We start from the raw sequence: 447,241 nt of genomic DNA, 5'->3' as shown, positions 1-447,241 counted from the left end.
CGGTGCGGAAGGGGGGATGATAGAGGCTGCGGGGCTTCCATACGGGCTGGGCTCTTTGCGGATCGCGGCTGTCGGGGGAGCCGCCGCCGGTGGCGCCATCGGCGGGGCTCGTCATGCGCGGCAGGTCGATGTCGCCGACGGCGCGCAGCAGGGCGGTCTGGTCGTGGATGCGCGCGGCGATGACGTGGATCACCTCGCCCTCGCGCTGCACCACGCCCGTCACCGAGATCATCGCCGAGGACATGACCACCGTGCGCTGCGCCTCGAACCGGTCGGGCCACAGGATGATGTTGGCGACGCCGGTCTCGTCCTCGATCGTGATGAACAGCACGCCCTTGGCGCTGCCGGGCTTCTGGCGGACGAGGATGATGCCGGCGACCTCCACGCGGCGCCCGTCCTTGATCCGCCGGAGGTCGGCGCAGCGCCGGATGCCGCGGCCGGTCAGTTCCTCGCGCAGGAAGAACAGCGGATGCTCGCGCAAGGTGAGCTGCGTGGCGCGGTAATCCTCCACCACCTCGCGCCCGGCGGTGAGGGGAACGAGGCTGACCGGCTCCTCGCGGCGCTCGATGCCCGCAAGTAGCGGCAGCGGCGTTTCGCCCAGCCCGCGGATCGCCCACAAGGCCTGGCGCCGGTCCAGCCCCATGCCGGCAAAGGCATCGGCCTTGGCGAGCTTTTCCAGCGTGGCGAGCGGCACGCCGGAGCGGCGCCACAGGTCTTCGACAGAGCGGAACGGCGCCTGCGCACGGGCGGCGAGGATGCGGGCGGCGTGGATGGTGGAGACGCCGTGGACGATGCCGAGGCCGAGGCGCAGGGGGAGGGTGTTGCTACCGCCTTTTCTGTTCCCCGGCGAAGGCCGGGGTCCAGCCCCAAGGGTGTCGCACGCGGCAGCGTGCTCCGCGCTGCCGCGCGGATTTCTTTGGAGGACTGGACCCCGGCCTTCGCCGGGGAACTGCTCGCGCTTGCTGTCAACCAGCCGCGTGTCCCAGTCGCTGTCGAGGACGCAGACCGGGCGGATCTCCACCCCGTGCTCGCGGGCGTCGCGGACGATCTGCGCGGGGGCGTAGAAGCCCATCGGCTGCGCGTTGAGGAGCGCGGCGCAGAATATGTCCGGATGGTGGCACTTCATCCAGGACGAGGCGTAGGCGATCTTGGCGAAGCTGGCCGCATGGCTTTCGGGAAAGCCGTAGGAGCCGAACCCCTCGATCTGCTTGACCAGCTTCTCGGCGAACTCGGGATCGATCCCGTTCTTCGCCATGCCGCTCATCAGCTCCTCTTTGAACTGGCCGACGCCCTGTGTGTACTTGAATGTTGCCATCGCCTTGCGCAGCCCGTCGGCGCGCGCGGGGGAGAAGCCGGCGCCTTCAATCGCGACCCGCATTGCTTGTTCCTGGAACAGGGGCACGCCCAAGGTCTTGCCCAGCACTTCCTCCAGCTTGGGGCTGGGATAGTCGAACCTGGTATCCGGATTGCGCCGGAGCTGGTCGCGGCGCTTGAGATAGGGGTGGACCATGTCGCCCTGGATCGGGCCGGGGCGCACGATCGCGACCTGGATGGCGAGATCGTAGAACTCGGTGGGCAGCATGCGCGGCAGCATCGCCATCTGCGCGCGGCTTTCGATCTGGAACACGCCCAAAGTGTCGGCCTTCTGGATCATGGCAAAGGTCGCCGGGTCGTCCGTCTGCAGTTCGGGCGAGGCCAGGGTGAGGCGCACTCCCTTGTGCTCCGCCAGCAGCTCGAACGCGCGGCGCATGCAGCCGAGCATGCCCAGACCGAGGATGTCGACCTTCATCAGGCCGAGCTCCTCGATATCCTCTTTCTCCCATTCCACCACCCAGCGGCTTTCCATGGCGGCGGGCTGGACGGGCACGAGATCGTGCAGCGGCTCGCGGGTGAGTACGAAACCGCCGGGATGCTGCGACAGGTGACGCGGCGTGCCGATCAGCTCGCGCGCCAGCTCCAGCGTGAGCGACAGGCGCGGATCGCCGCGATCGAGGTTCAGCGCATCGACGTGCCGGTCGGCGACGCCTTCCTCCGACCAGCCCCAGACCTGGCCGGCGAGCGCCGCCGTCATGTCCTCCGGCAGGCCCAGCGCCTTGCCGACCTCGCGCACCGCGCCGCGCGCGCGAAAGCGGCTGACCACCGCGGTCAGGGCCGCATGCTCACGGCCATAGGTGCGGTAGATCCACTGGATCACGTCCTCGCGGCGTTCATGCTCAAAATCGATGTCGATATCCGGCGGCTCGCGGCGATCGGGCGAGATGAAGCGCTCGAACAGCAACTTGTGCTCGATCGGGTCGATCGAGGTGATGCCCAGCACGTAGCAGATCATCGAGTTCGCCGCCGATCCGCGGCCCTGGCACAGAATGTCCTGGCTGCGCGCATAGCTGACGATGGAGTTCACCGTCAGGAAATAGGGCGCGTATTCCATCTGCGCGACGAGGCCGAGTTCATGGTCGAGCAGGTCGAGATAGCGCTGGTCCGGCACGCCGTTGAACGGCTCGCCCTCGAACAGCTTGCCAAGCGCGGTGCGCGCGAGCGTGTCGAGCGCGGCCTGGGGCGACTTGCCGCTGATGACGACCTCTTCCGGATATTGGTAGCGCAGCTCGCGCAGGGAGAAGGTGCAGCGCTCCACGATCGCCTCGACGGCGGCGAGGGCCCGGGGGTGGCGGGCGAAGCGGCGCGCCATCTCCTCCGGCGGCTGGAGGCAGCGGTCGGCGGAGCGTTCGCGGGCGAGGCCCAGCTCGTCCACCGTGCGCTTGCTCCGGATGGCGGTGACCACGTCCTGCAGCAGGCGACGGTCGGGGTGGTGATAGAGCACGTCGCCGGTGGCGAGCGGGGAAAGGCCGAAACGCGCCGCCGCGCGCTCGGTAAGGTGCAGCCGCCGGGCATCGTCGGGACGGCGGCGATGGGTGAGGCAGACATGGCCGCGGGCCGGTCCGAAGATGTCGGCCATCCAGCGCAGTTCCGCCTCGTGCGCGCCATCGGCCCCGGGCACCAGCGCGCCGACCAGGCCCTCGGCATAGGCGTCCACATCCTCCCAGTGGAGAAAGCACTGCCCCTTTTCCCCGGCTTGCGCATCGGCGCGGTTGTTGCCCAGCGTCAGCAGCCGGGTGAGCCGGCTCCATGCGGCAAGGTCTTCCGGCCAGACGAGCAGGGAAGCGCCGGTGACGAGATCGAGCCGGCAGCCGGCGACAAGGCGGATGTCGAGCCCCTTGTCCTTCTTGATCTCCTCGCTGGCGTAGAGCGCGCGCACGACACCGGCGACCGAGTTGCGATCGGTGATGCCCATTGCCGGCATGCCCATCTCGGCCGCGGTGGCGAACAGCTCCTCGCACGACGACACGCCGCGCAGGAAGCAGAAGTGGCTGGAAGCCTGGAGTTCGCAGTAGGTCATTGGCGGGGTGGCCTGAGATGACTATGTGAGATGACCAGTTCGGAGGCGCAGATGGGCAAGCAGGTGGGCATGGCCGAGTTCAAGGCGAACTGTACGCGGTTGCTCCGCGAGGTGAGCGAGAGCGGCGAGCCGATCACCGTCACCGTGCGCGGCAAGGTGGTGGCGGTGGTGTCGGCGCCGGTGGAGGAAAAGCGCGCTCCACTGAAAAGCGCGTTTGGGATGCTGCGAAGCGACCGATATCGTTTCGACATGGACCCTTCGGAACCGGCAGCGGATCCAGCAGATTGGGAAGCCAACAACCCGGCCGAACTGTATCGCGAGCCGTGATCCTCGACACGCATGTGCTCATCTGGATGGTGGAGGGCGATGCAAAGCTCGGTCATCAGGCGCGTCTGTTGATCGATCGTGAGCGCGAGAGCGGCAGTGTCAGCATCGCGGCCATCAGCTTGTGGGAAACGGCAATGCTGGTGGACAAGAACAAGATCGCGTTGAGCGCTCCCGTTCACGAATGGTTTGAGTTCGTGTTTGCCTCGGAAGGCTTTGAGCTTGCGCCGATCAGCGTGAACATCGGTGTTGATGCAGGCAGCCTGCCGGGCGACATTCATGGTGATCCCGCCGATCGGTTGATCGTGGCCACTGCTCGCGCGCTTGCGCGTCCGGTGCTTACTGTTGATCGCAAGATTCTCGGCTATGCCGCCAACGGCCACGTTCAGGCGATCGACGCGCGACGCTAGAGGTGCCTCACCGGCCATGGAGGAACCAGGCGAGGTCGCCGGTTTCGGCGCGCACGCCGTCGCCGCGGCGGTAGAGCCAGAAGCGGTCGCCGGCCTCGTCCTCCACGCGGTAGTAATCGCGCACGGCGAGCCGCTCGGCGGAGCGGCGCCACCATTCGCCGGCGATCCGTTCCGGCCCGTCGGCGCGCACCACGCGGTGGCTGAGCCCGCGCCAGGTGAAGCGGCGCGGCGGCTGGTCGGGCAGTTCGGCGATGACATGCTCGACCGGCTCCGGACGGCGCAGCAGCCGCGCCGGGCGCGGCCAGCGCGGGTGCCAGGGATGGTCGGGCGCGCGGGCATCCAGTTGGCGTATGTCGTCGGCGCGCAAGGGCACGCCGCGGCCGGCGGGCGGATCGAGCGGGGCGAGGAGGGTCAGCGCGCGTTCGGGTACGTCGCTTTCCACCGGCTGCACGCGCCACAGCCGGCCGGTGCCGATGCGGTTGACCAAGGCGTCGATCAGCGGCGCGAGATCGGCCGCGGCCTCCCCGGCCAGGCTGGGGGCGAGGGTTTCGGCACCCAGCGGATCGGCGCGGCGGACGTGCAGCGCCAGCGCATCGATGCCGCAGCCGGGATCGATCTCCTCGATCCGGCGCAGCGCGAGGCGCAGCATGTGCGCCGGATCGCGCGTGGGCCGCGAAAAGCCGAGGCGCAGGCATTGCGGGCGGTTGTCGACGCGGGCGGCGACCAGCTCCACCGCGCGGGCGCCCTGGCCGGCGCGGGCGAGTTCCTGCGCCAGCCGGGCCATCAACTCGCGCAGCCAATGCTCGATCGGCTCGGCCGTGAGCAACGGTTCGGCGAAACGCTGCTCCACCGCGATGCGGGTGGGCGGCACGACCGGGTCGAGCGGCTCCGGCGCGCGGCCGGTCGCCTGGTCGAGCCGGGTGACGATCGCCGCGCCGAAGCGGCGCACCAGCGGCGCGCGAGGCATGTCCAGCAACTGGCCGACGCTGTCCACGCCCAGCCGCGCCAGCAATTCCAGGGCGGCCGGCTCCAGCCGCAGCGCCGACACCGGCAGCGGCGCGATCGCCGCGATGTGCGTCCCCGGCGCGACGATCTGCACCGCCTGTCCGCCATGGCGCGCCAGCGCCCAGGCGGCACCCGCGCTGTCGGCCACCGCCACGCGCCCGCCGATGCCGTGCCGGGCCAGCAGGCGCAGCAGACGCCGGGCAAAGCCGGCCTCGCCGCCATGGAGATGCGCCACGCCGGTCAGGTCGATCAACAGCCCGTCCGCGTCCGACACCGCCACGATCGGCGCCCAGCGGCGCGCGAGCCGTTCCGCCAGCGCGCGCAGGTCGGCCGCGTCACCGTCCGGATCGGCGGCGCGGACCTCCAGGTCCGGCACCTGTGCGCGGGCGAGCGTCAGCGCGGTGCCCGGCGCCAGCCCCAGCGCTTGCGCGGCCGGGTTGACGGCGGCGATCTCCACCCGTGCGCCCACCTTGTGCGCCGTGACGAGCGGCGGCTCGGCGGGCGGCGCATAAGCGAGGCCGACGGGTGCTTCCTCCTCACGGCACACCCGCGCCACCACGCTGCCGAGCGTGCGGCCGGTCTGGAAGAAGCGGCCCTGGCCGTAGGTAGGGGCGGTGGGCTCGCACTTGCCGTGATTGTCGGGGTGCGGCCCTTCGCCGGGGAACTGCACGGAGGGCATGGCGGCAAGCTGCGCCAGGGAGGGGGCTGCGATATAGCCTGCCTCCCCGCCATGACCGTCACGCGCGCTGCGCCGGGGGGCTTTCATGGCGCGCCTGACGACCACGTCCTCGCCCGGGCCATGGACGGGCGGCAGGGCAGCGGCGCGCCCGATCGACAGGGCCCCGTGTGGTGCTTCGTTGCGGTAGCGCGCGCGGTTCGGTTCGCGCGTTGCTGACCCGGCCGGGTCCGGGGCTGAGAACCGGAGGGAGGGGCGCGCGTGGCAATCGGCTTCGCTGGTCGGTGTCGTGTTGCCGATCGGAGCCCCTTGCCGGTGCAGCCGGGACGTTTGCAAGAGGTCCACTTCGTCATGCCGGACCTGTTCCGGCCTCCACCGCCCCGCATGTGCCGCGGTCGCATCCGCGGCACCGTGGATCCCGGAACAGGTCCGGGATGACGCCAGGGAAGAGGCTGTCGAGTGACCTTTCGCAGAGGTCCCGCATAGGCCATCACGCCTGTCCCCCACCTGGGCCCCGGCCTTCGCCGGGGAGGGGGATGCGTGAGGGACGCTGGAGGGCTGGAGAGCCGCTTCGTTGCCAACGCGCGTGCGTCCGGTGTCGCCCCGCAAGGCGGCGCCGCGGCCTGCCTTGGCCGGCGCGTCCTCGCCCGGGAACTGGAGCGGTATTCTTGCGGCATGGCGGCCGACCTCGTCCGGCGGCATCGGCCGGAAGGGATTGTCGACCACTTCGCTGCGCCGGGAGAGCTCCTGAAAGGAAGGGCGCTGGTGCGTGGGCAGGGCGTCGATCGCCGCCTGCACGTGCCCGCCGTCCCAGCCGCGCGTGCCGGGGCGGAACAGGGGCTCGGCGGCTTCGGTGCGGCGCGACAGCTCGCGCAACAGCGACGGCGGGGCGACGCGTTCCTCCGCCGGGCGGCGGAAGGGGTTGTCGGCCGCCTGGCTGACCCGGCCCAGCTCGCGCTGCGGCGGGCGCTGGTGCGCGGGCAGCGTTTCGATCGCGGCCTCCACTTCGGCCCGCTCGCTCTTGGCCCAGCGCGCGCCGGGGCGCCAGCCGCCCTCCTTGGGCACCGAGCAATGCTGCGACCGCTCGGCTGCGGCAACCGCACCCAAAGCGTCAAAGGCGGCGCGGCCGTCGGCTTCAGCCGGCGGCGCGTTGCGGCGCTCGGCCTGCCGCAATCGATCGATCGACCAATGGGGCAGGTAGAGCGAGGCGACCCGTTTCATCTGCAGCCTCCACGACAAGTTCGAACGGTTCGCCGCCGCGCTGGCGCACGCAGGCCAGGCGCCAGCAGGCGCGGCCCAGCCCCTCCCACGGCACCGGCAGGGACGGCGCGGCGGAAACGCGCCAGCGGGTAACGGCGGCGGACGGCATGCCGAGCGGATCCTCCCCGGCGCGCGCCACCCGCTTCAGCAGCAGGGCGACGGTGCGCTTGCCCTCGGCGGCGAGTTGCAGCCGCCGGGTGGAGGCGGTGGCCACGCGGCGCGCCTCGCCGATCACCGCGCCCAGCACGCCGTGGCGCAGCCCTTCCTCCATCAGCGCCAGCAGTTCGGCATCGTCGCGCGCCTCGGCATAGATCACCCTTTGCGGGTCGAGCCCCGCCTGGAACAGGCCGGGGGCGAACAGGTCGCGCGCACGCACCACCCACAGGATCGGCCCCGCCGTGCGCGCGGCAATGCCGGCCATGAAGAGCACGGCGGCGGCATCGTCTCCCCAACCGGCGCCGGTGCCGGCGATCTCGTGCAACGCATCGAGCCGGAGGCCGCCCTCCGCCAGCCGCCTGTCCATCGCCTCTACCCCGAACGGCAGCACCGGGCGCTCGCGCACGTCGCCTTCCATGGCGCGCAGCGTCTGGCGCAATTCGGCGAGAGAGGGCACGGCAGCGGACACAGAACGACTCGAACAAAGACTGTTCCGCTTTTGTTCCTGTTTGCGGTGGCCGAGTCAACCGGCGGAGCGCATCCGCTTGTGCCACGTTGTGCCAGCCATGATCGGTGCCCTTGCCAACACGCCAGACCTTCACGCCGCCGCACGCGACGCGATGCGGGAGGCGCTCGCCCGCATGGACGCGGGCCGTCCGGTGCTGGTGGTCAGCCATTTCGATGCCGATGGCCTGGCCGCCGCCGCCGTGCTGGTCCGCGCGCTGGCGGCGGCGGGGCGGCGCGTCGAGCCGCTGGTGCTCGGCAAGGGCGAGACGCCGTGGGACGCGGCTGTCACCGAGCGGCTGCGGGAGCGTGCGCCGGGCGGCGTGATCCTGGCCGATCTCGGCACGCGCGCCGATCCGGTGTTGCCGGGCTGCGCGACGCTGGTGATCGACCACCATGTGCCCACCGGCACGCCCGAGGGCGCGATCACGCTGAGCGGCAACGGCCTGTCGCCCGAGCCGACCACCGCCTTGCTCGCCTGGTGGGCGGCGGGCGCGCTAGGCGATGTGGGTGATCTGTTGTGGCTCGCCGCGATCGGGCTGATCGGCGACATGGAGGAAGGGCGCGCCTTTCCCGAGCTGATGCAAGCGCAGGCCCGCTGGGGCAAGACGGCGTTGCGCGAGGCGGTGGTGCTGGTGAACGCGCCCGGCGCACGGCCTCCGCCGACGCCGGGCCGGCGCTGCGTCTGCTGTTGCGGGCGGACGGGCCCAAGGCGATCACCAAGGGCACCGACGCGGACGCCCTGGCGCTGCACGCCGCCCGCGCCGAGGTGCGCGCGGCGATGGAGGAGGCCAAACGCGTCGCCCCGCAGGTGCGCGGCCACGTGGCGCTGATCGCGCTCGATTCGCCGTGCCAGATCCACCCGCTGATCGCGCAGCAATGGCGCGGGCGGCTGAAGGACAAGATCGTGATTGCCGCCAATCGCGGCTATCGCCCCGGCTGGGTGCATTTCGCCGCCCGGTCGGCGAGCGGGCGCGACCTGATCGACTTCCTCGCCGGCCACCGCCCGCCGGGCGCCGACAGCCGGTATGGCAACGGCCATGCCCAGGCGACGGGCGGTGCGTTGCAGGCGGCGGACTGGAACGCCTTTGTCAGCGGCATCGGCTTTCCGGACGCGGCGCTGCCGGCTTGACCGGTCCGGAACCGGCGCAGACCCGGCTCGTTCGGCAAGGCTTCGAACTCAGGGGGTTTTTCATCATGCCGGCCGTTGCCGATCCTGCCGCCGCCGTTCTTGCCCCCAAGCCCGAACTGGCCGAACTGACCGCCGGTGCCGTGGCCGCGCAGCTGGCCGATGCGCTGGTGAAGGGCGACGTGATGTTCGCGGCCAGCGGCGAGCCGCGCGCGATGGCCGTCGCCGGGGCGCTTGCGGCGATGGCGCCGGGGGCCGAGGTGGTCTTCTGCCCCGGCAGCGACGCGCTGCCCGGGGACGAGGCGCCGGCCTCTCCCGCCAATATCGGCCTGCGCGTGGCCGCGCTGCGCCGCCTGCGTCTCGCCCAGGCAGCCAAGGAGCGGCGGCCGATCGCCTTTGTCGTGACCGGCGAGGCGCTGGGACGGCTATATCCTGCGCCCGCCGCCTTCGACGCCGCACCGCCGCGGGTCGCCGCAGGGGAGGAGGCCGATCTTGCCGCTCTCCACGGGCAGCTGGTCGAGGCGGGCTATGTGGACGACGATCGCGTCGACGAGCCGGGCGAAGTGGCGCTGCGCGGGCAGGTGCTGGACGTCTATCCCGCCGATGCCGAGGTACCGCTCAGGATCGAGGCGGTGGACGGGCGCATCGAGTTCGTGCGCCGATACGATCCGGGCACGCAGCGCACCACGGAGGATGTCCCCGCGCAGGAACTCGGCCGCGTTTCGGAGCCGGTGCTGGAGGGCAGTGGCGTGACCCTGGCCGACCATCTGCCCGGCGCGCAGCTTGCCGTGGAGGCCGCCGCCGAGGACCGCCGCCGCCGCTTCCTGGCGCTTGCCGCCGATGCCGAGCGACGCCGGCCGAAGCGGGCGATCAAGGCGGTGGCGGACGGCAAGACCTGGGAGAAGGCGGCGGCAGGCCATCCGGCGCTGACGCTCGCCGATGGCGGCGAGGCACCGCCGCGGTTCATCGAGCATCGCTCGCCGCTCAGGGCCTTTGCCAGGGCCGCAGCCGAAGCGACGGGGGCGGGGGACCGGCTGGTGCTGCTCGGCAGCGCGCGCGACCTGCGGTTCCTGCGATCCCGCGCGGAGAAGGCGCTGAAGCGGGAGCTGGTCCCGGTCGCGTCCTGGAGCGAGGTACGCGCCGCCGAGGCGGGCAGCGCGCTGCTGCTGGAAGCGCCGGTCGATCGCGGGTTTGCCGGCGGGGGCGTGGTGGCGGTGGCGGCCGCCGACCTGCTCGGCAGCCGGGCCGAACGCAGCGACGCGCAGACCGGCCCGGCGGACACGGCGCTGTTCGGCACCGGCGAGATCCGCATCGGCGACGTGGTGGTGCACGAGGATCATGGCATCGGCACCGTCACCGGGCTGGAGCCGATGCCGGCCGATGGCGAAGCGGAGCCGGGCGACGCCATCGCCATCACCTATGCCGAAGGCGGCGTGCGGCTGGTTCCGGTCACGGAGGCGGATCGGCTGTGGCGCTATGGTGGCGACGCGGACTCCGTGCGGCTGGACAAGCTGGACGGGTCGAGCTGGGAGAAGCGGCGCGGCGCGGTGGACGCCGCGGTGGCCGAAACGGCCCGCGCGATGGTGGCCATGGCGGAAGAACGTGGTGACCGGACCGCCCCGGTGCTGGAGCCGGAGATCGCCGCCTACGAGCGCTTTGCCGCCGGCTTCCCCTATGCGGAAACGCGCGACCAGGCGCGGGCGATCGAGGCGGTGCGCGCCGACCTCGCCTCCGGCACGCCGATGGACCGGCTGGTGATCGGCGATGTCGGCTTCGGCAAGACCGAGGTGGCGTTGCGCGCGGCGGCGCTGGCGGCGCTGTCGGGCTATCAGGTGGCGATTGCGGCGCCCACCACGGTGCTGGCGCGCCAGCATCTGGAAACGTTCGCCGAGCGGTTCGAGGGCACCGACATTGCCGTGGCAGGCCTGTCGCGCCTGTCGAGCGCGGCGGAGAAGAAGCGGGTCAAGGCGGGGCTTGCCGATGGCTCCATCCAGGTGGTGGTCGGCACCGGCGCGGTGGCGGGCAAGGGGATCGCCTACCAGAAGCTGGCGCTGGTCATCGTGGACGAGGAACAGCGGTTCGGCGCGGCCGACAAGACGCGCCTGCGCGACCTGGGCGCCGGCCATGTGCTGACGCTCAGCGCCACGCCGATCCCGCGAACGCTGCAGACGGCGCTGGTCGGCATCCAGCAGCTTTCGGTGATCGCCACGCCGCCGTCGCGCCGCCAGCCGATCCGCACCGCGGTGGGCGCGTTCGACGAGGCGACGGTGCGCGCCGCCCTGCTGCGGGAACGCAGCCGTGGCGGGCAGAGCTTCGTGGTGGTGCCGCGGATCGAGGACATGGCCTCGCTGGCCGCGCTGCTGGAGCGGCTGGTGCCGGAGCTGGAGGTGCTGCAGGCGCATGGCAAGATGCCGGCGGCGGAGATCGACGAGGCGATGGTGCGCTTCGGCAGCGGCGAAGGGGACGTGCTGCTCGCCACCAACATCATCGAGGCGGGGCTGGATGTGCCGCGCGCCAACACCATGGTGATCTGGCGGGCGGACCGGTTCGGCCTCAGCCAGTTGCATCAGTTGCGCGGGCGCGTCGGCCGCGGGGTGCGGCGCGGGCAGGTGCTGCTGCTCACGGAACCGGACAAGGAGATCGCCCCCCGGACGCTCAAGCGCCTGCGCACGCTGGAAGCGTTCGACCGGCTGGGCGCGGGCTTTGCGATCAGCGCGCAGGACCTCGACATGCGCGGGGCCGGCGACCTGCTGGGCGAGGCGCAGGCCGGGCACATGAAGCTGATCGGCATCGACCTGTACCAGCACCTGCTGGAAGCGGCGTTGCGCGCGGCGCGCGGCGAGGATGTCGAGCGCTGGTCGCCCGAACTGCACCTGGGCCTGGACGGGCGCCTGCCGGAGGAGTGGATGCCGGAGCCGGAGCTGCGCGTGACCTTCTACGGGCGGCTGGCGCGTGCCGAGGACCGCGCGGAGATCGACGCGTTGGAAGCGGAAATGGAGGATCGGTTCGGTGCGCTGCCCGACGGGGCGTCCACCTTGCTCGCGATCGCCCGTGTCCGCGCCCAAGCCCGTGCTGCGCGGATCGCCCGTATCGATGCCGGGCCGGCCGCCATCGCCTTCACCCCGCGCCGCGACTTTGCGGGTGAGATGGCCGGATTGGCGAAGAAGGGCGACCGCCTGCTGCTGGCCGAGCGAATCGAGGATGCGCGCGACCGGCTCGCGCGGGTGGAGGCGGTGCTGGAGGAAGTGGGCGGGTGAGGCCTGACCGGTGAACTTGCGCCTTTGCCGGCCTTGGTCGGATCGCTGCCGTCCGATAGAGCATGATAACCAGCATCCACCCGTCATTGCGAGCGCCGCGAAGCAATCCAGTGTTCCGCGCGCCGCTCTGGGTTGCTTCGCTACGCTCGCAACGACGGCTGAATCCTCGCCGGATCCAAAGCGTCAGAACACCGCCATGGCCGCGTGCAGCGTCATTGCGGCCAGCGCCACCGTGGCGGCGAGGAACAGGTAGAAGCGGACGGACACGCGGTTCACCGTCGCCTGCCAGAGGCTGTGCGCGATCCGCAGGGCGACATAGATCCAGGCGAGCGCCAGGTTGAACCCGCCGCCCGTGCCGGTCAGTGCCAGCACGCCGCACACCGCATAGAACAGCACCGGCTGCTCCAGCAGGTGGTTGTAGTTGTGCGCCTTCCACTGCGCCCTGGCGGGCAGCCCCTTGTCCGCGTGCGCCGACGTGGTGCCCACCATTTTGTTCAGGCGGAGCCCGGCCGCCGACAGGGCCGAGAAACGCGTGACCATCATCCACGCGAACATCACGAACGTCCAGGCGATCAGCGCCACCACGGGTTGCAGGATCGGGCTGTGCATATCTTGTCCTCCCTCCGGGCGGGATGCTGCCGATTTGCGACAAAGGACGCAATCGTCATCGCCTTGTCACAAATCCCTAACGCGGCCTTCACCTTTTCCTTCCTACAGACTGATCCATGTTGCTCGATCCTGTGCGTCTGCGTCCAGCCTCTCCTTTCGGATTTACCAGCATGAGCGTCGACCATGTGCAGAGCAGCGCCAGCCTTGCGGAGGTGATCGGCATCTTTCGCGCGCAACCCGATCTCCGCCTGCTGGCGGTGGTGGACGAGGAGCGCCGCCCGCTGGGCGCCATCACCGAACTGGACGTGCGCGGGATCCTGTTCAATCCGTTCGGCCATGCGCTGATGCAGAACCCCAGCTTCGGCCGGTCGCTGGACGCCCTGATCCGCGCTTGCCCGATCGAGGATGCGGATCGCCCGCTGGACGAGCTGCTCGACATCCATGCCGGCACGTCGGTGGAAGGCCTGATCCTCACGCGCGGCGGGCGGTTCCACCGCACGCTCGACAATCGCGATTTCGTGCGGCTGGCGGCGCGGCGCGAGGTGGAGATCGCCCGGTCGCGGGCCGCGCGGGCCGAGGCGGTGGACGCCGCCGGGCGCGGCTTCACGCGCGAGGTCACCGCCTTGTCGCACGGCCTGGTGCAGGCGGCGGAGCGGGTGCGCGCCCTGTCGCAGGGCATGGCGACGCGTGCGGCCGCCAACCGCATAGATTCCGCGTCCGTCGCCGCCGCCGCCGAGCAGACGGTGGTCGCCCTGGGCGAGATCGCCGCGCGGGGGCGGGGGCTGGCCCATGCGATCGAGCGGATCGCCCATGACAGCGGCGATGCCCGCGCCCGCCGCCGGGAGGCATATGACTGCGTTCGCGCGTCGGGTTCGCACATGGCGGCGCTGACCCAGAGCGCGCGGGCGATCGACGAGATGCTGGCGCTGATCCAGGAGATCGCGCGCAAGACCAACCTCCTGGCCCTGAACGCGGGCATCGAGGCGAGCCGGGCAGGCGAGGCGGGGCTCGGCTTCGGCGTGGTGGCGCAGGAGGTAAAGGCACTTTCGACGCAGACCGGCACGGCGGCGCGGCACATCGCCGACCATGTGCACCACATCCACCGCACGCTGGATGCGGTGGTGGCGGGCCATGGCGAGATCGAGCAGGCAGTGGAAGCGATCGCCACCATCTCCGCTTCCATCGACCAGGCGGTGGAGGAGCAGCGCGAAGCGACGTTCGGCATTGCCGCCACCGTCGAGCAATCGGTGGATGCCGGCGCGGACATCGGCGCGCGCGCCGGCCAGATCAGCGAGGGCGCGGCGGCGCTGGGTGGCGAGGCGGAGACGCTGGCCGGCCTGTCACAGCTGCTCTCGGACTCGGCCGGCCGCCTGCACGAGCGCGCCGACAGTTTCGTGCAACTGGTGGCGGAGCTCTGAGGCGGCCCGCCGCGATTCTCAGGCGGCGCTCACCAGATCGAACACCGCCTCGAACAGGCGGCGACCGTCGACACCGCCATGCGCGGCCTCGATCCGGCGTTCGGGGTGCGGCATCATGCCCAGCACGTTGCCACGCTCGTTCAGCAGGCCGGCGATGTTACGCGCGGAGCCGTTGACCGGCTCGGCATAGCGCAGGGCGATGCGGCCTTCGCCTTCCAGCCGGTCGAGCGTCTCGTCGTCGGCGGTGTAGTTGCCGTCGTGGTGCGCCACGGGCAGGACGATCCGCTCGCCGGGCTGGTAGCGATCGAAGAACGGCGGGCGAGCGCCTTCCACGGTCAGCGCGACTTCGCGGCAGACGAAATCGATCCCGGCATTGCGCATCAGCGCGCCCGGCAGCATCCCCGCCTCGGTCAGCACCTGAAAGCCGTTGCAGATGCCGAGCACCGGCAGCCCGCCTTCCGCCGCATCCGCCACCGCGCGCATCACCGGCGCCCGCGCCGCCATCGCGCCGGAGCGCAGGTAATCGCCATAGGAAAAGCCGCCGGGCACCGCGACGAGGCCGAGACCCTCTGGCAGAGTCGGCTCGGCATGCCACACCATGTCCGGCGTCGTGCCGGTCACCCGCTCCAGCGCGACGGCGATGTCGCGGTCGCAGTTGGAGCCGGGAAAGACGATAACGGCGGTCTTCATGCCCGCTCCACCCGGTAGTTCTCGATCACCGTGTTCGCGAGCAGGGTGCGGCACATCTCGTCGATCGCGGCGTCGGTCGTGTCGTCCGCCACGTCCAGCTCGATCAGCTTGCCCTGGCGCACGTCGTTGACGCCCTGAAAGCCGAGACCCTGCAACGCCTTGCCGATCGCCTTGCCCTGCGGATCGAGCACGCCGGGCTTGAGGGTGACGAAGATGCGGAGTTTCATGAACGGGCTTCCCGGTTGCGCGCGGAGTGTCTGCGCCTATGCCGGGTGCGTGGCCCGGGAGCAACCCGGGTCAGAAATAGCGGGCAAGGGTGAGCCGGAAGCGGCTGCGCTCGGTGGCGAACAGCGGCAGGCTCGAATCGGCGCGGCCATAGGTGTACTGGATCGTCGGCGACAGGCCGAGCACGCGCACCGCGCGGTTGCCGATCGTCACCCGCGCATTGTACCGCCAGTCGCGACGGGGGTCGTTGGCGAACAGGTACAGGGGCGCGTCGTAGACCGCGCGCGACAATCCGCCGCTGATGCCGAAATTGAAGCCTTTCGGCAGCTCGCCACCGATCCCCAGGATGCCGCCCACTTCCGTGCTGGAATACGCATCCGTCTTCAGCCAGTCGCGCCGGGCGAACAGGCTGGCCGAGGCGATCAGCGACTTGGCCACCACCCGCTCGTAGGTGGCGTAAAGGCCGCCCTGCCAGCCGCTATAGCCGTCGTCGAAGCGTGTCCAGGTACGCCGCAGGTCGAACTGCAGGCCGAGGCGGTTGGTCTGGCCGACGGTCAGCTCCGCGCCGCCCTTCACGCCGGCCTGGCGGCTGGCGATGCGGTTGCCATAGTCGCGCTCGGCGACAAGGCCTTCGATGCGCACCCGGGCGCGCTCGGACAGCTTGAACTCCGGACCGGTCGCCGCCTCGAGATAGAGATCGTCAAAGGACGAGCCCTTGTACTGCGTGCCGAAGCCGTTGACGTCGACCAGCCACAGCTTGCTGCCGTCCTTGGCGATCGGCAGGCGCAGGCTGCCGTCGAACGAGCCGGTGATGCCCAGGCCCGACTTGGCCTGCGCCGCCTTGTCGAGGGAGAGCGGGATCGGCTGGTTGCCGAACAGGATCGTCACCGTGTCCGATCCGGTGGCGTTGTTGATGTTGCTGTCCGGCGCGATGCCGAAGTCCACGTTCAGCGACCAGGCGCGGCGCGAGCGGATGATGTTGCGTACCGAACGGATCGTGCGGGCGACCTCCGGCGGCAGATCCTGTGCCTCGCCGGCGAGCCGCAGCTGGTGATCGGCGCTGGCGGTCTTGCCCATCGCCAGCAGCACGCGGCCATAATCGAGCCGGACCTGGGTCTGCCCGGGATCCTCGACCAGGATGCGGCGGAAGATGCCGGCCGCGCTTTTCCACTTGCCGGCCTTCATCGCCGAATAGCCGGCGAGATAGCGCGCCTGAAAGGTGTAGCCGGGTGCCTTCAGCAGGGCCAGGAGAAGCGGCTTGGCTTCTTCGAACTGTCCTGCCCGCACCAGTTGCTCGGCCCTGGCCAGCACCTGGGCGGGCGTCAGCCGCACCTGGCAGGTGCCGTTCGCGCAGGTCTGCTCGCCCGGCGCCTCGTCTGCGAGGGCCGGTGTGGCGGAGAGCAGGGCCAGCGCGACGCAAGGAACGCCGCGCCGGAACATCATTTCTTGCCCGTGAACGCGCCGACAATGTCCACGCGCTGGTCCGGCACGCCGCCGACCACGCGGAAGCCGCCGCCGGCCTCCTCCGCGGCGGGGCCATAGAACGCGCCGTCGATGCTGGACCCGGCAACAGCGACGGGCAGGGTGGTGGCGCCGTTCTTGAACGCGAACGACTGGAAGGTGCCGGTGAAGCCGCCCTTGCCGACGAGGTCGATCAGCGCGGAGCCGCTGCCGCTGAAGGTGGCGCCGCCCGGCACGGTGATCGACGGCGTGGTGTAGCGATCATATTGCGGATCGAGCACGAAGCCGTCCACCGCCAGGCCGACCTGCTTGCTGGCGAAATTCACCGACAGCGTCGAGGTGCCGGTCAGCCACTGGAAGTAGGTGGACTTCTTCACGGAGTCGTCCAGCGTCGGGTTGAACACCATGGTGCCCAGCATCGAGCCGGTATAGCTGGCCGAGCCGCTGGTCGGCACGGCGCTGTTGTTCGTCAGCGCGCCATAGGCAAAGGCGCCGCGTTCCAGCGTCCAGCTGTCCTGCGTCAGCGTCTCGGTGCCCGCCATGACGTTGGCGAACGACACGGTGTTGGCGACGTAGCCGGCGAACGAGACGTATTTCGTCGTGCTGCCCGGCTTTTCGTAGAAGAAGCTGTAGGCGGTGTAGCTCGAGCCGGGCATGCCGTCGGGCGGGGTGGTGCTGTTGCCCGGATCGACGAAGCCGGTGCCGCTCTGCCCGTAAAGCGAGGTGGGATTGCCGCCGCCCGACTGGAGATAGTTGACGTTGCGGTTCGCTGCCGCGCCGGCGGGGAGCTGCGCCAGGTTGGGCGTGCCCCATTGCGGCTCGGTTGTTCCACCGAAGTTGGTGCGTTGCGCCGGATCCTGGAAGCGCACGGTCGTGCCGGCGCCGGACTTCGCATCGGCGATCGTCAGCGTGAAGATCGCGTCGCGCGGATCATAGGCGATGTCGATCGCGCTGTCCCGCACGGTGGAGGCGTTGGCCGAATAGGTCAGCCCCTGCTGCCCCTGGGTGACGCGGTTGTCGGTGGTGTAGGTCAGCCTCTGCGTGCCGCCGACGCCCTTGTAGCTCTTGGCGTCCACCGGATTGGCGAACTGGGCGTAGATGTCCGTCGCGGCGTTGGTGCCGGAGCCCGGGCCGACGGTGCCGGCCGGTGCGGTGCTGCCGATCGTCTCAGGCCCGGCGCCGCCACAAGCGGAAAGGGCGGCGGCCGTGCCGGCCAAGATCACGTAATTGCGCATGGGTATCCCATCCCCCGTTACGGGCCGTGCCCGTGTCGGAAGCGGGGATACCAAGCGATGGTTAAGAGGCGGTAACCAGCCGCGTCACTTGCCGCGCTTCTCGCGATGCTTTTCGAGGTCCAGCACCGCCGCGTCCGCGCCGTCCGGCAGCAGCCCGAGCCGGCGCGCGACCTCCTGATAGGCCTCCACCTCGCCGCCCAGGTCGCGGCGGAAGCGATCCTTGTCGAGCTTCTCGTTGGTGGTCATGTCCCACAGGCGGCAACCGTCCGGGCTGATCTCGTCGGCCAGGATGATGCGGCTGTAATCGTTGTCCCAGATGCGCCCGAACTCCAGCTTGAAGTCGACCAGGCGGATGCCGATGCCGGCGAACAGGCCCGACAGGAAATCGTTGGTGCGGATCGCCAGGTCGGCGATGTCGTGCATCTCCTCCTGCGTGGCCCAGCCGAAGGCGGCGATATGCTCGTCGGAGATCATAGGATCGCCGAGCGCATCGTCCTTGTAATAATATTCGATGATCGTGCGCGGCAGCTGCACGCCTTCCTCGATCCCCAGCCGCTTCGACAGGGAGCCTGCGGCGACGTTGCGCACCACCACCTCGATCGGCACGATCTCCACCTGGCGGATCAGCTGCTCGCGCATGTTGAGGCGGCGGATGAAATGGGTCGGCACGCCGATATTGCCGAGCAGGGTGAAGACATGCTCGCTGATGCGGTTGTTCAGCACGCCCTTGCCGTTGATCGTGCCCTTCTTCTGCGCGTTGAAGGCGGTGGCGTCGTCCTTGAAATACTGGATCAGGGTGCCGGGCTCCGGACCCTCGTACAGGATCTTGGCCTTGCCCTCGTAGATCTGGCGGCGACGAGCCATGGCATAAACCCCTGAATGAAGCGCCCCGGCCACGCGGGTCGCGCGCCGGGGCGGGAATGCCCGCGCCTATAGCCGATGCATGGCGGGGGATCAATCAGCACGCGGCGAGCGGCTATCGCGCGTTGCGCTGCCTGCGGCCGTGCGGCGTGTGTGCCTCCGTCACGTTCAGGAACAGGAACACGCATCCGGCCGCCAGCATCACCAGCCCGGACCAAAGCACCGGCCCGAACCCCCAGCCGCGCGAGGCGACGGCAAGGACGAGGCTGAGCGCCAGCGCCACCGACGCGGCGATCCGCAGCGGGCGCTGCGTGCGACGGGTCGGCCGATGCCCGAACCAGCGCAGGTAATGGTCGTGGCTGGCGAGCCCGAGCAGGGCAAAGGCGAGCAAGGCCGGCAGAAAGGCGAGAACGATCATTCGGCAGGCTCCAGCACGCGCACGGACGGGGTCGCCGGCGCGCGGCGTGTCCGGTTGCGCTCGGCCGGGCGGTGGCGTGCGATTCGCCGGGCGACGGCAAGCAGGCCCGCACCGAACGCCACCATCGTCGCATCCACGCCGACCGGCACCAGATCGCCCGCGAGCAGCGGACCGAAGGTGCCGCGGCCGGGGCCGACAAGATTGAACACCGGCAAGGCGATCAGCAGCACACCCGTGGCCGCGAACAGGGCGCGCCACGTCCAGGCGGGACGGCACAGCAGCGCGAGCAGCGCCGCCGCCGCCCAGGCGAGGAACAGCAGGTTGACTTCCAGTTCGGCCCGCCCGGGCATCGCCGCCGGCAGCAGCCGGTTGGCCCAGAACATCGCCGCCACGCCCAGCGGAAAGCCCGCGATCGTCGCCACGTTCAGCCGCTCCACAATGCGGAAGCCGAGCGGCGGGCGCACCGGATCGGGCAGCTTCTCGCGCCGCTTCACCGTCCACAGCACCAGCCCGCTCGCCACCATCAGCGTACCCGCCACCCCGCACAGGAAATAGATCCAGCGCAGTGCGACATCGGCGAAGCGGCCGGCATGCAGCCCGATCATGACCCCGGCGGTCGCCGCCGCGCCCCCGGGGGCCGGGGAGCGCCAGACCGGCCGGCCGCTCACGCCGTCATAGGTGATGGAGGGCGCGCGCGTGTTGAGCAGGGTGGTGGGCGCGCGCAGCACGGTGACGCGGGCCGCCGCGTCGCCAGCTTCGCTCACCTCGAGATAGCCGGCCGGGCCGCCCAGCCGGCGCTCGGCATCGGCGACGATGCGGGACAGGTCGGCGAGCGGGGCAGGGCGGCCGCTGCGCGCCGGTGCCTCGACATGCGGGAACAGCGCCTCGTTCGCCTTGGCGGGATCGACGTAATTGGCCACCGCCGCCCAGGGCATCAGCAGCGCCATCAGCGTGACAAGGCCGGTATAGGTGATCATCAGGTGGAAGGGCAGCGCCAGCACGGCCGTGGCATTGTGCCCGTCCAGCCAGGACCGCTGACCCTTGCCCCGGCGCAGGGTGAAGAAATCGCGAAAGATCTTCTTGTGCGTGACGATGCCGGTGAGGATCGCCACCAGCATCATCGCCGCCGCCACGCCGACCAGCCAGCGCGCCCAGATCACCGGCATGTAGTGAAGGTCGAAATGGAAGCGGTAGAAGAACTCGCCGCCGCGCGTCTCGCGGGCGTGCACCGGCTGGCCGTCCGCGCCGATCAGCGCCTGCGTGTCGCGGCCGCGGCGCCCGCCGCCTCCGCGCCGGCCGCGCGGCGCCTCGCCGGCCTTGGGCTGCGGCACCCAGAACACCTGCGCGCCGGGCAGCCGCTCGCTCGGCAGGGTAACGAACCAGCTTTTCCCGTCCGGCGCCTTTGCCTGGAGAAAGCGCTGTGCACCCGCCAGCACGCGCATCGGCTGCGTCACCGGCGGCAGCTCGGGGCGCATGTAGCGGTTCAGCCCCTCGCGCCAGAATGCCAGCGTGCCGGTGAGAAAGACGAGAAACAGCACCCAGCCGAGCAGCAGGCCCGACCAGGTGTGCAAGGTGGATTGCGACTGGCGGAAGCCTTTGCTCATGCCTTTCCTCCGGTGGCGATCGAGCTCCAGGTGATCGCCGCCGCCACCCCGCCGCACAGCAGCAGCGTGAGCAGCGCCCGCCATCCGCTGCGCGCCGCATAGGCGTACATCGCCGCCAGCGCGCACAACAGCAGGGCCACCAGCGCGCCCGTGACGGTCGCTTCCGAACGTTCCATCGGCAGGACGCGGGCGAGCGCCATCGCCCACAGGCTCGACACGCCATAGCCGACCGGCACGGCGGCGAGGAAGCGGAGCGCATTGTCGCCCCGCCGCCGCCACCGTGCGGCGTCGCCCGTCGCCCGCGCGATCACGGATAGGTGATCCGGATGGTGCCGAACACCGTGCGCGGGCTGCCATAATAATTGCCGCGCCCGGCCGACGCGATGCGGGCGTAATAGTTCTCGTCGAACAGGTTGTTGACGTTCACCGACAGGCTCAGCCGCTCGTTGATCCGGTAGCCGGCGCGCAGGTCGGCGACGATGTAGCTTGGCTGGCGCACGATGGTGGAGCGCGTCGTCACCGCACCCGCCGCGTTGCGCACGGCGGGGTTGCCGCCCCAGGTGGAGGAGAAAACGGTCAGCCCGCCGCCCAGGCTGAAGCCACGCAGGGCGCCGCCCTGCACCTCGTAGTTGGTGAACAGCTTGCCCATGTGCTTGGGCACGATCGGCACCAGCGGCAGGCCCTCGAAGCTGGCGTTCGCGTCTTCCAGATACTTGGTTTCGGTATAGGTATAGCCGGCATTGATCCGCCAGCCGGGCAGGATCTGGCCGTTCGCCTCCGCTTCCACGCCGCGCGCGCGGACCTTGCCGATCTGGAGCACCAGCGTGGGCTCGTTGGGATCGTTGAACAGGCGGTTCGTCTGCGTGTTCTGGTAGGCCGCGGCCGAGAGCAGCAGCTTGTCGCCGAACAGGCCGAGCTTGGAGCCGACTTCCCACTGCGCGCCGATCTGCGGATCGATCGGCCGCCCGTCCGGACGGACGCGGTTGGCGGGCGCGGCCTGCGGCGTGAAGCTGTCGGCATAGCTGCCGTACAGGTTCCATTGCGGCGTCACGTCCCACACCACGCCGGCATAGGGCGTGAAGCGGCCCTCCACCGAATAGCCGGTGGTGTTGCCGCGGGCGGGCAGCAGGGTGGTGCTGTCGGTGGTCCACCACGTCGTGCGGCCGCCACCGACCAGCGTGAAGCCTTCGACGGGGCTGAGCCGCATCTGGCCGTAAATGCCATATTGCTCGACCTTGGTGTTGGTCGCGCCATAGGTCTGCGTGACTGGCCCGGCGGGGCCCTGCACGACCGGCGCAGGGCCGAACTCGTTGAGCGGCGGCTCCGGCGGCGACACCGGGTTGTAGACGTCGATCCGCGCGAAGTTGGAGAAGCGCGCGAAGTAGGAGTCGTAGTTGCTGCCCTGATAGTCGAAGCCCAGGATCAGCGTCTGGTCACGGCCAAAGGCGGGGAAGCTGCCGACGCCGTTGAAATCGAACGCCTTGGTCTGCGCCCGGCTGGTGCTGCGAAACGCGATCTGGTTGGTCAGGCCGTTGGTCGCGGTGACCGGCTGGCTGCCGATATAGCTGTACACGTCGAGGCGATCGACATTGGTGACAAGCGCGGTTGCGCGCAGGGCCCAGCGATTGCTGATCCAGTGCGCCAGTTCGGCGAAGCCGGTCCAGGTTTCCGATTTGAAGCGGTTCCAGTCGGCGCCGAGATAGGTCGAACGGTCGATGTCGAGCAACTGCCCTTCGCTGCCGTTCAGATCGCCCAGGATGCCCGGCAGGCCGGACTGGATGGCCGGCTTGAACCGGTCATAGGTGAGGCCGGTGGTGAAGGTGGTGCGATCGCCGATCTTCACGCTGGTGGTGACATAGGCGTCCAGCCGGTTGCGGTGGGCGATGTCGAAGAACTGGTCCTGATCCTGCGCCATCACGCCGGCGCGGATGCCGCCGATCTCGCCAAGCGGCGTGGAAGCATCGAACTCGAACCGCTTATTGTCGTAGCTGCCATAGCCGGCCGACGCCTGGACGCGGGCGGCGTCCAGCGGGCGCTTGCGCACCAGGTTCACGCTGCCGGCGGGGTTGCCCGCGCCGCTGAACAGCCCGGCGGGACCGCGCAGCACCTCGACCCGGTCGAAGAAGAACAGGTCCGGCACCGCGGCCGGGAAGTTGAAGGCGAGCGTCGGGACGCCGTCCACCAGATAGTTGGTGATATTGAACCCGCGCGAGACATAGGACGGGTCCTCGCTGCCCACGCCGGTGACGGTGATGCCGTTGGTGGCGGTGAGCGCGTCTTCCAGCGTGAACAGGTTCTGCTGCTCGAACCGCTCGCGATCGACCACGGTGACGGTGTTCGGCACGTCCTTCAGCGGGGTGAGCGTCTTGCCGACTTCGTTTCCGAAGCTCTTGCCGAGCACCACCACGTCGCTGGTGGACTGGCGCTCCGCCTGCGTGCGGGACGGCTCGTCCGCGCCGCTTTCGCGAACCTGTGCCTGTGCGCCGAACGGCAGCGCGACCAATGCAACACCCGCCAGCAGCGAGCCCGTTCGAAATTCCATGCGTACCCCCTGTTGTGGTTGGGGGCCTCCTACCGCGAAGGTTGTTGCGAGTCACTAGCAATATCAACGTGACTATGACGAAAAGTTGCTGGCGGCTGCCGCTCAGCGCAATGTCGTGAAAAGGCGCTCCTCCGTGAGATCGTCGAGCGTGGCGCAGCCGAGCTGTGCCATGGCCAGCTCCAGCTCGGCGCGCAGCAGGTGGCAGAGATGCGCCACGCCGGCGAGGCCCGCCACGGCCAGGGCGTGCAGGACCGGCCGCGCCACCAGCACGGCGATTGCGCCCAGGCAGAGCGCCTTGACCACATCCGTGCCCGTGCGCACGCCTCCGTCCAGCAGCACGGGCACGCGACCGGCAACGGCCGCAGCCACCTGCGGCAGGAGGTCCAGCGTGGCGGGCAGGCCGTCCAGCACGCGGCCGCCATGGTTCGACAGGATCAGCCCGTCCGCGCCCGCCGCAAGCGCACGCTCCAGGTCGTCGCCGACCAGCATGCCCTTCACGAGCACCGGCAGGTCGGTGGCCGCGCGCAGCCAGGCGAGATCCTCCCAGGTCGGCACCGCATCCGTCAGCGCCGTGCCGAACAGGAGGCGGCCACCTGCCGACGCGACATGACGTGGCGCCTCCATGCCGGCGAGGTTGGCCGCTTCCACGCCCGGCGGCAGAACAAAGCCGGAGCGCTTCACCCCGGCATCGATCGTCAGCACGATCGCCTGATAGCCCGCCGCTTCTGCCCGACGCAGCAGCGTGGCGCTGTCCTCGCGGCGGGGCTGGAGATAGAGCTGGAACCACAGGGGCGCGGGCGCAACGTCGAGCTGGTCGGCCGCCTGGAGCCGGGCCGCGGCGACCTGTTCCAGCGGGACGCTCGACAGGGTGCTGAGCACGCTGCCGGTCCCCAGTGCCGTGGCCGCGCGGATCGTCGCCAGTTCGCCCTCGGCATGGGCCAGGCGCTGATAGGCGACGGGGCCGAGCAGGACGGGGCAGGGGTGATGCACGCCCAACAGGGTGGAGGCGGTGCTGCCGCCGGCAAGGCTGGCCAGCGCGCGCGGAAGCAGCCGCACGCGATCGAAGGCAGCGCGATTGTCGTCCAGGGTGATGCCGCGGCCGGCGCGATCCTCGACATGCGCCCAGGTCGCCGCGGGCAAGTGCGCCCGCGCGCGTTGCTCATAGTCCGCCAGCGACCGGAGGTCCGGCGGGATCGTCGCCAGGGGCGGGAGCGGCGCCTCCCCCGCGCTCGTCAGGTGCTCGACCATTGCCGCAGCAGGTTGTGGTAGACGTTCGTCAGCGTGTCGATCGACGGATGGTCCGGGTGGTCGGCGGTGAGCGACTGGATGGCGCCGTCCAGCGCGAACAGCTCGCGCCGCTGAAGTTCGGACGCGACAAAGCTCTGTGTCCAGAAGAACGCGGCAAAGCGCGTGCCGCGGGTCACGGGCGTGACGCGGTGCAGGCTGCTGCCGGGATAGGTGATGAGGTGCCCGGCGGCCAGCTTCACGCGATGCGCGCCGAAGCTGTCCTCGATCACCAGTTCCCCGCCGTCATAGTCGTCCGGGTCGCTGAGGAAGAGGGTGGCCGACACGTCGCTGCGTACGTGCTGGGCGGTGTTGGGCACGGGAAAGATCGCGCTGTCGACATGGTTGCCGTAGGTGCCGCCGCCCTCATAGCGGTTGAAGCGGGGCGGCAGGATGCGCAGCGGCAGCGTCGCGGCGACGAACCGCGGGGTGCGGGCGAGCCGGTCGAGGATGCGGTCGCCGAGCTGCCGCGCGAGCGGATGGTCGAGCGGCAGTTGCAGGTTCTGCTTCACCGTGGCGGCACGGTGCCCCGCGGTGGCGCGCCCGTCCTGCCACTCGGCGGCGGCGAGCAGCGCGCGCGCCTCCGCCGCCTCGGCCGGGCTGAACAGCGCAGGGATCTCGACGAGCATCGCTTCTTCCTCTTCGAGATCGCCATGCTTGGCAACCGCCGGGCGGGCGGCGGCGCCCGGCGTGCGATCAGAACTTCGCCGTCATGCTGAGCACGGCGGTGCGCGCGTCGCCGGGGGTCGCCCAGCCGTTGTTGCGGATGCGGGTGAAATAATAGGAGTCGGTCAGGTTCTTCACGTTGAGCTGTGCCGACAGGTTGGGCGAGAACTCGTAGCTGAAATAGGCCTGGTGCACCCAGTAATCGTCCGCGCGCAGCACGGTGGACAGGCTCGACGTCGCCGTCACCAGCGTGCGCGTGCCAAAGGCGAAGCTGCCCTGGTACGTCGCGCCATAGCCGATCGTCAGGCCGAACGGCAGGCGATAGGTGGTGAAGATGCTGCCGGAATGCCTGGGCGTGTTGGCCAATTCCGAGCCCGCCGCCGGATCGGGGAAGGCGGCGTTGTTGTTGCAGCCGGTAGCACCCGGGCGCGCCAGGCAGGTATCGGATACCGACTGGCGAAGTTCGGAGTCGAGATAGGTGTAGTTGGCGGTGATCTGCCAGTCCCTGGTGATCTTGCCGATGGCGCTGAGCGCGATGCCGTCCACGCGGGAGCGGCCGTTCAGCACCTGATCGGGGATCGTCGGATCGTTGGACGGGATTGCGTATTTGTCCCGCTCGTTGCGGAAGGCGGAGGCCGACACCAGCAGGCCGCCGTCGAACAGCTCGGCCTTGGCGCCGATCTCGTAATTCTTCGCCGATTCCGGATCGATGTTGCAGGTGGCTACCGTGCAGGAGCCGTTCACGCTGCTTTTCGACGGCGTGCGCGAATTGCCATAGGCCACGTACAGGGTCACCGGCTCGACCGGCTTGTAGACCAGGCCCGCGCGGTAGGAGAACAGCGTGTTCGCGTTCCGGAAGGTGGCGCCGCGCGTATAGGCGCCCAGCGTGGCGACGGCGGTGGAGAAGGTGTCGGCGCGGTAGGTGCCCGTGTTCCGCTCCAGCCGGACGCCGCCGTTGAACTCCACCTTGCCCAGCTTCATCGTGTCGAAGAGATAGACCGCGTAGTTTTCCTGCTCGCCTTGCGTGAAGCCGGAGCGGATGAAGTTCAGCGGGCCGGTATAGACGTTGCTGCCGTACGCGAGCGTGCGGTTCGGCCCCTGCACGACATTGTTGGGATCGGCGATGTTGATGAGCGGCAGGGTCACGGTGCTGCCGTCGGCGGCGCGCTCCGAATTGCCGTTGGACAGCTCGAACTGCTCCCAGGTGGCGGCCACGCCGAGATCGATCGTGTGCTCGATCGCGCCGGTATCGAACACGGCGCGGAAATCGAACTGGTCGAACAGCAGCAGGTTCTTGGTGTCGCGGGTCGTGCCGCGCGGGCCGGACGGCTGGTAATAGCCGGGAAAGGCGCAGGCGGCAGCGGTGGGCGTCAGGCCGGAGGGCAGGCAATAGGTGCCCTGGGGCGGGTTCGCGACCGTGAACTGGCGCACATCCTGCCAGCGCGCGAGGTTGCGGATGGAGGCGGTGTCGCTCAACTCGTGCTCGAAGGTGGCGGTGGCCTGGTCGACGTTGATCCGCTGCCGATCGATGTTGCGAAACCCGAAATAGTCGCTGCGATCGACACCGGGGACAGGGCCGTCATTGGTCGCGCCGACATAATAAGGCACGCCATATTGCGGGATGTTGGTGTCCTCCTGGTGCACGTACTGGAGGATCAGGCGGGTCGGCTGGTCGATGCCGATCGTCACCGACGGAGCGACGCCCCAGCGCTTGTAGTTCTCGACGTCGCGGCCGGGCACGTCGTTGCGGTGTGCCATGGCGTTCAGCCGCACCGCGACGAGATCGCCGACGCGCTGGTTGATGTCCACCGTGCCGCGCAGATAGTCGTCGAGGCCGACGCCCGCGCTGACGACGCGGCGGTTTTCCTCCTGCGGGCGCTTGGTGACGAGGTTGATGTTGCCGCCCGCGGAGCCGGCACCGGACACCACCGAGTTGGCGCCGTTGGTGACTTCCACCTGCTCCAGGTTGAACGAGTCGCTGCGGCTATAGGCGGCGCTGTCACGCACGCCGTCGATGGTGACGTCGTTGGTGGCGCTGTACCCGCGGAAGTTGATCTGGTCGCTGGGCGCGGTGCCGCCTTCCGCGGCGCCGAACGTGATGCCCGGAACGGTGGACAGCACGTCGCGCAGGGTGAGGAGGTTCTGCTGTTCGATCACCTCGTTGCTGAGCACGGTGATCGTCTGCGGCGTGTCGCGTACCGTGCGGGTGCGCTTGGGCGATTCCAGCCGCCGGCCGGGCTCCTCGTCGATCAGCGTGCCGGTGACTACCACGCTGCCCCGGTCTTCCTGAGCCTGAGCCTCCGAAAGCTGCGCGTCCTGAGCCGCGGCGGGCGCTGCGGCGGCGAGCGACGCGCCGATGCAGGACATGGCAAGAAAGGTCCGCTGGGCGGCGCTGGCGGTGCGTACGGTCATGTTCCCCCTGAACGTGCTAATGCGAGTCTGTCGCATCTGCTGTACTAATGAGAGTCACTCTCATCAAGCACCTTCCGTTACGATCGCGAAATTTCCTGCGGTGGCGCGGTTACGCACCCGCAACATTCCCAGAAGGGCAGTATTGCTATTGCAAATCGCTCGCGGCAAAAGAGCGCCGTGAACGCTCCCGCTACCCAGCTGCGCACGGCGCCTCCTCGCAAGAAACGCACGTCGGCACGCGGCTGGTGGCTGAAGCAGCTGCACACCTGGCACTGGATCAGCGCGGCCGTGTCGCTGATCGGCATGCTGGCCTTTGCCGTCACCGGCGTGACGCTGAACCATGCCGCATCCATCCCTGCCTCGCCCAAGGTAGAGGACCGCTCCGCGACGCTCGCGCCGTCGCTGTTGCGCTTGTTGAAGCCAACGCCCGCGCAGTCGGATGCGCCGCTGCCCGCCGCCGTCGCACGCGCGGTGGAGAATGCAGTCGGCCTCGATGCTGCGGGCCGTCCCGGCGAGTGGAGCGACGCGGAAGTCTATGTCGCCCTGCCGCGTCCCGGCGGAGACGCCTGGGTCAGCATCGACCGGGCGAGCGGCGCCATCAAGTCGGAAGTGACCAGCCAGGGCTGGATCTCGCTGCTCAACGATCTGCACAAGGGCCGCAACACGGGGCTGGCCTGGCGGCTGTTCCTCGATGCGTTCGCCGTGGCGGCGGTGGTGTTCACGCTGACGGGGCTGCTCCTGCTGCACCTTCATTCCAGGCACCGGCGCATGACATGGCCGCTGGTCGCGCTCGGTTTCCTGCTGCCGCTGGTGGTGGCGATCCTGTTCATTCACTGAAGGAGCTCGGTTCGATGCGTTCCATTCCCTTCGCGCTGGCCGGCGGCCTGATCGCGACCCCGGCGCTGGCCGGCTCGATCACCGTCACGCTGCCGCGCCTCCCGCTCGCCGAGTACAAGCGCCCCTATGTCGCGGGCTGGCTGGAGCCGGTCGGCGGCGGCGCGCCGCGCACCGTGTTCGTCTGGTACGACCTCAGGAAGGGCGGCAACGAGCCGGGCACGCGCTGGCTGTCCGACCTGCGCTCCTGGTGGCGCAAGGCCGGGCGCACGATGAAGCTGCCGGCGGACGGCGTGAGCGGCGCGACCAAGGGGCCGGGCAGCTACACGATCGCACTGCCCGGGAACCTGGCACCGGGGAAATATATCCTCAACGTCGAGGCCGCGCGCGAACATGGCGGGCGCGATCTGGTGACGGTGCCGATCACGGTGCCGGGCGGCACGGCGCGCGGAACCGGCAAGACCGAGCTTGGCGCGATCACGGTGGCCGCCAAGTGAGCCGGCTGGCCAAGCGCCTTGCGGGCGCGCTTCTGCTGTCCACGGCGCTGGTGCCGTCGATGGCCTCGGCGGACCGCTCGTTCATCGTGCCGTCGAGCACGATCCTTGCCGGCAACAGCAACACGGTGACGTTCGACGCCGCCGGTGCGGACCACCTGTTCTTCTTCGATCATCGGCCCATCGCGCCCGAGACGATCATCGTGTCGAAGCCGGACGGCTCGCCCGCCGATCCGGTCACGCCGGTGCGCACGCGCTTTCGCACCGTGCTCGACGTGCGGCTGGACCAGCAGGGCACGTGGAAGGTGGCAAGCCGGCAGGTGATGGTCTCCGGCACGCTGCGCCTCAACGGCGAGGAGCGCCGGGTCGGCGGCCGCGGCGGCCCGCCGCCGGGTGGCGCCGCCATGCCGGCGGGCGCGCCAGCGCAGGGCCCGCGCGCTTCGGCCGGACCGGCGCCGGGTGCTCAGGCTGGCGCGGCAGGTCCGGACGGTCCGGGCGGGCAGCGTCGCCAGCCGCCGATCGCGCTGGCCGACATCCCGGCCGAGGCGACGGACGTGCACCTGACCGAGATGGTGAACACCACCGAGACCTTCGTCACCCTGGGCGCGCCGACCGAAACGGTGTTCAAGCCGTCCGGCAAGGGGCTGGAGTTCGCGCCGATCACCCATCCCAACGCGATCGCCGCGGGGGAGACGGCGCGGTTCCGCTTCCTGATCGACGGCAAGCCGGCGGCGGGCGTGAAGGTCACGGTGGTGCAGGGCGGCGAGCGCTACCGCGACGATGTGGCGGCAATGGACCTGGTCACCGGCGTTGACGGTGCCGTGGCGGTGAAATGGCCTTCTGCCGGCCTCTACTGGCTGGGGGCGGAGGCCGAGGACAAGCATCCGGCGGAGAAGCGGGCGGAGATGCGGCGCATGCTGTATTCCGCCACGCTCGAGGTGCAGACGCCCTGACGCCGGACATGCGCGTCGCCTTGCCCGCGCGGGTCTGCACCGCTGCCTTGCGGCGGGGCGACCCGGCAGTGCCCGTCGCCCGCATCGCCGGCGAAGCGCTCGGCACCGGGTGGCAGGTGCGCTATGCCGCGCGGGCGGGCCTGGACGCCGGTCGCTTGCGCGCTGTGGTGGAGCAGCGACTGGCGCGGATCGTCGGGGAGATGAGCCAGTGGCATCCCGGCTCCGTGCTCGATCAGTATAACCGCTCGCAGGCCGGCAGCTGGACGCGCCTGCCGCCGGATTTCGCCACCGTGCTCGCCGCGGCGCTCGCCCTCGCCGAGCGCAGTGGCGGCGCCTTCGACCCGACGCTGGGCCGGGCGGCCGCCTTGCTCGGATATGGTGCGGAGAAGGTGCATGCGCCGGCGGACCCCGCCACGCTGGACGCGGCGCGAGGGCAGGGGGGCTGGCACCGGCTCGCCTTTGACCGCGCGATGCGCCGCGTGCAGCAGCCGGGCGGGCTGTGGCTCGACCTGTCGGGCATCGGCAAGGGTTTCGCCGTGGATGCCGTCGCCGATTGCCTGCGGGACGAAGGCGCAGAGGACGTGCTGGTCGAGATCGGCGGCGAACTGGTCGGGCGCGGCTTGCGACCGGATGGTCAGCCCTGGTGGGTCGACCTGGAAGCGCCGCCGGGCGTCGTGCTTCCGCCCTTGCGGATCGGCTTGCACGACCTCGCAGTGGCCACGTCGGGCGACTATGTGCGGGGCGCGCACACGCTAGACCCGCGCACCGGCCGCCCGCTTCCGCCCGCGGTCATCTCGGTCAGCGTCGTGCACGAGCGCGCCATGGAGGCGGATGGCTGGGCTACTGCCCTGACGGTGCTCGGTGTCGAGCAGGGCATGGCGCTGGCCGGGGAGCTGGGGCTCGCCGCGAGGATGGTCGGCACCGAGGGCGGGCAGGCGCGCGAGCATCTGTCGCCTGCGTTGCAGGACATGCTGGGCTGAGGGGGCTCAGCTGCCCAGTGACGCGGTGCTCGCCCGCAGCGCCGCCATGAATTGCTCCTGCAACGCGGTCGGATACCAGTCGCGCCGCGTGATCGCGCCGATCAGGCGCTCGGTATCGGGCACCACGGAGCGGATGCAGGTAAGGGTGCCGGCATGGATTTCCGCCGCCACCTGATCGGGCGACAGCAGCGTCAGAAAGTCGCTGCGCACCAGCATGCCGCGGATCAGCGCCACGGAGCCGCACTGGATCGGTGCCTGCGGACGCGCCTTGCCGGCATCGTCGAACATGCTCTGCCAGCGTTCCAGCAGGCCGGAGGCGCGGCGGGCGACGATCCACGGATAGTCGGCAAGCTGTTCGAAGCCGGCCACTCCGCCGGCCAGAGGATGATCCGCGCGGCCGATGATCGTCAGCTTGTCGGCGAACAGCGGTTGCTGGTGCAGATCGCGGGCGGGCGAGTCGCGCAGGGCGCCGACCATCACGTCGATGCGGCCGCTGCGCAGGAGCTCCACCAGTTCCAGGTAGGAGCCTTCCACCACGTCCACCTGGATGTTCGGTGCGTCCACCAACAGGTCAGCAAGCGCAGTGGGCAGCAGCAGCGAGCGGGACAGCGCCATGGCGCCGATCGCCAGGCGGGTGCCGCCCACCGAGCCTTCGTCCAGTGCGGTGGCCAGTTCGGCCACGCCCAGCTCGAACCCGTTCGCCAGCTTCGATCCGGCGGCATTCAGCCCGACCCCGCGGCCGCGGCGTTCCACGAGCGCGCGGCCGACCAGCCGCTCCAGATCGCGGACCGCGCGGTGCAGGGCGGGAACGGAAACCTGCGCAAGCTCCGCCCCGCGCTGGAAACTGCCGCCTTCCGCCAGGCCGAGCAGGCCGCGGACATGCGCGCTGGTCAGGTAATGGTCGAGGCCGACGCGCTGCGTGCCGCCCGCCGCGCGGTGCAGCGAGCGGCTGAGCTGGGCCGTGCCGCGCAGCACACGCCGCGCGATCCGCCGCCCGCCGGATGTGGGAACCACGCCGCTGGGCGTCCGCTCGAACAGCTGGACGCCGAACGCCGCCTCCAGCTTGGCCAGCGCCTGGGTCAGCGCCGGTTGCGAAATGCCCGCAGCGCGGGCGGCGGCGCTGAGCGTGCCTTCCTGCGTTACGGTGCCGAGCAGCCGCAGGTGGCGGAAGTTGAGCTGGTACACCGTTTCCACCGGAACCTTTAACCACAGCTTATGCCCTTCCGGTAATCCAATTTGAGTCGCCGCCGTGCTCGGGCCAATCGTCGGCGAAACAGGCGAGAGGATGCCGCATGCTTTTCCACCCTTCGACGCAAAGCGCGTACGATCAGGCGCCGACGCGCCACCGGGCGCTGCTGGACTGGGTGGCGAGCATCGCCGCGCAGGCGCAGCCCGACGCGATCCGCTGGTGCGACGGGTCGCAGGCCGAGTGGGACGCACTGACGGCGGAGCTGGTCGCGGGTGGAACCCTGACGCAGCTGAACCCGGAGCTGCGGCCGAATTCCTTTTATGCGCGCTCCGACCCGCGCGACGTGGCGCGGGTGGAGAGCCGGACCTTCATCTGTTCCGAGCGGGAGGCGGACGCCGGGCCGACCAACAACTGGATCGAGCCGGGCGAGATGCGCGAGCGGCTGCACGGCCTGTTCGCCGGCTCCATGCGTGGGCGGACCATGTATGTGGTGCCGTTCTGCATGGGCCCGATCGGCTCGGACAAGAGCATGATCGGGGTGGAGATCACCGACAGCGCCTATGTCGTGCTTTCCATGCGCATTATGGCGCGCATGGGCGCCGAAGCGCTGCAGATGCTGGGCGAGGACGGCTTTTTCGTCCGCTGCGTCCATTCGGTCGGCATGCCGCTGACCGACGGGCAGGAGGATGTCGCCTGGCCGTGCAACGAGGAAAAGTGGATCGTCCACTTTCCCGAAACGCGCGAGATCTGGTCCTATGGCTCGGGCTATGGCGGCAATGCGCTGCTCGGCAAGAAATGCCTGGCGCTGCGCATCGCCAGCGTGGTGGCGCGTGACGAGGGCTGGCTGGCCGAGCACATGCTGATCCTGAAGCTCACCAGCCCGGAAGGCGCGGTGACCTATGTCGCGGCGGCCTTTCCCAGCGCGTGCGGCAAGACCAACCTGGCGATGCTGGAGCCGAGCATCCCCGGCTGGAAGGCGGAGACCATCGGCGACGACATCGCCTGGATGCGTTTCGGCAAGGATGGCCGGCTCTACGCGATCAACCCGGAGGCCGGGTTCTTCGGCGTGGCGCCCGGCACGTCGCCGGCGACCAACCGCAACGCCATCGAGACGCTGGCCGCGAACACGATCTTCACCAACACCGCGCTGACGCCCGAAGGCGACGTGTGGTGGGAAGGGCTGAGCAAGCCGGCGCCCGAGCAGTTGACCGACTGGCAGGGACGGCCCTGGACACCGGCGTCCTCCACCCCCGCGGCGCATCCGAACTCGCGCTTCACCACCCCGGCCGCGCAATGCCCGGCGATCGCGCCGGAGTGGAACGCACCGGAGGGCGTGCCGATCTCCGCCATCCTGTTCGGCGGGCGGCGCTCGACCACCTTGCCGCTGGTCACGGAAGCGTTCGATTGGGAACATGGCGTCTACATGGCCGCCAACATGGCCTCCGAAGGCACCGCGGCGGCGGAGAACAAGCTGGGCGAGCTGCGCCGCGACCCGTTCGCGATGCTGCCGTTCTGCGGCTATCACATGGCCGAGTACTTCCGGCACTGGCTGCGTCTGGGCGCCTCGGCTGCATCGGACCCCAGCGTGCTGCCGCGCATCTTCATGGTGAACTGGTTCCGCAAGGACGAGGGCGGGCGCTTCCTGTGGCCCGGTTTCGGCGACAATGCGCGCGTGCTGAAGTGGATCGTCGAGCGGCTCCATAACGATGCCGGGGGACGGGAAACGGCCGTCGGCTTCGTTCCGGCCGGGGGCTCGATCGACCTCGACGGACTCGACATGCCGGCAGGTGATGCGGAGCTGCTGTTCTCGATCGATGCCGATGGCTGGGCAGAGGAAGCCGAGCGGAACCGCGCCTATCTGGAAGGTTTCGGCGCCGATCTGCCGGCTGCCCTGCTGCACCAGCAGGAGGCACTGGAGCAACGCCTCCATGCGGCGGATCGGCAGGGCGCCTGAAACAAACGGCGGGCCGGTCAGGGGGGCGGTGGCGCCTCCCGGCCGGTCAGGTCGCCGCGCCGCCTGGCGACGGTTTCGAGGATCCAGGCCCGGAACGCGCGAACCCGCTGCAACTGCCGGGTATCGCGGTGGGTGACGATCCAGAACGATCGGCTGAAGGCGAGCGCGGGGAGGACCGGCGTCAGCTCGGCGTCGAAATCGCCGATGAACCGCGGGAGCACGCCGATGCCGAGCCCGGAGGCGATCATCCGGTGCTGCGCGTTGATGCTGGAGCTGCGCACGTTCGCCGTCAGCCCGGGAAGCAGATCGTCCAGGTAATTGAGTTCGGGCGCATACAGGAGATCGGGCACATAGCCGATCAGGCGGTGCCCGGTGGCGAGTGCGGCGGCATCGGCCGGCACGCCGCAGCGCGCGAGGTAAGCGGGCGCGGCGTAGAGGCTGAGCCGATAATCGGTGAGCTTGCCGCTGACCACCGGCCCTGCCTGGGGCCGTGCGAGCATGATCGCGACATCGGTTTCGCGACGCGACGGGTTCAGGAAGCCGTTATTGGCGGCCAGTTCCACGGTAAGGCCGGGGTGGCGCTCCACGAAATCGTGCAGGTGGCGGGCGATGAACCAGCTGCCGAACCCCTCGGACACGCTGACCTTCAGGACGCCGGCCAGCCCGCCGGTCGCCCGCGCAGAGGCGGCGATCCGGTCCGCCATCTGCTGCATGCCTTCCACATGCCGCAGCAGCCGCTCGCCGTCTTCCGTCAGCGCCTGGCCCTGGCGGGTTTGCTCGAACAGGACCTGGCCGAGTCGCGCCTCCAGCCGCCGCAATCGCCGGCCGATCGTGGTCGCGTCCACGCCGAGCTGCTCGGCGGCGCGGGCGATCTGCCCCGTGCGGGCGATGGCGAGAAAGTCCTGCAGTTCGTCCCAGCGCATCGGCTGCATCCTTGCAGCTCAGGGCTGCGTTTTTGTACGTTGCCGGACAGCAAGCAGTCGATCAGGCTCCCGAGTCAAGAACAGGAGAGAGTGTCGTGCGCAATATCGACCACCTAATCGCCGGCCATGCGGCCGAAGCGGGCGCCGGCCGCACGTCGGACGTCTACGATCCGAACACGGGCAAGGTGCAGGCCAAGGTGACGCTGGGCACCGCTGCCGATCTCGAGGCGGCGATCGCGGCCGCGCAAAAGGCACAGCCCGGCTGGGCGGCGACCAACCCCCAGCGGCGCGCCCGCGTGATGTTCCGCTTCAAGGAGCTGGTCGAGGCGAACATGGACGCGCTCGCCCAGCTGCTGTCCAGCGAGCACGGCAAGGTGATCGCGGACGCCAAGGGCGATATCCAGCGCGGGCTGGAAGTGATCGAGTTCTGCTGCGGCATTCCGCATGTGCTCAAGGGCGAGTACACGCAGGGCGCGGGGCCGGGCATCGACGTCTATTCGATGCGCCAGCCGCTGGGCATCGGCGCGGGCATCACGCCGTTCAACTTCCCGGCGATGATCCCGATGTGGATGTTCGGCGTGGCGATCGCAACCGGGAATGCCTTCCTCCTGAAGCCCAGCGAGCGCGACCCCTCGGTGCCGGTTCGTCTGGCCGAGCTGATGCTGGAGGCCGGTGCGCCCAAGGGGATTTTGCAGGTGGTGCACGGCGACAAGGAGATGGTGGACGCGATCCTCGACCATCCGGCGATCAACGCGGTGAGCTTCGTCGGCTCGTCCGACATCGCGCATTATGTCTATCGCCGTGGCGTGGAGGCGGGCAAGCGCGTGCAGGCGATGGGCGGCGCGAAGAACCACGGCATCGTCATGCCGGACGCCGATCTCGACCAGGTGGTGGCGGACCTTGCCGGCGCGGCGTTCGGCTCGGCGGGCGAGCGATGCATGGCGCTGCCGGTGGTGGTGCCGGTGGGCGAGGCCACGGCGACCCGGCTGCGCGACAAGCTGATCCCGGCGATCCAGGCGCTGCGGGTCGGCGTCTCCACCGATGCCGAGGCGCATTACGGCCCGGTGGTGAACGCGGCGCACAAGGCGCGGGTGGAGAACTGGATCCAGGCCGGCGTGGACGAGGGCGCCGAGCTGGTGGTCGATGGCCGCGGCTTCACGCTGCAGGGGCATGAGGAAGGCTTCTTCGTCGGCCCCACTTTGTTCGACCATGTCACGCCGGACATGAGCGCGTACAAGGAAGAGATTTTCGGGCCGGTCCTCCAGATCGTGCGCGCCGCCAGCTTCGAGGACGCGGTCCGCCTGCCCAGCGAGCACCAGTACGGCAACGGGGTTGCGATCTTCACCCGCAACGGCCATGCCGCCCGCGAGTTCGCCGCGCGGGTGAATGTCGGCATGGTCGGGATCAACGTGCCCATCCCGGTGCCGGTCGCCTACCATACGTTTGGCGGCTGGAAGCGTTCGGCATTCGGCGACACGAACCAGCACGGGATGGAGGGCGTCAAGTTCTGGACCAAGGTCAAGACCGTGACCCAGCGCTGGCCGGACGGCTTCGGCCTGTCCGGCGGCGACCTGCCGCGCGGGTCGGAAGATGGTGGCCCGTCCCGCATCCAGGATGCGTTCGTCATCCCGACGATGGGCTGATCCTTCGACGGCGCGGCGGCTTTGCTGCGCCGTTCTACCCCGCCATGGATAGCAAGTGATGACCGACCAGTTCGACCTGACCGACGACCAGCGCGAGATCCAGGAGCTCGCGCGCCGCTTCACCGCGGATCGCATCACGCCGTTTGCGGGGGAGTGGGACGAGAAGCACATCTTCCCGCGCGAGACGATCAAGGCCGCGGCCGAACTCGGCTTTGCGGCGATCTACGTGTCGGAGGAGTCCGGGGGCATCAACCTGGGGCGGCTGGAGGCGGCGCTCATCATGGAGGCGATGGCCTATGGCTGCCCCTCCACCAGCGCGTTCATCTCCATCCACAACATGGCGTCGTGGATGATCGACCGGTTCGGTTCGCCGACCGTCAAGGCCAAGTACCTGCCGGCCCTGGTCACGATGGACCAGCTCGCCAGCTACTGCCTGACCGAGCCGTCCTCTGGCTCGGACGCGGCAGCGCTTAAGACGAAGGCGGTGAAGGACGGCGACCATTATGTGGTCACCGGCTCCAAGCAGTTCATCTCCGGCGGCGGCGAGAACGAGGTCTATGTCACCATGGTGCGCACCGGCGAGGAGGGCCCCAAGGGCATTTCCGCGCTGGTGATCGAGCGCGACATGCCGGGCGTCAGCTTCGGCGCGAACGAGCGCAAGCTCGGCTGGCATTCGCAGCCGACGCGCCAGGTGATCTTCGACGGCGTGCGCGTGCCGGCCGAGAACCTGGTCGGGGCGGAAGGCGAGGGCTTTCGCATCGCGATGATGGGGCTGGACGGCGGGCGGTTGAACATCGGCGCCTGCTCGCTGGGCGGCGCGCAGCGCTGCCTGGACGAGGCGATCCGCTATACCAGGGATCGCCAGCAGTTCGGCAAGCCGATTGCCGACTTCCAGAACACGCAGTTCACGCTGGCGGACATGGATACCGAGCTGCAGGCGGCGCGCATGCTGCTCTACGCGGCAGCCGCGAAGGTGACGGCGGGTGCTCCCGACCGCACGCGCTTCGCCGCCATGGCCAAGCGGCTGGCGACCGACACCGGATCGTCGGTGGTCGACCGTGCGCTGCAACTGCATGGCGGCTACGGTTACCTGATGGACTATCCGATCGAACGCTTCTGGCGCGACCTGCGCGTGCATTCGATCCTGGAGGGCACCAACCAGGTGATGCGCATGATCGTCGGACGGGAGCTGACGCGCCAGTGAGCGATGTTTCGAGCGACGTCCTCGTCTCCGTCGAGGGGCGCGTCGGCCGGTTGCGGCTGAACCGGCCGCGCGCTCTCCATGCGCTGAACGCCGCCATGTGCGAGGCGATGCTCGCAGCGCTGGCCGCCTGGCGCAGCGACCCGGCGGTGGAGGCGGTGATCCTCGACCATGCGCCCGATCCGGACGGCGACCCCAAGCTGTCGCGCGGTTTCTGCGCCGGTGGGGACATCCGCATGCTGGCGGAAAGTGGGAGGGGTGACGGCGCCGCGGCGCGAGCGTTCTTCCACCTGGAATACCAGCTGAACCATCGCCTGTTCACCTATGCCAAGCCGATCGTCGCGTTCATGGACGGCATCACCATGGGCGGCGGGGTCGGCATCGCGCTGCCCTGCCGTTATCGCGTGGCGACGGAGAACACGAAGTTCGCGATGCCGGAAACGGGCATCGGACTGTTCCCGGATGTGGGCGGCGGCTGGTATCTGTCGCGCCTGCCGGGGCGGGTGGGGCAGTATGTTGGGCTCACCGGGTACCGGCTGGATGGCGCAGAGTGCCTGGCGCTGGGTCTCGCAACGCACTTCGTTCCTGCGGATCGTCTTGGCGAGTTGAAGGCGCGGATCGTCGGCGATCCCGGCGGCATGGAGGCGGCCCTGCTCGACCGCGAGAATGAAGCGGGCGGACCGGCATTGCTCGACCATGCAGCCGAGATCGACCGCCTGTTCGCGTCCGACCGGCTCGAGGACGTGTTTGCGGCGCTGGAAGCGGACGCGTCAGACTTCGCGCGCGAGACATTGGCGACGCTGCGCACCAAGTCGCCGCAGGCGATGAAGGTCAGCCTGAAGCTGCTGCGCGACGGCGCCCGCATGGCGACGTTCGAAGACGAGATGCGGCAGGAATATGCGGTGGGCGCCCGCGTGGTGCAGCGGCACGACTTCCTCGAAGGCGTCCGTGCGGTGATCGTGGACAAGGACCACGCGCCGAACTGGAACCCGGCCACGCCCGAGGACGTCAGCGACCATCTGATCGACCAGATCTTTGCCCCCTTACGCGAGGGCGAGGCATGGCAGCCGGCACGGTGAACGGAGAAGCATGATGAGCAGCTACGAGACGATCCTGGTCGAGCGGCGCGAGGCCGTCACGCTGGTGACGCTCAACCGCCCGCAGGCGCTCAACGCGCTGAACAGCCAGGTGCTGGACGACCTGCTGGCGGCGATGGCGGCGTTCGATGCGGACGCGACACAGGGCTGTGCGGTGGTGACCGGCAGCGAGCGCGCGTTCGCCGCCGGCGCGGACATCAAGGAAATGCAGAGCCAGGGCTTTGCCGACATGTACGCGCATGACTTCTTCGCCGGCTGGGACCGATTCACGCGGACGAGGAAGCCGATCATCGCCGCGGTGTCCGGCTATGCGCTGGGCGGCGGGTGCGAGCTGGCGATGATGTGCGACTTCATCCTGGCGGCGGACAACGCGAAGTTCGGCCAGCCCGAGATCAAGCTGGCCGTCTCTCCCGGCATGGGCGGCTCGCAGCGGCTGACGCGCGCGGTAGGCAAGGCGAAGGCGATGGAGATGTGCCTGACGGGCCGGATGATGGACGCCGCCGAAGCGGAGCGCGCGGGGCTCGCCAGCCGGGTGGTGCAGGCCGCGGAGGTGGTCGAGGAAGCGGTGAAGACGGCAGCGACGATCGCCGGCATGGCGCCGCTGGCGGTGCTGGCGAACAAGGAGATGGTCAACGCCGCGTTCGAGACCAGCCTCAGCGCCGGCGTGCAGTTCGAGCGGCGGCTTTTCCACGGCCTGTTCGGCACGGCGGATCAGAAGGAAGGCATGGCGGCCTTCGTGGAAAAGCGCCCGGGGGCGTGGACCGGCAAATAAGGCGCAGCAAGCGCCATTCGGGAGAGAGAACATGGCACGGATCGGCTTTATCGGGCTGGGCAACATGGGCAGCGGCATGGCCGCCAACCTCGCCGGGAAGGGCCATGACGTTCGCGCGTTCGACCTGAGCGGCGAGGCGCTGGCGCGCGCGGCGGACGCCGGATGTCTGGCGGCAGGGGACGTGGCCGAGGCGATCGAGGGCGCCGAGGCGATCGTCACCATGCTGCCGGCCGGCACGCATGTGGAAAGCGTCTATGCCGATGGCGTGTTCGGCCGCGCCGCGCCGGGGACGCTGCTGATCGACAGCTCGACCATCGACGTCGCGACGGCGAGGCGGGTGGCGGAGCAGGCGCAGGCGGCCGGGCTGCTGGCGATCGATGCGCCGGTTTCGGGCGGCATCGGCGCGGCCAACGCAGGTACGCTGACCTTCATGGTCGGCGGCAGCGGGCAGGCGTTCGACCGTGCGCAGCCGATCCTGGCCGACATGGGGAAGGCGGTGTTCCATGTCGGCGCCAACGGCGCGGGGCAGGCGGTGAAGATGTGCAACAACCTGGTGCTTGCCTCCACCATGATCGCGACGTGCGAGGCGTTTGCGCTCGCCGGCAAGCTGGGGATCGACCCGCAGGCGTTCTTCGACGTGGCCAGCGTTTCCACCGCACAAAGCTGGTCCATGAACACCTACACGCCGGTGCCGGGTGTCGGGCCGGACAGCCCGGCCGACCACGACTATCAAGGCGGCTTCGCGGCGGCGCTGATGCTCAAGGACCTGCGCCTCGCCGCGGCGGCGGCGACCGACGCCGGGGCGCGCACGCCGATGGGCGACCGCGCGCGGGAGCTGTACGACGCGTTCGTGGAGCAAGGGCAGGGCGGCAGCGACTTCTCCGGCATCATCCGGATGTTCGGCGCGGATCACGCCGGCGCTTGACGATGGCGGCGCCATGATGCGACCCGCTTTCCATCCCTCGACCCGCAACTGCCGGAGAGTTGCCGCATGACCAGAAAGCTCTATCCCGATGCCGCCGCCGCCCTCGACGGGGTGCTGTTCGACGGCATGACGATCTGCGCCGGCGGTTTCGGCCTGTCGGGCATCCCCGAGCGCCTGATCGACGCGATCCGCGATGCCGGCACCAGGGAGCTGACCATCGCCAGCAACAATGCCGGCGTGGACGGCGAGGGCCTCGGCAAGCTGCTGCGCACGCGGCAGGTGAAGAAGATGATCTCCTCCTATGTCGGCGAGAACAAGGAGTTCGAGCGGCAGTATCTGTCGGGCGAGCTGGAGGTGGAGTTCTGTCCCCAAGGCACGCTGGCCGAGCGGTGCCGCGCCGGCGGCGCAGGCATTCCCGGCTTCTACACCAGGACGGGCGTCGGCACGCTGGTGGCCGAGGGCAAGGAAGTGAAGCAGTTCGACGGCGAGGATTACATCCTGGAACGCGGCATCCGCGCCGACCTGTCGATCATCAAGGGCTGGAAAGCGGACGAGAGCGGCAACCTGCTGTTCCGCAAGACGGCGCGCAATTTCAACCAGCCGATGGCCACCGCCGGTAAGGTATGCGTCGCCGAGGTGGAGGAGATCGTGCCGGTGGGCGCGCTCGATCCGGACCAGATCCATCTGCCGGGCATCTACGTGAACCGGCTGATCCTGGGCGCGCCATACGACAAGAAGATCGAGTTCCGCACCACGCGCAAGAGGGAGGCCGCCTGATGGCTGGGGATGCAAAGGGCTGGACCCGCGACGAAATGGCCGCCCGCGCCGCACGCGAGCTGCAGGACGGCTTCTACGTCAACCTGGGCATCGGCATTCCGACGCTGGTGGCCAACCACATTCCGGCCGGCGTTACTGTGACGCTGCAGTCGGAAAACGGCATGCTTGGGATCGGTCCCTTTCCCTATGAGGGCGAGGAGGACCCCGACCTTATCAATGCCGGCAAGCAGACGATCAGCGAGTTGCCGCAATCGGTCTATTTCGGTTCGGACCAGAGCTTCGCCATGATCCGCGGCGGACATATCGACCTCACCGTGCTGGGCGCGATGGAAGTGAGCCAGGACGGCGACATCGCCAACTGGATGATCCCGGGCAAGATGATCAAGGGCATGGGCGGCGCCATGGACCTGGTCGCCGGCGTCAAGAAGATCATCGTGGTGATGGAGCATACCTCCAGGGACGGCACGCCCAAGTTCCTGCCCGAATGCTCGCTGCCGCTGACCGGCCGGAACGTGGTGGACATGATCGTCACCGATCTTGCCGTGTTCCAGCGGCCCGACCACCAGTCGCCGTTCCGGCTGATCGAATGCGCACCGGGCGTCACGGCGGACGAGGTCGCGGCGAAGACCACCGCGCGCTTCGTCCACTAGGGCGCCAAAGCCACCTCGTCCGACGGGGCTGCCTTTCCTCCGCTGAACCAACGGAACCGATGCGGCGCTCTGCCGTAGGGGGGAAGAAGCCGCCGGCAACAAGGCCAGGCGCGGGAGACAGCAGCATGGAATATCGGAAACTCGGCAATACCGGCCTCGACGTCTCGCGGCTGTGCCTCGGCTGCATGACCTATGGCGATCCCGGCCGCGGCAATCACGAATGGACGCTGGACGAGGAGAAGAGCCGCCCCTTGCTGAAGCAGGCGATCGAACTCGGCATCAACTTCTTCGACACCGCCAACGTCTATTCGGACGGCAGTTCGGAGGAGATCGTCGGCCGTGCGCTCAAGGAGTTCGCCCGGCGCGACGAGGTGGTGATCGCGACCAAGGTCCATGGCCGGATGCGCCCCGGTCCCAACGGCGCGGGGCTGAGCCGCAAGGCGATCCTGCAGGAGATCGACGCCAGCCTCCTGCGGCTGGGAACGGACTATGTGGATCTCTACCAGATCCACCGCTTCGACCATGAGGTGCCGATCGAGGAGACGCTGGAGGCGCTCCATGACGTCGTGAAGGCCGGCAAGGCACGCTATATCGGCGCTTCCTCCATGTATGCCTGGCAGTTCGCCACCATGCTCCACACCGCCGACGCGAACGGCTGGACGCGGTTCTCGACCATGCAGAATTATGTGAACCTGCTGTATCGCGAGGAGGAGCGGGAGATGCTGCCCCTGTGCGAGGCGGAAGGCATTGGCGTCATTCCCTGGAGCCCGCTGGCCCGCGGACGACTGACCCGCGACTGGGACGAGACCACCGACCGCTCGCGCACGGACAAGTTCGGGAGCAGCCTCTACCGGCGGACCGCCGATGCCGACCGGAAGGTGGTGGAGGCGGTCGCCGCCGTCGCTGCGGAGCGCGGGGTGCCGCGCGCGCAGATCGCGCTGGCCTGGGTGCTGCAACACCCTGCCGTTTCCGCGCCGATCGTCGGCGCTTCCAAGGCGGGTCATCTGGAGGACGCGGTGGCGGCGTTGAACATCGTCCTGAGCGACGACGAGATCAGGCGCCTGGAGGAGCCGTACGTGCCCCACGGCATCGTCGGCTTCGAGTGAGCGGGTTCGATCGCAGCGCGTGAGACGGGAGGCGCAGGCCGAACCTGCGCCTCCCACCGGGGTTGAAGCGTCAGAGCGCTGCCGCGCGCGACCGCGTGGAGCTGTGCCCGCCGGCGCCGTACAGGATGTCGGCAGCGGCTTCCGGATCGATCCCGGCAGCGTTGGTGTCGACCGATACGAACACGCCGCCCCTGCCGATATGCTGCTCGTAATAGGTCGCGTCTTCCCGGCTCACGCCGTGATCGGTCATCACCTTTTCCAGGCCGCCGACCGCGCCGCCCAAGGCCGCGCCGGTCACCGCGGCGCCGGGCACGGCCGATGCGGCGATCGCCCCTGCGCCCACGAGCGGGCCGACCCCGGGGATGGCAAGAGCCGCGATGCCCAGCAGCGTGCCGATGCCGGCCCCGGCGGCAACCTTGCCGACGAACTCCTGCGTGTCGTTGCCGCCACCGTCCGTGGTGGTGTTCTTGCCGTCATGCTGCGCCACGATCGAGATGGCGCTGTCGTTCACACCGTTGCTGCGCAAGGCGGTGACGGCGCGCTCCGCCTCGGCATGGCTGTCGAAGACGGCGGAAATGAGATTCGAGTTCATACGCTCTCCATCGCTCGGGGGCACATCGCCCGTAAGGAGCCAAGCCGTTGAGGACGCGAACGTTCCGGCGGAAAGTGGGTGAACGATGGCGTTACCATCGCGAGGACCGGCGGTTGGTGGCCTTGTCCGGGAGCTATCGCCGGCCGCGTTGGAACGCCGCCACCACGGAACGGATCAGATGACCGGAATGAACGGGGCGTCCTGATATCGGGTGCTCGCGCATCGAGCCTCACCCGCTCTGTGTTCGAGGACAAGAGACTCGCCTTGCCGCCCTCGCGGAGGTGGACCCGCGGGCCTGGCAACTGCGCTGCTCGCGCAAAAAGCCTTAGCCTCCAGCGTGTGGTCAACGGCTTCATGGCTGCGCTGAACCACAACGTCGCGCTGCATCGCCGCGCCGTGCCCGCCGACCTGCCGAGTTCGGACTGAAGCTGGGGGCTCCTGACCTATCGACCACCGCTGCGCGCGATAACCAGATCCTCAGCGACGACGAGGTGCGACCATTGTTTGCCGGACGCGGCAAAGACGCCCCCCTTGATGGACCGGCGAGCACATAAGGCGCATCGATCCGAACGGGCGCAGGGCGGCGATGGAGGTCACCGCTTTCCGGCGACCAAGCGGCGCGTCACCTCGCACGCGGTGACTACGCCGGCCCGGCCATGGAACTCGCCGCCCCTCCCGAGCGCCCGCGGTCAGTCGCCCGCTTCGGCGGCGGTCTTGTACGGCCAGCTCCAGTCGCGGATTTCGGGCATGTCCTCGCCATGGCTGTTCACGTAGAGCTTGTGCGCGATCCGCTTGTCGCGGAACGCCTGCTTGGCGTGCGCGGCGGTGGCCGCGAGGCCCGGCACCCGGTCGATCACGTCCATCGCCAGGTGGAAGCGGTCGAGGTCGTTGAGCACTACCATGTCGAACGGCGTGGTCGTGGTGCCTTCCTCCTTGAAGCCACGCACATGGAAATTGTGGTGGTTGGTGCGGCGGTAGGTCAGCCGGTGGATCAGCCACGGATAGCCGTGGAAGGCGAAGATCACCGGCCGGTCGCGGGTGAAGATCGCGTCGAAATCGGCATCGGTGAGGCCATGGGGATGCTCCTCATGCGGCTGGAGCGTCATCAGGTCGACGACATTGACGACGCGGACCTTCAGGCCCGGAACGTGCTGGCGCAGCAGGTCGACCGCGGCGATCGTCTCAAGCGTGGGCACGTCGCCCGCGCAGGCCATCACCACGTCGGGCGGGGCGCCGTCGCCGTCGGTCCCGGCCCAATCCCAGATGCCGACGCCGGCCGCGCAATGCACCTCCGCCTCCTCGGCAGTGAGCCATTGCGGCGCCGGCTGCTTGCCGGCGACGATCACGTTGATGCGGTCGTGCGTGCCCAGGCAATGATCGACGGTCCGCAGCAGCGTGTTGGCGTCGGGCGGCAGGTAGACGCGCACCACGTCCGCCTTCTTGTTCACGACCAGGTCGAGGAAGCCCGGATCCTGATGGCTGAACCCGTTATGGTCCTGCCGCCAGACATGGCTCGACAGCAGATAGTTGAACGACGGCACCGGCCGCCGCCAATCGAGTTCGCGGCTGACCTTGAGCCATTTGGCGTGCTGGTTGAACATCGAATCGACGATGTGGACGAACGCTTCGTAGCAGTTGAACAGCCCGTGCCGCCCGCTCAGCGTATAGCCTTCTAGCCACCCCTGGCAGAGATGCTCCGACAATACCTCCATCACGCGCCCGCCGGCGGCGAGATGATCGTCATAGGGCTCGATCGGCGCCATCCATGCGCGGTCGGTCGCCTCGAACACGGCGTTCAGCCGGTTCGAATTGGTTTCGTCCGGGCCCATCACGCGGAAGTTGCGGGCGTCCGCGCTCATGCGCAGCACCTCGGCGAGATACTGGCCCGTCGCGCGGGTGGATTCGGCGATCGCCCCGCACGGATGCGGCACGTCGACCGCGAAGTCGCGCCAGTCGGGACGTTTCAGCGGGTGCAGCCCGCCCGCATTCGCATAGGGGCTGGCGCCCATCCGCTTGCCGCCTTCCGGCGCGAGCGCCCGCAGCTCAGGCAGCAGTCGCCCTTCCGCATCGAACAGCTCGTCGAGCTGGTAGCTGCGCATCCATTCCTCGAGCACCTTGCGATGCGCGTCGCTTTCACGCGCGGCATCGACCGGTACCTGATGCGCGCGCCAGAAGCCTTCGACCTTCTTGCCGTCCACTTCCTTGGGCCCGGTCCAGCCCTTGGGGCTGCGCAGCACGATCATCGGCCAGCGCGGCATCCCCTCGGCGGTGCCGGCACGTGCGGCGCGCTGGATCTCGGCGATGCGGTCGAAGCAGCGGTCGAGCGTCGCAGCCATCGCACCATGCATCGGCATCGGGTCCGCGCCCTCGACGAAGAAGGGCTCGTAGCCGAAGCCTTCGAACAGCTGGCACAGCGCCTCGTCGCTCATCCGGCCCATGATCGTCGGGTTGGCGATCTTGTAGCCGTTGAGGTGCAGGATCGGCAGCACGGCCCCGTCGTGCACGGGATCGAGGAACTTGTTGCCGTGCCACGACGCGGCGAGCGGCCCGGTTTCCGCCTCGCCGTCGCCGATCACGCAGGCGACCACCAGATCCGGATTGTCGAACGCGGCGCCGTAAGCGTGGACCAGCGCATAGCCGAGCTCGCCGCCCTCGTGGATCGATCCCGGTGTCTCGGGCGCCGCGTGGCTGGGGATGCCGCCGGGGAAGGAGAATTGGCGGAACAGCCGGCGCAGGCCATCGGCATCGTCGCCGATCAGCGGATAGATCTCGCTATAGGTGCCTTCCAGCCAGGTGTTGGCGACCATGCCGGGGCCGCCGTGCCCCGGACCGCAGATGTAGAGCACGTTGCTGTCTCGTTCCCGGATCACCCGGTTGAGATGCGCGTAGATGAAGTTCAGGCCCGGCGTCGTGCCCCAATGGCCGAGCAGGCGCGGCTTGATGTGCTCGGCCGCCAGCGGCTCGCGCAGCAGCGGATTGTCGAGCAGGTAGATCTGCCCGACCGACAGATAATTGGCCGCGCGCCAATAGCGGTCGATCAGCCGCGCTTCGTCGGCCGTAAGGGTGCTTTCCGGAGTGCTCATGTCTTTCTCCTTCGCTCAGGCGAGCAGATGCTGGCCGCTGTCGACCGGGATGATCGTGCCCGTGATGCGCCGTGCGGCATCGCTGACCAGGAACGCGGCCAGCGCGCCGACGTCGCCGATCTCGACGAGCTGGCCTTCGGGTGCACGCGCGGCGGCGCGGTCGAGCAGCTCGTCGAACCGGTCGATGCCGCTCGCCGCGCGCGTCGCGATCGGGCCGGGCGAGATCGCATGGGCGCGGATGCCCCTCGGCCCCAGCTCGGCGGCGACGTAGCGCGTCGCGCTTTCCAGCGCCGCCTTGACCGGACCCATCAGATTGTAGTGCTCGACCACCCGTTCGGAGCCGTAGAAGGTGACGGTGAGCAGGCAGCCACCGTCGCGCATCAGCGGCTCGGCGAGCCGCGCCATCGCAAGGAAGGAGTGGCACGACACGTCCATCGCGGTGGCGAACCCCTCGGCCGAACTATCGACGACGCGGCCGTGCAGATCCTCCTTCGGGGCGAAGGCGATGGAATGGAGCAGGAAGTCGAGTCCGCCCCATTCGCCACGGATGCGATCGAACAGCGCCTCGGTCTCGCCGGGCACGCGCACGTCGCACGGCGCGAGCCACTCGATGCCGAGCCGCTCGGCCACCGGCGCCACGAACGGCTTTGCCTTGTCGTTGAGATAGGTGCCGGCCAGCCGGGCGCCGCACTGGCGGAACGCCTGCGCGCAGCCGGTCGCGATGCTGTGTTCGTTGGCGATGCCGACGACGAGGCCGCGCTTGCCCGAGAGATCGACCAGCGGCTTCATCGTGCGGCGCTCCCGACCACGTCGCGGGCATGGATGGCGATCATGGCTTCCTCGTCGGTGGGGATGACCCGGACCGTAACGCGGCTTTCGGGCGTGCTGATGACGGGTTCGCCGCGCTCGTTCGCCTGCTCGTCCAGCACGACGCCCAGCCAGCCGAGCCGGGCGCAGACGCGGGCGCGGACCTCGGTCGCGTTCTCGCCGATGCCGGCGGTGAAGACGACGCCGTCGACCCCGCCGAGCGACGCGACCAGCGCCCCGCTTTCGCGGGCGATGCGATAGGTAAACAGGTCGATGGCTTCGGCGCTGCGCGGATCGTCGCTGTCGAGCAGCGCGCGCATGTCGCTCGATACCCCGGATACTCCGAGCAGGCCGGAGCGATCGTAGAGCAGGTGCTCCACCGCGTCGGCCGAAAGTCCGTGCTGGCGCATCAGGTAGAAGATCACGCCGGGATCGATCGTGCCGCAGCGCGTGCCCATCATCAGCCCGTCGAGCGCGGTGAACCCCATGGTGGTGTCGATGCTGCGCCCGCCGTGCATCGCGCAGAGGCTGGCGCCGTTGCCGAGATGCGCGGCGATTACGCGCCCGGCGGCGAGCGGCGGATCGAGCTCCGCCAGCCGCCCGGCGACATATTCATAGGACAGGCCGTGAAAGCCGTAGCGCCGCACGCCTTCTTCCTCCAGCGCGCGCGGAAGGGCGAAGCGCGTGGCGACCGCCGGCTGTTCGTGGTGGAAGGCGGTATCGAAACAGGCGACCTGTCGCAGCGACGGACGCGCCGCGCGCACCGCGCGAATCGCATGGAGGCTGTGGGGCTGGTGGAGCGGGGCGAGCGGGCAGAGCGCGTCCAGCCGGTCGAGCACGGTGTCGTCGATCGCCACGGGAGCGAAGAAGTCGCGACCGCCATGGACCACGCGGTTGCCCACGCCGATGAGCCGGTCGCCATCGACATGCGTGTCCACCCAGTCGAGCAGATCGCCCAGGAACGCCTCGTGGCTGAGGTCGGCGCCGTCCTCCCAGCGCTTCTCGGTCAGCACCGCGCCGTTGGCCGCGCGGGCGATCAGGTGCGGCGCCGTGCCGATCCCCTCGATCTTGCCGCGCGCGACCGCTTGCGGATCACCGGAGCCCTCGACCTGGAAGATCGCGAACTTGATGCTGGACGAGCCCGCGTTGAGCGTGAGGAGCGCACCGGCCATGTCAGCCCGCCTCCGCCGCGCGGGCCAGCAGCACGGCGAGCGCGCAGGAGGCGAGCCGCGTGCGCACGCTGTCCGCGCGGCTGGTAAGGACGATCGGCACGCGCGCGCCGAGCACGATTCCCGCGGCATCGGCACCGGCGAGGAAGGTCAGTTGCTTGGCGATCATGTTGCCTGCCTCCAGATTCGGCACGACCAGGATGTCGGCCATGCCTGCAACGGGCGAGCGGATGCCTTTCTCCTGCGCGGCGGCCGGGCTGATCGCATTGTCGAGCGCGAGCGGCCCGTCGATCAGGCCGCCGGCGATCTGGCCGCGATCCGCCATCTTGCAGAGCGCCGCCGCCTCCAGCGTCGAGCGCATCTTGGGGTTCACCGTCTCGACCGCGGCGAGGATCGCGACGCGCGGCGTCTCGATGCCGATCGCCTGCGCGAGACCGATCGCGTTGCGGATGATGTCGGCCTTTTCCTCCAGGCCCGGCTCGATGTTGATCGCCGCGTCGGTGACCAGCAGCGGGCGCGGATGGCCGGGCACGTCCATGACGTAGACGTGGCTGATCCGCCGCTCGGTGCGCAATCCCGCCGAGGCGGCCAGGACGGCGGAGAGCAGTTCGTCGGTGTGGAGCGATCCCTTGACCAGCAGCCCGGCCTCGCCCGAAGCGACCAGCGCGACGGCCTCGGCCGCCGCGGCGTGGCTGTGCGGCGCGGGGACCAGGCGGAACGCCGTGATATCCGCCGAGGCGGCTTCCGCGGCGGCCCGGATCTTCGCTTCGGGGCCGACGAGGATCGGCGCGATCAGTCCTGCATCGGCGGCCTGCACCGCCGCCCGGATCGCCTGTGGATCGCACGGATGCGCGATCGCGGCGCGCACCGGAGCCGCGCCGCTCGCCCGCTTGAGCAGCGCGTGATAGCGTTCGTGCCCGGCGAGCCGCACGTCCGGCAGCGCCACGCGCGGGCGGCTGACCTTGTCGCGCGGGGCCTTCACTTCGGCCCGGCCGGTGATGACGTCCTCGCCCGCCTGGTTGGTGCAGCGGCATTCGAGCACCAGCAGGTCATGCTCCACCCGCTTCTCGGCGACGGTCACCGTCGCGGTGATCGTGTCGCCGAGCGCCACCGGGCGGGTGAAGCGCAGGGTCTGGCTGAGATAGATGGTGCCGGGCCCCGGCAGCTCGGTGCCGAGCACGGCGGAGATCAGCCCGCCGCCCCACATGCCGTGCGCGATCACGCGGTGGAACATGTCGGTGGCGGCGAATTCCGGATCGACATGCGCCGGGTTCACGTCGCCGGAGACCAGCGCGAAGAGCTGGATGTCCTGCACGGTGAGCGTGCGGGTGACGCTGGCGGTGTCGCCGACGGCGATCTCGTCGAAGGTGCGGTTCTCGATGGTGGTGGGTGGGCTCATCGTTCAACGCTCCAGTATGTAGCTGCCGGGCGCGTCGGTGAGCGGCGGATAGGCGGCGCTGCCCGGCGCCGGCGGTGAAGCGTCGCGCGGGCCGGAGCGTTCCGCCAGCCACGCCTGCCATGCCGGCCACCACGAGCCCTCGCGCTGCTCGGCCCGGGCGGCCCAGCTCGCGGGATCGGCATAGGGCGCGCCGGCTTCGCGTCTCGCGATGCGGAAATGGCGGCGGGGGTGGCCCGGCTCGCTGACGATCCCCGCATTGTGCCCGCCGGAGGTCAGCACGAAGCTGATCTCGCCCGGGTTCAGCAGATGGAGCTTGTACACCGATCGCCACGGCGCGACGTGATCGGTTTCGGTTCCCACCACGAAGAAGGGCAGGTGGATGTCCGACAGGGCGATCGGCTTGCCCTCCACCTCGAACCGGCCGGCGGCGAGGTCGTTCCGCAGGAAGAGGCGGCGCAGATATTCGGAATGCATCCGCGCAGGCATCCGGGTGGCGTCGTTGTTCCAGGTCATCAGGTCGTTGGCATGTTCCTGCTCGCCGAGGAAGTAGCTGCGCAGCAGCCGCGACCAGATCAGGTCGCGCGAGCGCAGGAGCTGGAACGCGCCGCCCATCTGCCGCCCGTCGAGATAGCCCTGTGCGGCCATCACGTCTTCGAGGAAGGCGAGCTGGTCCTCGGTGATGAAGAGTTGCAGTTCGCCCGCTTCGCTGAAATCGGTCTGCGCCGCGAACAGCGTGACGCTCGCAAGCCGTTCATCGCCGTCGCGCGCCATTGCAGCGGCGGTGACGGCGAGCAGCGTGCCGCCCAGGCAGTAGCCGGCGGCGTGGACCTTCGCGCCGCCGCAGATCGCGGACGCCGCCTCGATCGCCGTCATCGCCGCGCGGCGATAGTCGTCGAACCCGGTGTCGCGCAGGTCCGCTCCGGGATTGCGCCAGGACATGCAGAAGACGCTGTGCCCCTGTTCGACGAGGTAGCGGATCAGCGAATTGTGCGGCGAAAGGTCGAGAATATAGTATTTCATGATCCACGCCGGCACGATCAGCACCGGCTCGGCATGGACCGTTTCGGTTGCGGGCGCGTACTGGATCAGCTCGAACAGCGTGTCGCGCCAGATCACCTTGCCCGGCGTCACGGCGAGGTCGCGGCCGACGCGCAGCGCTTCGCCGCTGCCGCCGGCACGGCCGCCCAAATCGGCGAGCAGGTTGCCATAGCCCGCAAGCAGGTTCTTCCCGCCCTCCGCCGCCGTCCGCGCGAGGATCTCCGGGTTCGCCCAGGGCAGGTTCGACGGCGAGACCATGTCGAGCCACTGCCGCGCGGCGAAGTTGACGATTCGCCCGTTCTCTACCGAAACGCCGGGGAGGCCGGTGGTGGCACGCTCCATCCAATCCTCCGCAAGCAGGAAGCCCTGTTCGAGCAGGTCGAACGGAGCTTCCTTCCAGCCCGGATCGGTGAAGCGGTGGTCTCCCGGGGCAGGCTGCACCGGCTCGCCGCCCGCAGCGATGTCGAACAGCCGCACCCAGCGCTGGAAAGCGTCGGTGGCGAGTTCGGCGCGGCGCGACGGCGCATTGGCGAGATGGCTCGCCCAATCGGCGCAAGCCTGCCACAGCGCAAAGGGCGACACGCCGCCGGTCAGCCGTCCCTGGAGCCCGTGCAGCCAGCGATCGGCGCCGGCGGTGGAGGCCGGCGCAGCGGGCGGCGTCTGCGCCGGAGGTGTGTGGACCTCGGAAGCAGCCGTGTCCGATCCGGCGATGCGGGCTTGTTCGTTCACTGCGCGACCCCTCGGCTGTGTGGCACGGCAGGCGATACGCGGTGACAGCCGCCGCGACTTTGACGACGGTCAAGTGGAACCCTAGAGGGCGCGCGATGACCGAGCCGAGTGAAGCATCCGCCAGCCCGTTCGGCTGCGACATCGCCAAGTTGCTGACGCCTGCCGAGCAGGAGCAGCTCCTGCGGGCCGGCACGCAGTTCTCCTGCGCGGCGGACGGCACGATCTACCGCGAGGGAGATGCGGCGGGGCACCTCTACCTGCTGGATCGCGGCATCGTGCGGGCGAGCCGCCTGCTGCTGGACGGAAATCGCCAGCTCGTCAGCTTCCTGTGGAGCGGCGACATGTTCGGCCTTTCGGAAGCGGGACGGTATGTGAACTCGCTCGAAGCGGTGTGCGACAGCGTGCTCCACCGCATCCCGATCGCCGCGATGGAAGCGATGCTGCGCGAGGATGCGCAGCTCGCGCTCGGCTTCGCCATCCGTGCCGCGCACGAGCTGCGGACCGCGCAGGGCCACATCCTGTGCCTCGGGCAACTGGACGTCCAGCGCCGCGTCGCGCGCTTCCTGCTGGATTGTACGGAACAGCCGGAGCTGTTCGATCGCGCGAGCGGCGTGCTGATCCTGCCGATGAAACGGCTGGACATGGCCGATTACCTCGGGGCCACGGTCGAGGCGGTGGCGCGCGCGCTCACCCGGCTGGAAAGAGAGGGGCTGATCCGGCGGCTGACGCGGCGTGACATCCTGCTTCCCGATCCCGAAGCGCTCGGCTGCTATGCCGGATGGGCACGGCAGCCGATTTGACGGAAGTCAAAGTCGCCGGGGCGATCGGGAGCTAGTCGGACCGCCTCAGCAAGGCGAGGCCCAGGCGTGCAGCACGACGCAGCAGCGAAGATCGGCAGAGTGGCGGCGGTGCGCGGCCCGGTGATCGACGTCGCCTTTCCCGGCGACACGCTCCCCGCCATCAACGAGGCGTTGCACGTGCGCGCGCCGGCCGGCACGCTCGTGGCCGAAGTGCAGAGCCATGTGGACGAACAGACCGTCCGCGCCGTTTCGCTCCATGCCACCAGCGGCCTCGCACGCTCGGTGGCGGTCGAGGCGACGGGCGCGCCGATCGCCGTGCCGGTGGGAGATGCCGTGCTGGGCCGGCTGCTGACGCCGACGGGGGACGTCGGCGACGGGGGCGCCGCGCTTGCCGCCGAGGTGCCGCTTCGCCCGATTCACCGCGCGCCGCCGCCGCTCGAGGAGCAGAGCGCGGCGACCCGGATGTTCGAAACCGGCATCAAGGTGATCGACCTGCTCGCCCCGCTGGCACAGGGCGGCAAGGCGGCGATGTTCGGCGGCGCGGGCGTCGGCAAGACCGTGCTGGTGATGGAGCTGATCCGCGCGATGGTCGCGCGCTACGAAGGCGTATCGGTGTTCGCGGGCATCGGCGAACGCTCGCGTGAGGGGCACGAGCTGTTGTCCGACATGCGCGGCTCGGGCGTAATCGACAAGACGGTGCTCGTCTTCGGCCAGATGAACGAGCCGCCCGGCGCGCGCTGGCGCGTTGCGCTGACCGCGCTCACGGTCGCCGAATATTTCCGCGACGAGCAGAAGCGCAACGTGCTGCTGCTGATGGATAACGTCTTCCGCTTCGTTCAGGCCGGCAGCGAGGTCTCCGGCCTGCTGGGGCGCCTGCCGTCGCGCGTCGGCTATCAGCCGACGCTGGCGAGCGAGGTCGCCGCGTTGCAGGAACGGATCGCCTCGGTGGAAGGTGCATCGGTGACGGCGATCGAGGCGGTCTATGTGCCCGCCGACGATTTCACCGACCCGGCGGTGACGACGATCTCCGATCATCTCGACAGCACCGTGCTGCTGTCGCGCGCGATGGCGGCGGAGGGCATGTATCCGGCGGTCGATCCGGTCGGCTCCTCCTCGATCCTGCTCGATCCGCTGGTGGTGGGCGAGGACCATTATGCACTGGCGCAGAAGGTGCGCGAGACGATCGCGCATTATCGCGAGTTGCAGGACATCATCTCGCTGCTCGGCATGGAGGAGCTGGGGCAGGAGGATCGGCTGGTGGTCGGCCGTGCCCGCCGGCTGCAGCGGTTCCTGACGCAGCCGTTCGTCGTCACTGAGGCGTTCACCGGACAGGCCGGACGCTCGGTGAGCCTCGCCGACACGCTGGCGGGCGTGCGCGCGATCCTCGACGGCGAGACCGACGACTGGCCGGAAAGCGCGCTCTACATGGTGGGCGACCTCGCCGAGGCGCGCGCCAAGGCGGGCGCGGGGGGATGAGGCTGCGCATCACCGATCCCACCGCGATCCTCGTCGATCGCGAGGTCGCCGCGATTCGGGCGGAGGACGCCAGCGGCAGCTTCGGCATCCTCGACGGCCATGCTGACTTCCTGACGGCGCTGGAAATCTCCGTCGTGTCGTGGCGCGAGCGCGACGGCAGGCCGGGCTATTGCGCGGTGCATAACGGCATCCTGACGGTGAGCGGCGGCAGGCAGGTGGCGATCGCGACGCGCGAGGGGCATGTCGGCGACGATCTGGACGAACTCGAACACGTCGTGCTCAGCCAGTATCGCGCCGAGCTCGACGCCGAACGGACGAGCCGCACCGTAGCGGCGAAGCTGCGGATGCAGGCGATCCGCCGCATGGTGCAGGCGCTGCAAGGCGGACCGGGGGAAATCGGGCTGTGAGCGGCGAACTGCCTCCCCCCGACAAGCCGCTGGCCGAGGCCGTGCGGCTGCGCGCGGAGCGGCGCAGGCGGGCCGGGCGGCTGCCGACGGTCACGCGCAATCTGGGTCAGATCGGCATCCTCGGCTGGCAGGTGACGGTGCCGATGCTGGTCGGGCTGGCGATCGGGCGCTGGCTCGATCACCGGCTGGCGAGCGGCATCTTCTGGACCGCGCCGCTGCTGATCGTCGGCACCGGGCTCGGCTGCTGGTCGGCCTGGGCATGGATCCAGCGGCAATGATCGGGCTCGTCCTGCTCTTCTTCGCGCTCGGCGCCCTGGCGGGCGCGGTGCATTTTGCGGCGCTCGCCCGCGATGCGGACCTGCTGGTGCGCGGCGGCTCGGCCCTCGCCGTGATCGGATTGCGGCTGGGGCGGATGCTGCTGACGGTCGCCATGCTTGTCGTCGCCGCGCGGCAGGGCTGGCCGGCCCTGGTGGCGGCCAGCATCGGCACCCTCGTCGCGCGGCAGCTCGTGCTGCGCAGGCTGGGCGCGGCATGAAGATCGCCTCGCCGCTCGAAACCCATGTGCTGTTCACGGTCGGCCCGGTGCCGATCGCGCAGCCGGTCGTCACCACCTGGGGCATCATGGCGGTGCTGACGCTCGTCTCCTGGGCGGTGACGCGCCGCCTCGCGCTCCATCCCGGCAAGGCGCAGGCCGCGCTCGAACTCACGGTCGACATGATCGCCGGCCAGATCCGCGAGACGATGGAGGTGCCGCCGGCGCGCTATCTGCCGCTGATCGGCACCTTCCTTATCTTCATCCTCGCCGCCAACTGGTCGTCGCTGGTCCCCGGCGTCGAGCCGCCGACCGCCGCGCTGGAGACGGACGCCGCGCTCGCGCTGATCGTGTTCGGCGCGACGATCTACTACGGCGTCCGTGTGCTCGGCCCCGCAGGCTATCTGCGCAGCTTCGCGCAGCCTTCGTTCCTGCTCGCGCCGCTCAACCTGATCGAGCTGTTCACCCGCAGCCTGTCGCTCACCGTCCGCCTGTTCGGCAACGTGATGAGCGGCGTGTTCATGATTGGCGTGGTGCTGAGCCTCGCCGGGCTGCTGGTGCCAATCCCGCTGATGGCGCTCGAACTGCTGACCGGCGCGGTGCAGGCCTATATTTTCGCCACGCTGGCCATGGTGTTCATCGGCGGCGCGATCAGCGAAGCATCCCACACTCACGAAGGGGCAAACCCATGAACTGGATCCACATTGTCAGCATCCTCGGCGCGGCGCTGGCCGTGGCGCTCGGCGCGATCGGGCCCGCGCTCGCGCAGGGCCGGGCGGTCGCCGCCGCGATGGATGCGATCGCGCGCCAGCCGGAAGCGGCGAACACCGTGTCGCGCACGCTGTTCGTCGGCCTCGCGCTGATCGAGACGATGGCGATCTACTGCCTGGTCGTCGCGCTGCTGCTGCTCTTCGCCAATCCGTTCGCCTGAAGGCGCCGCGACGGTGCATTTCGACGGGTGGACGCTCGCGCTCCAGACGATCAACGTGCTGGTGCTGGTCTGGCTGCTCAAGCGGTTCCTGTTCCGGCCGGTGGCGGATATGATCGCGGCGCGCCAGGCGGCAGCGGAGACGCTGCTCGCCGATGCCGAGGCGGCGCGTGCCGAAGCGGCGGCGCGCGCGACGGCGCTCAAGGCGCAGAACGACGCCTTCGCCGCCGAGGCGGTCGAGCGCCGCGCGGCGATGCAGGCGGGCGTCGAGGCCGATCGGGCGCGCCTGCTTGCCCAGGCCAAGGAAGCGGCGGAGGCGCTCTCGCGGCAGGCGCAGGCGGCGAGTGCGGCGGAGCGCGAACGGATCGAACGCGAGCTGGAGGCGCGCGCGGGCGTGCTTGCCGGCAGCATGGCGGAGAAGCTGCTGCGCCGCCTGCCCGAGCGCGAGACCACCGCGGCGATGTTCGCCGCCCTGCTCGATCGCCTGCGCGCGATGCCCGAGCCCGAACGCCGCAAGCTGGCCGCGGAAGGGACGCTGACCCTCGTCACCCCCGCCGCGCCCGGCGAGGCCGACCGGGTTCGCTACGCCGATGCGCTGCGCCAGCTCCTGCCGGACATGACGCCGCCCGAGTTCGCGGCCGACCCCGCGCTGGTCGCCGGGTTCGAGCTGCGCGGCCCGCACACCATCGTGCGCAACAGTTGGCGCGCGGATCTCGATGGCCTGATCGCGCGCCTGAATGAGGAGGAAGGCAGCCGTGCCGCACTCGCCTGACGACTGGCTCGCAAAAGCCGAGGCGCGCATCGCCGACGCCGCATCGGGGCCGGAGCTCCAGCAGATCGGCCGCGTCGAATCGATCGGCGACGGGGTGGCGATGGTCTCCGGCCTGCCGGACGCGCGGCTCGACGAGCTGCTTCATTTCGCCGGAGGGCAGGCGGGCTTCGTCCAGACGCTCGACCGCGACCGGATCGGCTGCGTGCTGCTCGACGCCGGCGATGACGTGCGTGCCGGCGCGCTGGTGACCGGCACCGGCGAAGTGGTGCGCACGCCGGTTGGCCCGGACCTGCTCGGGCGCGTGATCGATCCGCTCGGCCGCCCGCTCGACGGCGGCCCCGCCATCCGTGCCGACAGCTTCGAGCCGATCGAGCGGCCGGCGCCCGCGATCATCGATCGCGACCTGGTGGTGCAGCCGGTGCAGACCGGCACGCTGGTGGTGGACGCGATGTTCGCGCTCGGCCGCGGCCAGCGCGAGCTGGTGCTGGGCGACCGCGCGACGGGCAAGACGTCGCTTGCGGTGGATGCGATCATCAACCAGCGGTCGAGCGACATCGTCTGCGTCTATGTTGCGATCGGGCAGAAGTCCTCCAGCGTCGCGCGCGTGATCGACCAGGTGCGCCGCCACGGCGCGCCGGAGCGCTGCATCTTCGTGGTGGCGAGCCCCGCATCCGCGCCGGGGATGCAGTGGATCGCGCCGTTCGCCGGCTTCACCATCGCCGAATATTTCCGCGACCGCGGCGGACATGCGCTGGTGGTGGTGGACGATCTCACCAAGCACGCCGCCACCCACCGCGAGATCGCGCTGCTGACCGGCCAGCCGCCGGGGCGCGAAGCCTACCCGGGCGACGTGTTCTTCCTCCATTCAAGGCTGCTCGAGCGTGCGGCCAAGCTCGCGCCGGGGAAGGGCGGCGGCTCGCTCACCGCGCTGCCCATCGCGGAGACCGATGCGGGGAACCTCAGCGCCTATATCCCGACCAACCTCATCTCGATCACCGACGGGCAGATCGTGCTCGACGCCAAGCTGTTCGCCGAGGGGCACAAGCCGGCGGTGGACGTCGGCACCAGCGTCAGCCGCGTCGGCGGCAAGACGCAGGCGAAGGCGTTGCGCGCGGCGACGGGCACGCTGCGGCTGGACTATGCGCAGTTCATCGAGCTGGAGATGTTCACCCGCTTCGGCGAGCAGCCCGAGCCGCGCATACAGGCGCAGATCGAGCGCGGGCGGCGGCTGCGCGCGCTGCTCGCCCAGCCGCAGTTCCGGCCGCTGCGGGTGATCGACCAGACCGCGCTGGCGCTGGCGCTGGTGCAAGGGCTGTTCGACACGCTGCCGCTGGCCGAGGTGTCGAAGATCCGTGCGGCGCTGCCGGGCTGGCTCGACGCGCATGTGCCCGACGTGGTGACGGCGGTGGAGGCCTCGGGCGTGCTCGACGATGCGCACCGCAGCGCGCTGCTCGCCACCGTCGCGCAACTGGCGGCCCAGCCGGCCGCGGCGGCGGCGTGAGCGACCGGCTGGCCGAGGTCGGCTGGCGCATCGCCACCGTACGCCAGCTCGGCGCGGTGGTGAATGCGATGCGCGGTATCGCGGGCGCACGGGCGCAGCAGAGCCGTGCGCTGCTCCCCGCGATCCGCGCCTATGCCGAGGTCGCCGCGGGAGCGATCGCCCAGGCGCGGCGGCTGGACCGATCCGAGCCGGCAGAGCCGCAGCGGCCCGGCAAGGCCCGTCCCGGCCTGATCGTCTTCGGCGCCGAACAGGGCTTCGCCGGGGCGTTCGTCGAACAGGCGCTCGACGCGGCGCGGGGCGATTTCGGCCACGCTTATATCCTCCTCGTCGGCACGCGCGCGGCGGCGCTGGCGGGCGAGCGCGGTCTGGCGGCGGAATGGCAGACCAGCCTGCCCAACCGCGCCGCCGCCATCCCGGATACCGCGCGTCGCATCGTCGAGGCGGTTTACGATTATCTGGCGAGCGCGGGCCCCGCGCCGGTGGCGATGCTGTTTCCCGTCTGGCGCGCGGCCGGGGGCGTCACGATCGTCCGCCGCAGCCTGCTGCCGTTCGACCCGGCCGGCACGTCCGCGTCGGGCACGGGCGCGGTCCCGCTGACCAACCTGCCGCCCGCCGAGCTGATCGTCCGGCTGGCCCAGGAGCATGTGTTCGCGCAGCTGTGCGAGGCGGCGGCCGAGGCGTTCGCCGCGGAGAACGAGGCGCGCATGGCGACGATGGCGGCGGCCAAGACCAACATCGACGGCAAGCTCGCCGCCCTGCAGGCGGAGGAGCGGCTGACGCGGCAGGAGGAGATCACCGCCGAGGTGGTCGAACTCGCCGCAGGGGCGCGCTCCCGCCGCTGATTGACCACCGTCAAGGATCGCCGCCGGTCCTTTCCCCTACAGCGGCCGTCAAGGATCGCCGCAAGGAGCAGAGCAGATGCCGACCATGAAGGCCGCCGTGGCACGCGGGTTCCGCCAGCCGCTCGCCATCGAGGAAATGGAGATTCCCACGCCCGGTCCGGGCGAGGTGCTCGTGAAGATCGAGGCGACCGGCGTGTGCCATACCGATCTCCACGCGATCGACGGTGATTGGCCGGTCAAGCCGATCATGCCGCTGATCCCCGGCCACGAAGGTGTCGGTCATGTCGCCGCGCTCGGCCCGGGCGTGACCGAGCTGAAGGAGGGCGATGCGGTCGGCATCCCCTGGCTGCACGACGCGTGCGGCAGGTGCGAATATTGCCAGACCGGCTGGGAGACGCTGTGCGAACAGCAGCACAACAGCGGCTACAGCGTGAACGGCACCTATGCCGAATATGCGATCGCCAGCGCTCCCTATGTCGGCCACCTGCCGCCCAACCCCGATTTCGATGCGCTGGCGCCGATCCTGTGCGCGGGCGTGACGACCTACAAGGGGCTGAAGGAGACGGAGGCCAAACCGGGGGAGTGGGTGGTCATCTCCGGCATCGGCGGCCTCGGCCATGTCGCCATCCAATATGCCAAGGCGATGGGCCTGCACGTCGCGGCGCTCGACGTGGCGGAAGATAAGCTCGCCCTCGCGCGTGACCTGGGCGCCGATCTGGCGGTCAACTGCGCGACCGGGGATGCGCCCGCGCGCGTGATCGCGGAGACCGGCGGCGGCGCGCACGGGGTGCTCGTCACCGCGGTCTCGCCGGCCGCCTTCGGCCAGGCGATCGCCTGCGCCCGACGCCGCGGCACGGTCGCGCTGGTCGGCCTGCCGCCCGGCGATTTCCCGACGCCGATCTTCGATGTGGTGCTGAAGCGGATCACCGTGCGCGGCTCGATCGTCGGCACGCGCAAGGACCTGGCCGAAGCGCTCGCCTTCGCCGCCGAGGGCAAGGTGCGCACGACCGTGAGCGTCGAGCCGCTGTCGGCGGTCAACGACGTGCACGACCGGATGCGTCGCGGCAAGGTCGAAGGACGCATCGTGTTGCGCCCTTGAGCGAAGCGAAGAGCCGACCACACAGTCGCAGTCGTTCGCACCGCCTCCAGTGACGAGCGTCCCCTCAGAGATGCCGTGACGAGACGGAGGTGCCACCGCCGGCTCGGCCGCGGAGAACGCGCGTTCTTGACCAAGGTCAAGGAGAGTAAGCGGAGCGCGATCTACGCGGCGAGCATCGACCATCTTCCACCAAGGGAAGCCCGACATGTACGATCGTCAGCTGCGCCACATGGTCATCCTCTGCCACCCCGAGCAGGACAGCTTCAACGCATCCGTCGCCAAGGCCTATTGCGCAGCCGTTCACGAGCGCGGCCACGAGGCGCTCGTCCGCGATCTCTACGGGATGGGCTTTCACCCCGTCCTGAAATCCACCGAGCGCCCAGGCGAGCATTTCCGCGAATTCAGCGATGTCGAGCAGGAGCTGGACATCCTCGAGGGAACCGATGTGTTCGTGCTCGTTTATCCGATTTGGTTCGGTGGTCCGCCGGCGATGCTCAAGGGCTATATCGAGCGCGTCCTGGGGAGCGGCGTGGTCCCGCAGTCGGTGCACGATCGCGACGCCCGCGGGGTGCTGGCCGGCAAGCGCCTGGTCAGCTTCACCTCGTCCGCACTGGCTGCGGACTGGCTGGACCAGCAGGGACAACTCCAGGCGGTGATCACCGGCTTCGATCGTTACATCGAGCATGCGTTCGGCATGCAGCCTTCGGAGCATCACCACGTCGGCGGCATCGTGGCCGGCGTGACCTCCGACGTGATCGATCGTCACCTGCACGACGTGCGGGCACAGGCGCATGCCATCGCCGAGCAGATCGAGGCGCGGACAGGTGCGTGAAGCGGCAGACAGGGCCGCGAACAAGGCACAGGCAGCAGTCGCAGCCGGAGATCCGGCTTAGGACAAATTGGTTGTCCTGCACGGGCACCGCCGAATGAGATGGACAATGCTCGGTGCTGTACGAACAAGGAACCTTCGTCAGCTTCGCCAGGTCTGTGCAGCACGGCGCCGGCCAGCTATCCGCTCGCGGTGCCTTCGAGTGAGACGATCGCTCTCGGATCGGCTGGCGCTCCTCTTTCCGCCATAACAAGCCTCGGCGGCTGGTGACGGCAATTGAGCGGGTGAAGTCGCCGGCTGGTGCGTCGGTGGTTCGTCGCATCGGCTGAGGCGGTCCAATCCCGTGCTGATGCAAGGAAGTGTTACTGCAGGAACCTTCGCTCGTAGCTGGGAAGAACCTGTCCCGGGTGACCGATGCTCATGACGTACCCCGCATAGGGGGGGGCGGAGCCGATCGCCTCAGGACCGAACGCAGCTAATACCGGAGGAGCAGATGCACCGCGAGCTGGCCCGGATCGGAATGTGGTACACGCGCTGCCAAACGCAACCAATCAGTAGCGTTTATTGTTAATGTCGCTTAGGTCCTGCCCATAGAGTCGGAGGTTTGCTTGTCGGAAATCCTGTGCCGGGTTTGGATGGGCCATGCGCTGTGCTGCGCGTCCGCTCCCAACCAGGCCCTGGCTTTGGATCGGGTCGTTTCCCGGCTGCTGGCTAGCATCGACTGCGCTGACGAGGGACTGGTCGGATCCCTGCTGCCGAGAAACCGGCCGGCGATGGTGCCGAGGCTGCGGGTCTACGCAGGGTCGCTAGTGCGCGGCAGAGAGGTCGCCTTCGGTCCAGAGCAGGAGATCCCGTTGCGGACGTTGAAGGCGCTTATCGGCTTCCAAGCTGGAGCACGCTTATTGGCTTGGATCTTTGATGCGGTCGAAATCTCGCCGCGACGCAAGCGCTGGGCGGCGGCGAAAGTTACGGGGGGCGACGCTGTGGATCGGTTGAGAGTAGCATCGCAACGGCGCAAACCGTCGTCAGGTGCAGGTTCAGGCGCCGCCATTGAGCATGCCAATGTTGCGCGGGCGGCGGGCTCACGGCCACGGCGGATCGATCATTTTCCACCTTCCCGCCCGAAGGGAGGTCTTGCCGCGCGTGTGGGTAAAGGAGGCGCGCTCTTGGCGTTATGTGCGCTGGCTGCCTGTGCGAGCACGCCAAAGCGCGCGGCGTTCACTTCCGCCGATCTCGCGGTTGCCCGTGTTATCGAAGGCGATGACGTTCGTTTCTGGACGGACGATACCCCTGCGGCGTACCGGAAATGGGGTGAGGCCCTTTTGCGTCAGCGCGGCACGGTCGGCGCCATGCGCCTTCTTGCCCTGTCCGGCGGCTCCGACAAGGGCGCCTATTCGGCAGGTCTCTTGAACGGGTGGACCGAGCGCGGGTCGCGTCCGGTCTTCGACATCGTCACCGGCGTCAGCACCGGCGCCCTGATCGCACCCTTTGCATTCCTCGGCTCTGCGGAGGACCGCTCTCTGACGTCGATCTACACCGGCATCGACAGCGACAGCATCTTCCGGCCGCATGTTCTGAGCGGCTTGCTTGGGGGCTCCAGCCTGCTCGACACCAAGCCGCTGCAAGCGTTGATCGCCCGGCACGTCACGCCGGCGTTCCTCGCGCGCATCGCCGCCGAACACCGGCGCGGCCGCCGGCTCCTGGTGCTCACCACCAATCTGGACGCGCAGCGCGGCGTCGTTTGGGACATGGGCGCGATCGCCGCTAGCGGCTCGCCTCGCAGTGCGGCGCTGTTCCGCGACGTTCTCCTGGCTTCCGCGAGTATTCCCGGCGCGTTCCCCCCGGTGATGGTGGACGTGACCGGCAATGGCCGGCCATTTGCCGAGATGCATGTCGATGGCGGCGCGATCGGCGGCTTCTTCGTCATGCCGCGCGCAATGCTCGACGCTGCCACCGACCCGTCATCAGCGAACGGCGCCGTCCAGATATTGTACAACGGCCGGATCGCCCCGCAGTTCGAAGTGGTGAAGCCCAAGACCTTCGACATCATGAGCCGGGCGCTGTCCACCGTGCTGGGCGAGATCGACCGGTCGACCGTGGCGGACCTCCGCCGCTACGCCCGCGAGCGCCGCATCGCATTCTCGCTGTGCGCGATCGGCAACGACTTCGGCGAACCGGCCGGGAAGCTGTTCGACCCGGCCTATATGCGCGCCCTCTACGACTACGGCCTTCGCACCGGCAAAACCGGTGGCTGCCTGGCCCCGGAGCAGCCGCGGGCGCCGGAACAACCGAAGTGAGGCCCGCGAAACGCTCCCGCGGCGAAAGGCGCCGCGCTCCGGCCCGCTGACGGCGCCGCCTCGCCCGCCTTCGTCCGGCCTGCGCAAGGAGGAAGATCAGGTGACCCATGGCCAGCACTGAAGAGCAGGCCGGCGCTGGTGATCTCGTCGCAGATCGGCGGCTATGTCGCCGAAGTGCTGGTCAGCGACAACCGGCACGTCGCTGCGGGCGAGCCATTGTTGCGCATCGACTCACGTGAATATCAGGCCCAGATCGACCAAGCCGATGCCCCGGTCGCGCAGGCCGAAGCGGGATTGTGCATGGCAGCGGGCTTTCTCCTCGCGCCGGCTTCGGCTGCAGCAGCCGCGCGGGGACTGCGCCCGGGAGGCAGGGACCTGCTCGCGGAGCTCGTTCGCGACTGCGGTGCGGGGCTCTCGCTCATCCTGCGCCAGCTGGAACAGCCGCTGCGGTTTTCCGCCGGGCCGATCGTGCTCATCGGCGCGCTCTTGGCCGAGTGCGTCTGCACGCAGCCGGGCAGCAATCGCACGCTGCAGCCACCAGCGACCTGCTTTTCCACCTGAGCGAGCTGAGTGCCGACGGTATCACGATTGCGGTCAGCTGACGTCCGACGGGTCGATTCACCCATCACCACAACGAACGGAGGAGGTCAGGACGCCATCCAAGGTCCTAAGTACAGACAGCGCCCTATAAACCGACCCAACGTCAGTCACAAGAAAGGCAGGACATGCGAGTTTCAGAGGCTAAGCACGCGTTCATCACCGGGGGCTCAAGCGGCATGGGGTTGGGCATAGCCGACGCCCTCGCCAAACATGGGGTGGCCGTGACGATCGCCGATATCTTCGGCGAACGCGCCGAAGCGGTGGCGGCCGAGCGCGGCGAGCGATTTCAGGCCATCGTCCTCGACGCGAGCGATCGCGCTGCCTGGCCCGAAGCCAAGGCGAAGGCCGAGGCCACGTTCCGCCCGGTCGACATCCTGGTGAACAATGCGGGGATCGGTCCTGACGGCAAGGAGATCGCCGACATCGACCCGAAGTCGTTCGATCGCCTCATGGCGGTCGATGTGACGGGCGTGCTCAACGGCATCGTCACGTTCGCCGCCGACATGCGCGCGCGCCGCACCGGCTTTATCGTCAACAACTCCTCGGTTCTGGGTATCGTACAAGGTTACCCGACCATGGGTTCCTACAGCGCGGCGAAAGCGGCCGTGGTGTCGCTGAGCGAAGCCCTGCGCGCAGAACTGGCGCCGCACGGCGTCGGTGTTGGCGTTTTGTGCCCCGGCCCCGTCGCTACGGACCTCGATAACTCCACGCTGCGGGAGGGCGGCGAGATCGGGCAGTGGCCGGACGTGAAGCGCATGTCCGCTGCCGATGTCGGCGAATGCGTCGTTCGCGGGATCGACAACAACGAAGACTATATCATCAGCCATCCCGACCACATCGAAGGGCCGGCCGCACGGGCCACGGCTATCCGGAACGCCTTCCTGCGGCAGACGCCGGAGCAGGCCAGCGCGTAGTTGATCTCGGCGCGGCGGCAGGTCCCTGAAGCGATCTGCCGCCGCGAAGGCGCGCGGGGCGAAGGACAAGATCGTCCAAGGAGTCGTCAAGGCCGCCGAGGCCTGCGGGCTGATCGAGGGGGCGACGTTCGGCAAAAGGCGGCAGCTGGCGCTGCGCGGGACCGGGCGCCTGCACGAACGGATGCTCGCATTCTATCAGGATGCCCGCCCGATCTGAGGAAAGATGGCGGGGAAGGCGCAGGGATCGCCAGCCTGGTCTCCGGAGTCCGCGCCCGCCTTGAAGAAGCGACCGTGCTCTCTCCGGCGAGCGCCTGCTGCTTGAGGAACTGCTGCGGCGGATCGCGGGTGGCTAGATCCCGCGTCGGGGTGACCGGCCCATGACGCGCTTGAAGGCGACGCCGAATGCACTTTCCGAGGCGTAACCGGCGGCGCGGGCGATCTCGGCGACGCTGTCGCTCCCGGTGCGGAGCGCGTCCGCTGCCCGCAGCATCCGCCATCGGGTGAGGTATTCGATCGGCGCAAGCCCCACCATCTCGCGGAAACAGGCGGCGAAGCTGGTGCGCGACATGCCGGCGCAAGCGGCAAGCGCCTGGAGCGTCCAGCGATGGTCCGGCCGATGATGGACGGCGGCGAGCACGGGAGCCAGCCGGCGATCGCGGAAGGCGGCGAGCCAGCCGGTGGCTGGCGCCATGTCGTCCGCCATGTGCAGCCGCAGCGCCTCGATCAGGATCATCTGCGACAGGTGCTGCATCGCCAGCCGGCTACCGGGGCGAGGCGTCCGCGCCTCCTCGAACATCCGGTCGAGCAGGGTCCTCAGCCGTGCCTGCGCCCGGGCACTTTCGATCAGCATCGTGCGCGGCAGCAGTTCCGCCAGCAGTCGGGCATGGGCATCGTCCAGCGCGAACAGGCAGCCCAGCCCCAGGAACGCCCCGCCGCCCTGATGGACGGCGACCCCGCCGCGCTTGGCCGCGAAGATCGGATAGGCGGGGACGGAAGGCGCCGCGAGATCGCCCGCGAGGCGGAACCGTCCGGCGACCGACAGGAAACAGTCGCCGGCATTGAGCCGGATCGGCTGCGCCAGATCATCCGCCTCCAGCCAGCAGTCGCCACTCATGACCGCCTGCAGTCGTATCTGGTTCTCGCCGGGAAACTGGATCGACCAGCGCCCGCCTGCATCGAGGGCGGCGGCCACCGAGAAGCGCGGCTTCACCAACGCCAGCACTTCGGACAGGGGATCATCGTCCATGTCGGGCCACCATCGGTTACGGACGATCGAAACAGAGTTCGGGTCGATCACGCATAGAACGTCCGGTGCGCGATATCTACCTCGCCAAGCAACGACGGAGGACGATATGCGCGTGTTTCTCACCGGCGCGACCGGTTTTATCGGCCCGGCGCTTGCCAGGGACCTGCTGGCGCAGGGGCACGAGGTGATCGGCCTGGCCCGGACCGACGCGGCGGCCGACAGGCTGCGCGCGATCGGGGTGCAGCCGCACCGTGGCAGCCTGAAGGAGCCGGACACGCTGCGGCGGGCCGCAGGCGCAGCCGATGGCGTGATCCATCTCGCCTACACGTTCTCGCCGGGCGACCTTCCGCTCGGGCGCCTGCTCGGTGCGGTGCTGGGCGGCGCGCCGTGGCGAACCGTGCCGCGCATGATGCGGGCGATCACCGCCACCAACGATGCGGCGCTGGACGCTATCGGCATGGCGCTGGAGGGCTCGGGTCGACCGCTGGTGACGGCGTTCGCCACCATGGGCGTCGCGGGGGCGCCTGGCCACCAGGCGTCCCGCGCCGCGACGGAGGCGGACGGGCCGAACCCGGACTCGGCCGGCTATGTCCGCTCGGTCAGCGAGGCACGGGTGCGGCGCTGGGCGGAGCGCGGGGTACGCGCCTCCATCGTGCGGCTTGCGCCGGCGGTGCACGGGTCGGGAGACACGGGGCTGATCCCGCAGCTCGCCCAGGCCGCGCGCAAGCAGGGTGAAGTGCTCTACGTCGATGATGGCGCCCAGCGCTGGACCGGCGTCCACCACGGCGACGCGGTGACGCTGTTCCGTCTGGCGCTCGAACAGGGCGCGGCCGGCGGCGTCTACCACGGCGTGGGCGATCCCGGCCTCAGCTACCGCGAGATCGCCACGATCATGGGCAAGCGCCTGGGCCTTCCCGTGCGCGCCGGCACATCGGCGCAAGCACGCCGGCAGCTCGGCTTCACCGCGCCCTTCGTCGCGACCGACAACCCGGTCGCCAGCGATGGCACTCGACGCGAACTCGGCTGGACCCCGGTTGGCCCGACATTGCGCGAGGATCTGGAAGGACCGGCCTATTTCAGGAACTGACCCGGTGCAGGCGCCCGCCCGCTAATCGTCGCGCGCGGCCTCGTCGTTATAATGCTGGCGCGCCGCCTCGATCTCCGACTGGTGATCGCCCGCCCACAGCGCCAGTTGCGACAAAGGCTCGGTCAGCGAGCGACCGAGCGCCGTCAGCGCATAGTCCACCCGTGGCGGGATGGTGGCAAAAGCCGTCCGGCTGACGATCCCGTCGCGCTGCAACCCGCGCAGCGTGAGCGTCAGCATCCGATGCGACACGCCGGGGATCGCCCGCATCAGGCCGTTGAACCGCAGCGATTCCGCCTGGGACAGGTGCCCCACCACCATCACGGCCCATTTGTCCGCGATGCGGTCGATGATCTGGCCGAGCGCCTTGCATTCGGACGCCGTGCCGGATGCGGGAGCAACGGGGGGCTCTGCGATCATGGATGTGCCCAAGGTAGAAAATCCTGCGTTCTTGCGGCCGGAAGGCATCCTTTTATCCTTACGCACATACTGTTCGCAAGGAGTGACCGGATGACATGGACGACCGACAAGAGCCTTCCAGCATGAGGATCGCGGTGCTCGGCGCGACCGGCGCGACCGGCAGGCTGACGGTCGAACGGCTTCTCGCTCACGATCATCGCGTCGTCGCGGTGTCGCGATCGCCGCTCCGGGAGGCCAGCGACGAGCCGCGCCTCCTCAGCCAGGTCGGTGATCTGACCGATCCGGCATTCCTCCGCCCGGCGATCGAGGGCTGTGATGCGATCATCTCCTGTCTCGGGCAGAACCGCGCCTCCAGGAGCCTGTTCGCGCGGCGCACCTCGCCGGCCGACCTTCTTCGGCGTGTTGCCGAGGCGACCATCACGGCGATCGGCGGGGGGCCGCAGCACCTGATTTACATGAGTGCGTTCGGCGTCGGTGCCGACCGCCGGCGCCACGCGCTTCTCTTCCGCGTCATCCTGCGCCTGAGCAGCATCCACGCGGCGTATCTGGACCACGTGCAGGCCGAGGCGGCGATCGCGCGATCCGGGATCCGCTGGACGATCGTGCGCCCACCGGGGCTGTCAGACGCCGATGAGGAGATTGCCCTTGTCGACAAGAGCGACAGCTGGTCCTCGTTCGAGACGGTGTCGCGGCGGTCGGTCGCCGGCTTCCTCGTCCGGTGCGCAGAGCAGCACGGCCCGCTCGGCGGGACGATCACTATCGGCGCGCCCGCCAGCTGAAGGAGGGAGCCGGCGGCCCGGCCTGGATGTCGGGATAGAGGTCGTGCGGCAACTGCATCGGCCGCTCGAGCAACATCGAAACGACCGCAATCTTCATCGCGGATCAGGCGGCGCGAGGACCTTGCCAGGATTTACTGGGGCGTGCTTAGTCCTGCGGCCAAGGCACGTCGGGAGCGCGCCCCGGCGTTGCTCGACAAGTGGGCGTGACAGCGCAGATGATTCTGTCACGCAGCCTTCGCCTTTCGGCATGGCGAGTTGCCTACGGCCGGCCTTACTCCACATAGATCGGGTTGCCGATCAGCACGCGGCGGCCGTCGGCGGTGCGTATATCGGCGCGGATCCAGTGCGCCTTGTCGCCCGCGGCGATGGTGAAGGGCACGGCCGCGTCGGAGCCCACGACCTGTCCGCCCGCCGGCAGCGCGACGTGGCGACCGTCGACGATCAGATCCACGCGGTGGTCCGCTGCACCCTTGACCTGCACCGTGCCTCGGATCGGCCGCCCCGCGCGGCGGTGCAGCGTACCGCCCATCGCGACTGCCGGACCGCCGGCGACGCTGGCCGACAGGTCGAGCAGCCGCTCGGGATGCGCGCCTTCCAGATCGATGAACACGCGACCCGAACGCACGCCGGCGAGGATGCCGGCCTGCGACAGTTCGGCGGCATGCACCACGGTCGCGGGCGTGCCGACCGCCGACTGGGCGCCCACCGGCGAACTGCCGGCGCGGCCATCGATCGCGTCGTGATTGTCGCTGCCGCCGATCGCGGTCAGGTGAAAGCCCTGGTCGAGGAGCTTTTCCCACCAGGCCGTACCCGATCCCTCGCCGTCGTCGAACTTGTCACCATGCTCGGCCGCGATCCCGCCATTGGCGACTTCGATCGCGCCGACCTTTTTATAATCGGTGCCCGGCGCCGACCAGCCGCAGCCCAGGCAATTCTCGCCGGTCGGGATTTCGGGATGATTGATCGAAACCAGGGCGCCGGTGGCCTTTGAGGCATCGAACATCGCGTTGATGTCTTTGTGCCCGACCGGGCCGACGCGGAAGTCGACGAAATCGGTCACGCCGATCAGATTGTAGTGGCCATATTGGGTGGTCATTTCGCGGCCGGGGATCGTCAGCAGTCCGTCGAAATAGGGCGCGATCGTCGCCAGCTCGGCGATGTGCGAGGTCACGTTGTGATCGGTCACCGAGACGAAATCGAGTTTGTGCGCCCGGGCCGCCTGCAGCGTGAAATAGACCGGGCAGGGGACGGGATTGCGGCTGGGCTCGCTGCGGCACACGGCATCGCTGTGGCCGGTATGGGTGTGGAAGTCGCCGCGATACCAGCCGGCACCGGCCTTGAGCGGCGTGGCCGACAGTTGCTGCGCGGCCGGGCCGCGATCGAAATGGACGCGCAGCTTCCAGGGCGAGACCGCGCCCGGGCGCAGGAAGGCCACCGCTACGCTCAGGCGCCATTTCCCTGCCGGCAGCGGCCCCGGCAGATAGGAAGTGGAGGCGAAGGTCTCAGCGATGGTGATCCTTGGCTTGATCGCGCCGCCCCAACCGCGCTCGCGCTGCGGATCGTAGAGGCCGAGCACCAGATAGATGCCCTTGGCCGGATCGGCGCCCTCCATCTCGATCGTCATCCTGGTGACGTCGGCGGGCACATCGAACGGCAGCTCGCGATAGCTGCCGCGATCGGCATCGGTGAACGTGCCCGAAAGCACCAGGTCACCCGAAGCGTCCGGCTGCGCCGCCGCGGGCGAGGGGACGACCTGCGGCAGGGTGGGCTGGGGCAGGGCGGCGGAGGCGGCAAGCGCGAGCAGGTCGAACATCATTTTCCTCGTTTCGAGCGAGATTGCATGGAGCAGGGCGCCGTCACCGGATCGCAGCGGCGCAGGCGATCGCCGGGCAGCGCGGCGCGATAGGCATAGCCGTGCGGATTGGGGACGCCGTCATAATAGTCGCTGCTGACGAACTGCGCGCCCGAAGCGATCGCGGCATGGAGGCGGGTGCGATCGTTGCTGCGCGCCTCTCGGGTGTCCGCATCGGCACGGGTGCGCACCAGGAAGCCGGCGCGGACCAGACGCGTGATCTCCGCTTCATGCCCGCGTGGCTCCTGGATGTTGAAGATCGCCGCTTCGGCATCCGCTTCGGGGTAGTAACCGAACATCGCGCGCCCCTGCAGCGAGGGATGGCCGGCGCGATAGAGGGCGTAATGCCGCTCGTTTCCGTCCAGCACGAACAGGAAGCGCCCGCGCGCGGCATCGAGCCTGGGCCACGCATGGGCGCGGACCGCCTGCGCCAGCGTGGCGCGGGTCCCACGCACGTCGTCCGGGCGGATCAGCTTGTCGCGGCCGATCATCGCCAGGATGTCCGCATCGAGCGCGTCGAGATCGCCCGCCTCGAACTTTGCGTCCTGCAGCCAGAAGCCAGCGATCGGCGGGAAGTCGCTGGCGTTGACCAGCACGGTCACCGGCAGATGCCCCGGATGTCCGTCCGACCAGCGGCGCAGCACCGCCAGACAGTCGCGGAAGCTGAGGCAATGGCTCTCGAAGTCGATTTGCGGGAAGTGCAGCACCTTGGCGCCCGGTGCCATCATCGCCCCGTGCGCCGCCCTGGCGAGGAGCTGGTAGGGCGTGGCATAGCGGCCGCCCTGCGGATCGGGCGCGACGTCGATTTCGATCTGGCGGATACCCAGCGAAAGCTGCGCCTCCAGCGGAGGATGGCCGTAATCGAGGCCATCCCGATGCTCGGGCGCCAGTGCCTCGATCCGCGCCTGCGCGGCGGGGGAGGGATAGTGTTTGTAGCTGTTGTGCGAGCCGAGCTGCTGCACCTGATCGAGGCGCAGCGAACCCGGCAGGCCCTCGACCTGGTCCGCCTCCCGCGCAGGCGCGGGAGCGGCCAGACCGAGCGACAGCAGCGCCGCCGCAAGCAAGCGCAGCGCGCGCCGCCGCCTTACCATTGGAACGAGGTGGTCAGCTTAAAGAACCGGCCGGTTTCCACATAGGAGCCGTTGCCGCCGCCATCCTGGGTGCCGAGATAGCGCGTGGACTTGCCCATCGTCTTGTAGAAGCTCTCCTGGTTCAGGATGTTCTGCACCTGTCCGGAGATCGACCAGTTCGGCGTCAGGCGATACGTGGCGTTGAAGTTCAGCTGGCGATTGGGCTGGAGATAGGTGTCCAGCTGGTTGTTCAGGCTGAGCAGCTGGCGGCCGACATATTGCCAGGCGAGCCGGGCCGAGAAGGCCGGCCGCTCGTAGAACAGCTCGGCATTGTAGATCACGTGCGGCGCGCGGGGCAGCACGGTCTTGCCATGGCCGGCCAGGCCGCTGTCGGCCTTGCTGTCCTGCAGCGTGGCCGAGCCTTCAACGCCGAAGCCGCCGAGGAACCCGCCCAGTTCGAAGAACTGCTTCCGGGCATGAAACTCGACGCCGTAGAGGTCGGCGGCGTTGCCGTTCTCGGGCATGGTGTAGGTGATGCCGCCGATCACATCCGCGCCGTTGCTTGCGCTCGGCGTGCTGCCCGTGGCGCTGGCGGTGAAGACGAAGTTGGTCAGGTGCTTGTAGAAACCCGCGATTTCGATGACGGCGCTGCGATCCGGATACCATTCCGCGCCCAGATCGACATTGGTGGCCTCGGTAGGCTTCAGATCGGGGTTCGAGCGATTGACGAACAGCAGCTGGTTCTCCTGTCCGGGCAGGGTGCTATAGCCATAGGTCTCGGGACCGGCGATCAGCGCAAAGGCAGGACGGGCGAAGCTGCGGCGGGCCGCGGCGCGCACCACCATGCGATCGTTCGGGCGCCAGGCGAGGTTCAGGCTGGGCAGGAACTGGTTGTAGCGATTACCGTCGCTGGTGAAATAGCCGGTGTCGTTCGGCGAGGCGCCCGCGCTGTCGGTCACCGTGACCCAGTGCGTCGCACGGAAATCGGTGTGCTCGAAGCGAAGGCCGGCGACGAGCTGGACCGGGCCCAGCATCGCATCGCCCTGGACATAGGCGGCATAGACCGTCTCGGTGCCGGTTACCGTGTTCCGGTTGTAATCGTTGACCGTGTAATAGCCCGGGTTCGGCGATCCGTCCGGCGTGAACTGGTTTGAATAAGCGTAGGGCAGGATCGCATTCTCGAAATAGGCACGATCGTAGAAGCGGAAATCGGGATAGTTGCCGTTCATGAAATCGATGTTGCGGCCGGCCAGCGACCCCGCCGTCGGCCCCACCGCCGCCGTTGATCCCGGCCGGCTGCCATCGGCGGCGGGAATGACGAAATTGTCGCCATTGTTGCCCAGCAGCCCGCGATCATATTGGGCACGATCCGAGACGCTGAGGTTCGCGCCCCATTTCAGGTGCTGGAGCACGCCGCCGGCGGCATAATCCATGTCCAGCTTCAATTCGAACAGATTGTCGTCCGACTTCACGTCGCGGCCCTGAAACTTCCAGACGCGGATCGACTCCGCGCTGAGGATGCGGTCTCGATAGGCCGGGTCCATGAAGGTCAGGCCGATCCTGGTGGGGTCCGAGGTGTCGATGGTCGCGCCGCCCACCGGATTGCCTGCGCTGTCGATCAGCAGGCTGGTGTCGCTGTACATGCTGCCTTCGGCATAGTTCGGCCGGCGCTGCTCGCCATAGCCATAGGAGGCGCGCAGCGACATGCTGAGCTTGTCCGCCACGGCGAAGTCGGCGCCGCCCTGGATCGTGGCGAGCTGCGAGATCTGGTCGCGCGCCTGGAAATAGCTGCCTGCCAGCGTGCCGAGCGGCAGGTAATTGCCATTGGCGTCATATTGCGGCGCCGCGCCGATCTGCGCGAGGACCGAAGAGGTCAGACTGTGCTGCACATCGACCGACGACACGTTGTAGTGGCCATAGGAACCCCGCATGAAGGCGGAAAAGCCGTCGTCGCGAAAGTCGAGCGAGAAGTTGCCGCCATAGCGGGTGATCGAGGAGTCATAGAGGTCGAAGCGAACGCCCTGCGGCGTCAGTTCGTCGCGCGGGGCATTGGCGGTGGCGGGAACATATTGGATCGCCTCGGTGCTCTCCGCGGCCGATTTGCGCTGCTCGTAATAGCCGGTGGCGTAGAAGCCGATATTCTCGTTGGCGCCGAAGATGCCGCCAAGCTCGACCTGGCCGACGCCGCCAAAGGCCTTGAAGCCCAGCCGATCCGCGCGATCGTTGTAATTCGCGCCGCCGGTCACCTTCAAATGGCGGCGGCCGTACTGGAAGCCGTCGGGCGTATCGATGTTGACGGTACCGCCGATCGAATCGCCATAGTCCGACGCGCTCGGGGTCTTCGACACGCTGGCCGAGCGCAAGCCATAGGGGGCGACCATCTTGAGCGAGAGCGCGCGCGTGGCGGGATCCGCCTCGGCCACGCGCATGCCGTTGATCGAATAGGCGTTGTAGCTGGAGTCGATGCCGCGGATCGACACATATTCGGCCTCGCCCGTCGCCGCCTGGCCCAGGCCCATATCGGCATAGGCGGTGACGCCGGGGAGCACCGCCAGGATGTCGACGATGTTGCCGCCCGGTCGGCGCGCGATCGTCTCGCCTGACATCACGGCATTGGTGCCGATCTGCCGCCGCTTCCATTCCAGCGCCTTTTCCTCCTCCAGCGGCACCGTGCCGGTGACGACGATCTCCTGATCGGTCTGGGCTTCCTCGCCGGCGAGAGCGGTGTTGTCCTGCATGCCCGATCCGGCGGGCGCGTCGGGCAGTTGCAGCGCCACGGTCGCGGCACGGGCGGTTTCGGCCCCTTGTGCCACGCCCAGCACCACCGTCCGCCCATCGTCGCTGCGGACCTGCAACCCGCTGCCCAGGATCAGCCGGCGCAACGCCGCCTCGCGGCTCATCTGGCCGCGAACGCCGCCCGAGCGGAGATGGGCGATGGAGGCGCGCGGGAAGAAGATCTGCACGCCGGCCTGGCGGCCATAGTCGGTGAGGGCGCCGGCCAGCGGCTGTGACGCGATATCAAAGCGCCGCTCGGCAGCGGGCATCACGGGCGCCGCATAGGCGGCAGTCGTCATCAGCAGCGTCGCGGCGAGCGACGCCCCAGTGGTTTTGGCGAACATGGAGGAACCTTTTTGCGACCCGAAGGTTTAGGAGGGTTGGTTTTTTGAAGCCTTCCCTTGCAGAGACGATCCAAAGACCCGGCGCCGCCATATCGGCGCGGATTTTTTTACCGCGTCAGCAGATAGGCGCTGTTGGACTGCGACACGCGAACGCCGAGACCCGCCGAAATCGCGCGAAGGAAGGCGGTCGGATCGGTCGAGGTGAAGCGGCCGCCGACGGGGATGCTCGCCAGCTCGCGATCGACGATCACGATCTTGCGGGTGAGAAAGCGGTTATATTCCTCCACTGCGCTGCCCAGCGTCGCATCCTGGAACAGGATCTCGCCACTCTGCCAGGCAATCGTGCCGGCGACTTGCTCGCTGGTTGCAGGACGAACCACGGCGGTGCTCTGCGACACCAGCAGGCTGGGTAGCCGCGGATCGGCCCGCACGAGGCGGCCGCCCGCATCGGTCACGCTGGCGCTTCCGGCAAGCACGAGCAGGTCGACCGCCTCGCTGCGCCGGCGCAGATTGAATCGGCCCGGAGAGAGCCGGATTGCCTTGCCATCGTCCTGCACTATCGCGCGGGGACCGTCTCGCAGCGCGAACGACACTTCGCCGCGCTCCACCCAGAAGGTGCGCTCGCGGTCGGAGAAGCGCCACGACAGGCGCGAATCGGTATTGAGCGCGGCCATGCTGCCATCGGGCAGCCGCAGCCGCTTGTTCTCGCCCAGAGCGGTCGTCGCGCTGCTCCAGGCATAGGCACGGGTCACGCTGGTGCCGGCCGCGACGATGCCCACTGCCAGCACCGCACAGGCTGCCCGCAGGAGCTCGCGCCGGGCCGGGCGGACGGGAAGCGGCGGCTGGGCGGCACTTGCCGGCTGGGCCTCGAACCGGTCCCACATCGCCCAGGCGCGGGCGAAGGCGACCGCGTGTGCCGGGTCGGCGGTGCGCCACGCGTCGAATGCGGCTTCGTCGAGCGTGCCGAGCTGATAGCGTGCCAGCCAGGTGGCCGCCTGCGCCGCGGCCGTGTCGTCCGCGTGTACCGGTTCGGGATTGTCGCCTTGCCGCGTCACGCGGCGGTCATTTCGAGCAATGCCATATCCCTAAGACGAACCATGCCGTGCCAACCGCCATGCCGGCCGCCAATCGGCTGGCGCAAAATAAACGGGAAGGGAAGGTCGCGCGAAGGGCCGTTCGGGCTCAGCGCTCTTGCCGCAGCCGTTCGGAGGCTGCCCCGTCCGATGCGTCGCCCGCTCGGCCCGGTTCGAGTGCCCGGGTGAGCAGGTGGATGGCACGGGCGAGCCGCTTTTCCAGAGTCGAGAGGCTCACTCCCAACTCGCTTGCGATCTGACGAGGCGATTGGCCCTCGATGCGTCGCCGCTCGAACACCACGCGACAGCGTTCGGGCAAGGCGTGCAGCGCCTCGGCGAACGCCTTCATCTGCTGGCGGCCCTCGACGATCCGGTGCGGATCGGGCGCGTCATCCGGCAGATCGTATTCGTCGGCATCGGCGAAGTGGCGGAAATCGACGATCTTGGCCCGCCGCATGCGATCGATGGCGATGTTGCGCAGCATCTGGAGCATGTAGGTGCGGGGATTGGCGATTGCCGACCATCCCTCGGTGGTCAGCATCCGGGCGAAAACGTCCTGCACCAGATCTTGCGGCTCATCGCTGCCCGTGCGGAGCCGGCGCGCCACGATCAGCAGCTCGCGCTCATGCGGCAGCACTTCCTGCGCAAACCAGCAATCGATAGGTCGGATGACGGTCACGTGATCTCGCGACGTTGCGAACAGGCAGGCCGATAGCCGCAGCAAATGTCAGTTCGGGGACAGTCAGGGCAGATGATGCAGCGCTGCCGCACGAGCCGCGGATGCGCAGGTTGTCCGAAGTCGGGGGCGGAAAGGGCGGTGCGAGCGTCCGGACCCGGGTTCTTGCGGTGATGAAGGGGCAGAACTGTTGCGGGGCCGTGCCTTTCCTGCTGTCTACCCGCGCCGGGGCGTCAGCGCTGACTTCAGTATCGCGGACGAGGCCGGGAAGCGGCATAAGCGCGGGATGACCGCCGGCGATCCGACGACGAACGATGGGGAAGCGGTGCATCCCGAGGCTGCGGTCGCCCCGGGCTATCTGGCGAACCACGCTGCTCGTGTGTTCAACCGCAGCGTCGATGCAGCGTTGCGCGAGCATGGGCTCTCGCTCGGTCTCCTGGCGCCTGTCCTGCTGCTGTCGTGGAAGGGGCCTAGTCACCTCATTGAATGCGGCAGCTGTGGCCGAATCGAGGGCCCGTTCAGTCCGCAGGAAGCCTTGGACCGTGCAAGCAGGGCGGCCATGCTTCCGCAGGACCTGCGCTGCTCAACCTGCTGACAATCCACGGATCGGGGACCGCAACCGTATATGTACTAGCACCCGATCCGTGGATCGGGGCGCGAAGAAGCCGGGCCGGTGGGCCAGAGAGGAAGTGAGGAAGGAAAGCGGGTTTCATGAAAGGAGGAAAAACATGAGTAATACCCGTCAATGGCGCGCCAAGCCGCGCACTTCCAAGCCCAACTCTCGCCAGAAAAGGAATGGTCTGTTCCTGGATGCACACCCAGACTGCCAGGTGTGCGGGTGTCCCTCGATCGAGGCGCATCATACGCTGGCCAAGGGGCATCCCCTGCGCTTCGAGTGGCTTTACATGCTCGCTCTCTGCCAGCGGTGCCACGTAGAAATTCACCGCCCCAGGCCGGTGCCCAAGGCGGTGAATATGGCAGTCTCAAAGTAGGAAAGGGTGGGGCGCTCTAGTTCGAGCTAGGGCTGCCCCACTTGCCGCACCCAATCGGATAGACGCGGTACAGCGCCCACCAGAGAACCCGGCGCTGTTTGGCCGAGGGGAAGCGCTGGCGCATTGTCGTCAGGCAAACCCCTTTCTCGAAGTCGGTGAGCCACACCTTGTGGATGAGCAGGAAGCGGATCCAACGCCGATTGTTCATCTGGTTCATCTCCGCTCGCGGTGCCGGCACACTGGGCGTCCAATGGTGGGGCGGCCGCGGGCCGGTAATCTTGGCCCGCTGCGGCTTCGCGACGTGGGGCGTGGCTGTGACCTGCGGCACGACGATCCTTGGCGTAACGGTAGGCTCCACATCACGGTGGACCGGCGATCCGAGATCCAGCGCCATCTGCTCGGCTTCCTCGCCGCGGCTCACGCGGCAACTCCCGCGATTGTGTCGATGCAGGTGGCACGCACCAGCGTGCGGCCCCGCACCTTCACGGTCAGCAACTGCTGGTCCGAGATCAGGCGATAGACGGTTGCGCGAGATACCGAGAGGATACGGCAGGTGTCATTGATCGTGTGCAACTTCTGCATTGTCGTTCTCCGCTTTGGCGAACCGGGCTGATTCGCCTTCTGCGGGGATCCAATTGACGCATGCCGGAGCAGCGGTCGCAGTACGAACGGGTGTTAATAGGTGTTAATTGCCTCTGCCGGCTCGATGACAGCGTGCCATAGATCGCGAACGACCGGCTTCATCGTCTCTTCTGACATTGGGTTGTCGCCCATCCGATCCATGATGTTCCGGCGCAGGTTGGCTTGGCTTCTCTGCTCTCGTGCATTGAGCCGATCGTCTTGAGCGATGCTGACGACCGTGCACCAGAACCGAAACCAAGCATCATTGTCCCGTGGCCGCCCAGCTCGGCGGAGGGGAGGGGAGGCGGGTCTCGCCTCATCAAGCCCGTGCTGTCGAGCGAAGGACTCCAAGCTCACGCGGTCGAACCGTATCTGCTCGAAGCGGTAACTGTCGTCGCCTGACACTCGTTTCAGCGTGAAGACGTCGCCGGACCAGAATGGATCAAAGGCCTCGGCTTCGATCCGGTGCCAGTAGCTCCCACGCACCCGCGCATTGTTGCCGGGGTGCTCAGCCCCGCTGTCCATTATTTTGACACGCGAGTGAGCCCAGACCTCTACATCGCCGCGGCCGATCGCCGCTCCAATCTCGCGCATGGCGACGATGACGTCGCGACACCGTTGCAACAACCGGCGCGCCTCAATGGGCGACAGCGCGGCGGGTGGTGTCACCGAGGACGGGGCAGGAGAATCGAGCGACATGCCCGAACATCGGCCGCGGCTAGTAAAAATCCGGTCAGCGACGCTCCAAACAGTACAGCCTAGCTAATCAGCGAGGCGGACGCCTACGCCTGCCCGGCGGGATGTCTCGCCGTCCTGGATGAACACCACTCCCGCAGCTTCAAGCGCAGTGCGCATCGTATCGATCGAGATCTGCTGGACTGCTTGGCCGCTTTCGAAACGCCTGACCGTCACCGGGCCGAGTCCTGCCGCCTGCGCCAGTTCGGCCGACGACCAGCCGAGGAGTGCTCTTGCCGCGCGGCATTGTTCAATCTTCATCGACGGAGACAATTTATATCAGCAACCACTTGAACACCCTGACACGCACTGATACAAACTATATCGGCAGACGGCCGGAAGGGGAGGGCTCAATCTCCCTCTCCGGCCTGACCACACACCTATTCAGGAGGTGAATGGCTATGATGACCCTAACGGCCGACGTGCGCTCGGCCAAGATCACGCGCACATCTTCCGGTCTTAGCAAGAACACCGCACGTGCGGTGGATATGGCGCGCCTGCACCTGCGCACAGGCAATCCCGGCGCCTATGCCCGCGCTCTCGCTGGCGAGCACCGCGCCACCAACTCGCGCCAGCAGCGTGCGATCGAAGCGGTGATCGCCGCTGACGGTCGCGAACGCCTGTTCACCCGGCACCCGGCCAACGGCTGCCTCATGGCGCGGGAGGGCTGATTGATGCTTATGCTTCCCGCCACCGCGGCGAACGCCGCAGCCACAATCGACGCAGCGACCCCAATCCGGGTCATGCACACCCGCTACGAAGCCGCGATGTCCGCCGCCAACGCGCTGGACGAGGCGAAACTGGAGCTAGGCGACAGCCCCGCCGACAGGCAGCGCGAGACCCGCTATGAGGAAGCGATGGAGGCTGCCGACGCCGAGGGCGACGCACTCCGGACGGCGATCTTCTACCAGGTCCCGACGACCTGGACCGACGCGCTGATCTTGCAGTACCACATCACCGTCGCGCACGGCCTGCACACGCCAGGCAAGGAGCCGCCGCACGAGGCTGCCGCACTCACCACTGCGATAGACACGCTGTTCGACTTCATAGCCACCGAGGTGAACGTGGACCATGAGGCGATCGGCGACCGCTTCAAGGCCGCCACGATGCGAGTCTGGAACCGCCGCCGCTTCCGCACAGCAGAGCTGGAGGGCTGAGCATGCAAGACCTTGACGACGTTCAGCGCACCGCGGTCCTCCAGGAGGGCGTCTCATGCGCGCTCGCCACGGTGCACGCGATCAACGCGGCAGACCTGTTTCGCGACCTGCCGGCTGACCCGGCTTCGCAGGACCGGCACAATCACGGACTATGGCTGCTGGCTATGCTGAATGACCATCTCCGGCGCATCCAGGAGCAGGTCGACACACTCGACGCCGCTGCAACGGCAATGGTGGGGGGCTGACCATGCAGACCACCCGCCGCAAGCTGCTGGCTGGCGCAGTCGCGCTGACCGCTTTCGCCGCCGCCGGCATCTTACCGGCCGCACCTTGTCACGCCGCGAGCCTTGAAGCGCATTGGCAGGCTCGCCGCCGCGCCTATGCCGAGTTCGATGCCGATCCTGATTCGCTGGACGACCCCGAAGTGGGGCAGCGGTATTGGGATCGGATCGACGCGGCTGAGAGCGCCATTCTCAACAGCCCGGACACCAGCACCCGCGCCGCCGAGTTGCGGCTGTGGGTGGCGTGGTCCCACTGCGACGCCACCCGCCGCGAGGCTGTGGCTCAGGGCGATGTGACGGCGCTGCTTCGCGAACGAGCGAAGCTGGACTGGCAGGAAAAGCTGATCTTCGCCGCGATCCTCAACTTGCGCGGGGAGGGCTGAGCCATGATGCTTCAGACAATCGCGCCCTGCCCTCCGAAGGCAGTGTCCGATCGCACGGCGTGGGAGGAAGCAGCCGCTGCGCTCCGCCGTGAACAGGAACGGGATGCCGTCATTAATGCCCGCTACAAGCAAGCGGAGGCTGATGGCACGTTGACCGACCAGCTCGGGGAGGAGTGGTCCGACAGCATCGGCCCGGTCGGACAGGCGGAATGGGCCTTGTTCGCGATCCCCGCACCTGACCTAGCGGCATTGGAGTGGAAGCTCACTCTGCTCCGCAACAGCGGCATGCTCGATGATGACGGCCAAGCGGAGCGAGTGATCGCCGACGTGCGCCTGCTGGCGGGGGAGGCGTGACCATGACGACCACTCCGATCCGCAATCTCACGCTGATGCTGGATACGGTCAACAAGCGCCTGAGCGCCGTTGACGCGGCCGAGCAGCGCGACGACCTCACCCGCTCCGAGGCGGCACCGGCCAACAGGGTCTGGTGCAGACAGGCGAACGCCCTGACTTGCGCGATCATCGCCGAGCCGCCGCAGAACTTCGATGATGTCTTGGCCGTCCTTTCGGCCCTGAGCCGATGGCAGGATCTGATTACCACCGAGGACGACAACGAGCGGGATCTGCGTGACCTGCACGAGATGACCGGCGTTGCCGTCAACAACTGCGTTCTGCGGCTCGCCAGTCTGTTCCGCCCGGACGAAGAACCCACCGACACGCAGCATCAAGACCTCGTCTGCATCGGCAGGCAGGCGAACAGGTGGCTGCCTGAGCTGAAGGTTCAGCACCGTGCACGGGAGGACCGCTGACATGGCGACGCTCTATCCCGCCCAGGAGCAGGACAGCTTCGATGCAGCCGCGTGGCTGGCGGCGCTGACGCAGATCGGTGGCGGCTACGCGCTGATGTCCGGCCGGCGGCTCGCCTTTATGGTGGAGGACTGCGACCCTGAGGACCTTGCCGTCGTCATGTCGCACCTGATCGGCCGCGCGGACCGGCAGGAGGCGATCAAGGCGGCGATCGAGCGCCGACAATGTGGGGAGACCGCATGATGGCCAAGCTCCCGCTCTGGGCGCCCGGACGGCAGCCACCGCGCGCCCGTGGCCCCGCCGCCGATCCGGCCGCTGGATGCGGAGCACGGACGTGCTGTCGCCGGCCGCCCTCTTTGCCGCAATCCCCTCCTTGCCGCGTCCGGTACTTGCCCGACTGACAGAGCGCTTGATCGACCGGATGGACGAACTCGACGGCGACCCAGAGCTTGAGGCAGAGGAAGATTGCTGCATCGCTGGTGACGACGGCTGCGGCTCGGTCCCGAACCGACAGGGTGAAGTCGTGTGGGGCACGCAGGAGGAAGAGCCTGGCGCGCTGATGCCGATCTACGGCGTCGATCAATCGGCAGGGCCAATCAATGTCGAGGATGCAAACCGTCAGCATCGCGCGCGCGAGCTGGGGCTGGTTCGCAGTCCAACCGGCGGATGGATGTTCCCGAAGTGACATCCTGCTCCCAAAGCAGGCTGTCGCACCTGCGCTTCACCATTGGCCGTGCGCTGATCCATCTCGGGCTGAGGGCGCTGCCCCCAAGCCGGGTTCGATCGGAACTCTACATGCTGCTCGGTGGCTGGGCGACGCAGGCGCGCGCCTGCCTCGAAGCGCATGACCTTGATCAAGGGCAAGACAAGCCGGCCCCCGAGGCGATCCGCTGGGCGGAGCAGCAAGCCGACAATCTGACTGCAAACCCGTCCCGCTATCTCAATCCTGCCCGGCTGGCGGCATTTCGCCAGCGATTGTTCGGCACCACTCGCCAAGGTCGCTCTTGCGACGATCAGGAGAAGCACCACGATTAGCACCGCCCTCCGGGAGCCGGCCACCGCCCGGCTAGCGCCCCACCTGCCCGTCGCTCGGCACACCCGAACGGCGGGCTTCACGCGTGTCCACCGGTTCGAGGACAGCCTTGCCCTGGCAGAGAGCTATGGCCCAGACTGGTGGCTGCCCATCTACCGTCAGGCCTTCCCCACGCTCATGTCTGCGGTGGCGATCGAGAACGATGGCTGGGCACAGCGGGCAGGCATCGACCGTCTGCTCACCTTGGCTTGCGGTCGCACCTACACGGTAGATGAGAAGATCAGGACGGAGGAATGGCCGGACGTGCTGCTGGAACGCTGGTCGGACGAAGCGCGGCGCTCGCCAGGCTGGGTGCAGAAGCCGTTGGCCTGCGACTTCATCGCCTATGCCCATGCGCCAGCCGCCACCTGCGTGTTGCTGCCAGTGCCGGCTCTACAGCGTGCCTGGCGCCAGCATGGGCGGCAATGGATCGGCTTGTATGGGCAGCGCCGTGCGCAGAACCGCGGTTATACATCGGTCAGCGTGCCAGTGCCGCGTGGCGTGTTGATGCAGGCAATAGTGGAGGCGATGTTTGTGTCCTAACAGTGTGCCGGCGCTAAGCCGCCTCTGGCTGCTCGTCCGCACAACCAGCATATTGTTTCACTTTGCGCGGCGTGAAGGGCGACCGACAAATGCCGTTCTTCACTCGTAGAAACGTCTGACCGTTCACGTCGTCCCTCACCTCCATGAGCCGTTGAGCAACCCCGGCATCTAAGCTCGCTTCGGAAACGACCCGGGCTCGGGCGTAGAAGACGTAGGAGAGGTGGTGGAGCCATTCGTGCTCGTGCGCCTGCAAGATACAGGTGGCATCATGCGGCGCAGCGGTGACGGAGCAGACGCCTACCACCAGCACATTTCCGTGCTCGTCCGGATCGTTGCAGACAACATGCAGGTGCTTGCGATCAGGATCGTGCGCAGGCCCCGAGATAATCAGCAGCGTGCCCCGTTTCGCGACTGGCATGCGGCCTACTTCGCTAGCTCAGCGAAGATCCGACCGACGGCCGCCTGATCTTTCAGAAAACGAGCGTGCTCGTTGGCATTGCCGATCCCAACCGCACGCAACACACGTTCGAGCGGTATCGGATCGGAGCTGAAGCCTGGGTCTTCCCACTCGGGCACGTTGTCCGAGTTGTGGGTCCACTCGACCAGCTGCCACTGCGTCATGCCGCCGAACTTGCCCCAGACCTCATCGAGCACCTCGACCTCTGCGTCGCTGAGCTCGTCCAACTCGTTCGCGGTAATGTCCGGCTTCACGCCGATGAGGTGGTTCTCGCGGTCATCGAGCACGGCGGCCCAGCTCGCGTTCTCGACCTCGCCCTTGGCGTTGTCATAGGTCCAAGAATTAACTGGCCCGTGGCGCATTGATACGCGTGGCTCGTCCAGCATGGGGTAACCAAAGCGCCGGAGCGCCTCCCGATCGCTGATGTAGACCAGCTTGATCGCCTTCAGCATGTTGATCGACCGCGCTGGCGTCTTCAGCGCGAGATAGGCGATAATCTGCGCCGCCTTTGCCGCGTTATACATTGAAGATGCCTCTGACAGACAACCTGTCACGACCGCCATATAGCATATTTCGTTTGCAATCCCATACTGACGTCTGCTCACTTTGCCTGGAGAAGGGGGCGCTCACGCCAAATGAAAAAAAGGCCGCTTAAGACAGAGCTTCATCACTGGTGGCCGCGCACCCTCGCCGAGCACTGGGCAGACCACGAAGGTATGGTATCGGTCATTCGGCCCAACGGAGAGGTGCGACGAGCTCCGCCCGGTGCATTCGGAGCCATTACCAATGCACATCACATGAAAATGGGCGGGCCTTGGGACTCCACATTCGAACCGATATTCAACCAACCAGACGCCGAGATGTCTGACCTCGTGCGTTGGTTGTCGACGCTTGAAGCACCGATCGTGGCCGCGGATCAACCAATGGTGAAACGAATAGCGGCCCAATCTTTACCGCCAGCTAGGCAGCATCAGCTCGCTCGCGTCACAGCTTCGCTGCTGGCGCGCACCCCGCGTGTACGTCACGTAATTAAGTTGACGACGGAGCAGTTCCGCAGCGACTTCGGCCTTGCTGATACTAGGGCGGACAAGACGCTTATCGCGCTGAACCAGCGTGGGCTTTATGATGCTTACCGCAAGTACATGGAAGAAAGCGGTAGGTGGGCTGTCCTCTTCAGTGACGAAAGAGAATTCATTGCCGGAGACGGCTTCTTCCACAACCTTCCTTCGTCCAAGGATGGCCTAAATAGCGGCCGCAAGTTGGTCCTGCCCATTCTACCCACCGCGTCGATAGTATTTCTCCGCCCGATGTCACACCCAAGCGACCCGCGTCTCGTCACGTTACGGTTGAACTCGGATGAGGTCGAGAAATTCAACGATATAGTGCAAGTGTATGCTAGCGACTTCCTGTTCTTCCGCGAGCAGAAACCCATTCTGATAGATGACTTCAAGATCGAAGGACATAGAGAATTCAAATATCATGGCCACGATTGGTTGGATTCGATGCTTGACGATCTCTCTCAATATTGCCTTTGGGGCAGAGGCGGCTCGCCCGTAATCGGATCAGAGCGGCCATTTAGCGAATCTCTACAAGGAAACAGATGGCTAGAGCAGTTCATGGCCGAGCCACGCTGAAGGTTCATCGCGGTGGCGCTCAATCCTTTGCAGTAAGGGGAACAGACGCCCGACCAGATCGCAGCGCCTGAGGCGGCTCCGGTGCGTCGTCGAGCATACCCAACCGAGTGGCATGCAGATGCCGCAAGATAAGGGCGAGATCGGATTCTTTGAGCCCGGATGCTTGATCAATTAGAACTCCGGTGGGAAGCGGCTCTACCCACGCCGCAAGGCGATTGCAGGCGGCACCCAGTTCCGGGTCTACAGGATCATCGAACGCACCCATTCAATCCAACTTTCTCTACCTGCCAGGCTGCCACTTCGTGGCTGCCGCCGTCGACAGCCTCAAGACAACTTTACCCCTCGGCTTCTGGCACGGGCGCGTCCAGCTTCTTCGCGGTCCGGGCAACCTCCTCATCGCTTGGCTGCTCTGGCAAATCTTGCCCCGGCAGCAATGCATCATCCGGGATGCCGGCGGCGGTTCCGGCGATGTTCTCATCGACCGCGCGCTCGTTCGCGCCATCGGTGATCTTTTCTCTCGTCATCCCATCCTCCATGCTTCGGCAGGACACTTCAACGCATGGTGGAGGCATTGTGCGCATCTAATCGATGAGGCCGCAGGCGAGCGCAGGCTTCGCGACGATGTTGGCAGGATCGTCCCTGCACGTTCCCGCTTGGTTCAGGCTGTCTCAGCCTGTTCAGAACCGATCTATTACCGAAGTTCCGGCTAGTTCCCGCGATCAGGCAACTAAGTGCCTGTAAACGCTGGTGACCCCTACGAGAATCGAACTCGTGTTTTCGCCGTGAGAGGGCGACGTCCTAACCGCTAGACGAAGGGGCCGTGCTGAGCGGGAGCGCGGCCTTTACGGGGCCGCGCCTCCCGCGTCAAGCGCGTTCAGGCCGCGGCCTTGCGCCGCTCGGCCATTTCCACGTTGAGCATCTCGGCAAGCAGAAAGGCAAGCTCGATGCTCTGGCTGGCATTGAGGCGCGGATCGCAATGGGTGTGGTAGCGATCGGCAAGGCTCTGCTCGGTCACGTCCACCGCGCCGCCGGTGCATTCGGTGACGTTCTGGCCGGTCATCTCGGCATGAATGCCGCCGGCATGCGTGCCCTCCGCCCGGTGCACCGCGAAGAAGCCGCGGACCTCGGCCAGGATGCGCTCGAACGGCCGCGTCTTGTAGCCGTTGGCGGCCTTGACGACGTTGCCGTGCATCGGATCGCAGCTCCAGACCACCGGATGCCCCTCGCGCTTCACCGCGCGCACCAGCTTGGGCAGGCCGGCCTCGATCTTGTCATGGCCGTAGCGGGTGATGAGCGTCATGCGGCCGGGCACCCGGCCCGGGTTCAGCGTGTCCAGCATGCGCAGCAGCGCATCCGGCTCCAGGCTCGGCCCGCATTTCATGCCGATCGGGTTCTCGATCCCGCGCAGGAACTCGACATGCGCCGAGCCCTCGAAGCGGGTGCGATCGCCGATCCAGAGGAAATGCGCCGAGGTGTCGTACCAGCCGCCGGTCAGCGAATCCTGCCGCGTCAGTGCCTGTTCGTAGCGGAGGAGCAAAGCCTCGTGGCTGGTGAAGAACTGCGTCTGGGCAAGCTGTGGCACCGTTTCCGGGCTGATCCCGCAGGCGTTCATGAACTCCAGCGCCTCGCCGATGCGGTCGGCGGTTTCGGCATATTTCTTCGCCCACGGGCTGCGGCCCATGAAGTCGTGGGTCCAGCGATGCACCTGGGCAAGATTGGCGTAGCCGCCCTGCGCGAACGCGCGCAGCAGGTTCAGCGTGGCCGCCGACTGCGAATAGGCGCGGATCATGCGCTGCGGATCGGGCACGCGGCCTTCCGGCGTGAAATCGATGTCGTTGACGATGTCGCCGCGATAGCTGGGCAGCTCGGTGTCGCCGACCTGTTCCATGTCGGCCGAGCGCGGCTTGGCGAACTGCCCCGCCATGCGGCCGAGCTTCACCACGGGCAGCTTGGAGGCGAAGGTGAGAACCACCGCCATTTGCAGGATCACGCGAAACGTGTCGCGGATGTTGTTGGCGCTGTGCTCCGCAAAGCTTTCCGCGCAGTCGCCGCCTTGCAGCAGAAAGGCCTTGCCCTCCGCCACGCGCGCCAGATCGGCCGTGAGCGCCCGCGCCTCACCCGCAAAGACCAGCGGCGGAAAGCTTCCCAGCTGACGTGTCGCGGCATCCAGGGCGGCGGCATCGGGATAGTGCGGCATCTGCCGCGCTTCGGCGTTGGTCCAGCTATCGGGGGCCCAGTTTGCGGCCATGACGGGTTTTCTCGTTTGCAGCGGTTAGCGCGCGTCCATGCGCCCAATCCGAAAACCGTGCAACCAAGCTAGACTTGGGGGCGCCTCAGGTCTTGATGCCTCGCAGCCGGCGCCGTCGCGCGATCGAGCGGCGGCGATACACGATGCCGGCGGCCGAACCGGCCACGAGCAGAAAGGCGATAATCGAGTAAGCAACAATCAAACGCAGTTCCAACGCACACTCCCACGTGCATTCGTCCCAAACGGGAACCCTAGCTCATCAAGCCGGCAGTGCAACCGTGCAGGCGGAGAACAACAGCCGGCATGGCGCGGTCAATACCCCAGGCGGAGGTCAACCTCATTCTCCATCGGACGCCCGCCGAGGAACGCCTCCAGATTGCGGAGGAACAAGGCGGCGGCGCGCGGGAACATCCGGGTCTGGCTGCGCCCCGACAGGTGCATGGACAGCAGGGTATTGGGCGCGGTCCACAGCGGATGGCCGGCCGGCAGCGGCTCGGGATCGGTGGGATCGAGGAAGGCACCGGCGATCGTGCGCGTCCGCAGCGCGTCGAGCAGCGCCGCTTCCTCGATCATGTCGCCGCGCGCGATGTTGATGAGCCAGGCGCTGCGCTTCATCGCGGCAAGCTCCGCCGCGCCGATCATGGCGCGGGTGTCCCCGGTGGAGGGTGCGGCCAGGACCACCCAGTCGAACTCGCCGAGCCGCTCGCGCCATGCGTCCGGCGTCAACGTGCCGTCGCGGCCCGACCGGGTGACGCCCGTCACCGCCACGCCGAAGCCGGCGAGCCGCGTACCGATCAGGCGGCCGATCGTGCCATGGCCGATCACCAGCGCACGGGTTTCGTCGAGTTCCAGCTTGCCGGGGGCGTCGGTCAGCCATTCCCGCCGGTCGGCCGCGCGCACCACCTGGTCGAAACGCTTGGCGGCGGCGAGGATGCCGAGCACCGCATATTCCGCCACCGTCACCGCATTGATCCCGGTGCCGTTGGTAACGATCGTGCCCCGGCCCGCGAGCAGCGGCAGGTCCAGCGCATCAAGCCCGGCATAGAGGGTGAACAGCCAGCGCAGCCGCTCGCCCTTCGCCACCGTTTCGCCGGTCCAGACCGGGCGGTTCTGATCCACCCAGGCGATGTCGGCATCGGCGACCATCTCGCCCGCTTCCTCGCGACTGGTGAACCATCGCACCTCATGCCCGGCGGGCAGATGCTGCTCCAGCAGCGGGCGGGCGAGGGCGGGCAGGACGATCTTCACGCAAGCTCTCCGACAGCGCCTCTCATGGCCGGAGGCTTCAGAGCTTCCAATCCCATCCCAGGGGATCGCCGTCCATTACTTCCACGCCGGCGGCGGCAAGTTCGTCGCGCAGTGCATCCGACCGGGCGAAGTCCTTCTGCCCGCGCGCGTCCAGGCGCTCGGCGAGGCGGCGTTCGATGTCCGCCTCCGCGATCCCGGCCGCGGCCGGACGCGTGCGCAGGTCCGCGCGGGTGAGCGTCGCCAGGCGCAATCCGAGCACCGCATCGAAGTCCGCCAGCGCCGCCAGGCGATCGGCGGGCGACAGCTTCTTGTCGGCGAGCAGGGCATCGAGCACCGGCAGTGCCCTGGGGGTGTTGAGATCGTCCGAGATGGCCGCGTCGAGCTGGTCGCGATAGGCGGCGGGCGCGGTGCCCGGTGCCTCCGCCCGCTCGCGCAGTCGCTCCACCCCCTGGACGAGGCGCTTCAGCCGGATCTGCGCCGCGGCGAGGTTTTCCCAGCTGAACTCCAGCTCGGAGCGATACTGCGCCTGCAGGCAGAGCAGGCGGTAGGAGAGGGGGTGGAAGCCGTGATCGATCAGAACCTGCAACGTCAGGAACTCGCCCGACGATTTGCTCATCTTTCCCGTGCGATCAACGAGGAAGTTGTTGTGCAGCCAGAAGCGCGCGCCGGTATAGTCGCGGTCTCCCGGACAGGCGCAATGCGCCTGGTTCTGGGCGATCTCGTTCGGGTGGTGGATCTCGCGATGGTCGATCCCGCCGGTGTGGATGTCGAACCGTTCGCCAAGATATTTCTGGCTCATCACCGAGCATTCGAGATGCCAGCCCGGCGCGCCGCGACCCCAGGGAGAGTCCCATTCCATCTGCCGGTTCTCGCCGGGCGCGGAGGTGCGCCAGATGGCGAAATCCTGCGGGTGGCGCTTGCCGGCGACCGGCTCGATGCGGCTCTCCACATCATCGGCGGCGCTGCGCGCCAGCCGGCCGTAATCGGGCACGGTGGAGGTGTCGAAATACAGGCCGCTGTCGAGCCGGTAGCAGTGATTCGCCTCGATGGCCTCGCCGAACGCGATCATCTCGGCGATGTGGTCGGTCGCCACCGCCCAGCGGGCCGGCGGTGCGATGTTGAGGCGCGCCACGTCGTGCTTGAACACGTCGGTATAGTAGGCGGCGATCTCCCAAATGGATTTGCCCGCGCGGGCCGCGGCCTTCTCCATCTTGTCGTCGCCGGCATCGGCGTCCGAGGTAAGGTGGCCCACATCGGTGATGTTGATGATGTGGGTGGTCGGCCAGCCCTTCCAACGCAGCGTCCGGCCTAGTGTGTCGGCGAACAGGAACGCGCGCATGTTGCCGATATGCTGGTAGTTATAGACGGTCGGCCCGCAGGTGTAGACGCGCACGTTGGCGGGATCGATGGGCTCGAACGGTTCGAGGCGGCGGGACAGGCTGTTGTGGAGTTGAAGGCGCGCGGCGGTCATGCGCGCTGCCTTAGAGCAGTTTGCCGGGGGAGCGCACCCCCTCTCGCGCCTTTGCTCCGCCAGAGGAAGTGCATCGCACTTGGCGGATCGTCGCGGCGACGACTCGGCTGATCCGGTCCCTCTTGGTTAACGGACGCAAGGGCCGGAACCCCGACCGGCGACATGTCTTGCGTAAACATGTTCGAAGACGCCTCCGCCCCGCTCGACCATCTCCGACTTGCCCTGACCGAAGCGCTCCTCGTGGCGGATAGGGTCGATCCGCTGGCCGCGCTGCATATCACGGCGGCGATCGGGGCCTTGAACGGCAGCGCGGGCGAGCCGGACGCCAGCGGAGTACGCAACGCCGCCTGAGTTGCGGCTGAGGCGGCGGCCAGCCCCGGTGCTCCCGCATGACGACGCTGGCGGGTGAATGCCGATGGGGGCCGTTGCGCTGTAGCCGGCGCTGGTGCTGCCGGTGAACGCTGGGGTCTGCGGCGCGAGCCGGGCGGCGCTGGGTCGGCAAACACGTTGTCCGCTGCCAGGCTCCCCGACGCGCCTTTCGGCCGGACCGTGGCAATCGCGCAACATGCGCGCGGAGCGCTTGCCTTCCTGCCCCGGGGTTGCTAGGGGCCGCACCTTCACGACGTGGGGCCTGTCCCCGCGGCGCTCCCCTTTTATCGAATTGAGGTTTGACGGTTTATGCAGATTATCGTTCGCGACAACAACGTTGACCAGGCCCTGCGCGCGCTCAAGAAGAAGCTGCAGCGCGAGGGCGTGTATCGCGAGATGAAGCTGCGCCGTCACTACGAGAAGCCCTCCGAGAAGCGTGCGCGCGAGCGTGCCGCCGCCGTGCGTCGCGCCCGCAAGCTGGAGCGCAAGCGCATGGAGCGCGACGGCGCCAAGTAAGCCGTCGCGGGGGCTTCTGCCCTTCCTTGATTTACGCGGCCGTGGGCTGCCGGGCGTACCGTCACGCCGGCCGCCCGCGGCCGCTGTCATGTCTGCTGTCTCCCGGCTTGCCCGCCGTTCGAAGCGGCCCTAGAGACCAGCCTGAACAGGCGCCACCCGCCGACTTCCGGAGCACCCATGTCCACTGTCACCGCCGTTCCCCTGCTGCCCGTCAAGAAGGCCTATGTGCGCTGGATCTGGCTGGGCGCCGTGCTGGCGCTGATCGCGGCGGCCCTGCTGGCGTTCCAGGCGCCCGGCGACACGGCGGCGAGCTTCCTGGCGCGCAACAAGCGCGCGGCCGGAGTGGTGGAAACGCCCTCGGGCCTGCAATACCAGGTGCTGCAGAAGGGGAAGGGTGGCCCCACCCCTACCGACGCGGACATCACGCTGGTCGAGTATGAGGGCCGTCTGACCAGTGGCAAGCAGTTCGACAAGTCGCAGCAGCCGGTGCCGTTCCCGCTCGGCGGTGGCGCCATCCCGGGCTTCGAGGAAGGCCTCAAGCTGATGGGCAAGGGCGCCAAGTACCGCCTGTGGATCCCGCCGCAGCTCGGCTATGGCGACAAGCCGGTCACCAATCCGCAGACCGGCGAAGTGGCGATCCCGGCCCATTCGGTGCTGGTGTTCGACGTCACCATGGTCGATTTCCAGTCCAAGGCCTTTATCCAGCAGATGCAGATGATGCAGCAGATGCAGCAAGGGGGCCGCGCCCCGCGCTGAGCGGGCGCCCGCGCTTCGATGTGCCGGGTAGCTGCTTGTGTATGGTCCAGGCGAGCAGCAGCCAGCCGTAGCCTCGATTGACGATTGACAGGCTTGGCGGTGGCTCTGCCGCCAGCTGACGGTAGTGGTAGTCTGGGCTGGCGATGCCCGTCAAACCTTCCTCTATCTCGGCGCTTTCGCGGGGTCGCGGCCAAGACCCGGTCGGCCGCGGGAACTGCCTTGCGGCGAAATCTTCGACGTCAGTCGCGCCTTCAGCGCTGCGTGCTTCGCGCGCGTTGCCAAGATCGTGCGAGGGTCGAAGTTGTCCGCGGCGGGGGCAAAGCTCGGCAGGGCAGACCCAAGTTCCGCAGCGTCCGCTCCTCATCGCTAGCCATCGCGCTGCGTCGAGCCGTGAACCGGCACGAAAAGGATGTGGGTTGCTTCCACGCTGAGGCGCACCGCGTCCAGATCTTCCCCGAGATCGGTGCGGCAGGGCTTCGGCTTGGACAAGCGTTGATGGCGCGAGCGCCAAGCTGCCGCCTCGCGGCCGCGGGATCAGGTTAAACGCCAAACCCGCTCGGTTGCGCCTCCAACTCCGTCCTCCATTGACCGCCCGCGCGGCGGGATAGGAGCGGATGGCTGGCAGGTGACCGAACCTCGAGCCGTTCGTGGCCGCAGAGGGGAGGGTGGTTCGCCTCTGGACCTTGCGAGCGCCGAAGAGCTGCCACCGGATTGAAGCGAATGGCCGGTGGCACCTTACGCCGGCCGAAAATCGCGCCGCTTGGGGCAGGGACCGGAGTTGACGCCGGGCCTTCCGGGCGGGGTGCAGGCGGGGCCAGACCGGCAATCATACGAAGCTTCGCGCGAAGGCGCGTGGCGGGCGTTGCATCCGGCATGCCTCGTCGCGAGTACAAGGAGCGCGCGCGGAGCGGATGCAGGCGGGGCCAGACCGGTGATCGTGCGAAGCCACGCGAGAAGGTCCATCGCAGGCATCGGATCCGGCATGCCTCAGTCGCGAGCACAAAAAGAAAGGGCGACGCCAACGGCGCCGCCCTTCCCTAATCGTCGCAAAGGCGAGTCTTAGTTGCTGTCGCTGTCGTCGCCGTCGTCGTCAGCAACCACAACCACGCCCACCGCCACGGCAGCAGCCGCGAGCACAGCAACGATCACGCCAGCGGCGACCACGTTGTTCTTCTTGCCCGCCGAGGTGCCGGCGCGGACCGACTTGGCCACCGAGAGCGAGGCCGCCGGGTTGGCAGGAGCCGCCAGCGCCGGCGCCGCCGACATCGAAACGGCAGCCGCCGCCATCAGGATCTTCGCCAAACGCATATCAAACTCCCTTTAGTGCTCCGAAGGTTCGTTGCAGCGGCCATATGACATAGGCTCTGCGGCGCGACAACCCCCCGGCGGCGCATCCGGGCCCGTAAAAAGAACGCTGTTGTTGCGGCGCAACACCTAAGCCGATCTAAGCTGATCGTGTTAGTTTTCTTAAGGTTTTCAGGTTTGCAGCACCCAGCGCTGTGTTGATTCGAACCCCATGGCCGAAAGCCGGTCGGTGGAGAAGGCGCCGGTATCCAGGCCGATGCGATGGGGCATCTGCTGCACATCGTCGGCAATGCTGTGACCGTGCACGATCATCTTTTCCAGCCGCTCGCCATGGTCGAGGAAGCGGCCGCGAATCCAGCGAAGGTCGCCCGTCTTCTGCTCGGCAAGCGGCACGTCGGGGCGCACGCCGGCATGAACAAAGGCATAGTCGCCCACGATCACCATGTCCTCCATGGCGCGCAGAAAGGCGCGGTGCGCCTCCGGCACATGGGCGCGCATCAGCTCGAATAGCCCGTCATAGTCGGCTGCGTCGTAATCGGCGCGGTCCACGCCGTAGCTCAGGATGGTCTCGCGGCCGCCGATCCGAGCGAACAGTCGCAACGCCTCCCGGTCGGCGTCCAGCGACAGCAACATGACTTCCTCATGGTTGCCCATGAGAAAGCGGGTCTGCGGCGCCTGCGCCTTGAGCGCGATCAGCCGATCGATGACCTGGGCCGACTGAGGTCCGCGATCCACGAGATCGCCAAGAAAGACGAGCGTCGTGGACGCCGGCGCGCGGCCGGCATCGTCGTCCTCGATGCGCGCCAGCAGCGGCTCAAGCAGGTCCAGCCGGCCATGGACGTCGCCGACGGCGTAGAGCCGCTGGCCCGGTGGGACGGCGGGCAGGGCGGCCGTTTTCGCGGTGCGCGATCGAAAGATACGGGAAATCATCAGGGGTGTCGCTTGTTCGGGTGGCGCCTATACGGGGTCGCAACGCCGGGACGCAATCACTAGCTGTCCGACCGTTCCTGCCCATGATCCTGCGGAGCCGCTCGCTTGACCCGTCATTCCTGGCTTCTGACGTTCGCTGCCGCCGCCAGCATGGCCGCGGCTCCTGCTCCTTACAGTGCCGCGGAGGACCCGCAGGCCGTGATCGAGGCGGTGCGTACCGGGGACATGCGGGTGGCCGCTATCGGCTTCCGGCTGGCAACGGCGAATGCGGCCCTCTGCGACATAAAGCAGCCGGCCACGGGCGGGCAGCTTGCCACCGTGCAGCAATATGCTCCCGCATATCGCCCTGCGGCTCGGCAGGCGCTGGGCCTGGGGCGCCAGGAAGTCGCCTTCGAAGGCGTGGTACCCGGCAGCCCGGCTGCAAAGGTGAGCCTCCGCGCGGGCGATGCGGTGGAGCGGATTTCCGGCGTGGCGCTGCCGGCGCCCGCCCCGGCCGAAGCGCCGGCCAGCACGGCTGCGCTGGTTGCGTTGGAAAGCGGCATCGCACGCCTGCCGCCGTCCGCCCCGATCCGCATGGAAGTGAGCCGCGGAGGCGTTTCGCGCCAGGTCGTGGTGCAGCCGGTGCCCGCCTGCCGCAGCCGGTTCGAGCTGCTGCTGTCCGACGCCTTCGAGGCCAGTGCCAATGGCGAGATGGTGCAGATCGGATCGCGCTTCCTGGACGGGGATGACGACGCGCTCGCGGTGATCGTCGCGCACGAACTGGCGCACAACATCCTGCGCCATACCGAGCGGTTGAAGGCGGCGGGCGTGAACATGGGCCTGCTGTCCGAGCTGGGCAGAAGCGGCAAGCTGAACCGGCGCACGGAGGACGAGGCGGACGAACTCAGCGTCGCCTTGCTGTTCAACGCGGGCTACGACCCGATGATCGGCGCGCGATATTGGCGCGGAGCGGGCCGCAAGATCGGGGGCGGCCTGTTCCGCAGTCGCACCCACGCGTCCCCCGCCGCGCGCGCGGACGCGATGGAGCGGGCCGCGGCGGCGCTTACCGGCAAGGCGCGGCCGGTCGTTCCGGCACTGGTAGCCACGCGCGACCAGCCGTTCTAGGCTGGCCGCCGCAGCTTTACCCGACCAGCCGGAGTTCCTCTTCGGCGCGGGCATGCCGCGGCTGATCGGGCCAGAGCCCGCGCGTGTCGTAGACCTGCTTGCCGGCGCGCTCGTCGAGCGGGACGGACCGGAAGATCTCGTGGTCCACCAGCACGATCATCGCCGGGCACGCCTCGATCGCATCGTCCAGGTCGATCAGCCGTACGCCCGTGCCATCGAAGACGGCGGGGAGAATACGGGTGAACGGCTCCACCACATGGATCCGCTCGCCATAGCGGCGGGCAAGATGGGCGGCGACGGCAAGCGCCGGGCTTTCGCGGAAATCGTCGATGTTCGCCTTGAATGCGAGGCCGAGGCACGCAACGGGCGCACCCTGTGGCAGCGCATCGATCAGCGCCTCCGCCCGGGCGATGGTGTGGGCGACCTTGGCGTCGTTCACTTCCCGCGCCGTGCGGATCAGCGGCGTCTCCTCGGGCGCGGCGGACACCAGGAACCAGGGGTCGACCGCGATGCAGTGCCCGCCGACGCCAGGGCCGGGCGAGAGGATGTTCACGCGCGGGTGGCGGTTGGCGAGGCGGATCACTTCCCACACGTCCACGCCCATGCGGTCCGCAACCAGGCTCAGTTCGTTGGCAAAGGCGATGTTCACGTCACGGAAGGCGTTTTCGGTCAGCTTCGTCATCTCCGCCGCGTTGGCGGTGGTGGTGACGCACGCGCCGCGCACGAACCGGCGGTAAAAGGCGAGTGCCTTGCGCGCGCAACGCGGGGTGATGCCGCCGATCACGCGATCATTGTCGATCAGTTCGACCAGGATGCGGCCCGGCAACACGCGCTCCGGGCAGTAGGCGATGGCCACGTCGGCGGTCCCCGCGCAGTGGCCGGGGACGCGCAGGTCGGGCCGCAACTGCGACAGGAGCTTGGCCACCTGTTCCGTGGTGCCGACCGGCGAGGTCGATTCGAGGATCACCACGTCGCCGGCCTTCAGCACCGCGGCAACGGTGGTCGCCGCCTGGAGGACGTAGCCGATGTTCGGCTGGTGGTCGTCCTTGAACGGGGTGGGCACGGCGATCACGAATATGTCGGCGGGCTCGATCAACGTCGAAGCGCGCAGATGACCGCGCGCGACGACGCCGGAAACGAGACCGTCGAGGTCTACTTCCTCGATATGCACCTTGCCGGAGTTCACCGTATCCACGACCGACTGGTGCACGTCGATGCCGAGCACATGGGCGCCGGTGCGGGCGATCACCGCGGCGGTGGGCAGGCCGATATAGCCGAGCCCGAGAACGCAGACCTTCAGCTCAGACTCCGAAACCATCCGCGATCACCCTCGCTATGCGTGCCGAGGCGTGGCCGTCGCCGAACGGATTGTGCGCGCGCGCCATCGCCGAATAAGCCTGGCTATCGACGAGGAGCGTGAAGATTTCGGAAACGATGCGGTCTTCGTCGGTGCCGATCAGCCTGGCGGTGCCGGCAACGACGCCCTCCGGCCGCTCGGTGGTTTCGCGCATCACCAGCACCGGCTTGCCTAGGGCGGGCGCTTCCTCCTGCACGCCGCCCGAATCGGTGAGCACCACATGGGCGAGCTCCAGCGCGCGGATGAAGTGCGGATAGTCGAGCGGGGCGATGCGGGCGACGTTGTCCCGCTCCCCGAGCACCCGGTCCATGGCGGAAACCACGTTGGGATTGGGATGCATCGGAAAGAGCACGGCGGTGTCGCCGCGATCGGCGATGCGACCGATGGCGCGGGCGATCGCTTCCATGCCGCCGCCGAAATTCTCGCGCCGGTGCGTCGTGACGAGCACCACGCGCTTGCCGGCGAAGCGATCGGCAAGATCGTCCAGTCCGGCGGCCAGCGCGGGCTCCTGGGCGATCCTCGCGCGGGTCGCGAGCAGTGCATCGATCACGGTGTTGCCGGTGACATGGATGGTGTCGGCCGCGATATTTTCGCGGCGCAGCGCCTCGGCTGCGGTGTCGGTGGGAGCGAAATGGAGGGCGGCGATCGGCGCGACGATGCGGCGGTTCACCTCCTCGGGCCAGGGCTGATAGATGTCGCCGGAGCGCAGCCCCGCCTCGACATGCGCAACGGGCACGCGGCGGTAATAGGCGGCAAGCGCGCCGGCCATGGCGGTGGCGGTATCACCCTGCACGACGACCATGTCCGGCCGTTCGGCATCCATCACCTCGCCCAGACCCGTCAGCAGGCGGGCGGTGAGCCGGTCCAGCGTCTGCCCCGGCTCCATCAGGTCGAGGTCCACGTCCGGCGAAAGACCGGCGATCTCCAGCACCTGGTCGAGAAGGCCACGGTGCTGCGCGGTCACGCAGGTGCGCACCTTCAGGCCGGGTGTCTGCCCGAGGGCCTGCACCACCGGGAACAGCTTGATGGCTTCCGGCCGGGTGCCGAAGACGACGAGAACGGTTCTGCTCATGGGAACCGGCTAGCCCGTCGGGGCTTAAAACGGGACTAATCTCATGATCGGTGTGATTGTCGCCGCAATTCGGCACGGCTAAGACGCCGCCAGACAAGGGGGACCCTCGATGACCATCAAGCCTGTCCGCAAGGCCGTGTTTCCGGTTGCCGGCCTCGGCACGCGCTTCCTGCCCGCCACCAAGGCGATGCCTAAGGAAATGCTGACGGTCGTCGACAAGCCGCTGATCCAATATGCCGTGGAAGAGGCGCTGGAGGCCGGGATCGAGCAGATCATCTTCGTCACCGGCCGCGGCAAGGGCGCGCTGGAGGACCATTTCGACGTCTCGTTCGAGCTCGAGGCGACGATGCGCGAGCGCGGCAAGTCGATGGCGCTCATCGAAGGCATCCGCCAGAAGCCGGGTTCGCCCGTCTATGTCCGCCAGCAGGAGCCGCTGGGTCTTGGTCATGCCGTATGGTGCGCGCGCGACATCGTCGGCGACGAGCCGTTCGCCGTGTTGCTGCCGGACGAGCTGATGGTCGGCGAGCCGAGCTTCCTGGGCCAGATGATGCAGGCCTATAACCAACATGGCGGCAACTTCATCGGCGCGCTGGAGGTGCCGGAGGAAGAGACCAGCAAGTACGGCATCATCACGCCGGGCCAGGTGGACGGGCGCGTTACCGAAGTGCTGGAAGTGGTTGAGAAACCCGCGAAGGGCACCGCCAGGTCGAACCTGATGACGCCGGGACGCTACATCCTGCAGCCGGAGGTGATGAAGATCCTCGACAATCCGGTGAAGGGCGCGGGCGGCGAGATTCAGCTGACCGATGCGATGGCCCAGCTGATCGGCAAGCAGCCGTTCCACGGCTTCACCTTCGATGGCCAGCGCTTCGACTGCGGCGACAAGGCCGGCTGGATCCAGGCCAACATCGCGCTGTCGCTCGCGCGCGAGGACCTGAAGGGGCCGGTGCAGGCGTTCATCGACGACCTGAAGAGATAGGCGCTAGCCCCGCGCGGCGTCGATGGGGGCGCCGTGGCGGCGGTACCAGTCCACGAAGCGTGGAATGCCCTCCCCGATGCTGGTGCGCGGGCGGAAATAGAGATCGCGTGAGGCTTCCGTCAGGTCCGCATAGGTGGCGGGCACGTCGCCCGGTTGCATCGGCTCCAGCTGGCGAATCGCAGGCACCCCGCAGGCCTTCTCGAACAGGTCGATCACGTCGGTGAGCGCCTCGGCGCGGTTGTTGCCGAGGTTGTAGAGCGCGTGCGGGGTGCGATTGCCGCCGGCCTTCTCGCTGCCGTCATCGGCCGGGGGACGGTCGAGCGCCGCCAGCGCGCCGGTGACCACATCGTCGACATAGGTGAAATCGCGCCGCATCCGGCCCTCGTTGAAGACGCGGATCGGCTCCCCCGCCAAGATCGCGCGGGTGAACAGCCAGGGTGCCATGTCCGGCCGCCCCCATGGTCCATAAACGGTGAAGAAGCGGAGGCCCGTCTGCGGCAACCGATAGAGGTGCGCGTAGCTTTCGCTCATCAGTTCGTCGGCGCGCTTGGTTGCGGCATAGAGCGAAACGGGATGGTCCGCGCGGTCCGCGACGGAGAAGGGCAGCGCGGCGTTGGCGCCGTAAACGGAGGAGGACGAGGCATAAACGAGATGCCGCACGCGCCGTGACCGCGCCAGTTCGAGGATGTTGAGGTGCCCGGTCAGGTTGGAGCGGGCATAAGCGCGGGGGTTCTCGATCGAGTAGCGCACGCCGGCCTGTGCGCCGAGATGGACGATGCGGTCGATCTCGCGGCCGGCAAGCGTGGCGTCGAGTGCGGTTTCATCGGCGAAGTCGACGCAATGAAAGGCGAACGCGCCGCCGGATTTTTCCAGCTCCGCCAGGCGTGCCTTCTTCAGCGCCACCGGGTAATAGTCATTGAGGTTGTCGACCCCGATCACGGTTTCGCCGCGCGCGAGCAGCGCCTGCGCGACATGCATGCCGATAAACCCGGCTGCTCCGGTAACAAGCACTGCCATCCGTACCCCGCCTTTCACCCGCCACACCGTTTCCGCGTCGCCGCGGGGATGGGGCATTCCACTCGGCTCGACAAGCCGATGGCCGATCCGCACCTGGATTGATGCAGATCAGGCCGGGGAACTCCCACCCGGCGCGACGGGTTTCGCTCGCCGACAAGGAGAGCATATGGCCACCCGTTTCGCGCCGCAGCAGCAGCATATTTCGCAATTCCTTACCGACAGCTTCCAGCGGGGTCTTGCCCACTGGAATCGCGAGCGGCTGGAGCCGGGGTTCCCGACCGACGACTGGCAACGCACGCTGGACCGCGACACGCGGATGCAGCGGCTGGAGGGCGGGTTCCTGGAGGAACTGCGCGCCGAGGTGCGTGACGAGGCCGCCGCCGCGCCGACCGAGGTGGAAGGCTTCATCGAATGGTTCGAGGAGCTGAAGCAGGTCGGGCCAGGGCAGGGCGACCCGCTGTTCCCCTGGCTGCAGGACCATGCCAGCATGGAGCAGATGCGGTGGTTCTTCGAGCAGGAGGCGGCTGGTGAGGCGGGCTTCGACGATCTGGTGGCGATGACCCAGGTCAAGCTGCCGACGCTGCCGAAGCTGGAGCTTGCGCGCAATTATTGGGACGAGATGGGGCATGGTACCGCCAAGGGCATGCACGGCCCGATGCTGGATGCGCTGGTGGAGACGCTGAAGGTCGATCCCAAGATCGAGAACACCGTGTGGCAGAGCCTCGCCCTGGCCAATGCGATGACCGCGATGGCGACCAGCCGGCGCTATGCCTGGCACTCTGTGGGCGCCCTGGGCGTGATCGAACTGACTGCGCCGGGGCGCTCGCACATGGTGTGTGAGGGGCTGAAGCGGCTTGGCTTGAACGGCAAGGAGCGACGCTATTTCTCGCTGCACGCCGTGCTCGACATCAAGCATTCGGAGGACTGGAATCGCGAGGCGATCCGCCCGGCGGTCTCCGAGGATCCCGCGCGTGCTACCGCGATGGCCGAAGGTGCGCTGATCCGGCTGCGCTGCGGTGCACGCTGTTTCGAAGCGTATCGCGACGTGCTGATGGGCTAATCGCAGAAAAGGGTGCTACCGGCTGGTGCGCCCGTTTCCTGTTGGAGGAGAAGAGGCCGCGACCCTGTCGCGGCCTCTCCCATGTTCAGCGGCCGCCCAATGCCGCGATCTGGGCAGTTTCGGCGGTGGTCAGCGCCGGATCCTCGATCGGCGACAGGTCGCTTTGCAGCATGATCGGCTCCTCGACCACGCTGACGGTGGTGCCGACTTCCGTGGCGGCGAACAGGCGCTTGGCGAAGGCGGCCGGCAGCCGCACGCAGCCATGCGAATCGGGGAAGCCGGGATTGTTGCCGGCGTGCAGCGCGATGCCGTCCCAGGTGAGCCGCTGCATGTACGGCATGGGGGCCGAATTGTAGAGATTGGACTTGTGCTTCACCGCCTTCTGCAGGATCGGATATTCCCCTGCCGGCGTCTCCTTGCCGTCCTTGCCGGTTGAGACGGAGGCCGCGGCGATCATCGTCTCGCCGCGATACACATAGGCCCGCTGGTCGGCGATGCTCACCACCACCCGCAGCGGACCCACCGCACCAGGTACTTCGTTCCAGACATAGCTGTTGCGGGTCAGGGCCGCGGCCTGTGCTTCCACCGCCACCATGGCAGGCGAAGCTGCCTCGCGGGCATGCGCGGGCAAGGCGGTGGCGACGAGCAGCAGCGGAGCGATCCACAGCGACTTCATGGCATTTTCCCTCTTGACGATCACGAATTTTACAACGCGCGTGATCTAAGTTGGGTCCATGCGGCGAACCGCCACGGGAGCGCGGCGAACGGAGCCGAGGAGGTCGGAACTCACTCGAAAAGCAGGAGAAACTTTACCTGCGACGCCTTATAAGGAGTGCAGCGGGACTTCTCTGGGGCTGCATGATACCATGAACGATCTGTTGGGGCGCGGGGCAAGCCGTCGCGCGCTGTTGAAGGGTTCGGCGCTGATCGCCGGGGGCATGATGCTGCCGGAAGGCGCGGGTGCGACAATGATGGCGCCGGCTCCTGCTGCGCCGCTGCCGCTTATGCCGCGGGGTCTGCGCCCCGAATTGCTGCGCCGCGCGCTTGGTGCGCTCAACACGCACGGAACTGTGAAGCAGCGGGACCGGATGGCGGTGGTCGACTTTGCCCTGCCGTCGTCGCAGCCGCGCTTTCACCTGGTGGACCTCGCCAGCGGTGCGACCACCTCGTTCCTGGTCGCGCATGGCAGCGGTTCGGACCCGGCGCATACCGGATGGGTGCAGCGCTTCTCCAACGCCTTCAACTCCAACGCTTCGTGCGACGGGGCTTTCCTGGCGGCCGATTATTATGTCGGCAAGCATGGCCGTTCGCAGCGGCTGATCGGCCTCGACGGGAGCAACAACAACGCGCTCGGCCGCGCGATCGTGGTGCATTCGGCCTGGTATGCCAATCCCGACCTGGCGAAGACGCGCGGCATGCTCGGCCGCAGCCAAGGGTGCTTTGCCGTTGGGGAAAGGCAGCTCGCCGAGGTGTTCGAGCGGCTCGGGCCGGGGCGGATGATCTACGCGGCCAAGATCTGAGCCGATCGCATCCTGGTGACTGAGGGGCAGGCGGGTGCTGGCTCTGCGGCCCGTCATCCGCTAGCCGCTGGCGGGTGACCCTGCCTTCCCGCCTTCAGCTCGATTCCGCCGCTCTCCTGCACAACTGGCGGCTGCTCCAGCGGCTATCGGGCCCTGCGGCCTGCGGCGCGGCGGTAAAGGCCGATGCCTATGGCCTGGGCGCGCGCGAAGTGGTGCGCCGATTGCTGGAAGCGGGCTGCCGCGACTTCTTCGTCGCCAGCTGGGCGGAAGCCGCGGCGCTGGCCGACACCGGCGCGACCGTCTCCGTGCTCCACGGCGTGCGCGAAGAGGACATGCCGCTGGCGACCCGGCTGCGGCATGCTCGCCCGGTGCTGAACACGCCCGGGCAGGTGGCGCGCTGGCGCGGGCACGGCGCGTGCGACGTGATGGTGGATACCGGCATGAACCGGCTGGGCCTGGCGGCAGGCGATCTCGGCCTCGTCGAGGGGCTGGCGATCGACACGCTCCTCAGCCACCTGGCGAGCGCCGATGAGGACAGCGCGCTGAACGCCCGCCAGCGCAGCGCCTTTGCCGGGCTGGCCGGACAAACGTCGGCGCGGCGGATGAGCCTCGCCAACTCGGCGGGGATCGGGCTGGGCGCGGACTTCGCCTTCGACCTGACGCGGCCGGGCCTGGCACTGTATGGCGGCGTGCCGCGCGCGGCACTGGGCGGCGTCCGCCAGGTCGTATCCCCGCAGGCGCAGGTACTGCAGCGCCGCCGGGTGCCGGCAGGGCAGACGGTCGGCTACAACGCCCTCTGGACGGCGCCTGAGGATACCGAGGTGGCGATCCTCAACATCGGCTATGCCGACGGCTATTTCCGGGGGTTCTCCGATCGCGGCACGGCAAAAGCAGGGGACACAATCTTGCCCGTGATCGGTCGGGTGTCGATGGACCTGACGGCGGTGAACGTGAGCGCCGCTGCCGAAATAGGCGAAGGGGACTGGCTGGTGCTGGACTTCGCGCTGCCCGAAGCGGCGGCCCGGTCGGGCATGTCGCAATACGAGCTGCTGACCAGCCTCGGCGCGCGGTTCGAGCGCGTCTGGTCGTGAACGGTCAGCACCCGGCGATCGCCATGGCGGCGTCGCTGGCGAGCTTGTCGGCGCGCTCGTTGTCCGGATGGCCGGCATGGCCCTTCACCCACTTCCATTCGACCCGGTGGGGCTTGGCGGCGGCAAGGAGCTGCTGCCACAATTCGGCATTCTTTACCGGCTTCTTGTCCGCGGTCCGCCAGCCGTTCTTCAACCAGCCGTGGATCCACTTGGTCAGGCCGTCCATCACGTAGCGGCTGTCGGTGGACAGGGTGACGCGGCAGGGGCGCTTGAGAGCGCTGAGCCCCTGGATTGCCGCCATCAGCTCCATGCGGTTGTTGGTGGTGTTCGCCTCCCCGCCGGACAGCTCCTTTTCGGTTCCGCCCATGCGCAGCAGAACGCCCCAGCCGCCGCGCCCGGGATTACCCTTGCATGCGCCGTCGGTGGCGATCTCGACATGGGGCAGTTCGGTAGCGGAAAGGGTCACAGCTTCACTCGGGTCAGAAGTCGGGGATCGTAGTGCGCGAGGCGGCGCATATAGGCGAGCGGGTCCTTGCGGGTCACCAGCGCATCGGCGGGGGTGTTGAGCCAGTCCCAGGCGCGCGACAGGGCAAAACGGATGCAGGCGCCGACCGCCAGATCGTTGAAGGCCAGGCGTTCGTCGTCGTTCAGCGGAAAGTGTCGGCCATAACCTTCGATCAGCGCGTCTCCGATCGCCGCGTCGAACGTGCGGCCCTGCGCATCGAAGCACCAGGCGGTGTGCATGATGGCGAGGTCGTACAGCCGCAGGTCGGTGCAGGCGAAGTAGAAGTCGATCAGGCCGGTGATCTCATTGCCGAGCATCAGCACGTTGTCGGGGAACAGATCGGCGTGGATCAGCGAGCGGTCGAGCCCCGCGGGCCAGGCGACCGACAGCTTGGCGACGGCATCCGCCAGATCGTCGTGCAGGCCGGGGGCGATCTCATCGAGGCGGCGCCCGCAGCGCTCCAGCAAGGGCTGCCAGGTGTGGGAGCCCATCGTGTTCGGCCGCGTGAGCGGGAAGTCGGCGGCGGCGGCATGCAGACGGCCGAGCGCATCGCCGGCCGCGCGGGCCTGGGTGGGCGTGGGACTGGAGAGGGACACGCCGGGCAGGAACTGGATGAGGCAGGCGGGCCGCCCCTCCAGCGTCTGGATGGCGGCGCCCTGCCGGTCCTTGATGGCGGGCGGCACCGGCAGTCCCTTGGCCGCGAGATGATCGAGCAGCGCGAGGAAGAAGGGCAGGTCGCCCCCGTCCACCCGCTTCTCGTACAGGGTCAGGATGAAGCGGCCCGCCGTGGTGTCGACCAGATAGTTGCTGTTCTCCACCCCCTCCGCGATGCCCTTTGCGGAGACGAGCGCGCCGACGTCGTAGCGCGCGAGAAGGGCGGAAAGGGCTTCGGCGGAGACGTGGGTGTAGACGGCCATGTGGTCAAATCCGTGCAGCGCTTCCTCCGTCCGTACGGCCGGAGGAGCGGCTGAGCGAGAGCGAACGTCTCGAAGGATGATGTGGTTCGAGACGAGCCTTCGCATGCGCTCAGTCTCTCTTCACCACGATCGGTTCTGGTGACGGGAGAGGGCGCCTACGCTGCCGCTTCCAGCTCGCGGGGGAGCTTGAAGGCGATCGTCTCGCGCGTCGTTTCCTCTTCGCGCTCGGTCACGTCGTAGCGCTCGGCAAGCTTGGCGACCACTTCGCGCACCAGTATTTCCGGGGCGGAGGCGCCGGCGGTGATCCCCAGCGTGCCGACGCCGTGCAGCCATTCCCAATCGATCTCGTCGGCACGGCCGATCAGGCGGGCGGGGACGCCCTGTCGCTCGGCTACCTCGGCCAGGCGCACGGAGTTGGAGGAATTGGGTGCGCCGATCACCAGCACGGCATCGCACGACGATGCGATCGCCTTTACCGCCGCCTGCCGGTTCGACGTGGCATAGCATATGTCCTCTCCACGCGGCGCCTGCATGGTGGGGAAGCGCACCTGCAGCGCTTCCACGATCTGTGCGGTGTCGTCCACCGACAGGGTCGTCTGCGTGAGAAAGGCGAGGTTGTCGGGATCGGGCACCGAAAGCAGCGCCACATCCTCCAGCGTCTCCACCAGCGACATCGCGCCGAGCGGCACCTGCCCGAAGGTGCCGATCACTTCCGGATGGCCGGCATGGCCGATGAAGACGATGTGGCGACCGGAGGCGACCAGCCGCTCGGCCTGGCGATGCACCTTGGACACGAGCGGGCAGGTGGCATCGAGATAGGAAAGGCCGCGATCCTGCGCCGCGGCCGGCACCGATTTCGGCACGCCATGGGCGGAGAAGACGACCGGCACCCCGTCCGGCACCTGGTCCAGCTCTTCCACAAACACCGCGCCCTTGGCCTTCAGATCGTCCACCACGAACTTGTTGTGGACGATCTCGTGCCGGACATAGACGGGCGCGCCATGCTTCTCGATCGCCAGCTCGACAATGCGGATGGCGCGATCTACCCCGGCGCAGAAGCCGCGCGGAGCGGCGATCAGGAGCTCAAGCGCAGGCTTTTCGGAAAGGCTCATGGCCACGGGCTCTACGCGATTGCTTGCGTGCGCGAAAGGCGGTTCCTATGCTGCGCCCGTGTTCCGGGGCCGAGGCGTATCCAGCGCGGCGGCCCCTTGTTGTGAAAAAGGTGCGCCGTTCCGTGAAGAGCCGTTCCATCGCCGCCTCCGCCGTTCTTCTCGCGCTGGCGGGATGCGCCAACAAGGGCGAACTGATCGAGGGCGGCATCACGTCCGTGCGCACCGGCTGCCCGACGGTCGGCGTGCCTGCCGGCACGGGTGACATCACGCTGTTCGATCCGCCGGCCAGCACTGCGGCAAGCGCGATCGACGTCACGGGGGCGATGACGGACGTGCGCTCCACCTGCACCGAAACGGGCGAGGATATCGTCACCCAGGTGACCTTCTCGGTGAACGCCCGTCGCACCCGCACCGATGCGCCGCGCGACGTGCAGCTGCCGTATTTCCTCTCGGTGGTGCAGGGCGGCAGCGCGGTGGTGGCCAAGCGCGTGGGGCAGGTGAACCTGCATTTCGACGCCGGCCAGGCCCGCGCCTCGGCGACGGGCAGCGCCAGCGGCACGGTGAACCGCGCCGCCGCCACCCTGCCGGCGGACGTGCGCGAGCGGCTGACGCGCCGTCGCAAGGCGGGCGAGGAGGATGCCGCGGTGGATCCGCTGACGGTGCCGGAAGTGCGGGCCGCGGTGCAGCGCGCCACGTTCGAGGCGCTGGTCGGCTTTCAGCTGACCGGCGACCAGCTGCGCTACAACGCCACACGCTAATTCGCGGCGTTGACGACGCGCTTCGGCTCGGCCAGAGGAGCCGGGTCGAATCCGGGCAGCCGGATAGGCGACGCGCGGGAGAGTTCTCGGGGAACCGGGACGCCGAAGGAGCAACCGCCCCGGAATCTCTCAGGCACAAAGGACCGCGCGGAGCCACGACACTCTGGAAAGCGCCGACGCGGCAACGCGCCGGCCACCGAAGGGGTAACCCGCGGATGCGCGGGGAAAGCTCTCAGGTTCCGTGACAGAGGGGGCGACGAAAGGCGCGCAAGCGCGTTGTTCGTCGTTGATCCTCGTGTCTGAAGGCCTGTTTCATGAGCAACGCCAGCTCCATCGACCATGCGGACGCCTATGTGGAGGTCGAGCCCGGCACGCTGCCGCTCGACGCCTGGCACCGCGCCCGCGGCGGCCGGATGGTCGAGTTCGCCGGCTATTGGATGCCCGTCCAGTACGAGGGGATCATGGCCGAGCATCTGTGGGTGCGCGGGAATGCCGGGCTGTTCGACGTCAGCCATATGGGGCAGCTGCACCTGTCGGGCGAGGGCCTGGATGCGGCCCTGGAGCGGCTGATTCCGGCCGATGTCGCCGGCATCAAGCCGCATCATCAGAAATATTCGCTGCTCCTGAACGAGGAGGGCGGCATCCTCGACGACCTGATGCTCACGCGGTGGGACGACGGCCTGTACATGGTGGTCAACGGCGCGACCAAATATGACGACATGGCGCATCTGCTGGACGGCCTGCCCGATGACGTGACGCTGAACCACATGGACGAGCAGGCGCTGCTGGCATTGCAGGGCCCAAAGGCGGTGGACGCGCTCGCCCGGCTGGTGCCGGGGGTCGAGGAGCTCGTGTTCCTGACCGGCGCACGCTTCGAGTGGCAGGGCGCGAGCCTGTGGATCAGCCGTTCGGGCTATACCGGCGAGGACGGTTTCGAGATTTCGGTTCCGGCCGACCATGCCGAGGCGCTGGCCGAGGCGCTCTGCGCGCAGGGCGAAGTGAAGCCGATCGGTCTCGGCGCACGCGATTCGCTGCGGCTGGAGGCGGACCTGCCGCTCTACGGGCATGACCTCGATCCCGAGACCACGCCGATCATGGCGGCGCTGAACTTCGCCGTGGCCAGCAAGCGCCGGCGCGAGGAAGCGAACTTCCCCGGTGCCGCCCGCATCCTCGCCGAGCGCGAGAACGGTTCGGCGCTGAAGCGGGTCGGCCTGGTGCTCGACGGCCGCCAGCCGGTGCGCGAGGGCGCAACGGTGATGGACGACCGCGGCGCCGCGATCGGGCGCGTGACCTCCGGCGGCTTCGCGCCCAGCATCGGCAAGCCCATCGCCATGGCCTATGTGCCCGCCGCACTGTCGGCAGTGGGCACCCGCGTCGAGCTGGCCCAGCGCGGCAAGGTGCACACCGGCACCGTCACCGCCATGCCCTTCGTTCCCCACCGCTACCATCGTGGAGTTAAATGAGATGAGCCGTTACTTCACCGAGGATCATGAGTGGATCGACGTCGATGGCGACATCGGCACGGTCGGCATCTCCGAATATGCGCAAAGCCAGCTGGGCGACATCGTGTTCGTCGACGTGCCGGAGGACGGCAAGGAGCTGACCAAGGGCGACGAAGCCGCCGTGGTCGAGAGCGTCAAGGCGGCGTCCGACGTCTATGCGCCGGCTTCCGGCACCGTGCTGGAGGGCAATCCGGCGCTGTCGGACACGCCGGAACTCGTGAACGAAGACCCGGAAGGCGACGGCTGGTTCTTCAAGATCACACTGTCCGATCCGAGCGAGCTGGAAGAGCTGATGGACGAAAGCGCGTACGCGACCTTCGTGTCCAAGCTCTGATCCTTTCTCCCCTCCCTTCATGGGAGGGGCTGGGGGTGGGTCGGCCGGTTGGCTGGCGTGACCCTTCCCTCGCGGGCCGACCCACCCCCGACCCCTCCCGTTCAGGGAGGGGGGAGAAACCTGAATGCGCTACCTGCCCCTGACCCCCTCCGACCGCGATGCGATGCTGGCGACGATCGGCGTCGCCTCGATCGACGAGCTGTTCGTCGACGTGCCCGAGGCGGCGCGGCTCTCCGGCCCGATCGCCGGCCTGCCCGATCACGCCAGCGAGATCGCGGTGGAGCGGCACATGACCGCGCTCGCCCGCAAGAACATCGCGGCGGGGGACGGGCCGTTCTTTCTCGGCTGCGGCGCGTATCGGCACCATGTGCCGGCTTCCGTGGATCACCTGATCCAGCGCGGCGAGTATCTGACGGCCTATACGCCGTATCAGCCGGAGATCGCGCAAGGCACGTTGCAGATGCTGTTCGAGTTCCAGACGCAGGTTGCGCGCCTGCTCGGGACCGATGTGGCCAATGCTTCCATGTACGATGGCTCAACCGCCTGCTGGGAAGCGATCGGCATGGCGCGCCGTATCACGCGCCGAGGCAAGGCGATCCTCTCCTCCGGCCTTCACCCGCATTATGTGTCGGTCGCCAGGACGATGGCGAAGTACACCGGCGACGTGCTGGAAACCGGCACGCCCGAACTGGTGCCCGACACCGATTATCACGCGCTGGCAGAGGCGATCGACGCCGACACGTCCTGCGTGGTGGTGCAGTATCCGGACATTCTCGGCCGCATCGGCGACCTGAAGCCGCTGGCGGAGGCGTGCCACGCGAAGAAGGCGCTGCTGATCGTGGTGGTCACGGAGCCGGTGGCGCTGGGCGCGCTGAAGTCGCCCGGTGAGATGGATGCGGACATCGTGGTGGGCGAGGGCCAGTCGCTGGGCGTCGGCCTGCAGTTCGGCGGACCGTATGTCGGCCTGTTCGGGTGCAAGGAGAAATATGTTCGCCAGATGCCCGGACGGCTGTGCGGCGAAACGGTGGATGCCGATGGCCGCCGCGGGTTCGTGCTGACCCTTTCGACCCGCGAGCAGCATATCCGCCGCGAAAAGGCGACCAGCAATATCTGCACGAATTCAGGGCTTTGTGCGCTGGCCTTCTCCATCCACATGACATTGCTGGGCGAGAAGGGCCTGCGCGATCTGGCGCGGGTCAACCATGGCGCGGCGGCCGCGGCGGCGGAGCGGTTGCAGATGGTGCCGGGCGTGACGCTGGTGAATACCAGCTTCTTCAACGAGTTCACGCTGGAGCTGAGCCAGGAAGCACGGCCGGTCGTGCGCCAGCTGGCGGAGAACGGGATCCTGGCGGGCGTGTCGCTCGGCCGGCTCTATCCGGGCGAGGGGAGCCTCGCCAACGGGCTGGTGGTTGCGGTGACCGAGACGACCACCGCAGGGGACGTGGACGCGCTGGCGGGCGCGCTCGAGGAGGTGCTGAAGTGACGATCAACCAGAGCGGCTGGCGCCCGACGATGACCGAAAAGGGCGGCGAGAGCGCTGCCTCCACCTTCACCGGCAACAAGGCATTGATGCTGGAAGAGGCGCTGATCTTCGAGATCGGGTCCACCGAGACGACCGGCGTGGATTTCACCGGCACGCCTGCCGAGAGCGATGCGGCGATGCCGGCCAAGGCCTATCTGGCCGGGCTGGAGCGGGAGGCCCCGATCGGCCTGCCGGGCCTGTCCGAACCCGAGGCGGTGCGCCACTACACGCGGCTCAGCCGGCAGAACTACGCCATCGACCTTGGCCTGTTCCCGCTCGGCAGCTGCACCATGAAGCATAATCCGCGTCTGAACGAGAAGATGGCGCGGCTGCCCGGTTTCGCGGACGTCCACCCGCTCCAGCCGGTCGACACGGTGCAGGGCGCGCTGGAGGTGATCCATCAGCTTGCGCACTGGCTGGTGACGCTGACCGGCATGCATTCGGTGGCGATGAGCCCCAAGGCGGGCGCGCATGGCGAGCTGTGCGGCATTCTGGCGATCAAGGCGGCGCTGGCCGCGCGGGGCGAGGATCGGCGCGTGATCCTGGTGCCCGAGAGCGCGCACGGCACCAATCCCGCCACGGCAGCCTTTGCCGGCTTCGCGGTGGAGGATATTCCGGCAACGGCAGACGGCCGCGTGGACACGGCGGCGCTGAAGGCGCGGCTGGGGCCGGACGTGGCCGGGGTGATGATCACCAATCCGAACACCTGCGGATTGTTCGAGCGCGACCTCAAGGAGATTTCCGACGCGGTGCACGCGGCGGGCGGGTACGTCTATTGTGACGGCGCGAACTTCAACGCGATCGTCGGACGGGTGCGGCCGGGCGACCTCGGCGTGGACGCCATGCACATCAACCTGCACAAGACCTTCTCCACCCCGCACGGCGGTGGCGGACCGGGCTCCGGACCGGTGGTGCTGTCGGAGGCGCTGACCCCCTATGCGCCGCTGCCCTTCGTGGAGCAGCGCGACGGCCGGTTCGAGCTGGTGGAAGAGGAAACGGCAGGCGAGCATCATGCCGCCAGTTTCGGCCGCATGGTCGCGTTCCACGGCCAGATGGGCATGTTCACCCGCGCGCTCACCTATATCCTCAGCCACGGCGCGGACGGCCTGCGGCAGGTGGCCGAGGATGCGGTGCTGAACGCCAATTATGTCCTGCGCTCGCTGGAGGACGTGCTGGATGCACCGTTCGGCGGGGCGGGGCCGTGCATGCACGAGGCGCTGTTCTCCGACGCGAACCTTGCCGAGGGCTTCTCCACGCTGGACGTTGCCAAGGGGCTGATCGACGAGGGCTATCACCCGATGACGGTGTACTTCCCGCTGGTGGTGCACGGCGCGATGCTGGTGGAGCCGACGGAAACCGAGAGCAAGGCGGCGCTGGACCAGTTCGTCGGCGCGCTGCGTTCGGTGGCGGAGCGGGCGAAGGCGGGTGATCCCGCGCTCAAGACCGCCCCGCATTTCGCCCCGCGCAGCCGGCTGGACGAGACGCAGGCGGCGCGCAAGCCGGTGCTGGTGTGGAAGGATGCGGAGCCCGCCCTGGCGGCGGAATAAGCCTGGCGGACAGGTGCGCCAGGCTGCTAGCACACCCCTTGGGAGCAAGGGGGAAGCATGCAGGCGCACCATGTCCAGCCGGGGGGCTGGCTGCAGTTCGTGATCCCGCTGGCGATCGCCGGCGTCGTGCTGGCGCTGCGCGCGCGGCGGATGACGCGGGTGAGGGCGCTGCACCCCGGCCGGCTGTGGATGGTGCCGGCGCTCTACGCCGCGCTGGTGGCGGCGCTGCTGGTGCAGCATCCGCCCGCGCCGCTGGGATGGCTCGCTTGCGCGGCAGGGCTGGCGGCGGGCTGCGCACTGGGGTGGCAGCGCGGCAAGACGATGCGCATCCATCTCGATCCGGCAACGGGCGGCTTGCATCAGCAGGGATCGCTGGTGGCGATCCTGTTCCTCGTCGTGCTGATCGCGGTGAAGCAGGGTGCAGCGGCGGGCGGCGCGGCGCTGCACCTCGATGTCGGACTGATGACGGATGTGCTCGCCTGCCTTGCGCTCGGCATGTTCAGTGTGATGCGGGTGGAGATGTTCCTGCGCGCGCGGCGCCTGCTGGCGGGCTTCAGTCCTCCGGCATCGCCGTGACGGCGTTCTCGCGGTGGCGCACCCGCTCGCGCCAGACGATCACCAGCCCGCTGGCGGCGATGATCGGCGCGCCGACCCAGGTCGCCGGCGTCGGCAGCGCGCCGTACAGCCACCAGCCGAACAGGGTCGCCCAGAGCAGGCTGGAATAGTCCATCGGCATGACCACGGCGACGGGCGCGAGGCGCAGCGCGCCGGTGAGGCACAGCTGCGCGGCACCGCCCGCCACGCCGAGCAGCACGAGCAAACCATAGGTGGCCGCGTCATGCCGCTCGACCACGAATGGCAAGGCCAGCCCGAGCGGCACCAGCGAGGTGAGGGTGAACCAGAACACGATGGTGCCCGCGCGCTCCGTTTTCGATAGGTCGCGGATCAGGATGGTGACGGTGGCCGTGAGCACCGCCCCGGTCAGCGCCACCGCCGCGCCGAACGCGGAAACGTGATGCCCGCCGGGCTGGAGCGCGATCGCGACGCCGGCAAAGCCGATCCCCACCGCTGCCCAGCGCCAGGGGCCGGTCGGCTCCTTCAGGACCAGCGCCGACAGCACCACGGCGAAGATCGGCACGGTGAAGCCGAAGGTGGACGCCTCGGCCAGCGGCAGCAGCAGCACCGCGCCGAAATTGGCCGCCATGCCGGTGAGGCCGACGACCATGCGCCGGGCATGCGCGATCGGACGCGCAGTCCTGAGGCTGGCGAGGCCGGCGGTGGGCAGAACGCTGGCGAGCACCACCGGCACCGCCAGCGCCTGTCGCCAGAACAGGATCTCGAGGAGGTGCGCGCCCCGCGCCTCGGCGATCTTTGCGGAGGCGAGCATGACGGCGAGCAGGAACACGGACGCGAGGCGCAGGGCGATGCCGGCGAGCGGGCGGTCGGTGCGGGGTGGCGGCATGGGGAGGCTGGTAGCGGAACGGGGCAAGGGGGCAAGGTGGGAGGGCGATGGAAGTTGCTAGCGCCGGAAACCGGACCTTCCGCTTTCGCCCACTTGCAGACATTCGCTTATGCCGCGATTGTGGAAGCGTGGTCGATAAGCCTCCTATGTCACTCGGCTCCAAGCTGGCGTTTGCGGCCCTTGGACTGTGCGTGTTTGGAGCGGCTACCTTCGCGAGAGACTCGGATTTTGGAGCGGCAACTGCGTTCTCTGTCGGTGCCGTGACGGTGGCCGTGCACGCGTGCTGGCATTTGCATAAGCGGCTTTATTTCTGGCCTATCATCGCCCTCGTCAGTCTCGCTCACGGGGCCATCCTCCTTCGGTGGAGCATGCACCTGCCGAAACCAACGATCGTCGTTGCGCCCGTGGTTTATGCCGACTTCGTAGCCATCGTGGCGCTTCTGTTCGGCATTGATCGATTGCTCCACGGGCCGGCGAGCGATTGACCGTCCAATGTCCGCTTTCCCCCCAATTTCCGTCATGCCCGCGGGAGCCGGTACCCATGGAGGCGGTATCGCTTGGGAAGATGATCCCGGCCTTTGCGGGAATGGGCTGGCGCTGTTGGGACATGGGAGTCCCAGCGCGTACCCCTCGCGGTCGCCCGCGCGGCGGGGTGGACCCCGGAACAGGTCCGGGGTGACGATGCGGGGGCGGCGATACCCGCCGCGCCCTCTAGCCTCCTGCGCTCGCGGCGGTTATCGCCGCCCCCATGATCAAGCACGCTCTCCCCGTCACCCGTGAGGCGGACTTCGCCGCCTGGTACCAGGCTGTTATCGCCGAAGCCGACATGGCCGAGGATTCGGGCGTGCGCGGGTGCATGGTGATGCGGCCATGGGGCTATGGCATCTGGGAGCGGATCCAGCGGCTGCTGGACGATCGCATCCGCGCCAACGGCTATGACAACACCTACTTCCCACTGTTCATCCCGCTTTCGTATTTCGAGAAGGAAGCGGAGCATGTGGAGGGCTTCGCCAAGGAGATGGCGGTGGTCACGCACCATCGGCTGATCCCGGACGGGAAGGGCGGGCTCATGCCCGACCCTGCCGCCAAGCTGGAGGAGCCGCTGATCGTGCGGCCGACGTCGGAGACGGTGATCGGCGCCGCGTTCAGCCGTTGGGTGCAGTCGTGGCGCGACCTGCCGGTGCAGATCAACCAATGGGCAAACGTCGTCCGCTGGGAAATGCGCACGCGCATGTTCCTGCGGACGGCCGAGTTCCTGTGGCAGGAAGGCCATGCCGCTTACGCCTCGGCGGAGCAGGCCAAGGCCGAGACGATGAAGGGGCTGGAGCTGTACCGCGACTTCGCCGAAACCTGCTGCGCCATGCCGGTGGTGGCGGGCGAGAAGCCGGAGAACGAGCGCTTCCCGGGCGCGGAGGAAACCTGGTCGATCGAGGCGATGATGCAGGACGGCAAGGCGCTGCAGGCCGGCACCAGTCACTTCCTCGGCACGCATTTCGCCGAGGCGCAGAACATCCGCTTCCAGAACAAGGAAGGCGTGTTCGAGCCGGCCAACACGATCAGCTGGGGCATGTCGACGCGGATGATCGGCGGGATCATCATGACGCACGGCGACGATGACGGGCTGCGCGTGCCGCCGCGGATCGCGCCGTGGCAGGTGGTGATCGTGCCGATGTTGCGCGACGCGCCGGAGGACGAGCCGCTGATCGATTACTGCCGCGAGCTGCAGGGGCAGCTGTCGGCACTGACCGCGTTCGGCGAGCCGCTGCGCGTGCAGCTGGACCTCAAGCCGGCCAAGGCGGCCGCCAAGCGCTGGAGCTGGGTGAAGAAGGGCGCGCCGATCGTCGTGGAGGTCGGCGGACGCGACATGGCGGGCGCGAACGTCTCGGTGATCCGGCGCGACCGGCTGTACCGGGAGGACGGCAAGCTCGACTCGGCGGTGCTGTCGCGCAGCGCTTTCGTGGACGAGGCCGGCGGCATGCTGGAAAGCATCCAGACGGCGCTCCATGCCGAGGCGAAGGCGCGGCTGGATGCCAACATCCACCGCGATGTGGCGGACTTCGCCGCCCTGGAGACATTCTTCGCCGAAAGCGCGAAGTTTCCGGGATGGGTGGAAGTGCAATGGTCCAAGCCGACCGGGCCTGCGCTGGAGCAGGTGGAGGCGCGGCTCAAGGCGTTGAAGCTGACGCTGCGCAATACGCCGCAGGATGCGGCGCCGGCGGATGGCGCCTGCTTCTTCACCGGTGCGCCGGCGGTGGAGCGGGTGCTGATCGCGCGCGCCTATTGATGCGGCCCGCCATTGACCCGGCGCCCGCCCTGCGGTAAGGGCGGCGGGTTCGTGGCGGCTCGTTCGTCGCGGACATGCTTGAACATTGCTGGATGCAATCGTGGGGCCTCGGGGCGGCGTTGATGCTGCCCAGCGGTCCTTTTTGTATTCCGAGTTCATGACTCCAGCAAAGTAACCGCCGGTTTCATCCGGTAACAAAAGGTGAAGGGCTTCATGCCGACGATCAACCAGCTGGTCCGCAAGGGCCGCGAACCGCAGAAGGCCAAGTCGAAGGTTCCTGCGATGGAGCAGAACCCGCAGAAGCGCGGCGTCTGCACCCGCGTCTACACGACGACGCCGAAGAAGCCGAACTCGGCACTGCGCAAGGTGGCCAAGGTTCGCCTGACCAACAGCCGCGAAGTCATCAGCTACATTCCGGGCGAGGGCCACAACCTCCAGGAGCACTCGGTGGTGCTGATCCGCGGCGGCCGTGTGCGCGACCTTCCGGGCGTGCGCTACCATGTGCTGCGCGGCGTGCTCGACACGCAGGGCGTGAAGGACCGCAAGCAGAGCCGTTCGAAGTACGGCGCCAAGCGTCCCAAGTAAGCCAAAGTAAGCCCCGGACGGGTTCCGGAACCGGCTGAAGTTTTAGAAGGAAGTTCAAGATGGCTCGTCGTCGTCGTCCCGAGAAGCGGGAAATTCTGCCTGATCCCAAGTTCGGGGATGAGGTTCTGTCGAAGTTCATGAACAGCGTGATGCTGGACGGCAAGAAGTCCGTCGCGGAAGGCATCGTGTATTCCGCCATGGAAACGGTGGAGAACCGTGCCAAGAAGGATCCGCTGGGCGTGTTCCATGACGCGCTGAACAACATCAAGCCGGGCATCGAGGTCCGCAGCCGCCGCGTCGGCGGTGCAACCTACCAGGTTCCGGTGGAAGTCCGTCCGGAGCGCGCGCAGGCGCTGGCGATCCGCTGGCTCATCACCGCGGCGCGCAACCGTTCGGAAAACACCATGTCGGCGCGCCTGTCGGGCGAGCTGCTGGACGCTTCCAACAATCGCGGCAACGCGGTGAAGAAGCGCGAGGACACGCACCGCATGGCGGAAGCGAACCGCGCGTTCAGCCACTATCGTTGGTAACGACGGCGCTTATTGGCTATCGCTACCAAGGCACTATATAGCCGCTGAAAGGAGGCATGGATCGTGGCGACGCAACTGGACGATGGATCAATCGACCTGCGCGAACAGCTCGCTCGCATCGACAAGATCCATGCCGACATTCAGAAGACACTGGCCGAGAACGGCAAGCTTCTCGCCGAAACGAAGGTGGTGCCGTTCGCAGCCATCTTCCAGGGTCTGATCGCGATCGCCGGTCTCCTTGGAGCCGGCGCCGCCATCGGCAAATTGTTCTTCCCCTGAGCGGCGTCGTTTCGCACCGCTCTGCTCCGTACCGCTCAGTCTCAAGGACCTAGATCATGGCCCGCAGCCATCCGCTTGAACGCTATCGCAACATCGGCATCATGGCGCACATCGACGCCGGCAAGACGACGACGACCGAGCGTATCCTCTATTACACCGGCAAGTCCTACAAGATCGGCGAGGTCCATGAGGGCACCGCGACCATGGACTGGATGGAGCAGGAGCAGGAGCGCGGCATCACGATCACGTCCGCCGCGACGACGTGCTTCTGGCGCGCCGCCGAGGGCAAGGGCGAAGAGCACCGCATCAACATCATCGACACGCCGGGCCACGTGGACTTCACCATCGAGGTGGAGCGTTCGCTGCGCGTGCTCGACGGCGCGGTTGCGTGCTTCGATGGCGTGGCCGGCGTGGAGCCGCAGTCCGAGACCGTGTGGCGCCAGGCCGACAAGTACAGCGTGCCGCGCATGTGCTTCGTCAACAAGCTCGACCGCACCGGCGCCGACTTCTACTTCTGCGTGAATTCGATCATCGAGCGCCTCGCGGCGCGCCCGGCGGTGCTGTACCTGCCGATCGGCATCGAGAGCGACTTCAAGGGCCTGGTGGACCTGGTCGAGAACCGCGCGATCATCTGGCTCGAGGAGAGCCTCGGCGCGAAGTTCGAATATCAGGACATCCCGGCCGACATGGCCGAAAAGGCCGCCAAGTATCGCAGCGACCTGATCGAGATGGCCGTCGAGCAGGACGATGCGGCGATGGAAGCCTATCTCGAGGGCAACGAGCCGAGCGTCGAGGAGCTGAAGCGCCTGATCCGCAAGGGCACGCTGGAGATGGCGTTCGTGCCGATCATCTGCGGCTCGGCGTTCAAGAACAAGGGCGTGCAGCCGCTGCTGGACGCCGTGGTCGACTACATGCCGAGCCCGCTCGACGTGCCGGCGATCAAGGGCGTGAAGCTGGACGGCGAGACGCCGGACGAGCGTCCGTCGGACGACTCCGCGCCGTTCTCGGCGCTGGCGTTCAAGATCATGAACGACCCGTTCGTGGGTACGCTGACCTTTGCCCGCATCTATTCGGGCAAGCTCGACGCGGCCTCCACCGTGATGAACTCGGTGAAGGACAAGAAGGAGAAGGTCGGCCGCATGCTGCTGATGCATGCGAACAGCCGCGAGGACATCACCGAGGCCTATGCCGGCGACATCGTCGCTCTGGCGGGCCTCAAGGACACCACGACGGGCGACACTCTGTGCGCGCAAGGCGCGCCGATCATCCTGGAGCGCATGGAGTTCCCGGAGCCGGTGATCGAGCTGTCGGTGGAGCCGAAGACCAAGGCCGACCAGGAGAAGATGGGCGTTGCGCTCAATCGTCTCGCTCGCGAGGACCCGTCCTTCCGCGTGTCGTCGGATTCGGAGAGCGGCCAGACCATCATCAAGGGCATGGGCGAGCTCCATCTCGAAATCCTGGTCGATCGCATGAAGCGCGAGTTCAAGGTCGAGGCGAACGTGGGCGCGCCGCAGGTGGCGTATCGCGAATATCTCGCCAAGCCGGTGGAGCTCACCTACACGCACAAGAAGCAGTCGGGCGGCTCGGGCCAGTTCGGCGAGGTCAAGGTGCAGGTGAAGCCGGGTGAGCGCGGTTCGGGCTTCCAGTTCTTCGACGAGATCAAGGGCGGCAACATCCCGCGCGAGTACATCCCGTCGGTGGAAAAGGGCTTCCGCGAGACGGCCGAAACCGGTTCGCTGATCGGCTTCCCGATCATCGACTTCGAAGTGCACCTGATCGACGGCAAGTACCATGACGTCGACTCGTCGGCGTTGGCGTTCGAGATCTGTGCCCGCGGCGCGATGCGCGAAGCGGCGCAGAAGGCCGGCATCAAGCTGCTCGAGCCGGTCATGAAGGTCGAGGTCGTCACCCCGGAGGATTATCTGGGCGACGTGATCGGCGACATGAACAGCCGTCGCGGCCAGATCCAGGGCACCGACAGCCGCGGCAACGCGCAGACCGTCGAGGCGATGGTGCCGCTGGCCAACATGTTCGGCTACGTCAACGCGCTGCGTTCGTTCACGCAGGGCCGCGCGCAGTACAGCATGCAGTTCTCGCACTATGACGAAGTGCCGCAGAACGTTGCCGACGAGGTCAAGGCAAAGTTGGCCTAAGCCGCACGCGGGCAGGGTGACCTGCCCGCGAGACGGCGCCAGGCCGGCCGGGCTCGGGCCTGCCCGAGCTTCGACGACAGCGGATTCACTCCGCTGTCGGCCCCTCCGCCAACGAGGGGTTTGCGCAAGCGTACAACAGCCGCTATGGGGCCGCTTTCGCGGGGCTCCCCGAAGGCTCACGGAAACGAATCCAGAAGGTAGGAAGACAATGGCGAAGGCAAAATTCGATCGGAGCAAGCCGCACCTCAACATCGGCACCATCGGTCACGTTGACCATGGCAAGACGTCGCTGACGGCCGCGATCACCAAGATCCTGGCGGACGAGGGTCTGTCGGAGAAGGTGGACTTCGAGAACATCGACAAGGCTCCGGAAGAGCGCGAGCGCGGCATCACCATCTCGACCGCGCACGTCGAGTACGAGACGCAGAACCGCCACTATGCGCACGTCGACTGCCCGGGTCACGCCGACTATGTGAAGAACATGATCACCGGCGCGGCGCAGATGGACGGCGCGATCCTGGTGGTGGCCGCGACCGACGGTCCGATGCCGCAGACCAAGGAGCACATCCTGCTCGCCCGTCAGGTCGGCGTGCCGACCATGGTGGTGTTCCTCAACAAGGTCGACCTGGTCGACGACGAGGAAATCCTCGAGCTGGTCGAGATGGAAATCCGCGAGGAGCTGTCCAAGCGCGATTTCGACGGCGACAACATTCCGATCATCCGTGGCTCGGCGACCGCAGCCCTTTCGGGTTCGGACGCGAAGCTCGGCAAGGAAGCCGTTCTGGCGCTCATGGCCGCCGTTGACGAGTCGATCCCGCAGCCGGATCGTCCGCTCGACAAGCCGTTCATGATGCCGATCGAGGACGTGTTCTCGATCTCGGGCCGCGGCACGGTGGTGACCGGCCGCGTTGAGACCGGCGTGGTGAAGGTTGGCGAGGAAGTCGAGATCGTCGGCATCCAGGAAGCCGTCCGCAAGACCGTCGTGACCGGCGTGGAAATGTTCCGCAAGCTGCTCGACCAGGGCCAGGCCGGCGACAACATCGGTGCGCTGATCCGCGGCGTGGGCCGTGAAGAGGTGGAGCGTGGCCAGGTTCTGGCCAAGCCGGGCTCGATCAAGCCGCACACCGACTTCCAGTCGGAAGTGTACGTGCTGTCGAAGGACGAGGGTGGCCGTCACACGCCGTTCTTCGCCAACTACCGCCCGCAGTTCTACTTCCGCACCACGGACGTGACCGGCACCGTCGAGCTGCCCGAGGGCACCGAGATGGTCATGCCGGGCGACAACATCGCCCTGGGCGTGAAGCTGATCGCGCCGATCGCCATGGACGTTGGCCAGCGCTTCACCATCCGTGAGGGCGGCCGTACCGTCGGCGCCGGCGTGGTGAGCTCGATCACCAAGTAAGCCGCTTCTGATCCGCTCCTTCCGAGCGGTTCGTCGCAAAACAGCCGCCCGTCGCACAAATCGTGCGGCGGGCGGTTGCCTTTTAATGGGAGCACCGTTATGCGGCGCCCCTTCGAGATTTAGAGAACAACGCTCTTTCTCCGTCATCGCGGCTGGTTCGCCCAGTCGCGATCTCATCCCGCCGGCGTCTTTGCCTGCGGCACGAGCCCCCGGCGCTTCGCATCGGGGTGACGGCCGGAGGCGTTGCCAACGCATCGGTAGGGAACATGGACAGCAACATCCGCATCCGCCTCAAGGCGTTCGACCATCGCGTGCTCGACCAGGCTGCCGGCGACATCGCCGACACCGCCCGTCGTACCGGGGCGCTCATCCGCGGCCCGATCCCGCTGCCCACGCACATCGACAAGTTCACCGTGAACCGCGGCCCGCACATCGACAAGAAGTCGCGCGAGCAGTTCGAGACGCGCACCTACAAGCGCATGCTCGACATCGTGCAGCCGACCCCGCAGACGGTGGACGCGCTGATGAAGCTGGACCTCGCGGCCGGCGTTGACGTCGAGATCAAGTTGGCCTAATGCGCCGCATCCCGCGGTAGACTTTCGAGTCCCGCGGGTTTGCTCGTTCCGGTGGTAGCGGAACGATGATGGCTTCCGGTCCAGCCGGTGACCAACAGGCAAGAGATACCGCCGATGGTTCGATCCCCTGGGTTCGTGGCATCGGGACAGCGTCTCCCGTCACCGCCTCGTAAGAGGCAACCGGCCCGGGACGGGGGCACGCTTCGCATTTCCGGGCTGGACTGGTCGCCGCCTTCGGGGGGTGGCCGCAAGCACCTGTGGGATGGGCCTGCAGGTGCCTCTGTCAAAGGAGCAAGATCATGCGCACTGGCGTGATCGCGAAGAAGATGGGGATGACCCGCTTGTTCCAGGACGATGGACGGCACGTGCCGGTCACCGTTCTGCAGCTGGACGAGCTTCAGGTCGTTGCCCGCCGCGAAATGGACAGGGACGGCTACACCGCCGTCCAGCTTGGCGCAGGTAGCGCCAAGGCGAAGAACGTCGCCAAGCCGCAGCGCGGCCATTTCGGCAAGGCCGAGGTGGAGCCCAAGGCGATTGTTCACGAATTCCGCGTGACGGAGGACAACCTCCTCGACGTGGGCGCCACCATCTCCGCCGAGCATTTCGTTGCCGGCCAGCTGGTCGACATCCAGGGCCGCACGCAGGGCAAGGGCTTCGCCGGCGCCATGAAGCGCTGGAACTTCGGTGGTCTGCGCGCCACGCACGGCGTGTCCGTATCGCACCGCTCGCACGGCTCGACCGGTAACCGCCAGGATCCGGGCCGCGTCTTCAAGAACAAGAAGATGGCCGGCCACATGGGCGACAAGAACCGCACCCAGCAGAACCTGGAAGTGGTCGGCACCGACGCCGAGCGCGGCCTCATCTTCGTGAAGGGCTCGGTGCCCGGCTCGAAGGGCGGCTGGCTGTTCGTGAAGGACGCCGTGAAGGTCGACCGCCATGCGGACGCGCCGTTCCCCGCCGGTCTGAAGATCGCCAACAACAACAATGCTGACGTCGCTCCGGCGCCGGAAGCCACCGACGGCCAGGAGGGCTGAGAACGTGAAGGTCAAGGTTTCCTCCTTTGCCGGCACCGACGCTGCGGAAATCGAGCTCAACGACGAGGTCTTCGGCCTCGATCCGCGTGCCGACATCCTGCACCGCGTCGTGACCTGGCAGCTCGAGAAGCGTCGCGGCACCGCCCGCGGCACCCGCGAGCGTGCGGACGTCGCGCGTTCGGGCAAGAAGCTTGGTCGCCAGAAGGGCGGCGGTGTGGCTCGTCACGGCGATCGCCGCGCTCCCGTCTTCATCGGCGGCGGTAAGGCCCACGGTGCTCGCGTTCGCGACTTCAATCCGGGTCTCAACAAGAAGATCCGCGCGCTGGGCCTGAAGATGGCGCTGTCGAGCCACGCTGCGGCGGGCACGCTGGTGGTCATGGACAGCCTGGCTGTTGAGAACGCCAAGACCAAGACGCTGAAGGCGGACTGGGCGAAGCTGGGCTTCGGCAAGACGGCGCTGGTGATCGATGGCGACATGGTGGAGACGAGCTTCGCGCTCGCCGCCGGCAACCTGTCGCAGGTCAACGTGCTGCCCGCCGCCGGTGCCAACGTCTACGACATCCTGAAGCATGACACGCTGGTGCTCACCCGCGCCGCTGTCGAGAAGCTGGAGGCTCGCTTCAATGGCTAAGCAGCAGAAGGACGCGATCGACAATCGTCACTATGACGTGATCGTCGCGCCGCACATCACCGAGAAGGCGACCCTGGTCTCCGAGCAGAACGCGGTTGTGTTCAAGGTGGCCAAGGATGCCAGCAAGCCCGAGATCAAGGCGGCGGTGGAAGCGATCTTCGACGTCAACGTCGTGGGCGTGAACACGGTTGTCCAGAAGGGCAAGACGAAGCGCTGGAAGGGTGCGCCCTACCGCCGCTCGGATTTCAAGAAGGCGATCGTGACGCTCCGCGAGGGGCAGACGATCGACGTGACGGAGGGGGCCAACTAAGATGGCACTCAAGAACTACAACCCGACCAGCCCGGCGCGCCGCGGCCTGATCCTGGTGGACCGTTCCGGTCTGCACAAGGGCGGCCCCGTCAAGTCGCTGACCGAGGGCAAGCGCAAGACCGGTGGCCGCAACAACAAGGGCCATGTGACCAGCCGCGGCATCGCGGGCGGCCACAAGCAGCGCTATCGCATCATCGACTTCAAGCGCCGCAACTGGGGCGTGGACGGCGTGGTGGAGCGGATCGAATACGATCCCAACCGCACCGCGTTCATCGCACTGGTGAACTACGGCACGAAGGCGGATGGCAAGGACGACCTGGCCTACATCCTGGCGCCGCAGCGTCTGGCCGTCGGCGACCGCGTGATCGCCGATCGCAAGACCGACGTGAAGCCGGGCAATGCCATGGAGCTGGGCCAGATCCCGGTCGGCACCATCGTCCACAACGTGGAGATGAAGCCGGGCAAGGGCGGCCAGATCGCGCGTTCGGCGGGCACCTATGTGCAGGTCGTCGGCCGCGACAAGGGCATGGTGATCGTTCGCCTGAACTCGGGCGAGCAGCGCTACGTTCATGCGAACTGCATGGCCACGGTGGGTGCGGTGTCCAACCCGGACAACCAGAACCAGAACCTGGGCAAGGCCGGTCGCAACCGCTGGCTGGGCCATCGTCCGCTCACCCGCGGCGTTGCCAAGAACCCGGTCGACCACCCGCACGGCGGTGGTGAAGGCCGGACCTCGGGCGGCCGTCACCCGGTCACCCCGTGGGGCAAGCCGACGAAGGGCGCGCGCACTCGTCACAACAAGTCGACCGACAAGATGATCATCCGGTCGCGTCACGCGAAGAAGAAGGGCTGATAGATGGCTCGCTCCGTTTGGAAGGGTCCGTTCGTGGACCTTCACCTGCTGAAGAAGGCAGAAGTCGCGCAGGACGCGGGTGGCCGCGCGCCGATCAAGACCTGGTCGCGCCGCTCCACCATCCTGCCGCAGTTCGTTGGTCTGACGTTCAACGTCTACAACGGCCGCAAGTTCGTGCCGGTGAGCGTGAACGAGGAAATGGTCGGCATGAAGCTCGGCGAGTTCGCGCCCACGCGCTACTTCCCGGGCCACGCCGCGGACAAGAAGGGCAAGCGCTAAGATGAGCAAGCCTGCATCCCCCCGCAAGGTCGGCGAAAAGGAAGCGCTGTCCGTCGGCACGCAGATCCGCGGCTCGGCGCAGAAGCTGAACCTGGTCGCGGGCCTCATCCGTGGCCAGAAGGCCGGCGACGCGATGAACATTCTGTCCTTCAGCAAGAAGGCCATGGCCATTGACGCGCGCAAGGTGCTCGCCTCGGCGATCGCCAATGCCGAGAACAACCACAACCTCGACGTCGACGCGCTCGTCGTCGCCGAGGCGTCGGTCGGCAAGTCGATCGTGATGAAGCGCTTCGCGACCCGCGGCCGTGGCAAGTCCACCCGCATCCTGAAGCCGTTCAGCCGTCTGCGCATCGTCGTGCGCGAGCAGGAAGAAGCATAATGGGTCACAAGAGCAACCCCATTGGTCTGCGCCTGCAGATCAACCGCACCTGGGACAGCCGCTGGTTCGCCGAGGGCGCCGATTACGGCAAGCTGCTGATCGAGGATCTCAGGATCCGTCAGTACATCCTGAAGACGCTGCCGCAGGCGGCGATCTCCAAGGTGGTGATCGAGCGTCCGGCCAAGCTGTGCCGCATCTCGATCTATGCCGCGCGCCCCGGTGTGATCATCGGCAAGAAGGGCTCGGACATCGAGAAGCTGCGCAAGACGCTGGGCAGCATGACCTCGTCGGAGGTTTCGCTGAACATCGTCGAGATCCGCAAGCCGGAAGTCGACGCCAAGCTGGTCGCGCAGGGCATCGCGGATCAGCTGGAGCGCCGCATCGCGTTCCGTCGCGCGATGAAGCGTGCGGTGCAGTCGGCGATGCGTCTGGGTGCCGACGGCATCCGCGTGGCCTGCGGCGGCCGCCTCGGCGGCGCCGAGATCGCCCGCTCGGAAAGCTACCGCGAGGGCCGGGTGCCGCTGCACACGCTGCGCGCCAACCTCGATTATGCCGAAGCCGAAGCCCACACCGCGTACGGCGTGTGCGGCGTGAAGGTGTGGATCTTCAAGGGCGAGATCCTCGGCCATGACCCGATGGCGACCGACCGGCTGATGATGGAGGCTCAGACCTCCGGCGTCCGTCCGGCGCGCGATGATCGCCGCTAAGGAGTAGATGAAGTGCTGCAACCAAAGCGCACCAAGTTCCGCAAGGCGTTCAAGGGCCGGATTTCCGGCGACGCCAAGGGCGGCACCACGCTGAACTTCGGCGCCTACGGCCTCAAGGCCCTGGAGCCGGAGCGGCTTACCGCTCGCCAGATCGAGGCGGCTCGCCGCGCGATCACGCGCCACATCAAGCGCCAGGGGCGCTTGTGGATCCGCGTGTTCCCGGACGTTCCGGTTTCCTCCAAGCCGGCCGAAGTCCGCATGGGCTCGGGCAAGGGCTCGCCGGAGTTCTGGGCCGCCCGCGTCAAGCCGGGCCGCATCCTGTTCGAGCTGGACGGCGTTCCCGGCGACATCGCGGCCGTGGCGTTCAGCCGCGCGGCGATGAAGCTGCCGATCAAGACCAAGGTCGTGGCCCGCCTGGGCGACACCTCGCACCTGGGAGTCATGTAAGATGGCCCGGATCGACGACATGAAGACCAAGTCCGACGACCAGCTCAACGAGCAGCTCGGCCAGCTGAAGCGCGAGCAGTTCAACCTGCGCTTCCAGGCGGCCACCAACCAGCTGGAAAAGGCGAGCCGCGTCAAGGAAGTCCGCCGCGACATCGCGCGGATCAAGACCCTGCAGTCCGAGCGCGCGCGCTCGGCTGAAGCGAAGTAAGGAAGAGAGTCATGCCGAAGCGCGTGCTGACCGGGGTGATCGTCTCGGACAAGACCGACAAGACGGTGGTGGTGAACGTGGAGCGCAAGGTGAAGCACCCGCTCTACGGCAAGATCATCCGCCGTTCGAAGAAGTACCATGCCCATGACGAGGGCAACGAGTTCAAGCAGGGCGAGACCGTGCGGATCGAAGAAACCGCGCCGATCTCCAAGCTGAAGACCTGGAAGGTGATCGAGCGGGTGAACACCCATGCGACGCCGGAGCGCGTGGACGTCGACGCGTAACTCGTGCGGCCGGGTTCGCCCGGCCGGCGGGATGGGTTGGCTTGCCAATCCATGACGGAGCGGTTACAGGGCCGCTCCCCTCGGTTCGGGCTCGCGCTCGCGCCGGGGGTCGTTTTTTAAGGCGAGGTCGGGTCGGTATCCGCCTCAGGGAAAGGAATTGGATCCATGATCCAGATGCAGTCGAATCTCGACGTCGCTGACAACAGCGGCGCGAAGCGCGTGCAGTGCATCAAGGTGCTTGGCGGGTCCAAGCGTCGCACGGCAGGCGTGGGCGACATCATCGTCGTCTCCGTGAAGGAAGCGCAGCCGCGTGGCCGCGTGAAGAAGGGCGACGTTCACCGCGCGGTGATCGTGCGCACCGCCAAGGACATCCGCCGCGCCGATGGCTCGGTGATCCGCTTCGACGGCAACGCCGCCGTTCTGGTCAACAAGAACGAGGAGCCGATCGGCACCCGTATCTTCGGCCCGGTCGTGCGCGAGCTGCGTGGCAAGGGTCACATGAAGGTCATCTCGTTGGCTCCGGAGGTGCTGTAATGGCCGCTGCGAAGATCAAGAAGGGCGACCAGGTCATCGTTCTGTCCGGCAAGGACAAGGGCAAGACCGGCACCGTCACCCAGTCGATGCCCAAGGACGGCAAGGTCGTCGTTGCGGGCGTGAACGTGGCCGTGCGCCACACCAAGCCGAGCCAGGCGAACCCGCAGGGTGGCCTGGACCGTTTCGAGGCGCCGATGCACGTCTCCAAGGTCGCGCACGTGACCGCCGACGGCAAGCCCACCCGCGTCCGTTTCGAGACGCAGGACGGCAAGAAGGTCCGCGTGGCCGTGAAGACGGGGGACAAGATCGATGGCTGATTACAAGCCCCGCATGAAGGCGATCTATGACGATCGCATCATCCAGGCGATGACCGACAAGTTCGGCTACAAGAACGCGCTTGAGGTTCCGCGGATCGAGAAGATCGTGCTGAACATGGGCGTGGGCGAGGCCACGCAGGACAAGAAGAAGGTCGACCAGGCCGCGTCCGAGATGCAGCTGATCGCCGGCCAGAAGCCGGTCATCACCAAGGCCAAGAAGTCGATCGCGCAGTTCAAGCTGCGCGAGGGCATGCCGATTGGCTGCAAGGTGACGCTGCGCCGCGAGCGGATGTACGAGTTCCTCGACCGCTTCATCAACATCGCGCTGCCGCGCGTGCGTGACTTCCGCGGCCTGAACCCGAAGTCGTTCGACGGCCGCGGCAACTATGCCTGCGGCCTGAAGGAGCAGCTGATCTTCCCGGAAATCAGCTACGACAAGGTCGACAACATCCGCGGCATGGACGTGATCGTCACGACCAGCGCCAAGACCGACGAAGAAGCGCGCGAGCTGCTGCGCCTGTTCGGCTTCCCGTTCCCGCAGGAGCAGGAAACCGAGCAGAAGCAGGCCGCGTAAGGAAGAGAGCTTAAGTCCATGGCGAAACTGAGTTCCATCAACAAGAACGAGCGCCGCAAGCAGCTCGTGAAGAAGTATGCCGGCAAGTATGCCGCGCTCAAGGCGATCGCGAACGACGAGTCGCTCGACGATGGCGAGCGCATGATCGCCCGGCTGAAGATGGCGGAGATCCCGCGCAACGGGAACCCGACGCGCATCCGCAATCGCTGCGAGCTGACGGGTCGTCCCCGCGCTTACTACCGCAAGTTCCGTCTTGCCCGCGTCATGCTGCGCGATCTGGCCAACAAGGGCCTGATCCCGGGTGTCGTGAAGTCGAGCTGGTAAGGATCAGAAGATGGCTTTGACCGATCCCCTGGGTGACCTGCTCACCCGCATCCGCAACGGCCAGCGCGCGCGCAAGGATTCCGTCGTGTCGCCCTCGTCGAAGCTGCGCACGCGCGTGCTCGACGTGTTGCAGCGCGAAGGCTATATCCGTGGCTACAGCGAAGAAGACATGGGCCCCGCCAAGGGCGTCCGTATCGAGCTCAAGTATTTCGAGGGCCAGCCGGCGATCAAGCACGTCGCGCGCGTCTCGAAGCCGGGCCGCCGCATCTATTCGGGCAGCCAGGAGCTGCCGCGGGTGATGAACGGCCTGGGCATCACCATCGTGTCGACGCCGAAGGGCGTTCTGTCCGACGCCGAGGCGCGCGAGCAGAATGTCGGCGGCGAAGTGCTGGCGGAGGTGTTCTGATGAGCCGCATCGGCAAGAAGAGCGTGTCCATCCCGTCCGGCGTGACCGCGACGGTGAACGGCAACCAGTTGTCGGTGAAGGGGCCCAAGGGCACCCTGTCGCTGACCATGTCGGAGCTCATCAGCTACGACGTGCAGGCTGATTCGATCGGCGTGCAGCCGGCCAACGACAGCAAGCAGGCGCGGGCCTTCTGGGGCATGCAGCGCACGCTGGTGCAGAACCTGGTGACGGGCGTCACCGAGGGCTTCACCAAGAAGCTGTTGATCAACGGCGTGGGCTATCGCGCCGCCGCGCAGGGCCGCAAGCTGAACCTGAAGCTCGGCTACAGCCACGATGTCGACATCGACGTGCCGGAAGGCCTGGAGGTGAAGACGCCGGATAACACGACCGTGGAGATTTCCGGGTCGGACAAGCAGAAGGTCGGCCAGCTGGCCGCGGAGATCCGTCGCTGGCGCAAGCCCGAGCCGTACAAGGGCAAGGGCATCAAGTACGACGGCGAGTACATCTTCCGCAAGGAAGGGAAGAAGAAGTGATGACCAAGGGTCTCTCCCTTTTCGAAAAGCGGCGTCGCCGCAACCGCACCGCGCTGCGCGCGCGCTCGGGTGGTCGGCCGCGCCTGTCGGTGCACCGTTCGGGCAAGCACATTTATGCGCAGGTGATCGACGATGCGGCCGGCCGCACCGTGGCTTCCGCCTCGACGCTGGAGAAGGACGTGCGCGGCACGTCCGGCGCCAACGTCTCGGCGGCGTCCGAGGTCGGCAAGCGGGTCGCCGAGGCGGCCAAGGCTGCCGGCGTGACGCAGGTCGTGTTCGATCGCGGCGGCTTCCTGTTCCACGGCCGCGTCAAGGCGCTGGCTGATGCGGCTCGCGAAGCCGGTCTGGAGTTCTGAGAATGGCTGACACCAACGATATCCAGGCGCAGCAGGGCGCGCCGGCCGAGGTCGGCGGCGAAGCTCCGGCCACCAACGACGCTCCGCGCGGTCGTGGCGGCCGTGGCCGTGGCGGTCCGGGCGGCGGCGGTGGCGATCGCGGTCGTGGCGGCCGTGACGGCAACCGGGGTCGCCGTGACGATCGTCGCGGCAACACCGACGAGCAGGGCGAAGAGCTGATCGAGAAGCTCGTCCACATCAACCGCGTGTCCAAGACGGTGAAGGGCGGCAAGCGCTTCGGCTTCGCGGCGCTGGTCGTCGTGGGCGACGGCAAGGGCCGGGTCGGCTTCGGCCATGGCAAGGCGCGCGAAGTGCCGGAAGCCATCTCCAAGGCGACCGCTTCGGCGAAGAAGGCGATGGTCCGCGTTCCGCTGAAGGACGGCCGCACGCTGCATCATGACGGCAACGGTCACTTCGGTGCCGGCCGCGTGACGGTGCGCACCGCTCCGGCGGGCACCGGCATCATCGCGGGTGGCCCGATGCGCGCCATCTTCGAGAGCCTGGGCGTGGCCGATGTGGTGACCAAGTCGATCGGCACGTCGAACCCCTACAACATGATCCGCGCCACCTTCGAGGCGCTGACCACGCAGACTTCGCCGAAGTCGGTGGCACAGCGGCGCGGCAAGAAGATCGCCGACCTGCTCGGCCGCGGCGCGGGCGCTTCGGCGCAGACCGCCGAGGCCGAAGCCGCGGCGATCGTGGAGTAAGCTGACATGGCGACGATCAAGGTCACCCAGACGGGTTCGCCCATCCGCCGCGAGAAGGATCAGCGCGCGACGCTGATCGGCCTCGGGCTCAACAAGATGCATCGCACCCGCGAGCTCGAGGACACGCCCGCGGTGCGCGGCATGATCCAGAAGGTCGCGCACATGGTGAAGATCGAGGACTAAGCGCCTCTTTCTTCGTTGCGAACAAGAGACGGCGCGGGGTCAGGCGATCCCGCGCCGTTTCGCGTATCAAAGGGTAGGTGAGGGGTGACAGAGCGGCGGGAAGCCGCTATGCGCCGCCGCTTCCAATCAACGCGCGAACATAGCGAAAGCGAGTGCATATCATGAAACTGAATGATCTCCGCGACAACCAGGGCGCCCGCAAGTCCAAGATCCGCGTCGGCCGCGGCATCGGCTCCGGCAAGGGCAAGACCGCCGGCCGCGGCCAGAAGGGCCAGAAGAGCCGCGAGGGCGTGTCCATCGCCGGCTTCGAGGGCGGCCAGATGCCGCTGCACATGCGTCTGCCGAAGCGCGGCTTCAACAACATCTTCGCCAAGGATTATGCCGAGGTGAACCTGGGCGCGATCCAGAAGGCGGTGGATGCCGGCAAGCTGACCGGCGACACGGTGGACCACGAGACGCTGAAGGCCGCTGGCCTGGCCCGTGGCGGCAAGGACGGCGTTCGCGTGCTGGCCAAGGGCGAGCTGACCGCCAAGCTGACGTTCACCGTCGCCGGCGTTTCCGGTTCGGCGCGCGAGGCGATCGAGAAGGCGGGCGGTTCGGTCAACGTGATCGAAGTCGTGCCCGCCGCCGAGAAGGCCGCTGCCAAGAAGGGCGTGAAGTACAAGGAGCGCCAGGCGCACAAGGCGTCGTTCAAGGCCTGAGGCCGCGAACGATGCGGCGTGCTTCCCGGCCGGTGTCGGGAAGCCGCTAGGCAAGCCCGCTTGCGTGATTATATGAGCGGCGGGGCGGTTAAACGTTTCCCGCCGCTTTTGTTTCCAGGACCGATACTCACATGGCATCCGCAGCCGACCCGATGGCCCAGGGCCTCAGCCTGTCGAAGTTCACGCAGGCGACCGATCTCAAGAAGCGGCTGTGGTTCACCATCGGTGTGCTGATCGTGTTCCGCATGCTTTCCTACGTGCCGCTGCCGGGGATCGACCCGACCGCGCTCGGCCTGCTGAGCCAGCAGACGAGCGGCGGCGTGCTGGACTTCTTCAACGCCTTTTCCGGCGGTTCGCTGAAGCGAATGAGCCTGATCGCGCTGGGCGTGATGCCGTACATCACCGCGTCCATCGTGGTGCAGCTGGCGACCTCGCTGTCGCCGACGCTGGCGGCGATCAAGAAGGACGGCGAGAGCGGTCGCAAGCGGCTGAACCAGTACACCCGCTACGGCACGGTCGCGCTGACCGCGGTGCAGGGCTATTTCATCGCCCGTGGCCTGGAGGCGATCGGCGCGAACAACGGCGTGGCCGCGGTGATCGAGCCGGGCATGCTGTTCCGGGTGGTTGCTGTGATCTCGCTGATCGGCGGCACCATGTTCCTGATGTGGCTGGGCGAGCAGATCACCAGCCGTGGCATCGGCAACGGCATGTCGCTCATCATCATGGCCGGCATCGTCGCCAACCTGCCGACCACGCTCGTCAACCTGCTCCAGGGCAGCCGTTCCGGTTCGATCGATCCGGTTCGCCTGATCGGCATCGCCGTGGCGGTGATCGGCCTGATCCTGTTCATCTGCTTCATGGAGCGCGCGCAGCGCCGCATCCTGATCCAGTACCCCAAGCGCCAGACGCAGCGCGGCATGCAGGCCGATCGCAGCCACCTGCCGCTGAAGATCAACACCGCGGGCGTCATCCCGCCGATCTTCGCCTCGTCGCTGCTGCTGATGCCGCTGACGATCTCGCAGTTCGCCGGCCAGCGCGTGGCGGGCGAGAGCCGCTGGGGTGACATCATCATCACGCTGAACCAGTATCTGCAGCACGGCGCGCCGCTGTACATGGCGCTCTATGCCGCGGGCATCGTCTTCTTCTCGTTCTTCTACACCGCGGTGGTGTTCAATCCGGAAGAGACGGCGGACAACCTGAAGCGCTATGGCGGGTTCATTCCCGGCATTCGTCCGGGCAAGAACACCGAGACCTATTTCGATTACGTGCTGACGCGCATCACCGTGATCGGCGCGGCGTATCTGGTGATCATCTGCCTGCTGCCGGAATATCTCGTCTCGGCGCTGTCGATCCCGTTCTACCTGGGCGGAACCAGCCTGCTGATCGTGGTGAACGTGACCATGGACACGGTGACGCAGATCCAGTCGCACCTGCTGGCGCACCAGTATGGCGATCTCATCAAGAAGGCCAAGCTGCGCGGCGCGCGCGTGCGCTGACGTGGCGCCAAGGGGGAGTTTGTCTGAGGTGAACATCATCCTTCTGGGGCCGCCGGGGGCGGGCAAGGGCACGCAGGCGAGCCGGCTGGAAAGCGGGCGCGGCATGGTGCAGCTCTCCACCGGGGACATGCTGCGCGCCGCCAAGGATGCGGGCACGCCCGTCGGCCAGCAGGTCAAGGCGATCATGGAGCGTGGCGAGCTCGTGTCCGACGCGATCGTCTCGGCGCTGATCGGCGAGCGGCTGGATGCGATGGAAACGGGCACCGGCGCGATCTTCGACGGCTATCCGCGCACCGCGGCGCAGGCCGAGGCGCTGGACCTGCTGCTTGCCGAGCGGGGCCGCCAGCTCGACTTCGTCATCGAGCTGGAGGTGGACGAGGAGGCGCTCGTGGAGCGCATCACCGGTCGCTACACCTGCGCCAAGTGCGGGGCAGGCTATCATGACACGTTCAAGCAGCCGGCCGTGGCCGGCGTGTGCGACGTGTGCGGCTCTACCGAGTTCAAGCGCCGGCCGGACGACAATGCCGAAACCGTCCGCACGCGCATGGCGGAGTACCGGGCGAAGACCGCCCCGATCCTGCCGATCTACGAGGCGCGGGGGTTGGTCCGCCGCGTGGACGGGATGGCGGACATCGACCAGGTATCGCTGGCGATCGAAGGCATATTGGACAACGCGCCGGAGCCTGCGTGAGGCGTTGACGCCCGGCGCGCCGGCGGGGGCTGGACCGGCCGGGCTTGCGTGTCGGCCGGCCGGTGCCCGTTCGAGCACCGCAACATGACGAACTCTTCATGTGCGCGTCACCGCAGGCGCAGGCGAGGGTAGCTAGAACCGAATCGTGGCCGGCATGGTCGCCCGAGTTTCACGGTTCGGCACCCGAACAACTCCCGGGGGTGTCGAGGGCCGGCGGAAGGCATCTGCTTTCCGCCGGTCTTGCTTTTCGGTACCGCGGGAGGCGAGATTGCACGCCCATGACCCGCAAGATCCTGATCGTCGAGGATGATGCCGCCACCTCCGCCTATCTGGCGAAGGGACTGGCGGAGGCCGGCTATGCGGTGGAGACCTGCGGCAACGGCCGCGACGGCCTGTTCCTGGCGAGCGAGGGCATCTTCGACCTGATCGTGGCCGATCGCATGCTGCCGGGGCTGGACGGGCTGGCGATGCTCAATGCGGTGCGCGCCGCCGGGATCATGACGCCCACGCTGGTCCTGTCGGCGCTGGGGTCGGTGGACGATCGGGTGGACGGCCTGCACGCCGGGGCGGACGATTACCTGACCAAGCCCTTTTCCTTTGCGGAGCTGTCCGCCCGGGTGGAGGCGCTGCTGCGCCGTTCGGACAACCAGACCGCGGCGGTGGCGAGCCAGCAGACGAGGCTGACGGTCGGCGATCTGGAAATGGACCTGCTGGCCCGCACGGTGACGCGCGCCGGTCGCGCCATTCCGCTGGGCGCGCGGGAGTTCAACCTCCTCGAGTATCTCGCGCGCCACGCCGGACAGGTGGTGACGCGCACGATGATGCTGGAGAAGATCTGGAACTACCATTTCGACCCCGGCAGCAACGTGGTGGACGTGCATATCGGCCGATTGCGCCGCAAGCTGGAGGAGGGGTTCAGCGACCCCATCCTCCACACGGTACGTGGCGCCGGCTACCGCCTGTCGGCGGACGGCTAGGTGCGGCTGCGGCTGTCGGTCACCGCGCGCATCGCGCTGCTGGCGATCGCGCTGGCGCTGATCTCCAACGTCGTGCTGGTCGGGTTCGTGTGGCGGCAGGTCCGCGGCGTCGCCGTGGAGGCGCTGCGCCGGGACACGATGGAGCAGGCGGACACATATCTCGGCATCTATCGTACCGGAGGGCGTCGCGGGCTCGACGCGGCGCTGCGCCAGGCGGACGATCCCGCGGACCCGTTCCAGATCGCGGCGCTCGTCGATGCGGACGGGCGGCGGATCGTGGGGGCAGGTCCGCAGCGGATGCGGCTGGCGACGGGCAGCCCGTCCTTCACGATCGGGGGCATCGCCGATGCCGCGCCATGGTCGCAACATGAGGCCGGCTATACCGTGCGCCGGGTCGGGCAGGTGCGGCTGGTCAGCGGGCACCTGCTGAACGACTGGGCGCAGGAGCAGCGCGGGATCGAGCGGGCGCTGTTGCTGGCGGTGCTGCTGTCGCTGGCGCTGGGCGTGGGCGGCGGGCTGGTGGTGGCGCGCTATGTCGGCAATCGCCTGGGGCGGATCGTGCGGGTGATCGACGGGGTGGGGCAGGGCGACCTTTCGGCCCGGGTCGGCCATCTCGTGCAGGGCGGCGGCGACGCCTTCGATCGGCTGGCGCACCGGCTGGATGCGATGCTGGACAAGATCGAGCGGTTGATGGGCGAGGTGCGGGTCGTTTCCGACAGCCTGGCGCACGACCTGCGCTCCCCGCTGGCGCGGCTGCGCAGCAAGGCGGAGGCGGCGGCGCTGGCGGAGGACGCGGGCGCGCGGGAGGCGGCGCTGTCCGGCCTGCTGGCGGAAACGGACCTGGTCCTGCGCATGCTTTCCACCCTGCTGGAGATCAGCCGCTCCGAATCGGTGGGAAGCGACCGGTTCAGCCCGACGCCGCTGGCGGAGCTGGTGGAGGAGATCGGCGAGCTCTATGCTCCGGTGGTGGAGGATGCCGGGCTTGCCTTCACCGTCTCGATCGAATCGCGCCCGGCGGCCCGGCCTCTGCACCGCGAATTGCTCACGCAGGCGGTGACGAACCTGATCGACAATGCGCTCCGCCACGGGGTGAGCGGCGGGGAGATCACGCTGCGCTTGTCGGACGCGCAGGGGAGGCCGGCGATAGCGGTGGAGGATCGCGGACCGGGGATCGCGAAGGCCGACCGGGCGCAGGCGCTGCGCCGGTTCGGGCGGCTGGATGGCGCGCGGACGCTGCCGGGCGCCGGGCTCGGCCTGGCGCTGGTGGAGGCGGTGACGCGCCTGCACGGCGGCGCGTTCGAGCTGGCGGACAATGCCCCGGGCCTCGTGGCGCGCATCCTCCTGCCGGCGCGGCCGGTTGCGGAACCGATCGCTTGACACGGCGTTTGCGCGCCCCTACCTGCACCAGACCCCGAACCACCGCTGTCCGGCGGCGCGCTCGCGCGCTCGCCGCTATCGTGCGTGATGCGGGGTGTAACGCGATGAGATGGGGTGCGTGGCAGCCATGCCGCACCTTGTGGAGCTAGGAGAACAAAGTTCATGGCACGTATTGCGGGTGTCAACATCCCGACCAACAAGCGCGTGGTGATCGCGCTGACCTACATCCACGGCATTGGCAACACCAAGGCCCAGGAGCTGACCACGAAGCTGGGCATCGCCCCGGAAACGCGCGTGCAGGACCTGACCGATCAGGAAGTGCTGCAGATCCGCGAGGCGATCGACGCCGATCACACGGTGGAAGGCGATCTTCGTCGCGAAACCGCGATGAACATCAAGCGCCTGATGGACCTGGCCTGCTATCGCGGCCTGCGTCATCGCAAGGGTCTGCCGGTCCGCGGCCAGCGCACGCACACCAATGCGCGCACCCGCAAGGGCAAGGCCAAGCCGATCGCCGGCAAGAAGAAGTAAGCGCGGGGCGCTTACTTCTCCGCCGGAGGCAGGTCACAGGCTGACCGCCCGGCGTTCTCCGTATTCAGGTCAGGAACACCACAATGGCACGTGAACCGCAGCGCATTCGGCGCCGTGAACGCAAGAACATCACCAGCGGCGTGGCGCACGTCAACGCCAGCTTCAACAACACCATGATCACCATCACCGATGCGCAGGGCAATGCGATCAGCTGGTCCTCGGCCGGCATGATGGGCTTCAAGGGCTCGCGCAAGTCGACCCCGTATGCGGCCCAGGTCGCCGCCGAGGACGCGGGCAAGAAGGCCGCCGAGCACGGCGTGCGCACGCTTGAGGTCGAGGTGAAGGGTCCGGGTTCGGGCCGCGAGTCGGCGCTGCGCGCGCTGCAGGCGGTCGGCTTCCAGATCACCTCGATCCGCGACGTGACCTCGATCCCGCACAACGGCGTGCGTCCGTCGAAGCGTCGCCGCGTCTGATTGATGCTTTTCGCGCCAGCTGACGAGTTGGCGCGCTTTCTTCCTCCCGGCTGGGGGCTGCCCCTTGCTTCCGGCCCAAACTAGGGGACACACGTGTCTGTCAACGCAAAGAACTGGCAGGAACTGAAGAAGCCCAACGCCCTTGAAAAGAAGGGTGGAGACGGCAAGCGCCGCGCGACGTTCGTCGCCGAGCCGCTGGAGCGCGGCTTCGGCCTGACTCTGGGCAATGCGCTGCGCCGCGTGCTGCTGTCCTCGCTGCAGGGCGCCGCGGTTACCTCGATCAAGATCGAGAACGTGCTGCACGAATTCTCGTCGCTCGCCGGCGTGCGCGAGGACGTGACCGACATCGTCCTGAACGTGAAGCAGATCGCCATCCGCATGCAGGGCGAAGGCCCCAAGCGGCTCCAGCTTTCCGCCACCGGCCCGGCCGAGGTGAAGGCGGGCGACATCGCGGTGTCGGGCGACATCGAGGTGATGAACCCCGAGCTGGTGATCTGTCACCTCGACGACGGCGCGACGCTCAACATGGAGCTGACCGCCGACGTGGGTAAGGGCTATGTCGCGGCGACGGCGAACCGTCCGGCCGACGCGCCGATCGGCCTAATCCCGGTGGACGCGCTCTACTCGCCGGTGCGCCAGGTTTCGTACAAGGTGGACCCGACCCGCGTGGGCCAGGACCTCGACTACGACAAGCTGACGCTGACGATCGAGACCGACGGCACCGTGACGCCGGAAGATGCGGTGGGCTATGCCGGCCGCATCCTGCAGGACCAGCTGGCGCTGTTCGTGCACTTCGACGACTCGGCGGTGACCCGCTCGGCGCCGATCGGCCAGGCCGCTCCCGTGGCGGACACCGCCGCGACGGGCGACACGCAGCAGATCAACCGCTACCTCCTCAAGAAGGTGGACGAGCTGGAACTGTCGGTGCGTTCGGCCAACTGCCTGAAGAACGACAACATCATCTATATCGGCGATCTGGTGCAGAAGACCGAGGCGGAGATGCTGCGCACGCCGAACTTCGGCCGCAAGTCGCTGAACGAGATCAAGGAAGTGCTGTCCTCGATGGGGCTGCGGCTGGGGATGGAAATCCCGGGCTGGCCGCCGGAGAATATCGAGGAAATGGCCAAGAAGCTCGAACAGGAGATCATGGGCTGAGGCGCACGCGAGTAGCGCGAGCTACTCGCGAGACGGCGAAAGCCCGGCCGGCGGATGGGGGAGCGGCAAGGCCGCGATCCCGTCCGTCCGACGTCACGACGCGGCTTCGCCGCGGCGCTGCTTGAGTGGCTGGACTCCGACCTCCGCCGGGGAACAGAAAGGCAAGGACAAGGGACCCCGGCCTGCGCCGGGATGACGGAAACGGGGTGGTCCCGCGTCGCCACCTGGTCTGGGGTTCCGTGAGACGGCCCCTTAACGAACGAAGGAAGAAATCATGCGTCATCGTGTTGGCGGCCGTAAGCTTCAGCGGACCTCGGCCCACCGCATCGCCCTGTTCCGCAACATGAGCGCCGCGCTCATCAAGCACGAGCAGATCACCACCACCGTCGCCAAGGCGAAGGAGCTGCGCCCGTACGTGGAGAAGCTCATCACGCTGGCGAAGAAGGGTGGCCTGTCCAACCGTCGCCTGGCGCACGCCCGGCTGCAGGACGACGCGCAGCTGGTGAAGCTGTTCGACACGCTGGCCGAGCGCTACGCCGGCCGCAACGGCGGCTATACCCGCATCATCAAGGCCGGCATCCGTGCGTCGGACGCGTCGCCGATGGCGATCATCGAGTTCGTCGACCGTGATGTCTCGGCCAAGGGCCAGGATTCGGGTCCGGTGATGACGGACGAGGATTTCGACCAGGCGGCATAAGCGCCCGGTCCGATTGGGAAAGAAGGGGTCGCGCTCGCAAGGGCGCGGCCCCTTTCCGTTTGCGCGAACCGCAAAGGTTATTTTGATGGAGATTTTGCGCGCGAACCGGGCTAGGGATCGCGTCATCGTTCGTCCTTCGGATCGGGGGTTCCCCGGCCCTGCGTTGGAGTTTATCGCCCGCCCATGACCCAGCCCAGCGATTCCATCCTCATCCTCGATTTCGGCAGCCAGGTGACCCAGCTCATCGCCCGCCGCGTGCGCGAGGCCGGCGTGTACAGCGAGGTGGCGCCGTTCCAGTCTGCGGCGGAGGCGTTCGAACGGCTCCAGCCGAAGGGCGTGATCCTGTCCGGCGGCCCGGCTTCCGTCACGCTGGAGACCAGCCCGCGCGCCCCGCAGGGGATCTTCGACGCCGGCGTGCCGATCCTCGGCATCTGCTACGGCCAGCAGCTGATGAGTGCGCAGCTCGGCGGCAACGTGATCGTGTCCGGCGATGGCGGCGAGTTCGGACAGGCGTTCGTGGAGGTGCACAAGCCCTGCGCGCTGTTCGATGGCCTGTGGAAGCCGGGCGAGCGGCACCAGGTGTGGATGAGCCATGGCGACAAGGTGGATGCGATCCCGCCCGGCTTCGAGGCGGTGGCCACGTCGCCGGGCGCTCCCTTCGCGATCGTCGCGGACGAGGCTCGCCGTTATTACGGGGTGCAGTTCCATCCGGAGGTGGTGCACACGCCCGATGGCGGGCGGTTGCTCGCCAATTTCGCGCGCCACGTCTGCGGGCTGGCAGGCGACTGGACGATGGCCGAGTTCCGCCAGACCAAGATCGCCGAGATCCGCGCGCAGGTGGGCAGCGGGCGCGTGCTGTGCGGCTTGTCGGGCGGCGTCGACTCGGCGGTCGCGGCCGTGCTGATCCATGAGGCGATCGGCGAGCAGCTGACCTGCGTGTTCGTGGATCACGGCCTGCTGCGCGCCGGAGAAGGGGAACAGGTCGTGTCCCTGTTCCGCAACCACTACAACATCCCGCTCGTCCATGTGAACGCGGAGGAGCAGTTCCTGTCGGGCCTCGCCGGCGTCACCGATCCGGAGGCGAAGCGCAAGTTCATCGGCAAGACGTTCATCGACGTGTTCGAGGCCGAGGCCAGGAAGATCGGGGGCGCGGACTTCCTGGCGCAGGGCACGCTCTACCCCGACGTGATCGAGAGCGTGAGCTTCACCGGCGGCCCGTCGGTGACGATCAAGAGCCACCACAATGTGGGCGGTCTGCCCGAGCGGATGAACATGCAGCTGGTCGAACCGCTGCGCGAGCTGTTCAAGGACGAGGTGCGCGAGCTGGGCCGGGAGCTGGGCCTGTCCGAGCAGTTCGTCGGCCGGCATCCGTTTCCGGGGCCGGGCCTGGCGATCCGCATTCCCGGCGAGGTCACCAAGGAGCGCTGCGACATCCTGCGCAAGGCGGATGCGATCTACCTGGAGGAGATCCGCAAGGCCGGGCTCTACGACGCGATCTGGCAGGCGTTCGCGGTGCTGTTGCCGGTGCGCTCGGTGGGCGTGATGGGCGACGGGCGCACCTACGATTCGGTGCTGGCGCTGCGGGCCGTGACGTCCACCGACGGCATGACCGCGCAGGCGTTCCAGTTCCCCGGCGACTTCCTGCCGCGGGTGACCACGCGCATCATCAACGAGGTGCGCGGCATCAACCGCGTGACCTACGATTATACCTCCAAGCCGCCGGGCACGATCGAGTGGGAATAAGCCGGCAGAAGCAGCCGTCCAGGGGATGGCTGCCCGGCTTGTTCGGCGGTGCAAGCCGCCGCTGGGCCACGCGCCGCTTCGCCCTTGCCTGCGCCGCGTCGGTTTGCGCCGCGCCGGCCCTTGCGCAGGACCCGCCTGCCTGGACGCGCCCGATCGCGCCGTTCCATATCGTCGGGCCAGTCTGGTATGTCGGCACCGAAGGGCTCGGCTCCTACGCGATCAGGACCCGGGCGGGCGTGATCCTGATCGACGGCACGATGGCGGAGAACGTGCCGGCGATCCTTGCCAATCTGCGCCGCATCGGCGTGCGCCCGCGCGACGTGAAGCTGATGCTGAGCAGCCATGCGCATGCCGACCATGCCGCGGGTGACGCCGCCCTTCAGCGGGCCACGGGTGCGCCGGTGCTGGCGGGCACCGGCGATGTGGAGGCGCTGCGCACCGGCATGCCGCCGGGCGAAACCAGCTACCCCGCCGTGCGCTTCCCCGCGGTGCCGCGCGTGCGGCCGCTGCGCGACGGGCAGGTGGTGCGGCTCGGCGGGGCGCGGCTCACCGCCGTCGCGACGCCGGGCCATACGCCGGGCTGCCTGACCTGGACGATGCGGGTGGAGGAGGAGGGGCGGCCACTCGACCTGGTGTTTCCCTGCAGCCTCACCGTTGCCGGCAACCGGCTGGTCGGCAACCGGCGCTATCCCGGGATCGTCGAGGATTTCCGGAAGAGCTTCGACCGCGTGGATGCCTTGCACGCAGACGTGGTGCTGCCGATGCATCCGGAGTTCGCCGAGGTGATGGAACGGCGCCAGCGCGGCGACTGGGTTGCGCCGGGACTGCTCCAGCGGATGGTGGCGGATGCGCGCCGGGCCTTTGCGCGCGACCTGGCGGCGCAGCAGGCGCGATGATCCGGGCCGCGATGCCGGGCGACCGCGCGGCGGTGGTGGCGCTCTGGCAGCGCTGCGGCCTGACCCGGCCGTGGAACGATCCGTTCGCGGACTTCGATCGCGCGCGGGCGGGCGGCGCGGTGCTGATGACGGCGGACGGCGCAGGCGCGGTGATGGTGGGCGATGACGGGCATCGCGGCTGGATCTACTATCTCGCGGTTGCGGCCGAGCGCCGCGGCGAGGGGATCGGCCGCGCGCTGATGACCGCCGCAGAGGAATGGCTGCGCGCACGCGGCTGCCCCAAGGTGCAGTTGATGGTGCGCGAGGACAATGCCACGGCGCTGGGCTTCTACGCGGCACTCGGGCTGGAGCGTCAGGCGGTGGTCACGCTCGGCCGCTTCCTGGACTGATCCGCGCACGCGAGAGGACGCGACATGTTGACCCTGTACGGCATCCCCAATTGCGACACGGTGAAGAAGGCGCGCACCTGGCTCGACGCGCAGGGCGTGGCCTATGACTTCCATGACTACAAGAAGGCCGGCGTCGACCGCATGGCGCTGGAGCGGTGGTCCGACGCCCTGGGCTGGGAAGCCCTGCTCAACCGGCAGGGGACGACGTTCCGCAAGCTGCCGGACGCGGACAAGGCGGAGCTGTCGCGCGAAAAGGCGATTGCGTTGATGCGGGCGCATCCGTCGATGATCCGGCGGCCGGTGCTGGAGGGCGAGGGCACGCTGCTCGCCGGGTTCAAGCCGGAGCTCTGGGCGGCCCGGTTCGGCTGATTTGCCTTTTCCTCCGGCTTGCGGCAGCCTCCGCGACGGGAGAGGGGATCGGCGAGCATGCGCAGGCGACCGCGTTGGTATTATCTGGTGGCGGCGCTGCTGACTTTGTGGGGCCTGGCGGGCTGCTTTGCCTGTTTCCAGCAGATCCGGCTCGGCGCGGAGGCGATGGGACCGGCGAGCGCCTATGACCGGGCGGTCCATGCATCGCTCCCGGTCTGGTACAATCAGGTCTATGCCGCCACCGTGGGCTTTTCCGCCGCGGGCGGGATCGCGCTGCTTGCGCTGCGTCGATCGGCGACCCTCTTCTTTGCGGTCTCGCTGCTTGCCGTTGCGGTGCAGTTCGGCTGGCTTTTCGCGACCACGGACATCGTGGCGCACAAGGGCGCGGCGGTGGTGCTGCCGTTCCCCATCCTGATCGTCGCCGTCGGCCTGTTCGCCTTGTGGTTCGCCCGGCGGGCGCGGCGGCGGGGCTGGACGCGATGAACCGGATCGGGGTGAGCTTCACCCCGCGTTCAGCGCGGCGGAGCGATGGCGCTCCCTGAATTCTTTCGCTATGGCGCAGGCGCGGATACCCTCCGCGTCCTTTCCGCCCTTCGGAGCACAACTTGGCCCAACCGCCGAAAACCGACGAAGCATTCCTGCGCGAAGTCGATGAAGAACTGCGCCGCGACCAACTCGCGGGCGTGATGACCCGATATGGCCGCTGGCTCATCGCGGCGATCGTGGTCGGCCTTCTCGCCTTTGCCGCCTTCCTGTTCTGGCAGCATCGGCGCGAGCAGGCGGCGGGCGAGGAAGGCGTGCACCTGCAGGCTGCGTTCGACGATGTCGGCGCCGGCCGCACGGCGGAAGCGAACAAGAAGCTGGCGCCGATCGCCGCCTCCGACATCAAGGGCTATCGCGCCGCCGCATTGTTCACCCAGGCCGACATCCTGCTGGAGAAGCAGGACAACAAGGGCGCCGCAGCCAAGTTCGCGGCGATTGCCGGCGACTCCGCACTGGCGGAGCCGTATCGCGATCTCGCCCTCGTGCGCCAGACCGCGGCCGAGTTCGACACGCTGAAGCCGCAGGTGGTGGTGGATCGCCTGCGCGGCCTGGCGGTGAAGGGCAAGCCGTGGTTCGGCAGCGCGGGCGAACTGGTGGGCGCGGCCTACCTTGCCATGAACCGGCCCGATCTTGCCGGCACGATCTATGGACAGATCGCCAGTGACGAGCAGGTGCCGGAAACGATTCGGCAGCGCGCGGTGCAGATGGCGAGCACGCTTGGCGTGGATGCCGGCGGCGCGAACAAGAAGGCACAATGATGAACCGGACCAGGGCTTCCGTCGCGATCGCATGCATGCTGGCGCTCAGCGCATGCGGCATCTTCAAGGGCAGCGGGCCGAAGAAGACGCCCACGGTGGGCGACCGCGTGCCGATCCTGCTGACCGAGGCGGACGGCGGCGCCGATCCCAAGATCGCCGACCTGCAGGTCCTGCTGCCTGCCGCCACCGCCAACGACAGCTGGACCCAGTCCGGCGGCAGCGCGTCCAAGTCGATGGGGCATCTGGCGCTGGCCGCCAACCCGAGCCGCGTCTGGAGCGCCTCCATCGACGGCGGCTCCAACCGCCAGCGGCTGGGCGCGGCGCCGGTGATCGCGGACGGCAAGCTGTTCGTGGTGGACGTGGACGCCAACGTGCACGCATTCGACGCCGCATCCGGCGCCAAGCTGTGGTCCAAGGCACTGGCCGAGGGCAAGGAGAACGCGCCCGCCCGCTTTGGCGGCGGCGTGAGCTATGACGACGGCAAGCTCTATGCCACCGACGGCCTGGGCGACGTGGTCGCGCTGAAGGCGGCGGATGGCGGCGAACTGTGGCGGGCCAAGCCGGGCGGTCCCCTGCGCGGCGCGCCGACGGTCGCCTTTGGCCTCATCTATGTGCTGAGCCAGGACAATCAGCTGTTCGCCCTCAACGAGGCGGACGGCAAGACGACCTGGACCCAGGCAGGCAGCATCGAGACGCAGGGCGTGTTCGGCGTGGCGGCGCCGGCGGCGGGGCAGGGCACGATCGTTGCCGGCTTCTCCTCGGGCGAGCTCAACGCCTATCGCTACGAGAACGGTCGCACGCTGTGGCAGGACGCACTGGCCCGGCGCAGCGCCTCCACCTCGGTGTCCAGCCTGTCGGACATCGATGCCGATCCGGTGATCGACCAGGGCCGCGTCTATGCGCTGGGCCAGGGCGGGCGCATCGTGGCGGTGGAAGTGACCACGGGGCAGCGCATCTGGGAACGCAACTTCGCCGGCATCTCCACCCCGGCGGTGGCGGGCGAGTGGATCTTCCTCGTCACCGACGACGCGCGCCTCGTCTGCCTGAGCCGCGCGAGCGGTCAGGTGCGCTGGGTCAGCCAGCTGCGCCGCTATCAGAACGAGAAGAAGCGCAAGAACGCGATCACCTGGTACGGCCCGGTGCTGGCCGGCAACCGGCTCGTGCTGACGAATTCGCGCGGCGAGATCGTTTCCGCCTCGACCGACAAGGGCGAGGTGACCTCCACGATCGAGGCCAAGGAGAGCTTCAGCCTGCCGCCGGTGGTGGCGAACAGCACGCTCTACGTGCTCGACCAGAAGGGTCGCCTGTCGGCCTATCGCTGACAGGTGACGCGCAGCCGATAGGTCGCTACAGGCGGCGGGATGCCCCAACTTCCCGTCGTCGCGATCATCGGCCGCCCCAATGTCGGCAAATCGACGCTGTTCAACCGCCTGGTCGGCAAGAGGCTCGCGCTGGTCGATGACCGGCCGGGCGTGACCCGTGATCGCCGCGAGGGCGATGCCACGTTGCTCGGCAGCGATTTCCGCGTGATCGACACCGCCGGCTACGAGGATCAGGACGCCGCCTCGCTGCCGGGGCGGATGCGGCAGCAGACCGAGGCCGCAGTGGCGCAGGCCGATGTCGCCCTGTTCCTGATCGACTCGCGCGCCGGCATCGTGCCGCTGGACGAGGAAATCGCCCGCTGGCTGCGCGGCTCCACCACGCCGGTGGTGCTGGTCGCCAACAAGGCCGAGGGGCGGGCGGGCGAAGCAGGGGTGCTGGAAGCGCTGGCGCTCGGCTTCGGCGATCCGGTGCAGATCTCGGCCGAGCATGGCGAAGGCGTGGCCGACCTGTTCGAGGCGCTGCAGCCGTTCATCGATCGCGAGGATACGGACGAGCCGGAGGAAGAGGCTTTCCCGGAGGACGGCCCGCTGAAGCTGGCGATCGTCGGCCGTCCGAACGCCGGCAAGTCCACCCTGATCAACCGCATCCTGGGCCAGGATCGCCTCATCACCGGCCCGGAGGCGGGCATCACCCGCGATTCGATCGCGATCGACTGGACCTGGACCTCCCCGGACGGCGAGGAGCGGGCGGTTCGCCTGATCGACACGGCGGGCATGCGCAAGCGCGCGCAGGTGCAGGACAAGCTGGAAAAGCTGTCGGTGGCGGACGCGCTGCATGCGGTCGATTTCGCCGAAGTGGTTGTGCTGTTGCTCGACGCCACGCGCGGGCTGGAGGCGCAGGATCTCAAGATCGCCGATCGCGTGCTGGAGGAAGGCCGCGCGCTGGTGATCGCGCTCAACAAATGGGACGTGGCCGAGGACGCCAGCAGCCTGTTCAACGGCGTCAAAGCAGCGCTGGACGAGGGGCTGGCGCAGGTGCGCGGCGTGCCGCTGCTCACCGTTTCGGCGGCGACCGGCAAAGGCATCGACACGCTGATCCGCGTGGCGTTCGAGACGCGCGCGGCCTGGTCGAAGCGGGTCGGCACGGGCGAGCTCAACCGCTGGTTCGAACGCGCGGTGGAGGCCAATCCGCCGCCCGCGCCCGGCGGCAAGCGGATCAAGCTGCGCTATCTCACCCAGGCCAAGACGCGCCCCCCCGGTTTCGTGCTGTTCGGAACGCGGGTGGACCAGTTGCCGACGAGCTACCAGCGCTATCTGGTGAACGGCATCCGGCGCGACCTGGGTTTCGGTGCGGTGCCGGTTCGCCTGACCTTGCGCGCGCCGAAGAATCCGTTCGGAAACAAATAGCCGGCGGCTCCGTCAACGCATCCTTTACCCCGCCGGCCTATGGTTTTGCCGGGATCGCTCGTGGCCGTGCACGGCCGCGAAGGGGAGAGAAACTACCGTGTCGTTCGAAGGCAGCACCCTGGTCGATTGGCAGGCGTTCCAGCGCGCGCGCAGCGAGCTGGGCACCGGCTTCGTCCGCATCCTGGGCTATTTCCAGGAGGACGGGTACAAGTCGGTCTCCGCGGTGGAAGCGGCGGTGCGCGCGAACAATGCCACCGCGCTGGTCATCCCCGCGCATACCCTCAAGGGCGAGGCACGTCAGTTCGGGGCGGAGCCGCTGGCGGAGCTGGCCGAGCAGCTCGAGATGATTGCGCGCGGCTGCGTCGAGACGCATGACACGCCGGACGAAGCCGTGCCGCATGCGGCGAAGCTGCGCCCGCTGTTCGAGGAAACGCTGACGCTGCTCCTGCGCGAGGCGACGCCGCTGCAGCAGCGCCGCCCGGTGGCCGGTGGCGGCTTCGGCCGCCGGGTGATCTGAGCGGCCCGCCCGGGAACGGGGGTGCGGCAGGAAGTGAATTTCTGCCGCCGTCCTGCCGGCAGTGTTACGGCGTCCACCGATCGGCAAACCAGACCGTGCGAAAGTGGTGGGGTGGACCCCGGCACAGGGCCGGGGTGACGCCAGAGGGACGTCCGCGGCGCGCCCCCGCACCGGCGCGCCGTGAGCCTTACGCCTTCAGATACGGCGCCGCGTCCGAGTGGCCGGCATCATATTCGGACATCGAATTGAGCTGCACGTAGTTGCCCAGGCCCATGCGCTCGATCATCTCGAACTGGCGCTCCAGCGTGTCGACATGCTCTTCCTCGCTGGCGAGGATGCGCGCGAACAGGTCACGGCTGACGAAGTCCTTCACGTCCTCGCAATAGGCGATCGCGGCGCGCAGCTGCGCCACGGCCTCGATTTCCATGGCGAGATCGGCCTTGAGCGCTTCTTCCACGGTTTCGCCGATGCGCAGGCGGCCGAGCAGCTGGAAATTGGGCAGGCCGTCCAGGAACAGGATGCGCTCTGCCAGCCAGTCGGCGTGCTTCATCTCGTCGATGGATTCGTGACGCTCGAACTTGGCGAGCTTGTGCAGGCCCCAATGATCGAACAGGCGATAATGCAGCCAGTATTGATTGATCGCGGTCAGCTCGTTCTTGAGCGTCTCGTTCAGAAACTCGATGACCTTGGGGTCGCCCTTCATGCCTGCCTCCGTTGGGGAAGGCGGCTCCTTAACCCGGATCGCGTCGATCGAACAGGCGGAAACGGCAGAAAACCGCCATTTTCAGGCAGTTGCGAGTGCTACGCAGCCGCGCGCTCCGAATTGATTATCTCTCGCGCGAACGGCACGCACTGGCCGCATTTCGCCTCGCACCCGAGCGCCCGATAGGCGCGGCAGGCGGTGTCGGCACCGCTGCGGGCCGCCTGACGGACCTGATTTTCGCGAAGGGCATTACAGATACACACGAGCATTCGGCGACAACTCCCGCTTGCACGGGAGCGTCTAGCGTTACTGCGACGCGTTCGCAAGGCTTCTGCGGGCGATTCGCATTATGCTTCCACTTCGCCGGCCATCAGCTGCGGGAAGAACCCTTCATGGGCGCTGCGCAGGTCGGCGATGCTGACGCAGTGATCGCCCCTGGCGAGTTCGAAGATGACGCGATTCGCGATGGTGCGACCGATCCGCTCCACCTTCACGCCCGCCGCATCGCCCGCGCCCAGGAAGTCGAGCAGCTGCGCGTCGTCGATCGTGGCGAGATACAGGCCCTGATCCTCGGCGAACAGCTCCGCCGGGTTTCCGACCGGCAGGTGCGAGATGAGCGCGCCGATATTGCCCGCCAGCGCCATTTCGGCGACGGCCACGGCGATGCCGCCGTCCGACACGTCGTGGCAGGCGGTGATCGCGCCCTTGGTGATCTGCGCGCGCACGAAGTCGCCGGCGGCCCGCTCGGCGGCGAGGTCGACGCGCGGCGGCGGCCCTTCCTCGCGGCCGTGCAGCTCGCGCAGCCATAGCGACTGGCCGAGCTGGCCGCGCGGGGTGCCGATCAGGACGAGCACGTCGCCGGTCTGCTTGAAGGCGATCGTCGCGGACTTCGACCAGTCGGCGAGCAGGCCGACGCCGCCGATCGCCGGGGTGGGCAGGATGGCGGAGCCGCCACCCGTCGCCTTGCTCTCGTTGTAGAGCGACACGTTGCCGGACACGATCGGATAGTCGAGCGCGCGGCACGCCTCGCTCATGCCCTCCAGGCAGCCGACGATCTGGCCCATGATCTCGGGCCGCTGCGGATTGGCGAAGTTCAGGCAGTTGGTGATGGCGAGCGGCTGCGCGCCCACCGCCGTGAGGTTGCGCCAGGTCTCGGCCACCGCCTGCTTGCCGCCCTCGACCGGATCGGCATAGCAATAACGCGGGGTGCAGTCGGTGGTGATCGCCAGCCCCTTGTCCGTCCCGTGCACGCGCACCACCGCCGCGTCGCCGCCGGGGCGCTGCACGGTGTCGGCGCCGACCTGCGTGTCGTATTGCTCCCAGATCCAGCGGCGGCTGGCGATATCGGGCGAGCCCATCAGCGTGAGGAGATCGGCGGCGGGATCGACGCACTCGGGGACGTCGACCAGCGCCTTTGGGGCGGGCGTCGGCACGTGCGGGCGGTCGTAGAGCGGGGCCTCATCCGCGAGCGGGCCGAGCGGAATGTCGCAGACGGTCTCGCCATCGAACGTCAGCACCATGCGGCCGGTGTCCGTGACATGGCCGATGACCGCGAAGTCCAGTTCCCATTTGCGGAAGATGGCCTCGGCGAAATCCTCGCGGCCGGGCTTCAGCACCATGAGCATCCGCTCCTGGCTTTCCGACAGCATCATCTCATAGGGCGTCATGCCCTCCTCGCGCTGCGGCACCGCGTTCATGTTCAGCTCGATGCCGACGCCGCCCTTCGACGCCATCTCGACCGAGGAGGAGGTGAGGCCGGCCGCGCCCATGTCCTGAATGGCGACGATCGCGTCGGAGGCCATGAGTTCGAGACAGGCCTCGATCAGCAGCTTCTCGGTGAACGGATCGCCGACCTGCACGGTGGGGCGCTTCTCGTCGGACTTCTCGTCGAAATCCGCCGACGCCATGGTCGCGCCGTGGATGCCGTCGCGGCCGGTCTTGGAGCCGACATAGACGATCGGATTGCCGATGCCGGAGGCGGCCGAATAGAAGATCTTGTCCTGATCGGCGATGCCCACCGTCATCGCGTTGACCAGGATGTTGCCGTCATAGGCCGGGTGGAAGTTCACCTCGCCGCCGACCGTCGGCACGCCCACGCAATTGCCGTAGCCGCCGATGCCATGGACGACGCCCGAGATCAGGTGCCGCATCTTCGGATGCTCGGGCCGGCCGAAGCGCAGCGCGTTCATGTTGGCCACCGGCCGCGCGCCCATGGTGAACACGTCGCGCAGGATGCCGCCCACGCCCGTCGCCGCGCCCTGATAGGGCTCGATGTACGAGGGGTGGTTGTGCGATTCCATCTTGAAGATGGCGGCCTGGCCATCGCCGATGTCGATCACGCCGGCATTCTCGCCGGGGCCGCAGATCACCTGGGGGCCGGTGGTCGGCAGCTTTTTCAGGTGCAGCCGGCTCGACTTGTAGCTGCAATGCTCGGACCACATGACCGAGAAGATGCCGAGTTCCACCAGGTTCGGCTCGCGACCGAGCGCGTGGAGCACGCGGTCATATTCTTCCGCGGAGAGCCCGTGCTGGGCGACGATCTCTGGAGTGATTTCGGCCATGTGTCGCGCCTGTAGCGGGCAAGGCGGCGTTCGTCACCCCAGCCTGTCAATGCGGCACGGCGCCCAGCTCCACGCCGGTCTTGTCGTGCAGTGCGAAGCGGTCGATCAGGTCGGCGCTGGCGCGGTTGTAGCCGACCACCTCCACCTGAATGCCATCGCGACGCAGGCGGGCGACGATCTTGTCGAGCGCGCCCACGCCCGAAATGTCCCAGAAGTGCGCGGCGGTGACGTCGATCACCACGCGGCGCGCCGGCTCCGCGGCGGCAAAGGCGCTGGTGAAGCGATCCACCGACGCGAAGAAGATCTCGCCCGAGACACGGTAAATCGCGATGCCGCCTGCCTCGCTGCGCTCCACCGCGAACATGCGGCGCACCTTGCCGGCGAAGAAGATGCCCGACAGCAGCACGCCCGTGGCCACGCCCGCCGCGAGATTGGCGGTGGCGACCACCACCACGACGGTGGCCAGCATCACGGCCGAGGAGGTCGGCGGATGGCGGCGGAGGTTCGCGATCGAGTTCCAGCTGAAGGTGCCGATCGACACCATCACCATGACGGCGACCAGCGCCGGCATCGGAATGCGACCGACCACCGGGCCGAGCACCGCCAGCAGGAACAGGAGAAACGCGCCGGCGACAAAGGTGGAGAAGCGCGTCCGCCCGCGCGAGGTGACGTTGATGACGGACTGGCCGATCATCGCGCATCCGCCCATGCCGCCGACCATGGCGGCCGCCACGTTGGCCGCGCCCTGGCCCCAGCATTCGCGGCGCTTGTCGCTGGCGGTGTCGGTCATGTCGTCGACGATCTGCGCGGTCAGCAGCGATTCGAGCAGCCCTACCGCCGCCATCGTCAGCGAATAGGGCAGGATGATCCGCAGCGTCTCCAGCGTGAGCGGTACGTCCGGGAGAGCGAGGCTGGGCAGGCCTTCCGGCAGGCGCCCCATGTCGCCCACCGTGCGCACCGGCAGGCTGAGCGCGATGCTGGTCGCGGCGAGCACCAGGATGGCGACCAGCGGCGAGGGCACGGCCCCGGTGAGCCGCGGGAACAGGTAGATGATCGCCAGCCCGGCCGCGACCATCGCATAGGTGTGCCAGGTGACGCCGGTGAGTTGCGGCACCTGTGCGAGGAAGATAAGGATCGCGAGCGCATTGACGAAGCCGGTGATGACCGAGCGCGAGACGAACTGCATCAGCAGGTCGAGCCGCAGCAGCCCGGCGATCGCCTGGATCACGCCCATCAGGATGGTCGCGGCGAACAGGTATTGCACGCCGTAGTCGCGCACCAGCGGGGTGACGACCACCGCCACGGCAGCGGTGGCGGCGGAAATCATCGCCGGGCGTCCACCCAGAAACGAGATGACCAGCGCAATGGCGACGGAGGCGTACAGGCCGACGCGGGGGTCGACCCCGGCGATGACCGAAAAGCCGATAGCCTCGGGGATCAGTGCCAGCGCGACGACGATGCCGGCAAGCACGTCATGGCGCGCTTGTGCGGCGCCGGTGAACCATTCGGTCCGGTTGAACAGCATGGGAAATCCAAAATCAGGCACCGGCGCTCGCCCGCGGGCGAAGCATTTCTCGCCGGTGTGGTGATTGTCCGGCGGATCGGCGGCCGGAAGAGCCACCCGGGATTGCACCGGGTCCTTGTGGATGGCGCGGGCTTTAGCGGAGCGTAGCGGCCTGAGGCAAGCGCAATGCTCCTCGGTCGTGCTCCCGCGCAGGGGAAAGGCTCAGCGCCGCCGCAGGTGCCGGAGGAGGCCGCCTTTCGCCATCGCCTCGAACGGGCTGTCCTCGCCCGAATCCAGCACCTCGTTGTCGGCCAGCCACTTCTCGACCCCGCTCAGGTCCGGCACCTCGTAGGGCACGAACGTGCGGCCGGGCCGGCGCAGGCGGTCGACCGTGGCGATCAGCGAGCCCGTCTCCGCCAGCGTGGCCGCCACCGTCTCGCGATCGCTGCCGAGATGCTCGGCGAGCAGCCCGTTGCGGATGGCGGCGATGCAGGCGGGGTCGGCGCCCTGTTCCTCATCGATCGTGACGTCGCATTCGGTGTCCAGCCGCAGCGAGCGATTGTTGAAATTGGACGAGCCGATGCGCAGCACGGCCTCGTCCACCACCAGGATCTTGGCATGAACGTAGATCGGCGTGCCGCCCTCGGTCTGCGGGTGGAACAGGCGCAGGCGGTCGTGCGTGTCGCGGTGCTTCAGCGCCTGGAACAGGCGGGCGCGGGCGGTGTCCATCGCCACCGGCTCCAGCCAGCCCTCGGCCGTGTCCGGGTTGACGATCACGATTTCCGGGCCGTCCGGCTCGGCCAGCCGCTTCGCCAGCGCCTCGGCGATGCGGCGCGAGGCGAAATACTGGCTTTCGGCATAGATGTGGCGGCGCGCGCGGGCGATCAGGTCGAGGTAAAGCTGCTCGATCTCGTAGATCGGCTCCTGATCGTCCATGGCCGGCTGGGTGCGCGAGATCGCCACGTCGACGGCGGTGAAATCGGGTTCGAGATCGTCCGGCCAGCAATCGTTGGTGACGTTCGGCGCCGCGATCGGGTCGCCGCCGGCGCGTTCCCAGCGGTCCCGGCACAACGTTCCCAATGCGGCGGCGGCCTCGCCCATCAGCGCGGTGGTGGCGTCGTGCCACGGCTTCAACTGCTTGCCGCCCGGCCGCAGCGCGCGGCAGGGCTGGTCGTCCAGATGCTCGCGCGTGTCCCAGCGGCCGGAGGTCATGTCGATGCCGCCGGCAAAGGCGAGGCAATCGTCCACCACCACGATCTTCTGGTGATGCGAGGCGCCGACCGGATGCTTGCCGTCGAGCTTGGCATGGATGCGCGGATGCGCCAGCCACCTGGCGAGCGTGACGACATTGCTGCCCCGCGCCAGCGTCTTCAGCGCGCCCACGTCCCAGCGCAGCGTGTAGACCTGCAGTTCGGGATCGCGCTCCACCAGCCAGTGGATGAAGTCGACCACCCGGGTGGGCGCGCCGTCCTGCGGATCGTGGCCGGGCATCAGGTCGATCCGCGCGTCGAAGTCCCATCCGATCAGCAGGATCTGCTTCTTCGCCTTCAGCATCGCCGAGCGCGCGGCGCGGAAATAGCGATCCGCGTCGATCAGCACGGTTGCCTTGTCCGCCCGCGCCAGGCGCCAGCAATTGCGGCCGGGCGCGAGCATGGTCACAGGATCTCCCGCACGCGTTCGGGCGGGCGCGCGAGGCGCACGCCCTTCGCCGTTTCGACCAGCGGCCGCTCGATCAGGATCGGATCGTCCGCCATGGCGGCGAGGATGGCCTCGTCACCGGCGCCGGCCAGCGCCTTTGCGCCCGGCTCCGCCTTGCGCAGCCCGTCGCGTACGCTCATCTCCGCCCGCGCGTACAGGGAGGCAAGCACCGCGGCGGTGGGCGGCGTGCTGAGATATTCGATCACCTGCAGCTCGATGCCGGGCGTTTCGCGCAGGATGGCCAGCGCTTCGCGCGATTTCGAGCAGCGCGGATTGTGCCAGATGGTCGCCTTCATCCCAGCAGGTCCTCCACATCGTCGGCCGGCCCGAGATCGAGCGTTCTCACGCGATCGGCGAAGACCCTGCGAAAGCGTTGCATCTTGTCCAGCATCCAGCCGTGAAGATCGGCGAAGTGCCGCGGATCCGACGGATCGACCTCGCCGCGGAACAGGGCGATGCGACTTGCCTTCTTGGTCGGAAGTTCCTGCCAGTCGAGCCGCTCGCCGAAGTCGTGCTCAATGGCGCGCCGCTGATCCAGCAACTGCCTGATGCCGGACTTGTGCCGATCGTTGTGGAAATACAGCTCCACGCCGACCCGCCGCTTCTGCGTGCTGATCGTGGCGGAGATGACCACGCCGCCACGACCGATCGGGAATTCGAACCAATGATCGCGATTGTCGCGCCGGATCACGAAGCTGGGATCGTGCGCTTTCAGATACTCGGCGAAGGACGCCCAGTAGGCCAGCCGAACGCGGTGACGCTCCTTGTCTTCTGCGCTCTCGACCCGTGCCGTCGCGCGAACCGACTTTGTCCAGCTGTTCGGCTTGGCCACCACGTTGAAGAACGGGGCGGGATCGCTGTTGCCGATGCGCAGCGCCTCGATCTCCACGGCGAAGAAGCTGTATTCTTCCGAGGTGCTGGCGTTCAGCCAGTCGATCGCCGCGCGGTGGCTGTCCTTGAACTGCTCGGCGACCCAGATCGTCGTGGTCGGGCGGCTCTGGCTGGCGACATAGCTGATGAGCTGGCCGAGATGCCCGTGATCGGTGCGGCCGAACTGGTTTTCGATCACCACCGGATCGCCCGAACTGTCCGTCGCCAGGATGTCGAGCCGGAAGTCGCCCAGGATCACCTCGGTGCCGCTATGCTCCAGCTCGCCGAGTTGCAGCGCCCCCGCCAGGAGATCGAGGTTCTGCGCCAGCCACGGCGTGAACACCCGTGCCTCGTCGCCCCACACTTCGCGGGCGGGGAGTGCGACCAGCCGGCCCGGCGCCGGATCCTTCACGCGTCCTGCCGCTCCAGCTGGCTGTCGCGACAGGGGAAGGCCGTGCCCCGCACGCCCATCATGATCCCTGCCGCTCCAGCCAATCCTCCAGCCACTTGATCGTATACTCGCCGGCCTGGAACTCCGGATCGTCGAGCAGCGCCTGGTGGAGCGGGATGGTGGTGGTCGGCCCCTCGATCACGAACTCCTCCAGCGCACGGCGCAGGCGGCGAAGCGCGCCCGCGCGCGTGGTGCCGTAGACGATCAGCTTGGCGATCATCGAGTCGTAATAAGGCGGGATGCGATAGCCGGCGTAGAGCCCGCTATCGACGCGCACGTTCATGCCGCCGGGCGCATGGTATTGCGTAACGAGGCCGGGCGAGGGCGCGAAGGTGCGCGGGTGCTCGGCGTTGATGCGGCACTCGATGGCATGGCCGCGGAAGACGACATCCTCCTGCCGCAGCGTCAGCGGATGCCCCTCGGCGACGCGGATCTGCTCGCGCACCAGATCGAGCCCGGTGATCGCCTCCGTCACCGGATGCTCCACCTGCAAACGGGTGTTCATCTCGATGAAGTAGAACTCGCCGGCTTCCCACAGGAATTCGATCGTGCCGGCGCCGCGATAGCCCATGTCGGCCATCGCCTTGGCGCAGACGGTGCCGATCCGGTCGCGCTCCTCGGTGGAGAGAACGGGGGAGGGCGCCTCCTCCAGCACCTTCTGATGGCGGCGCTGGAGCGAGCAGTCGCGCTCGCCCAGGTGGATCGCCTGGCCGTTGCCGTCGCCGAACACCTGAATCTCGATGTGGCGCGGATTGCCGAGATACTTTTCGAGATAGACGGTGGCGTCGCCGAACGCGGCCTTCGCCTCGCTGCCGGCCTGCTGCATCAGCGTCTCGAGTTCGTCCTCGGAGGTGCAGACCTTCATGCCGCGGCCGCCGCCGCCCGATGCCGCCTTGATGATAACGGGATAGCCCGCGCGCGCGGCGATCGCCTTGGCCTCGGCCAAGTCGCCGATCGCGCCGTCCGAGCCGGGGACGAGCGGCAGGCCGAGCGCGCCGGCGGTGCGCTTCGCCTCGATCTTGTCGCCCATGGTGCGGATATGCTCGGGCTTCGGGCCGACGAAGATCAGCCCGTGCGCCTCCACGATCTCGGCGAACTTGGCGTTTTCGGAGAGAAAGCCGTAGCCGGGATGGATCGCATCCGCGCCGGTGATCTCGGCGGCGGAGATGATGTTGGCGATGTTGAGGTAGCTGTCCGCCGCCGCCGGAGGGCCGATGCACACGGCCTGATCGGCGAGGCGCACGTGCATCGCATCGGCATCGGCGGTGGAATGCACCGCCACCGTCTGGATGCCCATCTCGTGGCAGGCGCGGTGGATGCGCAGCGCGATCTCGCCGCGATTGGCGATCAGGAGCTTCTTGATCTCGGGCACGTGCTTACTCGACCACGACCAAAGGCTGGTCGAACTCCACCGGCTGGCCGTTCTCGACCAGGATCGCCTTCACCGTGCCGGCGGCGGTGGCGGTGATCGGGTTCATGACCTTCATCGCCTCCACGATCAGCAGCGTGTCGCCCTCGGCCACCTGCTTGCCCACCGCGATGAACGGCGCGGCGCCCGGCGTGGCGGCGAGATAGGCGGTGCCGACCATCGGCGATTTCACCGCGTTGAGGGCAGCGGCCGGAGCGGCCTCGGCGGGCGGTGCGGCGAGAGCCGGGGCGGCCTGCACCGCGGGTGCCGGCGCATAATGCACCCCGGCGGGCGCAGCGGCCACCGCCGGCGCCTTGCGGGCGATGCGCAACTTGCGGTCGCCATCCTCCACCTCGATCTCGGTGAGGCTGGTGTCGTCGAGCAGCTGTGCGAGCTGGCGGACCAGCTCGACATCGATGCGCATGGAATTGTTGTCGTCGTGGCTCACGTCTTGAGCTTCCCCTTTATCCGGCGAGCGCCTTTGTCAGATGCGTGCCGCCGCTTCAAGCGCGAGGAGGTATGACAGCGCGCCGAACCCCGCGATGGTTCCCTTCGCCGCGCGCCCGACAAAGCTTGTGTGGCGGAATTCCTCGCGCCGGTGCGGGTTGGACAAGTGGACCTCGATCACCGGCGTCGTCACCGACTTGATCGCATCATGGATGGCGACGGACGTATGCGTGAAGCCACCGGCGTTGAGCAGCACGGCTTTCGCCTCCTCCGCCTGCGCCTCGTGCAGCCAGTCGACCAGATGGCCCTCGTGATTGGACTGGCGCATGTCGATCGAGAGGTCCAGCTCGCGCGCCCGATCCTCCAGGAGGCCGGCAATGTCGTCCAGCGTGTCGTGCCCGTAGATCTCCGGCTCGCGCAGGCCGAGCAGGTTGAGGTTCGGGCCGTTGAGGACGTAGATGGTATCGGGCATGGCGGCTCCCGGTTGAATGGCGGACGGCGCGGGACTAGGTGCGTTGCATCACCTCCTAGCCCGTTCGCCCTGAGCTTGTCGAAGGGCAGTTCTTCTTTTCGCCGGGTAGAGAAGAAGAGCAGGGCTTCGACAAGCGCAGCCCGAACGGAAAAGGGCGGGGCCCAAGGCCTCGCGCACATGCTCATGCCGCATACCGATGGAACCGTCTCGATCAGCGTCAATGGCGAGCATCGCCGCGTGCCGGCCGGCTTGTCGATCGCGCAGCTGGCCGCCGACATGGGGCTGGTGCCGGAAAAGGTCGCGGTGGAGCGCAACCTGGAGGTGGTGCCGCGCTCCACGCTGGCGCAGGTGTGCGTGGAGGATGGCGACGAGCTGGAGATCGTCCATTTCGTGGGCGGCGGCGACCATGCCGCGCCGATAACGGACGATAGCTGGACGGTGGCGGGCCGTACCTTCCGCTCGCGCCTGATCGTCGGCAGCGGCAAGTACAAGGACTTCGCGCAGAACGCGGCGGCGCTGGAGGCATCGGGCGCGGAAATCGTCACGGTGGCGGTGCGGCGGGTCAACGTGTCGGATCCGAACGCGCCGATGCTGACCGACTTCATCGATCCGAAAAAGGTCACCTACCTGCCCAACACGGCCGGCTGCTTCGATGCCGAAAGCGCGATCCGCACCCTGCGGCTCGCACGGGAGGCCGGTGGCTGGGATCTGGTGAAGCTGGAAGTGCTGGGCGAGGCGCGCACGCTCTACCCCGACATGGTGGAAACGCTGCGCGCGACGGAGGTGCTGGCGAAGGAAGGCTTCCTGCCGATGGTCTATTGCGTGGACGATCCGATCGCGGCGAAGCGGCTGGAAGATGCCGGCGCGGTGGCGATCATGCCGCTGGGCGCGCCGATCGGCTCGGGCCTGGGCATCCAGAACAAGGTGACGATCCGCCTGATCGTCGAGGGGGCCAAGGTGCCGGTGCTCGTCGATGCCGGCGTCGGCACCGCGTCGGAGGCGGCAGTGGCGATGGAGCTGGGCTGCGACGGCGTGCTGATGAACACCGCCATCGCCGAGGCCAAGGACCCGATCCTGATGGCCGCGGCGATGAAATCGGCGGTGGAAGCGGGGCGGCTGGCGTACCGCGCCGGGCGCATGGGGCAGCGCCGCTATGCCGACCCGTCCAGCCCGCTTGCCGGCCTCATCTGAGCGCATCCGGGGGAACCCGGATCGGCCCCTGTCCGTTCTTGATCCAGGTTTGGCGGAAAGCGTCAAAGCACCGGGATTTCAGGAGACGAACGATGGGCGAACTGACCGACAAGATCAAAGGCAACCTGAACGAGGCCGTAGGCAACGTGAAGGAAGCGGTTGGCAAGCACAACAACGACGCGGACCTCGCCGCAGAGGGCAAGGCCCAGCAGGTCGAAGGCAAGGGCGAGCAGTTCAAGGGCAAGGTCAAGGGCGCGCTCGGCGACGACATCTGACCCCAGGGCTCCACGCAGGAGAAGGGCCGTCCCGGAACACCGGGGCGGCCCTTTTTTTATTTCGCCGGCATCTTGTTCCCCCCTCCGCCAGCGGCCAGCGCACATAAGTTCGCGCGTGCCCTTGTGCGGCGCAACATTCGCGCGCAGCATGGAACAACAAGGCTTACGGAGGCTTTACCGTTTCGATGGGGCAACGAGCGTTCGACGAGGTCAGGGGGCAGGGCGCAACGGCGCGGCCGGAGCTTCATGCGCTTGAACGCTGGATTGCCGAAACCCCGCCGGGCGAGTTGAAGCGGCGGCAGCAATCGGCCGAGGCGACCTTCCGGCAGCTCGGCATCACCTTTGCGGTATATGGCGAAAGCGATGCCAGCGAGCGCATCATCCCCTTTGACATCGTGCCGCGCGTGTTCCTGCCCGGCGAATGGGCGCGCCTGTCCGAAGGGCTGGTGCAGCGGGTGGAGGCGATCAACGCCTTCCTGAAGGACATATACGGCCCGCGGCGCATCCTTGCCGAAGGCGTGCTGCCGGCCGACCTCATCTTCGGCAATCCGCAGTTCCGCCCGGAGATCGCCGGCCTGCGTCCGCCGCACGACGTGTGGGCGCATATCTGCGGCATCGATCTCGTGCGCACGGGTCCGGACGATTTCTTCGTGCTGGAGGACAATGCGCGCACGCCGTCCGGCGTCAGCTACATGCTGGAAAACCGGGAAGCGATGCTGCGGCTGTGCCCCGAGCTGTTCCGCAACTTCCGCGTCGCGGCGGTGGACAGCTATCCGGATCGCCTGCTGGAGACGATGCGCTCGGTGGCGCCGCACGGACGCGGCGTCAATCCGGTGTGCGTGGTGCTGACGCCCGGCCACTACAACTCCGCTTATTACGAGCACAGCTTCCTGGCCGATTCCATGGGCGTCGAGCTGGTCGAGGCGGCGGACCTGGTGGTGGACGACGACAAGGTGTTCATGCGCACCATCGGCGGGCTGGTGCAGGTGGACGTGATCTACCGCCGGGTGGACGACGACTTCCTCGACCCGCTGGTGTTCCGCCCCGATTCGATGCTCGGCGTACCCGGCCTGATCGCCGCCTTTGCCGCCGGCAACGTCGCGATCCTCAACGCGCCGGGCAACGGCATCGCCGACGACAAGGCGATCTACAGCTACATGCCCGAGATCGTCCGCTTCTATTCGGGGGGCGAGGCGAAGCTGCCGAACGTGGAGACGTGGCGCTGCCGCGAGCCGGAGGCGCTGCGCTACACGCTCGACCACCTGGAGCAGCTGGTCGTCAAGCTGGTCGACGGGTCGGGCGGCTATGGCATGCTCGTCGGCCCCACCGCGAGCCGGGCGGAGATCGAGGCGTTCCGCGCCGCCCTGATCGCCGAGCCGCACCGCTATATCGCGCAGCCCACGCTGGCGCTGTCCACCGTGCCGACGCTCAGCGATGCGGGGCTGGCGCCGCGCCATGTCGATTTCCGCCCCTTCGTGCTGACGGGCGCGAACGGCGTGCAGGTGGTGCCGGGCGGCCTCACCCGCGTCGCGCTGAAGGAGGGCTCGCTGGTGGTGAACTCCTCGCAGGGCGGCGGGACCAAGGACAGCTTCGTGCTGATGGACGAGCCCGAGCCGGGACAGTCGCAATCGCAATCGCAATCGGCGGGCGGCATGTCCCAGAGCCAGGGGAGCTGACGCGCATGCAGATGCTCTCGCGCACCGCTTCCTCCCTTTACTGGCTCGGCCGCTATGTCGAGCGCGCGGATTTCATCGGCCGGCTGGTGGAGGCCACGGTACGGCTGGACGTGCTGTCGCCGCGCCCCGCGGGCGATGCCGCCTGGGCCAGCGCGCTGGCGGTGACCGATACCGACGCCGCCTTTGCCGCCAACGGGCGCACCGTCGGCCCGCAGGAAGTCGCCCGTTTCCTGACGATCGACGGCTGCCATCCGGGCTCCATCGTCCGCTGCCTCGACATGGCGCGCAACAACGCCCGCGCGGTGCGCACCGCGCTGACGCGGGAAGCATGGACCGCGATCAACCGCGCATGGCTGATCTTCGACAAGCGCGCGGGGCCTGCGGGGCCGATGGCGACGCTGAACCTTGTGGAGGCGGTGCAGACCGAAGCGCGCGGGTTCGAAGGCGCGATCCATCGCATGCTGCGCAATCAGACGACCTGGTTCATCCGCCTGGGCCAGGCGGTGGAGCGCGCCGACAACACCGCGCGCCTGCTCGACGTGAAGTACCACCTGCTGCTGCCCGCGGGCGAGCGGGTCGGCGGCGTGGTGGACCGCGACCAGTGGACCACCATCCTGCAGACCGTCTCGGCGGTCACCGCCTATCGCTGGCTCTATTCCGAGGGCTTGCGGCCGGCCAACGTGATCGACCTGCTGATCGCCCGCAGCGAGCTTCCGCGCAGCCTGGCGGCGAGTTGCGAAGAGGCGGTGGACATCCTCAACCTGCTGGCCAAGCGCACCGGCCTGCACGGCGAGGCGGATCGCATGGCGCGCATGCGTCAGGCGCGCATGGCCAAGACCAAGAGCGGCGAGGTGATCGCCAGCGGTCTGCACGAGTTCCTGAAGGCGTTCATCGAGGAGAATGCGCAGATGCATTTCGCGATCGGCCGGCAGTTCAAGTTCGGCTGATGCGTCTCGCGATCGATCACCGCACGACCTATCGCTTCAGCGAGCCGCAGCGCCGCCTGACGCAGTTGCTGCGCCTGCATCCCGGCGACACCAGCAACCAGACGGTGGCCGGCTGGCACGTCCATGTCGATTGCGACGCCCGGATGCGGCACGGGCGGGACGGCTTCGGCAATCACACCACCATGTTGTATGTCGACGGACCGGTACGCGAGATCGAGATCGCGGTGTCCGGCGAGGTGATGACCAGCGACGCCGGCGGCGTGGTGAGGGGCGGTGCCGAGCCGCTGCCGCCGGCCCTGTTCCTGCGCTTCACGCCGCTGACCACGCCCGACGACGCGATCCGCGCCTTTGCGGAGGGGGTGCGCGGCGGCACCGCGATCGAGCAGCTGCACCGGCTGAACGTCGCCCTGTTCGAGCGCGCGACGGTGAAGGAGATGCGGCTGGTGCCCCGGCGTACCGCCGCCCAGGCCTTTGCCGCCGATGCGGTGACCCCGCGCGGCATGGCGCACATCTTCGTCGCCGCCGCGCGCGTGCTGGGGGTGCCGGCGCGCTATGTCAGCGGCTATCGCTCGGACGGGGCGCACCATTCCATGCCGCACGGCTGGGCGGAGGCGTGGGTCGACGATCTCGGCTGGATCGGTTTCGATGCCACCGCCGGGCTGTCGTGCGACGACCATTATGTTCGCGTCGCGGCGGCGCTGGATCATGCCGGCGCGGCGCCGGTGGCAGGCTCGCGGCTGGGCGAGGGGACCGAGCGGATGGACGTGGACGTGGTGGCACGCGAAAGCTGAGCGCCTTCACCCCTCCCCTTTGAAGGGACGGGAAGTAGGTTACGCCAGCACGTCGCTCAGCACCTTGGGCGCGGCGGGGGGAGCGATCACCGCATCCTCGTCCGTCAGCAGCATCCAACCCTGCGGCCCGAGCACCTCGATCGGGCGATAGCGCACCTTGTAGGCCATGCGCGCCGAACCCTTCACCCAATAGCCGAGATAGACATAGGCCAGGCCGACGCTGCGCGCGCGCAGGATATGGTCCATGATGATGAAGTTGCCGAGGCCGGGACGGTCGCCGTCCGTTTCGAAGAAGCTGTAGATCATCGACAGGCCGTCCGCCTGCTGATCGGTGAGGCAGGCGCCGACCAGCCGGCCCTGCGCGCCGTTCACGCCGGGCTCGCGATATTCCACGATGTAGCTGTCGACGGGCGAATGCTCGACCATGTCGGCATAATCGCTCTCGTCCATGCCGGACATGCCGCCGCTGGGATGGCGCGCGGCAAGGTAGCGGCGCAGCAGCTGGAACTGCTCGTCCGTCGCCCAGGCCCGGCAGGCGGAAACCTCGAGGTCGCCGTGCCGCTTCATCAGCTTGCGCTGGCTGGCATTGGGCTGGAAATCGGGTGTCACCACCCGCACCGATACGCAGGCCGTGCAGCCCGCACAGGAGGGGCGGTAGGCCACCGACTGGCTGCGCCGGAAGCCGATACGGCCGAGCGCGTCGTTCAGCTCGCCGGCGTGCGGGCCGTTGAGCTCGGTGAACACCTTTCGCTCTTGCCGGCCCGGCAGATAGGGGCAGGGCGAGGGGCTGGTGACGAAGAAACGCGGAAAGCGGAAAGGCGCGGTCACCGGCAATGTCCCTGGCGCGCGGAGGGTCCGAACCGCGCTGCGCGGCCGTTATGAATCGCCGGACTCATCCTGAAAAGCCGCTTTACCATGAAAGAGAGTTAACGCCCCCCGCGTCCCCGCAAAAGCCCGGATGCGGGCTTTGCGCGGGAGCTTAGCGCAGCGGCACGCCGTTGGAGAGACGGAGTTCCCTCCGCCTGCCGCACGCCCGATTCCGTCTGGCTCAGGCGAGCTCGACCAGGCTCACCTGATAGCCGGCGTCGCGGATGGCGGAGATCAGCCGCTCCAGATGCGCGCGGTCGCGGGTCTCGCATTCCACGTCGAGGCTGAGGCCCTTGGCCGGCAGGTTCGTGAAGATGCGCTGGTGCGACAGTTCCAGGATGTTCACCCGCTGCGCATCGAAGATCCGCGCCACGTTGTAGAGCGCGCCCGGCTGGTCCTGCAACCGGATGCGCAGCCGCGCGAGCCGGCCGGACCGGGCGAGATCGCGCAGCAGCACGTTGGCGAGCAGCCGCGTGTCGATGTTGCCGCCGCACAGCACCACGCCGACCGTGCGGCCTTCGAACCGTCCGGGGTGCTGGAGCAGCGCGGCGAGCCCTGCGGAGCCCGCGCCCTCCACCACCGTCTTCTCGATCTGGAGCAGCAGGCTCACCGCTTCCTCCAGGCTGCGTTCGGAAACGAGCACGATGTCGTCCACCAGCTCGGACACCATCTGCGCGGTGACGCCGCCCGGCTCCTTCACCGCGATGCCCTCGGCCAGCGTGTCGCCCTCGCACGGCATCTGCGTGCCGTTGATGCGGTTGTACATGGAGGGGTAGAGCTCGGCCTCCACCCCGATCACCTCCACGGGAGTGCGCCAGTTCTTGGCAACGGTCGCCATGCCGGAGATCAGGCCGCCGCCGCCGATCGGCGTCAGGAACGTGTCGATGCTCGGCACGTCCTCCAGCATCTCGATCGCGGTGGTGCCTTGCCCCGCGATCACGCGCACATCGTCGAACGGGTGGACGAAGGTGATGCCGCGCTCCGCCTCCAGCAGCCGGGCATGGGCATAGGCCGCGTCGAACGTGTCGCCGTGCAGCACCACGTTGGCGCCGTGGCCCTCCGTCTGCACCACCTTCACCGTGGGCGTGTTGGTGGGCATCACGATGGTGCAGGCGATGCCCAGCCGGTTGGCATGATAGGCCAGCCCCTGCGCATGATTGCCGGCCGAGGCCGCGATCACGCCCTTGGCGCGGGCTTCCGCGTCCAGTTGCAGCAGCGTGTTGAGCGCGCCGCGCTCCTTGTAGGCGGCGGTGAACTGCAGGTTCTCGAATTTCAGGTAGACGGTGGCGCCGGTCAGCTCGCTGAGCGTGCGGCTGATGAGGGTGGGCGTGCGCACGATCGCGTCGCGAATCCGCATGTGCGCCGCCATCACGTCCCCGAGGGAGACGGGGAGGGGAGCTGCGGTCTTCGCGAGAGTTGCCATGTGTTCGTCCAATCGCCCCGAGCTTGCCGAAGGGCCGCCTTTTCCGCCTCCGCGCTCCCGGAAAAGGGGCGATGCTGCGACAAGCTCAGCAGGAACGGAGGATGCAACCGCCTAGACCATCTGGCGTCGCGGGGGAACACCGCCTATCGCGTGGAGCCATGACCAGGATCGCCTTTATCGGCCTGGGCGTAATGGGCGCGCCGACGGCCGGTCATCTCGCCAGCGCAGGCCACGACGTCACCGTCTACAACCGCACCCGCGCCAAGGCGGAAGCGTGGGTGGAAAAGCATGGCGGCTCGCTGGCCGAAACCCCGGCGGAGGCCGCGCGGGGGGCGGAAGTGGTCGTCACCTGCGTCGGCAACGACGACGATCTGCGCGCCGTGACGCTCGGCCCCGATGGTGCGTTCGGCGCCATGGACGACGACGCCCTGTTCATCGATCACACCACCGTTTCCGCCGCGATCGCGCGCGAGCTGGCGGCGGCGCGTCCGGGGTCGGTGGACGCGCCGGTATCCGGCGGGCAGGCGGGTGCGGAGAACGGCAGGCTTTCCGCCATGTGCGGCGGCTCGGCCGAGGCGTTCGCGCGCGCCGAGCCGATCCTTGCGGCGTACTGCGCCAAGGTCGTGCACATCGGGGAAGCGGGCGCGGGGCAGACCGCCAAGATGGTCAACCAGATCTGCATCGCCGGGGTGCTGCAAGGCGTGTCGGAGGGGCTGCGCTTCGCCCAGGCGAGCGGACTCGACCTCGACCAGGTGCTGGAGGCGATCTCCGGCGGCGCGGCGCAGAGCTGGCAGATGGTCAATCGCTGGCCGACCATGGCGCGGGACGAGTTCGACTTCGGGTTCGCGGTCGACTGGATGCGCAAGGACCTGGGCCTCGCGCTGGACGAGGCGAAGCGCAACGGCGCGGTGCTGCCGATGACGGCGCAGGTCGATCAATTCTATGCGGAGGTGCAGAAGATGGGTGGTGGCCGCCAGGATACGAGCGCCCTCGTGCGGAGGCTGCCGCGATGATCCGCACGTTCCTGCTGGCCGGCGCCGCCGCCGTCGCGCTCGCGCCTGCCGCTCATGCCGATGCGCTGATCGACAACGTCAACGGCATGACGATGGACGCCAACGGCAAGGTGATCCGCTTCACCGGCCTGCTGCTGACGCCGGACGGCAAGGTGTCCAAGCTGCTGAAGTCCGGCGACAAGCGCCCGGAAAAGCTGGACTGGAGGTCCGACATGAAGGGCCGGGTGCTGCTGCCCGGCTTCGTGGACGCGCACGGCCATGTCTTCGCGCAAGGCTATCGTGCGCTGGAACTCGACCTGTCCGATACCACCTCGCTGGCGGATGCGCAGACGAAGATCGCCGCTTATGCCCGCGCCAATCCGGAGAAGCGCTGGATCACCGGCGGCGGCTGGAACCAGGAGGTGTGGAAGCTGGGCCGCTTCCCGACCAGCGCGGACCTGGACGCCGCATTGGGCGACCGTCCGGTCTGGCTCGCCCGCGCCGACGGCCATGCCAGCTGGGCCAACAGCGCCGCGCTCCGCGCCGCCGGTGTCACCTCGAAAAGCGTCTCCCCGGCCGGCGGGCGGATCGAGGGCGGCGTGTTCGTCGACGCGGCGCAGAGCCTGATCGACAAGGTGGTGCCGCAGCCGCTGCCGCGCGACATGAGCCAGGCGTTCCTTGCCGCGCAGAAGATCCTGCTGCGCTACGGCGTGACGGCCACGGCCGACATGGGCACGAGCGTGGAGGAATGGCTCGCCTATCGACGGCTGGGCGATGCCGGGTCGCTGCGGGTGCGCATCATGTCCTACGGCATGGGCGTGGACACCGCGGTGAAGGTGGCGGGCGCGGGGCCGACGCCGTGGCTCTACAACGATCGCCTGCGCATGGGCGGGATCAAGCTGTACGAGGACGGCGCGCTCGGCTCGCGCGGGGCGTGGCTCAAGCAGCCTTATGCCGATGCGCCCGGCCAGTCGGGCGCGGGCTTCATGGCCGACGACGTGATCCGCAACCTGATGGTGCGCGCCGCCATGGACAATTTCCAGGTCGCCGTGCACGCGATCGGCGACAAGGCCAATGCCGAGGTGCTCTCCGCGATCGAGGACATATCGGACAGCTACAAGGGCGATCGCCGCTGGCGCATCGAGCATGCGCAGATCGTCGATCCGGCCGACCTGCCGCGCTTCGCCAAGGACAATGTGATCGCCTCCATGCAGCCGACGCATGAGACGAGCGACTGGCGCATGGCGGAGGCGCGGCTCGGGCCGGCGCGGCTGCGCGGTGCCTATGCATGGAACGCGATGCTGCAAAGCGGCGCTAGGCTCGCTTTCGGATCGGACTTCCCGGTCGAAAAGCCCGATCCCTTTGCCGGCTGGGCCGCGGCGTTCACCCGCCAGGACGCGGCCGGCGAGCCGTTCGGCGGCTGGCAGCCGGACGAGCGCATCACCCGCGAACAGGCCTGGTGGGCGCTCACCGCCGGCGGCGCCTGGGCCGGCTTTGCCGAGGACAAGTTCGGCCGTCTGGCGGCGGGGCAACGCGCCGACTTCATCATCGTCGACCGCGACCCGCTGCTCGCCAGCCCCACCGAGCTGCGCGCCACCAAGGTCCTCCAGACCTGGATCGGCGGGCAGAAGGAATATGAGGCGAACTGAGGGGGAGGTTCTCGTCGGATTATCAGTGCGGGGTGGTAGCTAGGATCATGTCATGGCCAAGTACCTGATATCCTTTCCCAGCCGCGCGATGCAGCTTGGCGCGGAGGAGCTCGTGGCGGCGGGTGTCGATTCGCGGACCGTGATCGAGCAGGCCAAGGCGGCCGGGGTCTATGTCTTCGCCGGCGGGATCGACGAGAGGGCCGCTCCGGTGCTGGTGGCAGCCGATGGCTCGACGACGCCGAACATCTATCCCGACAGCCACCTGAACGGCGGCTTCACCGTGCTGGATGTGTCAACGCGCGAGGAGGCGGTAGCGTGGGCGGGCAAGCTCGCCGCTGCCTGCCGGTGCTCCCAGGAATTGCGCGCGTTCCTGTACGATCCGGCGAGTTGAGTCGGGCGAGCTGTCGCCCCACACAAGAAAAAGCCGCGGACGTTCCCCCGAACGCCGCGGCTTCTTCGTCCCCGCTCGGGTGAAATCAGGCGACCGCGGCCACCTCGTCCGGCTCGCGCAGCACATAGCCGCGGCCCCAGACGGTCTCGATATAGTTCTCGCCATCGCAGGCCAGGCTGAGCTTCTTGCGCAGCTTGCAGATGAACACGTCGATGATCTTCAGTTCCGGCTCGTCCATCCCGCCATACAGATGGTTGAGGAACATTTCCTTGGTCAGCGTGGTGCCCTTGCGCAGCGAGAGCAGTTCCAGCATCGCATATTCCTTGCCGGTCAGGTGCACGCGCGCGCCGTCGACCTCTACGGTCTTGGCATCGAGGTTCACCGCCAGCTTGCCGGTCTTGATGACCGATTGCGAATGGCCCTTGGACCGGCGCACCACGGCATGGATGCGGGCGATCAGTTCCTCGCGGTGGAACGGCTTGGTGACATAATCGTCCGCGCCGAAGCCGAACGAGCGGACCTTGGAGTCCATCTCGTTGATGCCGCTGAGGATCAGCACCGGCGTCTGCACCCGGGCGACGCGCAGCTTCTTGAGCACGTCATAGCCGTGCATGTCCGGCAAGTTCAGATCGAGAAGGATGATGTCGTAATCATAGAGCTTGCCCAGATCGAGGCCTTCCTCGCCCAGATCCGTGGTGTAGATATTGAAACCTTCGCTCGTCAGCATGAGCTCGATCGCCTTTGCGGTCGTCGGCTCGTCTTCGATCAGCAGCACGCGCATCTGCAAGTTCCCCTGTGAAGGCGAGCGCCCGTGCCCCCTGTTCGGCCCCGCGCGCTTCCCGGCACAATCCATTAACCTGAACGGATGTGAACGCAAAAGGTTAATATTGTTCTAACCCGCGGGCATCCGCGTGTCGCGGCTGGCAGGCTTCACCCGGCCACCGCCAGCGGGCGCGTCGCCTCGATCATCGGCCGTTCGGCGCAGACGGTGCGGAACCGGTTGGTGAGGAACTCGATCAGGCGCTCCACCCGCGCCGGACGCAGCGCGCCCGGCGGGGTCATCAGGTGCAGCGCCAGCGCCGGGCCCCACCAGTCGGTGAGGATCGGCACCAGCGCGCCGCTGGCGATCTCCTCGTCGACGATGAAGTCGGGCAGCATGCCGACCCCCAACCCGGCGCGCAGGGCCGGCAGCAGCGCGTCGCCGCTGTTGGCGCGCAGCGGGCCTTCGGCACGCACCGTCACCTCCGCCCCGCCGGCACCATAGAAGCGCCAAGGCCCGGAGGCGTTGGTATAGCCGAGACACGCATGGTCGCCGAGCTGCCCCGGATGGGTCGGCGTGCCGGCGCGCGCGAGATAGGCGGGCGCGGCGACCACATGCGCGCGGATCGGCCCCAGCCGGCGCGCGCGCAGCGAACTGTCCGGCAGGTCGGCGATGCGCAGGGCGATGTCGATACCTTCCGCGACGATGTCCACCTTCACGTCCGTCAGGTTGAGATCGACCTGGATGCCGGGGTTCTCGACCAGGAACTCCGCCACCGCCGGCGCCACCGCCAGCAGCCCCAGCGTCATCGGCGCGGTCACGCGCACGAGGCCGGCCGGCTCCGTCGCGCTGTCGTGCGCGGCTTCCTCGGCGGCCAGCGCGTCGGCGAGCAGGCGCTGCGCATGCTCGGCCAGCATCCGGCCGCCCTCGGTGAGCGACAGGCGGCGCGAGGTGCGGTGAAACAGGCTTTGCCCCAGCCGCTGCTCCAGCCGTGATACCGCCTTGGACACGGTCGCCTTGGACACGCCGATCGCCTCGGCCGCGCCGCTGAAGGAGCGATGCTCCACCACGCTGGCGAAGATCGCCCAGGCTTCCAGATCGGGCAGACGCATGACGGTACCTCCGGCCGGCTCCGTATCAGGGGAAACGATAGGTTTCCACCGTTTCCATTTACGCGAGCCGTGTGACGGCGCATGTCGGCGGAAACGTGATGGTTCTCCAGGCCAGGTCGATCGTTCTGACCGAGGCTCACGGCATCAACGAAGGAGCATGCAATGCCCAAGGTTCTCGTTCTTTATTATTCCTCCTACGGCCATATCGAGCAGATGGCCGATGCCGTTGCCGAAGGCGCACGCGCGGCCGGCGCCGAGGCGGACGTGCTGCGCGTGCCCGAAACCGCGCCGGACGCGGTGGTGAAGGCCGCGCACTTCAAGACCGACAGCGCACATGCCGTCATCGAGGGGCCCGAAAAGCTCAAGGAATATGACGCGATCATCGTCGGCGCGCCCACCCGCTTCGGCCGCATGCCGAGCCAGATGGCCGCTTTCTGGGACACCGCCGGCCCGCTCTGGGCCACCGGCGCGCTGAACGGCAAGGTGGGTGCCGCCTTTACCTCCACCGCCACTCAGCATGGCGGCCAGGAAGTGACGATCTTCTCCATCCTGACGAACCTGTTTCACTTCGGCATGGTACTGGTCGGGCTGGACTATGGCTATGAAGGCCATGCCGGCGGCGGCGAAGCGCATGGCAGCACGCCGTACGGCGCCAGCACCATCGCCAATTCGGACGGCAGCCGACAGCCGAGCACCGTCGATCTGGACGGCGCCCGCTACCAGGGCCGCCGCGTCGCGGAGGTCGCCGCCAAGCTCGCGAACTAAGCGCCCCGACGGGGCGGGGGGGCGGTCTCGCTGCGGTGCGGCGAGGCGCTCTTTTGCACTTTGCATGCACCCGAAGCACGGCGTAGGACGTTTCGTTGGAATAACTTATGTCAAGCGATCGGTACGTCCATGCTGTATGACGCCTATGAGTGGCAGCGATCGATGCTCGCAGGTGCGAGCGCGATGGCCAATTTCGGGGCCGACTGGCTGACCCATCCGGCCAATCCGCTGTCCCGCATGGGCGGATCGGTGATGGGCTCCGCCCTCGAAGTGTTCGCCCATGCGTCCGCGCCGCGCGGCAAGCCCGCTTTCGGGTTCGACCATACGACCGTGGGTGGCGAGGACGTGGAGGTCGGCGAGGAAATTCTCCTGCGCAAGCCGTTCGGCCAGCTGAAGCGCTTCCGCCGCGTCCGCGCCGACGGCAGCGAGGCGGGCGAGGGACAGCCGAAGCTGCTGATCGTGGCGCCCATGTCGGGCCATTACGCCACCCTGCTGCGCGGCACCGTGCAACGCATGCTGCCGGTGGCGGACGTGTTCATCACCGACTGGCGCGATGCCCGCAACGTGCCGCTGTCCGAAGGGTCGTTCGATCTGGACGACTATATCGATTACCTCGTCGCGTTCCTGGAGAGGATCGGCGAGGGCGCCGCCGATCCGCGCGCGCACATGCTGGCGGTCTGCCAGCCGTCCGTGCCCTGCTATGCCGCCGCCTGCCTGATGAGCGCGGACAACCATCCCAACCGGCCCAGGACGCTGACCATGATGGGCGGCCCGGTGGACACGCGCGAGGCACCCACCGCCGTCAACACGCTCGCCACCGAGCGTCCGCACGCCTGGTTCCAGCAGAATGCGGTGCAGACGGTGCCGGCCGGCTATTCCGGCGTCGGCCGCCGCGTCTATCCCGGCTTTCTCCAGCTCGCCGGCTTCATGTCGATGAACCTCGGCAACCACATGATGAGCCATTGGGAGATGTTCAAACATCTCGTCCAGGGCGACGGCGAGAGCGCGGACGCAACCAAGAGCTTCTACGAGGAATATCGCTCCGTCTGCGACATGTCGGCGGAATTCTACCTCCAGACGGTGGATCTCGTGTTCCAGCGGCATGCTTTGCCCAGGGGCGAGATGACCCATCGCGGCCGCCCGGTCGATCCCGCCGCGATCACCGATATCGGCATTCTCGCGATCGAGGGCGAGCGCGACGACATTTCCGGCATCGGCCAGACCAGGGCCGCGCTGACGCTGGCGACCAACCTGCCGGACGAGAAGAAGCGCTACCTGCTTGCGGAAGGCGCCGGCCATTACGGCATCTTCAACGGCAGCCGCTGGCGGACGAAGATCGCGCCGGTGGTGGAGGAGTGGATGGCCGCGAACGGCGGCTGATCCCGCTGCCCTCCCGCCGATCCGCTCGCCCCGTCGATATGCCAGTTCCGCAGGCTCCGGCCGCTTCCGGTGGCGCGCAAGAGCCCTGGCATGCGCGGACAGGAACCAGCCAAGGGGCGACAAATGGTTGCGATTGCTCGTTTCACCGCTAATGCTGGCCTGGTGAGTGCCGGTTTCTATCGCTTTCCGTTGCGTCGCGCCCGCGGGTGAAGGCGCACCTCGCCCTGCGGCACGCCACCCGCGCACGCCATGAGGAAGTCGATGCGGCGTTCGGTCGCTTCCGGCTGGACGATCGCGCCGGCTATGCCGCGTTCCTGCAGACGCAGGCGGCCGCGCATCTGCCGGTCGAACGCGCGCTGGAGGAGGCCGGGGCAGGGCAGGTCCTGCCCGACTGGGCCGCACGCCGCCGTGCCCCGCTGCTGCGCGCCGACCTTGCCGATCTGGGCATGGCGGCGGACGAACTGCCCCCGCCATCGCTGACGGGCGAGGCGGCGATCCTCGGTGCGATCTACGTGCTGGAGGGCTCCCGCCTTGGCGGCGCCTATCTCGTTCGCGGCGTGCCCTTGTCGCTGCCGCGCCGCTTCCTGTCCGCGCCGGCCGCGCCGGGTTCCTGGCGGGCGCTGCAAGCGCATCTGGACGCGCGGCTCGCCGACGATGCCGCCCTCGAAGCGGCGATCACCGCCGCCGACACCATCTTTGCCTGTTTCGCCACGGCCGGACGGCAGCAACTGGAGCTGAGCTGAAACCCGTGGCCACGAACCTGAAGCCGGTGCTGCCCGGCGACCTGATCGATCTCACCAATTGCGATCGCGAGCCGATCCACCAATTGGGCGCGATCCAGCCGATCGGCTTCCTGCTTGCGCTGAACCAGCACTGGATCGTCGAGCGGGCCTCCGCCAATCTGCACGACTTTCTCGGCATCACGCTGGCGGAGGCGATCGGCGAGCCGCTGGGTGCGCTGATCGGCGACACGGCGGTGCACAGCTTCCGCAACCGCGTGGCCATGCTGCGCGGGGCCGATGCGGTGGAGCGCATCTTCGGCTGCTCACTGCGCGACGACATGCGCGCGTTCGACATCGCGCTCCACGTCTCCGGCGACCAGATCGTCATTGAGGGCGAGCCGGCGGCGGGCGAACATGGCGACGCCACCAACACCGTGCGTTCCATGATTCTGCGCTTGGATCAGACGGCCGACCTGCCGCGCTTCTTCAACGAGGGCGCCCGCCTCGTGCGCGGGCTCACCGGCTATGACCGGGTGATGGTCTACCGCTTCTCCCAGGACGGGTCCGGCGAAGTGGTGGCGGAGGCGGTGAAGCCCGGCATCGGCAGCTTCAAGGGCCTGCATTACCCCGCCACCGACATTCCCGCCCAGGCGCGCGAGCTGTACCGCCGCAACCTCCTGCGCATCATCACCGATGTGGATGCGACGCCCGTGCCCGTGCATCCCGCGCTCGACCCGCGCGGCCGCCCGCTCGACCTGTCGCTGTCGATCCTGCGCTCGGTGTCGCCGATCCATATCGAATATCTGAAGAACATGGGCGTGCGCGCGTCCATGTCGATCTCGATCATGGTGGACGACCAGCTGTGGGGGCTGTTCGCCTGTCACCATTACAGCCCCATGTCGCCCAGCTTCGAACGGCGCTCGGTGTGCGAGCTGTTCGCGCAGATGTTCTCGATGCGGCTCGAAAGCCGCGAGCGCAAGGATCTGGTCGAGTTCGAGCGGCGCGCGCGCGACATCTCCGATCAGCTGCTGGGCGCGGTGGCGTCCGACGAAACGCTGCTCAACGATCCCGACTGGCTGGGCAGCATCCTCACCAGCGCCATTCCCGCCGACGGCGTGGGCGTGTGGATCAACGGCAGCCACGCTTTCTGGGGCCAGACGCCCAATGCCGAGCAGTTCCGCCGCATCGTCACCCAGCTGAACGAGGTCAGTGACGGGCGGGTGCTCGCCACCGATCGGATCGGCGACGTGGTGCCCGGCGGGGAAAGCTTCTCGTCCTCGGCCGCCGGCATGCTGGCCATCCCGATCTCGCGCCAGGCACGCGATTTCGTGGTGCTGTTCCGCGCCGAGATGATCCGCTCGGTCAGCTGGGGAGGGGACCCGCACAAGCCGATGGAATACGGCCCCAACGGCCCGCGCCTGACCCCGCGGCAGAGCTTTGCCGAGTGGAAGGAACTGGTCGAGGGGCGCGCCAAGGCGTTCACCCCGTCCGAGCTGCGGGTGGCCGAAACGTTGCGCGCGACGCTCATCGAGGTGGTGCTGCGCATGGCGGACGAGGCGCAGCGCCTGCGCCAGGCGGCGAACGAGCGGCAGGAGCTGCTGATCGCCGAGCTCAACCACCGGGTGCGCAACATCCTGGGCGTGATCCGCGGGCTCATCCGCCAGTCCAAGCCGCATGACGGCTCGCTGGAAAGCTTCGTCAAGCTGGTGGACGGGCGCATCCATGCGCTCGCCCGCGCGCACAACCAGATCACCGACGACCATTGGGGGCCGGCGCCGCTCCATGCGCTGATCGACGCGGAAGCCGCCGCCTTCCTTGCCGAAGGGCCGACCCGCATCCGCACGCATGGCGATTTCGTGCTGCTCAATCCGCAGGCCTATTCCACCATGGCGCTGGTGATCCACGAACTGGTCACGAATTCGGCCAAATATGGCAGCCTGTCCGACAGCGGCACGGTGGATATCGACTGGCGGCGCAGCCCGGCCGGAGACCTGCTGGTCGACTGGGTGGAGCAGGGTGGCCCCGCCGTCGTGCCGCCTACCCGCAAGGGCTTCGGCACCACCATCGTCGATCGCTCCGTCCCCTACGATCTCGGCGGAGAAGCCCGGATCGAGTATCTGCCCGCCGGCGTGCGGGCCTATTTCCGCATTCCGGCCCGCCACGTCCATGATGGCGGCGAGGACCGCACGCCCACCATCAAGTTCCCGCGTCCGGCGCTGGGCCACCCGGTGGCGCCGCCGACCCAGGTGCTGGGCGGGCAGCGCGTGCTCCTGGTGGAGGACAGCCTTATCATCGCGCTCGATGCCGAGGACGTGCTGGAACGGCTCGGTGCCGACCGGGTGACGACGGCGGCGACGGTGGACGCGGCGCTCGAGGCGCTCGACGTGTTCGAGCCGACTCTCGCGATGCTCGACATCAACCTGGGCGACCGGACCAGCTATCCGGTCGCCGATGCGCTGGACGCGCGCGGCATCCCGTTCCTGTTCGCCTCCGGTTATGGCGAGCAGGCGCAGCTGCCCGAACAGCATGGCGGCCGGTCGGTGGTGCAGAAGCCCTACACGATCGAGAACGTCGCCCGCGCTCTCGACCAACTGCTGACGAGCGTTCGCTGATCGCCGGGCGGGCAAGAACGCCGTTCAGGTGAGTTTCGGTACCTACCCGGCCTCGCTTGCCCCTTGTGGGAGAAAGCGTGGCCGGCGCGGGTTCGGAGTGAGCGGGCGGGCGGCCGCTCCCTCGCTCAGGCGGGGCTGCCCTCCGCGGTGGTCGCCACCTTGGCGTGGCTGCTGCTCTCGCTGGCGGTGATCGTCCCGCCGAACAGCATCTTCACCCGGCCGCTGATCGACACGTCGGTTTCCCAGAGTTCGGCGCTCTCGATGTCGATGCGCAGCAGCGCGAGGTTCGGATCTTCCTTGCCGCCCGGAAACCAGGCCTCGACCTGCTTGTCCCACAGCTTGTCGATCAGCGCGCGGTCGTTCTGGATGCTGGCGTTGCCGGCCAGGCAGGCGAAGAAGTCGTGGCCCTTGGACACGAACTGCACCATTGCCGGGCCGCCCTTGGCCGCGCGATTGTCCTTGCCGACGAAGAAGAACAGGGTGTCGACCTGATCCTTGTCGAGCTGCGCCGTCAGCGGTTCGCTATGCTGGCCGTCCATCAGGCCGACCATCATGTAGGGGCTGTCGGCGACCTTCTGCCAGAAGGTGGTCTTGATCTCTTCCACGTTCGTGTTCTGCACCTCGGCCATGTCCCGTCTCCTTTTCGGTTCGGCAGGAGAACGTTCGCGCGGGCGGAGGTTTCCACTTCCAGGCAATCCACAGCGTGCCGGCAACGCGGCGGGTTGCGGCCCCGATTTGTTCCGGTCATATCGGAAGCGGCGGCAATCCTGCCGTCACAACAGAAAGGTGGATGGAATGTCCTTCGCCGATCTGTGCCTGTTCCTGGGCGTGCTCTTCGCCTTTGCGACGCTTGTCGTGAAGATCATCGAAGTGAGACGCAGGGACTAGGTGCCGGGCGGGGCACGGACCGACATCCGTGCCCCAAACGATTTGAGCCCCGATCGCCGACACGACCGGGGCTCACAGAAAGGCGGCGGAATGTCCTTACGCCGTGCCTAGAAGATAATCCGAACAGCCGTCTTGTTCAAGCAACAGAAAAGGGGCGGGCGGCCCGTTTCCGGCCGCTCCGCCCCCCTCTCCTCCCGCTCGTCGCGGTAACTGGTTACAGGACCTCGAACAGGCCGGCCGCGCCCATGCCGCCGCCCACGCACATGGTGACGACCACATGCTTGGCCCCGCGGCGCTTGCCCTCGATCAGGGCATGGCCGGTGCAGCGCGCGCCCGTCATGCCATAGGGATGCCCGATGGAGATGGAGCCACCGTTAACGTTGAGCAGCTCGTCCGGAATGCCCAGCTTGTCGCGGCAATACAGCACCTGCACGGCGAACGCCTCGTTCAGCTCCCACAGGCCGATATCGTCCATCTTGAGGTTGAAACGCTCGAGTAGCTTCGGAATGGCATAAACCGGGCCGATGCCCATCTCGTCCGGCTCGGTGCCCGCCACCGCCATGCCGACATAGCGGCCAAGCGGGGTGAGGCCGCGCTGTTCAGCCAGCTTCTCTTCCATCAGCACGCTGGCCGACGAGCCGTCCGACAGCTGCGAGGCGTTGCCGGCGGTGACCGTGAAATCCGGGCCCAGCACCGGCTGCAACGCGCGCAGCCCGTCGATGTTGGTCTCGGGCCGGTTGCCCTCGTCCTTGGTGAGCGTCGTTTCCTTGTGCGAGACCTCCTTGGTCTCCTTGTTGGTCACTGCCATGGTCGCGGTCACCGGCACGATCTCCTGGTCGAACAGGCCGGCGGCCTGCGCGGCGGCGGTGCGCTGCTGCGACTGGAGCGCATACTGATCGCATTCCTCGCGGCTGATGCCATAGCGCTTGGCGACCACCTCGGCGGTCTGCAGCATCGGCATGTACACGTCCTTGTGCATCGCCAGCAGCTCGTCGTCACGGCCGACGCGCATCTGCGGCGTCTGCACCATGGAGATGCTCTCCACGCCGCCGCCGATGGCGACGTCCATGTTGTCGACGATGATCTCCTTGGCCGCCGTGGCGATCGCCATCAGGCCGGACGCGCACTGGCGATCCAGGCTCATGCCGGCGACCGTCACCGGCAGGCCGGCGCGAAGACCCGCCAGGCGCGCGATGTTGCCCGCCTGCACGCCCTGCTGCAGCGCGGCGCCGAACACCACGTCCTGCACCTCGGCCGGATCGATCTTCGCACGCTCGACGGCCGCCTTGATCGAATGGCTGGCCAGCGTGGGCGAGGGCGTGTTGTTGAACGCACCGCGATAGGCGCGACCGATGGGGGTACGGGCGGTGGAGACGATAACGGCGGAACGCATGGATCATATCCTCTGCAAGGGAAGGGGGAGGAGGCGCCCGGGGGCGCCCGCGAAACTCACACGAACAGCATGCTCATCCACTCGGCGATCAGCGCCGGCTTGTCGCGGCCCTCGATCTCCACGGTGAACTCGGTGGTCTGCTGCCACTGGTTCGGCTTCTTCTCGGCCAGCTCCAGCAGCTTAAAGCGCCCGCGCACCCGCGCGCCCGACGGCACCGGCGTGATGAAGCGGGTTTTGTTGCCGCCATAGTTGATGCCCATCTTCAGCCCCTCGATCTGCGGCTGGTCGGCGACCTTGGACGACAGGAGCGGCATCAGCGACAGCGTCAGGAAGCCGTGGGCGATGGTGCCGCCGAACGGCGTCATCTTCGCCATCTCCGGGTTCACGTGGATGAACTGGTGATCGCCCGTCGCATCGGCGAAGGTGTTGATCATCTCCTGCGTCACCTCGACCCAGTCCGACACGCGCTCCGTGCCGATCTGCTGGGCATAATCCTGGATCGAAATGGCGGCCACGCGAGTTCCCTTTCAGCGATGGAGTGAGCGCGCAAATGGCACTGCCGCCGCGCGGACGCAAGCCCGCCCCGACCGCAATCTCCAAAGCGACAGCAAACGTAACGGAAGGCTGGCCACCGGCGCCGAACCCGATCTTCAAAACCGGCTTGAGGACGCCGTCGAATCGCTTACCGCTCTTCCGGTTGCAGATCGACCCGCTTGACTGGCTGCACGTCCGGATACGGCATCACCAGGTGACCGTCGGGCGCCGCGGTGAACGTCGTCTGCGTGGGGTAGGGGATCGAGATGCCTTCGTCGGCGAACCGTCGCAGGATGGACACGAGCAGGCGGTTGCGCACGCCGTGCGCGGTGCCCCAGTCGTCGCCGGGCACGTCGAACTGGATCGCGAAATCCAGGCTGCTCGCGCCGAAGCTCTCGAACCCGGCACGCGCGGCGGTCGCGCCCTCCGCCTCGATCAGCTCCTTGAGCATGCCGGGCACGCGCTCCAGCACCTCGGGCGGGGTTTCATAGGCGACGCCCACCGTCAGGCTCACCCGCGTATGGTTGCGGGTGGTGACGTTCAGGATTTCCTTGTCGAGCAGGTTCTTGTTGCTGATGACGATCAGCTCGCCGGTATAGGCGCGGATGCGGGTGGACTTCAGCCCGATCGCCTCGATGATGCCGGAATGGCTGCCGAAGCTGATCTTGTCCCCGCGGCGGAACGGCCGGTCGAAGATGATGGCGAGCGCCGCGAACAGGTCGCCGAAGATGCCTTGCGCGGCCAGACCGATGGCGATGCCGCCCACGCCCAGGCCCGCCACCAGCCCGGTGACGTTCACGCCCAGATTGTCCAGCACCACCACGAAGGCGATGGCGAACACCGCAAAGCTGACGAGCAGGCGGATCAGCCCCATCGCCGTCATCAGCGCTTCGCCATGATAGGTATCGGACGAGGTGCGATGCTCGATCGCGCCCAGGATGATCTCGCGCGCCCAGATCGCGACCTGGAACGTGGCCGCCACCGTGAACAGGAAATTGATCGTCTGCGACAGTTCGGGCGGCGTCGCGGCGTAACCGGACACCAGCTTGGCCGCGAGCATCACGATGAAGAAGTTGTTGGTGCGCGTGATCGCGCGGCCGAGGATCGTGTACCAGCCGGTGCGCCGTTTTTCCTCGTCGCTGCCCCCGCGGGAGCACAGGCGCGCGCCGAGCGAGCGCAGCGCGTTGAGCGCAATGACGATCACCGCGCCGATCCCCACGGCGATCAGGATCTGCAACCAATGCGCCTGCAGCCACACCGTGCTGGACCGCCACAGGCTGCTTACCTGCTGGTGGATGTCGGCGGGGTCGATCTGGAGGACGGGAGCGGTCTTGTTCTTGGCACTCATCAGGCCGCTTTACGCTCCGTCGCCTGCCCCTGTTCCAGAAAGTCGATCAACCCGCGTTCGTAGCGGGTCAGATACTGCGTGGATCGCGGCAGCTTGAGCCCGGCCTTGAACGCCGCCTGTGCCGCCTTGTCCTTGCCCAGCTCGATCAGGGTCGGGTGGACATAGGATTTGCGCGCGATCGCCGGCGTGTTGCCCAGCTTCTCCGTGACCGGCTCCAGCAGCGTCTTCAGCCCGATCGGCGCCGGCGCGCTCGCCAGCGTCTCGAACGCCACGACGCTGGCGCCCCAGGTGCGGAAATGCTTGGCGGTGAACTCGCCGCCGGTCGCTTCCTTGATATAGGCGTTGACGTCCGACGAGGTGACGCCGTGCGGCTCGCCGTCCGCGCCGACATACTGGAACAGCTGCTGCCCCGGCAGGTCCTGGCACTTCTTGACGAACCGCGCGAGGCTGCGGTCGGTGATCTTCAGCTTGCGGATCTTGCCCGATTTCGCCTTGTATTCCAGGCTCAGGGTGCCGCCCTTGAACTCGGCATGCTGGTCCCTGAGCGTGGTCAGGCCGTAGCTCTTGTTCGCCTTGGCATAGGTCTCGTTGCCGATCCTGAGCGCCTCGGTATCCAGCAGGCGCACCACCGCGGCCACCGTGCGCTCCTTGCTGTGCCGGCGCTGCGCCAGGTCGCGTTCCACCCGCGCGCGCAGCTTCGTCAGCGCGCGGCCGAACGGCGCGCACAGCTCGTATTTCGCGCTTTCCTGCTGTTCGCGAAAGGTGGTGTGGTAGCGATATTGCTTGCGGCCCTTCTCGTCCCAGCCCACCGCCTGGATGTGCCCGTTCGGGTCCGGGCAGAACCAGCAATCGGTATAGGCGGGCGGCAGGCCCACCGCGTTCAGCCGGTCGATCTCCTCCCGATCGGTGATGCGCGCGCCGTCCGCGTCGTAATAGGCCCAGCCGCCATGGCGCGCGGGCTTGCGGGTGATGCCGGGATCGCTGTCGTCGGAATAGCTGCAGGCGGTGCAAGAGGGTTCGGCCATCGTACCGTCGAAAATGCGCACCCCGTCGCTTCGTTCCTGAAACCGCGCGTGGTTCCGCAACGGGCGTGGCCGACGATCGTTGAGACGGCTCCCCCCAAGCACAGGAATCTCCCATGGCCGATCTCTCCAACGCGCACGTCCTGATCCTAGCCACCGACGGTTTCGAGGAAGCCGAGCTGTTCGATCCCCGCCAGGCGCTGCTGGATGCCGGCGTGAAGGTAACGCTCGCCAGCATCAAGACCGATCCGATCCAGGGCATGGTGCACGACACGCAGCTCGGCCGCACCATCGTGCCCGATCTCACGGTCGAGGACGTCGATACCGACGATTACACCGCCCTGCTGCTGCCCGGCGGGGTCGGCAATCCGGACAAGCTGCGCATGAACGACCGCGCCGTGGAGATCGCCGAGGAGTTCGCCGACGACGGCAAGCTGATCGCCGCGATCTGCCACGGCCCGTGGCTGCTGGTGGAAGCCGATGTGGTGGACGGCCGCCGCCTCACCAGCTGGCCGTCTCTCCGCACCGATCTGGAAAATGCCGGCGCGGAGACGGTGGACGAGCAGGTGGTGGTCGACGGCAATTTCATCACCAGCCGCAAGCCGGACGACATCCCCGCCTTCAACGAGGCGATCCTCAAGGCGCTGAGCGAAGAGCTGGAAGAGGCCTGAGCCCCAACAGCTCGGTCAGGCCTTGTTCGTCACCCCGGCCTTGTGCCGGGGTCCACCCGTCCCTGGGCGACGACCTTCGGTTCGGAGCGATGTCCTTGCGGCGCGGTGGACCCCGGAACGAGTCCGGGGTGACGGGTAGCAGCGAGCGGGGCAGGGAAAAGCCGCCAGCCGTTCACCAAGCGTTGCCCCGGGCGCTCCACCCACCGATACAGCAGCCCCGACGCGATCAGCACCAGCAGCAGGAACGCCGCGATCATCCCCGGCGGCACCGCGTCCGCGTCGCGCACCGCCACCAGCTTGAACCCGCGCCACAGCAGGAAATGGCTGAGATAGGTCGCATAGCTCACCTCCCCCAGCCAGTGCAGCCAGCGCGCCTCCAGCGGATTGCCCGCCCGTCCCGATGTCAGCGCCAGCGCGAGCAGCAGCGCGGCAAAGGTCGGCGGCACCGCGAGCGTCTCCGGCACGCCCAGCGCCCAGGCGATCGCGCACGATCCGGCGACGCCCGCACAGCCCAGCGCCACTCGCGGCCGCTCCCGCCAGCGCAGCCACAGCGCGCACATCGCGGTTCCGGCGGCGAACTCGCACAGGCAGCGCACCAGTCCGAACCGCGCGATGTCGGTGCCCAGCGTCAGCGCCGGCGCCATCGCGCTCGCCAGCAGCACAAACGCCGCCGCCACCGCCGCCAGCACGGCCGGTGCCGGCAGCCGCCGCCAGTCCACGGCGAGCACCAGCAGCGGGAACAAGAGGTACGCGCCCAGCTCCGCCGAGATCGACCACGCCGGATCGTTCCATGCCAGCCGGTCGGTGAAGCCCCAATTCTGCACCAGCAGCACGTGGAGCGGCAGTTGCGCCCAGGGGAAGCTCACCGGATCGGCGCGACGGGTGATCTGCAACAGCGCCGCCAGCGCCACCGCGCCGGCCAGGGTGAACAGGTGCAGCGGCCAGATCCGCGCCACCCGCTTCTTCAGGAACGCCGGCACGCCCGCCGGCCCGCTCTTGCGCAACCGCTCGCCCCAGGCCAGCCAGATCACGAAGCCGGACAGGAGGAAGAAGAAGTCCACCGCCAGGTAACCCTTGGCGAGCACCGCTTCCGCTCCCGCCGGCAGCCCTGCAATGCTGCCCCGGATATGGTAGAGCACGATCCACCACGCCGCGATCCCGCGCGCGGAGGTGAGCGCGCGAAGCTCGCCCGTCACACCGCCACCGCGGCGGCCCGGCGGCGCACGATCGGCCGCCACGCGCGCTCCTCGCGCCGACGCTTGAGGTACGTGTCCAGCCCGATCTGCGCGCCCACCAGCATGTAGATGAACGGCTGAAACGCGATGGCGATGAAGCAGGCGCCCAGCAGGTAGCACAGGTGCGCCGATTGCAGGGCGGAGGCGAGCGGGGCGACCCACTCCTCGCCGGGCTGCGGGCGGCGGTATCGGCGGCGCAGCACTTCCATGCGCAACAGCCCGCCGACGCTGATCCCCAGCCACATCAGGAACCCCGGCCAGCCCTGTTCGCCCAGCATCTCGAAATAGGCGGAGTGGAACGCGCGCGCCTTGTCATAGACGACTTTGGACCCGCTCGTATCGGCGGGCGCCCCGGCCGGCGCCGCGCCCGGCTGCCCGCCCGCCGCCACGTCGGGCGAAACCTGCAGGTCCAGGCGGATGCGGTTCTGGCGGTACATCTCGAACCCGCCGCCCATCGGATGCTCCTTCACATACTCCCAGGTCCACGCCCAGACGGCGAGCCGGGTGGAGGCGCTTTCGTCGCCCTTGTAGGTCTTGATCGTCTCCATCCGCCCGGTGAAGGATTTGGGCAGGAACGGCACCGCGGCCAGCCCCATCGCGCCGATCAGCCCCAGGTACAGGAACTTGCGGCGCGTGTTGCGCAGCATCAGCACCGCGAGCAGCCCGATGCACAAGAGCCCCGTGCGCGTGGAGGTGCCGATCGGGATCAGGAGGCAGGCGAAGATGTAGGCGGCGCAGAAGCCCTTCACCTTCCAGTCGGGCTTCACGATCGTGCCGTGCTTGGCGAACCACAGGATAACCGGGATGATCGCGATCGCCACCGTCGAGATCGTCGATCCCTCGTACAGGCCCGAATTGCTGCTCACCATCAGGTTCAGCGACCCGTAGCCGCCGCCGCTCGCCAGCGTCTTGATCCCGCCCACGATGACGATCGACGCGGCCGACGCGATCATGAAGAACAGCAGCGCCTCGATGCGCAGCTTGGTGCGGAGCGTCAGCGGCAGGAAGATCGCGAACGCCAGCGCCTTCCACACCCATTCCCATTTCTCCGCCGCCTCCACCGGGAAATCGGCCGCCTTGGTGGTGATGAAGCACCAGACGAGCAGCAGCAGCATGAGGCCCTGGCGTGGGGCGAAGCGGCTGTCCGCCTTGTTGTCCATCAGCGCCCAGCCGAGAATGCACAGGCCGAAGGCGATGGCCGAGATCGGCACCGAGTTGAGCAGCAGGTAGGTCAGCCGCTGCGGCGAGACGTTGTCGATATAGACATAGGCCAGCACGAAGATGAACGGCTTCTTGAATCCCGCCCCGAAGATCGCGAGCAGAAAGGCGATAAAGACGAGGTCACGCATCGCCGGGGCCCATGGGGGGCGGGCTCGCCTCGTCGCGCAGCGATGGCTCGACGTCGAGGTCGGGCCGCTGCAACAGCATCCACACGCACAGCAGCATCAGGCCATGACTGATCGCCAGCGCGAAATTGTCGATCATCGTGCCCGTCCCATGCCGAAGGTGGCGGCATAGGGCAGGGGAGTTGAGGCCGGGTTAAGCGGTCGAGAGAGGCGGCTCCCTTCCTGTTCCCCGGCGAAGGCCGGGGTCCGGTTGGAAAAACGGCCATGGGAAGCTGCGGCGCTTCATCACCGAAACCTTGCCAGCTGGACCCCGGCCTCCGCCGGGAAACCCCGAGAGCTACGTCACTGGCCGAGCCAGCTCTTGCGGAATGCCGCCTGCTGCGGGTTCAGCGTGCCGCCGGTGGCTTCCACCCGCACCACTTCCAGCATCGGATCGGCCGCGGCGGTCACCGTCGCCCGCTGTTCCCCGCCGCGATTGCGCCACACGAGCGCGACCTTCTGGCCGGGCTTCAGCGCCGCCGTCGCCGTCGACCAGGTTGAGGCGTCCGCCACCGGCGCACCGTTCACGCTCACCAGCACGTCGCCCCTGTCCAGCCCGGCGGTGTATAGCGGGCTCCCCGTCACCGGGATCTGGTCCAGCGCCACGGCGCCGCCTTCCACCGACACGCGCGTCGCGCCGAGCCAGCCATGGTCCGGACGCGCGGGGCGCAGCACCAGCCCGGCCGGCGCCAGCAGCGGGGCGAAGTCGGGCAGGGCGGAGCCGCGCACGGAGGTGTCGAAAAAGCTCCTGGCGAACGCCGGATCGCGCGTCAGCTGCGCCAGCGCGGTCTCGATCGTCGCCTGCGTATAGGGCCTGGCCGGCGCGTAGTTCGCCTGAAACTGCCCGTTGCTCGTCCACAAGGCGCGCATCAGCGCATCCAGGCTCGATCCGTACCGCTCGCGCAGCGTGAGGTCGAGCGCCAGCCCGATCACCGCGCCGTACGGGTAGTAGGACAGCGAGATGTTGCCGTTCGAGGGATCGATCGCGGTGGCCGCATCGCTGAACGGCGCGCGCAGGCTCTGCTCCTGCGGCCCGCCATAGCGCCGCGCCGGCGAGTTGAGGACGCCGCCCAGCGTGCCGCCGAGCACCCGCAGATAATCGTCCAGGCTGCTTTCGCCCGCACGGCGGATCATCAGCGGGCCGTAATATTGCGTGAAGCCCTCGGCCACCCACAGGCTGGGCGTGGCGTTCGCGCGGGTGAAGTCGAACGGCTCCAGCTCGGCCGGGCGCAGCCGCTCCACGTTCCAGGCATGGACGAACTCGTGGCTCGCCGTGTCGAGCTGGCGGAAGTTCGCGTCCTTCAACGAGCGCGGCTGGCTGATGAAGGTGGAGTTGCGATGCTCCATCCCGTCGCCGTCGATCTGCGGCATATAGTCGGCAATGAAGGTATAGGTGCCGAAGTCGAAGGCCGGCGGCCCGCCGAACAGCTTGAAATGCTGGTCGATCGTGCGCCTGAGCTTCGCGGTGAACGTATCCACGTCCGCGTCCGTGTCCTCGCTGTGCACCGCCAGCCGCATGGTGTAGCTCTTGCCGCCGGCGCCGGCCTGCTGCCATTCGCGCAGGCGGAAGTCGGCAAGCTCGGTCGGCGAGTCCATGAAATATTGCAGGTGCGGCGCCCAGAAGGTGGTGGTGCTGCCCGCCGCAGCCGGCAGCTGCGTTGCCACCTTCCAGCCCTTCAGCGGATGGAAGGTCACCCGGATCGGCCGATCGTCATAGCCGCGCGCCCACAGGAACGTCGCCGGCATGTTGAGGTGCGCGTGCGTCGGGTCGATCTGCGCATAGGTGCCGTCGCCGCGATCGCCGTACAGCGTGTACGAAACCGTCACCGTGTCGCCGGTCGCCGCCACCCGCCAGCTATAGGGATCGGTGCGATCCACGCGCAGCGGCTTGCCCGCGCCGTCGGTCGCCGTCACCGAATAGACGTTCTTGGCGAACTCGTGCAGCGCATAGCGGCCGGGCGAGGAGCGGGCCATGCGGAACTCCACCGGCCCCGGCGTCAGCCCGCGATAGGTCACGCTGATCCGCGCCTCGTGATGCGCCGCGCCGTCGAAGCGCACGTCGTAGCTCACCGGCGCGCGCGGCCCCGGATCGCGCGCCTGCTGCCCGTGCGCCGTACCCGCCACCAGCGCCGCCAGCGCCGCACCCCACCAAAGCTTCATGCTGTTCCCCTGTTCCACTTTCGGTGGCAGCATAGGCGGCGTGTTGTGCCGCTGCCAACTGCCAAGCGGCGGCGCGACATGGCGGGCGGCGCCCCCTGTCGGCGCTCGGCCGCACCTTGCGACAAGGAGTTCGATCCATGAAGCTCACGATCACCGCCGCTCTTCTCTTCGCCGCGGGCACGCCCGCGCTCGCGCAGCAGACCCCCACGGCGCCCCCGCCCGCCGACACGCAGCTGGGCACCGCTCCCGAAGCGTCGGCCCCCGCCGCTTCGCCGGACTCCACCCTGACCGACGCGGAGCAGAAGACGCTCGCCAGATGTGCCGCCATGTCCCCTGCGCAGCAGGCGCAGAGCTCCAAATGCTCCAAGGTGATGGTCAAGGCCGGCAAGGGCGATCCCGCCCATTATCGCGGGCCGAAGCCGGGAGCGAACGAGCTCCATTGATCCTCCGTGCCGCCGCCCGGCTCGTCAGAACGGCGGGGGAGGCGGCGGCTTCAGCCGGCAGCGGCCGCGCTTCGCCTCGCGCAGGCCGTTCTGCCACCGCCGCCGCGCCTCGGTGGTCGCCCGGCGCAGCGGCAGCGGTGCGTCGATCGCCAGCCAGGGGACGGCATCCGGCCGGTCGGCGAACGTCCAGCGCAGCCGCCCGCCCTTTTCCAGCGCGGCGATGCAGCCGCGCTCGTCCTGGCCGATGAACGGCACGGGAAAGACAAGCGGCGCACGCACGCTGTCGGACGGCGGCTCGGCCGACAGATCCGCCGACAGCCTCACGCCGGAGCCGCAGTCCAGCCGCAACGAGCCGATCCCCTTGCGGTGGCCAGCCGAGTCGCGGAACTCGTACCCGGCAAAGCCGACATGCGGCGAGGTGAGGGGAGAGGCGCCGCCCGCCGTCTCGAAGCGCATCTGGCTGAACGTCACGCGGAACGGCGCCGTCATGCGGGCGCCGTGCAGCGTCATCGCGGCCGCGGGCACCTCATGGTCCAGCGCGAAGTCGGACTCGCCGTTGAACAGATACTGGGTCAGGCGAAAGCCGCTGCCGATGTCCCGATCCGCACCGCCGCCGCACCATGGCGTCGGCGGGCTCGCCGGGCCGCTTCCTTGTGCCAGCAGCAGCCCGATCGCCGCCGCCAATGCCGCTCCGTTCATGCGCGCCTCCGCCATGTTCTCCCGGACACACGGTAGAGACGCCGCAACCGAAGCGCCACGTCCGGCCGTGCTTACCCTGCCTTAATCCTGCCGCGCTACTTATGCCGCATGCGCATCCTCCATGTTCTCGATCACGGCCTGCCGCTGCATTCGGGCTATACCTTCCGCACCCGCGCGATCCTGAAGGCGCAGGAGGCGCGCGGGTGGGAGGTCGCCGCCGTCACCGGCCCGCGCCACCAGGGCGAGGCGCCGCCGGAGGAAGTGGTGGACGGTTTGCGCTTCTTCCGCACGCCGCCGGCCCGCGCGCTGCCCGCGCCGCTGGGCGAGGCGGCGGAGATCCACGCCTTTTCGCGCCGCATCGACGCCGCGGTGGCGGCGTTCCGGCCGGACATCCTCCACGCCCATTCGCCGGTACTCGACGGGCTGGCCGCCCTGCGCGTGGCGCGCCGTCGCGATTTGCCGCTCGTCTACGAGATCCGCGCCTTCTGGGAGGATGCGGCGGTGGGCAACGGCACGGGGCGCGAGGGATCGCTCCGCTACCGCGCCACCCGCGCACTGGAAACCTGGACCGTGCGCCGCGCGGACGCGGTGGCCGTGATCTGCGAGGGGCTGCGCGGCGATCTGGTCGCGCGCGGGGTCGAGAGCGACAAGATCATCGTCTCGCCCAACGGTGTCGACCTTTCCGTGTTCGGCACGCCGCTCTCACACGACGCGGCGCTTGCCGCCGAGCTCGGCCTCGCCGGCAAGGAAGTGATCGGCTTTCTCGGCAGCTTCTACGATTATGAGGGGCTGGACGACCTGATTGCCGCCATGCCCCGGCTCGTGGAGTCGCGCCGCAATGCGCACCTGTTGCTGGTCGGCGGCGGGCCGATGGAGGCGGCGTTGCGCGCGCAGGCCGCGGCGTCCCCGGCAGGCGATCGCATCCATTTCGTCGGCCGGGTGCCGCACACGCAGGTGGATCGCTATTACAGCATCGTCGACGTGCTCGCGTATCCCCGCAAGAAGATGCGCCTGACCGACCTCGTCACGCCGCTGAAGCCTCTGGAGGCCATGGCGCAGCGCAAGCTGGTCGCCGCCTCCGATGTGGGCGGGCATCGCGAACTCATCCGCGACGGCGATACCGGCACCTTGTTCGCCCCTGATGACCCATCGGCCCTTGCCACGGCGCTGGCCGGGCTGCTTGCGGACCGGTCCGGCTGGGAAGCGCGCCGCGACCGTGCCGCGGGCTTCGTCGCGGCAGAGCGGGACTGGGCGGTTAACGTGGCCAATTACGAGGTCGTTTACCAAAAACTCACCGGTCAGCCGGTATCCCCGTCGTCATGGTCGCGTATCTCCGCTCTCAACGCCTGACGCTGCCGATCGCGCCGACCCTGGCGGTGGCGGCCGGGCTTCTGCTGGCGCTCGGGTTCCTGCTGGTGCCGATCGGCTGGCTGGAAGCCGCCGCGGTGAACAGCGGGTTGGCCGGCCTGCTCGGCGCCGCGCAGCCGCCGCTGGGCAACACCGCGCGCATGGTGCTGATCTCCGGCGTGGCCGGCGGCACCACCTTTCTCGTGTGGCTGGCGCTGTACCTCTCCCTTGGCGAGCGTTCGATCACGCTTCGCGCGCCCTCCGCACACGCGCGCGCCAGAAAGTCGCGGCCGGCACGGGCTCGCCCGAAGACCCGGCGCGCAGACGCCCATCCCGACGCGCCGGCCCGCAAGCCGCTCAGCGCCACGCAGGAGCTCGGCACGCCCTTTCTCGACGTCCGCGCCCCTGCCGCGCCGCCTGCCGAGCGCGCGCTGCCGACCGATCTCGACACGCCCCTGGCGGCCTTTGATCCCGCCGCCATTCCGGCCGAGCCGCTCGCCTGGGAGGCCCCGCGCCCCGCGCCGCGCGCTGTCGTGCTGGAGCCGGGCGAGCGGATCGAGACGTTCGACCTCACCCCATTGTCGAAGGCGCCGACGGAAGCGGGGTCGCCCATTCCGCTGCGCGCCGCCCGCTGGCTGGCCGAGGATCCCGCGCCCCTCCCGGTGCCGGCGCCCGCCGCGGAGCAGACCGCGCCGGCTGTCGCCCAACCGCCGGCTGCGCCCGCTGCCGCTCGCGAGGCCACGCCGCCGCGCCCGGAGCCTGCGCGCGATCCTTCCGCCAGCATCCATGCGCTGCTGGACCGGCTGGAGGCCGCCGCCCGGCCGCTGCCGCCGCTACCGGTCAACGGCGTGCAGACCATGCTCGCCTCCCTGCGCGAACTGGCGGTTCGCGCCTGAGCAAGTGCCGGGCGCGGCGCGGGCATCAGGCCTCCACCAGCGTCAGCGCCTCGATGCGCACCACGGCGCCGTCCGGCTCGCGTTGCACCGAGGTGACCGATACGTCCGCAACCAGATGCCCGCGCAACGCGATCTCCGCCTCCGGCAGCGACGAAAGCCACGCATCCAGCGCCTCCGTCGCCGGTCCGGCCAGCAGCAGATCGTGCCGCGCCCCGGTGAACGTGGCGCTGGACCAGCTGGTGGCGATCGATCGAGCGACCACCAGCGAACAGCCCGCGTCCCGCGCCGAGCGGATCATCCACCGGTCGAGCTGCGCCTGCGCCGAGGGCGGGGCGGCATCGCCTGCGCGGCCAGGAACGCGCGGATGGAGGCCGTCACGCGGTCGCTGGTGACGCGGCCGCGACGCAGGTCGTGCACCAGCCTCGGGTCGCGGATCGCCAGCCGCCCGAACCGCGTCTCCGCCATCTTTGTTTCGCGCAAAAAGCATTCGACCTCCTCCAAAACCGACATGAGCTCGCCCCGTGATTCTCATGTTCCGTATCTGTTCTTATCAGTGGCGCTTGTCTAGGAAAAATTCCTAGGCTAGGTCATTTTGATGGAAATGGCCGATTCCCGCGCCACGCTGCTCGCCCTTGCCGAGGAGCATGGCGAAACCCTCGCTGCGCTGTCCCGGCTGATCGGCCGCAACGAGGCGTACCTCCAGCAGTTCGTCCGCCGCGGCACGCCTCGCCGGCTGGCCGACGCCGACATCACGCGACTGTCCCGCTATTTCGGCGTCAGCGAGGCGGAGCTGTCCGGCGCGGCGGTCGTGCCGCCGCTCCCGGTCGTCCCCGCGCGACGCCTCGATGTCGCCGCGGCGGCAGGTTCGGGTAGCTGGGTGGAGGAGGAGCGCCAGCTCGGCGAGGTGCAGTTCGACCGCGGCATGCTCGGCCAACTGGGGGTCGCAACCCGGCGCCTCGCGCTCGTCACCGCGCGCGGCGAGTCGATGCTGCCGGCGATCCGCGACGGCGACCAGGTGCTGGTGGACGAGGGGGACACGGGCGTACCCGCGGCCGGCGCGGTGTTCGTCCTGCGGCTCGACGGCGTGGTGATGGTCAAGCGGGTGCAGCGGCTCGGCGACCGCCTGCTCCTGTCCAGCGACAATCCGGATTACCCGGCCATCCCCGCCCGCCGCGTCGAGGAGGTGACGGTGCTCGGCCGCGCCGTCGCCATCACCCGCCGGCTCTAGCGGATCAGCGCACCGGCACCGGGCTGCGCCACGGTGTGGGCGTCGCGGTCGGCACCGGGCTGCGCCACGGCGATGGCGTGGGAGGGGGCGTGGGAGCCGGCGTCGGAACCGGCGCGGGCATCGCCGCGGGTGCCCGCCACCCGGTCAGCGGCGTTCCCGTGCTCAGCCGCACCGCCTGGATCCAGCGGTCGCCCGCATCGTTCACCCGCGGCTCGCCGGGGAACTGCCGCCGCGCGCGCACGAACGTCACCCGCGCCGCCGCCGCGCCGGGCTCGGTGATCGCATAGCCGACCCAGCGCCAGTGCCACGGCTCCCAGGTGACGCCCTGCGCATTGTCGTGCGGGAACGACATCTCGAACCCGAAGCGCGGGCCGTTGGCGATCAGCCAGCGCCCCGCCGGCGTGTTCGCCAGGCACGGGCTCAGCACCGCGCACCCCCGGTCCGCCACCGCAAAGTCCAGCGCATAGCCGGTGGCGTGCTCGCTGAACCCGGGCGGCCCGGAGGACCGCGCCCGCGCCGCCGCGTCATGGCAGGCGTCCACCCCGCGGCAGAACACCTGGCTCTGATAGGCGACCGACCGATGGCAGGAGATGCCGAACAGCCGGCCCTTCACCTCCGGCACTTGGTTGGCCGCTTCAAGCAGGCGCAGGAGGTCCGGCGCCATGTCGCGGTGCACGCGGCATTCCTTGCTGTAGCCGAAGCCCGGGATCGCGACGAGCTGCCACGACGGCGCCTCGGCATAGGGCAGGTGGCCGAGCAACCGGCCGTCGCCGCCCGGCGCGACGAACTGCGCCGTGCACAGCAGGATCGCGCCGACATGCGCCTGCGCCGACGCGGTGGGCAGCAACGCCGCCGCCCAGGCAAACAGCCTGCCGATTCCCCCGATCATTCCGCGCATAGCCAGCAGGAGGTCTGGCATGACGGGCAAGGGAATGGCAAGGCGTTGCGATGCTCGCAAACAATGTTCTTTTCCTCGACGGCGAGGCGCTGGTGATCGACAAGCCCGCCGGCCTCCCCGTCGATCCGCCGCGCAACGGCGGCATCAGCCTCGACAATCACCTCGCCGGCCTCACCTTCGGCTTCAAGCGCTGGCCGGTGCCGGTGCACCGGCTGGACCGCGACACCTCCGGCTGTCTCCTCCTGTCGCGCAATCCCAAGGCGCATGCCCGGCTCCAGCAGGCGTTCGAGCAGGGGCTGGTGCAGAAGCGCTACATCGCGGTGCTCGACGGCATTCCTTCCGGCGAGGAAGGCATGATCGACCTGCCGCTCGCCAAGGTCAGCACCCGCGAGGCGGGCTGGCGCATGACGGGCGACCCCTCCGGCAAGTCCGCGCGCACGGCCTGGCGCGTTCTGCGCGTGGCGGACGGCCGCGCGCTGGTGGAACTGCGCCCGGAGACCGGCCGTACGCACCAGATCCGCGTCCACGCCGCCGAAGGGCTCGGCGCGCCGGTGCTCGGCGATCCGGTCTACGGGCAGGGGCAGGGGCCGCTGATGCTCCACGCCGCCGAACTCACCGTGCCGCGCGAGGGCAAGGAGCCGGTCCACGCCGTCGCGCCCACGCCCGAGCGCTTCGTTGCCGCCGGGTTCGCCCCCGACCCTGTCGATGCGTGACGTGCCGGAGGACGCGATCGAGGAGCGCTTCCTCGCCGCGACCGGCCCGGGCGGGCAGAACGTCAACAAGGTCGCCACCGCGGTGCAGCTGCGGGTGGACGTGTTTCGCCTCGGCCTGCCGCCTTATGCCTATCAGCAGCTCAAGGTGCTCGCCGGCAGCCGGCTCACCTCCGGCGGCACGCTGGTGCTCACCGCGCGCCGGTATCGCACGCAGGAGGCGAACCGCGAGGACGCGCGCGCGCGCCTGGCCGAGCTGCTCGACAAGGCGCACGAGCGGCAGGCGCGCCGCGTCGCCACCAAGCCGAGCCGCGCGGCCAAGGCGCGACGGGTGGATGCGAAGAAAGGGCGAAGCACGATCAAGGCCGGCCGCGGCAAGGTGCATCTCGACTGACGCCGGCGGCGCTCCTATCTGCGCGGCCATGTACCAGTTCGACATCGCCGCCGGCTCCAAGGCCGAGCTTCATCACGACCTCCACGCCGCGCTCGACGCGCTCACCGCGGACGAGCCGGACGCGATCGCCAACATGGCCAACGCCGCCGCGCTGATCTGGCAGTATCTGCCCGACCTCAACTGGTCCGGTTTCTACCGCATGGTCGGCGATGGACTGGTGCTCGGCCCGTTCCAGGGCAAGGCCGCCTGCATCCGCATTCCGCTCGGCAAGGGCGTGTGCGGCGCCGCCGCCGCCACCCGCACCACGCAGCTGGTGGCCGACGTGCATGCCTTTCCCGGCCACATCGCGTGCGACGCGGCGAGCGCATCCGAACTCGTCGTGCCGATCGTGCACGAGGGCCGCCTGCTCGGCGTGCTCGATCTCGACAGCCCCTCGGCCGGCCGTTTCGATGCCGAGGACGCGGCCGGGTGCGAGGCGCTGATGACCCTGCTTGCGCCCCGCATCGCCGCCTGACCCAGATCGGGACGGCCGTTAAGGCTATCGCTGGACTCGCTCGCCTGCGTCCGAAATGGTAACGGGGGCGTTAAGAACCAGGCGAGCGCGGGGGCGGTACGCCAAGGCAGGGAGTGCGGAAACCATGAAGACCCTCACCGTCGCGTCCATCGCGATGACGATGCTGGCAGCGGCGCCGGCGGAAGCGAACCCCGGCGGCCCGCGCACGGGCGGCGCGCCGCGCCCGGCCGGCATGGTGGGCGGCGGCATGCAGGCGCACCCGATCCCCGCCCGCCCGGGCGGAACCTGGCAGGGGCGCCCGGGAGGCACCTGGCAGGGTCGTCCGGGCGGAACCTGGCAGGGGCACCCCGGCGGCACGGTCCGTCCGGGCACGCCGATCGCCAACCATGGCGGCCATCGCTGGGGCGGCCAGATCGGCGGGCACTGGTATGGCGGGATGCGCGCGCCGGGCGGCTGGGGCGCGTATCGCCGCCCGGTGCGCGGCTGGACGCTGCCGAGCTATTGGATCTCGCCCAGCTGGTACATCGCGGACTTCGGCGCCTACGGCCTGGCGGCGCCGCCGTACGGCTATAGCTGGAGCCGCTATTACGACGACGCCGTGCTGGTCGACGGCCGCGGGCAGGTGTGGGACTCGGTCAGCGGTGTCGATTGGGATCGCTATGACGACGGCTATGCCTATGCCGATGGCAGCTATGGGGGCGTCGACCAGGGCTATGCCTATGCCGACGGCGACGACTATCCGGTCGCGCCCGATCGCGCGCCCCCGCCGCCAGCCGGCTATTACCAGCGCGAGGACAACGGCGTCGGCGGCGCCGTGGTCGGCGGCATCGCCGGGGGCGTCGCGGGCAACCTGATCGCCGGTCGCGGCAATCGCCTGGGCGGCACGCTGATCGGCGCCGGCGTCGGTGCGGTTGCCGGCATGGCGATCGACAAGGCCGAGGACAAGCGCAGCCGGCCCGCTCCGGGCTATGGCGCGGGCTACCCGCCGCCTCCCGCCGCGTACCCGCAGGGCCGTTACGCGCCGCCCGCGCCGGGCTATGGTGCCGGCTATGCGCCGCCGCCGGTCGCCTATGCGCCTCCGGCCGAGGTGGTGCAGTCCGGCGGCACCTATGCCGGCAGCGCGTCGGGCAGCACCAGCTACACCACCGTGTCGCGCGGCTATGTCGCGGGCGGCTATTGGTACCCGCCCGTCACCACCACGGTGACCACGCTGGCGCCGGTCGTCACGGAAACGACCACCACCACCTATGTGGAGGAGCGCGTCGCGCCCCGCGTGAAGTATCGCGCGAAGAAGGTGTGGCGTCCCACCAAGACCAAGACGATCTGCACCTGCTCCTGCCGCCCGAGCTGCTGAGGCTTTTGGTCTAGCTCTTCGGAGCGGGGGCGGCTGGCGGCGCGGGGGGCGTCGCCGGCCGCTGCGCCCCCGTCGCTGCCGCGCGGATCGCCGCCGTGCCCGCCATCGCCGGCAGCGCCGCCACGATCGTCCAGTTGCGCGAGCGCGCGACATCGCCGAGCAGGGCGTCCCCAGCCGCCCCGTCCACCAGCGCGAAGACGATGGTCGGGCCGAAGCGCTCGGACGACAGTGTGCCGGCCGCCGCCAGCAGCGCGCTTGTCGCCGCGCCGTCGCCTGCCGGTGCGGTGACCAGCACGATCCGCTTCGCCTCTGGCCCTTGCTGGAAACCGAGCAGATCGACCACCTCGCGGCCTTCCGAAGTGCGCGCGATGTTCGCCACCACCAGACAGCCGCTGCAGCCTTCCGCGATGCGCGTCATCTCGGCGGCCACCGCCGCGCGCGGGCTGGCCGCCTCCGGAGCCGCCAGTTGCAGCAGCAGCGCCGCCAGCATCAGCTGAGCCGGTCGATCGCGTCCTGGTCCAGCCCGCCCGGAACGATCATCAGCGGCACCGGCAGGGCGCCCGCATCGGCCGCGAAATGCGCGACCAGCGGCCCGGGGGCGCCGGTGGCGGAGGCGCCGAGCACCAGGGCGGCGATCTCCGCATGGGCGGCGAGATGCTCGCGCACGATCTTCGCCGCCTCGCCCTGTTTCAGCGTGATGGAGGGATGCAGCCCGGATTCCGCCAGGATCGCCCCGGCGGCGCTGGCCACCAGCGCCTCGGCCTGCTGCCGCTGCTCTTCCTCGATCGTCGCCTGCACGCCACCCCAGCCGACGAACTCGGCGGGCGGCAGCACGGACAGGATCTCCACCCCGCCGCCCGTCTTCACCGCGCGGCGGGCCGCGAAGCGCAGGGCGATCCCCGCTTCCGGGCTGTCGTCCACCACCACCAGATAGATGCGCATCGTCGTTTCCCGTTCGTCAACCGGAGGTGACGGTGGCGTGCGCATGCGCCGAGCGCAAGTGCCGCCCGGATGGAAGCCCGTCGCAGACCTTGACCCGCAGGGGTCCGGAGGCGAAGAGGAGCGCCACCCCTCCCCGGGAATCAAGAGGACGTTCATGCCCATCGAGATCAAGATGCCTGCGCTGTCTCCGACCATGGAGGAGGGCACCTTGGCCAAGTGGCTCGTCAAGGAAGGCGACCAGGTCAAGTCCGGCGACATCATGGCCGAGATCGAGACCGACAAGGCGACCATGGAGTTCGAGGCCGTCGACGAGGGCACCATCGCCAGGATCACCGTGGCGGAGGGCACCGACGGCGTGAAGGTCGGCGCGGTGATCGCGCTGCTCGCGGGCGAAGGCGAGGACGTCTCCGCTGCCGCCTCGTCCGAGCCAAAGGCCGAAGCGCCCAAGCAGGACGCGCCCGCCGCGCAGCAGGGCGACACGCTCGGACGCACCAAGGAGATGGCCGAGGATCACGGCCTTGCTCCCCAGAACAGCACCGGCGGTTCCTCCGCACCGACTTCGGCTCCGGCTCCGTCGCCCGCCGCTGCGCCGGCGTCCTCCGGCGAGCGCGTGAAGGCAAGCCCGCTCGCCCGCCGCATCGCCGCCGACAAGGGCATCGAGCTGTCCGGCGTGTCCGGCTCCGGCCCGAACGGGCGCATCGTCAAGGCGGACGTGGAAGGCGCCCAGCCGGGCGCCGCCGCTCCCGCGCAGAAGGCAGCCGAGGCGCCCGCCGCCGCGCCGCAGGCCGCCCCGGCCGCCGCGCCCGCCCCGGCCAAGGTCTGGTGGGACGAAAGCATCCCGCACGAGGTCGAGAAGCTTTCCAACATCCGTAAGACGATCGCCCGCCGGCTCACCGAGTCGAAGCAGACGGTCCCGCACATCTACCTCACCGTGGACATCCGCCTGGACGCGCTGCTCAAGCTGCGCGGCGACCTCAACAAGGCGCTGGAAGCGCGCGGCGTGAAGCTGTCGGTCAACGATCTGCTCATCAAGGCGCTGGGCGTGGCGCTGGAGGCGACGCCCAAGTGCAACGTCACCTTCACCGGCGACAGCCTGGTCAGCTACAAGCGCGCGGACGTGTCGGTGGCGGTGTCGACGCCCACCGGCCTCATCACCCCGATCATCCGCGATGCCGCCAATGCTTCGCCGTCGTCCATCTCCACCCAGATGAAGGAGCTTGCCGGCCGCGCCAAGGAAGGCAAGCTGAAGCCCGAGGAATATCAGGGCGGCACCGCCAGCCTGTCCAACATGGGCATGTTCGGCATCAAGCAGTTCGAGGCCGTCATCAACCCGCCGCAGGGCATGATCCTGGCGATCGGCGCGGGCGAGAAGCGGCCGTACATCGTGGACGATGCGCTGGGCATCGCCACCGTGATGTCGGCGACCGGCAGCTTCGACCACCGCGCGATCGACGGGGCGGACGGGGCGCAGCTGATGAAGGCGTTCAAGGAGCTGGTCGAGGCTCCGCTCGGCATGATCGCCTGAGGAGGGCGGGGGCAGGATGCCGCGTCGCACGCTGATCGAGGCGTTGCACCTTCTCGCCGGCGTGATCGGCACGATGGCCGTGGCGAAGGCCGCGGCCTGGGGCGTGCCGCTCGCCCGCGTCGACATCTGGCGCGTGGCGGGCGTGTGCGTGCTGGTGGTCCTGCTGTGGTCGGTGCGCCCGCTGCTGCTCGCCTGGCGGGCCGATCATGGCGACGACGGCGCCCTGCGAAAGCTGCGTGGCAATGTCTGACCTGATCGATCCCGTGCCCGCCGGCGAACCGGCGATCCGCGTCACCACCATGCCCGCCGACGCCAACCCTTACGGCGACATCTTCGGTGGCTGGCTGATGAGCCAGATGGACATGGCGGCCGGCCTCGTCGCCTCGCGCCATGCCCGCGGTCGTGCGGTGACCATCGCGGTGGAGGGCATGAAGTTCCACGCGCCCGTCGCGGTCGGCGACGAAGTGTCGGTCTATGCCGATCTGGTCGCGACCGGCCGCACGTCCATGACCATCGACGTCCAGGCCTGGCGCCGCGGCCGCCATGTCGAGGAACGCTGCCGCGTGACGCAGGCCCGCTTCGTGTTCGTGGCGATCGACGAGGCGCGGCGCCCGCGCGCGATCGACGCTTCCGCAATCTGATCTCTTCCCCAGGAGTATATCGTGGCTGAAACCTATGACGTGATCGTGCTCGGCTCCGGCCCCGGCGGCTATGTGGCCGCGATCCGGGCGTCGCAGCTCGGCCTGAAGACCGCCATCGTCGAGCGCGAGCTGCTCGGCGGCATCTGCCTCAACTGGGGCTGCATCCCGACCAAGGCGCTGCTGCGCTCGGCCGAGATCATGCACTACATGCAGCATGCCAAGGATTACGGGCTGGCGGCGGACAACATCACCGCCGATCTCGCCGCCGTGGTGAAGCGCTCGCGTGGCGTCGCCAAGCAGCTCAATCAGGGCGTCACGCACCTGATGAAGAAGAACAAGATCGCCGTGCACATGGGCACCGGCAAGCTGACCGGGAAGGGCGGCCTCACCGTCACCGCGGAAGGCGGCAAGACGACGGAGCTGTCGGCGAAGAACATCATCGTCGCCACCGGCGCGCGCGCCCGCGAGCTGCCCTTCGCCAAGTCGGACGGCAAGCGCATCTGGACCTATCGCCATGCGATGACCCCGGCCGAGATGCCGAGCAAGCTGCTGGTCATCGGCTCGGGCGCGATCGGCATCGAGTTCGCCAGCTTCTACAACGACATGGGTGCCGAGGTGACCGTGGTCGAGATGCTCGACCGCATCGTGCCGGTGGAGGATGCGGACGTTTCCGCCTTTCTCGAAAAGTCGCTGAAGAAGCAGGGTATGACGATCCTCACCAAGGCGGGGATCAGCGGGCTGGACGTGGGGGCGGACAAGGTGACCGCCAGGCTGAAGGACAAGGACGGCAAGGAAACCGTCCAGGAATTCAGCCACGTCATCGTCGCGGTGGGCATCGTGCCGAATACCGAGGATCTCGGCCTCAAGGAACTGGGCGTCGCCATGGACGATCGCGGCTTCCTGAAGACCACGCCCGATTGCCGCACCAACGTTGAGGGGCTGTGGGCGATCGGCGACATCACCGCGCCGCCCTGGCTCGCGCACAAGGCCAGCCACGAGGGCGTCATCGCCGCCGAGGCGATCGCCGGCGGCCATCCGCATGCGATGGACGTGCGCAACATTCCGGCCTGCACCTATTGCCACCCGCAGATCGCCAGCGTCGGCCTCACCGAGGCGAAGGCGAAGGAGCTGGGCTATGAGGTCAAGGTCGGCACCTTCCCGTTCATCGGCAACGGCAAGGCGATCGCGCTGGGCGAGGCGGAAGGCTTCACCAAGACGATCTTCGACGCGAAGACCGGCGAACTGCTCGGCGCGCACATGGTCGGCGCCGAAGTGACCGAGATGATCCAGGGCTACACGGTCGGCAAGACGCTGGAGACCACCGAGGCCGAACTGATGGAAACGGTGTTTCCGCACCCGACGATCAGCGAGACGATGCACGAAAGCGTGCTCGGCGCCTATGGCAAGGCGTTGCATATCTAGCCGAAACGTCACCCCGGCCTCGTGCCGGGGTCCACTCGGCGGCGGGGCGCGCTCCCGGCGAGTGGCCGCCGCGTTCGCGACATGGTGGACTCTGGAACAAGTCCGGGGTGACGGGGGCGGGAAACCCGATGCCTGTCGCGACGTTCCTTCTCTCGAAGGAGAGCCGGCGATGGATGCAGACGAGCGCAAGAAGATCCGCGACGACTTCCACGACGCGGTGAACATGACCCCCGCCGAGCTGGAGAAGTTCCTCGACACCGACGACAGCAAGCGCGTCGGCTGGAAGGGCGAGGACGGCCAGGGTTCCGGCGAGAGCGTCGGGCACAAGTCCGGCAAGCGCATCGTCGAGATCAAGCGCGCGCATCAGGCGGACCTGTCCGACGACGACTATGCGCACATGAAGAAGGTGGTCGGCTATGTGCACCGGCACATGGCGCAGGGCGGTCCCGCGGAGGACAAGGAACATTCCGACTGGCGCTATTCCCTCATGAACTGGGGGCACGATCCGTTGAAGAACTGACGGCCGCTCGCCTGTAATCCGGTGTTGCCACCCTCGCCGGGCGCTTGCGATCAGGCGCCCGCGGTGAGACGATGCCGCCGCCGAGTCACCATCATCCCCGGGAGACACCGACATGGCCGACGACCAGAACGACGCGACCAGCACCGCCACCACCGCCGCGGAGCAGGCGATGGAGCGGGGCAATGCGGTGAGCATGCGCCTGCTGGACCAGGCGGAGGTGACCGCCCGCGAAACCTTCGCCGCCCTCCGCGCCGCCGCAAGGGCGAAGGACGTGACGGAGGTCATGAAGATCCAGTCCGACTTCCTGCGCGAACAATCGACCCGCAACATGCAGCACGCGCGCGAGATGAGCGAACTCATCCTGCAATATGGCCGCGATGCCGTAACCCCGTTTACCGGACGCAAGCCGGACTGACCGGCCTTACCCCTGCGGCGTGACCAGCTGCGGTCCGCGCGGCGTCACGTCCAGCAACTGGTCGCCGCCCAATGTGCGGTACAGCGTCACCAGGTTGCTCGCCGCCACCAGCCGCGTGTTCACCAGCGTACGCTGCGCGGTGTAGAGCGATCGCTGCGCATCGAGGCTGTTGAGGTAGGTATCGATGCCGCCGCGGTACCGTGCGGTTTCCAGCCGGGCGGTGTCCTCCGCCGCCGCCGCGTTCGCGGTGCTCGCGCGGAGCTGCTCGGCGATGGTCCCGCGGCGGGCGAGGGCGTCCGACACCTCCTGGAACGCGGTCTGGATCGTGCGCTCGTAGGTGGCCAGTGCGACGTCGCGCTGTGCCCGTGTCTGCTCCACGCCTGCGCGACCGGCGCCGGCGCGGAAGATCGGGAAGTTCACGTTGGGCGACACCGAATAGCTGAAGCTGCCGCCCTTGAAGAGGTCGGTCAGCGCGGTGCTCGCAAAACCGACCAGCCCGGTCAGCGAGATGCGCGGGAACAGCTCGGCCCGCGCCGCGCCGATCTCGGCATTGCTCGCGCGCAGTTCGTACTCGGCCTGCACCACGTCCGGCCGCCGCAGGAGCACGCCGGAATCCAGGCCGGCCGGCAGCGCCGACAGGTTCGCCGAGGCGTCCTCGATCGTCTGCGGCAGCAACGCCGGATCGACCGGCGCACCGACCAGCAGTTGCAGGGCGTTGGCGTCCTGCGCCACCAGGGTGGTCTGCTGCGCGATGTCGGAGCGGGCGGTTTCCAGCACCTGCTCGGCCTGGCGCAGGTCGGTGCGCGGCGCGATGCCGCCTTCCAGCCGCGCACGCGTCAGCCGCACGCTCTGCTCGGCGCTGGCGGCGGTCTGCTGCGCGATCAGCAGCAGGCTGCGGTCCGAGGCATAGGTCAGCCACGCGGCGGCGATGTCCCCCACCAGCGTCAGCCGCGTGGCGCGGGCCGATGCTTCCTGGCCGAAATAGCGGTTCAGCGCCGCTTCGTTCAGCGAGCGGATGCGGCCGAACAGGTCCAGCTCGAAGGCGGTGATCCCGACTTGAGCGGAAAAGCTGCTGTTCGAGCTGGAGTTGGTGGTGGTGATCCCGGTCGCACCGGTTCCGGTGCCGACCCCGCCGGTGCCCGTACCGATCCCGCCCGTGCCCGTGCCCGTGCCCGTGCCCGTGCCCGTGCCGGTCGAGCCGGTTGTCGTCGCGCTGTTCAGGCTGGAGCCCCGGCCGCCGTCCGAATAGCGATAGCTGCCACTCGCCGTAACTTCGGGGAACAGCTCGGCGCGCTGGATGCGATATTGCGCCCGCGCCACGGCGATGTTCGCCGCCGCGATGCGCAGATCGCGATTGTTGGCCAACGCCTGCTCGATCACGCGCTGCAGCCGCGCATCGCGGAAGAGGTCGCGATAGGACACCGCTGGCAACGAGGCCTCCTGCTGGCGCAGATAGGCGTCCCCGCTCGGCCAGGAGGCGGGCACCGGCAGTTCGGGCCGGACGTATCCGGGCGCCAGCGAGCAACCGGCCAGCGCGGTGGCGAGGAGAAGGAGGGCAGGGGTGCGACGGCTCATGCCTGCGGCTCCGGCTTGGCATCCCCCGTGGGAGGCGGGGGCGTGTGCCCCGGCTCCTCATGGTGGAAGCGCTTCATCGTGTCCCGCGTGGTGCGGCGGACGAGCACGAAGAACAGCGGGATGTAGAAGATAGCGAGGATCGTCGCCGTCAGCATGCCGCCGATCACCGCGGTGCCGATGGCGATGCGGCTGTTCGCCCCGGCGCCGGTCGAGATCGCCAGCGGCAGCACGCCGAAGATGAACGCCAGCGAGGTCATCAGGATCGGGCGCAGACGGATGCGCGCCGCCTCCAGCGCCGCCTCGATCACGCGCTTGCCCTGCCGCTCCGCCTGTTCAGCGAACTCGATCATCAGGATGGCGTTCTTCGCCGCCAGGCCCATCGTCGTCAGCAGGCCGATCTGAAGGTACACGTCGTTCTCCAGTCCGCGCAGCGTCACGGCGAAGATCGCGCCGACCAGGCCGAGCGGGATCACCAGCAGCACCGCAACCGGGATGGTCCAGCTCTCATACAGCGCCGCAAGGCACAGGAACACCACCAGCAGCGACAGGCCGTAGAGGATCGGCGCCTGACCGGACGACAGCCGCTCCTGATAGGATTGCCCGGCCCAGGCGACGCCCACGCCCGAAATCTGCCCGGCCAGTTCCTCCATCCGCGCCATCGCGTCGCCGGAGCTTACGCCCGATGCGCCCGAGCCCTGGAATTCGAAGGAAGGGATGCCGTTGAACCGCGACAGGGTGGTGGGCGCCGTGGACCAGGCGGTGGTCGCAAAGGACGAAAAGGGCGCCATCTCGCCGGAAGACGAGCGGACGAACCATTTGTAGATGTCTTCGGGCAGCGCGCGATACGGTGCGTCGCCCTGCACGTAGACGCGCTTCACGCGGCCGCGATCGATGAAGTCGTTGACGTAGGAGCCGCCCCAGGCGGTGGACAGCGTGGAGTTCACGTTGGCCTGGGTCAGGCCCAGCGTGGACAGCTTCTGCTGGTCGATATTGACCTTCAGCGTGCCGACATCGGGCAATTCGGTCAGGCGCACCTGGCTGAGCGCCGAGTCCCCGTTCGCGGCCGCAAGCAGCTTGTCGCGCGCCGCGGCGAACTCCTGCTGCGACAGGCCGCCGCTGTTCTGCAGCTCCATGGTGAAGCCGCTCGACTGGCCGAGGCCGCGGATCGCGCCGGGCTGGAGCGCATAGACCTGCGCGTCGCGGATGTTGCCGAACGCCCCCGTCGCACGCTGCACGATCGCCGCCGCGCCCCGTTCCTTGTCGGAGCGCTCGTCGAACGCGGCGAGGTTCACGAAGCCCTGGCCGGTATTCTGCCCCGCCGCCGCGCCGCCGCCGCCGCCCGCGACGGAGAACATCACGGACGTGTCGCGCTTCTCGTTGTTGAGGAAGTAATTCTCCACCTGCTTCTGCACTTGGGTGGTGCGGCCCAGGGTGGCGCCGGCAGGCAGGCGGAACTGCACGGAAATCGCGCCCTGGTCCTCCGTCGGCAGGAAGCCGGTCGGCAACCGCAGGAACATGAGCACCAGCAGCGCGCAGGTCACCGCGTAGATCGCGAGAAAGATCCACTTGCGATCCACCACCGTCTGCACCGCGCGGGTGTAGCGATCCACCCCCTTGTCGAAGCGCGAGTTGAAGCCGTGCTTGAAGCGGTGAAAGAACCGGCCGACCGCGGGGAAGCGCCGGTCGATCCAGCCGCCTTCCTCCTCGCCATGCTTCTTCTGCTTCAGCAAGGTGGCGGTGAGCGCGGGCGACAGGATCAGCGCCACCAGCACCGACAGCACCATCGCCGACACGATGGTCAGCGAGAACTGGCGATAGATCACGCCGGTCGATCCGCCGAAGAACGCCATCGGCAGGAACACGGCGGACAGCACCAGCGCGATGGCGACCAGCGCGACCTGGATCTCCTCCATCGACTTGATCGTCGCGTCGCGGGGAGAGAGGTTCTCGTCCTCCTCCATCAGGCGCTCGACGTTTTCCACCACCACGATCGCGTCGTCGACGAGCAGGCCGATCGCGAGCACCAGGCCGAACAGCGTCAGCGTGTTGATGGAGAAGCCGGCGACGTAGAACACCGCAAAGGTGCCCAGCAGCACCACTGGCACCGCAATCGTCGGGATCAACGTCGCGCGCCAGCTTTGCAGGAACACGAACATCACGATCACGACGAGCACGATCGCTTCGAAGAGAGTGTGCTCCACCTCCTCGATGGACAGCTGGATGAACTGCGTGGTGTCGTTGGCGTAGGCGAACTTGTAGCCGGGCGGGAAGCCCTGCGCCGCCTTGCTCACCAGTGCCTTCACCAGCTCCGCGGTGGTCAGCGCATCGGCGCCTGGCGCGAGGCTGACGGCGATGCCGGCGCCCGGATGCCCGTTGATGCGGCTTTGCGCCTGGTAGCTTTCGGCGCCGAGCTCCACCCGCGCCACGTCCTTGATGCGCACGGTGGCGCCGTCGGCTTGCGTCTTGAGGATGATGTTCTCGAACTGCGCCGGGGTCTGCAGCCGCGATTGCGCGGTCACCGTCGCGTTCAGCATCTGCGTGTCGGGCTGCGGCTGTCCGCCCAGCTCGCCGGCGGCGACCTCGGTGTTCTGGTTCTGGATCGCGGTCGTCACGTCGCTGGGGATCAGCTGGAAGCTGGCGAGGCGATCGGGGTTCAGCCAGATGCGCATGGCATATTGCGAGCCGAACACGTTGGACTCGCCCACGCCGTTCACGCGGCCGAGCGGGTCCTGCAGGTTCGAGACGAGCCAGTCGGACACGTCGCGATTGGTGTCCTTGTCGGACTCGTCATAGACGCCGACGATCAGCAGGAAGTCCGGATTGGACTTGGACACGCGCAGGCCCTGTTGCTGCACCTGCTGGGGCAGGCGGGAGAGCGCCTGCTGTACCTGGTTCTGCACCTGAACCTGCGCAATGTCCGGATCGGTGCCCTTGGAGAAGGTCGCGCTGATCGTCACCTGCCCGCGCGAGGAGGAGGTGGAGGAGAAATACAGCAGGCCGTCGATGCCGGTCAGCTGCTGTTCGATGATCTGCGTCACCGAATTCTGGATCGTCTGCGCGTTGGCGCCCGGATAGGTGGCGCGGATGTTGACCTGCGGCGGGGCGACGTCCGGATATTGCGCGATCGGCAGCGACATGATCGCGCCCACGCCCGCCAGCATCACGATGATCGCGATCACCCAGGCAAAGATCGGGCGGTCGATGAAGATCTTGGACATGGCCTAGCGGCTCCCGCTTTGGCTGGTCCCCTGTTTGTCCTGGCCGCCTCCGCCGCCCTGGGAACCGGCCTTGCCGTTGCCCTTCTGCGGCGCCTGCACCCGCTGCGGCGAATTGGCCGGCACGGGGCGGATCTGTGCGTTCGGCTTCAGGTTGGCGGTGCCCTGCGTGACAACCTTGTCACCGGGGTTGAGCCCCTTGGTGACGACCCAGAATGCGCCCTGCGTGCTCTCGGCCGTGACCTCGCGCTGCACCGCCTTGTTGTTCGGCCCGACGACGAACAGCGTCGCATTGCCCTGCGGATCGCGGGTGACCGCCTGTTGCGGCACCAGGAAGGCGCCCTTGTAGATCGACTGGACGAAGACGGCGCGCACGAACATGCCGGGCAGCAGCACATTCTGCGGATTGGGAAAGCGCGCGCGCAACGTCACCGTGCCGGTGGACTGGTTCACCGTCACCTCGGCGAACTGGATCGTGCCGGTCTGCGCATAGTCGGAGCCGTCCTCCAGCTTCAGCCGCACCTGCGCGGTGGCCGGCAGCACCCCGCCGGAGGCCAAAGCACGGCGCAGAGTCAGCAGCTCGGACGCGGATTGCTGGATGTCGACGAACATCGGATCGGTGCGCTGGATCACCGCCAGCGGATCGGTCTGGCTGGTGGTGACCAGCGCGCCCACCGTGAACAGCGAACGCCCGATCCGGCCGGAGATCGGCGCCGGTACGTTGGTGAAGTTGAGGTTGATCCGCGCCGTCTCCAGCGCCGCGCGGGTCTGCTGCACGGCGGCGCGCGCCTGGCGGGCGGACGCGACGGCGTTGGTATATTCCTGCTTGGACACCGCCTCGATCTCGGCGAGCGGGCGATAGCGCTCCGCCTGGATGCGCGTCGCCTCGGCATTGGCCTGCGCGCTGGCCAGATTGCCGCGCGCCTCGTTCACCGCCGCCGAATAGACCCGCGGGTCGATCTGGTAGAGCGTCTGCCCGGCGCGCACATAGGAGCCCTCCGTGAACAGCCGCTTGCGGATCAGCCCGGCGACCTGCGGGCGCACTTCGGAGGTCTCGAACGCGGCGGTGCGGCCGGGCAGCTCCGTGGTGGTGGGCACGTTGGTCGGCTGCACGACGACGAAGCCCACCTGCGGAGGGCCGCTCGGCCCGCGCTTGCCCTTCTTCTCGTCCGTGCCCCCGCCGCAACCGGAAAGCGTTGCGGCCACCAGCGCCAGAGCGATACCTGCGACAAGTCGCTCCCGCGCCCGTTCGTTCACTATCGTTCCTCGCTACTTGCAGACTGGCCAACGGCTGGACGACCGCGAAAGGCCTGCCCTCCCTCCACATGTCGCGAACGGGATTCAAGCCCTTTTGTGTAACCAGATGTAACGAAACCGCAGCACGGCCGATACGGAACGAAGTGCAGCTTTATGCGGGCGTTGGCGTCACTGTTTCTCGCGCCCGCGGAAGGGCTTGGGCCGATGGCGCACCGGCGCCGGCCCGCTTCGCGGACGCGGGCCGGCATCCTGCGGCTTGCCCTCGGAAGCGGCGATGGTGATCCCGCCCTCGTCGTTGCGGTCGGGGGTGAAGGTGCGCTTCACCGCCGCCGCGAACTTGCCGGCAATCGCGCGCGGCACCTGGAAATAGGTGTCGTTGGCGCCGATGCGGATCGCGCCGATCTCGGACTTGGTGACGTGGCCGCGACGGCAGATCAGCGGCAGGATCCAGCGCGGATCGGCATTCTGCCGGCGACCGATGTCCATGCGGAACCAGGCCACGTCGTCGAAGCCGGGCCGGTGATGGTCGGTCGGGCCGGGCGCCGCCCCGCTCGACAGCAGCTCTTCGGGCGCCGGCATGGCGGCGCGGTGCGCGCGCACCAGCATGGCTGCGATCTCCTCCGCGCTGCGTTCCGCCAGCAGCTCCGCGCCCAGCGCGCGATCGTCGTCCTCCAGCTCCACCGGAGCGAGCAGCGAGGCGCGCAGGCGCTCGCGATCCTGCGCGCGGATGTCCTCGGCCGTGGGCGGCTGCACCCATTCGGCGGGGATACGCGCGCCGCGCAGCATGGATTCCACCCGCCGCCGGCGCGGATAGGGCACGATCAGCACGGCCGTGCCCTTGTTGCCCGCGCGGCCGGTGCGCCCCGAACGATGTTGCATCGTCTCGGCATCGCGCGGCAGCTCCACATGCACCACCAGGGTCAGCGTGGGCAGGTCGATGCCGCGCGCCGCCACGTCGGTGGCGACGCAGACCCGGGCGCGGCGGTCGCGCAGCGCCTGAAGCGCCGCGTTGCGCTCGTTCTGCGAATGCTCGCCGGACAGCGCCACGGCCGCGAACCCCCGCTCGGTGAGCCCGGCATGGAGGTGGCGCACATTGTCCCGCGTGGCGCAGAACAGGATCGCCGTCTCCGCCTCATGGAAGCGCAGCAGGTTGACCACCACCTTCTCGATATCGGCCGGCGCACAGGTCATCGCCTGGTAGGTGATGTCGCCGTGCCCGCGCTCCTCGTCCATGGTGGACAGGCGCAGCGCATCCTTCTGATAGCGCTTGGCCAGCGCCACGATCGGCTTGGGCAGGGTCGCGGAGAACAGCAGCGTGCGCCGGCCCTCAGGCGTCATGTCGAGGATCTCTTCCAAATCCTCGCGAAAGCCCATGTCGAGCATCTCGTCCGCCTCGTCCAGCACCACCGCGCGCAGCGAGGAGAGGTCCAGTGCGCCGCGCTCCAGATGGTCGCGCAGGCGGCCCGGCGTGCCCACCACCACATGCGCGCCGTGGTTGAGGGCACGGCGCTCCTTGGCCACATCCATGCCGCCCACGCAGGTGACGATCCGCGCGCCCGCCTTTTCGTACAGCCAGCCGAGCTCGCGGCTCACCTGCAGCGCCAGTTCGCGGGTGGGCGCGATGCAAAGCGCCAGCGGCGCGGCCGCGACCGGCAGGCGGGCATCGTCGTCCGACAGCAGCTCGGTGGCCATGGCGAGGCCGAAGGCCACGGTCTTGCCGGAGCCGGTCTGCGCGGAGACGAGAAGGTCACGCTTGTGCGCTTCCTCCGTCAGAACGGAGGACTGCACGGCAGTGAGCTGCGCATAACCACGCGCGGCGAGCGCCTCGGAAAGAGGCGAGGGGAGGTCAGGAAATGTCATGAGTTCGCCCAGATGGGGGCAGGGGGCCTCGGGGGCAAGCACAATCGCATGCCACGCACGGTTCGCCGCCGTGCTGCACCGCAGCAATACAATGAAACCGACCGCTCATGGACCATCCGTCTGGCTATCCTAGATCATCGCTCCACGCTTGCAGGAGTTCCCATGCCCCCGTCCGACGACCGCCGACTCTCCACGCTCAAATCCTCGGTGCTGATGCTGTGCTTCGGGCTGGGAGTTCTTGCCTTTCTCGTCGCCATCGAGCGGCCGCACTGGTTCGAGGTGCGCCCCGCGACGGGCACCGCCGCCGCCATGTCCGCCGCGGCAGCGCCGGCGCCGGCCAAGCACCTGTAAGCTACAGCGCCTGGGCGGCCGCCCAGCCGCTCGCCCAGGCCCATTGGAAATTGTAGCCGCCCAGCCAGCCGGTGACGTCCACCGCCTCGCCGATGGCGTACAGGCCCGGCACCCGCTTTGCCCCCATCGTCTGCGACGACAGTTCGGCCGTGCTGATCCCCCCGGCGGTCACTTCGGCCTTGGCGAAGCCTTCCGTGCCGTTGGGGTGGAAGCGCCAGTCGGACAAGCGCCGCTCCGCCTCCGCCAATGCCTTGTCCGAACAGCCGTTGAGCGGACCGGCCAGCGCCAGTCGTTCCGCGAGGCGGTCGGCGAGCCGCGCCGGCAGCTGCTCGGCCAGCACGGCGGCGGGCAGCGCGCGCGGGCGCAGGCGCTTGGCATCGAGCAGCCAGCCGGGGCGCACATCGGGCACGAAGTCGATCGCGACCGGCTCCCGCGCCCGCCAGTAGCTGGAAACCTGCAGGATCGCCGGCCCCGACAGGCCCTTGTGGGTGAACAGGGCCGCTTCCCGGAAGCGCGCCTTTCCGGCTCCGGCGACCACGTCGCTGGCCACGCCGGACAGCTCGCGGAACAGCGCTTCGTCGCCGCCCAGCGTCAGCGGCACCAAGGCCGGCCGCGGCTCCACCACCTTCAGCCCGAAGCGCCGCGCCAGGTCATAGGCGATGCCGGTCGCCCCCATTTTCGGGATCGACGGCCCGCCGGTGGCGATCACCAGCGCCGGTGCTTCATCCCCGCCGATGCGGAAGCGACCGTCGGCATGGGCCACCTCGCCGATCGTCCGCCCCGTCTCCACCGTCACCTCGCCGGCCGCGCATTCGTCCAGCAGCATCGCCACGATCTGTCGGGCGGAACCATCGCAGAAGAGCTGCCCCAGCGTCTTTTCGTGCCAGGCGATACCGTGACGCTCGACCATCGCCAGGAAATCCTGCGCCGTGTAGCGGCTCAGCGCCGACTTGGCGAAATGCGGGTTGGCGGAAAGGTAGCGGTCGGGCGCGGTGTCCCGGTTGGTGAAGTTGCACCGGCCGCCGCCGGAAATCAGGATCTTCTTGCCCACCTCGCCGGCATGGTCGATCACCAGCACCCGCCGCCCGCGCTGGCCTACCACGGCCGCGCACATCAGCCCTGCGGCGCCGCCGCCCAGGATGATCGCGTCGAAGGTGCGGGAGGGGGGCAATGCTTGCTCCGTGTTCCCCGGCGGAGGCCGGGGTCCAGTTAGAGGGACGGTTGGGGGACGTGGGGTGGCGTGAGCGGACCTGCACGGCGGTTGTCGCGCCTGGGCCCCGGCCTTCGCCGGGAACGGACTAGTGCAGCTTGGCGATGTTCAGCCCGTCTTCCTTGGCGCGCTGCTTCACCGATTCCTCGCTGCGGGTCAGCGCCTTGGCGATCGCCTTCAGCGCCATGCCCTTCTTGGCCAGCGTGTGCAGCTTCTGGATCTCGTCGGGCCGCCAGGGCTGCTTGTGCCGTTCGAACTTCTCGGCCATCAGCGGTCCTCCTCGACGGCGACGATCTCGATGGCGTCGTCCCTGCCGTTGAACGGCAGCGTTTCGCCGATCTCGGCGCCGAGCAGCGCCTGCGCCAGCGGCGCGGCAAAGCCGATGCGGTCGGCTGCCGGATCGGCCTCGTCGCTGCCGACGACCGTCAGCGTGCGCGTGCGGCCGGCAAGCGTGAAGGTCACGCGCGAGCCGATCCCCACCACGCCGGGCAGCGGCGGCGGCGCCAGCTCGGCGGTGGCGGCGCGCGTGTGCCAGTAGCGAAGCTCGCGCTTCAGCGGCTCGGGCTCGTCGGCCGCAGCGATCGCCGCTTCCAGCTCGGCCACCTTCCCGCCGATCAGCGAGAGGCCGCGCGCCGTGACGAGGTTCGGTCCCGGCGGGATCGGCAGCTCGAATTTCGGCTCCAGATGTTCCTCGTCGCTTTCGCGGCGAAACGCTACGCTCATCACTCATTCCTCCGATCAACCTACATGGCGGTTTGCAACGCAACATGCTAGGCGGCGCGCCATGCTGACCCTGAACGGAGTTACCGTGCGCCTCGGCGGCCGCACGATCCTCGACCGCGCCTCCGCCTCGCTCCCCCCTCGCAGCCGCGTGGGCCTGATCGGCCGCAACGGCGCGGGCAAGTCCACGCTGATGAAGGCGATGATCGGCGCCATCGATCCGGACGACGGCGAGATCGAGATGCCGCGCAAGACGCGCATCGGCTATCTGCGCCAGGAAGCGCCGAGCGGGCAGGGCAACCCGCTGGAAACGGTGCTGGCCGCCGATCTGGAGCGCGCTGCCTTGATGGTGGAGGCGGAGACCTGCGAGGATCCGGACCGGCTGGGCGAGGTCTATGAGCGGCTGATCGCGATCGACGCCTATTCCGCCGAGTCCCGTGCCGCGGGCATCCTGGTGGGCCTCGGTTTCGACGAGGAGATGCAGGCGCGTCCGCTGGACAGCTATTCGGGCGGCTGGAAGATGCGCGTGGCGCTGGCCGCCCTGCTGTTCTCGCAGCCGGACCTGCTGCTGCTCGACGAGCCCTCCAACCATCTCGATCTCGAGGCGACCTTGTGGCTGGAGGATTTCCTGAAATCCTATCCGGCGATGATGGTGGTCATCAGCCACGAGCGCGATCTGCTCAACAATGTCGTCGACCACATCCTGCACCTGGAAGGCGGCAAGACCGTCCTCTACACCGGCGGCTATGACAGCTTCGAGCGCCAGCGCGCCGAGCGGGCGGCGCAGCTCGCCGCGGCCAAGGCCAACCAGGAGGCGCAAAGGGCCAAGCTGCAGGACTATATCGCCCGCAACTCCGCCCGCGCCTCCACCGCCAAGCAGGCGCAGAGCCGGCAGAAGATGCTCGCCCGGATGCAGCCGATTGCGGAGCTGGCGAACGATCCGACGCTGAGCTTCGACTTCCCGAGCCCCGAGGAGCTGAAGCCCCCGCTCATCACGCTCGACATGGCGACCGTTGGCTATGGCGAGAAGCCGATCCTGCAGCGGCTCAACCTGCGCATCGATCCGGACGACCGCATCGCGCTGCTCGGGCGCAACGGCAATGGCAAGACCACGCTTGCCCGCCTGCTCGCCGCCCAGCTGGCGCCGATGGACGGCGGCATGGCTTCGTCGGGCAAGATGAAGGTCGGCTATTTCACCCAGTATCAGGTGGAGGAGCTGGACACCGACGACACGCCGCTGGAGCACATGACGCGCGTCATGGCGGGCAAGACGCCCGCCGCGGTGCGCGCGCAGCTTGGCCGGTTCGGCTTTTCCGGGGACCGGGCGACCACCAAGGTCGGCAAGCTTTCCGGCGGCGAGCGCGCCCGGCTGGCGCTGGCGCTGATCACCCGCGAGGCGCCGCACCTGCTGATCCTCGACGAGCCGACCAACCACCTCGATGTCGACGCGCGCGAGGCGCTGGTCCAGGCGCTCAACGCCTATGACGGCGCGGTGATCGTCGTCAGCCACGATCGCCACATGGTGGAGCTCACCGCCGACCGGCTGGTGCTGGTGGATGCGGGCACCGCGCAGGAATTCTCCGGCAGCCTGGAGGATTACATGGCCTTTGTCCTCGCCGGCGATGGCGGCAAGGCCTCTGGCGGCGGCTCCAAGGCCGATCGCAAGAAGGACAAGAAGGCCGCCGCGGAGGCGCGCGAGCGGGGCACGGCGCTAAGGAAGGCCGCGCAGGAGGCGGAGGCCGAGGTGGTGAAGCTCACCGCCGAGCGCAGCGCCATCGACCGCGCGATGTTCGATCCGGCGGGCGCCGAGGCGCGCCACAAGGGCAAGGCGATGAGCGAGCTGATGCAGTTGCGCAAGCAGGTCGACAAGCAGCTGGCAACGGCGGAGGAGCGTTGGCTGGAGGCGAACGAGGCGCTGGAAGCGGCCTGACGGGAACGGGCCCGCGCCGAGCCCGTTGGTGATCGCAAGGAGATCGCCATGACCGAGAAGAACATTCCGCGGGAAGCCGGCAAGCAAGCGCCCTATGCTCCCCCGACGGTCGAACCGCCCGTCGGCGAGGTCGGCACGGGCGAGGGCTATTCCGGCCAGGAATATGACAGCAAGGACCAGGCGCGCTGGCGGGCCGACCAGGCGGCCGCTGCCGCGTCTGCCGGCGGCGATGTCCATGGCAGCGGTACCGGCATCGGCGGCGGTGCGGAGGGCGAGGACTTCGACAGCGATTCGGCACAGAGCGAACGCTCCGCGCCGCTGCAGAAGTGAGCGCGGTGGCGCGGCGCCCGCGATCGCGGTAACGCACGGCATGGATTTCGATCAGCTGCTCGTCCGCTTCTTCGGCACCGACGACATCGCCGCGCTTCCGCCCGAACAGATCGCCGCCGGGGTGGAGCGCCTGCGCCTCCAGTTCGGGCTGGAAAAGGACGGCGGGCGCCGCTTCGCCTTGTGGTGCCTGATGTTCATGCTCGGCGTCGCGCCCGACCTCGACACGGCGTTCGAGGACGAAGAGGATCGGGAGGCCGCCCGCGACTTCATGGACGCGGCCGAGCGCGAGATGGACGACGAGGACTGAGGAGCGCGGCAATGCAAAGCGAGGGTGTTGAGGTTCTGGACGGCGACGCCCTCGTTCTCATCGATCCGCAGGTCGATTTCTGTCCCGGCGGGGCGCTGGCGGTGGCGGAAGGCGACGAGATCATGGCGCCGATCGCGCGGCTTGCCGATCGCTTCCGCCATGTGGTGGTGACGCAGGACTGGCATCCGGCCGGCCATTCGTCCTTTGCCAGCAGCCACCCGGGCAAGGCGCCCTTCGACGCGGTCGCGCTGCCCTATGGCGAGCAGGTCCTGTGGCCGGACCATTGCATTCAGGGGAGTGCCGGGGCGCAGTTCCACCCGGCGGTCGCGCCGGCCGTCGCGCGCGCGCAGCTGATCGTGCGCAAGGGCTACAATCCCGCGGTCGATTCCTACTCCGCCTTCTTCGAGAACGACCATGCGACGCCGACGGGGCTCGCCGGCTATCTGCGCGACAAGGGCGTGCGGCGCTGCGTGTTCGTCGGCCTGGCGTATGATTTCTGCGTCGGCTGGTCGGCGCTGGACGCCCGGCGGGAAAGCTTCGGCGCGGTCGTGCTGAAAAGCCTCACCCGCGCCATCGCCGCGCCGCACGCTTCCGGAACCACGGTGACCCTGGTGGAGGAGCGATTCCACGCAGCCGGCGTCATCGTCGCCGAATAGCTTGCCGTTGCAGCAGGACCGAAGAAGGGAATGGTGGACGCACTTGGGCTCGAACCAAGGACCCGCTGATTAAGAGCCATGATCAGAGGGTCCTAGCGCGTCCGCATGGGTCCAAGAATGGCGGAAATCTGCGATTCATAGTCCGCATTGTTCTTGAAATGTTCGCCAGTATCCACTACAAAAAGCGGCACTTATCCCCTTCAAACATGTACCATCAACATATTGCGTCGGCGGGAGGTGATGGCATGATGGGGGGATGGGGCTTCCGATCAGGGAAGGGGCTTACGGCTCCGGCGTCGGCGTGATTGGCGGCGGCTTGGCATGGGCACTTCCTGATGCCCGTTTTATCGGATGGCTTGTTGTTGTTCTTGGCGTTGGTATTTTGATTTGGGGTATCTGGCGTCAGGAACAGAAGCCCAGAACCGCTATCACGCCTATCGGACTAGATGACGCATTGCGCTACTTGGCACGAGATAGCGCATGGTCATGCGCATTTGATAAGAACGATCCGGCGTTCTCTAGCATGGTTGCAAGAGCCCTATTGTCCGCGCTTTCGAGCGGCGATCTTAGGGCGCGCGGGCGTTATTATCACGAGCTGCAAGGCGGAGTAAAAAGCCCTCCTCTGCATCCTCGTTTGCCAATTGATCCGGGTTACTGGCGCGATACGAACATCAACGCATGGTGGGCGTTGAACGATCAAGGGCAGCGCCTTGGTGGAGTGGTGGAGCCCAATGGTATTCCACCCTATTCCGGTTCTCACGAAGGGCTGCACGACGTTCGCCTAGATCGTGATCGCCTTCGCCAGATTTGGCCGCCAGCGGACCGCTAGCCAACACCCAAAATCCGACATACAATCTGCGAGCCGCCCCGATCTTGGTCGTGAGGGGTGGCCGCATTTTTGCGTGAGCGTGAGCCGCCTTGTCTGGTGGCTCCCGGAATACAATAGCGCCTCGCGTAAAACGGAGGGCTTTAAGGCAGCGTGGCAGCTTTGCGCAGCAAGCTAGTTTCCGTGCTATACCGCTCGTATGTCCGACGAACTCAACAACCGTTTCGATGCGCTGCTAGACGCTATGGCCCCGCGTGAGGCGCCGCAAAAACGTGTGAAGCCAGATGCCAAAGAGAGCGGTGGCGGTAAGTCTGTGGAGGATGAGAATGGAGGAACTGCAAAAACTGATGATGCAGTATAGCGATACGCTATCCGAATATATTGGCGCTATCGTGCGCGCGCTCCATGAATCTGGAACATGCGAAATACCGCGTATGATAGAAATATTGAAAGAGGGACAAGAATGGAGGGATGAGCCAAATTCGACCGTTCTTGCTTTTGTTGAGGGCTTGCAACGCGCGACAGATGAGCAAGGCAAGCCTCGTTTTCAATTGATAACGGGCGGCAAGCCAGAGCCGCTAGACCAGCAGTAAATGCCTTTTCAAAAGCGTGTTGATCGGAGCAGTTCATATTTGATGTATAGATCAATTACCGAGAAAAAGAAACCATCAACCGATCCAACATCAAATGCGGCTGATCCCGCATATTCCAGCGGTATTCGAACTCGCCTAGATATTTGGGCAGGTGCTGCGGGCTGACGTGAATATGCGTGCCGTTGATGCCGCGCTTCACGTTGGCCCAAAAGCCTTCGATGGCGTTGACCGTGGTTCCGGTCTTGCTGACATATTCTTCGCGATTGTGGTTCACCGTCTTGTGCCAGTAGCCCATTGTGCCCAGCCCGCCATAGGAGCGCAATTCGTCGGTATGCACTTCGCTATGCTGACGCACATTGGCTTTGATGACCGGCATTAGCGTGCCGCTGCGGCGATCCGGCACAACCTGCGTGATAACGTCGCCGCCACGCTCCAACATGCCGACAACAACGGTTTTTCCTTTGCCGCCCATACCGCCAGCGCGATAGCCGCCGAAGAACGTCTCATCGACTTCCACGCGCTTCATGAAGCCGCCTACAGGCTCGTTGCCGTCAACCTTGCCCATATACTCGCGGATCATGTGGCACATGCGCCACGCGGTTTTGTAGGTCACGCCTAGCTGACGTTCGACTTCCTTTGCCGCCACGCCGTTTCGCGAAGCGCAGAACTGGAACATGACGAAGAACCAATCGCGCAGCGGCGTGCGCGTCTTGTCGAACGGCGTTCCCGCTGTTGGGTAAACCTGATGCGCGCACCACTGGCACTGATAGGCGCGGCGCTTGGCAACGCGGCTGAACTTCGCGGACCGATCGCAGCCAGGGCAATTGAAATCCGTGCCGAATCGCACCTTAAACAGATGGTCTAGGCACGCATCCTCCGTGGGGAAGCGGTCCTGAAACTGACGGAGCGTGGGAGCCTTGGGTTTCATTTTTTCAATCTTTATGATAATAAAAACAGATGGTGACTGATGTTCTTCTAGAATACGTTTTCAAACGAGCCGAAGATCAGGCGTCTTGCTACCCCGTTGCTCAATTACATCAGCAAAAAAAGCCATCATTTTTTCTATTGAGTTTTCATTCGTGGATTTCTCGCCACGTAAGGCGTTCGCGATAACGCTTCTGTCGGGGCCTCCTGCGATTTCATTTTGCAAAACAATAGCCTGCAAAGCGAGCGCAACCGCGCCCATCAACTCGGCTGGATTTACGACAAATCCGTTTTCCATATTTCACCCCTTTTTGACCTCTACCAATGGTATGCCAAACCGGCTTACATGTTTCAAGGGGATAATTGCCCAAAAAGCTACCTAAGGTAGCAGGTACATATGGCGAACAAAGTAGGTTTGACGGATGCGAAGATCGCAGGGCTGAAGGCGCCGACTGCGGGTCAGGTTGAGCTCGCCGATGGTATCGTACCCGGCCTCAGGCTCCGCATGGGTGCCAGTGGTATCAAGACGTACATTCTGCGCAAGCGGGTTCAGGGCAAATGGTTGAATGTGACAATCGGACGCCATGGGCCAAGCTTTACACTGGCCCATGCCCGAAAGAAGGCGCGCGATCTGCTTGTCGATGTCGAGCAGGGCAAGAGCATCGCCAGAAAGGCGGGGGCAAAGAGAAAGGGATCAAAAGGGGTCGGGACAGTCGCGGAGCTCTACGAGACGTACCTTGCTCAGCAGATCGAGGGCAAAAAGCGGAGCGCGAGGGAGTTCGATCGAGTGTTCCGAAAATACATCGAGCCCGAGATTGGAGACCGGCTCGCGGACTCCATTACCCGAAGTGACGTGAGCCGCTTCGTTGAGAAAATTGCGTTCGAGCGGGGCAAGGAAACCCTGACGATGGCGCGGATCGTGTATCGCCACCTCTCAACTTTCTACACTTGGGCGCTCACCAGATTGGAGCATATGCCCGCCAATCCTTGCCGGGATGCATGGCGGCCGAAGCGGAATGAGCCTCGCGACCGTGTACTCAGCGACCGTGAGCTTGCTGCGCTGTGGCAATCTGCGGTCGAGGATGGCTAAGGAGGTAATGCAGATTGCAGCCAAGTACCCAGTCGAAGTCAAAAACGGCTAATCTCACAGGGGTTCGCAACCGCTACGAGTCCGCCCAGCTAAAAACCGCAGGATGATGGGCCGTGCTCTGGCCATCGTGGGTCGATTTTTAGAAACGCCATTGTTGAAGGACCTCTCGGACATATCCGGGCGTCTCGCCATTCCGGGGAATGCCGCCTGCGCGTTCCACGGCGCCGGGACCCGCATTGTAGGCCGCCACCGCGAGGTGAACCACGCCGAACCTGTCGAGCATCTGCCGCAGATACCGCGCAGCGCCGAAGATGTTTGCCATAGGATCGAAGCGATTGAAGACCCCGAGTTCTTTTGCCGTGGCTGGCATCAGCTGTCCAAGACCTGCTGCGCCTGCGGGGCTGACGGCGAAGGGGTTGTATCGAGATTCTGTCCATACGAGCGCATCGAGCAGGCCTGCGGGCAATGAGTACTTCGCTTCCGCCGCATAGATGTGGGGAAGGTAGCTTGCTCGCCTGAAGTCGGACGGGCCACGTTTGGCCTTGGGTTCGTATCTGTATGGCAGGTTCACGCGGCCATTTTGTGGCACAATAAGACCAGATGCCGGGCCGGCCTGACGGCCTGACCACAGCCCATGCTCGACCAGCTGGAAGCCGTTCGATGTTTCAGCAATCCGGATGCCCTCGGAGTGACTGGCGGGGGCTTCGATTGTGGCTGGCGCGGACAATTCCTGGGCTCTGGCGGAGGTAGCAGAGGTGATCGCGAAGCCTGCGACCAAGATAGCTTTCATTGTCATTTCTCGATCCTTCTATAGCCGAATCGAGTGAGAACATATAAAGAACATATGAAGTAGGAAAATGGTTTGGCGCTGGTGCAGAGCGGAGGCTGCGCGGGGAGGGCACCTCAACCGGAGAAGGTCGATGCCCCCGTTAGACAATGCTCATCAACTCGAACCCCGCGCGCGCGCCATCGTCGAAAGCCTTCAGGGGATTTGGAGTCGGGGCAAAGGCATGTGCTGCTGCCCGGCGCATGATGACCGAACTCCCTCACTAAGCGTGACGCTGGGAAGAAAGGCGATCCTGTTTCATTGCTTCGCGGGATGCTCGAACGAGGAGGTCATAGCGGCACTGGACCGCCAGGGTGTTCGCAGCCGTGACCTGTTCGATGGCTCTAGTGCCGTGGTCGCTGATCGACAGGAAAATAGGGCCTTCGATTCCAACGCGCGGCGTTTGTGGCAATCGGCGACGGCGATCTCCGACAGCCCAGCCGAAGGATACCTCGCACAGCGCGGGATCCTGCGTGCCTCTGATCAGCTCCGTTACCTCGAGCGCACGCCGCTCGGACCACGTGGCGCGGTCCAGTTCCTCCCTGCAATGTTGGCGGCCGTCACGACTGACATCGGCATAATAGCGGTGCACAGGACGTTTATTGATACTGCGAGCGGCAAGTTGGCGGGTTTCGAGCGTCCCAAGCGTGCGCTGGGACGCCTCAGCTGTGGTGCTGTCAGACTTGCCCCGCCAGCCGCGGGCCGGTTGGGCCTTGCCGAAGGTATCGAAAGCGCCCTGTCAGCCATGCAGCTGTTTGGGATTCCTTGCTGGGCAACGCTCGGGAACGAGCGGTTCGGCCTCGTCGCGATTCCCGAGAGTGTGCGCGAGCTCCACTTGTTCATCGACAATGATCCGGGGGGCGAGCTCGCGGATCGTCTCGACGGCAGAGGCCATGCTGAACCGCCGGCTTGCGGACCTCTCGGACGAAGAACGCGAAGCGCTGGAGATCGACCTCTCACCCTCTATGTCGACAATGCTGGCAAGCTCGAAGCGGCGGTCGAGCGCAATGCCGGCATGAAGCGCTCGGCGCTGGAGACAGTCGATTTCCTCCGCGATGCGGCAGCCAAAGGGCAGGTCAAAGATCGTGTGGCTCCTGCACCGGAACGCAAGCCGCCAGAGCTTGACCGGTCGATCACCAAGCCATTCGAAATCGGCATATAGCGTGCTGCTGTCCCCATCCGTCCGCACACTGCCGGTTGACGCGAAGTTCTTTATTTGTTCTCATTAGCCCATGCCCCGAAACTCCGATGATATCCTCCTCACGCATCTCGAAGTCGCGCTGGCCGTTGCGCCGGAGCACACGCTCGTCCGCCTCAATGCCGATGAACCGGAACCCCTGTCGCCCGTCTGTGCCCGGCCGCGCACCGATCCTGCGCCAGAGACTACCGGACGGGATACGGGCTGTCCGGGGACGAGTACGAGGCGCTCGTCGATCCCGTTGCGAAGCTGCTCGGCATAGCTTTCGATGAACTTTGCCTGCAATGCTTGGCCTTCCGGGCTGAGCTGGAAAGTGACATCGTCAAACCGCGCATTGCTATAGAAATCGCGGTTGCTCTCGATCTCGGCTAGGCCCCATTCGCGGTAGGCTTGGGACAGATTGAGACTGCCTGCAGCGCTGTTTCCTTCGAAGAAAGACGCCTGCCTCTCGAGACGATTGGCAAGCTCCTCGGCCCGGCGAGCTTCGATTGTGAAGCTCTGAGCTTCTGTCAGAGAGGCGTTCATGCCGCTCGCGGTGCTCGAGATAGACGAGCTTGATGATGTACTGACTGAGCGCACGAACCCATCGCGGGTGCTCGACCAATTGCGGCTGTCAGACATCTGGGACAGGCTCCCAAAGATCCGGGAACGGTCTTCGGACGCGATGCCGATGTCGCTGTCGGTCCATGTGCGTGTCCCACCGCCCTTCGCTCCTATCGCCCTATTACACGGGCCGCATGGTCGGGATGTCGATCAAGCCGCAGCCGACTGAGCAGTGGATCGAGGTGACGATCGAGAGCTATCTCGCGACGCTCACGGCCGCATCCAACCGGACCTACCTCGACCAGGCGGACTTCGATCCGGGCGACAACTCGGCCGCGCTGACGATCGCGTGCGCCAATGGCGCGGGGCGCGCGCAGTGATCCGCCGGCCAGACTGGGAGCAGCGCCTGGCAGACTATCTCGCCAGCGTCGCGGATGTCCCGCACGCCTATGGCCGGCACGATTGCGCCTTGCACGGTGCTAACGCCGTGCTGGCGCTGACGGGGGAGGACGCGGCGACGCGCTTCCGCGGTCGCTACCAGACCGAAATCGGCGCCGCGCGCGCTCTGCGCCGCTTCGGCGCCGGCAGCGTGGAAGCGACATTCGATGCCACGTTCCCGGCGATACCGCCCGCTCTGGCGCGTCGGGGCGACCTCGTGATGGCTGATGGCGCGATCGGCGTCTGCGTCGGCGGTGAAGCTGTTTTTGCCGGCGAGACCGGGCAGGTGCGGTGGCCTCGCGCCGACTGGACACGTGCGTGGAGGGTCGGCGCATGAAGACCGTCGGCAAAATCCTGAAGGTCGGCGCGATTGTCGCCGGCGTGGCCGGCCTCGCCATCATCACCGCCGGGGTCGGCGCGGGGCTCTCGCTGAGCGCGGCCTCCGGGCTCGGCATCGCTGGCATCGGCGCAAGCGCCAGCAGCCTGCTGCTCGGCGCCAGTATCGCCGGTACGATTGGCGGCGCGCTGACCAAGCCCGGGGTGCCGCCGAGCTCCGCGACGACGGGGGCCGGCTTTCGCTCCAGATATTCCACAACGACCTCGCTACCCCGGTCGTGGACTTCGACGCGGGCGACGTGCTGGGCAACGTCAGCTGGGAAACCGGGCCGAACGGGGACGCGCGCAAGAACATCGTGCGTGGCAAGTTCACGGACCCGAGCCCGAACTCGCTCTTTCAGCCGATCGACTATCCGGCCGTGTCGATCCCGAACCTCGACGGCATCGACCGGATCGATCCGTTCACCGTGGCGATCGTCCAGTCGGGCGACCACGCGCAGCGCCTCGCCAAGCTCCGCCTGATGCGCCTACTCTACAGTTCGCGGTTCGCGGCCGACATCAACGCGAAGGCCTGGGGCGTGAAGGACGGGCAGGTCGTCCGGCTCACCTTCCCGGCGCTCGGCTTCTATCAGAAGCTGTTCCGGGTCGAGGCTGTGACGGTGCAGCCGTCCGGCGTCGCGCCCATGGTGCTGATTGAGGAGGATGCCTCGATCTATGCGCCGTTCACCGACGTGCGCTCGCCTGTCTCGGCCGCCGCGCCGATCCGATACGATCCGCTCAACCTGCCACTGGTGCAGGCGATCGATCAGGCGGGCCAGACGGCCGAGTGGCCGCAGATCGTGGGCGAGGGAAAGCCGGCCGACAACGCCACGAACAGTGCCGATCCCGACAGCCCCTTCGGCTCCGGCAAGGTGCGGGACGCCTTGGCGGAGATCGAGCGGATCGATCCGCTGACCAGCGACCTATCGGCGTTGCAGGAGGCCAAAGTCGGCACCGACAGGGCGCTGGAGGCGCTTGGGCGCTCATACGTCGATCAGGAGGCGACGCTCCGCCAGATCGACCGCGACGCCGGCCGGATTGATGAGACGCTGCTGCGGCTGCTGGCGGAGAGCAACCGCACCCGCGAGGTGCTGCGCGACGCCGGCATCGTGGTCGATCCGGAAACGGGCATCGTGCGCCTCTACGCGATCGATCAGCTCGCCGAGCGCACCAGCCGCGCGGAGGTCACGCTCGACGGGCAGGCGGCGCTGATCTCGCAGAAGGCGAGCGTCTCCTACGTTGCCGAGCAGATCGCGCTGGCGGTGCTCGACCCAGCGCAGGCCGCGCAATTGGAGCCGATCATCGCCCGCCTGACCGAGGCCGAGCAGACGATCGACGGCCTCAATGCCGCGGTTGCGCTGAGGGCGACGGTGGTGGACGTGACGGCGCAGGGCGGCCGCCTCACCGGTGTGGAGCAGGATCTCGACGCGTTGGCGGGTACGGTTTCGACCAAGGCCAGCCAGACGACGGTAGACGATCAGGGCGCGCGGCTTGCCTTGGCCGAGCAGCAGCTGACGGCGATCGGCGAGACGACGAGCTATTCCGTGGTGATCCGCCAAGCGCGCGCCGTGGCTGACGATGCGGCGGAAGCGGCGCTCCGCGGGCTAGTCGCCGGCGACGCCGCAGATCGCCGCTCGATCGCGGTGCAAGCGGAGATCCGCCAGGAACTTTATACTCGCATCCTGAGCGGCGAGGCAGCTGAGGCAATCGCCCGCACTCAGCTCGGTGTCCAGATCGGCCTGCTCGATGCGCGCAGCGTGCAGGAGACGGCGCTTCGGATCGCCGGCGACAAGGTGAGCGCGGATCGGATCGACGGGACGGCCGGTAAGCGCGTGCGCGTGGATGTGCAGCTCAACGCCTATGGCAGCGAGGGCGGCGCCCTGTTCGTCGCCACGGCTCAGCTGATGCGTCGCGGGCCGGACGGATCGGTGGTGGCGATCGGGCGCGAGGTCGATGTCCGCGGTCCTGGCCTCGCTTACCCGCAGCCGTTCGGCTGGTGGGCGATCGACTACCCGCCGGCCGGCACCAGCTCGTACTTTCTGCGCGGCAAGCTGGTCCTGAACCAATCCGGCTCGCGCATTTTCCAATTCGTCAACATCCAGATCGCCGCCGAGGAAACGAAGCGGTGATCGCTCCCGAGAGGACAAGCTAGATGGCATGGTATCGTACGGGCACCGTGGCGGTGACGAACGGCTCTCCCGTCGTCACCGGCACCGGTACTAATTTCGTCTCCAACACCCAGGCGGGCGAGGCCTTTCTCGGGCCGGACGGTCTGCCATACGAGATTGCCCAGGTGGTCTCGGCCACGCAGTTGACGCTGGCGCAGGGCTATCGCGGCGGATCGGCCGGCGGCCAGGGCTATGCGGTGCTGCCGACGCAGAGCTTTGTGCGCGATCTGGCGCTCGGCGCAGCCGAGCTGCTCGGCTCCTTTGCCGAGGTGCGCGACGGGATTGGCCAAGGATTGATCGGCGATGGCACCGCCGCCACGCCCGGCATCCGCTTCGGGGCGGATCAAGACACCGGCATCCGCCGTGCGGGCGCAAACGCCTTGTCGCTTGTCGCGGGCGGCAAAGATGCATTGGTTATCAACTCGGATGGCGCGCAAATGTCTCGGCTGGTGGTGGACAACCTCCTGCTTGCAGGGGTGCCGGATGGCTCTTCTCATACCGTCTACAAGGCCGCGGCAGTCGGCGCTCCCATCCTGTCCATCGAACAAGCAGGCCGTCTGCCAATCGCAGTCGCATATGGTGTCGACTTCAACGGGGTGGAGTCTGCAAACGCAGCTTTAGCAGCCTTCAAGCTCGGGCGAAGCACGACAGGTCGATCTCTTAGCACGAGCGGCACTCTTAACGCCAACGGTGCCGACTATGCCGAGTATATGACCAAATCGGACAGCTGCGGCATGATCGCACCGGGCGATGTCTGCGGTGTCGATGCCGGCGGCAAGCTCACACGCACCTGGGCGGAGGCGATCAGCTACGTCGTCAAGAGCACCGACCCCGCCTATGTCGGCGGCGATAGCTGGGCCGCGCACCTGCCGCCCCGGCCCGCGCAGGAGGCGGGCGAGGACGATGCCACTTTCGCCGCGCGCCTGGCGCCGTGGGAAGCGCAACTCGAAGCGGCGCGGTTCAAAGTCGATCGCATCGCCTTTGCCGGGCAGGTGCCAGTCAACGTCTCCGGTGACTTCGCGCCCGGCGATTACCTGATCGCCGCCGCAGCCGGTGCGGGGATCAAGGCCGTGGCAGTGTCCGAGGCGGACATCACGTTCGACCAATACCGCCGGCGCCTCGGCAAGGTCTGGGGCGTCCGCGATGGACGTGCCTGGCTCGACGTGCAGCACGGCTGAGGAGATCGCAATGCCAGACAATGTGAGCCTTGCGGCCCAGGCGGTCGCGAGAGGATTGAACGCGGCCATCCCCGCCACCAGCAACTATATCGGTGAGGCGATGCGTTCGGCCGCCTTGGCGCCGCCATCGCTGGCGGACAATCCGGGGCTATTGGCCTGGAACCTGTTCGTGATGACGGCTGCCGTCTGCCTGGGCATGATGATGGCGGGCAAGCAGGTACGGCGCATCTGGCGCGCGCGAGAAATCGACCATCCAACGCATCCGGTATCGATTTACCGGTTCATCGTCCTGCTCGCCGGCTGCGGCTTCGCGCTACGCGGCGGGGCTGAGGCAATGAGCCTCTGGTCATGGTCCTCCGGTGATACCGCCACGGTGGTGCGCATTGCCGAACTGAAGCGATGGCTGGACCCGATCGCTGTGGCTTGCGGCTTTGCGTGGATGACACTGCATACCCTCGCCGAGCCGATGCTGGAGCACCAGCTTCGCAAGGCGCCGCTCCCGGTCGACATGTGGTCGCGATGGCCGCAGCTTCGCCGGCCCGTGCTGATCCTCGTCGTCAGCCTGCTCATGGCGACTGCCGCCGTAGGTCTGCGATGATGAAGGAGGGGGCAATCTCCGCGGCGCCGGGGGTGACGGTGCCCGTCGTCTGGTCCTTCCTGGGCTACCATTTCCCCGCCGGCTCGATGCTGGTGGGCCTGCTGGCGTGCTTCATGGTGCGCCTGTTCATCACGCTGGACGCGCCGGGGCCGAAGCGCTGGCTGCTGGACGGGATCGTCACCGGCGTTGCGCTGCTGGTGACTGCCGTGTGGATCGCAGAGCAGCAAGTGGACCTTTTCGCCGCGCTGGGCACCGGCGGCATGGCGGGCGCACTGGGTGCCGGCATCATCTCGTTCTTCAAGCGCCGTGGTCAGAGCGCGATCGATGCCCTTGATGCGGTCATCCCCGGCAAGCCGGCGATCCCGCCCGAGATGACCGCAACCCTGCGAGAGATCGACAAGCACGGCGGCTGAGCCGCCGAGAACAGGAGCAATCGACATGACCAAGGAACCTGCGTGGCTCACGGCCGCGCGGGCGAAGCTCGGCACGCGTGAAGCGCCGGGCGTCGCCAACAGCCCGACAATCATGGGCTGGGCCAAGCGGCTCGGCGTCAAGGTGCTGGGCATCGTCTACAATGCCGACAGCGTGCCGTGGTGCGGGCTGTTCGTTGCTACCTGCATGGCGGAGGACGGCATCACGCCGCCGCCGATCGCCGTGCGCGCAAAGGCCTGGGCAACGTGGGGCGCACCGCTGACCTCCGCGCAACTCGCGCCCGGTGCGGTGCTCGTGTTCGAGCGCAGCGGTGGCGGGCACGTCGGCTTCTACGTCGGCGAGACCGCTACCGCCTATCAGGTGCTGGGCGGCAACCAAGGCGATCGAGTCTGCCTCGCCTGGATCGACAAGGCGCGCTGCGTCGCCCGGCGCTGGCCGAGCGGACGGCCATTGATCGGGCGCCCAGTGAAGCTCGCCAGCAACGGTGAGCCGACGTCCCGAAACGAAGCCTGAGGAGATCACCATGAAGGGCATTATCGCCGCGGGCCTTGCGCTCGCGCTGTCGGCGTGCGCGAGCGCGCCGCGCATCGACCTGTGCAAGGGCGCCGAGCTTACAGCACGGCCATCGCGACGGCAGATGCATGGACCGCCTCCGGGCGGCCGGTGCCGGCAGAAATCGTGCTGGCGCGACAGGCCGCGGTCGCCGCGCTGATCCTGCTCAACAGCCATTGCCCGCCTGCGGCCTGAACATCCGCCTCCACCACCACGAAAGGAACCACCATGGCAGACAAGTTCGGCCCCTATGTCGACACCCCGACCGCGCCATCCCGCCACGTCACCACTCTGGTGCCGAGCGACAGCACCGACCTCACCGACACGCCCAAGGGTATCTATGTCGGCACCGGCGGGGACGTGAAGCTGATCGCCGTCGATGCGCCGGCAAGCGCGCCTGGTGTGACCTTCAAGAACGTGCCGGCCGGCTCGCTTCTGCCGGTGCGCGCCCGCCGCGTGCTGGCAACCGGCACGACTGCCGCCGACATGCTGGTGCTGCTCTGATGCCGGGGATCGGGATCGGGCTGGGCCTGGAGCTTGGTGGTGGCGGCGGTCAGCTCACCGAAACGGCGATCGCAGCGGCACTTGTCGCCAAGGGGCTGACGGACGCGCAGGGTCGGGCTGCGATCGGTGGGGCATCGTCGGTCGCCGCCGGCCTGCGGGCTGTCGGTTTGACGGTCATGGCGAGCCCAGCGCCAACGCCGACACCGGGACCATCGCCCACGCCGTCGGCTTATTTGCCGTCGCTCGCATCCGCTCCGGTCGCCGCCTATGGTCCGGCCAAGATGGTGGAGGGCTATAGCGGCCCGGCCATGCGCGTGCGCGCAGCCTCGGGCGGTGCCGAACAGGACATCGCCTTTGGGGCGAACGGGCAGGCGGACCTTTCCGGTCTCTCGACGGCGGGCAACGCCTATACCGTTTCGATCGTGTACGATCAGACCGGTGCGGGGCGGCACTTGACGCAGCCCACGGTGGCGAACCAGCCGACATTGAACATTGTGGACGGCCGGGGCGAGTTCATCACGGACACAACGGCACGGTTCTTCCTGGTGCCAGCAGCGGTGACATTCGATCGCGCCGACCACGCCGCCTATTTCGTCGGCCGGCAGGTGCGCTCGGCGGCATACAGCTCCTGGTTGACGATGGGCACGGCACCGGACCTCGCGTATCAGGCTTTTTCCGGCACGCCGACGATGCAGGGCATCGGCACTTCCACCGTCAGTCCGGCACCCGCCTACACCAGCAATCCGGGTGCCTCGCGCTCGGTGGTGTCGATGGTTTCCCGATCGAGCGGTCTCACCACCATGCGGGACGAGGACGCGGCGACCAGCGCCACCTCGCTGGGCGCTCTCGCCCTCACCACTGGCGGCAAGGTCGGCGGCGGCCACATCAACACCAGCCTCATCATGGAGGCGTTGGTCATCTACCCGGCCGGGCATCCTTCCGCGGACGCGACCGCAGTGCGAGCATCGCTGCGGACGCGCTACGGCACGCGCGCAGCGACGACGGCCAGCGTCTATTTCCTTGGCGACAGCATTACCAACAGCACCGGCGCCTTGCCGGGGCGCGGCATTGCCCGCCTTGTGTCGGACGCGCTCAGCGATCAGGGGATCGTCTGCTACGGTGCTGGCACCAACGGTGCTACCGTCGCGGCCAACACGCGGCCGAACTGGCCGATCAGCACCGCCGCCAAGCGCGTGCTGCACCTGTGGCTGGGCACCAACAATTACCTGGTCAACGCCGCCAGCTTCACGGGCTCTATCACCGGCACGACTCTCACGGTGGAAGCGACCGGCTCGGGCACCATCGCGATCGGCGCGATCCTGTACGGCCCCGGCGTCGCCGCCGGCACCACGATCACCGCCGGGTCGGGCACGTCGTGGACGGTAAGCGCGGCCCAAGCGGTTCCGTCGGCCGCGCTCAAGACCACGCAGCAGGCGTCGCAGGTGGTCTCCTGGCTGGAGGCGGCGGCCGATTGGGCGCGCGCCAATGGCGGCTTCACGCACGTCGTCTGCGGTACGGCGCTCCCGCGCTCCACCGGCTTTGACGACACGATGGAGGCACAGCGGCTCGCCATGAACGCGGCGATCCGCTCCAGCGCCAAGTGGGAGGCGGTGGCGGATTACGCGGCGGACTCGGTCTATGGCGTCGCGGGAACATCCGTCAGCGATCCCAACCGAGCGTCGAACAAAACTAGCCTCTACAGCGACGGGACGCACCCCGGCGCCACCGGTGGGCACGCGTTCATGGTGCCGATCGCCAAGGCGGCAATCGAGGCGGCGCTGGCGACAGCCGGCAGCGGCGGCGGCAGCTCCGGCACGCCGGCTCCTGCGTGGACCGTTGCTCCGGCGATCACCGGCCCCGCGCAGGTCGGTCAGACGCTGACCGGGGCCGACGGCACGATCAGCAACGGCACCGTCTCAGTACGCCAGTGGGTGCGTGACAGCAGCTCGATCACCGGGGCGAACGCCAACACCTATACGTTGACCAGCGCCGATCTGGGCGCGCAGATCACGTACTTGGTCACCGCCACCGGTGCCGGCGGCAGCGCGGTACAGGGCAGCAGCCCCACCGCCGCGGTGACGGCGGCGTCCACTACACCCACCGTCACCCTGTCGGGTGCTCAGACCAAAGCGGAGGGCAATAGCGGCGCGACGCTCTTCACCTATACCGTCGCGCGGTCGGCGGCGACGGGCGCGGTATCGGTGCCTTGGACGTTCACAGCGGGCGACACCGGCGCTGATGACTTCACCGGCGGCGTTTATCCGGCCGGCGGCACCGTCGACATGGCGGACGGCGCTGCTGCGGGCACCATCACGATCAGCGTGAATGGCGACACGACGGTGGAAGCCAGCGAGACGTTCACTGTCTCGATCGCCGCGCCCAGCGGCTACTCGGCAGGGGCGGCGATGAGCGCCACCGGCACCGTCTCCAACGATGATGCTCCCGCGCAGACGGGCGACCTGCTCGACAACGTGACCGCTGCGCCGGCTGGGGCCTATTCGCTGCGCCGGCTCAAGACGAGCTATGCCGGGCCGGCGATCAACGTCGTGCGCGCGGATGGAACGGCGCAGGACATTGGCTTCACGTCGTCGGGCGACCTCGACACCGCTGCCCTGCTGGCGTTCACCGGCACCACCAGCTCCTCCACCGGCACGGTCGCGACATGGTACGATCAGTCCGGCAACGGGCGGCACTGGACGAACGCAACAGCCTCGACCCAGCCTTCCATCGTCGCCACCGGCGCCGTGCTGACCCGCAACGGCAAGCCGATGATCCTGTTCGGGGCAAGCAAGCTGCTCAATTCGCCGTTGTCGGCCAGTGCCACCGTGCGCTCTCTGCGCATCGTGGCGGACCATCGCAGCAACTCCAACAGCGACATTCTTCGGGCCAGTGCCAGCGGCGGGTGGGAGGTGCGCTACAGCGCCGCCCACGGGCTTCAGGTGCTGGTGCAGGGTGGCAGCGTTCAGTTCACGACCTCAACGCTGGAGACGCTGAACGTCTCCTCGACGCTAGCGATCGACTGGAATGCCGGGGCCTATTCCGCATCAATCGACGGCGGCACGGCAACCACCGGCACGGCCAGCGGTACGTTCACGGCGGGGCTCACCTCGGTGCTCGGCGGATCTACATCGCAGGCGTTCGGCGTCGCCACCGTGCTCGACTTCCAAGGCGCGATCCTGTCTTCGACGGACAGCACCGCCATCCAGGCGAGTCAAAAGGCCTATTGGGGCACGCCGTAAGCGGGGATCAGCCCGCGATGGCGCAGGCCTTCAGTCCTCAAGGTCCACAAGGTCCTCAAGGTCGCTCATGCGGGCGTCTTTACCCGCTCCACCACGAAGTCGGGCGCGCTTTCGCCGTGGATCTTCTCCACAAGCACCGCCTCTCCCCAGCGCTCCCGGTCCGCGTTCATCCGTTCAGCTTGCCTCAGCCTTCCCCAGGCGTCCACGGGTCACGCGCGCCGAGCAAGCGCTCGTCCACCTGCAGGTGCTTGGCCAAGGCTAGGCGATCGTCCGGATCAAGCCACTTCGGCGTACCGCGGTGCACGAACTGCTGCATGTAGGCGGCGTTCTTGCCGAGCAGGGCCGATAAGCCGGCCAGTGTCTCTCCCCTCTCGGCTGCTATCGCGCCCAGATTCGCGCGCGCCATGTCGGCGGTGATCACCAGGCGAGCGCGGGGCGGGGGAGTCATCTCCAACGGTAGGCATGGCAGGTCGATTCGGCCAAGCGTTCGCGTGCATAGCTCGCAGTAGAACGAGACGGGAATTTGTCGGAACGGCCTGTCGGAAAATGTCGGACGGTCGCAGTTCTCCTAGCGAAGAAATCGAGGATTTCTGCGGTGGAGAGTGGTGGACGCACTTGGGCTCGAACCAAGGACCCGCTGATTAAGAGTCAGCTGCTCTACCAACTGAGCTATGCGTCCATTCCGGGGCGGACCAGATGGCGCTTGGTGGCGCCGCCGCGTTCGGGAGAGGCGCGTTTAGCGTCGGTTTTCCGGATTGCAAACCGAAAAATCGGCTTCGCTCGCACTTTTTTCAGGGCCGGGCGGTCTGCCGGTTCTCCCGGTCGATCGCCATCAGGATGCCGAGGCAGATGAGCACCGTCATCTGCGCCGATCCGCCATAGCTGACGAGCGGCAGCGGGATGCCGACCACCGGCGCCATGCCCATCACCATCGCCAGGTTGATCGAAACGTAGATGAAGATGGTCGTCGCCAGGCCCGCGGCGGTGAGGCGGGCAAAGCGGCTTTGCGCGGCCAGCGACACGCGGATGCCCCAGTTGATGACGAGCAGGAACGCCACGATCAGGAAGATGCCGCCCAGCAGGCCCCATTCCTCCGACATGGTGGCGAACACGAAGTCGGTATGCCCCTCCGGCAGGTAGTCGAGATGGCTCTGCGTGCCGTTGAGGAACCCCTTGCCCAGCACGCCGCCGGAGCCGATCGCGATCTTGGACTGGCTGATATGATAGCCGGTGCCCAGCGGGTCGCTTTCGGGATCGAGGAAGATCAGCACGCGGTTGCGCTGATAGCCATGGAGCAGGAAGTTCACCGCCAGCGGGATCGCCGCGGCAGCCGCCAGCGCGCCGCCGATGAACAGGCGCAACGGCACGCCGGCCAGGAACATCACGGTGGCCCCGCCGAAGCAGATCATCAGCGCGGTGCCGAGATCGGGCTGCTTCATCACCAGCGCCGCCGGCACGCCGATCAGCAGGGCGGCCGGCCAGATCGCGCCGAACCGCCGCGTGTCGCTGGGCGGCAGCATGTCGTAGAATTTGGCGGTGGCCAGGATCACCGCCACCTTCATCAGCTCGCTGGGTTGCAGGCGAAAGCCGAAGCCGAGGTCGAGCCAGCGCTGGCTGCCCCCGCGCACCGCGCCGAGCAGTTCCACCGCGACCAGCAGCACGACGAGCACGCCGTAGGTGGGGAGCGCCATTCTCGCCCAGAACGACACGCGTACCCGCGACAGCACCAGCGCGCCGGCCAGGAACACGAAGAAGCGGATGCCCTGGTTCAGCGCCCAGGGACGCAGGCTGCCGCCCGCGGCGGAATACAGCACCACCAGGCCGAAGCTGCCGATGGCGACGACGAGGAGGAGCATGCGCCACGGCAGGCGCGCCAGCGGCGCGGGGACGAAGGCCAGGCTGCTCATGGGAAGGCCTTCACGGCTGCGGCTCCGGAGAGCCGGTGGTGGCGACGCCGCCCCCGGCGGCGGTTTCGCGCGCCTGGACCTCGGCGGTGACGTTCTGGGCGTCGGTGGCGGCTTCCACCGCCGGCGCATCGCTGGGGACGGCCGGGCTGCGCTCGGTGGCGACGGCGGCGGCCGGAGCGGGGGCGCCGGCGGCCTGGCGATAGGCGTTTTCCTGCGCGGCCATGCGCGTGCGGATGTCGCCGCCCCAGCTGCCCTCGATCTCGGCCAGCGCTTTCATCGCGCGTTCGCGGTCCAGCAGATAGGTCATGATGTCGCGCCCGATCAGCGGCGAATCGAGATTGCGGACGGTGTGGCCGTTATGTTCCAGCACCACCGCCATGGCGTAGCGCGGGTTCTCGGCCGGCGCGAAGGCGACGAGCAGGGCATGGTCGCGCAGCTTGAACGGCAGCTGGCCGTTCTTCAGCACGCCCGCGCGCCGCTCCGCCATGGTGATCCGCCGCACCTGCGCGGTGCCGGTTTTCGCCGCAATCGCCACGCCCGGGATGGTGAGCCGCGCCGCGCCGCCGGTGCCGCCCTGGTTGACCACGCCGAACATGGCATTGCGGACGATTGCGAAATGCTCGTCCGAGACGGGCAGGGCAGCGGCCTGCGGCGCCGGCCCGTCCACCACGATGCGCGGCTGAAGCTCGCGCCCGGACGCGATCCGGGCCGCCATCACCGCCAGTTGGAGCGGGTTGGCGAGCACATAGCCCTGGCCGATCGAGGCGTTGAGCGAATCGGCGACGGTCCAGTCGTGATGGTATTTGCGCTGCTTCCAGGCGCTGTCCGGCACCGTGCCGTAGCGCTGGCTGGAAAAGGGCAGGTCGAACTTCTGCCCCAGGCCCAGCATGCGCGCAACGGGCGCGACATGGTCGTAGCCCAGCCGGCGCACCATCTCATAGAAATAGATGTCGCACGACTGCATGATCGCGTTCTTCAGGTCGAGCGGCCCGTGCCCGCCGCGCTTGTGGCAGTGGAACACGCCGGTGCCGACGCGCAGCGCGCCCGAGCAATTGACGCGGGCATGCGGATCGACGCCGCCCGCCATCAGCGCCAGGCCGTTCATCGGCTTCACCGTGGATCCCGGCGGGTAGAGCCCCTGCAGCACCTTGTTCATCAAGGGCACATGGTCGTCGTCCGACAGCATCTTCCATTCGAGATGGCTGATCCCGTCGGAAAAGCTGTTCGGGTCGTAGGCCGGCATCGAGACCATCGCCAGGATATCCCCGGTGGCGGTGTCGATCACCACCGCCGAGCCGGAGTTCGTGCCGAGCCGCCGCGCGGCATATTCCTGCAACCCGGCATCGATCGTCAGCCGGGTGGTGTGGCCGGGCACGTCGGGCCGGGTGGCGAGTTCGGCGACGAGCTTGCCGCGCGCGGTCACTTCCACGCGCTTGGCACCGGGACGGCCGCGCAGGCGCTGCTCCAGGGACTTTTCCAGCCCGTCCTTGCCCAGCTTGAAGCCGGGGGTGACGAGCAGCTGGTCGCGCGTTTCCTTGAACTGCTCGGCGGTGGCCGCGCCGACATAGCCGGTGAGGTGCGCAACGGCAGCGCCGGCGGGATAGTTGCGCGAGAAGCCGCGCGTCGGCTGCACGCCGGGCAGCTCGGGCAGGCGCACGCTGACCGCGGCGAAGCGGTCCCAGTCGAGGTTCTCCGCCACCTGCACCGGCTGGAAACCGGCGGCATGGCCGATGTCCGTCCGGATCCGCTCGATCTCCTCCGGCGGCAGCTTCAGGATCTGCGCGAGCAGCGCCAAGACGCGCGGCTGGTCCTCCTTGCTCAACCGGTCCGGGATGATATCCACGCGAAAGTCGGTGCGATTGTTGGCGATCGCATGGCCGTTGCGATCGACGATCCAGCCGCGCCGGGGCGGGATCAGCGTCATGTTGACGCGGTTGCTTTCGGAAAGCGTGCTGTAGCGCTCGTTCTCCGCGATCGAGAGCCAGCCCATCCGCCCGATCAGCGCCACCCCGACCAGCCCCTGCGCGGCGCCCAGGGTCACGGCACGGCGCGTGAAGCTGTAGGACTGCGCGGCTTCCGTCATGCGGGGCGGGCGCTTGGCCGGGCCACGGTTCATTGTTCCTCCCGCTCCCCGGTCCAGCGTGCGGCCATGCGAAGGCATAGGGGGAAGAGTAGCACCGAAGTGAGGAACTGGAACAGCAACGCCGTGTCGACATGCGTGCCGAGCGGCAACGCCAGCCAGCGCCCCGCCAGCAGGCAAAAGGCGATGCCGCCCGTGGCGACCAGCCAGTCCTGCCAGAAATCCCGAAACGGCAATTTGCTGTCGATCACGTCCAGCATCAGAAAGGTAAGCGTCCACAACAGCATGGCACAGCCGAATGGCTGGCCGCTGAACAGGTCATCGAACAGGCCGAGCCCCAGCGGCGCCCAGATAGGAAGCGCCTCCGCATCGCTCAACCGCCAGGCGAGCAGCAGGAGGAGGCCGAGCGGCGGCAGGACCGGCACCTGCGCGATCACCGGCACGATCGTCAGCAACGAGCCGGCCATGATGGTGATCGCCGGACGCCACCGCGTCCAGCGCGTTTCGGGCTCCGGGTCCATCGGGCGATGCAGGCGCCGCCGGCGCTGGGCGGGGGAGATCATTTGGGCGCGGGAGGGGCGGCAGGGATCGGCAGGAACGCCTGCTCGACGATGGCGAAGTCGAGCGTGTCCGGGGTGGTGAACGGGCGCGCCTCGGCGGTGTCGCCGGAGCGGGCCAGCACCCGGGCGACCGGAATGTCCGGGCGGTAAAGGCCGCCGGTGCCCGAGGTGACGAAGGTATCGCCCGGCCGCAGCACGCCGGAGCCGATCGTCACCACCCGGATGTCGAGCCGGCCGTCGCCCCGCCCTACGGCGAGGGCGGGCAGCCCGTCGCGCGTGCGGCGCACGGGCACGATGCTTTCGGGGTCGGAGATCAGCAGCACGCGCGCCGCGTTCGGCCCGGCCTCCGTGACGCGGCCGACCAGCCCCTCCGGCCCGACCACCGGCTGGCCCGGGCACACGCCCTGCCAGCGCCCGGCGTTGAGCACGGCGAAGCGCCGGGTGCTGGTGGCGCTGGAACTCACCAGCCGCGCGCTCGTGACGGGCGCGGCGGCGCGGTCGCGCATGGCGAGCAGGCGCTTGAGCCGCGCATTGTCATACGCGAGCATGCGCGCGCGGGAGAGCACGCGGCGCTCGCGCTGCAGCGTGGCGCGCAGCCTCGCATTCTCGCCCATGACGTGGAAGTGGTTGCCGATGCTCTCGGGCACCGCTGCGATGCCCCGGCCGACCGCGGCGACCCCGGAGGAAACCGGCGTGGTCACCTCGGCCGCGGCGGACCGGAACACGGCAAAGGCGGACGGCGCGACGATGCTGACGACCAGCAGCACCAGCGCGACGAGCGCGCCCGCGCCCGCCACCACATAGCTGGTGAAGATCGCCCATTGCGCCCGTCGCGAAAAGCCGGGCCCGCGATTGCGCGACGGCGCCACCCGTTTCCGCTCCGTCAGAAGAGGCGGGGCTGCCGAACCGTCACGCGCTGTGCAGCACGCCGCGGAACGCCGGATCCTCCAGCGCGCGGCCGGTGCCGAGCGCCACGCAGGTCAGCGGATCGTCCGCCACCGTCACCGGCAGGCCGGTTTCGTCGCGCAGCACCTCGTCCAGCCCGCCGAGCAGCGCGCCGCCGCCGGTGAGCACGATGCCCTGGTCGACGATGTCGGCGGCCAGTTCCGGCGCGGTGTTCTCCAGCGCGATGCGCACGCCCTCGACGATGGTGCCGACCGGCTCCGACAGCGCTTCGGCGATCTGGCCCTGGTTGATCGTGATTTCCTTGGGCACGCCGTTCACCAGGTCGCGGCCCTTGATGTGGATCGTCTGGCCGATGCCGTCGAGCGGCGGCTTGGCGACGCCCACTTCCTGCTTGATCCGCTCCGCCGTGGCATCGCCGATCAGCAGGTTGTGGTTGCGGCGAACGTAGCTGACGATCGCCTCGTCCATCTTGTCGCCGCCCACGCGCACCGAGGTGGTGTAGGCGAGGCCGCGCAGGGAGAGCACGGCGACTTCGGTGGTGCCGCCGCCGATATCCACCACCATGGAGCCGATCGGCTCGGTGACGGGCATGTCGGCGCCGATCGCGGCGGCCATCGGCTCCTCGATCAGCCACACCTGGCTGGCGCCGGCGTTGAAGGCGGCGTCGCGGATCGCGCGGCGTTCGACGGAGGTGGAGCCCGACGGCACGCAGATCACGATCACCGGGCCGCGGAACGCGCGCTTCTTGCCGCCATGCACCTTCATGATGAAGTGGCGGATCATGTCCTCGGCCACGTCGATGTCGGCGATCACGCCGTCGCGCAAGGGGCGGATCGCCTGGATCGTGTCGGGCGTCTTGCCCATCATCAGCTTGGCGTCGTCGCCAACCGCGCGCACCTTCTTCTGGCCGTTCAGCGTCTCGATCGCGACCACCGATGGCTCGTTGAGCACGATGCCGCGCCCGCGCACATAGACCACGGTATTCGCCGTGCCGAGATCGATGGCCATGTCATGCGACATGAAGCGGAAGAGATTGGAAAGGGGCATCACTGTTTCCGTATTCGAACCGCCCGAAGGGGAGGGCGGCATCAGCGCCACGACCGGTCTCGCGACCGTTATGCCGGATCAGTCGGGGCGGGGGGACGCTCCGGTGGCCGGTCACTTCGCGGGTCGCGGGATGCCGTCGCTTGGGCTAGAGGCTCACCCATGTCAATACGGCGCCTGCCCTCGCATCTGGTCAATCGCATCGCCGCCGGAGAAGTGGTGGAGCGGCCGGCGAGCGCGCTGAAGGAACTGGTCGAGAATGCGGTGGACGCGGGCGCCACGCGCATCGCCGTACGCCTTGCCGGCGGCGGGATCGAGGCGATCGAGGTGGTGGACGACGGCTGCGGCATGGGCCCGGCCGACATGGCGCTCGCGCTGGAGCGGCATGCCACCTCCAAGCTGCCCGACGAGGCGATCGAATCGGTCACGACGCTCGGTTTTCGCGGCGAAGCGTTGCCCTCCATCGCCAGCGTCGCGCGGCTGACGCTGGAGAGCCGGGTGCGCGGCGCGGAAGGGTGGAGTCGAAGTGTCGACAACGGCGCGCTGCTGGCCGAGGGGCCGGCGGGATTGCCGCCGGGAACGCGGGTGCGCGTGGAAGCACTGTTCGAGCGCGTGCCGGCGCGGCGCAAGTTCCTGCGCAGCCCTCGCGCTGAATATGCCGCCTGCCTGGATGCCGTGCGGCGGCTGGCGATGGCGCGGCCGGAGATCGCCTTCAGCCTGGAGCATGACGGCCGCCGCATCCTCTCCACCGCCGCCGACGAGCCGCTGCCGGCGCGAGTCGCGGCGCTGACCGATCGCGGGCTGGCGGAGAACGGCATCGCCATCGACCTGGAGCGCGAGGGGTTCCGGCTGGGCGGGATCGCCGGCGTGCCGACCTTCAACCGCGGCATCGCCGACCATCAATATCTGTTCGTCAACCGGCGCCCGGTGAAGGACCGGCTGCTCGCCGGCGCGATCCGTGGCGCCTATGCCGAGCTGCTCGCGCGCGACCGGCACGCGGTGGTGGCGCTGTTTCTCGACGTTCCGGCGAGCGAGGTGGACGTGAACGTGCATCCCGCCAAGACGGAGGTCCGCTTTCGCGAGCCCTCGCTGGTGCGCGGGATGATCGTCTCCGGCCTGCGCCGCGCGCTGGACGAGGCGGGGCACCGTGCGGTGCAGCGGCCGGCGGAAGAGGCGATGGCCGCCTGGCAGGCCGAGCCGGTGGCGCCCTGGCCGGAGCAGGCCGACCTCCTCGCGCCGGCCGGGCGCCGCCCGGCCTCGTCCTTGGCGCCGGCCTCAGCCGGTTGGCCCTCGACGGACGTTGCAACGGCGGAGGTACAGGATCGCCGGGCGGCCTTCGCCTTGCCCCAGGGTCGCGCCGAGCCGGCCTGGGCGCGGCCGCCGGAAACCACGCGCTTCCCGCTCGGCGTGGCGCGCGGACAGGTCGCCAAGACGTATATCGTCGCGGAGGCGGAGGACGGGCTGGTGCTGGTGGATCAGCACGCCGCGCACGAACGGCTGGTGCTGGAGCGGATGCGCCGGGCGGTGGCCGGCGGCGGCGTCGCTGCGCAGGCTCTGCTGCTGCCGGAAGTGGTGGAGCTGGACGAGCCCGGCTGCGACCGGCTGGAGGCGCGCGCGGGCGAGCTCGGCGAACTGGGGCTGGAGCTGGAGCGGTTCGGGCCGCGCGCGATGCTGGTGCGCGCCGTTCCCGCGCCGCTCGGCCAGAGCGACGTCAAGGGACTGGTCGGCGATCTGGCCGACGAACTCGCCGCCTTCGACGAGGCGCTCAGCCTGAAGGAGCGGCTGGACCATGTCGCCGCGACCATGGCCTGCCATGGCTCCGTGCGGGCGGGGCGGGTGCTGTCGGTGGCGGAGATGAACGCGCTGCTACGCGAGATGGAGGTCACGCCGCATTCCGGCCAGTGCAACCATGGCCGGCCGACCTGGGTGAAGCTGGCGCATGGCGACATCGAGAAGCTGTTTGGGCGGAAGTGACCCGCGTCAGAGCGGGGTGCCGGCGCGGCACGCCTCCAGCTCGACGGGATCGTGGGTGCAGGTGACGGTCACCGTGTCGCGCCGCTCCACCGAGAGTGCGCGCAGCCGCTGCTGATTGGACAGCCGGCTGGTGGCATCCACCTCCATCAGCCGCTGATAGGCGCGCAGGCCCGGCGTGCACGTGCGCCGCGCCGACCGCATCTCGCCGCGGTAGAAATAGGCGTCGCCGGCATGCAGCAGCCAGCGGCCGTCGTCGCGGCGGACGGCGACGCCGGCATGGCCCCAGGTGTGGCCGGGCAGCGGCACCATCAGGATCTCGGGCGGCAGCCCGTCCAGATCGCGCACCGCGTCGAAGCCGAACCAGGGCTCGCCGCGCGCGCCATAGCGGCGCCAGTTCGTCACGTCGTTCAGCTGCCGCGTGCGCCAGCGGTTGCGCGCGACGATGCCGGCGCGCGGGCCGGTGGCATCGTCATATTCGCGCTGCATCACGTGCACGGTGGCGCCGGGAAAGTCCTCCAGCCCGCCGGCATGGTCGAAGTCGAGATGCGTGGTCACGATGTGGCGCACGTCGGCGGCGCGGAAGCCGAGCGCCTCGATCTGGCGGATCGCCGTTTCGCTTTCGCGCAGGCGGATGTTGAGCATCAGCCGCCAGGGCAGGGTGATGCGCGGCTCGGGATGACGGTGCGGATGCGCCACGTCGCGCAGGCCATAGCCGGTGTCGACCAGCACCAGCCCATGGGCATCCGTCTCTATCAGGAGGCAGTGGCAGACGATCCGGCCGAGCGGCCCCACGCTGCGCCCGTCGAACAACGCGCCGCCGAGCGGACAGTCCGTGCCGCAGTTCAGGTGGTGGATGCGCATCCTGTCCGTCCCGTTTGTCAAAGGCTTGGCCTGATCGGGGGACGATCGGTGCGGCGCGTTGTTCCCTTGTGCCCGCCTCGGCGAAGCGAGTTCTCGCCGGGTGCGAGCGACTGCTCGGTGGCCACTGCCGAACAGCCCCGCGGGCGCCTTTGCGCTAATCTCCGCTGTGTAAAGGTGAGCGAGCGCAAGCTTCCCAGCATTCCGCCAAGTGACTCCATCATCAGTTCGCTGGAGATCGGTGGGGTGCTCGGGTTCGCGATCCCGTTGGAAAGTGGGCAGTTCAAGGTGGTCATGTTCTCCCTGACGGGCGGCTTGAAGGCGACAGGCCGTGCACTCGAGCTTTCGCCCGCCGGCCGCAAGGACGATGGAAAGGGGCTGCGCGCGTACACGCTATAGTCCCGCCTCGGCTGGGGGCATGCCATGGAAACATGGGGATCGGGCTGGCTATGCGAGGGCCAGAGAGCCGCAGGATCGTTCACCTGCGGGAAACATTTGGCGAGTCGCGCTTTGTAGCGAGCGAACGATGCTTACTCGAGTATTGCCATGAACAAGATCGTGCCCGTCTTTCTCGCCCTGATCCCGCTGGCGGCAGTGGTCGGCGCCTGCGTCGCCTGCCCCTGAACCGACGGGCGCGAACAAGAAAAAGGCCGCCGGGAGCGATCCCGGCGGCCTTTTCTGTTGGCCGAGGCGGCGCGGGCGATCAGCCCTGCGCCTGCTCCTCTTCGCCCTGCGTCTCGGCAGTGGCGCCCGGCTCGGCGTTGGGATCGTACTCCTCGGTGAAGCCGGCCTCGTCGCGCTCGAACATCTGGGCCATCACGTCGACGCCCTGCGCCTGCATGTCGGCCTCTTCCGGCGAGCGGGCGACGTTGACCTTGACGGTCACCGCAACCTCGGCGTGCAGGGCGACCTTCACCTCGTACAGGCCGATCGCCTTGATCGGCTTGTCGAGCACGATCGCCGACTTGGCGATCTTGTGGCCGTCGGCTTCCAGCGCCTCGACCAGGTCGCGAACCGCAACCGAGCCGTAGAGCTGGCCGGTGTTCGACGCCTGGCGGATCAGGGTGATCGTGGTGCCCTCGATCGACTTGGCCTCGACCTGCGCGGCCTCGCGACGCTGGCCGTTCTCGGCGACGATCCGCTCGCGGTTCGCCTCGAACACCTTCTTGTTGGCTTCGTTCGCACGAAGGGCCTTCTTGCGCGGGAGAAGGAAGTTACGGGCAAAGCCGTCCTTCACCTTCACCACATCGCCGATCTGGCCGAGCTTCTCGACGCGCTCCAGCAGAATAACATCCATCTGGGTTGCTCCTTACTTCACGACGTAGGGCAGCAGGCCCAGGTGGCGGGCGCGCTTGATCGCCGTGGCGAGCTCACGCTGTTTCTTTGCGCTCACCGAGGTGATGCGCGACGGCACGATCTTGCCACGCTCGGACACGAAGCCCTGCAGCAGGCGCACGTCCTTGTAGTCGATCCGGGGCGCATCCTTGGCGCTGAACGGGCACGACTTGCGACGGCGGAAAAACGGACGAGCCATTACGCGATCTCCTCTTCACGCTCGCGACGCGGACCACGGTCCGGACGATCGCCACGGCCTTCGCCGCCCCGACCCTCGCCCCGGCCGCCTTCGCGGTCGGCACGACGCTCGCGATCGCGCTCGTTCTTGCGCATCATCGCCGAGGGGCCTTCCTCCAGCTCCTCGACCTTGACGGTCATGTAGCGGATCACGTCCTCGTTGATCTGCGTCTGGCGCTCCAGCTCGGCGACCACGCCCGCCGGCGCGTCGATCTCGAGCATCACGTAATGCGCCTTGCGGTTCTTCGCGATGCGATAGGCGAGAGAGCGCAGGCCCCAATTCTCGGTCTTGGTCACCCGGCCCTTGTTGTCCTGGATGATCTTGGTGGCGGTTTCCGCCAGCGCGTCCACCTGCGCCTGTGCCAGATCCTGGCGCGCAAGGAACACGTGCTCGTACAGAGCCATGTGTCGTCCTTCGTGTTGGCCGATCGCTGACATGGCCCCGTGCCATGCCCCTCCGGCTGTCGTCTCTTTCAACAACCAAAGGCGCGAGGAACTGGTCCCCGCGCCCGGTTGCTGGCTGCTCTACGGATTTCCCCGCAAAAGGCAAGGCTTGGCGGACCGCCCCCTTACCGGATGGCGTTGCCGATCACCGCGCCGATGATGCCGCTGGTCAGCGCGACCAGCACCGCGTCGTTGCCCGAGCGGACATAATGGTAGCCGCGCGGCGGGGTGCGCAGGTTGTAGCGGCGATAATCGTTGATCACGCGGTAGTTGCGGGCCTGGCGATAATCGAACCGCTGGCCGCGGCGCCAGTCGTTGAGATAGGCCGGGCGACGATCGCGCTGCACGATCACGGTGCGGTGCGGGCCCTGGCGGACCACCTCGGTATGGCGATAGCTCTGCGCCTGTGCGGGAACCGCGGCAAGCGGCGCGGCGAGGATGGCGGCGGCAACGGTGCCCAGGATGACCTTCTTCATGGTGACAACTCCCTCGATGGATCGTGGCGCCATCATCGGCGTCGAGGGATAATCTGGTGCCTGCGTGTATCAGGCCTATCGCACACCGGGGGCGGAATGGTCGCAGTTTGTCGCAGGATCGCCGCGGAACTGAACCGGTGTTCAGGCTTGCCCTTGTTCGGCCCGCTTCATAAGGCCGCGAGCCTGTGAAAAAAGGAGAGGCACGATGCGCGCTTTCATCTTCCCGGGCCAGGGCAGCCAGACCGTCGGCATGGGCCGGGCGCTTGCCGAGGCGAGCCCGCATGCCCGCGCGGTGTTCGAGGAAGTCGACGACGCGCTCGGCCAGTCGCTGTTCCGGCTGATGACGGAAGGGCCGGCGGACGAGCTGACGCTGACCGAGAATGCACAGCCGGCGATCATGGCCAATGCCATCGCCACCCTGCGCGTGCTGGAGCGGGAGGGCGGCGTGAAGCTGGCCGAGAAGGCGGACTTCGTCGCGGGCCATTCGCTGGGCGAATATACGGCGCTGTGCGCGGCGGGGGCGTCCGATCTCGCGACAACCGCGCGGCTGCTGAAACTGCGCGGCCAGGCGATGCAGGCGGCGGTGCCGGTGGGCGAGGGGGCGATGGCGGCGCTGCTCGGCGTCGATCTCGAAAAGGCGCAGGCGATCGCCGGGGCGGCGGCCGACAGCATCCTGGCGGAGCGCGGCGAGCAGCGGATCTGCACGGTCGCCAACGACAATGATCCCTCGCAGGTGGTCATCTCCGGCCACCGCGACGCGATCGAGCGCGCGGTGGCGCTGGCCAAGGAGATGGGCGCCAAGCGCGCGCTGCTGCTGCCGGTTTCCGCCCCGTTCCACTGCGCGCTGATGGAGGATGCGGCGACCGCGATGGAGAACGCGCTGGCGGAGTCGGCGATCTCCGCGCCGCTGGTGCCGCTGTACAACAATGTCGATGCCGCGGCGATCAGCGATCCCGGCCAGATTCGCCCGTCGCTGGTGGCGCAGGTGACAGGCATGGTGCGCTGGCGCGAATCGGTGCTGGCGATGAGGCAAGCGGGCGTGGAGCGGTTCGTGGAGTTCGGCGGCAAAGTGCTCGCCCCGATGGTCAAGCGCATCGCCCCGGACGTGGAGGCGGCCAGCGTGGTGACGATGGACGACATCGAGGCTTTGCTGAAGACGCTCTGACCTTTCAACTTTCCCGTCACCCCGGCGAAGGCCGGGGTCCATCTCTCCACCTGCGCTTGCGTCGCGGTGGATCCCGGCCTCCGCCGGGATGACAAAAGGCTTTATGATGTTCGATCTCACAGGAATGACCGCCCTCGTCACCGGCGCTTCGGGTGGCATCGGGTCCGCCATCGCGCGGTCGCTGGCGGCGCAGGGGGCGCGGCTTGCCTTGTCCGGCTCCAACTTGGACAAGCTAAACGCGTTTCGCGGCGAGCTTGGCGGGGAGCATGTCGCGGTGGCGGCGAACCTTGCCGACCCGGCGTCGGTGGACGGCCTGGTGCCGGCCGCCGTGGAGGCGCTGGGCGGGCGGCTCGACATCCTCGTCAACAATGCGGGCGTGACGCGCGACAATCTCGCCATGCGGATGAAGGACGAGGAATGGAGCCAGGTGCTCTCGGTCAACCTGGAAGCTGCGTTCCGCCTCGTGCGCGCGGCGGCCAAGCCGATGATGAAGCAGCGGTTCGGCCGGGTGATCTCCATCACTTCCGTGGTCGGGCAGACGGGCAATCCGGGGCAGGCGAACTATGCCGCGTCGAAGGCCGGGCTGGTCGGCATGTCCAAGGCGCTGGCGCAGGAGCTGGCCAGCCGCAACATCACGGTGAACTGCGTTGCCCCCGGCTTTATCCGCTCGGCCATGACCGATGTGCTGCCCGAAGCGCAGAAATCCGCGCTGTTGACGAAGATTCCGGCAGGCGATCTGGGCACGGGCGAGGATATCGGCGCGGCCGTCGTCTACCTCGCCAGCAGGGAAGCCGGCTATGTCACCGGACAGACCTTGCATGTGAACGGCGGAATGGCGATGATCTGAACCCATGCTTGCCGCCCCTTGCAAGGCCCGCGGGGCCGCTCTAGGTGCGGGAGCCAACAAACAGACAACACCCTAATGCTAGAGGGACATAAAGCATGAGCGACACCGCAGAGCGCGTGAAGAAGATCGTCGTGGAGCACCTCGGTGTCGAACCGGCAAAGGTGACCGAGAACGCCGTGTTCATCGACGACCTGGGCGCGGACAGCCTCGACATCGTCGAGCTGGTGATGGCGTTCGAGGAAGAGTTCGGCGTGGAAATCCCGGACGATGCCGCCGAGAAGATCACGACCGTGAAGGACGCGATCACCTATATCGACGAGCACACGGCCTGATCCGCCGACCCCGCGCGGTTGGCGCGGGGGCAAGAGACAGAAAAGCGGCTCCCGTCCCAGGGCATCCAGGGGCCGGGAGCCGTTTCGTTTTGGAAGTGAAGTGGAGAGCGCGATGCGTCGTGTCGTGGTAACCGGTCTTGGTCTTGTCACCCCCGTCGGGGCGGATGTGGAGACCGCGTGGAAGAACATCATCGCGTCCAAATCCGGCGCGGCCACCATCACCCGGTTCGACGCCACCGATTTCCAGAGCAATTATGCCTGCGAGGTGAAGGCCCCCGACCATGAATGGGGCTTCGACGCGAACAAGCGGGTGGATCACAAGATCCAGCGCCAGGTCGATCCCTTCATCGTCTACGGCATCGATGCCGCCGGGCAGGCGCTGGAAGATGCCGGCCTGACCGACATGAGCGAGGAAGAGCGGTTTCGCGCCGGCTGCTCGATCGGCTCGGGCATCGGCGGGCTGCCGGGCATCGAGAGCGAATCGCTGGTGCTCGCGGCCAAGGGGCCGAAGCGGGTTTCTCCGCACTTCGTCCACGGCCGCCTCATCAACCTCATCTCCGGCCAGGTTTCGATCAAATACGGCCTGATGGGCCCGAACCACGCTGTCGTCACCGCCTGCTCGACGGGCGCGCACTCGATCGGCGATGCCGCGCGCATGATCGCGATGGACGATGCCGACGTGATGCTGGCGGGCGGCGCGGAAAGCACCGTGTGCCCGATCGGCATTGCCGGCTTCGGCCAGGCGCGCGCGCTGTCCACCGGCTTTCGCGACGATCCGACGCGCGCCAGCCGGCCGTGGGACAAGGACCGCGACGGCTTCGTCATGGGCGAGGGCGCCGGCGTGCTGGTGCTGGAGGAATATGAGCGGGCCAAGGCGCGCGGCGCCAAGATCTATGCCGAGGTGCTCGGCTATGGCCTGTCGGGCGATGCCTATCACGTCACCGCGCCGCATCCCGAAGGCTCGGGCGCGTTCCGGTCGATGGAAATGGCGGTGCGCAAGTCCGGCCTCGCCCTTTCCGACATCGACTATATCAACGCGCACGGCACCTCGACGCCGCTCGGCGACGAGCTGGAACTGGGCGCGGTGCGGCGGCTGTTCGGCGACGCGCTGGAGGGCGTGTCGATGAGCTCCACCAAGTCGGCGATCGGCCACCTGCTGGGCGGCGCAGGGGCGGTGGAATCGATCTTCTGCATCCTGGCGATGCGCGACGGCATCGTGCCGCCAACGCTGAACCTCGACAATCCGAGCGACAATTGCGTGGGCGTGGATCTCGTGCCGCATGTCGCCAAGGAGCGGAAGGTGAAGGCGGTGCTGAACAATTCGTTCGGTTTCGGCGGCACCAACGCCAGCTTGGTCATGCGGGCGATCTGAGGAAGTCCGTCCCGGTACGCCGGGGTGCAGTTGCCGTCGGTCCGATCCTGGAGGCCGGCGTGTTGCCGGGGTGGTGATTGAGGATGCGCAAGCTCGGTTGTTTCGGTCTGCTGATCGTGATCGCTCTGGCGGTGGCGGCCTTTGTCGGGCTGCGCGGGTGGCAGGGGGCAGGGCCGCTGGAGCGCCCGACCACCATCTCCATCGCGCCGGGCACGGGCACCGTGGGTGCCGCCCGCCAGCTGGAGCGGGCCGGCGCGATCCGCTCGTCGCGCCAGTTCCGCTGGTTCTCGCGCTTTCTGGGCGGCGGCAAGGGGATCAAGGCCGGCGAGTATGAGATTCCGGCCCATGCCAGCGCGTCCGAGATCCTGGACCTGCTGGAAAGCGGCAAGACGCTGCAGCGGCTGGTCACCGTGCCGGAGGGCTGGCCTTCGGTGATGGTGGCGGACGCGATCAACAAGGCACCGGAGCTGACCGGCCGGGTCGAGGCGCCGCGCGAGGGCTCGGTGCTGCCCGACAGCTATTCCTACGGGCGTGGCGACAGCCGCCAGGCGGTGCTGGCGCGGATGCAGAAGGCGATGCAGACCTATCTCGCCAAGGCCTGGGCCAGCCGCAAGCCGAACATCGCCGTGAAGACGCCGGAACAGGCGCTGGTGCTCGCCTCCATCGTCGAGAAGGAGACGGGCAAGCCGTCCGAGCGGCGCACGGTGGCCGCGGTCTACGGCAACCGCCTGCGCCAGGGCATCCCGCTCCAGGCCGATCCCACGGTGATCTACCCGATCACCAGGGGGCGCCCGCTCGGCCGCCGCATCCGCCAGTCGGAGCTGCACGCGAAGAACGGGTACAACACCTATGCGTCGGCCGGGCTGCCGGTCGGCCCGATCGCCAATCCGGGGCGCGCCAGCATCGATGCGGTGCTCGATCCGGCGCCGAGCAAGGCGCTGTATTTCGTGGCCGACGGCACCGGCAGGCACGTGTTCGCCAACACGCTGGCCGAGCACAATGCCAACGTGCAGAAATGGTACGCCATCCGTCGCTCGCGCGGGGAGATGTAGCTGCACGGACGCCGTCGCTGCGGGGGCGGGGATCGTCGTGGGACGGCGGTGTGGCTGACGCGTGGGGGTGGGGGCTTTGGAGGGCTGCCGTTGCGGGGACGAGGGAAGGCGGTCGCTTGCGGGGACGCCCCTCCACCAGCCTGCGGCTGGTCCCCCTCCCCGCGGAGCGGGGAGGATCGGGAACGACGAGGGCGGTCGCTTGTGGAGGCGCCCCTCCACCAGCCTTGCGGCTGGTCCCCCTCCCCGCGGGGCGGGGAGGATAAACAGGAATAGCGGGCGCGCGTGTACGCGGCCCGTGAGCACGAGGGAAAGGGATCGACCGGCGCGTCCTAGCCACGGTTTTGCACCCGGGGCTCGACGACTTTTGAGACACTCGCTACACTACGAAGCGTCGAGACTTCTTGTGTCTGCCGGGTATCGGCGACGCCCCCGGTACTCTGCCGCACCGGCTCTGGCATGGAGATTGAGTTGAACCGCTGTCACCGGTTCCTCTCGCCCTCCGGACGTCTTCAAACCTTCCCCGACCCTGATGAACGGACATCCGACTTTAGTCCCGGATGGCTCCGCGCCGGTCGATCGCCGGGCATGGTGCTTGTGACGGCACCACCACCGGCTGCTTTCGCTCAAACCCGCCGCAGGCCCTTACCGCGGTTCTGAACTGCTGCGGCGTATAGCCATATGGGTTCGTGTTGTCAAGCTTCTTGTTCCCCGGCGGAGGCCGGGGTCCAGGTGGGGGCGGGGGGGTGGGGGTTCGCGCGCTATACTCCGGCCATCCCAACTGGGCCCCGGCCTCCGCCGGGGAACGGAAGAAGGGTGCGCAAAGGCGCGGGGCGGGGCGAGTGCCCCTCGGGCGTCAGCCGCGCAGAGCGGACGCGGCGCGGGCCTTTGCCTCGACTTCCGCCATGGTGCCGGCGGTCACCCAGCTGCCGCCGACGCACAGCACCTTGTCGAAGGCGAGCCAGTCGGGCGCGTTCGCTTCGGTGATGCCGCCGGTGGGGCAGAACTTGCACTGGTAGAAGGGCGCGGCGAGCGCCTTCAGCGCCTTGAGGCCGCCCGACGTTTCGGCCGGAAAGAACTTGAAGTGGGTAAGGCCGAGGTCGAGGCCGCGCATGATGTCGCCGGCATTCGCCACGCCGGGCAGATAGGGCACGCCGCTGTCGACGATGCGCTTGGCCAGCCGCTCGGAGAGGCCCGGCGAGACGATGAACTCGGCGCCCGCCTCCATCACCTGCTCGAACTGGTCGGTGTTCACCACCGTGCCCGCGCCGACGATGGCGCCGGGCACCTTCTTCATCTCGCGGATCGCGTCGAGCGCGGCGGGGGTGCGCATCGTCACCTCCAGCGCGGTGAGCCCGCCCGCCACCAGCGCCTCGGCCAGCGGCCGCGCGGTGGCGGCGTCCTCCACCACGATCACCGGGATCACGGGGGCGGCCAGCATCACCTTGTCGACACCGTTCATCGTGCATGCTCCTGGGCAAAGGCGGCCGCGGCGCCGAACAGGCCGGGCTGGGGATGGGTGATGAGCTTGACCGGGATGTTGGCCATCATCGACTGGAAACGGCCCTTGGCGGTGAAGCGCTGGGCGAAGCCGGAGCGGTCGTAATGGTCCTTGAGCCGGAGGCCAAGCCCGCCGGCGATCACCACGCCCTTGGCGCCGTGGGCGAGCGCCAGGTCGCCGGCCACCGCGCCGAGGCTCAGCACGAAGCGGTCGAGCGCGGCGATGGCCAGGCTGTCCGTGCCCTCGAACGCGCGCGTCCAGATCGCCTTGTCGTCCAGCCGGTGGACGGGCTGGCCCTCGATCTCGGCCAGCGTCTCATAGATCGACTGGATGCCCGGGCCGGCGACCACGCGCTCGGCGGAGACGCGGGTGTAGGTGTGGCGCAGGCGCTTGACGATGCGGTCCTCCACCGTGTCGAGGGGCGCGAAATCGGTGTGCCCGCCCTCCGTTTCCAGCACATGGTAGCCGTCGCGCGCGCGCAGCACCTGCGCCACGCCCAGCCCGGTGCCGGGGCCGCAGATGGTGAGCACCCCCTTGTCGGCGAACGGCCGGTCGGGGCCGCAGATGTGCTGGAACTCGCTGTCGGGCGCCTGCGCCACGGCATGGCCGATCGCGCCGAAATCGTTGACCAGCGTCCACGTCTCCGCCCCCAGCCGTTCGGGGATCAGCGCGGGACGGATGATCCACGGATTGTTGGTCAGCTTGATGACGTCGCCACCGATCGGCGACGCGACGGCGATCGCCGCCGCCTTGGGCATTGGCCGGTCCAGCGTCTCGCCGAACGCCTGCCAGGCGAGTTGCAGGCTGGCATGTTCGGCGGTCTTCAGCGTCACCTCGGGGTGCAGCGCCTGCACGCGGCCGCCTTCCACCTCGGCGATGGCGAAGCGCGCGTGGGTGCCTCCGATATCGACCGCGACGACTTCCATTCTTTCTCTCCTTACCAGCCCATTGCGGCGAGAACGGCGGAGGCGCCGCGCTCGGCCTCGGTCGCGTCCTGCCGCAGCAGCGCGAACAGCTCGCGACCCGTGCCCTGTTCGGGCGGCGGGGCGGGGGCGAGATCGCGTGCGTCCCATTCGCCTGCATCGACCAGCGCGTCCAGCGTGCCGGCCTCGGCATCCAGGCGCACCACATCGCCGTCGCGTAACCGGCCGATCGGCCCGCCGCCCAGCGCCTCGGGGCTCAGGTGGATCGCGCACGGCACCTTGCCGCTGGCCCCCGACATGCGCCCGTCGGTGACCAGCGCGACGCGGTGCCCTCGGTTCTGGAGCACGCCGAGCGGCGGGGTGAGCTTGTGCAGCTCCGGCATGCCGTTGGCGCGCGGACCCTGGAAGCGGACGACCACCACCACGTCGCGATCGAGCTCGCCGGCCTTGAACGCGTCGAGCACCGCCTGCTGATCGGTGAACACGCGCGCGGGCGCCTCGATCACCCAGCGGTCGCGCTCCACCGCCGAGACCTTGATGCAGGCGCGGCCGATATTGCCGGTGAGGATGCGGAAGCCGCCCTCCGGCGAGAAGGGCGCCGCGGCGGGACGCAGGATGGCGTCGTCGCCGCTGGCGCCCGGATCGACCCAGGAAAGCGTGCCGGCGTCATCGACCTGCGGCTTGCGGCCATAATCGGCGAGATCGCCGCCGGCGACCGTCAGGATGTCCCGGTGGAGCAGCCCGGCGGACAGCAGCTCGCGCACCACATAGGGCGTGCCGCCGGCATCCTCGAACTGGTTCACGTCGGCATTGCCGTTGGGATAGACCCTCGCGACCAGCGGCACCGTGCGGGAAAGGCGGTCGAAATCCTCCCAGTCGATGACGATGCCCGCGCACGCCGCCATGGCGGGCAGGTGGATCAGGTGGTTGGTCGAGCCGCCGGTCGCCAGCAGGCCAATGGCGGCGTTGACCACCGCCTTCTCGTCCACGCACAGGCCGAGCGGGCGGTAATCGTCGCCGTTCCAGCCGATCCGCGCCAGCTGGTGCACGGCGGCGCGGGTCAGCTCCTGGCGCAGCTTCGTGCCGGGATTGGCGAAGGCGGCGCCGGGCACGTGCAGGCCCATCATCTCCATCATCATCTGGTTGGAGTTGGCGGTGCCGTAGAAGGTGCAGGTGCCCTTGCCGTGATAGGCGGCGATTTCGGAGTCGAGCAGTTCCTCGCGCGTCGCCTTGCCCTCGGCATAGGCCTCGCGGACCTGCGCCTTGGCCTTGTTGGCGATGCCGGAGCGCATCGGGCCGCCGGGAATGAAGATCGTCGGCAGGTGGCCGAAGCGGAGCGCGCCCATGAGGAGCCCCGGCACGATCTTGTCGCAGATGCCGAGCAGCGCGGCGGCCTCGAACATGTTGTGGCTGAGCGAGACGGCGGTGGACAGCGCGATGGTGTCGCGGCTGAAAAGGGACAGCTCCATGCCGGCATAGCCTTGCGTGACGCCGTCGCACATGGCCGGCACGCCGCCGGCCACCTGCGCCGTGGCGCCGGCTTCGCGCGCCCAGACCTTCATCTGTTCGGGATAGCGGTAATAGGTCGCGTGCGCCGACAGCATGTCGTTGTAGGCGGTGACGATGCCGATGTTGATCGCCTGGCCGGCCTTCAGCGTCTCGCGATCCTCGTCGGTGCCGGCAAATCCGTGCGCGAGGTTGGCGCAGCCGAGTTGCGGGCGCTTGACGTTCCGGTCGCGCTGGTCGGCGATCAGCTGGAGATACGCCGCGCGGGTGGGGCGCGAGCGTTCGATCACGCGATCGGTGACGGCGGCGATTTCGGGGTTGAGGGTCATGGAAGTGCCTTTACCTCACCGTTCGTGTCGAGCGAAGTGGAGACACCTGTGTGCGGCTTCTCGACTTCCCTCGACACGAACGGGAGGGGGTGAGTGGGGTCAGGGCGCCCAGTGGATGTCGACGGGCAGCTCGGCATCGGCGAGCACGCGGCCGATCGGATGCGGCGAGGAGGGGCCCTGCTTGATCGCCTGTTCGATCACCTGCTTCTTGGCGTCGCCGGTGACGGCCAGCATCAGCGCGCGGGCGGAGACGATGGCGGCGCGGCTCAAGGTGACGCGCGGCACCGGCGCTTCCTTCGGCAGCGGCTCCGGCAGGACACCCAGCGCGCGACGTTCGCGCGGGCCGGAGACGGCTTCGTCGAAGTCCGGGCCGGGGAAGATCGAGGCGGTGTGCCCGTCCGCGCCGACGCCGAGCAGGCACAGGTCGAGCGGCCAGTGCAGGTCCTGCATCAGCGCATCGGCGGAGCGGCCCGCCGCCTTGTAGTCGGCAGTGGCCTGCGGCACGATCGGCATCACCCGCGCGCCCTTGGGAAGGAACGCCTTGCCGATCATGGTGATGTTGGACAACGGGTCGCCCAGCGGCACCACGCGCTCGTCGGTGGGGATGATCGTCACCCGCTTCCAGTCGATCCTGGCCTGGGTCAGCCGCTCGTAGATCGGGATCGGCGTCTTGCCGCCCGACAAGGCGATAACGGCGGCGCCGCGCGCGTCGATCGCGCTGTCCAGGATGAACTGGATGTCGCCGGCGACGGCGTCCGCCATCTCCTCGGCATCCTCATAGTCCCACCATTCGATCTCTTCGGACATGTTCTTCTCTTTCGTATTCGTGGGACGGGGCAGGGGATCGCTCAATCGTCCTGCCAGGTGACGCCGTCGCGCTCGGTCAGCGCGATGGAGGCGGCCGGGCCCCAGGTGCCGGCGGGATAGTGTCTCGGCTTGGTGCGGTTCGCGTCCCAGCCGGCGCGGATCGCATCGGTCCAGGTCCATTGCGCCTCCACCTCGTCGCGACGGACGAACAGGGTGGGATCGCCTTCGATCAGGTCGAGCAGCAGCCGCTCATAGGCGATGCGGCGGCGGGTGCCGGCGAATTCGGCGTCGAGGCTGAGCTTCAGCGGCACCTCGCGCAGGCGCACGCCCTCGCGATCCAGCCCCGGCTCCTTGGCCATCACCAGCAGCTCGATATATTCCTCCGGCTGTAGGCGGATGACGAGCGTGTTGGGCTGCAGCAGCCCGCCGCGGCCGGAGAACATGGAGTGCGGCACCGGCTTGAACTGGACGGCGATCTCCGAGCGGCGCACGGCCATGCGCTTGCCGGTGCGGATGTAGAAGGGCACGCCCTGCCAGCGCCAGTTGTCGACAAAGGCCTTGATCGCGACAAAGGTCTCGACATCGGAATCCTTGCCGAGCTCCTCGTCATAGCCCTTGACGATCTCGCCCTTCACCGCGCCGCCGACATACTGGCCGGTGACGGTGTAATGCGGCACTTCCTCCGGCTTCATGAGGCGGAGCGAGCGGAACACCTTGGCCTTTTCGTCGCGGATCGCGGTGCCGTCATAGCGGGCCGGCGGCTCCATCGCGATCAGCGCGAGCAGCTGGAGCATGTGGTTGGTCACCATGTCGCGCAGCGCGCCGGCGCCCTCGTAATATCCGGCGCGATCCTCCAGCCCGACCGTCTCGGCGATGGTGATCTGGACGTTGTCGATCCCTTGCGCGCTCCACACCGGCTCGAAGAAGCTGTTGCCGAAGCGCAGCGTCAGGATGTTCTGCACCGTCTCCTTGCCGAGATAATGGTCGATGCGGAAGATGCGCTCCTCCGGGAAGACCGCGGCCACCGTGTCGTTGATCTCGCGGCTGGAAGGAAGATCGTAGCCGAGCGGCTTTTCCAGGCCGATGCGCACCGTTTCGCCGGCCAGCCCGACCTTCTGCAGGCCTTTCACCGCCGGCTCGAATAGCGACGGGGCGGTGGACAGGAAGATGGCGAGCCCGCCGGCAACGTCGCCCACCTTGTCGGCCAGCGCCTGGAACGTGCTCTCGTCCGACAGGTCGGCGGCCTGGAAGTCGAGCCGGTCGAGGAAGCCGGCCAGCGCCGACTCGTTCTTGCGGTCCTCCGACAGGAACTGGTCGAGCGCCTTGCGGGTGAAGGCACGGAAGCCCTTGTCGTCCAGGTCGCTGCGCGCCGAGCCGGTGATCGTCAGCCCTTCCGGCAGCAGGCCATCGGCATGCAGGCCGTAGAGCGAGGGCAGCAGCATGCGCCGCGCCAGATCGCCCGTTGCGCCGAACAGCAGCAGCTTGCCTACGGGCTTGCGCTCCATGCGTGTGTCCTTTCCCAAACGGCCGCAGCCGAATAACGCTGCGTGCCTAGAGCACCAGCCCGGCGACCGGATCAAGCCCGGCCATGATGTTGAGGTTCTGCACCGCCGCGCCGGCCGCGCCCTTGCCGAGATTGTCGAGCGTGGCGATCAGCAGCGCCTGTCCGGTCGCCGGATTGCCGGACACGCGCACGGTCAGCCGATCGGTACCGGCATCGTCCTCGATCGAGACGGTGCCGACATCGCCGTCCGCCACCGCGATCAGCGGACTGTCCTTGTAGGCGTCGCGCAGCGCCGATTCGACCGCCTCCAGGCTCGGCCGGCGGTGAAAGGCGTGCAGCGGCAGCGGCACTTCCACGATCATCCCGCGATAGGTGTTGACCACGGACGGCTGGAAGATCGGCGGGTGCTCGATGCGGGCATGCTTCTGCATCTCGGGCAGATGCTTGTGCGCCAGCGACAGGGCATAGGGGCGGGCGGCCGGGGCACGGTCTGCCCCCTCGAACTCGGCGATCATCGCCTTGCCGCCGCCCGAATAGCCCGACATGGCGTTGACCGTCAGCGGCCAGTCCACCGGGATCATCCCGGCGCGGATCAGCGGGCGAACCAGCGCCAGAAAGCCGGTGGGATAGCAGCCGGGATTGCTGACGCGGCTCGCCTCGGCGACGGCGGCCTGCTGGCTGGGTTCCAGCTCGGGAAAGCCATAGGTCCAGTCCGGCGCGACCCGGAACGCGGTGGACGCGTCGATCACCCGCGTGTGCGGGTTGGCGATGAGGGACACCGCCTCGCGTGCCGCCTCGTCGGGCAGGCAGAGGATCACGAACTGGCTGTCGTTCAACGCCTCGGCGCGCGCGGCGGCGTCCTTGCGCTTGTCGTCGGGCAGGGTGACGATCTCGATCCGGTCGCGCCCGGCCAGCCGCTCGCGGATCTCCAGCCCGGTGGTGCCGGCCGCGCCGTCGATGAAGACGCTGATGCTCATGCCGCGCCCCGGCCCAATGCGGAGAGCGGGAGATAGCCGACCAGCCCCTTGCCCGGCGCGATGCCCCAGGCATGGCCGCCGGCGAAATCCAGCGCTTCGAACACGTCTCCCGCAGCGAGTTGCGCGAGCATTTCGGCATCCGCCGAAGGACGCTCGACAAGGGCGGCGGCGGCGGTCAGCACGAGCGGCATGGGCGCGGCATAATGGGGCGCGAACACCTGATCGGCGAGGCGGACGTCCGCAATGTCCGCGCGCACCGCCTGGGTACGGCGATCAAAGGCACGCGAGCGTCCGGTCAGCGCGAAACTCTTACGCGTTGCCTGCCCGAGCGACGGGCTGTTCGGCATCGCCGATGAACTGACCGAATTCTTCAAGAAACTCTGCCCCTTCGGAGGTACGCGCCACGAAGATGTTGCGCTTGTCCGTGTCGTCACGTTGGCGGCGCAGATAGCCGAGCGACCCGAGCCTGTTCAAGGCGCGCGTGACCACCGGCTTCGAAACGTTGAGCGCGCGGGCCAGGCCCCGCACCGTGTGGGGACCGGGATTGAGATACACCACCAGCAGCAGCGCCATCTGGCGATTGGTCAGATCGGGTTCGCCGGAACGGACATAGTCCACCAGCGTGTTCATCCAGGATCCCAGAGATCGGTCGATGGCTAATGTCACGTCACCTACCTGCCTTGAGAATGGCTTGCACCAAGTGACGGTCTTAACGCCGCCGTTCACGTTTCGGTTTCAGTGCGGAGGCGAAATGTCTGACGCCCGAGGGGCTTGGCGGTTGATCGCTGCGGCCGGCTCGCTTATGTGCGCGCCTTCCCCTCCCACACCAGGTCTGCCCCGCACCGATGCTGTTCACCTTTCTGCTCGTCGTCCACGCGATCATCGCGGCGCTGCTCGTTGCGGTGATCCTGATGCAGAAGTCGGAAGGCGGCGGGCTGACCACCGGCGGCAGCCCGTCCGGGCTGATGTCGGCGCGCGGCGCGGCGGACTTCCTGACGCGCGCCACGGCGACGCTCGCGACCTTGTTCATCGTTATGTCCATCGTGCTGGCGGTGATGGCGTCCACGCGCGGGACCAGCACAATCGATCCCAATTCGATCAAGCCGGTCGCCCCCGGCGCGCAGCCCGCGCCGCGCTCGGCCCCGGGCGAGGGGCCGCTGTCGGGCGGCACGGGCGTGGGCCCGTTCTCCGGCGCCGCCGGTGTCGCGGCCGGCAACGAGTCGGCGCCGGCGACGGGCGGCAACAGCTCGGTCCCGCTCGCGCAATAAACGCACCGGTTCGTCGTTCCATCGGCACGCTCGGGAGAACCGGGCGCTTGCCGTGCGTGCCCCATTCAAGCTAGGCGATTCCTCCCATGGCGCGGTTCATCTTCATCACCGGCGGCGTGGTTTCCTCGCTCGGCAAGGGCCTCATGGCGGCCTCCCTCGCGGCGCTGCTCCAGGCGCGCGGCTACAAGGTCCGCATCCGCAAGTTCGATCCCTATCTCAACGTCGATCCGGGCACGATGAGCCCGTATCAGCACGGCGAGGTGTTCGTGACCGACGACGGGGCGGAGACCGACCTCGACCTCGGCCATTACGAGCGCTTCACCGGCGTGGCGGCGCACCAGTCCGACAACGTCACCTCCGGGCGCATCTACCAGACGATCATCCGGCGCGAGCGGCGCGGCGAGTATCTGGGCGCGACGGTGCAGGTGATCCCGCACGTGACGGATGCGATCAAGGCGTTCGCGCTGGACGATGTCGACGGGCTCGACTTCGTGTTGTGCGAGATCGGCGGCACGGTGGGCGACATCGAGTCGCTGCCCTTCATCGAGGCGATCCGCCAGCTGAAGAACGATCTGGGCCGCGGCCAGTCGATCAGCGTGCACCTGACGCTGGTGCCGTACATCGCCGCGGCGGGCGAGCTGAAGACAAAGCCGACGCAGCATTCGGTGCGCGAGATTTCCGCACTGGGCGTCGCCCCGGACGTGCTGGTCTGCCGTTGCGAGCATCCGCTGCCCGCGACCGAGCGCGCCAAGATCGCGCAGTTCTGTAACGTGCGCCGCGAAGCGGTGATCGCGGCGCTGGATGCTAGGTCGATCTATTCGGTGCCGCTGCAATACCATGCCGAGGGGCTGGACAGCGAAGTGCTGCGCGCGTTCGGCATCGAGCCGGAAGGCACGCCGGACCTGTCGCGCTGGACCGACATCATGGACCGGGTCGCCAATCCGGAGGGCGAGGTGACGGTGGGCGTGGTCGGCAAATATGTCGGCCTGCCGGATGCCTACAAGTCGCTGAACGAGGCGCTGACGCATGGCGGCATCGCCAACCGCGTCAAGGTGAACATCCAGTGGATCGATGCCGAGCTGTTCGAAGGCGAGGAAAGCGACATCGCCGCCCGGCTGGAGCCGTGCCACGCGATCCTGGTGCCCGGCGCGTTCGGCGAGCGTGGGGCGGAGGGCAAGATCGCCAGCGTGCGTTTCGCGCGCGAGCGGGAGATCCCCTATTTCGGCATCTGCTTCGGCATGCAGATGGCGTGCGTCGAGGGCATGCGGAACCTGGCCGGCGTGCCCAACGCCTCCTCGACCGAGTTCGGCGAAACGAAGGAGCCGGTGGTCGGGATGATCACCGAATGGATGGGCCGCGAGGGGCTGGAGAAGCGCGAGGCCGAAGGCGACCTGGGCGGCACCATGCGGCTGGGCGCGTACGACGCCAAGCTTGCCGGCAATTCGGTGGTCGCCTCGATCTACGGCTCGACCGACATTTCGGAGCGGCATCGTCATCGCTACGAGGTGAACACCGCCTATCGCGAGCCGCTGGAGAAGACGGGGCTGGTGTTCAGCGGCATGTCGCCGGACGGCACGCTGCCCGAGATCGTCGAGCGGCCGGACCATCCGTGGTTCGTCGGCGTGCAGTTCCACCCGGAGCTGAAGAGCAAGCCGTTCGACCCGCACCCGCTGTTCAAGAGCTTCATCGAGGCGGCGGTGCGGCAGAGCCGGCTGGTTTGAGGCCCAAACCGTTCGTCTCGAGTAAGGATCGAGCTTGTCGAGAGCCTGTGTCGAGAGATTCCGCACGGCGCGATCTCTCGATACGTCATCTCGACAAGCTCGACGGCTACTCGAGACGAACGGTGATTGGCAAAAAGGAAGGGCGCCCGAGCCGTTCGGCCCGGACGCCCTCGCGGCGCGTGAAAGGGAGCTAAACGCGCCGACCTCTTAGGCGGCCTGCGACTGGGCGTCGACCTGGCCGCCGTCGATCGCGGCGAGCGGAGCGCCCGTCTTGATCGCGATCGTCTTGGGCTTCATCGCTTCGGGCACTTCGCGCACCAGATCGACGATCAGCAGACCGTCGTTCAGCCGAGCGTCGTCCACCCGGACGAAATCGGCCAGCTCGAAGCGGCGCTCGAAGCTGCGATTGGCGATGCCGAGGTGAAGAAAGGCGCCGCCCTGGGCGTCCTTGTCTTCCTTCTTGCCCTTCACCGTCAGCAGGTTCTGCTGCGCGACGATCTCGATCTCGTCACGGCCGAACCCGGCCACCGCGAGCGTGATGCGGTAACGGTCCTCGGCGAGGCGCTCGAGGTTGAAGGGCGGGTAATTGTCCGCCGCCTGCTGCCGCGCGCTGGTTTCGAGCATGTCGAACAGGCGGTCGAAACCGATGGTGGAGCGGCGGAACGGGGTAAGATCGAACTGACGCATGTTGGTCTCTCCTCATTGCTAAGCGAGATGATGCGAGAGGCGCCCGCTTGCTGCGCGACACCTCGTCGGCACGGCCCTGTGTGGCGCCGTACGCTTCACAATGTGGGAAGGAGGTCGCGCGTTTCAAGGGCCGGAGCGGCACCAAATGCGACGAAGCGCAACTATCGCCGCACAAAGAATGCAGCCGGCTGATATCCGAGCAAAGTAGTGGAGATTGCTCCCCGAAGAGGGAGATTCGACGATGACCGCTCCGGCTACGCTTCTGCTCGCGCTGCAGATCGCCGCCAGTCCCGCGCCGGCACCCCCGACCGCCGGGCCCGACGTGCAGACGACCACGCCGCCCGCCGCACAGGAGGATGCCGAGCCCGTACCCGGGCGGCTCGGTGCGGCGCAGCAGGGCGGGGGCGACATCGTCGTCACCGCGCGGCGGCGCAGCGAGTCGGTGCAGCGGGTGCCGATCGCGATTTCGGTGATCGGCGGCACGGCGCTGGCGGAAACCGGCGCCTACAACGTCAACCGGCTCACCCAATTGCAGCCGAGCCTGCAATTCTACTCCACCAACCCGCGCAATTCGGCGGCGAACATCCGCGGCCTGGGCGCGCCGTTCGGTTTAACCAACGACGGGATCGAGCAGGGCGTCGGCATCTATGTGGACGGCGTCTATTACAGCCGCATCGCGTCGGCGACGTTCGACTTCACCGACACGCAGCGGATCGAGGTGCTTCGCGGGCCGCAGGGCACTTTGTACGGCAAGAACACCACGGCGGGCGCGATCAACATCATCAGCCGTGCGCCGAGCTTCGAGCCCGAAGCGCGGGTGGAGCTGTCCGGCGGAAACTACGATTTCTTCCAGGCCAAGGGCTCGGTGTCCGGCCCGCTGGTGGCCGACCAGATCGCCATCCGCCTGTCCGGCTCGCTCACCACGCGGCGGGGCACGATCTACAATCTGCGTGCCGACGAATGGCAGAACAGCCAGGACAATCTCGGCCTCAAGACGCAGATCCTGTGGCGCGCCGCGCCGAACCTGGATGTGACGTTCGCCGGCGACTATAATCGGCAGAACCCGCGCTGCTGCGTGCAATATTATGCGCGGGTCGGCGCGACGCAGCGGCCGCTCGCGCGGCAATATGCGGCATTGGCGGCGGCCCAGGGCTATGCCGTGCCGTCGACCGATCCGTTCGACCGCATCACCGATGTCGACACGCCGCTTCAGGCCAGGCAATCGCTCGGCGGCCTGTCGCTGACGGCCAACTGGGACGTCGGAGCCGCGACCCTGACCTCGATCACCGCCTGGCGCTTCTGGAACTGGAACCCGTCGAACGACCGCGACTTCATCGGCCTGCCGGTGACCACCGTGTCGGCCAATCCGTCGCAACAGCGCCAGCTCACGCAGGAACTGCGCGCCGCCTCCAACGGCCGGCGCGCCTTGGATTATGTGGTCGGCGCCTTCTTCTTCCACCAGACGATCGACACGCAAGGGCTGCAGGTGCAGGGCGCGGCGGCGCCGGCGTTCCTCAGCGCGGCGGGTACGGCAGGGCTGACGGCGCGCAACACGATCGGCTTCACCAACATTTCGGCCGCGGTGTTCGGCAAGGTGACGTGGCATGTCACCGACCGGCTCTCGGTCGCGCCCGGTCTGCGGGTGAACTATGACGAGAAGGAGGGCGACTACCTCTCCCTCGTTACGACGGGCGCCGGCAGCACGACCCTGACCAGCGCGCAGCGCGGCGTGCTGGCGCCGCAAAGCTACCAGCCGAAGTTCGACAACTGGAACGTCACCGGCGACATCAACCTCGCTTATGATTTCAGCGACGACGTGCACGGCTATCTCACCTATGCGCGCAGCAACAAGTCGGGCGGCATCAACCTGTCGGGCCTGCCGCTGGATGCGGGCAACAACCCGATCCTGTCCTCGGCGACGGTGAAGCCGGAAAAGGTCAACCATTACGAGCTGGGGCTGAAGACGCAGCTGCTCGACCGGCGTGCGACCGTGAACCTGGCGGCGTTCTGGACCGACATCTTCGACTATCAGGCGACCGTCACCAACGGGCAGCTGGGCGTGCTGCGCGGGTACCTGGCCAATGCGCCGCATGTGCGCACCCGCGGGGTGGAAATCGACAGCGCGTTTCGGCCGAGCGAGCGGCTGAACGTCTATGCCAACGGCACCTTCACCGATGCCAGATACGTGCGCTTCACCGACGCGCCGTGCCCGCCGGAGCTGTCCGGCGGCACCAATGCGGCGGCGGGGCAGGCCGCCAGCGCGCCCGGGACGCCGGGCGGGATCAGCCCGGCCAATTGCAACGTCTCCGGCCAGATCCTGCCGGGCGTGTCGAAATGGGCGTTCTCGTACGGTGCGGAATACGACCATCCGGCGGCGTTTGCCGGGCTGCCGGGCAATTTCTACCTCGGCTATGAGGGCAGCTATCGCTCGAAGTTCTCGGCCAACCCGTCGCGGTCGATCTACACCGACATTGGCGGCTATTCGCTGAGCAACTTCCGGCTGGGCTACAAGGAAGAGGGCGGGATCAACGTGTTCGCCTGGCTGCGCAACGCGTTCAACCAGGACTATTTTGAGCTGCTGGCGACGCAGTCGGGCAGCACCGGCCTGATCGTCGGCCAGCCGGGCGATCCGCGGACCTATGGCGCGACGGTGAGCTTCGCGTTCTGAGGGGGCGAGGCGAGCTGAGCGCTCTGGTTAAAGAGCGGAATGCCGGTCCTCGCCCCGTCATCTCGAAGGGGCCGGGATTAACCTTGCCGCGGGTGCCTGATCCTGTGCGTCGCGCTTGCGAGCCATGGACCCCGGCGTTCGCCGGGGTGGCGGGAGTGAGAGGGCGGCGGCCTCTTCCGTTCCGTCATCCCGGCGTAGGCCGGGATCCACCTTGCGGCGGGTGCGCGGCTGATCCTGTGCGTCGCGCTTGGGGAGCTATGGACCCCGGCGTTCGCGGGGGCCAGGGGGAGTGAAGGGCGGCGAGTGAGCGGACCCGTTCGCAGACAATCAGGGCGGAACCCCGCCGGCTTCGCGCCTTCGCCCCGACGTCGGCAAAGCCGCCGTCGCTCGGGCGGGCAGGCCCGCCCGGCGGCCGGTTGGGGCGATGCTTGCTTCGCTCGCATCGGCGGCTTTGCGCCTTCGCCCCAACGCAAACGCCCGGGCTGCTCATCGCAACCCGGGCGTCCTGCGTGACGATTGCTCGTCAGCCCCCTTGTGCTCCCGCCCGCACGCTTCGTTTCGAAGCGGAGCTTGAAGCTGTCCCCGAACCACGGCCTTTGCCTGTGTCCCAGTGATTGTGTTGTTAGGCGAGCGACAGCTTCTTGTCATGAGAGATGTGGCCGCAACGAAACGATTGCGCGCGTGCTGTGACGATTCCGCCACAGCGGTTGCACCCGTCGGGACCGCAGCCTAGAGCAGGGGGACCATCACCCGGCGGACTTTCCCCCACGCCATGTTCCTTTCTTCCTACGAACGCCTGATCGCGCGGCGGTACCTCCTGCCCGGCAAGGGCGAGGCGTTTATCCTCCTTGTTGCGGGCTTCAGCCTGGGTGCGGTGATGCTGGGCGTCGCGGCGCTGGTGATCGTGATGAGCGTGATGAACGGCTTTCGCGCGGAGCTGTTCGACAAGATCGTCGGGCTGAACGGCCATGCCGTGATCCAGGGCTATAACGGCCGCCTGCCGGACTGGCAGGAGATCGTGCGGCAGGCGCGCGCGACGCCGGGCGTCACCTCCGCCACGCCGATGATCGAGCAGCCGCTCGCCGCCACCTATAACGGGCGCGCCGAAGCGGTGCTGCTGCGCGGCATGCGGGTGGAGGACATCCGCACCAACCCGACCATCACCGGCAAGATCGTCGGCGGCGACATTCGCGCGCTGACCAACGGCAGCGGGCAGGTGGCGATCGGCTCCCGCCTGGCCGAAGCGTTGGGCGCGGAGGTGGGCAGCGAGATTTCGCTGTTCAGCCCGCAAGGCCAGACCACCCCGTTCGGCACCGTGCCGCGCATCGTCAGCTACCGCGTGGGCGCGATCTTCGAGATCGGCGTCTACGACTATGACAAGGCCTATGTGCTGATGCCGGTGCAGGATGCGCAGACGCTGCTGCTGATGGGCGACGAAGTGGGCATCGTGCGCATCGACACCGACAATGCCGATCGCGTGCGCCAGATCCTCAGCCCCCTTGCGCGCAAGGTCGAGGGCCGCGCGGCCATTCAGGACTGGCAGCAGATGAACGCGCAACTGTTCGATGCGCTGGCGGTGGAGCGCGTCGCGATGTTCACCGTGCTGTGCATCATCATCCTGGTGGCGGCCTTCAACATCGCCAGTTCGCTGATCATGCTGGTGCGCGCCAAGACGCGCGACATCGCCATCCTGCGCACGATGGGCGCGAGCCGGGCGGCGTTGCTGCGCATTTTCATGACGGTGGGCACGACGATCGGCGTGCTGGGCATCCTCGCCGGGCTGGCGCTCGGCGCGCTGTTCCTGTTCTATCGCCAGGCGGTGGTGAACTTCGTGCAGTTCGTGACCGGGCAGAACCTGTGGGATCCGTCCATCCGCTATCTGACGGAGCTGCCGTCCAAGCCCAATCCGGTGGAGATCGTCGCCATTGTGCTCATCACGTTGCTGATGACGTTTCTGGCAACCGTTTATCCGGCGTTGAAGGCGGCGAGCACGGACCCGGTGCAGGTGCTGCGCTATGAGTGACGCGAGCAGGAGCGAGCGCGGCCGGCGCGGCTCCGCCGCGTCCGACGCGGTCACGCCCATCTTGGAGACGCGCGGGCTGTCGCGCAGCTTCAGCCAAGGCGGCGAGACGATCCACGTGTTGCGCGGCGTGGACCTGACCGTAGGGGCGGGGGAGATCGTCGCGCTGCTGGGCCCGTCCGGCTCCGGCAAGTCGACGCTCCTGCAGGCGGTGGGCCTGCTGGAGGGCGGGTTCGCCGGATCGATCCGCATTGCCGAGGAGGAAGCGGCCAAGCTCAACGCGCATGGGCGCACCGTGATGCGGCGCGATCGTCTGGGCTTCGTGTACCAGTTCCACCACCTGCTGCCGGATTTCTCCGCGCTGGAGAATGTCGCCCTGCCGCAGCTGATCCATGGTGCCGAGCGCCCCGACGCCGATGCCCGCGCCACGGCGCTGCTGAGCGCGCTGGGCGTCGGCCATCGCCTGAGCCATCGGCCGAGCCAGCTTTCCGGCGGCGAGCAGCAGCGCGTGGCGGTGGCGCGCGCGCTGGCCAACCGCCCGGCGCTGATCCTGGCGGACGAGCCGACCGGCAATCTCGACGAGGGGACCGCCGATGTGGTGCTGGCCGAGTTCCTGCGCCTGGTGCGCGAGGAAGGATCGGCGGCGCTGATCGCGACCCATAACGAGCGGCTGGCCGGCCGCATGGACCGGGTCGTCCGGCTGCACGAGGGCGTGCTGGCGTGACCGCCTGGCGCGAGACGCCGGTGCTTTCGGGGCGCCACGTCTCGCTGCGCCCCTTGCGGCACGACGACAAGGCGGCGCTGGTGACGGCGGCGGCGGCGGGCGATCTGTGGGACACGTTCTACGCCAACGTCTCGCAGCTCAAGGACGCCGACGCCTGGCTTGCGGCGAGCTTTGCCGAGCAGGAGTTCGGACGCGCCCGGCTGTTCGCGGTGTGCCTGCCGGGCGGCGAGGTGGTCGGCACCACCCGCTTCCTGCGAATGGCGGAAAAGCACCGCCGGCTGGAGATCGGCGGCACCTTCTATGCGCGCGCGGTGCAGCGAACGGGCGTGAACACGGAGGCCAAGCTGCTGCTGCTGGCCCATGCCTTCGACGTGCTGGGCTGCCAGTGCGTGCAGATCCGCACCGACTTTCTGAACACGCGCAGCCAGGCGGCGATCGAGCGGCTGGGTGCAAGACGGGACGGCATCCTGCGCGGGCACCAGATCGTCGACGGGCGATTGCGCGACAGCGTGGTTTATTCCATCCTCGACCGCGAATGGCCCGGCGTCCGGGCCAACCTGCAATTCCTGCTGGCGAGGCATGCATGACGGCGATCACGGACTTCACGGTACGCGCGGCGGACGGCACGCCGGCGGATCTCGGCGCCTATGCCGGCAAGGTGCTGCTGCTGGTCAACACCGCCTCCAAATGCGGGTTCACGCCGCAATATGCCGGGCTGGAGGAATTGCACCGCGCCTATGAGCAGCGCGGCTTTGCGGTGCTGGGTTTCCCGTGCAACCAGTTCGGCGCGCAGGAGCCGGGCGACGCCGCGGAGATCGCCAGCTTCTGCTCGCTGACCTATGACGTGACCTTTCCGGTCTTCGCCAAGATCGACGTCAACGGCGCAGGCGCCGATCCGTTGTTCGCCGAGCTGAAGAAGCAGGCGCCCGGCGTGCTGGGCACCGAGGGCATCAAGTGGAACTTCACCAAGTTCCTGGTCGGCCGGGACGGGCAGGTGGTGAACCGCTATGCGCCCACCACCAAGCCCGAGGATATCCGCCGCGACATCGAGAAGCTGCTCTAGCCTTTGCCGGCGGCCGCGATCAGGCGGTCGGAGCGGCGAAGGCGGGTGCTCCCTTGCGATGGGCCAGACCGCCCAGGATGGCGGGCACGCCGCCGAACAGGAAGCTGATCCCCAGGATATAGCCCGGCAGGGTCAGCGCGCTGAACGGCAGCGACCACAGCACCAGGAACGCGAGCAGGACGTTGACGACGCCGAGCACGATCATCAGCGCCTTGCCGCGACGCATGCGGGCGCCGAGCACGATCTCCATCACCCCGCGCACGCCTAGCCAGACCGTGACCGCCAAGGTCAGCGACAAGGCGCCGGACAGCGGATCGAACAGCATGATGAGGCCGATCACCAGGCTGACCACGCCGAAGCCGATGGCATAGCCGCGGCCTTCATACCCCTTGCCGAACAGGCCGGCCCCGAGCGACAGCGCGCCGGCGATCAGGAAGAACCAGCCGATCACCGCCGTTGCGGCAAGCGTCGCCACGAACGGCTGTGCGAAGGCGAAGATGCCGAGCACGATCGAGAGAATGCCATAGGCCAGGATCCAGCCCCAGCCGGCCCCGGCCGGGCTGCCGTCGAAACCACGTGTCGCCATTTCGGATGCTCCCTCTTGTTCTCCGGCCGTAACGATGAGGGGAACGGCGAGTTCCGTTAGAAATCTGCGGCTCCGTCACGGTGTTTGGGGCATCGTCCCCGAAGCCACCATCCGCTATCCACAGCGATCCGTCGCACCCGGCCTGTCGAATCAAGCCGCCATGCGCTACAGGACCAAGATGCCTCACGCCGGTTTCGTGCCCCTTCGCATCTTTTCCGCTTACACGATGCTGGACGGCGCCATCGATCCCAAGGCGATCGCCAAGCGCGCGCGCAAGCTCGGCTTTCCCGCCGCCGGCCTGACCGACCGCAACGGCCTGTATGCCGCCATGGCGTTCTCCGATGGCGCCAAGAAGGAGGGCGTCCAGCCGGTGGTGGGCACCATGCTGGCGGTCGCGCGGCCGGACATGCCGGAGGGCGCCGAGCCGGTGATCGACTGGCTGGCCCTCTACGCGCAGGATGAAGCCGGCTACGACAATCTGTGTGCCCTGGTGTCGTCGGCGCATCTCGACCGGCCGGTGGAGCAGCCGCCGCATGTCCTCTTCGAAAAGCTGGCAGCGCATGGTGCCGGGCTGGTGGCGCTGACGGCGGGCGGCGAGGGCGCGCTGGCACGGCTGTTCGCCGAGGATCAGCCGGACCGCGCACTGGCCTATGCCGACCGCCTGCAGGCGTTGTTCGGCGACCGGCTGTTCATCGAGCTCGTCCGACGCGAGAACGAGGTTGAGATGCGCGCGGAGGACGCGCTGATCGATCTCGCCTACGACCGCAACCTGCCGCTGGTCGCGACCAATCCGTGCTGTTTCGACGATCAGGATTTCGGCGAGGCGCATGACGCGATGCTGTGCATCGCCAACTCCACCTACGTCGAAACGGAGGATCGGCCGCGCTCCTCGCCGCACCTGTGGATGAAGCCGGCCGACGAGATGCGCCGGCTGTTCGAAGATTTGCCCGAGGCAATCGAGAACACGCTGGTCGTGGCGCAGCGCTGTGCGGTGATGGCGCCGTATCGCAAGCCGATCCTGCCCAGCCTTGCCGGCGACCGCGAGGGGGAGGCGGCCAAGCTGCGCGAGGATGCGCATGCGGGGCTCACCGCACGGCTGGAGTTCGCGGGCATCGCCGACGACGAGGCGGTGGCGAGCTACCGCAAGCGGCTGGATTTCGAGCTGGACGTGATCGTCCAGATGGGCTTTCCCGGCTATTTCCTGATCGTCGCCGATTTCATCAAATGGGCCAAGGAACAGGACATTCCGGTCGGCCCGGGTCGTGGTTCGGGTGCAGGCTCGGTGGTCGCCTGGGCGCTGACCATCACCGATCTCGATCCGCTGAAACTGGGCCTGCTGTTCGAGCGCTTCCTGAACCCGGAACGCGTGTCGATGCCCGACTTCGACATCGATTTCTGCGAAACCCGGCGTGGCGAGGTGATCCGCTACGTGCAGGAGAAATACGGCCGCGATCAGGTGGCGCAGATCATCACCTTCGGTAAGCTGAAGGCGCGCGCGGTGCTGAAGGATACTGGCCGCGTGCTCCAGATGAGCTATGGCCAGGTGGATCGGCTGGCCAAGCTGGTGCCGAACCACCCGACCGATCCGTGGACGCTGGACCGCGCGCTGAACGGCGTGTCGGAGCTTGCCGCCGAGTACCGGAATGACGGCCGGGTGCGCCATCTGCTCGACCTGGCGATGAAGCTGGAGGGGCTGCCGCGCCATTCCTCGACGCACGCCGCCGGCGTGGTGATCGGCGACCGGCCGCTCAGCCAGCTGGTGCCGCTCTACCGCGATCCGCGCTCGGACATGCCGGTCACGCAGTTCGACATGAAGTTCGTCGAAGGTGCGGGCCTCGTGAAGTTCGACTTTCTCGGCCTCAAGACGCTGTCGGTGCTGAAAAAGGCGGTGGAACTGCTGAAGAAGCGGGGCATCACCATCGATCTCGACCGGCTGAGCTGGGACGACGAGGCCGTGTACCAGCTGCTCCAGAAGGGCGACACGGTGGGCGTGTTCCAGCTGGAATCGGAGGGCATGCGCCGCACGCTGTCCGCGGTGCGGCCGACCAATTTCGGCGACATCATCGCGCTGGTCTCGCTCTACCGCCCCGGCCCGATGGACAACATCCCGAGCTTCGGCCGGCGCAAGCAGGGGACGGAGGAGATCGTCTATCCGCACCCGCTGCTGGAAGGCATCCTGTCCGAAACCTACGGCATCTTCGTCTACCAGGAACAGGTGATGCAGGCCGCGCAGATCCTGGCCGGCTATTCGCTGGGCGGCGCGGACCTGCTGCGCCGCGCGATGGGCAAGAAGGTGAAGGCGGAGATGGACGCGCAGCGCTCCACCTTCGTGAAGGGCTGTGCCGACGCGCACAATATTCCGGCGCAGAAGGCGAACGAGCTGTTCGACCTGATCGACAAGTTCGCCGGCTATGGCTTCAACAAGAGCCATGCCGCGGCCTATGCGCTGCTGGCGTACCAGACGGCGTGGCTGAAGGCGCATCACCCGGCGGACTTCTTCGCCGCCTCGATGTGCTACGACATCCATCTCACCGACAAGCTGGCGATCTTCTCCGACGACATGCGCCGTTCGGGGATCAAGGCGCTGCCGCCGTGCGTGAACGCCAGCGAGGCGGAGTTCTCGGTAGAGCAGAGCGAGGAGGGCGTCGCCGTCCGCTACGCGCTGGGCGCGCTGAAGGGCGTGGGCGAGGGCGCGATGGAGAAGCTGGTCGCCGAGCGCGAGGCCAAGGGCGTGTTCCGCGACATCGACGATTTCGCCCGCCGCGTCGATCCGCGATTGCTCAACAAGCGGCAGCTCGAAGGCTTGGCCGGGGCGGGCGCGTTCGATGCGCTGGACCTGAACCGCGCCGGCCTGTTCGCCTCGTGCGAGACGATCCTCGCGACTGCGGCGCGGGTGCAGGCGGCGGCGGCGAGCGGGCAGGGCGGGCTGTTCGGATCGCCCGAAGCGTCCGAGCCGCCGATCAAGCTGCCGGCGAACGTGCGCTGGAGCCTGTCGCAGCGCATGGAGCAGGAAAAGGAGGCGTTCGGCTTCTATTTCTCCGCGCACCCGGTGGACCGGCACCGGCGGCTGGCCGAGATGCACGGCGCGCGCGAGTTCGGCGCGCTTTCCGAGCTGCGCATTCCGGAGGACGGCACGCGGGCGGGCGCGACCATGGCGGTGCTGGTGGAGGAAGCGCGCTGGCGCACCTCCGCCAAGGGCCGGCGCTACATGATGGCCACCCTGTCAGATGCCTCGGGCCAGTTCGTCGCCACCTGCTTCGACGATCCGGTCTGCGCCGATCTGGAGGCGGCGGCCGAGAATGGCGGCTGCGCGCTCATCACGGTGGAACTCGATCGCCGGCCGGGCGAGGAGATGCCGCGGGTCAGCGTCAAGCGCGTGCAGCCGTTCGAGGCGCTGATGACCAACGCGCGCTTCGAGGTGGAAGCGCAGGTCGCCTCCGCCGCGGGGATGCAGGCGCTGGCCGCGCAGCTGGCGGAGCATCGTGGCGGCCGCTGCACGGTGATCGCGCATGCCGCGCTGCCGGAAGGCGGCACCGTGCGCCTGCTGCTGGGGCGCGACTTCCTGTTGGACGCGGAGACGGCGGGGCACCTCGAGGATCTGCCGGATGTGAGCGACGTGCATCTCAATGCGTCGAGCAATCGGCCGTCCAGCGCGGCGGCGTGAGGCCTGCTGAAAGAGATTGAGGGCTGCCTTATAATCAAGGCAGTTCCCCGGCGAAGGCCGGGGCTCAGCTGGGAAGGCCGAAGTAACCGGACGCAGCGCGCATCACGAGCGTCCCCCAACTGGACCCCGGCCTTCGCCGGGGAGGCCCGCTTCTGTTCAGGCCTGTGGGTCCTAGACAAGGATACTTCAGCGACCATCCTCCATCATGAGGAAACGTCTGCTTTCGTCCATTAGCGGCCGTTCTGCTTACGCCCAATAGCGGACGTTCAGCTTTCGAGAACGGGATAGCGGTAGGTGAAGGTTTGCTTCTCCCGCCGAACTGGCGAACGGGCGTCCAGCGTCTCAATGGCTTTCGCCCACTCAATGAACTGTGGGATACCCTCGCTCTCAATGGCCGCCCTAATGAAAGACGCCTCTTTGGATGGCACGGCTTTGCTGCTCACCCATATCAATTCGCCCTCTTCCCCGGCCCATGATCCGTCTGGATAGAATTGTGCCTTTAGTGTTGGATCGAACTTGTCCCACCGGGTGACCGTAACCGGCAGAGCCAATCCGGCCGCACCGATTGCATCTGCCAACGAAGTTGGCCTCAAAGGGTGGCTGCGGCCCTTCGGCAACCTTTCTGTTCGTGACTTCATAGCCCTAGATTGGCTGTCACAGGAAAGAGCGTCAACGTCCGCTTCCCACCCAACAACTGTCATCCCGGCGTAGGCCGGTATCCATCGTGCCGCAAACCTCGCAGCTTCTTATCTGCGGAACCGTGGACTCCGGGACAAGTTCGGCGTGAGGCCGGGCGCAAAGCCAGCCGTCCCTCAGAACAACTCCCCCTGCGGCCCCGCCGGTGGCCGGAACAGGTCGGTGCGCAAGGCCATGCGGCGGTGCTCCAGGCCATGGCGGCGGCAGGCGATGGCGAAGCGCGTGCGCAGCAGGTCGCCCCAGGGCCCTTGTCCACGCATGCGGCTGAAGAAGTCGGGGTCGTTGTCGCGTCCGCCGCGCAACGACTGAATCGTCGCCATCACCTTGGCCGCGCGATCGGGAAAGTGGGTGTCCAGCCAGGCGCGGAACAGCGGCGCGACTTCGTGCGGCAGGCGCACGGGCAGGAAGAACACGCCGCCCGCGCCCGCCTCGGCCGCGGCGCCGACGATCGCTTCCAGCTCCGTGTCCGTGATCTGCGGCACGACCGGGGCGATCGACACCCAGCAGGGCACGCCGGCCTCCACCAGCCGGCGCACGGCCGCCAGCCGCCGACGCGGCGCCGGGGCGCGCGGCTCAAGCGTCATGGCGATGCGCGGGTCCAGCGTGGTGATGGACATGCACACGGCGGCGAGCCCGCGCACGGCATGCGGGGCGATCAGGTCGAGGTCGCGCACGACGCGGTCGGACTTGGTGGTGATGGTGAACGGGTGGCCGAACTCGACCAGCACTTCCAGGCAGGCACGGGTGATGCGCCACTCGGTCTCGATCGGCTGGTACGGATCGGTGTTGGTACCGAACGCGATCGGGCGGCACACATAGCCCTTCTTCGCCAGCTCGGCCCGGAGGAGCGCGGGCGCGTCCGGCTTGGCGAACAGCCGCGACTCGAAGTCCAGCCCCGGCGAAAGATCGTGAAAGGCGTGAGTGGGCCGCGCGAAGCAGTAGATGCAGCCATGCTCGCAGCCGCGATACGGATTCACCGAGCGGTCGAAGCCGACGTCCGGCGACTGGTTGCGGCTGATGATCGTGCGCGGGGTTTCGACGGTGACGGTGGTGCGCAAGGGCGGGGCTGCGCCATCCACCTCCTCCTGCATGTCGAGCCAGTCTCCATCGGCGTCGCGCACCGGCAGCGCAAAGCGGCTGCTTTGCCGGTTCAGCGTGGCGCCGCGATGCGGGCGGGGAGGAGGGCGAGACTCGGCCATGCGGACAACCTACTCCCTTCGCCAGAACAAAAACAGAACGAATAGGCGATTGCCGGACCGCCGGTCGCTCGCTAGCCTGTGCGCCTAGACAGAACCGGGGGGTTACGAGAATGCGCACCTTGTTGCGGCTGACCATGGCGGCCGGCCTGTTGGCGAGCGGCACGGCAATCGCGCAGGACCGGGTGGTGGACACCGGATCGGTCAAGTCGATGGCGACGCTGTTGCAGGAAGCGGGCTACAAGGCCGAGATCAAGAAGAACAAGGAAGGGCAGGACTATATCGTCAGCGGCAGCAACGGCGCGTCGTTCCAGATCCTGTTCTACGACTGCAAGGCGGGGAGTTGCGGATCGTACCAGTTCTTCAGCTGGTGGAAGAAGGCGCCGTACTTCAGCGACGCGCTGGTGAACGAATGGAACCGCGACCATCGCTTCCTGAAGGTGGCGATCGACAGCGAAGGGGACCTCAGCGAATATGCGGACGTTTCCGCGGTCGGCAAGCAGACCTATGCCAACTTCGTCGACCTGATCGAATGGTATTCCAGCGCCGATGCGGAGCTGGGACGGTTTCTGAGCGAAAAGGAAGCCGCGGCGGGGAAGACGGCGCCCGCGCCGGCCAGGTCGTGAGGGCGGCGGCTGCGTCGCGATCGCCGGGGATGGAAGCAGCAGCTGCCGCGAGGCGGTAACGGCGGATCGCCCCTGTGCGGCGGTGCCGGAACGCCATGTTCGACCGGCGCCACGCCCTGGCCGGGCGCGGGCTCACGAAGCTTACCGCTCCGGATAGCCGGCGCGATAGCCCTGATAGGTGGAGGCGCAGTCCTCGCGGCCTTCCTTGCGGCATTGCTTCAAGGCCTTCTTGCGCTCGCGGCCTTCCCTGGCCTCCTGCTTGCGCATCTTGCGGCCGTAATTGCGGTCCGCCTCGGACTGGCTGGTGGTGGCCCAGTCCACGGCCTGGCTGCCCGCCCTTACCGGAAGGGTGGCGACGTTCCAGGCCGTCTTGGCGACGCAACCGCCCGCCAGGAGGAGAAGGCAGCCGAGAAGCAGGAACTTGCGCATGGTCACTCCGCGTTTCTGGCAGCGACGCCGATATCGGGGAAATCGGTGAAGAAGCCGTCCACCCCGGCCTTCAGATACGCCGCGATTTCGTCCGAAAGACGGCCGTGCGCCCGCGGGTCCATGCCGCTCCACAAATGTTTGGGCAGGAAGAAGTTCTCGGCGCGGAACGTCCAGGGGTGCACCCGCAGGCCGGCCCGGTGCGCGTCGGCGATCAGCGGGGCGGGCGAGGGCTCGGCGGCGCGGATCATGTCCTTGTTGGGGCCGATCCCCCAGGCATAGCGCGCGATCTCGCGCAGGCCCGCCGGGGTTGCCATCCCGGCATAGCTTTCGGCCGCGCCATCGGCGGGCGCGCCCTTGGCGTCCATCAGCTGGATCAGGCGAACCTTCGTGATCCGGTGGAGGTGCTGGAGGTTCTTCACCTCGAACGACTGGATGAAGACCGGCGCCCCGGCCGAGTTCCAGCCGGCGGCCTGCAGCTCCGCCACGAGGCGATCGTCCGTCGGAAGGCCGATGGAGGCGAAATAGGTCGGGTGCTTGGTTTCCGGATAGACGCCCACGCCATGTTTTTTGGCCAGCGCGATCACCTCGGCAAAGGTGGGGATGGCGAACTGGCCGTCATGGTGCCGGTTGTCCGGCCGGAGCATCGGCAACCTCTCCCTGGCGCGCAGCGTCTTCAGCTCGGCAAGGGTGAAGTCCTCGGTGAACCAGCCGCTATGCTGCTCGCCGTCGATCGTCTTCGTCGTCTTGCGGGCGGCGAACTCCGGATGATCGGCCACGTCCGTGGTTTCGGTGATGTCGTTTTCGTGCCGGGCGACGAGATGGCCGTCCTTCGTCGGCACGACATCGGGCTCGATGAAATCGGCGCCCTGCTCGATCGCCAGCTCGTAGGCGGCGAGCGTGTGTTCCGGCCGATAGCCGCTGGCTCCGCGATGCGCGATCAGGACCGGCTTGGAGAGAGCCGGGGAGAGGGGTGGGGCGGAAAGCGGCTCGGGCATGGCGGCTCCTTGCAGGCATAGCGCAAGCGCGCCGGTGATAACGGATCGCAACAGGAACGCGGGCCCGCGACCCGCATTGAGGCTGGAGCGAGCCTTACGTTCCTCAATGACGTCAACCAACGGGGCACCCCATGCATTTCACCATCAACGGGCAGGCCTATGATGCTGACCTGGACATCCGCACCTCGCTGCTCGATCTGTGCCGCGAGCATCTCGGCCTGACCGGCAGCAAGAAGGGCTGCGACCACGGCCAGTGCGGCGCGTGCACGATGCTGGTGAACGGCCGTCGCATCAACTCCTGCCTGACGCTCGCCGTGATGCATCAGGATGACGAGATCGTGACAATCGAGGGGCTGGGCACCCCGGAGAACCTGCACCCGATGCAGGACGCCTTTGTGCGGCACGACGGCTATCAGTGCGGCTATTGCACCCCGGGGCAGATCTGCTCGGCGGTTGGCATGCTGGACGAGGTGAAGAAGGGCTGGCCGAGCCATGTGTCGGGCGACCTGACCTCGGCGGCGCTGAGCGACGAGGAGATCAGCGAGCGGATGAGCGGCAACATCTGCCGCTGCTCGGCCTATCCCAACATCGTGGACGCGATTTCCGAAGTAGCGGGCCTGACGCCCGCCGAGCGCGAGGTGGCCGGGGCATGAAGACCTTCACCTACACCAAGGCGCAATCGCCCGAGGCGGCAGTTGCCGAGGCCGGCGAGGGCGTGCGCTTCATCGCTGGCGGCACCAACCTGCTCGACCTGATGAAGCTGCAGGTGATGACGCCGGACAAGCTGGTCGACATCAGCCGGCTGGACCTCGGCCGGATCGAGCAGCGCGAGGATGGCGGGCTGACCATCGGCGCGCTGGTGCCGAACAGCGACCTGGCGGCCGACCGGCGGGTGATCGACGGGTACCCGGTGCTGAGCCGCGCCCTGCTGGCGGGTGCTTCCGGCCAGCTGCGCAACAAGGCGAGCACCGGCGGCAACCTGCTGCAACGGACGCGCTGTTATTATTTCTACGACACGGCCACTGCCTGCAACAAGCGCGAGCCGGGCAGCGGCTGTGCGGCGATCGGCGGCTTCAACCGCATCCATGCGATCCTGGGCGCGTCCGACAAGTGCATCGCCACGCACCCCAGCGACATGGCGGTGGCGATGCGCGCGCTGGATGCGACGGTGGTGACGCTGAAAGGCGATGGCGATCGGCGGCGCATCTCGATCCACGATTTCTACCGCCTGCCGGGCGACACGCCCGAGATCGAGAACGTGCTGGAGCCGGGCGAGCTCATCACCCATGTGGAACTGCCGGGCCCGCCGCAAGGCGAGCAGCTGTACCGCAAGGTGCGCGACCGTGCGTCCTATGCCTTTGCGCTCGTTTCGGTGGCGGGCGTGGTGAAGGTGGAGGACGGGAAGATCGCATCCGCCGCGCTCGCCTTTGGCGGGCTGGCGCACCTGCCGTGGCGCGATTTCGAGATGGAGGCGATGCTGGTCGGACAGGCGCCGTCCACCGCGCTGTTCGAGGCGGCGGCCGACAAACTGCTGGCCGGCGCGCGGGGCCATGGCTCCAACGACTTCAAGATACCCCTGGCGCGCCGCACGCTGATCGCGTGCCTGCGCGACCTGACCGGAGTTTGACCGATGCTGGGCCTGGGCGACAAGCACACCAACAGCCTGACGATGGACCAGCCGGTCCCGTCGAGCCTGCTCGACACGGGCGCGCAGAACATCATCTCCAAACCGCTGCCGCGCTATGAAGGCGCCAAGAAGGTGTCCGGCACCGCGCGCTATTCGGCCGAATTCACCGCCGAGAACATGGCCTACGGCGTGCTCGTCGGTGTCGGCCATGGCTCCGGCACGGTGACGGGGGTGGATGCCGATGCGATCCGCGGCCTGCCGGGCGTGATCGACGTGGTGACCGACTTCAAGTCGTTCCTGCGCAATGCCGGGCAGGGCGGCGAGACGAAGGCGCCGACGCAAGGCGTGGAAGAGGTGGCCTATTTCGGCCAGTTCGTCGCCATCGTGCTCGGCGAGACCTATGAGGCGGCGCGCGGCGCGGCCTTGCAGTTGCCGCTGACGGTGGAACCGGCCGAGGGCCGCTTCGATTTCGACGCGCTGAAGGGCGAGACGGACACGCCGCCGCCCAACAACATCCCGGCGCATTATACGCAGGGCGATCTCGACCGCGCCATGGCGGAGGCCCCGCTTACCTTCGACGCGACCTATACCACGCCGAGCCAGAACTCGGCGGCGATGGAGCCGCATGCCTCGCTCGCTTATTGGGACGAGGGCAAGCTGACGATCTACGGATCGTACCAGATTCCGACCAAGGACGCGATCGCGCTCGCCAAGGCGCTGGGCGTGTCGCAGAAGAACGTGCGCATCGTCGCCGAATATGTCGGCGGCGGGTTCGGCTCCAAGCTCGGCATCTCGCCGGAAAGCGCCGCGGCGGCGATCGCCTCCAGGCAGCTTGGCCGCCCGATCAAATGCGTGATGCTGCGCCAGCAGGTGTTCGACGGAACGGTGCGCCGCTCCAATACCGAACAGCGCGTGCGCCTGGCCGCGGAGGCGGACGGCACCCTGGTGGGCATCGGGCACGAGACGCTGTGCGCCAACCTGCCCGACGAGGATTTCTTCGAGCCCGCCGGGATCGGCACGCACTCGCTGTACAAGGGCGAGCACCGCGTCATCACGCACGATCTGGTGCGGGTGAACCTGACGCTGTCCGGCTCGATGCGCGCGCCGGGCGAGGCGGTGGGCATGCTGGCGATCGAAAGCGCGATGGACGAGTTCGCCGAGCAGCTCGGCATCGATCCGATCGAGCTGCGTCGGCGCAACGATCCGGACAAGGACCCGGAAAAGGGCGTGCCTTTCTCCTCGCGCCAGCTGACGCGCTGCCTGGAAGTGGGCGCGGAGCGGTTCGGCTGGTCCAAGCGTCAGCCCAAGGCGACCCGCCGCGACGGCGAATGGTGGGTCGGCCTGGGCGTCGCGGCGGCGACGCGCAACAACCTGCTGGAAAAGAACGCGGCCAAGGCGCGGCTCAATGCCGCCGGCCACCTGTTCGTCGAGACGGCGATGACCGATATCGGCACCGGCAGCTACACGGTGCTGGCGCAGATCGCCGGTGAGGTGATGGGCCTGCCGTTCGAGCGGATCACGGTGAAGCTGGGCGACAGCGAGTCGCCCGAATCCTCCGGTTCCGGCGGCTCCTGGGGGGCGTGCGGCTCCGGCTCGGCGGTGTATCTCGCCTGCGAGGAGATCCGCAACCAGCTCGCCAAGAAGCTGGGGGTCGATCCGGACGCGATGACGCTCAAGGACGGCATGGCGATCGCCGAGAATCGTTCCACCCCGATCGGCGACCTTGCCGGCGAGGGGATCGAGGCGACCGGCGAAATCAACCCGGGCAAGCAGAAGGACGCGGTGACGCAGGCCTCCTACGGCGCGCACTTCGCCGAAGTGGCGGTGAATGCGGTGACGGGCGAGGTGCGCGTGCGGCGGATGCTGGGCGTGTTCGCCGCGGGGCGCATCCTCAACAGGCAGACGGCGCGCTCGCAGTGCCTGGGCGGCCTGACCTTCGGCATCGGCGCGGCGCTGACCGAGGAGCTGATCCATGACGTGCGCAACGGCAAGGCGGTGAACCACGATCTTGCCGAATATCATGTGCCGGTGAACGCCGATGTGCCGCAGCTCGAGATCGAGTTCCTGGAGGAGCGCGACGTCCATTCAAACCCGCTTCATGCCAAAGGGATCGGCGAGCTCGGCATCTCCGGCGCGGGCGCGGCGATCGCCAACGCGGTCTACAATGCCTGCGGCGTGCGGGTGCGCGACTTCCCGCTGACCCTGGACAAGATCCTGCCTCATTTGCCGGCCGACTTGCCTAGCGCCTAGTCGCGGGTGCATGGAGCCGCTCATGGCGGAAATGGTGATGGACCAGGCCCAGCGGCCTGGCGGACTGGACCGGGCGGAGCAGGGCCTTCTCGGCGCGCCCGTGCCGCGCTGGGAAGGTGCGGCCAAGGTCACGGGCGCGGCGCCCTATGCTTATGAGCAGTCGCCGCCGGGCACCGTGTACGTCGCCATTGTTCCGGCGGCGATCGGGCGCGGGCAGGTGACGGGGGTGGACGCCGGCGGGGCGGAAGCGCTGCCGGGTGTGCTGGCGGTGATCCACGACGACCCGCGCATGCCGGCGGGCGAGGGCAACAGCCGCGCCAAGCCCCAGCCGAACACCGGCCGGGTCTATCATTACGGCCAGGCCGTCGCGATGGTGGTCGCCGAGGATGGGGAGGTCGCCAGGGCGGCGGCGCGATTGGTTCAGGTGCGCTACGAGGAGACGCCCGGCCGCTTCGACGTGGAGAAGCAGGCGCCGATCCGCGAGCACGGCCTGGGCTTCCTGCCGGCGATCGACAAGGGCGATCTCGATGCCGCCATGGCCGCCGCGGAGGTCACGCTGGACGAAACCTACACCACGCCCGTCCACTTCCCCGCCGCCTTGGAGCCGCACGCGACCACCGCCTGGTGGGAGGATGGGCAACTGACGGTGCGCACCAGCAACCAGATCGCCGGCGCCGCGAGAAAGACGATCGCGACGGCACTGGGCATCGAGGCGTCCCGGGTACGGGTGCTGGCGCCGTTCGTCGGCGGCGGGTTCGGCGGCAAGACGGGGGTGGGGCCGGAGGCGGTCTATGCCGCGATCGCGGCCGAGCGGGTCGGCCGCCCGGCCAAGGTGGTGCTGTCGCGCCGGCAGACGGCCTATGTCGCCCATCATCGCAGCCACACGACGCAGCGCATCCGGCTGGCCGCCGGCAGGGACGGCCGCCTCTCCGGTATCGGTCATGAAAGCGTTGCCGCACAGAACGAGATCGGCGAGTTCCTGGAGCCGGTGCCGTTCGGCACGCTGCCGCTCTATGCCGGCGAGAACCGGCGGTTCCGCACCGATCTGGTCCGCGTCGACCTGCCCGCGACGGGGGCGGTACGCGCGCCGGGCGAGGCAGTGGGCACGTTTGGCGTGGAATGCGCGATGGACGAGCTTGCTCATCGGCTCGGGATCGATCCGATCGAGCTGCGGCGCCGCAACGAGCCGGAGGTGGACCCGACCAACGGCAAGCCATTCACCACCCGGCGCCTGCTCGATTGCTACACGCAAGGGGCGACGCGGTTCGGCTGGGAGCGGCGGGATGCCACGCCCGGCTCCGTGCGCGACGGCGAGTGGTTGATCGGCATGGGCATGGCGGCGGCCCTGCGCGGCAACTTCACGGTCGAGGCGCAGGCGCGGGTGCGGCTTGAGGTCGGCGGACGCGCGGTGATCGAGACCGACATGACCGATATCGGCACCGGCACCTATACCATCCTGGCGCAGGTGGCGGGCGACATGCTGGGCCTGCCGATGACCGCGATCGACGTGCGGCTGGGCGACAGCGACTTTCCGGCCAGCGCCGGCTCCGGCGGATCGTTCGGTGCGGGCTCGTCCGCCGCGGCGGTGGCGCTGGCGTGCGAGGACGTGCTGGCGGAACTGGCCCTGCGCATGAACGCGGCGCCCGAGGACCTGCGGCTGAAGGGTGGCCAGGTTAGCGCCGGCGGGCGATCGGCGGCGCTGGCCGATCTGGTGCGCGACAAGGCGGTCGAGGGCCATGGCCGGATGGCGCCCGGCAAGGTCAGCCGCGCCACCAGCCAGGCGAGCCATGGCGCGCAGTTCGCGGAGGTCGCGGTGAACGCCGTCACCGGCGAGATACGGGTGCGGCGGATGCTGGGCGTGTTCGACATCGGCCGCGTGCTGAACCGCCGCACGGCGCAGAACCAGGCGGTCGGCGGCATGGTGTGGGGCCTGGCCTATGCGCTCAGCGAGGACGGGGTGGTGGATACGCGGGACGGGCGCTTCGTGAACCCGGATTTCGGCGAATACCATGTTGCGGTGAATGCCGACGTACCGCAGATCGAATGCGAGTTCATCGAGGAGGTGGATGACGCCGCCAATCCGGTCGGCGCCAAGGGCGTCGGCGAACTGGGCATCTCGGGCGCGGGCGCGGCGGTGGCGAACGCGATCTTCAATGCCACGGGCGTGCGCGTGCGCGACTTTCCGGTGACGCTGGACAAGCTCCTGGCGGGGTTGCCGCCGCTATAGACAATATCGTGCGTTCGTCCTGGCGGGCAGGCTGAGCGGAGCGGAGACTCGTCTCGACGGGCCGGTGAGCGGTGCGTCGAGACGCTGGTTCGACAAGCTCGATGGCTCCTCGGGACGAACGGTGCTGGAGAAGATACATGGCCGATAACGACACCGTGCTTGCCGCCGCCCGCGACTGGAGGGGTGCGCCGCTCGCCCTCGCCACGGTGGTGTCCACCTGGGGCTCGGCGCCGCGCCCGCGGGGCAGCCACATGCTGGTCCATGCCGACGGCCGGTTCGAAGGATCGGTGTCGGGTGGATGCGTGGAAAGCGACATCCTGCAAACCGCGGCGGAAGTGATCGCCGGCGCGCCCTTCCAGGTCCGGCGATACGGCGTGGCCGATGCGGCGGCGTGGGAGGTCGGCCTGCCCTGTGGCGGCGAGATCGAGGTAATGGTGCAGCCCGTGTCGGCCGAGGGCTTCGACCCCGAACTGTTCGACCGCATCGTCGACGCGCGCGAGCGCGGCAAGAGCCTGGACGTGCATACCTCGCTGGAGAACGGCCATTCCGATCTGCGGCCGGGCGAGACGGGCGCGCTGTTCGTCAACCGCTACGATCCGCCGCGCCGGCTGCTGATCGTCGGCGCGGTGCAGATCGCCCAGGCGCTGGCCGGGCTGGCGCGCGAGCTGGGCATCGCGACGGTGGTGATCGACCCGCGCGGCCGCTTCCTCACCGAAGAGCGGTTCCCCGGCGTGACCCTGGACGACCGCTGGCCTGACGAGGCGGTGGCGGCGCTTGATCCGGGGCCGTCCACCGCCGTGGTGACATTGAGCCACGACATCAAGATCGACGATCCGGCTTTGCTGGAGGCGCTCAAGCGTCCGACATCTTATGTCGGCGCGCTCGGCAGCAGGAAAAGCCATGCCGCGCGGCGGGAGCGACTTGCCGCGGCAGGCGTTTCGGCGGCTGATCTGGATCGTATCGATGGCCCGGTGGGGCTGGACATCGGCGCGATCGGCCCTGCGGAGATCGCCCTGTCGATCGCCGCGGCGATGGTGAAGGCGTTCCATGCTGCAGATTGAGCGCACCGTTCTCCTCCTCCTGGCCGCCGGCAAGTCCGAGCGGTTCGGCGATGTCGGGAGCAAGCTGACGACCGAGTTCCTGGGCAAGCCGCTCGGCCTGCACGTGGCGGTCGCGCTGGAGGACCTGCCGTTCCTTGCCCGCCTGGCGGTGGTGGCGGACGAGGCGCTCGACTATGGCGCGCATCGTTTCGAGACGCTGCGCAACGCCGATCCCGCCCGCGACATGGCGAGTTCGGTGCGACGGGGCATCACCCGCGCGCGGGAGCTGGGCGCGGATGCGGTGGTGATCGCGCTGGCGGACATGCCGCGGGTGACGGCGGCGCACATCCAGCGCCTGTTCGATGCGTCGAACGGCGGCGACAGCGTGATCGCCTCCAGCGACGGCGTGAGCCCCAAGCCGCCGGCATTGTTCGGGCGCGACCGCTTCGAGTTCCTCCTCGGCCTGACCGGCGACAGCGGCGCACGGGACATGGTGGCGGCGGGACGGCACGTCGTCACCGCCCCGGCCGAATTGATCGACGTGGACACGCCCGAGGAGCTGCAACGCCTGCAGGAACTGGTCCGCGCGCCCGAAGCGCTCACCCGCCCGCATTCGCGACGGTACCAGCAAGACTGAACGGCCGGGTTATTCGTGCCGCAGCGCGTCGATCGGGTTGAGCGCGGCCGCCCGGCGCGCGGGGAAGTAGCCGAACACCACGCCGATCAGCGCCGAAACGGCGAAGGCCAGCGCGTTGATCTCCGGCACGAACAGGAAGGGCAGGCCGCCTGCCCACGACAGCAGGCCGACCGCCAGCTGCGCGACCAGCAGGCCGATCACCCCGCCCAGCATCGACAGGGCGATCGCCTCCACCAGGAACTGCGTCAGCACCTCGCGCGCGACCGCGCCGATCGCCAGGCGGATGCCGATCTCGCGGGTACGCTCGGTCACCGATACCAGCATGATGTTCATGATGCCGATCCCGCCGACGACCAGGCTGATCGCGGCCACCGCGGTGACGATGCTGGTTAGAAGGGTGGTCGTGCTGGAAAGGGTGTCGCTGATCTGCTTGGTGTCGAAGATGTTGAAGTCATCCTCCTTGCCGCCGCCGATGTTGCGGCGCTCGCGCAGAAGGTCGCTGAGCGCGGCCTGGACGGAGGCAGTGGAATAGGCTTCGTCCACGCCGACCAGCATCAGGCGCACATCCCGGTTGCCGGTGAAGCGGCGTTGCACCGCCTTGATCGGCATCATCACCACATCGTCCTGGTCGCCGCCGAAGCCCGCCTGGCCGCGCGTGGAGAGCACGCCGACCACGTCGCAGCTGATCGCGCCGATGCGGAAGCGGTTGCCCACCGCCTCGCCGCCGCGGAACAGGTTCTGCTTCACCGTGTTGCCGATGATGCACACGGCCTTGCCAGCCTGCTCCTCCTGCGGCGACCATTGCCGGCCCTGCGCCAGCGGCCACGGCTGGACGCGGAAATAGGCCGCGGTGGTGCCGTTGATCGTGGTGGACCAGTTCGCCCCTTCGTAGATCGCGGTGGCGGTGGATTGCGCCTGAGGGGCGACCGCCGTGACGCCGGCGATCTGGTTGGCGATCGCGTCCACGTCCTCCGGCTTGAAGTCGGGCGGACGCGGACCGCCGCCGCCGCGGCCGAAGCCCTGGCCGGGCCGCACCTGGAGGATGTTGGTGCCGAGCGACGCGATGTTCTTCTGCACTTGCGCCGTCGTGGCGCGGCCCAGGGTGACCATGGTCACCACGGCGGCGACACCGATGATGATGCCGAGCGTCGTCAGGAACGACCGCAATTTGTGCCGCGCGATGGAGCGCAGCGCGAGAAGGAGGGTGGTGCCGAACATCAATGAGCTTTCAGCCCCTCCCCTTCAGGGGAGGGGTTGGGGTGGGGGAGGCGCCAGGCGCGGCGCGGCGGGAGGGCAGCGGCGACCTCGACGATGCGCAGGAGAACGCCTTCCATATTGCCCATGGCTTCCGCATTGGTGAATCGCACCGTCGTGAAACCCGCGTCCGTCATGGTCCGGTCCCGACAGATATCGCGTTCCCTTCGATGCGTGTCGCCATCCACCTCGACGATCAGGCCGATCGCCGGGCAAAAGAAATCCGCGATGTAGCGGCCGATCACGTGCTGGCGGCGGAACTTGAGGCCGCGAAGCTGGCTGTTCGAAAGGGCGCGCCACAGCCTTTTCTCGGCTTCACTCGGGTTGCGGCGCATGTGCCTTGCTCGCTCCGCGAGCGAGCCGTTTGGGGCCCCCCACCCCAACCCCTCCCCTGAAGGGGAGGGGCTTGAAGCGTCGCGATCACTCATCGACCTTCTCCCCCGGCCGGTGGTTCGCCTCAATCCGCTCCACCAGGCCGTCCTTGAAGTGCACCACGGTGTGGGCGAAGGCCGCCATGTCGGACTCGTGCGTGACCATCAGCACGGTGATGCCGCTGTTCGCATTGAGATCGGACAGGAGCTCCATGATCTCGACCGAACGCTCCGAATCGAGATTGCCGGTCGGCTCGTCGGCGAGAAGCACGTCCGGCTCCGTCACGATCGCGCGGGCGATGGCGACGCGTTGCTGCTGCCCGCCGGACAGCTCGGCCGGCGTGTGGTCCCACCAGCGGCCGAGGCCCACCTTGTCCAGCGCGGCCATGCTGGCGTCGCGCCGGTCCTTCTTGCTGTCCCCGCGATACAGGAGGGGCAGCTCGACATTCTCCAGCGCGGTGGTGCGCGAGAGGAGATTGAACCCCTGGAACACGAAGCCGAGATAGCGACGGCGCAGCAGCGCGCGCTGATCCCGGTCGAGGCTCTCCACATGGTGCCCACGGAACAGGAACTCGCCGCCGGTCGGCACGTCCAGGCAGCCGAGGATGTTCATGGTGGTGGACTTGCCCGAGCCCGAGGCGCCCATCACCGCGATGAAATCGCGCGCCTGGATGTCGAGGTCCACGCCCTTCAGCGCCTGAAAGGCGGTTGCGCCCTCGCCATAGGTCTTGGTGATGTTCCTGAGGCGGATGAGCGGCTCCGGGTTACTGGCCACGACCCGCCCCGTTCCCGCCGGCACCCGCTCCGCCGCGGCGCTGGCGCTGGCCGCCGCCGCTCCCCTTGTCGCCCGACAGCTGCCCGGTGATGACCTGCATGCCCGGCTTCAGCCCGCCGCCCAGCACCTCGGTGACCTGGCCGTTGGTGTCGCCGGTGGTGATCTGCACCGGGCGCGGTTGGCCGTCGGGCCCCTTGACGTAGACGGTCTGCGTGCCGCCGCGGCCGACCTGCACCTGGCGCTGCGCCCCGCCGCCGCGCCGGGGACCGCGCATGGTGAGCGCGCCGGCCACGCCGCTGTTCTGGCCGATGCCCTCCGCCGTCGGCTTGAAGCGCAGGGCGGCGTTGGGGACGAGCAGGACGTTCTGCTTGTCCGAGGTCACGATGTCCGCCGTTGCGGTCATGCCCGGGCGCAGCTGCAAGGTCGGGTTCGCCACGGAAAGGTCCGCCGCGTAGCTGACCACCTGGCCGGTGGTGCTGGTGGTGGAGGCGCTGGAGGTGGATGCGGTGGCCGCGCTTACCGTCAGGTTGGAGCCGAGATCCACGCGGGTGATCTGTGCGGGAAAGGTCCTGCCGGGGAAGGCGTCCACGGTGAAGTTCGCCTTCTGGCCGAGCTTCACCTCGCCCACGTCCGCCTCGTCGATCGCCACTTCCAGCTTCATCTTGGACAGGTCTTCGGCGATGACGAACAGGGTGGGCGTGTTGAAGGAGGAGGCAACCGTCTGGCCCGGATCGACCTGACGGGCGAGCACCACGCCGGTGACCGGCGACTTGATGACCGCGCGCGCGCGCTGGGTCTGGATCTGGGCGAGCTGCGCCTGGGTGGCGAGCACGGTGGACTGGCTGGCCTTCAGGGCGGCGAGGGCGCGCTGATAGTCGGCGCGGCCGGCCTGAAGCTCGGTGCCGGAGGGCACGCGCCCGCCCGACAGCTTGTAGACTTCCTCCAGGCGCGCGAGCTGCGCCTGCGATTCGGCGACGGTCGCGCGTTGCTGGCCGACCTGCGCGCGGTTGGCGGCGATCTGCGCCTGGAGCTGGCGGATCTGGTCGTCGAGCTGCTCCGGATCGATCAGCGCGAGCGGCTGGCCGGCGACCACCCGGTCGTTCACGTCCACCACGACCTTGGTGACGAGTCCGGACAGCTGGGAGCCCACCGTCACCTGGTTGGTCGGGGCGAGCTTGCCGGTGGCCGACACGGTGACCTGAAGCGGCCCGCGGGCGACCTGTTCGGTCGCATAGCCCTGTGTCGCGGCGGGCGCGAGGAAGTGGCGCAGGAGCAGCGCCAGCAGGATCACGCCGATCGCGACCAGCACCCATTTCAGGTAGCGGCGCCAGCGCGGCACCTGCCGGGTGCCGAGGAATTCGTCGAGGTTGGTATCGGTTGCCATCGGTTCAGTCCTGCGAGGTCGCGCGGGCGGGCACGGAGGCGCGCGCCGGTGTGGCGGTGGGAACGGTTGTGGCATCCCAACCACCGCCCAGTGCGAGATAAAGCTGAACAAGCGCGCTTGCCTGGCTGGCGCGCGCGTCCGCCAGCCCGTTCTGGGCGGACAACAGGCTCGCCTCGGCGGTGTTCAGCGTGGTGATGTCGGTCAGCCCGGTGCGGTACTGGCTGCGGGCGAGGATGGCGGTGTTGCGCGCGGCGTCCAGCGCGACGGCGAACTCGCGCTGCTGGTCCTTGGCGGCCTGCAACGCGGTGAGGGCGTTTTCCACGTCCTCCAGCGCGATGAGCACCACCTGCTTGTAGTTGGCGAGCGCACCCTCCGCGGCGGCGCGCTGTGCCCGCACCCGCGAGCGTGTGCGACCGCCATCGAAGATCAGCTGCGTCAGGCCGGCGAACAGGCCGCCGGTGACGAGGTTGGTCAGCGAGCCGATCGAGGAGGCGGCCGTGCCGATATTGCCGGTGATGTTGAGCGCCGGGTAGAGCGCGGCCTGCTCCACGCCGATCGCGGCGGTGTTGGCGGCAAGCGTCCGCTCCGCCGCGCGCACGTCCGGCCGCTGCCGCAGCACGTCGGCGGGCACGCCGATGCCGCCGGGCTCCTGCCCGACAGGGATCGGCCGGGCGGCGGTCAGTTCGCTGCGCAGCGCGCCCGGCGCCTGGCCGGTGAGAACGCCCAGGCGGTTGATCGCGGCTTGCAGGTTCTGTTCGATGATCGGGATCTGCGCGGCGGTCTGCGCCCGCTGCGCGCGCGATTGCTCGACATCCAGCGAGGAAACGAGGCCGGCCTGCACCCGGAAACCGGTGATTTCGAGGTTCTCGTCCTGCACCCGCAGCGAATCGCGGGCGATCTGCAGGTCGGTCTGCGCGTTGCGCACGAGGATGTAGTTGCGCGCGACCTCCGAGGCGACGGAGGTCTGCACCGTCGCAAGATCGTAGCCGCTGGCGGCGTAGGTGGCCCGGTTCGCCTCCACGTTGCGGCGGATCTCGCCGAAGATGCCGGCCTGATAGGAGGCGTCGGCGCCAAGGGAGAAGTTGTCGCGGTCGCCGACATTGTCGAAGGCGAAGCGGTTGTATCCGGCCGATCCGCTGACGGACGGCAGCGCCGCGCCGCGCGCCTGTGCCAATCCCTCCCGCGCCTGGCGAAGGCGGGCCACGCCTTGCGCGATGTCGAGATTGTTCGCCCTTGCCCGCTCCACGATGCCGGTGAGCAGCGGGTCGTTGAACCGCGTCCACCAGGTCGTGATGTCCGGCAGGGTGCCACCCGGATTGGCAGTGGAATAGCCCGCCGGCACGCCGAGCCCGGCGGAGGAGGGCGGCGCATAATCGGGGCCGACCGCGCAGGCCTGAAGCGGCAGGGCGGTGGCGAGCAGCAGCGCGAGAGGTCGGTTGCGGGCCATGCGTGCCAGTTGAGCAGCGCGGATATGTACGGCAACTTAAATATTGTCGCAGTTTGTCGCGCCTTCCCCCACGCCGGGTGACGCCGCTCACCGTTTCGGGCAGGCGAGGCGAGTGGCTGGCAAGGCGGCCGAACTCTGCTAGGGCGATGCGCTCGACATGCCCAGCGCCGATACCTCCCCCGTCAATTTCAGCATGCCCGACGATCGTGGCCCTGGCTTTGTGCGCCGGCTGTGGGGGCGCTGGTGGATAAAGGCGCTGGTGGTGCTGGCGGCGATCGCGGCGGTCGGCATGGGCTTGCTGTGGCTGCTTGTGGTTCGGACGCTGCCGTCGGTGGATGCGCTGCGACATTACGAGCCGGCCTTGCCCACCAACGTGCGCGGGATCGACGGCACGCCGATCCGCTCCTATGCGCGCGAGCGGCGCGTGCTGCTGGCCTATTCGGAATATCCGCCGCTGCTCGTGCGCGCGTTCCTGGCGGCGGAGGACAAGACGTTCTTCGAGCATCACGGCCTCGATTACCCCGGCCTTGCCCGCGCGGCCTGGACCGGGCTGACGACGGGGCAGACCCCGCGCGGCACGTCCACCATCACGCAGCAGGTGGTGAAGAACCTGCTGGTCGGCGCCGAGGCGAGCTATTCGCGCAAGCTGAAGGAGGCGATCCTCGCCTACAAGATCGAGGACACGCTGACCAAGCAGCAGATCCTGGAACTGTACCTCAACCAGATCGCGCTGGGCCGCAATGCGTTCGGTGTGCAGGCGGCGAGCTATGCCTATTTCGGCAAGGAACTGAAGGACCTCGGCCTTGCGCAGATGGCGTACCTCGCCATCCTGCCGAAAGGCCCAAGCAACTACGATCCGATCCGCCACACCGAGCGCGCGCTGGAGCGGCGCGGCTATGTGCTGCGCGAAATGCTGAAGAACGGCTGGATCAGCCGCGGCCAGTATGACGGCGCGATGGCCGAGGACCTGGGCACCGTACCGCGCCAGACTCCGCGCCGCGAGGTCGAGGGCGCAGGCTATTTCGTGGAGGAAGTGCGCCGGCAGCTGATCGACAAGTTCGGCGAAAAGGAAACGGACGGGCCGTACAGCGTCTATGCCGGCGGCCTGTGGGTGCGCACTTCGCTTGACCCGCGCATCCAGAAATATGCGCAGGACGCGCTGCGTCAGGGGCTGCTGCGCTTCGATCGCGGCCGCGGCTGGAGCGGGCCGATCGCGCACAAGGAAATCACCGCCGAGAACTGGCGCGGGGTGTTCCTCAACACCAACATCGCGCTCGATTACCAGGATTGGCGCGCGGCGATGGTGATCAACAAAAGCCGCGGTGAGGCGACCATCGGCTTTGCCAGCGGGCAGACCGCGACCATGCCGCGCTGGGCCGCGCAGATGCCGGTGCGCAATGTCGGCGGGCAGGCGTTCAACGCCCTGCAAGTGGGCGACATCATCGCCGTGGCGCCGGCTGCGGGCGCGCCGGGCGACTTTGCGTTGCGGGCGATCCCGAAGATCTCCGGCGGCTTCGTGGTGGAGGAGCCGGCGACCGGCCGCGTGCTCGCCATGCAGGGCGGGTTCGACAGCCGGGTGCAGAGCTTCAACCGCGCAACGCAGGCACTGCGCCAGCCGGGCTCCACCATCAAGCCGATCGTCTACGCCGCCGCGCTGGAGAACGGGATGACGCCGGCGTCGATCATCGTCGACGGGCCGTTCTGCGTGTTCCAGGGTGCGCGGCTGGGCAACAAGTGCTTCCGCAACTTTGGCGGCGGCGGTTCCGGCCCGCATACCATGCGCTGGGGCGTGGAGCAGTCGCGCAACCTGATGACGGTGCGCGCCGCGGCGCAGACCGGCATGCCCAAGGTCGTCAAGCTGATGGACCGGATCGGCGTGGGCAAGTACCCGTCCTATCTGTCGTTCGCGCTGGGGGCAGGCGAGACCACCGTCAGCCGCATGGTGAACGCCTATTCGATCCTCGCCAACCAGGGGCGGGGCCACCCCGCGACATTGATCGACTTCGTGCAGGACCGGCATGGCAAGGTGATCTGGCCGGACGCGTGGCGATCGTGCGACCGCTGCAACGCGCGCGACTGGGACGGCAAGGCGATGCCGCGCCCGGTGATCCGCGGGCGGCAGATCGTGGACGCGATCAGCGCCTATCAGATGGTGCACATCGCCGAGGGCGTGATCCAGCGGGGCACCGCCACCGTGCTGCGCGACCTCGACCGGCCGATGTTCGGCAAGACCGGCACCAACTCCGGGCCGACCGATGTCTGGTTCATCGGCGGCACGCCGCAGATGATCGGCGGCGTCTATATCGGGTTCGACACGCCGCGCAGCCTGGGCGGCTCTGCGCAGGGCGGCACGATCGCGGCGCCGATTTTCAAGGATTGGGCGGAAAAGGCCTATGAGGGGCTGCCGAAGCTGCCGTTCCAGGCGCCGGCCGGCGTGCGCATGGTGCGGATCGATCGGGCGTCCGGACGCCCGGTCTATGGCGCGTGGCCGACCAGTGACCCGAAGGCGGGGGTGATCTGGGAAGCGTTCAAGCCGGAAAGCGAGCAACGGCGCGCGATCAAGCGTCAGACGCCCGAGGAGATGATGGCCGCCGCCGCCGCGGCCAGGGCGAAGGCGGCCGCCGCCGCACAGCGGCACAGCGAGCAGCAGCGCGACAGCGACTTCTTGCAAAGGGAGGGCGGGATTTACTAGGCCCGCTCCCTATATCGTGATCGTGTTCGCCATGTCCGTGGCGACGGGCTGTCGACCGACGGCGGCGAGACAAGTTTGAGAGGTTACACCCATGCGCGCCGAAGCGCAGGCTCACGTAGACACCATCAAGGCGGCCCTGTCGCTGCTGCGCCGTTTCCTCGACTGGGACCGCGCGCGGCGGCGGCTCGACGAGCTCAACGCGCGCGTCGAGGATCAGGCGCTGTGGAACGATCCCAAGGCCGCGCAGGAGGTGATGCGCGAGCGTCGCCGCCTGGACGAGGCGATCACCGCCACCCGCGCGATCGAAACCGAGCTGAACGACACCGTCGAGCTGATCGAAATGGCCGAAGCCGAAGGCGACGAGGAGATGGAGCGCGATGCCGTCGCCAGCCTCGGCGAACTCGCCGAGCGCGCCGAGCGCGACAAGGTGAAGGCGCTGCTGGCCGGCGAGGCCGACGCCAACGACACCTATGTCGAGATCAACGCCGGCGCGGGCGGCACCGAGAGCCAGGACTGGGCCGGCATGCTCAACCGCATGTACCAGCGCTGGGCCGAGCGGCACGGGCTGAAGGTGGAACTGGTCGACCAGCATTCGGGCGAGCAGGCCGGCATCAAGTCCGCTACCCTGCTGCTGAAGGGCGAGAACGCCTATGGCTATGCCAAGACGGAAAGCGGCGTGCACCGGCTGGTGCGGATCAGCCCGTACGATTCGGCGGCGCGGCGGCATACCTCCTTCGCCAGCGTCTGGGTCTATCCGGTGATCGACGACAATATCGAGATCGAGATCAACGACGGCGACCTGCGCATCGACACCTATCGCGCGTCCGGCGCGGGCGGGCAGCACATCAACACCACCGATTCGGCGGTGCGCATCACCCACCTGCCGACCGGCATCGTCGTGCAGTGCCAGAACCAGCGTTCGCAGCACAAGAACAAGGCCGAGGCCTACAACCAGCTGCGCGCGCGCCTGTACGAGCGGGAGCTGGCCGAGCGCGAAGCGGTGGCCAATGCCGAGAACGCGACCAAGAGCGACATCGGATGGGGGCACCAGATCCGCTCCTACGTGCTCCAGCCCTATCAGCTGGTGAAGGACCTGCGCACCGGCATCACCTCCACGGCGCCGTCGGACGTGCTGGACGGCGATCTCGATGCGTTCATGGCCGCCGCCCTGTCGCAGCGGGTGACCGGCGAGGCGGTCGAGGTGGAGGACGTGGATTGATCCGCCGCCGGCGTGCTGCAGTGCTGACGGGCGCGCTGGCGCTGCTGGCGCTGGCCGCCTGCGACGGCTCGCAGCCGCTGCTCAAGCGCAAGCCGAAGGAGCCGGGACCGTTCCCGGCGGCGGACCGGCCGGTCGCCCGCATCATCTCCTCGCGCTGGTCCACCGAGGAAGCACGCGACCGGCTGAACGAGGCGGGCGAGGTGATGGACAAGGCGGGCATCGCGCCCGGCATGACCGTGGCCGATATCGGCGCGGGCGAGGGCTATTACACCATCCGCCTGGCCCAGCGGGTCGGCCGCGGGGGCAGGGTGCTGGCGGAGGACATCATGGCCTCCGTGCGCGATCAGCTGGCCGAGCGCGTGGCGCGCGAGCGGCTGGAGAACGTCAGCGTGCGGCTGGGTGCGCCGTCCGATCCGCGGCTGCCGGCAAACAGTTTCGACCGGGTGCTGATGGTGCACATGTACCATGAGATCGAGCAGCCGTATGAATTCCTGTGGCGCATGCGTCCGTCGCTCCGGCCCAGCGGGCTGGTGGTGGTGGTGGACGCGGATCGCCCGACCCGGGACCATGGCACCCCGCCCGCGCTGCTGCGGTGCGAGATGGCGGCGGTGGGCTATGCGCAGGTGGCGGTGAAGGACATGCCGTCCGCGGGCGGCTATCTGGCGACGTTCCGTGCGCAAGGGCCTCGGCCAGAGCCCAAGGCGATCCGCGCCTGCCGCATCGCCTGAGCTAGAGAAGGCCCATCGTGCGAAGGCTGGACCATGCCTCTCCAGCCAGGATCAGGTGGTCGTGCAGCGGCGCTCCGAGCGCCTCCAGCACCCCCGCCAGGCGCCGCGTGGCGAGCAGGTCCCCCTCGCTGGGAACGGCATCGCCGCGCGGATGATTGTGCGCCATCAGCACGCGCGCGGCGCGGAATGCCAGTACGTCCAGCGCCACTGCCCGGATCGACAGCGCGGCGGCGGAAGCGCGGCCGGGTGCGTGGCGCGTCCCCAGCAGGCCCCAGTCGGCATCGAGATAGGCAAAGGCGCTCACTTCCTGCAGGCAGTGTGCCAGGGAGCCGAACAGTGCGCGGGCGAGGTGACTGTCGGTGATGCGCCCCGGCGCGCGCGAGTGGGCCATGCCGTCGGCTATGAGGGGAACTGCGGCGGCGGCCAGCGGGGACGCCTCCATTTCGGAGCCAAGCCGCGCCGTGCTTGGCGGCGCTGCCGGGCGGCGCTACCCTGGCGCGATGCGGCAATATCTCGACCTCATGCAGCGCGTGCTCGATTCGGGGGCACGGCAGATGGACCGGACCGGCACCGGCACGCTGAGCGTGTTCGGCCACCAGATGCGGTTCGACCTGGCGCAGGGCTTTCCGGTGCTCACCACCAAGAAGCTGCACCTGCGGTCGATCATCGTGGAGCTGCTCTGGTTCCTGCGCGGGGACACCAACGTGCGCTGGCTGCAGGATCGCCGGGTCAGCATCTGGGACGAATGGGCCGACGAGAACGGCGATCTCGGCCCCGTCTACGGCAAGCAATGGCGGGACTGGGAAACGGCGGACGGCCGGCACATCGACCAGATCAAGGAGCTGATCGAGCAGATCCGGACGCAACCCGCCTCCCGCCGCCAGATCGTCACCGCCTGGAATCCGGGCGAGCTCGGTGCCATGGCGCTGGCGCCGTGCCATTGCCTGTTTCAGACGCATGTCGCCAACGGCCGGCTGTCGCTCCAGCTCTACCAGCGCTCGGCGGATATCTTCCTGGGCGTGCCGTTCAACATCGCCAGCTATGCGCTGCTCACCCATCTGCTGGCGCAGCAGTGCGGGCTGGAGCCGGGCGAGTTCATCTGGACCGGCGGCGATTGCCACCTGTACCTCAACCATCTGGATCAGGCGCGGGAACAGCTCGGCCGGACGCCCGGTCCCCTTCCGCGTCTGGAGATCGTGCGCAAGGCGCCGGCGATCGACGCGTACGAACTCGAGGATTTCCAGCTGATCGGCTACGAGGCGCAGGCGCATATCAAGGCGCCGGTCGCGGTGTGAGGTGCCGGTGATCACCTTTCACCTGGCGCGGGCCGACAACGGGGTCATCGGGGTGGACGGGCGCCTGCCCTGGCACCTTCCGGCGGACCTTCGGCGCTTCAAGGCGCAGACCATGGGCAAGCCGATGGTGATGGGGCGCAAGACGTTCGAGAGCTTTCCGGCGCCATTGCCGGGCCGCCGCCACATCGTGCTGACCCGCGACCGTTCGTGGCGCGCACAGGATGCAGAAGTGGCGCATTCGCCCGCCGAGGCGCTGGCGCTCGCCGGCGGGGACGTGGCGGTGATCGGCGGGGCGGAAGTGTTCGCCTTGTTCCAGGCGGAGGCGGTGGAGCTGACCGAGGTGCATTGCGCGCCGGCGGGCGACGCGGTGGTGCCGCCCTTCGAGGGGTGGCGTGAGCTCTGGCGGGAGGATCATGCCGCAGAGGACGGGCGCCCCGCCTACAGCTTCGTTCGGCTGGAGCGGTGACGCTCTAGCCGCCCCCGCCGCTACCCGCTAGAGCAGCGCCATGCAGCGGCTGGACGGCAGCGCGCGCGTGCCCGAGGCCTTGCGCGGCGGGATCGTGGCGCTCGGCAATTTCGACGGCTTTCACCTCGGCCACCAGGCGGTGGTCGGCCGCGCGATCGAGCGGGCGCGGGCCGAGGGCCGGCCGGCGATCGTCGCCACGTTCGATCCCCATCCGGTGCGCCATTTCAAGCCCGACGCGCCGTGGTTCCGCCTCACCACGCTGGATCAGCGCGAGCGACTGTTCACGGCGGCGGGCGCGGATGCGATGCTGGTGTTCGGCTTCGACGGTGCGCTGGCCGGGCTGACCGCAACGCAGTTCGTGGAGGATCGGCTTCTCGGCCTGATCGGCGCGGGCGGCGTGGTGACGGGCGAGGACTTCACCTTCGGCAAGGCGCGCTCCGGCGACGTTGGCGTGCTGCGCGCGATGGGCGACGACCGCGGCTTCTCGGTCGATACGGTGGGGGCGGTGAGCGATGCGGGCGGGGTGATCTCGTCCAGCCGGATCCGCGAGGCGCTGCAGGCGGGTGATCCGCGCGAGGCGGCGCGGCTGCTGACGCGGCCGTTCGCGATCGAGGGCGTGGTGCAGCACGGCGACAAGGTGGGGCGCACCATCGGCTATCCCACCGCCAATATCGACATGGGGCATTATCTGCGCCCGGCTTACGGCATCTATGCGGTGCGCGGGCATCTGGAGGACGGGCGGTGGCTGGACGGCGCGGCGAACCTCGGCATCCGGCCGCAGTTCACGCCGCCCAAGGAGCTGCTGGAGCCGTATTTCTTCGACTTTGCCGGTGATCTTTACGGACAGCGGCTGGAGGTGGAGCTGATCGAGTTCCTTCGCCCGGAAGCGAAGTTCGACGGGCTGGAGGCGCTGATGGCGCAGATGGAGGCGGACTGCGCGCGGGCAAGAGCGGCGCTTGCATGCCGCTAATTGGATCCTCCCCTGCAAGGGGAGGTGGCACGCGCAGCGTGACGAGGGGTATACCGGTCGAAGAGGTTTCCGTGCTGCGCCGACGGGGACACCCCTCCGTCCTGCCTGCGGCAGGCCACCTCCCCTTGCAGGGGAGGATCAAAGACAGCATGCATCTATCCGTTTAAGATAATCGCCGCTAATCCCGCCTTCGACATGACCGATACCGCCAAAGACTATCGCGACACCGTCTTCCTGCCGAAGACGGACTTCCCCATGAAAGCCGGCCTTGCCGCCAAGGAGCCGGGCATTCTGGAGCGCTGGCAGCGGATCGGCGTCTACGATCGCCTGCGCGAGATGCGGCACGGCGCCACGCGCTTCATCCTCCATGACGGCCCGCCCTACGCCAATGGCGACATCCATATGGGCCATGCGATGAACAAGGTGCTGAAGGACATCATCGTCCGCTCGCAGAGCCTGATGGGCAAGGATGCGCCGTACGTGCCCGGCTGGGACTGCCACGGCCTGCCGATCGAGTGGAAGGTCGAGGAGGCATATCGCGCCAAGAAGCTGAACAAGGACGACGTGCCTGTCGACCAGTTCCGCGCCGAATGCCGCGCCTATGCCGAGAAGTGGGTGGCGGTGCAGCGCGCCGAATTCGAGCGGCTGGGCGTGATGGGCGACTGGGACGATCCCTATCTCACCATGAAGTTCGACGCCGAGGCAGTGATCGTGGGCGAACTCCTGAAGTTCGCCGAGTCCGGCCAGCTGTATCGCGGGGCCAAGCCGGTGATGTGGTCCCCGGTGGAGAAGACCGCACTGGCCGAGGCGGAGGTCGAATATGAGGACATCGTCTCGACGCAGATCGACGTGGCGTTCGAGATCGTGGAGGCGCCGAACGCGCCGGAGCTGGTCGGCGCGCATGCGGTGATCTGGACGACGACCCCGTGGACGATCCCCGTCAACCAGGCTTTGGCCTATGGGCCGGAGATCGAGTATCTCCTCGTCCGCTTCGACGACATGGCGGAAGGCCCGCGCACGCTGCTGGTGGCGCATGATCTGCTGGACAGCTTCGGCGCGCGGATCGGCCATCCCGTTGTTCTCAAGATCGGCGATGCAGCGGGCAGCGTGACGGCGCTGGCCTCGATCAAGGGTTCGCAACTGGAAGGTGTGGTGGCGCGCCACCCGATGCATGCGCTGGGCGGGTTCTTCGCCAAGCCGCGGCCCTTCCTGCCGGGCGAGTTCGTCACCACCGATGCGGGCACCGGTCTGGTGCACATGGCGCCGGACCATGGCGAGGACGATTTCGAGCTGTGCAAGGCGTACGGGCTCGATCCCGTGTTCGCTGTGGATGGCGCGGGCATGTACCGCCAGGACTGGGCGTGGCTCGGCGGGCAGGGGAGCGTCATCAACAAGAAGTTCACCGCCAGCGACGGGCCGATCTGTTCGGACCTGCGCGCGGCGGGGGCGCTGCTCGCGGCTTCGGACGATTTCAAGCATAGCTATCCGCATTCGTGGCGGTCCAAGGCGAAGGTGATCTTCCGCGCGACGCCGCAATGGTTCATCCCGATGGACAAGAACCCCTCTCCCCTTGTGGGAGAGGGAGGGGCCCGCTCGGCGGCAGCCGAGTGGGAGGGTGAGGGGGATGTTTCGAGTCTCACTCCCCCTCATCCTTCCGCGCCTGCGGCGCTCCCTCCTTCTCCCACAAGGGGAGAAGGGAATGGCGCCACCTTGCGCGAGACCGCGCTCGACGCGATCGAGCGGACGCGGTGGGTGCCGGCGCGGGCGGAGAACCGCATCCGGTCGATGGTGGAAGGGCGGCCCGATTGGGTGATCTCGCGCCAGCGGGCGTGGGGCGTGCCGATCGCGCTGTATGTGGACCGGGCGACCGGCCAGTATCTGAACGATCCGGCCGTCAACGCGCGGATTGTGGCCGCCTTCCGCGAGGGCGGGGCGGATGCGTGGTTCACCGCGGATCATCAGGCGCTGCTCGGCCCGGACTACGACCTCGCCAACTACGAGCCGCAGCGCGACATTCTCGACGTGTGGTTCGACTCCGGCTCCACCCACGCCTTCGTGGTCGAGGCGCGCTATGGCGAAGGCGTTCGCGCCGATCTCTATCTCGAAGGCTCCGACCAGCATCGCGGCTGGTTCCAGTCGTCGCTGCTGGAGTCCTGCGGCACGCGCGGGCGGGCGCCGTATGACGCGGTGCTGACGCACGGCTTCGCGCTGGACGACAAGGGGCGCAAGATGTCCAAGTCGCTCGGCAACGTGGTCGATCCGCTGAAGGTGATCGGCGAGAGCGGCGCGGATATCCTGCGCATGTGGGTAGCCTCCACCGACTATTTCGAGGACGTGCGCATCGGCAAGGAGGTGCTGGGCACCGCCAGCGACGCCTATCGCAAGCTGCGCAACACGTTCCGCTATCTGCTGGGCGCGCTGGACGGGTATGAGGCGCACGAGGCAGTGGGTGTGGCCGAGATGCCGGAGCTGGAGCGTTATGTGCTCCACCTGCTTGGCCGGCTGGATGTGGAGCTCAAGGCGGCGGCGGACGCGTTCGAGTTCAACCGCTACCAGCGGCTGCTGACCGATTTCGCCAACGAGGACCTGTCGGCCTTCTTCTTCGATATCCGCAAGGACGTGCTCTATTGCGATGCGCCGGAGAGCGTGACGCGACGGGCGTATCGCACAGTCCTGAACCTGCTGTTCCATGCGCTCGTCCGCTATGCCGCGCCGATCCTCTGCTTCACCGCGGAGGAAGTGTGGCAGGCGCGCTATCCGACCGAGGATGGTTCGGTGCACTTCCTCACCTGGCCGGAACTGCCGGCGCTGCCCGGTGACGATGCGGTGTCCACCAACTGGCAGGAGGTGCGCATCCTGCGGCAACAGGTGACGGAGGCGATCGAGCCGCTGCGTCGCGAGAAGCGCGTCCGCTCCAGCCTGGAAGCGGAGGTGACGGTGCCCGACCTGCCCCTTCCCGTGGACAAGCTGACCGAAACGTTCATCGTCGCGAAAGTCAGCCGCGGCGATGCGGTGGCGGTGACCCCCACCGATTATCTCAAATGCGGCCGCTGCTGGCGCCACCTGCCCGAGGTGAAGGAGGACGGCACCTTGTGCGACCGGTGCGCCGGGGTGGTGGCATGAGCCGGGTTCCCGTCGCGGGCCTCGCCACGGCGGCGGTGCTGTTCGCTGCCGACCAGGCGGTGAAATACGCGGTCACCGACGTGATGCAGCTCAACGAGCTGACCGGCGAGCATGTCGTCACCGGCTTCTTCAACCTGCGCTTCGTGGCCAACCGCGGCGTGTCGCTCGGGATGCTGCATGCGACCTCCGACACGATGCGCTGGGGCCTTGTCGCGTTCACCGCGGCGATCGCCGCGATCGTGCTCGTGTGGATGATCCGCGAGCGCAACCGCGGCGACCAGATCGCGCTCGGCCTCGTGCTGGGCGGTGCGATCGGCAACATCCTGGATCGCGTGCGGTTCGGGTACGTGGTCGATTATGCCGACCTGCACTTTGGCGAATGGCGGCCTTTTCTGGTGTTCAACCTTGCCGATGCGGCTATTACGATCGGCGTGCTGGTGCTGCTTGTCCGTGCGATCGTGTCGGGCGGCAAGGCGGACGCTGAGTCTGATCGGGTGGAGAATGGGAATGCGTAAGTCTGTGGTCGCGGCGGGTCTCATCGGCGCCGCGCTGCTGTCCGGCTGCGGCAAGCGCGGCTATGACCGTGCGCGCCCGGACGAGTTCGCGGTAGCGCGGCAGGCGCCGCTGGTCATCCCGCCCGATTTCTCGCTGGTCCCGCCGCAGCCGGGCGCCGCACCGGTGTCGCAGGCCGGTTCGCCCAGCCAGCAGGCGCTGTCGGCGCTGTTCGGCGGCCCCGCCGCGCGCAGCGGAACGGAGGCGCAGGCGATCCAGTCGACCGGCATCAGCGCCGATCCGGGCATCCGCTCGGCCGTGGGCGATCCCGACACCAACGTGGTCGACAAGGGCCAGATCACGCGCGACATCGTCGCCGCGCCGGAAGGCGACGGGCAGGCCGCGCGGGTTTCGGCCCCGAACTGAATGATCTGGCGCGGCCGGGCCCGGGTCCGGCCGCGCACAAGCGAGCGCCAACCACGGCGCCGCGCGTTTTTTGGAGAGCATGATGGCAGGAATGGCGCGTTTCGACTGGTCGGACCCGTTCCTGCTGGACGACCAGCTTTCCGAAGACGAGCGGATGATCCGCGACACCGCGCGCGCCTATGCCGATGACCGGCTGGCCCCGCGCATCGTGGAGGCATTCCAGCACGAGCATACCGATCCCGCGATCTTCCGCGAAATGGGCGAGCTGGGTTTGCTCGGCCCGACCGTGCCGGAGGAATATGGCGGCGTCGGCGCGAACTATGTCAGCTACGGGCTGGTCGCACGCGAGGTGGAGCGGATCGACTCGGGCTACCGCTCGATGATGAGCGTGCAGTCGAGCCTCGTCATGTACCCGATCTACGCCTACGGATCGGAGGAGCAGAAGCGACGCTACCTGCCGAAGCTCGCATCGGGCGAGTATATCGGCTGCTTCGGACTGACCGAGCCCGACGCCGGTTCAGATCCCGGCGGCATGACCACGCGGGCCAAGAAGACGGAGGGCGGCTACGTCATTTCCGGCGCCAAGACCTGGATCTCGAATGCGCCGATCGCCGATGTATTCGTCATCTGGGCGAAATCCGACGACCATGGAGGCGCGATCCGCGGCTTCGTGCTGGAAAAGGGCATGAAGGGCCTATCCGCGCCGAAAATCGAGGGCAAGCTTTCGCTCCGCGCGTCGATCACCGGCATGGTGATGATGGACGAGGTGGAGGTCGGCGAGGACGCGCTGTTGCCGAACGTGGAGGGGCTGAAGGGCCCGTTCGGCTGCCTCAACCGTGCGCGTTACGGCATCAGCTGGGGGGCGCTGGGCGCGGCGGAGTTCTGCTTCCATGCGGCGCGCCAGTACGGGCTGGACCGCAAGCAGTTCGGCACCCCGCTCGCCGGCCGCCAGCTGTTCCAGAAGAAGCTGGCCGACATGGAGACGGAGATCGCGCTGGGCCTGCAAGCGTCCTTGCGCGTGGGCCGCCTGATGGACGAGGGCCGGTTCGCGCCGGAGATGGTTTCGATCGTCAAACGCAACAATGTCGGCAAGGCGCTGGATATCGCGCGGGTGAGCCGCGACATGCATGGCGGCAACGGCATTTCAGGCGAGTATCAGGTCATGCGCCATCTGATGAACCTGGAGACGGTGAACACCTATGAGGGCGCGCATGACGTGCATGCGCTGATCCTCGGCCGCGCGATCACGGGGCTGGCGGCATTCTGATGGGGGAGCGGCCGCTCGCCGGCGTGCGGGTGGTGGAACTCGCGCGCATCCTCGCCGGGCCATGGTGCGGGCAGTTGCTCGCCGATCTGGGCGCGGAGGTGGTCAAGATCGAGCGGCCGGGCGCGGGCGACGACACGCGTGGCTGGGGTCCGCCCTTCGTCACCGGGCCGGACGGCGGGTCGCTCGGGGCGGCCTATTACCATGCGGCCAATCGCGGCAAGACGGCGCGGGCGATCGATATCGCCACGCCCGACGGCCAGGCGGCGGTGCGCGCGCTAGTGGCGGACGCCGATGTGGTGATCGAGAACTACAAGGTCGGCGGGCTGGTCAAATACGGGCTCGACCATGCCAGCATGGCGGCAGTCAACCCGCGGCTCGTCACCTGCTCGATCACCGGCTTCGGCCAGGACGGGCCCTATGCTCACCGCGCAGGATACGATTTCATCGCGCAGGGGATCGGCGGGTTCATGTCGATCAACGGGGAGCCCGATGGCGAGCCGCAAAAGGCGGGCATCGCCTATGCCGACATCTTCACCGGCGTCTATTCCGCGGTGGCGATCCTGGCGGCGCTGCGCCGGCGCGACGAGACGGGCCAAGGCGCGCATATCGACATGGCGCTGCTCGACACGCAGGTGGCGGTGCTCGCCAACCAGGCGATGAACTGGTTCGTGTCCGGCAAGGCACCGGGCAGGGCGGGGAACGGCCATGCCAATCTGGTGCCCTACCAGGCGTTTCACGCGAGCGATGGCGAACTCATCATCGCGGTGGGCAACGACGCCCAGTTTCGCAGCCTTTGCCGGGTGCTGGACATCGGACTGGCCGACGACGCGCGCTTCGCCACCAACGCCGCGCGGGTGACGAACCGGGCGGCGTTGATCCCGCTGCTGGAGGCGGCGATCGGCGGGTGGCGCAAGGCCGATCTCGCCTGGAACCTGGAGGAAGCGGGCATCCCCGCCGGGCCGATCAATTCGATCGCGGAGGCCTTTGCCGATCCCCAAGTGAGGCATCGCGGCATGGAGATCGCGCGGGACGGCATTCCCGGGATCGCGAGCCCGATCGTGATCGACGGCGAGCGGATGGTTTCCGACCGGCCGAGCCCCGCACTGCCGACAAGCTGAGGCTCAGCCGTCGCGGGCAGCGCGAAAGCGGGCAAGGCCGTGGGCGAGATCGTCGATCAGGTCGGCGGTGTCCTCCAGCCCGATCTGGAGGCGGACGAGCGGCCCGGCGAACTGCGGCCTGGTCACGCTGCGGAAGCGTTGCGGGTCGATCGGCAGAGCGAGGCTTTCGTACCCGCCCCAGCTATAGCCGATGCCGAAATGGTCGAGCCCGTCGATCAGCGCGGCGCGTGCCGCTTCCCCGCCGCCCTGCAGGGCAAAGGCGAACAGGCCCGCCGGTCCCTCGAAGTCGCGGACGAACAGGTCGTGGCCGGGACAGGCGGGCAGGGCGGGGTGCAGCACGGTCGCTACCTCTGGCTGTTCGCCCAGCCAGCGCGCGATGGCGAGCGCGCTTTCGCCATGCTGCCTGAGCCGCAGCGCCATGGTGCGCAGGCCGCGGGCGCCGAGCCAGGCGTCGTCCGGGCTCACCATCAGACCCAAAGCGCGGCTGGTTTCGACCAGCGGCGCCCAGCGTTCGGGCGTGGTCGTGACGGAGCCGAGCATCACGTCCGAATGGCCGACCACATATTTGGTCGCCGCTAGGATCGTCATGTCCACGCCCCTGGCGATCGCGGGAAACAGCAGCGGGGTCGCCCAGGTATTGTCCAGCAGGGTGACGATGCCCCGCGCGCGCGCGACGGCGACGATGGCGGGGACGTCCTGCACCTCGAAGGTGAGGCTGCCCGGGCTTTCGAGGAAGATCGCCCGCGTTCGCTCGCCGATCAGATCGGCAATGCCGCCGCCGATCAGCGGGTCGTAGAAGCGGGTGGTGATGCCCATCCGCTGGAGAAAGCCGTTGGCGAAGTTGCGCGTGGGATCATAGGCCGAGTCGACCAGCAGCAGCTCGTCCCCGGGCGAGAGCACCGACAGCAAGGCTGCGGTGATCGCGGTCACGCCGGACGAATAGAGATAGGTGCCCGCCGCGCCCGGCTCCAGCTCGGTCAGCGCCTCGGCCAGGCTCCACTGGGTGGGCGTGCCGCGCCGCCCGTAGAACAGACGGTGCGGATCGTCCCGGCTGCCGGCGGCGCGCAGATCGGCCACCGAATCGTAGAGGATGGTGGAGGCGCGCCAGACGGGCGGGTTGACGATGCCGCCCGTCCATTCCTTGCGGCGGCCGGCCTGGACGACGCGGGTGGCGGGTTGCTTGTCGGCAGGCGAGGACATCGGGATCTCCGTTCGCCCTGAGCTTGTCGACGGGCTGCTCTTCTTTAGCGGGGTTCATAAAGAAGAACGGTGCTTCGACAAGCTCGGCACGAACGGAGAATGCGCTCAGGCCGCGCCCATCGCCTTGGGCGTGGAGCGATCGGCGCCCCATTCCGACCAGCTGCCGTCATACAGGGCGGCCTGCTTGCCCAGCAGGTGCAGCCCGAACGCCAGCACCGCCGCGGTGATGCCCGAGCCGCAGGTGGTGACCACCGGCTTCTCGATGTCGATCCCCGCACCCTCGAACGCGGCGCGCAGGGCGTCGCCGGTCTTCCACGTCCCATCCGCGTTGAACAGCTGGCCCTGCGGCAGGTTCTTCGAGCCGGGGATATGGCCGGGATGCGTCGCCGGACGTGGATCGGGCTCCTCGCCGGAGAAGCGCGCGGCGGAACGGGCGTCCAGCACCTGCTCGGCGCCGCTGTCCACATTGGCCTTCATCTGGTCCAGCGTGCGGACGGTCTTGTTGTCGGCCCAGACGGTGAAATGGCGATGGCGCAGCTGCTCCTTGCCGCTGGCGACCTCGCGCCCCTCCGACTGCCATTTTGCGAAGCCGCCGTCGAGGAGCGCCACGTCATGTGCGCCGAACACGCGCAGCATCCACCAGGCGCGCGCTGCGGTGTGATAGGGCGAGTTGTCATAAAGCACGATGCGGCTGCCGTCGCCGAGGCCCAGCGACTGCATGCGGCTGGCGAACTTCTCCGGGCTCGGCAGCATGGAGGGCAGATCGGTCGAGGTGTCGGCGAGCTCGGCCAGGTCCATGAACACCGCGCCGGGAATGTGCGCCGCCTCATATTCCGCCGCCGCATCGCGCCCGTCGGTGGGCAGCAGGTAGGTCGCATCCACGATCCGCAAGTCGATCGCCTCGCGCTCGTTCTGCAGCCAATCGGTTGTCACCAGGGCGTCCATGGTCATCTCCTCGCGCTTCTTGTCGTTGCGCAGGAGTGTAGCTTTGCCCGGCGGGGGCGTCGAGCCGGCGCGAAATCGGCGCTGCCGTAGCGGCGCGCATCCGGGCGCCGCCCGCGAGCGCGCGCGACTCGAAGCGCGGGCGGCGAGCGTCAGGCCTCGTCTTCCGCCCGCGTCATCTTCAGCTTGCCGTTCTTCACGGCGAAGGCCAGCCGCCCCTCGACCAGCGCCAGAGCGTCGCGGCCGAACTGCTCGAAACGCCAGCCCTGGAGCATGGACAGGCCATCGCGCTGCCCGGCGGCCAGTGCTTCCAGATCGTCGGAACGGGCGAGCAGGCGGGAGGCCACGTCGATCTCCTTGGCGCGGATCTTCAGCAGCAGCTTGAGGAGGTCCGCGACCAGCGCGCCGTCCTTGCCGAGGCCGGACTTGCGGTCCTCCCGCGCGGGCATCTCGTCCGCCGGCATCGGCACCGCCGACTCGATCGCCGCCATCAGCCGGCCGCCGATATCGTTGGCCGCCCAGGTCTGCGACAGGCCGCGCACCTTGGCGAGATCGGCCTGGCGGCGCGGCGGATGGCTGGCGAGGTCGGCCAGCGTCTCGTCCTTGACGATGCGGCCGCGGGGCAGGTCCTTGCCGCGCGCCTCCAGCTCCCGCCAGCGGGCGAGCGACTTCAGCCGGCCGAGCACGTCCGCCTTGCGGCTGGGCACGCGGATGCGCCGCCATGCCTCGTCGGGATCGTTGGCGTAGTTGGCCGGGTCGCCGATCCGCTCCATTTCCTGGTCGAGCCAGGCGCCCCGGCCCGTGCGCCGCAGCCGTTCCAGCATCTTTGGAAAGATCTTGGCGAGATGGGTCACATCGCCGATCGCGTAGTCGATCTGCCGCGCATCGAGCGGCCGGCGCGACCAGTCGGTGAACCGCGCGCCCTTGTCGATCTGAAGCCCGAGCCAGGCATCGACGAGGTTCGAATAGCCGATCTGCTCGCCCTGGCCGAGCGCCATGGCCGCGATCTGCGTGTCGAACAGCGGATGCGGCGTCTTGCCGGTGAGGTTGTAGACGATCTCCAGATCCTGCCCGCCGGCGTGGAAGACCTTCAGCACGTCTTCGTTGGCGACCATCAATTCCAGCAGCGGGGCAAGGTCCAGCCCCGGGGCCTTGGGGTCGATCGCCGCGGCTTCGTTCTCGTCGGCGATCTGGATCAGGCAGAGCTCCGGCCAGAACGTGTTCTCGCGCATGAATTCGGTGTCCACGCACACGAAGTCTGATTGGGCGAGCCGGGTGCAGAGATTGGCGAGGCTGGCGCTGTCGGTAATCAACGGATGGATATGCATCGCCCCGCCATAGCCCCATGGGCGCGGCTTGACAAAGAGGGGTTGGAAGGGGAAGCGCCAACCACCCGCACCATCGCCACCCCGGCGCAGGCCGGGGTCAAGTCGCGGCTTGCTCGCCGCCCGACCCACGGCCTGCCGAGAACGCGCATGGTGGATGACACACACGCGAGAACCACCATGCACGCCTATCGTTCGCACACCTGCGCCGCGCTGACCGCCGCCGATGTCGGCACCGATGTCCGCCTGTCCGGCTGGATCCATCGCAAGCGCGACCATGGCGGCGTGCTGTTTGTCGATCTGCGCGACCATTATGGCATCACCCAGATCGTCGCCGACAGCGACAGCCCGGCGCTGCCGGTGCTGGAGGGCCTGCGGGTCGAGAGCGTCGTCACCATCGACGGCAGCGTGAAGGCGCGTTCCGCCGGCACGGTGAACCCCAACCTGGCGACCGGCGAAATCGAGGTCTTCGCGCGCGGCGTGACGGTGCAGAGCGAGGCGGCGGAGCTTCCGCTGCCGGTGGCGGGCGAGCAGGAATATCCCGAGGACATCCGCCTGCGCTATCGCTTCCTGGACCTGCGCCGGGAGACGCTGCACGCCAACATCGTCACCCGCACGAAGATCATCCGCGACATGCGCCGCCGCATGGAAGATGCTGGTTTCACGGAATATTCCACCCCGATCCTCACCGCTTCCTCGCCAGAGGGCGCGCGCGATTTCCTGGTGCCCAGCCGTATCCACCCCGGCAAGTTCTACGCGCTTCCCCAGGCGCCGCAGCAGTACAAGCAGCTGTTGATGGTCGCCGGGTTCGACCGCTATTTCCAGATCGCGCCCTGCTTCCGCGACGAGGACCCGCGCGCCGATCGCCTGCCGGGCGAGTTCTACCAGCTCGACCTGGAGATGAGCTTCGTCACGCAGGAAGACGTGTGGACGACGATGGAGCCGGTGGTCGCCGGCATCTTCGAGCAGTTCGCCGAGGGCAAGCCGGTCACGCCGGCGGGCGAGTTCCCGCGCATCCCGTACGACACGGCGATGCTGAAATACGGCTCGGACAAGCCGGACCTGCGCAACCCGATCGAGATCACCGACGTGACCGACCATTTCGTTGGCTCCGGCTTCGGCATCTTCGCCGGCATCGTGGAGAGCGGCGGCGTGATCCGCGCGATCCCGGCGCCGGGGGCCGGGGCCGGCAGCCGCAAGTTCTTCGACGACATGAACGTCTGGGCGCGCGGGGAGGGCTATTCCGGCCTTGGCTATATCAACATCAAGGACGGCGTGCCCGGCGGCCCGATCGCCAAGAACCATGGCGAGGAAGCCACCGCGAAGCTGATCGAAGCGCTGGGCCTCGGACCCAATGACGGCGTGTTCTTCGCGGCCGGCAAGGCGGCGCAGGCGGCCAAGCTCGCCGGCCTCGCCCGCACCCGGACGGCTGAGCAGCTGGACCTGATCGACAAGGACCGCTTTGCCCTGTGCTGGATCGTGGACTTCCCGTTCTATGAATATGACGAGGACGAGAAGAAGCTCGACTTCGCGCACAACCCGTTCTCCATGCCGCAGGGCGGGCTGGAAGGGCTGAACGGCCCCGATCCGCTGAGCCTGAAGGCGTTCCAGTACGACATGGTCTGCAACGGCTATGAGATCGCGTCCGGCTCGATCCGCAACCAGTCGCCAGAAACCATGGTCAAGGCGTTCGAATTGGTCGGCCTGAGCAAGGCGGACGTGGAGGAGCGCTTCGGCGGCCTGTATCGCGCGTTCCAGTACGGCGCGCCGCCGCACGGCGGCATGGCGGCGGGCGTCGACCGCATCGTGATGCTGCTGTGCGGCGCGCAGAACCTGCGCGAGATCACGCTGTTCCCGATGAACCAGCGCGCCGAGGACCTGCTGATGGGCGCGCCGTCCCCGGCAGGTGCCAAGCAGCTGCGCGAACTGTCGGTGCGCGTGGTCGAGCAGGCGCCGGCGCGCGCTGTCAATGTCGACGCGACGGTCGCGCCCAGCGCCGGCTGAGGGAACCGAAGGGGCAGGACAGCGCTCTTGCCCCCATGACCATCAAGCTCTCCGACTTCGAAGCGGGCACGCCGTTCGACGGCAAGTACGACAAGCAACTGGCCAGCCTGCAGGAGCGGCTGGCGCACATCCAGGTCGCGCACATCGTGCACCGCCGGCCGGCGATCATCCTGTTCGAGGGGTGGGACGCCGCCGGCAAGGGCGGCATCATCCAGCGCCTGACCGCCGAATGGGACCCGCGCAACTTCGAGGTCTGGCCAATCAAGGCGCCCACCGAAGAGGAACTCGCGCGCCATTTCCTCTGGCGCTTCTGGCGGCGGCTGCCGGCCAAGGGCGACATCGCCGTGTTCGACCGCAGCTGGTACGGCCGCGTGCTGGTGGAGCGGGTGGAGGGCTATGCGAGCAAGCCCGACTGGAAGCGCGCCTTCGGCGAGATCAACGCCTTCGAGCAGCAGCAGGTGGAGGCGGGCGCGACGGTGATCAAGCTGTTCGTGCACACCACGCAGGACGAGCAGGATCGCCGCCTGCTCGCGCGGCTGGATCATCCGTGGAAGCGGTGGAAGACCGGGGCGGACGATTACCGCAACCGGGCGAGGCGCGACGACTATCTCCATGCCATGCACGCCATGTTCAAGCACACGGACACGCCCGTGGCGCCCTGGACGGTGATCGACGGCAACGACAAGAAGGCCGCGCGGATCGCCGCGCTGACGTACATCGCGGACCGGCTGGAGGCAGCGGTGGACATGACGCCGCCGCCGCTCGATCCGGAGGTGGAGAAGATCGCCCGCACCGCGTTGGGCGGGGAAAACGGGCGCGATTGAACCCGTCGCGCCCGGCTCCGCCCGGCTTACCAGAAGATGTCGTAGATCGCGTCCACCACCTGGCCGCTGCGCACATCCACCAGCAGCGCATCGTTGTAGTAGCGCACCCAGCGATACGGCCCATAGGCGGGGGGCAGGCGGTAAGAGATCGGATCGTCGATCCAGTAGCTCTGGTCGAACAGGATCGAGCTTAGCGTGAAGCCAATGCCGAACCGGCGATAGCCATAGCTCCAGCTGCTCGGCGCGTAATAAAGCGGGAGGCGATAGAGGCTGCGGTTCTGCGCGCGATAGCGGCCGTAATCGTAACGGCTATCGCGTCGCCAGTTGCGGTTCCACTCCATCCGGTCCCGCGTGTCCCAGCGGTCGCGCACGCCGTCGCGCCAGTCGGCTCCGCTGCGCGTCCAGTCATGCCGCGCCGCGCCACGATCCGGTGCAGGGCGGGTCCAGTCCGGCCGCCCGCCCACCGCGCGGTCGGGGCGCTGAAAGCCAGGACGGCTGGCGCCCGGTCCGCCCGGCCGATTGAAGCCATTGCCGTCAGGACGCTGAAAGCCGGGTCGATCGCCGCCCGGCCGGTCCGCGCGATTGAACCCGTTGCCGCTCGGACGCTGCCAGTTTGGCCGCTCCGAGCCTGGCGCAGGCCGCTGGGCGTTGGGCCGCTGCCAGTTCGGACGGGTTCCGTCACCGGGTCCCGGCTGCTGGAAGTTCGGGCGACCGCCTAGGCCTCTATCCGGCCGCTGCCAATCGCCTCGCCCGGGAGCGTCACCACCGGCGGAGCGCTGCCATTGGGGGCGAGTCGCGGGCGGCGATCCGCCGGTGTTGCCGGGCGCTGCCGGCGCAGGAACGGGCCGGGGGCGTTCGCCCGCAGCCTCGCGCATCGCGCGCCACTCGCCCCGCCGCGAGAGGCCGGAGTTCGGCGTCCCATTCGCGCTGTCCTGCGCCAATGCGGGCACCGGAACAATCGCCGCAGCCATCAGCGCCGCAAGTAACGAGATCCGCATTCTCCAGGCCTTCCAATCGCCGGCGCACCTGCCGGCCCGATCATGACTGGAATATGGAAGAACAGCGATGAGCGGATACTGAATTGCCGTGACAGCGATCAGAAAGCTTTGTCGTCGCGCGCCGGCGTGAGCGCCGGAACGGTGCGCGACGCTTCGGCGGGACTGGTGCCCGGGCGGGCGACCGGCGCCACCCGCTCGTCGCCGCGCGCGATTCGCCCGGCGCGCTGCACCGCCTCGACGATGCGCGGATACACGCCGCATCGGCACAGGTTGGTGATCGACGCGCGGATCTCCTCCTCGGAGGGATCGCGCACGCGCTTGAGCAGGGCCGCGGCCGCCATCACCATACCCGGCGTGCAGAAACCGCACTGGCCGACATTCTCGGCCATCCACGCAAGCTGTACCGGGTGGCTGCGATCGCGCGACAGCCCTTCGACCGTGGTGACGAAACTGCCCTCGATCGAGCCGATCGGCACCTGGCAGGATCGCACCGCCCGTCCGTCGATATCCACCGTGCACGCGCCGCACTGGCCAACACCGCATCCGTATTTGGTGCCGGTCAGGTTGGATGCATCGCGCAGCGCCCAGAGCAAAGGCGTTTCCGGATCGAGCCGATATTCGACCGCCTGATTGTTCACGGTGAAGCGCGTCATGCCTGCGACCCTAGCCCAGGCTCCGGCCGCGGGCAAAGGCCGCCGACAAGCATGGGGCAGCCGGCATTTGCCTTTCGCCGCGGTTCGGAGGAAAGAGCGGCAACACAAGCGACAGAGAGGGGCCTCCGAGGCATGCACGCGGACACATCCAGCCAACACGCTTCCGGCGGAGGCACCCAGGGCGTCAACGCTCCGCACCTGCAATTCTTCGTGTTCGCGCTGTTCTTCATCTTCGGCGGCATCACCAGCCTGAACGATGTCATCATCCCGAAGCTGAAGGAGCTGTTCACGCTCAACTACACCCAGGCGATGCTGGTGCAGTTCTGCTTCTTCACCGCCTATCTGGTGGTCGGCATCCCCGGCGCCATGCTGGTGAAGCGCATCGGCTATATGCGCGGCGCGGCGGCCGGGCTGATGATGATGCTGGTGGGCTGCCTGCTCTTCATCCCTGCCTCGAGCAACGCCGTTTATGCGCTGTTCCTGTTCGCGCTGTTCGTGCTGGCGAGCGGCGTGGTGATCGTGCAGGTCGTCGCCAACCCGCTCATCACCCTGCTCGGCAAGCCTGAAACGGCGTCCAGCCGGCTGACCTTCGCGCAGGCGTTCAACTCGCTGGGCACCACCATTTTCCCCTTTTTCGGCGCGATCATCATTCTTGGCAGCCTGGCGAGCCAGAGCGCGGACACGTTGAGCGGCGCTGCCCTGGACGCATACCGCGCGGCGGAGAGCCAGGCGATCGTCAACGGCTATCTCGGGCTTGCGGTCGCGCTCGCGATCGTCGCCGCGGTGGTGTGGATGTTCCGCAATGCGCTGAAGGGCGAGGGGCATCAGGCGGGGGGCAGCCTTGCCGGCTTCGACCTGCTGCGGCGCCCGCGGTTCGCGCTCGGCGCGCTGTGCATCTTCCTGTATGTGGGGGCGGAGGTCTCGATCGGCTCGCTGATCGTCAGCTACCTGTCGCAGCCAGGCGTGCTCGCCATCGACTCCGGCGCGGCGGGCAAGCTGATCCCGCTCTACTGGGGCGGGGCGATGATCGGCCGTTTCATCGGCTCGCTGGTGCTGCGCTACATCAATCCGGGCAAGGTGCTCGCCGGCGTGGCGATCGGCGCCATCGCGCTGATCCTGATCTCGACGCAGAGCAGCGGCACCGTCTCGGGCTACAGTCTGCTGGCGATCGGCTTCATGAACTCGATCATGTTCCCGACGATCTTCAGCCTGGCGAGCGAGAAGCTCGGCGCCCGCGCGGCGGATGGCTCGGGGATCATCAACGTGGCGATTTTCGGCGGCGCCGTGGTGCCGCTGGCCACCGGCGCGCTGGCGGATGCGTCGGGCAGCCTGGCGCTGGCGCTGGCGCTGCCGGCGATCTGCTATGCGGTGATCTGCGGCTTCGGGCTTTATGCCCGCCGGCCCGCGCCCGATTACGCGGACGCCTGAGGAGGCTCAGGCGTCCAGCACGCGATCGTCGAACAGGCCGAAGGCGAGAGTCGAGGCGTAAAAGGCGATCGCGCGCTCCCGCGGCATGGTGGCCGCCCATTTGCGCATGTCAAAGGCGGCGTTCTGGAGCGCCATCAGCGCCTGCGCCGCCACCAGCGAGTCGATGGGCCGGATCGAGCCCTCGGCCACCCCGTCCATCATCATGCCGGCATAGCGCCGGGCGATGCGATTGGAGCGGTCCACCATGTCCTGCCGCACGTTGCCGGGCAGGCCGGACAGGGCGGTGGTGCGCAGCAACGGTCCGCGGTGGGAGAACTGGACGTCCAGCAGCGTGGCCATGATGCTGGACAAGCGGTGCCAGTGGCTGCCGCCCCGCGTCTCGGCCAGTCGCTGCGCATCGGCGATGGTGTCGAAACTGCGCTGGTAGCAGGCGATCACCAGATCGTCCTTGGCATCGAGGTGGTGGTAGAAGCTGCCCTTGGTGACGTTCAGCTCAGAGGCGATCCGCTGCACGCTGGCGCCGCGATAGCCCAGTTCGTTGATGAGCCGCGTGGCGGCCAGCAGGAACGCCTCGCGACCCGGCTCGGCGGTTTCGTGGCTGAGATCGAGCAGGCGCGGCGTCCAGCGCGCGTCGCCGGCTGCGATGCCGTGATCGAACACATCGAACAGTCGATCCTCGACCCGCTCGTACTGGTCCCGCTCGTACCGGTTGAGCCATACCGGCACCCAGAAGGTGTTCTCCAGCAGCACGTGCGCGCGGGCGCCGAACAGGTCCGTCTGGGTCCGGTTCGCCGCGGCGCCCCACAGGCTGCGCGTCTTGCGGAACACCTCGCGCCAGCCGTTCATCAGCGGGGTGAGCATCGGCTCTTCCATGGCGCGCAGATCGGACAGCACGGCCATAGGCTGCTCCACGCCATCGGCGATGCGGGTGAGGCGCGCCATGTTGAGCGACAGGAATTTCGCGACGCGCGCGCGCGGCGTCGCCTCCTCCGCCGCCTCGTCGAGCATCGCCTGAAGCCGGTCCAGCGTGGATTCGAAAGCGGCAAAGGCGAGGTCGTCCTTGCGCTTGAAGTAATAGGTCACGCTGGTGGTGTTCAGGCCCACGCGCTGTGCGACGTCGGCAAAGGTCATGCCCTTGGCCGATTGCTCGTTGATCGCCTGCGCTGCGGCGGCAAGGATCGCATCGCGCTTCGCCCGAAAACGCTTGGTGCCGAGATCCTCCTGCGGCGGGTCGATGCTGGTGGCCATTGTCATGGTCTAGCAACTTCCTTTTGAAGGGGCAGTCCCTTTTCGGACGTGCCGCGACGCAGCGGGATGTTCGTGCAAAGTCGCTTTACCGAAAAGCGGGTATGGTCTACCCCGCCCCTCGAGAAGCATAAAGCGAGGAGCGGTGGCATGGATTTCACGCTGAGCGAACGCGAGACGTATTTCCGCGATCGTGTGGCGGCCTTCATCGAGAAGGAGATCAGGCCGCGCCAGCACCTCTATCACGAGCAATCACACAGCGGGGAGCGCTGGAAGGTGATCCCGGTGATCGAGGAAGTGAAGGAGATCGCTAGGGCGCAGGGTCTGTGGAACTTCTTCATGCCGCCGCATTCCGGGCAGAGCCATGTGGACGACACGTTCGAGTTCGAGGGCACGCAGCTCACCAACCTCGAATATGCGCTCTGCGCCGAGGAGATGGGCAAGGTCGGCTGGGCCAGCGAGTGTTTCAACTGCTCGGCGCCGGACACCGGCAACATGGAGGTGTTCCACCGCTACGGCACCCGCGAGCAGAAGGAGCAGTGGCTCCGCCCGCTGATGGACGGCACGATCCGATCCGCCTTCCTGATGACGGAGCCCGCGGTCGCCTCCTCCGATGCCACCAACATCGAGACCCGCATCGAGCGCGACGGCGACCATTATGTCATCAACGGCCGCAAATGGTGGTCCAGCGGGGTGGGCGATCCCCGCTGCAAGGTCGCGATCGTGATGGGCAAGACCGATCCCGAGGCAAAGCGCCACGCGCAGCAGAGCCAGATCCTGGTGCCCATGGACACGCCCGGCGTACGCATCGAGCGCATGCTTTCGGTGTACGGGTATGATCACGCGCCGCACGGGCACGGCGAAGTGGTGCTGGAAAACGTGCGCGTGCCGGTGGAGAACCTGCTGCTCGGCGAAGGCCGCGGGTTCGAGATCGCGCAAGGCCGCCTGGGGCCGGGCCGCATCCACCATTGCATGCGCACGATCGGCGTCGCCGAGACCGGGCTCGAGGCGATGGCCAAGCGGCTGCAAAGCCGCGTCGCGTTCGGCAAGCGCATTTCCGACCATTCGATCTGGGAAATGCGCGTGGCGCGCGCACGCATCGACATCGAGATGACGCGCCTTCTCTGCCTGAAGGCGGCCGACATGATGGATCGTGCCGGCAACAAGAGCGCGCAACAGGAGATCGCGATGATCAAGGTGCAGGCGCCGACCATGGCCCTGCAGATCTTCGACGATGCCATCCAGGCGCATGGCGGCGGCGGCGTTTCCGACGACTTCCACCTGGCGCATGCCTGGGCCAGCCTGCGCACGCTGCGCTTTGCCGACGGGCCGGACGAGGTGCATGCACGCGCCATCGCGCGCCATGAATTCGGCAAACATGCCGACTACAAGGCGGAAGCCGCGCGCGACTTCTCCAGCGGCGACATGGCGGTGTCCCGCTGATGAAGGCCGCAGTCCTGTTCGAGGCGAAGCAGCCGCTGGAGATCCGCGAGGTCCAGGTCGACAAGCCCGGCGCGCACGAGGTGCTGATCCGCACCGTCGCCTGCGGCGTCTGCCGGTCGGACCTGCACTTCGTGGACGGCGCCTATCCCACGCCGCTGCCGGGCATTCCGGGGCACGAGGCGGCGGGCATCGTGGAGGCGGTCGGGTCCGAGGTGCGCACGGTGAAGCCGGGCGATGCGGTGGTGACCTGCCTTTCCGCCTTCTGCGGGCATTGCGAGTTCTGCGTCACCGGGCGCATGTCGCTGTGCATCGCCAACGACGTCAAGCGGCCGCGGGGATCGACGCCGCGGCTCAGCATGGACGGCCAGCCCGTGCACCAGATGCTGAACCTGTCGGCCTATGCCGAGATGATGCTGGTGCACGAGCATGCCTGCGTGGCGATCGACCCGGACATGCCGCTCGATCGCGCGGCGCTGCTCGGCTGTGCGGTGACCACCGGTGCCGGCGCGGTGTTCAACACCACCGACGTGACGCCGGGCGAAACGGTGTGCGTGGTCGGCTGCGGCGGGATCGGGCTGGCCGCGGTGAATGCGGCCAGGATCGCCGGCGCGGGCAAGATCATCGCGCTCGACCCCGTGCCGGAAAAGCGCGCGCTTGCCGAGAAACTGGGCGCGACGCACAGCTATGACGCCACCGCTGAGAACGTGGTGGCCGAGGTGGTGGAACTCACCCGCGGCGGCGTGCACCACGCGATCGAGGCGGTCGGGCGCGAGGCGTCGGCGAAGACCGCGGTGAACGTGCTGCGGCGGGGCGGCACCGCCACGATCCTGGGCATGATGCCGCTGGCCAGCGGGGTCGCGTTGTCGGCGCTGGACCTGCTGTCCGGCAAGAAGCTGCAGGGCGGGCTGATGGGCTCGAACCGGTTCCCGGTGGACATCCCGCGCCTGGTAGATTTCTACCTGCGCGGATTGCTCGACCTCGACACGATCATCGCCGAGCGCCTGCCGCTCAGCCGGATCAACGAGGCGTTCGACGAACTCCGCAAGGGCGATGCCGCCCGTTCGGTGATTACCTTTGACTGAGGCAGCCGACGATGCCGGCATGATCGCCGCGCCCGGTGCGCTCGAGACGGTGCACGATCTCGACGCCGATCGCCTCGCCGGGTGGATGGAGGCGCATGTTGAGGGCTTTGCCGGTCCGCTGACCTACGGCAAGTTCCCCGGCGGTCAATCCAATCCCACCTACCGCATCGATGCGGCAAGCGGCTCCTATGTGCTGCGGCGCAAGCCGTTCGGGCCTTTGCTGCCGTCGGCGCATGCGGTGGAGCGCGAGTACCGACTGATCGCGGGCCTGCATCCGACCGGCTTCCCGGTCGCGCGTCCTTACGGCCTTTGCGAGGACGAGGCGGTGATCGGTTCCGCCTTTTATGTGATGGAGATGGTCGGGGGCGTCACGCACTGGAACGGTGCCTTGCCGGACCAGGCGCCGGCGCAGCGCACCGCCATCTACCACGAGATCGTCGACCGCCTCGCCGAGCTGCACGGCATCGATTTCGGGGCGGCGGGCCTTGGCGACTATGGCAAGCCGGGCAGCTATTTCGAGCGCCAGGTGGGTCGCTGGACCAAGCAGTACCGGCTGGCGCAGACCGACGAGCTGCCCGAGGTGGAGCGGCTGATCGAATGGCTGCCGCGCACCCTGCCGCCGCAGACGCGTACCTCCATCGTCCATGGCGACTATCGCATCGACAACATGATCTTCGATGCCGGCCAACCGCGGGTGAAGGCGGTGCTGGACTGGGAATTGTCGACGCTCGGCGATCCCATGGCGGATTTCAGCTACCTGCTGATGAACTGGTTCACGCCGCCCAACGGCGGAGCGGGCATTGCCGGGCTGTCCGGCGGCGACAGCGGCATCCCCACCGTGGAACAGATGGTGGAGCGGTACTGCGCGGCCACGGGACGTGACGGCATTCCGGACCTCAACTGGTATTTCGCGTTCGGCATGTTCCGCCTGATGAGCATCGTGCAGGGCATCAAGAAGCGCTGGCTGGAGGGCAATGCCTCCAACGCCAAGGCAGAGGCGCATGCCGCGCGCGTGCCGATGCTGGCAGCCGCGGCCTGGAACTTCGCGCAGCAGGCCGGCGCCTGACGATACGGGGGAGAAGTAGAATGTCGCTGTTCGATCTGACCGGCAAGGTCGCCATCGTCACCGGATCGTCGCGCGGCATCGGCCGGGCCGCGGCCGAGCAGATGGCGTTGCAGGGCGCCAGGGTGGTCATCTCCAGCCGCAAGCAGGACGCCTGCGACGCGGTAGCCGCGGAGATCAACGCCCGCCATGGCGAGGGCACGGCGATTGCCGTGGTGGCGAGCATCTCCTCGAAGGAGGCGCTGCAGAACCTGGTGGATCAGACGCGAACGGCGTTCGGCCGGATCGACGTGCTGGTCTGCAACGCCGCGTCCAACCCCTATTACGGGCCGATGGCGGGGATTGCGGACGAACAGTTCCGCAAGATCCTCGACAACAACATCCTGTCCAACCACTGGCTGATCCAGATGGTGGTGCCGGAAATGCGCGAGCGGAAGGACGGGGCGGTCATCATCGTCTCCTCGATCGGCGGCCTGCGCGGATCGCCGATGATCGGCGCCTACAACGTCTCCAAGGCGGCGGACTTCCAGCTGGCCCGCAACTATGCGGTGGAATACGGGCCGGACAATGTGCGCGTGAACTGCATCGCGCCCGGCCTCATCAAGACGGACTTCGCGCGGGCGCTGTGGGACACGCCGCAGGCCGAGGAGCGGTCCAGCAAGCACACGCCGCTACGCCGCCTGGGCGAGCCCGACGACATCGCCGGCGCGGTGGTGTTCCTCGCTTCCGATGCCGGCCGCTACGTCACCGGACAAGCCATCGTGGTGGATGGCGGGGTCACGATCTAGTCGGAGAAGAGCATGCGGTTCGCGGGCAAGTCGATCATCGTCACCGGTGCAGGCTCCGGCATCGGCCGGGCGGCGGCGGTGCAGTTCGCCGCCGAGGGCGGCCGCGTGGTCGTGGCCGACAGGACCGGGGGCGCGGACGAGACCGCACAGCTGATCGCGGACGCCGGCGGCACGGCCGTCGCCATCCGGATGGATGCGGGCAGCGAAGAGGACGTGACGCGCACGGTCGGCCTCGCCGCAGAACGGTTCGGCGGACTCGACGTGCTGTTCGCCAATGCCGGCATTTCGGGCGGCATGGCCAACATCTTCGATACGGACGTGGCGTTGATTGCAGAGGTGTTGCGCGTGAACCTGATCGGGCCGTTCCTGGCGATCAAGCACGGCGCGCCGCCCATCGCCGAACGGGGCGGGGGCGCGATCGTGCTGACCGCCAGCGTGGCCGGTATCCGCTCGGGCGCGGGCTCGCCGGCCTATTCGGCGAGCAAGGCCGGCGTCATCAACCTCGCCCAGGTTTCGGCGCAGCAATTGTCGGGCAGCAACGTGCGCGTGAACGCGATCTGCCCCGGCCTGACCGAGACGGGCATGACCAAGCCGACCTTCGATTACGCGCGAGAGGCGGGCAAGATGGACCGGGTAGGGCGGCTCAACCCGCTGCGCCGCGGCGCGCAGCCGGAGGAGCTGGCGCGCGTCGCGCTGTTCCTCGCCTCCGACGATGCGAGCTACGTCAACGGCCAGGCGATCGCCGTGGACGGCGGGCTCTCGTCCAGCCACCCGGTGACCCGCCAGGAATATGGGAAGACCGCCGTCTGACGCTTTCCTGTCACCTTTCTCCTGTTACAAGGGGGGCACAAGGAGAGGTCGCATGCGGGATCGCTGGAAGCTGCTTGGTTGGTCGTCGGTCGCCTTTTCCAGCCTCGCCGTTGCGCAGTCCACGCCACCCCCGCCGGTGCCGCCGGCACCGACCCCGGTTGCTCCCGCACCTTCGCCGATAGCGGCGGCGCCGTCGGCCGGCCCGCCGCCCGCGCCGCATATCCTGCCGCGCTATCCGCCGGCGTTGCCCGCACTGGCGATCTGGCGAGCGGGCGCCGTGCACTGCGGTGGCAACCCGGTCGCCGCGGTGCGTGCGCCCAATCCGCTGCCGGCGTTCAGCTGGACAACGCAGAGCAACAGCAAGCCGGTGCGCTTCACCTTCCGGGTGGATGCGGGCGGCCGACCGCTGGGCATCAAGGCAGCGCCGGACGCCTTGCTGTACGAGGCGCCCGATCTTGCCCCGGCGCTCGCCGCCAGCCGCTTCGCGCCCGCAGCGCGGCAGGACTGCACGGTGCAGTTCGACGTCACGCGACAGCCGATCGCCGAGGCGCCGGTGGAGCTCGCAATGGCTTATACGGTGTTTCCGACGAACAGCGTGCGCCTGCCTGCCATCTGGGACCGGGTGCGGCCGGAAGGCGCCACCTGCACGAAGACGCGACTGCAGGTCCTCAATCGCGCGTTTCCGGACTTCCGGTCGCTGCCCGGCGAGCAGGGCCGCCCGCTGTGGAGCATGGTGGCGTTCGACATCGATAGGTCGGGCAAGCCGGTGAACGTGCGCACGGCGGCGGGCTCGCGCTCCACCCCGCTGGATGCCGCGTCCCGGCGCGCCGTCAGCCAGTCCCGTTTCGGTCGGGAAGCGCGCACGGGGTGTCTGTACCCCTATTGGAAAGTCGCGGACCCGATGCCCGCACCCGAAATGCCGGCGCGTGACATGTTCCCGACGAACAGTCCCGTATGCGAGGCGGTGGCGCCGGGCGTGCGACCGCCCCGGCTTGCCTACCCCGACAATTACCGCCGTCGCGGGATCGAGGGCTGGGCGGTGATCTCCTACGACGTTGCGCCCTGGGGCGCGATCGGCAACGCCAAGGTGCTTGCCGCCGAACCAAGCGAGGATTTCGGGCGCGCCGGGATCAGCACGGTCCAATCGATGCAGAAAGCCGCCTCCACCGTCGGCGCCAGCGGTTGCATCGATCGGGTACGCTTCGTGATGCACCAGCCGGGCGAGCCGGTGCCGATCGAGCCGGACGCGCCGATCTACTGATCCTTCGGCTGGCGCTGCCGGATCAGGCCTTCCTGCGCGACGCTGGCGACCAGCCGCCCGTCGCGCGTGAAGATCTGGCCCCGGTTCATGCCCCGGGCATGGCCGGCCCAGGGGCTGTCGGTGGCATAGAGCAGCCATTCGTCGGCGCGGAACGGCTCGTGAATCCACAAGGCATGGTCGAGGCTGGCGGACTGCATGCCCGGCGTCATCCAGTTGACGCCATGCGGCATCATGCTCGTCGCCATCAGCGCCATGTCGCTGGCGTAAGCGAGGATCGCACGGTGCAGCGCCGGGTCGTCGCCCACCGCCGAGACGATGCGGAACCAGCTATAGTTCACCGGCTCGCGCTTCACCGGGTGGAACCAGCTGCGTGGGTAGAGCGGCCGCACGTCGATCGGGTTCGAGCGGCGGAGAAAGGCGGAACGCAGCTTTTCCGGCAACTGCTCGGCGGCTTCGGCGCGCAGTTCCTTTTCGGACTTCAGCTCCTCGGGCGGCGGGATGTTCGCCGGCATCTCGGCCTGATGGTGAAAGCCTTCTTCGGGAACCTGGAAGCTGGCGGCGAGATTGAGGATCGGCTGGCCGTTCTGCGTGGCGATCACGCGCCGCGTGGCGAAGCTCTTGCCGTCGAAGTCGCGCACGACGCGGAACAGGATCGGCAGCGCATCGTCGCCGGCGCGCATGAAATAGGCGTGCAGCGAGTGCGCGTCCTTGCCCTCGGTGGAGCGCTGCGCCGCCTGCAGCGCCTGCCCGATCACCTGCCCGCCGAACACCCGTCCCCGTCCGCCGGGCAGCCGTGCGCCGCGGAACAGGTCGACATCCAGCTGCTCGACGTCGAGGAGGTCGATCAGGCCCCGGGTCAATTGTTCGGGCGTGGGATCGGGCTTGTCCATCGCCTCAATATCCGGCGGCGCGCGCGAGCTTGTCGGCGTGGTAGTTCGCGTCGCCGAACATCTCGGCAAGCACGCGGTGGCGCTTCATGTAGAAGCCGATGTCATATTCGTCGGTCATGCCGATGCCGCCATGCATCTGCACGCCTTCCTGCACGCTGAGCGCCGTGGCCAGGCTGCTCATCGCCTTGGCGACGGGAACCGCCTCGTCGGCCTTCGGGTCGGCCGCATCCAGCAGTTGCTGTGCCTTGAGGACAGCGGCGCGCGCGACCTCCAGCTCGGAATAGAGGTGGGCGGCGCGATGCTGGAGCGCCTGGAAGCTGCCGATCGTCACGCCGAACTGCTTGCGCTCCTTGAGGTAGCCGACGGTCATGTCCATCGCGCCGGCGCCGACGCCGAGCAGCTCGGCCGAGGCGCCCGCACGGCCAGCGGCAAGCAGCCGATCGAGCAGGCCGCGCCCGCCATCCACCTCGCCGATCACCGCGTCGGCGTCGACTTCGACGCCCTCGAGCGTGAGGCGCGCGGCGACGCTCGAGTCGGCCAGCCGCTCGGCCTCCGCGGAGAGGCCGGCCGCGCCCTTGTCGATCGCGAACAGGGTGACGCCCTCCGCGTCGGCCGCCGCGCCCGCGGTGCGGGCCGAGACGATCAGGAAATCGGCGACATGGCCGTGGGTGACGAACTGCTTGGTGCCGGTGAGCTTGAACCCGTTGCCGGAGCGCTCGGCCTTGAGGCCGACGGTGTCGCGGAACTTGGCGCCCTCATCGAGAGCGAGGGCGGCGATCGTCTCGCCCGAAAGGATGCCGGGAAAGCGTCGCTCGGCCTGCGCGCTGCCCTTGAGCGCCTCCACCGCGGCCACGGCCGTGGCGAGAAAGGGGGAGGGGGTGAGGTTGCGGCCGATCTCCTCCAGCACCACGCCGGCCTCGACATGGCCCAGACCCAGGCCGCCCTGATCCTCGCCGATCAGGATGCCGGTGAAGCCCATTTCCGCGAACTGCTTCCACAGGTCGCGGCTGAACCCGTCGGGGTTCTTGCTGTCGCGAAGCTCGCGCAGGTGACGAACGGGGGCGGCATCGGCGACGAAATCGCGCGCGGTGTCGCGGAGCATGGTCTGTTCGTCGTTGAGGTAGAGGGGCATGGGGTTGTTCCTGTGCGTCACCCCGGCCTTGTGCCAGGGTCCACCGCGTCTCGCAGGCGACACGCTGGTGGAAAAATGGACCCCGGCACCAGCCGGGGTGACGGGTGTGGCTACGCGCTCGGCAGGTCGAGGATGCGCTTGGCGATGATGTTGAGCTGCACTTCGCTGGTGCCGCCCTCGATCGAGTTCGCCTTCGTGCGGAGCCAGGCGCGCGCCTTGCCGCCCCCGCCCGACCGCTCGCTTTCCCATTCCAGCGCGTCCGAGCCGCCGGCCGCCATGACCAACTCGTTGCGCGCCTTGTTCAGCTCCGTCCCGTAATATTTCATCATGCTGGGCTGCGCGGGGTGCGCCTGACCGGCTTTCAGTTCATCGATGAACCGCTCGGACATGGCGCCGAACGCCTTTGCGCGAACCTCGAACAACGCGAGCTCGGCGCGCAGGATCGGATCGGCAAGCCGACCGCTCTCGTCCAGACCGATCGTGGCGACGGCGCCGTCGATCAGCGGGTTGCCGCCGGGGCCGGCCAGACCCATGCCCGAGATCATCTCGCGCTCGTGGCCGAGCAGGTATTTGGCGACGTCCCAGCCCTTGTTCTCCTCGTAGATGAGGTTGGCCTTGGGCACCTTCACATTGTCGAAGAAGGTTTCGCAGAAGGGCGAATAGCCGCTGATGAGGAGGATCGGCTTGGTCGAGACGCCGGGCGAGTCCATGTCGAACAGGACGAAGCTGATGCCGCCCTGCTTCCTCGTCTTGTCCGTGCGGACGAGGCAGAAGATCCAGTCGGCCTTGTCGGCGTAGGAAGTCCAGACCTTCTGGCCGTTGACGATATAATGGTCGCCCGCGTCTTCGGCCGAAGTCTGCAAGCCCGCCAGATCGGAGCCGGCGTTCGGCTCCGAATAGCCCTGGCACCAGCGGATCTCGCCGCGCGCGATTCTGGGCAGGTGCTCGAGCTTCTGCTCCTCCGTGCCGTATTTCAGCAGCGCCGGTCCGAGCATGGAAATACCGAACGAGTTGAGCGGGTTGCGGGCGGTTATTCGCCCCATCTCTTCGCGCAGGACCTTGGATTCCGCGGGCGACAGGCCGCCGCCACCATAGGCCTTGGGCCAATCCGGCACCGTCCAGCCGCGGCTGGCCATTCGGTCCATGTAGAGCTTCTGATCGGGGTTCTTCGAGTAATCCGCCTTGCGCCCACCCCAATTGGCGTCGCTATCGGATCGGACGGGCTCGCGCATGGAGGCGGGCACGTTCTCCTCCAGCCAGGCGCGGGTTTCGGCGCGGAAGGTGTCGAGATCGGTCATCGTCATCCCCTCAGAACTTCTCGCCCGCTTCGGCCTTGCGGCGGAGCATCGGCGCGACCGGCACGTCGTTGGCGTCAAGCCCGGCGACGACCTTGTCCAGGCCGACGGTGTTCGCCCAGAACATCGGGCCGCCGCGATAGACCGGCCAGCCATAGCCGTAGATCCACACCACATCGATGTCCGACGCGCGCTGCGCCATGCCTTCGTCGAGGATCTTCGCGCCCTCGTTCACCATCGGATAGAGCGTGGCGGCGAGGATTTCCTCATCGGTGAAGGTGCGGCGCTGGAGGTTGGATCGCGAGCGGAAATCCTCGATGATCTCCTTCACCTCCGGCGACGGCGTGGGGTTGCGCTTGTCGTCGTAATCGTACCAGCCCTTCTTGGTCTTCTGGCCCCAGCGGCCGCGCGCGGCGAGCGCGTCGCGGATGCTCTCGATCCGGTTCGGATCGCGGTGCCAGCCGATATCGACGCCGGCGAGATCGCCCATCTGGAACGGCCCCATCGGCATGCCGAACTCCACCAGCACGCGGTCGATCTGCTCCGGATCGGCCCCCTGCATCAGCATGGCGTTCGCCGCTTGCTGGCGCTGCGAGAGCATGCGGTTGCCGATGAAGCCGGGGCACACGCCCGAGACCACCGCGACCTTGCCGATCGGCTTGGCGAGCGCCATCACCGTGGCGAGCACGTCCGGTGCGGTCTGCGCGCCGCGGACCACTTCCAGGAGCTTCATCACGTTAGCGGGCGAGAAGAAGTGGGTGCCGATCACGTCGCCAGGGCGCGAGGTGACGGCGGCCATCTCGTCGATGTTGAGGTAGGATGTGTTGGAGGCGAGGATCGCGCCGGGCTTGGCAATGGCGTCGAGCTTCGTGAACAGCTCCTTCTTGACGTCCATGTTCTCGTAGACCGCCTCGATGATGAGGTCGCATTCCTTGAGATCGTCCAGCGAAAGGGTGGGGGTGAGCGCGCCCATCATCGCCTCGACCTGCTCGGGCTGGAACCGGCCCTTGGCCGCCGATGCTTCGTAGTTCTTGCGGATCGTGCCGGTGCCGCGGTCGAGCGCTTCCTGCGCGGTCTCCACGATGGTGACGGGGATGCCCGCCTGCAGGAAGTTCATCGAGATGCCGCCGCCCATCGTGCCGGCACCGATCACGCCGACGCGCTTGATCGGGCGAAGCTGCGTGCCCTCCGGAATGTCGTCCACCTTGGCCGCCTGACGTTCGGCGAAGAACAGGTGGCGTTGCGCGGCGGATTGCGTGCCGCCCATCAGCTTGGTGAACTGCTCGCGCTCGAACGCGATGCCCTCGGCAAAGGTCGCGCCGGAGGAGGCCTTCTCGACGCAGGCGATGTTCGCGGCGGGGGCGTCGAAGCCGCGGAACTTGCGGGCGTTCGCTTTCCTGAACGCTTCCACCGCTTCCCGATCGGCGGCAACGGTGCGCTCGGAGGCGCGGGGGATCGGGCGATGGCCGGCGACCTCCTTGGCAAAGGCGAGGGCATCGGCTTCCAGCGAGTCCTCCCCGGCCAGCCGATCGACAAGGCCGGCCTCCTGCGCCTTCTTCGCCGAGATCGGATTGCCAGTGGCGGTCATCTCCAGCGCGAGCGCCACGCCGGCGAGGCGCGGCAGGCGCTGCGTGCCGCCCGCGCCGGGCAGCAGGCCGAGCTTCACCTCGGGCGTGCCGAGCTTCGCGGAAGGCACCGCGATGCGGTAGTGACAGCCGAGCGCGACCTCGCACCCGCCGCCCAGGGCAGTGCCGTGGATCGCGGCGACCACCGGCTTGCCGCAAGCCTCGATGGTGTCGATCACTTCGCCCAGGCCCGGGCCGCGCATCGGCTTGCCGAACTCGGTGATGTCGGCGCCCGCGAAGAAGGTGCGCCCGTCGCAGCGGATGACCACGGCGGCGATGCTGGCATCCCCCGCGGCTTCCTTGATGCCGGCGTCCAGCCCGGCGCGGACGGCCGCGCCCAGTGCATTCACCGGCGGATTGTCGGAAACGATGACGAGCACGTCGCCGTGCCGTTCGGTGCGGATGGGGGAGGTCATGTGTCTCTCCTGGTCAGACGAGCGCCGAGTAGATCAGCGTCTTGAGTTCGCGGCGGATGGGGTAAAGCATGGAAGGGCTGAGCTGCGTCATGAACACCATGGTGATGCGCTCCACCGGATCGATGAAGAACGCGGTGGAGAACATGCCGCCCCAATAATATTCGCCCGGGCTGCCCGGGATCATCGAGCGGGCGACGTCGTCCGTCACCGCAAAGCCCAGGCCGAAACCGGTGCCGCCATTCTGTGTCTCGCTGAACAGCGAGCGCGACATGCTCGACAGGTCCGACTTTCCGGGCAGATGGTTCATGGTCATCAGCTCGATCGTCTTGCGCCCGACGAGACGGACGCCGTCGAGCTCGCCGCGATGGAGGCAGAGCCGGCAGAAGCGGTGATAGTCCCGCGCGGTGGAGACGAGGCCGCCGCCGCCCGACAGCAGCTTCGGCGCACGCGACCAGGCGCTCGCTGCCCCGCGATCGTAGAGGATGCGGCCCTTGCCCGGCGCCATGGTCCAGCAATCGGTCAGCCGGTCGACCTTCTCCTCCGGCACCTGGAAGAAGGTGTCGTTCATGCCCAGCGGCTGGAAGATGCGGGTGCTGAAGAACTCGTCCAGCGGCATGCCGGCCACCCGCTGGATCACCGCGCCGAGCACGTCGGTGGCGACCGAGTAATTCCATGCCTCGCCCGGCGAGAATTCCAGCGGGATGTCCGCCAGCGCGGCGACGAACTCGTCCAGCGTCAGGTTGCCGTGCCAGCTTTCCAGCTTCTTCTCGCGATAGGCGGCATCGACATTGGAGCGGTTCTGGAAACCGTAGGTGAGGCCGGCGGTGTGGCGCAGCAGGTCCACCATGCGCATCGGCTCGGCGGTCGGCCTCGTCATGAACGGCACGCCCGCGCCGCCGCCGTTGTAGACGCCGAGCTTCTTGAACTCCGGCAGGACATGATGAACCGGCGTGTCGAGCGCCACGGCGGCGTCCTCCACCAGCATCATGAAGGCCAGCGAGGTGATCGGCTTCGTCATGGAGGCGATGCGGAACAGCGACTCCCCGGAAACCTGCGCCTCGCCATCCTCGCGCGCGCGGCCGTTGCTGCTGAAATGCGCCACCTGATCGTCGCGTCCGATGAGCAATTGCGTGTGCGGCAGCTTGCCGGAGGCGACATAGCGATCCGCGAGAAACGCATCGATGCGGGCGAGGCGTTCGGGATCGAAGCCAAGCCCGAGCGGATCGACGGTCTGCATGTGCTGTCCCATACCTCTAATTCGAAACCCGTTCCTCTATTGCCTTGAGCAACGCGCAAATCAACACTAACCTGCACCGGAAATCGGGATAACCGAAACCCGAAACATGGAGAGACTCGCCGTGGACACCCAGCCGCTCGTCGCGCTCGATCCCGCCTGGCCCAGGATGACGTTGCCGCAGATCGAGGCGGCGATGACGGCGCCCGGCCAGAAGTTCGAGATCGAGACGATCCCGATCCGCGGCGTGCCGACAAAGGTATGGAAGAACGCGCCGGCCAACCTCGCGCAGCTGCTCCATGCTTCGCGCGCCTGGGGCCAGCGGGAGTTCACCATCCTGGAGGACGACCGGGTCACCTTCGAGGCGAATTTCCGCGCCACCGCCGTGCTGGCCCGGGCGTTGCAGGCGATGGGTGTCGCCAAGGGTGACCGGGTGGCGCTGGCCATGCGCAACCTCAACGAATGGCCGGTGGCGTTCTTCGCGGCGGTGTCGATCGGCGCCATCCTGGTGCCGCTCAACGCCTGGTGGACCGCGCCGGAACTGGAATACGGCATCAGCGACTCGGGCGCCAAGATCCTGATCGTCGATGCCGAACGCTGCCAGCGACTGGCCGAGCACGGCGCCGCACTGCCGGGGGTGGAGCGCGTTCTCGTCGCCCGCGGCAGCGCTCCGCTGGAAGGACGGTTCTCGGCCCTGGAGGCGATCATTGGCCGGCCGTCGGAATGGGCGGACCTTGCCGATAAGGGCCTGCCGGAGGTGGCGGTCGGCCCCGACGACGATGCGACGATCTTCTACACCAGCGGCACCACCGGAGCGCCGAAGGGCGCGCTGGGCACCCATCGCAACTTGGCGACCAACATCCTGTCGGGCGGCTATGCGGCCGCGCGGTCGTTCCTGCGCCGCGGCGAACTGCCGCCCGAGCCGCAGCCGCGCAAGGCGCTGACGGTCATTCCGCTGTTCCACGTCACGGCATGCAGCGCCAACCTGATGGGCACCATGGCGGCCGGCAACACGCTCGTTTTCATGCGCAAGTGGGACACGGTGCAGGCAATGGAGATCATCGAGCGCGAGCGGGTGAACATCACCGGCGGCGTGCCCACCATCGCCTGGCAGCTGATCGAGCATCCCGACCGCGCGAAATACGATCTCTCCAGCATCGAGGCGATCGCTTATGGCGGCGCGCCGGCCGCACCCGAACTGGTGAAGCGCATTCACGAGGAGTTCGGCGCGCTGCCCGGCAACGGCTGGGGGATGACGGAAACCATGGCCACCGTCACCAGCCATTCCAGCGAGGACTACCTCAACCGGCCGTCTTCGGCGGGGCCGGCCGTGCCCGTCGCCGACATCCGCATCCTGGCCGACGATGGCGTGACCGAGCTGCCCCGGGGCGAGGTGGGCGAACTCTACGCCAAGGGGCCGATGATCGTGAAAGGCTATTGGAACAAGCCGGAAGCGACCGCGGCGACCTTCCTGGACGGGTGGGTGCGCACCGGCGATCTGGCGCGGATCGACGAGGAAGGCTTCCTCTACATCGTGGACCGGGCCAAGGACATGATCATCCGCGGCGGCGAGAACATCTATTCGGTGGAAGTGGAGAATGCGCTGTACGAGCATCCCGCCGTCACCGACGCCGCGCTGATCGGCCTGCCGCATCGCACGCTGGGCGAGGAGCCCGCTGCCGTGGTGCACCTGGCGCCCGGCAGCGAGGCGAGCGAAGCCGAGTTGCAGGCCTGGGTGCGCGAGCGTCTGGCCGGCTTCAAGGTGCCGGTGGCGATCCGCTTCGTGCACGAGACCCTGCCGCGCAACGCCAACGGCAAGATCCTGAAAAAGGATCTGAAAGGCCTGTTCGACGACCGGCTGGAAGCGGCGGCCTGAGGCGTATCAGTCGATCACCGAGCGGACTGCTCGGGCCCAGTCGGCAAGACGGGTTTCGCGGCGGTTCGCTTCCAGGCTGGGGAGGAAGGTCTCGACCGGTCCTCGCATGCCGGCAGCCTCCTCCAGATCGGCGAACAGGCCCGCGCCTAGCCCCGCCAGCATGGCCGCGCCCAGCGCCGTGGTCTCGATAAAGGCGGGCCGTTCCACCGGAATGTCGAGCAGGTCCGCAAGGTCCTGCGCCATCCAGTCGTTGGCGACCATGCCGCCATCGATGCGCAGCCTGTGCCAGTCGGCACCATCGGCGGCAAAGGCGGTCTTCAGGTCGTGTGTCTGATTGGCCATCGCCTCCAGCGCCGCGCGCACCAGATGGGCCTTGCCGGAAGCGAAGGTAAGTCCGGTGAGCGCCGCTTTCGCCTCCGGCGCCCACCACGGCGCGCCGAGACCCGCCAGGGCGGGGACGAGCATCACCCCGCCGCTGTCCGGTACCGAGCGGGCGAGCGCTTCCGTCTCGGCCGCGCTGCCGATCAGGCCCAGCGAGTCGCGCAGCCATTGCACCAGGCTGCCCGCGACGAACACCGAACCTTCCAGCGCATAGGCCCGCCGCCCGGAAAGTTGCCAGGCGACGGTGGACAGCAGGCGGTGGCGGGAGGTGGGAACGCGCGCGCCATATTGCGTGAGGATGAAGGCGCCGGTGCCGAACGTCGCCTTGCTTTCGCCCGGCGAGAGGCAGGTTTGGCCGATCGTCGCCGCCTGTTGGTCCCCGGCCAGCCCGCAGATCGCGATGGGATCGCCGAAAGCGTGCGTTTCGCCGAACGGCCCTGCGCAATCGACGATCTCCGGCAGGGCCTGGCGGGGCACGTCGAACAGGTCGAGCAGCGCATCGTCCCACGCACCGCTGGCGATCGCCATCAGCCCCGTCCGGCTGGCGTTGGTGGCATCGGTGACGTGCAGGCCGCCGGTCAGCTTCCACACCAGCCAGCTTTCCACCGTGCCGATCGCCAGGCGATCCCCGGCTTCCGCCAGTTGCGGCCAGTTCCGCATCGCCCAGGCGATCTTGGAGGCGGAAAAATAGGGGTCCAGCAGCAGCCCGGTCTTGGCCTGCATCGCGGGCTCGTGCCCGTCTTCCCTGAGCGCACGGCACAGCTCGGCCGTCCGCCGGTCCTGCCATACCAGCGCCGGAGCCAGCGGCTCGCCGGACACACGATCCCAGAACACCACCGTCTCGCGCTGGTTGGCGATGCCGATCGCGGCGATCCGCGCGCCGCCACCTGCCTGCCGCACCATGGCCGAGGCGACCCGATGCGTCTTGCGCCAGATCTCCGCCGCATCATGCTCGACCAGCCCCGGCCCGGGGTGATGCTGCGTGATCGCCTCCTGCGCACAACCGCAACAGCGCCCGTCCGGGGCGAATAGCATCGCGCGCGTCGAGGTGGTGCCCTCGTCCAGAACCAGCAGCAACTCTCCCATGGCGCGATGCTAGCCGCGATGAGGTGCGCGCGCTAGGATCGCGGGCAGGAGGACAGCGTGGCGGATCGGAACGAGACCTTGGGAGAGATTGTCGCAGTGTCCGACGAGGAGGCGCGGGTGGCCATTCGCCGCGATCGCCTGCTCGCCGCACTGACGCTGATCGCCGGCATCGGCCTGGTGGTCGGCCTGCCGTTCGCGCTGAAATCCGGTGCCGAGTTCTTCCTGCCGACCACCATCTCGCTGGTCATCGCCATTGCCCTGGTGCCGGTGCTCGAATGGCTGGAGCGCAATCGCGTGCCGTCGCCGCTTGCCGCCTTGATCTGCGTGCTGCTGTTCCTGATCGCGGCGAACATCGCGCTGGCGGCGATCATCGTTCCGGCGACCGAGTTCTTCCGCCTGCTGCCGGAGCGGCTCGATCGCATCCAGTCCAACCTCCAGCCGCTGCTCGACCTGTATTCGAGCCTGGAGAAGTACGTGAACCGCACGATCCGGCACCTCGCCTCCGGTCCTGTGCCCAAGCAGACGAGCGCCGCCGTCGCCCCGCCAAGCTCCATCCTGGAACTGGCCGCGACCTCCGCGCCGACCGCGATCGTGCAGGTCGTGTTCGGTGTGCTGGTGGTTTATTTCTTTCTCTCGCACTGGACCCGGATGCGGCGCGAGACGATCAGCAATCGCGCGAGTTTCGGCGGCGCGATGGCGACCGCCCGTGTGATCCAGAACGTGGTGGACGACGTTTCCGCCTATCTCGGCACCATCACCGCGATCAATCTCACGCTGGGCGGCATTATCGCCTTTGCGCTGTGGATGCTCGGCATGCCGTATCCGCTGATGTGGGGCGGCATCGCGGCGCTCCTCAACTATGTGCCGTATTTCGGACCGATCGTGGCGGCCCTGCTGCTGGCGATCGGCGGGTTGATGACCTTCACCGACGTGTGGATCGCGCTGGCTCCCGCGGCGATCATGGTCGGCTGCCACCTCGTCGAGGCGAACGTGTTCACGCCGCTGATCGTGGGCCATCGCCTGACGATCAACCCGGTGCTGATCCTCATTTCGCTGAGCTTCTGGGGCTGGGTGTGGGGAACGGCGGGCGCCGTGCTGGCGGTGCCGCTGCTCATCATCCTGCAGACGGTTGCACGTGCCGCGGGCAAGCCGGACATCGCCGGATTCCTGTTCGAACACGGTACGCTGACCCAGCAGCACCGGGGCGGTTCGCGGGTATCGCAGGAAATTTCGCCCGGCGCTGTTGACACCCCCGGAGGCGTCGCCTAGTTGGCGCGCCTCAACGCTTTCAGCGGGTGTAGCTCAGTTGGTTAGAGCGCCGGCCTGTCACGCCGGAGGTCGCGGGTTCGAGCCCCGTCACTCGCGCCATTCCCTGCCTTTCGGTACGCAGGAATGGCCCATAAGCGATTGCTGTTACAGAAAATGGTCGTTCGGAAAAACTGCGGCGCCGGTCAGCGCCAGCGCCCCGTTTCCATCCACAACAGCAGCCGGCGCATCGGCATCAGCCAGAGCCAGACCACGCCCGCGACAAGGTAGAAGCCGAGCTGCAGCAGCCAGTGCCATCCGCCGACGATCGGCGAGAGGCTGGCGACCAGCACCACCCAGATCGCGATCAGGGCGAGCAATATCAGCATTCCGACGGGCTTGCGCCAGCTTGGGGTCATGACAGGGCAATCCATTCGCGTTCGGTAAGAAGGGCGTGCAGCGGCACGTCCCAGGGATCGGCGGGAAGTGCGGGCACCTCCTGGACGGACCAGGCCAACCCCACACGCCATGCATCGGGGTGGGCGACGAACGCCCGGTCGTAATGGCCTGCGCCCTGGCCCAGCCGGTTGCCCGCGCGATCGAAGCCGAGAAGGGGCGTGAGGATGATGTCCGGCGCTACCGTGCCGGCCTCGGCGCCCGGCTGCGACAAGCCGAACGGCCCGGCGACGAGCGCCGCGCCTTGCTGCCAGGCAACGAAGCGGATCGGCGTGGCGCGATCGACCACATGGGGCAGGGCGATCGTGCACCCGGCCGCGAGCGCGGCGCGGACGAGGGGGGCGGGGTCCGCCTCGCTGCCCAGGGGCATGTAGCTGGCGATCACGAGGCCAGGCTGCAGGCGGCGGAGAAAGGCCGCAGGAGCCGCGAGCGAGGGGCGGTGTTCCGCCACGAAGGCGTCGCGCAGCCCGCGCAGGCGCGCCCGCAGGGCCTTCTTATCCATGATGGAGAGCGGTGGCGGGACCGCCATGGCCGTTTGCCAGAAGATCCACTGACGCCCAAAACGTCAGGTGGGGACCATGTGCTTCGGACCAGGATCCTAACAGGGACAGCCCCCTTGGATGATGAATAGCCTCAGGGATGCTCGAAGGCTCGCACCTGGCAGTACCCGCCACCGGCAATCTAGGCGCTGGGTCCCGATTGCTCAAGTCCCGACTGTTCAGGGCCCGACCGCTCAAGGGTGGATGCGAGATCCTCCAGCCGCTCGGCCAGGCGCAGCAGCCCCGCTTCGCTGAGCCCGCCCATCGGCGGGTTGCGCTGCGCATCGTCGAGCGAGTCGGCGAGCAGCAAGGCCAGCAGCAGAAAGGTACGTTCGTTGTTCAGCCCGCCCGAGGCGCGCTGGGCGGTGGACCAGTAGCGATCCACCATGGCGCCGAGATGCTGAAGATGGGCTTCCTCGCCGTCGCGACAGGCGACGGTGCGCGGCCGTCCGCCGATGGTGAGCGTCACGTCGGCCATCAGCCATTGCCTCGCGCCAGCACGTCGTCCAGCGCGGCCACCGCCTCCGCCATGCGCTGCCGCAATGCCGAGTGGCGGGCGGCAAGGGCGGCGCTGTCCGCGGCCCTGGCCCGTGCGGCCGCCTCGATCCGGGCGAGCGCCTGTTCGATGCGATCGGCGGCGGAGAGGGGCTCGTCTGCCATACCTTGCCGATAGCATGGCTGGCCGGCGCGACAAGCGTGTTTCACCCGCGGTTGACGGATCATCTTCGCAGCCGCAAAAGCCGCGGGCATTGTATCGATCGCCCTGTTGTCCGCGGGTCACGCGGGGGCCGGGCCGCTGCCAGGAACTCGGATGCCCGCCGCCGAACGCCTCGCCCGCTTCATGCGGCCCTGCGCTCGGTACTCGGGCGAGGGGCGGGCAATAACAAGGGCATAGAGGAGAATCATCGTCATGGCTGTGAAGGTTGCGATCAACGGTTTCGGGCGCATCGGCCGCCTTGTCGCGCGCGCCATCCTGGAGCGTCCGGACTGCGGGCTGGAGCTGGTGACGATCAACGACCTGGCGGACGCCAAGTCGAACGCCTGGCTGTTCAGCCGCGATTCGGTGCACGGCAAGTATCCGGGCACCGTTGCGGCCGAGGGCAACGACCTGGTGATCGACGGCAAGCGTATCCACGTCACGGCCGAGCGGGACCCGGCCAACCTGCCGCACAAGGCGAATGAGGTGGACCTGGTGCTGGAGTGCACCGGTTTCTTCACCGACCGGGCGAGCTGCCAGAAGCATCTCGATGCGGGCGCCAGGAAGGTGCTGATCTCCGCGCCGGGCAAGAACGTGGACCTGACGGTGGTGTTCGGCGTCAACGACGACAAGCTGTCGGCCGAGCACACGATCGTGTCCAATGCCAGCTGCACCACCAACTGCCTGGCCCCGGTCGCCAAGGTGCTGAACGACGCGATCGGCATCGAGCGCGGCCTGATGACCACCATTCACGCCTATACCAACGACCAGAAGATCCTTGACCAGATCCACCCGGACCTGCGTCGCGCCCGCGCTGCGGCGATGAGCATGATCCCGACCACCACCGGCGCGGCGCGCGCTGTGGGCGAGGTGCTGCCGGAGCTGAAGGGGCGGCTGGACGGGTCGGCCGTTCGCGTGCCGGTGCCGGACGGCAGCCTGGTCGACCTGACCTTCACGCCGAAGCGCGACACCACCAAGGAAGAAGTGAACCAGCTCCTGAAGGATGCGGCGGAAGGCGCGATGCAGGGCGTGCTGCACTTCTCGGACGAGCCGCTCGTCTCGGTGGACATCGTGCACACGCCGTTCTCCTCCACCGTGGACAGCCTGGAAACGGCGGTGATCGACGGCAAGCTGGTGCGCGTGGTCAGCTGGTACGACAACGAATGGGGCTTCTCCAACCGGATGGTGGACACCGCCGCCGCGATGGCGAAGCTGATCTGATGACCTTGCGGTGCTGAACGGGGGCGTGCTGGCCGGCATCGCCCGGCACGCCTTCCCGAAGGCCGCGATGGAAGTGCTCGATGAGGTCGCGGTGACGGTCGAGGGCGGCCTCCATGGCGACTTCCGCGGCGCGGTGAAGCCGGGCGGCAGGGGGCGGCGGCAGGTCACGCTGATGGAGCGTGGCGACTGGCAGTCCGCCCTGGCCGAACTGGGCGCGGTCGCGCCCTGGCAGGAGCGGCGCGTGAACCTGCTGGTGGACGGGCTCGATCTGCCGCAGGTGCCCGGCGCCCTGCTCCGCATCGGGGCGGACGTGGTGCTGCGGGTGACGGTCGAATGCGACCCGTGCAGCCGGATGGAAACGGTGCTGCCCGGGCTGATGGCGGCGCTGACGCCCGATTGGCGGGGCGGCGTCTGCTCGCGGGTCGTGGCCGGCGGCATCCTTCGACTGGGTGACCCGATCACGGTGGAACTGAACTGACGAAGGGAGACGGACAGGTGGCACGCAGCTTCAGGACGCTGGACGATATCGGCGAGGTTTCGGGCAAGCGCGTGCTGGTCCGCGAGGATCTGAACGTGCCGATGGCGGATGGCGCGGTGACCGACGACACCCGGCTGCGCGCGACGATCCCCACCGTCACCGAACTGGCGGATCGCGGTGCGATCGTGCTGATCCTCGCGCATTTCGGACGCCCCAAGGCGCCTTCGCCGGAATTCTCCCTGGCGCAGATCGTGCGCCCCTACGAAAACGTGCTCGGCCGCCCGGTCCGCTATGTCGACTGGGAGGGCGACGAAGCCGCCGTGGCGACGTTGAAGGCGGGCGACATCGCCGTGCTGGAGAACACGCGCTTCTTCGGCGGCGAGGAGAAGAACGACCCGCAAGTGGTTGATCGCTTTGCCAGGCTGGGCGACTTCTACGTCAACGATGCGTTCTCCGCGGCGCACCGTGCGCATGCCTCGACCGAGGGACTCGCGCACAAGCTGCCGGCCTTTGCCGGGCGCCAGATGGAGGCGGAGCTGGACGCGTTGGACAAGGCGCTCGGCTCGCCGGAACATCCCGTGGCCGCCGTGGTCGGCGGCGCGAAGGTCTCCACCAAGCTCGACGTGCTGAAACACCTCGTCGCGCAGGTCGATCACCTCATCATCGGCGGCGGCATGGCCAACACCTTCCTCGCCGCGCGCGGGGTGAATGTCGGCAAGTCGCTGTGCGAGCATGACCTGACCGGCACCGCCAACGAGATCTTCGAGGCGGCCGAGCGGGCGAACTGCACGATCCACCTTCCCTATGACGTGGTGGTGGCCACGGAGTTCCGGCCCAACCCGCCGACGCGCACCGTGAACGTGCACGAAGTGCAGGCCGACGAGATGATCCTCGACATCGGCCCGGCGGCGGTGGAAGCGCTGGGCGATGTGCTGAAGAATTGTCGCACGCTGCTGTGGAACGGTCCGCTCGGTGCCTTCGAGACGCCGCCGTTCGACGTGGCCACGGTGGCTCTCGCCAAGACCGCCGCGGCGCTGACCCGCGACGGCAGCCTCGTCTCCGTGGCCGGCGGCGGCGACACGGTGGCGGCGCTCAATCAGGCCGGCGTGTCGGGCGATTTCACCTTCATCTCCACCGCCGGCGGCGCCTTTCTGGAGTGGATGGAAGGGCGGGAACTCCCCGGGGTCAGGGCGCTGACCGCTTAATGAGCGACAAGGAGCGGGCGCACCACCCGCTCCAGCTCGTCCCGCGTGAAGGCGCCGCCCTGCACGTGCGCGATCCTGCCGTTGCGCGCGAGAACGTAGCTGGTCGGAACGCCGCCCCGCAGCGGATAGGCGCCCTGCAGCTCGCGCGCCTGCGGGTAGCGGATCCAGGGCGAGATCCACCGGCCGCGACCGGTGCGCGCGGGGTCGAGCGCGATGCCGATCACGCGCAGGCCCTGCGCACGATGGGCTGCGTACGCGGCGTTGAGCAGCGGCACTTCCCGCTTGCACGGCCCGCACCAGGTTGCCCAGAAGTTCAGCACCACCACCTGGCCGCGCAGATCGGCAAGCGACAGCCGGGTGCCGTCGGACAGCGTCAGGCGGAGCGGCGGGGCGACAGGCGCGCCCAGCGCCGGAGCGGCAAGCGCGAGGAGCAGGGCGGTCCACCTCATCACGCCGCGATCTTCGCGCGGCGACGAAGCGGGCGCAAGCGGCCTGCTGCATTGCGGCACGATTGTGGTGACGGGCGTTGCGGCGAACGGCGGGGCTGGCTATCAGCCTGCCACAACATAGCTGCCGCAAGGGGGATCAGATGACGCCGATCGTGAAGGCCATTCTCGCGAACTACGAGTCCGACAACCCCGGCGTGAAGGCGAACCTCGCCCGCATCCTGATGCAGGGCAAGCTGGGCGGCACGGGCAAGCTCATCATCCTGCCGGTGGACCAGGGCTTCGAACACGGCCCGGCGCGCAGCTTCGCGGTGAACCCTGCGGCCTATGACCCGCACTATCATTACCAGCTGGCGATCGACGCCGGCCTTTCCGCCTATGCCGCGCCGCTCGGCATGATCGAGGCGGGTGCCGACACCTTTGCGGGCCAGATCCCGACCATCCTCAAGGTCAATTCGTCGAACAGCTGGGCGACCAGCATTTCCCAGGCGATCACCGGCACGGTGGACGACGCGCTGCGGCTCGGCTGCTCGGCGATCGGCTTCACCATCTATCCGGGCTCGGACGGCATCTTCGATGCGATGAACGAGATTCGCGAGATGTCGGCCGAGGCGAAGGCCGTCGGCATCGCCACCGTGATCTGGTCCTACCCGCGCGGCGGCAAGCTGACCAAGGATGGCGAGCTGGCGCTCGACGTGGGCGCCTATGCCGCGCACATGGCGGCGCTGCTGGGCGCGCACATCATCAAGGTGAAGCTGCCCACCGACCATATCGAGCAGGCCGAAGCGCAGAAGGCCTATGAGGGCCATGACTGGTCCAGCCAGTCCGACCGCGTGCGCCACGTGGTGCAGAGCTGCTTCAACGGCCGCCGCATCGTGGTGTTCTCGGGCGGCGCGGCGAAGGGCGCGGACGCGGTGTACCAGGACGCGATCGACGTTCGCGACGGCGGCGGCAATGGCTCGATCATCGGCCGCAACACCTTCCAGCGCGAGCGCGGCGAAGCGCTGGCGATGCTCGACAAGCTCGTTTCGATCTACAAGGGCGAGCAGTAAGCGTGGCGCCGGTCACCCGGCGGGCCGTTGTCGCGGGAGCGGCGGCGCTGACGGTGACCGGCCCCGCGGCGGCGGCGGAGCCGCTGTACGGCATGGTGGGGCGCATCCGCGCGCTGCCGGGCCGGCGCGCGGCGCTGATCGCGATCCTGGCCGAGGGTACGGGCGCGATGCCGGGCTGCCTGTCCTATGTGGTCGCGGAGGATCTCGCCGACCCCGATGCGATCCTCGTTACCGAAATCTGGCGGACGCGCGAGGCGCACGCCGCCTCGCTCCAGCTGCCGGCCGTACGCGATGCCATCGTCCGCGGGCGGCCGCTGATCGCCAGCTTCGAGCCCCTGGCGGAGACACGGCCGGTCGCGGGCGTTCGCTAGGTCGGCAACGGCCCACCGCACCGACGTTGGCCGTACGCGAGAACCTCTCGACCGCCCCCGGCCGGAGCGCTACCTGCGGGGTCATGGATATCGAAGACCCGCTCGGCCCGCTCGACCCCGGTTTCGCGACGCGGTTCGTGCGCGACGACCGGCGGCCGCCGTGCCAGCTCTACCTCATCTCGCCGCTGGACGTCGGCGGGGGCTTCCCGGACCGCCTTGCCCGCGCGCTGGATGCGGGACCCGTGGCGGCGTTCCAGTTCCGGGTGAAGGACGTGGACCAGCACCGGGCGGCGGCGCTGGCCGAACCCTTGCAGCGCATCTGCAGCGATCGCGACGTGGCGTTTCTGGTCAACGACTCGATCGGCCTTGCCAAGCGGCTCGGGGCGGACGGGGTGCATCTGGGGCAGGACGACGGCGATCCCCGCGAAGCGCGCGCGGCGCTGGGTCCGGATGCGCAGATCGGCGTGACCTGCCACGACAGCCGCCACCTCGCGATGGAAGCGGGCGAGGCGGGCGCGGATTATGTCGCGTTCGGTTCCTTCTATCCGACGACCACCAAGGAAGTGCGACATCGGCCCGAGCCGGTGATCCTGAGCTGGTGGACCACCCTGTTCGAGGTGCCCTGCGTGGCGATTGGCGGCATCACGCCGGCCAACGCCGCCCCTTTGGTCGCCGCCGGTGCGGATTTCCTCGCGGTGTCGGGCGCGGTGTGGAGCGGCGACGAAGCAAGCGCCGTGCGCGCCTTTGCCGAACTGCTGGGCTGATCCGCGAAGGCGGCGCGTCCGCTACCGGTCACATGGCGGCCGAATGTCGTAGAATGCCATCCCTGCGGGGACTGCCGGCGGATCATCGCACGACGGGCGAGGGCGTGCGGTTCTTGCGTGCGGGCACGCTGGACCGGGCGGAAAGGCTGGTGCCCCGCGTGCATTATTTCGTTCGCTCCGAGCACCCCTGGATCGTGCTGCCTGAGGGCGTTCCGGCCCTCCACACGCTGCCGAACCGTTCCGGCGAGGAAACAACGGGCTGATCCAGCCGTTTCGCCTTCGATGCGGATCGAGTGGAGAGTGTAATGAAGGCAGGATGGATCGCAGCCATGGGGCTGCTGGCGGCACCGGCGACGATTGCGGCGCCCGCGCCTGCGATCGACCGCAACCTGTTGCAGGTGCAGGTGATCCTCGACCATTTAGGCTTCTCCCCGGGGGTGCTGGACGGGCGGCCGGGCATCTCCCTGACGGCGGCGCTGAAAGGCTTCCAGATGAGCCGCGGGCTGCCGGTCACCGGCAAGACCGATCCGGCCACGGTGCAGGCGCTGAACCGCTACAAGGCCTGGGCGCCGACGCGCACGCTGACCTTGACGCGGGAAGCGCTTGCCGGGCCGTATATCAATCCCATTCCGAAGAACGAGAACGATCAGGCCAAGCTGCCCGCGCTCGCTTACCGCTCTCTCATGGAGAAGCTGGCGGAGATGTTCCACACCACCCCTGCCGTGCTGATGGCGCTGAACGGGCCGGACACGCGGCTCGCCCCCGGCACGAAGGTGGTGTTCCCCAACGCGCTGCCCTTTTCGCGCGACTATGATCCCAAGCTGAAGCCGGAATGGCGGCAGACGCTGAACATGCTGAACGTGTCCGCGCAGCAGCCCCAGGCCGCCAGGATCGTGGTGGACAAGTCGGAGAAGGTGCTGCGCGCCTATGACGCGGCGGGCAAGCTGGTCGCGCAGTTCATGGTCACGACGGGCTCCGGCCACGATCCGCTGCCGCTGGGCACCTGGTCGATCCCGGTGGTGGACACCAATCCCAAGTTCCACTTCAACCCCGCGCTGTTCTGGGATGCCAGCAAGGGCGACGAGAAGGCGATGCTGCCGCCGGGGCCGAACGGCCCGGTCGGGGTCGTGTGGATCGACCTGTCCAAGGAGCATTATGGCATCCATGGCACGCCCGAGCCGCAGAATATCGGCCGCACGGAGAGCCATGGCTGCGTGCGGCTGGCCAATTGGGATGCGGCGCGGCTGGCGCAGATGGTCACCGCGGGCAAGACCAAGGTGGTGTTCCAGGCGTGAGGCGGCTGGGCATTGCCGCGGCTTTGGTGCTGGCGGCCGTGGTGGCGCTGTGGATCGCGGCGCTCAAGCTGCTGCCCGATGCGCCCGCGGATCGGCCGCGGCCGGTACCCGCTTCGACGGCAGCGGTGGCGCAGTTGCCCGGCCTCCTGCACGTTCCGGTGCGCGGCGTCGCGCGGTCTGCCCTGCGCGACAGCTGGGGCGACGCGCGCGCGGGCGGGGCGCGGGCGCATCACGGGCTCGACATCCCGGCCCCTGCCGGCACGCCGGTGGAGGCCGCCGCGGCCGGGATGGTCGAGAAGCTGTTTGAGAGCCATGACGGCGGCACCACCGTTTACGTCCGCTCGCCGGACCGCCGCTGGAGCTATTACTATGCGCACCTGGCCGGCTACGCGCCCGGCCTTGCGGAGGGGCAGGCGGTGCAGGTGGGAACGCCGCTCGGCTTTGTCGGCGACACCGGCAATGCGGGGGCCGGCAACTTCCACCTTCATTTCGGCCTCAGCCGCACCGCGCCCGACCAGCATTGGGCACAAGGCGAGGAGGTCGATCCCTTCCCCTACCTTGTCGGCCGGGCGCCGCGACGCTAAAGGCCCACGTTCTCGCTCTTTCCAGCAGGTTCAGCACCCATGAAGATCAGCGGCGTGGACATTCGTCCCGGCAACATCATCGAGTATGAAGGCGGCATCTGGCGCGCCGTGAAGATCCAGCACACCCAGCCCGGCAAGGGCGGCGCGTACATGCAGGTGGAGCTGAAGAACCTGCGCGACGGGCGCAAGAACAACGTCCGCTTCCGCTCGGCCGAGACGGTGGAGCGCGTGCGTCTGGATACCAAGGACTTCCAGTTCCTGTTCGCCGATGGCGAGCAGCTGACGTTCATGGACAAGGACACGTACGAGCAGACCACGCTGCCGCGCGATCTGCTGGGCGATGCCGCTGCGTTCCTGCAGGACGGCATGGACGTGGTGATGGAGCTTTACGACGAGGAGCCGATCAGCGTGCAGCTGCCGGACACGATCGAAGCCACCATCGTCGAGGCCGACGCGGTGGTGAAGGGGCAGACCGCCTCCTCCAGCTACAAGCCGGCGATCCTGGACAATGGCGTGCGCGTGATGGTGCCGCCGCATATCGGATCGGGCACGCGCATCGTCGTGGACGTGTACGAACAGACCTACGTTCGTCGCGCGGACTGAGATGGCTGCCGCAAGCTGGCCGCGCCCTTCGCCGACCGGCCGGCGAGCTTGTTGATTGAAGCATCGCTCCCGAGCGCGGGAGCGTGGAGTAACTGAGATGCCAGCACTTTCCGGCCTCCTCACCGTTCTGGACCGCGCCGCGCGCAAGACGGCGCCGCGCCTTCGCCGCGACTTCGGCGAGGTGCAGAAGCTGCAGGTAAGCCGCAAGGGTCCGGCCGACTTCGTCAGCCAGGCGGACAAGCAGGCGGAGGCGACACTGGTCGAGGAGCTGCGCAAGGCCCGGCCGGACTGGGGCTTCCTGCTGGAGGAAGGCGGCGAGATCGAGGGCGATCCCACCAAGCCGCGCTTCGTGATCGATCCGCTCGACGGCACCAGCAATTTCCTGCACGGCATTCCGCACTTCGCGATCTCGATCGCGGTGGAAGAGCCGCTGGCCAACGGCAAGCGCGAAGTGACGACCGGTCTCGTCTACCAGCCGCTGACGGACGAGAGCTTCTGGGCGGAAAAGGGGCGGGGCGCCTGGGTCCAGTCCGAGCGGCTGCGCGTGTCCGCGCGGCGTGACCTGTCCGAGGCGCTGATCGCCACGGGCATTCCGTTCCTTGGCCACGGCAACTTCGCGCAATGGAGCCGTATCTTCGGTGCGATCGCGCCCGAAGTGGCGGGCATCCGCCGCTTCGGTGCGGCGTCGCTCGATCTCGCCTGGGTCGCGGGCGGGCGGTTCGACGGCTTCTGGGAGAGCGATCTGCAACCCTGGGACGTCGCGGCCGGCACCCTGCTGGTGAAGGAGGCAGGCGGCTTCGTGACGGACTATCGCGGCGGCGACCGGCCGATGGAGCGCAACGAGTTCCTGGCCGCCAACGATGCGCTGCATGGCAAGCTGCTGAAGCTGGTCGCCGGCGCGCTGCGCTGAGTTCCCGGGCGGCCCGTGGCTCCCGGACTCTGTTGCGATTCATTCTCATCGGCCGGCGGCCTTGCTCCGGGTAACCGGGAGGCCTAAAGCCCTCAGCATACCTTCGCACCTGCGAGAAATGCCCTTGGTCGACCTTTCGCAATACCTCCCCATCCTCCTGTTCCTCGGCGTGGCGCTGGTGCTGTCCAGCGCATTCGTGTTCCTGCCGATGATCGCCGCGCGCTTCACGGGCACGAACAAGCCGACACCGGAAAAGCTCTCCGAATATGAGTGCGGCTTCCCGGCGTTCGAGGATTCGCGCAGCCAGTTCGACGTGCGCTTTTATCTCGTCGCCATCCTCTTCATCATCTTCGATCTCGAAGCGGCCTTCCTATATCCCTGGGCAGTAAGCGTTTTTTCGCTCGGCTGGGTGGCCTGGAGCTCGATGATGATCTTTATCGCCGAACTCGCGCTGGGCCTGGTCTATGCGTGGAAGAAGGGTGCGTTGGAATGGGAGTGAGCAACAACACGACCGGCGGCGGTTCGGTCACGATCCAGCCGCCTGCGGGCGCCGGCCAGGCGATCGTGCCGCCGGACCAGGGCTTCTTCGACGATCTCAACGGTGAGTTGACCGACAAGGGCTTTCTGGTCACCTCCACCGAGGAGCTGTTCCAGTGGGCGCGTACGGGCTCCTTGTGGTGGATGACGTTCGGGCTGGCGTGCTGCGCGGTGGAGATGATCCACGTGAACATGCCGCGCTACGACCTGGAGCGGTTCGGCGCCGCACCCCGCGCTTCGCCGCGCCAGTCGGACGTGATGATCGTGGCGGGAACGCTCTGCAACAAGATGGCGCCCGCGCTGCGCCGGGTCTACGACCAGATGAGCGAGCCGAAATACGTCATCTCGATGGGCAGCTGCGCCAATGGCGGCGGCTACTATCACTACAGCTATTCGGTGGTGCGCGGCTGCGATCGCGTGGTGCCGGTGGACATCTACGTCCCCGGGTGCCCGCCGACCGCAGAGGCTTTGCTGTACGGCATCATGCAGTTGCAGCGGAAGATCCGCCGTATCGGCACGGTTGAGCGTTGAGGGGCGGAGCGATGAGAGCACCGGCGCCAGCCTTTGCGCCCAATGACGGGGTGATCGACGCGGCCACGGCGGCGCTCGGCGGCAAGCTGCGCTCGCCGGTCGAGGCGGTCGGCGAGGTCGCGCTGCATGTCGAGCGTGACAGCCTGGTCGAGACGATGGTGGCGCTGCGCGACACGCCGGGGCTGGAATACCAGCAGCTGATGGAGATCGCCGGCGTCGACTATCCCGATCGCGGGGTGGAGCGCTTCGAGGTCGTCTATTGCCTGCTCAGCGTCACGCGCAACCACCGCCTCCGCGTGCACGTGCAGACCGACGACGTGCATCCGGTGCCGTCCGTCACCGGCCTCTGGCCGGTCGCGGGCTGGCTGGAGCGCGAAGTGTACGACATGTTCGGCGTGCTCTTCGACGGCAACCCGGACCTGCGTCGCATCCTGACGGACTATGGCTTTCGCGGCCACCCGTTCCGCAAGGATTTCCCGCTGACCGGGTATCTGGAGATGCGCTATTCCGAAGCGGCCAAGCGCGTGGTGTACGAACCCGTCAGCCTGGCGCAGGATTTCCGCACGTTCGACTTCCTGAGCCCGTGGGAGGGCGCCGAGTACGTGCTGCCCGGCGACGAGAAGGCGCCGCCCGCGCCGGGGGCTCTCCCGGAGGCCAAGGGTGCGCCGACACCGCTCAAGGCCGACACGATCCAGAAGGCGGATGCCGCACAGACGCCACAAAAGGGCACGGTGCATCCGGGCTCCGGCTATGGCGTGAGCACCGACAGCACCAGGGATACCGGTGCGGGCAAGGACCAGCCCGGCAACCAGCCGCAGGAGAAGCCCCGTGACCCGGACGTGGTCACGAGCAAGGGCGAGGGACAGAACCAATGAGCGACCAGCTCGAGAAGATCGCCGGCATCACCGACGCGGAAGACCCGACGCCCGGCGACGTGACGATCGACAATTACACGATCAACTTCGGCCCGCAGCATCCGGCCGCGCACGGCGTTCTGCGTCTCGTCATGGAGCTGGACGGCGAATTGATCGAGCGGATCGATCCGCATGTCGGCCTGCTCCACCGCGGCACCGAGAAGCTGATCGAGTACAAGACCTATACGCAGGCGATCCCCTATTTCGATCGCCTCGATTACTGCTCGCCGATGTGCATGGAGCACACGTTCGTGCTCGCGATCGAGAAGCTGCTCGATCTCGAGGTGCCGATGCGCGCGCAGTATATCCGCGTGATGTGCGCCGAGCTGACGCGCATCATGAACCACATGCTGAACCTCGGCAGCCATATCATGGACGTCGGCGCGATGACGCCGAACCTGTGGCTGTTCGAGATTCGCGAAGACACGATGAACTTCTACGAGCGCATTTCCGGCGCTCGCATGCACGCCAATTACTTCCGCGTCGGCGGCGTGCACCAGGATGTGCCGCTGAAGCTGCTCACCGATCTTGCCGAGTGGCTCGACACGCGCCTGCCGCGCCTGTTCGAGGACGCGATCAGCCTGGTTGCGGACAACCGCATCTTCAAGCAGCGCAACGTCGACATCGCGGTGGTGAGCCGCGAGGACGCGCTGAAATGGGGCTTTTCCGGCCCGATGATCCGCGCCGCCGGCATCCCGTGGGATCTGCGCAAGTCGCAGCCCTATGACGTATATGACCGGATGGACTTCGAGGTGCCGGTGGGCACGCGCGGCGACTGCTACGACCGGTTCATGGTGCGCGTGGAGGAGGTCCGCCAGTCGGCGCGCATCATCAAGCAGTGCATTGCGGAGATGCCCGAAGGCCCGACGATGACGACCGATCGCAAGGTCGGCCCGCCCAAGCGCGCCGAGATGAAGCGCTCAATGGAAGCGCTGATCCACCATTTCAAGCTCTTCACCGAGGGTTATCACGTGCCGGCAGGCGACGTGTATGTCGCGACGGAAAGCCCCAAGGGCGAGTTCGGCGTGTACCTGGTGAGCGACGGCAGCAACAAGCCGTACCGCTGCAAGATCCGCCCGACGGCGTTCAGTCACCTGCAGGCGATGGACTTCATGTCCAAGGGCCACATGCTGGCGGACACGACCGCGATCCTGGGCGCAATGGATATCGTTTTTGGTGAATGTGACCGCTGATGGCTGAAGCACCCCAGATCCCCGACGAGGCCGAGACCCGCGCGCGCTGGGGCGCGTTTGCGTGGACCGAGGAGAATGCGCGCAAGGCCAAGGAGGTCATCGGCCGCTATCCCGAAGGGCGGTCGCAATCCGCCTCGCTCCCGCTGCTCGATCTGGCCCAGCGGCAGGTCGGTGCCGAGACGCAGACGCAGGGCTGGCTGCCCGTGCCGGTGATCGAGTTCGTCGCGCGCGAGATCGGCGTGCCGTACATGCGCGTGTTCGAGGTTGCGACCTTCTACACCATGTTCAACCTGGCGCCGGTCGGTCGCTATCATGTGCAGGTGTGCGGCACGACGCCGTGCATGCTGGCGGGCAGCGACGACGTGATGGCCGCGTGCAAGAACCACGGGCTCGTCAAGGGCCGGACCACGCCGGACGGGCTGTTCACGCTGAGCGAAGTCGAGTGCCTGGGCACCTGCGCCAATGCGCCGATGGTGCAGATCAACGACGATAACTTCGAAGATCTGGACTATGACAAGACCACCGCGATCCTGAAGGCGCTGGCCGAGGGGCGCGAGGTGAAGTCCGGATCGCAGACCGGCCGCACCTCGTCCGAGCCGGCAGGCGGGCCAACCTCGCTCACCGCGATGGTGCAGGAAAATCACGATTACCGGGGGGAGTGGGCGTAATGGCGCTCGCCGACAAGGACCGCATCTTCACCAACGTCTACGGGTTCCAGCCGTGGAACGTCGACGCGGCGATCGCGCGCGGTGACTGGGACAACACCAAGGATCTGCTGGCGCTCGGCCAGGACAAGATCATCGACATCATGAAGGCCTCGGGCCTCCGTGGTCGCGGCGGCGCGGGCTTCCCGACCGGCATGAAGTGGAGCTTCATGCCGAAGGAGAGCAAGGACGGGCGGCCGAGCTTTCTCGTCATCAATGCAGATGAGTCCGAGCCGGGCTCGTGCAAGGACCGCGAGATCATCCGCCACGATCCGCACAAGCTGATCGAAGGCGCGCTGGTCGCGGGCTTCGCGATGCGCGCGCGGGCGGCCTATATCTACATCCGCGGCGAGTATATCCGCGAGGCCGAGACTCTGTTCGCGGCGGTGGCGGAGGCCTATGACCGCGGGTTCCTGGGCAAGAACGCCTGCGGTTCGGGTTACGACTTCGACGTGTTCGTCCACCGCGGCGCCGGCGCCTATATCTGCGGCGAAGAGACCGCGATGCTCGAAAGCCTGGAGGGCAAGAAGGGCCAGCCGCGCCTCAAGCCGCCGTTTCCGGCGGGTGCGGGCCTTTATGGCTGCCCGACCACGGTGAACAACGTCGAGTCCATCGCGGTCGCCCCGACCATCCTGCGCCGCGGCGCGGCCTGGTTCGCGAGCTTCGGGCGCGAGAAGAACGAAGGCACCAAGCTCTTCCAGATCAGCGGGCACGTGAACACGCCGTGCGTGGTCGAGGAGGAGATGAGCATTTCCTTCCGCGAACTGATCGAGCGGCATTGCGGCGGCATCCGCGGCGGTTGGGACAATCTGCTTGCGGTGATCCCCGGCGGCTCGTCGGTGCCGCTGGTCCCGGCGGCGCAGATCATGGACGCGCCGATGGACTTCGACGGGCTCAAGGCGCTGGGCTCGGGCCTGGGCACCGCGGCGGTGATCGTGATGGACAAGTCCACCGACATCGTCCGGGCGATCAGCCGGCTGTCCTATTTCTACAAGCACGAAAGCTGCGGCCAGTGCACGCCGTGCCGCGAGGGCACGGGCTGGATGTGGCGCGTGATGGAGCGGCTGCGCACGGGCGATGCCGACCTCTCCGAGATCGACACGCTGCAGCAGGTGACCAAGCAGGTCGAGGGCCATACCATCTGCGCATTGGGCGATGCGGCGGCCTGGCCGATTCAGGGACTGATCCGGCATTTCCGGCCCGAGATCGAGCGGCGGATCACCGAGAAGCGGGGTGGTGGCCTGGCGCCGATGATGGAAGCGGCGGAATGATGCGGGTGATTGTCGGCATCGGCGCGGCCTGCCTGGCATCGGCGGGCGGCGCGCAGACGCTTGTGTCCAAGCAGGCGCAGCTGTCGCAGCTGGGCACCTGTCTGGTGTCGCAGGCGCCCGCCCTGTCGAACAAGCTGTTGCGTGCGCCCTTCGGCGCGCCCGGCGAACGGGATGCTGCCACGACGCTGGTGCGTGGGCACCGTCACTGTATCCGTGGGTACAGCGTCAGCGGCCATACCGGGGAAATCCGTGGAGCGGTTGCCGAAGCGATGTTCTTGCGGCAGCCCGGGTTGCTCGACACGCTGGCGACGCGAGCGTCGGTGCCGGCGGTGAGACCTGCGGAAAAGGCCGGGCGCGCCTTTCTGGTCGGGTATGCCAAGTGCCTTGTTGCCGCCAGGCCAAAGGAAACGGTGGCATTCCTGCGCTCGCCGGTGCAGACGGTCGGCGAGAAGCAGGCATTCCTCGGCTTCGGGGATGGGCTGAAGACCTGCATGCCTGAGGGCGCCGAGTACAAGGTCGACATCACCGATCTGCGCAATCACATCGCCGCTGTCGCCTACATGGCGGTGGCGCTTTCGGACGCGAAGTAACGCCATGCCCAAGTTGAAAGTAGACGGGATCGAGGTCGAAGTGCCGCAGGGCGCGACCGTGCTCCAGGCCTGCGAGGCCGCCGGCAAGGAAATCCCGCGCTTCTGCTATCACGAGCGCCTTTCCATTGCCGGCAACTGCCGCATGTGCCTGGTGGAAGTGAAGCCGGGGCCGCCCAAGCCGCAGGCGAGCTGCGCGCTGCCCGCGGCCGACAACCAGGAGGTGTTCACCACGACGCCGATGGTGAAGCAGGCGCGCGAAGGCGTGATGGAGTTCCTGCTCATCAATCACCCGCTCGACTGCCCGATTTGCGATCAGGGCGGTGAGTGCGACCTCCAGGACCAGTCCATGGCCTATGGCCGCGGCCAGTCGCGCTATGACGAGAACAAGCGCGCGGTCACCGAGAAGTATATGGGGCCCATCGTCAAGACGGTGATGACCCGCTGCATCCAGTGCACCCGCTGCGTTCGCTTCGCTGAGGAAGTGGCCGGCGTGGAGGAGATCGGCGCGATCTATCGCGGCGAGGACATGCAGATCACTTCCTATCTCGAGCAGGCGGTAACCTCCGAGCTCTCGGGCAACGTGGTGGACCTGTGCCCGGTGGGCGCGCTCACCTCCAAGCCCTATGCGTTCGAGGCGCGGCCCTGGGAGCTGAAGAAGACGCTGGCGATCGACGTGATGGATGCGGTGGGCACCAACATCCGCCTCGACAGCCGCGGCCGTCAGGTGCTGCGCGCGCTGCCCGTCATCAACGAGGACGTGAACGAGGAATGGGCGTCGGACAAGACGCGCCATGCGGTGGACGGGCTCGTCCGCCGGCGGCTCGACCGGCCGTACATCCGCGTGAACGGCAAGCTGCAGCCGGCAAGCTGGGAAGAGGCCTTCGCCGCCATCAAGGCGGTGGACGCCGGATCCAGCGTGGCGGCGATCCACGGCGACCTGGTCGACTGCGAAACCCTGTTCGCGGCGAAGGCGCTGCTCCAGTCGCTCGGCTCGTCGCTGCTGGAAGGGCGGCAGACGGGCATGGATTATGACGCCAGCAACCTGGCGGCGGTGAACTTCAACACCACCATCGCCGGCACCGAGCGCGCGGACGCCATCCTGATCGTCGGCTCCAACGTGCGCTGGGAAGCGCCGCTGGTGAACACGCGCATCCGCAAGGCGATCAAGCGCGGCGCGCGGGTGTTCGCGATCGGGCCGCAAACGGAGCTGACCTACAAGGTCGAATGGCTCGGTGCGGACCTGTCGATCCTCGGCAAGCTCCCGGAAGCGGTGCTGGACGCCTTTGGCAAGGCCGAGCGACCGATGGTGATCGTCGGCGGCGCGGCGCTGAAGGGCGGGCAGGGGGCGAGCCTGGCGCTCGTGGGCAGCCTGAACCTCGTGCGCACGCTGGAGGACGGCACTGCCTGGAACGGCTACAACGTGCTGCACATGGCGGCGGCGCGCAACGGAGGCCTGATGCTGGGCTACCACCAGCCCGGCGGCCTCGCGGACGTGGTTGCGGCCAGGCCGAAGCTGGCGTTCTTCCTCGGCGCGGACGAGGTGGATTACGCGCGCTTCGACACCAGCTTCAAGGTCTATGTCGGCCACCACGGCGACAAGGGCGCGGGCGCGGCAGACGTGGTGCTGCCGGGCGCGAGCTATGCCGAGAAGTCCGGCACGTGGGTGAACCTGGAAGGGCGCGTGCAGCGGGGCGAGCGGGCGGTGTTCCCGCCCGGCGACGCGCGCGAGGACTGGACGATCTTCCGGGCGCTGTCGGCCGTGCTCGGCCAGACGCTGCCGTTCGACACGCTGGAGGAACTGCGCGCGGCCATGGCCTATGACACGCCGCTGCTGGCCGGGCTTGGTCTCGCCGCGCTGGAGTGGAAGCCGCCGGTGCTGGACGCGGTGGCGTCGGGCACGCTTGCCGGCTACCCGATCCAGGACTTCTACCTGACCAACGCGATCTGCCGCGCAAGCCCGACCATGCAGGAATGCTCGTCGGTCATCACGCACGGCGCGCAGCTGGCGGAGGCCGCGGAATGACCGACTTCTTCCAGACCACGGTGGGCCTGCCGTTCGGCTGGGCGTGGTTCGTCGCCACCATCGTCGGCATTCTGGTGATCGCGCTGCCGCTGATGCTGGCCGTGGCGATGATCATCTATGCCGATCGCAAGATCTGGGCGGCGATGGCGCTGCGCCGTGGTCCCAACGTGGTCGGTCCGTTCGGCCTGCTGCAGTCCTTTGCAGACGGACTGAAGGTGTTCCTGCAGGAGACGATCGTTCCTGCGGCGGCGAACAAGGGCCTGTTCCTGCTCGCGCCGATCATCACCTTCACGGTGGCGCTGATCGTGTGGGCGGTGGTGCCGTTCTCGCCGGGTGTGCTCTTGTCCAACATCAATGTCGGGCTGCTCTACGTGCTCGCGGCCTCGTCGCTGGGCGTGTACGGCATCATTCTGGCGGGCTGGGCGTCCAACTCCAAATATCCGTTCTACTCGGCCATCCGCGCGGCGGCGCAGATGGTGAGCTACGAGGTCGCGCTTGGCTTCATCCTGATCTGCATGGTGATGTGGGCGGGCAGCTTCAACCTGACCACGATCGTGGAGGCGCAGCGCAACACGCTGGGCATCCACATCAACGGGTTCGGCATCAATCCGCTGCTTTTCCCGATGTCGATCATGTTCCTGATCTCCGGCATGGCGGAAACCGGACGCGCACCGTTCGATCTCACCGAGGCGGAGTCGGAGCTCGTCGCGGGCTATCAGACCGAATATTCGTCCATGAGCTTTGCGCTCTACTGGCTGGGCGAATATGCCAACGTGATCCTGATGTGCGCGCTGAACGCCACGCTGTTCTGGGGCGGTTACCTGCCGCCAATCGACTGGGCGCCGCTTTATGCCGTGCCGGGCATCCTGTGGCTGTTCGCCAAGATCCTGTTCTTCTTCTTCGTCTTCAGCTGGGTGAAGGCAACGGTGCCGCGGTACCGCTACGACCAGCTGATGCGGCTGGGCTGGAAGGTGTTCCTGCCGGTGTCGCTCTTCTGGGTGTTCCTGGTGTCCACCGTGCTGATGTTCTATCGCGTGGGCTCGCCGCTATGAGGTCGCCGGCAAGCTGGCTGGCCGCGCGGGGCATGAACCCGGATGCGGTGAAGCGCCGGGCGCTGGCCGGCATGGTGATTGGATTGACGGTCGTGGCCATCGACCGCGTGATGGGGTTCGGATCGTGAGCGTTGCTCATTACATCAAGACATTCACGCTCTGGGAGTTCGTGAAGGCGCACGCCCTCACCTTGAAGTATTTCTTCAAGCCCAAGGCGACGATCAACTATCCGTTCGAGAAGAACCCGGTTTCGCCGCGCTTCCGCGGAGAACATGCGTTGCGCCGATATCCGAACGGCGAGGAGCGCTGTATTGCGTGCAAGCTGTGCGAGGCGGTGTGCCCGGCGCAGGCGATCACCATCGAGGCGGAGCCGCGCGACGACGGTTCGCGGCGCACCACGCGCTACGACATCGACATGACGAAGTGCATCTATTGCGGCCTGTGCCAGGAGGCCTGCCCGGTGGACGCGATCGTCGAGGGGCCGAACTACGAGTTCTCCACCGAAACGCGCGAGGAGCTGATCTATGACAAGAACAAGCTGCTCGACAACGGCGACCGCTGGGAAAGCGCGCTTGCCGCGAACCTTGCCGCCGATGCGCCGTACCGGTAAGCGCGCCAGCAACTAGGGGCCATACGATTCCGTGATCCAAGCAATCGCCTTTTACCTGTTCGCGGCGGTGGTGCTGCTGTCGGCAGCGCTGACGATCACCGCGCGCAACCCGGTGCATGCCGTGTTGTGGCTGATCCTGGCCTTTTTCAACGCCGCGGGGCTGATGGTGCTGGTGGGCGCCGAGTTCATCGCGATGCTGCTCGTCATCGTCTATGTCGGCGCGGTCGCGGTGCTGTTCCTGTTCGTGGTGATGATGATGGACGTCGACTTCGCACAGCTGCGTGCCGGGTTCGCGCGCTATGCGGTGATCGGCCTGGCCTTTGCGGTCGCGCTGGCGGCGGAGATCATGATCGGCGTGGGCGCCTACAGCGCCGGTGCCATCCAGCTTGCCCGCCGCGCTGCCCCGGTGGCCGAGAACGTACCCAACATCGTTGCGCTCGGCAGCCTGCTCTACACCCGCTACCTGTTCGTGTTCGAGGGCGCCGGGCTGGTCCTGCTGGTGGCCATGATCGGCGCCATCGTGCTGACCCATCGCGAGCGCGCCGGCACCCGGCCGCAGAACGTGACCCGCCAGGTCATGCGGCGGCCCGGGGACGCAACGCGCAACGTCAAGCCGGCGGTCGGCCAGGGGGTGGAGCTGTGATCGGGCTTACGCACTATCTCGTCGTGGCGGCGATCCTGTTCGCGCTGGGCGTGCTGGGCATCATCGCCAATCGCAAGAACCTCATCGTCATGCTGATGGCGGTGGAGTTGATCCTCCTGTCGGTGAACCTCAACCTCGTCGCCTTCTCCGCCTTTCTCCACGACATGGTGGGCCAGGTGTTCGCGATGTTCGTGCTGACGGTCGCGGCGGGCGAGGCGGCGATCGGCCTGGCGATCCTCGTGATCTATTTCCGTAGCCGCGGCACGATCGCGGTGGACGATGTCAACCGGATGAAGGGGTAAGGGTTCGGTGACGTCGATCCTGTTCATTGTTTTCCTGCCGCTGCTGGCGGCGGTGGTGGCCGGCTTTGCCAACAAGTCCTTCGGCACGGTGTTGCCAAAGGTGGTGACCACCGGCGCCCTGTTCGTGTCATGTGCGCTTTCCTGGCCGATCTTCCTCCAGTATCTGGGCGGCGGGCAGGAGGTGCTCACCCCGGTGCTGACCTGGATGAACTCGGGCGAGTTCACCTCGTCCTGGACGCTGCGGGTCGATGCGCTGACCGCGGTGATGCTGGTGGTGGTGACGAGCGTGTCGGCGCTGGTCCATCTCTACAGCTGGTCGTACATGTCGGACGATCCCGACCAGCCGCGTTTCTTCGCCTACCTCTCGCTGTTCACCTTCGCGATGCTGATGCTGGTGACGGCGGATAACCTGCTGCAGATGTTCTTCGGCTGGGAAGGCGTGGGTCTCGCCTCCTACCTGCTGATCGGCTTCTGGTTCCGCAAGCCGACGGCCAATGCGGCGGCGATGAAGGCGTTCGTCGTCAACCGCGTGGGCGACCTCGGCTTCATGCTCGGCATCTTCGGCACCTTCCTGGTGTTCGGCACGATCTCGATCCCGGCGATCCTGGCCGCGGCCCCGGGCATGGCCGGCTCGACCATCGGCTTTCTCGGCTACCGTTTCGACACGATGACGGTGCTGTGTCTGCTGCTGTTCGTCGGCGCGATGGGCAAGTCGGCGCAGCTCGGCCTGCACACCTGGCTGCCGGACGCGATGGAGGGCCCCACGCCGGTGTCCGCGCTGATCCATGCCGCGACCATGGTGACGGCGGGCGTGTTCATGGTGTGCCGCCTGTCGCCGATGTTCGAGACCTCGCCGGCGGCGCTCTCCGTGGTCACCGCGATCGGCGCAGCGACCTGCTTCTTCGCCGCGACCTGTGGGCTGGTGCAGACCGACATCAAGCGGGTGATCGCTTATTCGACCTGTTCGCAGCTCGGCTACATGTTCTTCGCCGCAGGCACCGGTGCCTATGGCGCGGCGATGTTCCACCTGTTCACGCACGCCTTCTTCAAGGCGCTCTTGTTCCTGGGTGCGGGCTCGGTGATCCATGCGATGCACCACGAGCAGGACATGCGCTATTATGGTGGCCTGCGGAAGGAGATCCCGGTCACCTTCTGGGGCATGATGGCGGGCACGCTGGCGATCACCGGCGTCGGCATCCCGGCGATCTTCGGCAACACGCTGGCGATCGGCTTTGCCGGCTTCCATTCCAAGGACGCGATCATCGAGGCGAGCTGGGCGTCGGGCGCGCTGGGCGCGTCGATCGTCGGCATGCTCGTCGCTCTGCTGACCAGCTTCTACTCCTGGCGGCTGATGTTCCTCACCTTCTGGGGCGCGCCGCGTTGGGCCAATTCGGAGCACATCCAGCACGCGGTGCACGACGCCCACGGGCACGACCATGCGCACGACGCCGGCCACCATGTCGGTGCCGATGCCGCGCACGCGCACCATGGCGAGGATGCGGAGGAAGGCGCCGGTGCCACTCCCTCGGCCCATGCGCCGGGAGCGGCCGAACTGCGCGACGGGACGGGCGGCTACCACCCGCACGAGAGCCCGTGGCCGATGCTGGTGCCGCTTGTGCTCCTGTCGATCGGGGCAGTGCTGGCCGGCTTCGTCTTCCACAACGCGTTCATCGAACCGACGGCGGGTGAAACCTACTGGCATGGGGCGATCGCGTTCCGCGAGCATCTGATGCATGCGATGCACGAGGTGCCGCTGGCGGTGAAGCTGTCGGCGACGATCGCGATGCTGCTGGGCCTGTGGAGCGCCTGGCTGGCCTATATCCGCCAGCCGCAGCTGCCTGCCGCGGTTGCGGAGCAGGCGGGGGTGATCTACACCTTTCTGCTGCACAAATGGTATTTCGACGAGCTCTACGACCTCCTCTTCGTGCGCCCTGCCATGGCGATCGGCCGGCTCTTCTGGCATCGCGGTGACGAGAAGACGATCGATCGCTTCGGGCCGAACGGCTCGGCGGCGGTGGTCGCCCTCGGCAGCCGTGTGGCGGCGCGCATCCAGTCTGGATATGTCTACACTTATGCTTTCGTCATGCTGATCGGGCTGACCGCGGCCGTTACCTGGGCGATGACGCGATGAGCGGCTTTCCGATTCTTTCGATCATGCTGGCGGTGCCGGCCATCGGCGCAGTTGCCTGCTATCTGGCGAGCGCGCAGGCTGCCCGCTGGATCGCGCTGATCGCGACGCTGGTCGACTTCGTGCTGGGCGTCGTGCTCTGGGCGAGCTTCGACGTGGGCGGGGCGCAGTGGCAATTCGTCGAGCATGCGCAGGTGTTCGGCCAGTTCGGCTGGGCGCTGGGCATTGACGGCTTCGCGCTGCTGCTGATCATGCTTAGCGTGTTCCTGATGCCGATCTGCATCGGGGCGAGCTGGGAAGCGATCCAGACGCGGGTGCCCGAATATATGGCGGCGTTCCTGCTCACCGAAGTGCTGATGATCGGCACGTTTGCGGCGCAGGACCTGCTGCTGTTCTACATCTTCTTCGAGGCCGGCCTCATTCCGATGTACCTCATCATCGGCATCTGGGGCGGTGCGAACCGGATCTACGCGTCGTACAAGTTCTTCCTCTACACGCTGCTCGGCTCCGTGCTGATGCTGGTGGCGATGCTGTGGATGGCGCACAGTGCCGGAACGACGGACATCCCGACCCTGATGCGCACGGACTTCCCGTTGCATGCGCAATATTGGTTGTGGCTCGCCTTCTTCGCGTCGTTCGCGGTGAAGATGCCGATGTGGCCGGTCCACACCTGGCTGCCGGACGCGCACGTGCAGGCGCCGACCGCCGGCTCGGTGATCCTGGCGGGCGTGCTGCTGAAGCTGGGCGGCTATGGCTTCCTGCGCTTCAGCCTGCCGATGTTCCCGCAGGCGAGCGCCTATTTCACGCCGCTGGTGTTCGGCTTGTCGGCGGTGGCGGTGATCTACACCAGCCTCGTCGCGCTGGTGCAGAGCGACATGAAAAAGCTGATCGCCTATTCGTCGGTTGCGCATATGGCGATCGTCACCATCGGCCTGTTCGCCTTCAACCCGTACGGCATCGACGGCGCGATGATGGTGATGCTGGGCCACGGGCTGGTCTCGGGCGCGCTGTTCCTGTGCGTGGGCGTGATCTACGACCGGCTGCATACCCGCGAGATCAGCCGCTACGGCGGGCTGGCGATCAACATGCCGCGTTATGCCGTGCTGTTCCTGTTCTTCACCATGGCGTCGGTCGGCCTGCCGGGCACGAGCAATTTCGTTGGCGAGTTCCTGTCGCTGATGGGCACCTACCAGATCTCGACCTGGATCGCGCTGCTGTGCACCACCGGCATCATCCTGGGCGCTGCCTACATGCTGTACCTCTACCGGCGTGTCGTGTTCGGCGACCTGACCAAGGATGACGTCCGCGCCATGACCGACCTGACCCCGCGCGAGATCGCGCTGCTGGCGCCGATTGCGGCGGTGGTGCTGTGGATGGGCGTTTATCCGGAAAGCTTCCTCGCGCCGATGCGCGCGGACGTGGCGATGCTGGTGGCGCGGGTCGCGCCCGCCGCACCGCCCAGCGACTCCCGCCCGACCGCCGGCACCGGCCCTAGGACAATCGGGGCCGCCCCCGTTGCGCGCGAGGAGGCGCACTGATGAACGCTTCCCTGCTCATGACCCTGCCCGAGCTGGTGCTCGCGGCGGGCGCCATCCTCCTGATGCTGGTTTCCGCCTGGGGCGGGCAGACCTCCACGCGCGGGGTCTCGATCGCGGCCGTGGCGGTCCTGGTCGGCGCCGGCGTTGCGCTCGCCGGCCCGGCGGGCGCCGGCGGCGAGGCCTGGGACGGGCTGTACCGTGCCGACAGCTTTGCCGCGTTCGCCAAGATCCTGATCTTCGCCGCGAGCGCGGTGGCGATCATCCTGGCGCCGGGCTTCTTCGAGCGCACGGCCGGAGACAATCTGCGGCCGGAATATCCCGTGCTGATCCTCCTGTCGGCTGCCGGCATGAGCATGATGGTGTCCGCCAACGACCTGCTGGTCCTGTATGTCGGCCTGGAGCTGCAGAGCCTGGCCGCCTATGTCCTTGCCAGTTTCATGCGGCGGGACACGCGCTCGGCGGAAGCGGGGTTGAAGTATTTCGTGCTCGGTGCGCTAGCGAGCGGCATCCTGCTCTACGGCATCAGCCTGGTGTACGGCTTTTCGGGCTCCACGCTGTTCCCGCAGATCGCCGACGCCTATGCGGGTCCGCGCTCGCTGGGTCTGACCTTTGGCCTGGTGTTCGTGTTCGCCGGCCTCGCGTTCAAGATGGGTGCGGTGCCGTTCCACATGTGGACCCCCGACGTCTACGAAGGCGCTCCGACCCCGGTGACGGCGCTGTTCGCTTCCGCGCAGAAGGTGGCGGCGATCGTCATCGCCGTGCGTGTCGCCGTAGCCGCCATGGGTCCGGTCACCGAGGAGTGGTACCCGATCGTCATCTTCGCGAGCCTCGCGTCGATCTTCCTGGGTGCCGTTGGCGCGATCGGGCAGACGAACATCAAGCGACTGCTCGCTTATTCCTCGATCAACAATGTCGGCTTCGCGCTCGTCGGCCTGGCCGCGGGCACGCAGCAGGGCGTCGCCTCGGTGCTGGTCTACCTGGCCGTCTATGTCGTCATGACGCTCGGCAGCTTCCTTGTGGTGCTGCAGATGCGCGATGCCGATGGGCAGCAGGTCGAAAGCATCGCCAGCCTTTCCGGCATGTCGCGCACGCGTCCGGGTCTCGCCTTTGCGCTGATGATGTTCATGTTCAGCCTGGCCGGCATCCCGCCGCTGTTCGGCTTCTATCCGAAGCTGGCGATCTTCAACGCGGCGGTGGACGCCGGGCTGTTCCCGCTCGCCGTGGCGGCGGTGGTCGGATCGGTGGTCGGTGCCTATTATTACCTGCGGGTCGTCAAGACGATGTTCTTCGACGAGCCGGGTGAGGTGTTCCGCCCGGTGGAGAACCCGGTGGAAGGCGGTTTGATCGCCGTGGCGGCGGTGCTCGTCTCGCCGCTCGGCTACCTCGCCATCCCGCTGCTCACGGTATGGACGACAACTGCGGCAAAGGCGCTGTTCTGACGCAGACCCTTCGCGCGGTTGCCGAAACCGGTTCTACCAACGCCGACATGCTTGCGCTGGCGGCGGACGGCGCACCGGAAGGCCTCTGGCTCCGCGCGGATCGGCAAACCGGCGGCCGGGGTCGGCTGGGCCGGACCTGGGTATCGCCCAGCGGCAACCTGTACGCCTCGACCCTGGTCCGGGTGAGGCCGGGGGACCCTCCACCCGCGACGCTGGCCATGGTTGCCGCGGTGGCTCTGGACGAGGTGGTGGCGCCGCTCGTCGCCGGCGCCGCGGCGCCGCGGCCGGTGCATGAACTGGAGGCCGGGCACGCGCGCGAAGTGGCTTCCGTCAGGATCAAATGGCCGAACGACGTGCTGGTGGGGGATGCCAAGCTTTCCGGCATCCTGCTGGAGCGGAGCGGCGATGCGGTGGTGATCGGCCTCGGCGTCAACGTCGCGTACCATCCGGAGGGATTGGGTCGGGCGACGACCAGCCTGGCACAGGAGGGGGTGGCCATCGCCCCCCCGGCCTTGCTGGAGGCCCTCGCGCCTGCGTTTGCGCGATGGGTGGAGATCTGGCGGGGCGGGCTGTCGGCGCTTCTGGCGCGCTGGCTGGCGCGGGCGCATCCGGTCGGCACTCCGCTCTCCGCGACGCTCCCGGACGGCGACATCCGCTCGGGTACCTTTGCGGGGCTCAACGCCGATGGAGCCTTGCTGCTGCGCGGAGCGGACGGCGCCACCGAGGTGATCCATGCCGCGGACGTGTTCCTCGTCTGAAAGGGTGGAGTTTCCGCGCGGCCGCACCCATATAACAGAAGTCGCGCTCGCGCCGGGTTCTCCGGCCGGCGGGCGCCCCAAGTTCAACAGAAAGACCTGAATGACTCCCAAGAACGAACTGCTCTTCGTCGCGCTCGGCGGCTCGGGCGAGATCGGCATGAACGTCAATCTCTATGGCTGCCAGGGCAAGTGGCTGATGGTGGATTGCGGCGTGACCTTCGCCGACCATGCCTATCCGGGCATCGACGTGGTTCTTCCCGATCTGTCCTTCATCGAGGAGCGGGCAGGCGATCTGCTCGGCATCGTCCTCACCCATGGGCATGAGGACCATATCGGTGCGCTGCCGTACCTGGCGGAGGATCTGGGCGTCCCGCTGTATGCGACGCCGTTCACCGCCGGCCTGATCCGCGGCAAGCTGGAGGAAGAAGGCAATGCCAGCCGGGTTCCGCTGAAGGTGATCGCGCCGGGCGACGGGTTCGACCTCGGTCCGTTCGGCATCACGTTCGTGCCCTTGTCGCACTCGATCCCGGAGGCCAACGCGCTGCTGATCGACACGCCGCATGGCCGCGTGATGCATACCGGCGACTGGAAGCTCGATGCCGCGCCGTTGCTCGGGGCGCCCGCTACCGCGGAGGAGCTGACGCGCATCGGCGACAAGGGCGTGCTCGCGCTGGTCTGCGACTCGACCAACGTGTTCAACGCCGAGGCGTCCGGATCGGAGGCGGATGTCCGCGCCGGCCTGCTGGATGTCGTCACCAAGGCCAAGGGGCGGGTGCTGGTCACCACCTTTGCGTCCAACGCCGCGCGCCTGCAGACGCTGGGCGAGGTGGCGCAGGAGACCGGGCGCAAGATCTGCGTGGCGGGGCGATCGCTGGATCGCATCCTGAAGGTCGCGCGTGCCACCGGCTACCTGAAGAGCTTCCCGGCGCCGATCGATCCCGAAACCGCGATGCGGCTGCCGCGTGACAAGGTGCTGGTCGTCGCGACGGGCGGGCAGGGCGAAGATCGCGCCGCGCTTGCCCGCGTTGCCGCGCGCAACCACCCGATCTCGCTCGACGCGGGCGACACGGTGGTCTTCTCGTCCAAGCAGATCCCCGGCAACGAGGTCGCGATCGGCCGCATCCAGAACCAGCTGGCCGCGCAGGGCGTGCAGATGGTCACGGAGCGCCAGGCGCATGTGCACGTTTCCGGCCATCCCGGCCGCCCCGAACTGGCGGCGATGTACCGCTGGATCCGGCCGCAGACGCTGCTGCCGGTCCATGGCGAAATGCGCCACCTGATGGAGCAGGCGCGCTTCGGCCTGGCCGAGGGCATCCCGCATACGCTGGTGCAGACGGACGGCGACATCGTGCGCCTGGCGCCGGGTGCACCGGTCAAGATCGGCCATGCGCCGGTCGGCCGGCTGGTGCTGGACGGCGACGTGATCCTGCCGGGTGACGGCGCGACCATCAACGAGCGGCGCAAGCTGGCGATCAACGGCCAGATCTCCGTGGCCGTCGCGATCGGCGGCCGCGGCCTGATCGGCACCCCGCAGGTGCGGCTTCAGGGCATTCCGGTCGAGGAGGAGCGCGGGCCGTTCATCGACGAACTCGCCGACGAGATCGCCGCCGCGGTCAAGCGTGCGCCGCGCGACCGCGAGAAGTTCCGCGAAGCGCTTCGCCTCGCCGCCCGTCGGGTGGCGACGCGCTGGACCGGCAAGAAGCCGGTGATCGACGTGCTGATCGTCGAGGCTTGAGCCCATGCGCTGGCAATCCGCGCTCGCGATCTACGTCCTGTTCTGGTCCTTCTCGGTCTTTCTCGTCCTGCCCTGGGGCGTGAAGACCGCGGATGAGGCAGGGATCGAGCGCGTGCCGGGGCAGGCGGAAAGTGCGCCCCACGAATTCCGGGCCGGGCGGATCGCCTTGCGCGTAACGATCGTGGCGACCGTGCTGTGGGGCGCGTTCCTGTTGAACTATCTGTACGGCTGGGTCAGCGCTGATTCCCTGAACTTCGCCAATCTCGATTGAGCCGATGTGGCGGCGCGATCCGCCACGGCTGGCCGGCTCTCCCTGTGGCAGCCGTGGACCCGCTGATCGGCTGAAGCCCCGCGATCGGCAATCGATCGTGCGGAGCCTTGCTCACGGTTGAAGCGCGCCGGCGGCGGCACCTCGATCCCCCAGGCCGGCGCCTCCCAGCCTGTCAGGTGCGAAGCCGCTCGATCGCCTGGGCAAGCGCGACGTAGAGTTTCCCCATGTCGGACGAGAGCAGGGTGACGCCCAGCGGCGAGCCGTCGCGCTGGGTCAGGACGCCGCGCAGCATGGCCTCGAAATCGTGGATGTAGCGGTTCACCTGCTCGCGCAGGGTTTCGTCCTCGTCGTACAGGCGCAGGATCTCGCGCGCCTCGCCCGCGTCCAGCAGGCGCACCGCGCGCCGGGTGAAGACGCCGCGATCTCCCTTCAGATAGGCGGCCCAGGCGCTGTCGGAAACTTCGGGCGAGAAGCTGCGGGTGATGTCGATGGCGGCCGAGTTGAGCGATTCGATCAGCAGGGAGGCGCGCCGTGCGAAATTGTCGCGCTCGGTCGCTTCCCGCTCCGCCCGTGCGTCCTCGATCCGCGATTCGACAATCGCGCCGGCGTCGGAGATCGCCAGCACCTGTTCGCTCAAGCGCTGCGCCACCCGCTCCGCGGCGGCCGCGGCAGAATCGGCGGCCGCGCCGATCGCGTGCAGGCGCGCTTCCAGGCTGTCGGTGGCCGCCCGGCGCATCGCGTCGCCGCTCGCCTGTTCCAGCGCGGCGGCGGCCTCCGGGATGACGTTGGCGAGCGTCTCGCGCGCCCGATCCGCGGCGGCAGCGGCGGTGTCGCGGACCCGGAGCAGCGCGTCCACCAGGCGCGGTGCGGCTTCCTCGGCAAAGCGATGCGTGCTGCCGATCGTCTCGTCCACCATCTGGCCGAGCGCATCGGCCTTGGCCCGGCCGCTGTTCAGCGTTTCCAGCAGCGTGCCGGAAAGCTTGTCCAGCGTGTCCTTCTGCCCCGAAATGACCTGCGCGATCGCCTCGATCGCATCGTGGGTGCTTTCGGCGGCGGTGACGAGCGCGAGCAGCTCGGGCTTGGCTTCGGCCACCGCCCGGCGGCTGGAGGCGATCCGCGTGTCGAGCCGGCCGAGCGCATCGGGCAGCGTTTCGTCGATCTCGCGGGCGGCGGCATCGAGGGCGACCAGCAGGCGTTCGGTCGAGCCGATCGTGTCGTTGGCTTGGAGCTCGCCCGCGCGCAGCGCCTCCGTCATCGCGTCGGCGGAACCGCCCAGCGCGCTGATCGAGGCGGCCAGCAGCTGGCTGCGCTCCACTCCTTGCGTGTGCAGGGTTTCGAGCTGGCCCGACACGCGCGACAGATCGCGGTCGAGCTGGACGAAAACGGTGCTGCCGACGTCGCGCTGGTCCGCGAGGCGTGCGGCAATACGGTCGATCACCTCCTCGATGGCGGCGATCCGCTCGGCCAGCGCGTCGGCCGAGGTGCGGGCGGTCTGATCGAGCGCAGCCTGGTTGGTGCCGAGCATCGCCAGCATCGCATCGCCCTGCGCGGCGATGCCCTTGCGTGCCTCGTCGATGGCGTCCGCCGTGCGGCCGAGAAGCCGGTCCACCGCCTCGGACATGGTGCCCGTGACCTGTTCCAGCCGGTTGCCGGCGGTTTCGCTGGTCGCCTCCATCCGGGTGATGTGGGCGGCGAGCTTCTGCGCGGCGCCCACCGCGACCGTGTCCGCATCGCGTCCGCGCTCGGCGAGGGCGGCAAGCTGCGCGTGGAGCGCGGTTGCGGCCTCGGTGGCGCTGGTGGCGATCTCGTCCATCTGGCGGGTGATCGCCGCCGTCTCGTCCTGCGCCTTGGGCAGGAGGGTGCTGACCAGGTCGAGCGTCGTTTTCGCGCTGTCTCCGGCATCGGCCATGCGCCGCGCGTGGATCTCGGCGATGTTGAGCTGTTCTGCCATGCCGCTGCCGATCGACTGCAGGCGGGTGACCGCGCCGTCGCCCATTGCCATCAGCGCGGTGGTCTGGTCCGCCAGCTTGTGGCGGTTGTCGTCGATGCGCCTGCTCAACTCGGCAACGGCACGCTCCAGGCTGGCCGCTTCGCCGCGCATCGCGGCGGCGGTCCGGCCGAAGCGATAGGCCTCCGCGCGCGACGTGCGCAGCGCCAGCAGCAGGAGGATGCCGAGCAGCGCCGGCGGCACGCACAAGGCCGCGATGAAGACGGTAAGCGAAACCGGATCGAGCGCCGGGAGCCGCGATGCCGAAAGCCAGACCATGCCGCCGATCCAGGCGGCCGACGCCAGTCCGGCGAGCACCGGCACCACCAGTCCGCGACCGAGCGCCGCGGGCTCCTCCACCTCGTCGAACATGACCTCAGGCTCCGCTGGCGTATCGAGCAGAAGCGGCTGCGGGTCGGCGCCTTGCCGGATGCCGATGATGCGTGAACCCCCGTTCATGCCCGCTGTTTACCACGAAACGCCCGCGCACAAAGCGAATAGCGAACCCTTCGTTAAGCTGTGCGCGCTAGCATGCGACCATGGCTTATGATCCCGGACAGATCGACGCGACGCTCGCAGCCGCCGTTGGCGACGAACCCGGCCTCATCGCCGAACTGCGCGAGGCCTTTCTGGACAGCGCCAAGCGCACGCTGGCCGTGCTCGACGGCGCGAGCGATGCCGATGCCTGGCACACCGGCGCGGCGCGGCTGAAGGGCCTGGCCGCGAGTTTCGGCGCGGTGCGGCTGATGGCACTGGCGGACGAAGCCATGGCCGCGCCGCCGCGCGAGCCCGCGATGATGCGTCGCCTGCATCGAGCCGTTTCAAGGCTGTAACCGGGTTTACCTTTCCCTTCGCCTGGGCAACAGGCAAAGGATCATGCTCGCAGGACTGATCTTCGCCACCGGCGACGCCGAGGACCGACCGGGGGCGCTGGCCGCGACCCTGCCGTTCGGGGGGGTGACGCTGATCGAGTACCAGGCACGGCTGCTGGTGTCGGCGGGCGCGGCGCAGATCATCGTCGTCGTCGCGCGGCTGACCCCCGAATTGCTGGGCGCGATCAACCGCATCGCGCGGCGCGCTCCTGCCGTGGACGCGGTCCGCTCCGCCGCTGAGGCGCTGGAAAAGCTCCATCCGCTCGCGCGCGTGCTGGTGCTCGCCGACGGGCTGGTGACAACCGCCGACACGCTCGACATCCTGGCCGGGGAAGGGCGGGATGCCCTGCTCGTCACGCCGGACAGCGATCAGATGCCGGGGCTGGAGCGTGTCGGCGTGGCGACCGGCTGGGCAGGGCTGGCGCGGGTTTCCCCCAAGCGGCTGGCCGACGTGGCGTCGCTCCCCCGCGACTACGACTTTCAATCCACGCTGTTGCGGGTCGCGGCGCAGGCGGGCGCGGAGCAGGTGCGCCTTCCCGCGCGCGCCGGCGCCGGCGGCCATGGCATCGAGCGCAGTGCCCGGGCGCTGGCGGAGCGCGGCAACGCCGTGCTCGCCGCCCGCGTTGCGAATCGACAGCGCTGGGTGGAGCGCTGGGTCATCGCGCCGGTGGTGCGCCGCCTGGTGCCGCTTCTGACCAGCCGCGCCCTGCCGACCATCGCGGTGGCAGGGGGCGGCGCACTGCTGGCGGTTGCAGGGCTCGGCGGCCAGTGGCTCGGCTGGCTCGCGGTCGGCACGCTGCTGGCCGTGCTGGGCATCGCCGGCTTCTATACGGGCATTGCGCTGGCGTGGCTGCGCGACGAGGCGTCGATCGCACGGGCGCAGGCGGCGGCGGTGCTGGGCACCGTTGCGCTGGGCGCGCTGCTGGTCGGGCGCTGGTCCTGGCTGGAGACGGACAGTGCGGTCGGGCTCGTGCTCGCTCTCGGCGTGATCGCCGCCGCTGGCCTGGCCGAGCGCGCATCGAGCGAGCGGGGGCGGCGACGCTGGTGGGGCGCGCCGGCGGCCTATCCCATCGTCATGCTGGCTCCGCTGGCCGCAGGATGGCCGGTCGCGGCACTGACGCTGGCGGCGCTTTATGCGGTGGCGACGCTGGTGGCCGCTATCGAGACAGTGCGGGAAAAGCCTTAGGTCGCTTTTAACGACGAAAGGCGTAAGTCGGGGCATGTCGATCGATCCCCGTGACCCGCAAGCGCTTTTGACGCGCGCCGCGCGCGCCGATGCGCGCGCCGCGTCGCGTCTGGCGACGGCGATCGACGACTTCTTCCTTCCCGATGTCAACCGGCTGGACGATCGCACCAGGGCGGCGATCGGCGCGGCCATGGCCCGCGTCGTCGGCGCCGTGGAACAGGGCATCGCCCAACATGCCGCACGATTGCTCGCCGGGCGCGGCGCGCCGGAAGCGGCCACGGCGCTGCTGGCGGCGGAGCGGCCGGTGCTGGATCGGCTGGCCCATGCCGGCCTGCTGCGCGACGTCGAGTTGATGCGGGAGATCGAGGCGCGCGTGCGTCAGGATCTGCTCTCGGATGCGCTGCCGGGCGGCACGCCGGAGGGAGATGCTGCGGGCCTGCTGGCAAGGCTGGCGGCGCATTCCGACGCGGTGATCGCGCGCGCGGCAACCGCGCTGGTGGAGGCGGAGGGGCGCCGGCGCTTCGGCAGCGGCACAACGGAATTGCCGGCGGAGCTGCACCACCGCCTGGTATGGTGGACCGCGGCGGCGCTGCGCGAGCGGGTGGAGCGGCCGGATGCGCCACTCGACCGCGCGCTGGCGGAGGCCGCCACCCGCAGCCTTTCCGCGCATGACGAGGCGGACCGGGCCGAAGCGATCGGCTTGCGGCTGGCCGCGGCGATCGACGCGGATGCGGCGCAGCTTGCCGATCTGCTGCCCCAGGCGCTGGACGACCGGCGGCTGGCGCTGTTCGTGGCATTGCTGGCCCATGCCCTGGGCGTGGATTATGCGGAGGCCCGTGCCCTGGCGCTCGATCCGGAAGGCGATCGGCTGTGGCTTGTGCTGCGCGCGCTGGAGATCGGGCGGGAGGCGATCGCCCGCATCGGCCTCGCGCTCGCCGAGGGCGACCCGAGGCGCGATCTCGATGCCTTTGCCGATCGGATCGACGTGATCGCGGCCACGCCCGCCGACATCGCCCGAGAGGCGGTGGCGGGTCTGCGGTTGCATCCGGATTTTCGCGGCGCCATGCTCGCGCTTGCCCGGCGTCCTACGGCATGAGCGCGTTCGAGCCCGCCTCCACCGTGTTGCATGCCGTTCTCGATGGCGAGGGCCGGCTGTTGTCCGCCGACGCGCGCTTCCTGGAGTGGAACGCGCGCGCCGGGGGAGCGATCGGCGAGCCGCTCGGCTCCGCCCCGCTGGCGCGCCTCGTGCGGCTGGCGGCCCGGCTGCGTATCCTGATCTCGCGTCAGATCGTCGTCGCCGACCAGCGCGGTGACCTGGTGCTGTGGGCCCGCGCCGAACCGCGGGACGGCGGCGTGGCGCTGGCGATCACCGGGGTGGAGGAGCGCGCCGCCTGGATTCCAACGGACGAGTCCGCGCGCGAGTTCGTGGCAGCGGACGCGGAATGGATGTGGGAAACCGATGCCGCGTTGCGCCTCACGTTCCTTCCTGCGGCGGACTTGGCGAGGTATGGACTGGACGCCGCCGCGCTGCTCGGCGCGCCGTTGACGCGATTGTTCACCCTGGATGCGGGGGATGACGGGGCGCTGCCGATCCTGAACGGCATCGCGCTGCGCAGCGCCTTTGGCGACCAGCCGGCACGCCTTCGGGATGGCGGGCGACCGCTGCGCCTCAGCGCGGCTCCGCGCCTGGATCGTCACGGGCAGTTCGCCGGCTATATCGGCGGCGCGCGGGACGCAACGGAGGAGCCGGTACGGCCGGCCGCCGAGACGCTTTCCGGCGGTTTCACCGGGCGCCTCGACCGGGCGTTGCGGGGATCGCTCGATCGCATCATCGCCAACGCCGACAGCATCAACGCGCAGGCCGACGGGCCGCTCGCGCCCGATTATGTCGGCTATGCCGCGGACATCGCGCAGGCCGGGCGGCACCTGCTTGGGCTGGTGGGCGATCTTGCGGACCTGGAAGCGGTCGAGCGGCCGGATTTCACCATCGTCCCGGAAGTGATCGACCTGGCCGATCTGGCGCGCCGTGCCGCCGGCCTGCTCGCCGTGCGCGCCGGCGAGGGGGGCGTGCGGATCGATGCGCCCAAGCCGGACGAGGAGCTCCGGGCGCAGGGCGAGTTCGGGCGTGTGCTGCAGATCCTGGTCAACCTCCTGAGCAATGCGCTGCGCTATTCGCCGCGCGGCGCGATGGTCTGGATCCGTCTCGAGCAACTGGGCGAGATGGCTGCCGTGACCGTGGCCGACCAGGGCAAGGGGATCGCGATGGAAGATCAGGCGCGCATCTTCGGCAAGTTCGAGCGGGTCGATCCGCAGGAGGCGGGGGGATCGGGGCTGGGCCTGTACATCGCCCGCCGGCTCGCGCGCGCCATGGGCGGCGACCTTTCGGTCGATTCGGCTCCCGGCCAGGGTGCGCGGTTCGTGCTGACCCTGCCGCTGGCGAGCTGACCGGTCAGTTGCCGGAAAGCGCGTCCGGATAGGCGAACAGGCCGGGCGTGCCGCCGGTCATCACGAACAGCACGGCCTTGTCGCGCCACCCGCCCGATTTCGCCCGGTCCAGCAGGCCGGCGAACGCCTTTCCGCTATACACCGGATCGAGCAGCAGGCCTTCGGTTCGCGCGAGAAGGCGCAGCGCATCGACCATGGCGGCGGTCGGCGCGCCGTAAGCCTCGCCCCGTTGCGACCCGTCGACGCGGATATCGTCCGCCCCCAGGCAGCGATCCGGTGCCAGCAGCTGGAGCGCGGCGGCCGCGAGGCGCCGGGTTTCCGCGAGCGCCTCGTCGAGCGGCGCCAGAACGGTGAAGGACAGCACGCGCGCAGGATCGTCTCCCGCGGCTGCCAGGCCGGCGGCGAGCCCGGCATGGGTGCCCGAGCTGCCATTGGCGACGACGATCGCCTCGAAGCGGAGGCCCGCTTCCTCCTCCTGTTGCAGGATCTCCGCCGCGCATCGGGCATAGCCGAGGCACCCGAGCGGCGACGACCCGCCGTTGCCCACGACATAGGGGCGGCGGCCCTCCGCGGCGAGTTCCTGCGCGCGCGCCTGTGCTGCGGCGAGCGGATCGGCGCCCACCGGCAGGCGGTGCACGGTCGCACCGAACAGGTCGTCGAGCAGGAGATTGCCGTTGCCGCGATAGGCAGCGTCATGACGCGGCACGACATCCGCGAGCATCAGTTCGCAGGCCAGCCCCGCCCGGGCAGCGGCGGCGGCGCTCTGGCGGGCATGGTTCGACTGCAGGCCGCCGGTGGTGATAAAGGTGTCGCACCCGCGCGCCTGCGCGTCGGCGAGGAGGTATTCCAGCTTGCGCAGCTTGTTGCCGCCGCCGCCCAGGCCCATCAGATCGTCGCGTTTGGCATAGAGCCGGGCGCCGCCCAGCAGGTCTCCGGCACGGGCCTCCAGCCGGGAGAGGCGCTGGACCGGCGTCGTGCCCTCCAGCAGCGGGAAGCGCGCGATGCCGTCCAGCGCGCTCATCCCCGCCGCCGGCGTGCGCGAATCAGCAGCAGCACGCCGACCACGAGGAGGACAGCGCCGCGCCACGCCCATGGCCGCTGATCCAGCATGAAGCTGGATTGCGGCCAATGGACGAAACCAAGCCCCTGGCCGATCCACAGCAGCCCCATCGCGATGGCGAGGGCGGCCAGGATCGTCAGGGCAGGGCGCATCGGCTCAGCGCTCGCCGACCGGAACGTAGTCGCGCTGCGTCGGGCCGGTATAGAGCTGGCGCGGACGGCCGATCTTCTGCGCCGGATCGGTGATCATCTCGTTCCACTGCGCGATCCAGCCCACGGTGCGGGCCAGCGCGAACAGCGCGGTGAACATGGTGGTCGGGAAACCGATCGCCGACAGGATGATGCCCGAATAGAAATCCACGTTCGGGAACAGCTTCTTCTCGACGAAATACGGATCGTTGAGCGCGATCTCTTCGAGGCGCAGCGCCGTCTCGAATACGGGATCGGAAACCTTCAGGCTGTCGAACACCTCGCGCACCGTCTTCTGCATCACGGTCGCGCGCGGATCGTAGTTCTTGTACACGCGGTGGCCGAAACCCATCAGGCGGAACGGATCGTTCTTGTCCTTGGCGCGGGCGATATATTCCGGGATGCGGTCGGGCGTGCCGATCTCGCGCAGCATGTTCAGCGCCGCTTCGTTGGCGCCGCCATGCGCCGGGCCCCACAGGCAGGCGATGCCCGCCGCGATGCAGGCGAAGGGGTTCGCCCCCGACGAGCCGGCAAGGCGCACGGTGGAGGTGGAGGCGTTCTGCTCGTGATCGGCGTGAAGGATGAAGATCCGGTCCATCGCGCGCTCGACGATCGGGTTGACCTCATATTCCTCGGCCGGCACGCCGAACGTCATGCGCAGGAAGTTGCCGGTGTAGCTCAGCTTGTTGTCCGGGTAGAGGAACGGCTGGCCGACGCTGTACTTGTACGCCATCGCCGCGATCGTCGGCATCTTGGCGATCAGCCGGTGCGACGCGATCATGCGCTGCTGCGGATCGGTGATGTCGGTGGAATCATGGTAAAAGGCCGACAGCGCGCCCACCACGCCGCACATCACCGCCATCGGGTGCGCGTCGCGACGGAAGCCGCGATAGAAGGTCGCCAGCTGTTCGTGCAGCATGGTGTGGCGGGTGATGGTGCTGGTGAAGCCGTCCAGCTCGCCCTGGTTCGGCAGCTCGCCGTTCAGGAGGAGATAGGCGACCTCCATGAAGCTCGACTGCTCGGCCAGCTGCCCGATCGGGTAGCCGCGGTGCAGCAGCACGCCTTCGTCGCCATCGATATAGGTCAGCGCCGATTCGCAGCTCGCCGTCGAGGTGAAGCCGGGATCGTAGGTGAACATGCCGGTGTCGGCGTAGAACTTGCGGATGTCGACCACGTCGGGGCCGACGGAGCCGGACAGCACCTTGTAGTCGTGGCCCGCCATCGGGGTGGTGTTCTCGCTCATGGCTGTTCCTCTTGGCAATCGGTTATTTGGCCATCCGGTCGGCGATCCGGCCGAGGCTTTCGGCGCGCCCGAGCAGCACGAGCACGTCGAAGATGCCCGGCGAGGTCTTGCGGCCGGTAAGCGCGGCGCGAAGCGGCTGGGCCACTTGCCCCAGCTTCACACCCGCGTCCTCGGCCACCTGCCGCACCGCAGCGTCGAGCGTCTCCGTATCCCAGTTGGCCCCCGCGTCAAGCGCCGCGTGCACCCGCGCGAGCAGCGCCGGTGCGTCTCCGGCGAGCAGGGCCGAAGCGGCTTGATCGGGCTCAAGCGGACGTTTCGCGAAGAGAAAGGCGGCGTTCTCGGCCAGTTCGTTCAGATTGGCCGCGCGGACCTTCAGAACGGGCATCGCCTGCGTCAGAAGCGGCAACGCATCGTCACCTTCCGGCCGGCGGGCGGCAACCAGCGCGGCGAGCCGCGCGTCATCCGCCTCGCGGATGTAATGGCCGTTCAGGTTCTCCAGCTTCTTCAGGTCGAAGCGCGCCGGGCTCTTGCCCACGCCCGCGAGATCGAACCACTCCGTGGCCTGCGCGCGGGTGATGATCTCCGCATCGCCGTGCCCCCAGCCGAGCCGCAGCAGGTAATTGTCGAGCGCTTCGGGCAGGATGCCCAGCTCGTCGCGATAGGCGTCCACGCCCAGCGCGCCGTGCCGCTTCGACAGCTTCGCGCCGTCCGCACCGTGGATAAGCGGGATATGGGCGTAGGTCGGCTCGGCCCAGCCCATCGCGCGATAGATCGGCAGCTGGCGGAAGGCGTTGTTCAGATGGTCGTCGCCGCGGATCACATGGGTGACGCCCATGTCGTGGTCGTCCACGACGACCGCCAGCATGTAGGTCGGCGTGCCGTCCGACCGCAGCAGGATCAGGTCGTCCAGCTCGGCATTCTGCACCGTCACCGAACCCTGCACCTGGTCGTCGATCGTGGTCGCGCCCTCGCGCGGCGCCTTCAGGCGAACGACAAAGGGCTGGTCGGCCGGGCCTTCGCTCGCATCACGGTCGCGCCACGGCGAGCGGATGCGCAAGGGGCGCTTGGCGGCTTCGGCCTCGGCACGTTGCGCGGCGATCTCTTCCTGGGTCATCCAGCAGCGATAGGCGGTGCCGCCTGCCACCATCTGGTGCGCGACCTCGGCGTGGCGATCCGCGCGCGAGAACTGGAACACGGCGTCGCCGTCCCAATCGAGGCCGAGCCAGGTCATGCCATCCACGATCGCGTCTATCGCGCCTTGGGTGGAGCGGACGCGATCGGTGTCCTCGATGCGCAGCAGGAACGTGCCGCCGTGATGGCGGGCGTAGAGCCAGTTGAACAACGCCGTGCGCGCGCCGCCGATGTGCAGGTAACCCGTGGGCGACGGGGCGAAACGGGTGACGACGGCGCCGGAGCTGCGCGTCGCGAGATCAGATGTTGCGCTCAACCGCGCGGTCTCCCAGACTTCGGAATCGATGGCCAGTTCAGCCGCCGAGGCCCCTAGCACGCAGGTGCCCCGCATCCAAACCTGGCGCCCCGCCCGTCCGCGCCCGGGCGGGTGGCGCGACGCCCCCGAGCTGTGGCTGGAGGCGGAGCGCGACCAGCTGGTGCTGTGGATCCCCGTGGCGCTGGGCGTGGGCATCGCCTGCTGGTTCGTGCTGCCGACCCGCGCGCAGTGGCTGGCCGCGCTCCTGGCGGCAGGAGCGGTCGGCTGCGCGGCGCTGGCGCTCGGCCGAGGAGGGCGGCTGGCGCGGGCGGTGGCGGTGGCCGCCGCCCTGTTCGCGTGCGGTCTGGCGCTGATCTGGGTGCGGGCGGAGCGCGTCGCCGGCCCGCCACTCGTCCGGCCGACGATTGCGGAGTTCGAGGCCCGGGTGGAACGGGTGGACCCTCTCCCCGCGCGCGAGCTGGTGCGGTTGCGGCTTGCCCCCGATCCGGCCGCGAAGCTGCCGGCGCATGTCCGCGTGAACCTGTCGACCGGGGACATGCCGCAAGGGCTGGCGGCGGGCGCCACGATCCGGCTGCGTGCCCGCCTGATGCCGCCGCCCGAGCCTGCCGTGCCGGGCGCTTACGACTATGGCCGTGTCGCGTGGTTCGACGGGATCGGCGCCACCGGGCGGGGCTTTGCGCCGGTGAAGGTGCTGCGGGCCGGAAGCGACGCGGCCGGCGGCCCGCGGCAGAGGCTTTCGCGCCACATCCAGGATCGCTCGCCCGGTGGGGCGGGGGCGGTGGCGGCGGCGCTCGCCACCGGAGACCAGGGGGCGATCCCGATCGAGGATGCCGACGCGATGCGCAACTCGGGGCTGGCGCACCTGCTGTCCGTCAGCGGGCTGCACATCACCGCAGTGGTCGGCGCCACCATGGTGATCGTGCTGCGCCTGCTCGCGCTCAGCCCGTGGCTCGCCATGCGCTGGCGGTTGCCGCTGGTGGCCGGCGGCGCGGGGGCGGTGGCGGCGATCGGCTATACCTGGCTGACGGGCGCGGAAGTGCCCACCGTTCGCTCCTGCGTGGCGGCCTTGCTGGTGCTGGCCGCGCTCGCGCTGGGGCGCCACGCGATAACCCTGCGGCTGGTCGCGGCCGGTGCGCTGGTCGTCCTGCTCCTTTATCCGGAAGCGATCGCCGGGCCCAGCTTTCAGCTTTCCTTCGCTGCCGTCACCGCGATCGTCGCTCTGCACGAACAACCGCGGGTGGCCGCGCTGTTTGCCCGGGCGGAGGAATCGCGCGGGCGGCGTCTTTTGCGGCACCTCGGCTCCTTGCTGCTGACGGGCGTGGTGGTGGAACTGGCGCTGATGCCGATCGGCCTGTTCCACTTCCACAAGGCCGGGTTGTACGGCGCGCTGGCCAACATCGTCGCCATCCCGCTGACGACGTTCGTCACCATGCCGCTGGAAGCGCTGGCGCTGCTCCTCGACCCGCTGGGGCTGGCCGCGCCGTTCTGGTGGGGGATGACGTGGTCGCTGGAGCTGCTGCTGTGGATCGCGCACCGGGTGAGTTCGCTGCCGGGGGCGGTGGCGGCGCTGCCGGCGATGCCGTCGGGCGCCTATGCGCTGGTGGTCGCAGGCGGGCTGTGGGTCGCCTTGTGGCGAACGCGGTGGCGGGCGATGGGGTGGTTGCCGGTGCTCGCCGGGCTCGCCTGGACGTGGGCGACTCCGGCGCCGGACCTGCTGGTGACCGGCGACGGGCGGCACCTGGGCGTGCGCATGGCGGATGGCGCGGTGGCGCTGCTGCGCGATCGCACGGGCGACTATGCCAGCGACACGCTGAGCGAGAATGCCGGCGGGCAGGGCACGCCGCTGCTGCTTTCCGGCCATCCCGAGGCCCGCTGCAACCGCGACCTGTGCCTGGTGCGACGCCGGGCGGGCGGACGCGAGTGGCGGGTGCTGGCCACCCGCAGCGCCTATCTGGTCCCGGTCGCCGACCTGATCCGGGCGTGCCGCACGGCGGATATCGTCGTCAGCGAACGCCGCCTGCCGCGCGGCTGCACCCCGCGCTGGCTGCGGCTGGACGCACCGACCCTTCGCCGCACCGGCGGCGTCGCCGTCTCCCTGGCGACGCGCACCGTCGCCACCGTGCGCGAGCCCGGCGACGAGCATCCGTGGCGGAACGGCGCGCCTGCCGCTTCGTTGGCGCCCCGCAGCAGCGACGGAGAGAGAAAGTGGAAGACGGGCGCGTTTGGGCTTTCGAGGAAAGCCTCTGGACCGGCGATGCGGAGAATTATCGGGAGAAGATCGACGACGAATGCCTGATGGCGCTGCCCACCAAGCCGTTCGTGTTCACCGGGCAGCAGGCGATCGAGGCGGTGTCGAACACGCCGCGCTGGAGCGAGGTCCGCTTCTCCGACCAGCAGATCGCCCGCCCACAGGAAGGCCTGATCGTGATCGCCTATGCAGCGGAAGCACACCGGGGAGATGAGGTCTACCAGACCTATTGCACCTCCACCTACCGCCGGCTGAGCCACGAGGAATGGCGCGTGGTCCAGCATACGCAGGTGCTGCCGCCCACGGCGGAGTGACAGCGGAAACCAGCGGCAGCGGCGGAGAGCGAATGCTTCTCCGCCGCGACAATCCAGAGCTTCAGTTCAACTGGTGCACGAGAGGGTCGCACCGCGGCCGCGCTGCGACAGAACAGCGCGATAGCTGAAGGAGTCCCCGCCATATGTCTTGTTCGGACCGAAGCTGAGATCCAGCCGATCCCCGGCGTTCAGATTGACCAGCAGCGCATGGATCTCCGACTTGGCGGTGGTCACGCCCGAGGCGAGCAGCGTGCCGTTCTTCTCGATGCGGTAATCCACGCCATCGCCCGACACCGTCTTGGTGAAGCAGGCCTCCAGATCGAACTGGCCCGTCATGGGTGCGGTGTAGCGCATGATCGCGCGCATCGGATTGGCTCCATCTCCGGCGGGCGCGGCGGTGGTGTTGTTGATGCGTAGCGGCTTGGACCAGCGATCCCCGTAATAGCTGGTGAAATCGTTGTCGAAGATCGGCAGGCTGATGTCCTTGCCGTCCTTGCCGCGGCGCCAGTAGCTCCACGGTGCCGATCCGTATTGGAGCAGCGTGTCGGCGACCGTCGCCGACGCACCGAGCGAATAGCCGCTCGCGCCCTCCACCAGGATCGGATCCGCGCCGATCGTGACGCTGTTGCCGCCCAAGCCGCTGCCCAGCATGTCGCGCAGCACGGGGTTGCCCGAGAAGGTGATGGTGCGCGGCGAGCCCCACACCACCCAGCGGTCGGCGCCGGCGCGATAGAGATAGACCAGATTGTCGCCGGTATCGACACGCACCGCGCGACCCGCGCTGAGAACGCGCTGGGTCACGGCGGCATAGGCAGCGCCGGTCGGCTTCATCGTCTTGGCCGTGAACAGGCCCATGTTCGGGAAGCTAGACTGGTCCACCAGCGCGTACCAGAAGGCGCGATCCACGCCGGACGCGGACAACTGCACCGCCGATTTGATCAGGCCCGATGCGTTACGGCGCTGGTCGGCATAGTTGTAGGAGAACTCGGTTGCCCAGATCGGCACGACCTTGCCGTACTTGGCCATCACCTGCCTGAGGTTGGCGATCTCGCCGTCGATGCCCTCGCCATCGTTGCGGTAAGGGTGCACGGCAACCGCATCCATGTAATTGAGCGCACCCGCCGCGAAGAGCGTCTCCAGAAATCCCGTGCCGATCGCGTTGGTGGAGCCGCCCAGGATCGAGACATCGGCGAATTGCGGCTTCACCGTCGCATACAGCGTCTGGAGCAGGGCGACATAGGTCGAAGCCTTGCTGACGCCGGCCGGGTAAACGAGGCCGCTGCTGTTGTTGATCTCGTTCCCGACCTCGATGGCGGTGATGCAGCCCTTGTAGTTGGCCAGCAATGCGGCGACATACCGGGCGTAGGCAGCGCGGCCCTGATCGGTGTAGACCGACGATCCGCCGTCATAGATCGGGTTCTGCGGCTGGATCGTGAGGCTGAGCTTGCCGCCCTGCGCACAGAAATTTGCCAGCGAGGCCGGCGCGCGGGAGAATTCATACACGCCCGGCGTCCGCTCGATGCTGGTCCAGGTCACCGTGTCGCGCAGCGCCGGTGCCTGGACCTGGTTCGCAAAGCCGAGCCAGGCCGGGTTCCAGCCCTGGCTGAAATGGGTCTGCACGCCGAACATCATGGGCGTACCGGGCGCTCCGATGAGGCCCCACCAAGCCGAATTCGCGGCCGGACCGGCGGCGGTGCTGCCCATGGCGGAGGAGGAAGGCACGCTCGCCGCGTTCTGCCCGGCAGCGGACACCACCGTGATCGTCGGCGCCACGCTTGCGGCCGATTGGGCGGCGGCATAGGCGGCAAGCGCCCAAAGGCTGCCGCCGGCGAGAGTCGTCACCAGGGCCATCTTGGCCCGCTTGCTGATATGCATATTTGTTTCGCCCGTGCTGGTTGCGGCAGGCAAGAGCCCCCCCGCCGTCCCGAGGCGAAATACGGGCAGAACGGAATTTTTCCGTGAAACTCTGCGGTTTACGAGGATTGATCGAGCAGGGTTTAGGCCGCGTTAGGCACGCCCCGGTGCGGCCGAAAACCCCTGCTGCCGCGCGGCGGGGGTGACAAGCGGCAGGGCTTCAGCGGGAGCGGTGGTTAAAGGTGTTGCAAGAGGTTCATGGCAGGCGCCGCTTGCCAAGCGCGGGCTGGACGGGGTAGCGGCGCGTGATCGTTCGGGGGAACCAGCATGCCCAGGTTGTACGTGATCATCGCGACGGTCGGTCGCGCTGACCTGACACGGCGAACGGTCGCATTGCTGCACGACCAGACGCGACCGCCGGATGGAGTGGTCGTCGTCGGCGCAGCCCCCGCGGACATCGAGGGCGTGGCGGACGCCGCCGGACGGGTGGAAGCGATCATCGGCGACCGTGGCCTTCCGCGCCAGCGCAACCGCGGCCTGGATGCGGTGAACGGGCGCGCCGATCTGGTGGTGTTCTTCGATGACGATTTCGTGCCCGCGCCCGACTATCTGGAGCAGGTAGAGGCGCTTTTCACCGAGTTCCCCGACGTCTCGGGCATCACCGGCAACCTGATCGCGGACGGGATCAATGCCGGCGGTTTCTCCCTGGAACAGGCGCGGGAACTGGTCGCCAACGGCGCCGCGGCGATGGATGCGGCGGTTAAGCCGCGCTCGGCGCTTTATGGCTGCAACATGGCCATCCGGCTTTCGGCGGCACAGGGGCTTCGGTTTGACGAGAAGTTGCCGCTGTACGGCTGGCTGGAAGACATCGACTTCACCGTTCTTCTCGGCAGGCGCGGGCGCCTGATCTCCAGCGGGCGCGTGACGGGCGTCCATATGGGCGTGAAGGGCGGGCGCACCTCGGGGCGCAAGCTCGGCTATTCGCAGGTCGCCAACGTCGTCTATCTGTACCGCAAGGGCTCGATGCAACCCGGACTGGGGCGCAAGCTGCTCCTCAACAACGTGGTGTCGAACCTCGTGAAGAGCCTGCGGCCGGAGCCGGATATCGACCGCCGCGGCCGCTTGTACGGCAACGCGCTCGCGATCGCGGACGTGCTGCGCGGCCGCGTTGATCCGCGCCGCATCGAGCGGCTGTGACCGGCATGGCGCCGACCAACTTCAAGCCGCTCCTCTTCAACGGCAAATTCTACGCCGGTGCGCTGAACGGCGTGCACCGCGTGGCCGACCGGCTGATCCGCGAATGCGATGCACGGCTTGCCGCGATGCCGGAGCGGCAGCGACCCCCTGCTCGGCTGCTGGTGCCGGCGCGGCGGACATGGGAGCCCGAGCTCACCGCGATCGAGCTGGTGGAGGTGGCCGGGGCCGACAGCCAGGCATGGGAGCAAATGCGCCTGCCCGCCGCGGCGGCCGATGGCGTGTTGGTCAACCTCGCCAATCTCGCGCCCGTGCGCGCGCGGCGCCAGCTCCTGCTGCTCCATGATGCGCAGTTCCTCTTCCCCGACAGCGGCTATCCGCTCAAGCAGCGGCTTGGATATCGCTGGCTGACGCCCTTGATGGCACGGCGCAGCTCGGTTGTGCTGACGGTGTCCAGCTACTCGCGGCAGATGCTGGAGCTGCTGGGCGTGGCACCGCGCACCAAGACAGCGGTGCTGTACAACGGCGCCGACCACATTCTCGATGTCGAGCCGGATCCCGCCGCCCTTCAGCGGCTGGGGCTGATGCCGGGCGGCTATGCCCTCGCATTCGGCAGTCCCAAGGGGTACAAGAACAACGCGGTGCTGTTCGCCGCCTTTGCCGATGGCGCAATGCAGCCGCGTCGGCTGGTGATCGTGGGGCCGGACCGTGCGGCGCTGGAACGCGCTGGCTTGACGCCGCCTGCGGATACCGTCTTTGCGGGACGCTGCGACGATGCGGCCTTGCGCACGCTCTACGCCGGCGCCCATGCGGTGCTGGTTCCCTCGCGCACCGAGGGGTTCGGCCTTCCGCCACTCGAAGCGATGCTGTGCGGCGCACCCGCGGTGATCGCACCGGCGGGGGCGCTGCCCGAGATCTGCCGCGACGCCGCGGTCTATGCGGACGTGGACGATCCGCTTGCCTGGCGCGAGGCGATCCGGGCGCTGGACGATCCTGCGCTCCGCACTGCCAAGCTGGCAGCGGGTCAGGCGCGAGCCGCGCAATTCACCTGGGCGCGCGCGGGCGATCAATTGTTCGCGCGCCTGCTCGATCTCGCCCGCTGATGCGCGCCGGCTTGCGCAGCGCAGCCGCTGCGTTCCTGGCGATGGGATCGCGGGCAAGCAGCCAGTTCTTCCTGATCGCGGTCACGCTTGTCGCGACCCGCTATCTGTCGCCGGCCGATTTCGGCGTCTTCGCGATCGCCACTGCCTTTGTCACGCTGGCACGCACGCTGCTATATACCGGACCGTTCGAATATCTGATGAAGGCCAAGGACCTGGACGGTTGCGTTGTCGAGTGTCTGGTTGGCAACGCGCTGATGGCCACGATCGCCGGCCTCGTCCTGCTGCTGCTCGCCGGCGCATCTCCCTGGCTGTTCTCCTCTCCTGATGTCGCATGGCTGATGCTGGTGTTGATCCCCAGCAATTTCGTGGCCGCGTTCGCCAGCTGGGAAGAGGCGCTGCTCCTGCGAAAGGGGAGCGTGCGCGCTTATTATGTCAGCACCACCCTGGTGGAGCTGGCCAGCTCGCTGGCCGCGATCGGCCTGCTTGTCGCCGGCTGGAAGCTGGCCGCGCTCGTGGTGCAGATCTACCTGCGGCTGGTCCTGCTCGCGATCGCCTACCGATTGCAGGTCCGCCCGCCCTCGCTGCACCGCCCGGACATGGCCGTGGTCGGCACGGTCGCGCGCTGGTCCAACAGTCGCTACGGTGCGACGTTCGTCTCGTTCCTGTCGAACTATAGTGGCGACTTGATTTTGGGCGCGTTTCTATCGCCCGCGGCGACGGGCCTGTTTCGCGCCAGCAACCGCGTCGTCACCGCTGCGTCGGACATGTTCAGCCAGCCCGCACGCCTGCTCGCGATGACCGGATTGTCGCACCGCTTCGCCCAGGGCAAGCCGGCGGATGGCGACTGGTTTGCGATGTTCGTCGGCATCGCCTTTATCGGCTGGCCCGCGCTGATCGGCGTAGCGATGCTGGGCGACTGGCTGGCGCCGGTGGCCCTCGGACCGCGCTGGGCCGGCGCTGGCCCGGCCATCGCCATCCTGGCCTGTGCGCGGCTCTGGACGATCCTGACGGCGGTCACCTCCTCCTTGCTCGTCGCCTATGACCGGCAGCGCCGCGTGCTCGCCAACCAGCTTGCTACCGCCATCGGCGTTGCCGCCTTGACCGTGGCGCTGTCGCCCTGGGGCGTGACCGGCGCGGCGGTCGCGTCGCTGGTGGTGACCGCCGCGACCACCCTGTGGCTGGTGGCTGACGCCTTGCGCGTGGGGCAGGTGAGCAAGGCGCGGTGGCGACGCCTGCTGCCGACCCTCGGCCTGCCCATGGTGTTCACTTCGATTGCCGTGCTGGGTGGTCGCGCGGTTGCACCCGAGATCGCGCGGAGCCCGCCGGTGCAATTGGCCGTTGCGGTTGCGTGCGGGGCGCTTGGCTGGTTGATGGCGGTCGTGCTGGTCCGTCGCGAGGCGCTGCGCTCGCTGCGACTTCTCACCCATCGCGGCTGAGCGTCCAAACGGAGAGAGGCTGGGGAGCGGGGTCCGCAAACGCCTCCTCTTTTAACGTCCGATCGCGTTCAGGATGCGCCATCTCAGCAGAAGGGCGAGCCACGCGGTCAGCAGCATCTGGAGTCCCGCTCCCACCAACCCGAAAAGTGCGATGCTGGCTATCCCGATCAACGGCGCGGCGATCAGTCCGATAAGATTGACCCGTACCCAGCCAGCATCATCCCCCGTGCTCGCCAAGGCCATCTGCAGCACGTCGGCCTGCAGCCGGACGACCGATGCGGCGATCATGAGGGCGGCCAGGCCGAGGATTTCCGTGCCATGGCCGATATGCACGACGGGCAGCAGTGCCACGAGGGTCACGAACAACGCGCCGCCCAGCAGGAGTGAGAGCCGAAGCGTCTGCCGCTGTCCTGCGTGCAATATCTCCTGCCAGGATGCGCCTTCTTGTCCATGGCTCGACACAAGTGCGGGCGTTAAGTGGTTGAAAACTGCGGCCTGGACGAGCGGAACGACCGCATTGGTGAAGCCCCACAGAAATACAAAGGCGCCCGCGGCCGTCACGCCGGCCAGCGCCGAGACGAGGTAACGGTCGCTGTAGATCATGCCAACCTGGCCCAGATCGGCGAGATAGGCGAGCGGCATGGCCGCCGGCGCCGCGCGCATCCACATCCAGTCGATCGTGGTTCCGGCAGCGGCCCGCAGGTCCGGCCGCCGCATCGCCGCGGCAACCGCGACCGCAACTCCCGCAACCAGACCTGCGGCCCAGCCGGCAAAGACAAGGTCGAGGGATCGATATGCCTTGTCCAGCACTCCCAGCGTTACCACCGGCAGCACCCATCCGCCGGCGCGGGCAAACAGCAACGCGTTGGCCGCCACCGGGCGCCGCCGTGAAACGAGGCCCTCGTGAAGATCATAGATAATCGGCTCAAGCAGCAGAATCATCGCCACCGCCCAATGCATCAGCAGCGAGCGCGGATCAGCCTCGGCCAGCGTCAGCGCCCCCGCGCCGATCAGGACCGCGCTCATGATCGCGCGAAGAAGCAGCCGATCGCGCAGGCGCCGGGCCGCGTCGCCAGGCTGTGCCCTCACCAGGTAGCGATGGATCGGCTGATCGAGACCGAGACCGGTGAGCGCGGTCAGTGCCGCCGATCCGCCCACGACGAACCCGTATGCCGCCGCCGCCTGCAAACCCAGGAACCGGGCAACATAGAGCGTCAGCACCATGCGGCCGGCGAGGCCAAGCAGGCGCAGTCCGGCGCTGACAGAAGGCAGGGGCCGGGCACGACCAGCGAAAGGGCGGAAGATGGTGCTCCCCGGTTCGGAAGAATGGACGAGTTCTCATAGGCCGATCTGTTCCGCCCGAACAGCGCCATCGATGGAGGACAGGCAGGATGGCGCTTCGGACGGCGTGGTTCCGGCACGTAGCCGGATCAACGCGCCGCGGGTGCAAGGCGGTGAGCCCGTCGAGCAAGGCCTGACGCACTTGTTCCTCTTTGGCGCGCAAGGCCGCTCAAGCTTCCGCGATGGCTCAGCCGTGCGATTGAGGAATGTTTTCGCTGATCCGCAATCGGAGGATCAGCGTCGACGAGATGGGGCGTGCGAGTCCCCAAACCGGTGATCCGCGTCGAAAGGCGTGCGTATCGCCATCCAGACGAGCGGGAGGCGCCACCGGGGCTCATTGCATCCCGCGATCGACGAGGCGTTACATGCAAAGGCGCACCAAGGCTCGTACGGCGAGCGGTGATGTGGCTGAAAGAGAGAGAGAGAGCCATTTCCCCCGGCGATCGGCATGATTGAGGCGATCTGTGGCGAGGAGATGGAGAAGGCCGGTTAGGGCGGCTCCCCCCGCTGCCAAGCCTTGAACCAGCCATGCTACAGGCGCGGGTGGCGTACGCACGAGTGAGGCACGGCACGTCTCCGCGACTGCGCTCGCCTATATCGGGTGACCTGGCGAGTTGCGGGACTCCGGGGGCGTTCGTCTGGCGATCACCGCCCCGCGGGAAAGCACCTGATCTGAGGCGTCGCGGAGGCGCGATGCTTGGGTGCATAAAAGCGGCAACTTATAGGTAATCAAATAGGCCGGGTATGACCCCGGCCTATTCTACCGCGAACTTGCAAGTTCGTGGTTGCAAGTTCGGTTAAATCAAGACGCCCGTCTCTTCGATCCGGGAGTAGAGATCGGCGGCGCTGATCACAGTGTTCTCGTAATTGACGGACTGGCCAGCAGCGTCCGTCGTGATGTTACGGAACGTGAATTGCTCCGCACCGTAGAACGTGACGGCGTCTCCGTGAGCCATCCCGTTCGCGTCCGTCTCGCCCAGATACTGGATCTTGATGCCGCCATCCGAGCGGAGCGAGAACACATAATCGGTGATCGCGTGGGTGAGGAACACCTGATCGAAGTCGTTGGGACCATCGCCCATCTTCACGATCCCGTTCAGATCCTTGAGCGTGGTGTTGGTGCCGAAGACAAACAGATCGTCGCCAGCGCCCAGGTTGATGACCTGATCCTTGTCGCGCTCGAGATCGTAGAGGGTCGCGCGGTCGGCGCCGGTCGAGCCGGTCACATAGCCAGCCCGCGTCTCGGTCGGCAAGACATAGGAGGTGCCGTTCGCCGTGCTGGTCGGCGTGACGTCTGCGCCCGGGCGCGGCTCAGCCGAAAGCGTATTCGGATCGGTGATCGTGAAAGGCATGGTTTTTCTCCCTAAGAGCAAAGAACGTTAACCAGATGCACGCGGCACACCCGGCTCTATTCCACCTGTTTCGCCCCTGATGTGCGCGTAGGTGCCAGAGCTTGGCTCGCGATGGCCCGGGATCGCTCCCATCCTCATCGTCGTCGTGAACCGCGCTCTCCGCTGGGAATGGCCTTACGCACATCTTCGTAAATCGCCAAGTAACTTTTAATCCAATATTAACCAACTCGCAGGAAGGGTGACGGATCAATACCGCTGAATCTCAGTGTTTTCGGCAGAAAAGGAGCCGAAATCGCGCGCGGGAGCGAACGGAGTCCATTTCGCTATTGTGTCCCAAACAGGGGCAGTTAGTGGCCCCAATGCTTGGAGATGCGGCGAGTCGGCACCTTTTCGTCAAGTTTAGAGCGGTCGAGTCGCAAGTGATTCTGTACAAAAGCGACATTCCACCCTTCCTCGAGTGAGGCAGGGCAGGTCGCTACACTCAAAAGAAGTAACCCGTCGCGGACGGGTCTTGCATGCGGCAAGGGCAGCGGCTGTGATCGCGCCGTGCTGCTCGGGTTTATCGTTCTTCCAGCATCCACCCGGTGATCGCCAGGCGCGGGTTCGCCGCAAGCGGGGTTACCCAGCTCACCGAATGTGCCTGGGGCACGGCAAAGACCGCCAGCGTGTTGAAGGCGGGAGTGAAGGCGCGAACCACGTTGCCGCGCGCATCGAAGAACTGCAGCAGCCCGCCCCAATCGGGATGCCATTGTCCGCTGAGGTTCATCACATAGGCTGCGCGGCGACCCTTGCCGGCGATATGATCGTCGTGTGTCGTCAGGAACTGCCCGGGCCCATAGCGGCTGGCATGTCCGTCGAGCCGCTCGATCGTGTCAAAGCCGGTTACCTGACGGACAAGCGCCAGCATGTCCGGACTGTTCATGAACCGGTTGAACCGGCGCAAGGGAGCGTCCGGCGCTATCGCCTCCGTTTCGCGGATGGTGTCGTAGCAGAACTGAAAGCCGCGCCTTCCGCCGTCCACGATGTCATGGGCGATCGCGCGCCGCGCGTCCTCGTCCAGTTGGGCGTAGGCCGCCTGGTCGTAATCGAGGACCGTTGTTCCGCGGTTGAACGTAAGCTTCCAGTCGCCGCTGAGCGAAAGGTCGCGGCCGAGCGCGCGTGCGGTGTCGTCCGTCAGAAAGCCGCTTATCTGAATGCGCCCATGCGTGTCGAACGCGGCCGACAGAGCGGTGACGTCCAAGTTCTCGGCCCTTCGCAGATCCAACAATGCGTTCCTTTTTCGATCTCTGTTTGACAGCACTGACAAAGTTCGTAGACATTAACAACATATCAACACTTCGGTGCGGGCGAAAAGTTCGACGGTGTTCGGTATGTGTGACCGTGGGTCGCGGGGCGCCATTGGGAGGCTCCGGACCATGCGGGTCGGGGAGGTCGAATGTGGTCGCATGGACAGGGGTGGCGTCGGTTGCGTTCGTTGCGGTGCTTTCCCTTACGGTTGGTGACGGTTTGGGGCACCGGGCAGCGGAGCAGTCGGCTCCGGTGAAGTCGCAGGCCGGCGCGGGCGCGCGTGACATCCGCTATCGTGGCGTGAAGCGGGCCGTGGTGCTCGCGCAATATGGCCCGCGGGGTGAAATTGCCGGCGGGGAAGCCTCGCAGGCGCTGGGCGCGGAGATCGTCGATCTCGCTCGCGTGAACGCCCCGGTGCCGGTTGATGGGGTCGAGGTCGGCGATCCTAGCCTGCGCGACGGCGCAACGCTGGTGGTGATCGTTCAAGCTTCCGTTGTTTCCGATCCCTCCGGTGTCGGCAGGCTGTTCGCCGTGACCGCACGTCCGCTGTTTAGCGGCGGGCGTGAGCCGGCCCCACAATATTTTGGCGCTGCGCCGCTGGTGGTCCGCTTTGCGGAGACCCCGGGCGGCCGCGCCGACCGAGCGCGCGCGATCAACGCGGTGCTGGACGAGGTTCTGCCCTGGCGCCGCCGTGGCGAGGGCAGGGCAGCAGGACTTACAGGGGAGTAAGCAATGGCGTACACACGTAACATCGAAGACGGCTATCATGACGACTGGTCGGTCGGCCGGGTCTATGCCGAAGACGTCGCGGCTCCGACGCACACCGCGCCTCTCGAGCCGCTGGACGCATCCGTCGACGGACAGGGCGGCACCATCCGCGGCAAGCCGGTTTTCACGATCGACCAGGCCGCCTATTACCTCAACCGCGGCGACGGCCTGATCACCGAGGGCGGCGTCACCTACCGCTCCGGCGCGAACTGGGACGGGGCGCAAGGCACCGCCAACAACGATTACTATACGCTGGCGAACTCGAAGGGTCATGTCGCGGGTACGCCGCTGACCACGCTCGCCTTTGGCTTCTACGAAACCAAGGCAACGCTGCCGGACCCGTATGTCTACACGCAGCTCGCCGACGGCACGAACCAGCAATATATCGGCCTTGCCGTGGCGAACGGCTTTTCCGCGCTCAGCGCCGATCAGCGCGTGGCCGCACGTCAGGCGATCGGCATCTGGGACAGCCTGATCAAGGTAACGTTCGTGGAGAAGGCGTTCGGGGACGCCGACATCAACTTCATGAACACCACCACGGGCCCGGCGCAGGCATCCGCCTACCTCCCCTATGACTACGGCCGCACCAACATCGTGCAGGACGACGGCACGCTCGTGACCTATGAGGAGATTTCGGGCGACGTGTTCATCGCCACGCCCAGCATCAACTCTTCCAACGCGCTGTTCGACGAAGGGCAGTACGGCCTCACCACGCTGATCCACGAGCTTGGCCACACGCTGGGCCTGGAGCATCCGGGTTCGTACAATTTCGGTCCGGACTTCTCCGCCACGTACGAGAACGGTGCGGAATATTATCAGGACTCGAACCAGTATTCGATCATGTCCTACTGGGACTCGGAAGAGACCGGCGCCAACCATGTCGATTGGGAGCTGCTGACCTACCGCTATCCCTCCACGCCGCTGGTGCACGACATCGCCGCCATTCAGCGCATCTATGGCGCGGACACGACCACCCGCACCGGCGACACCGTGTATGGCTTCAACAGCAATGCCGGCGACGAATCGTTCGATTTCAATCTGACGCCGATGCCCGTCGCGACGATCTGGGATGCCGGTGGCAATGACACGATCGACGTGTCGGGCTATTCCACTCCCTCGATCATCGACCTGAACGAGGGCCAGTTCAGCAGCGTGGGCGGTTATTATTCCACCACGGTCCCGACGCTGGACGAGATCAACGCGCGTCGCGCCGCCGCCGGTCTCGCCCCGCGCACCCAGGCGACCTATGATCTGTATCTCGAGATCACCGGCGACACCTATCGCAACGGCCTGATGACCGACAATCTCTCGATCGCTTATGGCGCGATCATCGAGAATGCGATCGGCGGCTCGGGCGACGACCTGCTCATCGCCAACGGCGTCGCCAATCGCCTGGTCGGCAATGGCGGCCTCGACACGGTGAGCTATCGCAGCGCCACGGCGGGCGTGGTTGCCTCGCTGACGACGGGCGGCACCGGCGGCGCGGCAGCCGGCGACACCTACAGCACGATCGAGAACCTGCAGGGCAGCGCCTTTGGCGACACGCTTTCCGGCACGACGGGCAAGAACGTGCTCACCGGTCTGGCCGGCAACGACACGCTGCTGGGCACCGGCGGCGGCGACACGCTGGATGGCGGCGCGGGCACCGACACGGTGAGCTACCGCAACGCAACCGGCGCGGTGACCGCGTCGCTCGCTTCCAACACCGGCACGGTCGGTCTGGCGGCTGGCGACGTCTACATCTCGATCGAGGGTCTGGAAGGCAGCGCGTTCAACGATACGCTGTTCGGCGGCGCCGGCGACGATCTGCTCTATGGTCTGGCGGGTGATGACCGGCTGATCGGCGGCGCGGGCAACGACTCGCTGTACGGCGGGCGCGGTACCGATACGCTGCGCGGCGGCATCGGCAACGATGTGCTGTCGGGCGATGCGGGCGACGACACGCTCTATGGCGAAGATGGCAACGACACGCTGCTCGGCGGCGATGGCAGCGACACGCTGGTCGGCGGCGCGGGCAACGACGTGCTGCGCGGCGGTGGCGGCTATGACGGCCTCACCGGCGGCACCGGACGCGACGAGTTCGTGTTCCGCCAGGCCGACGCCATCGATCCGGCCACGGCGACGGGCGGTAATGCCGCGCTGCGCGGCTACAATCGCGGTGGCTATGGTGCCGTGGACCAGTGGGCGAAAATCGGCGACCTGAACTTCGGTGAGGGCGACTTCGTCCGCATCACCGGCTTCACCAAGCTGTTCGCGGCGGCCGGCACGGCAGCAGGGAGCAGCTATGCCAGCAGCTCGGGCGACTTCGTCCTGGACTCGCAGGCGGACGTCAACAACCTGGCATCGTTCCTGCGCAGCCATGCCCAATACGGCGCCGTGACCGAGCGTTTCGGCAACCAGGACGGGACCAGCTTTGTCATGATCGACGACAATGGCCGCGCCCAGGTCCTGGACCTCGGGTTCATCCATACCGGCCTTCCGATGCTCTGATCGCAGACGAACTGGTGCGTTGAGGAACGCCGGCCCGACTCGACGTCGGGCCGGCGTTTTCTTTTCTCATGCCGGGCAAATCTCGAAATCGGTCGACCGCAAGGCGCCGTCTGCGGATATGGGGGCGGCAATGCCGATCTGTTCTTCCTGCTTCTTTATGAGACAGAATGTTGGTAAATGGTCGTTATGACCTATTAACAAAAGATTGCTTCGATAGTTCTCCTCTGGTCTTTGCGCTTCTTAGCTGGCGTGCGGGGCGCCTGCGACCAGGTAGATCCAGGGGGCTGGGGCATGACTGTAGCTAAGACGACCACGATCGTGGGTTCCAATCGCGACGAGACGTACACCTACAACATGTCCGCCAACGCCGGCAAAAACATCGACGTCGATGGCAAGGGCGGCTGCGACACACTGCAGCTTGAATTCACGCGTGAACAATGGATGTCGCCGGCCGTGCAGGCCGACATCGCTCGCCTGCGTTTCTACCTGCTCACCAACTTCTTCGACTGCGACTTCACGTTCAGGGCGTTCAACCTGACGATCAACGACTTCGAACGCGGCCGCATCTTCGTGGATGGCGTCGAGATCTCGCTGGCGGACAATTGCGTGACTGCACGCAATGACTCGTTCGCGCTGAAGCAGGATGGGCGCATCTCGGGTTCGGTGGTCGCCAACGACACGGCGTCCGACCTGATCCGGTCGGTGTCGCTCCTCTCCGGACCCGCGGCGGGAACGCTGGAGCTGAGAAATGACGGCACCTTCACCTACGCGACGGGCGACGCCTTCGATTATCTCGCCGCCGGGCAGACGGCGCAGGTGAGCTTCACCTACAAGGTGGTCGATGCGGATGGTGACTGGGACACCGCGGTGGCCACGCTGACCATCACCGGCGTGAACGACGCCGCGGTGATCGGCGCGCCCACGGTCAGCCAGGTTGTCGAGGACAAGGACATCGCCTCCGGCAAGCTCGTCGCCAAGGGAACGCTGTCGATCACGGATGCCGACAAGGGCGAGGCAAGCTTCCGAACGGCGGTGGTGCCCGCGTCCGGTACGCTCGGCACGCTGACGCTCGCGGCCAATGGCAGCTACACCTATGCGGTCGAGAACGCTGCCGTGCAGTACCTCGCCGCGGGCGAGGCCAAGACCGAAACCTTCACCGTGACCGCTTTCGACGGCACGCAAAAGGCGATCAGCTTCACGATCACCGGCACCAACGATGCCCCGACGATCACCTCGGCCGCGCAGAAGGGCGCGGTGATCGAGGACGCCGCCAGGACGACCGCAACGGGCACGATCGCCTTCAGCGACGTCGATCTGAGCGATCGCCACACCGCCAGCTTCGCCGCCGCGACCGGCCAGGGCGCGCTCGGCGCGTTCGCGCTCACGGGGGTGTCGGAAGCGGCAAACGCCGCAGCCGGCAGCGTCGGCTGGAGCTACACGATCGACAACGCCAAGGCACAGTTCCTCGCCGCCGGCGAGACGCGTATCGAGACCTACACCGTCACGATCGCGGACGGGAAAGGCGGCACGCTGCAGCAGGCGGTCAGCGTCACGATCACCGGCACTAATGATGCGCCGACGATCACCTCGGGCGCCTTCACGGGCTCGGCCGCCGACGGTTCGCCGTCACCGGACGTCACGGGAACGATCGCGTTTGCCGATGTTGACCTTGCGGATCTGCACCGGGTGAGCGCGGCGCCGGTCGGCTCCACGCTGGGCACCCTGACGGCGAGTGTCACGGCCGACAGCAAGGGCACCGGAACGGGCGGCGCGGTTACCTGGTCCTACCATGTCGACCCCGCGGCGATCGCCTTTCTGGGCGCCGGCGAGACCAAGGTGGAGCATTTCGCCGTCACGATCTCGGACGGGCAGGGCGGCGCGGTCGCTCGCGATGTCGCGATCACCCTCGTCGGCAGCAACGATGCGGCCGTGATCGGCACGCCTGCGGTTACCGCCGTTGTCGAGGATGAGGCGGTGAACGCGGCGGGTCAGCTGACGGCGGTTGGCACCCTGTCGATCGCCGACGCCGATCAGGGGCAAGCCTATTTCGCGGGCGTGGACAGCGCGCCCGGCAATCTCGGCACGCTGACCCTGGCCGCCGACGGCGCCTATACCTACGCCGTCGACAACACGCTGGTGCAATCGCTCGGCGAGGGGGTCGTGCGCAGCGAAAGCTTCACCGTTCGCGCCGCGGATGGAACGAGCGAGCAGGTGGCGTTCACCATCACCGGCGTGAACGACGCGCCCGTCGCCCGGGACGATCACTTCACCGTCTCGGAAACAGGGCTTGCGACGCTCGACGTGCTGGCGAACGACAGCGACGTGGATGCAGGCGATGCACTCGCACTTTCGATCGTCAGCCAGCCGGTCGAGGGGCAGATCGTGCTCGATCCGTCCGGATACTTCGTCTTCAATCCCGGCGCGGCGTTCCAGACGCTGTCGGTGGGGCAGAGCGCGGAAGTCGGCTTTGACTATCAGGTGTGGGACGGTCACGGCGGCAACAGCACCGCGCATGCGACGATCCTCGTGGAAGGCGCCGGACGCTTCGTTTCGCCGTTTCAGACCGATACGCAAAAGGCGCTCGTCAATCACCAGAACGTCTCGCTGTCGCTCACCGGACCCAAGCAGACGGGTACGCTGGACGGCCATGTCGATGTGGCGATCGATCTCGGCGCGGCCTCGGTCAACAAGAAGAACATCTTCTTCGTTGTCGATATCTCCGGCAGCACCAGCCTGAAGTTCGCGGGCACGCCGGTGGGCGACCTCAATGGTCGCGACGGACCCAACACCATCCTGGATGCCGAAATCGCCGGGCTGCTCAAGCTGAACGGGAAGATCAACGCGCTCGGTTATTCGCCGGACGACGTGACCGTCACCGTGGTGCCGTTCAATTCCAAGGCGAATCCGGCCGACTGGGTCAGTTCCAAGCCAACGCCCAACATCCAGACCCAGACGTTTCAGCTCGGCAGCGGCGGGATCGATCCGTTCCTCAAGACGCTGGATGCCGGCGGCGGCACCAATTACGAGGAAGCGTTGCAGGGCGTCATCGAAAAGTTGCAGGTGCTCGACCCGACGGGCGTGGAAGGGAACATCGTCTACTTCCTGTCGGACGGCGAGCCGAACCCGGTCAACAGCTTCGGCGACGAGATCGAGTTGCTGAACACCAAATATCACGCGCTGATGTCGGCGATCGGGGTGGGCGCATCGGTGCCGCTCCAGTATCTCGACATGATCGACAACACCGGTGGAGCGGAGCGGGTGACGTCCACCGACCAGCTGAGTGCGGCGCTGCTCGGCTCACCATTGTCGCCGAACCATGTCGTCGACTTCGACCTGTTCGTGAACGGTGTCCAGATGGCTGACATCGACTTGGACGATCTCGTCTCCGGCCCGTCCGGCTTCACCTTCGGCACGGACATCGATCACCTGCGCGCGCTTGTGGGGCAAAGCAACACCATCACCACGTCCATCACGCTGGACGACGGCAGGACGATCACGTCGAGCATCGACACTGCCGGCGTGCTTCCGGTGTCCACCGTCGATTTCCTGATCTGACCTCCGAACGGTTCGACCGCTTCCGGTTTCACGCCGGGTGCGGTCGCCCCGCCTGTCGGGCGAGCGCCGGATCGCCAGCCATCACCAAGCGACGGGTTTGCCGTCTCCGCTCCCACATCGCGAGCGCCTGTTGACGCAAGGCCCCCGTTCAGGGCTTCGCGGCGGAACTCGTCGCCGGCGCAAAGACCGGAGCGCTTGGCAGCGGCAGCGCGGCGTCCACCGCGAGCGCGGCACCGGCATCGCGCGAGTACCGATCGGCCTGCGTGTTGCGGTTCGCCACGCCGTCCAGCCCGCTGAGCGCCGGCGTCAGCAGCGGAATGTCGCCGCGCCGCCGCACATGCTCGAAATGCTCGTCCGCGTCATAAGGTGCCAGCCCCTGCACGATCATCGGCCCCTCGAGCATGCCGGCGGCCGCCAGCAGCGCTGCGCGCGCGAGATATTCATTGGCGAGCGTGGCGTTGTAGGTGGTGCGCACCGTCAGCAGATCACGGGCGAGATCAAGCACGTCCAGCGTTGAGCGATCGCCGGCGCGTTGCTGCAGCACCGCGCCCTGATACGCCCGCTCCGCCGCATCGATGGCGGCCTGATATCCGGCAAGCGACGCACGCGATGCCGCGACCTGGTCCCACGCGCTGGCGATCGCGGACCGGGTTTCGCGCAAGCTGGTGTCGAGCAGGCGCCAGTCCGACTGGTTGGCCTCCCGCGCCTCATCCACGCGCGCGCGACGCAGACCGGAATCGAGGATCGGCTGTGACAGGACCACCTGCCCGATCAGCTGCGTGGTACGCAGATCGTCGGTATAGGACGAAACGGAGCCATAGTCCGCGGTGCCGCGAAGATCGACGCGCGGCCGGCTGTCCGCCCGGGCGAGCTCGAGCGACGCGCGGCTGATCTTTTCCCGCGCGTTCGCGGCACGGATCAGCCCGCTGTTCGCCTCTGCATAGACATAGGCTGCCTCGATGTTGGCGAAGCGGATGTCCAAGAGGTCGGGCGGCGCGAGATCCCCCGGCGGCGCCCCGACATATTGGAGAAAGCTTGCCTGCGAGATCCCCAACTGACCCTCGGCCGTGACGAGCTGCGCCCGCCCGAACTCGACCCGGGTTCGCGTCTGGTCGAGATCGGTCTGGGTCAGGTCGCGCACGTCATAGCGCTTCTGGTTGTCCGAAAGCTGGCGCTCGAGCAACGACAGGTTCTCGCGGGCGATCGTCACCGCCTGGGCATCGCGCAGGGTCGACACATAGACGTCGACCACGTTGCTGAGCACCTGCGCCTCGGTGACGCGCAGCACGTCGCGTTGATATTGCGAGCCGGCGATCGCCTGGGCCTCGGCGGCGGCATTGCGGCCAAAGGTGAAGACGGGCTGGTTCAGGATCAGCGAGGCCGTGCTCGTCCAGCCCCTCGCACCCGCGAACTGGCCGGGCAACACCTCGGCGCGCGTGCGGGTGAAGGTATAGGCGCCGTTCGCCGACAGCGTGGGGCCAAAGGCGGAGCGCGCCTGCGGCACCCGGAAATCTGCCGAACGCGCGGTGGCGCGTGCCGACAGCAACTGCGGGTTGGTGCGATAGGCGAGGGTGATCGCTTCCGTCAGCGTGGTGATCGGCGCGATCGGGGGCGAGACGGGTGCCTTGCGATCATAGGGCAGCCCCGAAAGCGGCCCGCCATTGTCCGGCCGGTAGTCGCGCGGGCCTGCGGGCGCACGGTTCGAGGCGACGGGTGGAACGGATACCGGCGAAGCGGTGGTGCTGCGTGGCTCCACCGGAGGGCCGAAGGCGATGGCCTCAACGGATTGCGGTGCCTGCTGGCGCACCTGGGCGAGTGCCGGCGTCGCCGCGCAAGCGGCACACCCGGCGAGCAGTACCACCCTTCGCGAAAACGCCATCGGCCTCGTCCTCAATTGTCGCGGAATGCGCGGGCGAACTGGTCGCGCAACGGCTTGGTCAGATAGCTCAGCATGGAGCGGCTACCCGTCTCGATGAAGATCTCCGCCGGCATGCCCGGGCGCAGCTTCAGCTCCGGCCAGCGCGCCAGGTCACGGGGGTCCACCTCGACGCGAACCGCATAATAGGACTGGCGGGCCTCCGCATCGGTGGTGCGTTCCGGCGCCACGAAGATGACCTTGCCGCTGATCTCCGGCGTGGCCGTGTTGCTGAAGGCGGTGAAGCGGATGCGCGCGCGCTGGCCGTCGCGGAGCTGGTCGATGTCCGCCGGGCTCACCATTGCCTCCACGAGCAGTCGGTCGCGGTCGGGCACCACCTCCATGATCGTCTCGGCCGGGCGGATGACGTCGCCGATCGTGGAAAAGGCGATCTTGTCCACCGTTCCCGAATAGGGCGCGCGGATGACGCTGCGTTCATGCAGGTCGGCCGCGTTGACGTTGCGGATCTGTTCCTGGTTCAGCGTGCCGTTGACGGTGGAAAGCTGCGTGCCGGCATCGCTGCGCCGGGTTTCGCTCATCTGCAGCATCTGCTCGTTGGCCTCCGTGATCCGTGCCTGCGCCTGGGCGATCTGCGACTGGAGGTTGGCGATGCTGCCCTGCATGTCGGCGCTGGTGCGCTCGATCTGGTTGAGGCGGCCGATCGTGACCAGGTTCTTTTCCCACAGTTCGCGAACGCTCGCGCGCTCCGGCTCGATCAGCGCCTGCTGCTTCTGCAAAGCCGCGATCTGGGCGTTGAAGCCGTCAATCTGCTTGCGATACTGCACCACGCGGGCGGCAAGCTGCGCGCCGATGCCGCCCTGTTCGGTGCGGCGGATCCGGAACAGCTTTTCCTCGTCGGCCATCGCCTGGCGGGCGCCCGCATCGGTGCGCGCGCGGGTGCGCAGTTCGGCGGGAAACGCGATGGCGCCGGTGCCGAGCCGCTCCGCTTCCAGGCGCGCGCGCTGCGCCATCAGCTGGTCAACGGTCAGCGAGGAGAGCGTCGACTGGGTGCCCGTCACCTGATCGTCTAGGCGCATCAGGATGTCGCCCTTGTTCACATGATCGCCATTCTTGACGTAGATCGCGGAGATGATGCCGCCCGTGGGGTGGGCGACGCGCTTGATCCGCGATTCCACACCGACCTGCCCGCTGCCGACAACCGCGCCGCCGATCGGGATAAAGGCCATGGCGGAGCCGAAGCCGAACACCAGCACCGCGATCGCGATCAGCGACAGCTTCAGCCGCAACCGGATCATCCGGTCGGGATCATAGTCCACGAGAGCGGCCGGTACGGTACCGGCGAGCGCGGCGGGAAGGTTGCTGGCCATGATGTTTTACGCTTCCTTGGCGGCGGGCGGGCCGCCGGCAGTGCTGCCAACCGCGGCCGGCGGGCGATGCAGGGGGACCGGCTTGGCGGTGATCTTCTCCAGCACCTCGTCCCGCGGCCCGAACGCTTCGATGCGCCCATCGCGCAGGAAGCAGACATGGCTTACCTTGGCGAGCGCCGACGGGCGATGCGCGATCAGGATCGCGATGCCGCCGCGCTGGCGGATCATGACAACCGCGCGCTCCAGCGCCGCCTCGCCCGCGGCATCAAGGTTCGAGTTCGGCTCGTCCAGCAGGACAAGGAACGGGTCCTTGTACAACGCGCGCGCCAGTCCGATGCGCTGACGCTGACCCGCCGACAGTTGCGAGCCATCGGCGCCGACCGGCGTGTCATATCCCTGCGGCAGGTTGACGAGCATCTCGTGCACGCCCGCGGCGTCGGCGGCGGCGATAACCGCGTCCGAATCCGGCGCCGGGTCGAAGCGGGCGATGTTCTCGGCAACGGTGCCGTCCAGCAGCTCAACCGTTTGCGGAAGATAACCGATGAACCCGCCCAGCGTATCGGGATGCCATTGGTCCAGCGTCGCGCCGTCCAGCCGCACCGCACCGCGCACCGGCTTCCAGATGCCGATCACCGCGCGGCCGAGGGACGTCTTGCCGGCGGCGGACGGCCCGACGATGCCGAGCGCCTCGCCCGCGTTCAGCACGAAGTCGGCATTCTGCACCGTGACGCGCTGCGTGCCCGGAGGAGCAACAACGAGCTGCTGCACCGCCAGCTGCTGGCGCGGCCGCGGCAGCAGGGTGGAAACCGCGTCCGTGTCCGGCAGCTTGAGGAGCATCTCGTTCAGCCGCTTCCACCCCAGCCGCGCCTGGGCGAAGCCGCGCCAGTTGGCGATGGCCGCGTCCACCGGCGCCAGCGCGCGGCCCGACAGGATGGAGGAGGCGAAGATCACGCCGCCGCTCGCCTTGCCATCGATCACCAGCAACGCGCCCACGGTCAGGATCACCGACTGGAGCAGCATGCGGAAGATCTTGCTGATGCCGCCCAGCGCGCCCACCGTGCGGCTCATCCGGTCGTTGGCGGCGAGGTACACGCCGTTCACCTCCAGCCAGCGATCGCGCATCCGGTTGCGCATGCCCAGCGCGGTCAGCATCTCCGAATGGCGGACGTTCGACTCCGCCATGCCGTTGCGCACCGCGCCGATCTGCGACAGCTGCGCGATCGGATCGCGGGTGCGCCGATCGGTGATGACGGTCAGCAGGATGAGGATGATCGCGCCGATCAGCGCGGTGACGCCCAGCCAGTAGTGAAGCAGAAACAGGATGCCGAGGAAGAAAATGATCCACGGCAGGTCGATCAGCGCCGCCGGACCACCCCCGGCCAGAAAGGCGCGGATCTGATCGAGGTCGCGCATCGGGATCAGCCCGTCGCCGGTCTGCTGGGCGCCGCTGCGCGCGAAATCGGTGATGACGCGCTGCACCTCGGGCGCAAGCTCCCGGTCCAGCGCACCGCCGACATCGGCAAGGATGCGCGACCGCGTGCCGTCGAACAGGCCCTGGAACAGGTACACCACGACGATCATCGCCAGCAGGCTGAACAGCGTCGGCAGGCTGTGGCTCGGCAGCACCGAGTCATAGACCATCATCATGTACAGCGAGCCGCCGAGCAGCAGCACATTGAGCACCGCACTCAGGATGGCCACCGTGATGAACGCAGTCCGATAGCGAGCGATTGCCCAGCCGAGGCGCGACATGCGCGACCTACCCGTGAAGCCCAACATTGATGTTCCGATCCTACCCCGCCGCTGCGCCGCTCAAGCTACCCCCGAAGCCGCGGCACAGCGCCCAGGCGTTGCCATACCATGATGGCCGGTTTGCGCCAGAGTTCTTTGTGATGCGATGGTGACCACCGGATGTTCCGTCATGGGTCGCCCGACGCCGACATGCTCGAGTTGCTAGGCGCGCTGCCGCTTGCCCCGCATCGCGGCGCCGGGCGCCAGCAACGGCTGCAGCAGGCGGGGCTCCATGCTGAACCGCGCCGCGGACAGCCGCGCCGGCGCCAGCAACCGCAACCGCCGCAGCGACAGGGCGGCTCCCGCCAGCAAGGCGAATTCCGGACCTGGATCGGGGGAAGGCAGCGCGATCGACTGCACGCAGAACAGCATCAGGCACGCCCAGCCCGCTGCGGCGCCGGTTGCCGCCGGATCGGGGGCCCGGCCGGTCCATGTCGATCGTCCCCACGGTTTCCAGACGGACAGGAGAAGCCACAGGAAGGCCACGGCGCCGATCACACCGACCGACCCCAGGATCGAGGTTGCGATGCTGGACGAGCGATAGCTGCCCGGGCCGATCCCGAGCCCGTGAGATGCCAGAAACGCATGCCATCCCTGCCTGGCCCAGAAGGCCCGCTGCAGCCCCGACAGCGAGTCTCCCTTGTCGACCGTGAAGTGGGTGAGCACCTCGCCCAGGGAACTCGCCAGCTTTGGCTCGGCGGCGCACACGCCAAGGACGATGATCGCTCCACCCAGCAGGACGCACGCAAGGGCGATCACCGCCGTAACGCCGAAGCCGCGCGGGATCAGCATCACGCGCAGGACCAGCATGGCGCCATACAAGCCCAGTCCGAAATAGGCGGTGGACGAGGTGGAGGCCGCCAGCACCGCCACCAATACGAGGGCGGCGGCCCCGGTCAGGCGCGGGCGCACGCCGCGCAGGGCGCATTCCGCAAGAAAGACCAGCCAGACAAAACCATAGATGCCGTAGCTCGACGCTTCCGGAAGGATGCCCGAGATCCGCGAAAAGCCCTGAAATTCGTGGGTCAGCTGTGCGTAGGAGCCGTTGCGGAACACGTCGAGCACCACCGCCGCGGGCGTTCCGGCGGCGAGAAGCCCGAACACGCCCAGAAAGGAGTGGGTCAGGCCGATCAGCGCGGCGGTCCTGACCAGGGTGTCTCGTCCGCGCGGCATGCCGAGCGCGACATGCGACGCAAAGGCGAGCAGGAGCGTGCCGATCAGATAGACGGACGTGGTGACGTTCTGCGGTGAGGGACGCAGCGGCGCCGTGGCGTAGATAAAGGCCATCTGATTGGTGAAGTGGCCGAAATTCGGCCGCAGCGGCGTCACCTCCAGGCCGTGGGCAAACAGGCGCGGGCCTATATAAGCCATCAGCAACCCGTAGAGAACGAAGACGATCAGCGGCGCAAGGTCCACCGCCGCGCGGCGGAACAGCGCGCCTTGCTGCCCCGCCTCGCGCAGCAGGCGAAGCACCAGAAAGCCGAGCGCCACGTCGATCGGCGGGATCGACGATCCGCCCAGCGCCGGCAATTGCAGCGCCGCCGATCCGCCCATCAGTCCCGACAGCATCACAAAGGCAAGCATCGCCGGCACGCTGCCAAACAGCAGCAGCGCGCCGATGAGGATCTGCGCCACGCCGATAAAGGTTGGGATCATGGTTCAGCTCGCCGGATAGGGACGTTGCGGGCAGGGCACCGGGCGCGCGGCGCCGCGGGCAAACAGCCGCAGCCGGTAGTTGAAGGCGTCGCCGCCGGCGGTCCGGTTCGGCCCGGCGCTCAGCTCCACCGTCTGCCCGGCGGCGAGATCGACATCCACCCCGGCGATCGCGGCCTCGCCGGTCAGCACCTGCCGCCAGGCGGGCCGGCCGGCGGCGGTCAGCACCAGGTCGACCCCGTCGCCCTTGCTCGCCTTGTGAAAGCAGCCGGCGATGCTGATCCGCTGGCTCGCCGGCGCGGTGTAGCGCAGCACCGCGCGCGTCGCGCTGGCGGCGGTGCCGGCAACCGCCGCATTGGTATCCGCCAGGCGCAAGGGCTGATAGGCACGGCTGAAGAAGCTGCTGGTCCAGTCCCAGTCGGCGAGCGACAGCGGGTGGGCCGTTCCGTCCCGCGTCTGCGCCAGATAGGACCACGGCGCGCGGGCATAGCCGAACAGGCTGTCGGCGATCACGCCGCTGGGCGCGGCAAGGCGCAGCGCGCCCGTTCCCGACACGACCAGCGGCATCTCGTCCACGCGGACGGTGCCGCCCGCCTTCACCGGCAGGCCGCGAGCATCGCGCACAACGGCGGCCGGGTTGATCGCCACGCTGCCGCCGGCGCCCCACAGCACATAGGTGCCGGTCCCCAGGCGGAACGCCTGGATGCCCGCATCGCCCAGGTCCACGCGCACGGCGCGCGCCTTTGCGATCAGCGGCGCGATCTGGCGAAAGGCCTGCGCCGCCGGCTTGGTGCCGCCGCTCGCGGCAAACAGCCCCATGTTGCGGAACCAGCGCTGATCGACCAGCGCATACCAGTATGCGCGCGCGACACCCGATGCGCTCAGCAGCGTCGTCGCCTTGACCAGCTCCCCGGCCGCCAGCGCCGGCGTCTGGTAATTGTCGCTGAACTCGGTCGCCCAGATCGGCAGCACCCGGCCATGCCGACGCATCACCGATTGCAGGTGCGCGATCTCCACGTCGACATTCTCGGCCTGCGACCGATAAGGGTGGACCGCCACCGCATCCGCCGCCTCCAGCAACCCGGCCGCGAACAGCCGGGCCAGAAACCCCGTCCCAATCACGTTGGTCGACCCGCCCAGCACCGCGGCCGCCGAGTGGCGGCGGGCAAGCTCCGCCTTTGTCGCGCGAACCAGCGACACGTAAGCGGCGGCCCGGTCCACGCCAGGCGGGTAGGGCAGGTTGCTCGCCGTGTTGATCTCGTTGCCGACCTCGATCCCGGCAAGGCAGCGGCCATAACGGTCCGCCACCCTCCCGACATAGGCCGCATAGGCGGCGATCCCCTCGGCGCTGTGCACCGTCTGCCCGCCGTCATATGCCGGATTGCGCGGCACGATCGTGAGCAGAAGCGACGTTCCCTGGCGGCATAGCGCCATCAGCGACGCGCCCCCGGCCATGTTGGCGCCATACGTGCCCCGGCTCGGTTCGCCCGCCGACCAGGCTGCGCCGTCCCGCACCGACACCGCGCCCACCTCTGCAACCAGGTCGCTCAGGCGCGGTGACCATTGCTGGCTGAAATGCGTCTGCACCCCCAGCACCATCGGGGCGGCGTCCGCCTGCGTCGGCGGGGCCGCATCGCCCTTCACGCCGCAGCCGGCGGCCAGCGCCAGCGGAAGCAGCAGGGCACGCGTCGGTTTCACCGCGCCAGAGCCGCTAGGATACCGGCGTCGAAACGGTCCGGCGCGAAGTCGCGCGCGCGGCGCACGGCATCGGCCGGGTTGAAGCCGGCAAGCCACGTCTCCGCCTGCTGCACCGTTTCCGCCAGCGAGGCGGCGGTCTGCTCCTCGAAGAACAAGCCGGTGACGCCCGGCACCACGCTGTCCAATGCGCCGCCGCGGCCATAGGCGATCACCGGCCGCCCGGCCGCCATCGCTTCCACCGGCACGATGCCGAAATCCTCCTCCGCGGTGAAGATCAGCGCTCGGCAGGTGGCATAAGCGCGGCGCAGCTGGTCGAAGTTCAGCCGGTCCACGATCTCCACCGTCGGTCCCGCGCGCCGGCGCAGCTCCGCGCCCATCTCGCCGTCCCCGACCATCAGCAACGGCAGGCCCAGCCGGTTGAACGCATCCAGCGCGATGTCGGCGCGCTTGTAGGGGGTCATCTGCCCCACCCACAGATAGCGGTCGGTCACGTCGGCCGGCGCGGCGGGCGTGAACAGGTCCACCTCCACCGGCGGATGCACGACAACCGATTCCCGTCCCCAGGACTTGCGGATGCGGCCCTGGACGAAGTTCGAGTTGGCCACCAGCCGGTCCACCCGCTGCGCCGAGGTCACGTCCCATTCGCGCAGGCGGTGGAACATCCACGGCATCATCAGCCGCGCGACCCGTCCCGCGGCGCTCTTGTACTGGTGGTAATGGTCCCACAGATAGCGCATCGGCGAGTGCACGTAGCTCAGGTGCACGGCATCCGGCGCGACGATGACGCCCTTGGCCGGTCCGGACTCGCTGGAGATCACCAGGTCGTAGCCCGACAGGTCGAGCTCCTCCAGCGCCATCGGCATCAGCGGCAGGTACTTCTGGTAGTGTTTGCGCGCGCCCGGCAGCCGGTTGATGAAGGTCGTCCGCACCGTGCGGGCGCGGATCATCTCCGACATCGCGCCTTCGTCATAGACGTGGGTGTAGATGTCCGCATGCGGGAACATCCGCAGCAGCTGCTCCACCACGCGCTCGCCGCCGCGCATGGTGACCAGCCAGTAATGCACGATGGCAACCCGCCGTGGCCAGCCGGCCGGGCGGCCCGGAATGGTTGCAGCAGGTTCAGCCGACACGTTGTTCTCAGGCATAATAGCTCTTGTAGCGGTCATAATAGAAGGACTCGTCGCCAAAGCCGAACCGAGTCAGCTTCTTCAGGTCCACCCGGGTGAGCAGCACGCCCGACACACTGTCGCGGCCGCGCGGCAGCTGGCGGAAGGCGGCGCGCACGGCATGGTCGGGCGTCTGGCGCCAGCGGACCGCGAACACGGTGGCGTCCGACTTGTCCAGCATCAGGCGGGCATCGGCCACCGGCAGCACCGGCGCAGTGTCCAGCACCACCCAGTCGAAACGGTTGCGCAGCTTGACGAGCAGTTCGTCCATTTCCGCTCCGGTCAGGAGCTCGGCTTCCTGCAGCGCATAGGCCACGGGCAGGATGTAGAGGCCGGTCTGCTGGTCCAGGATCAACGCCTCGTCCAGCGTGTTCGCGTTGCGCAGCACCTCCACCAGGCCGGGCCGCTCCTGGCTGCCGCGCACGAACCGGCTCACGCCTTTCTGCCGGAGGTCGCAATCCACCAGCACCGTGCGATCGCCGGACAGGGCCATGGACCGGGCCAGGCAGATCGCGGTCGCCGTCTTGCCTTCGTTGGGCAGCGCGGAGCTGATCGCCACCACCTTTGCCTCGGGGCCGGCGGCGAAGCGGATCGATGCCCGCAAGGAGCGGAACGACTCCGCAAAGGCGGAGCGCGGCTCGGACACGATGGTCGTTGTCGGCTTGTCGCCCGACTTCGATACGGACGACAGGGTCGGGATCAGGCCGAGGTAGCGGACGCCCAGCCGCCGCGTGACGTCGTCGCCCGTGGTGACGCCCGAAAAGGCCAGCTCGCGGCCAAACGCGGCAGCCAGGCCGAGGCCGCAGCCGAGCGCCAGCGCGAGGGCCATGTTGAGCAGGCGATTGGGCGAGGTCGGCCGGCTGGGCACCTGCGCCGCGGTGAGAACGGCGGCGGTGGCCTGTTCCGTTCCTTCGCGCGCGCTCAGGTCCTTGTACCGGTTGAGATAGCTTTGATAGAGCGCCTGCGAGGTGTCGGCGCGCTGTTCGAGGTCCTTCAGCCCGACCATGGCGCCATTGTTGGCCGCAAGCCCGGCGCGCGCGCCCGACAAGGTGCCGCTGAGCGAGCCCAGCCGCTCGCGGGAAACCTGGGCCTTGGCCGCCAGGTTGGAGATCACGCGGTCGATTTCCGCCTTGATCTGCGCGTTGATGGAGGCAAGCTCGCTGCGGGCGCGCACCAGGTCGGGGTAGCGCGGACCGTAATGCGCCGAGAGGTCGGCGACCTTGGCGGCGGCGGCGGACTGTTGCGAGCGCAAGGAGGAGACCACGCCCGATCCCAGCGCCTCGCCGACATCGTCGCCTTGCGAGCCGGAGCGCAACTGCCCGCGGGCGGTCGCCAGCCGCGCCTGGTCCTCGGCCGCCTGCGCGCGCGCTTGGGCCACTTCCTGGTTGTAGCTGGAAATCTCCTGTTCCGTCAGCGTGGCGCCGGTGGTGCTCAGCAGGTTGTGGGCGATGCGATAGCGCTGCACCGCTTCGGTGTCCGCCAGGGCCTGCGCGCGCAGCTGTTCCATGCGCTGCGCCACCAGTTCGTTGGCGCGGCGGCCTTGTGCTTGCTGATCCGACAGGTCGTAATTGGCATAAGCGTTGGCATAAGCGTTCGCGACCTGTGCCGCCTCCTTCGGGTCACCCGAATCCACCTGGATCTGGAGCGCCCAGGTGCTGCCCGAACGGCGCACGGTGATCATGCGCTTGAGGTACTCCACCGCGGCGTTCATCCGTTCCGCCGCCGTGCGTTGCCGCGGCTGCGCGGCGGGTGCCGTGCCGAGCAGGCGGGAAAGGAACCCCCGCCGCGGTTGATCCACCGCCAGCTTGGGCAGATCGGCCGTCCCCAGGGCGGCCGCAACGCGCCGCGCCATCTCGTCGGAGGTGATCACCGCCACCTGCGTGTCCACATACGCATCGCTGGGCAAGGTTGATACGGGCATGCGGTCGCCCGGTGCGCTGGGCGCGATCTGCTCGGGTGTGCCTTTCAGGGCGACGCTGGCCGAGGCGGTATAGCCCGGCTCCGTGCGCAACGTGATGAACAGCCCCAGCGCCAGCACGGCGAGCAACACCGTCAGGAAGGTTCCGAGCCGCCGGCGGAAGATCGACCAGATCGATCGAAAGCCGATCCGGTCGTCCGCAACGTCGGTTCCGGGCATCTCCACGGGCAAGCCAAGGGCGCCGTGTTCCGCGCTCCCATACATCACAACCGCTTTATTCACCGGTGTTTCCCTCGGATTGACTGTGCAGGAAGAAGCGCGGCTGGCATCACAGCTGCACCCGGGCCCCGGCCGAAATCACGGCGCGATCATAGTCTCGGCCCAGCACCGAAGCACCTGCCCGCCGCTGGCGCGCGGCGTCCAGCGTGGCGAACAGCGACAGGTTGCGATTGGCCAGGTAGCGGGCGGTCGCCGCCCCGCCGAAACGGCGCTCGCGCCGCGACAGGCCGGTGTAGCTGTTCACGACGTAATACAGGCTGCTCTCCAGCACGAGGTTGCGAAGCAGCTCGTAATTGACCGCCACGTCGGCCGTGTCGAGCCGGATGCCTGCCGAGCCGAGCAGGGGGCTGCGCTGGAACGTGCGATCGACATTGGCATGGATGTCGATCAGCGGCGACAGGAACCAGTCCAGCTTGAAGACATAGTTGAACGCACCGATGTCGCGATAGACCGCGGCGTTGAAGTCCTGCTTGAGATAGCCGACGCCGATCTCGCCCGTCAGCAGCCGCGTCAGTCCGAAGGCGACGCCGCCCACCGCGGAAAAGCCGTGCGAGCCGCGATCGGGAAAGCGGTCGGAGGGAACGTAGTTGGCTTTCGAATAGGTGCCTTGTGCGAACAGGCCCATGGCGGGTCCAAGCTGGTAGAGGATGCGACCGTTGGCGCTGTACGCGCTCGAGTTGTTGTCGCCGAGCCGGACGGGAACGCCGTTGAGCCGCGTGTCCTCGTAGTTGAAGTCGCCGGCGGTGCCGCCAATCGCCACCGTCACGTTGCCGAAGCGGCGCTGGCCCGTGATCGTGCTGCTGAGTTCGCGATAGGCAACCGGGTCGGTCAGGCCGATCAGCACCTCGTCCTGCGTGCCGCGCGCCTGGATGCGCCGGGCAAGCGTGACGGCGGTCACCAGCTGCGTGTCGCGGTCGATGTCCAGCCGGCCGCTCACCACCCCGCTGACGCTTTCGTTGTTCTCGATGGTGCGGGTGGCAAAGCGATTGATGGCGCCGCTGACGTCCACCGAAAGAGCGTGGCGGCCCCAGGTCGAGGCCAGCCGCAGATCGGGTGCGATGCGCACGCCCGCATCATCGATCTTGTTGTTGTCCAGCGCATAGATGTTGCTGTTGTAGAAGCCTGACACGTCCACTCTCGGCGTCAGGCGAAAGCCGCCAACGCGCAGTCCGACGGCATCGTATGCCGGCCGGCTGCGCTCCAGCACGCCGGGCAGGACGTCGCGACTGACTTCGGGCGGCAGCGTCGCGCTACCGGGGCGTGTCGGGCCCGCCGGCACCGTCTGCGCCTGCGCGGTTTGCGTCGCCAGCGCGACAACCGCAGCGCTCACCAGCCCCGTAGCCCGAGCCAAGCGTATCAAAATCACTACCCCCAAATGGCACGGAAGCCGCCGATCGTGCATATCCGCGCGGCAGGTCGATTGTAAGAGCCTTAATGGTCTGCTCCGTATCGCGCCTGCGACCACACGAATCGTCAACGGGACCGTCTGTCCCGAGCGGGGGCATGCGACCATGACAAGCGCTGCGCGGAAACCACCGCGTGATCCGATCTACGGACTTGATTTCGTGCGCTTCATCGCCGCGCTGCTGGTGGTGCTCTATCATCTCGGGTTCAGCCATTACGACGAACTCGTCGGCGCGGGTGTCGGGCCCGTTCCGCTGCCGGCCTGGTGGCAGCAGACATGGTTCGGCTGGATCGGCGTCCAGATCTTCTTCGTGATCTCCGGCCTGGTGATCGCCTATTCGCTGGAAGGCGCCACGCGGAAGAGCTTCATCCAGTCGCGGATCGCGCGTTTATGGCCGGCCATGCTGATCTGCGCGACGCTGGCCGCGGCCGTGCAGATCGGCGTCAATGACGCGCCGGTCGGCCGGACGGCCTATCTCTGGTTGAAGGGAGTTCTCTTTGCCCCGTTCGGACCCTGGATCGCCGGCCAGATCTGGACGCTGCCGATCGAAATCGTCTTCTACGCGCTGATGTGCGTGGTTGCGGTTGGCCATCCTTCGCGGCTGGTTCCGCTCGCCTGGGCACTCGCGCTGTGTAGCGCGGGCTATTGGCTGGCTGTCGCATTTGGCGGCTTCGTGGACACGCACGGCCGTCTCACGCAGCTCGTGCCGCTCCAGCACGGCTGCTATTTCGCGCTGGGCATGGCGATCAGCTGGTGTCACTAGCGTCGCTGGCCGTCCACGCTCGCCCTGATCGCGATCACGGCCGCAACGTCGTTGCTGCAGGTACAGGCAGCCGCCGGCAGCGAGCGACTGCCGCATGGCATTGATCGGCTCTGGCCGGTCGCATGGAGCTGCTTCGCGATCGCCACCATCCTGATCCTGCTGTCCGTTCTCTTCAGACGCCCCATCGTGCGGTGGATCTCGCCCAGCATCGGCCGAATGCTGCGGTGGATGGGGCTGATCACCTATCCGCTGTATCTCATCCACATCCATGTCGGCCTGCCGATCGCAACGGCGGTGGCGCGAGGCGGGGGCCCGGTTCCGGCCGGCATCGCGCTGGGCATCGCCGCTTCGATCGCCGCGGCCGCGGTTGTGGCGATCTGGCTGGAGCCGCCGCTGCACCGGCTGGTCAAGAAAGGATTGACGCTCGCGTTCGATCAGACTCGTCGAGCGGAAGGGGGCGAATAAGTCTAGCAGGACATCCAGCGTATAATCCATTAGGCGCCAGATTGCGTGTGACAACGGAACCCGCTCCGACAACGCAGCCTTCGCCGATTATCACTCCCGGCAGGATGGTGACCCGAGCGGCAATCCAAGTTCCCCGTTTTATTCGCACTGGTTTAGCGATTGTTCCTTTCGAGAGGTCCCGCCGCAGCACGTTTGCTTCAATATCGTGAGTTCCTGTTATGATGGTCACCTGACTTCCTAAGCGGACATTATCTTCAAGGATTAGGTCCGCTGCGCCATCAAGAAAACAATAGCTGTTAATACCAACTCGTTCCCCGATCCGAACAAGGTTGCTACCGATGATTGTGCCTGCTACGACATACGAACTTTCCGGGATATTGACACCAATGATTTTCATCAGTGATCGCCTTAGAAAGGCAGTGGGCATAAACGGCGACATAGCTAAGTGCATGGTGGCGCCCCAAAAGAAATTGCCGATGTTTCGTTTCATCACGCATAATCCCTGACCGAACTTGGAGACGTATACCTTTCCAACAACGCCCTGTCTTGCGGCAAGGGGTTAGTTATGAAGCAGCGGCGAACCGTACTGATCGGCGGAGATCTCCACAATCTCGGCGATCTCAAGCTGGTGCTTCAGAACCTGAAAGTCGACGCCCCGGCGCTGGTTCGCCGGTGGCGCGCCCTGCCGCCGGAGGTCGAGCGGCAGGTGCGGGAGGCCGGCGGCACGCTGGTCGACGGGCGTGACCTGATCGGCTTCGCCCGCCGCTGCTGGGGCGCCGATCTGGTCATCGGCGGCGGCCAGCTCGTGCGCGACAACCAGTCGCCGCGATCGCTCGCCGGCCTGCTCCTTGCCGCGATCTCGGCGCGCGCTGGCGGCGGCCGCGTCCTGACGCGGGGCCTGGGGGTCAGCCGGGTGTCGACCCGTCCGGCGCGCTTCTTCTGGAGCCGTATCCTGCGACGGGCGGACCAGGTCCGGGTTCGTGATCGGAGATCCGCCGATCACGCCGCGCGCCTGGTCGCGAAGGGCAAGGTGCTGGAAACCGCCGACATGGTGTTCCTTTCCTTCGATCCTTCCCGCGCCGGGCCGCAGGCCGGGGAGCACCGCGACGCCGTGATCGTCGCGCCCTGCGTCGACGCCGGGGAGAACCGCTTTCTTCCGCCCGAGCTGGTGGATGATCTGACGCGCGCTGCCCTGTCCACCGTCCCGGACGCACGCTTGGTCCTGGCCTGCCATGATCCGCAGCCCGAGATGGACCTCGCCGCCGCTCGCGCGATCGCCGCGCGGCTACCGGAAGTGCAAGCGTCGATCCTCGCCGGCTACGATCTGTCCACCCTAGAGCAGGCATACCGATCCGCAGCGCTGGTCATCACCAACCGGCTGCACTCCGTCATATTCTCGCTGCTCAACGGCGCGCCCGTCATCATCATCGACGACGGCAATCCGAAGCTGCGCGCCGTCGCGGCGACGTTCGACCTTCCCCTGATGGACAACGCAACGGCCGCGGAGGTGCCGGGGATCGTCGCGGGTGCCCTGGCGGTAGATTACGCCGCGCGACGCGCCCTCCTGTCCGACCTCCACGCCCGGGCGCAAGCGAACGTGACATCGTAACCGCTGGCCCGCCGCCGCTCGCTCGACGGGGGGAGCCGCCCTTTCACGCCGTTCCCCACCACGCCTTCTGGCTCGCCTGCACCGTGTCGCGATCCGCATCGGACAGCAGCGCGCCGTCGAACAGCAGCACTTCGCCGACATAGCCGTTGAGCACGCTCCCGCCTCTGCCGAGCTGCACGGTGCTCGCGCCATACGCCGCGGTCGTGGTGCCGCTGCCGGCATCCGCGCCGTTGATCCGGTAGGCATAGCCGGCCGGGCTGTCGGCGATCAGCAGCGTCGCGGGCACCAGCACGGTCGCCGCGCTGGTCGAGGTGACGGCCGCGCTCGCGGACGCGCCCTGCGCCAGCATCTGCAACGCATGCGTGGCGCTGAAGCGCACCTCGCGCCCGCCATTGGCGCTCGCGCCCAGGATGGTGCCGGCAGAGTTGTTGCGGTGCGACAAGGCCGCCGCGATCGTCCGCGTCGCCACCGCTGCCGAGAGCGTGCCGGCGAGGAAGGGCGCGTTGTTGAAGTAGAGCGCGGCATGCCCGTTGATCGGGATGATCGCGCCGGCACCGGTGGTGACCTGCGGCTGGCTGGCGGTTGCCGCTTGGCTCAGGTGGTTGCCCGCGCCCGACTGGTCGTAGAGCGTGTCCACGAACCCCTGCGCGCCGCCCAGGAACGCTGCCAGCGCCGCGGTGTCGAGGTCGCCGCCGCCGGCAAAGCCGATGTCCACCGTCGCGCCATCGGACGCGCGCCGCACCTTCAGCGCCGGCCCGGCATAGCCGCTGCGCAGCTTGCGGGTGGACCAGGCCGCGGCCGTGACCGCGGCCAGCGTGTCGAGCAGCAGTCCGCCCGGCGTCGGGGTGGGCGTCGGTGTCGGTGTCGGCGTCGGTGTCGGTGTGGCCGCGGCGATCACCGCCGCCGTCGGCGTGCTGGTCGCCGTGGCGCTCCCGCCTGCGCCGCTCGCGGTGACGCTAAACGCGAGCGCATGGCCGACATCCTCGGCGACCGGCTGGTACGTCTGCCCGCTCGCACCGGGGATGATCGAGGCATCGCGCGTCCATTGCCGGCCGGAAACCGCGCCACCCGCGATCGTGCCGTCGCTGCCGGTCAGCATCTGGCCGACCTGCGCCGTGCCGCTGATCGCCGGCGACACGCTCCAGGTCGGCGCCGGCGTGCCCGTGCTGCCCCCGCCGCTGCCCGCCTTGCCGAGCGCCGCCTCGATCGCCGCCAGCGCGATCGGCGCCATGAAGGCGTGCCCGGCCGCAGCAGTGCCCGGATGCGTGCCGTCGCGGTACAAGGCGGCGATGTTGGAGGCGCGCGCCGGGTCGCTCACGGAGCTGCCCGCCACGCCGAACACCGGGTCCGCGGCATAGTCGGCCACCGCGTCGAACTTGGCTGACGCGCGGATCGCCGCGTTCAGGGCCAGGCGTTCCGCCTCCATCGCCTCGGTGAAGTTCTGGGAGCGCGGCAGGGCGGTGCCGCACACCACGTGCGTGAAACCGCCATTCGCCCGCGCCCAGTCCGCCGCCGCCTCCAGCAGCGCGATCGTATCGCTCGCCAGCGCGCCGTTGATGACGTTGTTGGTGCCCAGCCACAGGTGCAGCACGCGCTTCGCAGCGCTCGGCACCGGCCAGCTCGGCCTCGTGCTCGCCGCCACCTGCGCGCCGTTGGTGCCGGCATTGTAGCACAGCAGCCCGGGGTCTCCCGCCGCATCCGCCACCAGCCGCCCGATCGGGCACCCGGGCAGCCCGCCCACGCCGTTGGTGATGCTGTCGCCCAGGAAATAGACGCTGGCGGTGGTGGCGCTACGCGTGGCGAAGATCGCGCGCAACGCCGCGCGGACCGCCCCCGCCGTCGCCGCATCCGGCGCGCCGGCGTAAAAGGCGACCGCCTCCAGCGTGAGGTTGCCGTCGGCATAGCCGCCGCCGATCTGCCCGCCCGCCGCCAGCGCCAGCGCGCCGAGCGAGGTGGCGCTGGTCGCCGCGTCCTCGTCGCGCATGGTCGTCAGCCCGCTGCCGCGCGACAGCATCGACATCACCGACCGCGCCGATCCCGCAAGGCTGGCATAGCTCGGCGCGGTGTTGACCGTGCCCGCACCAAAGGCCTGCATGGTGAAGGCGGACGAGAAATCGAGATAGCGCAGGTCGGGCGCGGCGCCCATCGCCAGCCACTGCGTCGCGAATCGGGACTTGGGCTGCCGGCCGACGAGGAACACGCCGTGATCGGCCCGGTCGAACGCAATCGAGGCGGGCACCAGCAGCGCCTGGTTCGCCCCCGTGATCTGGATCTCGGGCCGCCCGCCGGCCAGCGACAGCACCGGCTGGGCGGCCGGCGTCGGCTGCGTCAGGTGCCGCCCCGCGCCGGTCTGGTCGTAGAGCGTCGTCACGTACCAGGTGACGGCCGCAGACAGGGCCGAGCTGTCCAGCGAGCCGTCAGCGGCGAACGCCACGTCCTGCTCCGCCCCGCTGCTGCCGTTGCGCAGGCGGACGGCCGGGCCGGCATGGCCCGGCACCATGCGGCGCAGGCCGAATGCTCCGACCGGCAGGCCGGGCAGGGGTGCCGCCAGCGCGGAACCCCGTCCATACAAGGTCATGGGGCGTTCGCGGCGCCCGCTGCCGAAACCGAACGGGCGCATCAGGCGAGCCCCACCAGGTCGCCGGCGGTGGTGCCCGTCGCACGAACGAAGATGGCCCGCACGTCGATCACCGCGCCCGAAGGCACATTGGCGAAGCGCACGTCGGCCTCGCCGTCCACGCCGCGCAGCACCAGTGCACCGCCGGTCCCGACATAGATCGCTTTGGGGCAGGCCGGCAGGGAAACCGAGTCGCTCGGCACGATGGCGAACGGTGCGCGAGACGGGCTGTTGGCCGAATCGGCGAAGGCGGAAAAACTGTCGATCATGGGGCACTCCCGTTGATGAGAGCCAGTCTCCTATGCGCGATGCGCGGCTGTAGGACAGCATTAAATTCACGGTTTGTTCTTTTTCCGCGATGCTGCTTGGAATGAAGGCCGTCCACTGCTAGCGCTGGAGCCGGATCAAAGGGGGTGATCGATGAAACGCTGTGCTGCGCTTCTGATGCTGGTGTCGCTTGCTGCGTGTGGCGGGCCGCTGCCACCGGCGCTGTCGGCCACCCAGGCCGCCCAGACGGGCTATACGCTGGATTCCGGCGACAAGCTGCGCATCACCGTCTATGGCGAGCAGGCGCTGACCGGCGAGTATAGCGTCGGTCCGGACGGCAACGTCTCGTTTCCGCTGGTCGGCTCCGTCCCGACGAAAGGGCAAACGCCCGAGCAGCTTGCCCAGGCGCTGATCGCCCGTCTCGGCAACGGCTATATCAACGATCCGCGGGTGGCCGTGGAGGTGCTGAACTACCGCCCTTATTACATCTTCGGCGAGGTCGCACGCCCGGGCGAATATCCGTTCGTGAACGGCCGCTCCATCGAACAGGCGATCGCCGCCGCCGGGGGCTACACCTATCGCGGCAACGAGGACCGCGTGACCTTGCGCCGCGGCCAGGAGGGTGAGCGACTGGTCACGCGCGATCTGATGACGGCGCGCGTTACGCCCGGCGATACGATCCGGGTGGGCGAGCGCTACTTCTGATCCGCCGGAGCCGCCGGTAACCTAATCTGAAGGGGCCGGCGCTAGGGCGGGGCGCATGGCTCGCTTGCGCCCCTATCTTGCGCCGTTTCACGTGATGCAGGCCGCCCGTGTCGGGTTGGTCCCTTGCATCGCCAGCCTGCTGCTGCTGGCGGCGGCCTGGCCGGTGGCGCCGGTGCTGGCCACAATGGTGTTGTACGGGGCGACGGTGGTGCTGCACCTGGCATTTCCCCGCTTTCGCAGCAGCGATCTCAGCGCCGCCATGGCCATCTGGGCGACGCTGCTGGTGTTCCTGTCGGAAGAGCCGTCCACCGTGGCGGCCCTGCGCTGGCTGTGGGCGCTGGCGGCGATCGGCCTGGCGATCCTGCCGATGAAGGTCAGCCGGATGCGGGCACGCATGTCACGCGCGCCGTTTCTCCCGCTTGGCCGCACACGCCGGCGCGGCGATCCCCCGCAAGAGGCTGCCGAAGAGGAGGTTCTGTCGCCCGCTCCGCTCCTGCTGACCGGACCGGCCGCAAAGTCCTAGACGTCGCCGGCCAGGCGCCCGCGGTAGGTGTCGATCAGGCGGTCGGTCCAGCCCTCGGGCGACAGGGCCAGCGACCGGGTCCCGGCAAAGGCCGCCTCGCTCATCGCGCGGCATCGATCGTCATCGTCCAGGATCGCGCGCAATGCCGCGGCGAACCGCGCCGTGTCGCGCGGTTCCACGGCCAGCCCGGCACCTGCCGTCACGATATCCTCGGCGAGCAGCGCGGTATCCGTCGTCACCACCGGCAGTCCGCTCCACAACGCCTCGGTCGCCACCAGGCCAAAGGGTTCGGGATAGCGGCTCGGCATCACCAGCAACCGTGCGGTGCGCGCGATCTCGCGGATCTGCTCGGGCGTGCGGCGACCGAGAAAGTGCATCTCCGGATACTCGGCCTGCAACCGCTCGCGCAGCACGCCGTCGCCCACGAAGGTGATCGTGGCGCCCGCCGCCCGCGCCGCCGCCGCCGCCAGGTCCGGTCCCTTGGTCTCCTCCAGCCGCCCGACGAAGAGCACCTGCCGGTTGCTCTCCGCCTCGATCCGGGTGTCGCTCCACGGCGTCACCGGGTTGGGCACCGCATGGATGCTCGCCGACGGAATGCCCGCCCGCATCAGAAAGGGACGCATGCCCTCATGGATCGCCAGCACCGGCGGAGAGCCATGCCGGTCATAGAAGCGGCGCTGCACGCCCTGCCGCGCGACGCGCCACAATTTGTGGCCGTAGTTTCGCCGGTCGCAATTCGCCGACACGCAGGCCGGGGACATGGGGGTAAGCGGGCACACCTGGCCCGTTCTCAGGAAAGCATAGCTGCCGTTCGGGCACGCCAGGAAGAAGTCATGGGCATGCAGCACCACGCGCTCCTCCACCCGCTTCAGCGCGCGGAACACCGCCGGCGACAGGATCTGCGCCCAGCCATGCAGGTGGTACACGGTGCCAGGGGTGTCGTTTGCGTCGATCCACCGCTGTACCATCGCGCCCGCTGCGCGGTTGTAGAGCCCGGCCGCCAGCCCGGCCACGCCGGCCTGTCCCAGCCGCTCCTGGCCCAGCGCCACCACCTCCACCCCGGCTTGCGTCAGGGCCGGATTATCGCCGGCGTCGCCCACCAGCATGGTCACCGCCAGCCCGCGCGCGCGCAGTTGATAGGCGGACAACAGCGCCAGCGCCGTGGCACCGCCCTTTGGCTGGGCGATGTCGTTCAGGATGACGACGCGGTCGATCAACGCCGGGATCCTGCGGCCTTCCTCAAGGTCACGGCGAGTGCCGCCACACTGTCGCTGGCGGCATCCAGCAGCTCGCGGTGGCGATCGGCCGCCACGCCCTCGTTCCGCGCGCGTTCGGCGAGCGTCAGAAGCGCGGGCGCATCGGTCGCGGTCGTGTCGATGATGAACTCGTCCCGGCCGGAAAGCTGAAAGAAGCTGTCGAGCTTCGGATCCCAGCGCAGCCCGATCGCGGGCACGCGAAAGGAATAGGCGCCGATACAGGCATGCATGCGGTGAGCAATGACCAGCTGGGCCGACGCCAGTTGCCGAACAAGGTGGGCAGGTTCGTGCGAAGGCGGCGCCATCCTGACCTTGCCATCGGGCCGGCTGGTCCAGAGCGGGGCATGCTTCGCCAGGAAGGCCGCGTCTTCCGGACTGCCGTTGGTGAAGAGCGTGACCGACCAGCCCGCATCGGCAAGCGCACCGATCGCCGCGGTGTACCATGCGGTCAGCATATGGTCTCCACCATGCTCGCCGCCATGGTAGCGGACGAGAAGCGGGTCCGTGATCCCGAACGCAACGTGCCGCTCGCCCGCTGCCGGCGCTGCCGGGTAACAGCGTGAGGCGAGCAGGCCCGGATCGCGCGCAATGCCGGCGGCGCGGATACCGTAAGGCACAAGCCGCCTGTTCCACACCGATTGGGAGCGTTCGTCGCGCACGTCAGCCGCCACCAACTCCGCGGCGCCGAATCCGTCTGCAAAGAGGCGCTCGCCGGTCGCGCTCCAGTCGTCGGATACGCCCACGGCATATACCGTCACCGGCAGGCGGCGTCGCGCCGCCTCGTCCAGGGCGAGGCCGATCTTGATGGGGAAGTTCAGGTCCGCATCTGCGAACAGGTTGCCGCCGCCGATCACCACCACGTCGCTGTCCGCTACTGCCCGCCGAAAGGACGCGCGCAGCTTCACGCGGCTCAACAGGTTCAAGAGGGTATGTGACAGAAGCTGGCGCGCGAAGCCCGGCAGTCGCTGCAACGTGCGCAGCATCAACCCGCGATAGCGGTTGACCTCGCCGTAGCCGCCGCGACCCGCAAGATCGACAGCCACGATGCGAATATCGGGATCATGCCGCACGAGCGTTCGCTCCAGGCATTCGGCCAACAGGCCGTCGCCCAGATTGGGGCTGTATTTCACGTTGAAGATAGCAACCTTCACTATGCGCTCCGGCTCGTGGGAAAACAGCGTGCGGTGACGTACCCCGTCCATGTTCCGGTAAAAGCCGCCTTCTCTGCTGGCAACTACCGCAAGGACCGGGATTGTGTCGATTTGTTAGCCTTGTTTCATTCCTGAACGCCACACTTCAAATCTGTCAGACGGCGTCTGAAGGAGGATTGTGGTGAAATTGGGCGTTCCGACATATATTTGCAGAGCTTCAACTTGACCTTGGTCAAGAAGAACGCCCCGCCTGATCGGAGGGCCCATTCGCGACGTCGTAGGTGGGAGCGCGGTGGAACAGCGCCGCGACAGCGGGCGTACGCATGTCCCCGACAGGACTGCAACTCTACCGCAACGACACCGTCAGAAATCGGCGAGGCAGGATAGCGGCGTCACCAATCTCGGGGTCTGGCGGGATTGATGGTGTGGCGTTGCTCCTTTTCCGCGACAACGCCGGAGTCTCGTCGGCGAACTGGCAGCGTGCCTTTCCGGGCTGAGCCGGAAAGGCACGGTGCCCGTCCTGATCGGTCCGACCGAGGTCAGTCGGCGACGGTGCCGATCACGCCGCCGGCGACGCCGCCGACTGCTGCACCCTTTTCCACATCGCCGCCGGTCACGGCCGAGACACCTGCGCCCCCCGCACCGCCGATCGCCGCGCCCTTCAGGGTGGAGCAGGCGGGCACGGCGGCGAGAGTGAGGCCGAGCAGGGCGGCGGTGGCGATCTTCTTCACGGTGGAAGCTCCTTGGTAGGCGTGGTGAATGGGACCATAATGCCCGCTTCGCCGGAGCCGTTCCGATGTTCCCGGTTGCAAAACGTTTCCGCCGGCATGCGCGCCGCGGCCGGTCAGGCCCAGCCTTCCAGCACCTGGTCCGGCGGGCGGTGTCCATCTGCCCACATGCGGATGTTGGCGATCACCTTCTCGCCGGTGGCGATCCGTCCCTCCAGCGTGGCCGAGCCCATGTGCGGCGTCATGACCACGTTCGGCAGCGCCAGCAGCCTTGGGTCTATCTCCGGCTCGAACCGCCAGACGTCGAGCCCGGCGCCCGCCAGCCGGCCGGCCTCGAGTGCCTCCACCAGCGCGCCCTCGTCCAGGATGCCGCCGCGCGAGGCATTGATGACATAGACGTGCGGGCGGAGCAGGGCGATGCGGCGCGCGTCGATCAGGTCGCGGCTGTCGTCGTTCAGCGGCGTGTGGAGGGTCAGCACGTCCACGCTGCCCAGCATCTCGTCCAAATCGGCGTGCCAGGTCGCGCCGAGCTGCGCCTCCAGCACCGCCGGCAGGCGTCGGCGATTATGGTAGTGGATCGACAGCCCGAAGGCACGCGCCCGCGCGGCCACCGCCTGGCCGATCCGGCCCATGCCGACGATGCCCAGCTTCTTGCCGCCGATACGATGGCCCAGCATGCCGCCGGGGCTCCATCCCTTCCACTGGCCCGACCGTACCAGCTTCTCGCCCTCTGCCAGCCGCCGCGGAACCGACACGATCAGCGCCATGGTCATGTCCGCCGTGTCCTCCGTCAGCACGCCGGGCGTGTTGGTGACGAGGATGCCGCGCGCGCGGGCGGCGCGGAGATCGATATGGTTCACGCCCGCGCCGAAATTGGCGATCAGGCGCAGCCGCTCGCCGGCGCCGGCGATCAGCTCCGCATCGATCGTGTCGGTGACGGTGGGGACCAGCACGTCGCAGTCGGCGACCGCCTGCGCCAGCTCGTCGCGCGAGAGCGCGGCGTCGGTGCGGTTGAGCCGGGTGTCGAACAGCTGCTCCATCCGCCCGGTCACCGCACCGGGCAGGTCGCGGGTGACGATCACCCTGGGATGCGCGCAGCGTCTGGTGTCGGACATGGGAGAAGGCTTGGCGGAGCGACGCAGATGCGTCAACTCGGTTGAACCGGGGGCGCGGATCGCGATAGACACCCGCTTCGGCAACAAGGGGAAGACGGAGCGATGCGCGTCACGCACGGGATGCTGGCGGCAGGCGCCGCGGCGATATTGGCGGTGCCGGCGGTGGCGGCACTGGTGGATCGCAAGCCGCCCTGGTTCGGCTCGATCGCGGCGGGCAAGGCGCGGATGCGCAGCGGCCCCGGACGCACCTATCCGGCGACGTGGCTGTACCAGCGCGCCGACCTGCCGGTGCGGGTGCTTGCCGGCTTCGAGAAGGGGCAATGGCTGAAGGTAGAGGATCCGAGCGGCACGCAAGGCTGGATGCTGGGCAGCCTCGTCTCGGAGCGGCGCACCGCCATCGTCACGCCGGGCGAGCCGCTGGAGATGCGGGAAGGCCCTGGGCCGGGCACCCGGGTCAGCTGGCGCGCGGAGGCGGGCGTCGTAGGGCGGCTCAGCAAGTGCGGGCGTGGCTGGTGCTGGTTCGACGTGAAGGGGCGGGGCGGCTTTGTCGATGCCACGCGCCTGTGGGGCGTGGGGCCGGGCGAAGAGTTTTCGTGATCCGGATCGAGCGCGACGATCTTTCCCGCGCCGACGTGGTGGCGCTGGTCGCGCTGCATGTCGCCGCCGCGCGCGAGAACTCGCCGCCCGAACAGGTGTTCGCGCTCGATGCCTCCGGCCTGCGGGAGCCGGCGGTCGCCTTGTGGACGGCATGGGACGGCGGCGAGCTGCTCGGCATGGGCGCGCTGAAGGAGCTCGATCCGCGACACGGCGAGATCAAATCGATGCGCACCGCGCCGGTTCATCAGCGCAAGGGCGTGGCGCGCTTGATGCTCGATCATCTGATCGTCGAGGCGCGCGGGCGCGGGTATCGCCGGCTCAGCCTGGAAACCGGCGGCAATGCGGCCTTCGCGCCGGCGCGCGCGATGTACGAGGCGGCGGGCTTCACGCCGGCCGAACCGTTCGCCGGCTATACCGACCGGGCGTTCAGCCGTTACTACACGCTGGCCCTGTAGCGGCTCACATCAGTTCCACCGCGATGGCGGTCGCCTCGCCGCCGCCGATGCACAGCGAGGCAAGGCCGCGCTTCTGGCCGGCGCCCTGCAGCGCGGAGAGGAGCGTGGCGAGCACCCGCGCGCCGGACGCGCCGATCGGATGGCCCAGCGCGCAGGCGCCGCCATGCACGTTCAACGCGTCGTGCGGCAGGCCGAGATCGCGCATGGCGATCATCGCCACCGCCGCAAAGGCCTCGTTCACCTCGAACAGATCGACATCGCCCGTCGACCACCCGGCCTTTTCCAGCGCCTTTTGCATGGCGAACACCGGGGCGGTGGTGAAGCGCGCAGGCGCATGGGCGTGCGCAGCGTGGCTGACCACCCGCGCGATCGGATCGAGGCCCAGACGCTCGGCCACGGAGGCGCGCGTCATCACCAGCGCCGCGGCGCCGTCCGAGATCGAGGAAGCGTTGGCGGCGGTGATCGTGCCGTCCTTCGAAAAGGCGGGCTTGAGCGTCGGGATCTTGGCCACGTCACCACGCGAGGGCTGCTCGTCCAGCCGGATCTCGGTGGTACCCTTGCGACCGCGCACCTCCACCGGCACGATCTCGCGATCGAACGCGCCGGATTGCTGCGCGCGCTGCGCCCGGTGGAGCGACTCGATGGCATACTCATCCATCGCCGTGCGCGTGAACTGGTATTCCTCCGCCGTCTCCTCGGCGAAATTGCCCATCAGCCGGCCGGGTTCGTAGGCGTCCTCCAGCCCGTCGAGATACATGTGGTCGTAAAACGTATCGTGCCCGATCCGCGCGCCGCCGCGATGCTTGCGCGAGAGGTAGGGAGCGTTGGTCATGCTCTCCATGCCGCCGGCCACCAGCAGGTCGCACGAGCCGGCGGCGAGCGCGTCGGCCCCCATGATCGCGGCCTGCATGCCCGATCCGCACATCTTGTTGACGGTGGTCGCCTCGACATGGGTCGGCAGGCCGGCCCCGATCGCCGCCTGACGCGCCGGTGCCTGGCCGAGCCCTGCCGGCAGCACGCAGCCCATGTAGATCCGCTCCACGGCCTCGCCCGAAAGCCCGGCCCGCTCCACGGCCGCGCCAACGGCGGTTGCGCCGAGCTCGGTCGCGGTGGCGCCCGCGAGACAGCCCTGGAACGATCCCATCGGCGTGCGCGCGTAGGACAGGATCACGACGGGATCGGCGGCGCTGAACGGCATGGGAACTCTCCTGAAATTCGTTGCCCGCGATTTAGGGTGCCGGGCCGTGCTTGGCAAAGGGGAGTGAAGGCGGAACCGGCAGGCACCTCGCTTCGTCCTGCCGCGGCATGACCTTCATCACCGCCCTCAAATGGTTCGCCGCGATCAGCGGCATCATCGCCGCCTCCATGGTGTCGCTCGACAGCGGAAGACGGGTGACGGGCTGGGGCTTTGTCCTGTTCGTCGCTTCCGCCTGCGCGTGGATCGGCGGCGCGGTGCTGACCAGGGACTGGGCGCTGGGCACGCAGAACGTGGTGCTGCTCGCCATCGATGTGTTCGGCGTGTACCGCTACCTCGTGCGCAAGAAGGCAGACGGTTGAGATCTTGAACGACTGGTGGCTCTGGCCGGCGGGCCTCGCGCTGCTGGGCGCGGTGCTGGGAAGTTTCCTGGCGACCATCGTCCTCCGCTGGCCGCACGGGCGATCGGTGGTCGGGGGGCGGTCCGCCTGCGATCGCTGCCACCGCACCCTCACCGCGCGGGACCTCGTGCCGCTGCTGAGCTTCGCCGCGGCGGGTGGGCGCTGCCGGTATTGCGCCGAGCCGATCAACTGGACCCACCCGCAGATCGAGTTCGCGGCGCTTCTCGTCGGCGGGCTGGCCGGGCTGGCGGTGCCCGGGCCGGCGGGGCTGGCCGGTGCGATCTTCGGTTGGCTGCTGCTGGTGCTCGCCGCGCTGGACATCTCCGATTACTGGCTGCCGGACCGGCTGACCGCCACGCTGGCGCTTGCCGGGCTGGCCACCGGGCTGCTCGGCATCGCGCCGCCGCTGGCGGAGCGACTGATCGGCGGGGCGGGAGGGTTCGCCGCCTTGTGGGCGATCGGCGAAGGCTATCGCCGCCTGCGGGGGCGCGAGGGACTGGGCGGCGGGGATCCCAAGCTGTTCGGCGCGATCGGTCTCTGGCTCGGCTGGCGGTTGCTGCCGGTGGTGCTGTTCCTGGCCGCGCTGACCGGGCTGTGCGTGGTGCTGGTCGGCATGCTCACCGGGCGCCGCGCGGCGTTGACGGACCGTGCTCCGTTCGGCGCGCTGCTGGCGGTGGCCGCCTACCCGGCCTGGCTGTTCCTGCTGGGAAGCTCCTGATAGGAAGCGGGTCATGAGGATCGCCTTCGTTCTGCCGCTCCTGCTGCTCGTCGCGGCCAAGGACAAGCCTCGCCCGAAGCCGACGCCCACGCCCACGCCGCTGCCCGCGTCGATCGACGGCCTGCCCATCGGCGCACTGCCGCGCCAGTCGCTGCCCGCGCGCGGGTGCGCGGCCTATCTGTGGAGCGCGGGCGTGACCAAGGTGCTGATCGCCATGGCGGGCGCCGATCCGGCGCAGCTCCGGCTGTCGCTGAACGGGAAGATCACCGACCTGCCGCGCACGGCGCAGCGCGGCGGCGGGCTGTTCGGCCTTTCCGAAACGAACGAATATGCCGCGGGCGGGATCACCGCCGTTCTCGACCTGTCGATCACCACGCGCGGGGACGTGACGCGCGGCGCGCTGGTGCCGCAGGGCACGCTGCGCCTGGATCAGCCCGGCGCGGACAGCGTGGTGGTGCCGCTGGGCGGTCTGATCGGCTGCGCCTGACCCTCAGCGGAGCCGGAGCAAAAAAAGGCCGCCCCGAAGGGCGGCCGGATAAGTTTTAGGAGAGGATGCCTGAAAGGCCCGCTCCTTTTGCGCTGCAGCGCGGCATGCTGCAAGTGCGAAGAGGGTTGAGCTGGTTGCATAAAGTGCAACTTGCCGGCATGCGGCGGCCGCGAAGCAAAATTCCGCCGCGTCGGGAACCCTTTGCAGCCGGGCGACGTTTGCAGCGGTCGGGGGAAATGGAGCGTCAAGCCGGCCCCGAGCCGAAAGGGGCGACAGAGCTTGAGTTTGGGTCTCACGTCTGGGTGGATGGCGCTGGCAGCGGCATCGCTGCTGGCTCCGCAACAGGCGCCGACGAATCGTGATCGGCAACAGGCACCCGCGCCGACGCCGGCACCCGGTGCCGCGCCCGCCGACGACACCCCCATCGTCCCCGATGAAGCGTTCAACCAGGCCCTGCCGTCGCTGTCCGGTGATATCAACGCGCCGCTCGAAGCCATGCCGCAACTTCCGCCGGCCGCCACGCCGGCGCTGCCGGGCGCCGTTCCCCTGCAATCGGGGCAAGCCGCGGCCGATACCGGCGACACGCTGACGCCGCCGGCCGCGAATGACCCGGAGCTGGCCCAGCCACTGTCGCCGCTCGGCACCTTCAACGCCACGCCACCGGTCGAGGTCGCCGAGACGCGCGACAAGGAAACCGTGGAGATCCGCTACGAAACCGAACTGCGCGGGCTGGAGGAGATCGGCCTTCAAGCACAGTTCCAGTCGCTGTCCGCGCTGCGCGAAGGCAAGGGCAAGGCGGCCAATACCAGCCAGATCAACGCGCGCGCGAAGGAGGACGAGGCGCTGGCCGTGCGCCTGATGCAATCGCGCGGCTATTATGACGGCACCGCCCTCTCGACGATCGAGGCCGGCCGGGAAGGCCAGCCCGCCAAGGCGATCGTCAGCGCCACGCCCGGCAAGCTCTACACCTTCGGCTCGGTCACCGTGCAGGCCGATGCGACCGTGCCGCCCAATCTGGTGCGCGACCAGCTGCCGCTGAAGGTGGACGATCCGATCGAGGCGGATCGGGTGCAGGGCGCGGAAGCGAACGTCGCGCTGAAGCTGCCGCAGCAGGGCTATCCCTTCGTGAAGGTCGGCCAGCGCGACATCCTGCTCGACGAGCAGACGTTCAAGGGCGACTATACGCTGCCGGTGGAAACTGGACCACGGTCGTCGTTCGGCGGTGTCACCACCGAGGGCGATCTGGCGTTCGATGCCGAGCATGTCGCCGTGCTGCAACGGTTCAAGGCCGGCGAACTGTACGACGTGCGCAAGGTCGACGACCTGCGCGAGGCGATGGTCGCCACCGGCCTGTTCGCCAATGTCGGCGTGGAGCCGGTACGGACGGGCCGGCCGGGTCCGGACGGCACCGAAGCGGTGGACCTGAAGGTGATCCAGGACGCCGGCCCGGCGCGCAGCCTGTCCGCGCAGGCCGGCTACCAGACGGGGCAGGGCTTCACGCTGGAGGGCACCTTTACCCACCGCAACCTGTTCCCGCCCGAAGGCGCGCTGATCCCCTCCATCGTGGCGGGCACGCAGGAACAGGGGGCGGGCCTCACCTTCCGCCGCTCCAATGCCGGCAAGCGCGATCGCACCTTCTCGATCATCGCCTCGGCCAACCATTCCAACTACGACGCCTTCGACGCCTTCACCGGGACGCTGGCGGCCAAGATCAGCTATGATTCGACGCCGATCTGGCAGAAGCGCTTCACCTATGCCTATGGCGTGGAGCTGACCGGCACGAACGAGAGCGTGTACGACTTCAACCGGCTGGAGCGCCGGCGCGGCACCTATGGCATCGTCGCACTGCCGGGGCAGGCGATGTGGGACACGTCGAACGATCTGCTCAATCCCACCAAGGGCTATCGCCTCAAGGTGAACCTCAGCCCCGAGACCTCGGTGCGCGGTGCGGTGCGCCCCTATGTCCGCGCGATGGTCGAAGGCACCGTGTACGTCCCGGCCGGCAAGAGCTTCGTGATCGCCGGGCGCGCGCGGGCGGGCACGATCCAGGGCATCGAGCGCGACGATCTCGCGCCGTCGCGGCGCTATTATGGCGGCGGCGGCGGCTCCGTCCGCGGCTATGGCTATCAGCGCCTCGGGCCGTTCGATCCCAATGGCGATCCGGTGGGCGGACGCTCGATCAACGAATTCTCGCTCGAGGCGCGCTACCGCTTCGGCAATTTCGGCATCGTGCCCTTCATCGACGCCGGCAATGCCTATGAAAGCAGCCTGCCCAAGGGCAGCGACCTGCGCATGGGCGCCGGCATCGGCGGACGTTTCTACACCAATTTCGGGCCGATGCGCATCGACGTGGCGACCCCGCTCAACCCACGGGAAGGCGACGGCAAGATCGCGCTCTACATCTCCATCGGGCAGGCCTTCTGATGGCGACCGCACCCGAAACCGTCATCGTGGTCGATCGCCGGCCGTTGTGGCAGCGTATCCTGAAATGGATCGCGATTGCGCTCGCCGCGATCCTGCTGCTGCTCGTTCTGCTGGTGCTGGGTATCAACACCAGTCCCGGGCGGCGGGTGATCGCCAATTACCTGAGCGGCTACACGCTGGCCAACGGCCTGAACGTGAAGGTGGGGCGGATCGACGGGTCGATCTATGGCGCCATGGTGCTGCGGGACGTGCGGGTGCAGGACAGCAAGGGCACCTTCCTTACTTCGCCGCAGCTGAACGTCGACTGGCGCCCGTTTGCTTTCGCGCGCAGCCACGTCGACGTGCGCTCGGTGACGAGCCGCCTCATCACCTATCAGCGCAACCCCGTGCTGAAGCCGTCCACCGAGCCGACCGATCCGAATGCGCCGACGCTGCCCGACCTCGACATCGACGTGAACCGGCTCGCTGTCGATCGCCTCGTCATCGGCAAGGCGGTGACCGGTCAGGCGCACGTGCTGAAGGTGGCCAGCGCCGTGCACATCGCCGATCGCCGCGCGCAGGTGACCGGCAATGTCGATGCGCTGCGTTCCGCCGGGATTGCCGGTGGCGATTCGCTGGTGCTGAAGGTCGACGCGGTGCCGGACGACAACAAGCTCGACATCGACGCCCGTCTGCGCGCGCCCAAGGACGGCGTGGTCGCCGGCATGGCCTCGCTCACCCAGCCGCTCGAGGCGACGGTCGCCGGACGGGGCAGCTGGAAGGCCTGGACGGGCCGGGCCAATGCGCTGGTCGGCGGGCAGAGCTTCGCCGACCTTTCCATTCAGGCGAACAACGGCCGCTTCCAGGTGCGCGGGCCGACCCGCCCCAGCCTGTTCATGGATGCCCGCGCGATCTCGCCTGCTGCCCCGAGCACGCCGGCCAAGGTCGCCGCGCGGCCCGGCGGCAACCGCGCGCAGGCGCCGACCGCGGCCAATCCGATCGCGGCGCTCACCGCGCCCGCACTCGACGTCACGCTGGACGTGACGCTCGGCGAGCGGCGGGCCGACGCGAAGTTCGGCTTGCGCTCCGACGCGCTGGCGGTGGACGGGCAGGGGCTGATCGACCTCGCGCAAAGCCGGTTCGGCAACTTCCGCGTCGCCGCGCGCCTGCTGACGCCGGGGGCGATCCTGCCCAACCTCAACGGCCGCAATGTTGCCGCCAACGTCATCCTCGACGGTGCCTTTGCCACCCCCACCGTCAACTACACGGTCCGGGCGGACAGCCTGGGCTTCAACGAGACGCGGGTGGAAGGGCTGTTCGCCACCGGCATCGCCAAGGTGGACGCCGATCACATCCGGGTGCCGGTACAGGCCCGCGCGCGTCGCGTGCTCGGGCTCAACCAGGCGGTGGGCGGCCTGCTGGAGAATGTCGCCATCGGCGGCGATATCGCGATCAACGGCGACCAGATCCTGTCCGACAATCTGCGCGTCCGCTCGCGCAACATCGACGCGACGGCGATCGTCGTCGCCGATCTCTCCTCCGGTCGCTACACCGGCGCGATCAACGGCCGCGTCAACAACTACCGCGTGGAAAGCATCGGCATCGTCTCCGTGGAGACGAACATGAAGCTGGTGACCGCGCCGCAGGGCGGCTTCGGCATCACCGGGCGCGTGGTGGCGCGGACGCAGCAGATCTTCAACGCGGGCGCGCGCAACTTCCTGGGCGGCAACGCCTATGTCCGGACGGACGTGGGCTATTCGCCGGAGGGCGTGGTCACCTTCGCCAACCTGCGCATGACGGCGCCGCAATTCCGCATCACGCGCGGTTCGGGCCGGTACGATCCACGCGGCGGCATCCTCGTCAACGCCGATGCCTTTTCCACCCAGTACGGGCCGCTTTCCGCGCGGGTGACGGGCACCGTCACCTCGCCGGTGGTGCTGCTGCGGGCGGCGCGGCCAGGCGTGGGCATCGGTCTCGTCAACCTCGAAGCGCGCGTGCGCGGCAGCAATGGGGCCTATGCCGTGACCGCGAGCGGCGGCACGACCTATGGTCCGTTCAACGCCGACGTGCTGGTGCAGCCGAGCCCGCGCCTGACCGTCGACATCCGCCGCGCCGTGTTCGCCGGCGTGAACTTCAATGGGCGCGTGCAGCAGACGCCGGCCGGTCCGTTCGCCGGCCGCGTGGCCTTCAACGGCTCCGGTATCAGCGGCGCGGCCACCCTCGCCAGCCAGGGCGGCGTGCAGCGTGCGGACGTCGCTGCCCGCGCCAACAACGCCACCATCCCCGGCACCGTCGACTTCACCATCGGCCGCGCGATCATCGACGCCAGCGTCGTGCTGTACGCCAAGGGGCCGCAGGTGGTCGCCGACGCACAGCTCGCCGACATGCGCTATGGGGCGATGGTCCTCCAGTCGGCGCGGGCCAAGGTGAACTACCGGAACGGCTCGGGCACGGCGCAAGCGGTGGCGACCGGCTCCAACGGCGTGCCCTTCAACATCGCCGTCAACTCGCAGCTCCGGCCAGATCTGTGGCTGGTCGCGGCGCAGGGCCGGGCGAACGGGATCGGCTTCCGCACGGCGGGGCCGGCGCGGATCAAGCCGCTGACCCCGGGCTATCAGCTGCTGCCGACGCGGCTCGACTTCGATCAGGGCTCGATCCGGCTCGCCGGCACGTATCGGAACGGCATCACCGCGCAGGCCCGGCTCGACCGCCTCGATCTGTCGGTTGCCAACGCGCTGGTCCCGGGCCTCGGTCTAGGCGGCAACGCGACCGGCAGCATGGACTTCCGCCAGACCGGCAACGCTTTCCCGACGGCGCTGGCCAACGTGCAGGTGACCGGCTTCACCCGGTCGAGCCTGGCCGCCGTGTCCGAGCCGGTGGACATCGTGTTCCAGGGCCGGTTGCAGCCGACCGGCGGCGATGCGCGCGCGTTGATCAAGCGTGGCGGCGGCACCGTCGGCCGGATGGTCGCGAGCCTCCAGCCGGTGGCAAGCGGCGGCTCCTGGGTCAGCCGCCTGATGGCGGCGCCGCTGAGCGGTGGCTTGCGCTATAGCGGGCCGGCGGGCGTGCTGTTCAGCCTTGCCGCTTTGCCGGACCAGCAACTGACGGGGCCGATCGCGGTGGGTGTCGATTTCTCCGGCCGCCTGCAGCAGCCGAGCTTCAACGGCATCATCCGCGCCGACAACCTCACCTATGAGAACGAGACCTACGGCACCCGGCTGACCAACATGCGGATCGGCGGCCGCTTCGACGCCTCGCGCTTCGAGCTGACGCAGTTGCAGGCCAAGGCCGGCGACGGCACGGTGCAGGCGTCCGGCACGGTGGGCCTCGCCTCGGCAGAAGGCTTCCCGATGAACATCCAGGCGCGGCTCGACAACGCCCGGCTGGCGCGCAGCGATGCGCTGGGCGCCACGGCGACCGGCACGTTGCAGGTGACCAACGGGCGCGACGGCGGCCTGATCCGCGGCGACCTCACCATCCCCGAGGCGCGCTACCAGATCATCCGCCAGGGACAGGCCGACGTTCCGGAGCTGACCGGGATCCGGCGCAAGAGCCAGCTGGTGAAGCGGCCCACCGATCGTCCGGCGGCCAAGCCTGCGGGCCTGTTCAAGCTCGACATCCGCATTCGCGCGGAGAACCAGCTGTTCGTGTCCGGCATGGGGCTGGAATCGGAGTGGCGGGCAGACATGCGGGTCGGCGGTACCTCGGCCGCGCCGCAGGTGAACGGCGGGATCGATGTGGTACGCGGCACCTTCTCGTTCTCGGGCAAGCGGTTCGAGCTCGACAGCGGCACCGTCCGCTTCCAGGGCGGCGCGCTGACCGATCCGACGATCAACATCTCGGCCTCCACCGAGACGGACGGCATCACCGTCACGATCAACATCACCGGCACCGGCCAGAACCCGCGGGTGGCGTTCACGTCCTCTCCGGCGCTGCCGCAGGACGAGGTGCTGAGCCGCCTGCTGTTCGGCAGCTCGCCGGAGAACCTGTCCGCCACCGAGGCGCTGCAACTCGCTTCCGCGCTGAATTCGCTGCGCGGATCGGGCGGCGGGCTCAATCCGCTGGGCAAGCTGCGTTCGGCAACCGGGTTCGATCGGCTGCGGGTGCTGGGCGGCGACGAGTCGACGGGTCGCGGCACCGCGCTGGCGGCGGGCAAGTACCTGACGGACGATATCTATATCGAGATCATCACCGATGCCCGCGGCTTCACCGCCACGCAGCTTCAGATCGCGCTGACCCGCGCCTTGAGCCTGCTGTCCTCCACCGGATCGTTCGGCGGATCCAATGTCGGGTTCCGCTACCAGCGCAACTTCTGACAACCGGGCGCCTGCCTCCCTTTGATCTCCGCCGTTCCCGCGCCTAGCGTGGACGGCGGAGAGTGGCATGACCGTGCAGCATTTCGACGTGATCGTGGTGGGCGCCGGGCTTTCGGGCATCGGTGCGGGCTATCACCTGAAGACACGATGTCCCGACTGCAGCTTCGTGCTGCTGGAAAGCCGGGCGGCGCTGGGCGGGACATGGGATCTGTTCCGCTATCCCGGCATCCGCTCGGACAGCGACATGCACACGCTCGGCTATTCCTTTCGCCCCTGGACGGAGGCCAAGGCGATCGCCGATGGCGCCTCGATCCGCCGGTACGTCGAGGAAACGGCGCGCGAGCACGGGATCGACGCGCATATCCGTTACCAACATCGCGTCATCGCCGCGGCCTGGTCCACGGCAGAGGCGCGCTGGACGGTGACGGTGGACACACCGGAAGGCCTCGTCGAGCTGACCTGCGGCTTCCTGTTCTTCTGCTCGGGCTACTATGATTACGCGCGAGGACATGCGCCGGTCTTTGCGGGCGCAGAGGATTTCGCCGGAAGGATCGTCCATCCGCAATTCTGGCCTGACGATCTCGACCTTGCGGGACGGCAGGTGGTGGTGATCGGCAGCGGTGCGACGGCGGTGACGCTGGTGCCGGAGCTGGCCCGCGCGGGCGCCCGGGTCACCATGCTCCAGCGCTCGCCGACCTATGTGGTCTCGCGGCCGTCCGAGGACGGCGTCGCCAACTGGCTGAGGGCGCGACTGCCGCAGCGGCTGGCCTATCGGCTGACGCGGCTGAAGAATGTCGCGCTCAGCATGTTCTTCTACCGTCTGGCGCGGCGTCGCCCGGCGCAGGTGGCGAAGCGCATCATCGCCATGGCGCAGGAAGCGCTTGGCCCCGATTACGACGTCGAAACCCATTTCACCCCGCACTACAAGCCCTGGGACCAGCGGGTCTGCCTGGTGCCGGATGCGGACCTGTTCACGGCGGTTTGCGAGGGGCGCGCGAGGGTGGTGACGGACACGATCGACCGCTTCGTTCCGCAGGGCGTCCGCGTTTCCACCGGAGAAGTGCTGGCGGCGGACGTGATCGTCACGGCAACCGGGCTGGAACTGCAGCTGCTCGGCGGCGCAACGCTCTGCGTCGATGGCGACAAGGTGAACCTGGCCGAGCGCTTCAACTACAAGGGCATGATGTTCTCGGGCGTGCCGAACATGGCGTCGTGCTTCGGCTACACCAACGCTTCCTGGACGCTGAAGGCGGACCTGACCTGCGCCTATGTCTGCCGGCTGCTCAACACCATGCGCCGTCGCGGCCTGCGGCAGGCGACACCGCGTCCCGGCACGGCCACGATGCGACCGATGCCACTGCTGGATTTCACGTCAGGTTATGTGAAGCGCGCCGAGCACCTGCTGCCGCGACAGGCCGACCGCGCGCCGTGGCGGGTCAACCAGAATTATGCGCTGGACCTGCTGAGCCTTCGGCTCGGATCGGTCGATCGGGAGATGGACTTCAGCAATCCTGCCTGATGAGCGCGGCGCCAGGGCGCGCGGTCGATGCTGCGCAATAGTTGCGATCAGGCGAGCTGAACGCTTTTTTTCCGCGTCCCTGTTCCGGCGCGGGTCGGAATGGCTCGCTTCGCGCTGAGCCCGACGGAGTCGAAGCCCTTACGCGCGAGAGCGAGCCGTAACGGTTACCAGGGGTGGATGTCTTCGCCGTAGATCAGCGCGAGCACGAATGCGAGCATGTGATTTCTCCCAAAAGGTACCTCGTTGGGTACCAATCTTAGTTAACGCATTCTTTACCATATTACAACCGGCCCGAGGCGGAGATCGCTGCGCCGCGGCACAGATTTAACGCTTCCTTCAATGCCCCGGCGCTAGGCGCAGGATGCGATGACCTGCATGCCGCCCGCCTCCGATTTCGAGGACGCCGCTCCGTTCGAGCCGGAGCCGCCGCTTCGCGACATCGCGACAGCGGAGAGCATCGCGGACTCGCTGGCCGAGACGCTGCAGGACGAGGCGGGCGGCCGCTGGCGCTTCCTGATGCTGGTCGAGATCGGCAACCATGCGGTGCTGCGCAGGCATGTCGGCCGCGCGCGGGCCAACAGCGTCGGGGAGATCGTCGGCGAGCGCCTGTCGCGTTCCCTGCGCGGGGTGCGCGTCGCCGGAGCCGGACGCAACCTGATCGAGGTGGAGTGGGTCGGATCGGCGCTTTGCGAGCTGGAAGACGCCTTGACCGACGCACAGGTGAGCTTCGATGCGCCGGTCGCCATCGACGGGGAGGAATATCGGATCGAGCTGGTGGTGGGTGCCGCCGCGACATCCGGGGTTGAGGACGAGGACGGCCTGCGCCTGCTCGAGGAGGCCGAGGTCGCGCTTGAGAAAGCGCGCAGCGAAGGCCGGCCGATCTGGCACGACATTTCTGGCGAGGCGCGGGTGCTGGACCGGCTGGCGCTGTCGCGCGAACTGGGCACCGCAATCGACGACGGCCAGATGTTCCTGCAATATCAGCCCAAGCTGCATTGCCGGCGCCAGGAGATAACCAGCGCCGAGGCACTGGTCCGCTGGCAGCATCCCACGCGCGGGCTGATCCTGCCGGGCGACTTCATCACCATGGCCGAGGACATGCGCGAGATCGGCGCGCTGACCTTGTGGACATTGGCGCAGGTGATCCGGGACCAGGCCACGCTGGTGGCCGACGGGCGCGATCTGGAAATCTTCATCAACATCTCCGGCCAGCTGCTCAGCGACAAGAAGTTCGTTGCCGAGGCCTGCGCGATGATCGCCGACGCCTCGGCGCGGATCGGCTTCGAGATCACCGAAACGGCGGTGATCCGCGATCCGGAGATCGCGATCCAGAACCTCAACAAGTTCGCTCGCGCCGGGATCACCATCGCCATCGACGATTACGGTGCCGGCTTGTCGAGCCTGGCCTATCTGAAGCAGCTGCCCGCGCGCGAGCTGAAGATCGACAAACTGTTCGTGCTCCAGCTGACCAGCAGCAACCGCGATCCGCTGATCGTCCGTTCCACCATCGATCTGGCGCATGCGCTGGAGATGGAGGTCACCGCCGAGGGAGTGGAGACGGAGGCCGCGATGGCCCTGTTGACGGTGATGGGCTGCGACATGGCGCAGGGTTTTCTCATCAGCCGTCCGCTGTCCCTCGATGCTTTCCGTGCCTTTCTGCGCGAGGAGCGGGTGCGCGCGACGGATCGGCCGGCGGATGGGGCGATGCTGCAGCGGCCGGCGAGCTTCTGGCGCAGCTCCGCGGCAGGCGGGGCATGAGGCGCCTTGCCCTGCTGCTGGCCGGCTTGCTGCTCGCTTCCGGCGCGGCGCAGGCGCAAACGGATGCTCCGACCGCCGGGACGCGCTTCGACGCGGCGGTGGCCGACGCGCGGGCCAGCATGCTGCCCGACCCGAAGCGGGCGGCCCGGCGCGCGGCGGAGGCGCAATCGCTGGTCGATCAGCTACCGGCGAACCGCCGCGCCGATGCGATCACCACCGCGGAGTGGCTGGGCGGCGAGGCGCGGGTGCGGTTCGGCGATCTCGCCGGCGCCACGCCGCTGATCGCCGACGCCCTGAGGCGTGCCCCGGCCGGATCGAAGCTGCGCGCCGATGTGCTGCTTTCCAGGGGCCGGCTTGCCTTGGAGCGCTCGCAGGTGGCCGAGGCGCTCGCCAGCTTTCAAAAGGCCCACGATCTTTTTCGCACCATCGGCGAGAAGCGCAGTCAGGCCACCGCGCTGCTGAGCGTGGCCCTTCTGTATCAGAATGCCCGGGACTACCGGCGCGCACTTCCTTATTATGGCCAGGCGATGGAGGCCTATCGCGGCGATCCGTCGTTGTTGCTGGCAATCTACAACAACCGCGGAAACGCTCTGACCGAGCTCGGCCGCTACCCCGCCGCCGTCGCCGAGTTCCGCCGCGCGCTGGCGCTCGCGCGTTCGATGAAAAGCGACGGAACGGAGGCACGCATCCTGCGCAACATCGCGCGGGTGCAGCTTTCCGCCGGTCGCCTCGACAATGCCGAGCGCACCATCGCCGACGCGATGGCCGTCGGCCGGCGAAGCGATGCGCCCGGTGACGGGCAGGACGAGGTGCTGCTGGCGCGATTGGCGCTGCTGCGGGGTCAGCTGGAGCGGGCGCGGATGCTGATCGGCAAGACCTTCGCCGGGCAGGATCTTGCCACCACGCCGCTGACCTACCGGGAAGCGCACGGCACCGCGTTCGAGATCTACCGGCGGTTGAACGAGCCTTCGATGGCGCTGGCGCATCTGGAAGCGATGAAGCGGCTGGACGACAATACCGGCGCCCTGGCGGCCACCGCCAACACTGCGCTGGCGGCGGCGCGGTTCGACTTCGTCAATCAGGAGGCGCGCATCGCCAACCTGAAGGCGACGGAAGCGGAGCGCAGCGCCGAATACGAACGCGCGCGCGCCACCACCCAGCGGCACGTGTTTGTCGGCTCGGCGGCGGTGGCGCTGGTCGTGCTGACACTACTCAGCTTCGGCTTGCTCACCATCCGCCGCAGCCGCAACGAGACGCGCGCCGCCAATATCGACCTGGAAGCCACCAACCTCGCCCTGGGCAAGGCGCTCGCGGCGAAGACCGAGTTCTTGGCCACCACCAGCCACGAGATCCGGACGCCCCTGAACGGCATTCTCGGCATGACGCAGGTGATGCTCGCCGATGCCAGGCTGCCGGCGGCGATGCGCGACCGCATCGGCGTGGTGCACGGGGCAGGCACGACGATGAAGGCGCTGGTGGACGACATCCTGGACGTCGCCAAGATGGAAACCGGCCATCTCACGGTAGAGGAGGCGGTTGTCGATCTGCCCGCATTGATGACCGAGGCGACCCGGTTGTGGGCGGAGCAGGCACGGGCCCGCGGCATCGGCTTTGCGGTTGATTGCGAACAGGCGCCGCGCTGGATCACCGGCGACGCCGCGCGCCTGCGGCAGATCGTCTTCAACCTGCTGGCCAACGCGCTGAAGTTCACCGCGGAAGGCAGCGTCACGGTGCGCATCTATGCCGAGGGCGATCGGCTGCGCATCGCGGTGGCCGATACGGGCATCGGCATCCCGGCCGACAAGCAGGCGCTGATCTTCGAAAGCTTCAAGCAGGCCGATGGCGGCACGACGCGCAAGTTCGGCGGGACGGGCCTTGGCCTTGCCATCTGCCGCAATCTCGCGCGCGCGATGGGCGGCGACATTTCGGTGGAAAGCAGCGAGGGGACGGGCGCGACGTTCACCGTCGACCTGCCGCTGCGGCTCGCTGCCGCCCCCGAGGCGCCGGCGCCGTGCGCACCGGACAGCGACGAACCCTGCGGCCTGCTGATCGTGGATCGCAGCCCGATCACGCGCGCGATGCTGAAAACGGTGCTGGAGCCGCACGCCGGGCAGGTCCGCTTCGCCGGCACCGTCGAGGAAGCGGTGGAACAGATCGGTGCCGGCAATCTCAGCCATGTGCTGATCGACGAGGCGACGATCCGTGCCGCCGGCGACGTTCCGGCCGCACTTGCGCGTGTCGCCGCGGCAGCGGGACAAATCCCGGTGGCGCAGTTGTGGACGGCGCCCGATCCGGCTCAGCGCCAGGTGCTGGAAAGCGCCGGCGCGACGCAGGTGATCGCCAAGCCCGTGTCCGCCGCGACGCTACGGCAACTCTTGTTCGGTAGCCGAAATGAATCCGTTGCGGAGCATCTTGTAACGCAGGCGGCTTGAGCCGATAGGACTTTCATGAATGCGTGTTGCCGCACCTTGCTGGACACCGGCCGATGAAGGTTCTCTTCATCGAGGATGACCCGATGAACAGGCGGGTGGTTGGCGACATGCTGGATGTCGCGGGCGCCGCCATGGTCGAGGCGGAGAATGCCGAGATCGGCCTTGCGCTGATCGACGAGCAGGATTTCGCGGTGGTTCTGGTGGACCTGCGCATGCCCGGCATGGACGGCGTCACCGCCATTCAGCACATCCGCGCGCGGCCGGACGCCAAGGCCGAAATGCCGATCATCGTCGTCACCGCCGACACGGCGGTGGACCTGCGCGAACGGTGCCTCGCCGCCGGAGCGGACGAGGTGCTGTTCAAGCCGGTGGCGATGGATGCGTTGTTCGAGGCGATGGGTCGCGTCCTGGCAAAGGGCGGCGGCGGCGATCCCCTGATCGGCTGAACGGACGGCCGGCGGCGGCCGCAGCGACCCTCAGGGGCGACCCAAAGCGTGTGCCAGCGACGCGGTGCCACTGCCGCGCCGCGCGGGTTTCGGCTGGTCCGGTGAAGGCGACCAGCCGGTCACGAACACGATCTGAAACTGTTCGGACGTGCGCCCGTCGGCGTCGGCGCGCGCCGCGAACTCCGTCGCCATCCGCCCCACCGTCCCGCGGGTGAGCGGGGTTCGCTCCGCAAGCGCGTTGCCTGCACCCATGCCGCGCACGTCGCCGAGCAGCCGGGCAAGGTCGCGGTAGCGGGCGGAAAGCGTTTCCTGATCCGCGACCGGGAGGGCAAAGCCGGTGCGGAAAAGCAGGTCGCCGGCCGAACGCACGTCGATCTGCGGATGCAGCCGGGCGGCTGCGCGCTCCGGTTCCGCGGCACGGATCACCCCCCGCAACGTGGAAAGGCTGCCGGCCCCCAGGAACGCCCCGAGGAACAGACCGTCCGGCCGGAGGACCCGGCGAATGAGCGTCAGCGCGCCGGGCAGGTCGTTCACGCTGTCGAGCACGCCCGCGGAGACCACCAGGTCGAAGCTGGCATCGGCAAAGGGCAGGCGGTCCTCCTCGCACTGCACGTCCGGCGCGAAGCCGGCGGCAAGGTCGGCGCGCACCACGCGGGCACCTGTCGGGGGCGCGAAGCCATGGTCGAAACAGCCGAGGTCGAGCACGTCCACGAAGTCGCGCTTCACCGCGGCGAGCCGGTCGTAGATGCCGTCGAGCATGGCGGCGCGCACGAAATCGTGCTCGGCATAGCCGCGCGCGGCGCGCTCGCGTTGCAGGCGGCGTGCGGTGCGGCTGAAGATTTCGGGGGCGCTCACAGCGGCGCTTGTGCCTGCCCGTGGGAGCGGCGACAAGGGTGTATGCGCCTCCTTGCCCCCTTGCGGATCGCGGCGGATCTGGCGCTGCCGCCACGCTGTCCCGGCTGCAACGCGGTGACGAGTGCGGACCATCGCTTCTGCGCGGCCTGCTGGGGCGACCTGCGCTTTCTGGGGCCGCCCTGGTGCGCCGCCTGCTGCCGCCCGTTCGGTCATGATCGCGGGCCGGCGGCGTTGTGCGCCGAGTGCCAGGCCTCGCCGCCCCGACATGCCGGCGTCCGTGCCGCCGTCGCTTATGGCCCGGTGGCCAGAACGGTGGCGCTGCGGCTGAAATATGGCGGGCGGGCGGCCTTTGCCGAGACGGCCGCCCGGCAGATGCGCCGCCTGCTGCCGCCGGACGCGGAGCTTCTGCTGCCGGTGCCGCTGCATCGCTGGCGGCTGTGGTCGCGCGGGTTCAATCAGGCCGCGCTGATCGCCGGGGCTCTGTCGCGCGCTAGCGAGGTCCCGCACGATCCCCTGCTGCTGCGCCGGACGCGCGCCACGCCCGTGCTGCGCGGGCTCGGACCGGCGGCGCGGGCGCGGGCGGTGAAGGGCGTTTTCGCCATACCGGAGGCGGTGCGCGGGAGGGTCGCCGGGCGGCGGCTCGTGCTGGTCGACGACGTGCATACCAGCGGCGCGACAACCGACGCCTGCACCGCCACGTTGCTGTCGGCAGGCGCGCGATCGGTGACGATCCTGGCCTGGGCGCGCGTGCTTGATCCGGCGCAGGTGGATTGACAAGACCGCCCCGCGATCACACCTCCGGCACATGGCAAAGGTGGAAATCTACACAAAGGCGTTCTGTCCCTATTGCTCGCGGGCCCTGCGGCTGCTGTCCGCCAAGGGCGTGAAGCCGGAGGAGTTCGACATCACCATGGGCGGTCCCAAGCGCGCCGAGATGATCGAACGGGCGAACGGGCGCAGCACGGTGCCGCAGATCTTCATCGACGGGCGGCATGTCGGCGGGTCCGACGATCTCGCCGCGCTCGATCGCGAGGGCAAGCTGGACCCGCTGCTGGCGGCATGAGGATCGCGCTGCTGCAGATGACGAGCGGGATCGATCCCGCCGCCAACGCGCGCGTCCTCTCCACTGCCATCGCCGACGCCAGCGAAGGCGGCGCGTCGATGCTGTTCACGCCGGAAATGTCGGGCCTGCTGGATCGCGACCGGACGCGCGCGGCGGAGCGGATCGCGCCGGAATCGTCCGACACGGTGCTGCACGCGGTTTGCGAGGCGGCGGCGGCGCACGGGATGTGGGTGCATCTGGGCTCGCTGGCCGTGCGGTGCGAGGACGGCCGCCTGGCCAATCGCGGGTTCGTGATCGACGGGTCCGGCGAGATTCGCGCCCGCTACGACAAGATCCACCTGTTCGACATGGACCTGCCCGGCGGCGAGAGCTGGCGCGAGTCCGCCGCCTATGCGCCGGGCGAAGCGACGGTGGTGGTGGAGACGCCGGCCGGGCTGCTCGGCCCCACCATCTGCTACGACCTGCGCTTTCCGGACCTGTACCGCACCTTGAGCGATGCCGGCGCGACGATCCTGTCGGTTCCTGCCGCCTTCACGCGTCCGACCGGCGCCGCGCACTGGCACCTGCTGCTGGGTGCCCGCGCGGTGGAGGCGGGGGCGTTCGTGATCGCGGCGGCGCAGACCGGGGTGCATGAGGATGGCCGCGCCACTTATGGCCATTCGCTGGTGGTGGACCCGTGGGGCGAGGTGCTGCTCGACATGGGGGAGGAGGCCGGGCTGGCCTTTGCGGAGATCGAGCCGGCGACGCTGGCCGACGTCCGCGCGCGCCTGCCCGCCTTGCAGCACCGCCGCCCGATCCCGGCGCCGAGCCGCGCATGATCGTTTTCGACCTGCGGTGCGCCAACGGCCATGTGTTCGAGGCGTGGTTCGCCTCGTCTGCGGCGTTCGAGGAACAGCGGGGGCGAGGGTTGCTGTGCTGTGCGGTATGCGAGGATCGCGCAATCGGGAAGGCGGTCATGGCGCCCAACGTCTCGGCCAAGGGCAACACGCGGGACGTGGCGCCGCGCGCCGCGCCCGGTGCGCCGATGCCGCCCGAGGTGATGAAGGCGGCGATACAGGCGCTCGCCGCCGCGCAGGCCAGGGCGCTGGAAACGTCCGAGTGGGTCGGCCGCAGCTTCGCGTCCCGCGCCCGCGCCATGCACGAGGGGGACGAGACCGAGGCACCGATCCACGGCCAGGCCACGATCGCGGAGGCCAAGGCACTGGTGGAGGAGGGCGTACCCGTCGCTCCGCTGCTGTTGCCGGTCGTCCCGCCCGACGCACTCAATTGACCGGTCGCGGCGCTGCGGTTACTTCCGGTGGCGCGTGCGCGGCCCCGTAGCTCAGCAGGATAGAGCATCGGATTCCTAATCCGGGGGCCACTGGTTCGAATCCAGTCGGGGTCACCACGCCGGGACGAGAGCGGTCAGATCCGCCGCAGCAGCAACTCGTCGGCCGAATGATCGGCGCTCTTGTGGATCACCACGTCCGCCCGCAGCCGGGTGGGTGCGATATTCTCGACCAGGTTGGGCAGGTTCACGTCGCGCCACAAGCGCTTGGCAAAGGCGGAGACTTCGTCACGCGGCAGATGCGCGAGATGGTGGAAATAGGAGGCGGGGTCCTGCATCCGCGTGCGTTGCAGCACCATGAACCGTTCGAGATACCAGCGCTCCACGTCCTGCGGCGCGGCATCGATGTAGATGGACAGGTCGAAGAAATCGGCCGCGGTGTAGACGGGCGCGCGTGCCCGCTGCACGCCGTCGCCGATCTGGAGGACGTTCAGCCCTTCGAAGATCAGGATATCCGGATGGTCCACACTGTCGAACCGGCCGGGGACGATGTCGTAGCTCTGGTGCGAATAGACCGGCGCGCGCGCTTCGCCGTTGGAGCGGACCTCCGCCAGGAATTCGATCATGCGGCGCACGTCGTAGCTTTCGGGAAACCCCTTGCGCGACATCAGACCCGCCTCGAGCAGCACCTGCGTGGGCCACAGGAAACCGTCGGTGGTGACCAGGTCGACCCGCGGGTGCTCCGGCCATTGCGACAGCAGCACGCGGAGCAGGCGGGCAACCGTGCTCTTGCCCACCGCCACGCTGCCGGCGATCGCGATCACATAGGGCCGCTTCACCGGCGGCCGGCCGACAAAGGCGTCGGTCACCTGCGCCAGCCCGCGCGCAGCGCCGACATGCAGGTTGATGAGGCGAACGAGCGGCAGGTAGATGTCCTCCACCTCGGCCAAGGACATCGGCTCGTTGGTGCCGCGCAGCCGCTCCAGCTGCGCCTCGTCCAGCGTCATCGGCACGGCCGAACGCAGCGCGCTCCACGCGTCGCGACTGAACCGGCTGTGGCTCTCCACCTGCATCGTGATGCGCGCCTTGCGCAGGTTCGACACGGAATCGCAATAGTCGGCGTCTCGCACTTGCGTTAAAGACTGCGCTGCGATGCGGTACAAGCCGCGGGGAGGGGACGGGAACGGATGATCGCGACGCAGGTGTTGCTGTCGACATTGCTGGCGGGAGCGCAGGCGCAGGAAGTGCCGGCGGCCGCCGGGCCGGGCGCGGTGGGCGAAGTGGTGGTCACTGCGCAGCGTCGCGAACAGTCGGCGCAGGATGTCGGCGTCGCCTTGTCCGTGCTGTCGGGCGAGGAGCTTGCGAGACGCGGCGTGACCAACGTCAACGACCTGCAGTTCCAGACGCCCAGCCTCGAGGTCGTGCCTGCCTTCGGCGGGGGGCAGCCGCAATTTCGCCTGCGCGGCGTCGGCTTCGAGGATTACGCCACCAACAACACGCCCACCGTCGGCATCTATGTCGACGAGGTCGCCTATCCGGTGCCTGCCATGACGCGGGGCGCGTTGTTCGACATCGAGCGGGTGGAGGTGCTGCGCGGGCCGCAGGGCACGCTGTACGGCCGCAACACGACCGGGGGCGCGGTGAACTTCATCAGCCGCCGGCCGACCGATCGCTTCTCCGCTGGCGCCGATCTGGAATATGGCAGCTTCGGCCTGTTCAAGGGCGAGGCGTTCGTTTCCGGGCCGATCAGCGACACGCTGAAGGTCCGCGTGTCCGGCATCGCCGAGCAGGGCGGGGCGTTCCAGCGCAACCGTGTCACTGGCGAGCGGCTGGGCGATGCGGACCGGCTGTATGGCCGCGCGCTGCTGGAATGGACGCCGGCCGCCGGGGTGGATCTTCTTTTCAACGTGCATGGCGGCCGCGATCGTTCGGAGCAGACGGGGCTTTACCTCTTCCGCCCGTTCCAGACGCGCGGCTATGGCATCGGCACGCCCGGCCCGGTGATCCCCGCCGACCCGGAAGACGGCAAGCAGACCGGCTGGGGGCTGCAGGGGCTTTCCGCGCTGGTCGGCACCGCGCCGGGCGCCAGGCCGTCGCGGGACAATGACAGCTGGGGCGCCAGCCTGACCGCGTCGCTCGATGTGAGCCCGGCCGTGCAGCTGACGAGCATCACGTCCTACGAAAAGCTGAAGCGGCGCGAGCTGGCGGATTGGGATGCCTCGGCCAGCCGCGAATCCGACGTGTTCTGGGGCAGCGATGCCGAGGTCTGGTCGCAGGAGGTGCGGCTCGCCTCTTCCGGGCAACAGCGGCTCGGCTGGGTCGCGGGCGCCTATTATTCCTGGCAGGGCCTCGACGAGCGGTTCCTCAGCGATCGCACCGACAGCCAGGCGGCGGTGGTGGACATCTCCTATCGCCAGCGCGCGGACTCGATCAGCGGCTTCGGGCAGGCGAGCTATGCGCTGACGCCGGTGCTGACCCTCATCGCCGGTGCGCGCTACGAACATGAGAGGCGCCAGCTGCGGGACTTCGTCACGCTGCGCAACGGCGTGCCCAATTTCACCGACGGCAACCGCGACACCGGGCTGGACGAGGCGAGCGGCAAGCTGGGGCTGGAGGTGCGGCCCGCGCGCGGCCTGATGCTGTACGCAAGCGCCAGCCGCGGCGTGAAGTCGGGCGGGTTCACCGTCTACAATTCGCGCGTGCCCGATCAGATCGACCCGTTCCGCCCGGAAATCCTGTACGCCTATGAAGTCGGCTTCAAGAGCGACCCGGCGCGCGCGGTGCGGCTGAACGGCTCGGTGTTCTTCTACGATTATCGCGACCAGCAGGTGTTGAGCGTGGTGATCAATCCGCAAAGCGGCTCGATCGGCCGCATCGTCAACGCGCCCCGCTCCGAAATCTATGGCGGCGAGCTGGAACTGCAGCTCGCCCCCACGGCCCGGCTGCATGTCAGCCACGCGATCAGCTACAAATACGGCCGCTACAACGAGTTCGACGACGTGGACGCCGCCTCCGTCGTGCGCGGGCCGGACGGGCTGTATACCGGCCGCACCATCGACAAGGCCGGCCTGCCGGTGCCGATCGCGCACTGGGGCTATCAGGGGGCGGTCAGCTACGCGCTTCCGCTTGGCGCGCGCTATTCGCTGGAGACGCAGGCGGACTGGAGCTGGCGGGACGAGCTGCCCTCCTTCCTGGGCCCGGTCTACGATCTGCCCGACCGCTGGATCGCCAATGCCACGCTCACGCTGCGCCCGGATGAGGGGCGCTGGTGGATTGGCGCCTATGCCCGCAACCTGTTCGGCGAAAAATACGACCTGACGCGCAATTTCTTCCTGCCGAATGCAAGCATCGCATCGCCCGGCCGGCCCGCAAGCTTCGGCGTGCGGCTGGGCTTCGGGCTGTAGAAAGCGACCGGCCGCATGGTGCGGGCTCTCCTTTGCGCCCTGTGCGCGATGTTGCTGCTCGGCGCGCCCTCGCCGGCGCGCGCGGCGGATGGGGCGATCACGATCGGCCTGCAACTGGAGCCGCCCAACCTCGATCCCACCTCCGGCGCGGCGGCGGCGATCGACGAGGTGGTCTATGCCAACGTGCTCGAAGGCCTGGTGCGGCTGGCCGCCGATGGCAGCGTGCGGCCGCTGCTGGCGCAAGGCTGGCAGGTGTCGCCCGATGGACGCACCTATACGTTCGCGCTGCGTCCCGGCGTGCGCTTCCATGACGGGCACATCCTCACCGCAGCCGACGTGGCGTTCAGCCTGAACCGGGCACGCGCGCCGGGCTCCAGCAATGCGCAGGCACAGGCATTCGGGACGATCGCGCGCGTCGACGTGATCGATCCGCTGCGCGTGCGCGTCACCTTGCGCGCGCCGGACTCCGGCTTCCTCACGCTCCTGAGCTTTGGCGATGCGGTGATCGTGTCGCCGCGTTCCGCCGCCTCGCTGGCGACGGCGCCGGTGGGAACCGGACCGTTCCGCTTCAACGGCTGGCGCCGCGGCGATTCCCTCACGCTGGCGCGCAACCCGGCCTATTGGGGAAGGCCCGCCTCTCTCGCGAAGGTCACCTACCGCTTCATCGCCGATCCCACCGCGGCCTATGCCGCGATGCGCAGCGGCGACGTGACGATCTTTCCGGATTTCCCCGCCCCCGAGACGCTGGCCCAATTGCGAAGCGACCCGCGGCTGCGCATCGTCACGGCGCCGAGCCAGGGCGAGGTGATCCTGGCGATGAACGAGCGCGCCGGGCCGCTTGCGGATGTGCGTGTCCGGCGCGCGATCTCGCAGGCGATCGACCGGCGCGCGATCATCGATGGAGCGATGTTCGGCTACGGCACGCCGATCGGCAGCCACTTTCCGCCGCAAAGCCCGGACTATGTCGATCTCACCGGCCGCTATCCCTTCGATCGCGCCGCCGCGAAACGCCTGCTTGCGGAGGCCGGCTATCCGCATGGCTTTACCCTGACGCTGAAGCTGCCGCCGCCTTCCTATGCCCGGCGCAGCGGCGAGCTGATCGCGGCGCAGTTGCGGGCGGTCGGCATCGCCGTGCGGGTGGAAAGCGTCGAATGGGCGCAGTGGCTGGATCAGGTGCTCGCCCGGCATGCCTTCGATCTCACGATCGTCGCCCATGCCGAACCGTTCGATTATGACATTTACGGCCGCGAGGATTATTATTTCGGCTATGACGGGCGCGCGGTGCGGGTGCTGCTGTCGCGCCTGCGGGCGACGACCGATCCTGCGGCAAGGCACGAGCTGCTGGGGGCGATCCAGCGCCGCATCGCCGACGATGCCGCCAATGCGTTCCTGTTCCAGTTCCCGCATCTCGGCGTGCAGGATGTGCGGCTGCGCGATGCCTGGATCAACACGCCGAACCAGACGCTGGACCTCGCCGCCGCCCGCTTCGACGGAGGGGAGAGCGGGGCGGCCGTAGCCGCGGCAGGAACGGGCCATGCGGGGCTCGGCTGGCTGCTAGCGGCTGCGGTGGTGCTGGCGGCGGTGGCGGGGCTGGGCGTGCGCACCGTGCTGCGCCGGGCGGGCGTGCTGGCGGCCACCATGCTCGCCGCGACCGTGGTGATCTTCGTTCTCGTGCAGATCGTGCCGGGCGATCCGGCCGCGTACATGATGGGGCTCAATGCGAGCCCGCGCGCCATCGCGGCGCTGCATGCCGAACTGGGGTTCGGAGGCTCCGCGCCGCTCCGCTACGCGCGCTGGATGGCGGAGCTTGTGCGGGGAGATTTCGGGACCAGCTATACCTATCGCGTACCCGTGGCGGGCCTGCTGGCCGAGCGGCTGGCCGTGTCGCTGCCTCTGGCGCTCCTGGCGACCCTGCTGTCGGTGGCGATCGGCGTGCCGGCCGGCTATCTCGCCGCGCGGCGGCGGGGCGGGTGGACCGACGTCGCCTTCAGCTGGGCGGCCCGGCTCGGCATCGCGGTGCCCAGCTTCTGGCTGGCGCTGGTGCTGCTGCTGGTCTTCGCGGTGCGGCTGCACTGGGTTCCGGCCGGTGGCTTTCCCGGGTGGAGCAGCCCCGGCGCCGCGCTGGCCGCGCTGGTGCTGCCGCTGGTCGCGCTGGCGGTGCCGCAGGCGGCGATCCTTGCCCGCGTGACGCGCGGTGCGCTGCTGGCGGCCATGGAGCAGGACTATCTGCGCACCGCGCGCGCCAAGGGCCTGTCGCGGGATGCCACCCTGTGGCGCCATGCCCTGCCCAATGCATTGGGCCCGGCGGTGACCGTGCTGGGCCTGCAGGTGCCGTTCCTGCTCGCCGGGAGCGCGATCATCGAGAACGTGTTCTTCCTGCCGGGTCTCGGCCGCCTGGTGCTCCAGGCCGTCGCCCAGCGCGATCTGGTCGTGGTGCAGGCGGTGGTCGTGCTGCTGGTCGGCATGACCGTTCTCGCCAGCTTCCTGGCCGATCTTGCCGCCGCGTGGCTCGACCCGAGGCTGCGGGCATGAAGCGCAACCTTGCGCTTCCGGCAGGGGCCGTGCTGTGCGGCGTGTTCGTGATCGCCGCGCTGGTGGCGACCGTGTGGACGCCGTACGACGTCGCCGATCTGGACATCGGGCGGCGGCTGCTGGCGCCCTCGCCCTCGCACTGGTTGGGCACCGATCAATATGGGCGCGATCTCCTTTCCATGATCCTGGCCGGGGCGACGGTGTCGCTGTCGGTGTCCCTGCTGGCGGTCGGCGCCGCGCTGCTGGTGGGCGTGCCGCTCGGCCTGCTTGCGGCGGCGCGCGGCGGCTGGGTGGACGCGCTGGTGACGCGAGCGGGCGACGTGCTGTTCGCCTTTCCCGCATTGCTGCTGGCCGTGCTGTTCGCCGCCATCCTCGGTCCGGGCGCGAGCAACGCGATCCTTGCCGTCGCCCTGTTCAACGTGCCCGTGTTCGCGCGCGTGACGCGGAGCGAGGCGCGGCGGCTGTGGCGGCGGGATTTCGTCGCCGCCGCGCGGCTCGCCGGCAAGGGCAGGGCGCGCATCTCCGCCGAGCATATCCTGCCGAACAGCGCCGGCGTGCTGCTGGTGCAGGCGACGATCCAGTTCGCGCTGGCGATCGTCGCGGAAGCGGGCCTGTCCTATGTCGGACTGGGCGTGCAGCCGCCGCTGCCGAGCTGGGGGCGGATGCTGGCCGATGCGCAGACGCTGATCGGCGTCGCGCCGCGGCTGGCGATCGCGCCGGGGCTGGCCATTGTGCTCGCGGTGTTCGGCATCACCCTGCTCGGCGATGGGCTGGCGCGGCGAGTGGCGCGCGATGATTGAACTGCGCGAAGTCTCGGTGCGGCTCGGCGAGACGCTGGCGCTCGACCGCGTGTCGCTGTCGGTGGCGCCGGGCGAGATCCTGGGGCTGGTCGGGGCGTCCGGTTCCGGCAAGTCGACCTTGGCCTATGCCGCGATGGGCCTGCTGCCCGAGCGGGCCGTGCTGTCGGGCAGCGTCCGCGTCGAGGGCGGCGACCCCGCTGTGATGAATGCGCTCCGCGGCGGCGCGGTGGGCATGGTGTTCCAGGAGCCGATGACCGCGCTCAACCCGGCCATGACGATCGGCGCGCAGGTGGCGGAGGCCATCCGGCTGCACGAGCGGGTGTCGCGCCGCGCCGCGCGCCGCCGGGCCGCGGAAGCGCTCGCCCGGGTGGGGCTGGACGTGCCGCCCGGCCGCTTTCCGCATCAGCTTTCCGGCGGTCAGCGCCAGCGGGTGGCCATCGCCATCGCCATCGCCGCGCGGCCGCGCTTCCTGCTGGCGGACGAGCCCACCACCGCGCTCGACACCGTGACGCAAGGCGCGATCGTCGCCTTGCTCGTCCGCCTGGTGCGGGAGGAGAGGATGGGCCTCCTGTTCGTCAGCCACGATCTGGCGCTGGTCGGCGGCATGGCGGACCGGATCGCGGTGATGGAGGGCGGCCGGATCGTGGAGGAGGGGGCAACGTCGTCCGTGTTGCGTGCCCCGTCTCATGCAGCCACCCGGCGCCTTCTCGCCCGCGCGCTGCATCGCCCCGCGCCCCGCCCGGACCCGGTTCCGGGACTGCCGCTGCTGGAGGTGCAGGGCCTCACCCGGCGGTACACGGGCGGAGGCGGCGTGGAGGATGTCAGCTTCGCCATCCGGCCGGGCGAGATCGTCGGGCTGGTCGGCGCATCGGGTGCCGGCAAGACGACGATCCTGCGCAACGTGCTTGCCTTGGAGAAGCCCGAGACCGGGCGCGTTCTTCTCGCCGGCGAGGATTTCCACCATGCGCGTGGGAGCCGCCTGCGAGCGCTTCGGCGCCAGGTCCAGGCCGTCTTCCAGGACCCGGCGGGCAGCTTCGATCCACGACAGACGGTGGGCCGGATCGTCGCCGAGCCGCTCCACCTCGTGCCGTCGCTGGCCCCCGCGGAGGTCCGGTCGCGCGTGGCCGCGGCGCTGGCGAGGGTAGGGCTGGACCCCGGCACCGCAGAGCGCCTGCCGCATCTCTTCTCCGGCGGGCAGCGGCAGCGGATCGCCCTGGCCCGCGCGCTGGTGGTGGAGCCGCAGCTGCTGGTGCTGGACGAAGCGCTCTCCGCGCTGGATGCGTCCACCCGGGCGGACATGCTGGACCTGTTGTCCGGGCTGAACGTCGCCATGCTGTTCGTCAGCCACGATCTGGCGCTGTTGCGCGGTTTCGCGGACCGCCTGCTGGTGCTGCACGAAGGGCGGATCGTCGAGGAGGGGGCGACGGCCGAGGTGCTGGCCCACCCGCGTCATCCGCACAGCCGCGCCCTGGTGGATGCCATGCCGGATGCGGGCGCTCTGCCGATCCCGCCCGAGCCAGCGCTCCGCTAGCGCGCCTCGAACACGCCGCGCGCGATCGCTCGCGCCAGGCAGTCGGCGGCCACCGTGCCGATGCGTGCCACGTCCACCTCGCGCGGCAGGCGCTCGCCCAGCGGCACCGCGCCGCTCGCCAGCGAAAAGACGAGGTCGCCGTCGAAGGGCGTGTGGATCGGGCGGATCGCGCGGGCCATGCCGTCCTGCGCCATGATCGCCACCCGCTTGGCCTCCGCCTTGGTCAGCGCGGCATTGCAGGCGACCACCGCCAGCGTCGTCGCCGCGCCCGGCATCAAGCGGCCGAGATCGGCGAGCGGGTCGAGGTCCGGCATGACCGCGCCGGGCCGGTGCCCGCCGAACTCGTCATCACGTTCGAACGGCCACGCCCAGAAGGTCTCGCCATCCGGCATCAGCGTCGACCCGATCGAGTTCACCGCCGCCAGCGCGCCGACGACGATCCCGTCGCCGAGGTCCAGCGAAGCAGAGCCGATGCCCCCTTTCGCCGTGCCCGCCTGCGCGCCGCGCCCGGCGCCCACGGCACCCAGCGCGAACTGCTCCGCCGCGGCATCCAGCGCCTGGACGCCCAGCGCCCGGTACGGCGGCGCCTCTCCCCAATCCTTGTCGCCCGGGTTCATCAGGTCGTGCAGCACTGCTGCGGGCACGATGGGGATATGTTTGGAGCCGGGCCGCAATTGCAGGCCGGTCCCCTGAACGGAAAGGCGCGCGGTCACCGCGTCGGCGGCGGCAAGGCCGAACACCGAGCCTCCCGTCAGCACGATGGCGTGCACGCCCGGCACGAGGTTTTCCGGTGCCAGCGTCTCCGTTTCGCGAACGCCGGGCCCCCCGCCGCGCACGTCCACGGCGGCGACAAAGGGGTGGGCGCAACGCAGCACCGTCACGCCCGTGCCGACCCGCTCGTCCGTGGCATGGCCGACGGTGAGGCCGGGCACGTCGGTCAGCAGGTTGCGTGGACCGGGACGGGGGCTCATCGGCGCTCCTGAAAATGCCATCCGATCGGACGCGCCGCCTGCGAGCGAGTCGGCAGCGCGGCGGGCCTGATGGCCAACATGGCGAAGGAGATCGGGCGCCGCGGCGGTTGCGCGCGCGACGCCCGATCCGGCCTCAGGCCTTTACGTGCTGCGAGATGTACTTGTTCATCTCGAACATGGTCACCTTGTCGCGACCGAAAACCTTCTGCAGCTTCTCGTCGGCGAGGATTTCCCGCTTGTTTTCCGGGTTCTGCAGGTTGTTGGCCTTGATATATTCCCACACCTTGCTGATGACTTCGCTGCGCGGCAGCTTGTCCTTGCCCACGACGGCGCCGAGCTCGTCCGAAGGCTGCACGGGGGCGTGGATGCCGCCCGTCTTGGCACCGGTGGTCGGGGTCTTGGCCATGTAACTCATTCCTTCCTGTGCGTGCCGTTCGACCGGCATCGGGTTCACGCCTCGACGGGCGTCTCCCTCTTGTGCGCTGCCTTGCCCGCGTTGTCACGCTCCCGCGTGCGCAGTGGTTGCATCCGGGCCTGCGGCATGGAACAGGCAGGGCCATGATCGACGAAGAGGATGGTGCGCTGGACTCGGGCGACATCGTGGGCCCGCCGCCCAAGCTGCCCGTGCCGGAAGAGGTGGCGGAGGCGATCCGCACGCTGATCCGCTGGGCCGGCGACGAGCCGTCGCGGGAGGGCCTGCTCGACACGCCGCAGCGGGTGGCGCGCGCGTGGAAGGAATATTGCCAGGGCTATGGCGAGGATCCGGCGATCCACCTGTCGCGCGTGTTCGAGGAGGTGGGCGGCTATGACGAGATCGTGCTGCTGAAGGACATCCCGTTCCAGTCGCATTGCGAGCACCACATGGCGCCGATCATCGGCAAGGCGCACATCGCCTATCTGCCGCGCGACCGCGTGGTCGGCATCTCCAAGCTCGCGCGCGTGCTGCACGGCTTTGCCCGGCGGCTTCAGGTGCAGGAACGGCTGACGGCGCAGGTCGCCGACTGCATCTGGGCGCAGCTCAAGCCGCAGGGGGTGGCCGTGGTGATCGAGGCGAGCCATGCCTGCATGACCGCGCGCGGGGTGCGCACGCCGGGCGTCGGCATGGTCACCAGCCGGATGATGGGCGTGTTTCGCGAGGACGAGCGCAGCCGCAAGGAAGTGCTGGCGCTGATGGGCTTCTGATGCCCGGCGCGGTGCTCGTGACCGGCGGCGGCAGGCGGCTCGGCGCGGCGATCGCGCGGGCGGTGGCGGCGGCCGGATTTCGGGTGGTCATCCACCACAACCGCTCTTCGGAGGAAGCCGCTGCACTGGCGGGGGAGATCGGCGGGGCGACGGTGCGGGGCGATCTTGCCGATCTGGCGGGCCTGGACGCGCTGTTTGGCCGCGCCGTGGCGGCGGCGGGCGAGCCGATCCTGGGGCTGGTCAACTCGGCCTCGCTGTTCGAGTTCGACCGGCCGCCGCAGGTGGACGTTTCGCTGGCGGCGCGGCTTTATGCCGTGAACACGCTGGCGCCGGTGCGGCTCGCCGAGGCGCTGGCGCGGCAGGAGGCGCCCGAGGGCGGGGCAGTGGTCAATCTGCTCGACCAGAAGGTCGCCAACCCCAATCCCGATTTCTTCTCCTACACGTTGACCAAGGTCGCGCTGGAGGGCGCCACGACCCTGCTGGCGCAGGCGCTGGCACCGCGCGTGCGGGTGAATGCCGTCGCGCCGGGGCTGACCCTGCCGAGCGGCGACCAGAGCGCGGCGGAGTTTGCCGACACCGCCACCCGCAACCTCCTGCACCGCGAAGTGGGGGCGGAACAGGTCGCCGCGGCGGTCGTCTACCTGCTTGGGGCACGGTCCGTCACCGGCCAGACCCTGTTCGTGGACAGCGGCCAGCGGTTCCTCAAGCGGGAGGGCGACGTGATGTTCGAGGGACGGGCGGATGCCTGACTATGTGATCCATCTCGAACGGCTGGCCGTCCGGATGCGAATGGGCATCCACCCCGCCGAGCGCTCGGCGCCGCAGCGCGTGCTGATCGACGTGGCGCTCACCGCCACCTACCCGCGGGCGCCGCGCGAGGATGCGATCGAGGAGGTCGCAGATTACGACTTCGTCCGCACCGGCATTCTCGCGCTGGCGGCCGAGCGCCACTTCAACCTTCAGGAAACGCTGTGCGATGCCATCGCCGAGCTTGCGCTTTCCGACACCCGCATCCGCCAGGTGCGGGTGCGGTCCACCAAGCCGGACGTCTACCCGGACGCCGCGATCGGCTGCGAGGTGGTCCGCCCCTGACCAGGCGGGGGGCGGTTTTCAGCCGCGAACCGCCACGTTCGCCGCGCTGAGCACCGCGCGCACGCTGGCGGTCGCCACGTCCGCGTCGATGCCGACGCCGAAGACGGTGCGCCCGTCATCCGTTCGGCACTCCACATAGGCCGCCGCCTGGGCGTCCGCGCCATGGCCGATGGCGTGCTCCGAATAATCCACCACGTCGAGCGCCGGGCCGGTGCTTTCGCCCAGCGCGGCGATCACGCCGGAGATGAGGCCGTTGCCGCGCCCGGAGATCGATTGCTCCTCCCCGCCCATCGACACGCGGCCGACGAACACCCGATCGCCGGCAGAGCCGCTTTCGTGATAGTCGACCAGCGCAAAGCGATCGTCGGTCTTGGCGAGATAGGTCGCCTCGAACCGGTTCCAGATGTCGTCGGCGTTCAGTTCCCGGCTGGTCTCGTCGGCCAGCGCCTGGACGTGGCGGCTGAAATCGGCTTGGAGGCGCTTGGGCAGCTTCAGGCCCTTGTCCTGCTCGATCACCCAGGCGACACCGCCCTTGCCGGACTGCGAATTGACGCGGATCACCGCCTCGTAGCTGCGGCCGAGATCCGCGGGGTCGATCGGCAGGTAGGGAACCTCCCACAGCCCGTCGTTGCGCGTGCCCTGCGCGGCGAAACCCTTCTTGATCGCGTCCTGGTGGCTGCCGGAAAAGGCGGTGAAGACGAGGTCGCCGGCATAGGGCGTGCGCGGGTGCACCGGCAGCTGGTTGCAATAGGTGACGGTGTTGATGATCGCGTCGATGTCCGAAAAATCGAGCTGCGGATCAACGCCTTGCGTGTACATGTTGAGGGCGACTGTCACCAGGTCGCAATTGCCGGTCCGCTCGCCATTGCCGAGCAGGCAGCCCTCCACCCGGTCCGCGCCGGCCATGATGCCGAGCTCCGCCGCCGCCACGCCGGTGCCCCGGTCGTTGTGGGTGTGCAGGGAGATGACCACCGCCTCCCGGTTGGGGATGTTGCGGCAGAAATATTCGATCTGGTCGGCATAGACGTTGGGCGTCGCGCACTCGACCGTCGCCGGCAGGTTGAGGATCAGCGGCTGGTCGGCGGTTGGCCGCAGCACGTCCATCACCGCGGCGCAGACCTCCAGGCTGAAATCCAGTTCGGCGGTGGAGAAAGTCTCGGGCGAATATTCGAACTGCCAGTCGGTGCCGGGCTGCGCGGCGGCGCAGTCGCGCAGGATGCTGGCGCCCTCGACCGCGATGGCCTTCACTTCCTCGCGGCTCATGCCGAACACGATGCGCCGCCATGCGGGTGATACCGCGTTGTAGAGGTGCACGATCGCGCGTGGGCTGCCGCGCAGGCTCTCGAAGCTCGTCTCGATCAGGTCGCGCCGGGACTGGGTGAGCACCTGCACCGTCACATCGTCCGGCACGCAGCCGGAGCGGACGAGGCCGGAGATGAAGTCGAACTCCGTCGCCCCGGCGCTCGGAAAGCCGACCTCGATCTCCTTGATGCCCACCTTGACGAGGAGGTCGAAGAAGCGCCGCTTCTTCTCCCCGTCCATCGGATCGATCAGCGCCTGGTTGCCGTCGCGAAGGTCGGTGGAAAGCCAACGGGGCGCCTTGGTGATGGTGCGGCCGGGCCATTGGCGATCGGGCAGGGCGACGGGCGGGAAGGGGCGGTACTTGGTCGAAGGATCGCGCAGCATGGGGCCTCGCAGGAAAGCGGTTCGTCTGTCTGGTCGAAGCTTGCCCTTAGGCGGAGCCCGGCGCGGGGCGCACGGAGGAAACACCGCCTAAGGGCGGATAAGTCGCAGCAGAAGAAGGGCGTCGGTGCGCATGCGCGATCTTTGTGCCCGCACAGCCCGGCCGTGTCCAGCCCGTAGATGGCGCGGCGTTAGCGGCGCGGATCGATGGTCGCCGTCGCCGGGTGATGCTTATCCAGATAGCGCTTGATGATGCGGACGTTGCGCGTATTCGACCGAAAGAAGAAGTCCGGCACGGCGCCGACAAAGGGGATGAGGCCCAGCGCGAAGTCCACGCCGACATTGCCGAACATGCGCGCGATCTGCACCTTCGACATGCCGAGGTTGCGTGCCTCCCAGGCCAGCCAGGCACCCATGGCCGCGGCAACGGTGGTGCCACCCACCGGAATGAAGTCCAGGATCACGTCGAGGCCGAACTTGCGCTGCGTGCCCGGCACGGTGAACAGGCCTTCCAGCACGCGCTCCATTGCCTCCACCCGCGCCCGCACCGCGGCGGCATCCCGGCCCAGGGGCAGCTTGCCGCCCATCTTGCTCAACAGATCGTCCGGGATGCGCGTGGTGTTGGCCATGCCGTCTAGTTGGGAGTGCCGCGCAGGCGATTCAACGGGTGCCACGCCCGGGCGTTCGGTTGCCAGGCACGCAGCCGCAGCGCCACCACCGACCAGCGCAGGGGCCGCGCCAGCGGGATGAACGCGCCGTCCGCCGCAAGCGCGGCATCGGCCTCCGCGATCCGCCGCCCGCGCTCGGCAAGGCTGGGCGCGTCGCGCGCGGCGACGAGCGCCGCCTCGGCCTCGGGGCTGCACGGCTGGCAGGCGGTGGCGAGATACCAGCGGGCGCTGTCATAGGGCGCCACGGCATCGACCAGGCGCAGGTCGGCGGCGGCGTCCACGGGCACGCGGATGCTGGCAATGCCGATCTGGCGCAGGTCGCGCGCGAGCGAACCGAACAGCACGGTCGCGCCCGGCCCGTCGGGCAGCGCGATGCGCAGGGTGATCGGCCCCTGCGCGGTGAGCCAGGCCGCCACGCGGGTCTGGGCCGCGGCGAGCCGGTCGTCGGTGGACAGCGCGGCCCAGTCGCCGCGGGCGGGCAGGGCGGCGGAGTCGAGCTGGTCCGGCAGGATCTGGTCCGCCACCTGCCAGTCGGAGGTGAAGGCGGCAGCCAGCGCAGGGCGGTTGAAGGCGGCGGCTATCGCGGAACGCCCGGCAGGGTCGGCCAGAAAGCCGGTGCGCTCGGCAATGGCCAGGCCGAACAGGCCGACCGCCGGATCGAGCCGCTGGTTGGCCGGCGCGATGGCGGCGGCGGCGACCAGCGGGTAATCGGCAAAGGTGCCGCCGGTCACCATGTCGGACCGGCCCGCCGCGAACCGCGCCAGTCCCTTGGCGGTGCGCTCGCCGACCAGGCGTACGTCGTCGCGCGCGTCGGGCGCCTGGGCATCCGGATCGCGGTTGCGATCGGGCACCGGGCGCAGCAGGACCGCGGAGCGGGCGGACGGTGCGTCGCGAAACGGGCCGGAGCCGGATGGCCGGGCGAGCCGCACCAGCGCCAGTTCCGGCTGCGCGAACAGCTTCAGGAGATCGGGCCGCGGCCTGAGGAGGCGCACCTCGATCACCTCCGGCGTCATCTCGACGATCTCGTCGATGGCGGTGAGGAACGGCTTCAGCGGATTGCGTTCGCCGGCCGACACGCGACGCCGCAGAATGGAGACGATCTGGGCAGCGGTGACCGGGGAGCCATCGGACCAGTTCGCCTCCCGCAGGCGGAAGATATAACTGGTGCCCTCATCCGTGACGATCCAGCGCTCGGCCAGCCCCGGTTCGATGCCGCCGGCCGCATCGAAGCGCACCAGGCCTTGCGCGGTGGCATCGGTGAACAGCCGCGCGGCGGGATCGGTCGGCACCCGACCGAAGTCGATCAGCCGCGCCGCGCCGGGCGCGCTGACCACCACCGCGCCGGCATCCCGACGCCGGTCGCATCCGCCGATCAGCAGGAGCAGGCAGGCAAGGGCAAGAACGCGGACCATCGGGAAGGAGAGCTAGCGTGCCGAAGCGCCGGGCGCCAGAGGCGCGGCGGCAATGGTGCGGATGGCGGGACTCGAACCCGCATGCCCATGGGGCGAGGGATTTTAAGTCCCGTGCGTCTACCAGTTTCGCCACATCCGCAGCTGCCCGCCGTGAAGCGCAGAGCGGCGGCAGCGTCAAGCAAGGACCTCCGCAAGCGCGAAGGCGTGTCCGTTGTCGTCAGACGTTCAGGCGCTGGCGCATTTCCTTGCCGGGCTTGAAATACGGCACGCGCTTGGCGTTGACTTCCACGGTTTCGCCGGTGCGCGGATTGCGCCCGGTCCGTGCGTCGCGCGCGCGGGTGGAAAAGGCGCCAAAGCCGCGCAGCTCCACGCGGCCACCTTCCGCCAGACGGCGGGTGATCTCGTCGAAGAACACGGCAACGATCGCCTCCACGTCGCGCGCCGACAGATCCGGGTTCTCCTCGGCCAATCGTTGCACCAGTTCGGAACGGATCATTGCGCCAAATCCTCGTCGTTCGCCGGTGGCGTCCTGCCAACCATTTGCCGCCAGATCGGCGGCATGCGCCGTGATCTACATCAGGCCAGTTCGGCACGATAGCAGATTGCGAGGCGTCTATGCTGCAATTGCGTCGGTTGGGCGAAAAAATGAAGTGAACACAAAAGAAAGGGGCGGGTTTGCGGCCCGCCCCTCGCTTCAACCTGGCTGGAAACCGCCGATCAGCGGTTCTGGCGAGCCTTCAGCGCCTCGCCCAGGATGTCGCCCAGCGACGCGCCCGAGTCGGACGAGCCGTACTGCGCCACCGCTGCCTTCTCCTCGGCGACCTGCATCGCCTTGACCGAGAAGGTCGGCTTCTTGGAACGATCGAAGCCGGTCACCATCGCGTCGAACTTCTGGCCGACCTGGAAACGCTCCGGACGCTGCTCGTCGCGGTCGCGGCCGAGATCGGTGCGCTTGATGAAGCCGGTCGCGCCGTCCTCGCCCACCTGCACTTCGAGGCCCGCGTCGCGGACTTCGAGAACGGTCACGGTGACGACCGCGTTCTTGTTCAGGCGATCGCCCGCGGCCGAGATGCCGCCGGCCACCGGGCCGCCGCGCTCCAGCTGCTTCATGCCGAGCGAGATGCGCTCCTTCTCGGCGTCGATGTCCAGAACCACGGCCTGCACCGTCTCGCCCTTGCGGTGGAGGTTGAGCGCGTCCTCACCCGACACGCCCCAGGCGATGTCGGACATGTGAACCATGCCGTCCACGTCGTTGTCCAGGCCGATGAACAGGCCGAACTCGGTGGAGTTCTTGACCTCGCCCTCGACCACGGAGCCGACCGGGTGCGCTTCGGCGAAGCTCTCCCACGGATTGCCCACGGCCTGCTTGAGGCCCAGCGAGATGCGGCGCTTGTCCGAATCGACCTCGAGCACCACCACGTCCACCTCCTGCGAGGTCGACACGATCTTGCCCGGATGGACGTTCTTCTTGGTCCAGCTCATCTCGGACACGTGGACGAGGCCCTCGATGCCCGGCTCCAGCTCGACGAACGCGCCGTATTCGGTGATGTTGGTCACGCGGCCCGACAGCTTGGCGCCGACCGGGTACTTCGCCGCGGCGCCGTCCCACGGATCGCTCTCGAGCTGCTTCATGCCCAGCGAGATGCGCTGCGTGTCGCGGTTGATGCGGATGATCTGCACCTTCACCGTGTCACCGATGTTGAGCACTTCGCTCGGGTGCGCCACGCGCTTGTAGCTGAGGTCGGTGACGTGCAGCAGGCCGTCGATGCCGCCCAGGTCCACGAACGCACCGTAATCGGTGATGTTCTTCACGACGCCGTCGATGATCTGGCCCTCGGCCAGGCTCATGATGAGGCCCGAACGCTGCTCGGCGCGGGTTTCCTCCAGGATGGCGCGGCGCGACACCACGATGTTGCCGCGCTTGCGGTCCATCTTCAGGATCTGGAACGGCTGCGGAATGTCCATCAGCGGGGTGACGTCGCGCACCGGACGGATATCGACCTGCGAGCCCGGCAGGAAGGCCACGGCGCCGTTCAGGTCGACGGTGAAGCCGCCCTTCACGCGGCCGAAGATCGTGCCCTCGACGCGCGCCGACTTGGCGAACTCGGCTTCCAGATTGTCCCAGGCGGCTTCGCGGCGCGCGCGGTCGCGCGACAGCATCGCTTCGCCATGCATGTTCTCGACGCGGTCGACGTAAACCTCGACCTCGTCACCGACCTTCAGGTCGGCCTTCTGGCCCGGCGCAGGCGCGAACTCGCGCAGCGGCACGCGGCCTTCGCTCTTCAGGCCCACGTCGATCACGGCCAGATCGTTCTCGATGCCGGTAACGGTGCCCTTCACGACGCGGCCTTCGAAGCCGTCTGCGTCGCCGAGCGTCTGCTCCAGGAGGGCCGCGAAATCGTCGCGGGTGGGTTGTGCCATGGTGGCCATAAAGTGGTTCAAGTCCTCAGATATTTTGCCGGCCGGCTGGTTGGTTCCAGCGGTCTTCAAGCCGAACTGCCGCCCGGGCCCCACGCCCGCACGGCGCCCTTGAAGCGGAGCAACGGAGGTTCGCCGATCAAATGCGAAAAGGGCGCGACGGATCGCTCCACGCGCCTTCCTCCGCGAGACACCGCTCGCCGGACCGCCGCCCCATAGCTTTTTGCCTGCCCGCTGGCAAGCCGCCGCCCTTGGCGCGCCGCCCGGGCGGCATACATATCGCTGGGGGCACATCCGCCTCTCCCTTCGGATCGCACGTTCTTGGACTTCCTTTCCTCCGATCTTCAGGCGCATGCGCCGCTCTACCTCGGCCTCTTTGCGCTGGTGCTGGTCGCCGCGGTGGCCCGCCGCATCCCGGTGCTGCGCACGATCACCTCGATTGCCCTGTGGGGCATCTTCGCGGTGGTGCTGGTGAACGTCGTCAGCCAGCGGCAGCGCTTCGATCCGTTCCTCGGCCGCATTGCCGACGTGCTGCAGCTCGACGATCAGAAGGTGGTCGGCGGCGAGGTGCGCATCCGCCTGAGCCCGGACGGCCATTTCTGGGCGCGCGCCACCATCAACGGCGTGCCGCGCCGCATGCTGGTGGATAGCGGCGCCACCATCACCGCCTTGTCGGTGAACACCGCCGCTGCCGCGGGGCTCCAGGTGCGCGAGGAGCTGTTCCCGGTGGTGCTGCGCACCGCCAACGGCGCGGTTCAGGCACAGACGTCGGACGTGGGCGAACTGCGTCTCGGCGCCATCCGGGCGAGCGATCTTGCCGTCGTGGTCTCGCCCGCGTTCGGCGACGCGGATATCCTGGGAATGAACTTCCTGTCGCTGCTGAAAAGCTGGCGGGTGGAAGGCAACACGCTGATCCTCGTGCCGCATCATCCGCAGGAGGTGGCCCCTTCGACTTCCCCGTTCGCCCTGAGGAAGGACTGAGCGCCGGCGGAGGCCTGTCTCGAAGGGGGCTCAGTAGCTCCTCGGCACGAACGGTGAAGAGCCGGGGTGACGTGACGGGTGACGGCAAGCCTCGGACCTCCTATCTCTCCCCCGATGGCAAAACCAAAGCGCCCGGCGGGCTTTCCCACGCGCGAGCAGGTGCTCGACTTCATCTCTTCCTCCACCAGCCCGGCGGGCAAGCGCGAGATCGCCAAGGCGTTCGGCCTGCACGGCGCGGAGAAGATCGCGCTGAAGGCGCTGCTCAAGGACATGGCCGACGAGGGCCTGATCGATTCCGCGCCGGGCCGGGCGTTCCACAAGATGGGCGGCGTGCCAAAGGTCACCGTGCTGCGCGTGGTTGATGTGGACGACGGCGGCCAGGCCTTTGCTGTGCCCGATGTCTGGCATGCCGACACTCCCCCGCCGCAGCTGCGCGTGCGCGAAAAGGGCAGCGGTGCTCTCGGCGTCGGCGATCGCATCCTCGCACGGACGGAGGAAGCGGGCCGCGGCTGGATCGCGCACCCGATGAAGAAGCTCGGGCGCGGGGAGGAGCAGATCCTGGGGGTGCTGCGCGGCGAAGGCGACCGGCTCTGGCTGCAAGGCGTGGAGAAGAAGGAGCGGCGCGAGTTTCCGGTGTCCGATGCCGGCGGCGCGCAGGTCGGCGATCTGGTGATGGCGGAAAAGGCCGGCCGCCCGCCGCGCATCACCGCCCGCGTGGTGCAGGTGCTGGGCGACCCGTTCGCGCCGCGCAGCTTCTCGCTGATCGCCATCCACAAGCTCGGCATCCCGGACGTGTTCTCCGGCGAGGTGCTGGACGAGGCGAGGAAGGTGTCCGCGCAGCCGCTGGGCGAGGGGCGCGAGGACCTGCGCCACCTGCCCATCGTCGCCATCGACCCGGCCGATGCGCGCGACCATGACGATGCGGTCTGGGCCGCGCCCGACGACGACCCCGCCAATGCCGGCGGGTGGAAGGCGATCGTCGCCATTGCCGACGTGTCCTTCTACGTCCGCCCCGGCTCCGCGCTCGATCGCGAGGCCCGCAAGCGCGGCAACAGCGTCTACTTCCCCGACCGCGTCGTGCCGATGCTGCCGGAGGAGCTGTCGGCCGACATGTGCTCGCTGAAGGAGGGCGTGGACCGGGCGGCGCTCGCCTGTCACCTGCAGGTCACGCCGTCCGGCACGCTGAAGAGCTGGCGCTTCACCCGCGCCGTGGTGAAGCTCGCCGCCAACATCGCCTACGAGGATGCGCAGGCGGCGTATAACCTTCAATCCTCCCGCGAAAGCGGGAGCCCAGAGCTACACGAGGCAACGCCTGACGCTCTGGACCCCCGCCTGCGCGGGGGAACGCTGGCGGAAGCACTGGTTCACCTCTGGGATTGCTGGGGCGCGCTCTTCAAGGCGCGGGAGAAGCGCGAGCCGCTCGATCTCGACCTGCCCGAGCGCCGCGTGGTGCTGGACGAGAAGGGCCGCATCCTGTCGGTCGCGCCGCGCGAGCGGCTCGACTCGATGCGGCTGATCGAGGACTATATGATCGCCGCCAACGTCGCCGCGGCCAAGGCGCTGGAGGCGAAGAAGGCCCCGGTCATGTACCGCGACCACGAGCCGCCCAGCCGCGAGAAGCTGGTCGCGCTGAAGGACTATCTGGCGACCTTCGGGGTGGAGTTCGCGCTTGGCCAGGTGGTCAAGCCCGCGACGTTCAACCGCGTGCTCGACCGGATCGGCGATGCCGACCACCGGCCGCAGGTGATGGAGCAGGTGCTGCGGACGCAGACCCAGGCCTATTACGGGCCGGAGAACCACGGCCATTTCGGCCTGTCGCTCGGCAGCTATGCGCATTTCACCTCGCCGATCCGGCGCTACGCCGACCTGATCGTCCACCGCTCGCTG

General features: G+C 68.2%; 442 protein-coding genes, 5 tRNA genes, 3 pseudogenes, 1 riboswitch and 1 other annotated feature (2 of these 452 only partly in view). Of the genes and pseudogenes, 269 read left to right on the top strand and 181 right to left on the bottom strand.

What is annotated here, in order from left to right; genetic code table 11:
- A protein-coding gene (locus tag DVW87_RS10475) for an error-prone DNA polymerase (protein ID WP_114687707.1) crosses the window boundary here: on the bottom strand, positions 1–3,394 show its 5' portion. The gene continues 50 nt to the left of window position 1, outside the view; the window shows 3,394 of its 3,444 coding nt (coding positions 1–3,394); it begins with the start codon at positions 3,392–3,394; its stop codon lies beyond the left edge, outside the window.
- A 69-nt stretch (positions 3,395–3,463) separates the two neighbouring features.
- On the opposite strand from DVW87_RS10475, the gene DVW87_RS10470 reads away from it, so the two are divergent.
- The gene (locus tag DVW87_RS10470) at positions 3,464–3,721 is read left to right on the top strand and encodes a type II toxin-antitoxin system Phd/YefM family antitoxin (RefSeq protein WP_220149816.1); all 258 of its coding nucleotides are present in this window, start codon (positions 3,464–3,466) and stop codon (positions 3,719–3,721) included.
- Positions 3,718–4,128: a type II toxin-antitoxin system VapC family toxin gene (locus DVW87_RS10465; protein ID WP_220149815.1), complete on the top strand. Its 411-nt coding sequence runs from the start codon at positions 3,718–3,720 to the stop codon at positions 4,126–4,128. The genes DVW87_RS10470 and DVW87_RS10465 overlap by 4 nt, the downstream gene beginning before the upstream one ends.
- A gap of 7 nt (positions 4,129–4,135) precedes the next feature.
- On the opposite strand, the gene DVW87_RS18680 is transcribed toward DVW87_RS10465, so the two are convergent.
- The 4 genes and pseudogenes from DVW87_RS18680 to DVW87_RS10455 form a co-directional block, all read right to left on the bottom strand.
- Entirely contained in the window at positions 4,136–4,501 is a 366-nt protein-coding gene (locus DVW87_RS18680; RefSeq protein ID WP_476712794.1) for a DUF6504 family protein, read from the bottom strand.
- Between the two features lie 210 nt (positions 4,502–4,711).
- Positions 4,712–4,999: pseudogene (locus DVW87_RS18675) on the bottom strand (DinB/UmuC family translesion DNA polymerase); the annotation flags it as partial.
- 264 nt (positions 5,000–5,263) lie between these two features.
- Positions 5,264–5,812 (bottom strand): annotated as a pseudogene (locus DVW87_RS18670) (Y-family DNA polymerase); the annotation flags it as partial.
- Positions 5,813–6,944: 1,132 nt separating this feature from the next.
- Positions 6,945–7,643: an ImuA family protein gene (locus tag DVW87_RS10455; protein WP_181814834.1), complete on the bottom strand. Its 699-nt coding sequence runs from the start codon at positions 7,641–7,643 to the stop codon at positions 6,945–6,947.
- Positions 7,644–7,791: 148 nt separating this feature from the next.
- On the opposite strand from DVW87_RS10455, the gene DVW87_RS10450 reads away from it, so the two are divergent.
- From DVW87_RS10450 to DVW87_RS10445, 3 genes are all read left to right on the top strand, one after another.
- A complete protein-coding gene (locus tag DVW87_RS10450) occupies positions 7,792–8,562 on the top strand; it encodes a single-stranded-DNA-specific exonuclease RecJ (protein ID WP_220149814.1) in 771 nt (256 codons plus the stop codon).
- Positions 8,511–8,861, top strand: coding sequence for a hypothetical protein (locus DVW87_RS18230; protein ID WP_220149813.1), 351 nt, complete (start codon positions 8,511–8,513; stop codon positions 8,859–8,861). Before DVW87_RS10450 ends, DVW87_RS18230 begins: the two co-directional genes overlap by 52 nt.
- A 65-nt stretch (positions 8,862–8,926) precedes the next feature.
- A complete protein-coding gene (locus tag DVW87_RS10445; RefSeq protein WP_114688189.1) occupies positions 8,927–12,115 on the top strand; it encodes a helicase-related protein in 3,189 nt (1,062 codons plus the stop codon).
- A 183-nt stretch (positions 12,116–12,298) separates the two neighbouring features.
- Here the strand turns inward: DVW87_RS10445 and DVW87_RS10440 are convergent, their stop codons facing one another.
- Positions 12,299–12,724 (bottom strand): MAPEG family protein, encoded by a 426-nt coding sequence (locus tag DVW87_RS10440; RefSeq protein WP_114687705.1) that lies wholly within the window; start codon positions 12,722–12,724, stop codon positions 12,299–12,301.
- A gap of 170 nt (positions 12,725–12,894) precedes the next feature.
- On the opposite strand from DVW87_RS10440, the gene DVW87_RS10435 reads away from it, so the two are divergent.
- Positions 12,895–14,142 (top strand): methyl-accepting chemotaxis protein, encoded by a 1,248-nt coding sequence (locus DVW87_RS10435; RefSeq protein WP_114687704.1) that lies wholly within the window; start codon positions 12,895–12,897, stop codon positions 14,140–14,142.
- 18 nt (positions 14,143–14,160) lie between these two features.
- Here DVW87_RS10435 and purQ read toward each other — a convergent pair whose 3' ends face one another.
- The 12 genes from purQ to DVW87_RS10375 all read right to left on the bottom strand — a co-directional run bounded on the left by purQ (position 14,161) and on the right by DVW87_RS10375 (position 27,540).
- On the bottom strand, positions 14,161–14,832 hold the full coding sequence (gene purQ / locus DVW87_RS10430) for a phosphoribosylformylglycinamidine synthase subunit PurQ (protein WP_114687703.1): 672 nt from the start codon (positions 14,830–14,832) through the stop codon (positions 14,161–14,163).
- The gene (gene purS / locus DVW87_RS10425; RefSeq protein ID WP_114687702.1) at positions 14,829–15,059 is read right to left on the bottom strand and encodes a phosphoribosylformylglycinamidine synthase subunit PurS; all 231 of its coding nucleotides are present in this window, start codon (positions 15,057–15,059) and stop codon (positions 14,829–14,831) included. The genes purQ and purS overlap by 4 nt, the downstream gene beginning before the upstream one ends.
- A 70-nt stretch (positions 15,060–15,129) precedes the next feature.
- Positions 15,130–16,500 (bottom strand): porin family protein, encoded by a 1,371-nt coding sequence (locus DVW87_RS10420; RefSeq protein WP_114687701.1) that lies wholly within the window; start codon positions 16,498–16,500, stop codon positions 15,130–15,132.
- Positions 16,497–17,753, bottom strand: a complete 1,257-nt coding sequence (locus DVW87_RS10415) for a transferrin-binding protein-like solute binding protein (RefSeq protein WP_114687700.1) — start codon at positions 17,751–17,753, stop codon at positions 16,497–16,499. Before DVW87_RS10415 ends, DVW87_RS10420 begins: the two co-directional genes overlap by 4 nt.
- Before the next feature lie 84 nt (positions 17,754–17,837).
- Positions 17,838–18,617 (bottom strand): phosphoribosylaminoimidazolesuccinocarboxamide synthase, encoded by a 780-nt coding sequence (gene purC, locus DVW87_RS10410; protein ID WP_114687699.1) that lies wholly within the window; start codon positions 18,615–18,617, stop codon positions 17,838–17,840.
- Positions 18,618–18,729: 112 nt separating this feature from the next.
- Positions 18,730–19,032 (bottom strand): DUF3325 domain-containing protein, encoded by a 303-nt coding sequence (locus DVW87_RS10405; RefSeq protein WP_114687698.1) that lies wholly within the window; start codon positions 19,030–19,032, stop codon positions 18,730–18,732.
- The gene (locus DVW87_RS10400; RefSeq protein WP_114687697.1) at positions 19,029–20,636 is read right to left on the bottom strand and encodes a PepSY-associated TM helix domain-containing protein; all 1,608 of its coding nucleotides are present in this window, start codon (positions 20,634–20,636) and stop codon (positions 19,029–19,031) included. Before DVW87_RS10400 ends, DVW87_RS10405 begins: the two co-directional genes overlap by 4 nt.
- Positions 20,633–20,947, bottom strand: a complete 315-nt coding sequence (locus tag DVW87_RS10395; RefSeq protein ID WP_114687696.1) for a hypothetical protein — start codon at positions 20,945–20,947, stop codon at positions 20,633–20,635. Before DVW87_RS10395 ends, DVW87_RS10400 begins: the two co-directional genes overlap by 4 nt.
- The gene (locus DVW87_RS10390; protein ID WP_114687695.1) at positions 20,944–23,178 is read right to left on the bottom strand and encodes a TonB-dependent siderophore receptor; all 2,235 of its coding nucleotides are present in this window, start codon (positions 23,176–23,178) and stop codon (positions 20,944–20,946) included. The genes DVW87_RS10395 and DVW87_RS10390 overlap by 4 nt, the downstream gene beginning before the upstream one ends.
- 102 nt (positions 23,179–23,280) lie before the next feature.
- Entirely contained in the window at positions 23,281–24,426 is a 1,146-nt protein-coding gene (locus DVW87_RS10385; protein WP_181814799.1) for an alpha-hydroxy acid oxidase, read from the bottom strand.
- Complete coding sequence (locus DVW87_RS10380) at positions 24,411–25,091, bottom strand: Fe2+-dependent dioxygenase (RefSeq protein WP_114687694.1); 681 nt, start codon at positions 25,089–25,091, stop codon at positions 24,411–24,413. The genes DVW87_RS10385 and DVW87_RS10380 overlap by 16 nt, the downstream gene beginning before the upstream one ends.
- A gap of 67 nt (positions 25,092–25,158) precedes the next feature.
- Positions 25,159–27,540 (bottom strand): TonB-dependent receptor, encoded by a 2,382-nt coding sequence (locus DVW87_RS10375; protein WP_114687693.1) that lies wholly within the window; start codon positions 27,538–27,540, stop codon positions 25,159–25,161.
- A 177-nt stretch (positions 27,541–27,717) separates the two neighbouring features.
- Here DVW87_RS10375 and DVW87_RS10370 point away from each other — a divergent pair, with 177 nt between their 5' ends.
- The 4 genes from DVW87_RS10370 to DVW87_RS10355 are packed head-to-tail and all read left to right on the top strand — an operon-like array spanning position 27,718 to position 30,801.
- On the top strand, positions 27,718–28,377 hold the full coding sequence (locus tag DVW87_RS10370; RefSeq protein ID WP_220149812.1) for a PepSY-associated TM helix domain-containing protein: 660 nt from the start codon (positions 27,718–27,720) through the stop codon (positions 28,375–28,377).
- Between the two features lie 14 nt (positions 28,378–28,391).
- Positions 28,392–28,871 (top strand): DUF2271 domain-containing protein, encoded by a 480-nt coding sequence (locus DVW87_RS10365; RefSeq protein WP_181814798.1) that lies wholly within the window; start codon positions 28,392–28,394, stop codon positions 28,869–28,871.
- A complete protein-coding gene (locus tag DVW87_RS10360; RefSeq protein ID WP_239017852.1) occupies positions 28,868–29,821 on the top strand; it encodes a DUF4198 domain-containing protein in 954 nt (317 codons plus the stop codon). Before DVW87_RS10365 ends, DVW87_RS10360 begins: the two co-directional genes overlap by 4 nt.
- Before the next feature lie 8 nt (positions 29,822–29,829).
- Positions 29,830–30,801, top strand: coding sequence for an FAD:protein FMN transferase (locus tag DVW87_RS10355; protein WP_114687692.1), 972 nt, complete (start codon positions 29,830–29,832; stop codon positions 30,799–30,801).
- 6 nt (positions 30,802–30,807) lie between these two features.
- Here DVW87_RS10355 and DVW87_RS17790 read toward each other — a convergent pair whose 3' ends face one another.
- Positions 30,808–31,995, bottom strand: coding sequence for a LysR family transcriptional regulator (locus DVW87_RS17790; protein ID WP_181814797.1), 1,188 nt, complete (start codon positions 31,993–31,995; stop codon positions 30,808–30,810).
- Positions 31,996–32,093: 98 nt separating this feature from the next.
- On the opposite strand from DVW87_RS17790, the gene DVW87_RS10340 reads away from it, so the two are divergent.
- The gene (locus DVW87_RS10340; RefSeq protein ID WP_114687691.1) at positions 32,094–33,944 is read left to right on the top strand and encodes a phosphoenolpyruvate carboxykinase (GTP); all 1,851 of its coding nucleotides are present in this window, start codon (positions 32,094–32,096) and stop codon (positions 33,942–33,944) included.
- A 17-nt stretch (positions 33,945–33,961) separates the two neighbouring features.
- On the opposite strand, the gene DVW87_RS10335 is transcribed toward DVW87_RS10340, so the two are convergent.
- Positions 33,962–34,876: a LysR family transcriptional regulator gene (locus tag DVW87_RS10335; RefSeq protein ID WP_114687690.1), complete on the bottom strand. Its 915-nt coding sequence runs from the start codon at positions 34,874–34,876 to the stop codon at positions 33,962–33,964.
- 86 nt (positions 34,877–34,962) lie between these two features.
- On the opposite strand from DVW87_RS10335, the gene DVW87_RS10330 reads away from it, so the two are divergent.
- The 8 genes from DVW87_RS10330 to DVW87_RS10295 all read left to right on the top strand — a co-directional run bounded on the left by DVW87_RS10330 (position 34,963) and on the right by DVW87_RS10295 (position 43,038).
- Positions 34,963–36,510 (top strand): CoA-acylating methylmalonate-semialdehyde dehydrogenase, encoded by a 1,548-nt coding sequence (locus DVW87_RS10330; RefSeq protein ID WP_114687689.1) that lies wholly within the window; start codon positions 34,963–34,965, stop codon positions 36,508–36,510.
- 58 nt (positions 36,511–36,568) lie between these two features.
- Positions 36,569–37,714, top strand: a complete 1,146-nt coding sequence (locus DVW87_RS10325; RefSeq protein ID WP_114687688.1) for an acyl-CoA dehydrogenase family protein — start codon at positions 36,569–36,571, stop codon at positions 37,712–37,714.
- Positions 37,711–38,790: an enoyl-CoA hydratase/isomerase family protein gene (locus tag DVW87_RS10320; RefSeq protein WP_114687687.1), complete on the top strand. Its 1,080-nt coding sequence runs from the start codon at positions 37,711–37,713 to the stop codon at positions 38,788–38,790. The genes DVW87_RS10325 and DVW87_RS10320 overlap by 4 nt, the downstream gene beginning before the upstream one ends.
- A gap of 13 nt (positions 38,791–38,803) precedes the next feature.
- Entirely contained in the window at positions 38,804–39,580 is a 777-nt protein-coding gene (locus DVW87_RS10315) for an enoyl-CoA hydratase (RefSeq protein ID WP_114688183.1), read from the top strand.
- Positions 39,581–39,611: 31 nt separating this feature from the next.
- Positions 39,612–40,505, top strand: coding sequence for a 3-hydroxyisobutyrate dehydrogenase (mmsB, locus tag DVW87_RS10310; protein WP_114687686.1), 894 nt, complete (start codon positions 39,612–39,614; stop codon positions 40,503–40,505).
- A gap of 66 nt (positions 40,506–40,571) precedes the next feature.
- A complete protein-coding gene (locus DVW87_RS10305) occupies positions 40,572–41,282 on the top strand; it encodes a CoA transferase subunit A (RefSeq protein WP_114687685.1) in 711 nt (236 codons plus the stop codon).
- Positions 41,282–41,932 carry a CoA transferase subunit B gene (locus tag DVW87_RS10300; RefSeq protein WP_114687684.1) on the top strand — a complete coding sequence of 217 codons (651 nt, stop codon included), beginning with the start codon at positions 41,282–41,284 and terminating at the stop codon, positions 41,930–41,932. Before DVW87_RS10305 ends, DVW87_RS10300 begins: the two co-directional genes overlap by 1 nt.
- 125 nt (positions 41,933–42,057) lie before the next feature.
- Entirely contained in the window at positions 42,058–43,038 is a 981-nt protein-coding gene (locus DVW87_RS10295; RefSeq protein WP_114687683.1) for an aldo/keto reductase, read from the top strand.
- A gap of 70 nt (positions 43,039–43,108) precedes the next feature.
- Here DVW87_RS10295 and DVW87_RS10290 read toward each other — a convergent pair whose 3' ends face one another.
- From DVW87_RS10290 to DVW87_RS10265, 6 genes are all read right to left on the bottom strand, one after another.
- Complete coding sequence (locus DVW87_RS10290; RefSeq protein WP_114687682.1) at positions 43,109–43,630, bottom strand: hypothetical protein; 522 nt, start codon at positions 43,628–43,630, stop codon at positions 43,109–43,111.
- Between the two features lie 689 nt (positions 43,631–44,319).
- Positions 44,320–46,713, bottom strand: a complete 2,394-nt coding sequence (locus DVW87_RS10285) for a phosphoketolase family protein (protein ID WP_114687681.1) — start codon at positions 46,711–46,713, stop codon at positions 44,320–44,322.
- Between the two features lie 15 nt (positions 46,714–46,728).
- On the bottom strand, positions 46,729–47,502 hold the full coding sequence (fabI, locus tag DVW87_RS10280; protein ID WP_114687680.1) for an enoyl-ACP reductase FabI: 774 nt from the start codon (positions 47,500–47,502) through the stop codon (positions 46,729–46,731).
- A complete protein-coding gene (locus DVW87_RS10275; RefSeq protein WP_114687679.1) occupies positions 47,499–48,692 on the bottom strand; it encodes an acetate/propionate family kinase in 1,194 nt (397 codons plus the stop codon). The genes fabI and DVW87_RS10275 overlap by 4 nt, the downstream gene beginning before the upstream one ends.
- Before the next feature lies 1 nt (position 48,693).
- Positions 48,694–50,088 carry a bifunctional enoyl-CoA hydratase/phosphate acetyltransferase gene (locus DVW87_RS10270; protein ID WP_114687678.1) on the bottom strand — a complete coding sequence of 465 codons (1,395 nt, stop codon included), beginning with the start codon at positions 50,086–50,088 and terminating at the stop codon, positions 48,694–48,696.
- Between the two features lie 3 nt (positions 50,089–50,091).
- Positions 50,092–51,855: a PHA/PHB synthase family protein gene (locus DVW87_RS10265; protein ID WP_114687677.1), complete on the bottom strand. Its 1,764-nt coding sequence runs from the start codon at positions 51,853–51,855 to the stop codon at positions 50,092–50,094.
- 95 nt (positions 51,856–51,950) lie between these two features.
- On the opposite strand from DVW87_RS10265, the gene DVW87_RS10260 reads away from it, so the two are divergent.
- The 15 genes from DVW87_RS10260 to DVW87_RS10190 all read left to right on the top strand — a co-directional run bounded on the left by DVW87_RS10260 (position 51,951) and on the right by DVW87_RS10190 (position 64,852).
- Positions 51,951–52,655 carry a Crp/Fnr family transcriptional regulator gene (locus tag DVW87_RS10260; protein WP_114687676.1) on the top strand — a complete coding sequence of 235 codons (705 nt, stop codon included), beginning with the start codon at positions 51,951–51,953 and terminating at the stop codon, positions 52,653–52,655.
- Between the two features lie 66 nt (positions 52,656–52,721).
- Positions 52,722–54,131: a F0F1 ATP synthase subunit beta gene (gene atpD, locus DVW87_RS10255; RefSeq protein ID WP_114687675.1), complete on the top strand. Its 1,410-nt coding sequence runs from the start codon at positions 52,722–52,724 to the stop codon at positions 54,129–54,131.
- A complete protein-coding gene (locus DVW87_RS10250; protein WP_114687674.1) occupies positions 54,128–54,538 on the top strand; it encodes a F0F1 ATP synthase subunit epsilon in 411 nt (136 codons plus the stop codon). The genes atpD and DVW87_RS10250 overlap by 4 nt, the downstream gene beginning before the upstream one ends.
- Positions 54,535–54,816 (top strand): AtpZ/AtpI family protein, encoded by a 282-nt coding sequence (locus DVW87_RS10245; RefSeq protein WP_114687673.1) that lies wholly within the window; start codon positions 54,535–54,537, stop codon positions 54,814–54,816. The genes DVW87_RS10250 and DVW87_RS10245 overlap by 4 nt, the downstream gene beginning before the upstream one ends.
- Positions 54,813–55,073: an ATP synthase subunit I gene (locus DVW87_RS10240; protein WP_114687672.1), complete on the top strand. Its 261-nt coding sequence runs from the start codon at positions 54,813–54,815 to the stop codon at positions 55,071–55,073. The genes DVW87_RS10245 and DVW87_RS10240 overlap by 4 nt, the downstream gene beginning before the upstream one ends.
- Positions 55,070–55,762 (top strand): F0F1 ATP synthase subunit A, encoded by a 693-nt coding sequence (locus DVW87_RS10235; protein WP_181814796.1) that lies wholly within the window; start codon positions 55,070–55,072, stop codon positions 55,760–55,762. Before DVW87_RS10240 ends, DVW87_RS10235 begins: the two co-directional genes overlap by 4 nt.
- Complete coding sequence (locus DVW87_RS10230) at positions 55,759–56,001, top strand: F0F1 ATP synthase subunit C (RefSeq protein WP_114687671.1); 243 nt, start codon at positions 55,759–55,761, stop codon at positions 55,999–56,001. The genes DVW87_RS10235 and DVW87_RS10230 overlap by 4 nt, the downstream gene beginning before the upstream one ends.
- Before the next feature lie 13 nt (positions 56,002–56,014).
- Positions 56,015–56,770 carry a F0F1 ATP synthase subunit B family protein gene (locus DVW87_RS10225; protein WP_181814795.1) on the top strand — a complete coding sequence of 252 codons (756 nt, stop codon included), beginning with the start codon at positions 56,015–56,017 and terminating at the stop codon, positions 56,768–56,770.
- Positions 56,736–58,271: a F0F1 ATP synthase subunit alpha gene (locus DVW87_RS10220; protein ID WP_114687669.1), complete on the top strand. Its 1,536-nt coding sequence runs from the start codon at positions 56,736–56,738 to the stop codon at positions 58,269–58,271. The genes DVW87_RS10225 and DVW87_RS10220 overlap by 35 nt, the downstream gene beginning before the upstream one ends.
- Positions 58,268–59,113 carry a F0F1 ATP synthase subunit gamma gene (locus DVW87_RS10215; RefSeq protein ID WP_114687668.1) on the top strand — a complete coding sequence of 282 codons (846 nt, stop codon included), beginning with the start codon at positions 58,268–58,270 and terminating at the stop codon, positions 59,111–59,113. Before DVW87_RS10220 ends, DVW87_RS10215 begins: the two co-directional genes overlap by 4 nt.
- A gap of 76 nt (positions 59,114–59,189) precedes the next feature.
- A complete protein-coding gene (gene adhP, locus DVW87_RS10210; RefSeq protein ID WP_114687667.1) occupies positions 59,190–60,212 on the top strand; it encodes an alcohol dehydrogenase AdhP in 1,023 nt (340 codons plus the stop codon).
- Between the two features lie 205 nt (positions 60,213–60,417).
- A complete protein-coding gene (locus DVW87_RS10205) occupies positions 60,418–61,044 on the top strand; it encodes an NAD(P)H-dependent oxidoreductase (protein ID WP_114687666.1) in 627 nt (208 codons plus the stop codon).
- Between the two features lie 605 nt (positions 61,045–61,649).
- Positions 61,650–63,338: a patatin-like phospholipase family protein gene (locus tag DVW87_RS10200; RefSeq protein WP_147276252.1), complete on the top strand. Its 1,689-nt coding sequence runs from the start codon at positions 61,650–61,652 to the stop codon at positions 63,336–63,338.
- 138 nt (positions 63,339–63,476) lie between these two features.
- A complete protein-coding gene (locus DVW87_RS10195; protein WP_181814794.1) occupies positions 63,477–63,899 on the top strand; it encodes a biotin/lipoyl-binding protein in 423 nt (140 codons plus the stop codon).
- A 164-nt stretch (positions 63,900–64,063) separates the two neighbouring features.
- Entirely contained in the window at positions 64,064–64,852 is a 789-nt protein-coding gene (locus DVW87_RS10190; RefSeq protein WP_114687663.1) for an SDR family oxidoreductase, read from the top strand.
- A 349-nt stretch (positions 64,853–65,201) separates the two neighbouring features.
- On the opposite strand, the gene DVW87_RS10185 is transcribed toward DVW87_RS10190, so the two are convergent.
- A complete protein-coding gene (locus tag DVW87_RS10185) occupies positions 65,202–66,098 on the bottom strand; it encodes an AraC family transcriptional regulator (RefSeq protein WP_114687662.1) in 897 nt (298 codons plus the stop codon).
- Positions 66,099–66,204: 106 nt separating this feature from the next.
- On the opposite strand from DVW87_RS10185, the gene DVW87_RS10180 reads away from it, so the two are divergent.
- Positions 66,205–67,185, top strand: coding sequence for an SDR family oxidoreductase (locus DVW87_RS10180; protein WP_114687661.1), 981 nt, complete (start codon positions 66,205–66,207; stop codon positions 67,183–67,185).
- Positions 67,186–67,206: 21 nt separating this feature from the next.
- Here DVW87_RS10180 and DVW87_RS10175 read toward each other — a convergent pair whose 3' ends face one another.
- On the bottom strand, positions 67,207–67,602 hold the full coding sequence (locus tag DVW87_RS10175) for a winged helix-turn-helix transcriptional regulator (protein WP_114687660.1): 396 nt from the start codon (positions 67,600–67,602) through the stop codon (positions 67,207–67,209).
- Positions 67,603–67,724: 122 nt separating this feature from the next.
- Here DVW87_RS10175 and DVW87_RS10170 point away from each other — a divergent pair, with 122 nt between their 5' ends.
- Positions 67,725–68,381, top strand: coding sequence for an NAD(P)-dependent oxidoreductase (locus DVW87_RS10170; protein ID WP_181814792.1), 657 nt, complete (start codon positions 67,725–67,727; stop codon positions 68,379–68,381).
- A 271-nt stretch (positions 68,382–68,652) separates the two neighbouring features.
- Here the strand turns inward: DVW87_RS10170 and DVW87_RS10165 are convergent, their stop codons facing one another.
- From DVW87_RS10165 to DVW87_RS10120, 10 genes are all read right to left on the bottom strand, one after another.
- A complete protein-coding gene (locus DVW87_RS10165) occupies positions 68,653–70,194 on the bottom strand; it encodes a CehA/McbA family metallohydrolase (RefSeq protein WP_147276251.1) in 1,542 nt (513 codons plus the stop codon).
- Complete coding sequence (locus DVW87_RS10160; protein WP_114687657.1) at positions 70,194–71,324, bottom strand: Ca2+-dependent phosphoinositide-specific phospholipase C; 1,131 nt, start codon at positions 71,322–71,324, stop codon at positions 70,194–70,196. Before DVW87_RS10160 ends, DVW87_RS10165 begins: the two co-directional genes overlap by 1 nt.
- Complete coding sequence (locus DVW87_RS10155) at positions 71,318–74,422, bottom strand: TonB-dependent receptor (protein WP_114687656.1); 3,105 nt, start codon at positions 74,420–74,422, stop codon at positions 71,318–71,320. The genes DVW87_RS10160 and DVW87_RS10155 overlap by 7 nt, the downstream gene beginning before the upstream one ends.
- A 107-nt stretch (positions 74,423–74,529) precedes the next feature.
- Positions 74,530–75,477, bottom strand: coding sequence for a FecR family protein (locus DVW87_RS10150; RefSeq protein ID WP_114687655.1), 948 nt, complete (start codon positions 75,475–75,477; stop codon positions 74,530–74,532).
- Between the two features lie 127 nt (positions 75,478–75,604).
- Positions 75,605–76,102, bottom strand: coding sequence for an RNA polymerase sigma factor (locus tag DVW87_RS10145; protein ID WP_181814791.1), 498 nt, complete (start codon positions 76,100–76,102; stop codon positions 75,605–75,607).
- A gap of 16 nt (positions 76,103–76,118) precedes the next feature.
- On the bottom strand, positions 76,119–76,589 hold the full coding sequence (locus tag DVW87_RS18225; RefSeq protein ID WP_220149811.1) for a hypothetical protein: 471 nt from the start codon (positions 76,587–76,589) through the stop codon (positions 76,119–76,121).
- Positions 76,590–77,179: 590 nt separating this feature from the next.
- Entirely contained in the window at positions 77,180–77,584 is a 405-nt protein-coding gene (locus DVW87_RS10135; protein ID WP_114687653.1) for a hypothetical protein, read from the bottom strand.
- Positions 77,581–77,745, bottom strand: coding sequence for a helix-turn-helix domain-containing protein (locus DVW87_RS10130; protein ID WP_114687652.1), 165 nt, complete (start codon positions 77,743–77,745; stop codon positions 77,581–77,583). The genes DVW87_RS10135 and DVW87_RS10130 overlap by 4 nt, the downstream gene beginning before the upstream one ends.
- A gap of 93 nt (positions 77,746–77,838) precedes the next feature.
- The gene (locus DVW87_RS10125; RefSeq protein WP_114687651.1) at positions 77,839–78,483 is read right to left on the bottom strand and encodes a hypothetical protein; all 645 of its coding nucleotides are present in this window, start codon (positions 78,481–78,483) and stop codon (positions 77,839–77,841) included.
- 63 nt (positions 78,484–78,546) lie between these two features.
- Positions 78,547–78,780, bottom strand: coding sequence for a helix-turn-helix domain-containing protein (locus tag DVW87_RS10120; RefSeq protein ID WP_114687650.1), 234 nt, complete (start codon positions 78,778–78,780; stop codon positions 78,547–78,549).
- A gap of 140 nt (positions 78,781–78,920) precedes the next feature.
- Between DVW87_RS10120 and DVW87_RS10115 the strand changes: the two genes are divergently transcribed.
- The 10 genes from DVW87_RS10115 (at position 78,921) to DVW87_RS10070 (ending at position 82,762) form a co-directional block, all read left to right on the top strand.
- Positions 78,921–79,190, top strand: a complete 270-nt coding sequence (locus DVW87_RS10115) for a hypothetical protein (RefSeq protein WP_114687649.1) — start codon at positions 78,921–78,923, stop codon at positions 79,188–79,190.
- Positions 79,191–79,193: 3 nt separating this feature from the next.
- On the top strand, positions 79,194–79,676 hold the full coding sequence (locus tag DVW87_RS10110; RefSeq protein ID WP_114687648.1) for a hypothetical protein: 483 nt from the start codon (positions 79,194–79,196) through the stop codon (positions 79,674–79,676).
- 2 nt (positions 79,677–79,678) lie between these two features.
- Positions 79,679–79,921, top strand: coding sequence for a hypothetical protein (locus DVW87_RS10105; RefSeq protein WP_114687647.1), 243 nt, complete (start codon positions 79,679–79,681; stop codon positions 79,919–79,921).
- Positions 79,922–79,923: 2 nt separating this feature from the next.
- Positions 79,924–80,340: a hypothetical protein gene (locus DVW87_RS10100; protein WP_114687646.1), complete on the top strand. Its 417-nt coding sequence runs from the start codon at positions 79,924–79,926 to the stop codon at positions 80,338–80,340.
- A 42-nt stretch (positions 80,341–80,382) separates the two neighbouring features.
- On the top strand, positions 80,383–80,694 hold the full coding sequence (locus tag DVW87_RS10095) for a hypothetical protein (protein ID WP_147276250.1): 312 nt from the start codon (positions 80,383–80,385) through the stop codon (positions 80,692–80,694).
- A 2-nt stretch (positions 80,695–80,696) separates the two neighbouring features.
- Entirely contained in the window at positions 80,697–81,149 is a 453-nt protein-coding gene (locus tag DVW87_RS10090) for a hypothetical protein (RefSeq protein WP_114687644.1), read from the top strand.
- A 1-nt stretch (position 81,150) separates the two neighbouring features.
- Positions 81,151–81,390: a hypothetical protein gene (locus DVW87_RS10085; protein WP_114687643.1), complete on the top strand. Its 240-nt coding sequence runs from the start codon at positions 81,151–81,153 to the stop codon at positions 81,388–81,390.
- A 166-nt stretch (positions 81,391–81,556) separates the two neighbouring features.
- Positions 81,557–81,832: a hypothetical protein gene (locus DVW87_RS10080; protein ID WP_114687642.1), complete on the top strand. Its 276-nt coding sequence runs from the start codon at positions 81,557–81,559 to the stop codon at positions 81,830–81,832.
- Positions 81,814–82,182: a hypothetical protein gene (locus DVW87_RS10075; protein ID WP_147276249.1), complete on the top strand. Its 369-nt coding sequence runs from the start codon at positions 81,814–81,816 to the stop codon at positions 82,180–82,182. Before DVW87_RS10080 ends, DVW87_RS10075 begins: the two co-directional genes overlap by 19 nt.
- Positions 82,183–82,366: 184 nt before the next feature.
- Entirely contained in the window at positions 82,367–82,762 is a 396-nt protein-coding gene (locus DVW87_RS10070) for a hypothetical protein (RefSeq protein WP_239017850.1), read from the top strand.
- A gap of 13 nt (positions 82,763–82,775) precedes the next feature.
- Here the strand turns inward: DVW87_RS10070 and DVW87_RS10065 are convergent, their stop codons facing one another.
- Positions 82,776–83,180, bottom strand: a complete 405-nt coding sequence (locus DVW87_RS10065) for a hypothetical protein (RefSeq protein WP_114687640.1) — start codon at positions 83,178–83,180, stop codon at positions 82,776–82,778.
- Positions 83,181–83,185: 5 nt separating this feature from the next.
- Complete coding sequence (locus tag DVW87_RS10060) at positions 83,186–83,782, bottom strand: Panacea domain-containing protein (protein WP_220149810.1); 597 nt, start codon at positions 83,780–83,782, stop codon at positions 83,186–83,188.
- Between the two features lie 72 nt (positions 83,783–83,854).
- On the opposite strand from DVW87_RS10060, the gene DVW87_RS10055 reads away from it, so the two are divergent.
- Positions 83,855–84,853, top strand: coding sequence for a DUF4238 domain-containing protein (locus DVW87_RS10055; protein WP_114687638.1), 999 nt, complete (start codon positions 83,855–83,857; stop codon positions 84,851–84,853).
- A 335-nt stretch (positions 84,854–85,188) separates the two neighbouring features.
- On the opposite strand, the gene DVW87_RS10050 is transcribed toward DVW87_RS10055, so the two are convergent.
- The 6 genes from DVW87_RS10050 to cysS all read right to left on the bottom strand — a co-directional run bounded on the left by DVW87_RS10050 (position 85,189) and on the right by cysS (position 89,820).
- Entirely contained in the window at positions 85,189–85,377 is a 189-nt protein-coding gene (locus DVW87_RS10050) for a hypothetical protein (RefSeq protein ID WP_114687637.1), read from the bottom strand.
- Between the two features lie 221 nt (positions 85,378–85,598).
- Positions 85,599–85,673 (bottom strand) — tRNA-Glu (locus tag DVW87_RS10045).
- 54 nt (positions 85,674–85,727) lie between these two features.
- Positions 85,728–87,101: a class II 3-deoxy-7-phosphoheptulonate synthase gene (locus DVW87_RS10040; RefSeq protein ID WP_114687636.1), complete on the bottom strand. Its 1,374-nt coding sequence runs from the start codon at positions 87,099–87,101 to the stop codon at positions 85,728–85,730.
- Between the two features lie 85 nt (positions 87,102–87,186).
- Positions 87,187–87,315 (bottom strand): hypothetical protein, encoded by a 129-nt coding sequence (locus DVW87_RS18495; RefSeq protein WP_275402081.1) that lies wholly within the window; start codon positions 87,313–87,315, stop codon positions 87,187–87,189.
- A gap of 98 nt (positions 87,316–87,413) precedes the next feature.
- The gene (locus DVW87_RS10035; RefSeq protein WP_114687635.1) at positions 87,414–88,349 is read right to left on the bottom strand and encodes a D-2-hydroxyacid dehydrogenase; all 936 of its coding nucleotides are present in this window, start codon (positions 88,347–88,349) and stop codon (positions 87,414–87,416) included.
- 37 nt (positions 88,350–88,386) lie between these two features.
- The gene (gene cysS / locus DVW87_RS10030; RefSeq protein WP_114687634.1) at positions 88,387–89,820 is read right to left on the bottom strand and encodes a cysteine--tRNA ligase; all 1,434 of its coding nucleotides are present in this window, start codon (positions 89,818–89,820) and stop codon (positions 88,387–88,389) included.
- A gap of 177 nt (positions 89,821–89,997) precedes the next feature.
- Here cysS and DVW87_RS18090 point away from each other — a divergent pair, with 177 nt between their 5' ends.
- The 3 genes from DVW87_RS18090 (at position 89,998) to DVW87_RS10020 (ending at position 91,461) form a co-directional block, all read left to right on the top strand.
- Complete coding sequence (locus DVW87_RS18090) at positions 89,998–90,171, top strand: hypothetical protein (RefSeq protein WP_181814790.1); 174 nt, start codon at positions 89,998–90,000, stop codon at positions 90,169–90,171.
- A gap of 327 nt (positions 90,172–90,498) precedes the next feature.
- Positions 90,499–90,705, top strand: coding sequence for a 30S ribosomal protein S21 (gene rpsU / locus DVW87_RS10025; protein WP_056428702.1), 207 nt, complete (start codon positions 90,499–90,501; stop codon positions 90,703–90,705).
- A gap of 177 nt (positions 90,706–90,882) precedes the next feature.
- A complete protein-coding gene (locus DVW87_RS10020; RefSeq protein WP_114687633.1) occupies positions 90,883–91,461 on the top strand; it encodes an FKBP-type peptidyl-prolyl cis-trans isomerase in 579 nt (192 codons plus the stop codon).
- 1,059 nt (positions 91,462–92,520) lie between these two features.
- On the opposite strand, the gene DVW87_RS10015 is transcribed toward DVW87_RS10020, so the two are convergent.
- Positions 92,521–92,769, bottom strand: coding sequence for a hypothetical protein (locus tag DVW87_RS10015; protein ID WP_239017849.1), 249 nt, complete (start codon positions 92,767–92,769; stop codon positions 92,521–92,523).
- 168 nt (positions 92,770–92,937) lie between these two features.
- Positions 92,938–93,696, bottom strand: coding sequence for a metallophosphoesterase family protein (locus DVW87_RS10010; protein ID WP_114687632.1), 759 nt, complete (start codon positions 93,694–93,696; stop codon positions 92,938–92,940).
- Between the two features lie 105 nt (positions 93,697–93,801).
- Between DVW87_RS10010 and DVW87_RS10005 the strand changes: the two genes are divergently transcribed.
- A complete protein-coding gene (locus DVW87_RS10005; protein WP_147276248.1) occupies positions 93,802–94,800 on the top strand; it encodes a M48 family metallopeptidase in 999 nt (332 codons plus the stop codon).
- Positions 94,801–94,816: 16 nt separating this feature from the next.
- On the opposite strand, the gene wecC is transcribed toward DVW87_RS10005, so the two are convergent.
- Both wecC and wecB read right to left on the bottom strand, forming a co-directional pair.
- Positions 94,817–96,118 (bottom strand): UDP-N-acetyl-D-mannosamine dehydrogenase, encoded by a 1,302-nt coding sequence (wecC, locus tag DVW87_RS10000; RefSeq protein WP_114687630.1) that lies wholly within the window; start codon positions 96,116–96,118, stop codon positions 94,817–94,819.
- Positions 96,102–97,229 carry a non-hydrolyzing UDP-N-acetylglucosamine 2-epimerase gene (gene wecB / locus DVW87_RS09995; RefSeq protein WP_114687629.1) on the bottom strand — a complete coding sequence of 376 codons (1,128 nt, stop codon included), beginning with the start codon at positions 97,227–97,229 and terminating at the stop codon, positions 96,102–96,104. Before wecB ends, wecC begins: the two co-directional genes overlap by 17 nt.
- A 109-nt stretch (positions 97,230–97,338) precedes the next feature.
- Here wecB and galU point away from each other — a divergent pair, with 109 nt between their 5' ends.
- Positions 97,339–98,208: a UTP--glucose-1-phosphate uridylyltransferase GalU gene (gene galU, locus DVW87_RS09990; RefSeq protein ID WP_114687628.1), complete on the top strand. Its 870-nt coding sequence runs from the start codon at positions 97,339–97,341 to the stop codon at positions 98,206–98,208.
- Positions 98,209–98,211: 3 nt separating this feature from the next.
- On the opposite strand, the gene DVW87_RS09985 is transcribed toward galU, so the two are convergent.
- Entirely contained in the window at positions 98,212–99,225 is a 1,014-nt protein-coding gene (locus DVW87_RS09985) for an NAD-dependent epimerase/dehydratase family protein (RefSeq protein WP_114688179.1), read from the bottom strand.
- A gap of 166 nt (positions 99,226–99,391) precedes the next feature.
- Here DVW87_RS09985 and DVW87_RS09980 point away from each other — a divergent pair, with 166 nt between their 5' ends.
- Entirely contained in the window at positions 99,392–100,285 is an 894-nt protein-coding gene (locus DVW87_RS09980) for an iron-containing redox enzyme family protein (protein WP_114687627.1), read from the top strand.
- An 85-nt stretch (positions 100,286–100,370) separates the two neighbouring features.
- On the opposite strand, the gene DVW87_RS09975 is transcribed toward DVW87_RS09980, so the two are convergent.
- Entirely contained in the window at positions 100,371–100,961 is a 591-nt protein-coding gene (locus DVW87_RS09975; protein WP_114687626.1) for a L,D-transpeptidase family protein, read from the bottom strand.
- A 190-nt stretch (positions 100,962–101,151) separates the two neighbouring features.
- Here DVW87_RS09975 and DVW87_RS09970 point away from each other — a divergent pair, with 190 nt between their 5' ends.
- Positions 101,152–101,805, top strand: a complete 654-nt coding sequence (locus DVW87_RS09970) for a murein L,D-transpeptidase catalytic domain family protein (protein ID WP_114687625.1) — start codon at positions 101,152–101,154, stop codon at positions 101,803–101,805.
- A 74-nt stretch (positions 101,806–101,879) separates the two neighbouring features.
- Positions 101,880–102,896 carry an alanine racemase gene (alr, locus tag DVW87_RS09965; RefSeq protein WP_114687624.1) on the top strand — a complete coding sequence of 339 codons (1,017 nt, stop codon included), beginning with the start codon at positions 101,880–101,882 and terminating at the stop codon, positions 102,894–102,896.
- 4 nt (positions 102,897–102,900) lie between these two features.
- On the opposite strand, the gene rnhA is transcribed toward alr, so the two are convergent.
- From rnhA to ispH, 3 genes are all read right to left on the bottom strand, one after another.
- The gene (gene rnhA / locus DVW87_RS09960) at positions 102,901–103,362 is read right to left on the bottom strand and encodes a ribonuclease HI (protein WP_114687623.1); all 462 of its coding nucleotides are present in this window, start codon (positions 103,360–103,362) and stop codon (positions 102,901–102,903) included.
- The gene (gene thrB / locus DVW87_RS09955; RefSeq protein ID WP_114687622.1) at positions 103,359–104,318 is read right to left on the bottom strand and encodes a homoserine kinase; all 960 of its coding nucleotides are present in this window, start codon (positions 104,316–104,318) and stop codon (positions 103,359–103,361) included. The genes rnhA and thrB overlap by 4 nt, the downstream gene beginning before the upstream one ends.
- A 155-nt stretch (positions 104,319–104,473) precedes the next feature.
- The gene (gene ispH / locus DVW87_RS09950) at positions 104,474–105,430 is read right to left on the bottom strand and encodes a 4-hydroxy-3-methylbut-2-enyl diphosphate reductase (protein WP_114687621.1); all 957 of its coding nucleotides are present in this window, start codon (positions 105,428–105,430) and stop codon (positions 104,474–104,476) included.
- Between the two features lie 122 nt (positions 105,431–105,552).
- On the opposite strand from ispH, the gene DVW87_RS09945 reads away from it, so the two are divergent.
- The 6 genes from DVW87_RS09945 (at position 105,553) to DVW87_RS09920 (ending at position 111,669) form a co-directional block, all read left to right on the top strand.
- Complete coding sequence (locus tag DVW87_RS09945) at positions 105,553–106,188, top strand: hypothetical protein (RefSeq protein WP_239017848.1); 636 nt, start codon at positions 105,553–105,555, stop codon at positions 106,186–106,188.
- A gap of 65 nt (positions 106,189–106,253) precedes the next feature.
- Positions 106,254–106,344: riboswitch (glycine riboswitch) on the top strand.
- 158 nt (positions 106,345–106,502) lie between these two features.
- Complete coding sequence (gene gcvT / locus DVW87_RS09940; RefSeq protein ID WP_114687620.1) at positions 106,503–107,651, top strand: glycine cleavage system aminomethyltransferase GcvT; 1,149 nt, start codon at positions 106,503–106,505, stop codon at positions 107,649–107,651.
- 1 nt (position 107,652) lies between these two features.
- Complete coding sequence (gene gcvH, locus DVW87_RS09935) at positions 107,653–108,024, top strand: glycine cleavage system protein GcvH (RefSeq protein ID WP_114687619.1); 372 nt, start codon at positions 107,653–107,655, stop codon at positions 108,022–108,024.
- A gap of 124 nt (positions 108,025–108,148) precedes the next feature.
- Positions 108,149–109,507: an aminomethyl-transferring glycine dehydrogenase subunit GcvPA gene (gene gcvPA / locus DVW87_RS09930; RefSeq protein ID WP_114687618.1), complete on the top strand. Its 1,359-nt coding sequence runs from the start codon at positions 108,149–108,151 to the stop codon at positions 109,505–109,507.
- Positions 109,504–111,093, top strand: a complete 1,590-nt coding sequence (gcvPB, locus tag DVW87_RS09925; protein ID WP_181814789.1) for an aminomethyl-transferring glycine dehydrogenase subunit GcvPB — start codon at positions 109,504–109,506, stop codon at positions 111,091–111,093. The genes gcvPA and gcvPB overlap by 4 nt, the downstream gene beginning before the upstream one ends.
- 57 nt (positions 111,094–111,150) lie before the next feature.
- Positions 111,151–111,669 (top strand): CcdC protein domain-containing protein, encoded by a 519-nt coding sequence (locus DVW87_RS09920; RefSeq protein ID WP_114687617.1) that lies wholly within the window; start codon positions 111,151–111,153, stop codon positions 111,667–111,669.
- Here DVW87_RS09920 and DVW87_RS09915 read toward each other — a convergent pair.
- Positions 111,647–112,555, bottom strand: coding sequence for a DMT family transporter (locus DVW87_RS09915; RefSeq protein ID WP_114687616.1), 909 nt, complete (start codon positions 112,553–112,555; stop codon positions 111,647–111,649). The two genes, DVW87_RS09920 and DVW87_RS09915, sit on opposite strands and share 23 nt — an antisense overlap.
- 128 nt (positions 112,556–112,683) lie before the next feature.
- Here DVW87_RS09915 and DVW87_RS09910 point away from each other — a divergent pair, with 128 nt between their 5' ends.
- The 45 genes from DVW87_RS09910 to DVW87_RS09690 all read left to right on the top strand — a co-directional run bounded on the left by DVW87_RS09910 (position 112,684) and on the right by DVW87_RS09690 (position 145,510).
- On the top strand, positions 112,684–113,040 hold the full coding sequence (locus DVW87_RS09910) for a hypothetical protein (protein WP_147276247.1): 357 nt from the start codon (positions 112,684–112,686) through the stop codon (positions 113,038–113,040).
- A 263-nt stretch (positions 113,041–113,303) separates the two neighbouring features.
- Entirely contained in the window at positions 113,304–114,839 is a 1,536-nt protein-coding gene (locus DVW87_RS09905) for an aminoacyl--tRNA ligase-related protein (protein ID WP_114687614.1), read from the top strand.
- A 213-nt stretch (positions 114,840–115,052) separates the two neighbouring features.
- A complete protein-coding gene (gene rpsL / locus DVW87_RS09900; RefSeq protein WP_010545715.1) occupies positions 115,053–115,424 on the top strand; it encodes a 30S ribosomal protein S12 in 372 nt (123 codons plus the stop codon).
- 59 nt (positions 115,425–115,483) lie between these two features.
- On the top strand, positions 115,484–115,954 hold the full coding sequence (gene rpsG / locus DVW87_RS09895) for a 30S ribosomal protein S7 (RefSeq protein ID WP_114687613.1): 471 nt from the start codon (positions 115,484–115,486) through the stop codon (positions 115,952–115,954).
- Positions 115,955–116,017: 63 nt separating this feature from the next.
- Positions 116,018–116,233 carry a hypothetical protein gene (locus tag DVW87_RS09890; protein ID WP_114687612.1) on the top strand — a complete coding sequence of 72 codons (216 nt, stop codon included), beginning with the start codon at positions 116,018–116,020 and terminating at the stop codon, positions 116,231–116,233.
- A gap of 56 nt (positions 116,234–116,289) precedes the next feature.
- A complete protein-coding gene (gene fusA / locus DVW87_RS09885; RefSeq protein WP_114687611.1) occupies positions 116,290–118,386 on the top strand; it encodes an elongation factor G in 2,097 nt (698 codons plus the stop codon).
- 208 nt (positions 118,387–118,594) lie between these two features.
- Positions 118,595–119,788 carry an elongation factor Tu gene (tuf, locus tag DVW87_RS09880; RefSeq protein ID WP_114687610.1) on the top strand — a complete coding sequence of 398 codons (1,194 nt, stop codon included), beginning with the start codon at positions 118,595–118,597 and terminating at the stop codon, positions 119,786–119,788.
- Positions 119,789–120,054: 266 nt separating this feature from the next.
- Positions 120,055–120,363, top strand: a complete 309-nt coding sequence (rpsJ, locus tag DVW87_RS09875) for a 30S ribosomal protein S10 (protein ID WP_114687609.1) — start codon at positions 120,055–120,057, stop codon at positions 120,361–120,363.
- A 299-nt stretch (positions 120,364–120,662) separates the two neighbouring features.
- On the top strand, positions 120,663–121,397 hold the full coding sequence (rplC, locus tag DVW87_RS09870) for a 50S ribosomal protein L3 (protein WP_114687608.1): 735 nt from the start codon (positions 120,663–120,665) through the stop codon (positions 121,395–121,397).
- A 4-nt stretch (positions 121,398–121,401) separates the two neighbouring features.
- On the top strand, positions 121,402–122,028 hold the full coding sequence (gene rplD, locus DVW87_RS09865; protein WP_239017847.1) for a 50S ribosomal protein L4: 627 nt from the start codon (positions 121,402–121,404) through the stop codon (positions 122,026–122,028).
- Complete coding sequence (locus tag DVW87_RS09860; RefSeq protein ID WP_114687606.1) at positions 122,021–122,338, top strand: 50S ribosomal protein L23; 318 nt, start codon at positions 122,021–122,023, stop codon at positions 122,336–122,338. Before rplD ends, DVW87_RS09860 begins: the two co-directional genes overlap by 8 nt.
- Position 122,339: 1 nt before the next feature.
- Positions 122,340–123,191: a 50S ribosomal protein L2 gene (gene rplB, locus DVW87_RS09855; RefSeq protein ID WP_114687605.1), complete on the top strand. Its 852-nt coding sequence runs from the start codon at positions 122,340–122,342 to the stop codon at positions 123,189–123,191.
- 3 nt (positions 123,192–123,194) lie between these two features.
- Positions 123,195–123,470 (top strand): 30S ribosomal protein S19, encoded by a 276-nt coding sequence (gene rpsS / locus DVW87_RS09850; protein ID WP_114687604.1) that lies wholly within the window; start codon positions 123,195–123,197, stop codon positions 123,468–123,470.
- A 1-nt stretch (position 123,471) separates the two neighbouring features.
- On the top strand, positions 123,472–123,849 hold the full coding sequence (gene rplV / locus DVW87_RS09845; protein ID WP_114687603.1) for a 50S ribosomal protein L22: 378 nt from the start codon (positions 123,472–123,474) through the stop codon (positions 123,847–123,849).
- Positions 123,849–124,556: a 30S ribosomal protein S3 gene (rpsC, locus tag DVW87_RS09840; RefSeq protein WP_114687602.1), complete on the top strand. Its 708-nt coding sequence runs from the start codon at positions 123,849–123,851 to the stop codon at positions 124,554–124,556. The genes rplV and rpsC overlap by 1 nt, the downstream gene beginning before the upstream one ends.
- A 12-nt stretch (positions 124,557–124,568) precedes the next feature.
- On the top strand, positions 124,569–125,003 hold the full coding sequence (gene rplP / locus DVW87_RS09835; protein ID WP_114687601.1) for a 50S ribosomal protein L16: 435 nt from the start codon (positions 124,569–124,571) through the stop codon (positions 125,001–125,003).
- A gap of 1 nt (position 125,004) precedes the next feature.
- Complete coding sequence (rpmC, locus tag DVW87_RS09830) at positions 125,005–125,211, top strand: 50S ribosomal protein L29 (protein ID WP_114687600.1); 207 nt, start codon at positions 125,005–125,007, stop codon at positions 125,209–125,211.
- A gap of 11 nt (positions 125,212–125,222) precedes the next feature.
- Positions 125,223–125,495 (top strand): 30S ribosomal protein S17, encoded by a 273-nt coding sequence (gene rpsQ / locus DVW87_RS09825; RefSeq protein ID WP_114687599.1) that lies wholly within the window; start codon positions 125,223–125,225, stop codon positions 125,493–125,495.
- Between the two features lie 165 nt (positions 125,496–125,660).
- Positions 125,661–126,029 carry a 50S ribosomal protein L14 gene (gene rplN / locus DVW87_RS09820; RefSeq protein WP_114687598.1) on the top strand — a complete coding sequence of 123 codons (369 nt, stop codon included), beginning with the start codon at positions 125,661–125,663 and terminating at the stop codon, positions 126,027–126,029.
- Positions 126,029–126,346 (top strand): 50S ribosomal protein L24, encoded by a 318-nt coding sequence (rplX, locus tag DVW87_RS09815; protein ID WP_114687597.1) that lies wholly within the window; start codon positions 126,029–126,031, stop codon positions 126,344–126,346. The genes rplN and rplX overlap by 1 nt, the downstream gene beginning before the upstream one ends.
- Positions 126,339–126,920 carry a 50S ribosomal protein L5 gene (gene rplE / locus DVW87_RS09810; RefSeq protein ID WP_114687596.1) on the top strand — a complete coding sequence of 194 codons (582 nt, stop codon included), beginning with the start codon at positions 126,339–126,341 and terminating at the stop codon, positions 126,918–126,920. Before rplX ends, rplE begins: the two co-directional genes overlap by 8 nt.
- A gap of 18 nt (positions 126,921–126,938) precedes the next feature.
- Positions 126,939–127,244 carry a 30S ribosomal protein S14 gene (gene rpsN / locus DVW87_RS09805; RefSeq protein WP_114687595.1) on the top strand — a complete coding sequence of 102 codons (306 nt, stop codon included), beginning with the start codon at positions 126,939–126,941 and terminating at the stop codon, positions 127,242–127,244.
- 10 nt (positions 127,245–127,254) lie between these two features.
- Positions 127,255–127,650: a 30S ribosomal protein S8 gene (gene rpsH, locus DVW87_RS09800; protein WP_114687594.1), complete on the top strand. Its 396-nt coding sequence runs from the start codon at positions 127,255–127,257 to the stop codon at positions 127,648–127,650.
- Entirely contained in the window at positions 127,650–128,183 is a 534-nt protein-coding gene (gene rplF, locus DVW87_RS09795; protein WP_114687593.1) for a 50S ribosomal protein L6, read from the top strand. Before rpsH ends, rplF begins: the two co-directional genes overlap by 1 nt.
- Positions 128,183–128,539, top strand: a complete 357-nt coding sequence (gene rplR, locus DVW87_RS09790; RefSeq protein WP_114687592.1) for a 50S ribosomal protein L18 — start codon at positions 128,183–128,185, stop codon at positions 128,537–128,539. Before rplF ends, rplR begins: the two co-directional genes overlap by 1 nt.
- A 2-nt stretch (positions 128,540–128,541) precedes the next feature.
- A complete protein-coding gene (gene rpsE, locus DVW87_RS09785) occupies positions 128,542–129,285 on the top strand; it encodes a 30S ribosomal protein S5 (protein ID WP_114687591.1) in 744 nt (247 codons plus the stop codon).
- A gap of 6 nt (positions 129,286–129,291) precedes the next feature.
- Complete coding sequence (gene rpmD / locus DVW87_RS09780; protein ID WP_114687590.1) at positions 129,292–129,468, top strand: 50S ribosomal protein L30; 177 nt, start codon at positions 129,292–129,294, stop codon at positions 129,466–129,468.
- Positions 129,469–129,629: 161 nt separating this feature from the next.
- A complete protein-coding gene (gene rplO, locus DVW87_RS09775; protein ID WP_114688176.1) occupies positions 129,630–130,169 on the top strand; it encodes a 50S ribosomal protein L15 in 540 nt (179 codons plus the stop codon).
- 131 nt (positions 130,170–130,300) lie between these two features.
- Complete coding sequence (gene secY / locus DVW87_RS09770) at positions 130,301–131,665, top strand: preprotein translocase subunit SecY (protein WP_114687589.1); 1,365 nt, start codon at positions 130,301–130,303, stop codon at positions 131,663–131,665.
- A gap of 28 nt (positions 131,666–131,693) precedes the next feature.
- Positions 131,694–132,356: an adenylate kinase gene (locus tag DVW87_RS09765; protein WP_114687588.1), complete on the top strand. Its 663-nt coding sequence runs from the start codon at positions 131,694–131,696 to the stop codon at positions 132,354–132,356.
- Between the two features lie 278 nt (positions 132,357–132,634).
- On the top strand, positions 132,635–133,333 hold the full coding sequence (locus DVW87_RS09760; RefSeq protein WP_114687587.1) for a response regulator transcription factor: 699 nt from the start codon (positions 132,635–132,637) through the stop codon (positions 133,331–133,333).
- On the top strand, positions 133,334–134,710 hold the full coding sequence (locus DVW87_RS09755) for a sensor histidine kinase (protein ID WP_239017846.1): 1,377 nt from the start codon (positions 133,334–133,336) through the stop codon (positions 134,708–134,710).
- A gap of 162 nt (positions 134,711–134,872) precedes the next feature.
- The gene (rpsM, locus tag DVW87_RS09750) at positions 134,873–135,241 is read left to right on the top strand and encodes a 30S ribosomal protein S13 (RefSeq protein ID WP_114687586.1); all 369 of its coding nucleotides are present in this window, start codon (positions 134,873–134,875) and stop codon (positions 135,239–135,241) included.
- Between the two features lie 83 nt (positions 135,242–135,324).
- Positions 135,325–135,714 carry a 30S ribosomal protein S11 gene (gene rpsK, locus DVW87_RS09745; protein WP_114687585.1) on the top strand — a complete coding sequence of 130 codons (390 nt, stop codon included), beginning with the start codon at positions 135,325–135,327 and terminating at the stop codon, positions 135,712–135,714.
- Between the two features lie 93 nt (positions 135,715–135,807).
- A complete protein-coding gene (locus DVW87_RS09740; RefSeq protein ID WP_114687584.1) occupies positions 135,808–136,869 on the top strand; it encodes a DNA-directed RNA polymerase subunit alpha in 1,062 nt (353 codons plus the stop codon).
- Between the two features lie 274 nt (positions 136,870–137,143).
- Positions 137,144–137,566, top strand: a complete 423-nt coding sequence (gene rplQ, locus DVW87_RS09735; RefSeq protein WP_114687583.1) for a 50S ribosomal protein L17 — start codon at positions 137,144–137,146, stop codon at positions 137,564–137,566.
- A 183-nt stretch (positions 137,567–137,749) separates the two neighbouring features.
- Complete coding sequence (gene guaA, locus DVW87_RS09730; protein ID WP_114687582.1) at positions 137,750–139,309, top strand: glutamine-hydrolyzing GMP synthase; 1,560 nt, start codon at positions 137,750–137,752, stop codon at positions 139,307–139,309.
- A gap of 38 nt (positions 139,310–139,347) precedes the next feature.
- Positions 139,348–140,205, top strand: a complete 858-nt coding sequence (gene bla / locus DVW87_RS09725) for a subclass B3 metallo-beta-lactamase (RefSeq protein WP_114687581.1) — start codon at positions 139,348–139,350, stop codon at positions 140,203–140,205.
- Positions 140,202–140,594: a GNAT family acetyltransferase gene (locus DVW87_RS09720; RefSeq protein ID WP_114687580.1), complete on the top strand. Its 393-nt coding sequence runs from the start codon at positions 140,202–140,204 to the stop codon at positions 140,592–140,594. The genes bla and DVW87_RS09720 overlap by 4 nt, the downstream gene beginning before the upstream one ends.
- Positions 140,595–140,618: 24 nt before the next feature.
- Positions 140,619–140,963, top strand: coding sequence for an ArsC family reductase (locus DVW87_RS09715; RefSeq protein ID WP_114687579.1), 345 nt, complete (start codon positions 140,619–140,621; stop codon positions 140,961–140,963).
- Between the two features lie 57 nt (positions 140,964–141,020).
- Positions 141,021–141,446 carry a hypothetical protein gene (locus DVW87_RS09710; RefSeq protein ID WP_114687578.1) on the top strand — a complete coding sequence of 142 codons (426 nt, stop codon included), beginning with the start codon at positions 141,021–141,023 and terminating at the stop codon, positions 141,444–141,446.
- A 122-nt stretch (positions 141,447–141,568) separates the two neighbouring features.
- Complete coding sequence (locus tag DVW87_RS09705; protein WP_114687577.1) at positions 141,569–142,264, top strand: tetratricopeptide repeat protein; 696 nt, start codon at positions 141,569–141,571, stop codon at positions 142,262–142,264.
- On the top strand, positions 142,261–143,586 hold the full coding sequence (locus DVW87_RS09700) for an outer membrane protein assembly factor BamB family protein (RefSeq protein ID WP_114687576.1): 1,326 nt from the start codon (positions 142,261–142,263) through the stop codon (positions 143,584–143,586). The genes DVW87_RS09705 and DVW87_RS09700 overlap by 4 nt, the downstream gene beginning before the upstream one ends.
- Before the next feature lie 39 nt (positions 143,587–143,625).
- On the top strand, positions 143,626–144,993 hold the full coding sequence (gene der / locus DVW87_RS09695) for a ribosome biogenesis GTPase Der (RefSeq protein WP_114687575.1): 1,368 nt from the start codon (positions 143,626–143,628) through the stop codon (positions 144,991–144,993).
- A 97-nt stretch (positions 144,994–145,090) separates the two neighbouring features.
- The gene (locus DVW87_RS09690) at positions 145,091–145,510 is read left to right on the top strand and encodes an Hpt domain-containing protein (RefSeq protein WP_114687574.1); all 420 of its coding nucleotides are present in this window, start codon (positions 145,091–145,093) and stop codon (positions 145,508–145,510) included.
- Between the two features lie 187 nt (positions 145,511–145,697).
- On the opposite strand, the gene bfr is transcribed toward DVW87_RS09690, so the two are convergent.
- The 10 genes from bfr to aroQ all read right to left on the bottom strand — a co-directional run bounded on the left by bfr (position 145,698) and on the right by aroQ (position 155,624).
- Positions 145,698–146,213 carry a bacterioferritin gene (bfr, locus tag DVW87_RS09685; protein WP_114687573.1) on the bottom strand — a complete coding sequence of 172 codons (516 nt, stop codon included), beginning with the start codon at positions 146,211–146,213 and terminating at the stop codon, positions 145,698–145,700.
- A gap of 98 nt (positions 146,214–146,311) precedes the next feature.
- Positions 146,312–146,482, bottom strand: coding sequence for a (2Fe-2S)-binding protein (locus DVW87_RS09680; RefSeq protein ID WP_114687572.1), 171 nt, complete (start codon positions 146,480–146,482; stop codon positions 146,312–146,314).
- 78 nt (positions 146,483–146,560) lie between these two features.
- Positions 146,561–148,774, bottom strand: coding sequence for a phosphoribosylformylglycinamidine synthase subunit PurL (gene purL, locus DVW87_RS09675; RefSeq protein WP_114687571.1), 2,214 nt, complete (start codon positions 148,772–148,774; stop codon positions 146,561–146,563).
- A gap of 46 nt (positions 148,775–148,820) precedes the next feature.
- Entirely contained in the window at positions 148,821–150,299 is a 1,479-nt protein-coding gene (locus DVW87_RS09670; protein ID WP_114687570.1) for a SulP family inorganic anion transporter, read from the bottom strand.
- Positions 150,300–150,361: 62 nt separating this feature from the next.
- Positions 150,362–150,417 (bottom strand) — a sequence feature (sul1 is cis-regulatory element that is thought to sense ions involved in sulfur or methionine metabolism; They are found in Alphaproteobacteria).
- Positions 150,418–150,500: 83 nt separating this feature from the next.
- Positions 150,501–151,931, bottom strand: a complete 1,431-nt coding sequence (locus DVW87_RS09665; RefSeq protein ID WP_114687569.1) for a phospholipase D-like domain-containing protein — start codon at positions 151,929–151,931, stop codon at positions 150,501–150,503.
- A gap of 2 nt (positions 151,932–151,933) precedes the next feature.
- Positions 151,934–152,272: an arsenate reductase family protein gene (locus DVW87_RS09660; protein ID WP_114687568.1), complete on the bottom strand. Its 339-nt coding sequence runs from the start codon at positions 152,270–152,272 to the stop codon at positions 151,934–151,936.
- A complete protein-coding gene (locus tag DVW87_RS09655) occupies positions 152,269–153,258 on the bottom strand; it encodes a DUF4268 domain-containing protein (RefSeq protein WP_181814788.1) in 990 nt (329 codons plus the stop codon). Before DVW87_RS09655 ends, DVW87_RS09660 begins: the two co-directional genes overlap by 4 nt.
- A 58-nt stretch (positions 153,259–153,316) precedes the next feature.
- Positions 153,317–154,669 (bottom strand): acetyl-CoA carboxylase biotin carboxylase subunit, encoded by a 1,353-nt coding sequence (gene accC, locus DVW87_RS09650; RefSeq protein WP_114687566.1) that lies wholly within the window; start codon positions 154,667–154,669, stop codon positions 153,317–153,319.
- Between the two features lie 4 nt (positions 154,670–154,673).
- The gene (gene accB, locus DVW87_RS09645; protein WP_114688174.1) at positions 154,674–155,129 is read right to left on the bottom strand and encodes an acetyl-CoA carboxylase biotin carboxyl carrier protein; all 456 of its coding nucleotides are present in this window, start codon (positions 155,127–155,129) and stop codon (positions 154,674–154,676) included.
- Positions 155,130–155,189: 60 nt separating this feature from the next.
- On the bottom strand, positions 155,190–155,624 hold the full coding sequence (gene aroQ / locus DVW87_RS09640; RefSeq protein WP_114687565.1) for a type II 3-dehydroquinate dehydratase: 435 nt from the start codon (positions 155,622–155,624) through the stop codon (positions 155,190–155,192).
- Between the two features lie 183 nt (positions 155,625–155,807).
- Between aroQ and thiS the strand changes: the two genes are divergently transcribed.
- The 5 genes from thiS (at position 155,808) to DVW87_RS09615 (ending at position 160,504) form a co-directional block, all read left to right on the top strand.
- On the top strand, positions 155,808–156,815 hold the full coding sequence (gene thiS / locus DVW87_RS09635) for a sulfur carrier protein ThiS (RefSeq protein WP_114687564.1): 1,008 nt from the start codon (positions 155,808–155,810) through the stop codon (positions 156,813–156,815).
- A gap of 92 nt (positions 156,816–156,907) precedes the next feature.
- Positions 156,908–157,090 carry a CsbD family protein gene (locus DVW87_RS09630; protein ID WP_114687563.1) on the top strand — a complete coding sequence of 61 codons (183 nt, stop codon included), beginning with the start codon at positions 156,908–156,910 and terminating at the stop codon, positions 157,088–157,090.
- Between the two features lie 185 nt (positions 157,091–157,275).
- Entirely contained in the window at positions 157,276–158,766 is a 1,491-nt protein-coding gene (locus DVW87_RS09625; RefSeq protein ID WP_114687562.1) for a circularly permuted type 2 ATP-grasp protein, read from the top strand.
- Between the two features lie 11 nt (positions 158,767–158,777).
- On the top strand, positions 158,778–159,713 hold the full coding sequence (locus DVW87_RS09620) for an alpha-E domain-containing protein (protein WP_114688173.1): 936 nt from the start codon (positions 158,778–158,780) through the stop codon (positions 159,711–159,713).
- A complete protein-coding gene (locus DVW87_RS09615) occupies positions 159,713–160,504 on the top strand; it encodes a transglutaminase family protein (protein ID WP_114687561.1) in 792 nt (263 codons plus the stop codon). The genes DVW87_RS09620 and DVW87_RS09615 overlap by 1 nt, the downstream gene beginning before the upstream one ends.
- 39 nt (positions 160,505–160,543) lie before the next feature.
- Here the strand turns inward: DVW87_RS09615 and DVW87_RS09610 are convergent, their stop codons facing one another.
- Together DVW87_RS09610 and DVW87_RS09605 are read right to left on the bottom strand one after the other, a co-directional pair.
- Positions 160,544–161,332: an arginyltransferase gene (locus DVW87_RS09610; protein ID WP_114687560.1), complete on the bottom strand. Its 789-nt coding sequence runs from the start codon at positions 161,330–161,332 to the stop codon at positions 160,544–160,546.
- 220 nt (positions 161,333–161,552) lie between these two features.
- On the bottom strand, positions 161,553–162,794 hold the full coding sequence (locus DVW87_RS09605; RefSeq protein ID WP_114687559.1) for a threonine ammonia-lyase: 1,242 nt from the start codon (positions 162,792–162,794) through the stop codon (positions 161,553–161,555).
- A 158-nt stretch (positions 162,795–162,952) separates the two neighbouring features.
- Between DVW87_RS09605 and DVW87_RS09600 the strand changes: the two genes are divergently transcribed.
- The 3 genes from DVW87_RS09600 to DVW87_RS09590 are packed head-to-tail and all read left to right on the top strand — an operon-like array spanning position 162,953 to position 165,826.
- Positions 162,953–163,807: an NAD(P)-dependent oxidoreductase gene (locus DVW87_RS09600; protein ID WP_114687558.1), complete on the top strand. Its 855-nt coding sequence runs from the start codon at positions 162,953–162,955 to the stop codon at positions 163,805–163,807.
- Positions 163,804–165,435 (top strand): amidohydrolase, encoded by a 1,632-nt coding sequence (locus DVW87_RS09595; RefSeq protein WP_114687557.1) that lies wholly within the window; start codon positions 163,804–163,806, stop codon positions 165,433–165,435. The genes DVW87_RS09600 and DVW87_RS09595 overlap by 4 nt, the downstream gene beginning before the upstream one ends.
- Positions 165,436–165,487: 52 nt before the next feature.
- Positions 165,488–165,826, top strand: a complete 339-nt coding sequence (locus tag DVW87_RS09590; protein ID WP_114687556.1) for a YciI family protein — start codon at positions 165,488–165,490, stop codon at positions 165,824–165,826.
- Positions 165,827–165,911: 85 nt separating this feature from the next.
- On the opposite strand, the gene ctrA is transcribed toward DVW87_RS09590, so the two are convergent.
- Together ctrA and DVW87_RS09580 are read right to left on the bottom strand one after the other, a co-directional pair.
- Positions 165,912–166,607, bottom strand: a complete 696-nt coding sequence (gene ctrA / locus DVW87_RS09585; protein ID WP_114687555.1) for a response regulator transcription factor CtrA — start codon at positions 166,605–166,607, stop codon at positions 165,912–165,914.
- A gap of 149 nt (positions 166,608–166,756) precedes the next feature.
- Positions 166,757–167,698 carry a LysR family transcriptional regulator gene (locus DVW87_RS09580; RefSeq protein ID WP_114687554.1) on the bottom strand — a complete coding sequence of 314 codons (942 nt, stop codon included), beginning with the start codon at positions 167,696–167,698 and terminating at the stop codon, positions 166,757–166,759.
- A gap of 162 nt (positions 167,699–167,860) precedes the next feature.
- On the opposite strand from DVW87_RS09580, the gene wrbA reads away from it, so the two are divergent.
- The 4 genes from wrbA (at position 167,861) to DVW87_RS09560 (ending at position 173,177) form a co-directional block, all read left to right on the top strand.
- Positions 167,861–168,463, top strand: coding sequence for an NAD(P)H:quinone oxidoreductase (wrbA, locus tag DVW87_RS09575; RefSeq protein WP_114687553.1), 603 nt, complete (start codon positions 167,861–167,863; stop codon positions 168,461–168,463).
- A 129-nt stretch (positions 168,464–168,592) separates the two neighbouring features.
- On the top strand, positions 168,593–169,843 hold the full coding sequence (locus DVW87_RS09570) for a polyhydroxyalkanoate depolymerase (protein WP_114687552.1): 1,251 nt from the start codon (positions 168,593–168,595) through the stop codon (positions 169,841–169,843).
- A 206-nt stretch (positions 169,844–170,049) separates the two neighbouring features.
- On the top strand, positions 170,050–170,586 hold the full coding sequence (locus tag DVW87_RS09565) for a biliverdin-producing heme oxygenase (protein WP_114687551.1): 537 nt from the start codon (positions 170,050–170,052) through the stop codon (positions 170,584–170,586).
- Positions 170,587–170,591: 5 nt separating this feature from the next.
- Positions 170,592–173,177 carry an HWE histidine kinase domain-containing protein gene (locus tag DVW87_RS09560; RefSeq protein ID WP_239017844.1) on the top strand — a complete coding sequence of 862 codons (2,586 nt, stop codon included), beginning with the start codon at positions 170,592–170,594 and terminating at the stop codon, positions 173,175–173,177.
- Between the two features lie 125 nt (positions 173,178–173,302).
- Here the strand turns inward: DVW87_RS09560 and DVW87_RS09555 are convergent, their stop codons facing one another.
- The 5 genes from DVW87_RS09555 to DVW87_RS09535 all read right to left on the bottom strand — a co-directional run bounded on the left by DVW87_RS09555 (position 173,303) and on the right by DVW87_RS09535 (position 178,365).
- Entirely contained in the window at positions 173,303–173,806 is a 504-nt protein-coding gene (locus DVW87_RS09555; RefSeq protein WP_114687550.1) for a pyridoxamine 5'-phosphate oxidase family protein, read from the bottom strand.
- Positions 173,807–174,279: 473 nt separating this feature from the next.
- Positions 174,280–175,458, bottom strand: a complete 1,179-nt coding sequence (locus tag DVW87_RS09550; protein ID WP_114687549.1) for an acetyl-CoA C-acyltransferase — start codon at positions 175,456–175,458, stop codon at positions 174,280–174,282.
- A 56-nt stretch (positions 175,459–175,514) separates the two neighbouring features.
- Positions 175,515–175,973 (bottom strand): MaoC family dehydratase, encoded by a 459-nt coding sequence (locus tag DVW87_RS09545; protein WP_114687548.1) that lies wholly within the window; start codon positions 175,971–175,973, stop codon positions 175,515–175,517.
- A gap of 167 nt (positions 175,974–176,140) precedes the next feature.
- Positions 176,141–177,340, bottom strand: a complete 1,200-nt coding sequence (locus DVW87_RS09540; protein WP_114687547.1) for a mechanosensitive ion channel family protein — start codon at positions 177,338–177,340, stop codon at positions 176,141–176,143.
- Positions 177,340–178,365: a DNA topoisomerase IB gene (locus tag DVW87_RS09535; RefSeq protein ID WP_114687546.1), complete on the bottom strand. Its 1,026-nt coding sequence runs from the start codon at positions 178,363–178,365 to the stop codon at positions 177,340–177,342. Before DVW87_RS09535 ends, DVW87_RS09540 begins: the two co-directional genes overlap by 1 nt.
- Positions 178,366–178,478: 113 nt before the next feature.
- Here DVW87_RS09535 and DVW87_RS09530 point away from each other — a divergent pair, with 113 nt between their 5' ends.
- Entirely contained in the window at positions 178,479–179,033 is a 555-nt protein-coding gene (locus DVW87_RS09530) for a type 1 glutamine amidotransferase domain-containing protein (protein ID WP_114687545.1), read from the top strand.
- Positions 179,034–179,062: 29 nt separating this feature from the next.
- Here DVW87_RS09530 and DVW87_RS09525 read toward each other — a convergent pair whose 3' ends face one another.
- From DVW87_RS09525 to DVW87_RS09515, 4 genes are all read right to left on the bottom strand, one after another.
- Positions 179,063–180,271 (bottom strand): acyltransferase family protein, encoded by a 1,209-nt coding sequence (locus DVW87_RS09525; RefSeq protein ID WP_239017843.1) that lies wholly within the window; start codon positions 180,269–180,271, stop codon positions 179,063–179,065.
- Complete coding sequence (locus DVW87_RS09520; RefSeq protein ID WP_114687544.1) at positions 180,226–181,617, bottom strand: putative O-glycosylation ligase, exosortase A system-associated; 1,392 nt, start codon at positions 181,615–181,617, stop codon at positions 180,226–180,228. The genes DVW87_RS09525 and DVW87_RS09520 overlap by 46 nt, the downstream gene beginning before the upstream one ends.
- A complete protein-coding gene (locus tag DVW87_RS18085) occupies positions 181,610–181,753 on the bottom strand; it encodes a hypothetical protein (RefSeq protein WP_181814787.1) in 144 nt (47 codons plus the stop codon). The genes DVW87_RS09520 and DVW87_RS18085 overlap by 8 nt, the downstream gene beginning before the upstream one ends.
- A gap of 203 nt (positions 181,754–181,956) precedes the next feature.
- The gene (locus DVW87_RS09515; protein ID WP_114688170.1) at positions 181,957–183,813 is read right to left on the bottom strand and encodes a M61 family metallopeptidase; all 1,857 of its coding nucleotides are present in this window, start codon (positions 183,811–183,813) and stop codon (positions 181,957–181,959) included.
- A gap of 137 nt (positions 183,814–183,950) precedes the next feature.
- On the opposite strand from DVW87_RS09515, the gene DVW87_RS09510 reads away from it, so the two are divergent.
- A complete protein-coding gene (locus tag DVW87_RS09510; RefSeq protein WP_114687543.1) occupies positions 183,951–184,256 on the top strand; it encodes a hypothetical protein in 306 nt (101 codons plus the stop codon).
- Positions 184,257–184,280: 24 nt separating this feature from the next.
- On the opposite strand, the gene DVW87_RS09505 is transcribed toward DVW87_RS09510, so the two are convergent.
- A complete protein-coding gene (locus DVW87_RS09505; protein WP_114687542.1) occupies positions 184,281–184,970 on the bottom strand; it encodes a hypothetical protein in 690 nt (229 codons plus the stop codon).
- A 93-nt stretch (positions 184,971–185,063) separates the two neighbouring features.
- Between DVW87_RS09505 and DVW87_RS09500 the strand changes: the two genes are divergently transcribed.
- Positions 185,064–186,305 (top strand): TIGR04063 family PEP-CTERM/XrtA system glycosyltransferase, encoded by a 1,242-nt coding sequence (locus tag DVW87_RS09500; protein WP_114687541.1) that lies wholly within the window; start codon positions 185,064–185,066, stop codon positions 186,303–186,305.
- Complete coding sequence (locus DVW87_RS09495) at positions 186,275–187,198, top strand: hypothetical protein (RefSeq protein ID WP_114687540.1); 924 nt, start codon at positions 186,275–186,277, stop codon at positions 187,196–187,198. Before DVW87_RS09500 ends, DVW87_RS09495 begins: the two co-directional genes overlap by 31 nt.
- A 25-nt stretch (positions 187,199–187,223) precedes the next feature.
- Here DVW87_RS09495 and DVW87_RS09490 read toward each other — a convergent pair whose 3' ends face one another.
- Together DVW87_RS09490 and DVW87_RS09485 are read right to left on the bottom strand one after the other, a co-directional pair.
- Complete coding sequence (locus DVW87_RS09490) at positions 187,224–187,496, bottom strand: hypothetical protein (RefSeq protein WP_114687539.1); 273 nt, start codon at positions 187,494–187,496, stop codon at positions 187,224–187,226.
- Positions 187,493–187,678 (bottom strand): hypothetical protein, encoded by a 186-nt coding sequence (locus DVW87_RS09485; protein WP_338056370.1) that lies wholly within the window; start codon positions 187,676–187,678, stop codon positions 187,493–187,495. The genes DVW87_RS09490 and DVW87_RS09485 overlap by 4 nt, the downstream gene beginning before the upstream one ends.
- Positions 187,679–187,793: 115 nt before the next feature.
- On the opposite strand from DVW87_RS09485, the gene DVW87_RS09480 reads away from it, so the two are divergent.
- On the top strand, positions 187,794–188,426 hold the full coding sequence (locus tag DVW87_RS09480) for a S24 family peptidase (protein ID WP_114687537.1): 633 nt from the start codon (positions 187,794–187,796) through the stop codon (positions 188,424–188,426).
- Between the two features lie 4 nt (positions 188,427–188,430).
- Here the strand turns inward: DVW87_RS09480 and DVW87_RS09475 are convergent, their stop codons facing one another.
- Positions 188,431–189,315, bottom strand: coding sequence for a M15 family metallopeptidase (locus DVW87_RS09475; protein WP_114688169.1), 885 nt, complete (start codon positions 189,313–189,315; stop codon positions 188,431–188,433).
- A 59-nt stretch (positions 189,316–189,374) separates the two neighbouring features.
- Between DVW87_RS09475 and DVW87_RS09470 the strand changes: the two genes are divergently transcribed.
- From DVW87_RS09470 to DVW87_RS09455, 4 genes are all read left to right on the top strand, one after another.
- Positions 189,375–190,037 carry an RluA family pseudouridine synthase gene (locus DVW87_RS09470; protein ID WP_114687536.1) on the top strand — a complete coding sequence of 221 codons (663 nt, stop codon included), beginning with the start codon at positions 189,375–189,377 and terminating at the stop codon, positions 190,035–190,037.
- Positions 190,030–190,428 carry an alternative ribosome rescue aminoacyl-tRNA hydrolase ArfB gene (gene arfB, locus DVW87_RS09465; RefSeq protein ID WP_114687535.1) on the top strand — a complete coding sequence of 133 codons (399 nt, stop codon included), beginning with the start codon at positions 190,030–190,032 and terminating at the stop codon, positions 190,426–190,428. The genes DVW87_RS09470 and arfB overlap by 8 nt, the downstream gene beginning before the upstream one ends.
- A 28-nt stretch (positions 190,429–190,456) precedes the next feature.
- Positions 190,457–190,942: a GAF domain-containing protein gene (locus DVW87_RS09460; protein ID WP_114687534.1), complete on the top strand. Its 486-nt coding sequence runs from the start codon at positions 190,457–190,459 to the stop codon at positions 190,940–190,942.
- A gap of 124 nt (positions 190,943–191,066) precedes the next feature.
- Positions 191,067–192,296 carry an RcnB family protein gene (locus DVW87_RS09455; RefSeq protein WP_239017842.1) on the top strand — a complete coding sequence of 410 codons (1,230 nt, stop codon included), beginning with the start codon at positions 191,067–191,069 and terminating at the stop codon, positions 192,294–192,296.
- A gap of 10 nt (positions 192,297–192,306) precedes the next feature.
- On the opposite strand, the gene DVW87_RS09450 is transcribed toward DVW87_RS09455, so the two are convergent.
- Complete coding sequence (locus DVW87_RS09450) at positions 192,307–192,786, bottom strand: hypothetical protein (RefSeq protein ID WP_114687533.1); 480 nt, start codon at positions 192,784–192,786, stop codon at positions 192,307–192,309.
- On the bottom strand, positions 192,786–193,238 hold the full coding sequence (locus tag DVW87_RS09445) for a universal stress protein (RefSeq protein WP_114687532.1): 453 nt from the start codon (positions 193,236–193,238) through the stop codon (positions 192,786–192,788). Before DVW87_RS09445 ends, DVW87_RS09450 begins: the two co-directional genes overlap by 1 nt.
- A 154-nt stretch (positions 193,239–193,392) precedes the next feature.
- Between DVW87_RS09445 and DVW87_RS09440 the strand changes: the two genes are divergently transcribed.
- The 6 genes from DVW87_RS09440 (at position 193,393) to DVW87_RS09415 (ending at position 197,761) form a co-directional block, all read left to right on the top strand.
- Positions 193,393–194,763, top strand: coding sequence for a pyruvate dehydrogenase complex dihydrolipoamide acetyltransferase (locus DVW87_RS09440; protein WP_114687531.1), 1,371 nt, complete (start codon positions 193,393–193,395; stop codon positions 194,761–194,763).
- Positions 194,764–194,779: 16 nt separating this feature from the next.
- Positions 194,780–195,013, top strand: a complete 234-nt coding sequence (locus tag DVW87_RS09435) for a hypothetical protein (RefSeq protein ID WP_114687530.1) — start codon at positions 194,780–194,782, stop codon at positions 195,011–195,013.
- The gene (locus DVW87_RS09430; protein WP_114687529.1) at positions 195,006–195,404 is read left to right on the top strand and encodes an acyl-CoA thioesterase; all 399 of its coding nucleotides are present in this window, start codon (positions 195,006–195,008) and stop codon (positions 195,402–195,404) included. Before DVW87_RS09435 ends, DVW87_RS09430 begins: the two co-directional genes overlap by 8 nt.
- Positions 195,405–195,425: 21 nt before the next feature.
- Positions 195,426–196,826 (top strand): dihydrolipoyl dehydrogenase, encoded by a 1,401-nt coding sequence (gene lpdA, locus DVW87_RS09425; RefSeq protein WP_114687528.1) that lies wholly within the window; start codon positions 195,426–195,428, stop codon positions 196,824–196,826.
- 169 nt (positions 196,827–196,995) lie between these two features.
- Positions 196,996–197,346: a DUF3140 domain-containing protein gene (locus DVW87_RS09420; RefSeq protein ID WP_114687527.1), complete on the top strand. Its 351-nt coding sequence runs from the start codon at positions 196,996–196,998 to the stop codon at positions 197,344–197,346.
- A 112-nt stretch (positions 197,347–197,458) separates the two neighbouring features.
- Entirely contained in the window at positions 197,459–197,761 is a 303-nt protein-coding gene (locus DVW87_RS09415) for a phasin family protein (RefSeq protein WP_114687526.1), read from the top strand.
- A gap of 6 nt (positions 197,762–197,767) precedes the next feature.
- Here the strand turns inward: DVW87_RS09415 and DVW87_RS09410 are convergent, their stop codons facing one another.
- The 4 genes from DVW87_RS09410 to DVW87_RS09395 all read right to left on the bottom strand — a co-directional run bounded on the left by DVW87_RS09410 (position 197,768) and on the right by DVW87_RS09395 (position 205,668).
- On the bottom strand, positions 197,768–199,336 hold the full coding sequence (locus tag DVW87_RS09410) for an efflux transporter outer membrane subunit (RefSeq protein ID WP_114687525.1): 1,569 nt from the start codon (positions 199,334–199,336) through the stop codon (positions 197,768–197,770).
- Positions 199,333–202,554: an efflux RND transporter permease subunit gene (locus DVW87_RS09405; protein ID WP_114687524.1), complete on the bottom strand. Its 3,222-nt coding sequence runs from the start codon at positions 202,552–202,554 to the stop codon at positions 199,333–199,335. Before DVW87_RS09405 ends, DVW87_RS09410 begins: the two co-directional genes overlap by 4 nt.
- Before the next feature lie 3 nt (positions 202,555–202,557).
- Positions 202,558–203,808, bottom strand: coding sequence for an efflux RND transporter periplasmic adaptor subunit (locus DVW87_RS09400; RefSeq protein ID WP_420822330.1), 1,251 nt, complete (start codon positions 203,806–203,808; stop codon positions 202,558–202,560).
- A gap of 168 nt (positions 203,809–203,976) precedes the next feature.
- Complete coding sequence (locus DVW87_RS09395; RefSeq protein ID WP_114687523.1) at positions 203,977–205,668, bottom strand: DEAD/DEAH box helicase; 1,692 nt, start codon at positions 205,666–205,668, stop codon at positions 203,977–203,979.
- Between the two features lie 162 nt (positions 205,669–205,830).
- On the opposite strand from DVW87_RS09395, the gene DVW87_RS09390 reads away from it, so the two are divergent.
- On the top strand, positions 205,831–206,019 hold the full coding sequence (locus DVW87_RS09390; protein WP_114687522.1) for a hypothetical protein: 189 nt from the start codon (positions 205,831–205,833) through the stop codon (positions 206,017–206,019).
- 1 nt (position 206,020) lies between these two features.
- On the opposite strand, the gene DVW87_RS09385 is transcribed toward DVW87_RS09390, so the two are convergent.
- From DVW87_RS09385 to DVW87_RS09375, 3 genes are all read right to left on the bottom strand, one after another.
- Complete coding sequence (locus DVW87_RS09385) at positions 206,021–207,133, bottom strand: BaiN/RdsA family NAD(P)/FAD-dependent oxidoreductase (RefSeq protein WP_239017894.1); 1,113 nt, start codon at positions 207,131–207,133, stop codon at positions 206,021–206,023.
- Positions 207,134–207,317: 184 nt separating this feature from the next.
- Positions 207,318–207,497: a hypothetical protein gene (locus DVW87_RS09380; RefSeq protein WP_114687520.1), complete on the bottom strand. Its 180-nt coding sequence runs from the start codon at positions 207,495–207,497 to the stop codon at positions 207,318–207,320.
- On the bottom strand, positions 207,497–207,952 hold the full coding sequence (locus DVW87_RS09375) for a GreA/GreB family elongation factor (RefSeq protein ID WP_114687519.1): 456 nt from the start codon (positions 207,950–207,952) through the stop codon (positions 207,497–207,499). Before DVW87_RS09375 ends, DVW87_RS09380 begins: the two co-directional genes overlap by 1 nt.
- Before the next feature lie 61 nt (positions 207,953–208,013).
- Here DVW87_RS09375 and DVW87_RS09370 point away from each other — a divergent pair, with 61 nt between their 5' ends.
- From DVW87_RS09370 to DVW87_RS17780, 7 genes are all read left to right on the top strand, one after another.
- Positions 208,014–209,879, top strand: coding sequence for an ABC-F family ATP-binding cassette domain-containing protein (locus tag DVW87_RS09370; RefSeq protein WP_114687518.1), 1,866 nt, complete (start codon positions 208,014–208,016; stop codon positions 209,877–209,879).
- Between the two features lie 48 nt (positions 209,880–209,927).
- Positions 209,928–210,209 (top strand): hypothetical protein, encoded by a 282-nt coding sequence (locus DVW87_RS09365; RefSeq protein ID WP_114687517.1) that lies wholly within the window; start codon positions 209,928–209,930, stop codon positions 210,207–210,209.
- Between the two features lie 40 nt (positions 210,210–210,249).
- On the top strand, positions 210,250–210,516 hold the full coding sequence (locus DVW87_RS09360; RefSeq protein ID WP_114687516.1) for a hypothetical protein: 267 nt from the start codon (positions 210,250–210,252) through the stop codon (positions 210,514–210,516).
- Between the two features lie 11 nt (positions 210,517–210,527).
- Positions 210,528–211,172 carry a nicotinamidase gene (locus DVW87_RS09355; protein ID WP_114687515.1) on the top strand — a complete coding sequence of 215 codons (645 nt, stop codon included), beginning with the start codon at positions 210,528–210,530 and terminating at the stop codon, positions 211,170–211,172.
- A 256-nt stretch (positions 211,173–211,428) separates the two neighbouring features.
- Positions 211,429–212,001: a hypothetical protein gene (locus DVW87_RS17785; protein ID WP_147276246.1), complete on the top strand. Its 573-nt coding sequence runs from the start codon at positions 211,429–211,431 to the stop codon at positions 211,999–212,001.
- 196 nt (positions 212,002–212,197) lie between these two features.
- Positions 212,198–212,359 (top strand): hypothetical protein, encoded by a 162-nt coding sequence (locus DVW87_RS18080; protein WP_181814786.1) that lies wholly within the window; start codon positions 212,198–212,200, stop codon positions 212,357–212,359.
- On the top strand, positions 212,325–212,591 hold the full coding sequence (locus DVW87_RS17780) for a hypothetical protein (RefSeq protein WP_147276245.1): 267 nt from the start codon (positions 212,325–212,327) through the stop codon (positions 212,589–212,591). Before DVW87_RS18080 ends, DVW87_RS17780 begins: the two co-directional genes overlap by 35 nt.
- A gap of 55 nt (positions 212,592–212,646) precedes the next feature.
- Here DVW87_RS17780 and DVW87_RS09350 read toward each other — a convergent pair whose 3' ends face one another.
- Both DVW87_RS09350 and DVW87_RS17775 read right to left on the bottom strand, forming a co-directional pair.
- Positions 212,647–213,519 (bottom strand): IS1595 family transposase, encoded by an 873-nt coding sequence (locus DVW87_RS09350; protein ID WP_114687514.1) that lies wholly within the window; start codon positions 213,517–213,519, stop codon positions 212,647–212,649.
- Between the two features lie 60 nt (positions 213,520–213,579).
- The gene (locus DVW87_RS17775) at positions 213,580–213,813 is read right to left on the bottom strand and encodes a hypothetical protein (protein ID WP_147276244.1); all 234 of its coding nucleotides are present in this window, start codon (positions 213,811–213,813) and stop codon (positions 213,580–213,582) included.
- 99 nt (positions 213,814–213,912) lie between these two features.
- Between DVW87_RS17775 and DVW87_RS09345 the strand changes: the two genes are divergently transcribed.
- On the top strand, positions 213,913–214,605 hold the full coding sequence (locus tag DVW87_RS09345; RefSeq protein ID WP_239017841.1) for an integrase arm-type DNA-binding domain-containing protein: 693 nt from the start codon (positions 213,913–213,915) through the stop codon (positions 214,603–214,605).
- Positions 214,606–214,744: 139 nt separating this feature from the next.
- On the opposite strand, the gene DVW87_RS09340 is transcribed toward DVW87_RS09345, so the two are convergent.
- Positions 214,745–215,401: a lytic transglycosylase domain-containing protein gene (locus DVW87_RS09340; protein WP_114687513.1), complete on the bottom strand. Its 657-nt coding sequence runs from the start codon at positions 215,399–215,401 to the stop codon at positions 214,745–214,747.
- 61 nt (positions 215,402–215,462) lie between these two features.
- On the opposite strand from DVW87_RS09340, the pseudogene DVW87_RS18610 reads away from it, so the two are divergent.
- Positions 215,463–216,242 (top strand): annotated as a pseudogene (locus DVW87_RS18610) (DUF7146 domain-containing protein); the annotation flags it as partial.
- 414 nt (positions 216,243–216,656) lie between these two features.
- Here DVW87_RS18610 and DVW87_RS09325 read toward each other — a convergent pair.
- Positions 216,657–217,250 carry a hypothetical protein gene (locus DVW87_RS09325; RefSeq protein WP_239017839.1) on the bottom strand — a complete coding sequence of 198 codons (594 nt, stop codon included), beginning with the start codon at positions 217,248–217,250 and terminating at the stop codon, positions 216,657–216,659.
- A 116-nt stretch (positions 217,251–217,366) separates the two neighbouring features.
- On the opposite strand from DVW87_RS09325, the gene DVW87_RS09320 reads away from it, so the two are divergent.
- From DVW87_RS09320 to DVW87_RS09290, 7 genes are all read left to right on the top strand, one after another.
- Entirely contained in the window at positions 217,367–217,552 is a 186-nt protein-coding gene (locus tag DVW87_RS09320; RefSeq protein WP_114687512.1) for a hypothetical protein, read from the top strand.
- Entirely contained in the window at positions 217,549–217,947 is a 399-nt protein-coding gene (locus DVW87_RS09315; RefSeq protein ID WP_114687511.1) for a DUF6950 family protein, read from the top strand. The genes DVW87_RS09320 and DVW87_RS09315 overlap by 4 nt, the downstream gene beginning before the upstream one ends.
- Positions 217,948–218,224: 277 nt before the next feature.
- The gene (locus DVW87_RS09310) at positions 218,225–220,114 is read left to right on the top strand and encodes a coiled-coil domain-containing protein (RefSeq protein ID WP_114687510.1); all 1,890 of its coding nucleotides are present in this window, start codon (positions 218,225–218,227) and stop codon (positions 220,112–220,114) included.
- A gap of 23 nt (positions 220,115–220,137) precedes the next feature.
- Complete coding sequence (locus tag DVW87_RS09305; RefSeq protein WP_114687509.1) at positions 220,138–221,331, top strand: hypothetical protein; 1,194 nt, start codon at positions 220,138–220,140, stop codon at positions 221,329–221,331.
- A gap of 55 nt (positions 221,332–221,386) precedes the next feature.
- Positions 221,387–221,929, top strand: coding sequence for a hypothetical protein (locus tag DVW87_RS09300; protein ID WP_239017838.1), 543 nt, complete (start codon positions 221,387–221,389; stop codon positions 221,927–221,929).
- On the top strand, positions 221,929–222,342 hold the full coding sequence (locus DVW87_RS09295) for a hypothetical protein (protein ID WP_114687507.1): 414 nt from the start codon (positions 221,929–221,931) through the stop codon (positions 222,340–222,342). The genes DVW87_RS09300 and DVW87_RS09295 overlap by 1 nt, the downstream gene beginning before the upstream one ends.
- A 25-nt stretch (positions 222,343–222,367) precedes the next feature.
- Positions 222,368–222,874, top strand: a complete 507-nt coding sequence (locus DVW87_RS09290; protein ID WP_114687506.1) for a TIGR02594 family protein — start codon at positions 222,368–222,370, stop codon at positions 222,872–222,874.
- 98 nt (positions 222,875–222,972) lie between these two features.
- Here the strand turns inward: DVW87_RS09290 and DVW87_RS18075 are convergent, their stop codons facing one another.
- Positions 222,973–223,143, bottom strand: coding sequence for a hypothetical protein (locus DVW87_RS18075; RefSeq protein WP_181814785.1), 171 nt, complete (start codon positions 223,141–223,143; stop codon positions 222,973–222,975).
- Between DVW87_RS18075 and DVW87_RS09285 the strand changes: the two genes are divergently transcribed.
- Complete coding sequence (locus DVW87_RS09285; RefSeq protein ID WP_114687505.1) at positions 223,142–223,417, top strand: spike base protein, RCAP_Rcc01079 family; 276 nt, start codon at positions 223,142–223,144, stop codon at positions 223,415–223,417. The genes DVW87_RS18075 and DVW87_RS09285 overlap by 2 nt on opposite strands.
- On the top strand, positions 223,417–226,656 hold the full coding sequence (locus tag DVW87_RS09280; protein ID WP_114687504.1) for a hypothetical protein: 3,240 nt from the start codon (positions 223,417–223,419) through the stop codon (positions 226,654–226,656). The genes DVW87_RS09285 and DVW87_RS09280 overlap by 1 nt, the downstream gene beginning before the upstream one ends.
- A 184-nt stretch (positions 226,657–226,840) precedes the next feature.
- Here DVW87_RS09280 and DVW87_RS09275 read toward each other — a convergent pair whose 3' ends face one another.
- From DVW87_RS09275 to DVW87_RS09245, 7 genes are all read right to left on the bottom strand, one after another.
- Positions 226,841–227,077, bottom strand: coding sequence for a hypothetical protein (locus tag DVW87_RS09275; protein WP_147276243.1), 237 nt, complete (start codon positions 227,075–227,077; stop codon positions 226,841–226,843).
- Positions 227,078–227,259: 182 nt separating this feature from the next.
- Positions 227,260–227,335, bottom strand: a tRNA-Lys gene (locus tag DVW87_RS09270).
- A 112-nt stretch (positions 227,336–227,447) separates the two neighbouring features.
- Complete coding sequence (gene rodA, locus DVW87_RS09265) at positions 227,448–228,563, bottom strand: rod shape-determining protein RodA (protein ID WP_114687502.1); 1,116 nt, start codon at positions 228,561–228,563, stop codon at positions 227,448–227,450.
- A 10-nt stretch (positions 228,564–228,573) separates the two neighbouring features.
- Entirely contained in the window at positions 228,574–230,679 is a 2,106-nt protein-coding gene (mrdA, locus tag DVW87_RS09260; protein ID WP_114687501.1) for a penicillin-binding protein 2, read from the bottom strand.
- Complete coding sequence (locus DVW87_RS09255) at positions 230,676–231,206, bottom strand: rod shape-determining protein MreD (RefSeq protein WP_239017837.1); 531 nt, start codon at positions 231,204–231,206, stop codon at positions 230,676–230,678. The genes mrdA and DVW87_RS09255 overlap by 4 nt, the downstream gene beginning before the upstream one ends.
- Positions 231,203–232,072 carry a rod shape-determining protein MreC gene (locus DVW87_RS09250; protein ID WP_114687500.1) on the bottom strand — a complete coding sequence of 290 codons (870 nt, stop codon included), beginning with the start codon at positions 232,070–232,072 and terminating at the stop codon, positions 231,203–231,205. The genes DVW87_RS09255 and DVW87_RS09250 overlap by 4 nt, the downstream gene beginning before the upstream one ends.
- A gap of 40 nt (positions 232,073–232,112) precedes the next feature.
- On the bottom strand, positions 232,113–233,156 hold the full coding sequence (locus DVW87_RS09245) for a rod shape-determining protein (protein WP_114687499.1): 1,044 nt from the start codon (positions 233,154–233,156) through the stop codon (positions 232,113–232,115).
- Between the two features lie 159 nt (positions 233,157–233,315).
- Between DVW87_RS09245 and mutL the strand changes: the two genes are divergently transcribed.
- On the top strand, positions 233,316–235,127 hold the full coding sequence (gene mutL / locus DVW87_RS09240; RefSeq protein WP_114687498.1) for a DNA mismatch repair endonuclease MutL: 1,812 nt from the start codon (positions 233,316–233,318) through the stop codon (positions 235,125–235,127).
- A gap of 6 nt (positions 235,128–235,133) precedes the next feature.
- Here the strand turns inward: mutL and DVW87_RS09235 are convergent, their stop codons facing one another.
- On the bottom strand, positions 235,134–235,988 hold the full coding sequence (locus tag DVW87_RS09235) for an MBL fold metallo-hydrolase (protein ID WP_114687497.1): 855 nt from the start codon (positions 235,986–235,988) through the stop codon (positions 235,134–235,136).
- A gap of 174 nt (positions 235,989–236,162) precedes the next feature.
- Here DVW87_RS09235 and DVW87_RS09230 point away from each other — a divergent pair, with 174 nt between their 5' ends.
- Positions 236,163–236,384, top strand: a complete 222-nt coding sequence (locus tag DVW87_RS09230) for a hypothetical protein (protein ID WP_114687496.1) — start codon at positions 236,163–236,165, stop codon at positions 236,382–236,384.
- 304 nt (positions 236,385–236,688) lie between these two features.
- On the opposite strand, the gene rplI is transcribed toward DVW87_RS09230, so the two are convergent.
- The 4 genes from rplI to DVW87_RS09210 form a co-directional block, all read right to left on the bottom strand.
- Complete coding sequence (gene rplI, locus DVW87_RS09225; protein WP_114687495.1) at positions 236,689–237,282, bottom strand: 50S ribosomal protein L9; 594 nt, start codon at positions 237,280–237,282, stop codon at positions 236,689–236,691.
- Positions 237,283–237,294: 12 nt separating this feature from the next.
- Positions 237,295–237,519 (bottom strand): 30S ribosomal protein S18, encoded by a 225-nt coding sequence (gene rpsR / locus DVW87_RS09220; RefSeq protein WP_114687494.1) that lies wholly within the window; start codon positions 237,517–237,519, stop codon positions 237,295–237,297.
- A complete protein-coding gene (gene rpsF, locus DVW87_RS09215) occupies positions 237,519–237,962 on the bottom strand; it encodes a 30S ribosomal protein S6 (protein ID WP_114687493.1) in 444 nt (147 codons plus the stop codon). The genes rpsR and rpsF overlap by 1 nt, the downstream gene beginning before the upstream one ends.
- A 164-nt stretch (positions 237,963–238,126) precedes the next feature.
- Positions 238,127–238,477: an RcnB family protein gene (locus DVW87_RS09210; protein ID WP_114687492.1), complete on the bottom strand. Its 351-nt coding sequence runs from the start codon at positions 238,475–238,477 to the stop codon at positions 238,127–238,129.
- Between the two features lie 205 nt (positions 238,478–238,682).
- Between DVW87_RS09210 and fabD the strand changes: the two genes are divergently transcribed.
- From fabD to mltG, 5 genes are all read left to right on the top strand, one after another.
- Complete coding sequence (gene fabD / locus DVW87_RS09205; RefSeq protein WP_114687491.1) at positions 238,683–239,642, top strand: ACP S-malonyltransferase; 960 nt, start codon at positions 238,683–238,685, stop codon at positions 239,640–239,642.
- Between the two features lie 106 nt (positions 239,643–239,748).
- Complete coding sequence (gene fabG / locus DVW87_RS09200; protein ID WP_114688165.1) at positions 239,749–240,489, top strand: 3-oxoacyl-[acyl-carrier-protein] reductase; 741 nt, start codon at positions 239,749–239,751, stop codon at positions 240,487–240,489.
- 95 nt (positions 240,490–240,584) lie between these two features.
- The gene (locus tag DVW87_RS09195) at positions 240,585–240,821 is read left to right on the top strand and encodes an acyl carrier protein (RefSeq protein WP_114687490.1); all 237 of its coding nucleotides are present in this window, start codon (positions 240,585–240,587) and stop codon (positions 240,819–240,821) included.
- 112 nt (positions 240,822–240,933) lie between these two features.
- Positions 240,934–242,193 carry a beta-ketoacyl-ACP synthase II gene (fabF, locus tag DVW87_RS09190; protein ID WP_114688164.1) on the top strand — a complete coding sequence of 420 codons (1,260 nt, stop codon included), beginning with the start codon at positions 240,934–240,936 and terminating at the stop codon, positions 242,191–242,193.
- An 83-nt stretch (positions 242,194–242,276) separates the two neighbouring features.
- Positions 242,277–243,245: an endolytic transglycosylase MltG gene (gene mltG / locus DVW87_RS09185; RefSeq protein WP_114687489.1), complete on the top strand. Its 969-nt coding sequence runs from the start codon at positions 242,277–242,279 to the stop codon at positions 243,243–243,245.
- Positions 243,246–244,098: 853 nt separating this feature from the next.
- On the opposite strand, the gene eda is transcribed toward mltG, so the two are convergent.
- The 8 genes from eda to DVW87_RS09140 all read right to left on the bottom strand — a co-directional run bounded on the left by eda (position 244,099) and on the right by DVW87_RS09140 (position 251,419).
- Entirely contained in the window at positions 244,099–244,704 is a 606-nt protein-coding gene (gene eda / locus DVW87_RS09180; RefSeq protein ID WP_114687488.1) for a bifunctional 4-hydroxy-2-oxoglutarate aldolase/2-dehydro-3-deoxy-phosphogluconate aldolase, read from the bottom strand.
- Positions 244,701–245,669: a glucokinase gene (glk, locus tag DVW87_RS09175; protein WP_114687487.1), complete on the bottom strand. Its 969-nt coding sequence runs from the start codon at positions 245,667–245,669 to the stop codon at positions 244,701–244,703. The genes eda and glk overlap by 4 nt, the downstream gene beginning before the upstream one ends.
- Before the next feature lie 11 nt (positions 245,670–245,680).
- Complete coding sequence (gene edd, locus DVW87_RS09170; protein ID WP_114687486.1) at positions 245,681–247,501, bottom strand: phosphogluconate dehydratase; 1,821 nt, start codon at positions 247,499–247,501, stop codon at positions 245,681–245,683.
- 99 nt (positions 247,502–247,600) lie between these two features.
- On the bottom strand, positions 247,601–248,308 hold the full coding sequence (pgl, locus tag DVW87_RS09160; protein WP_114687485.1) for a 6-phosphogluconolactonase: 708 nt from the start codon (positions 248,306–248,308) through the stop codon (positions 247,601–247,603).
- 41 nt (positions 248,309–248,349) lie between these two features.
- Positions 248,350–249,813, bottom strand: coding sequence for a glucose-6-phosphate dehydrogenase (gene zwf / locus DVW87_RS09155; RefSeq protein WP_114687484.1), 1,464 nt, complete (start codon positions 249,811–249,813; stop codon positions 248,350–248,352).
- A 46-nt stretch (positions 249,814–249,859) separates the two neighbouring features.
- Positions 249,860–250,789, bottom strand: coding sequence for an N-acetyl-gamma-glutamyl-phosphate reductase (gene argC, locus DVW87_RS09150; protein WP_114687483.1), 930 nt, complete (start codon positions 250,787–250,789; stop codon positions 249,860–249,862).
- Complete coding sequence (locus DVW87_RS09145; RefSeq protein WP_239017836.1) at positions 250,786–251,136, bottom strand: SH3 domain-containing protein; 351 nt, start codon at positions 251,134–251,136, stop codon at positions 250,786–250,788. The genes argC and DVW87_RS09145 overlap by 4 nt, the downstream gene beginning before the upstream one ends.
- Positions 251,099–251,419 carry a MarR family transcriptional regulator gene (locus DVW87_RS09140; RefSeq protein ID WP_114687482.1) on the bottom strand — a complete coding sequence of 107 codons (321 nt, stop codon included), beginning with the start codon at positions 251,417–251,419 and terminating at the stop codon, positions 251,099–251,101. The genes DVW87_RS09145 and DVW87_RS09140 overlap by 38 nt, the downstream gene beginning before the upstream one ends.
- Before the next feature lie 218 nt (positions 251,420–251,637).
- Here DVW87_RS09140 and secG point away from each other — a divergent pair, with 218 nt between their 5' ends.
- Both secG and DVW87_RS09130 read left to right on the top strand, forming a co-directional pair.
- Positions 251,638–252,057 (top strand): preprotein translocase subunit SecG, encoded by a 420-nt coding sequence (gene secG, locus DVW87_RS09135; protein ID WP_114688162.1) that lies wholly within the window; start codon positions 251,638–251,640, stop codon positions 252,055–252,057.
- A gap of 86 nt (positions 252,058–252,143) precedes the next feature.
- Positions 252,144–253,778, top strand: coding sequence for a CTP synthase (locus tag DVW87_RS09130; protein WP_114687481.1), 1,635 nt, complete (start codon positions 252,144–252,146; stop codon positions 253,776–253,778).
- A gap of 207 nt (positions 253,779–253,985) precedes the next feature.
- Here DVW87_RS09130 and DVW87_RS09125 read toward each other — a convergent pair whose 3' ends face one another.
- The gene (locus tag DVW87_RS09125) at positions 253,986–254,465 is read right to left on the bottom strand and encodes an Hsp20 family protein (RefSeq protein WP_114687480.1); all 480 of its coding nucleotides are present in this window, start codon (positions 254,463–254,465) and stop codon (positions 253,986–253,988) included.
- Positions 254,466–254,706: 241 nt separating this feature from the next.
- On the opposite strand from DVW87_RS09125, the gene DVW87_RS09120 reads away from it, so the two are divergent.
- From DVW87_RS09120 to DVW87_RS09100, 5 genes are all read left to right on the top strand, one after another.
- Positions 254,707–257,133, top strand: coding sequence for a TonB-dependent receptor (locus tag DVW87_RS09120; protein ID WP_114687479.1), 2,427 nt, complete (start codon positions 254,707–254,709; stop codon positions 257,131–257,133).
- Between the two features lie 772 nt (positions 257,134–257,905).
- Entirely contained in the window at positions 257,906–259,156 is a 1,251-nt protein-coding gene (locus tag DVW87_RS09115) for a lipoprotein-releasing ABC transporter permease subunit (RefSeq protein ID WP_114687478.1), read from the top strand.
- Complete coding sequence (locus DVW87_RS09110) at positions 259,149–259,877, top strand: ABC transporter ATP-binding protein (protein WP_114687477.1); 729 nt, start codon at positions 259,149–259,151, stop codon at positions 259,875–259,877. The genes DVW87_RS09115 and DVW87_RS09110 overlap by 8 nt, the downstream gene beginning before the upstream one ends.
- A complete protein-coding gene (locus DVW87_RS09105) occupies positions 259,874–260,464 on the top strand; it encodes a GNAT family N-acetyltransferase (protein ID WP_114687476.1) in 591 nt (196 codons plus the stop codon). The genes DVW87_RS09110 and DVW87_RS09105 overlap by 4 nt, the downstream gene beginning before the upstream one ends.
- A complete protein-coding gene (locus DVW87_RS09100) occupies positions 260,461–260,940 on the top strand; it encodes a glutathione peroxidase (protein ID WP_114687475.1) in 480 nt (159 codons plus the stop codon). Before DVW87_RS09105 ends, DVW87_RS09100 begins: the two co-directional genes overlap by 4 nt.
- Positions 260,941–260,959: 19 nt before the next feature.
- On the opposite strand, the gene DVW87_RS09095 is transcribed toward DVW87_RS09100, so the two are convergent.
- Positions 260,960–261,526 carry an HdeD family acid-resistance protein gene (locus DVW87_RS09095; RefSeq protein WP_114687474.1) on the bottom strand — a complete coding sequence of 189 codons (567 nt, stop codon included), beginning with the start codon at positions 261,524–261,526 and terminating at the stop codon, positions 260,960–260,962.
- Positions 261,527–261,704: 178 nt separating this feature from the next.
- Between DVW87_RS09095 and dnaE the strand changes: the two genes are divergently transcribed.
- Entirely contained in the window at positions 261,705–265,190 is a 3,486-nt protein-coding gene (gene dnaE / locus DVW87_RS09090) for a DNA polymerase III subunit alpha (RefSeq protein ID WP_114688161.1), read from the top strand.
- Between the two features lie 266 nt (positions 265,191–265,456).
- On the opposite strand, the gene DVW87_RS17770 is transcribed toward dnaE, so the two are convergent.
- Positions 265,457–265,768, bottom strand: coding sequence for a hypothetical protein (locus DVW87_RS17770; RefSeq protein WP_147276242.1), 312 nt, complete (start codon positions 265,766–265,768; stop codon positions 265,457–265,459).
- Positions 265,769–266,002: 234 nt separating this feature from the next.
- Positions 266,003–267,085 (bottom strand): PA0069 family radical SAM protein, encoded by a 1,083-nt coding sequence (locus DVW87_RS09085; RefSeq protein ID WP_114687473.1) that lies wholly within the window; start codon positions 267,083–267,085, stop codon positions 266,003–266,005.
- Between the two features lie 110 nt (positions 267,086–267,195).
- Between DVW87_RS09085 and DVW87_RS09080 the strand changes: the two genes are divergently transcribed.
- Positions 267,196–267,708 carry a YbjN domain-containing protein gene (locus DVW87_RS09080; protein WP_114687472.1) on the top strand — a complete coding sequence of 171 codons (513 nt, stop codon included), beginning with the start codon at positions 267,196–267,198 and terminating at the stop codon, positions 267,706–267,708.
- Positions 267,709–267,849: 141 nt separating this feature from the next.
- Here the strand turns inward: DVW87_RS09080 and DVW87_RS09075 are convergent, their stop codons facing one another.
- Together DVW87_RS09075 and DVW87_RS09070 are read right to left on the bottom strand one after the other, a co-directional pair.
- Complete coding sequence (locus DVW87_RS09075) at positions 267,850–268,137, bottom strand: hypothetical protein (RefSeq protein ID WP_114688160.1); 288 nt, start codon at positions 268,135–268,137, stop codon at positions 267,850–267,852.
- A 2-nt stretch (positions 268,138–268,139) separates the two neighbouring features.
- The gene (locus tag DVW87_RS09070; protein WP_114687471.1) at positions 268,140–269,132 is read right to left on the bottom strand and encodes a glycerophosphodiester phosphodiesterase; all 993 of its coding nucleotides are present in this window, start codon (positions 269,130–269,132) and stop codon (positions 268,140–268,142) included.
- Between the two features lie 131 nt (positions 269,133–269,263).
- On the opposite strand from DVW87_RS09070, the gene DVW87_RS09065 reads away from it, so the two are divergent.
- The 6 genes from DVW87_RS09065 (at position 269,264) to DVW87_RS09040 (ending at position 276,913) form a co-directional block, all read left to right on the top strand.
- Positions 269,264–269,785, top strand: a complete 522-nt coding sequence (locus DVW87_RS09065; protein ID WP_114687470.1) for a 2Fe-2S iron-sulfur cluster-binding protein — start codon at positions 269,264–269,266, stop codon at positions 269,783–269,785.
- Positions 269,782–270,759 carry an FAD binding domain-containing protein gene (locus DVW87_RS09060; RefSeq protein WP_114687469.1) on the top strand — a complete coding sequence of 326 codons (978 nt, stop codon included), beginning with the start codon at positions 269,782–269,784 and terminating at the stop codon, positions 270,757–270,759. The genes DVW87_RS09065 and DVW87_RS09060 overlap by 4 nt, the downstream gene beginning before the upstream one ends.
- A 3-nt stretch (positions 270,760–270,762) precedes the next feature.
- Positions 270,763–273,009, top strand: a complete 2,247-nt coding sequence (locus DVW87_RS09055) for a xanthine dehydrogenase family protein molybdopterin-binding subunit (protein ID WP_114687468.1) — start codon at positions 270,763–270,765, stop codon at positions 273,007–273,009.
- 10 nt (positions 273,010–273,019) lie between these two features.
- Positions 273,020–275,236, top strand: a complete 2,217-nt coding sequence (locus DVW87_RS09050; protein WP_239017835.1) for a xanthine dehydrogenase family protein molybdopterin-binding subunit — start codon at positions 273,020–273,022, stop codon at positions 275,234–275,236.
- Between the two features lie 137 nt (positions 275,237–275,373).
- The gene (locus tag DVW87_RS09045; RefSeq protein WP_114687467.1) at positions 275,374–276,297 is read left to right on the top strand and encodes an XdhC family protein; all 924 of its coding nucleotides are present in this window, start codon (positions 275,374–275,376) and stop codon (positions 276,295–276,297) included.
- A complete protein-coding gene (locus tag DVW87_RS09040) occupies positions 276,284–276,913 on the top strand; it encodes a nucleotidyltransferase family protein (protein ID WP_114687466.1) in 630 nt (209 codons plus the stop codon). The genes DVW87_RS09045 and DVW87_RS09040 overlap by 14 nt, the downstream gene beginning before the upstream one ends.
- 9 nt (positions 276,914–276,922) lie before the next feature.
- Here DVW87_RS09040 and DVW87_RS09035 read toward each other — a convergent pair whose 3' ends face one another.
- The 5 genes from DVW87_RS09035 to DVW87_RS09015 all read right to left on the bottom strand — a co-directional run bounded on the left by DVW87_RS09035 (position 276,923) and on the right by DVW87_RS09015 (position 282,144).
- Positions 276,923–278,131, bottom strand: coding sequence for an ABC transporter permease (locus DVW87_RS09035; protein WP_114687465.1), 1,209 nt, complete (start codon positions 278,129–278,131; stop codon positions 276,923–276,925).
- Positions 278,131–278,502 (bottom strand): endonuclease domain-containing protein, encoded by a 372-nt coding sequence (locus tag DVW87_RS09030; protein WP_239017834.1) that lies wholly within the window; start codon positions 278,500–278,502, stop codon positions 278,131–278,133. The genes DVW87_RS09035 and DVW87_RS09030 overlap by 1 nt, the downstream gene beginning before the upstream one ends.
- Positions 278,503–278,587: 85 nt before the next feature.
- Entirely contained in the window at positions 278,588–279,313 is a 726-nt protein-coding gene (locus DVW87_RS09025; protein ID WP_114687463.1) for an ABC transporter ATP-binding protein, read from the bottom strand.
- On the bottom strand, positions 279,303–280,697 hold the full coding sequence (locus tag DVW87_RS09020) for an efflux RND transporter periplasmic adaptor subunit (protein WP_114687462.1): 1,395 nt from the start codon (positions 280,695–280,697) through the stop codon (positions 279,303–279,305). Before DVW87_RS09020 ends, DVW87_RS09025 begins: the two co-directional genes overlap by 11 nt.
- 4 nt (positions 280,698–280,701) lie before the next feature.
- Positions 280,702–282,144 carry an efflux transporter outer membrane subunit gene (locus tag DVW87_RS09015; RefSeq protein ID WP_114687461.1) on the bottom strand — a complete coding sequence of 481 codons (1,443 nt, stop codon included), beginning with the start codon at positions 282,142–282,144 and terminating at the stop codon, positions 280,702–280,704.
- Between the two features lie 157 nt (positions 282,145–282,301).
- Here DVW87_RS09015 and DVW87_RS09010 point away from each other — a divergent pair, with 157 nt between their 5' ends.
- The 3 genes from DVW87_RS09010 (at position 282,302) to DVW87_RS09000 (ending at position 286,783) form a co-directional block, all read left to right on the top strand.
- A complete protein-coding gene (locus DVW87_RS09010) occupies positions 282,302–284,836 on the top strand; it encodes a penicillin-binding protein 1A (RefSeq protein ID WP_114687460.1) in 2,535 nt (844 codons plus the stop codon).
- A gap of 91 nt (positions 284,837–284,927) precedes the next feature.
- Positions 284,928–286,055 (top strand): peptide chain release factor 2, encoded by a 1,128-nt coding sequence (gene prfB / locus DVW87_RS09005; RefSeq protein WP_114687459.1) that lies wholly within the window; start codon positions 284,928–284,930, stop codon positions 286,053–286,055.
- Entirely contained in the window at positions 286,052–286,783 is a 732-nt protein-coding gene (locus tag DVW87_RS09000; protein ID WP_114687458.1) for a class I SAM-dependent methyltransferase, read from the top strand. The genes prfB and DVW87_RS09000 overlap by 4 nt, the downstream gene beginning before the upstream one ends.
- Before the next feature lies 1 nt (position 286,784).
- Here DVW87_RS09000 and DVW87_RS08995 read toward each other — a convergent pair whose 3' ends face one another.
- Entirely contained in the window at positions 286,785–287,174 is a 390-nt protein-coding gene (locus DVW87_RS08995; protein WP_114687457.1) for a JAB domain-containing protein, read from the bottom strand.
- A 109-nt stretch (positions 287,175–287,283) separates the two neighbouring features.
- On the opposite strand from DVW87_RS08995, the gene DVW87_RS08990 reads away from it, so the two are divergent.
- From DVW87_RS08990 to DVW87_RS08955, 8 genes are all read left to right on the top strand, one after another.
- The gene (locus tag DVW87_RS08990; RefSeq protein WP_114687456.1) at positions 287,284–288,078 is read left to right on the top strand and encodes a thymidylate synthase; all 795 of its coding nucleotides are present in this window, start codon (positions 287,284–287,286) and stop codon (positions 288,076–288,078) included.
- Between the two features lie 7 nt (positions 288,079–288,085).
- On the top strand, positions 288,086–288,544 hold the full coding sequence (locus DVW87_RS08985; protein ID WP_114688158.1) for a dihydrofolate reductase: 459 nt from the start codon (positions 288,086–288,088) through the stop codon (positions 288,542–288,544).
- A gap of 40 nt (positions 288,545–288,584) precedes the next feature.
- Positions 288,585–289,514, top strand: coding sequence for a bifunctional riboflavin kinase/FAD synthetase (locus DVW87_RS08980; RefSeq protein ID WP_114687455.1), 930 nt, complete (start codon positions 288,585–288,587; stop codon positions 289,512–289,514).
- A 195-nt stretch (positions 289,515–289,709) separates the two neighbouring features.
- A complete protein-coding gene (gene ileS, locus DVW87_RS08975; protein WP_114687454.1) occupies positions 289,710–292,637 on the top strand; it encodes an isoleucine--tRNA ligase in 2,928 nt (975 codons plus the stop codon).
- Positions 292,634–293,152 (top strand): signal peptidase II, encoded by a 519-nt coding sequence (gene lspA, locus DVW87_RS08970; RefSeq protein WP_114687453.1) that lies wholly within the window; start codon positions 292,634–292,636, stop codon positions 293,150–293,152. The genes ileS and lspA overlap by 4 nt, the downstream gene beginning before the upstream one ends.
- A complete protein-coding gene (locus tag DVW87_RS08965; RefSeq protein WP_114687452.1) occupies positions 293,145–293,555 on the top strand; it encodes a DUF3035 domain-containing protein in 411 nt (136 codons plus the stop codon). The genes lspA and DVW87_RS08965 overlap by 8 nt, the downstream gene beginning before the upstream one ends.
- Positions 293,556–293,637: 82 nt before the next feature.
- Complete coding sequence (locus tag DVW87_RS08960) at positions 293,638–294,822, top strand: acyl-CoA dehydrogenase (protein WP_114688157.1); 1,185 nt, start codon at positions 293,638–293,640, stop codon at positions 294,820–294,822.
- Entirely contained in the window at positions 294,822–295,940 is a 1,119-nt protein-coding gene (locus DVW87_RS08955) for a CaiB/BaiF CoA transferase family protein (RefSeq protein WP_114687451.1), read from the top strand. The genes DVW87_RS08960 and DVW87_RS08955 overlap by 1 nt, the downstream gene beginning before the upstream one ends.
- Positions 295,941–295,943: 3 nt before the next feature.
- Here DVW87_RS08955 and metC read toward each other — a convergent pair whose 3' ends face one another.
- The 3 genes from metC to rnd form a co-directional block, all read right to left on the bottom strand.
- A complete protein-coding gene (gene metC, locus DVW87_RS08950) occupies positions 295,944–297,140 on the bottom strand; it encodes a cystathionine beta-lyase (RefSeq protein ID WP_114687450.1) in 1,197 nt (398 codons plus the stop codon).
- 105 nt (positions 297,141–297,245) lie between these two features.
- Positions 297,246–298,085: a 3-mercaptopyruvate sulfurtransferase gene (gene sseA / locus DVW87_RS08945; protein ID WP_114688156.1), complete on the bottom strand. Its 840-nt coding sequence runs from the start codon at positions 298,083–298,085 to the stop codon at positions 297,246–297,248.
- 149 nt (positions 298,086–298,234) lie between these two features.
- On the bottom strand, positions 298,235–299,410 hold the full coding sequence (gene rnd, locus DVW87_RS08940; protein WP_114687449.1) for a ribonuclease D: 1,176 nt from the start codon (positions 299,408–299,410) through the stop codon (positions 298,235–298,237).
- 177 nt (positions 299,411–299,587) lie between these two features.
- On the opposite strand from rnd, the gene aspS reads away from it, so the two are divergent.
- Positions 299,588–301,411: an aspartate--tRNA ligase gene (aspS, locus tag DVW87_RS08935; RefSeq protein WP_114687448.1), complete on the top strand. Its 1,824-nt coding sequence runs from the start codon at positions 299,588–299,590 to the stop codon at positions 301,409–301,411.
- 35 nt (positions 301,412–301,446) lie between these two features.
- Positions 301,447–302,235, top strand: coding sequence for a polyphosphate kinase 2 family protein (locus tag DVW87_RS08930; protein ID WP_114687447.1), 789 nt, complete (start codon positions 301,447–301,449; stop codon positions 302,233–302,235).
- Between the two features lie 26 nt (positions 302,236–302,261).
- Here DVW87_RS08930 and DVW87_RS18300 read toward each other — a convergent pair whose 3' ends face one another.
- Together DVW87_RS18300 and DVW87_RS08920 are read right to left on the bottom strand one after the other, a co-directional pair.
- The gene (locus DVW87_RS18300) at positions 302,262–302,699 is read right to left on the bottom strand and encodes an RcnB family protein (RefSeq protein WP_239017833.1); all 438 of its coding nucleotides are present in this window, start codon (positions 302,697–302,699) and stop codon (positions 302,262–302,264) included.
- 632 nt (positions 302,700–303,331) lie between these two features.
- Positions 303,332–303,886: a (2Fe-2S)-binding protein gene (locus tag DVW87_RS08920; RefSeq protein WP_114687445.1), complete on the bottom strand. Its 555-nt coding sequence runs from the start codon at positions 303,884–303,886 to the stop codon at positions 303,332–303,334.
- Positions 303,887–304,018: 132 nt separating this feature from the next.
- On the opposite strand from DVW87_RS08920, the gene DVW87_RS08915 reads away from it, so the two are divergent.
- Positions 304,019–305,314: a sugar MFS transporter gene (locus DVW87_RS08915; protein ID WP_114687444.1), complete on the top strand. Its 1,296-nt coding sequence runs from the start codon at positions 304,019–304,021 to the stop codon at positions 305,312–305,314.
- Positions 305,315–305,320: 6 nt separating this feature from the next.
- On the opposite strand, the gene DVW87_RS08910 is transcribed toward DVW87_RS08915, so the two are convergent.
- Positions 305,321–306,568, bottom strand: coding sequence for a TetR/AcrR family transcriptional regulator (locus DVW87_RS08910; RefSeq protein WP_114687443.1), 1,248 nt, complete (start codon positions 306,566–306,568; stop codon positions 305,321–305,323).
- A 141-nt stretch (positions 306,569–306,709) separates the two neighbouring features.
- Here DVW87_RS08910 and DVW87_RS08905 point away from each other — a divergent pair, with 141 nt between their 5' ends.
- From DVW87_RS08905 to DVW87_RS08880, 6 genes are read left to right on the top strand one after another with little or no spacing between them, the layout of a single operon-like run.
- Complete coding sequence (locus DVW87_RS08905) at positions 306,710–308,002, top strand: acyl-CoA dehydrogenase family protein (protein ID WP_114687442.1); 1,293 nt, start codon at positions 306,710–306,712, stop codon at positions 308,000–308,002.
- Complete coding sequence (locus DVW87_RS08900) at positions 308,002–309,084, top strand: Zn-dependent alcohol dehydrogenase (protein WP_114687441.1); 1,083 nt, start codon at positions 308,002–308,004, stop codon at positions 309,082–309,084. The genes DVW87_RS08905 and DVW87_RS08900 overlap by 1 nt, the downstream gene beginning before the upstream one ends.
- 19 nt (positions 309,085–309,103) lie before the next feature.
- Positions 309,104–310,150: a phosphotransferase family protein gene (locus tag DVW87_RS08895; protein WP_114687440.1), complete on the top strand. Its 1,047-nt coding sequence runs from the start codon at positions 309,104–309,106 to the stop codon at positions 310,148–310,150.
- Between the two features lie 20 nt (positions 310,151–310,170).
- Positions 310,171–310,935 carry an SDR family oxidoreductase gene (locus tag DVW87_RS08890; protein WP_114687439.1) on the top strand — a complete coding sequence of 255 codons (765 nt, stop codon included), beginning with the start codon at positions 310,171–310,173 and terminating at the stop codon, positions 310,933–310,935.
- Between the two features lie 12 nt (positions 310,936–310,947).
- Positions 310,948–311,745: an SDR family NAD(P)-dependent oxidoreductase gene (locus DVW87_RS08885; RefSeq protein WP_114687438.1), complete on the top strand. Its 798-nt coding sequence runs from the start codon at positions 310,948–310,950 to the stop codon at positions 311,743–311,745.
- A 52-nt stretch (positions 311,746–311,797) separates the two neighbouring features.
- Positions 311,798–313,006 (top strand): TonB family protein, encoded by a 1,209-nt coding sequence (locus tag DVW87_RS08880; RefSeq protein WP_114687437.1) that lies wholly within the window; start codon positions 311,798–311,800, stop codon positions 313,004–313,006.
- Here DVW87_RS08880 and DVW87_RS08875 read toward each other — a convergent pair.
- The 5 genes from DVW87_RS08875 to DVW87_RS08855 all read right to left on the bottom strand — a co-directional run bounded on the left by DVW87_RS08875 (position 313,000) and on the right by DVW87_RS08855 (position 319,601).
- The gene (locus DVW87_RS08875; RefSeq protein WP_114687436.1) at positions 313,000–313,896 is read right to left on the bottom strand and encodes an acyl-CoA thioesterase; all 897 of its coding nucleotides are present in this window, start codon (positions 313,894–313,896) and stop codon (positions 313,000–313,002) included. The two genes, DVW87_RS08880 and DVW87_RS08875, sit on opposite strands and share 7 nt — an antisense overlap.
- Positions 313,897–313,900: 4 nt before the next feature.
- Complete coding sequence (locus DVW87_RS08870) at positions 313,901–315,028, bottom strand: acyl-CoA dehydrogenase family protein (protein ID WP_114687435.1); 1,128 nt, start codon at positions 315,026–315,028, stop codon at positions 313,901–313,903.
- Between the two features lie 110 nt (positions 315,029–315,138).
- Positions 315,139–316,326, bottom strand: coding sequence for an acyl-CoA dehydrogenase family protein (locus DVW87_RS08865; protein WP_114688155.1), 1,188 nt, complete (start codon positions 316,324–316,326; stop codon positions 315,139–315,141).
- A 10-nt stretch (positions 316,327–316,336) separates the two neighbouring features.
- Positions 316,337–318,364 carry a 3-hydroxyacyl-CoA dehydrogenase NAD-binding domain-containing protein gene (locus DVW87_RS08860; protein ID WP_114687434.1) on the bottom strand — a complete coding sequence of 676 codons (2,028 nt, stop codon included), beginning with the start codon at positions 318,362–318,364 and terminating at the stop codon, positions 316,337–316,339.
- A gap of 13 nt (positions 318,365–318,377) precedes the next feature.
- Positions 318,378–319,601: a serine hydrolase domain-containing protein gene (locus tag DVW87_RS08855; RefSeq protein ID WP_114687433.1), complete on the bottom strand. Its 1,224-nt coding sequence runs from the start codon at positions 319,599–319,601 to the stop codon at positions 318,378–318,380.
- Positions 319,602–319,707: 106 nt separating this feature from the next.
- Here DVW87_RS08855 and DVW87_RS08850 point away from each other — a divergent pair, with 106 nt between their 5' ends.
- Positions 319,708–321,474 carry a class I adenylate-forming enzyme family protein gene (locus DVW87_RS08850; protein ID WP_114687432.1) on the top strand — a complete coding sequence of 589 codons (1,767 nt, stop codon included), beginning with the start codon at positions 319,708–319,710 and terminating at the stop codon, positions 321,472–321,474.
- Positions 321,475–321,480: 6 nt separating this feature from the next.
- On the opposite strand, the gene DVW87_RS08845 is transcribed toward DVW87_RS08850, so the two are convergent.
- Positions 321,481–322,941 carry an FGGY family carbohydrate kinase gene (locus DVW87_RS08845; protein ID WP_114687431.1) on the bottom strand — a complete coding sequence of 487 codons (1,461 nt, stop codon included), beginning with the start codon at positions 322,939–322,941 and terminating at the stop codon, positions 321,481–321,483.
- Between the two features lie 57 nt (positions 322,942–322,998).
- On the opposite strand from DVW87_RS08845, the gene DVW87_RS08840 reads away from it, so the two are divergent.
- On the top strand, positions 322,999–324,210 hold the full coding sequence (locus DVW87_RS08840) for an AI-2E family transporter (protein ID WP_114687430.1): 1,212 nt from the start codon (positions 322,999–323,001) through the stop codon (positions 324,208–324,210).
- Between the two features lie 22 nt (positions 324,211–324,232).
- Positions 324,233–324,309 (top strand) — tRNA-Asp (locus DVW87_RS08835).
- 83 nt (positions 324,310–324,392) lie between these two features.
- Here DVW87_RS08835 and DVW87_RS08830 read toward each other — a convergent pair.
- The 4 genes from DVW87_RS08830 to DVW87_RS08815 form a co-directional block, all read right to left on the bottom strand.
- On the bottom strand, positions 324,393–324,605 hold the full coding sequence (locus tag DVW87_RS08830) for a DUF2842 domain-containing protein (RefSeq protein ID WP_114687429.1): 213 nt from the start codon (positions 324,603–324,605) through the stop codon (positions 324,393–324,395).
- Positions 324,602–325,144, bottom strand: coding sequence for a 5-formyltetrahydrofolate cyclo-ligase (locus tag DVW87_RS08825; RefSeq protein ID WP_181814784.1), 543 nt, complete (start codon positions 325,142–325,144; stop codon positions 324,602–324,604). The genes DVW87_RS08830 and DVW87_RS08825 overlap by 4 nt, the downstream gene beginning before the upstream one ends.
- A gap of 179 nt (positions 325,145–325,323) precedes the next feature.
- Positions 325,324–325,659, bottom strand: coding sequence for a cell division protein ZapA (locus DVW87_RS08820; RefSeq protein ID WP_114687428.1), 336 nt, complete (start codon positions 325,657–325,659; stop codon positions 325,324–325,326).
- The gene (locus DVW87_RS08815; RefSeq protein ID WP_114687427.1) at positions 325,659–325,841 is read right to left on the bottom strand and encodes a hypothetical protein; all 183 of its coding nucleotides are present in this window, start codon (positions 325,839–325,841) and stop codon (positions 325,659–325,661) included. The genes DVW87_RS08820 and DVW87_RS08815 overlap by 1 nt, the downstream gene beginning before the upstream one ends.
- A 250-nt stretch (positions 325,842–326,091) precedes the next feature.
- Here DVW87_RS08815 and gap point away from each other — a divergent pair, with 250 nt between their 5' ends.
- The 3 genes from gap to DVW87_RS08800 all read left to right on the top strand — a co-directional run bounded on the left by gap (position 326,092) and on the right by DVW87_RS08800 (position 328,782).
- Positions 326,092–327,099, top strand: a complete 1,008-nt coding sequence (gene gap, locus DVW87_RS08810; RefSeq protein ID WP_114687426.1) for a type I glyceraldehyde-3-phosphate dehydrogenase — start codon at positions 326,092–326,094, stop codon at positions 327,097–327,099.
- 67 nt (positions 327,100–327,166) lie between these two features.
- Complete coding sequence (locus DVW87_RS08805) at positions 327,167–327,577, top strand: MOSC domain-containing protein (RefSeq protein ID WP_181814831.1); 411 nt, start codon at positions 327,167–327,169, stop codon at positions 327,575–327,577.
- Positions 327,578–327,594: 17 nt separating this feature from the next.
- Positions 327,595–328,782 carry a phosphoglycerate kinase gene (locus DVW87_RS08800; RefSeq protein WP_114687424.1) on the top strand — a complete coding sequence of 396 codons (1,188 nt, stop codon included), beginning with the start codon at positions 327,595–327,597 and terminating at the stop codon, positions 328,780–328,782.
- On the opposite strand, the gene DVW87_RS08795 is transcribed toward DVW87_RS08800, so the two are convergent.
- Positions 328,779–329,231 carry a TlpA family protein disulfide reductase gene (locus DVW87_RS08795; RefSeq protein WP_114687423.1) on the bottom strand — a complete coding sequence of 151 codons (453 nt, stop codon included), beginning with the start codon at positions 329,229–329,231 and terminating at the stop codon, positions 328,779–328,781. The two genes, DVW87_RS08800 and DVW87_RS08795, sit on opposite strands and share 4 nt — an antisense overlap.
- A gap of 140 nt (positions 329,232–329,371) precedes the next feature.
- Between DVW87_RS08795 and DVW87_RS08790 the strand changes: the two genes are divergently transcribed.
- From DVW87_RS08790 to DVW87_RS08665, 27 genes are all read left to right on the top strand, one after another.
- A complete protein-coding gene (locus tag DVW87_RS08790; protein WP_114687422.1) occupies positions 329,372–330,280 on the top strand; it encodes a class I fructose-bisphosphate aldolase in 909 nt (302 codons plus the stop codon).
- Between the two features lie 2 nt (positions 330,281–330,282).
- Entirely contained in the window at positions 330,283–330,651 is a 369-nt protein-coding gene (locus tag DVW87_RS08785; RefSeq protein WP_239017832.1) for a putative quinol monooxygenase, read from the top strand.
- Positions 330,652–330,734: 83 nt separating this feature from the next.
- Positions 330,735–331,415, top strand: a complete 681-nt coding sequence (thiE, locus tag DVW87_RS08780; RefSeq protein WP_114687421.1) for a thiamine phosphate synthase — start codon at positions 330,735–330,737, stop codon at positions 331,413–331,415.
- Positions 331,416–331,519: 104 nt separating this feature from the next.
- A complete protein-coding gene (locus tag DVW87_RS18070) occupies positions 331,520–331,678 on the top strand; it encodes a GFA family protein (RefSeq protein WP_181814783.1) in 159 nt (52 codons plus the stop codon).
- Between the two features lie 42 nt (positions 331,679–331,720).
- Positions 331,721–332,710 (top strand): L,D-transpeptidase family protein, encoded by a 990-nt coding sequence (locus tag DVW87_RS08770; RefSeq protein WP_420822329.1) that lies wholly within the window; start codon positions 331,721–331,723, stop codon positions 332,708–332,710.
- Positions 332,707–333,294 carry a M23 family metallopeptidase gene (locus DVW87_RS08765; RefSeq protein WP_114687419.1) on the top strand — a complete coding sequence of 196 codons (588 nt, stop codon included), beginning with the start codon at positions 332,707–332,709 and terminating at the stop codon, positions 333,292–333,294. Before DVW87_RS08770 ends, DVW87_RS08765 begins: the two co-directional genes overlap by 4 nt.
- A 39-nt stretch (positions 333,295–333,333) precedes the next feature.
- Entirely contained in the window at positions 333,334–333,897 is a 564-nt protein-coding gene (gene efp, locus DVW87_RS08760; RefSeq protein WP_114687418.1) for an elongation factor P, read from the top strand.
- 97 nt (positions 333,898–333,994) lie between these two features.
- Entirely contained in the window at positions 333,995–334,807 is an 813-nt protein-coding gene (locus DVW87_RS08755) for an inositol monophosphatase family protein (protein WP_114687417.1), read from the top strand.
- Positions 334,808–334,931: 124 nt separating this feature from the next.
- On the top strand, positions 334,932–335,306 hold the full coding sequence (locus DVW87_RS08750) for an NADH-quinone oxidoreductase subunit A (protein ID WP_114688151.1): 375 nt from the start codon (positions 334,932–334,934) through the stop codon (positions 335,304–335,306).
- Positions 335,297–335,875: a NuoB/complex I 20 kDa subunit family protein gene (locus DVW87_RS08745; protein WP_239017831.1), complete on the top strand. Its 579-nt coding sequence runs from the start codon at positions 335,297–335,299 to the stop codon at positions 335,873–335,875. Before DVW87_RS08750 ends, DVW87_RS08745 begins: the two co-directional genes overlap by 10 nt.
- Positions 335,876–335,886: 11 nt before the next feature.
- Positions 335,887–336,750 carry an NADH-quinone oxidoreductase subunit C gene (locus DVW87_RS08740; RefSeq protein ID WP_114687416.1) on the top strand — a complete coding sequence of 288 codons (864 nt, stop codon included), beginning with the start codon at positions 335,887–335,889 and terminating at the stop codon, positions 336,748–336,750.
- A complete protein-coding gene (locus tag DVW87_RS08735) occupies positions 336,747–337,982 on the top strand; it encodes an NADH-quinone oxidoreductase subunit D (RefSeq protein ID WP_114687415.1) in 1,236 nt (411 codons plus the stop codon). The genes DVW87_RS08740 and DVW87_RS08735 overlap by 4 nt, the downstream gene beginning before the upstream one ends.
- Positions 337,982–338,650, top strand: coding sequence for a complex I 24 kDa subunit family protein (locus tag DVW87_RS08730; RefSeq protein ID WP_114687414.1), 669 nt, complete (start codon positions 337,982–337,984; stop codon positions 338,648–338,650). Before DVW87_RS08735 ends, DVW87_RS08730 begins: the two co-directional genes overlap by 1 nt.
- Positions 338,650–339,957 carry an NADH-quinone oxidoreductase subunit NuoF gene (gene nuoF / locus DVW87_RS08725; RefSeq protein WP_114687413.1) on the top strand — a complete coding sequence of 436 codons (1,308 nt, stop codon included), beginning with the start codon at positions 338,650–338,652 and terminating at the stop codon, positions 339,955–339,957. Before DVW87_RS08730 ends, nuoF begins: the two co-directional genes overlap by 1 nt.
- A complete protein-coding gene (locus DVW87_RS08720; protein ID WP_114687412.1) occupies positions 339,954–340,547 on the top strand; it encodes a hypothetical protein in 594 nt (197 codons plus the stop codon). The genes nuoF and DVW87_RS08720 overlap by 4 nt, the downstream gene beginning before the upstream one ends.
- Before the next feature lie 4 nt (positions 340,548–340,551).
- Positions 340,552–342,570, top strand: a complete 2,019-nt coding sequence (nuoG, locus tag DVW87_RS08715) for an NADH-quinone oxidoreductase subunit NuoG (RefSeq protein ID WP_114687411.1) — start codon at positions 340,552–340,554, stop codon at positions 342,568–342,570.
- Positions 342,567–343,622 (top strand): NADH-quinone oxidoreductase subunit NuoH, encoded by a 1,056-nt coding sequence (gene nuoH / locus DVW87_RS08710; protein WP_114687410.1) that lies wholly within the window; start codon positions 342,567–342,569, stop codon positions 343,620–343,622. The genes nuoG and nuoH overlap by 4 nt, the downstream gene beginning before the upstream one ends.
- Positions 343,619–343,750 carry a hypothetical protein gene (locus tag DVW87_RS18490; RefSeq protein ID WP_275402079.1) on the top strand — a complete coding sequence of 44 codons (132 nt, stop codon included), beginning with the start codon at positions 343,619–343,621 and terminating at the stop codon, positions 343,748–343,750. The genes nuoH and DVW87_RS18490 overlap by 4 nt, the downstream gene beginning before the upstream one ends.
- Entirely contained in the window at positions 343,747–344,232 is a 486-nt protein-coding gene (gene nuoI, locus DVW87_RS08705; RefSeq protein ID WP_114687409.1) for an NADH-quinone oxidoreductase subunit NuoI, read from the top strand. Before DVW87_RS18490 ends, nuoI begins: the two co-directional genes overlap by 4 nt.
- A gap of 31 nt (positions 344,233–344,263) precedes the next feature.
- Positions 344,264–344,875 carry an NADH-quinone oxidoreductase subunit J gene (locus DVW87_RS08700; protein WP_114687408.1) on the top strand — a complete coding sequence of 204 codons (612 nt, stop codon included), beginning with the start codon at positions 344,264–344,266 and terminating at the stop codon, positions 344,873–344,875.
- Positions 344,872–345,177: an NADH-quinone oxidoreductase subunit NuoK gene (gene nuoK / locus DVW87_RS08695; protein WP_114687407.1), complete on the top strand. Its 306-nt coding sequence runs from the start codon at positions 344,872–344,874 to the stop codon at positions 345,175–345,177. The genes DVW87_RS08700 and nuoK overlap by 4 nt, the downstream gene beginning before the upstream one ends.
- A gap of 7 nt (positions 345,178–345,184) precedes the next feature.
- Positions 345,185–347,308 carry an NADH-quinone oxidoreductase subunit L gene (gene nuoL, locus DVW87_RS08690; RefSeq protein WP_114687406.1) on the top strand — a complete coding sequence of 708 codons (2,124 nt, stop codon included), beginning with the start codon at positions 345,185–345,187 and terminating at the stop codon, positions 347,306–347,308.
- Complete coding sequence (locus DVW87_RS08685) at positions 347,305–348,843, top strand: NADH-quinone oxidoreductase subunit M (RefSeq protein WP_114687405.1); 1,539 nt, start codon at positions 347,305–347,307, stop codon at positions 348,841–348,843. The genes nuoL and DVW87_RS08685 overlap by 4 nt, the downstream gene beginning before the upstream one ends.
- A complete protein-coding gene (gene nuoN / locus DVW87_RS08680; protein ID WP_114687404.1) occupies positions 348,843–350,282 on the top strand; it encodes an NADH-quinone oxidoreductase subunit NuoN in 1,440 nt (479 codons plus the stop codon). Before DVW87_RS08685 ends, nuoN begins: the two co-directional genes overlap by 1 nt.
- Positions 350,283–350,329: 47 nt before the next feature.
- A complete protein-coding gene (locus DVW87_RS08675; protein WP_114688149.1) occupies positions 350,330–351,040 on the top strand; it encodes a biotin--[acetyl-CoA-carboxylase] ligase in 711 nt (236 codons plus the stop codon).
- Positions 351,041–351,140: 100 nt separating this feature from the next.
- Positions 351,141–352,775: a ribonuclease J gene (locus tag DVW87_RS08670; protein WP_114687403.1), complete on the top strand. Its 1,635-nt coding sequence runs from the start codon at positions 351,141–351,143 to the stop codon at positions 352,773–352,775.
- Positions 352,776–352,779: 4 nt separating this feature from the next.
- On the top strand, positions 352,780–353,046 hold the full coding sequence (locus DVW87_RS08665; RefSeq protein WP_114687402.1) for a DUF1467 family protein: 267 nt from the start codon (positions 352,780–352,782) through the stop codon (positions 353,044–353,046).
- A gap of 172 nt (positions 353,047–353,218) precedes the next feature.
- Here DVW87_RS08665 and DVW87_RS08660 read toward each other — a convergent pair whose 3' ends face one another.
- Entirely contained in the window at positions 353,219–355,492 is a 2,274-nt protein-coding gene (locus tag DVW87_RS08660) for a coiled-coil domain-containing protein (RefSeq protein ID WP_114687401.1), read from the bottom strand.
- Positions 355,493–355,572: 80 nt separating this feature from the next.
- Between DVW87_RS08660 and DVW87_RS08655 the strand changes: the two genes are divergently transcribed.
- Genes DVW87_RS08655 through DVW87_RS08640 form a run of 4 tightly spaced genes read left to right on the top strand, consistent with a single transcriptional unit; the run spans position 355,573 to position 359,536 of the window.
- A complete protein-coding gene (locus DVW87_RS08655; RefSeq protein ID WP_114687400.1) occupies positions 355,573–355,866 on the top strand; it encodes an Hpt domain-containing protein in 294 nt (97 codons plus the stop codon).
- A 43-nt stretch (positions 355,867–355,909) separates the two neighbouring features.
- Positions 355,910–357,091 (top strand): glycosyltransferase family protein, encoded by a 1,182-nt coding sequence (locus DVW87_RS08650; RefSeq protein ID WP_114687399.1) that lies wholly within the window; start codon positions 355,910–355,912, stop codon positions 357,089–357,091.
- Between the two features lie 34 nt (positions 357,092–357,125).
- Positions 357,126–358,187, top strand: coding sequence for a DUF2336 domain-containing protein (locus tag DVW87_RS08645; RefSeq protein ID WP_114687398.1), 1,062 nt, complete (start codon positions 357,126–357,128; stop codon positions 358,185–358,187).
- Positions 358,184–359,536, top strand: a complete 1,353-nt coding sequence (locus tag DVW87_RS08640; RefSeq protein WP_114687397.1) for a sensor histidine kinase — start codon at positions 358,184–358,186, stop codon at positions 359,534–359,536. Before DVW87_RS08645 ends, DVW87_RS08640 begins: the two co-directional genes overlap by 4 nt.
- 4 nt (positions 359,537–359,540) lie before the next feature.
- Here the strand turns inward: DVW87_RS08640 and DVW87_RS08635 are convergent, their stop codons facing one another.
- Genes DVW87_RS08635 through gltX form a run of 4 tightly spaced genes read right to left on the bottom strand, consistent with a single transcriptional unit; the run spans position 359,541 to position 363,474 of the window.
- Positions 359,541–360,557 (bottom strand): D-cysteine desulfhydrase family protein, encoded by a 1,017-nt coding sequence (locus DVW87_RS08635; protein ID WP_114687396.1) that lies wholly within the window; start codon positions 360,555–360,557, stop codon positions 359,541–359,543.
- Positions 360,554–360,748 (bottom strand): hypothetical protein, encoded by a 195-nt coding sequence (locus DVW87_RS08630; protein ID WP_114687395.1) that lies wholly within the window; start codon positions 360,746–360,748, stop codon positions 360,554–360,556. The genes DVW87_RS08635 and DVW87_RS08630 overlap by 4 nt, the downstream gene beginning before the upstream one ends.
- A gap of 4 nt (positions 360,749–360,752) precedes the next feature.
- Complete coding sequence (locus DVW87_RS08625; RefSeq protein ID WP_114687394.1) at positions 360,753–362,027, bottom strand: citrate synthase; 1,275 nt, start codon at positions 362,025–362,027, stop codon at positions 360,753–360,755.
- A gap of 22 nt (positions 362,028–362,049) precedes the next feature.
- Positions 362,050–363,474 carry a glutamate--tRNA ligase gene (gltX, locus tag DVW87_RS08620; protein ID WP_239017830.1) on the bottom strand — a complete coding sequence of 475 codons (1,425 nt, stop codon included), beginning with the start codon at positions 363,472–363,474 and terminating at the stop codon, positions 362,050–362,052.
- Positions 363,475–363,502: 28 nt separating this feature from the next.
- On the opposite strand from gltX, the gene DVW87_RS08615 reads away from it, so the two are divergent.
- Both DVW87_RS08615 and DVW87_RS08610 read left to right on the top strand, forming a co-directional pair.
- Positions 363,503–365,770, top strand: coding sequence for a ComEC/Rec2 family competence protein (locus DVW87_RS08615; protein WP_114687393.1), 2,268 nt, complete (start codon positions 363,503–363,505; stop codon positions 365,768–365,770).
- Positions 365,770–366,036, top strand: coding sequence for a DUF4440 domain-containing protein (locus DVW87_RS08610; RefSeq protein WP_239017829.1), 267 nt, complete (start codon positions 365,770–365,772; stop codon positions 366,034–366,036). The genes DVW87_RS08615 and DVW87_RS08610 overlap by 1 nt, the downstream gene beginning before the upstream one ends.
- A gap of 66 nt (positions 366,037–366,102) precedes the next feature.
- Here DVW87_RS08610 and DVW87_RS08605 read toward each other — a convergent pair whose 3' ends face one another.
- Positions 366,103–367,878 (bottom strand): glycosyl hydrolase, encoded by a 1,776-nt coding sequence (locus tag DVW87_RS08605; RefSeq protein WP_181814782.1) that lies wholly within the window; start codon positions 367,876–367,878, stop codon positions 366,103–366,105.
- 339 nt (positions 367,879–368,217) lie between these two features.
- On the opposite strand from DVW87_RS08605, the gene DVW87_RS08600 reads away from it, so the two are divergent.
- From DVW87_RS08600 to DVW87_RS08590, 3 genes are read left to right on the top strand one after another with little or no spacing between them, the layout of a single operon-like run.
- The gene (locus tag DVW87_RS08600) at positions 368,218–369,087 is read left to right on the top strand and encodes a glycosyltransferase family 2 protein (RefSeq protein ID WP_114687390.1); all 870 of its coding nucleotides are present in this window, start codon (positions 368,218–368,220) and stop codon (positions 369,085–369,087) included.
- Between the two features lie 5 nt (positions 369,088–369,092).
- A complete protein-coding gene (locus DVW87_RS08595; protein WP_147276241.1) occupies positions 369,093–370,187 on the top strand; it encodes a glycosyltransferase family 4 protein in 1,095 nt (364 codons plus the stop codon).
- The gene (locus DVW87_RS08590; protein WP_114687388.1) at positions 370,187–371,623 is read left to right on the top strand and encodes an oligosaccharide flippase family protein; all 1,437 of its coding nucleotides are present in this window, start codon (positions 370,187–370,189) and stop codon (positions 371,621–371,623) included. Before DVW87_RS08595 ends, DVW87_RS08590 begins: the two co-directional genes overlap by 1 nt.
- A gap of 51 nt (positions 371,624–371,674) precedes the next feature.
- Here the strand turns inward: DVW87_RS08590 and DVW87_RS08585 are convergent, their stop codons facing one another.
- The 3 genes from DVW87_RS08585 to DVW87_RS08575 all read right to left on the bottom strand — a co-directional run bounded on the left by DVW87_RS08585 (position 371,675) and on the right by DVW87_RS08575 (position 375,580).
- Complete coding sequence (locus DVW87_RS08585; protein ID WP_114687387.1) at positions 371,675–372,847, bottom strand: hypothetical protein; 1,173 nt, start codon at positions 372,845–372,847, stop codon at positions 371,675–371,677.
- Positions 372,848–373,761: 914 nt separating this feature from the next.
- Positions 373,762–374,316 (bottom strand): hypothetical protein, encoded by a 555-nt coding sequence (locus tag DVW87_RS08580; protein WP_114687386.1) that lies wholly within the window; start codon positions 374,314–374,316, stop codon positions 373,762–373,764.
- A gap of 559 nt (positions 374,317–374,875) precedes the next feature.
- The gene (locus DVW87_RS08575) at positions 374,876–375,580 is read right to left on the bottom strand and encodes a 2OG-Fe(II) oxygenase (RefSeq protein ID WP_147276240.1); all 705 of its coding nucleotides are present in this window, start codon (positions 375,578–375,580) and stop codon (positions 374,876–374,878) included.
- Between the two features lie 275 nt (positions 375,581–375,855).
- On the opposite strand from DVW87_RS08575, the gene DVW87_RS08570 reads away from it, so the two are divergent.
- The 3 genes from DVW87_RS08570 (at position 375,856) to DVW87_RS08560 (ending at position 382,416) form a co-directional block, all read left to right on the top strand.
- Positions 375,856–376,332: a hypothetical protein gene (locus DVW87_RS08570; RefSeq protein ID WP_114687384.1), complete on the top strand. Its 477-nt coding sequence runs from the start codon at positions 375,856–375,858 to the stop codon at positions 376,330–376,332.
- Positions 376,333–376,335: 3 nt separating this feature from the next.
- A complete protein-coding gene (locus DVW87_RS08565; RefSeq protein WP_114687383.1) occupies positions 376,336–378,861 on the top strand; it encodes a M10 family metallopeptidase C-terminal domain-containing protein in 2,526 nt (841 codons plus the stop codon).
- Between the two features lie 291 nt (positions 378,862–379,152).
- The gene (locus DVW87_RS08560) at positions 379,153–382,416 is read left to right on the top strand and encodes a VCBS domain-containing protein (protein WP_114687382.1); all 3,264 of its coding nucleotides are present in this window, start codon (positions 379,153–379,155) and stop codon (positions 382,414–382,416) included.
- Positions 382,417–382,564: 148 nt separating this feature from the next.
- On the opposite strand, the gene DVW87_RS08555 is transcribed toward DVW87_RS08560, so the two are convergent.
- The 8 genes from DVW87_RS08555 to DVW87_RS08520 all read right to left on the bottom strand — a co-directional run bounded on the left by DVW87_RS08555 (position 382,565) and on the right by DVW87_RS08520 (position 395,494).
- The gene (locus tag DVW87_RS08555) at positions 382,565–384,295 is read right to left on the bottom strand and encodes a TolC family protein (protein WP_114687381.1); all 1,731 of its coding nucleotides are present in this window, start codon (positions 384,293–384,295) and stop codon (positions 382,565–382,567) included.
- A gap of 11 nt (positions 384,296–384,306) precedes the next feature.
- Complete coding sequence (locus tag DVW87_RS08550; protein WP_114687380.1) at positions 384,307–385,659, bottom strand: HlyD family type I secretion periplasmic adaptor subunit; 1,353 nt, start codon at positions 385,657–385,659, stop codon at positions 384,307–384,309.
- A 6-nt stretch (positions 385,660–385,665) separates the two neighbouring features.
- Positions 385,666–387,411 carry a type I secretion system permease/ATPase gene (locus DVW87_RS08545; RefSeq protein WP_114687379.1) on the bottom strand — a complete coding sequence of 582 codons (1,746 nt, stop codon included), beginning with the start codon at positions 387,409–387,411 and terminating at the stop codon, positions 385,666–385,668.
- 201 nt (positions 387,412–387,612) lie between these two features.
- Positions 387,613–389,106 carry a hypothetical protein gene (locus DVW87_RS08540; protein ID WP_114687378.1) on the bottom strand — a complete coding sequence of 498 codons (1,494 nt, stop codon included), beginning with the start codon at positions 389,104–389,106 and terminating at the stop codon, positions 387,613–387,615.
- A 3-nt stretch (positions 389,107–389,109) separates the two neighbouring features.
- Complete coding sequence (locus DVW87_RS08535; protein ID WP_114687377.1) at positions 389,110–390,801, bottom strand: glycosyl hydrolase; 1,692 nt, start codon at positions 390,799–390,801, stop codon at positions 389,110–389,112.
- Positions 390,798–391,844, bottom strand: coding sequence for a glycosyltransferase (locus tag DVW87_RS08530; protein WP_239017890.1), 1,047 nt, complete (start codon positions 391,842–391,844; stop codon positions 390,798–390,800). Before DVW87_RS08530 ends, DVW87_RS08535 begins: the two co-directional genes overlap by 4 nt.
- A gap of 94 nt (positions 391,845–391,938) precedes the next feature.
- The gene (locus tag DVW87_RS08525; protein ID WP_181814780.1) at positions 391,939–394,104 is read right to left on the bottom strand and encodes a GumC family protein; all 2,166 of its coding nucleotides are present in this window, start codon (positions 394,102–394,104) and stop codon (positions 391,939–391,941) included.
- Positions 394,105–394,213: 109 nt separating this feature from the next.
- Positions 394,214–395,494: an outer membrane beta-barrel protein gene (locus tag DVW87_RS08520; protein WP_181814779.1), complete on the bottom strand. Its 1,281-nt coding sequence runs from the start codon at positions 395,492–395,494 to the stop codon at positions 394,214–394,216.
- Positions 395,495–395,675: 181 nt separating this feature from the next.
- Here DVW87_RS08520 and DVW87_RS08515 point away from each other — a divergent pair, with 181 nt between their 5' ends.
- Together DVW87_RS08515 and DVW87_RS08510 are read left to right on the top strand one after the other, a co-directional pair.
- The gene (locus DVW87_RS08515; protein WP_114687373.1) at positions 395,676–396,332 is read left to right on the top strand and encodes an acyltransferase family protein; all 657 of its coding nucleotides are present in this window, start codon (positions 395,676–395,678) and stop codon (positions 396,330–396,332) included.
- 51 nt (positions 396,333–396,383) lie between these two features.
- The gene (locus tag DVW87_RS08510) at positions 396,384–396,797 is read left to right on the top strand and encodes a hypothetical protein (RefSeq protein ID WP_114687372.1); all 414 of its coding nucleotides are present in this window, start codon (positions 396,384–396,386) and stop codon (positions 396,795–396,797) included.
- Here the strand turns inward: DVW87_RS08510 and DVW87_RS08505 are convergent.
- On the bottom strand, positions 396,739–397,194 hold the full coding sequence (locus tag DVW87_RS08505) for an acyltransferase (protein ID WP_239017889.1): 456 nt from the start codon (positions 397,192–397,194) through the stop codon (positions 396,739–396,741). The two genes, DVW87_RS08510 and DVW87_RS08505, sit on opposite strands and share 59 nt — an antisense overlap.
- Before the next feature lie 231 nt (positions 397,195–397,425).
- Between DVW87_RS08505 and DVW87_RS08500 the strand changes: the two genes are divergently transcribed.
- Positions 397,426–398,406 carry a polysaccharide pyruvyl transferase family protein gene (locus tag DVW87_RS08500; RefSeq protein WP_181814777.1) on the top strand — a complete coding sequence of 327 codons (981 nt, stop codon included), beginning with the start codon at positions 397,426–397,428 and terminating at the stop codon, positions 398,404–398,406.
- Positions 398,407–398,449: 43 nt separating this feature from the next.
- Here the strand turns inward: DVW87_RS08500 and DVW87_RS08495 are convergent, their stop codons facing one another.
- Both DVW87_RS08495 and DVW87_RS08490 read right to left on the bottom strand, forming a co-directional pair.
- Complete coding sequence (locus DVW87_RS08495) at positions 398,450–400,984, bottom strand: arabinofuranosidase catalytic domain-containing protein (RefSeq protein ID WP_114687369.1); 2,535 nt, start codon at positions 400,982–400,984, stop codon at positions 398,450–398,452.
- A gap of 41 nt (positions 400,985–401,025) precedes the next feature.
- Positions 401,026–401,292, bottom strand: coding sequence for a spike base protein, RCAP_Rcc01079 family (locus DVW87_RS08490; RefSeq protein WP_114687368.1), 267 nt, complete (start codon positions 401,290–401,292; stop codon positions 401,026–401,028).
- A gap of 151 nt (positions 401,293–401,443) precedes the next feature.
- On the opposite strand from DVW87_RS08490, the gene DVW87_RS08485 reads away from it, so the two are divergent.
- Both DVW87_RS08485 and DVW87_RS08480 read left to right on the top strand, forming a co-directional pair.
- Positions 401,444–401,995, top strand: a complete 552-nt coding sequence (locus DVW87_RS08485) for a polysaccharide biosynthesis/export family protein (RefSeq protein WP_114687367.1) — start codon at positions 401,444–401,446, stop codon at positions 401,993–401,995.
- A 55-nt stretch (positions 401,996–402,050) separates the two neighbouring features.
- Positions 402,051–402,518, top strand: coding sequence for a hypothetical protein (locus DVW87_RS08480; protein WP_147276238.1), 468 nt, complete (start codon positions 402,051–402,053; stop codon positions 402,516–402,518).
- Here the strand turns inward: DVW87_RS08480 and DVW87_RS08475 are convergent.
- From DVW87_RS08475 to DVW87_RS08460, 4 genes are all read right to left on the bottom strand, one after another.
- The gene (locus DVW87_RS08475; RefSeq protein WP_114687365.1) at positions 402,515–403,735 is read right to left on the bottom strand and encodes a glycosyltransferase family 4 protein; all 1,221 of its coding nucleotides are present in this window, start codon (positions 403,733–403,735) and stop codon (positions 402,515–402,517) included. The two genes, DVW87_RS08480 and DVW87_RS08475, sit on opposite strands and share 4 nt — an antisense overlap.
- Complete coding sequence (locus tag DVW87_RS08470) at positions 403,732–404,925, bottom strand: polysaccharide pyruvyl transferase family protein (protein ID WP_181814776.1); 1,194 nt, start codon at positions 404,923–404,925, stop codon at positions 403,732–403,734. Before DVW87_RS08470 ends, DVW87_RS08475 begins: the two co-directional genes overlap by 4 nt.
- A gap of 539 nt (positions 404,926–405,464) precedes the next feature.
- Positions 405,465–405,656 (bottom strand): hypothetical protein, encoded by a 192-nt coding sequence (locus tag DVW87_RS08465; RefSeq protein ID WP_181814775.1) that lies wholly within the window; start codon positions 405,654–405,656, stop codon positions 405,465–405,467.
- 113 nt (positions 405,657–405,769) lie between these two features.
- Complete coding sequence (locus tag DVW87_RS08460) at positions 405,770–406,768, bottom strand: 2-hydroxyacid dehydrogenase (protein ID WP_114687363.1); 999 nt, start codon at positions 406,766–406,768, stop codon at positions 405,770–405,772.
- A gap of 102 nt (positions 406,769–406,870) precedes the next feature.
- On the opposite strand from DVW87_RS08460, the gene DVW87_RS18295 reads away from it, so the two are divergent.
- Both DVW87_RS18295 and DVW87_RS18290 read left to right on the top strand, forming a co-directional pair.
- Complete coding sequence (locus tag DVW87_RS18295) at positions 406,871–407,365, top strand: SH3 domain-containing protein (protein ID WP_114687362.1); 495 nt, start codon at positions 406,871–406,873, stop codon at positions 407,363–407,365.
- Positions 407,362–407,820, top strand: a complete 459-nt coding sequence (locus DVW87_RS18290; protein WP_239017828.1) for a GNAT family N-acetyltransferase — start codon at positions 407,362–407,364, stop codon at positions 407,818–407,820. The genes DVW87_RS18295 and DVW87_RS18290 overlap by 4 nt, the downstream gene beginning before the upstream one ends.
- Positions 407,821–407,824: 4 nt before the next feature.
- Here DVW87_RS18290 and DVW87_RS08445 read toward each other — a convergent pair whose 3' ends face one another.
- Entirely contained in the window at positions 407,825–409,018 is a 1,194-nt protein-coding gene (locus DVW87_RS08445) for an acetyl-CoA C-acyltransferase (RefSeq protein WP_114687360.1), read from the bottom strand.
- Between the two features lie 107 nt (positions 409,019–409,125).
- On the opposite strand from DVW87_RS08445, the gene DVW87_RS08440 reads away from it, so the two are divergent.
- From DVW87_RS08440 to DVW87_RS08400, 9 genes are all read left to right on the top strand, one after another.
- Positions 409,126–409,377, top strand: a complete 252-nt coding sequence (locus DVW87_RS08440; RefSeq protein WP_220149807.1) for a hypothetical protein — start codon at positions 409,126–409,128, stop codon at positions 409,375–409,377.
- 4 nt (positions 409,378–409,381) lie between these two features.
- Positions 409,382–410,134, top strand: a complete 753-nt coding sequence (locus DVW87_RS08435; RefSeq protein ID WP_239017827.1) for a prepilin peptidase — start codon at positions 409,382–409,384, stop codon at positions 410,132–410,134.
- Between the two features lie 13 nt (positions 410,135–410,147).
- Positions 410,148–410,621 carry a hypothetical protein gene (locus DVW87_RS08430; RefSeq protein ID WP_114687358.1) on the top strand — a complete coding sequence of 158 codons (474 nt, stop codon included), beginning with the start codon at positions 410,148–410,150 and terminating at the stop codon, positions 410,619–410,621.
- Positions 410,622–410,927: 306 nt separating this feature from the next.
- Positions 410,928–413,045, top strand: a complete 2,118-nt coding sequence (locus DVW87_RS08425; RefSeq protein WP_181814774.1) for an autotransporter assembly complex protein TamA — start codon at positions 410,928–410,930, stop codon at positions 413,043–413,045.
- Complete coding sequence (locus DVW87_RS08420) at positions 413,045–417,340, top strand: translocation/assembly module TamB domain-containing protein (protein WP_114687356.1); 4,296 nt, start codon at positions 413,045–413,047, stop codon at positions 417,338–417,340. Before DVW87_RS08425 ends, DVW87_RS08420 begins: the two co-directional genes overlap by 1 nt.
- Before the next feature lie 67 nt (positions 417,341–417,407).
- Positions 417,408–418,859 carry a flavin-containing monooxygenase gene (locus DVW87_RS08415; protein WP_114687355.1) on the top strand — a complete coding sequence of 484 codons (1,452 nt, stop codon included), beginning with the start codon at positions 417,408–417,410 and terminating at the stop codon, positions 418,857–418,859.
- A 375-nt stretch (positions 418,860–419,234) separates the two neighbouring features.
- The gene (locus DVW87_RS08410; protein WP_239017826.1) at positions 419,235–420,617 is read left to right on the top strand and encodes an EAL domain-containing protein; all 1,383 of its coding nucleotides are present in this window, start codon (positions 419,235–419,237) and stop codon (positions 420,615–420,617) included.
- Positions 420,614–423,049 (top strand): sensor histidine kinase, encoded by a 2,436-nt coding sequence (locus DVW87_RS08405; RefSeq protein ID WP_114687354.1) that lies wholly within the window; start codon positions 420,614–420,616, stop codon positions 423,047–423,049. Before DVW87_RS08410 ends, DVW87_RS08405 begins: the two co-directional genes overlap by 4 nt.
- Before the next feature lie 53 nt (positions 423,050–423,102).
- A complete protein-coding gene (locus DVW87_RS08400; RefSeq protein ID WP_114687353.1) occupies positions 423,103–423,495 on the top strand; it encodes a response regulator in 393 nt (130 codons plus the stop codon).
- Between the two features lie 30 nt (positions 423,496–423,525).
- Here DVW87_RS08400 and DVW87_RS08395 read toward each other — a convergent pair whose 3' ends face one another.
- Positions 423,526–424,350 carry a class I SAM-dependent methyltransferase gene (locus DVW87_RS08395; RefSeq protein ID WP_239017825.1) on the bottom strand — a complete coding sequence of 275 codons (825 nt, stop codon included), beginning with the start codon at positions 424,348–424,350 and terminating at the stop codon, positions 423,526–423,528.
- Between the two features lie 42 nt (positions 424,351–424,392).
- On the opposite strand from DVW87_RS08395, the gene DVW87_RS08390 reads away from it, so the two are divergent.
- The 5 genes from DVW87_RS08390 to DVW87_RS08370 all read left to right on the top strand — a co-directional run bounded on the left by DVW87_RS08390 (position 424,393) and on the right by DVW87_RS08370 (position 426,800).
- Positions 424,393–425,124 (top strand): ComF family protein, encoded by a 732-nt coding sequence (locus DVW87_RS08390; protein ID WP_114688144.1) that lies wholly within the window; start codon positions 424,393–424,395, stop codon positions 425,122–425,124.
- A 31-nt stretch (positions 425,125–425,155) separates the two neighbouring features.
- Positions 425,156–425,413, top strand: a complete 258-nt coding sequence (gene grxC, locus DVW87_RS08385; RefSeq protein ID WP_114687351.1) for a glutaredoxin 3 — start codon at positions 425,156–425,158, stop codon at positions 425,411–425,413.
- A complete protein-coding gene (locus DVW87_RS08380; RefSeq protein ID WP_114687350.1) occupies positions 425,410–426,231 on the top strand; it encodes a carbon-nitrogen hydrolase family protein in 822 nt (273 codons plus the stop codon). Before grxC ends, DVW87_RS08380 begins: the two co-directional genes overlap by 4 nt.
- On the top strand, positions 426,228–426,683 hold the full coding sequence (locus DVW87_RS08375) for a DUF1178 family protein (protein ID WP_114687349.1): 456 nt from the start codon (positions 426,228–426,230) through the stop codon (positions 426,681–426,683). Before DVW87_RS08380 ends, DVW87_RS08375 begins: the two co-directional genes overlap by 4 nt.
- Positions 426,684–426,723: 40 nt before the next feature.
- Positions 426,724–426,800 (top strand) — tRNA-Arg (locus tag DVW87_RS08370).
- Positions 426,801–426,817: 17 nt separating this feature from the next.
- Here the strand turns inward: DVW87_RS08370 and coaA are convergent.
- Positions 426,818–427,810: a type I pantothenate kinase gene (gene coaA / locus DVW87_RS08365; protein ID WP_239017824.1), complete on the bottom strand. Its 993-nt coding sequence runs from the start codon at positions 427,808–427,810 to the stop codon at positions 426,818–426,820.
- Between the two features lie 57 nt (positions 427,811–427,867).
- On the opposite strand from coaA, the gene DVW87_RS08360 reads away from it, so the two are divergent.
- Genes DVW87_RS08360 through nikE form a run of 4 tightly spaced genes read left to right on the top strand, consistent with a single transcriptional unit; the run spans position 427,868 to position 434,947 of the window.
- A complete protein-coding gene (locus DVW87_RS08360) occupies positions 427,868–430,084 on the top strand; it encodes a TonB-dependent receptor (RefSeq protein WP_114687348.1) in 2,217 nt (738 codons plus the stop codon).
- A gap of 15 nt (positions 430,085–430,099) precedes the next feature.
- Positions 430,100–432,616: an ABC transporter substrate-binding protein gene (locus DVW87_RS08355; protein ID WP_239017823.1), complete on the top strand. Its 2,517-nt coding sequence runs from the start codon at positions 430,100–430,102 to the stop codon at positions 432,614–432,616.
- Entirely contained in the window at positions 432,613–433,416 is an 804-nt protein-coding gene (locus DVW87_RS08350) for an ABC transporter permease (protein WP_114687346.1), read from the top strand. Before DVW87_RS08355 ends, DVW87_RS08350 begins: the two co-directional genes overlap by 4 nt.
- On the top strand, positions 433,382–434,947 hold the full coding sequence (nikE, locus tag DVW87_RS08345; protein ID WP_114687345.1) for a nickel ABC transporter ATP-binding protein NikE: 1,566 nt from the start codon (positions 433,382–433,384) through the stop codon (positions 434,945–434,947). Before DVW87_RS08350 ends, nikE begins: the two co-directional genes overlap by 35 nt.
- Here the strand turns inward: nikE and DVW87_RS08340 are convergent.
- On the bottom strand, positions 434,944–435,918 hold the full coding sequence (locus DVW87_RS08340) for a P1 family peptidase (protein ID WP_114687344.1): 975 nt from the start codon (positions 435,916–435,918) through the stop codon (positions 434,944–434,946). The genes nikE and DVW87_RS08340 overlap by 4 nt on opposite strands.
- A gap of 133 nt (positions 435,919–436,051) precedes the next feature.
- Positions 436,052–436,324 carry an SWIB/MDM2 domain-containing protein gene (locus tag DVW87_RS08335; RefSeq protein WP_114687343.1) on the bottom strand — a complete coding sequence of 91 codons (273 nt, stop codon included), beginning with the start codon at positions 436,322–436,324 and terminating at the stop codon, positions 436,052–436,054.
- Between the two features lie 152 nt (positions 436,325–436,476).
- Here DVW87_RS08335 and folE point away from each other — a divergent pair, with 152 nt between their 5' ends.
- From folE to DVW87_RS08320, 3 genes are read left to right on the top strand one after another with little or no spacing between them, the layout of a single operon-like run.
- The gene (folE, locus tag DVW87_RS08330; protein ID WP_114687342.1) at positions 436,477–437,100 is read left to right on the top strand and encodes a GTP cyclohydrolase I FolE; all 624 of its coding nucleotides are present in this window, start codon (positions 436,477–436,479) and stop codon (positions 437,098–437,100) included.
- Positions 437,100–437,849 (top strand): SDR family oxidoreductase, encoded by a 750-nt coding sequence (locus DVW87_RS08325; protein WP_114687341.1) that lies wholly within the window; start codon positions 437,100–437,102, stop codon positions 437,847–437,849. The genes folE and DVW87_RS08325 overlap by 1 nt, the downstream gene beginning before the upstream one ends.
- Positions 437,842–438,192, top strand: a complete 351-nt coding sequence (locus DVW87_RS08320; RefSeq protein ID WP_114687340.1) for a dihydroneopterin aldolase — start codon at positions 437,842–437,844, stop codon at positions 438,190–438,192. The genes DVW87_RS08325 and DVW87_RS08320 overlap by 8 nt, the downstream gene beginning before the upstream one ends.
- 18 nt (positions 438,193–438,210) lie before the next feature.
- On the opposite strand, the gene leuA is transcribed toward DVW87_RS08320, so the two are convergent.
- From leuA to rpsA, 6 genes are all read right to left on the bottom strand, one after another.
- Positions 438,211–439,878 carry a 2-isopropylmalate synthase gene (gene leuA / locus DVW87_RS08315; RefSeq protein ID WP_114687339.1) on the bottom strand — a complete coding sequence of 556 codons (1,668 nt, stop codon included), beginning with the start codon at positions 439,876–439,878 and terminating at the stop codon, positions 438,211–438,213.
- Positions 439,879–440,066: 188 nt separating this feature from the next.
- A complete protein-coding gene (locus tag DVW87_RS08310) occupies positions 440,067–440,504 on the bottom strand; it encodes a DUF4112 domain-containing protein (RefSeq protein ID WP_114687338.1) in 438 nt (145 codons plus the stop codon).
- 5 nt (positions 440,505–440,509) lie between these two features.
- Positions 440,510–441,955: an ABC transporter substrate-binding protein gene (locus DVW87_RS08305; protein ID WP_114687337.1), complete on the bottom strand. Its 1,446-nt coding sequence runs from the start codon at positions 441,953–441,955 to the stop codon at positions 440,510–440,512.
- A gap of 53 nt (positions 441,956–442,008) precedes the next feature.
- Positions 442,009–442,094 (bottom strand) — tRNA-Leu (locus DVW87_RS08300).
- 78 nt (positions 442,095–442,172) lie between these two features.
- Positions 442,173–442,451: an integration host factor subunit beta gene (locus DVW87_RS08295; protein ID WP_114687336.1), complete on the bottom strand. Its 279-nt coding sequence runs from the start codon at positions 442,449–442,451 to the stop codon at positions 442,173–442,175.
- 221 nt (positions 442,452–442,672) lie between these two features.
- The gene (rpsA, locus tag DVW87_RS08290) at positions 442,673–444,385 is read right to left on the bottom strand and encodes a 30S ribosomal protein S1 (RefSeq protein ID WP_114687335.1); all 1,713 of its coding nucleotides are present in this window, start codon (positions 444,383–444,385) and stop codon (positions 442,673–442,675) included.
- A 309-nt stretch (positions 444,386–444,694) separates the two neighbouring features.
- Here rpsA and DVW87_RS08285 point away from each other — a divergent pair, with 309 nt between their 5' ends.
- Both DVW87_RS08285 and DVW87_RS08280 read left to right on the top strand, forming a co-directional pair.
- Positions 444,695–445,354, top strand: coding sequence for a retropepsin-like aspartic protease family protein (locus DVW87_RS08285; protein ID WP_114687334.1), 660 nt, complete (start codon positions 444,695–444,697; stop codon positions 445,352–445,354).
- Between the two features lie 114 nt (positions 445,355–445,468).
- A protein-coding gene (locus DVW87_RS08280) for a ribonuclease R family protein (protein ID WP_114687333.1) crosses the window boundary here: on the top strand, positions 445,469–447,241 show its 5' portion. It continues 510 nt past the right edge of the window; the window shows 1,773 of its 2,283 coding nt (coding positions 1–1,773); its start codon is at positions 445,469–445,471; its stop codon lies off the right edge, out of view.

The sequence above is a fragment of the Sphingomonas aracearum genome (assembly GCF_003345355.1).
GTDB classification, from domain to species: Bacteria; Pseudomonadota; Alphaproteobacteria; order Sphingomonadales; family Sphingomonadaceae; genus Sphingomonas; species Sphingomonas aracearum.
Note: the sequence above shows the minus strand (reverse complement) of the source record. Positions and strands in the feature narration are given on the sequence as shown.

What these genes read in the sequence shown, in the direction of transcription:
- DVW87_RS10275 (WP_114687679.1), bottom strand. Translation starts at nt 48,692, where the DNA reads ATGGCCGGTGCGCTCCTCACGCTCAACGCGGGCTCGTCCAGCATCAAG.
- DVW87_RS08540 (WP_114687378.1), bottom strand. Translation starts at nt 389,106, where the DNA reads ATGATCCCAACCTTTATCGGCGTGGCGCAGATCCTCATCGGCGCGCTG.
- wrbA (WP_114687553.1), top strand. Translation starts at nt 167,861, where the DNA reads ATGCCCAAGGTTCTCGTTCTTTATTATTCCTCCTACGGCCATATCGAG.
- DVW87_RS09480 (WP_114687537.1), top strand. Translation starts at nt 187,794, where the DNA reads ATGGAAATGGCCGATTCCCGCGCCACGCTGCTCGCCCTTGCCGAGGAG.
- DVW87_RS09660 (WP_114687568.1), bottom strand. Translation starts at nt 152,272, where the DNA reads ATGAAGGCGACCATCTGGCACAATCCGCGCTGCTCGAAATCGCGCGAA.
- DVW87_RS08480 (WP_147276238.1), top strand. Translation starts at nt 402,051, where the DNA reads ATGGCTCGCTTGCGCCCCTATCTTGCGCCGTTTCACGTGATGCAGGCC.
- DVW87_RS09375 (WP_114687519.1), bottom strand. Translation starts at nt 207,952, where the DNA reads ATGAGCGTAGCGTTTCGCCGCGAAAGCGACGAGGAACATCTGGAGCCG.
- DVW87_RS08665 (WP_114687402.1), top strand. Translation starts at nt 352,780, where the DNA reads ATGCGCTGGCAATCCGCGCTCGCGATCTACGTCCTGTTCTGGTCCTTC.
- DVW87_RS10420 (WP_114687701.1), bottom strand. Translation starts at nt 16,500, where the DNA reads ATGATGTTCCGGCGCGGCGTTCCTTGCGTCGCGCTGGCCCTGCTCTCC.
- rpsK (WP_114687585.1), top strand. Translation starts at nt 135,325, where the DNA reads ATGGCACGTGAACCGCAGCGCATTCGGCGCCGTGAACGCAAGAACATC.
- DVW87_RS10010 (WP_114687632.1), bottom strand. Translation starts at nt 93,696, where the DNA reads ATGATTTCCCGTATCTTTCGATCGCGCACCGCGAAAACGGCCGCCCTG.
- DVW87_RS08735 (WP_114687415.1), top strand. Translation starts at nt 336,747, where the DNA reads ATGAGCGACCAGCTCGAGAAGATCGCCGGCATCACCGACGCGGAAGAC.
- DVW87_RS09405 (WP_114687524.1), bottom strand. Translation starts at nt 202,554, where the DNA reads ATGTCCAAGATCTTCATCGACCGCCCGATCTTTGCCTGGGTGATCGCG.
- DVW87_RS08530 (WP_239017890.1), bottom strand. Translation starts at nt 391,844, where the DNA reads ATGCGCGGCGGCGAGCGCGTGGTGGAGCAGCTGCTGCGGATGTTCCCG.
- gcvT (WP_114687620.1), top strand. Translation starts at nt 106,503, where the DNA reads ATGAGCAACGCCAGCTCCATCGACCATGCGGACGCCTATGTGGAGGTC.
- DVW87_RS10435 (WP_114687704.1), top strand. Translation starts at nt 12,895, where the DNA reads ATGAGCGTCGACCATGTGCAGAGCAGCGCCAGCCTTGCGGAGGTGATC.
- nikE (WP_114687345.1), top strand. Translation starts at nt 433,382, where the DNA reads ATGGGCTGGCGCGGCGAGTGGCGCGCGATGATTGAACTGCGCGAAGTC.
- nuoN (WP_114687404.1), top strand. Translation starts at nt 348,843, where the DNA reads ATGAACGCTTCCCTGCTCATGACCCTGCCCGAGCTGGTGCTCGCGGCG.
- DVW87_RS09050 (WP_239017835.1), top strand. Translation starts at nt 273,020, where the DNA reads ATGGAGCCGCTCATGGCGGAAATGGTGATGGACCAGGCCCAGCGGCCT.
- DVW87_RS09905 (WP_114687614.1), top strand. Translation starts at nt 113,304, where the DNA reads ATGATCAAGCACGCTCTCCCCGTCACCCGTGAGGCGGACTTCGCCGCC.
- pgl (WP_114687485.1), bottom strand. Translation starts at nt 248,308, where the DNA reads ATGTCCGAAGAGATCGAATGGTGGGACTATGAGGATGCCGAGGAGATG.
- DVW87_RS10115 (WP_114687649.1), top strand. Translation starts at nt 78,921, where the DNA reads ATGATGACCCTAACGGCCGACGTGCGCTCGGCCAAGATCACGCGCACA.
- rplO (WP_114688176.1), top strand. Translation starts at nt 129,630, where the DNA reads ATGAAACTGAATGATCTCCGCGACAACCAGGGCGCCCGCAAGTCCAAG.
- DVW87_RS18230 (WP_220149813.1), top strand. Translation starts at nt 8,511, where the DNA reads ATGGAGGAGGCCAAACGCGTCGCCCCGCAGGTGCGCGGCCACGTGGCG.
- DVW87_RS08595 (WP_147276241.1), top strand. Translation starts at nt 369,093, where the DNA reads ATGGCGCCGACCAACTTCAAGCCGCTCCTCTTCAACGGCAAATTCTAC.
- DVW87_RS09095 (WP_114687474.1), bottom strand. Translation starts at nt 261,526, where the DNA reads ATGGCGACACGTGGTTTCGACGGCAGCCCGGCCGGGGCCGGCTGGGGC.
- rpsH (WP_114687594.1), top strand. Translation starts at nt 127,255, where the DNA reads ATGGCTTTGACCGATCCCCTGGGTGACCTGCTCACCCGCATCCGCAAC.
- DVW87_RS08515 (WP_114687373.1), top strand. Translation starts at nt 395,676, where the DNA reads ATGACAAGCGCTGCGCGGAAACCACCGCGTGATCCGATCTACGGACTT.
- DVW87_RS10060 (WP_220149810.1), bottom strand. Translation starts at nt 83,782, where the DNA reads ATGGCGGTCGTGACAGGTTGTCTGTCAGAGGCATCTTCAATGTATAAC.
- DVW87_RS08685 (WP_114687405.1), top strand. Translation starts at nt 347,305, where the DNA reads ATGAGCGGCTTTCCGATTCTTTCGATCATGCTGGCGGTGCCGGCCATC.
- DVW87_RS08405 (WP_114687354.1), top strand. Translation starts at nt 420,614, where the DNA reads ATGAGGCGCCTTGCCCTGCTGCTGGCCGGCTTGCTGCTCGCTTCCGGC.
- DVW87_RS10050 (WP_114687637.1), bottom strand. Translation starts at nt 85,377, where the DNA reads ATGACGAGAGAAAAGATCACCGATGGCGCGAACGAGCGCGCGGTCGAT.
- DVW87_RS10270 (WP_114687678.1), bottom strand. Translation starts at nt 50,088, where the DNA reads ATGAGCCCACCCACCACCATCGAGAACCGCACCTTCGACGAGATCGCC.
- DVW87_RS09720 (WP_114687580.1), top strand. Translation starts at nt 140,202, where the DNA reads ATGATCCGGGCCGCGATGCCGGGCGACCGCGCGGCGGTGGTGGCGCTC.
- DVW87_RS10235 (WP_181814796.1), top strand. Translation starts at nt 55,070, where the DNA reads ATGAAGATCGCCTCGCCGCTCGAAACCCATGTGCTGTTCACGGTCGGC.
- DVW87_RS08635 (WP_114687396.1), bottom strand. Translation starts at nt 360,557, where the DNA reads ATGAGCGCGCTGGACGGCATCGCGCGCTTCCCGCTGCTGGAGGGCACG.
- DVW87_RS08565 (WP_114687383.1), top strand. Translation starts at nt 376,336, where the DNA reads ATGGCGTACACACGTAACATCGAAGACGGCTATCATGACGACTGGTCG.
- DVW87_RS18090 (WP_181814790.1), top strand. Translation starts at nt 89,998, where the DNA reads ATGTTCGAAGACGCCTCCGCCCCGCTCGACCATCTCCGACTTGCCCTG.
- DVW87_RS10100 (WP_114687646.1), top strand. Translation starts at nt 79,924, where the DNA reads ATGCAGACCACCCGCCGCAAGCTGCTGGCTGGCGCAGTCGCGCTGACC.
- DVW87_RS09535 (WP_114687546.1), bottom strand. Translation starts at nt 178,365, where the DNA reads ATGGCCGAACCCTCTTGCACCGCCTGCAGCTATTCCGACGACAGCGAT.
- DVW87_RS09595 (WP_114687557.1), top strand. Translation starts at nt 163,804, where the DNA reads ATGATCCGCACGTTCCTGCTGGCCGGCGCCGCCGCCGTCGCGCTCGCG.
- rpmD (WP_114687590.1), top strand. Translation starts at nt 129,292, where the DNA reads ATGGCGACGATCAAGGTCACCCAGACGGGTTCGCCCATCCGCCGCGAG.
- DVW87_RS09130 (WP_114687481.1), top strand. Translation starts at nt 252,144, where the DNA reads ATGGCGCGGTTCATCTTCATCACCGGCGGCGTGGTTTCCTCGCTCGGC.
- thrB (WP_114687622.1), bottom strand. Translation starts at nt 104,318, where the DNA reads ATGGCCGTCTACACCCACGTCTCCGCCGAAGCCCTTTCCGCCCTTCTC.
- edd (WP_114687486.1), bottom strand. Translation starts at nt 247,501, where the DNA reads ATGACCCTCAACCCCGAAATCGCCGCCGTCACCGATCGCGTGATCGAA.
- DVW87_RS10240 (WP_114687672.1), top strand. Translation starts at nt 54,813, where the DNA reads ATGATCGGGCTCGTCCTGCTCTTCTTCGCGCTCGGCGCCCTGGCGGGC.
- accB (WP_114688174.1), bottom strand. Translation starts at nt 155,129, where the DNA reads ATGCGCATCGATGTCGAGCTGGTCCGCCAGCTCGCACAGCTGCTCGAC.
- DVW87_RS10340 (WP_114687691.1), top strand. Translation starts at nt 32,094, where the DNA reads ATGCTTTTCCACCCTTCGACGCAAAGCGCGTACGATCAGGCGCCGACG.
- DVW87_RS08650 (WP_114687399.1), top strand. Translation starts at nt 355,910, where the DNA reads ATGCTCGCAGGACTGATCTTCGCCACCGGCGACGCCGAGGACCGACCG.
- DVW87_RS09115 (WP_114687478.1), top strand. Translation starts at nt 257,906, where the DNA reads ATGTTCCTTTCTTCCTACGAACGCCTGATCGCGCGGCGGTACCTCCTG.
- DVW87_RS08305 (WP_114687337.1), bottom strand. Translation starts at nt 441,955, where the DNA reads ATGGTCCGCGTTCTTGCCCTTGCCTGCCTGCTCCTGCTGATCGGCGGA.
- rpsQ (WP_114687599.1), top strand. Translation starts at nt 125,223, where the DNA reads ATGCCGAAGCGCGTGCTGACCGGGGTGATCGTCTCGGACAAGACCGAC.
- DVW87_RS09015 (WP_114687461.1), bottom strand. Translation starts at nt 282,144, where the DNA reads ATGGCCCGCAACCGACCTCTCGCGCTGCTGCTCGCCACCGCCCTGCCG.
- aroQ (WP_114687565.1), bottom strand. Translation starts at nt 155,624, where the DNA reads ATGCCCGATACCATCTACGTCCTCAACGGCCCGAACCTCAACCTGCTC.
- DVW87_RS09350 (WP_114687514.1), bottom strand. Translation starts at nt 213,519, where the DNA reads ATGAAACCCAAGGCTCCCACGCTCCGTCAGTTTCAGGACCGCTTCCCC.
- rplV (WP_114687603.1), top strand. Translation starts at nt 123,472, where the DNA reads ATGAGCAAGCCTGCATCCCCCCGCAAGGTCGGCGAAAAGGAAGCGCTG.
- rplI (WP_114687495.1), bottom strand. Translation starts at nt 237,282, where the DNA reads ATGGATGTTATTCTGCTGGAGCGCGTCGAGAAGCTCGGCCAGATCGGC.
- metC (WP_114687450.1), bottom strand. Translation starts at nt 297,140, where the DNA reads ATGTCCTCGCCTGCCGACAAGCAACCCGCCACCCGCGTCGTCCAGGCC.
- DVW87_RS08325 (WP_114687341.1), top strand. Translation starts at nt 437,100, where the DNA reads ATGCCCGGCGCGGTGCTCGTGACCGGCGGCGGCAGGCGGCTCGGCGCG.
- DVW87_RS09040 (WP_114687466.1), top strand. Translation starts at nt 276,284, where the DNA reads ATGCTGCAGATTGAGCGCACCGTTCTCCTCCTCCTGGCCGCCGGCAAG.
- DVW87_RS08980 (WP_114687455.1), top strand. Translation starts at nt 288,585, where the DNA reads ATGCAGCGGCTGGACGGCAGCGCGCGCGTGCCCGAGGCCTTGCGCGGC.
- rplE (WP_114687596.1), top strand. Translation starts at nt 126,339, where the DNA reads ATGGCTGATTACAAGCCCCGCATGAAGGCGATCTATGACGATCGCATC.
- DVW87_RS08390 (WP_114688144.1), top strand. Translation starts at nt 424,393, where the DNA reads ATGCGCCTCCTTGCCCCCTTGCGGATCGCGGCGGATCTGGCGCTGCCG.
- DVW87_RS10230 (WP_114687671.1), top strand. Translation starts at nt 55,759, where the DNA reads ATGAACTGGATCCACATTGTCAGCATCCTCGGCGCGGCGCTGGCCGTG.
- DVW87_RS09065 (WP_114687470.1), top strand. Translation starts at nt 269,264, where the DNA reads ATGCATTTCACCATCAACGGGCAGGCCTATGATGCTGACCTGGACATC.
- DVW87_RS09035 (WP_114687465.1), bottom strand. Translation starts at nt 278,131, where the DNA reads ATGTTCGGCACCACCCTCCTTCTCGCGCTGCGCTCCATCGCGCGGCAC.
- DVW87_RS09320 (WP_114687512.1), top strand. Translation starts at nt 217,367, where the DNA reads ATGGTCGGGATGTCGATCAAGCCGCAGCCGACTGAGCAGTGGATCGAG.
- DVW87_RS09060 (WP_114687469.1), top strand. Translation starts at nt 269,782, where the DNA reads ATGAAGACCTTCACCTACACCAAGGCGCAATCGCCCGAGGCGGCAGTT.
- DVW87_RS09530 (WP_114687545.1), top strand. Translation starts at nt 178,479, where the DNA reads ATGGCCGATCTCTCCAACGCGCACGTCCTGATCCTAGCCACCGACGGT.
- DVW87_RS09615 (WP_114687561.1), top strand. Translation starts at nt 159,713, where the DNA reads ATGCGTCTCGCGATCGATCACCGCACGACCTATCGCTTCAGCGAGCCG.
- DVW87_RS08410 (WP_239017826.1), top strand. Translation starts at nt 419,235, where the DNA reads ATGCCGCCCGCCTCCGATTTCGAGGACGCCGCTCCGTTCGAGCCGGAG.
- DVW87_RS09080 (WP_114687472.1), top strand. Translation starts at nt 267,196, where the DNA reads ATGCGCACCTTGTTGCGGCTGACCATGGCGGCCGGCCTGTTGGCGAGC.
- DVW87_RS09500 (WP_114687541.1), top strand. Translation starts at nt 185,064, where the DNA reads ATGCGCATCCTCCATGTTCTCGATCACGGCCTGCCGCTGCATTCGGGC.
- DVW87_RS10400 (WP_114687697.1), bottom strand. Translation starts at nt 20,636, where the DNA reads ATGAGCAAAGGCTTCCGCCAGTCGCAATCCACCTTGCACACCTGGTCG.
- dnaE (WP_114688161.1), top strand. Translation starts at nt 261,705, where the DNA reads ATGCCTCACGCCGGTTTCGTGCCCCTTCGCATCTTTTCCGCTTACACG.
- DVW87_RS10385 (WP_181814799.1), bottom strand. Translation starts at nt 24,426, where the DNA reads ATGGTCGAGCACCTGACGAGCGCGGGGGAGGCGCCGCTCCCGCCCCTG.
- DVW87_RS10185 (WP_114687662.1), bottom strand. Translation starts at nt 66,098, where the DNA reads ATGGACGATGATCCCCTGTCCGAAGTGCTGGCGTTGGTGAAGCCGCGC.
- DVW87_RS10375 (WP_114687693.1), bottom strand. Translation starts at nt 27,540, where the DNA reads ATGACCGTACGCACCGCCAGCGCCGCCCAGCGGACCTTTCTTGCCATG.
- glk (WP_114687487.1), bottom strand. Translation starts at nt 245,669, where the DNA reads ATGGAAGTCGTCGCGGTCGATATCGGAGGCACCCACGCGCGCTTCGCC.
- rpmC (WP_114687600.1), top strand. Translation starts at nt 125,005, where the DNA reads ATGGCCCGGATCGACGACATGAAGACCAAGTCCGACGACCAGCTCAAC.
- argC (WP_114687483.1), bottom strand. Translation starts at nt 250,789, where the DNA reads ATGAGCATCAGCGTCTTCATCGACGGCGCGGCCGGCACCACCGGGCTG.
- DVW87_RS09510 (WP_114687543.1), top strand. Translation starts at nt 183,951, where the DNA reads ATGAAGCTCACGATCACCGCCGCTCTTCTCTTCGCCGCGGGCACGCCC.
- DVW87_RS08430 (WP_114687358.1), top strand. Translation starts at nt 410,148, where the DNA reads ATGAGGATCGCCTTCGTTCTGCCGCTCCTGCTGCTCGTCGCGGCCAAG.
- DVW87_RS08545 (WP_114687379.1), bottom strand. Translation starts at nt 387,411, where the DNA reads ATGTCGCGCCTCGGCTGGGCAATCGCTCGCTATCGGACTGCGTTCATC.
- DVW87_RS09540 (WP_114687547.1), bottom strand. Translation starts at nt 177,340, where the DNA reads ATGAGTGCCAAGAACAAGACCGCTCCCGTCCTCCAGATCGACCCCGCC.
- DVW87_RS10205 (WP_114687666.1), top strand. Translation starts at nt 60,418, where the DNA reads ATGTACGATCGTCAGCTGCGCCACATGGTCATCCTCTGCCACCCCGAG.
- DVW87_RS08655 (WP_114687400.1), top strand. Translation starts at nt 355,573, where the DNA reads ATGGCTTATGATCCCGGACAGATCGACGCGACGCTCGCAGCCGCCGTT.
- DVW87_RS09345 (WP_239017841.1), top strand. Translation starts at nt 213,913, where the DNA reads ATGGCGAACAAAGTAGGTTTGACGGATGCGAAGATCGCAGGGCTGAAG.
- DVW87_RS08845 (WP_114687431.1), bottom strand. Translation starts at nt 322,941, where the DNA reads ATGGGAGAGTTGCTGCTGGTTCTGGACGAGGGCACCACCTCGACGCGC.
- wecC (WP_114687630.1), bottom strand. Translation starts at nt 96,118, where the DNA reads ATGGTTTCGGAGTCTGAGCTGAAGGTCTGCGTTCTCGGGCTCGGCTAT.
- rplC (WP_114687608.1), top strand. Translation starts at nt 120,663, where the DNA reads ATGCGCACTGGCGTGATCGCGAAGAAGATGGGGATGACCCGCTTGTTC.
- DVW87_RS08900 (WP_114687441.1), top strand. Translation starts at nt 308,002, where the DNA reads ATGAAGGCCGCAGTCCTGTTCGAGGCGAAGCAGCCGCTGGAGATCCGC.
- DVW87_RS09440 (WP_114687531.1), top strand. Translation starts at nt 193,393, where the DNA reads ATGCCCATCGAGATCAAGATGCCTGCGCTGTCTCCGACCATGGAGGAG.
- DVW87_RS08930 (WP_114687447.1), top strand. Translation starts at nt 301,447, where the DNA reads ATGACCATCAAGCTCTCCGACTTCGAAGCGGGCACGCCGTTCGACGGC.
- efp (WP_114687418.1), top strand. Translation starts at nt 333,334, where the DNA reads ATGAAGATCAGCGGCGTGGACATTCGTCCCGGCAACATCATCGAGTAT.
- DVW87_RS09605 (WP_114687559.1), bottom strand. Translation starts at nt 162,794, where the DNA reads ATGGCAACTCTCGCGAAGACCGCAGCTCCCCTCCCCGTCTCCCTCGGG.
- rpsE (WP_114687591.1), top strand. Translation starts at nt 128,542, where the DNA reads ATGGCTGACACCAACGATATCCAGGCGCAGCAGGGCGCGCCGGCCGAG.
- DVW87_RS18295 (WP_114687362.1), top strand. Translation starts at nt 406,871, where the DNA reads ATGCGCGTCACGCACGGGATGCTGGCGGCAGGCGCCGCGGCGATATTG.
- purL (WP_114687571.1), bottom strand. Translation starts at nt 148,774, where the DNA reads ATGGCCGAAATCACTCCAGAGATCGTCGCCCAGCACGGGCTCTCCGCG.
- DVW87_RS09020 (WP_114687462.1), bottom strand. Translation starts at nt 280,697, where the DNA reads ATGGCAACCGATACCAACCTCGACGAATTCCTCGGCACCCGGCAGGTG.
- DVW87_RS09670 (WP_114687570.1), bottom strand. Translation starts at nt 150,299, where the DNA reads ATGCTGTTCAACCGGACCGAATGGTTCACCGGCGCCGCACAAGCGCGC.
- DVW87_RS08495 (WP_114687369.1), bottom strand. Translation starts at nt 400,984, where the DNA reads ATGACCTTGTATGGACGGGGTTCCGCGCTGGCGGCACCCCTGCCCGGC.
- DVW87_RS09140 (WP_114687482.1), bottom strand. Translation starts at nt 251,419, where the DNA reads ATGAACACGCTGGTGGACTATGTCCGTTCCGGCGAACCCGATCTGACC.
- DVW87_RS10220 (WP_114687669.1), top strand. Translation starts at nt 56,736, where the DNA reads ATGAGGAGGAAGGCAGCCGTGCCGCACTCGCCTGACGACTGGCTCGCA.
- DVW87_RS10090 (WP_114687644.1), top strand. Translation starts at nt 80,697, where the DNA reads ATGACGACCACTCCGATCCGCAATCTCACGCTGATGCTGGATACGGTC.
- DVW87_RS09920 (WP_114687617.1), top strand. Translation starts at nt 111,151, where the DNA reads ATGCAGGCGCACCATGTCCAGCCGGGGGGCTGGCTGCAGTTCGTGATC.
- DVW87_RS10455 (WP_181814834.1), bottom strand. Translation starts at nt 7,643, where the DNA reads ATGGAAGGCGACGTGCGCGAGCGCCCGGTGCTGCCGTTCGGGGTAGAG.
- DVW87_RS08295 (WP_114687336.1), bottom strand. Translation starts at nt 442,451, where the DNA reads ATGATCCGTTCCGAACTGGTGCAACGATTGGCCGAGGAGAACCCGGAT.
- DVW87_RS08880 (WP_114687437.1), top strand. Translation starts at nt 311,798, where the DNA reads ATGCGGGATCGCTGGAAGCTGCTTGGTTGGTCGTCGGTCGCCTTTTCC.
- DVW87_RS10065 (WP_114687640.1), bottom strand. Translation starts at nt 83,180, where the DNA reads ATGCCAGTCGCGAAACGGGGCACGCTGCTGATTATCTCGGGGCCTGCG.
- DVW87_RS17780 (WP_147276245.1), top strand. Translation starts at nt 212,325, where the DNA reads ATGGAGGAACTGCAAAAACTGATGATGCAGTATAGCGATACGCTATCC.
- DVW87_RS10040 (WP_114687636.1), bottom strand. Translation starts at nt 87,101, where the DNA reads ATGGCCGCAAACTGGGCCCCCGATAGCTGGACCAACGCCGAAGCGCGG.
- DVW87_RS09100 (WP_114687475.1), top strand. Translation starts at nt 260,461, where the DNA reads ATGACGGCGATCACGGACTTCACGGTACGCGCGGCGGACGGCACGCCG.
- DVW87_RS08805 (WP_181814831.1), top strand. Translation starts at nt 327,167, where the DNA reads ATGGAAGTGCTCGATGAGGTCGCGGTGACGGTCGAGGGCGGCCTCCAT.
- DVW87_RS08490 (WP_114687368.1), bottom strand. Translation starts at nt 401,292, where the DNA reads ATGATCGACAGTTTTTCCGCCTTCGCCGATTCGGCCAACAGCCCGTCT.
- DVW87_RS08990 (WP_114687456.1), top strand. Translation starts at nt 287,284, where the DNA reads ATGCGGCAATATCTCGACCTCATGCAGCGCGTGCTCGATTCGGGGGCA.
- DVW87_RS09145 (WP_239017836.1), bottom strand. Translation starts at nt 251,136, where the DNA reads ATGCCGAACAGCCCGTCGCTCGGGCAGGCAACGCGTAAGAGTTTCGCG.
- DVW87_RS09680 (WP_114687572.1), bottom strand. Translation starts at nt 146,482, where the DNA reads ATGCTCGTGTGTATCTGTAATGCCCTTCGCGAAAATCAGGTCCGTCAG.
- DVW87_RS10300 (WP_114687684.1), top strand. Translation starts at nt 41,282, where the DNA reads ATGGCTGGGGATGCAAAGGGCTGGACCCGCGACGAAATGGCCGCCCGC.
- DVW87_RS09110 (WP_114687477.1), top strand. Translation starts at nt 259,149, where the DNA reads ATGAGTGACGCGAGCAGGAGCGAGCGCGGCCGGCGCGGCTCCGCCGCG.
- DVW87_RS09125 (WP_114687480.1), bottom strand. Translation starts at nt 254,465, where the DNA reads ATGCGTCAGTTCGATCTTACCCCGTTCCGCCGCTCCACCATCGGTTTC.
- DVW87_RS18225 (WP_220149811.1), bottom strand. Translation starts at nt 76,589, where the DNA reads ATGCTCGCGCAACGCTGCATCGACGCTGCGGTTGAACACACGAGCAGC.
- DVW87_RS08795 (WP_114687423.1), bottom strand. Translation starts at nt 329,231, where the DNA reads ATGAGGTGGACCGCCCTGCTCCTCGCGCTTGCCGCTCCGGCGCTGGGC.
- DVW87_RS17775 (WP_147276244.1), bottom strand. Translation starts at nt 213,813, where the DNA reads ATGGAAAACGGATTTGTCGTAAATCCAGCCGAGTTGATGGGCGCGGTT.
- rpsN (WP_114687595.1), top strand. Translation starts at nt 126,939, where the DNA reads ATGGCGAAACTGAGTTCCATCAACAAGAACGAGCGCCGCAAGCAGCTC.
- DVW87_RS08630 (WP_114687395.1), bottom strand. Translation starts at nt 360,748, where the DNA reads ATGCGCCCTGCCCTGACGATCCTGGCCGCCCTCGCCATCGCGATGGGG.
- DVW87_RS10160 (WP_114687657.1), bottom strand. Translation starts at nt 71,324, where the DNA reads ATGGTAAGGCGGCGGCGCGCGCTGCGCTTGCTTGCGGCGGCGCTGCTG.
- DVW87_RS08865 (WP_114688155.1), bottom strand. Translation starts at nt 316,326, where the DNA reads ATGACCGATCTCGACACCTTCCGCGCCGAAACCCGCGCCTGGCTGGAG.
- DVW87_RS10290 (WP_114687682.1), bottom strand. Translation starts at nt 43,630, where the DNA reads ATGAACTCGAATCTCATTTCCGCCGTCTTCGACAGCCATGCCGAGGCG.
- fabG (WP_114688165.1), top strand. Translation starts at nt 239,749, where the DNA reads ATGTTCGATCTCACAGGAATGACCGCCCTCGTCACCGGCGCTTCGGGT.
- nuoH (WP_114687410.1), top strand. Translation starts at nt 342,567, where the DNA reads ATGACCGACTTCTTCCAGACCACGGTGGGCCTGCCGTTCGGCTGGGCG.
- DVW87_RS18085 (WP_181814787.1), bottom strand. Translation starts at nt 181,753, where the DNA reads ATGATCGACAATTTCGCGCTGGCGATCAGTCATGGCCTGATGCTGCTG.
- mmsB (WP_114687686.1), top strand. Translation starts at nt 39,612, where the DNA reads ATGGCACGGATCGGCTTTATCGGGCTGGGCAACATGGGCAGCGGCATG.
- DVW87_RS08460 (WP_114687363.1), bottom strand. Translation starts at nt 406,768, where the DNA reads ATGTCCGACACCAGACGCTGCGCGCATCCCAGGGTGATCGTCACCCGC.
- DVW87_RS08895 (WP_114687440.1), top strand. Translation starts at nt 309,104, where the DNA reads ATGATCGCCGCGCCCGGTGCGCTCGAGACGGTGCACGATCTCGACGCC.
- DVW87_RS09195 (WP_114687490.1), top strand. Translation starts at nt 240,585, where the DNA reads ATGAGCGACACCGCAGAGCGCGTGAAGAAGATCGTCGTGGAGCACCTC.
- DVW87_RS10415 (WP_114687700.1), bottom strand. Translation starts at nt 17,753, where the DNA reads ATGCGCAATTACGTGATCTTGGCCGGCACGGCCGCCGCCCTTTCCGCT.
- DVW87_RS18080 (WP_181814786.1), top strand. Translation starts at nt 212,198, where the DNA reads ATGTCCGACGAACTCAACAACCGTTTCGATGCGCTGCTAGACGCTATG.
- DVW87_RS09505 (WP_114687542.1), bottom strand. Translation starts at nt 184,970, where the DNA reads ATGGCGGAGGCGCGCATGAACGGAGCGGCATTGGCGGCGGCGATCGGG.
- DVW87_RS08640 (WP_114687397.1), top strand. Translation starts at nt 358,184, where the DNA reads ATGAGCGCGTTCGAGCCCGCCTCCACCGTGTTGCATGCCGTTCTCGAT.
- rpsR (WP_114687494.1), bottom strand. Translation starts at nt 237,519, where the DNA reads ATGGCTCGTCCGTTTTTCCGCCGTCGCAAGTCGTGCCCGTTCAGCGCC.
- DVW87_RS09085 (WP_114687473.1), bottom strand. Translation starts at nt 267,085, where the DNA reads ATGGCCGAGTCTCGCCCTCCTCCCCGCCCGCATCGCGGCGCCACGCTG.
- rnd (WP_114687449.1), bottom strand. Translation starts at nt 299,410, where the DNA reads ATGCATATCCATCCGTTGATTACCGACAGCGCCAGCCTCGCCAATCTC.
- DVW87_RS09295 (WP_114687507.1), top strand. Translation starts at nt 221,929, where the DNA reads ATGAAGGAGGGGGCAATCTCCGCGGCGCCGGGGGTGACGGTGCCCGTC.
- DVW87_RS08915 (WP_114687444.1), top strand. Translation starts at nt 304,019, where the DNA reads ATGCACGCGGACACATCCAGCCAACACGCTTCCGGCGGAGGCACCCAG.
- DVW87_RS08615 (WP_114687393.1), top strand. Translation starts at nt 363,503, where the DNA reads ATGGCCAGTTCAGCCGCCGAGGCCCCTAGCACGCAGGTGCCCCGCATC.
- DVW87_RS08320 (WP_114687340.1), top strand. Translation starts at nt 437,842, where the DNA reads ATGCCTGACTATGTGATCCATCTCGAACGGCTGGCCGTCCGGATGCGA.
- DVW87_RS10250 (WP_114687674.1), top strand. Translation starts at nt 54,128, where the DNA reads ATGAGGCTGCGCATCACCGATCCCACCGCGATCCTCGTCGATCGCGAG.
- DVW87_RS08590 (WP_114687388.1), top strand. Translation starts at nt 370,187, where the DNA reads ATGCGCGCCGGCTTGCGCAGCGCAGCCGCTGCGTTCCTGGCGATGGGA.
- DVW87_RS09290 (WP_114687506.1), top strand. Translation starts at nt 222,368, where the DNA reads ATGACCAAGGAACCTGCGTGGCTCACGGCCGCGCGGGCGAAGCTCGGC.
- DVW87_RS09355 (WP_114687515.1), top strand. Translation starts at nt 210,528, where the DNA reads ATGCAAAGCGAGGGTGTTGAGGTTCTGGACGGCGACGCCCTCGTTCTC.
- DVW87_RS08550 (WP_114687380.1), bottom strand. Translation starts at nt 385,659, where the DNA reads ATGGCCAGCAACCTTCCCGCCGCGCTCGCCGGTACCGTACCGGCCGCT.
- DVW87_RS09360 (WP_114687516.1), top strand. Translation starts at nt 210,250, where the DNA reads ATGGATTTCGATCAGCTGCTCGTCCGCTTCTTCGGCACCGACGACATC.
- rplR (WP_114687592.1), top strand. Translation starts at nt 128,183, where the DNA reads ATGACCAAGGGTCTCTCCCTTTTCGAAAAGCGGCGTCGCCGCAACCGC.
- DVW87_RS09515 (WP_114688170.1), bottom strand. Translation starts at nt 183,813, where the DNA reads ATGAAGCTTTGGTGGGGTGCGGCGCTGGCGGCGCTGGTGGCGGGTACG.
- aspS (WP_114687448.1), top strand. Translation starts at nt 299,588, where the DNA reads ATGCACGCCTATCGTTCGCACACCTGCGCCGCGCTGACCGCCGCCGAT.
- DVW87_RS08335 (WP_114687343.1), bottom strand. Translation starts at nt 436,324, where the DNA reads ATGGCCAAGACCCCGACCACCGGTGCCAAGACGGGCGGCATCCACGCC.
- DVW87_RS09385 (WP_239017894.1), bottom strand. Translation starts at nt 207,133, where the DNA reads ATGTGCGCGGCCGTGGTAGGCCAGCGCGGGCGGCGGGTGCTGGTGATC.
- DVW87_RS08340 (WP_114687344.1), bottom strand. Translation starts at nt 435,918, where the DNA reads ATGAGCCCCCGTCCCGGTCCACGCAACCTGCTGACCGACGTGCCCGGC.
- DVW87_RS09600 (WP_114687558.1), top strand. Translation starts at nt 162,953, where the DNA reads ATGACCAGGATCGCCTTTATCGGCCTGGGCGTAATGGGCGCGCCGACG.
- rplF (WP_114687593.1), top strand. Translation starts at nt 127,650, where the DNA reads ATGAGCCGCATCGGCAAGAAGAGCGTGTCCATCCCGTCCGGCGTGACC.
- DVW87_RS10170 (WP_181814792.1), top strand. Translation starts at nt 67,725, where the DNA reads ATGAGGATCGCGGTGCTCGGCGCGACCGGCGCGACCGGCAGGCTGACG.
- DVW87_RS08360 (WP_114687348.1), top strand. Translation starts at nt 427,868, where the DNA reads ATGATCGCGACGCAGGTGTTGCTGTCGACATTGCTGGCGGGAGCGCAG.
- rpsG (WP_114687613.1), top strand. Translation starts at nt 115,484, where the DNA reads ATGGCTCGTCGTCGTCGTCCCGAGAAGCGGGAAATTCTGCCTGATCCC.
- DVW87_RS08645 (WP_114687398.1), top strand. Translation starts at nt 357,126, where the DNA reads ATGTCGATCGATCCCCGTGACCCGCAAGCGCTTTTGACGCGCGCCGCG.
- tuf (WP_114687610.1), top strand. Translation starts at nt 118,595, where the DNA reads ATGGCGAAGGCAAAATTCGATCGGAGCAAGCCGCACCTCAACATCGGC.
- DVW87_RS08995 (WP_114687457.1), bottom strand. Translation starts at nt 287,174, where the DNA reads ATGGCCCACTCGCGCGCGCCGGGGCGCATCACCGACAGTCACCTCGCC.
- DVW87_RS08720 (WP_114687412.1), top strand. Translation starts at nt 339,954, where the DNA reads ATGATGCGGGTGATTGTCGGCATCGGCGCGGCCTGCCTGGCATCGGCG.
- DVW87_RS08905 (WP_114687442.1), top strand. Translation starts at nt 306,710, where the DNA reads ATGGATTTCACGCTGAGCGAACGCGAGACGTATTTCCGCGATCGTGTG.
- DVW87_RS09715 (WP_114687579.1), top strand. Translation starts at nt 140,619, where the DNA reads ATGTTGACCCTGTACGGCATCCCCAATTGCGACACGGTGAAGAAGGCG.
- DVW87_RS09570 (WP_114687552.1), top strand. Translation starts at nt 168,593, where the DNA reads ATGCTGTATGACGCCTATGAGTGGCAGCGATCGATGCTCGCAGGTGCG.
- DVW87_RS09285 (WP_114687505.1), top strand. Translation starts at nt 223,142, where the DNA reads ATGGCAGACAAGTTCGGCCCCTATGTCGACACCCCGACCGCGCCATCC.
- DVW87_RS08485 (WP_114687367.1), top strand. Translation starts at nt 401,444, where the DNA reads ATGAAACGCTGTGCTGCGCTTCTGATGCTGGTGTCGCTTGCTGCGTGT.
- DVW87_RS10445 (WP_114688189.1), top strand. Translation starts at nt 8,927, where the DNA reads ATGCCGGCCGTTGCCGATCCTGCCGCCGCCGTTCTTGCCCCCAAGCCC.
- DVW87_RS09860 (WP_114687606.1), top strand. Translation starts at nt 122,021, where the DNA reads ATGGCTAAGCAGCAGAAGGACGCGATCGACAATCGTCACTATGACGTG.
- DVW87_RS10190 (WP_114687663.1), top strand. Translation starts at nt 64,064, where the DNA reads ATGCGAGTTTCAGAGGCTAAGCACGCGTTCATCACCGGGGGCTCAAGC.
- adhP (WP_114687667.1), top strand. Translation starts at nt 59,190, where the DNA reads ATGCCGACCATGAAGGCCGCCGTGGCACGCGGGTTCCGCCAGCCGCTC.
- rpsC (WP_114687602.1), top strand. Translation starts at nt 123,849, where the DNA reads ATGGGTCACAAGAGCAACCCCATTGGTCTGCGCCTGCAGATCAACCGC.
- DVW87_RS10110 (WP_114687648.1), top strand. Translation starts at nt 79,194, where the DNA reads ATGCTTATGCTTCCCGCCACCGCGGCGAACGCCGCAGCCACAATCGAC.
- rpsM (WP_114687586.1), top strand. Translation starts at nt 134,873, where the DNA reads ATGGCACGTATTGCGGGTGTCAACATCCCGACCAACAAGCGCGTGGTG.
- DVW87_RS09980 (WP_114687627.1), top strand. Translation starts at nt 99,392, where the DNA reads ATGGCCACCCGTTTCGCGCCGCAGCAGCAGCATATTTCGCAATTCCTT.
- DVW87_RS08380 (WP_114687350.1), top strand. Translation starts at nt 425,410, where the DNA reads ATGAGGATCGCGCTGCTGCAGATGACGAGCGGGATCGATCCCGCCGCC.
- prfB (WP_114687459.1), top strand. Translation starts at nt 284,928, where the DNA reads ATGCGCGCCGAAGCGCAGGCTCACGTAGACACCATCAAGGCGGCCCTG.
- leuA (WP_114687339.1), bottom strand. Translation starts at nt 439,878, where the DNA reads ATGCTGCGCGATCCTTCGACCAAGTACCGCCCCTTCCCGCCCGTCGCC.
- DVW87_RS10175 (WP_114687660.1), bottom strand. Translation starts at nt 67,602, where the DNA reads ATGATCGCAGAGCCCCCCGTTGCTCCCGCATCCGGCACGGCGTCCGAA.
- DVW87_RS08560 (WP_114687382.1), top strand. Translation starts at nt 379,153, where the DNA reads ATGACTGTAGCTAAGACGACCACGATCGTGGGTTCCAATCGCGACGAG.
- arfB (WP_114687535.1), top strand. Translation starts at nt 190,030, where the DNA reads ATGCGTGACGTGCCGGAGGACGCGATCGAGGAGCGCTTCCTCGCCGCG.
- DVW87_RS09370 (WP_114687518.1), top strand. Translation starts at nt 208,014, where the DNA reads ATGCTGACCCTGAACGGAGTTACCGTGCGCCTCGGCGGCCGCACGATC.
- DVW87_RS10470 (WP_220149816.1), top strand. Translation starts at nt 3,464, where the DNA reads ATGGCCGAGTTCAAGGCGAACTGTACGCGGTTGCTCCGCGAGGTGAGC.
- DVW87_RS09700 (WP_114687576.1), top strand. Translation starts at nt 142,261, where the DNA reads ATGATGAACCGGACCAGGGCTTCCGTCGCGATCGCATGCATGCTGGCG.
- DVW87_RS10085 (WP_114687643.1), top strand. Translation starts at nt 81,151, where the DNA reads ATGGCGACGCTCTATCCCGCCCAGGAGCAGGACAGCTTCGATGCAGCC.
- DVW87_RS08890 (WP_114687439.1), top strand. Translation starts at nt 310,171, where the DNA reads ATGTCGCTGTTCGATCTGACCGGCAAGGTCGCCATCGTCACCGGATCG.
- DVW87_RS08355 (WP_239017823.1), top strand. Translation starts at nt 430,100, where the DNA reads ATGGTGCGGGCTCTCCTTTGCGCCCTGTGCGCGATGTTGCTGCTCGGC.
- DVW87_RS09255 (WP_239017837.1), bottom strand. Translation starts at nt 231,206, where the DNA reads ATGATCTCCCCCGCCCAGCGCCGGCGGCGCCTGCATCGCCCGATGGAC.
- DVW87_RS10315 (WP_114688183.1), top strand. Translation starts at nt 38,804, where the DNA reads ATGAGCAGCTACGAGACGATCCTGGTCGAGCGGCGCGAGGCCGTCACG.
- rplB (WP_114687605.1), top strand. Translation starts at nt 122,340, where the DNA reads ATGGCACTCAAGAACTACAACCCGACCAGCCCGGCGCGCCGCGGCCTG.
- DVW87_RS09620 (WP_114688173.1), top strand. Translation starts at nt 158,778, where the DNA reads ATGCTCTCGCGCACCGCTTCCTCCCTTTACTGGCTCGGCCGCTATGTC.
- DVW87_RS10180 (WP_114687661.1), top strand. Translation starts at nt 66,205, where the DNA reads ATGCGCGTGTTTCTCACCGGCGCGACCGGTTTTATCGGCCCGGCGCTT.
- DVW87_RS09970 (WP_114687625.1), top strand. Translation starts at nt 101,152, where the DNA reads ATGAACGATCTGTTGGGGCGCGGGGCAAGCCGTCGCGCGCTGTTGAAG.
- DVW87_RS10355 (WP_114687692.1), top strand. Translation starts at nt 29,830, where the DNA reads ATGCGCGTCGCCTTGCCCGCGCGGGTCTGCACCGCTGCCTTGCGGCGG.
- DVW87_RS09410 (WP_114687525.1), bottom strand. Translation starts at nt 199,336, where the DNA reads ATGAGCCGTCGCACCCCTGCCCTCCTTCTCCTCGCCACCGCGCTGGCC.
- DVW87_RS10125 (WP_114687651.1), bottom strand. Translation starts at nt 78,483, where the DNA reads ATGTCGCTCGATTCTCCTGCCCCGTCCTCGGTGACACCACCCGCCGCG.
- DVW87_RS10075 (WP_147276249.1), top strand. Translation starts at nt 81,814, where the DNA reads ATGGATGTTCCCGAAGTGACATCCTGCTCCCAAAGCAGGCTGTCGCAC.
- DVW87_RS10105 (WP_114687647.1), top strand. Translation starts at nt 79,679, where the DNA reads ATGCAAGACCTTGACGACGTTCAGCGCACCGCGGTCCTCCAGGAGGGC.
- nuoF (WP_114687413.1), top strand. Translation starts at nt 338,650, where the DNA reads ATGGCGCTCGCCGACAAGGACCGCATCTTCACCAACGTCTACGGGTTC.
- gap (WP_114687426.1), top strand. Translation starts at nt 326,092, where the DNA reads ATGGCTGTGAAGGTTGCGATCAACGGTTTCGGGCGCATCGGCCGCCTT.
- DVW87_RS10130 (WP_114687652.1), bottom strand. Translation starts at nt 77,745, where the DNA reads ATGCAGAAGTTGCACACGATCAATGACACCTGCCGTATCCTCTCGGTA.
- DVW87_RS09985 (WP_114688179.1), bottom strand. Translation starts at nt 99,225, where the DNA reads ATGGCAGTGCTTGTTACCGGAGCAGCCGGGTTTATCGGCATGCATGTC.
- ctrA (WP_114687555.1), bottom strand. Translation starts at nt 166,607, where the DNA reads ATGCGCGTGCTGCTGATCGAAGACGAGCCGACGACCGCAAAGGCGATC.
- DVW87_RS09280 (WP_114687504.1), top strand. Translation starts at nt 223,417, where the DNA reads ATGCCGGGGATCGGGATCGGGCTGGGCCTGGAGCTTGGTGGTGGCGGC.
- rpsF (WP_114687493.1), bottom strand. Translation starts at nt 237,962, where the DNA reads ATGGCTCTGTACGAGCACGTGTTCCTTGCGCGCCAGGATCTGGCACAG.
- DVW87_RS09625 (WP_114687562.1), top strand. Translation starts at nt 157,276, where the DNA reads ATGGGGCAACGAGCGTTCGACGAGGTCAGGGGGCAGGGCGCAACGGCG.
- DVW87_RS09340 (WP_114687513.1), bottom strand. Translation starts at nt 215,401, where the DNA reads ATGACAATGAAAGCTATCTTGGTCGCAGGCTTCGCGATCACCTCTGCT.
- DVW87_RS09555 (WP_114687550.1), bottom strand. Translation starts at nt 173,806, where the DNA reads ATGGCCGAGGTGCAGAACACGAACGTGGAAGAGATCAAGACCACCTTC.
- DVW87_RS08730 (WP_114687414.1), top strand. Translation starts at nt 337,982, where the DNA reads ATGGCTGAAGCACCCCAGATCCCCGACGAGGCCGAGACCCGCGCGCGC.
- DVW87_RS09550 (WP_114687549.1), bottom strand. Translation starts at nt 175,458, where the DNA reads ATGCGTTCCGCCGTTATCGTCTCCACCGCCCGTACCCCCATCGGTCGC.
- rodA (WP_114687502.1), bottom strand. Translation starts at nt 228,563, where the DNA reads ATGAGCAGCCTGGCCTTCGTCCCCGCGCCGCTGGCGCGCCTGCCGTGG.
- DVW87_RS10120 (WP_114687650.1), bottom strand. Translation starts at nt 78,780, where the DNA reads ATGAAGATTGAACAATGCCGCGCGGCAAGAGCACTCCTCGGCTGGTCG.
- cysS (WP_114687634.1), bottom strand. Translation starts at nt 89,820, where the DNA reads ATGACCGCCGCGCGCCTTCAACTCCACAACAGCCTGTCCCGCCGCCTC.
- guaA (WP_114687582.1), top strand. Translation starts at nt 137,750, where the DNA reads ATGACCCAGCCCAGCGATTCCATCCTCATCCTCGATTTCGGCAGCCAG.
- DVW87_RS08815 (WP_114687427.1), bottom strand. Translation starts at nt 325,841, where the DNA reads ATGGCAGACGAGCCCCTCTCCGCCGCCGATCGCATCGAACAGGCGCTC.
- gcvPA (WP_114687618.1), top strand. Translation starts at nt 108,149, where the DNA reads ATGCGCTACCTGCCCCTGACCCCCTCCGACCGCGATGCGATGCTGGCG.
- secY (WP_114687589.1), top strand. Translation starts at nt 130,301, where the DNA reads ATGGCATCCGCAGCCGACCCGATGGCCCAGGGCCTCAGCCTGTCGAAG.
- DVW87_RS09030 (WP_239017834.1), bottom strand. Translation starts at nt 278,502, where the DNA reads ATGCGCCGCAACCCGAGTGAAGCCGAGAAAAGGCTGTGGCGCGCCCTT.
- DVW87_RS08955 (WP_114687451.1), top strand. Translation starts at nt 294,822, where the DNA reads ATGGGGGAGCGGCCGCTCGCCGGCGTGCGGGTGGTGGAACTCGCGCGC.
- DVW87_RS09445 (WP_114687532.1), bottom strand. Translation starts at nt 193,238, where the DNA reads ATGCGCATCTATCTGGTGGTGGTGGACGACAGCCCGGAAGCGGGGATC.
- DVW87_RS10295 (WP_114687683.1), top strand. Translation starts at nt 42,058, where the DNA reads ATGGAATATCGGAAACTCGGCAATACCGGCCTCGACGTCTCGCGGCTG.
- DVW87_RS09630 (WP_114687563.1), top strand. Translation starts at nt 156,908, where the DNA reads ATGGGCGAACTGACCGACAAGATCAAAGGCAACCTGAACGAGGCCGTA.
- DVW87_RS09075 (WP_114688160.1), bottom strand. Translation starts at nt 268,137, where the DNA reads ATGCGCAAGTTCCTGCTTCTCGGCTGCCTTCTCCTCCTGGCGGGCGGT.
- rplX (WP_114687597.1), top strand. Translation starts at nt 126,029, where the DNA reads ATGGCCGCTGCGAAGATCAAGAAGGGCGACCAGGTCATCGTTCTGTCC.
- DVW87_RS09590 (WP_114687556.1), top strand. Translation starts at nt 165,488, where the DNA reads ATGGCCAAGTACCTGATATCCTTTCCCAGCCGCGCGATGCAGCTTGGC.
- DVW87_RS09395 (WP_114687523.1), bottom strand. Translation starts at nt 205,668, where the DNA reads ATGACATTTCCTGACCTCCCCTCGCCTCTTTCCGAGGCGCTCGCCGCG.
- DVW87_RS08400 (WP_114687353.1), top strand. Translation starts at nt 423,103, where the DNA reads ATGAAGGTTCTCTTCATCGAGGATGACCCGATGAACAGGCGGGTGGTT.
- grxC (WP_114687351.1), top strand. Translation starts at nt 425,156, where the DNA reads ATGGCAAAGGTGGAAATCTACACAAAGGCGTTCTGTCCCTATTGCTCG.
- DVW87_RS10055 (WP_114687638.1), top strand. Translation starts at nt 83,855, where the DNA reads ATGAAAAAAAGGCCGCTTAAGACAGAGCTTCATCACTGGTGGCCGCGC.
- DVW87_RS08445 (WP_114687360.1), bottom strand. Translation starts at nt 409,018, where the DNA reads ATGCCGTTCAGCGCCGCCGATCCCGTCGTGATCCTGTCCTACGCGCGC.
- DVW87_RS10285 (WP_114687681.1), bottom strand. Translation starts at nt 46,713, where the DNA reads ATGAGCACTCCGGAAAGCACCCTTACGGCCGACGAAGCGCGGCTGATC.
- DVW87_RS08375 (WP_114687349.1), top strand. Translation starts at nt 426,228, where the DNA reads ATGATCGTTTTCGACCTGCGGTGCGCCAACGGCCATGTGTTCGAGGCG.
- rpsL (WP_010545715.1), top strand. Translation starts at nt 115,053, where the DNA reads ATGCCGACGATCAACCAGCTGGTCCGCAAGGGCCGCGAACCGCAGAAG.
- gcvH (WP_114687619.1), top strand. Translation starts at nt 107,653, where the DNA reads ATGAGCCGTTACTTCACCGAGGATCATGAGTGGATCGACGTCGATGGC.
- DVW87_RS09305 (WP_114687509.1), top strand. Translation starts at nt 220,138, where the DNA reads ATGGCATGGTATCGTACGGGCACCGTGGCGGTGACGAACGGCTCTCCC.
- DVW87_RS10390 (WP_114687695.1), bottom strand. Translation starts at nt 23,178, where the DNA reads ATGGAATTTCGAACGGGCTCGCTGCTGGCGGGTGTTGCATTGGTCGCG.
- DVW87_RS09710 (WP_114687578.1), top strand. Translation starts at nt 141,021, where the DNA reads ATGCGCAGGCGACCGCGTTGGTATTATCTGGTGGCGGCGCTGCTGACT.
- DVW87_RS08555 (WP_114687381.1), bottom strand. Translation starts at nt 384,295, where the DNA reads ATGGCGTTTTCGCGAAGGGTGGTACTGCTCGCCGGGTGTGCCGCTTGC.
- mltG (WP_114687489.1), top strand. Translation starts at nt 242,277, where the DNA reads ATGCGCAAGCTCGGTTGTTTCGGTCTGCTGATCGTGATCGCTCTGGCG.
- DVW87_RS08585 (WP_114687387.1), bottom strand. Translation starts at nt 372,847, where the DNA reads ATGGTGCTGACGCTCTATGTTGCCCGGTTCCTGGGTTTGCAGGCGGCG.
- eda (WP_114687488.1), bottom strand. Translation starts at nt 244,704, where the DNA reads ATGAACGGTGTCGACAAGGTGATGCTGGCCGCCCCCGTGATCCCGGTG.
- DVW87_RS08675 (WP_114688149.1), top strand. Translation starts at nt 350,330, where the DNA reads ATGCTTGCGCTGGCGGCGGACGGCGCACCGGAAGGCCTCTGGCTCCGC.
- DVW87_RS09520 (WP_114687544.1), bottom strand. Translation starts at nt 181,617, where the DNA reads ATGCGTGACCTCGTCTTTATCGCCTTTCTGCTCGCGATCTTCGGGGCG.
- DVW87_RS08910 (WP_114687443.1), bottom strand. Translation starts at nt 306,568, where the DNA reads ATGACAATGGCCACCAGCATCGACCCGCCGCAGGAGGATCTCGGCACC.
- DVW87_RS08505 (WP_239017889.1), bottom strand. Translation starts at nt 397,194, where the DNA reads ATGAAAATCATTGGTGTCAATATCCCGGAAAGTTCGTATGTCGTAGCA.
- DVW87_RS08870 (WP_114687435.1), bottom strand. Translation starts at nt 315,028, where the DNA reads ATGCCCCTCTACCTCAACGACGAACAGACCATGCTCCGCGACACCGCG.
- DVW87_RS09665 (WP_114687569.1), bottom strand. Translation starts at nt 151,931, where the DNA reads ATGCTCGCGCCCGGCCGCAATTGCTGGCGCCTGGCGCGGGCGGACAAG.
- DVW87_RS08580 (WP_114687386.1), bottom strand. Translation starts at nt 374,316, where the DNA reads ATGCCTTTCACGATCACCGATCCGAATACGCTTTCGGCTGAGCCGCGC.
- DVW87_RS08350 (WP_114687346.1), top strand. Translation starts at nt 432,613, where the DNA reads ATGAAGCGCAACCTTGCGCTTCCGGCAGGGGCCGTGCTGTGCGGCGTG.
- DVW87_RS09460 (WP_114687534.1), top strand. Translation starts at nt 190,457, where the DNA reads ATGTACCAGTTCGACATCGCCGCCGGCTCCAAGGCCGAGCTTCATCAC.
- DVW87_RS08420 (WP_114687356.1), top strand. Translation starts at nt 413,045, where the DNA reads ATGGCGACCGCACCCGAAACCGTCATCGTGGTCGATCGCCGGCCGTTG.
- DVW87_RS09420 (WP_114687527.1), top strand. Translation starts at nt 196,996, where the DNA reads ATGGATGCAGACGAGCGCAAGAAGATCCGCGACGACTTCCACGACGCG.
- thiS (WP_114687564.1), top strand. Translation starts at nt 155,808, where the DNA reads ATGCCGCATACCGATGGAACCGTCTCGATCAGCGTCAATGGCGAGCAT.
- DVW87_RS09975 (WP_114687626.1), bottom strand. Translation starts at nt 100,961, where the DNA reads ATGAAGTCGCTGTGGATCGCTCCGCTGCTGCTCGTCGCCACCGCCTTG.
- bfr (WP_114687573.1), bottom strand. Translation starts at nt 146,213, where the DNA reads ATGAAGGGCGACCCCAAGGTCATCGAGTTTCTGAACGAGACGCTCAAG.
- rpsU (WP_056428702.1), top strand. Translation starts at nt 90,499, where the DNA reads ATGCAGATTATCGTTCGCGACAACAACGTTGACCAGGCCCTGCGCGCG.
- purQ (WP_114687703.1), bottom strand. Translation starts at nt 14,832, where the DNA reads ATGAAGACCGCCGTTATCGTCTTTCCCGGCTCCAACTGCGACCGCGAC.
- DVW87_RS09070 (WP_114687471.1), bottom strand. Translation starts at nt 269,132, where the DNA reads ATGCCCGAGCCGCTTTCCGCCCCACCCCTCTCCCCGGCTCTCTCCAAG.
- nuoG (WP_114687411.1), top strand. Translation starts at nt 340,552, where the DNA reads ATGCCCAAGTTGAAAGTAGACGGGATCGAGGTCGAAGTGCCGCAGGGC.
- DVW87_RS08740 (WP_114687416.1), top strand. Translation starts at nt 335,887, where the DNA reads ATGAGAGCACCGGCGCCAGCCTTTGCGCCCAATGACGGGGTGATCGAC.
- DVW87_RS10165 (WP_147276251.1), bottom strand. Translation starts at nt 70,194, where the DNA reads ATGTTCGACCTGCTCGCGCTTGCCGCCTCCGCCGCCCTGCCCCAGCCC.
- DVW87_RS09010 (WP_114687460.1), top strand. Translation starts at nt 282,302, where the DNA reads ATGCCCAGCGCCGATACCTCCCCCGTCAATTTCAGCATGCCCGACGAT.
- DVW87_RS08790 (WP_114687422.1), top strand. Translation starts at nt 329,372, where the DNA reads ATGACGCCGATCGTGAAGGCCATTCTCGCGAACTACGAGTCCGACAAC.
- DVW87_RS08820 (WP_114687428.1), bottom strand. Translation starts at nt 325,659, where the DNA reads ATGGCCGACGTGACGCTCACCATCGGCGGACGGCCGCGCACCGTCGCC.
- DVW87_RS09245 (WP_114687499.1), bottom strand. Translation starts at nt 233,156, where the DNA reads ATGCCCCTTTCCAATCTCTTCCGCTTCATGTCGCATGACATGGCCATC.
- DVW87_RS08310 (WP_114687338.1), bottom strand. Translation starts at nt 440,504, where the DNA reads ATGGCCAACACCACGCGCATCCCGGACGATCTGTTGAGCAAGATGGGC.
- ileS (WP_114687454.1), top strand. Translation starts at nt 289,710, where the DNA reads ATGACCGATACCGCCAAAGACTATCGCGACACCGTCTTCCTGCCGAAG.
- DVW87_RS09210 (WP_114687492.1), bottom strand. Translation starts at nt 238,477, where the DNA reads ATGAAGAAGGTCATCCTGGGCACCGTTGCCGCCGCCATCCTCGCCGCG.
- DVW87_RS09325 (WP_239017839.1), bottom strand. Translation starts at nt 217,250, where the DNA reads ATGTCTGACAGCCGCAATTGGTCGAGCACCCGCGATGGGTTCGTGCGC.
- purC (WP_114687699.1), bottom strand. Translation starts at nt 18,617, where the DNA reads ATGGCTCGTCGCCGCCAGATCTACGAGGGCAAGGCCAAGATCCTGTAC.
- DVW87_RS10015 (WP_239017849.1), bottom strand. Translation starts at nt 92,769, where the DNA reads ATGCGTTTGGCGAAGATCCTGATGGCGGCGGCTGCCGTTTCGATGTCG.
- rplQ (WP_114687583.1), top strand. Translation starts at nt 137,144, where the DNA reads ATGCGTCATCGTGTTGGCGGCCGTAAGCTTCAGCGGACCTCGGCCCAC.
- galU (WP_114687628.1), top strand. Translation starts at nt 97,339, where the DNA reads ATGACCATCAAGCCTGTCCGCAAGGCCGTGTTTCCGGTTGCCGGCCTC.
- DVW87_RS08600 (WP_114687390.1), top strand. Translation starts at nt 368,218, where the DNA reads ATGCCCAGGTTGTACGTGATCATCGCGACGGTCGGTCGCGCTGACCTG.
- DVW87_RS08920 (WP_114687445.1), bottom strand. Translation starts at nt 303,886, where the DNA reads ATGACGCGCTTCACCGTGAACAATCAGGCGGTCGAATATCGGCTCGAT.
- DVW87_RS08850 (WP_114687432.1), top strand. Translation starts at nt 319,708, where the DNA reads ATGGAGAGACTCGCCGTGGACACCCAGCCGCTCGTCGCGCTCGATCCC.
- DVW87_RS08610 (WP_239017829.1), top strand. Translation starts at nt 365,770, where the DNA reads ATGGCGCTGCCCACCAAGCCGTTCGTGTTCACCGGGCAGCAGGCGATC.
- DVW87_RS18075 (WP_181814785.1), bottom strand. Translation starts at nt 223,143, where the DNA reads ATGGTGGTTCCTTTCGTGGTGGTGGAGGCGGATGTTCAGGCCGCAGGC.
- mrdA (WP_114687501.1), bottom strand. Translation starts at nt 230,679, where the DNA reads ATGAACCGTGGCCCGGCCAAGCGCCCGCCCCGCATGACGGAAGCCGCG.
- ispH (WP_114687621.1), bottom strand. Translation starts at nt 105,430, where the DNA reads ATGAGCCTTTCCGAAAAGCCTGCGCTTGAGCTCCTGATCGCCGCTCCG.
- DVW87_RS09120 (WP_114687479.1), top strand. Translation starts at nt 254,707, where the DNA reads ATGACCGCTCCGGCTACGCTTCTGCTCGCGCTGCAGATCGCCGCCAGT.
- DVW87_RS09045 (WP_114687467.1), top strand. Translation starts at nt 275,374, where the DNA reads ATGGCCGATAACGACACCGTGCTTGCCGCCGCCCGCGACTGGAGGGGT.
- DVW87_RS08860 (WP_114687434.1), bottom strand. Translation starts at nt 318,364, where the DNA reads ATGACCTCCCCCATCCGCACCGAACGGCACGGCGACGTGCTCGTCATC.
- DVW87_RS09580 (WP_114687554.1), bottom strand. Translation starts at nt 167,698, where the DNA reads ATGCGTCTGCCCGATCTGGAAGCCTGGGCGATCTTCGCCAGCGTGGTG.
- DVW87_RS09490 (WP_114687539.1), bottom strand. Translation starts at nt 187,496, where the DNA reads ATGATCCGCTCGGCGCGGGACGCGGGCTGTTCGCTGGTGGTCGCTCGA.
- DVW87_RS10020 (WP_114687633.1), top strand. Translation starts at nt 90,883, where the DNA reads ATGTCCACTGTCACCGCCGTTCCCCTGCTGCCCGTCAAGAAGGCCTAT.
- DVW87_RS18490 (WP_275402079.1), top strand. Translation starts at nt 343,619, where the DNA reads ATGAGGTCGCCGGCAAGCTGGCTGGCCGCGCGGGGCATGAACCCGGAT.
- DVW87_RS08770 (WP_420822329.1), top strand. Translation starts at nt 331,721, where the DNA reads ATGAAGGCAGGATGGATCGCAGCCATGGGGCTGCTGGCGGCACCGGCG.
- DVW87_RS08440 (WP_220149807.1), top strand. Translation starts at nt 409,126, where the DNA reads ATGACCTTCATCACCGCCCTCAAATGGTTCGCCGCGATCAGCGGCATC.
- DVW87_RS08875 (WP_114687436.1), bottom strand. Translation starts at nt 313,896, where the DNA reads ATGGACAAGCCCGATCCCACGCCCGAACAATTGACCCGGGGCCTGATC.
- DVW87_RS08960 (WP_114688157.1), top strand. Translation starts at nt 293,638, where the DNA reads ATGGCAGGAATGGCGCGTTTCGACTGGTCGGACCCGTTCCTGCTGGAC.
- sseA (WP_114688156.1), bottom strand. Translation starts at nt 298,085, where the DNA reads ATGGACGCCCTGGTGACAACCGATTGGCTGCAGAACGAGCGCGAGGCG.
- DVW87_RS10380 (WP_114687694.1), bottom strand. Translation starts at nt 25,091, where the DNA reads ATGCTCGTCGAGATCCCTGCGCTGTTCAGCCCGGCCGAGGCGGCGGAG.
- DVW87_RS09430 (WP_114687529.1), top strand. Translation starts at nt 195,006, where the DNA reads ATGTCTGACCTGATCGATCCCGTGCCCGCCGGCGAACCGGCGATCCGC.
- DVW87_RS09235 (WP_114687497.1), bottom strand. Translation starts at nt 235,988, where the DNA reads ATGCGCATCCACCACCTGAACTGCGGCACGGACTGTCCGCTCGGCGGC.
- DVW87_RS08830 (WP_114687429.1), bottom strand. Translation starts at nt 324,605, where the DNA reads ATGACCCCAAGCTGGCGCAAGCCCGTCGGAATGCTGATATTGCTCGCC.
- DVW87_RS09450 (WP_114687533.1), bottom strand. Translation starts at nt 192,786, where the DNA reads ATGCTGGCGGCGCTGCTGCTGCAACTGGCGGCTCCGGAGGCGGCCAGC.
- DVW87_RS10325 (WP_114687688.1), top strand. Translation starts at nt 36,569, where the DNA reads ATGACCGACCAGTTCGACCTGACCGACGACCAGCGCGAGATCCAGGAG.
- mutL (WP_114687498.1), top strand. Translation starts at nt 233,316, where the DNA reads ATGTCAATACGGCGCCTGCCCTCGCATCTGGTCAATCGCATCGCCGCC.
- DVW87_RS08825 (WP_181814784.1), bottom strand. Translation starts at nt 325,144, where the DNA reads ATGGATAAGAAGGCCCTGCGGGCGCGCCTGCGCGGGCTGCGCGACGCC.
- zwf (WP_114687484.1), bottom strand. Translation starts at nt 249,813, where the DNA reads ATGGAGCGCAAGCCCGTAGGCAAGCTGCTGCTGTTCGGCGCAACGGGC.
- fabI (WP_114687680.1), bottom strand. Translation starts at nt 47,502, where the DNA reads ATGAAGCCGCTGGTCGATCTCTCGGGCAAGCGCGGCCTCGTCGTCGGC.
- DVW87_RS09470 (WP_114687536.1), top strand. Translation starts at nt 189,375, where the DNA reads ATGCTCGCAAACAATGTTCTTTTCCTCGACGGCGAGGCGCTGGTGATC.
- DVW87_RS17785 (WP_147276246.1), top strand. Translation starts at nt 211,429, where the DNA reads ATGGGGCTTCCGATCAGGGAAGGGGCTTACGGCTCCGGCGTCGGCGTG.
- rpsA (WP_114687335.1), bottom strand. Translation starts at nt 444,385, where the DNA reads ATGGCCACCATGGCACAACCCACCCGCGACGATTTCGCGGCCCTCCTG.
- DVW87_RS09415 (WP_114687526.1), top strand. Translation starts at nt 197,459, where the DNA reads ATGGCCGACGACCAGAACGACGCGACCAGCACCGCCACCACCGCCGCG.
- DVW87_RS08415 (WP_114687355.1), top strand. Translation starts at nt 417,408, where the DNA reads ATGACCGTGCAGCATTTCGACGTGATCGTGGTGGGCGCCGGGCTTTCG.
- fusA (WP_114687611.1), top strand. Translation starts at nt 116,290, where the DNA reads ATGGCCCGCAGCCATCCGCTTGAACGCTATCGCAACATCGGCATCATG.
- purS (WP_114687702.1), bottom strand. Translation starts at nt 15,059, where the DNA reads ATGAAACTCCGCATCTTCGTCACCCTCAAGCCCGGCGTGCTCGATCCG.
- DVW87_RS08755 (WP_114687417.1), top strand. Translation starts at nt 333,995, where the DNA reads ATGCCAGCACTTTCCGGCCTCCTCACCGTTCTGGACCGCGCCGCGCGC.
- fabD (WP_114687491.1), top strand. Translation starts at nt 238,683, where the DNA reads ATGCGCGCTTTCATCTTCCCGGGCCAGGGCAGCCAGACCGTCGGCATG.
- folE (WP_114687342.1), top strand. Translation starts at nt 436,477, where the DNA reads ATGATCGACGAAGAGGATGGTGCGCTGGACTCGGGCGACATCGTGGGC.
- DVW87_RS09380 (WP_114687520.1), bottom strand. Translation starts at nt 207,497, where the DNA reads ATGGCCGAGAAGTTCGAACGGCACAAGCAGCCCTGGCGGCCCGACGAG.
- DVW87_RS10155 (WP_114687656.1), bottom strand. Translation starts at nt 74,422, where the DNA reads ATGTTCGCCAAAACCACTGGGGCGTCGCTCGCCGCGACGCTGCTGATG.
- lspA (WP_114687453.1), top strand. Translation starts at nt 292,634, where the DNA reads ATGAGCCGGGTTCCCGTCGCGGGCCTCGCCACGGCGGCGGTGCTGTTC.
- DVW87_RS08625 (WP_114687394.1), bottom strand. Translation starts at nt 362,027, where the DNA reads ATGAGCGAGAACACCACCCCGATGGCGGGCCACGACTACAAGGTGCTG.
- DVW87_RS08745 (WP_239017831.1), top strand. Translation starts at nt 335,297, where the DNA reads ATGGGAGTGAGCAACAACACGACCGGCGGCGGTTCGGTCACGATCCAG.
- rplN (WP_114687598.1), top strand. Translation starts at nt 125,661, where the DNA reads ATGATCCAGATGCAGTCGAATCTCGACGTCGCTGACAACAGCGGCGCG.
- DVW87_RS08670 (WP_114687403.1), top strand. Translation starts at nt 351,141, where the DNA reads ATGACTCCCAAGAACGAACTGCTCTTCGTCGCGCTCGGCGGCTCGGGC.
- DVW87_RS10440 (WP_114687705.1), bottom strand. Translation starts at nt 12,724, where the DNA reads ATGCACAGCCCGATCCTGCAACCCGTGGTGGCGCTGATCGCCTGGACG.
- DVW87_RS09055 (WP_114687468.1), top strand. Translation starts at nt 270,763, where the DNA reads ATGCTGGGCCTGGGCGACAAGCACACCAACAGCCTGACGATGGACCAG.
- DVW87_RS08965 (WP_114687452.1), top strand. Translation starts at nt 293,145, where the DNA reads ATGCGTAAGTCTGTGGTCGCGGCGGGTCTCATCGGCGCCGCGCTGCTG.
- DVW87_RS09915 (WP_114687616.1), bottom strand. Translation starts at nt 112,555, where the DNA reads ATGCCGCCACCCCGCACCGACCGCCCGCTCGCCGGCATCGCCCTGCGC.
- DVW87_RS08885 (WP_114687438.1), top strand. Translation starts at nt 310,948, where the DNA reads ATGCGGTTCGCGGGCAAGTCGATCATCGTCACCGGTGCAGGCTCCGGC.
- DVW87_RS09760 (WP_114687587.1), top strand. Translation starts at nt 132,635, where the DNA reads ATGACCCGCAAGATCCTGATCGTCGAGGATGATGCCGCCACCTCCGCC.
- DVW87_RS10260 (WP_114687676.1), top strand. Translation starts at nt 51,951, where the DNA reads ATGACCGAGCCGAGTGAAGCATCCGCCAGCCCGTTCGGCTGCGACATC.
- DVW87_RS10365 (WP_181814798.1), top strand. Translation starts at nt 28,392, where the DNA reads ATGCGTTCCATTCCCTTCGCGCTGGCCGGCGGCCTGATCGCGACCCCG.
- der (WP_114687575.1), top strand. Translation starts at nt 143,626, where the DNA reads ATGCCCCAACTTCCCGTCGTCGCGATCATCGGCCGCCCCAATGTCGGC.
- DVW87_RS08855 (WP_114687433.1), bottom strand. Translation starts at nt 319,601, where the DNA reads ATGCAGACCGTCGATCCGCTCGGGCTTGGCTTCGATCCCGAACGCCTC.
- DVW87_RS08660 (WP_114687401.1), bottom strand. Translation starts at nt 355,492, where the DNA reads ATGAACGGGGGTTCACGCATCATCGGCATCCGGCAAGGCGCCGACCCG.
- DVW87_RS10335 (WP_114687690.1), bottom strand. Translation starts at nt 34,876, where the DNA reads ATGCAGCCGATGCGCTGGGACGAACTGCAGGACTTTCTCGCCATCGCC.
- thiE (WP_114687421.1), top strand. Translation starts at nt 330,735, where the DNA reads ATGGATATCGAAGACCCGCTCGGCCCGCTCGACCCCGGTTTCGCGACG.
- DVW87_RS10450 (WP_220149814.1), top strand. Translation starts at nt 7,792, where the DNA reads ATGATCGGTGCCCTTGCCAACACGCCAGACCTTCACGCCGCCGCACGC.
- DVW87_RS10305 (WP_114687685.1), top strand. Translation starts at nt 40,572, where the DNA reads ATGACCAGAAAGCTCTATCCCGATGCCGCCGCCGCCCTCGACGGGGTG.
- DVW87_RS08425 (WP_181814774.1), top strand. Translation starts at nt 410,928, where the DNA reads ATGGCGCTGGCAGCGGCATCGCTGCTGGCTCCGCAACAGGCGCCGACG.
- DVW87_RS08525 (WP_181814780.1), bottom strand. Translation starts at nt 394,104, where the DNA reads ATGCCCGGAACCGACGTTGCGGACGACCGGATCGGCTTTCGATCGATC.
- DVW87_RS09435 (WP_114687530.1), top strand. Translation starts at nt 194,780, where the DNA reads ATGCCGCGTCGCACGCTGATCGAGGCGTTGCACCTTCTCGCCGGCGTG.
- rpsS (WP_114687604.1), top strand. Translation starts at nt 123,195, where the DNA reads ATGGCTCGCTCCGTTTGGAAGGGTCCGTTCGTGGACCTTCACCTGCTG.
- DVW87_RS09455 (WP_239017842.1), top strand. Translation starts at nt 191,067, where the DNA reads ATGAAGACCCTCACCGTCGCGTCCATCGCGATGACGATGCTGGCAGCG.
- DVW87_RS10405 (WP_114687698.1), bottom strand. Translation starts at nt 19,032, where the DNA reads ATGATCGTTCTCGCCTTTCTGCCGGCCTTGCTCGCCTTTGCCCTGCTC.
- wecB (WP_114687629.1), bottom strand. Translation starts at nt 97,229, where the DNA reads ATGAGCAGAACCGTTCTCGTCGTCTTCGGCACCCGGCCGGAAGCCATC.
- DVW87_RS09390 (WP_114687522.1), top strand. Translation starts at nt 205,831, where the DNA reads ATGCCCCCGTCCGACGACCGCCGACTCTCCACGCTCAAATCCTCGGTG.
- DVW87_RS09475 (WP_114688169.1), bottom strand. Translation starts at nt 189,315, where the DNA reads ATGATCGGGGGAATCGGCAGGCTGTTTGCCTGGGCGGCGGCGTTGCTG.
- DVW87_RS09495 (WP_114687540.1), top strand. Translation starts at nt 186,275, where the DNA reads ATGGTCGCGTATCTCCGCTCTCAACGCCTGACGCTGCCGATCGCGCCG.
- DVW87_RS09365 (WP_114687517.1), top strand. Translation starts at nt 209,928, where the DNA reads ATGACCGAGAAGAACATTCCGCGGGAAGCCGGCAAGCAAGCGCCCTAT.
- rpsJ (WP_114687609.1), top strand. Translation starts at nt 120,055, where the DNA reads ATGGACAGCAACATCCGCATCCGCCTCAAGGCGTTCGACCATCGCGTG.
- fabF (WP_114688164.1), top strand. Translation starts at nt 240,934, where the DNA reads ATGCGTCGTGTCGTGGTAACCGGTCTTGGTCTTGTCACCCCCGTCGGG.